Source organism: Microbispora sp. CA-102843 (genome assembly GCF_050936215.1).
Taxonomy (GTDB): Bacteria; Actinomycetota; Actinomycetes; order Streptosporangiales; family Streptosporangiaceae; genus Microbispora.
Genome location: NZ_JBNJNF010000001.1, coordinates 6,618,402 through 7,070,901 on the forward strand (window position 1 = coordinate 6,618,402; position 452,500 = coordinate 7,070,901).

At 71.7% G+C, this 452,500-nt stretch carries 423 protein-coding genes, 3 tRNA genes, 3 pseudogenes and 3 riboswitches (2 of these 432 only partly in view); of the genes and pseudogenes, 180 read left to right on the forward strand and 249 right to left on the reverse strand.

The features are described 5' to 3' along the window. The 13 genes from ACQEVJ_RS30645 to ACQEVJ_RS30705 all read right to left on the reverse strand — a co-directional run. Window positions 1-915: the 5' portion of a DNA polymerase IV gene (locus ACQEVJ_RS30645; protein WP_433107025.1), read on the reverse strand. The gene continues 330 nt to the left of window position 1, outside the view; 915 of the gene's 1,245 nt are visible here — the first part of the coding sequence; the start codon lies at window positions 913-915; the stop codon falls past the left edge of the window. Between the two features lie 42 nt (window positions 916-957). Beyond that, complete coding sequence (locus ACQEVJ_RS30650; protein ID WP_433107027.1) at window positions 958-1,680, reverse strand: methyltransferase domain-containing protein; 723 nt, start codon at window positions 1,678-1,680, stop codon at window positions 958-960. Between the two features lie 77 nt (window positions 1,681-1,757). Beyond that, entirely contained in the window at window positions 1,758-2,168 is a 411-nt protein-coding gene (gene nusB / locus ACQEVJ_RS30655; protein ID WP_433107028.1) for a transcription antitermination factor NusB, read from the reverse strand. A gap of 1 nt (window position 2,169) precedes the next feature. Next, on the reverse strand, window positions 2,170-2,730 hold the full coding sequence (efp, locus tag ACQEVJ_RS30660) for an elongation factor P (protein ID WP_433107030.1): 561 nt from the start codon (window positions 2,728-2,730) through the stop codon (window positions 2,170-2,172). 25 nt (window positions 2,731-2,755) lie between these two features. Further along, window positions 2,756-3,901, reverse strand: a complete 1,146-nt coding sequence (locus tag ACQEVJ_RS30665) for an aminopeptidase P family protein (protein WP_433107032.1) — start codon at window positions 3,899-3,901, stop codon at window positions 2,756-2,758. A gap of 104 nt (window positions 3,902-4,005) precedes the next feature. Then, window positions 4,006-5,040, reverse strand: coding sequence for an LLM class F420-dependent oxidoreductase (locus ACQEVJ_RS30670; protein WP_433107034.1), 1,035 nt, complete (start codon window positions 5,038-5,040; stop codon window positions 4,006-4,008). Window positions 5,041-5,134: 94 nt separating this feature from the next. Further along, on the reverse strand, window positions 5,135-5,935 hold the full coding sequence (locus ACQEVJ_RS30675) for an SAM-dependent methyltransferase (protein WP_433107036.1): 801 nt from the start codon (window positions 5,933-5,935) through the stop codon (window positions 5,135-5,137). 77 nt (window positions 5,936-6,012) lie between these two features. After that, window positions 6,013-6,603: a nucleotidyltransferase family protein gene (locus tag ACQEVJ_RS30680; protein ID WP_433107038.1), complete on the reverse strand. Its 591-nt coding sequence runs from the start codon at window positions 6,601-6,603 to the stop codon at window positions 6,013-6,015. Next, window positions 6,600-7,700, reverse strand: coding sequence for an XdhC family protein (locus tag ACQEVJ_RS30685; RefSeq protein ID WP_433107040.1), 1,101 nt, complete (start codon window positions 7,698-7,700; stop codon window positions 6,600-6,602). The genes ACQEVJ_RS30680 and ACQEVJ_RS30685 overlap by 4 nt, the downstream gene beginning before the upstream one ends. Next, on the reverse strand, window positions 7,693-8,874 hold the full coding sequence (locus ACQEVJ_RS30690; RefSeq protein ID WP_433107042.1) for a vWA domain-containing protein: 1,182 nt from the start codon (window positions 8,872-8,874) through the stop codon (window positions 7,693-7,695). Before ACQEVJ_RS30690 ends, ACQEVJ_RS30685 begins: the two co-directional genes overlap by 8 nt. After that, window positions 8,867-9,769: an AAA family ATPase gene (locus ACQEVJ_RS30695; RefSeq protein ID WP_433107044.1), complete on the reverse strand. Its 903-nt coding sequence runs from the start codon at window positions 9,767-9,769 to the stop codon at window positions 8,867-8,869. Before ACQEVJ_RS30695 ends, ACQEVJ_RS30690 begins: the two co-directional genes overlap by 8 nt. Before the next feature lie 185 nt (window positions 9,770-9,954). Next, window positions 9,955-13,083, reverse strand: a complete 3,129-nt coding sequence (locus ACQEVJ_RS30700; protein WP_433107046.1) for a hypothetical protein — start codon at window positions 13,081-13,083, stop codon at window positions 9,955-9,957. Between the two features lie 253 nt (window positions 13,084-13,336). Continuing rightward, window positions 13,337-13,669: an ArsR/SmtB family transcription factor gene (locus tag ACQEVJ_RS30705; RefSeq protein WP_433107048.1), complete on the reverse strand. Its 333-nt coding sequence runs from the start codon at window positions 13,667-13,669 to the stop codon at window positions 13,337-13,339. 88 nt (window positions 13,670-13,757) lie between these two features. On the opposite strand from ACQEVJ_RS30705, the gene ACQEVJ_RS30710 reads away from it, so the two are divergent. Both ACQEVJ_RS30710 and ACQEVJ_RS30715 read left to right on the forward strand, forming a co-directional pair. After that, entirely contained in the window at window positions 13,758-15,041 is a 1,284-nt protein-coding gene (locus tag ACQEVJ_RS30710; RefSeq protein WP_433107050.1) for an MFS transporter, read from the forward strand. A gap of 47 nt (window positions 15,042-15,088) precedes the next feature. Then, on the forward strand, window positions 15,089-15,742 hold the full coding sequence (locus ACQEVJ_RS30715; RefSeq protein ID WP_433107052.1) for an HD domain-containing protein: 654 nt from the start codon (window positions 15,089-15,091) through the stop codon (window positions 15,740-15,742). 1 nt (window position 15,743) lies between these two features. Here the strand turns inward: ACQEVJ_RS30715 and ACQEVJ_RS30720 are convergent, their stop codons facing one another. Next, the gene (locus ACQEVJ_RS30720; protein WP_433107054.1) at window positions 15,744-16,010 is read right to left on the reverse strand and encodes a DUF4031 domain-containing protein; all 267 of its coding nucleotides are present in this window, start codon (window positions 16,008-16,010) and stop codon (window positions 15,744-15,746) included. 1,015 nt (window positions 16,011-17,025) lie between these two features. Here ACQEVJ_RS30720 and ACQEVJ_RS30725 point away from each other — a divergent pair. Continuing rightward, the gene (locus ACQEVJ_RS30725; protein ID WP_433107056.1) at window positions 17,026-17,619 is read left to right on the forward strand and encodes a hypothetical protein; all 594 of its coding nucleotides are present in this window, start codon (window positions 17,026-17,028) and stop codon (window positions 17,617-17,619) included. A 110-nt stretch (window positions 17,620-17,729) separates the two neighbouring features. Here the strand turns inward: ACQEVJ_RS30725 and ACQEVJ_RS30730 are convergent, their stop codons facing one another. After that, complete coding sequence (locus ACQEVJ_RS30730; protein WP_433107058.1) at window positions 17,730-18,863, reverse strand: epoxide hydrolase family protein; 1,134 nt, start codon at window positions 18,861-18,863, stop codon at window positions 17,730-17,732. A gap of 88 nt (window positions 18,864-18,951) precedes the next feature. Here ACQEVJ_RS30730 and ACQEVJ_RS30735 point away from each other — a divergent pair, with 88 nt between their 5' ends. The 5 genes from ACQEVJ_RS30735 to ACQEVJ_RS30755 all read left to right on the forward strand — a co-directional run bounded on the left by ACQEVJ_RS30735 (window position 18,952) and on the right by ACQEVJ_RS30755 (window position 23,904). Further along, window positions 18,952-19,914: a helix-turn-helix transcriptional regulator gene (locus ACQEVJ_RS30735; RefSeq protein ID WP_433107060.1), complete on the forward strand. Its 963-nt coding sequence runs from the start codon at window positions 18,952-18,954 to the stop codon at window positions 19,912-19,914. A gap of 71 nt (window positions 19,915-19,985) precedes the next feature. After that, window positions 19,986-20,831 (forward strand): ABC transporter permease, encoded by an 846-nt coding sequence (locus tag ACQEVJ_RS30740; protein WP_433107062.1) that lies wholly within the window; start codon window positions 19,986-19,988, stop codon window positions 20,829-20,831. After that, window positions 20,828-21,583: an ABC transporter ATP-binding protein gene (locus ACQEVJ_RS30745; protein ID WP_433107064.1), complete on the forward strand. Its 756-nt coding sequence runs from the start codon at window positions 20,828-20,830 to the stop codon at window positions 21,581-21,583. The genes ACQEVJ_RS30740 and ACQEVJ_RS30745 overlap by 4 nt, the downstream gene beginning before the upstream one ends. After that, window positions 21,580-22,572 carry an ABC transporter substrate-binding protein gene (locus ACQEVJ_RS30750; RefSeq protein WP_433107066.1) on the forward strand — a complete coding sequence of 331 codons (993 nt, stop codon included), beginning with the start codon at window positions 21,580-21,582 and terminating at the stop codon, window positions 22,570-22,572. The genes ACQEVJ_RS30745 and ACQEVJ_RS30750 overlap by 4 nt, the downstream gene beginning before the upstream one ends. Window positions 22,573-22,770: 198 nt before the next feature. Next, complete coding sequence (locus tag ACQEVJ_RS30755) at window positions 22,771-23,904, forward strand: LLM class flavin-dependent oxidoreductase (RefSeq protein ID WP_433113063.1); 1,134 nt, start codon at window positions 22,771-22,773, stop codon at window positions 23,902-23,904. Window positions 23,905-23,929: 25 nt separating this feature from the next. Here the strand turns inward: ACQEVJ_RS30755 and ACQEVJ_RS30760 are convergent, their stop codons facing one another. From ACQEVJ_RS30760 to ribD, 6 genes are all read right to left on the reverse strand, one after another. After that, window positions 23,930-24,379 carry a PH domain-containing protein gene (locus tag ACQEVJ_RS30760; RefSeq protein ID WP_433107068.1) on the reverse strand — a complete coding sequence of 150 codons (450 nt, stop codon included), beginning with the start codon at window positions 24,377-24,379 and terminating at the stop codon, window positions 23,930-23,932. A gap of 147 nt (window positions 24,380-24,526) precedes the next feature. Beyond that, window positions 24,527-24,997 carry a 6,7-dimethyl-8-ribityllumazine synthase gene (gene ribH, locus ACQEVJ_RS30765; protein WP_433107070.1) on the reverse strand — a complete coding sequence of 157 codons (471 nt, stop codon included), beginning with the start codon at window positions 24,995-24,997 and terminating at the stop codon, window positions 24,527-24,529. After that, window positions 24,994-26,253 (reverse strand): bifunctional 3,4-dihydroxy-2-butanone-4-phosphate synthase/GTP cyclohydrolase II, encoded by a 1,260-nt coding sequence (locus tag ACQEVJ_RS30770; protein WP_433107072.1) that lies wholly within the window; start codon window positions 26,251-26,253, stop codon window positions 24,994-24,996. Before ACQEVJ_RS30770 ends, ribH begins: the two co-directional genes overlap by 4 nt. Further along, window positions 26,250-26,885 (reverse strand): nicotinamide mononucleotide transporter family protein, encoded by a 636-nt coding sequence (locus ACQEVJ_RS30775; RefSeq protein WP_433107074.1) that lies wholly within the window; start codon window positions 26,883-26,885, stop codon window positions 26,250-26,252. Before ACQEVJ_RS30775 ends, ACQEVJ_RS30770 begins: the two co-directional genes overlap by 4 nt. Further along, window positions 26,882-27,490: a riboflavin synthase gene (locus tag ACQEVJ_RS30780; RefSeq protein ID WP_433107076.1), complete on the reverse strand. Its 609-nt coding sequence runs from the start codon at window positions 27,488-27,490 to the stop codon at window positions 26,882-26,884. Before ACQEVJ_RS30780 ends, ACQEVJ_RS30775 begins: the two co-directional genes overlap by 4 nt. Further along, complete coding sequence (gene ribD, locus ACQEVJ_RS30785) at window positions 27,491-28,669, reverse strand: bifunctional diaminohydroxyphosphoribosylaminopyrimidine deaminase/5-amino-6-(5-phosphoribosylamino)uracil reductase RibD (RefSeq protein ID WP_433107078.1); 1,179 nt, start codon at window positions 28,667-28,669, stop codon at window positions 27,491-27,493. Window positions 28,670-28,801: 132 nt separating this feature from the next. Continuing rightward, window positions 28,802-28,953: riboswitch (FMN riboswitch) on the reverse strand. Window positions 28,954-29,292: 339 nt separating this feature from the next. On the opposite strand from ribD, the gene ACQEVJ_RS30790 reads away from it, so the two are divergent. The 5 genes from ACQEVJ_RS30790 to ACQEVJ_RS30810 all read left to right on the forward strand — a co-directional run bounded on the left by ACQEVJ_RS30790 (window position 29,293) and on the right by ACQEVJ_RS30810 (window position 35,347). Further along, on the forward strand, window positions 29,293-30,312 hold the full coding sequence (locus ACQEVJ_RS30790; RefSeq protein ID WP_433107080.1) for an ABC transporter permease: 1,020 nt from the start codon (window positions 29,293-29,295) through the stop codon (window positions 30,310-30,312). A 32-nt stretch (window positions 30,313-30,344) separates the two neighbouring features. After that, window positions 30,345-32,138, forward strand: a complete 1,794-nt coding sequence (locus tag ACQEVJ_RS30795) for an ABC transporter substrate-binding protein (protein WP_433107082.1) — start codon at window positions 30,345-30,347, stop codon at window positions 32,136-32,138. Between the two features lie 78 nt (window positions 32,139-32,216). Then, entirely contained in the window at window positions 32,217-33,197 is a 981-nt protein-coding gene (locus ACQEVJ_RS30800) for an ABC transporter permease (protein ID WP_433107084.1), read from the forward strand. 57 nt (window positions 33,198-33,254) lie between these two features. Beyond that, window positions 33,255-34,319, forward strand: coding sequence for an ABC transporter ATP-binding protein (locus ACQEVJ_RS30805; protein ID WP_433107086.1), 1,065 nt, complete (start codon window positions 33,255-33,257; stop codon window positions 34,317-34,319). Continuing rightward, window positions 34,316-35,347 (forward strand): ABC transporter ATP-binding protein, encoded by a 1,032-nt coding sequence (locus tag ACQEVJ_RS30810; protein WP_433107088.1) that lies wholly within the window; start codon window positions 34,316-34,318, stop codon window positions 35,345-35,347. Before ACQEVJ_RS30805 ends, ACQEVJ_RS30810 begins: the two co-directional genes overlap by 4 nt. Before the next feature lie 115 nt (window positions 35,348-35,462). Here ACQEVJ_RS30810 and rpe read toward each other — a convergent pair whose 3' ends face one another. The 21 genes from rpe to pyrR all read right to left on the reverse strand — a co-directional run bounded on the left by rpe (window position 35,463) and on the right by pyrR (window position 58,945). Further along, window positions 35,463-36,134: a ribulose-phosphate 3-epimerase gene (gene rpe, locus ACQEVJ_RS30815; RefSeq protein ID WP_433107090.1), complete on the reverse strand. Its 672-nt coding sequence runs from the start codon at window positions 36,132-36,134 to the stop codon at window positions 35,463-35,465. Window positions 36,135-36,209: 75 nt separating this feature from the next. Then, window positions 36,210-37,706 carry an RsmB/NOP family class I SAM-dependent RNA methyltransferase gene (locus ACQEVJ_RS30820; protein WP_433107092.1) on the reverse strand — a complete coding sequence of 499 codons (1,497 nt, stop codon included), beginning with the start codon at window positions 37,704-37,706 and terminating at the stop codon, window positions 36,210-36,212. A gap of 89 nt (window positions 37,707-37,795) precedes the next feature. Then, window positions 37,796-38,725, reverse strand: a complete 930-nt coding sequence (gene fmt, locus ACQEVJ_RS30825) for a methionyl-tRNA formyltransferase (RefSeq protein ID WP_433107094.1) — start codon at window positions 38,723-38,725, stop codon at window positions 37,796-37,798. Then, window positions 38,725-39,273, reverse strand: coding sequence for a peptide deformylase (def, locus tag ACQEVJ_RS30830; RefSeq protein ID WP_433107096.1), 549 nt, complete (start codon window positions 39,271-39,273; stop codon window positions 38,725-38,727). Before def ends, fmt begins: the two co-directional genes overlap by 1 nt. Before the next feature lie 46 nt (window positions 39,274-39,319). Next, window positions 39,320-40,561 (reverse strand): hypothetical protein, encoded by a 1,242-nt coding sequence (locus ACQEVJ_RS30835; protein ID WP_433107098.1) that lies wholly within the window; start codon window positions 40,559-40,561, stop codon window positions 39,320-39,322. Window positions 40,562-40,584: 23 nt separating this feature from the next. Further along, complete coding sequence (locus ACQEVJ_RS30840; RefSeq protein ID WP_433107100.1) at window positions 40,585-42,252, reverse strand: hypothetical protein; 1,668 nt, start codon at window positions 42,250-42,252, stop codon at window positions 40,585-40,587. A 40-nt stretch (window positions 42,253-42,292) separates the two neighbouring features. After that, complete coding sequence (locus ACQEVJ_RS30845) at window positions 42,293-44,455, reverse strand: primosomal protein N' (protein ID WP_433107102.1); 2,163 nt, start codon at window positions 44,453-44,455, stop codon at window positions 42,293-42,295. 144 nt (window positions 44,456-44,599) lie between these two features. Beyond that, a complete protein-coding gene (gene metK / locus ACQEVJ_RS30850; protein ID WP_433107104.1) occupies window positions 44,600-45,787 on the reverse strand; it encodes a methionine adenosyltransferase in 1,188 nt (395 codons plus the stop codon). A gap of 186 nt (window positions 45,788-45,973) precedes the next feature. Next, window positions 45,974-46,342, reverse strand: a complete 369-nt coding sequence (locus ACQEVJ_RS30855) for a hypothetical protein (protein ID WP_433107106.1) — start codon at window positions 46,340-46,342, stop codon at window positions 45,974-45,976. 68 nt (window positions 46,343-46,410) lie between these two features. Beyond that, window positions 46,411-47,604, reverse strand: coding sequence for a bifunctional phosphopantothenoylcysteine decarboxylase/phosphopantothenate--cysteine ligase CoaBC (gene coaBC, locus ACQEVJ_RS30860; protein ID WP_433107108.1), 1,194 nt, complete (start codon window positions 47,602-47,604; stop codon window positions 46,411-46,413). Window positions 47,605-47,618: 14 nt separating this feature from the next. Beyond that, complete coding sequence (gene rpoZ, locus ACQEVJ_RS30865; protein ID WP_433107110.1) at window positions 47,619-47,882, reverse strand: DNA-directed RNA polymerase subunit omega; 264 nt, start codon at window positions 47,880-47,882, stop codon at window positions 47,619-47,621. Window positions 47,883-47,895: 13 nt separating this feature from the next. Further along, the gene (gene gmk, locus ACQEVJ_RS30870) at window positions 47,896-48,456 is read right to left on the reverse strand and encodes a guanylate kinase (RefSeq protein ID WP_433107112.1); all 561 of its coding nucleotides are present in this window, start codon (window positions 48,454-48,456) and stop codon (window positions 47,896-47,898) included. A gap of 122 nt (window positions 48,457-48,578) precedes the next feature. After that, complete coding sequence (gene mihF, locus ACQEVJ_RS30875; RefSeq protein ID WP_030450375.1) at window positions 48,579-48,902, reverse strand: integration host factor, actinobacterial type; 324 nt, start codon at window positions 48,900-48,902, stop codon at window positions 48,579-48,581. A gap of 219 nt (window positions 48,903-49,121) precedes the next feature. Further along, the gene (gene pyrF / locus ACQEVJ_RS30880; RefSeq protein ID WP_433107114.1) at window positions 49,122-49,820 is read right to left on the reverse strand and encodes an orotidine-5'-phosphate decarboxylase; all 699 of its coding nucleotides are present in this window, start codon (window positions 49,818-49,820) and stop codon (window positions 49,122-49,124) included. Next, window positions 49,817-50,791, reverse strand: a complete 975-nt coding sequence (locus ACQEVJ_RS30885) for a dihydroorotate dehydrogenase (RefSeq protein WP_433107115.1) — start codon at window positions 50,789-50,791, stop codon at window positions 49,817-49,819. Before ACQEVJ_RS30885 ends, pyrF begins: the two co-directional genes overlap by 4 nt. 21 nt (window positions 50,792-50,812) lie before the next feature. Continuing rightward, a complete protein-coding gene (locus ACQEVJ_RS30890; protein ID WP_433107117.1) occupies window positions 50,813-51,670 on the reverse strand; it encodes a dihydroorotate dehydrogenase electron transfer subunit in 858 nt (285 codons plus the stop codon). 74 nt (window positions 51,671-51,744) lie between these two features. Next, window positions 51,745-55,023, reverse strand: a complete 3,279-nt coding sequence (gene carB, locus ACQEVJ_RS30895) for a carbamoyl-phosphate synthase large subunit (protein WP_433107119.1) — start codon at window positions 55,021-55,023, stop codon at window positions 51,745-51,747. Continuing rightward, window positions 55,016-56,131 (reverse strand): glutamine-hydrolyzing carbamoyl-phosphate synthase small subunit, encoded by a 1,116-nt coding sequence (gene carA, locus ACQEVJ_RS30900; protein ID WP_433107121.1) that lies wholly within the window; start codon window positions 56,129-56,131, stop codon window positions 55,016-55,018. Before carA ends, carB begins: the two co-directional genes overlap by 8 nt. Further along, entirely contained in the window at window positions 56,128-57,429 is a 1,302-nt protein-coding gene (locus ACQEVJ_RS30905; RefSeq protein WP_433107123.1) for a dihydroorotase, read from the reverse strand. The genes carA and ACQEVJ_RS30905 overlap by 4 nt, the downstream gene beginning before the upstream one ends. 26 nt (window positions 57,430-57,455) lie before the next feature. After that, window positions 57,456-58,391: an aspartate carbamoyltransferase catalytic subunit gene (locus tag ACQEVJ_RS30910; protein WP_433107125.1), complete on the reverse strand. Its 936-nt coding sequence runs from the start codon at window positions 58,389-58,391 to the stop codon at window positions 57,456-57,458. After that, complete coding sequence (pyrR, locus tag ACQEVJ_RS30915) at window positions 58,388-58,945, reverse strand: bifunctional pyr operon transcriptional regulator/uracil phosphoribosyltransferase PyrR (protein WP_433107127.1); 558 nt, start codon at window positions 58,943-58,945, stop codon at window positions 58,388-58,390. Before pyrR ends, ACQEVJ_RS30910 begins: the two co-directional genes overlap by 4 nt. Before the next feature lie 448 nt (window positions 58,946-59,393). On the opposite strand from pyrR, the gene bldD reads away from it, so the two are divergent. Both bldD and ACQEVJ_RS30925 read left to right on the forward strand, forming a co-directional pair. Then, on the forward strand, window positions 59,394-59,888 hold the full coding sequence (bldD, locus tag ACQEVJ_RS30920; protein ID WP_030508976.1) for a transcriptional regulator BldD: 495 nt from the start codon (window positions 59,394-59,396) through the stop codon (window positions 59,886-59,888). A gap of 209 nt (window positions 59,889-60,097) precedes the next feature. Further along, window positions 60,098-61,342: an arginine deiminase gene (locus ACQEVJ_RS30925; protein ID WP_433107129.1), complete on the forward strand. Its 1,245-nt coding sequence runs from the start codon at window positions 60,098-60,100 to the stop codon at window positions 61,340-61,342. A 193-nt stretch (window positions 61,343-61,535) separates the two neighbouring features. On the opposite strand, the gene ACQEVJ_RS30930 is transcribed toward ACQEVJ_RS30925, so the two are convergent. Then, on the reverse strand, window positions 61,536-61,973 hold the full coding sequence (locus tag ACQEVJ_RS30930; protein WP_076432068.1) for an SAV_6107 family HEPN domain-containing protein: 438 nt from the start codon (window positions 61,971-61,973) through the stop codon (window positions 61,536-61,538). A gap of 405 nt (window positions 61,974-62,378) precedes the next feature. Then, entirely contained in the window at window positions 62,379-63,230 is an 852-nt protein-coding gene (locus tag ACQEVJ_RS30935; protein ID WP_433107131.1) for a L,D-transpeptidase family protein, read from the reverse strand. Between the two features lie 125 nt (window positions 63,231-63,355). Here ACQEVJ_RS30935 and ACQEVJ_RS30940 point away from each other — a divergent pair, with 125 nt between their 5' ends. Both ACQEVJ_RS30940 and ACQEVJ_RS30945 read left to right on the forward strand, forming a co-directional pair. Further along, complete coding sequence (locus ACQEVJ_RS30940; RefSeq protein WP_433107133.1) at window positions 63,356-63,832, forward strand: YbaK/EbsC family protein; 477 nt, start codon at window positions 63,356-63,358, stop codon at window positions 63,830-63,832. Between the two features lie 44 nt (window positions 63,833-63,876). Beyond that, complete coding sequence (locus ACQEVJ_RS30945) at window positions 63,877-64,446, forward strand: GNAT family N-acetyltransferase (RefSeq protein ID WP_433107135.1); 570 nt, start codon at window positions 63,877-63,879, stop codon at window positions 64,444-64,446. Window positions 64,447-64,460: 14 nt separating this feature from the next. On the opposite strand, the gene metF is transcribed toward ACQEVJ_RS30945, so the two are convergent. After that, a complete protein-coding gene (metF, locus tag ACQEVJ_RS30950; RefSeq protein WP_433107137.1) occupies window positions 64,461-65,384 on the reverse strand; it encodes a methylenetetrahydrofolate reductase [NAD(P)H] in 924 nt (307 codons plus the stop codon). A 140-nt stretch (window positions 65,385-65,524) separates the two neighbouring features. On the opposite strand from metF, the gene ACQEVJ_RS30955 reads away from it, so the two are divergent. Continuing rightward, window positions 65,525-66,592, forward strand: a complete 1,068-nt coding sequence (locus ACQEVJ_RS30955) for a polyprenyl synthetase family protein (protein WP_433107139.1) — start codon at window positions 65,525-65,527, stop codon at window positions 66,590-66,592. 106 nt (window positions 66,593-66,698) lie between these two features. Here the strand turns inward: ACQEVJ_RS30955 and thiE are convergent, their stop codons facing one another. The 3 genes from thiE to ACQEVJ_RS30970 are packed head-to-tail and all read right to left on the reverse strand — an operon-like array spanning window position 66,699 to window position 68,977. Continuing rightward, window positions 66,699-67,352 (reverse strand): thiamine phosphate synthase, encoded by a 654-nt coding sequence (gene thiE / locus ACQEVJ_RS30960; protein WP_433107140.1) that lies wholly within the window; start codon window positions 67,350-67,352, stop codon window positions 66,699-66,701. 28 nt (window positions 67,353-67,380) lie between these two features. Continuing rightward, window positions 67,381-67,755: an Rv2175c family DNA-binding protein gene (locus ACQEVJ_RS30965; protein WP_433107142.1), complete on the reverse strand. Its 375-nt coding sequence runs from the start codon at window positions 67,753-67,755 to the stop codon at window positions 67,381-67,383. Window positions 67,756-67,798: 43 nt separating this feature from the next. Continuing rightward, window positions 67,799-68,977, reverse strand: a complete 1,179-nt coding sequence (locus ACQEVJ_RS30970; RefSeq protein ID WP_433107145.1) for an NAD(P)/FAD-dependent oxidoreductase — start codon at window positions 68,975-68,977, stop codon at window positions 67,799-67,801. Window positions 68,978-69,254: 277 nt separating this feature from the next. Continuing rightward, a riboswitch (TPP riboswitch) is annotated at window positions 69,255-69,365 on the forward strand. Between ACQEVJ_RS30970 and thiO the strand changes: the two genes are divergently transcribed. From thiO to pknB, 4 genes are all read left to right on the forward strand, one after another. Further along, entirely contained in the window at window positions 69,354-70,490 is a 1,137-nt protein-coding gene (thiO, locus tag ACQEVJ_RS30975; protein WP_433107147.1) for a glycine oxidase ThiO, read from the forward strand. It overlaps the preceding riboswitch by 12 nt. Next, window positions 70,487-70,687 (forward strand): sulfur carrier protein ThiS, encoded by a 201-nt coding sequence (gene thiS, locus ACQEVJ_RS30980; protein WP_433107149.1) that lies wholly within the window; start codon window positions 70,487-70,489, stop codon window positions 70,685-70,687. The genes thiO and thiS overlap by 4 nt, the downstream gene beginning before the upstream one ends. A gap of 2 nt (window positions 70,688-70,689) precedes the next feature. Further along, a complete protein-coding gene (locus tag ACQEVJ_RS30985) occupies window positions 70,690-71,469 on the forward strand; it encodes a thiazole synthase (RefSeq protein ID WP_433107151.1) in 780 nt (259 codons plus the stop codon). 188 nt (window positions 71,470-71,657) lie between these two features. Further along, on the forward strand, window positions 71,658-73,655 hold the full coding sequence (pknB, locus tag ACQEVJ_RS30990; protein ID WP_433107153.1) for a Stk1 family PASTA domain-containing Ser/Thr kinase: 1,998 nt from the start codon (window positions 71,658-71,660) through the stop codon (window positions 73,653-73,655). A 90-nt stretch (window positions 73,656-73,745) separates the two neighbouring features. Here pknB and alc read toward each other — a convergent pair whose 3' ends face one another. Genes alc through uraD form a run of 9 tightly spaced genes read right to left on the reverse strand, consistent with a single transcriptional unit; the run spans window position 73,746 to window position 81,686 of the window. Next, on the reverse strand, window positions 73,746-74,711 hold the full coding sequence (gene alc / locus ACQEVJ_RS30995; RefSeq protein ID WP_433107155.1) for an allantoicase: 966 nt from the start codon (window positions 74,709-74,711) through the stop codon (window positions 73,746-73,748). Next, window positions 74,708-76,021, reverse strand: a complete 1,314-nt coding sequence (allB, locus tag ACQEVJ_RS31000) for an allantoinase AllB (RefSeq protein ID WP_433107157.1) — start codon at window positions 76,019-76,021, stop codon at window positions 74,708-74,710. The genes alc and allB overlap by 4 nt, the downstream gene beginning before the upstream one ends. Window positions 76,022-76,031: 10 nt before the next feature. Then, the gene (locus ACQEVJ_RS31005) at window positions 76,032-77,186 is read right to left on the reverse strand and encodes a glycerate kinase (RefSeq protein WP_433107159.1); all 1,155 of its coding nucleotides are present in this window, start codon (window positions 77,184-77,186) and stop codon (window positions 76,032-76,034) included. Between the two features lie 43 nt (window positions 77,187-77,229). Then, window positions 77,230-78,594 (reverse strand): 8-oxoguanine deaminase, encoded by a 1,365-nt coding sequence (locus tag ACQEVJ_RS31010; RefSeq protein ID WP_433107161.1) that lies wholly within the window; start codon window positions 78,592-78,594, stop codon window positions 77,230-77,232. 36 nt (window positions 78,595-78,630) lie between these two features. Then, window positions 78,631-79,149 (reverse strand): (2Fe-2S)-binding protein, encoded by a 519-nt coding sequence (locus ACQEVJ_RS31015; RefSeq protein WP_433107163.1) that lies wholly within the window; start codon window positions 79,147-79,149, stop codon window positions 78,631-78,633. Beyond that, window positions 79,146-80,003, reverse strand: coding sequence for an FAD binding domain-containing protein (locus ACQEVJ_RS31020; protein ID WP_433107165.1), 858 nt, complete (start codon window positions 80,001-80,003; stop codon window positions 79,146-79,148). Before ACQEVJ_RS31020 ends, ACQEVJ_RS31015 begins: the two co-directional genes overlap by 4 nt. Before the next feature lie 3 nt (window positions 80,004-80,006). Beyond that, window positions 80,007-80,867: a factor-independent urate hydroxylase gene (gene pucL, locus ACQEVJ_RS31025; RefSeq protein WP_433107167.1), complete on the reverse strand. Its 861-nt coding sequence runs from the start codon at window positions 80,865-80,867 to the stop codon at window positions 80,007-80,009. Between the two features lies 1 nt (window position 80,868). Continuing rightward, complete coding sequence (uraH, locus tag ACQEVJ_RS31030; RefSeq protein WP_433107169.1) at window positions 80,869-81,216, reverse strand: hydroxyisourate hydrolase; 348 nt, start codon at window positions 81,214-81,216, stop codon at window positions 80,869-80,871. After that, on the reverse strand, window positions 81,213-81,686 hold the full coding sequence (gene uraD, locus ACQEVJ_RS31035) for a 2-oxo-4-hydroxy-4-carboxy-5-ureidoimidazoline decarboxylase (RefSeq protein WP_433107171.1): 474 nt from the start codon (window positions 81,684-81,686) through the stop codon (window positions 81,213-81,215). Before uraD ends, uraH begins: the two co-directional genes overlap by 4 nt. A gap of 149 nt (window positions 81,687-81,835) precedes the next feature. On the opposite strand from uraD, the gene ACQEVJ_RS31040 reads away from it, so the two are divergent. Next, on the forward strand, window positions 81,836-82,675 hold the full coding sequence (locus ACQEVJ_RS31040) for a deoxyribonuclease IV (RefSeq protein ID WP_433107173.1): 840 nt from the start codon (window positions 81,836-81,838) through the stop codon (window positions 82,673-82,675). A gap of 409 nt (window positions 82,676-83,084) precedes the next feature. On the opposite strand, the gene ACQEVJ_RS31045 is transcribed toward ACQEVJ_RS31040, so the two are convergent. Further along, window positions 83,085-83,912, reverse strand: coding sequence for an ABC transporter permease (locus ACQEVJ_RS31045; protein WP_433107175.1), 828 nt, complete (start codon window positions 83,910-83,912; stop codon window positions 83,085-83,087). Then, on the reverse strand, window positions 83,909-84,853 hold the full coding sequence (locus ACQEVJ_RS31050) for an ATP-binding cassette domain-containing protein (protein WP_433107177.1): 945 nt from the start codon (window positions 84,851-84,853) through the stop codon (window positions 83,909-83,911). The genes ACQEVJ_RS31045 and ACQEVJ_RS31050 overlap by 4 nt, the downstream gene beginning before the upstream one ends. A gap of 77 nt (window positions 84,854-84,930) precedes the next feature. Between ACQEVJ_RS31050 and ACQEVJ_RS31055 the strand changes: the two genes are divergently transcribed. Continuing rightward, the gene (locus ACQEVJ_RS31055) at window positions 84,931-85,512 is read left to right on the forward strand and encodes a TetR/AcrR family transcriptional regulator (RefSeq protein WP_433107179.1); all 582 of its coding nucleotides are present in this window, start codon (window positions 84,931-84,933) and stop codon (window positions 85,510-85,512) included. A gap of 66 nt (window positions 85,513-85,578) precedes the next feature. Here the strand turns inward: ACQEVJ_RS31055 and ACQEVJ_RS31060 are convergent, their stop codons facing one another. Continuing rightward, a complete protein-coding gene (locus ACQEVJ_RS31060) occupies window positions 85,579-86,307 on the reverse strand; it encodes a LytR/AlgR family response regulator transcription factor (RefSeq protein ID WP_433107181.1) in 729 nt (242 codons plus the stop codon). A 214-nt stretch (window positions 86,308-86,521) separates the two neighbouring features. On the opposite strand from ACQEVJ_RS31060, the gene ACQEVJ_RS31065 reads away from it, so the two are divergent. Beyond that, window positions 86,522-87,889 carry a sensor histidine kinase gene (locus ACQEVJ_RS31065; RefSeq protein WP_433107183.1) on the forward strand — a complete coding sequence of 456 codons (1,368 nt, stop codon included), beginning with the start codon at window positions 86,522-86,524 and terminating at the stop codon, window positions 87,887-87,889. Window positions 87,890-87,957: 68 nt separating this feature from the next. Here ACQEVJ_RS31065 and ACQEVJ_RS31070 read toward each other — a convergent pair whose 3' ends face one another. Then, window positions 87,958-89,100: a sensor histidine kinase gene (locus ACQEVJ_RS31070; RefSeq protein ID WP_433107185.1), complete on the reverse strand. Its 1,143-nt coding sequence runs from the start codon at window positions 89,098-89,100 to the stop codon at window positions 87,958-87,960. Between the two features lie 27 nt (window positions 89,101-89,127). Then, on the reverse strand, window positions 89,128-89,748 hold the full coding sequence (locus ACQEVJ_RS31075) for a molybdopterin-dependent oxidoreductase (RefSeq protein ID WP_433113066.1): 621 nt from the start codon (window positions 89,746-89,748) through the stop codon (window positions 89,128-89,130). A gap of 315 nt (window positions 89,749-90,063) precedes the next feature. Between ACQEVJ_RS31075 and aroF the strand changes: the two genes are divergently transcribed. Beyond that, on the forward strand, window positions 90,064-91,104 hold the full coding sequence (aroF, locus tag ACQEVJ_RS31080; protein WP_433107187.1) for a 3-deoxy-7-phosphoheptulonate synthase: 1,041 nt from the start codon (window positions 90,064-90,066) through the stop codon (window positions 91,102-91,104). 88 nt (window positions 91,105-91,192) lie between these two features. Here the strand turns inward: aroF and thiI are convergent, their stop codons facing one another. From thiI to ACQEVJ_RS31100, 4 genes are all read right to left on the reverse strand, one after another. Beyond that, a complete protein-coding gene (thiI, locus tag ACQEVJ_RS31085) occupies window positions 91,193-92,389 on the reverse strand; it encodes a tRNA uracil 4-sulfurtransferase ThiI (protein ID WP_433107189.1) in 1,197 nt (398 codons plus the stop codon). A 141-nt stretch (window positions 92,390-92,530) separates the two neighbouring features. Continuing rightward, window positions 92,531-93,181 (reverse strand): response regulator, encoded by a 651-nt coding sequence (locus ACQEVJ_RS31090; RefSeq protein WP_433113069.1) that lies wholly within the window; start codon window positions 93,179-93,181, stop codon window positions 92,531-92,533. Window positions 93,182-93,291: 110 nt separating this feature from the next. Beyond that, on the reverse strand, window positions 93,292-94,551 hold the full coding sequence (gene macS / locus ACQEVJ_RS31095) for a MacS family sensor histidine kinase (protein ID WP_433107191.1): 1,260 nt from the start codon (window positions 94,549-94,551) through the stop codon (window positions 93,292-93,294). 182 nt (window positions 94,552-94,733) lie between these two features. Beyond that, window positions 94,734-95,759: a 6-phosphofructokinase gene (locus tag ACQEVJ_RS31100; protein WP_433107193.1), complete on the reverse strand. Its 1,026-nt coding sequence runs from the start codon at window positions 95,757-95,759 to the stop codon at window positions 94,734-94,736. A 263-nt stretch (window positions 95,760-96,022) separates the two neighbouring features. Here ACQEVJ_RS31100 and ACQEVJ_RS31105 point away from each other — a divergent pair, with 263 nt between their 5' ends. Further along, window positions 96,023-96,931, forward strand: a complete 909-nt coding sequence (locus tag ACQEVJ_RS31105; protein WP_433107195.1) for a bifunctional helix-turn-helix transcriptional regulator/GNAT family N-acetyltransferase — start codon at window positions 96,023-96,025, stop codon at window positions 96,929-96,931. Window positions 96,932-97,078: 147 nt separating this feature from the next. Here ACQEVJ_RS31105 and ACQEVJ_RS31110 read toward each other — a convergent pair whose 3' ends face one another. The 4 genes from ACQEVJ_RS31110 to ACQEVJ_RS31125 all read right to left on the reverse strand — a co-directional run bounded on the left by ACQEVJ_RS31110 (window position 97,079) and on the right by ACQEVJ_RS31125 (window position 100,674). Then, the gene (locus ACQEVJ_RS31110; protein WP_433107197.1) at window positions 97,079-97,663 is read right to left on the reverse strand and encodes a TetR/AcrR family transcriptional regulator; all 585 of its coding nucleotides are present in this window, start codon (window positions 97,661-97,663) and stop codon (window positions 97,079-97,081) included. A gap of 7 nt (window positions 97,664-97,670) precedes the next feature. Beyond that, window positions 97,671-98,258: a sugar O-acetyltransferase gene (locus ACQEVJ_RS31115; protein ID WP_433107199.1), complete on the reverse strand. Its 588-nt coding sequence runs from the start codon at window positions 98,256-98,258 to the stop codon at window positions 97,671-97,673. A 126-nt stretch (window positions 98,259-98,384) separates the two neighbouring features. Continuing rightward, window positions 98,385-99,272, reverse strand: coding sequence for an MBL fold metallo-hydrolase (locus tag ACQEVJ_RS31120; protein ID WP_433107201.1), 888 nt, complete (start codon window positions 99,270-99,272; stop codon window positions 98,385-98,387). Between the two features lie 286 nt (window positions 99,273-99,558). Further along, a complete protein-coding gene (locus tag ACQEVJ_RS31125) occupies window positions 99,559-100,674 on the reverse strand; it encodes an alkaline phosphatase PhoX (RefSeq protein ID WP_433107203.1) in 1,116 nt (371 codons plus the stop codon). Between the two features lie 356 nt (window positions 100,675-101,030). On the opposite strand from ACQEVJ_RS31125, the gene ACQEVJ_RS31130 reads away from it, so the two are divergent. The 4 genes from ACQEVJ_RS31130 (at window position 101,031) to mmuM (ending at window position 106,603) form a co-directional block, all read left to right on the forward strand. Continuing rightward, window positions 101,031-102,173 (forward strand): MerR family transcriptional regulator, encoded by a 1,143-nt coding sequence (locus ACQEVJ_RS31130; RefSeq protein WP_433107205.1) that lies wholly within the window; start codon window positions 101,031-101,033, stop codon window positions 102,171-102,173. Between the two features lie 4 nt (window positions 102,174-102,177). Beyond that, window positions 102,178-104,820, forward strand: coding sequence for a VIT domain-containing protein (locus tag ACQEVJ_RS31135; protein WP_433107207.1), 2,643 nt, complete (start codon window positions 102,178-102,180; stop codon window positions 104,818-104,820). A 440-nt stretch (window positions 104,821-105,260) separates the two neighbouring features. Then, a complete protein-coding gene (locus ACQEVJ_RS31140) occupies window positions 105,261-105,737 on the forward strand; it encodes a MerR family transcriptional regulator (protein ID WP_433107209.1) in 477 nt (158 codons plus the stop codon). A gap of 11 nt (window positions 105,738-105,748) precedes the next feature. Then, window positions 105,749-106,603, forward strand: a complete 855-nt coding sequence (mmuM, locus tag ACQEVJ_RS31145; protein ID WP_433107211.1) for a homocysteine S-methyltransferase — start codon at window positions 105,749-105,751, stop codon at window positions 106,601-106,603. 197 nt (window positions 106,604-106,800) lie between these two features. Here the strand turns inward: mmuM and ACQEVJ_RS31150 are convergent, their stop codons facing one another. Together ACQEVJ_RS31150 and ACQEVJ_RS31155 are read right to left on the reverse strand one after the other, a co-directional pair. Continuing rightward, window positions 106,801-108,339, reverse strand: coding sequence for an MDR family MFS transporter (locus ACQEVJ_RS31150; RefSeq protein ID WP_433107213.1), 1,539 nt, complete (start codon window positions 108,337-108,339; stop codon window positions 106,801-106,803). A gap of 341 nt (window positions 108,340-108,680) precedes the next feature. Then, window positions 108,681-109,379 carry a lysophospholipid acyltransferase family protein gene (locus ACQEVJ_RS31155; protein WP_433107215.1) on the reverse strand — a complete coding sequence of 233 codons (699 nt, stop codon included), beginning with the start codon at window positions 109,377-109,379 and terminating at the stop codon, window positions 108,681-108,683. Between the two features lie 118 nt (window positions 109,380-109,497). On the opposite strand from ACQEVJ_RS31155, the gene ACQEVJ_RS31160 reads away from it, so the two are divergent. Next, the gene (locus ACQEVJ_RS31160) at window positions 109,498-110,262 is read left to right on the forward strand and encodes an alpha/beta hydrolase (protein WP_433107217.1); all 765 of its coding nucleotides are present in this window, start codon (window positions 109,498-109,500) and stop codon (window positions 110,260-110,262) included. A gap of 12 nt (window positions 110,263-110,274) precedes the next feature. After that, complete coding sequence (locus tag ACQEVJ_RS31165; RefSeq protein ID WP_433107219.1) at window positions 110,275-110,766, forward strand: hypothetical protein; 492 nt, start codon at window positions 110,275-110,277, stop codon at window positions 110,764-110,766. A 99-nt stretch (window positions 110,767-110,865) separates the two neighbouring features. On the opposite strand, the gene ACQEVJ_RS31170 is transcribed toward ACQEVJ_RS31165, so the two are convergent. The 7 genes from ACQEVJ_RS31170 to ACQEVJ_RS31200 form a co-directional block, all read right to left on the reverse strand. Then, on the reverse strand, window positions 110,866-112,065 hold the full coding sequence (locus ACQEVJ_RS31170; protein WP_433107221.1) for a hypothetical protein: 1,200 nt from the start codon (window positions 112,063-112,065) through the stop codon (window positions 110,866-110,868). Between the two features lie 54 nt (window positions 112,066-112,119). Then, window positions 112,120-112,920: an endonuclease/exonuclease/phosphatase family protein gene (locus ACQEVJ_RS31175; protein WP_433107222.1), complete on the reverse strand. Its 801-nt coding sequence runs from the start codon at window positions 112,918-112,920 to the stop codon at window positions 112,120-112,122. Further along, window positions 112,898-113,842: an ROK family glucokinase gene (locus ACQEVJ_RS31180; protein WP_433107224.1), complete on the reverse strand. Its 945-nt coding sequence runs from the start codon at window positions 113,840-113,842 to the stop codon at window positions 112,898-112,900. Before ACQEVJ_RS31180 ends, ACQEVJ_RS31175 begins: the two co-directional genes overlap by 23 nt. A 126-nt stretch (window positions 113,843-113,968) precedes the next feature. Continuing rightward, on the reverse strand, window positions 113,969-114,409 hold the full coding sequence (locus ACQEVJ_RS31185; protein ID WP_433107226.1) for a hypothetical protein: 441 nt from the start codon (window positions 114,407-114,409) through the stop codon (window positions 113,969-113,971). Next, window positions 114,406-115,566, reverse strand: coding sequence for an ArsA family ATPase (locus tag ACQEVJ_RS31190; protein WP_433107228.1), 1,161 nt, complete (start codon window positions 115,564-115,566; stop codon window positions 114,406-114,408). The genes ACQEVJ_RS31185 and ACQEVJ_RS31190 overlap by 4 nt, the downstream gene beginning before the upstream one ends. Then, window positions 115,563-116,000 (reverse strand): SRPBCC family protein, encoded by a 438-nt coding sequence (locus ACQEVJ_RS31195; RefSeq protein WP_433107230.1) that lies wholly within the window; start codon window positions 115,998-116,000, stop codon window positions 115,563-115,565. The genes ACQEVJ_RS31190 and ACQEVJ_RS31195 overlap by 4 nt, the downstream gene beginning before the upstream one ends. 14 nt (window positions 116,001-116,014) lie before the next feature. Continuing rightward, a complete protein-coding gene (locus tag ACQEVJ_RS31200) occupies window positions 116,015-116,782 on the reverse strand; it encodes a metallophosphoesterase family protein (RefSeq protein WP_433107232.1) in 768 nt (255 codons plus the stop codon). A gap of 238 nt (window positions 116,783-117,020) precedes the next feature. On the opposite strand from ACQEVJ_RS31200, the gene ACQEVJ_RS31205 reads away from it, so the two are divergent. From ACQEVJ_RS31205 to ACQEVJ_RS31215, 3 genes are all read left to right on the forward strand, one after another. After that, window positions 117,021-118,820: an AMP-dependent synthetase/ligase gene (locus tag ACQEVJ_RS31205; RefSeq protein ID WP_433107234.1), complete on the forward strand. Its 1,800-nt coding sequence runs from the start codon at window positions 117,021-117,023 to the stop codon at window positions 118,818-118,820. A 285-nt stretch (window positions 118,821-119,105) separates the two neighbouring features. Next, entirely contained in the window at window positions 119,106-119,960 is an 855-nt protein-coding gene (locus tag ACQEVJ_RS31210; RefSeq protein WP_433107236.1) for an SAM-dependent methyltransferase, read from the forward strand. Between the two features lie 802 nt (window positions 119,961-120,762). Further along, on the forward strand, window positions 120,763-122,001 hold the full coding sequence (locus tag ACQEVJ_RS31215; protein WP_433107238.1) for an Nramp family divalent metal transporter: 1,239 nt from the start codon (window positions 120,763-120,765) through the stop codon (window positions 121,999-122,001). A gap of 12 nt (window positions 122,002-122,013) precedes the next feature. Here ACQEVJ_RS31215 and ACQEVJ_RS31220 read toward each other — a convergent pair whose 3' ends face one another. From ACQEVJ_RS31220 to ACQEVJ_RS31240, 5 genes are all read right to left on the reverse strand, one after another. After that, window positions 122,014-123,123 carry a glycosyltransferase family 4 protein gene (locus ACQEVJ_RS31220; RefSeq protein WP_433107240.1) on the reverse strand — a complete coding sequence of 370 codons (1,110 nt, stop codon included), beginning with the start codon at window positions 123,121-123,123 and terminating at the stop codon, window positions 122,014-122,016. A 96-nt stretch (window positions 123,124-123,219) separates the two neighbouring features. Then, window positions 123,220-124,119, reverse strand: a complete 900-nt coding sequence (locus ACQEVJ_RS31225; RefSeq protein WP_433107242.1) for a hypothetical protein — start codon at window positions 124,117-124,119, stop codon at window positions 123,220-123,222. A gap of 103 nt (window positions 124,120-124,222) precedes the next feature. Continuing rightward, a complete protein-coding gene (locus ACQEVJ_RS31230; protein ID WP_433107244.1) occupies window positions 124,223-124,783 on the reverse strand; it encodes a C40 family peptidase in 561 nt (186 codons plus the stop codon). A gap of 74 nt (window positions 124,784-124,857) precedes the next feature. Next, window positions 124,858-125,012: riboswitch (cyclic di-AMP (ydaO/yuaA leader) on the reverse strand. Window positions 125,013-125,329: 317 nt separating this feature from the next. Next, the gene (locus ACQEVJ_RS31235) at window positions 125,330-126,292 is read right to left on the reverse strand and encodes a C40 family peptidase (protein ID WP_433107246.1); all 963 of its coding nucleotides are present in this window, start codon (window positions 126,290-126,292) and stop codon (window positions 125,330-125,332) included. A 136-nt stretch (window positions 126,293-126,428) separates the two neighbouring features. Next, window positions 126,429-127,745 (reverse strand): NYN domain-containing protein, encoded by a 1,317-nt coding sequence (locus ACQEVJ_RS31240; protein WP_433107248.1) that lies wholly within the window; start codon window positions 127,743-127,745, stop codon window positions 126,429-126,431. Between the two features lie 323 nt (window positions 127,746-128,068). On the opposite strand from ACQEVJ_RS31240, the gene ACQEVJ_RS31245 reads away from it, so the two are divergent. The 3 genes from ACQEVJ_RS31245 to ACQEVJ_RS31255 all read left to right on the forward strand — a co-directional run bounded on the left by ACQEVJ_RS31245 (window position 128,069) and on the right by ACQEVJ_RS31255 (window position 130,793). After that, a complete protein-coding gene (locus ACQEVJ_RS31245; protein ID WP_433107250.1) occupies window positions 128,069-128,638 on the forward strand; it encodes a GNAT family N-acetyltransferase in 570 nt (189 codons plus the stop codon). Between the two features lie 72 nt (window positions 128,639-128,710). Further along, complete coding sequence (locus tag ACQEVJ_RS31250; RefSeq protein ID WP_433107252.1) at window positions 128,711-130,438, forward strand: DEDD exonuclease domain-containing protein; 1,728 nt, start codon at window positions 128,711-128,713, stop codon at window positions 130,436-130,438. A 67-nt stretch (window positions 130,439-130,505) separates the two neighbouring features. Beyond that, entirely contained in the window at window positions 130,506-130,793 is a 288-nt protein-coding gene (locus ACQEVJ_RS31255; protein ID WP_079313341.1) for an Lrp/AsnC family transcriptional regulator, read from the forward strand. A gap of 28 nt (window positions 130,794-130,821) precedes the next feature. On the opposite strand, the gene ACQEVJ_RS31260 is transcribed toward ACQEVJ_RS31255, so the two are convergent. From ACQEVJ_RS31260 to ACQEVJ_RS31270, 3 genes are all read right to left on the reverse strand, one after another. Continuing rightward, on the reverse strand, window positions 130,822-131,625 hold the full coding sequence (locus ACQEVJ_RS31260; protein ID WP_433107254.1) for a sensor histidine kinase: 804 nt from the start codon (window positions 131,623-131,625) through the stop codon (window positions 130,822-130,824). A 98-nt stretch (window positions 131,626-131,723) separates the two neighbouring features. Next, the gene (trpD, locus tag ACQEVJ_RS31265; RefSeq protein ID WP_433107256.1) at window positions 131,724-132,773 is read right to left on the reverse strand and encodes an anthranilate phosphoribosyltransferase; all 1,050 of its coding nucleotides are present in this window, start codon (window positions 132,771-132,773) and stop codon (window positions 131,724-131,726) included. Window positions 132,774-132,993: 220 nt separating this feature from the next. Then, window positions 132,994-133,389: a hypothetical protein gene (locus ACQEVJ_RS31270; RefSeq protein WP_433107257.1), complete on the reverse strand. Its 396-nt coding sequence runs from the start codon at window positions 133,387-133,389 to the stop codon at window positions 132,994-132,996. A 162-nt stretch (window positions 133,390-133,551) separates the two neighbouring features. On the opposite strand from ACQEVJ_RS31270, the gene ctaE reads away from it, so the two are divergent. Genes ctaE through qcrB (ACQEVJ_RS31290) form a run of 4 tightly spaced genes read left to right on the forward strand, consistent with a single transcriptional unit; the run spans window position 133,552 to window position 137,700 of the window. Continuing rightward, window positions 133,552-134,169, forward strand: coding sequence for an aa3-type cytochrome oxidase subunit III (ctaE, locus tag ACQEVJ_RS31275; RefSeq protein ID WP_193203051.1), 618 nt, complete (start codon window positions 133,552-133,554; stop codon window positions 134,167-134,169). A 17-nt stretch (window positions 134,170-134,186) separates the two neighbouring features. Then, window positions 134,187-134,996 (forward strand): cytochrome bc1 complex diheme cytochrome c subunit, encoded by an 810-nt coding sequence (qcrC, locus tag ACQEVJ_RS31280; RefSeq protein WP_433107259.1) that lies wholly within the window; start codon window positions 134,187-134,189, stop codon window positions 134,994-134,996. Continuing rightward, window positions 134,993-136,072 carry a cytochrome bc1 complex Rieske iron-sulfur subunit gene (gene qcrA, locus ACQEVJ_RS31285; protein WP_433107261.1) on the forward strand — a complete coding sequence of 360 codons (1,080 nt, stop codon included), beginning with the start codon at window positions 134,993-134,995 and terminating at the stop codon, window positions 136,070-136,072. The genes qcrC and qcrA (ACQEVJ_RS31285) overlap by 4 nt, the downstream gene beginning before the upstream one ends. Then, entirely contained in the window at window positions 136,069-137,700 is a 1,632-nt protein-coding gene (gene qcrB, locus ACQEVJ_RS31290; RefSeq protein WP_433107263.1) for a cytochrome bc1 complex cytochrome b subunit, read from the forward strand. The genes qcrA (ACQEVJ_RS31285) and qcrB (ACQEVJ_RS31290) overlap by 4 nt, the downstream gene beginning before the upstream one ends. Before the next feature lie 105 nt (window positions 137,701-137,805). Here qcrB (ACQEVJ_RS31290) and ACQEVJ_RS31295 read toward each other — a convergent pair whose 3' ends face one another. Both ACQEVJ_RS31295 and ACQEVJ_RS31300 read right to left on the reverse strand, forming a co-directional pair. Further along, a complete protein-coding gene (locus tag ACQEVJ_RS31295) occupies window positions 137,806-138,459 on the reverse strand; it encodes a response regulator (RefSeq protein WP_433107265.1) in 654 nt (217 codons plus the stop codon). Then, window positions 138,456-139,622 carry a sensor histidine kinase gene (locus ACQEVJ_RS31300; RefSeq protein ID WP_433107267.1) on the reverse strand — a complete coding sequence of 389 codons (1,167 nt, stop codon included), beginning with the start codon at window positions 139,620-139,622 and terminating at the stop codon, window positions 138,456-138,458. The genes ACQEVJ_RS31295 and ACQEVJ_RS31300 overlap by 4 nt, the downstream gene beginning before the upstream one ends. A gap of 211 nt (window positions 139,623-139,833) precedes the next feature. On the opposite strand from ACQEVJ_RS31300, the gene ACQEVJ_RS31305 reads away from it, so the two are divergent. Both ACQEVJ_RS31305 and ACQEVJ_RS31310 read left to right on the forward strand, forming a co-directional pair. Then, entirely contained in the window at window positions 139,834-140,919 is a 1,086-nt protein-coding gene (locus ACQEVJ_RS31305) for an alpha/beta hydrolase (RefSeq protein WP_433107269.1), read from the forward strand. Further along, complete coding sequence (locus ACQEVJ_RS31310; RefSeq protein WP_433107271.1) at window positions 140,909-142,075, forward strand: acyltransferase family protein; 1,167 nt, start codon at window positions 140,909-140,911, stop codon at window positions 142,073-142,075. Before ACQEVJ_RS31305 ends, ACQEVJ_RS31310 begins: the two co-directional genes overlap by 11 nt. Here the strand turns inward: ACQEVJ_RS31310 and ACQEVJ_RS31315 are convergent. From ACQEVJ_RS31315 to ctaC, 4 genes are all read right to left on the reverse strand, one after another. Next, a complete protein-coding gene (locus ACQEVJ_RS31315) occupies window positions 142,032-143,201 on the reverse strand; it encodes an Ig-like domain-containing protein (protein WP_433107273.1) in 1,170 nt (389 codons plus the stop codon). The genes ACQEVJ_RS31310 and ACQEVJ_RS31315 overlap by 44 nt on opposite strands. A 141-nt stretch (window positions 143,202-143,342) precedes the next feature. Next, the gene (locus ACQEVJ_RS31320; protein ID WP_191050462.1) at window positions 143,343-143,738 is read right to left on the reverse strand and encodes a cytochrome c oxidase subunit 4; all 396 of its coding nucleotides are present in this window, start codon (window positions 143,736-143,738) and stop codon (window positions 143,343-143,345) included. Further along, a complete protein-coding gene (ctaD, locus tag ACQEVJ_RS31325; protein ID WP_433107275.1) occupies window positions 143,735-145,399 on the reverse strand; it encodes an aa3-type cytochrome oxidase subunit I in 1,665 nt (554 codons plus the stop codon). The genes ACQEVJ_RS31320 and ctaD overlap by 4 nt, the downstream gene beginning before the upstream one ends. Further along, a complete protein-coding gene (gene ctaC / locus ACQEVJ_RS31330) occupies window positions 145,396-146,226 on the reverse strand; it encodes an aa3-type cytochrome oxidase subunit II (protein ID WP_433107277.1) in 831 nt (276 codons plus the stop codon). The genes ctaD and ctaC overlap by 4 nt, the downstream gene beginning before the upstream one ends. Window positions 146,227-146,413: 187 nt before the next feature. On the opposite strand from ctaC, the gene ACQEVJ_RS31335 reads away from it, so the two are divergent. Both ACQEVJ_RS31335 and ACQEVJ_RS31340 read left to right on the forward strand, forming a co-directional pair. Then, entirely contained in the window at window positions 146,414-147,547 is a 1,134-nt protein-coding gene (locus tag ACQEVJ_RS31335; protein WP_433107279.1) for a cysteine desulfurase family protein, read from the forward strand. A gap of 92 nt (window positions 147,548-147,639) precedes the next feature. Then, complete coding sequence (locus ACQEVJ_RS31340) at window positions 147,640-147,861, forward strand: sulfurtransferase TusA family protein (RefSeq protein ID WP_433113073.1); 222 nt, start codon at window positions 147,640-147,642, stop codon at window positions 147,859-147,861. Window positions 147,862-147,871: 10 nt separating this feature from the next. On the opposite strand, the gene ACQEVJ_RS31345 is transcribed toward ACQEVJ_RS31340, so the two are convergent. Together ACQEVJ_RS31345 and erpA are read right to left on the reverse strand one after the other, a co-directional pair. Then, window positions 147,872-148,858 (reverse strand): carbohydrate kinase family protein, encoded by a 987-nt coding sequence (locus ACQEVJ_RS31345; protein WP_433107281.1) that lies wholly within the window; start codon window positions 148,856-148,858, stop codon window positions 147,872-147,874. Between the two features lie 178 nt (window positions 148,859-149,036). Further along, window positions 149,037-149,390, reverse strand: a complete 354-nt coding sequence (gene erpA / locus ACQEVJ_RS31350) for an iron-sulfur cluster insertion protein ErpA (protein WP_036321717.1) — start codon at window positions 149,388-149,390, stop codon at window positions 149,037-149,039. Window positions 149,391-149,586: 196 nt separating this feature from the next. Between erpA and nadA the strand changes: the two genes are divergently transcribed. Next, entirely contained in the window at window positions 149,587-150,741 is a 1,155-nt protein-coding gene (nadA, locus tag ACQEVJ_RS31355; RefSeq protein WP_433107283.1) for a quinolinate synthase NadA, read from the forward strand. 92 nt (window positions 150,742-150,833) lie between these two features. Here the strand turns inward: nadA and ACQEVJ_RS31360 are convergent, their stop codons facing one another. The 5 genes from ACQEVJ_RS31360 to ACQEVJ_RS31380 are packed head-to-tail and all read right to left on the reverse strand — an operon-like array spanning window position 150,834 to window position 154,099. Beyond that, window positions 150,834-151,580 (reverse strand): maleylpyruvate isomerase family mycothiol-dependent enzyme, encoded by a 747-nt coding sequence (locus ACQEVJ_RS31360; protein WP_433107285.1) that lies wholly within the window; start codon window positions 151,578-151,580, stop codon window positions 150,834-150,836. Window positions 151,581-151,595: 15 nt separating this feature from the next. Further along, complete coding sequence (gene pspAB, locus ACQEVJ_RS31365; protein WP_433107287.1) at window positions 151,596-152,144, reverse strand: PspA-associated protein PspAB; 549 nt, start codon at window positions 152,142-152,144, stop codon at window positions 151,596-151,598. Between the two features lie 13 nt (window positions 152,145-152,157). Next, window positions 152,158-153,048: a zinc metalloprotease HtpX gene (htpX, locus tag ACQEVJ_RS31370; protein WP_433107289.1), complete on the reverse strand. Its 891-nt coding sequence runs from the start codon at window positions 153,046-153,048 to the stop codon at window positions 152,158-152,160. Beyond that, entirely contained in the window at window positions 153,048-153,326 is a 279-nt protein-coding gene (pspAA, locus tag ACQEVJ_RS31375; protein ID WP_433107291.1) for a PspA-associated protein PspAA, read from the reverse strand. Before pspAA ends, htpX begins: the two co-directional genes overlap by 1 nt. Next, window positions 153,323-154,099 carry a PspA/IM30 family protein gene (locus ACQEVJ_RS31380; protein ID WP_433107293.1) on the reverse strand — a complete coding sequence of 259 codons (777 nt, stop codon included), beginning with the start codon at window positions 154,097-154,099 and terminating at the stop codon, window positions 153,323-153,325. Before ACQEVJ_RS31380 ends, pspAA begins: the two co-directional genes overlap by 4 nt. A gap of 171 nt (window positions 154,100-154,270) precedes the next feature. Here ACQEVJ_RS31380 and ACQEVJ_RS31385 point away from each other — a divergent pair, with 171 nt between their 5' ends. Further along, complete coding sequence (locus ACQEVJ_RS31385; protein ID WP_433107295.1) at window positions 154,271-154,906, forward strand: DUF3043 domain-containing protein; 636 nt, start codon at window positions 154,271-154,273, stop codon at window positions 154,904-154,906. A gap of 28 nt (window positions 154,907-154,934) precedes the next feature. On the opposite strand, the gene ACQEVJ_RS31390 is transcribed toward ACQEVJ_RS31385, so the two are convergent. After that, the gene (locus ACQEVJ_RS31390; protein WP_433107297.1) at window positions 154,935-156,026 is read right to left on the reverse strand and encodes an SMI1/KNR4 family protein; all 1,092 of its coding nucleotides are present in this window, start codon (window positions 156,024-156,026) and stop codon (window positions 154,935-154,937) included. A 65-nt stretch (window positions 156,027-156,091) separates the two neighbouring features. Here ACQEVJ_RS31390 and ACQEVJ_RS31395 point away from each other — a divergent pair, with 65 nt between their 5' ends. Next, the gene (locus tag ACQEVJ_RS31395) at window positions 156,092-157,090 is read left to right on the forward strand and encodes an aldo/keto reductase family protein (RefSeq protein ID WP_433107299.1); all 999 of its coding nucleotides are present in this window, start codon (window positions 156,092-156,094) and stop codon (window positions 157,088-157,090) included. A gap of 79 nt (window positions 157,091-157,169) precedes the next feature. On the opposite strand, the gene ACQEVJ_RS31400 is transcribed toward ACQEVJ_RS31395, so the two are convergent. Together ACQEVJ_RS31400 and ACQEVJ_RS31405 are read right to left on the reverse strand one after the other, a co-directional pair. Then, window positions 157,170-157,376: a hypothetical protein gene (locus ACQEVJ_RS31400; protein ID WP_079313380.1), complete on the reverse strand. Its 207-nt coding sequence runs from the start codon at window positions 157,374-157,376 to the stop codon at window positions 157,170-157,172. 202 nt (window positions 157,377-157,578) lie between these two features. Then, the gene (locus ACQEVJ_RS31405) at window positions 157,579-158,469 is read right to left on the reverse strand and encodes an RNA-guided endonuclease InsQ/TnpB family protein (protein ID WP_433107301.1); all 891 of its coding nucleotides are present in this window, start codon (window positions 158,467-158,469) and stop codon (window positions 157,579-157,581) included. A 490-nt stretch (window positions 158,470-158,959) separates the two neighbouring features. Here ACQEVJ_RS31405 and ACQEVJ_RS31410 point away from each other — a divergent pair, with 490 nt between their 5' ends. Together ACQEVJ_RS31410 and ACQEVJ_RS31415 are read left to right on the forward strand one after the other, a co-directional pair. Further along, window positions 158,960-160,021 (forward strand): bifunctional adenosylcobinamide kinase/adenosylcobinamide-phosphate guanylyltransferase, encoded by a 1,062-nt coding sequence (locus ACQEVJ_RS31410; protein ID WP_433107302.1) that lies wholly within the window; start codon window positions 158,960-158,962, stop codon window positions 160,019-160,021. 18 nt (window positions 160,022-160,039) lie between these two features. Beyond that, on the forward strand, window positions 160,040-160,996 hold the full coding sequence (locus tag ACQEVJ_RS31415) for an adenosylcobinamide-GDP ribazoletransferase (RefSeq protein WP_433107304.1): 957 nt from the start codon (window positions 160,040-160,042) through the stop codon (window positions 160,994-160,996). 31 nt (window positions 160,997-161,027) lie between these two features. On the opposite strand, the gene ACQEVJ_RS31420 is transcribed toward ACQEVJ_RS31415, so the two are convergent. From ACQEVJ_RS31420 to ACQEVJ_RS31430, 3 genes are read right to left on the reverse strand one after another with little or no spacing between them, the layout of a single operon-like run. Next, window positions 161,028-161,951 carry a lysostaphin resistance A-like protein gene (locus tag ACQEVJ_RS31420; protein WP_433107306.1) on the reverse strand — a complete coding sequence of 308 codons (924 nt, stop codon included), beginning with the start codon at window positions 161,949-161,951 and terminating at the stop codon, window positions 161,028-161,030. A gap of 5 nt (window positions 161,952-161,956) precedes the next feature. Beyond that, entirely contained in the window at window positions 161,957-162,964 is a 1,008-nt protein-coding gene (locus ACQEVJ_RS31425) for a DUF1648 domain-containing protein (RefSeq protein ID WP_433107308.1), read from the reverse strand. Beyond that, complete coding sequence (locus tag ACQEVJ_RS31430) at window positions 162,961-163,320, reverse strand: GntR family transcriptional regulator (RefSeq protein ID WP_433107310.1); 360 nt, start codon at window positions 163,318-163,320, stop codon at window positions 162,961-162,963. Before ACQEVJ_RS31430 ends, ACQEVJ_RS31425 begins: the two co-directional genes overlap by 4 nt. A 136-nt stretch (window positions 163,321-163,456) precedes the next feature. Between ACQEVJ_RS31430 and ACQEVJ_RS31435 the strand changes: the two genes are divergently transcribed. The 6 genes from ACQEVJ_RS31435 to lipB all read left to right on the forward strand — a co-directional run bounded on the left by ACQEVJ_RS31435 (window position 163,457) and on the right by lipB (window position 170,540). Then, a complete protein-coding gene (locus tag ACQEVJ_RS31435) occupies window positions 163,457-164,965 on the forward strand; it encodes a leucyl aminopeptidase (RefSeq protein WP_433107312.1) in 1,509 nt (502 codons plus the stop codon). Between the two features lie 152 nt (window positions 164,966-165,117). After that, on the forward strand, window positions 165,118-166,497 hold the full coding sequence (lpdA, locus tag ACQEVJ_RS31440; protein ID WP_433107314.1) for a dihydrolipoyl dehydrogenase: 1,380 nt from the start codon (window positions 165,118-165,120) through the stop codon (window positions 166,495-166,497). A gap of 34 nt (window positions 166,498-166,531) precedes the next feature. Then, window positions 166,532-168,028 carry a 2-oxoglutarate dehydrogenase, E2 component, dihydrolipoamide succinyltransferase gene (gene sucB / locus ACQEVJ_RS31445; protein ID WP_433107316.1) on the forward strand — a complete coding sequence of 499 codons (1,497 nt, stop codon included), beginning with the start codon at window positions 166,532-166,534 and terminating at the stop codon, window positions 168,026-168,028. A gap of 166 nt (window positions 168,029-168,194) precedes the next feature. After that, window positions 168,195-169,091 (forward strand): TIGR01777 family oxidoreductase, encoded by an 897-nt coding sequence (locus tag ACQEVJ_RS31450; protein WP_433107318.1) that lies wholly within the window; start codon window positions 168,195-168,197, stop codon window positions 169,089-169,091. 34 nt (window positions 169,092-169,125) lie between these two features. Further along, the gene (locus ACQEVJ_RS31455) at window positions 169,126-169,866 is read left to right on the forward strand and encodes a Type 1 glutamine amidotransferase-like domain-containing protein (protein ID WP_433107320.1); all 741 of its coding nucleotides are present in this window, start codon (window positions 169,126-169,128) and stop codon (window positions 169,864-169,866) included. Window positions 169,867-169,868: 2 nt separating this feature from the next. Then, window positions 169,869-170,540: a lipoyl(octanoyl) transferase LipB gene (lipB, locus tag ACQEVJ_RS31460; protein ID WP_433107322.1), complete on the forward strand. Its 672-nt coding sequence runs from the start codon at window positions 169,869-169,871 to the stop codon at window positions 170,538-170,540. A 3-nt stretch (window positions 170,541-170,543) separates the two neighbouring features. Here lipB and ACQEVJ_RS31465 read toward each other — a convergent pair whose 3' ends face one another. Together ACQEVJ_RS31465 and ACQEVJ_RS31470 are read right to left on the reverse strand one after the other, a co-directional pair. Next, a complete protein-coding gene (locus tag ACQEVJ_RS31465) occupies window positions 170,544-170,831 on the reverse strand; it encodes a DUF6204 family protein (RefSeq protein ID WP_433107324.1) in 288 nt (95 codons plus the stop codon). Further along, window positions 170,828-171,481: a TetR/AcrR family transcriptional regulator gene (locus ACQEVJ_RS31470; protein ID WP_433107326.1), complete on the reverse strand. Its 654-nt coding sequence runs from the start codon at window positions 171,479-171,481 to the stop codon at window positions 170,828-170,830. The genes ACQEVJ_RS31465 and ACQEVJ_RS31470 overlap by 4 nt, the downstream gene beginning before the upstream one ends. Window positions 171,482-171,564: 83 nt before the next feature. Between ACQEVJ_RS31470 and ACQEVJ_RS31475 the strand changes: the two genes are divergently transcribed. The 4 genes from ACQEVJ_RS31475 to ACQEVJ_RS31490 all read left to right on the forward strand — a co-directional run bounded on the left by ACQEVJ_RS31475 (window position 171,565) and on the right by ACQEVJ_RS31490 (window position 175,348). After that, on the forward strand, window positions 171,565-172,755 hold the full coding sequence (locus ACQEVJ_RS31475) for a hypothetical protein (protein ID WP_433107328.1): 1,191 nt from the start codon (window positions 171,565-171,567) through the stop codon (window positions 172,753-172,755). Between the two features lie 135 nt (window positions 172,756-172,890). Beyond that, entirely contained in the window at window positions 172,891-173,832 is a 942-nt protein-coding gene (gene lipA / locus ACQEVJ_RS31480) for a lipoyl synthase (protein WP_433107330.1), read from the forward strand. Window positions 173,833-173,861: 29 nt separating this feature from the next. Beyond that, complete coding sequence (locus ACQEVJ_RS31485; RefSeq protein ID WP_433107332.1) at window positions 173,862-174,533, forward strand: DUF4191 domain-containing protein; 672 nt, start codon at window positions 173,862-173,864, stop codon at window positions 174,531-174,533. Between the two features lie 20 nt (window positions 174,534-174,553). After that, window positions 174,554-175,348 (forward strand): class I SAM-dependent methyltransferase, encoded by a 795-nt coding sequence (locus tag ACQEVJ_RS31490; protein WP_433107334.1) that lies wholly within the window; start codon window positions 174,554-174,556, stop codon window positions 175,346-175,348. Between the two features lie 18 nt (window positions 175,349-175,366). Here ACQEVJ_RS31490 and ACQEVJ_RS31495 read toward each other — a convergent pair whose 3' ends face one another. From ACQEVJ_RS31495 to ACQEVJ_RS31510, 4 genes are all read right to left on the reverse strand, one after another. Next, entirely contained in the window at window positions 175,367-176,653 is a 1,287-nt protein-coding gene (locus ACQEVJ_RS31495; protein ID WP_433107336.1) for an SLC13 family permease, read from the reverse strand. Between the two features lie 214 nt (window positions 176,654-176,867). Next, on the reverse strand, window positions 176,868-177,326 hold the full coding sequence (locus ACQEVJ_RS31500) for a CBS domain-containing protein (protein WP_433107338.1): 459 nt from the start codon (window positions 177,324-177,326) through the stop codon (window positions 176,868-176,870). A 45-nt stretch (window positions 177,327-177,371) separates the two neighbouring features. Then, the gene (locus tag ACQEVJ_RS31505; RefSeq protein WP_433107340.1) at window positions 177,372-177,647 is read right to left on the reverse strand and encodes a hypothetical protein; all 276 of its coding nucleotides are present in this window, start codon (window positions 177,645-177,647) and stop codon (window positions 177,372-177,374) included. 33 nt (window positions 177,648-177,680) lie between these two features. Next, window positions 177,681-178,271 (reverse strand): SPFH domain-containing protein, encoded by a 591-nt coding sequence (locus ACQEVJ_RS31510; protein WP_433107342.1) that lies wholly within the window; start codon window positions 178,269-178,271, stop codon window positions 177,681-177,683. A 173-nt stretch (window positions 178,272-178,444) separates the two neighbouring features. Between ACQEVJ_RS31510 and ACQEVJ_RS31515 the strand changes: the two genes are divergently transcribed. Both ACQEVJ_RS31515 and ACQEVJ_RS31520 read left to right on the forward strand, forming a co-directional pair. After that, window positions 178,445-179,464: a HAMP domain-containing sensor histidine kinase gene (locus tag ACQEVJ_RS31515; RefSeq protein ID WP_433107344.1), complete on the forward strand. Its 1,020-nt coding sequence runs from the start codon at window positions 178,445-178,447 to the stop codon at window positions 179,462-179,464. Between the two features lie 3 nt (window positions 179,465-179,467). Next, window positions 179,468-180,124 (forward strand): response regulator, encoded by a 657-nt coding sequence (locus tag ACQEVJ_RS31520; RefSeq protein ID WP_433107346.1) that lies wholly within the window; start codon window positions 179,468-179,470, stop codon window positions 180,122-180,124. 19 nt (window positions 180,125-180,143) lie between these two features. On the opposite strand, the gene ACQEVJ_RS31525 is transcribed toward ACQEVJ_RS31520, so the two are convergent. Further along, window positions 180,144-180,605: an RDD family protein gene (locus ACQEVJ_RS31525; protein ID WP_433107348.1), complete on the reverse strand. Its 462-nt coding sequence runs from the start codon at window positions 180,603-180,605 to the stop codon at window positions 180,144-180,146. Between the two features lie 130 nt (window positions 180,606-180,735). On the opposite strand from ACQEVJ_RS31525, the gene ACQEVJ_RS31530 reads away from it, so the two are divergent. Continuing rightward, window positions 180,736-181,770 (forward strand): hypothetical protein, encoded by a 1,035-nt coding sequence (locus ACQEVJ_RS31530; RefSeq protein WP_433107350.1) that lies wholly within the window; start codon window positions 180,736-180,738, stop codon window positions 181,768-181,770. A 169-nt stretch (window positions 181,771-181,939) separates the two neighbouring features. Next, window positions 181,940-183,364: a type I glutamate--ammonia ligase gene (glnA, locus tag ACQEVJ_RS31535; protein WP_433107352.1), complete on the forward strand. Its 1,425-nt coding sequence runs from the start codon at window positions 181,940-181,942 to the stop codon at window positions 183,362-183,364. Between the two features lie 43 nt (window positions 183,365-183,407). Here glnA (ACQEVJ_RS31535) and ACQEVJ_RS31540 read toward each other — a convergent pair whose 3' ends face one another. The 4 genes and pseudogenes from ACQEVJ_RS31540 to ACQEVJ_RS31555 form a co-directional block, all read right to left on the reverse strand. Next, window positions 183,408-183,728, reverse strand: coding sequence for a tyrosine-type recombinase/integrase (locus tag ACQEVJ_RS31540; protein ID WP_433113077.1), 321 nt, complete (start codon window positions 183,726-183,728; stop codon window positions 183,408-183,410). Window positions 183,729-184,459: 731 nt separating this feature from the next. Beyond that, a complete protein-coding gene (locus tag ACQEVJ_RS31545) occupies window positions 184,460-185,212 on the reverse strand; it encodes a hypothetical protein (RefSeq protein WP_433107354.1) in 753 nt (250 codons plus the stop codon). Window positions 185,213-186,000: 788 nt separating this feature from the next. Then, window positions 186,001-187,227 carry an RNA polymerase sigma factor gene (locus ACQEVJ_RS31550; protein WP_433107356.1) on the reverse strand — a complete coding sequence of 409 codons (1,227 nt, stop codon included), beginning with the start codon at window positions 187,225-187,227 and terminating at the stop codon, window positions 186,001-186,003. Continuing rightward, window positions 187,227-187,642: pseudogene (locus ACQEVJ_RS31555) on the reverse strand (YciI family protein). Before ACQEVJ_RS31555 ends, ACQEVJ_RS31550 begins: the two are co-directional and overlap by 1 nt. Window positions 187,643-187,975: 333 nt before the next feature. On the opposite strand from ACQEVJ_RS31555, the gene ACQEVJ_RS31560 reads away from it, so the two are divergent. Continuing rightward, a complete protein-coding gene (locus ACQEVJ_RS31560; RefSeq protein ID WP_433107358.1) occupies window positions 187,976-188,338 on the forward strand; it encodes an MmcQ/YjbR family DNA-binding protein in 363 nt (120 codons plus the stop codon). Window positions 188,339-188,577: 239 nt separating this feature from the next. Then, the gene (locus ACQEVJ_RS31565) at window positions 188,578-189,054 is read left to right on the forward strand and encodes a hypothetical protein (RefSeq protein ID WP_433107360.1); all 477 of its coding nucleotides are present in this window, start codon (window positions 188,578-188,580) and stop codon (window positions 189,052-189,054) included. Window positions 189,055-189,243: 189 nt separating this feature from the next. On the opposite strand, the gene ACQEVJ_RS31570 is transcribed toward ACQEVJ_RS31565, so the two are convergent. Both ACQEVJ_RS31570 and ACQEVJ_RS31575 read right to left on the reverse strand, forming a co-directional pair. Beyond that, window positions 189,244-189,711, reverse strand: coding sequence for an SRPBCC family protein (locus tag ACQEVJ_RS31570; protein ID WP_433107362.1), 468 nt, complete (start codon window positions 189,709-189,711; stop codon window positions 189,244-189,246). After that, window positions 189,708-190,172 (reverse strand): hypothetical protein, encoded by a 465-nt coding sequence (locus ACQEVJ_RS31575; RefSeq protein ID WP_433107363.1) that lies wholly within the window; start codon window positions 190,170-190,172, stop codon window positions 189,708-189,710. Before ACQEVJ_RS31575 ends, ACQEVJ_RS31570 begins: the two co-directional genes overlap by 4 nt. 676 nt (window positions 190,173-190,848) lie before the next feature. Between ACQEVJ_RS31575 and ACQEVJ_RS31580 the strand changes: the two genes are divergently transcribed. Continuing rightward, window positions 190,849-191,427: a hypothetical protein gene (locus ACQEVJ_RS31580; protein ID WP_433107365.1), complete on the forward strand. Its 579-nt coding sequence runs from the start codon at window positions 190,849-190,851 to the stop codon at window positions 191,425-191,427. A 167-nt stretch (window positions 191,428-191,594) separates the two neighbouring features. Here the strand turns inward: ACQEVJ_RS31580 and ACQEVJ_RS31585 are convergent, their stop codons facing one another. Next, window positions 191,595-191,726, reverse strand: a complete 132-nt coding sequence (locus tag ACQEVJ_RS31585) for a hypothetical protein (RefSeq protein WP_433107367.1) — start codon at window positions 191,724-191,726, stop codon at window positions 191,595-191,597. Beyond that, window positions 191,707-192,942 (reverse strand): MFS transporter, encoded by a 1,236-nt coding sequence (locus tag ACQEVJ_RS31590; protein WP_433107369.1) that lies wholly within the window; start codon window positions 192,940-192,942, stop codon window positions 191,707-191,709. Before ACQEVJ_RS31590 ends, ACQEVJ_RS31585 begins: the two co-directional genes overlap by 20 nt. Before the next feature lie 83 nt (window positions 192,943-193,025). Between ACQEVJ_RS31590 and ACQEVJ_RS31595 the strand changes: the two genes are divergently transcribed. Beyond that, a complete protein-coding gene (locus tag ACQEVJ_RS31595; RefSeq protein WP_433107371.1) occupies window positions 193,026-193,898 on the forward strand; it encodes a LysR family transcriptional regulator in 873 nt (290 codons plus the stop codon). A gap of 4 nt (window positions 193,899-193,902) precedes the next feature. Then, window positions 193,903-194,517, forward strand: coding sequence for a class I SAM-dependent methyltransferase (locus ACQEVJ_RS31600; protein WP_433107373.1), 615 nt, complete (start codon window positions 193,903-193,905; stop codon window positions 194,515-194,517). A 178-nt stretch (window positions 194,518-194,695) separates the two neighbouring features. On the opposite strand, the gene ACQEVJ_RS31605 is transcribed toward ACQEVJ_RS31600, so the two are convergent. The 6 genes from ACQEVJ_RS31605 to ACQEVJ_RS31630 form a co-directional block, all read right to left on the reverse strand. After that, window positions 194,696-195,217 carry an N-acetyltransferase family protein gene (locus tag ACQEVJ_RS31605; protein WP_433107375.1) on the reverse strand — a complete coding sequence of 174 codons (522 nt, stop codon included), beginning with the start codon at window positions 195,215-195,217 and terminating at the stop codon, window positions 194,696-194,698. A gap of 204 nt (window positions 195,218-195,421) precedes the next feature. Further along, window positions 195,422-195,721 (reverse strand): nuclear transport factor 2 family protein, encoded by a 300-nt coding sequence (locus ACQEVJ_RS31610; protein ID WP_433107377.1) that lies wholly within the window; start codon window positions 195,719-195,721, stop codon window positions 195,422-195,424. Continuing rightward, complete coding sequence (locus tag ACQEVJ_RS31615; RefSeq protein WP_433107379.1) at window positions 195,718-196,956, reverse strand: MFS transporter; 1,239 nt, start codon at window positions 196,954-196,956, stop codon at window positions 195,718-195,720. The genes ACQEVJ_RS31610 and ACQEVJ_RS31615 overlap by 4 nt, the downstream gene beginning before the upstream one ends. Before the next feature lie 51 nt (window positions 196,957-197,007). Then, window positions 197,008-198,348: a hypothetical protein gene (locus tag ACQEVJ_RS31620; RefSeq protein WP_433107381.1), complete on the reverse strand. Its 1,341-nt coding sequence runs from the start codon at window positions 198,346-198,348 to the stop codon at window positions 197,008-197,010. A gap of 135 nt (window positions 198,349-198,483) precedes the next feature. Then, window positions 198,484-201,501: a bifunctional [glutamine synthetase] adenylyltransferase/[glutamine synthetase]-adenylyl-L-tyrosine phosphorylase gene (locus tag ACQEVJ_RS31625; RefSeq protein WP_433107383.1), complete on the reverse strand. Its 3,018-nt coding sequence runs from the start codon at window positions 201,499-201,501 to the stop codon at window positions 198,484-198,486. A 249-nt stretch (window positions 201,502-201,750) separates the two neighbouring features. Continuing rightward, window positions 201,751-202,452, reverse strand: coding sequence for a type 1 glutamine amidotransferase (locus ACQEVJ_RS31630; RefSeq protein WP_433107385.1), 702 nt, complete (start codon window positions 202,450-202,452; stop codon window positions 201,751-201,753). Between the two features lie 69 nt (window positions 202,453-202,521). On the opposite strand from ACQEVJ_RS31630, the gene ACQEVJ_RS31635 reads away from it, so the two are divergent. Further along, window positions 202,522-203,379, forward strand: a complete 858-nt coding sequence (locus ACQEVJ_RS31635; protein ID WP_433107389.1) for an alpha/beta hydrolase — start codon at window positions 202,522-202,524, stop codon at window positions 203,377-203,379. Window positions 203,380-203,405: 26 nt separating this feature from the next. Continuing rightward, window positions 203,406-204,596, forward strand: a complete 1,191-nt coding sequence (locus tag ACQEVJ_RS31640) for a MalY/PatB family protein (RefSeq protein WP_433107391.1) — start codon at window positions 203,406-203,408, stop codon at window positions 204,594-204,596. Between the two features lie 49 nt (window positions 204,597-204,645). Here the strand turns inward: ACQEVJ_RS31640 and ACQEVJ_RS31645 are convergent, their stop codons facing one another. Together ACQEVJ_RS31645 and glnA (ACQEVJ_RS31650) are read right to left on the reverse strand one after the other, a co-directional pair. Beyond that, window positions 204,646-205,404 carry a hypothetical protein gene (locus ACQEVJ_RS31645; protein WP_433107393.1) on the reverse strand — a complete coding sequence of 253 codons (759 nt, stop codon included), beginning with the start codon at window positions 205,402-205,404 and terminating at the stop codon, window positions 204,646-204,648. 160 nt (window positions 205,405-205,564) lie between these two features. Beyond that, window positions 205,565-206,926, reverse strand: coding sequence for a type I glutamate--ammonia ligase (glnA, locus tag ACQEVJ_RS31650; protein WP_433113080.1), 1,362 nt, complete (start codon window positions 206,924-206,926; stop codon window positions 205,565-205,567). 277 nt (window positions 206,927-207,203) lie between these two features. Between glnA (ACQEVJ_RS31650) and ACQEVJ_RS31655 the strand changes: the two genes are divergently transcribed. Further along, on the forward strand, window positions 207,204-209,273 hold the full coding sequence (locus ACQEVJ_RS31655) for an ATP-binding protein (protein ID WP_433107395.1): 2,070 nt from the start codon (window positions 207,204-207,206) through the stop codon (window positions 209,271-209,273). A gap of 9 nt (window positions 209,274-209,282) precedes the next feature. Here the strand turns inward: ACQEVJ_RS31655 and ACQEVJ_RS31660 are convergent, their stop codons facing one another. Further along, the gene (locus tag ACQEVJ_RS31660) at window positions 209,283-210,245 is read right to left on the reverse strand and encodes a DUF5937 family protein (RefSeq protein ID WP_433107397.1); all 963 of its coding nucleotides are present in this window, start codon (window positions 210,243-210,245) and stop codon (window positions 209,283-209,285) included. Window positions 210,246-210,319: 74 nt separating this feature from the next. Here ACQEVJ_RS31660 and ACQEVJ_RS31665 point away from each other — a divergent pair, with 74 nt between their 5' ends. From ACQEVJ_RS31665 to ACQEVJ_RS31685, 5 genes are all read left to right on the forward strand, one after another. Then, window positions 210,320-211,525: an MDR family MFS transporter gene (locus tag ACQEVJ_RS31665; protein ID WP_433107399.1), complete on the forward strand. Its 1,206-nt coding sequence runs from the start codon at window positions 210,320-210,322 to the stop codon at window positions 211,523-211,525. A gap of 172 nt (window positions 211,526-211,697) precedes the next feature. After that, complete coding sequence (locus tag ACQEVJ_RS31670; protein WP_433107401.1) at window positions 211,698-213,719, forward strand: sensor histidine kinase; 2,022 nt, start codon at window positions 211,698-211,700, stop codon at window positions 213,717-213,719. 136 nt (window positions 213,720-213,855) lie between these two features. After that, window positions 213,856-215,358 carry a BTAD domain-containing putative transcriptional regulator gene (locus tag ACQEVJ_RS31675; RefSeq protein WP_433107403.1) on the forward strand — a complete coding sequence of 501 codons (1,503 nt, stop codon included), beginning with the start codon at window positions 213,856-213,858 and terminating at the stop codon, window positions 215,356-215,358. A 50-nt stretch (window positions 215,359-215,408) separates the two neighbouring features. After that, window positions 215,409-217,157 carry an NAD+ synthase gene (locus ACQEVJ_RS31680; protein ID WP_433107405.1) on the forward strand — a complete coding sequence of 583 codons (1,749 nt, stop codon included), beginning with the start codon at window positions 215,409-215,411 and terminating at the stop codon, window positions 217,155-217,157. A gap of 411 nt (window positions 217,158-217,568) precedes the next feature. Then, a complete protein-coding gene (locus ACQEVJ_RS31685; RefSeq protein WP_433107407.1) occupies window positions 217,569-220,085 on the forward strand; it encodes a glycosyl hydrolase family 18 protein in 2,517 nt (838 codons plus the stop codon). A gap of 230 nt (window positions 220,086-220,315) precedes the next feature. Here the strand turns inward: ACQEVJ_RS31685 and ACQEVJ_RS31690 are convergent, their stop codons facing one another. From ACQEVJ_RS31690 to ACQEVJ_RS31700, 3 genes are all read right to left on the reverse strand, one after another. Then, entirely contained in the window at window positions 220,316-220,945 is a 630-nt protein-coding gene (locus ACQEVJ_RS31690) for a TetR/AcrR family transcriptional regulator (protein ID WP_433107409.1), read from the reverse strand. Window positions 220,946-220,952: 7 nt separating this feature from the next. Next, window positions 220,953-222,467: an MFS transporter gene (locus tag ACQEVJ_RS31695; protein ID WP_433113083.1), complete on the reverse strand. Its 1,515-nt coding sequence runs from the start codon at window positions 222,465-222,467 to the stop codon at window positions 220,953-220,955. A 398-nt stretch (window positions 222,468-222,865) separates the two neighbouring features. Then, complete coding sequence (locus ACQEVJ_RS31700) at window positions 222,866-224,200, reverse strand: MFS transporter (protein WP_433107411.1); 1,335 nt, start codon at window positions 224,198-224,200, stop codon at window positions 222,866-222,868. 201 nt (window positions 224,201-224,401) lie between these two features. Between ACQEVJ_RS31700 and panB the strand changes: the two genes are divergently transcribed. After that, window positions 224,402-225,247, forward strand: a complete 846-nt coding sequence (gene panB, locus ACQEVJ_RS31705) for a 3-methyl-2-oxobutanoate hydroxymethyltransferase (protein ID WP_433107413.1) — start codon at window positions 224,402-224,404, stop codon at window positions 225,245-225,247. A gap of 82 nt (window positions 225,248-225,329) precedes the next feature. Here panB and ACQEVJ_RS31710 read toward each other — a convergent pair whose 3' ends face one another. Beyond that, entirely contained in the window at window positions 225,330-226,508 is a 1,179-nt protein-coding gene (locus ACQEVJ_RS31710; RefSeq protein ID WP_433107415.1) for a trans-sulfuration enzyme family protein, read from the reverse strand. 113 nt (window positions 226,509-226,621) lie between these two features. Between ACQEVJ_RS31710 and ACQEVJ_RS31715 the strand changes: the two genes are divergently transcribed. Continuing rightward, window positions 226,622-227,302 (forward strand): alpha/beta hydrolase, encoded by a 681-nt coding sequence (locus ACQEVJ_RS31715; RefSeq protein ID WP_433107417.1) that lies wholly within the window; start codon window positions 226,622-226,624, stop codon window positions 227,300-227,302. A 40-nt stretch (window positions 227,303-227,342) separates the two neighbouring features. On the opposite strand, the gene ACQEVJ_RS31720 is transcribed toward ACQEVJ_RS31715, so the two are convergent. The 5 genes from ACQEVJ_RS31720 to ACQEVJ_RS31740 all read right to left on the reverse strand — a co-directional run bounded on the left by ACQEVJ_RS31720 (window position 227,343) and on the right by ACQEVJ_RS31740 (window position 231,718). After that, window positions 227,343-228,638 carry an esterase-like activity of phytase family protein gene (locus ACQEVJ_RS31720; RefSeq protein WP_433107418.1) on the reverse strand — a complete coding sequence of 432 codons (1,296 nt, stop codon included), beginning with the start codon at window positions 228,636-228,638 and terminating at the stop codon, window positions 227,343-227,345. Between the two features lie 86 nt (window positions 228,639-228,724). After that, on the reverse strand, window positions 228,725-229,396 hold the full coding sequence (npdG, locus tag ACQEVJ_RS31725) for an NADPH-dependent F420 reductase (RefSeq protein WP_433107420.1): 672 nt from the start codon (window positions 229,394-229,396) through the stop codon (window positions 228,725-228,727). Between the two features lie 92 nt (window positions 229,397-229,488). Next, window positions 229,489-230,256 (reverse strand): ABC transporter permease, encoded by a 768-nt coding sequence (locus ACQEVJ_RS31730; RefSeq protein WP_433107422.1) that lies wholly within the window; start codon window positions 230,254-230,256, stop codon window positions 229,489-229,491. Further along, on the reverse strand, window positions 230,253-231,017 hold the full coding sequence (locus ACQEVJ_RS31735) for an ABC transporter permease (protein ID WP_433107424.1): 765 nt from the start codon (window positions 231,015-231,017) through the stop codon (window positions 230,253-230,255). The genes ACQEVJ_RS31730 and ACQEVJ_RS31735 overlap by 4 nt, the downstream gene beginning before the upstream one ends. Then, window positions 231,014-231,718: an ABC transporter ATP-binding protein gene (locus ACQEVJ_RS31740; protein WP_433107426.1), complete on the reverse strand. Its 705-nt coding sequence runs from the start codon at window positions 231,716-231,718 to the stop codon at window positions 231,014-231,016. Before ACQEVJ_RS31740 ends, ACQEVJ_RS31735 begins: the two co-directional genes overlap by 4 nt. Before the next feature lie 132 nt (window positions 231,719-231,850). Between ACQEVJ_RS31740 and ACQEVJ_RS31745 the strand changes: the two genes are divergently transcribed. Continuing rightward, the gene (locus ACQEVJ_RS31745) at window positions 231,851-232,705 is read left to right on the forward strand and encodes a sensor histidine kinase (RefSeq protein ID WP_433107428.1); all 855 of its coding nucleotides are present in this window, start codon (window positions 231,851-231,853) and stop codon (window positions 232,703-232,705) included. Further along, the gene (locus ACQEVJ_RS31750) at window positions 232,702-233,376 is read left to right on the forward strand and encodes a response regulator (RefSeq protein ID WP_433107430.1); all 675 of its coding nucleotides are present in this window, start codon (window positions 232,702-232,704) and stop codon (window positions 233,374-233,376) included. Before ACQEVJ_RS31745 ends, ACQEVJ_RS31750 begins: the two co-directional genes overlap by 4 nt. An 80-nt stretch (window positions 233,377-233,456) precedes the next feature. Here the strand turns inward: ACQEVJ_RS31750 and ACQEVJ_RS31755 are convergent, their stop codons facing one another. Further along, window positions 233,457-234,605 carry a lipase family protein gene (locus ACQEVJ_RS31755; protein WP_433107432.1) on the reverse strand — a complete coding sequence of 383 codons (1,149 nt, stop codon included), beginning with the start codon at window positions 234,603-234,605 and terminating at the stop codon, window positions 233,457-233,459. A 130-nt stretch (window positions 234,606-234,735) separates the two neighbouring features. Here ACQEVJ_RS31755 and ACQEVJ_RS31760 point away from each other — a divergent pair, with 130 nt between their 5' ends. Beyond that, window positions 234,736-235,314 carry a hypothetical protein gene (locus tag ACQEVJ_RS31760; protein ID WP_433107434.1) on the forward strand — a complete coding sequence of 193 codons (579 nt, stop codon included), beginning with the start codon at window positions 234,736-234,738 and terminating at the stop codon, window positions 235,312-235,314. A gap of 23 nt (window positions 235,315-235,337) precedes the next feature. On the opposite strand, the gene ACQEVJ_RS31765 is transcribed toward ACQEVJ_RS31760, so the two are convergent. Beyond that, entirely contained in the window at window positions 235,338-236,297 is a 960-nt protein-coding gene (locus tag ACQEVJ_RS31765; protein WP_433107436.1) for a LysR family transcriptional regulator, read from the reverse strand. Window positions 236,298-236,401: 104 nt separating this feature from the next. On the opposite strand from ACQEVJ_RS31765, the gene ACQEVJ_RS31770 reads away from it, so the two are divergent. Beyond that, a complete protein-coding gene (locus ACQEVJ_RS31770; RefSeq protein ID WP_433107438.1) occupies window positions 236,402-236,698 on the forward strand; it encodes a CBU_0592 family membrane protein in 297 nt (98 codons plus the stop codon). Window positions 236,699-236,762: 64 nt separating this feature from the next. On the opposite strand, the gene ACQEVJ_RS31775 is transcribed toward ACQEVJ_RS31770, so the two are convergent. After that, a complete protein-coding gene (locus ACQEVJ_RS31775) occupies window positions 236,763-236,939 on the reverse strand; it encodes a hypothetical protein (RefSeq protein WP_433107440.1) in 177 nt (58 codons plus the stop codon). A gap of 43 nt (window positions 236,940-236,982) precedes the next feature. Here ACQEVJ_RS31775 and map point away from each other — a divergent pair, with 43 nt between their 5' ends. Then, window positions 236,983-237,831, forward strand: a complete 849-nt coding sequence (map, locus tag ACQEVJ_RS31780) for a type I methionyl aminopeptidase (protein WP_433107442.1) — start codon at window positions 236,983-236,985, stop codon at window positions 237,829-237,831. 109 nt (window positions 237,832-237,940) lie between these two features. Here map and ACQEVJ_RS31785 read toward each other — a convergent pair whose 3' ends face one another. From ACQEVJ_RS31785 to ACQEVJ_RS31795, 3 genes are all read right to left on the reverse strand, one after another. Then, the gene (locus ACQEVJ_RS31785) at window positions 237,941-239,935 is read right to left on the reverse strand and encodes a cytochrome c oxidase assembly protein (protein ID WP_433107444.1); all 1,995 of its coding nucleotides are present in this window, start codon (window positions 239,933-239,935) and stop codon (window positions 237,941-237,943) included. After that, window positions 239,932-240,495, reverse strand: a complete 564-nt coding sequence (locus ACQEVJ_RS31790) for a copper resistance CopC family protein (protein ID WP_433107446.1) — start codon at window positions 240,493-240,495, stop codon at window positions 239,932-239,934. The genes ACQEVJ_RS31785 and ACQEVJ_RS31790 overlap by 4 nt, the downstream gene beginning before the upstream one ends. Window positions 240,496-240,724: 229 nt before the next feature. Then, on the reverse strand, window positions 240,725-242,017 hold the full coding sequence (locus tag ACQEVJ_RS31795; RefSeq protein WP_433107448.1) for a helix-turn-helix domain-containing protein: 1,293 nt from the start codon (window positions 242,015-242,017) through the stop codon (window positions 240,725-240,727). Between the two features lie 1,323 nt (window positions 242,018-243,340). Here ACQEVJ_RS31795 and ACQEVJ_RS31800 point away from each other — a divergent pair. Both ACQEVJ_RS31800 and ACQEVJ_RS31805 read left to right on the forward strand, forming a co-directional pair. Continuing rightward, window positions 243,341-246,265, forward strand: coding sequence for a BTAD domain-containing putative transcriptional regulator (locus tag ACQEVJ_RS31800; RefSeq protein ID WP_433107450.1), 2,925 nt, complete (start codon window positions 243,341-243,343; stop codon window positions 246,263-246,265). Window positions 246,266-246,297: 32 nt separating this feature from the next. Next, the gene (locus ACQEVJ_RS31805; RefSeq protein ID WP_433107452.1) at window positions 246,298-249,180 is read left to right on the forward strand and encodes a BTAD domain-containing putative transcriptional regulator; all 2,883 of its coding nucleotides are present in this window, start codon (window positions 246,298-246,300) and stop codon (window positions 249,178-249,180) included. A 23-nt stretch (window positions 249,181-249,203) separates the two neighbouring features. Here the strand turns inward: ACQEVJ_RS31805 and ACQEVJ_RS31810 are convergent, their stop codons facing one another. Further along, entirely contained in the window at window positions 249,204-250,727 is a 1,524-nt protein-coding gene (locus ACQEVJ_RS31810; protein ID WP_433107454.1) for a PucR family transcriptional regulator, read from the reverse strand. Between the two features lie 119 nt (window positions 250,728-250,846). On the opposite strand from ACQEVJ_RS31810, the gene ACQEVJ_RS31815 reads away from it, so the two are divergent. After that, a complete protein-coding gene (locus tag ACQEVJ_RS31815; RefSeq protein ID WP_433107456.1) occupies window positions 250,847-253,141 on the forward strand; it encodes a molybdopterin cofactor-binding domain-containing protein in 2,295 nt (764 codons plus the stop codon). 32 nt (window positions 253,142-253,173) lie between these two features. Here the strand turns inward: ACQEVJ_RS31815 and ACQEVJ_RS31820 are convergent, their stop codons facing one another. Together ACQEVJ_RS31820 and ACQEVJ_RS31825 are read right to left on the reverse strand one after the other, a co-directional pair. After that, entirely contained in the window at window positions 253,174-253,863 is a 690-nt protein-coding gene (locus ACQEVJ_RS31820) for a hypothetical protein (protein ID WP_433107458.1), read from the reverse strand. A 342-nt stretch (window positions 253,864-254,205) separates the two neighbouring features. Beyond that, entirely contained in the window at window positions 254,206-255,759 is a 1,554-nt protein-coding gene (locus ACQEVJ_RS31825) for a SecDF P1 head subdomain-containing protein (RefSeq protein ID WP_433113086.1), read from the reverse strand. Window positions 255,760-255,936: 177 nt separating this feature from the next. On the opposite strand from ACQEVJ_RS31825, the gene ald reads away from it, so the two are divergent. Continuing rightward, window positions 255,937-257,055, forward strand: coding sequence for an alanine dehydrogenase (gene ald, locus ACQEVJ_RS31830; RefSeq protein WP_433107460.1), 1,119 nt, complete (start codon window positions 255,937-255,939; stop codon window positions 257,053-257,055). Between the two features lie 12 nt (window positions 257,056-257,067). On the opposite strand, the gene ACQEVJ_RS31835 is transcribed toward ald, so the two are convergent. Then, a complete protein-coding gene (locus ACQEVJ_RS31835) occupies window positions 257,068-257,745 on the reverse strand; it encodes a DUF3105 domain-containing protein (RefSeq protein WP_433107462.1) in 678 nt (225 codons plus the stop codon). Window positions 257,746-257,851: 106 nt separating this feature from the next. On the opposite strand from ACQEVJ_RS31835, the gene ACQEVJ_RS31840 reads away from it, so the two are divergent. The 5 genes from ACQEVJ_RS31840 (at window position 257,852) to ACQEVJ_RS31860 (ending at window position 262,607) form a co-directional block, all read left to right on the forward strand. Next, window positions 257,852-258,529 (forward strand): DUF305 domain-containing protein, encoded by a 678-nt coding sequence (locus ACQEVJ_RS31840; RefSeq protein ID WP_433107464.1) that lies wholly within the window; start codon window positions 257,852-257,854, stop codon window positions 258,527-258,529. Window positions 258,530-258,647: 118 nt separating this feature from the next. Continuing rightward, window positions 258,648-259,826 (forward strand): sensor histidine kinase, encoded by a 1,179-nt coding sequence (locus ACQEVJ_RS31845; protein ID WP_433107466.1) that lies wholly within the window; start codon window positions 258,648-258,650, stop codon window positions 259,824-259,826. Next, window positions 259,810-260,952, forward strand: a complete 1,143-nt coding sequence (locus ACQEVJ_RS31850; RefSeq protein ID WP_433107468.1) for a hypothetical protein — start codon at window positions 259,810-259,812, stop codon at window positions 260,950-260,952. Before ACQEVJ_RS31845 ends, ACQEVJ_RS31850 begins: the two co-directional genes overlap by 17 nt. Continuing rightward, the gene (locus tag ACQEVJ_RS31855; RefSeq protein WP_433107470.1) at window positions 260,925-261,581 is read left to right on the forward strand and encodes a response regulator; all 657 of its coding nucleotides are present in this window, start codon (window positions 260,925-260,927) and stop codon (window positions 261,579-261,581) included. The genes ACQEVJ_RS31850 and ACQEVJ_RS31855 overlap by 28 nt, the downstream gene beginning before the upstream one ends. Before the next feature lie 297 nt (window positions 261,582-261,878). Beyond that, the gene (locus ACQEVJ_RS31860; protein WP_433107472.1) at window positions 261,879-262,607 is read left to right on the forward strand and encodes a hypothetical protein; all 729 of its coding nucleotides are present in this window, start codon (window positions 261,879-261,881) and stop codon (window positions 262,605-262,607) included. 1 nt (window position 262,608) lies between these two features. Here the strand turns inward: ACQEVJ_RS31860 and ACQEVJ_RS31865 are convergent, their stop codons facing one another. The 3 genes from ACQEVJ_RS31865 to ACQEVJ_RS31875 form a co-directional block, all read right to left on the reverse strand. After that, window positions 262,609-263,697 (reverse strand): threonine aldolase family protein, encoded by a 1,089-nt coding sequence (locus tag ACQEVJ_RS31865; RefSeq protein ID WP_433107474.1) that lies wholly within the window; start codon window positions 263,695-263,697, stop codon window positions 262,609-262,611. A gap of 64 nt (window positions 263,698-263,761) precedes the next feature. Then, complete coding sequence (locus ACQEVJ_RS31870; protein WP_433107476.1) at window positions 263,762-264,415, reverse strand: SDR family NAD(P)-dependent oxidoreductase; 654 nt, start codon at window positions 264,413-264,415, stop codon at window positions 263,762-263,764. 26 nt (window positions 264,416-264,441) lie between these two features. After that, complete coding sequence (locus ACQEVJ_RS31875; protein WP_433107478.1) at window positions 264,442-266,532, reverse strand: DUF6421 family protein; 2,091 nt, start codon at window positions 266,530-266,532, stop codon at window positions 264,442-264,444. A gap of 173 nt (window positions 266,533-266,705) precedes the next feature. Between ACQEVJ_RS31875 and ACQEVJ_RS31880 the strand changes: the two genes are divergently transcribed. Next, a complete protein-coding gene (locus ACQEVJ_RS31880; protein ID WP_433107480.1) occupies window positions 266,706-267,416 on the forward strand; it encodes a hypothetical protein in 711 nt (236 codons plus the stop codon). On the opposite strand, the gene ACQEVJ_RS31885 is transcribed toward ACQEVJ_RS31880, so the two are convergent. Both ACQEVJ_RS31885 and ACQEVJ_RS31890 read right to left on the reverse strand, forming a co-directional pair. After that, window positions 267,356-268,018, reverse strand: a complete 663-nt coding sequence (locus ACQEVJ_RS31885; protein ID WP_433107482.1) for a response regulator — start codon at window positions 268,016-268,018, stop codon at window positions 267,356-267,358. The two genes, ACQEVJ_RS31880 and ACQEVJ_RS31885, sit on opposite strands and share 61 nt — an antisense overlap. Beyond that, window positions 268,015-269,199, reverse strand: coding sequence for a sensor histidine kinase (locus tag ACQEVJ_RS31890; protein WP_433107484.1), 1,185 nt, complete (start codon window positions 269,197-269,199; stop codon window positions 268,015-268,017). The genes ACQEVJ_RS31885 and ACQEVJ_RS31890 overlap by 4 nt, the downstream gene beginning before the upstream one ends. 194 nt (window positions 269,200-269,393) lie before the next feature. On the opposite strand from ACQEVJ_RS31890, the gene ACQEVJ_RS31895 reads away from it, so the two are divergent. Together ACQEVJ_RS31895 and ACQEVJ_RS31900 are read left to right on the forward strand one after the other, a co-directional pair. Further along, the gene (locus ACQEVJ_RS31895; RefSeq protein WP_433107486.1) at window positions 269,394-271,004 is read left to right on the forward strand and encodes a zinc ribbon domain-containing protein; all 1,611 of its coding nucleotides are present in this window, start codon (window positions 269,394-269,396) and stop codon (window positions 271,002-271,004) included. Between the two features lie 43 nt (window positions 271,005-271,047). Then, window positions 271,048-272,859 (forward strand): protein kinase domain-containing protein, encoded by a 1,812-nt coding sequence (locus ACQEVJ_RS31900; RefSeq protein ID WP_433107488.1) that lies wholly within the window; start codon window positions 271,048-271,050, stop codon window positions 272,857-272,859. Here the strand turns inward: ACQEVJ_RS31900 and ACQEVJ_RS31905 are convergent. The 4 genes from ACQEVJ_RS31905 to ACQEVJ_RS31920 form a co-directional block, all read right to left on the reverse strand. Next, on the reverse strand, window positions 272,849-273,589 hold the full coding sequence (locus ACQEVJ_RS31905; RefSeq protein WP_433107490.1) for an adenosylcobinamide amidohydrolase: 741 nt from the start codon (window positions 273,587-273,589) through the stop codon (window positions 272,849-272,851). The genes ACQEVJ_RS31900 and ACQEVJ_RS31905 overlap by 11 nt on opposite strands. Continuing rightward, window positions 273,586-274,401 (reverse strand): ABC transporter ATP-binding protein, encoded by an 816-nt coding sequence (locus tag ACQEVJ_RS31910; RefSeq protein ID WP_433107492.1) that lies wholly within the window; start codon window positions 274,399-274,401, stop codon window positions 273,586-273,588. Before ACQEVJ_RS31910 ends, ACQEVJ_RS31905 begins: the two co-directional genes overlap by 4 nt. Then, window positions 274,398-275,429 (reverse strand): FecCD family ABC transporter permease, encoded by a 1,032-nt coding sequence (locus tag ACQEVJ_RS31915; protein ID WP_433107494.1) that lies wholly within the window; start codon window positions 275,427-275,429, stop codon window positions 274,398-274,400. The genes ACQEVJ_RS31910 and ACQEVJ_RS31915 overlap by 4 nt, the downstream gene beginning before the upstream one ends. Window positions 275,430-275,494: 65 nt before the next feature. After that, a complete protein-coding gene (locus ACQEVJ_RS31920; protein WP_433107496.1) occupies window positions 275,495-276,445 on the reverse strand; it encodes an ABC transporter substrate-binding protein in 951 nt (316 codons plus the stop codon). A gap of 331 nt (window positions 276,446-276,776) precedes the next feature. On the opposite strand from ACQEVJ_RS31920, the gene ACQEVJ_RS31925 reads away from it, so the two are divergent. Then, window positions 276,777-277,385, forward strand: coding sequence for an NAD(P)-dependent oxidoreductase (locus tag ACQEVJ_RS31925; protein ID WP_433107499.1), 609 nt, complete (start codon window positions 276,777-276,779; stop codon window positions 277,383-277,385). Between the two features lie 205 nt (window positions 277,386-277,590). Next, complete coding sequence (locus tag ACQEVJ_RS31930; protein WP_433107501.1) at window positions 277,591-278,886, forward strand: acyltransferase family protein; 1,296 nt, start codon at window positions 277,591-277,593, stop codon at window positions 278,884-278,886. On the opposite strand, the gene ACQEVJ_RS31935 is transcribed toward ACQEVJ_RS31930, so the two are convergent. Beyond that, a complete protein-coding gene (locus tag ACQEVJ_RS31935; RefSeq protein ID WP_433107503.1) occupies window positions 278,849-279,721 on the reverse strand; it encodes a Gfo/Idh/MocA family protein in 873 nt (290 codons plus the stop codon). The two genes, ACQEVJ_RS31930 and ACQEVJ_RS31935, sit on opposite strands and share 38 nt — an antisense overlap. Window positions 279,722-279,818: 97 nt before the next feature. Between ACQEVJ_RS31935 and ACQEVJ_RS31940 the strand changes: the two genes are divergently transcribed. Continuing rightward, window positions 279,819-280,400 carry a histidine phosphatase family protein gene (locus ACQEVJ_RS31940; protein ID WP_433107505.1) on the forward strand — a complete coding sequence of 194 codons (582 nt, stop codon included), beginning with the start codon at window positions 279,819-279,821 and terminating at the stop codon, window positions 280,398-280,400. Between the two features lie 42 nt (window positions 280,401-280,442). On the opposite strand, the gene ACQEVJ_RS31945 is transcribed toward ACQEVJ_RS31940, so the two are convergent. From ACQEVJ_RS31945 to ACQEVJ_RS31955, 3 genes are all read right to left on the reverse strand, one after another. Continuing rightward, complete coding sequence (locus ACQEVJ_RS31945) at window positions 280,443-280,718, reverse strand: hypothetical protein (protein ID WP_433107507.1); 276 nt, start codon at window positions 280,716-280,718, stop codon at window positions 280,443-280,445. Between the two features lie 116 nt (window positions 280,719-280,834). Then, entirely contained in the window at window positions 280,835-281,068 is a 234-nt protein-coding gene (locus tag ACQEVJ_RS31950) for a DUF397 domain-containing protein (protein WP_079314287.1), read from the reverse strand. Continuing rightward, a complete protein-coding gene (locus ACQEVJ_RS31955; RefSeq protein WP_433113089.1) occupies window positions 281,069-281,890 on the reverse strand; it encodes a helix-turn-helix domain-containing protein in 822 nt (273 codons plus the stop codon). A gap of 200 nt (window positions 281,891-282,090) precedes the next feature. On the opposite strand from ACQEVJ_RS31955, the gene ACQEVJ_RS31960 reads away from it, so the two are divergent. Further along, window positions 282,091-282,600: an ATP-binding protein gene (locus ACQEVJ_RS31960; RefSeq protein ID WP_433107509.1), complete on the forward strand. Its 510-nt coding sequence runs from the start codon at window positions 282,091-282,093 to the stop codon at window positions 282,598-282,600. A gap of 436 nt (window positions 282,601-283,036) precedes the next feature. Continuing rightward, window positions 283,037-285,424, forward strand: coding sequence for a helicase-associated domain-containing protein (locus ACQEVJ_RS31965; protein WP_433107511.1), 2,388 nt, complete (start codon window positions 283,037-283,039; stop codon window positions 285,422-285,424). 7 nt (window positions 285,425-285,431) lie between these two features. On the opposite strand, the gene ACQEVJ_RS31970 is transcribed toward ACQEVJ_RS31965, so the two are convergent. Beyond that, window positions 285,432-286,682 (reverse strand): ArgE/DapE family deacylase, encoded by a 1,251-nt coding sequence (locus tag ACQEVJ_RS31970; RefSeq protein ID WP_433107513.1) that lies wholly within the window; start codon window positions 286,680-286,682, stop codon window positions 285,432-285,434. Window positions 286,683-286,777: 95 nt separating this feature from the next. Between ACQEVJ_RS31970 and ACQEVJ_RS31975 the strand changes: the two genes are divergently transcribed. Continuing rightward, complete coding sequence (locus ACQEVJ_RS31975) at window positions 286,778-287,812, forward strand: endonuclease/exonuclease/phosphatase family protein (protein WP_433107515.1); 1,035 nt, start codon at window positions 286,778-286,780, stop codon at window positions 287,810-287,812. 75 nt (window positions 287,813-287,887) lie between these two features. Here ACQEVJ_RS31975 and ACQEVJ_RS31980 read toward each other — a convergent pair whose 3' ends face one another. Continuing rightward, window positions 287,888-289,378: an ArnT family glycosyltransferase gene (locus ACQEVJ_RS31980; RefSeq protein WP_433107517.1), complete on the reverse strand. Its 1,491-nt coding sequence runs from the start codon at window positions 289,376-289,378 to the stop codon at window positions 287,888-287,890. Window positions 289,379-289,424: 46 nt separating this feature from the next. Then, a complete protein-coding gene (locus ACQEVJ_RS31985; RefSeq protein ID WP_433107519.1) occupies window positions 289,425-290,072 on the reverse strand; it encodes an NADPH-dependent F420 reductase in 648 nt (215 codons plus the stop codon). 93 nt (window positions 290,073-290,165) lie between these two features. Between ACQEVJ_RS31985 and ACQEVJ_RS31990 the strand changes: the two genes are divergently transcribed. Then, a complete protein-coding gene (locus tag ACQEVJ_RS31990; RefSeq protein WP_433107521.1) occupies window positions 290,166-290,546 on the forward strand; it encodes a winged helix-turn-helix transcriptional regulator in 381 nt (126 codons plus the stop codon). 7 nt (window positions 290,547-290,553) lie between these two features. Here ACQEVJ_RS31990 and ACQEVJ_RS31995 read toward each other — a convergent pair whose 3' ends face one another. Then, window positions 290,554-291,102: a DUF1349 domain-containing protein gene (locus tag ACQEVJ_RS31995; RefSeq protein WP_433107523.1), complete on the reverse strand. Its 549-nt coding sequence runs from the start codon at window positions 291,100-291,102 to the stop codon at window positions 290,554-290,556. Between the two features lie 356 nt (window positions 291,103-291,458). Between ACQEVJ_RS31995 and ACQEVJ_RS32000 the strand changes: the two genes are divergently transcribed. The 3 genes from ACQEVJ_RS32000 (at window position 291,459) to ACQEVJ_RS32010 (ending at window position 293,678) form a co-directional block, all read left to right on the forward strand. Continuing rightward, entirely contained in the window at window positions 291,459-292,073 is a 615-nt protein-coding gene (locus ACQEVJ_RS32000) for a hypothetical protein (RefSeq protein ID WP_433107525.1), read from the forward strand. Window positions 292,074-292,135: 62 nt separating this feature from the next. Beyond that, window positions 292,136-292,456: a GroES family chaperonin gene (locus ACQEVJ_RS32005; protein WP_433107527.1), complete on the forward strand. Its 321-nt coding sequence runs from the start codon at window positions 292,136-292,138 to the stop codon at window positions 292,454-292,456. Between the two features lie 49 nt (window positions 292,457-292,505). Then, window positions 292,506-293,678: a M20 metallopeptidase family protein gene (locus ACQEVJ_RS32010; RefSeq protein ID WP_433107529.1), complete on the forward strand. Its 1,173-nt coding sequence runs from the start codon at window positions 292,506-292,508 to the stop codon at window positions 293,676-293,678. A 3-nt stretch (window positions 293,679-293,681) separates the two neighbouring features. On the opposite strand, the gene ACQEVJ_RS32015 is transcribed toward ACQEVJ_RS32010, so the two are convergent. The 5 genes from ACQEVJ_RS32015 to ACQEVJ_RS32035 form a co-directional block, all read right to left on the reverse strand. Beyond that, a complete protein-coding gene (locus ACQEVJ_RS32015; RefSeq protein WP_433107531.1) occupies window positions 293,682-294,104 on the reverse strand; it encodes a TIGR02611 family protein in 423 nt (140 codons plus the stop codon). Between the two features lie 60 nt (window positions 294,105-294,164). Then, the gene (locus ACQEVJ_RS32020) at window positions 294,165-295,343 is read right to left on the reverse strand and encodes an acetate/propionate family kinase (protein WP_433107533.1); all 1,179 of its coding nucleotides are present in this window, start codon (window positions 295,341-295,343) and stop codon (window positions 294,165-294,167) included. 87 nt (window positions 295,344-295,430) lie between these two features. Further along, window positions 295,431-297,488, reverse strand: a complete 2,058-nt coding sequence (pta, locus tag ACQEVJ_RS32025) for a phosphate acetyltransferase (protein ID WP_433107535.1) — start codon at window positions 297,486-297,488, stop codon at window positions 295,431-295,433. 183 nt (window positions 297,489-297,671) lie between these two features. Beyond that, window positions 297,672-298,451: a phosphotransferase gene (locus tag ACQEVJ_RS32030; RefSeq protein ID WP_433107537.1), complete on the reverse strand. Its 780-nt coding sequence runs from the start codon at window positions 298,449-298,451 to the stop codon at window positions 297,672-297,674. Window positions 298,452-298,572: 121 nt separating this feature from the next. Beyond that, window positions 298,573-301,326 carry a cellulose binding domain-containing protein gene (locus ACQEVJ_RS32035; protein WP_433107539.1) on the reverse strand — a complete coding sequence of 918 codons (2,754 nt, stop codon included), beginning with the start codon at window positions 301,324-301,326 and terminating at the stop codon, window positions 298,573-298,575. A 201-nt stretch (window positions 301,327-301,527) separates the two neighbouring features. On the opposite strand from ACQEVJ_RS32035, the gene ACQEVJ_RS32040 reads away from it, so the two are divergent. Beyond that, window positions 301,528-302,355 (forward strand): patatin-like phospholipase family protein, encoded by an 828-nt coding sequence (locus ACQEVJ_RS32040; protein WP_433107541.1) that lies wholly within the window; start codon window positions 301,528-301,530, stop codon window positions 302,353-302,355. 118 nt (window positions 302,356-302,473) lie between these two features. On the opposite strand, the gene ACQEVJ_RS32045 is transcribed toward ACQEVJ_RS32040, so the two are convergent. Next, window positions 302,474-302,671, reverse strand: coding sequence for a DUF2795 domain-containing protein (locus tag ACQEVJ_RS32045; RefSeq protein ID WP_433107543.1), 198 nt, complete (start codon window positions 302,669-302,671; stop codon window positions 302,474-302,476). 187 nt (window positions 302,672-302,858) lie between these two features. Between ACQEVJ_RS32045 and ACQEVJ_RS32050 the strand changes: the two genes are divergently transcribed. Together ACQEVJ_RS32050 and ACQEVJ_RS32055 are read left to right on the forward strand one after the other, a co-directional pair. Beyond that, a complete protein-coding gene (locus tag ACQEVJ_RS32050) occupies window positions 302,859-304,532 on the forward strand; it encodes a sodium:solute symporter family protein (protein WP_433107545.1) in 1,674 nt (557 codons plus the stop codon). 9 nt (window positions 304,533-304,541) lie between these two features. Further along, window positions 304,542-304,781: a hypothetical protein gene (locus tag ACQEVJ_RS32055; protein WP_433107547.1), complete on the forward strand. Its 240-nt coding sequence runs from the start codon at window positions 304,542-304,544 to the stop codon at window positions 304,779-304,781. 70 nt (window positions 304,782-304,851) lie between these two features. Here the strand turns inward: ACQEVJ_RS32055 and ACQEVJ_RS32060 are convergent, their stop codons facing one another. Continuing rightward, a complete protein-coding gene (locus ACQEVJ_RS32060; protein WP_433113092.1) occupies window positions 304,852-305,529 on the reverse strand; it encodes a TetR/AcrR family transcriptional regulator in 678 nt (225 codons plus the stop codon). A 47-nt stretch (window positions 305,530-305,576) separates the two neighbouring features. Between ACQEVJ_RS32060 and ACQEVJ_RS32065 the strand changes: the two genes are divergently transcribed. Next, complete coding sequence (locus ACQEVJ_RS32065) at window positions 305,577-306,458, forward strand: hypothetical protein (protein WP_433107549.1); 882 nt, start codon at window positions 305,577-305,579, stop codon at window positions 306,456-306,458. Next, window positions 306,455-307,801, forward strand: a complete 1,347-nt coding sequence (locus ACQEVJ_RS32070; RefSeq protein WP_433107551.1) for a methyltransferase family protein — start codon at window positions 306,455-306,457, stop codon at window positions 307,799-307,801. Before ACQEVJ_RS32065 ends, ACQEVJ_RS32070 begins: the two co-directional genes overlap by 4 nt. Window positions 307,802-307,824: 23 nt before the next feature. Here ACQEVJ_RS32070 and ACQEVJ_RS32075 read toward each other — a convergent pair whose 3' ends face one another. Beyond that, the gene (locus ACQEVJ_RS32075; protein WP_433107553.1) at window positions 307,825-308,841 is read right to left on the reverse strand and encodes a substrate-binding domain-containing protein; all 1,017 of its coding nucleotides are present in this window, start codon (window positions 308,839-308,841) and stop codon (window positions 307,825-307,827) included. 239 nt (window positions 308,842-309,080) lie between these two features. Between ACQEVJ_RS32075 and ACQEVJ_RS32080 the strand changes: the two genes are divergently transcribed. Beyond that, a tRNA-Ile gene (locus ACQEVJ_RS32080) sits at window positions 309,081-309,157 on the forward strand. A gap of 429 nt (window positions 309,158-309,586) precedes the next feature. Here ACQEVJ_RS32080 and ACQEVJ_RS32085 read toward each other — a convergent pair. Then, a complete protein-coding gene (locus ACQEVJ_RS32085; RefSeq protein WP_433107555.1) occupies window positions 309,587-310,393 on the reverse strand; it encodes a helix-turn-helix transcriptional regulator in 807 nt (268 codons plus the stop codon). Window positions 310,394-310,548: 155 nt separating this feature from the next. Here ACQEVJ_RS32085 and ACQEVJ_RS32090 point away from each other — a divergent pair, with 155 nt between their 5' ends. The 6 genes from ACQEVJ_RS32090 (at window position 310,549) to ACQEVJ_RS32115 (ending at window position 314,017) form a co-directional block, all read left to right on the forward strand. Continuing rightward, on the forward strand, window positions 310,549-311,283 hold the full coding sequence (locus tag ACQEVJ_RS32090) for an SDR family oxidoreductase (protein WP_433107557.1): 735 nt from the start codon (window positions 310,549-310,551) through the stop codon (window positions 311,281-311,283). Between the two features lie 33 nt (window positions 311,284-311,316). Continuing rightward, complete coding sequence (locus ACQEVJ_RS32095) at window positions 311,317-312,075, forward strand: SDR family NAD(P)-dependent oxidoreductase (protein ID WP_433107559.1); 759 nt, start codon at window positions 311,317-311,319, stop codon at window positions 312,073-312,075. Between the two features lie 101 nt (window positions 312,076-312,176). Continuing rightward, on the forward strand, window positions 312,177-313,091 hold the full coding sequence (locus ACQEVJ_RS32100) for an aldo/keto reductase (RefSeq protein WP_433107561.1): 915 nt from the start codon (window positions 312,177-312,179) through the stop codon (window positions 313,089-313,091). Between the two features lie 134 nt (window positions 313,092-313,225). After that, window positions 313,226-313,474 carry a hypothetical protein gene (locus ACQEVJ_RS32105; RefSeq protein ID WP_433107563.1) on the forward strand — a complete coding sequence of 83 codons (249 nt, stop codon included), beginning with the start codon at window positions 313,226-313,228 and terminating at the stop codon, window positions 313,472-313,474. After that, window positions 313,471-313,872 carry a DNA-binding protein gene (locus tag ACQEVJ_RS32110; protein ID WP_433107565.1) on the forward strand — a complete coding sequence of 134 codons (402 nt, stop codon included), beginning with the start codon at window positions 313,471-313,473 and terminating at the stop codon, window positions 313,870-313,872. Before ACQEVJ_RS32105 ends, ACQEVJ_RS32110 begins: the two co-directional genes overlap by 4 nt. A gap of 72 nt (window positions 313,873-313,944) precedes the next feature. Next, a tRNA-Ile gene (locus ACQEVJ_RS32115) sits at window positions 313,945-314,017 on the forward strand. Window positions 314,018-314,263: 246 nt separating this feature from the next. Here ACQEVJ_RS32115 and ACQEVJ_RS32120 read toward each other — a convergent pair. Next, a complete protein-coding gene (locus ACQEVJ_RS32120) occupies window positions 314,264-314,989 on the reverse strand; it encodes a TetR/AcrR family transcriptional regulator (protein ID WP_433107567.1) in 726 nt (241 codons plus the stop codon). A 212-nt stretch (window positions 314,990-315,201) separates the two neighbouring features. Here ACQEVJ_RS32120 and ACQEVJ_RS32125 point away from each other — a divergent pair, with 212 nt between their 5' ends. Continuing rightward, window positions 315,202-316,626 carry an MFS transporter gene (locus tag ACQEVJ_RS32125; protein WP_433107569.1) on the forward strand — a complete coding sequence of 475 codons (1,425 nt, stop codon included), beginning with the start codon at window positions 315,202-315,204 and terminating at the stop codon, window positions 316,624-316,626. Between the two features lie 130 nt (window positions 316,627-316,756). On the opposite strand, the gene ACQEVJ_RS32130 is transcribed toward ACQEVJ_RS32125, so the two are convergent. After that, window positions 316,757-318,112, reverse strand: a complete 1,356-nt coding sequence (locus ACQEVJ_RS32130; RefSeq protein ID WP_433107571.1) for a cation:proton antiporter — start codon at window positions 318,110-318,112, stop codon at window positions 316,757-316,759. A gap of 593 nt (window positions 318,113-318,705) precedes the next feature. On the opposite strand from ACQEVJ_RS32130, the pseudogene ACQEVJ_RS32135 reads away from it, so the two are divergent. Continuing rightward, window positions 318,706-318,834: pseudogene (locus tag ACQEVJ_RS32135) on the forward strand (hypothetical protein); the annotation flags it as partial. A 541-nt stretch (window positions 318,835-319,375) separates the two neighbouring features. Here the strand turns inward: ACQEVJ_RS32135 and ACQEVJ_RS32140 are convergent. The 3 genes from ACQEVJ_RS32140 to ACQEVJ_RS32150 all read right to left on the reverse strand — a co-directional run bounded on the left by ACQEVJ_RS32140 (window position 319,376) and on the right by ACQEVJ_RS32150 (window position 322,565). Continuing rightward, window positions 319,376-320,137 carry a hypothetical protein gene (locus ACQEVJ_RS32140; RefSeq protein ID WP_433107573.1) on the reverse strand — a complete coding sequence of 254 codons (762 nt, stop codon included), beginning with the start codon at window positions 320,135-320,137 and terminating at the stop codon, window positions 319,376-319,378. A gap of 162 nt (window positions 320,138-320,299) precedes the next feature. Next, a complete protein-coding gene (locus tag ACQEVJ_RS32145) occupies window positions 320,300-321,076 on the reverse strand; it encodes a class I SAM-dependent methyltransferase (protein WP_433107575.1) in 777 nt (258 codons plus the stop codon). A 187-nt stretch (window positions 321,077-321,263) separates the two neighbouring features. Continuing rightward, window positions 321,264-322,565 carry a CynX/NimT family MFS transporter gene (locus tag ACQEVJ_RS32150; protein ID WP_433107577.1) on the reverse strand — a complete coding sequence of 434 codons (1,302 nt, stop codon included), beginning with the start codon at window positions 322,563-322,565 and terminating at the stop codon, window positions 321,264-321,266. A 333-nt stretch (window positions 322,566-322,898) separates the two neighbouring features. On the opposite strand from ACQEVJ_RS32150, the gene ACQEVJ_RS32155 reads away from it, so the two are divergent. Together ACQEVJ_RS32155 and ACQEVJ_RS32160 are read left to right on the forward strand one after the other, a co-directional pair. Next, complete coding sequence (locus ACQEVJ_RS32155) at window positions 322,899-324,149, forward strand: hypothetical protein (protein ID WP_433107579.1); 1,251 nt, start codon at window positions 322,899-322,901, stop codon at window positions 324,147-324,149. Window positions 324,150-324,430: 281 nt separating this feature from the next. Continuing rightward, complete coding sequence (locus tag ACQEVJ_RS32160) at window positions 324,431-326,386, forward strand: Xaa-Pro dipeptidyl-peptidase (protein ID WP_433107581.1); 1,956 nt, start codon at window positions 324,431-324,433, stop codon at window positions 326,384-326,386. 73 nt (window positions 326,387-326,459) lie between these two features. Here the strand turns inward: ACQEVJ_RS32160 and ACQEVJ_RS32165 are convergent, their stop codons facing one another. Beyond that, on the reverse strand, window positions 326,460-327,560 hold the full coding sequence (locus ACQEVJ_RS32165; protein ID WP_433107583.1) for a hypothetical protein: 1,101 nt from the start codon (window positions 327,558-327,560) through the stop codon (window positions 326,460-326,462). 166 nt (window positions 327,561-327,726) lie between these two features. On the opposite strand from ACQEVJ_RS32165, the gene ACQEVJ_RS32170 reads away from it, so the two are divergent. After that, the gene (locus ACQEVJ_RS32170; RefSeq protein ID WP_433107585.1) at window positions 327,727-328,440 is read left to right on the forward strand and encodes an FMN-dependent NADH-azoreductase; all 714 of its coding nucleotides are present in this window, start codon (window positions 327,727-327,729) and stop codon (window positions 328,438-328,440) included. 423 nt (window positions 328,441-328,863) lie between these two features. Here the strand turns inward: ACQEVJ_RS32170 and ACQEVJ_RS32175 are convergent, their stop codons facing one another. The 10 genes from ACQEVJ_RS32175 to ACQEVJ_RS32220 all read right to left on the reverse strand — a co-directional run bounded on the left by ACQEVJ_RS32175 (window position 328,864) and on the right by ACQEVJ_RS32220 (window position 339,715). After that, a complete protein-coding gene (locus ACQEVJ_RS32175; protein WP_433107587.1) occupies window positions 328,864-330,081 on the reverse strand; it encodes a flavin-dependent oxidoreductase in 1,218 nt (405 codons plus the stop codon). Between the two features lie 201 nt (window positions 330,082-330,282). Further along, on the reverse strand, window positions 330,283-330,609 hold the full coding sequence (locus ACQEVJ_RS32180; protein WP_433107589.1) for an antibiotic biosynthesis monooxygenase family protein: 327 nt from the start codon (window positions 330,607-330,609) through the stop codon (window positions 330,283-330,285). 316 nt (window positions 330,610-330,925) lie between these two features. After that, on the reverse strand, window positions 330,926-332,551 hold the full coding sequence (locus tag ACQEVJ_RS32185; RefSeq protein WP_433107591.1) for a flavin-containing monooxygenase: 1,626 nt from the start codon (window positions 332,549-332,551) through the stop codon (window positions 330,926-330,928). 41 nt (window positions 332,552-332,592) lie between these two features. Further along, window positions 332,593-333,228: a phenazine biosynthesis FMN-dependent oxidase PhzG gene (gene phzG / locus ACQEVJ_RS32190; protein WP_433107593.1), complete on the reverse strand. Its 636-nt coding sequence runs from the start codon at window positions 333,226-333,228 to the stop codon at window positions 332,593-332,595. Between the two features lie 124 nt (window positions 333,229-333,352). Next, a complete protein-coding gene (locus ACQEVJ_RS32195; RefSeq protein ID WP_433113095.1) occupies window positions 333,353-334,216 on the reverse strand; it encodes a PhzF family phenazine biosynthesis protein in 864 nt (287 codons plus the stop codon). Window positions 334,217-334,218: 2 nt separating this feature from the next. Beyond that, window positions 334,219-336,141: an anthranilate synthase family protein gene (locus ACQEVJ_RS32200; protein WP_433107595.1), complete on the reverse strand. Its 1,923-nt coding sequence runs from the start codon at window positions 336,139-336,141 to the stop codon at window positions 334,219-334,221. Further along, window positions 336,138-336,761: an isochorismatase family protein gene (locus ACQEVJ_RS32205; protein WP_433107597.1), complete on the reverse strand. Its 624-nt coding sequence runs from the start codon at window positions 336,759-336,761 to the stop codon at window positions 336,138-336,140. The genes ACQEVJ_RS32200 and ACQEVJ_RS32205 overlap by 4 nt, the downstream gene beginning before the upstream one ends. 25 nt (window positions 336,762-336,786) lie before the next feature. Next, window positions 336,787-337,959 carry a 3-deoxy-7-phosphoheptulonate synthase gene (locus ACQEVJ_RS32210; RefSeq protein ID WP_433107599.1) on the reverse strand — a complete coding sequence of 391 codons (1,173 nt, stop codon included), beginning with the start codon at window positions 337,957-337,959 and terminating at the stop codon, window positions 336,787-336,789. Between the two features lie 111 nt (window positions 337,960-338,070). After that, window positions 338,071-338,559, reverse strand: a complete 489-nt coding sequence (locus tag ACQEVJ_RS32215; RefSeq protein WP_433107601.1) for a PhzA/PhzB family protein — start codon at window positions 338,557-338,559, stop codon at window positions 338,071-338,073. A gap of 103 nt (window positions 338,560-338,662) precedes the next feature. Further along, window positions 338,663-339,715: a chromosome partitioning protein ParB gene (locus ACQEVJ_RS32220; protein ID WP_433107603.1), complete on the reverse strand. Its 1,053-nt coding sequence runs from the start codon at window positions 339,713-339,715 to the stop codon at window positions 338,663-338,665. Window positions 339,716-340,389: 674 nt separating this feature from the next. Here ACQEVJ_RS32220 and ACQEVJ_RS32225 point away from each other — a divergent pair. Both ACQEVJ_RS32225 and ACQEVJ_RS32230 read left to right on the forward strand, forming a co-directional pair. Continuing rightward, entirely contained in the window at window positions 340,390-341,337 is a 948-nt protein-coding gene (locus ACQEVJ_RS32225) for a sigma-70 family RNA polymerase sigma factor (RefSeq protein ID WP_433107605.1), read from the forward strand. 24 nt (window positions 341,338-341,361) lie between these two features. Next, window positions 341,362-341,757 carry a VOC family protein gene (locus ACQEVJ_RS32230; protein WP_433107607.1) on the forward strand — a complete coding sequence of 132 codons (396 nt, stop codon included), beginning with the start codon at window positions 341,362-341,364 and terminating at the stop codon, window positions 341,755-341,757. 79 nt (window positions 341,758-341,836) lie between these two features. On the opposite strand, the gene ACQEVJ_RS32235 is transcribed toward ACQEVJ_RS32230, so the two are convergent. Next, window positions 341,837-342,367, reverse strand: coding sequence for a sigma factor-like helix-turn-helix DNA-binding protein (locus ACQEVJ_RS32235; protein ID WP_433107609.1), 531 nt, complete (start codon window positions 342,365-342,367; stop codon window positions 341,837-341,839). Window positions 342,368-342,773: 406 nt separating this feature from the next. On the opposite strand from ACQEVJ_RS32235, the gene ACQEVJ_RS32240 reads away from it, so the two are divergent. Continuing rightward, window positions 342,774-343,319 carry a hypothetical protein gene (locus ACQEVJ_RS32240; RefSeq protein ID WP_433107611.1) on the forward strand — a complete coding sequence of 182 codons (546 nt, stop codon included), beginning with the start codon at window positions 342,774-342,776 and terminating at the stop codon, window positions 343,317-343,319. Between the two features lie 93 nt (window positions 343,320-343,412). Here the strand turns inward: ACQEVJ_RS32240 and qcrB (ACQEVJ_RS32245) are convergent, their stop codons facing one another. The 3 genes from qcrB (ACQEVJ_RS32245) to sigJ are packed head-to-tail and all read right to left on the reverse strand — an operon-like array spanning window position 343,413 to window position 347,161. Beyond that, complete coding sequence (gene qcrB / locus ACQEVJ_RS32245) at window positions 343,413-345,053, reverse strand: cytochrome bc1 complex cytochrome b subunit (RefSeq protein ID WP_433107613.1); 1,641 nt, start codon at window positions 345,051-345,053, stop codon at window positions 343,413-343,415. Further along, window positions 345,050-346,171: a cytochrome bc1 complex Rieske iron-sulfur subunit gene (gene qcrA, locus ACQEVJ_RS32250; protein WP_433107615.1), complete on the reverse strand. Its 1,122-nt coding sequence runs from the start codon at window positions 346,169-346,171 to the stop codon at window positions 345,050-345,052. The genes qcrB (ACQEVJ_RS32245) and qcrA (ACQEVJ_RS32250) overlap by 4 nt, the downstream gene beginning before the upstream one ends. Before the next feature lie 27 nt (window positions 346,172-346,198). Continuing rightward, window positions 346,199-347,161 (reverse strand): RNA polymerase sigma factor SigJ, encoded by a 963-nt coding sequence (gene sigJ, locus ACQEVJ_RS32255; RefSeq protein WP_433107617.1) that lies wholly within the window; start codon window positions 347,159-347,161, stop codon window positions 346,199-346,201. Window positions 347,162-347,370: 209 nt separating this feature from the next. Here sigJ and ACQEVJ_RS32260 point away from each other — a divergent pair, with 209 nt between their 5' ends. The 12 genes from ACQEVJ_RS32260 to galK all read left to right on the forward strand — a co-directional run bounded on the left by ACQEVJ_RS32260 (window position 347,371) and on the right by galK (window position 358,290). Then, window positions 347,371-348,132: a DeoR/GlpR family DNA-binding transcription regulator gene (locus ACQEVJ_RS32260; protein ID WP_433107619.1), complete on the forward strand. Its 762-nt coding sequence runs from the start codon at window positions 347,371-347,373 to the stop codon at window positions 348,130-348,132. Next, window positions 348,129-349,073, forward strand: coding sequence for a 1-phosphofructokinase (gene pfkB, locus ACQEVJ_RS32265; RefSeq protein ID WP_433107621.1), 945 nt, complete (start codon window positions 348,129-348,131; stop codon window positions 349,071-349,073). The genes ACQEVJ_RS32260 and pfkB overlap by 4 nt, the downstream gene beginning before the upstream one ends. A 56-nt stretch (window positions 349,074-349,129) precedes the next feature. Beyond that, window positions 349,130-350,320: a mannitol-specific PTS transporter subunit IIC gene (mtlA, locus tag ACQEVJ_RS32270; protein ID WP_433107623.1), complete on the forward strand. Its 1,191-nt coding sequence runs from the start codon at window positions 349,130-349,132 to the stop codon at window positions 350,318-350,320. 5 nt (window positions 350,321-350,325) lie between these two features. Continuing rightward, entirely contained in the window at window positions 350,326-350,634 is a 309-nt protein-coding gene (locus ACQEVJ_RS32275) for a PTS lactose transporter subunit IIB (protein ID WP_433107625.1), read from the forward strand. Then, a complete protein-coding gene (locus ACQEVJ_RS32280; RefSeq protein ID WP_433107627.1) occupies window positions 350,627-351,094 on the forward strand; it encodes a PTS sugar transporter subunit IIA in 468 nt (155 codons plus the stop codon). The genes ACQEVJ_RS32275 and ACQEVJ_RS32280 overlap by 8 nt, the downstream gene beginning before the upstream one ends. Beyond that, window positions 351,091-352,131 carry a zinc-dependent dehydrogenase gene (locus ACQEVJ_RS32285; RefSeq protein WP_433107629.1) on the forward strand — a complete coding sequence of 347 codons (1,041 nt, stop codon included), beginning with the start codon at window positions 351,091-351,093 and terminating at the stop codon, window positions 352,129-352,131. The genes ACQEVJ_RS32280 and ACQEVJ_RS32285 overlap by 4 nt, the downstream gene beginning before the upstream one ends. Window positions 352,132-352,148: 17 nt before the next feature. Next, complete coding sequence (locus ACQEVJ_RS32290) at window positions 352,149-352,451, forward strand: HPr family phosphocarrier protein (RefSeq protein ID WP_433107631.1); 303 nt, start codon at window positions 352,149-352,151, stop codon at window positions 352,449-352,451. Between the two features lie 186 nt (window positions 352,452-352,637). Continuing rightward, complete coding sequence (locus ACQEVJ_RS32295) at window positions 352,638-353,552, forward strand: helix-turn-helix domain-containing protein (protein WP_433107633.1); 915 nt, start codon at window positions 352,638-352,640, stop codon at window positions 353,550-353,552. Beyond that, window positions 353,549-353,971 (forward strand): VOC family protein, encoded by a 423-nt coding sequence (locus ACQEVJ_RS32300; protein WP_433107635.1) that lies wholly within the window; start codon window positions 353,549-353,551, stop codon window positions 353,969-353,971. Before ACQEVJ_RS32295 ends, ACQEVJ_RS32300 begins: the two co-directional genes overlap by 4 nt. A 77-nt stretch (window positions 353,972-354,048) precedes the next feature. After that, a complete protein-coding gene (locus ACQEVJ_RS32305; protein ID WP_433107637.1) occupies window positions 354,049-355,293 on the forward strand; it encodes a hypothetical protein in 1,245 nt (414 codons plus the stop codon). Window positions 355,294-355,389: 96 nt separating this feature from the next. Next, the gene (locus tag ACQEVJ_RS32310; protein ID WP_433107639.1) at window positions 355,390-357,051 is read left to right on the forward strand and encodes a catalase; all 1,662 of its coding nucleotides are present in this window, start codon (window positions 355,390-355,392) and stop codon (window positions 357,049-357,051) included. 117 nt (window positions 357,052-357,168) lie between these two features. Then, window positions 357,169-358,290, forward strand: coding sequence for a galactokinase (gene galK, locus ACQEVJ_RS32315; protein WP_433107641.1), 1,122 nt, complete (start codon window positions 357,169-357,171; stop codon window positions 358,288-358,290). A gap of 4 nt (window positions 358,291-358,294) precedes the next feature. Here galK and ACQEVJ_RS32320 read toward each other — a convergent pair whose 3' ends face one another. The 3 genes from ACQEVJ_RS32320 to ACQEVJ_RS32330 all read right to left on the reverse strand — a co-directional run bounded on the left by ACQEVJ_RS32320 (window position 358,295) and on the right by ACQEVJ_RS32330 (window position 360,714). Continuing rightward, window positions 358,295-359,077 (reverse strand): enoyl-CoA hydratase-related protein, encoded by a 783-nt coding sequence (locus tag ACQEVJ_RS32320; protein ID WP_433107643.1) that lies wholly within the window; start codon window positions 359,075-359,077, stop codon window positions 358,295-358,297. 55 nt (window positions 359,078-359,132) lie between these two features. Next, the gene (locus ACQEVJ_RS32325; protein ID WP_433107645.1) at window positions 359,133-360,287 is read right to left on the reverse strand and encodes a nitric oxide synthase oxygenase; all 1,155 of its coding nucleotides are present in this window, start codon (window positions 360,285-360,287) and stop codon (window positions 359,133-359,135) included. Window positions 360,288-360,641: 354 nt separating this feature from the next. Then, a tRNA-Asn gene (locus ACQEVJ_RS32330) sits at window positions 360,642-360,714 on the reverse strand. A 244-nt stretch (window positions 360,715-360,958) separates the two neighbouring features. On the opposite strand from ACQEVJ_RS32330, the gene ACQEVJ_RS32335 reads away from it, so the two are divergent. Further along, window positions 360,959-361,258 (forward strand): YtxH domain-containing protein, encoded by a 300-nt coding sequence (locus ACQEVJ_RS32335; RefSeq protein WP_433107647.1) that lies wholly within the window; start codon window positions 360,959-360,961, stop codon window positions 361,256-361,258. Between the two features lie 256 nt (window positions 361,259-361,514). On the opposite strand, the gene ACQEVJ_RS32340 is transcribed toward ACQEVJ_RS32335, so the two are convergent. The 3 genes from ACQEVJ_RS32340 to dnaG form a co-directional block, all read right to left on the reverse strand. Further along, complete coding sequence (locus tag ACQEVJ_RS32340; protein ID WP_433107649.1) at window positions 361,515-362,018, reverse strand: hypothetical protein; 504 nt, start codon at window positions 362,016-362,018, stop codon at window positions 361,515-361,517. 204 nt (window positions 362,019-362,222) lie between these two features. Then, window positions 362,223-363,362: an RNA polymerase sigma factor RpoD gene (gene rpoD / locus ACQEVJ_RS32345; RefSeq protein ID WP_433113098.1), complete on the reverse strand. Its 1,140-nt coding sequence runs from the start codon at window positions 363,360-363,362 to the stop codon at window positions 362,223-362,225. Between the two features lie 146 nt (window positions 363,363-363,508). Then, window positions 363,509-365,440, reverse strand: coding sequence for a DNA primase (gene dnaG, locus ACQEVJ_RS32350; protein ID WP_433107651.1), 1,932 nt, complete (start codon window positions 365,438-365,440; stop codon window positions 363,509-363,511). 147 nt (window positions 365,441-365,587) lie between these two features. On the opposite strand from dnaG, the gene ACQEVJ_RS32355 reads away from it, so the two are divergent. Continuing rightward, complete coding sequence (locus ACQEVJ_RS32355) at window positions 365,588-366,436, forward strand: M23 family metallopeptidase (protein ID WP_433107653.1); 849 nt, start codon at window positions 365,588-365,590, stop codon at window positions 366,434-366,436. Window positions 366,437-366,491: 55 nt separating this feature from the next. Here ACQEVJ_RS32355 and ACQEVJ_RS32360 read toward each other — a convergent pair whose 3' ends face one another. Next, a complete protein-coding gene (locus ACQEVJ_RS32360; protein WP_433107655.1) occupies window positions 366,492-367,235 on the reverse strand; it encodes an SDR family oxidoreductase in 744 nt (247 codons plus the stop codon). Between the two features lie 71 nt (window positions 367,236-367,306). Between ACQEVJ_RS32360 and ACQEVJ_RS32365 the strand changes: the two genes are divergently transcribed. Beyond that, the gene (locus ACQEVJ_RS32365; protein ID WP_433107657.1) at window positions 367,307-368,167 is read left to right on the forward strand and encodes a LysR family transcriptional regulator; all 861 of its coding nucleotides are present in this window, start codon (window positions 367,307-367,309) and stop codon (window positions 368,165-368,167) included. 18 nt (window positions 368,168-368,185) lie between these two features. On the opposite strand, the gene ACQEVJ_RS32370 is transcribed toward ACQEVJ_RS32365, so the two are convergent. Further along, entirely contained in the window at window positions 368,186-369,490 is a 1,305-nt protein-coding gene (locus ACQEVJ_RS32370) for a deoxyguanosinetriphosphate triphosphohydrolase (RefSeq protein WP_433107659.1), read from the reverse strand. A gap of 173 nt (window positions 369,491-369,663) precedes the next feature. Between ACQEVJ_RS32370 and ACQEVJ_RS32375 the strand changes: the two genes are divergently transcribed. Further along, window positions 369,664-370,455, forward strand: a complete 792-nt coding sequence (locus ACQEVJ_RS32375) for a hypothetical protein (protein WP_433107661.1) — start codon at window positions 369,664-369,666, stop codon at window positions 370,453-370,455. Here ACQEVJ_RS32375 and ACQEVJ_RS32380 read toward each other — a convergent pair. Next, window positions 370,452-371,381 (reverse strand): LysR family transcriptional regulator, encoded by a 930-nt coding sequence (locus tag ACQEVJ_RS32380; RefSeq protein ID WP_433107663.1) that lies wholly within the window; start codon window positions 371,379-371,381, stop codon window positions 370,452-370,454. The genes ACQEVJ_RS32375 and ACQEVJ_RS32380 overlap by 4 nt on opposite strands. Before the next feature lie 70 nt (window positions 371,382-371,451). On the opposite strand from ACQEVJ_RS32380, the gene ACQEVJ_RS32385 reads away from it, so the two are divergent. Continuing rightward, complete coding sequence (locus tag ACQEVJ_RS32385; RefSeq protein WP_433107665.1) at window positions 371,452-372,489, forward strand: YeiH family protein; 1,038 nt, start codon at window positions 371,452-371,454, stop codon at window positions 372,487-372,489. Between the two features lie 40 nt (window positions 372,490-372,529). Here the strand turns inward: ACQEVJ_RS32385 and ACQEVJ_RS32390 are convergent, their stop codons facing one another. Together ACQEVJ_RS32390 and ppdK are read right to left on the reverse strand one after the other, a co-directional pair. Beyond that, complete coding sequence (locus ACQEVJ_RS32390) at window positions 372,530-374,410, reverse strand: M14 family zinc carboxypeptidase (RefSeq protein WP_433107667.1); 1,881 nt, start codon at window positions 374,408-374,410, stop codon at window positions 372,530-372,532. A gap of 150 nt (window positions 374,411-374,560) precedes the next feature. Continuing rightward, complete coding sequence (ppdK, locus tag ACQEVJ_RS32395) at window positions 374,561-377,197, reverse strand: pyruvate, phosphate dikinase (protein ID WP_433107669.1); 2,637 nt, start codon at window positions 377,195-377,197, stop codon at window positions 374,561-374,563. 404 nt (window positions 377,198-377,601) lie between these two features. Between ppdK and ACQEVJ_RS32400 the strand changes: the two genes are divergently transcribed. Beyond that, window positions 377,602-379,086, forward strand: coding sequence for an alpha/beta hydrolase (locus ACQEVJ_RS32400; RefSeq protein WP_433107671.1), 1,485 nt, complete (start codon window positions 377,602-377,604; stop codon window positions 379,084-379,086). 74 nt (window positions 379,087-379,160) lie between these two features. Here the strand turns inward: ACQEVJ_RS32400 and ACQEVJ_RS32405 are convergent, their stop codons facing one another. From ACQEVJ_RS32405 to ACQEVJ_RS32420, 4 genes are all read right to left on the reverse strand, one after another. After that, window positions 379,161-379,763 (reverse strand): ATP-dependent Clp protease proteolytic subunit, encoded by a 603-nt coding sequence (locus ACQEVJ_RS32405; protein ID WP_433107673.1) that lies wholly within the window; start codon window positions 379,761-379,763, stop codon window positions 379,161-379,163. A 254-nt stretch (window positions 379,764-380,017) separates the two neighbouring features. Beyond that, window positions 380,018-381,421: a glycoside hydrolase family 43 protein gene (locus ACQEVJ_RS32410; protein ID WP_433107675.1), complete on the reverse strand. Its 1,404-nt coding sequence runs from the start codon at window positions 381,419-381,421 to the stop codon at window positions 380,018-380,020. 25 nt (window positions 381,422-381,446) lie between these two features. Continuing rightward, window positions 381,447-383,966 carry a beta-L-arabinofuranosidase domain-containing protein gene (locus ACQEVJ_RS32415; RefSeq protein WP_433107677.1) on the reverse strand — a complete coding sequence of 840 codons (2,520 nt, stop codon included), beginning with the start codon at window positions 383,964-383,966 and terminating at the stop codon, window positions 381,447-381,449. Window positions 383,967-384,045: 79 nt separating this feature from the next. Then, on the reverse strand, window positions 384,046-387,360 hold the full coding sequence (locus tag ACQEVJ_RS32420; RefSeq protein WP_433107679.1) for a galactose-binding domain-containing protein: 3,315 nt from the start codon (window positions 387,358-387,360) through the stop codon (window positions 384,046-384,048). A 244-nt stretch (window positions 387,361-387,604) separates the two neighbouring features. Here ACQEVJ_RS32420 and ACQEVJ_RS32425 point away from each other — a divergent pair, with 244 nt between their 5' ends. Next, complete coding sequence (locus ACQEVJ_RS32425; protein ID WP_433107681.1) at window positions 387,605-388,639, forward strand: LacI family DNA-binding transcriptional regulator; 1,035 nt, start codon at window positions 387,605-387,607, stop codon at window positions 388,637-388,639. A gap of 78 nt (window positions 388,640-388,717) precedes the next feature. Here the strand turns inward: ACQEVJ_RS32425 and ACQEVJ_RS32430 are convergent, their stop codons facing one another. The 4 genes from ACQEVJ_RS32430 to ACQEVJ_RS32445 are packed head-to-tail and all read right to left on the reverse strand — an operon-like array spanning window position 388,718 to window position 393,408. Continuing rightward, window positions 388,718-390,457, reverse strand: coding sequence for a glycoside hydrolase family 127 protein (locus tag ACQEVJ_RS32430; RefSeq protein WP_433107683.1), 1,740 nt, complete (start codon window positions 390,455-390,457; stop codon window positions 388,718-388,720). Further along, a complete protein-coding gene (locus ACQEVJ_RS32435; protein ID WP_433107685.1) occupies window positions 390,450-391,232 on the reverse strand; it encodes a carbohydrate ABC transporter permease in 783 nt (260 codons plus the stop codon). The genes ACQEVJ_RS32430 and ACQEVJ_RS32435 overlap by 8 nt, the downstream gene beginning before the upstream one ends. Continuing rightward, a complete protein-coding gene (locus tag ACQEVJ_RS32440) occupies window positions 391,229-392,128 on the reverse strand; it encodes a carbohydrate ABC transporter permease (RefSeq protein WP_433107687.1) in 900 nt (299 codons plus the stop codon). Before ACQEVJ_RS32440 ends, ACQEVJ_RS32435 begins: the two co-directional genes overlap by 4 nt. 8 nt (window positions 392,129-392,136) lie before the next feature. After that, window positions 392,137-393,408 carry an ABC transporter substrate-binding protein gene (locus ACQEVJ_RS32445; RefSeq protein ID WP_433107689.1) on the reverse strand — a complete coding sequence of 424 codons (1,272 nt, stop codon included), beginning with the start codon at window positions 393,406-393,408 and terminating at the stop codon, window positions 392,137-392,139. A gap of 202 nt (window positions 393,409-393,610) precedes the next feature. Here ACQEVJ_RS32445 and ACQEVJ_RS32450 point away from each other — a divergent pair, with 202 nt between their 5' ends. Next, window positions 393,611-394,621, forward strand: a complete 1,011-nt coding sequence (locus tag ACQEVJ_RS32450) for a LacI family DNA-binding transcriptional regulator (protein WP_433107691.1) — start codon at window positions 393,611-393,613, stop codon at window positions 394,619-394,621. A gap of 162 nt (window positions 394,622-394,783) precedes the next feature. Next, on the forward strand, window positions 394,784-396,946 hold the full coding sequence (locus ACQEVJ_RS32455; RefSeq protein WP_433107693.1) for a DUF6055 domain-containing protein: 2,163 nt from the start codon (window positions 394,784-394,786) through the stop codon (window positions 396,944-396,946). Between the two features lie 104 nt (window positions 396,947-397,050). On the opposite strand, the gene ACQEVJ_RS32460 is transcribed toward ACQEVJ_RS32455, so the two are convergent. Then, window positions 397,051-398,436: a glycine--tRNA ligase gene (locus tag ACQEVJ_RS32460; RefSeq protein ID WP_433107695.1), complete on the reverse strand. Its 1,386-nt coding sequence runs from the start codon at window positions 398,434-398,436 to the stop codon at window positions 397,051-397,053. 164 nt (window positions 398,437-398,600) lie between these two features. Beyond that, entirely contained in the window at window positions 398,601-398,918 is a 318-nt protein-coding gene (locus tag ACQEVJ_RS32465) for an antibiotic biosynthesis monooxygenase family protein (RefSeq protein WP_433107697.1), read from the reverse strand. Between the two features lie 121 nt (window positions 398,919-399,039). Between ACQEVJ_RS32465 and ACQEVJ_RS32470 the strand changes: the two genes are divergently transcribed. The 3 genes from ACQEVJ_RS32470 (at window position 399,040) to ACQEVJ_RS32480 (ending at window position 400,531) form a co-directional block, all read left to right on the forward strand. Beyond that, a complete protein-coding gene (locus tag ACQEVJ_RS32470) occupies window positions 399,040-399,462 on the forward strand; it encodes a DUF6703 family protein (RefSeq protein WP_433107699.1) in 423 nt (140 codons plus the stop codon). A gap of 55 nt (window positions 399,463-399,517) precedes the next feature. After that, entirely contained in the window at window positions 399,518-399,907 is a 390-nt protein-coding gene (locus tag ACQEVJ_RS32475; protein ID WP_433107701.1) for a Fur family transcriptional regulator, read from the forward strand. A gap of 75 nt (window positions 399,908-399,982) precedes the next feature. Next, window positions 399,983-400,531: a CGNR zinc finger domain-containing protein gene (locus ACQEVJ_RS32480; RefSeq protein WP_433107703.1), complete on the forward strand. Its 549-nt coding sequence runs from the start codon at window positions 399,983-399,985 to the stop codon at window positions 400,529-400,531. A gap of 44 nt (window positions 400,532-400,575) precedes the next feature. On the opposite strand, the gene ACQEVJ_RS32485 is transcribed toward ACQEVJ_RS32480, so the two are convergent. Beyond that, window positions 400,576-401,373: an isoprenyl transferase gene (locus tag ACQEVJ_RS32485; RefSeq protein ID WP_433107705.1), complete on the reverse strand. Its 798-nt coding sequence runs from the start codon at window positions 401,371-401,373 to the stop codon at window positions 400,576-400,578. 193 nt (window positions 401,374-401,566) lie between these two features. Beyond that, window positions 401,567-402,334, reverse strand: coding sequence for a DNA repair protein RecO (recO, locus tag ACQEVJ_RS32490; RefSeq protein ID WP_433107707.1), 768 nt, complete (start codon window positions 402,332-402,334; stop codon window positions 401,567-401,569). Window positions 402,335-402,600: 266 nt separating this feature from the next. Here recO and ACQEVJ_RS32495 point away from each other — a divergent pair, with 266 nt between their 5' ends. Genes ACQEVJ_RS32495 through ACQEVJ_RS32505 form a run of 3 tightly spaced genes read left to right on the forward strand, consistent with a single transcriptional unit; the run spans window position 402,601 to window position 405,219 of the window. Next, a complete protein-coding gene (locus ACQEVJ_RS32495) occupies window positions 402,601-404,199 on the forward strand; it encodes a CDP-alcohol phosphatidyltransferase family protein (protein ID WP_433107709.1) in 1,599 nt (532 codons plus the stop codon). Continuing rightward, window positions 404,196-404,906, forward strand: coding sequence for a DUF5941 domain-containing protein (locus ACQEVJ_RS32500; RefSeq protein ID WP_433107711.1), 711 nt, complete (start codon window positions 404,196-404,198; stop codon window positions 404,904-404,906). Before ACQEVJ_RS32495 ends, ACQEVJ_RS32500 begins: the two co-directional genes overlap by 4 nt. Window positions 404,907-404,964: 58 nt before the next feature. Beyond that, complete coding sequence (locus tag ACQEVJ_RS32505) at window positions 404,965-405,219, forward strand: AfsR/SARP family transcriptional regulator (RefSeq protein ID WP_433107713.1); 255 nt, start codon at window positions 404,965-404,967, stop codon at window positions 405,217-405,219. A 15-nt stretch (window positions 405,220-405,234) separates the two neighbouring features. Here the strand turns inward: ACQEVJ_RS32505 and ACQEVJ_RS32510 are convergent, their stop codons facing one another. Next, window positions 405,235-405,729: an ATP-binding protein gene (locus tag ACQEVJ_RS32510; protein ID WP_433107715.1), complete on the reverse strand. Its 495-nt coding sequence runs from the start codon at window positions 405,727-405,729 to the stop codon at window positions 405,235-405,237. 224 nt (window positions 405,730-405,953) lie between these two features. Here ACQEVJ_RS32510 and ACQEVJ_RS32515 point away from each other — a divergent pair, with 224 nt between their 5' ends. Then, window positions 405,954-406,853: a helix-turn-helix domain-containing protein gene (locus tag ACQEVJ_RS32515; protein WP_433107717.1), complete on the forward strand. Its 900-nt coding sequence runs from the start codon at window positions 405,954-405,956 to the stop codon at window positions 406,851-406,853. A 1-nt stretch (window position 406,854) separates the two neighbouring features. Here ACQEVJ_RS32515 and ACQEVJ_RS32520 read toward each other — a convergent pair whose 3' ends face one another. From ACQEVJ_RS32520 to ACQEVJ_RS32530, 3 genes are all read right to left on the reverse strand, one after another. After that, the gene (locus ACQEVJ_RS32520; protein ID WP_433107719.1) at window positions 406,855-407,763 is read right to left on the reverse strand and encodes a LysR substrate-binding domain-containing protein; all 909 of its coding nucleotides are present in this window, start codon (window positions 407,761-407,763) and stop codon (window positions 406,855-406,857) included. Between the two features lie 70 nt (window positions 407,764-407,833). Next, window positions 407,834-408,562 (reverse strand): ABC transporter permease, encoded by a 729-nt coding sequence (locus ACQEVJ_RS32525; RefSeq protein WP_433107721.1) that lies wholly within the window; start codon window positions 408,560-408,562, stop codon window positions 407,834-407,836. Beyond that, window positions 408,559-409,302: an ABC transporter ATP-binding protein gene (locus ACQEVJ_RS32530; RefSeq protein WP_433107723.1), complete on the reverse strand. Its 744-nt coding sequence runs from the start codon at window positions 409,300-409,302 to the stop codon at window positions 408,559-408,561. The genes ACQEVJ_RS32525 and ACQEVJ_RS32530 overlap by 4 nt, the downstream gene beginning before the upstream one ends. A 64-nt stretch (window positions 409,303-409,366) precedes the next feature. On the opposite strand from ACQEVJ_RS32530, the gene ACQEVJ_RS32535 reads away from it, so the two are divergent. Then, window positions 409,367-410,059, forward strand: a complete 693-nt coding sequence (locus ACQEVJ_RS32535) for a TetR/AcrR family transcriptional regulator (protein WP_433107725.1) — start codon at window positions 409,367-409,369, stop codon at window positions 410,057-410,059. On the opposite strand, the gene ACQEVJ_RS32540 is transcribed toward ACQEVJ_RS32535, so the two are convergent. Further along, window positions 410,013-410,699, reverse strand: coding sequence for a TetR/AcrR family transcriptional regulator (locus ACQEVJ_RS32540; protein ID WP_433107727.1), 687 nt, complete (start codon window positions 410,697-410,699; stop codon window positions 410,013-410,015). The two genes, ACQEVJ_RS32535 and ACQEVJ_RS32540, sit on opposite strands and share 47 nt — an antisense overlap. Window positions 410,700-410,808: 109 nt before the next feature. On the opposite strand from ACQEVJ_RS32540, the gene ACQEVJ_RS32545 reads away from it, so the two are divergent. The 5 genes from ACQEVJ_RS32545 (at window position 410,809) to rocD (ending at window position 415,217) form a co-directional block, all read left to right on the forward strand. After that, window positions 410,809-411,825 (forward strand): DMT family transporter, encoded by a 1,017-nt coding sequence (locus tag ACQEVJ_RS32545; RefSeq protein ID WP_433107729.1) that lies wholly within the window; start codon window positions 410,809-410,811, stop codon window positions 411,823-411,825. Window positions 411,826-411,857: 32 nt separating this feature from the next. After that, window positions 411,858-412,541 (forward strand): DsbA family oxidoreductase, encoded by a 684-nt coding sequence (locus tag ACQEVJ_RS32550; protein WP_433107731.1) that lies wholly within the window; start codon window positions 411,858-411,860, stop codon window positions 412,539-412,541. 62 nt (window positions 412,542-412,603) lie between these two features. Further along, window positions 412,604-413,053 carry an Lrp/AsnC family transcriptional regulator gene (locus ACQEVJ_RS32555; RefSeq protein ID WP_030506266.1) on the forward strand — a complete coding sequence of 150 codons (450 nt, stop codon included), beginning with the start codon at window positions 412,604-412,606 and terminating at the stop codon, window positions 413,051-413,053. A 107-nt stretch (window positions 413,054-413,160) separates the two neighbouring features. Then, on the forward strand, window positions 413,161-414,015 hold the full coding sequence (gene ddaH / locus ACQEVJ_RS32560; protein ID WP_433107734.1) for a dimethylargininase: 855 nt from the start codon (window positions 413,161-413,163) through the stop codon (window positions 414,013-414,015). Beyond that, on the forward strand, window positions 414,012-415,217 hold the full coding sequence (rocD, locus tag ACQEVJ_RS32565) for an ornithine--oxo-acid transaminase (RefSeq protein WP_433107736.1): 1,206 nt from the start codon (window positions 414,012-414,014) through the stop codon (window positions 415,215-415,217). The genes ddaH and rocD overlap by 4 nt, the downstream gene beginning before the upstream one ends. Here the strand turns inward: rocD and ACQEVJ_RS32570 are convergent. Further along, a complete protein-coding gene (locus tag ACQEVJ_RS32570) occupies window positions 415,186-416,769 on the reverse strand; it encodes an alkaline phosphatase D family protein (RefSeq protein WP_433107738.1) in 1,584 nt (527 codons plus the stop codon). The two genes, rocD and ACQEVJ_RS32570, sit on opposite strands and share 32 nt — an antisense overlap. A gap of 273 nt (window positions 416,770-417,042) precedes the next feature. Here ACQEVJ_RS32570 and ACQEVJ_RS32575 point away from each other — a divergent pair, with 273 nt between their 5' ends. Beyond that, window positions 417,043-418,350, forward strand: a complete 1,308-nt coding sequence (locus tag ACQEVJ_RS32575) for a Glu/Leu/Phe/Val family dehydrogenase (protein ID WP_433107740.1) — start codon at window positions 417,043-417,045, stop codon at window positions 418,348-418,350. A gap of 69 nt (window positions 418,351-418,419) precedes the next feature. Here the strand turns inward: ACQEVJ_RS32575 and ACQEVJ_RS32580 are convergent, their stop codons facing one another. Genes ACQEVJ_RS32580 through ACQEVJ_RS32590 form a run of 3 tightly spaced genes read right to left on the reverse strand, consistent with a single transcriptional unit; the run spans window position 418,420 to window position 420,632 of the window. Beyond that, window positions 418,420-419,310 (reverse strand): Gfo/Idh/MocA family protein, encoded by an 891-nt coding sequence (locus ACQEVJ_RS32580; protein ID WP_433107742.1) that lies wholly within the window; start codon window positions 419,308-419,310, stop codon window positions 418,420-418,422. Between the two features lie 34 nt (window positions 419,311-419,344). Further along, on the reverse strand, window positions 419,345-420,274 hold the full coding sequence (locus tag ACQEVJ_RS32585; RefSeq protein WP_433107744.1) for an NAD-dependent epimerase/dehydratase family protein: 930 nt from the start codon (window positions 420,272-420,274) through the stop codon (window positions 419,345-419,347). Window positions 420,275-420,284: 10 nt separating this feature from the next. Further along, complete coding sequence (locus ACQEVJ_RS32590) at window positions 420,285-420,632, reverse strand: YrdB family protein (RefSeq protein WP_433107746.1); 348 nt, start codon at window positions 420,630-420,632, stop codon at window positions 420,285-420,287. 112 nt (window positions 420,633-420,744) lie between these two features. Between ACQEVJ_RS32590 and ACQEVJ_RS32595 the strand changes: the two genes are divergently transcribed. From ACQEVJ_RS32595 to ACQEVJ_RS32605, 3 genes are all read left to right on the forward strand, one after another. Continuing rightward, a complete protein-coding gene (locus tag ACQEVJ_RS32595) occupies window positions 420,745-421,443 on the forward strand; it encodes a TetR/AcrR family transcriptional regulator (protein ID WP_433107748.1) in 699 nt (232 codons plus the stop codon). 89 nt (window positions 421,444-421,532) lie between these two features. Continuing rightward, a complete protein-coding gene (locus ACQEVJ_RS32600) occupies window positions 421,533-422,183 on the forward strand; it encodes a type IV toxin-antitoxin system AbiEi family antitoxin domain-containing protein (protein ID WP_433107750.1) in 651 nt (216 codons plus the stop codon). 44 nt (window positions 422,184-422,227) lie between these two features. Next, the gene (locus tag ACQEVJ_RS32605) at window positions 422,228-423,070 is read left to right on the forward strand and encodes a nucleotidyl transferase AbiEii/AbiGii toxin family protein (protein WP_433107752.1); all 843 of its coding nucleotides are present in this window, start codon (window positions 422,228-422,230) and stop codon (window positions 423,068-423,070) included. Between the two features lie 103 nt (window positions 423,071-423,173). Here ACQEVJ_RS32605 and ACQEVJ_RS32610 read toward each other — a convergent pair whose 3' ends face one another. The 5 genes from ACQEVJ_RS32610 to leuA form a co-directional block, all read right to left on the reverse strand. Continuing rightward, entirely contained in the window at window positions 423,174-423,713 is a 540-nt protein-coding gene (locus ACQEVJ_RS32610) for a MarR family winged helix-turn-helix transcriptional regulator (RefSeq protein WP_433107754.1), read from the reverse strand. An 11-nt stretch (window positions 423,714-423,724) separates the two neighbouring features. Then, window positions 423,725-425,356 carry an FUSC family protein gene (locus tag ACQEVJ_RS32615; protein WP_433107756.1) on the reverse strand — a complete coding sequence of 544 codons (1,632 nt, stop codon included), beginning with the start codon at window positions 425,354-425,356 and terminating at the stop codon, window positions 423,725-423,727. 135 nt (window positions 425,357-425,491) lie between these two features. Then, window positions 425,492-425,902, reverse strand: a complete 411-nt coding sequence (locus tag ACQEVJ_RS32620) for a type II toxin-antitoxin system VapC family toxin (protein WP_433107758.1) — start codon at window positions 425,900-425,902, stop codon at window positions 425,492-425,494. Then, the gene (locus ACQEVJ_RS32625; protein WP_433107760.1) at window positions 425,899-426,192 is read right to left on the reverse strand and encodes a type II toxin-antitoxin system Phd/YefM family antitoxin; all 294 of its coding nucleotides are present in this window, start codon (window positions 426,190-426,192) and stop codon (window positions 425,899-425,901) included. The genes ACQEVJ_RS32620 and ACQEVJ_RS32625 overlap by 4 nt, the downstream gene beginning before the upstream one ends. Window positions 426,193-426,502: 310 nt before the next feature. Continuing rightward, the gene (gene leuA, locus ACQEVJ_RS32630) at window positions 426,503-428,227 is read right to left on the reverse strand and encodes a 2-isopropylmalate synthase (protein WP_433107762.1); all 1,725 of its coding nucleotides are present in this window, start codon (window positions 428,225-428,227) and stop codon (window positions 426,503-426,505) included. Between the two features lie 278 nt (window positions 428,228-428,505). Here leuA and ACQEVJ_RS32635 point away from each other — a divergent pair, with 278 nt between their 5' ends. The 3 genes from ACQEVJ_RS32635 (at window position 428,506) to ACQEVJ_RS32645 (ending at window position 431,073) form a co-directional block, all read left to right on the forward strand. Then, window positions 428,506-428,751, forward strand: coding sequence for a DUF2630 family protein (locus ACQEVJ_RS32635; protein ID WP_433107764.1), 246 nt, complete (start codon window positions 428,506-428,508; stop codon window positions 428,749-428,751). A gap of 75 nt (window positions 428,752-428,826) precedes the next feature. Continuing rightward, window positions 428,827-429,879, forward strand: coding sequence for a GNAT family N-acetyltransferase (locus ACQEVJ_RS32640; RefSeq protein ID WP_433107766.1), 1,053 nt, complete (start codon window positions 428,827-428,829; stop codon window positions 429,877-429,879). Window positions 429,880-430,026: 147 nt separating this feature from the next. After that, on the forward strand, window positions 430,027-431,073 hold the full coding sequence (locus ACQEVJ_RS32645; RefSeq protein WP_433107768.1) for an alpha/beta fold hydrolase: 1,047 nt from the start codon (window positions 430,027-430,029) through the stop codon (window positions 431,071-431,073). 79 nt (window positions 431,074-431,152) lie between these two features. Here the strand turns inward: ACQEVJ_RS32645 and ACQEVJ_RS32650 are convergent, their stop codons facing one another. The 3 genes from ACQEVJ_RS32650 to ACQEVJ_RS32660 form a co-directional block, all read right to left on the reverse strand. Further along, complete coding sequence (locus ACQEVJ_RS32650) at window positions 431,153-432,106, reverse strand: hypothetical protein (protein WP_433107770.1); 954 nt, start codon at window positions 432,104-432,106, stop codon at window positions 431,153-431,155. Between the two features lie 14 nt (window positions 432,107-432,120). Next, window positions 432,121-432,696, reverse strand: a complete 576-nt coding sequence (locus ACQEVJ_RS32655) for an SgcJ/EcaC family oxidoreductase (protein WP_433107772.1) — start codon at window positions 432,694-432,696, stop codon at window positions 432,121-432,123. A 74-nt stretch (window positions 432,697-432,770) separates the two neighbouring features. Next, entirely contained in the window at window positions 432,771-433,580 is an 810-nt protein-coding gene (locus ACQEVJ_RS32660) for an RNA polymerase subunit sigma-70 (protein WP_433113101.1), read from the reverse strand. Here ACQEVJ_RS32660 and ACQEVJ_RS32665 point away from each other — a divergent pair. Further along, window positions 433,531-433,785 (forward strand): hypothetical protein, encoded by a 255-nt coding sequence (locus tag ACQEVJ_RS32665; RefSeq protein ID WP_433113104.1) that lies wholly within the window; start codon window positions 433,531-433,533, stop codon window positions 433,783-433,785. The genes ACQEVJ_RS32660 and ACQEVJ_RS32665 overlap by 50 nt on opposite strands. On the opposite strand, the pseudogene ACQEVJ_RS32670 reads toward ACQEVJ_RS32665, so the two are convergent. The 6 genes and pseudogenes from ACQEVJ_RS32670 to urtA all read right to left on the reverse strand — a co-directional run. Continuing rightward, window positions 433,701-433,913, reverse strand: a pseudogene (locus tag ACQEVJ_RS32670) (sigma factor); the annotation flags it as partial. The gene ACQEVJ_RS32665 and the pseudogene ACQEVJ_RS32670 sit on opposite strands and share 85 nt — an antisense overlap. A gap of 174 nt (window positions 433,914-434,087) precedes the next feature. Next, the gene (gene urtE, locus ACQEVJ_RS32675; protein ID WP_079312194.1) at window positions 434,088-434,780 is read right to left on the reverse strand and encodes an urea ABC transporter ATP-binding subunit UrtE; all 693 of its coding nucleotides are present in this window, start codon (window positions 434,778-434,780) and stop codon (window positions 434,088-434,090) included. Then, window positions 434,767-435,543, reverse strand: coding sequence for an urea ABC transporter ATP-binding protein UrtD (urtD, locus tag ACQEVJ_RS32680; RefSeq protein WP_433107775.1), 777 nt, complete (start codon window positions 435,541-435,543; stop codon window positions 434,767-434,769). The genes urtE and urtD overlap by 14 nt, the downstream gene beginning before the upstream one ends. Continuing rightward, entirely contained in the window at window positions 435,540-436,604 is a 1,065-nt protein-coding gene (gene urtC, locus ACQEVJ_RS32685) for an urea ABC transporter permease subunit UrtC (protein ID WP_433107777.1), read from the reverse strand. The genes urtD and urtC overlap by 4 nt, the downstream gene beginning before the upstream one ends. Continuing rightward, window positions 436,601-437,455 (reverse strand): urea ABC transporter permease subunit UrtB, encoded by an 855-nt coding sequence (urtB, locus tag ACQEVJ_RS32690; RefSeq protein WP_433107779.1) that lies wholly within the window; start codon window positions 437,453-437,455, stop codon window positions 436,601-436,603. The genes urtC and urtB overlap by 4 nt, the downstream gene beginning before the upstream one ends. A gap of 9 nt (window positions 437,456-437,464) precedes the next feature. After that, on the reverse strand, window positions 437,465-438,565 hold the full coding sequence (urtA, locus tag ACQEVJ_RS32695) for an urea ABC transporter substrate-binding protein (protein WP_433107781.1): 1,101 nt from the start codon (window positions 438,563-438,565) through the stop codon (window positions 437,465-437,467). 308 nt (window positions 438,566-438,873) lie between these two features. On the opposite strand from urtA, the gene ACQEVJ_RS32700 reads away from it, so the two are divergent. From ACQEVJ_RS32700 to ACQEVJ_RS32730, 7 genes are read left to right on the forward strand one after another with little or no spacing between them, the layout of a single operon-like run. Further along, a complete protein-coding gene (locus ACQEVJ_RS32700) occupies window positions 438,874-439,176 on the forward strand; it encodes an urease subunit gamma (protein ID WP_030506285.1) in 303 nt (100 codons plus the stop codon). Further along, window positions 439,173-439,577: an urease subunit beta gene (locus ACQEVJ_RS32705; RefSeq protein WP_433107784.1), complete on the forward strand. Its 405-nt coding sequence runs from the start codon at window positions 439,173-439,175 to the stop codon at window positions 439,575-439,577. Before ACQEVJ_RS32700 ends, ACQEVJ_RS32705 begins: the two co-directional genes overlap by 4 nt. Then, window positions 439,570-441,288, forward strand: coding sequence for an urease subunit alpha (locus tag ACQEVJ_RS32710; protein ID WP_433107786.1), 1,719 nt, complete (start codon window positions 439,570-439,572; stop codon window positions 441,286-441,288). The genes ACQEVJ_RS32705 and ACQEVJ_RS32710 overlap by 8 nt, the downstream gene beginning before the upstream one ends. 17 nt (window positions 441,289-441,305) lie before the next feature. Continuing rightward, on the forward strand, window positions 441,306-442,112 hold the full coding sequence (locus ACQEVJ_RS32715) for an urease accessory protein UreF (protein ID WP_433107788.1): 807 nt from the start codon (window positions 441,306-441,308) through the stop codon (window positions 442,110-442,112). Window positions 442,113-442,155: 43 nt separating this feature from the next. Continuing rightward, window positions 442,156-442,869, forward strand: coding sequence for an urease accessory protein UreG (gene ureG, locus ACQEVJ_RS32720; protein ID WP_433107790.1), 714 nt, complete (start codon window positions 442,156-442,158; stop codon window positions 442,867-442,869). A gap of 5 nt (window positions 442,870-442,874) precedes the next feature. Beyond that, on the forward strand, window positions 442,875-443,717 hold the full coding sequence (locus ACQEVJ_RS32725; protein ID WP_433107792.1) for an urease accessory protein UreD: 843 nt from the start codon (window positions 442,875-442,877) through the stop codon (window positions 443,715-443,717). 10 nt (window positions 443,718-443,727) lie between these two features. Next, window positions 443,728-444,210, forward strand: coding sequence for a hypothetical protein (locus ACQEVJ_RS32730; protein ID WP_433107794.1), 483 nt, complete (start codon window positions 443,728-443,730; stop codon window positions 444,208-444,210). Between the two features lie 6 nt (window positions 444,211-444,216). Here the strand turns inward: ACQEVJ_RS32730 and era are convergent, their stop codons facing one another. From era to ACQEVJ_RS32765, 7 genes are all read right to left on the reverse strand, one after another. Continuing rightward, complete coding sequence (gene era, locus ACQEVJ_RS32735; protein WP_433107796.1) at window positions 444,217-445,128, reverse strand: GTPase Era; 912 nt, start codon at window positions 445,126-445,128, stop codon at window positions 444,217-444,219. A 1-nt stretch (window position 445,129) separates the two neighbouring features. After that, complete coding sequence (locus tag ACQEVJ_RS32740) at window positions 445,130-445,465, reverse strand: cytidine deaminase (protein ID WP_433107798.1); 336 nt, start codon at window positions 445,463-445,465, stop codon at window positions 445,130-445,132. Continuing rightward, window positions 445,462-446,121 (reverse strand): hypothetical protein, encoded by a 660-nt coding sequence (locus ACQEVJ_RS32745; RefSeq protein ID WP_433107800.1) that lies wholly within the window; start codon window positions 446,119-446,121, stop codon window positions 445,462-445,464. Before ACQEVJ_RS32745 ends, ACQEVJ_RS32740 begins: the two co-directional genes overlap by 4 nt. A gap of 271 nt (window positions 446,122-446,392) precedes the next feature. Beyond that, window positions 446,393-447,688: a hemolysin family protein gene (locus ACQEVJ_RS32750; protein ID WP_433107802.1), complete on the reverse strand. Its 1,296-nt coding sequence runs from the start codon at window positions 447,686-447,688 to the stop codon at window positions 446,393-446,395. Then, a complete protein-coding gene (gene ybeY, locus ACQEVJ_RS32755; RefSeq protein WP_433107804.1) occupies window positions 447,685-448,158 on the reverse strand; it encodes an rRNA maturation RNase YbeY in 474 nt (157 codons plus the stop codon). The genes ACQEVJ_RS32750 and ybeY overlap by 4 nt, the downstream gene beginning before the upstream one ends. Window positions 448,159-448,186: 28 nt before the next feature. After that, window positions 448,187-449,209 carry a PhoH family protein gene (locus ACQEVJ_RS32760; protein WP_433107806.1) on the reverse strand — a complete coding sequence of 341 codons (1,023 nt, stop codon included), beginning with the start codon at window positions 449,207-449,209 and terminating at the stop codon, window positions 448,187-448,189. A 53-nt stretch (window positions 449,210-449,262) separates the two neighbouring features. Further along, the gene (locus ACQEVJ_RS32765; RefSeq protein WP_433107808.1) at window positions 449,263-449,607 is read right to left on the reverse strand and encodes a histidine triad nucleotide-binding protein; all 345 of its coding nucleotides are present in this window, start codon (window positions 449,605-449,607) and stop codon (window positions 449,263-449,265) included. A gap of 244 nt (window positions 449,608-449,851) precedes the next feature. On the opposite strand from ACQEVJ_RS32765, the gene ACQEVJ_RS32770 reads away from it, so the two are divergent. The 3 genes from ACQEVJ_RS32770 (at window position 449,852) to ACQEVJ_RS32780 (ending at window position 452,340) form a co-directional block, all read left to right on the forward strand. Next, on the forward strand, window positions 449,852-450,331 hold the full coding sequence (locus ACQEVJ_RS32770; RefSeq protein ID WP_169945498.1) for a SigE family RNA polymerase sigma factor: 480 nt from the start codon (window positions 449,852-449,854) through the stop codon (window positions 450,329-450,331). Beyond that, on the forward strand, window positions 450,328-450,993 hold the full coding sequence (locus tag ACQEVJ_RS32775) for a hypothetical protein (RefSeq protein WP_433107810.1): 666 nt from the start codon (window positions 450,328-450,330) through the stop codon (window positions 450,991-450,993). The genes ACQEVJ_RS32770 and ACQEVJ_RS32775 overlap by 4 nt, the downstream gene beginning before the upstream one ends. Window positions 450,994-451,146: 153 nt before the next feature. Beyond that, window positions 451,147-452,340: an alpha/beta hydrolase family protein gene (locus tag ACQEVJ_RS32780; RefSeq protein ID WP_433107812.1), complete on the forward strand. Its 1,194-nt coding sequence runs from the start codon at window positions 451,147-451,149 to the stop codon at window positions 452,338-452,340. A 3-nt stretch (window positions 452,341-452,343) separates the two neighbouring features. On the opposite strand, the gene ACQEVJ_RS32785 is transcribed toward ACQEVJ_RS32780, so the two are convergent. Further along, on the reverse strand, window positions 452,344-452,500 hold the 3' end of the coding sequence (locus ACQEVJ_RS32785) for a 16S rRNA (uracil(1498)-N(3))-methyltransferase (RefSeq protein WP_433107814.1). It continues 578 nt past the right edge of the window; only the last 157 of its 735 coding nucleotides appear in the window; its start codon lies off the right edge, out of view — the gene reads right to left on this strand; it ends in the stop codon at window positions 452,344-452,346.

Here is a 452,500-nt window from a genome sequence, read left to right on the forward strand (position 1 = left end):
GACCGTGCGGCCGACGTGCCCGCCGGAGCGCAGGCGCGCGGCGACCCGCTCCGACAGCCGCAGCAGCTCACGCCTGATCGTCTCGGGGTCGTCGACGTCGTGCGGGAACGTCTCCTCGTTGCCGATGCTCTTGTCGGGCGCGTGCGGCACCACCCGGCGCTCGTCGCGCCCCCAGGCCAGGGCCGCCAGGTGCGCGCCGACGGCGCCGAACTCGCGCTGGAGCGTCGTCACCGGCACCTGGGCCAAGTCCCCCACGGTGCGGATCCCGAGCCGTACGAGGGCCTGCTCGGTGCGCTCTCCCACGCCCCACAGGGCGGCGACGGGCAGCGGGTGCAGGAACTCCACGACCCGGTCGGCCGGGACAACGAGCAGGCCGTCCGGCTTGCACTGGCGCGAGGCGAGCTTGGCCACGAACTTCGTGCTCGCCACCCCCACCGAGCAGGTGATGCCGTATCGCTCGGCGACCTGGGCGCGGATCATCCGGGCGATGGCCGCGGGGCTGCCGAGCCTGCGGCGGGCCCCGCCGACGTCGAGGAACGCCTCGTCGGAGGCGATCGGCTCCACTTCCGGGGTGACCGCCTGGAAGAGCTCCATGACGCCGCGGGACACCTCGGCGTACTTGGCGTGGCGGGGCGGGATGACCGTGGCCTGCGGGCAGATGCGCCGGGCCCGTGTCATCGGCATCGCCGAGTGGACCCCGAACCTGCGGGCCTCGTAGGTGGCGCTGAGGACGACGCCGCGCGCGCCGGTGGCGCCGACGATGACCGGTGTGCCCCGCAGCTCCGGGCGGTCGAGCAGCTCGACGCTGGCGTAGAAGGCGTCCATGTCCACGTGCAGGATGGGGCAGCCGCTGTCGTCGACCGGACCGTCCGGCGGTGGCGACGGATCCCGAGGCAGCAGCTGGTTCCGGGACATGAGGTCACCCTACCCGACCATCGCACTATCCGAACATTGTTTCTACTCGCGGTAGGCGATGACGTGGATCTGGGTGGCGACGTCGCGGAGCACGGGATGGGTCGCCGCCGCCCGCTCCAGCGCGACGAGGCCGTCGGGGTCACTCTCGGCGAGCATGCCGGGGACGAGGTCGGCGAAGATCCGCACGCCGTGCACCTCGCCGACGGTGAACCCGGCACCGGCCAGCAGCGCGCTCAGCGTCTCGCGGGAGAAGCGGCGCGGCGTGGCGTCGCGGTCGCCCCAGCGGCCCGCCGGGTCCGACAGCACCCGGCGCGCCTCGTCGAAGTGGCCGGCCAGCGAGCGGTGGACGGCCGCGGCGACCGAGTTGGCGGCAAGCACGCTCACCACGCCGCCCGGCCGCAGGATGCCGCCGACCGCGGCCAGCGCGCCCGCCGGGTCCTCGACGTACTCCAGCACGCTGTGGCACAGCACCAGGTCGGCGCTGCCGGGCTCCAGGAGGTCGCCGAGGTCGGCGGCGTCGCCCTGCAGGCCCTTCACGCCGACGCCCGTCTCGGCGGCGCGGCGCTCCAGCGCGGCCAGCGAGTCGGGGGTCGGGTCGACCACGGTCACGGCGTGTCCGAGCGTGGCCAGCGGCACGGCGAAACCGCCCGTGCCGCCGCCGGCGTCCACGATGTCGAGCGTGTCGCGCCCGGTGGCGGCCGTCCGCTCGGCCAGGAGCGCGCGCAGCGCCTCCCAGACGACGGCGCGGCGTGTGGCGTCACGCACTTGCGGCCTCCCTGTCGGGCCTCTCGGAGCCGCCGGCCTCTCGGAGCTGTGGGGCTGCCGGGCCGAGGGCTGTGGGGTCAGAGCGAAAGCGAGGGCTTGAGCTGCTTGAAGCGGGCCAGCAGTCCGTTGACGAACTGCGGCGACTCGTCGGTCGACAGCTCCGCGACCAGATGCACCCACTCGCTGATGACCACGCCCTCCGGAACCTCCTCCGACCACAGCATCTCGTAGGTCCCACCGCGCAGGACGTTGCGGTCCACGGCCGGCATGCGCTCCAGGGTCCAGCCCTCGGCGTACGTCGAGATCAGCTCGTCGATGCGCTCCAGGTGCCGGACCACGCCCTCGACGAGGAAGGACGTGTACTCGTTGACCGGCGGGTCCGCCCGCTCCACCCGCTCGGCGAGCACGCTGAGCGGGCTCACCTGCCGGGCCTCGGCCTCGAAGAGGATGTCCAGCGCGCGGCGGCGGGCCTTCCCCCGAGCCGACACGTCAGGCCCGACCGAGGTACTCGCCGGTGCGAGTGTCGACCTTGACCTTCTCGCCGGTCGTGATGAAGAGCGGGACCTTGATCTCGGCGCCGGTCTCCAGGGTGGCGGGCTTGGTGCCGCCGGTGGAGCGGTCGCCCTGCAGGCCCGGGTCGGTGTGCGAGATCGTCAGCTCCGCGGCCGCCGGGAGGTCGACGTACAGCGGGTTGCCCTCGTTGAAGGCGACGGTCGCGGTCGTGTTCTCCAGCATGTAGTTGGCGGCGGTGCCCACCACCTCGCGCGGGACGTTGACCATGTCGTAGGTCTCGGTGTCCATGAACACGAAGTCGTCGCCGTCGAGGTAGGAGTACTGCATGTCCCGCTTGTCGACGTTCGCCACGTCGACCTTCACGCCGGCGTTGAAGGTCTTGTCGACGACCTTGCCGGACATGACGTTCTTGAGCTTGGTGCGGACGAACGCGCCGCCCTTACCCGGCTTGACGTGCTGGAACTCGACAACGGTCCACAGCTCCCCACCGTCGAGCTTGAGCACGAGTCCGTTCTTCAGGTCGTTCGTCGTCGCCACGTAGCGTCTCCCGCGTGCGGCTGCCCTACAGGACGAGCAGCTCCTTGGTCGTCAGTGTGAGAAGCTCCGGCCCGTCACCACGCGTCACAAGCGTGTCCTCGATGCGCACACCGCCCCTGCCCGGGAGATAGACCCCCGGCTCGACAGTGATCGGAACTCGATCCTCTAGTCTACCGGTCCTGCCAGGGCCCAGGAACGGCAGCTCGTGGATCTCCAGGCCGACTCCGTGGCCCAGCCCGTGGCCGAACCGCTCGGCGTGGCCCGCCTCCGCGATCACGTCACGCGCCGCGGCGTCCACCTCGTGCGCCGTCGCCCCCGGCCGTACGGCGTGGCGGCCCGCGCGCTGGGCCTGCCGTACGAGGTCGTAGAGGTCGCGCTGCCACGGGGCGGGCGGGCCCACCGCGACCGTGCGGGTCATGTCGGCGTGGTAGCCGTCGTAACGGGCGCCGAAATCCATGGTCACCAGGTCGCCCCGCTCGACCGGCCGGTCGGAGGGCGAGTGGTGCGGGATCGAGCCGTTGGGGCCGCTCGCCACGATGGAGTCGAAGGCCGGCTTGTCCGCGCCGAGCTCGACCATGGCGGCCTCCAGCCACCGGGCGATCTCCCGCTCGGTGACGCCGGGGGCGATGCGCTCCACGACCAGGGAGAACGCCTCGTCCGTGATCGCGCAGGCGCGCCGCAGCGCCGCGATCTCCCCCTCGTCCTTCACGGCCCTGACGGCCTCCACGAGACCGCCGACCGGACCGAGGCCGGCGTGCTCGGCGGACAGCCGCTGGAACAGCCCCACCGGCATGTGGTCCGCCTCCACCGCGACCCGCGCCGCGCCCGGCCCGCGCTTGAGCAGGGCGCCGGCGACGTCGCGGTCCTCGATCACCTCGACGCCCGCGCACACCGCCTGGGCCGTCTCCAGGTAGCGCGAGTCGGTGGCGAGCGCGGCCTCGCCCGTCGCGGTGACGAGCACGGCGGCGTTGGAGCTCGTCAGGCCGGTCAGGTAGCGCACGTTGACCGGCCAGGTGACGAGGGCCGCCGCCGCGTCGTGCTCGCGCAGCGCCCCGGCCAGCCGCGTGCGGCGCGCGGCGTGGATCGCCGCGGCCCCGGTATCAGTGGTCTCGGCGCCAGTGGTCCCGGTATCAGTGGTTTCGGTGGCGTGAGTCCCTGCTGTATCGGTCACGGACGGACTCTACCGCCGGGGCATTTCCTGGCGCCCCTCCCCGCGCGTCCCACCGCCCGGCGTCGTTTGGCAGGTGGCGGGGCGCGGGGTCCGGACGGCGGCGGTCAGGCGGCCAGGTCGCGGATCTTCTCGATCAGCCGGACCCGCTCCTCGTGGGTGTGGGCCATGGGGGCGACGTTGAGCGTGGTGACCCCGGCCTCGCGCAGCGCGGCGAGCCTCTCCCTGATGTGCCCCTCGGGGCCGACCAGGGACATCCGTTCCAGCAGTTCCCTGGGCACCAGCGCCTCGGCCTCCTTCTTCCTGCCCTCCAGGTAGAGGTCCTGGATCTGCTCGGCCTCCTTCTCGTAGCCGTAGCGCCGGGCCAGGTCGTTGTAGAAGTTCCTGCCCTTGGCGCCCATGCCGCCGATGTACAGGGCGGCCATGGAACGGCCCAGCTCCAGCACGTCGCCGACGTCGTCGCCGATCGCCAGCACGGCCTGGGCGATCACGTCCAGCTCGCCGAGCGCGGGGTCCCGGCGCTCCCGTCCGGCGGCCAGCGACGCGCCCCACACGTCGCCGGCCTTCTCGGGCACGAAGAAGATGGGCTCCCAGCCCTCCGCCAGCTCGGCGGCCAGCTGCACGTTCTTCGGGCCGATGGCCGCGATCACGATCGGGATGCGCTCGCGCACCGGGTGGTTGATCAGCTTGAGCGGCTTGCCGAGGCCGGTGCCGCCCTCCAGCGGCAGCGTGTAGTGCTTGCCCGCGTACTCCAGCCGCTCGCGCCGCCACACCTTGCGGCAGATCTCGATGACCTCGCGGGTGCGGCCCAGCGGCGCGGTGTACGGCAGGCCGTGGAAGCCCTCGATGACCTGTGGTCCCGACGTGCCGATGCCGAGCGTGAACCGCCCGTCGGAGACGTAGTCGAGGCCGGCGGCCGTCATGGCCAGCAGGGCCGGCGTGCGGGAGTAGATCGGCAGAATGCCCGAGGCGATCTGCAGCCGCTCGGTCCTCGCCGCGATGTAACCGAGCTGGCTGACGGCGTCGAAGCTGTACGCCTCGGCCACGAACACGATGTCGAGCCCGGCCTTCTCGTAGTCGGCCAGCTCGGCGACGGTCTCCTTGAAGCCCCCGGAGTAGTTGAGGGCCATCCCGATCCGCATCCGCTTGTCCTTCCGCGCGTGAACCCACCAGTAACCGAATGATGTTCCGTATTCGGATCCCAAGGCTAACGAGCCGGACCGGCCGTGACCACTGTCAGGGTCGGCGGCCGACGCCTCCGAGCACGGGCAGGAAGCCGCCGCGCGGCGGCAGCGGGTCGTCACCGGGCCGCCACTCGTTCAGCGGGACCAGCCCCGGCTCGACCGGCTCGAACCCGTCGAAGAACCGGGCGATCTGCGCGCCGGGCCTGGCCTCGAAGGGCGCGTTGGCGTTGCCGTAGACCGCGCCCGCCTGCGCCATCTCCTCCGGCAGGAGGTCGGAGCAGACGTGGGAGACGACGATGTGGCTGCCCGCGGGAAGCAGGTCACGATAGGCGGCCACCAGCCCCGCCGGGTCCTCCTCGTCGGACACGAAGTGCAGGCAGGACACCAGCAGCAGCGCCACGGGCCCGTCGAAGGTGAAGCCCGCCTCCCCCGCCGCGGCGAGGACCTCCTTCGGCCTGCGCATGTCGCCCTGCAGGAAGCTCACCCGGGAATCGCCCTCAAGCAGCGCCCGCCCGTGCGCCGCCACCACCGCGTCGTTGTCCACGTACGTCACGAACGAGTCGGGGGCCTCCTCCAGCGCGATCTCGTGGACGTTGCCCTGCGTCGGCAGCCCGGCGCCGAGGTCGAGGAACCGGCGGATACCGCACTCGGCCGCCAGGTAGCGCACGGCCCGGCCGAGGAAGGCGCGGTTCTCCCGCACCGCCTCCCTGACGTACCCGTGCGAGAGCTCGATGATCCGCTCGGCCGCCGCGCGGTCGGGCGGGAAGTGGTTCTTGCCGCCCAGGTAGTAGTCGTACATGCGGGCGACGTTGGGCCGGGTGACGTCGAACCCGCCGGGTGCCTGCTCCGTCATGACGCGCTCCCCGCTCGGCCGGACTCCTCTTCGCGATCATTGTGGCGGAGCTCACCAAGGCCAGCGAATCGGGCGAATCACTCCTTACGGAGTCGCCCCTTATGGAGTCGACACAGGTCGGCGGGGGTGTCGACGTCCGCGGGGTCGCCCACGTCGTCGCAGGGCACGGCCGTGACCAGTTCGGGGTGCGCGCGCAGGAAGGGCCGCGCGCCCACGTCGCCCTCGGCGAGCGCGGCCACCTCCGCCAGGTGCTCGCGCGCGATGAGCACCGGATTGCGGAGCGCCCCGCCGTACGCCGCGACGGCGACGCGGGCGCCGGCCTCGAACGCCGCGATCAGGCGGCGCACCGCCTCGGGCCGCACCAGCGGTTGGTCGGCCAGCGCGATCACCACCGCGGGGGCGGCCGGCGGGAGCGCGCGCAGCCCGGCCCGCAGCGACGACCCCATGCCGGCCGCCCAGCCGGGATTGCGCACGACGACCGCGCCGGCGACCGGCACGTCGGCGGCCCCGAGGACGATCAGCAGCGGCCGGCACCCGCCCTCGGCGAGCAGCCGCACCCCGCGGTCGGCCAGCCGCTCCCCCTCGAACTCCACCAGCGCCTTCGGCCCGCCGAACCGGCTGCCGCCCCCGGCGGCCAGCAGCAGCCCGGCGACCGGCGCACCGCTCACCGGGAATCACCGTGGATGCGTCCCGACGTCTCGGCGAGCGGCCTGCCGCTGCCGCCCCAGCGCAGCTGGATCAGCTCGGCCGCGATCGACACGGCCGTCTCCTCCGGCGTGCGCGCCCCGAGGTCGAGCCCGATCGGCGACCTCAGCCGGGCCAGTTCGTCCTCGGTCAGCCCCGCCTCGCGCAGCCGCGCCAGCCGGTCCGCGTGCGTGCGCCGCGACCCCATGGCCCCCACGTACGCCGCGGAGGTGCGCAGAGCCACCTCCAGCAGCGGCACGTCGAACTTCGGGTCATGGGTGAGCACGCAGATCGCGGTGCGCTCGTCGACCTCGGCGGCGGCCAGGTAGTCGTGCGGCCAGGCCACCACGACCTCGTCCGCCTCAGGGAACCGCTTGGCCGTGGCGAAGACCGGCCGCGCGTCGCACACCACCACGTGATAGCCGAGGAAGCGGCCGATCCGCGCGACGGCCCCGGCGAAGTCGATCGCCCCGAAGACCAGCATGCGCGGCGGCGGCGCGAACGACTGCACGAACACCCGCAGGTCATCCAGCCGCCGCTCACCCTCCGGGCCGTAGCGCCGCACGCCGGTCAGGCCCTGCGCGAGCATGCCGCGCACATCGTCGTCCACCGCGTCGTCGAGCCGGGCCGAGCCGAGCGAGCCCGCCGCCCGGTCCGGCCAGACCACACGCCGCGCCCCCACACGGCCGGGACCCGCGACGATCGTGGCCACCGCGATCGGACGCCGCGCCGCGACGTCCGCGGCGACCTCCCCCAACTGCGGATAATCCTGCCTGGAGACCGGCTCCACGAACACGTCGATGATCCCGCCGCAGGTCAGGCCGACCGCGAAGGCGTCGTCGTCGCTCACGCCGTACCGCTGCAGCACCGGCGTCCCAGTGGCGACGACCTGCGCGGCGAGCTCGTAGACCGCCCCCTCGACGCAGCCGCCCGACACGCTGCCGGCCGCCTCACCGTCGAACACGGCCATGGCCGCCCCGGGCGGGCGCGGCGCGCTGCGGAAGGTGCCGACGACGGTGGCGAGGCCGAACCGCCGCCCCTGCTCCCACCAGCACAGCACCTGGTCCAGCACGTCACGCATCGGCCCCTACCTTCCGCACGGGTCGCCTATCGCCGGCCAGCAGCGCCGCCAGCTCCTCGTACGCGGCCAGGCTGTGCCCGGCGACGAAGTCCGTGACGTACGGCAGCACCGCGCGGATGCCCGCCGTCAGCGGCCGGTACGCCGGGTCGCCCTTGTGCGGGTTGACCCACACGACGCGGCGGGCGAGCCGGGACAGCCGGGCCATCTGCGCGCCCAGCAGGTCGGCCGACCCCCGCTCCCATCCGTCGGAGGCGATCACGACGATCGCGCCCCGGGGGTCGGGCAGGCGCAGCAGCGCCCGCACCTCCTCCCCCAGCCGGGTGCCGCCGTTCCAGTCCGGGATGGCCGCCGAGCACTCGTCCATGGAGAGGGCGGGGTCGCGGTGGCGGAGCGCGGCGGTGATCCTGGTGAGCCGGGTTCCCACGGTGAACACCTCGGTCGCCCCCGGCTCCGCGCGCACCAGCGCGTGGGCGAAGCGCAGCAGCGTGTCGGCGTAGGCGGCCATCGAGCCGCTGACGTCCACGAGCATGACCACCCGGCGCGGCCGGTCCCTGCGCACGCGGCGGCGCAGCCGGGCCGGTTCCCCGCCGTGCCGCAGGATCTCCCTGACCGTGCGCCGCGCGTCGGTCGCACCGCCGTGTGGCGACGGGCGGTGGCGCCGCGACCTGCGCGGCTGCCGGGCTCCGCGCAGCAGCGCGAGCAGGCGGTGCACCTCCCGCCGCTCGGCCTCGCTCATCCGCGCCACGTCCCGATGCCGCAGCACCTCGATCTCGCTCGCCGTGGCCGGCGGCGCGCCGGGCTCGCCCGTCCCCTCCGGCTCCCCGCCGCCGTACGGCGCGGCCACCGGGCGGGTCACGGAGACGGCCGTCGCGCGCACGCGGCGCGGCGCGGGGAAGGCGGCGGAGAAGTACGCCGCGAAGCAGCGGTCGTAGCGGGGCAGGTCGTCGGGCCCGGCGCACAGAGTGAGACGGCCCGCCCAGTAGACGTTCCGCCCGTCGGCGGCGTCGAGGTGGCCGAGCGCCGCGAGGAAGCTCTGGGTGCGATGGTGGTCGGCCGCGACCCCGGCCGCCCGGAGCGTCCGGGCGAACCCGGTCAGCACCGCGACCGGTTCCGGACCGGCACCGGGCGACGCGGGCAGGCCCGGGCGGTGGCCGTCTCCGTCCCGGTCAGCCACGGCCGCCGTCCGGCGTGAGCAGCCCCCGGGCCCGGACGACCTCCTGGTCCTCGCGGTGCTTGAGCACCGCGCCCAGCGTGGCGGCGGCCAGGGCGGGGTCGAGCTCCATGGCGCCGAGTGTGAGCAGCGCCTCGGTCCAGTCGAGGGTCTCGGCGATGCCCGGCGGCTTGACCAGGCCGGCCTCGCGCATCCGGCCCGCCGTCCGTGCCACGTCCGCCGCGAGCCGCTCCGCGCATCCGGGCAGGCGCCGCCGCAGGATCGCCACCTCCCGGTCGAACCCCGGGTGCTCCAGCCAGTGGTAGAGGCAGCGCCGTTTGAGCGCGTCGTGCACCTCGCGGGTCCGGTTGGAGGTCAGGACGACGACCGGCGGGGTCGGCGCGCTGATCGTCCCGATCTCCGGCACCGAGATCGTGAAGTCCGACAGCACCTCCAGCAGGAACGCCTCGAACTCGTCGTCCGCCCGGTCGATCTCGTCCACGAGCAGCACGCTGGGCTGCGTCTCCAGGGCCCGCAGCAACGGTCTCGCGATGAGGAACCGCCGGTCGTAGATCTCGCCCTCGAGCGCGGCGACGTCGGCCACGCCGGCCGCCTCGGCCGCCTTGAGGTGCAGGAGCTGGCGGGGGAAGTCCCAGTCGTACATGGCCTGCGCCGCGTCGAGCCCCTCGTGGCACTGCAGCCTGATCAGCGGCGCGTCCAGGATCGCCGCAAGCGTCTTGGCGAGCTCGGTCTTGCCGACGCCCGCCTCGCCTTCCAGGAACAGCGGCCGGCCCATCTTCAGGGCGAGGTAGGCCGCGGTCGTCACGCCCCCGTCGGCCAGGTAGTCGTGGTGGTCGAGCAGCTCCGCCAGCCTCGCCGGCGCGTCGATGTCCGAGATCGTGGTCGTCCGCCGCAGCACACGGACAGGCTACGTGGCGGGCGTTCCGCGAGGCTCTGGCCGAATCCACCAAAGCCGGGCGCGTCACACGGCGCCGCGTCGCCACGATCGCACAGATCCCCCCGGCCGGCTACTCGTTCTCCGCACACGGCGGCCTTCTGCGACGCGGCGCCGCCGTCGATCAGGCGGCAGGCCCGGTGACCGCGTCAGGCCGGCGCGGTGAGATTCCTTATCGTGAACTCGACGTGACCACGGTCGGGCGGGAAGTTCCCGCTGACATGGTCGAATTTGACGTCGGAGCTGCGTCCAGGGGCAACCGTGAACGGTTCGAGAGCCTTCGTCGTGACGATCTGGTCGCTCGCCGGAGGCTTGCTCGTGTCGAAGTAGTTCTCGCACAGCATGGACTGGACGGTGACCTCCAGCGAGAGGTCCGCTCCCAGCGTGACGGACATGTCGACCCTGACGTTGAAGCGCTGTGCGTGGTCGCCGATGAAGGCGGTGGACCAGGTGGTGACGAACGCGCCGGCAGGAGGCGGCCCCCAGGTTTCCGGCGCCCATGTCAAAGTCGCCTGCGCGTTTATGGTGGCATGGGCCCAGTCGTCCTCGCCGATCAGCACCCGGCGTACGGTGTCGATCCTGCCGGTGCAGCTCAGGAGACGTCGCCACTCCGGTGGATCTTCGAGAAGGATGTCGATGGGGCCGGGTTGGTCCCCCGCTTCCACCTCCACCAGGACGCGTCCGGTGAGCTGCTGGTTCGTCTCCGGCCAATAGGCGGATGCGAAAGCCTCATAGCGCCCCGCGCTCACCGCGAGCGTATAACCCGATTGACGCTCGGCCCTTTTGGTCATCGTCGTCTCACAGCCGAAGCGGACGATCGCGCCCTCGATCTCGATGTCCCGATAGCGAACCGTTCCCCTGACGAGCGCCGGCCCTCTGGAGCGGTCCCATTGGTGCACCCTCCTCGGCTCCGGCCGCGACGGCGTGAGGAGAAGTCGCTCGGCACGGCCGTATAAGCCGTGCCAGATTCGCTCGTGCGCGGTCGACGTCGGCGGATCCCAGAACAGCCTGATGTCGTCGGGTGACACGGCAAGGCCCTCGCCCGGTGACTCCCACAGACTCTCGTCCGTTTCGTCGGCTCGATCTTTCGCGAAGGTGTTGCACATCTGCGTCGCCACGTCGTCGGGCATGTCTTCGAACAGCAGCTTCAGGCCCGCGATGTTCTCGGGAGTGATGCCCAGCAGCGCGGCGGCGGCGGCCACAGGACCGGCGAGCAGCCCCAGCAGGGCGGTCAAGCCGATGGTCGTCAGATCGATCAGCAGGCGCTCCTCGTATTTGAGTTCCTGCACGGCCTGGTAGACCTCTTTGCGTACCTTTTCGACCAGCAGCTCGTGAAGCGCCTGCCCGGCGTGTTCCCGTTCGTCGCTGAGATAGCGATAGAGGCCATCCACGCTCGGTGACGCGAGCAGTTCCTCCGGGTCCTCCGTCACCGAGCCTTCCAGCTCGATCTGCTGGCCGGGGTTGGCGGCGTTGGCGAGTTGAATCGCCGCCCACACGAAGCTGGAGCAGACGACGGGCCGGGTGCCGGCCGCCCACGCGGCGCCCGGTGGTCTGCCCTCCCAGATCGGGTCGGTCGCGGCCGGGCCGAATCGCCTCGGGTCGAGCGCTATGCCGGCGGAGGTGTACGCGTAGAAGCGGTAGTGACCGTCGATCGTCTCCGCGGCGGCCGCCACCCGGTGCAGCATCTGCCGGATGCGAGGGTCACGAGCCTCCAGCTCCGGCGGCGGCTTCACCACGAGCCCCTCGATCGTCTGACCGGTGTCCCGCACGTACGCGGGCAGGTTCGGAAGGTTGTGTATCGGATAGCTGTCCGACGGATATTCCGGGTCCGCGAACTGCTGCTGTTTCGTCCACGCCTCCCACGCTGACTGCGGGGCATCCGCCGCGGGCCGCGGGAGCGGACCGATGCCCGGGTTGTGGGCGAAGAAGTCCCCTTGCCGGTTGAACGGCCGGCCAGTCGGGTCAAGGGTGTTGAAACCGGTGAAGAACGCGTCTTCCACTGATTGTGTGATCGTGCCGGGCCATCCGTAGGTGAGCGCATCCGGACGGAACCCGTCGACAGGTGCCCGTTCACCGAAGAACTCCCCCGTCATGAACCGCCCCGGATTGCGACGCTGCAGCCGGTCGTGGGCCATCGTGGCGTGCCGGATCAGAGTGTGGTCGGCGACCATGATTCCCATGTGGTCGTATACCTGGGGTGGCCGCAACTGCCCGAGCAAGGCGCCGATGAGCCCCACGCCGTCTCCCGGAGTGAGGATCAGGTCGCCCCGGCGCGCATTGTGGACGGCCGGCGGGACGATCTGCCATTCGACGACGTCGGTCGCGGCGCAGACCAGCCGGGGGTCCGGAGGACAACTCTTCGGGTCACACGGGGTGCCGAGCTTCGCACGCAGGTCAAGGGGCAGATCGAACGCCGTCGCGTATGGCCCGACGCTCAGTTCCCCGCCGAGATAGTCCTTCCAGGCGACCCAGGCGTGAGTGCCGTCGAACACGAGCGACAGGCCGTCCGACGCTCCGGCGAAATCCTCGGACTCACCTATTTCGGTGAGCGCGTTCAAGCCACTGCGAGCCCGCCAGTCTCCGTTTCCGAATTGGCTTCGCTCCTGTGCGGCGACGTGCAGGCCCGGATGATTGTGGTAATTCGTGGTGCAAATCGCGGTGCGATCGCACGCGCGAGGGGCCGGTGCCGTGATGCGGCGGACCACGGACGGGCCCGCGGGGTCGACGAGGGCGATCGTGAAGGATCCTTCGCCGCCGCCGCGGTCGCCATAGGCGATGAGCAGCCCGCCTGACACCGGATCGGCGCAGATCGCCGGTTCAGGCTGCACCGAGAACGGCAGCAGTGCGTCTTCCCATGTCGAACCGTCGTCGGCGCTGGTGAGCAGATGAGCCTGGCCGCCGATGTTCTCCGCCCAGAGGACCGCGAGCCCACCCGAGTATGCGGTGAAGGCGGAGGGTCCGACGAAACCGCCGCCGATCGGCAATGGCCGCACCGCACCGAAGGCGACCCCGTTGAGGGTCGACCTGTGCTCGTACGTTTCGCCCGCCGTTCCGGTGATCAGGTGAAGCCGGTCGCTCCGCGCGGCGAGCGCGGCCGTCTCGCCGCACGCGAATGCCGCCTCATGCCGTTTCTGGGAGCCGTCGCCGAGCACGTCGACCGAGCGAAGAACAGCCCTGCCGTTCACGGCCCGATAGGCCAGCCACAAGGAGTCGTTCCACCACGCCGCCGCGGGCGCCGACGTCACCTGCTCCCCGGTGTTCATCGCGTGTGCCAGCATGCCGCACCCTTCCGAAGTCAACACCTGAGACTTCCGGCCGTGCTCAACAGACCCTCTAAGCGAAGTAATCACAGCGATGTTCGGCAGGCAACGACATCGCGCATCATGGGTTTTCCCCCGTGCCCCGGTGCATGGTGTCAATCCCCCGCAGAATTCCCGCCTTCGGGATGACCGGCTTCGGGATGACCGGCTTCGGGATGACCGGCTTCGGGATGACCGGCTTCGGGATGACCGGCTTCGGCGCCGTACCGGGTCAGCCGGCGGTCCGCTCCGGCGGCGCGCCGAGCACGGCGTCCAGCAGGCCGGGGAAGCGGTCGTCCAGGTCCTCCCTGCGCAGGCTCACGTACCGCTGCCGGCCCTCGGGGACGTTGCGGATGACACCGGCCTCGCGGAGGGTCTTCAGGTGGTGTGACAGCGTCGACTTCGGCACCTCTCCCCCGGTCGGCTGGCAGGCCGCCACCTCCAGCGGCCCCTGCGCGAGCCGCCGCACGAGCGCCAGCCGCGAGGGGTCGCTGAGCGCGAACAGCACGTCGGTCAGCACCAGGCTCGCGGCGTCGGGGTGCGGTAGGTCCCGGGCTCCAGGCATGGTTCGATAATAGTTGAACTATCGGCTACCCCGTCGTACGGTGTGACGGTTCGAAAATTTTGGAACCATGAACGATGGGAGTGCCGGGATGACGAACTCGGGGGGCCGCGCTCCGTCCGTGGACACCCTGCAGGTGGAGACCGCGGCGGCCGGGACGGCGGCACGCGGCCTGATCTCTGGCAGAGCCGGGTTCTGGCTGCTCGCGGGAACCCTGCTGGCCTTCATGGCCGCCGCGAGCACGCCCTCACCGCTGTACGTGGTCTACCAGCAGCGCTGGGGGTTCTCGGCGGCCACGCTGACCGCCGTGTTCGCGGTCTACGCCCTGGCGTTGCTGATCGCGCTGCTCACCGTGGGCGAGCTGTCGGATCACGTCGGCCGGCGGCCCGTACTGATCGCGGCCCTGGTGGTCGAGGCGGGCGCCATGGTCGCGTTCCTGACCGCCGGAGGCGTCGGGCCGCTGCTGCTGGCCAGGACTCTGCAGGGCCTGGCCACCGGCGCGGCGACGGGCGCCATCAGCGCCGGCCTGGTGGACCTGCAGCCGGGGTCCCGCCGCGTCCGTCAACTGGGCGCACTGGTGAACAGCGCCGCACCGACCGGTGGGCTGGCCGCGGGGGCGCTCGGCGCCGGGTTGTTCGTGCGCTATACGACGACGCCGACGACCTCGGTCTTCGTCCTGCTCACTGCCGTCTTCGTGGTGCTGGCGGCCGCGATGGCGCTGCTGCCCGAGCCGGTCGCGTCCCGTCCCGGCCGGGGACGGGACGCGCTCGTCTCGCTGCGTCCGCGTGCCGCCGTGCCGCGGCACGCCCGTGGCGCGTTCGCGGCGGCCGTCCCCTGCCTGCTCGCCACGTGGGCCGTGGGCGGGCTCTACCTGTCGCTCGGCGGCTCGCTGACGGCGGGCGTCCTGTGCATCCCCGACCACCTGGTCGGCGGGCTCGTCGTCGCCGCGCTCACCGCCGCGGGCGCCGTGGCGTCGGTGACCGTACGCGACAAGGCGGCGGGGCGGGTCATGGCGGGCGGATCGCTGGTGCTCGCCGCCGGCACCGGCCTGACCCTGGCGGCGCTCGCCGCCGCCTCCACGCCGCTGTTCTTCGCCGGGACGATCGTCGCGGGCTGCGGGTTCGGCAGCGCCTTCCTCGGCGCGCTCCGCTCACTGGCGGCACTGGCCGGGCCGGCCGAGCGGGCCGGGCTGTTCGCCTCCGTCTACGTCGTCAGCTACCTCGCCTTCAGCGTCCCCGCGCTGGTGGCGGGGCTCGCGGTGTCGTCGCTCGGCCTGCGGGCCACGGCCACCGCGTACGGCTGCGCGGTCGTCGTCCTGGCCCTTCTCGCCGCGGTCCTGGGCCTCGTCCGCGAGCGTTCGGCCCGCACGGCCTGAAGAGATCCCCGGAAGCGCCACCCGCCCGGGCGCTTAGGGTTCGGGACATGACCGACGATCGGAGCCTGCCCCGGCCCGGCTGCCTCACCGGCTCGCCGGCCGGGCGGGCGCTCGCCGCCGAACTGGCCGCCCGCTGGGCGGAGCCGCACCGGCGCTATCACACGACGGCCCACCTGCGGGCGGTCCTGGCCGCGATCGAGCCACTCGCCGCCCAGGCCGGGGACGCCGACGCCGTACGGCTGGCCGCGTGGTTCCACGACGCCGTCTACGACGGGCGGCCGGGGTGGGACGAGGAGCGCAGCGCCCAGCTCGCCCAGGCCCGGCTGCCCGCCTGCGGCCTGCCCGCGGAGCGGGTGCGGGAGGTGGCCCGGCTCGTGCGGCTCACGGCAGGGCACGCCTACGAGCCCGGCGACCCGAACGCGGCCGTCCTGTGCGACGCCGATCTGGCGATCCTCGCGGCGCCGCCCACCGCCTACGAGGCGTACGCGAAGGCCGTGCGCGAGGAGTACCGGCACGTGCCGGACGCGGCGTTCAGGACCGGACGGGCCGCGGTGCTGCGGGAGTTGCTCGGCAAGCCCCGCCTGTTCGGCACTCCCGTGGGCCGTGACCTGTGGGAGCTGCGGGCACGCGAGAACATCGCCACCGAGCTGGCCGGTCTTCGAGCGACGCCCGGTGAGCAGCCGCAGCCCTTTACGATGTAGATCAGGTGCGGCTCTTCGGCCGGCGCAGGCCCGAGTCGCGCAGGCGGCGCACCAGCTCCTGGCTGCCGACGGGCTCGGCGCCGAGGAGCACGGCCCGGTCGTAGACCGTCTCGGGCACGTCGTAGTGGTCCCGGTCGAAGGCCCGCCCGGGCACGCCGAGCAGGCGGGCGAACTCGTGCAGCTCCTCCAGCGAGGAGTCGCTGACCAGGTGGGACCACAGCAGGCCCCGGGGTCCCGGCCAGTTCGGCCGGTCGATCAGCACCGCCATGCGCCCCTCCCCTGTCCGGGGGCGAGCATAGCCCGGGGCGCCGGCCCCCACCTCGTCGCCGCCCGTCCCCGGCGATACGGCAGCCGGCGCCGACGCGGCGGTGAGCGGATTCCGAGCGAATACCTGATGACCGGAGAACGCGCCAACGGTCCCCCGAGGACTGCCTCAGCAGGGATTACCTCCTAGCACTTCCCCGGAAGTCGCTGGCATTTGGGACAGCACTTGTACTTACGGTGGTTCGTGCATCGGTAGGTGCACTTGGGCGGCTTCGGATTCGTGTACGAATTACCGGGAGCCGCCTGCGTGACGGCCGCGCCGCCCGCGCCCGCCGATGCCGACGCCGGAGACGCCGCGGCCGGCCAGAGTGCGACCGCGCCGAGCAGAGCCGAGCCGACGATCATGCTGAATCGCCCACCTCGCATGGCCATTCTCCTCTCCGATCAAGCCGCGGTGCGGCGGATCGGGCGGTTTCCCCCTCATTGTCCGGATCGCTACCGGGAGGCGTCCAGCCCACCACCCGCAATCCGGGGTGATCCGGGGAAAATCCGATGCGAATCCCGATCGGGCGATTGACATGGATCGATGAATGACGCGCCGGGCCGGGTCCGGAATGGTGCCGCCTCTGGGTTCCGCTGGCGCGGGATCTACGTCCCCACGAGGCGCCGGACCGCACCCGGCCGGACTCCCCCCGGCGAATTCACCGCGCCTTCCGTGCTTTCGCCATACGAACCGTGGGGCGGCTCCAAAATGTCCGTCCGGCCACGGCATGGAAAGCGCCCCGACCCGGCAAAAGCCCGCATAGTCGCCACCTGGGCGGCAACCGTCGTCCAGAACGCGCCCTCGCGTTGGAGGTCAGGACGGCCCCAGGACAATCGGGGACCCCGTGAGCGCTTCCGGCGGAGGGCGCCGACCACACACCCGCGACGGCCCGGATTCGGGACGCCAGACGGTGCGCGGGCCGGTGCGCCGCGGAACCACAGGGTCCACACGATCCACAGGGTCACAGGGGGAAACGATGGCTGCACGAACTGTTCGATCCCTTACCGCGCTCGCGGCGGCGGCCGTGCTGACGATGGCGCTGCTCGTCGGCTGCGGCGGCGGCACGACCACCGCCCCGGCGTCCGGGGGCGCCGCCGCGGCCGGCCCGGTGGCGCAGGTCACGCCGACCTCGACCGAGACCGAGTACAACTCCCCGTGCCCGACCGGTGGCAACGCCAGGCGGTTCGCCAAGACCCGGTTCGCGCTGCACGCGGGTCTCGCACTCGGCGCCTTCCACCGCTACATCTACAAGCCGCTGCGCAGCGGGGGTTTCAAGGCCGGAGCGGAGAAGCGCAAGCGCACGATCGCGAAGGCCGCGATCGCCGGCGCCTTCGCCCTGCACCAGCTGAAGGTCGCCAAGGGCTTCGCCGCGGCCAATCCGCGCCTGTGCAGGGCCGTCGAGGGCGTCAACTCCCAGTTCACCGCGCTGACCGACAAGCTGCACAACGGCACCGCCACGGCGGCCGACGTCGACGCCGGCAAGAGCTCGATGGACGGTCTCCAGCGCGACGCCGCGAAGACCGGCTACAAGTTCAAGGAGCAGAACGTCACCATCCCCGGCGTGAGCTGACCTCCGCGAAAGGAGCCGGGCAGGGCCCGGCCCGCGTACCGGGACGGGGTTGACCGATCCGCGAGCGGCCGCGTCGCCCGAGCAAGGACGACGCGGCCGTTCCGCGCCGGTCAGCCCACCTTGGCGAAGAACGCGCGGATGTCGGCGGCGAGGTGATCCGGCTGGTCCATCGCGATGAAGTGGTGGCCGCCCGGGTTGTCCTCCGGCCAGTGGAGGATGGTGTTGTGGCGTTCGGCGAGCCGGCGGATGCCGGGAGGGCCGCTGTACACGCCGGTCGGCACGGCGGTCTGGCCCTCCGGCCAGCCGAAGCCGGTGCTCTCGTAGTACGGCCACGCCGACGTCCCGAACGTCCCGGTGAACCAGTACAGGCTCACGTTGGTCAGGAACAGATCCCGGTCGATCACCTCCTCGAGCGGCCTGCCGGAGGCGTTGAACTCGTGGAACTTCTGGGTCATCCAGGCCAGTGCCGCGAGCGGGGAGTCGTGCCACCCGTACGTGAAGGTCTGCGGCGCCGCGCGCAGCAGCGCGTGATGGTCGACGCCGTTCATCCAGTCCTGTCCCATCAGCCGGTCATAGGCCGCCCGCTCGTCCTCGGTCATCTCCGGGAGATCCTTCTCCGTGGGGAAGCCGAGACCGCTGACGATGTAGACGCCGGCCACGTTGTCCGGCGCCGCCTTGGCCAGCTCCGGGGCGACATAGGCCCCGAAATCCCCGCCCTGCGCGCCGTACCGGTCGTAGCCGAGACGACGCATCAGCTCCGCCCAAAGCCGCGCCACGCGCGCCGCGGTCCAGCCGGTCCCGCGCGGCGGCGCGGAGAAGCCGAAGCCCGGCAGGGAGGGCACCACGACGTGGAACGCCTGAGCGGGGTCGCCGCCGTGCGCACGGGGGTCGGCGAGACGGCCGGCGAGCTCGGTGAACTCCAGGAACGAGTTCGGCCAGCCGTGCGTGAGGACGAGCGGCAGAGCATCGGGCTCGGCCGAGCGTACGTGCAGGAAATGGATGTCCTGGCCGTCGATCTCGGTCATGAACTGCGGAAACTCGTTCAGCCGAGCCTCGTGCCCGCGCCAGTCGTACTCGTGGCGCCAGTGGCGGGCGAGCTCCCGGAGGGAGGCGGCGGGGACGCCGCGGCTCCATCCGTCGCCGGGCAGCCGCCGGGGCCACCGGGCGCGGTCCAGCCGGTCGTTCAGGTCGTCCAGGTCGGCCGAAGCGATCTCAATACGGAATGGGCGGATCTCGGTGCTCATGTCTCTCCCGATGCGGCGCGATGACGGGATCGACGCTATGGGCCATATAGGTCATCCTCTGTCCTAGATGGCCGGGCATGCTTGTGCCATGGGTGACATGTCCGCACGATTACTCGCTCTGCTGTCGCTGCTGCAGACTCCCCGCGAGTGGCCCGGGAGCGAGCTGGCCAAGCGTCTGGAGGTCAGCCCCCGGACCATTCGCCGCGACATCGACCGTCTGCGCGAGCTGGGATACCCGGTCGAGGCGACGATGGGCGCGGTGGGCGGTTACCGGCTCGCCGCGGGCGCGGCCATGCCGCCGCTGCTGCTGGACGACGAGGAGGCGGTGGCCATCGCCGTCGGCCTGCGCACGGCCGCCGCGCACCCGGTGGACGGCATCGACGAGGCGTCCGTGCGCGCCCTGGCCAAACTGGAGCAGGTGCTGCCCTCCCGGCTGCGGCACCGGGTGGGGGCGCTCGCCGCCGCGACCGTTCCGATGCTCGCCGGTGCCGAGCCGCCCGTGGACCCGCGGACCCTGGTGGTGCTCGCCGGGGCGGCCGCCAACCGTGAGCGCCTGCGCTTCGCCTACCGGTCCGGCGACGGCGCCGAGACCAGGCGGCTGACCGAACCGTACCGCCTGGTCACGGCCGGACGCCGGTGGTACCTGCTGGCGTACGACAACGACCGCGACGACTGGCGGGTCTTCCGCGCCGACCGGATCGGCGACCCTCACCCGACGGCCGTACGGTTCCCGGCCCGCGTGCCGCCGGAACAGGACCCGGCCGCGTTCGTCGCCGCCAAGCTGTACTCGTCCGCGCCCGTCTACGAGGTGGTGGCGACCGTGCGTCTTCCGGCCGGCCAGGTGGCGCGTCGCCTCGGCGCCCCCGCGGGGAACGTCGAACCGATCGACGACCACAGCTGCCGCCTGCGCGGACCGGCCGACACCCTGGAGTGGCTCGCGTCGCGTCTGCTCATGCTCGGCTGCGAGTTCGAGGTGCACGAGCCGCCGGAGCTGCGGGCGTACCTGCGTGCGCTGGGCGATCGCGCCACTCGCGCCGCCGACGGTCAATAACCTATTGACTTGGTAGGAAATATGGGCAACTCTGATGGCGAATCCTCCGTCGTCGTCTGCGAGGTGTGTCCATGTCCGTCGTCGAACTCCAGGGCGAGTTAGGGAGCGCGGTCCGGGCGGATCCCCGGCCGCGTCCCCGCTCCGCCTCGGCCCGCGCTCCGCGGAGGGGGTGGCACAGGTGGGTCAGTCCCCTCGTCGTCGTGCTGCTGTGGCAGGTCGCCAGCGCGCTCGGGCTGCTGCCCGCCCGGTTGCTCGCCGCCCCGTCGGAGATCGCCGCGACCGCGCTCGACCTGGTGCGCTCCGGGACGCTGCCCACGGCGATCGCGGTGTCCCTCGAACGGGTGCTCCTCGGCTTCGCCGCCGGAGCGGTCGCCGGCGTCGGTTTCGCGCTGGTCGCCGGGCTGAGCCGAACCGGTGAGAACGCCGTCGACCCGATCATGCAGATGCTCCGGGCGCTGCCGTTCTTCGGGCTGATCCCGCTGTTCATCCTCTGGTTCGGGATCGGGGAGACGCCCAAGGTGCTGCTGGTGGCGCTCGCCGTCTCCTTCCCCCTCTACCTCAACACGTTCGCGGGCATCCGGGGCGTGGACGGCAAGCTCGCCGAGGTCGCCCGGACGCTCAGACTCGGCAGGGCCGCGCTCGTACGGCACGTCGTGCTGCCCGGCGCGCTCCCCCAGACGCTCGTCGGGCTGCGCCAGAGCCTCGGGGTGGCCTGGCTGGCGCTGATCGTGGCCGAGCAGGTCAACGCCGACGCCGGCCTCGGCTACATGATCAACGACGCGCGGGAGTTCCTGCGCACCGACGTGATCGTGGTCGGCCTGCTCGTCTACAGCGCGCTCGGCCTGCTCACCGACGCCCTGGTCCGGCTCCTGGAGAGGAGGGCCCTGGTATGGCGGCGCGAGTTCCTGTCCCGGTGAGTGTCACGGTGAGCGCGCAGGCCCCGGATGCCGTACGGCCGGCGGCCACCGCACTGGCCACCGTACGCGGGCTCACCCGGCGCTTCGGCGACCGCACGGTGCTCGACGGCCTCGACCTGACGATCGAGCGCGGCGAGTTCGTCGCGCTCCTCGGCCGCAGCGGTTCGGGCAAGTCCACGCTGCTGCGCGCGCTCGCCGGCCTGGACGAGGAGGTCGAGGGCGGCCTGGAGGTGGACGGCTCGGTGGCCGTGGCCTTCCAGGAGCCCCGGCTGGTGCCGTGGAAGCGGGTGCGCGACAACCTCACGCTCGGCCTGACCGCACCCGACCCGGTCGGCAGGGCGGAGGCGGCGCTGGCCGAGGTCGGCCTGGCCGACCGGGCGCGGGCGTGGCCGCTGACGCTGTCCGGCGGCGAGGCGCAGCGGGCGAGCCTGGCCCGCGCGCTCGTCCGCGAGCCGGGGCTGTTGCTGCTCGACGAGCCGTTCAGCGCGCTCGACGCGCTGACCCGGATCACCGTGCACCGCCTGGTGCTCGACCTCTGGGCGGCGCACGGCCCGGCCGTGCTGCTGGTGACCCACGACGTGGACGAGGCGCTGCTGCTGGCCGACCGGGTCCTGGTGCTCGACGGCGGGCGCGTCGCGCACGAGTGGACCGTCGCCGCGCCGCGCCCCCGGCACCGCGACCACCCCGACCTGCTCACCCTGCGCGCGGCCCTGTTGTCCGCGCTGGGCGTCACCCCGGAGGGACCCGCATGACCAGGAGACTGCTCGCCGCGCTGCTGATCGCCCTGGCGGCCGGCACGGCCTGCGCCTCGACGGGACAGGGCGCGTCCGGCGGGACGGACGGGCAGGCCGCGGGCCGCCTCACCCTGCGGGTCGGCGACCAGAAGGCCGGATCGCAGGCCCTGCTCAAGGCCGCGGGGCTGCTCGAGGGCACCTCCTACGCGATCACGTGGTCGCAGTTCACCTCCGGGCCTCCGCTGCTGGAGGCGGTCAACGCGGGCGCGGTCGACATCGGCGGCGTGGGCAACACCCCGCCCGTCTTCGCCGCCGCCTCCGGCTCGAAGATCAAAATCGTGGCGGCGTACCGGCAGAGCGCGAAGGGATCGGCGATCCTCGTCCCCGCCGGGTCGGCGATCACCTCGCCGGCCCAGCTCAAGGGCAAGAAGATCGCGGTCGCCAAGGGCAGCTCGGCCCATTACCACCTGCTGGCGGTCCTGAAGAAGGAGGGCCTGTCGTTCAAGGACATCCAGCCGCAGTATCTCCAGCCCGCCGACGCCCTGGCGGCGTTCTCGTCCGGCACCGTCGACGCCTGGGCCATCTGGGACCCCTTCACCTCGCAGGCCGAGATCCAGCACAAGGCCCGGCTGCTGGTCGACGGCGCGGGCATCGTCAACGGCCTGGGCTTCCAGGTCGCCGCTCCCGCCGCGCTCGGCGACGCGGGCAAGCGGGCCGCGATCGGCGACTTCCTCACCCGGCTGGCCAAGGCGCGGATCTGGGCCGCCACCCACCTGGACGAGTGGGCGAAGGTGTGGGCGCGGGAGACGGGCCTGCCGGTCGAGGTGGCGGACGCGGCCGTCGCCAACGCCGTGGCCACCCCGGTCGTGATCGACGACTCGGTCGTCTCCTCCGAACAGGAGATCGCCGACGCGTTCACCGCCGAGGGCCTCGTCCCGGGCTCCGTCACGTTCTCCCAGTTCGTCGACGACCGCTTCAACGACGTCGTCAGGAAGGCGCAGCGTTGACCTCCTCCCCTCCCTACCGGAAGGGGATTCCGACCGTCACCGGTCGGACTCCCTGCTTCGCCGCCGGTCGCCCCGGCCGAGAGCGGCACGCTCGGCACCTCGCCCAGGGAAGCCGGCTCGGGCGTCTTCTTCCCTGCCCTGCTCCCCAGGGGCCCGATTCCTCCCCCGCCTGAAGGCGGGGTTTCCTCGGAGGTCATGATGAGATTCCACTGGTTCCTGCCCACCTCGGGCGACGGCAGGGCGATCACCGGCGGCGGGCACGGCCTGCGCCGCGTGCACGGGCAGTCGCCGGCCGGCGCGTTCCGGCCGCCCACGATCGACTACCTCGCCCAGGTGGCCCGCGCCGCCGAGCAGGCCGGGTTCGAGGCCGTGCTCACTCCCACGGGCACCTACTGCGAGGACGCCTGGCTGGTCACCGCCGCGCTGACCCAGGTGACGACCCGGCTGAAGTTCCTGGTGGCGTTCCGGCCAGGGGCGCTGTCCCCCACGCTCGCGGCGCAGATGGCCGCCACCTACCAGCGGATCTCCGGCGGGCGGCTGCTGCTGAACGTGGTGACCGGCGGGGAGGCCGCCGAGCAGCGGCGGTTCGGCGACCACCTGGGCAAGGAGGAGCGGTATGCCCGGACCGCCGAGTTCCTGTCCATCGTCCGCGGCGCGTGGGACGGCCCGTTCGACTTCACCGGCGACTACTACGACGTCGAGGGGGCGACGGTCGCCGAGCGGCCCGACCCCGTACCCGAGCTGTACTTCGGCGGCTCCTCGGCCGCCGCGGGCCCGGTGGCGGCCCGGCACGTGGACGTCTACCTCACCTGGGGTGAGCCGCCGTCCCAGGTCGCGGCCAAGCTCGACTGGATGCGCGAGCTGGCCGCCGCCGAGGGGCGCACGCTGCGCTTCGGCGTCCGCCTGCACGTGATCACGAGGGACACCTCCAAGGAGGCGTGGGCGGAGGCCAATCGGCTGCTCGACCAGATCTCCTCCGAGGACATCGCGTCGGCGCGGGCCGTCCTGTCCCGCAGCGAGTCGGTCGGGCAGCAACGCATGCTCGCGCTCCACGAGGGGTTCCGCGGGGGCCGGGCCAGGGACCTGGAGATCCACCCCGGTCTGTGGGCGGGGGTCGGCCTGGTGCGCGGCGGCGCGGGCACCGCGCTCGTCGGCAGCCACGCGGAGGTCGCCGACCTCGTCGAGGAGTACGCCGCGCTCGGCGTGGAGGAGTTCGTCCTGTCGGGCTACCCGCACCTGGAGGAGGCCTTCTGGTTCGGCGAGGGCGTGCTGCCCGAGCTGCGCCGGCGCGGCCTGCTCGGCGCGGCCGCGCCCGTACGGCTGAGCGCCTGACGGCCCGCCGGGGCCCCCGCCGCCGTCACAGGCGGTCGGGGGCCTCGCCGCGCTCGCGGATGAGGGCGGTGAGCTGGGCCACCGCTCGGCGCGCGCGTTCCCGCTCGGTGCTCTGGATGCCCATCGCGCCCAGGCTGACCCCGTTGGCGAGGTCCAGCTTGGGCCAGGGGTCGCCCTCCACCATGGTGACGTCCAGCACCTCGGCCCACTCGAAGTGGTGGACCCGCAGCGGGTTCACCACCGTGATCCCCTTCTCGTCCGCCCGCACCCGCAGGCGGCCGAGCAGGTGCAGCACGCACGCCACCACCACGCCGAAGGCGACCATGCCCAGCCGGTCGGGGAGCTTGAACTGCTCCGGCAGGCCGACGGCCAGCAGGATCGAGCCGATCACCATCACCGCCGCCATGCCGTATGCGATGATCGTCGTGACGCGGGGCCGCCAGGTGACGGGCAGCGGCGGCGCGCGCTCAGGCATGACGACCCCCGAGAGTGGGCACGGCGCGGCGGCGTACGGCATGCCCGGCCTGCGGGGCGGCGGGCGAATACTGCGTGATCACCAATCAAGTCTTCCCGGCTCGGCGCTGCGGATGCGAGGGCTGCGGCTACGAGGTTCGGGGCGAGGTCAGCCGGCGAGGCCGCGAAGGAGGAGCGCGGTCTCCAGGGCGGCGATCGTCGCCTCGTACCCCTTGTCCTCCTTGCTGCCCGGCACGCCGGACCGCTCGACCGCTTGATCAAGAGTGTCACAGGTCAGCACCCCGTTGCCCACCGGGGTCGACTCGTCGAGCGAGACCCTGGTCAGGCCCGCGGTCACCGAGTCGCAGACGTAGTCGAAGTGGGCCGTATCCCCCCGGATCACCACGCCGAGCGCGACGACGGCGTCGCACCGCCGGGCCAGGGCCTGCGCGACCACAGGGATCTCCAGCGACCCGGCCACCCGGGCCGTGACCACGGCCGCGCCGCTGTCCCGCGCCGCCCGCTCGGCCCGCGCGAGCAGCTGGTCGGTGATCTTCTCGTGCCACCGGGCGGCGACGATGCCGACGGTCAGCCCGCCCGCGTCCACCGCCCCCGCGTCCGGCCGTCCCTCGCCGCTCATGAAGCCTCCTTGCCGAAGTGTTCGCCGTGGATGTCGCGGGGGACGTCGCCCGAGATCTCGTGGCCGAGCCGGTCGCGCTTGGCGGTCAGATACCTCTCGTTGTACGGGTTCATGGCCACCGGCATGGCCTCGCGGCCCAGGACCTTGATGCCGTACCCGTCCATCCCCCGCACCTTGGCCGGGTTGTTGGTCAGCAGCCGCACCGACTTCACGCCGAGGTCGGCGAGCATCTGCCCGGCGTTGGAGAACTCCCTGGCGTCCACCGGCAGCCCCAGCTCCAGGTTGGCGTCGACGGTGTCGCTGCCGTTGTCCTGCAGGCTGTAGGCCCGCAGCTTGGCCAGCAGGCCGATGCCCCGCCCCTCGTGGCCGCGCAGGTACACGATCACGCCGCGCCCGTTCTCGGCGATCACGCGCATGGCGGTGTCGAGCTGCACGCCGCAGTCGCAGCGCAGCGAGCCGAGCACGTCGCCGGTGAGGCATTCCGAGTGCGCCCGGACGAGCACGTTCTCGCCGTCGCCGATGTCGCCGTACACCAGCGCGAGGTGCTCGCCGCCGTCGAGCGCGCTGGCGTAGCCGTACGCGCGCCAGACGCCGTACCGGTTCGGGATGAGCGTCTCGGCGACCCGGGTGACCATCCGCTCGGACCTGCGGCGGTGCTCGATGAGCTGCTCGATCGACACCAGCGCCAGGTCGTGTTCGTCGGCGAACTCGCGCAGGCGCGGCAGGCGGGCCATAGTGCCGTCGTCGTTGACGATCTCGGCGAGCGCTCCGGCCGGGGACAGCCCGGCGAGCCTGGCGAGGTCCACCGACGCCTCGGTGTGCCCGGGCCGCACCAGCACGCCGCCCTCGCGGTAACGCAGCGGGAAGATGTGCCCCGGCCGGACCAGCTCGTACGGCTCGGTGGCCGAGTCGCACAGCGTCCTGATCGTCTTGGCCCGGTCGGCGGCGGAGATGCCCGTCGTCACCCCGTCCCTGGCGTCCACGCTGATCGTGTACGCGGTGCGCAGGCGCTCGCGGTTGTCCTGCACCATCAGCGGCAGGCCGAGCCGGTCGAGCGTGGTGCCCTCCATGCCCACGCAGATGACGCCGCTCGTGTAGCGGATCATGAAGGCGACCAGTTCGGGCGTCGCCTTGGAAGCCGCGAAGATGAGGTCGCCCTCGTTCTCCCGGTTCTCGTTGTCCACGACCACCACGGGACGGCCATCCCTGATGTCGTTCACGGCCCGCTCGATCGGGTCCAGCCTGATCTCACTCATGCGGTCACCGCCCGCAACTCGCGCGACTGCCGCAGCCAGCCGCGGAACCCGATCAACACCATCACGAAGAACACTCCGTAGACCAGGCCGGAGACCACCAGCCCGGAGTTGAACGCCAGCGGCACCCCGACGAGGTCCACGGCGATCCATATGATCCAGAAGTCGACCAGGGCCCTGCCCTGCGCCCAGGTGGCGACCGCGCTGCCGACGAAGATGTAGGCGTCGGGCCACGGCGCCCAGGAGATCTTCCAGCCCCGCGCGTTGAGGAAGACGAACAGCAGCGCGACCGCGACGGTCCCGGCGACCATGACGCCCACGAGAGCCGCCCGCTCCCGGGGGCGCGCCGAACGGATCGGCAGCTCCGCGCCGCCGCGCGTGCCGCGCGACCACTTCACCCAGCCGTAGACCGCGAGGGCGCCGAACAGCGCCTGCTTGAGCGCGTTGCCGGTGATGTGCGCGCTGACCGACGCCACGAACAGCAGCACCGACCCGAGCAACTGCACGGGCCAGGTCCAGATCGTTCTCCTGATCGCGAGCCAGACCGTGCCCAGTGCGCACACGTTGCCCACCAGGTCGGTCCACAGCACGGGCTTGCCTAACACAGAGAAGGCCGCCGCGTCGGTCCAGCTCATGCCGAGACCCCCTTGGCGGTCGCCGCGGTGAGCTTCTCGACGTACTTGGCGATCACGTCGACCTCGAGGTTGACCGGCTCGCCCGGCTGCTTGCGGCCGAGCGTGGTGAGTTCGAGGGTGGTGGGGATCAGGCTGACGGAGAAGGAGTCGTCCGTCACACCGGCCACGGTGAGGCTGACGCCGTCCACCGCGATCGAGCCCTTCTCCACGACGTACCTGGCGAGGTTCGCGGGCAGCGAGAGCCGTACGACCTCCCAGTGCTCCCCGGGCTCGCGCGACAGCACCTCCCCGGTCCCGTCGACGTGGCCCTGCACGATGTGCCCGCCGAGCCGCTGGTCGGCCCGTACGGCGCGCTCCAGGTTGACCCGTGAGCCGGGACTCAGGACGCCGAGCGAGGACCGGTCGAGGGTCTCCTTCATCACGTCGGCGGTGAAGGAGTCCCCCTCGGCGTCGGCCACCGTGAGGCAGACGCCGTTGACGGCGATCGAGTCGCCGTGCCGGGCGTCGGCGGTGACGACCGCGCCGCGCACGGTGAGGCGCGCGGAGTCACCCCGCGGCTCGAGTGCCACGACCTCGCCGAGCTCCTCGACGATTCCGGTGAACATTCAGCTCTCCTTAGGGGACTGCGGGCCAGGGGAATTCAGAGACAGAGGGAATTTCGGAGGCATAGGGGACTTCAGAGACACAGGGGACTTCAGAGACACCGGGGATTTCGGACGCAGGACCAGCTTGAGGTCCGGTCCGACGGGGGTGACTTCGGCGAACTCCAGCCGGTGGATCTCGGTGATCGTCGAGACGCCCGCGGCGCCGAGCGCGGCCGCCCCCGCGCCCAGCAGCGCCGGGGCGAGGTAGCCGACGACCCGGTCGACCAGGCCCTCCCGGAGGAAGGCGCCGGCGAGCGTGGGCCCGCCTTCGATCAGCACGCTCACGACCTGCCTGTCGCGCAGCTCGGCCAGGAGGGCGTGCAGGTCGACCCCGCCCTCGGCGCGCGGGAGCCGTACGGCGTGGTGGGACAGGTGGGCGGGGACGGACACGTCCTCCGCCACGGCGACCAGCGTCGGGGCCTCGCCGTCCAGGACACGGGCGGCGGCCGGAGTGCGGGCGCCCGGGTCCACGACCACGCGCAGCACGGGCGTCGCCCGCAGGGGGGCGGGAACGCGGGCGGTGAGCCGCGGGTCGTCGGCGAGCACGGTGCCGATGCCGGCGACGACGGCGTCGCTCTCGGCCCGCAGGCGGTGCACGTCGGCCCTGGCCTCGGGCGAGGTGATCCACTGGCTGGTGCCGTCCTCGGCCGCCGAGCGGCCGTCCACAGTGGCGGCGAACTTCCAGGTCACGTACGGCCGACCGGCCCGCACGAAGGTCAGCCAGGCGGCGTTGACCTCCTCGGCCTCGGCGGTCAGGACGCCCTCGTCCACGACGACGCCGTGCCGCCGCAGGACGGCGGCGCCGCCCGCGGCCTTCGGGTTGGGGTCGGAGACGGCGACGACGACCCGGGCCACGCCCGCCTCCAGGAGGGCGGCGGAGCAGGGACCGGTCCTGCCGGTGTGGTTGCAGGGCTCGAGCGTCACGTAGGCCGTGCCGCCCCTGGCCCGTTCGCCGGCCTCGCGCAGCGCCGCGACCTCGGCGTGCGGGCCGCCGGCGTAGGCGTGGAAGCCCTCTCCCGCGACGTCTCCCGACGGGTCGAGGATCACGCAGCCGACGACGGGATTGGGGCTGGTGCCGCCCAGGCCCCGGGCGGCGAGCGCGATCGCGCGCCGCATGTGAAGGATGTCCCCTGAGGTCACCCCGGTCTTCCTCTCGCCGTTGTCTACGGCGGGCCCCGGGGATCGTTCGGGATGCGGCCTCGCATCACCTGCACGGACGGCGCCGCTGCCGGCGCGGCCACACGGCCGTCCGGCGGCACCGCGGCCGTCCGTTCGCGCGCTTCCTCCCATCCGGACTTTCACCGTCGGTCCTGGAATCTCACCAGGTCCACCGGCCGATGGCTTCGGCCGGGTCGCGGACTGTCATCCCTGGGGGCAGGGATGTCACCGCCGGTTCGGAATTACACCGACCCCGGAGCACGCTGCTCTGCTACCCGCCAGTGTAGCCGTGCCCGGCTCGTTGCCCTAGGGCGGGATTGCGGTGATCTACGGCACACGGTTACCAGATGCTGTTGGTCTCAGCCATGTGCGGGTTGTGTCACAAAGTTGTGACACAAAAGCATTTGTGTAATAAGTAGTGTTCCTCGCCGCGTATACCGAGGTCAATGCGGGCGCAGGACACAAGGTGATTTACTTTGCACAACGAAGCAGGCAAGTGGCGAACTACCCGCCTCAAGTGATTGACCCCCGCAAAATTAGTTGCCAGGGTTCCCTATAGTCGGATCTCTTCCGATCGTTATTGGTCCATCCGGGAGCACCGCACCATGACGTTCCCCTCCTCGACCGCGACCGACGCCGCCGCGGAGTCCGCGGACACCGCGGGCACGGCCGGCACCGGTCCAGGCATCGTCGGCCGTTCGCCCGGCCAGCTCATGTGGCGCCGTTTCCGGCGCGACAAGACGGGCGTGATCTCGGCGATCATCGTGCTCGCGTTCTTCCTGATCGCGATCCTGGCTCCCGTGATCTCGATGCTGTACGGCAAGGATCCGTATACAACGTATGGGCAGAACCAGCCAGACCTGCTCAACGACTACGGCTATCCCGTCGCGCCCAACGGCGGCATGAGCGGCGACTTCTGGTTCGGCCTGGAGCCGGGCCTGGGCCGCGACGTGTTCATGCAGCTCGTGTACGGCATCCGCACCTCGCTGAGCATCGCGGTCATCGTGACCGTGATCACCACCGTCATCGGTGTGGCGATGGGCATCACCTCGGGCTACGTCGGCGGCAAGACCGACTACGTGATCGGGCGGGTCATCGACACGCTGCTCGCCTTCCCCTCGCAGCTGTTCCTCATCGTCTTCCTGCCTGTCGTCGAGGCCGCCATCGTGCTGCCGGAGGAGGAGACACCGGTCTGGCTGCGGTACGTGTCGATCTGCGTCGTCCTCACCGTCCTCGGATGGGCCACGATCGCCCGCCTGCTGCGCGCCCAGGTGCTGTCGCTGCGGACGCGCGAGTTCGTGGAGGCGGCCCGGGTCACCGGCGCGTCCCCGGCCCGGATCATCTTCAAGGAGCTGCTGCCCAACCTCTGGACGCCGATCATCATCCAGGCCACCCTCGCACTCCCCCTGTACGTGGGCGCCGAGGCAGGCCTCGGCTTCCTCGGCGTGGGTATGACGGAGCCCACCCCGGACTGGGGCCGGATGTTCCAGGTGGGGGCCAACGTCTACCACTCCGACGTGACCTACCTGCTGTTCCCGGGCGTGTCCATGCTGATCTTCGTCGTCGCCTTCAATCTGCTCGGGGACTCCATCCGCGACGCCTTCGACCCCAAGACAAAGCGCTGACCACGCGCGCTCTCCCCCATAGGAAGGACCATATGAGATCGCATAGCAGGCGGATCGCCTCGATGACGGCCGTGCTCGCGGCAGGCGCACTCGCCCTCGCCGGCTGCGCCAAGGGCGGAGGCGGCGGCGCTCCCCAGGGCGCGGAGGGCACCTCCCAGAAGCCGCTGGAGAACAAGGCCGTCAGCGCGATCGCGGTCGGCACCGCCGACGACTCCAAGGGCCCCGCCGCGGAGATCGCGGGCGCCAAGTCCGGCGGCACGGTCTACATGATCGACCGCGACGACTTCAGCCACCTGGACCCGGGCCGCGTCTACGTCAACTACAACTCCTCGGTGTCCCACCTGTTCACCCGCCAGCTCACGGCGTACCAGCACGACGACTCGGGCAACATCAAGCTGGTCGGCGACCTGGCCACCGACACCGGCACCACCACCGACGGCGGCAAGACCTGGACGTTCACCCTCAAGGACGGCGTGAAGTGGGAGGACGGCTCGCCGATCACCTCCGCTGACATCAAGTACAGCTTCGAGCGCCTGTTCGCCGACTTCATCACCGAGGGCCCGGACTACGCCGAGACCTGGCTGGTCCCGGACCCGAAGAAGTCGTTCCGTGACCAGTACAAGGGCCCGTACGACGGCAAGGAGCTCGACTCGATCGAGACTCCGGACGACAAGACCGTGGTCTTCAAGCTCAACGGCGCGCACCCGGACTTCAACTTCACCATCGCGATGACCGGCTACGGCGCGGTGCCGAAGGCGCACGACACCAAGCAGAAGTACGACAAGCAGCCGTTCTCCTCGGGTCCGTACAAGATCGTGAGCCACATCACGGACAAGTCGATGGACCTGGAGCGCAACCCGAACTGGGACCCGAACACCGACCCGATCCGGCACGCCTACCCGGACAAGTTCCACATGGAGTTCGGGGTCCAGGCCCAGCAGACCACTGAGCGCTTCATGGCCGACACCGGCAACGACAAGAACGCGTTCACCTTCCACAACGCGGTCGCGGCCGAACGGGTCCAGGAGGTGCTGGGCAACGCCGAGCTGATGAAGCGGTCGCTGCAGGGCCTGACGCCGTTCACCACCTTCTACAACATCAACACCAAGCGGATCACCGACATCAACGTCCGGAAGGCGATCATCACCGCCTGGCCGTCGAAGCAGATCCAGCAGATCTCGGGTGGCGAGGTCAACACCGGCAAGATCGCCACGACCGTGATGAGCCCGACCGTCCTCGGCTACGAGGCGTTCGACCTGTACGGCAAGCTGGCCAAGCCCGAGGGTGACCCGGAGGCGGCCAAGGCGCTGCTCGCCAAGTCGGGCACCGCGAACCCGACCGTGGTCTACGCCTACAACCAGACGCCGACCCAGGAGAAGGTGACCGTCGCCATCAAGGAGGCGCTCACCAAGGCCGGCTTCAAGGTGGTGGCCAAGCCGCTCAACCCGACGACGTACTACGACGCCATCGGCCCGGTGGACAACAAGTACGACATCTACTGGGGCGGCTGGGCGGCCGACTGGCCGACCGGCTCGACCGCGATCCAGCCGCAGTTCGACGGCCGCCTGATCGCGGACAACGCGCCGAACTACACGCACCTCAACGTGCCGGAGATCAACGACGCCATCGACAAGGCCAACGCGATCACCGACGCCGCCGAGGCCGGCAAGGCGTGGGCCGCGGTCGACCGGATGATCATGGACCAGGCCGCGATCGTGCCCGAGTACTACCAGACGTACTTCGGCCTGTACGGCTCGGGCCTCGGCGGGGTGAAGATGGACCCGGTCGAGGGCGAGCAGTCGGCGCTGGACATCTGGGTCAAGTAGCAGCAACCCGGGTCCGCCGCCCCCGCCCGGGGCGGCGGGCCCCCGGCCCGCACCGTCCGCAGGAGCAAGTACGAGACCATGGCCAGCTTCCTGATCCGCCGCGTCATCGGCGCCCTGGTGATCCTGCTGATCATCAGCGTGATCACGTTCTACCTCTTCTACGCGATCCCGCGCGATCCCGCCCGGGCGTTCTGCGGCAAGATCTGCCAGCCCGAGACGCTGACGCTGATCCGCCACAACCTGGGCATGGACGAGCCGCTGTTCGTGCAGTTCTGGCACTGGCTCATCGGCATCTTCGCCGGCCGCGACTTCGTCCAGTTCGGCGAGTGCCCCGCGCCGTGCCTCGGCTACTCCTTCGCCACGCAGGAGCCCGTCTTCGGGGCCATCGTCGACCGTTTCCCGGTGACGCTGTCGCTCACTCTGGGCGCGTCGGTGGTCATCCTGGCGTTCGGCATCCTCACCGGCATGATCGCCGCCTGGAAGGTCGGGCAGCCGCTCGACAAGGTCGCCAGCGCCTCGTCGGTCGTCGGGGCCTCGCTCCAGATCTATTTCGTCGGCCCGCTGCTGGCGTTCTACCTCGTGGACACCATGCAGCTGATCCCGAGGCCGTCCTACGTGCCGATCACCGAGAACCCGCTGGACTGGTTCACCCACCTGATGCTGCCGTGGGTGGTGCTGTCGATCATCTTCACCGCCAACTACACGCGCATGACCCGCTCGCAGATGGTCGAGCAGCTCGCCGAGGACTACGTCCGCACGGCGCGCGCCAAGGGCATGTCGAGCCGGGCGGTGTTCTTCCGGTTCGCCTGGCGCGGCGCGATGATCCCCATCGTCACGATCTTCGGCGTCGACCTCGCCACGCTCCTCGGCGGCGCGATCATCACCGAGCAGACGTTCAGCCTCCACGGCATCGGCGAGCTGGCCGTACGCGCGGTGCAGAACACCGACCTGCCGATGCTGCTCGGCGTGACCATCGTGGGCGCGGCGGCGATCGTCCTCCTGAACATCGTGGTGGACGTGCTCTACGCGTTCATCGACCCGCGGGTCCGCCTGGGCTGAGCCGCGCCCTACCAAGTCGAACGCCCAACCAAGTCGAACCGGGAACTGGAGCAGCAAGTGACCACCGTGTCGTGGAGCGGCGAGCCGGGGACCTCGCGCGGCCCCGGGCCGTTCCTGTCCGTCCGCGACCTGAGCGTCGAGTTCAGCACCGAGGACGGCATCGTGCACGCCGTCGACGGCCTGTCCTTCGATCTGGAGAAGGGCACCACGCTCGGCATCGTCGGCGAGTCCGGATCGGGCAAGTCGGTGACCAACCTCGCCATCCTCGGCCTGCACGACCCCGCCCACACGAAGATCGGCGGGGAGATCTGGCTGGAGGATCGAGAGCTGATCTCGGCGGACCGCGGCACGATGGAGAAACTCCGCGGCAACCGCGTCGCCATGATCTTCCAGGACCCGCTGACCGCGCTGTCGCCGTTCCACACGATCGGCCGGCAGATCGGCGAGGTCTACCGCAAGCACAAGGGCGCGAGCAAGAAGGAGGCCCGCGACCGGGCGATCGAGATGCTCCGGCGCGTGGGCATCCCCCAGCCGGAGACGCGGGTGGACCACTACCCGCACGAGTTCTCCGGCGGCATGCGGCAGCGCGCGATGATCGCGATGGCGCTGGTGTGCGACCCCGACCTGCTCATCGCCGACGAGCCGACGACCGCGCTCGACGTGACCGTGCAGGCGCAGATCCTCGACCTGCTCAAGGAGCTTCAGCAGCAGTTCGGCACCGCGATCATTCTGATCACCCATGACCTCGGCGTCGTGGCGGGCACTGCCGACAACGTCCTGGTCATGTACGCCGGGCGGGCGGCCGAGCGCGGCACCGTCCGCGAGGTGCTGCGCGAGCCGCGCCACCCCTACACCTGGGGCCTGCTGTCGTCGATGCCGCGCCTGAACTCGTCCGTGGACGTCCCGCTGAAGCCGGTGCGCGGCACTCCTCCGAGCCTGCTGAACCCGCCCTCCGGCTGCCCGTTCCACCCGCGCTGCGACTACCCGAAGCTCGCCGGGCCGGAGCTGTGCTTCAACCAGCGGCCGTCGGTCTCCCCGGAGACCGGGCACGGCGACGCCTGCTACCTCACCCTCGAGCAGAAGAGGGAACTCCGCACCGCGAAGACCGAGGACCACGCATGAACGAGACGCTGCTGGAGCTCAAGGGCCTGGTCAAGCACTTCCCCGTGCGGGGCGGCACGCTGATCAAGCGTCAGGTCGGGGCCGTCCACGCGGTGGACGGCATCGATCTCACGGTCGGCGCGGGCGAGACCGTCGGCCTGGTGGGCGAGTCGGGCTGCGGCAAGTCCACCACCGGCCGCCTGGCGGCCCGCCTGCTCGAACCCACCTCGGGCGAGATCCTCTACCGGGGGCAGGACATCAGCCACAGCTCGCGCAAGCTGCTCAAGCCGATCCGGCCCGAGATCCAGATGATCTTCCAGGACCCCTACAGCTCGCTCAACCCGCGCCACACCGTGGGCACGATCATCCGCGGGCCGATGGAGGTCAACGACATCAACCCGTCCGGCGGGCGCAAGAAGCGGGCCCAGGAGCTCCTGGAGATCGTGGGCCTCAACCCCGAGCACTACAACCGCTTCCCGCACGAGTTCTCCGGCGGCCAGCGGCAGCGCATCGGCGTCGCCCGGGCCCTGGCGCTCGATCCCAAGCTCATCATCGCCGACGAACCGGTGTCGGCGCTGGACGTCTCCATCCAGGCCCAGGTGGTCAACCTGCTGCAGGAACTGCAGCGCGACCTCGGCATCGCGTTCCTGTTCATCGCGCACGACCTCGCCGTCGTACGGCACTTCTCCCAGCGCGTCGCCGTCATGTACCTCGGCAAGATCGTCGAGGTCGGCGACCGCCAGTCGATCTACGAGCGGCCCCGGCATCCGTACACCCACGCCCTGCTGTCGGCCGTGCCCGAGCCGGACGTGTCGAGCGAGCCGCGTGAGCGCATCCGCCTGGCCGGCGACGTGCCCTCGCCGATCAACCCGCCGTCCGGCTGCCGGTTCCGCACACGCTGCTGGAAGGCCCAGGACAAGTGCGCCACCGAGGTGCCTCCGCTGGTCAGGCTCAGTGGCAACCGCGAGGGTCATCTGACCGCCTGCCACTTCCCCGAGGCGCCCACCACCCAGGGCGAGGACGTGGTCCTCGACCCCGCTCTCGCCTGACGCAGAGTGAGCCCGGCGATCGGGCAATCGGCTCTCCCGGCCGTGCCGTACGACACGGCCGGGCGGCCCGATCGAGGGGGCGGAGCGGTCCTGAACAGGGGGCGGAGCGTTCCGCTCAGGCGGGCGGGGTGGCCCGCTCTGCGAGGCTCCGGAGCTCGGCGACGGCGCGGGCGGGGTCGTCGGCGCCGTAGACGGCGTTGCCCGCCACGAAGACGTCGGCCCCGGCCTCGGCGCAGCGCTCGATCGTCTCCACGGAGACGCCGCCGTCGACCTGGAGCCACACCTCGCCGCCGTGCTTGTCGATCAGCGCCCGCGCCCGCGACACCTTCGGCAGCACGATGTCGAGGAAGCGCTGCCCGCCGAAGCCCGGCTCTACGGTCATGACGAGCAGCATGTCGATCTCGGGCAGCAGGTCCTCGTACCCCTCGACGGCGGTCGCCGGGTTCAGCGCCAGACCGGCCCTCGCCCCGGCCGCGCGGATCGCCCGCAGCGTACGCACCGCGGCCTTGGCCGCCTCGGCGTGGATCGTGACGCTGGCCGCTCCCGCCTCCGCGTAGTCCGGCGCCCACCGATCCGGGTCCTGGATCATGAGGTGGCAGTCGACCGGCGTCGAAGTGGTCTTGAGCAGCGACTCGACGACGGGCAGGCCGAGCGTGAGGTTCGGCACGAATTGGTAGTCCATCACGTCGACGTGGAGCCAGTCGGCGACGTTCTCCACCCGTGCGGCCTCGTCGGCGAGGCGGGCGAAGTCAGCGGACAGGATGCTGGGCGAGATCTGAACGGCCATAGTCCCTGCAGTCTATTCAGCGCGCGCCCCGCCCCCGGCGCGGGCGGGGCGGATCTGATCGCGCGGGCTCCGCGGTCAGGGGCGGCGCAGCAGCGCCAGGAACATCGCGTCGGTGCCGTGCCGGTGCGGCCAGAACTGCGCGTACGGGCCGTCGCCGAGGCCGGGCACCTCGGGCAGGAACGCGCGGGCGTCCAGCACCTCGACCCGGTCGCGCACGTCCTCCACCACCGCCCGGGTCTCGGCCAGGTGCGGCGAGCAGGTCACGTACGCCACGACGCCGCCCGGCCGCACGGCTTCCAGCGCCGAGTCGAGCAGCCGCCGCTGCAGCGCGGTGAGCTCGGAAACGCTCCGGGGGTCACGCCGCCAGCGGGCCTCCGGCCGCCTGCGCAGGGCGCCGAGCCCGGTGCAGGGGGCGTCGAGCATCACCCGGTCGAACGCCCCGGGCCGCCAGGCGGGCCGCGTGCCGTCGGCCGTGATCACCTTCGCCTCGCGAGTGGTGCCCCACACCAGCCGGGCGCGGTGATACTGCACGTCCGCGCCGAGCAGCCGGGCGCCCCGCTGGGTGGCCACCGCGTCGAGCAGCCCGGCCTTCCCGCCGGGGCCCGCGCACATGTCCAGCCAGGTGGAGTCCCGGTCGAGCGGCACGCGGGTCAGCGCGAGCGCGACGAGCTGGCTGGCCTCGTCCTGCACCGCGGCCCGTGCCTCCCCCACCGCGGGGATGGAGCCCGGGTCGCCCTCCGGCAGGTAGACCGCGTACGGCGAGTAGGCGGCCGGCTCGGCCCCGGCCGCGACCAGCTCCTCCACGGCGGCCCGTCCCGGCCGCGCCACCAGCGCCACGCGGGGCCGCTCGTTGTCGGCCTCCAGCAGCGCGGCCGTCTCGTCCACGTCCCCGCCCACGGCGTCGCGCAGGGCGGTGACGATCCAGCGTGGGTGGCTGTAGCTGACCGCCAGGTTGCCGACCGGGTCCTGCGCGCGCGGCGGGGCGACGATCTCCAGCCACTGCTCCAGCGTGCGGCCCGCGACCTTGCGCAGCACGGCGTTGGCATAGCGGGACGGGCCCGGCCCGACGCGCAGCCGCACGAGGTCGATGGTGGCGCTGACCGCCGCGTGGGGCGGGATCCGCGTGCGCAGAAGCTGGTGGACGCCGAGACGCACCGCGTCGAGCAGCGGCGGGTCGACCTCCTCCGGCGGCCGGTCGCTGCACGCGGCGATGACCTCGTCGTAGGTCCCGAGGCCGCGCAGCGTGCCGTACGCCAGCTCGGTGGCGAGGGCCGCGTCGCGTCCGCTGATCCGGCGCTGCCGCAGCAGGGCCGGCATGAGCAGGTTGGCGTACGCGTCGCGCTCGTCGACGGCCCGCATCAGGTCGTAGGCGGCGTTGCGCGCCTCGTCGCGGGGCGGGCGCCCGCGGCCCTGCTTCGGCTGACCGGCCTTCGCCGCCGAAGCGCCCTGTCCGAGGCGGCCCTGGCCCGCCTTTCCGCTGCCGCGTCCCGGACGGACCTGCCCCGGGCCGCCGCCCTGGCCGCTCCCCTGTCCGCGCCGCGCGCCGCCGCCCTGACCTTTGCCCTGCTTCACAGTCTCACCCTCGACGCTGCCACCCTCGACCCTGCCGCCTTCGACCCTGCCACTCGCTGATCCGCCGCCTTCGGCCGGAGCGGCGCCCTTCAGACCAGGGTCTCACCGTCCGCGAACCGGACGCCGCGGCCCCACTCGGCCGCGCTCATCTGCCGCTTGCCCTGCGGCTGCACCTCGCCGAGCTCCACGGGGTGGGTGCCGGTCCCGACGAGGACGACCTTCCGCGTGGCCGCGATCTCCCCAGGGGCGAGCTTGTCCGCGTCGGGCGCGAGCCGTACCGGGCCGATCTTGACCCGCTGGCCGCGGAACTCGGCCCACGCACCGGGAGCCGGAGTGCAGGCCCGCAGGAGCCGGTCCACCCGCATCGCGGGCGCGTTCCAGTCGATCCTGGCGTCCTCGACCCCGATCTTCGGGGCCAGGCTGACGCCGTCCGCGGGCTGCGGACGCGCCTCCAGCGTGCCGTCCTCGACGCCGTCGAGCGTGGCCAGCAGCAGGCCCGCGCCGGCCTCGGCGAGCCGGGCCAGCAGCGCGCCGCTGGTGTCGTCCGGGCGGATCCGCTCGGTGAGCACGCCGAACACCGGCCCCGCGTCGAGCTCCTTCACGATGCGGAAGGTCGATGCGCCGGTGACGTCGTCGCCGTGCAGCACGGCGTGCTGGACGGGCGCGGCGCCGCGCCAGGCGGGCAGCACCGAGAAGTGCAGGTTAATCCACCCCTGTGCGGGGATGTCGAGCGCCGCCTGCGGCAGCAGGGCGCCGTACGCGACCACGGGGCAGCAGTCGGGGCCGATCGCCCTCAGCCGGTCGAGGAACTCCGGGTCGCCGGCCTTCGCCGGTTTGAGCACCTCGATCCCCGACTCCTCCGCGAGCTGGGCCACCGGGCTGGGGTGGACCTTGCGCCCCCGGCCCGACTGCGCGTCCGGCCGGGTCACCACGGCCGCCACCTCGTGGCGGGGCGAGTCCAGCAGGGCGCGCAGCGACGGGAGCGCGGTGTCGGGCGTGCCGGCGAAGACCAGGCGCACTACAGGGCCCTTCCCTGCGTGGCGTGCGGCGAGATCTTCACGACCGGCGCCGACAGGCCGCTCCACTCGGCCTCGCGGATCGCCTTCATGGCGAGCTTGCGCTGCTTGGAGTCCAGCCGGTCGATGAACAGCACGCCGTCCAGGTGGTCGGTCTCGTGCTGGAAGCACCGCGCCATGAGGTCGGTGCCGTCGATCGTCACCGGCTCGCCGTGCATGTTGAAGCCCTTGGCCACCGCCCTGATCGCGCGGGGCGTCGGGAAGGACAGGCCGGGGAAGGACAGACAGCCCTCCTCGCCCTCCTCGTCCATCTCGCCGCCGAGGTCGAGGTCGGGGTTGATGAGGTGCCCGAGCTGCTCGTCCACGTAGTAGGTGAACACGCGCAGGCCGACGCCGATCTGCGGCGCGGCCAGGCCGGCGCCCGGCGCGTCCATCATCGTGTCGGTCAGGTCCTTGACGAGCTTGCGCAGTTCCTTGTCGAAGTCGACCACCGGCTCGGCCGGGGTGCGCAGCACCGGGTCGCCGAACAGGCGGATCGGCTGAATGGCCAAGGGTCGGCTCCGTTCACGTCACGTACACGAGGAGGATCACCCCAGTCTACGGGCGTGAACGCACCTTCATCGCCGTCTTCCTGGCGGTCTTCGCGATCAGCGGGTCGGGATGGTGCCTGCCGAGCATCTCCAGCACCGCGAGGGCGTCGGGGTGGTCGGCCCGGCCCATCTCCGGCACGAGCGTGAGCAGATCCTCCCCGAGGAGGTCGAAATGGGCCACCGAGCCGACCGGGGCGCCGATGTAGAGCAGGGCCGCGAGGGTGTCCACCGCCACCCAGGCCCCGTCGCCCTCGCCGAGGGCCGGCGCCTCCAGGTCACGCACGCCCAGCCAGGCCGCGGCGTAGCGCCACATCATGGGCTCGTCCAGGGCCTCCCGTACGGCCTGCGCGGCCTCCGGGCCCAGCTCCTCGAGCACGGTCCCCGCGGTGCCGCGCTGGGCGGCGTTGCCCGACGCGGCGATCTTGATGAGCTCGCGCGCCGCGTCCTCCGGCACCCGGCGCTCCAGCCACAGCGTGGCGGCGCTGGCGGAGGCCCGTCCGGCCAGCATGGCGTCGATGAGGTCGGCGGCGCCCAGCTCGGCGAGCGCGGCCACCTCGCCGAGCGACGGCGCGTCGTGGCCCTCCCTGAGCAGGTCGCGGCGCACGGCCCACACGCCCGGCTGGGTGAGCCGGACGAGCTCGCCGGTCAGCTCGATCAGCCCGCAGTAATCGAGCAGCGCCATCGCCGCCGCCAGCTCCCCGGGCAGGGTCATCCGCAGCCGCCGCAGGTCCGCGGGCCGCGCGTCGCAGCCCACCTCGTGGGCCTGGAGGATGCCGCCGGCCAGGGCGGCGAGCGGCATGCCCTCACGCACCGAGTAGATCGTCGCGAGGATCTCGGTGAGGTGCTCGTCGATGACGGCCGACCCGGTCAGGCCCTCCTCGGTCCGGTCGAGCACGTCCATGACCACGCCGTCCCAGAACTCCATGGGGTCGGGCACGCCGGGGCCGGGGCGGGCGCCCTGCCGGGTGACCTCCACGAGACGGCCGTTGACCGCGACCACCCACAGCAGGCGCAGCCTGCCGGCCTCCAGGCCCAGCTCGGCGACGACCGCCTCGGCCACGGCGGGGTGCGGCAGCCCCTGCTCGGTGACCTCGCACACACCCCGGGGGGAGTCGGCGCAGCGGACCCCGACCCACTCGGCGATGCGGCGGGCGTCCCGTACGAGCGGGACCTCCCGCACCGCGTGGACGAGCTGCTCGTCGGGGGCGATGTCGACCGGCGGGAAGGTGAGGACGTCGCTGTCGGCCATTCCAGCAACTTACTGCACAGCAGTCACCTGATGCCCCGCGAACGAGCCTTGAAAGCCGCTTTCCGGGCGGCTTTGGCGGCCGCCTGGTCCGGCAGCGTGCTGCCGAGCAGTTCGAGAACCTCGACGACGTCGGGGTGGTCCACCCGCCACATGTCCTCGATCAGATGGGCGGGCGGCCCCGATGCCGCGATGTTCTCGGCGAAGCCCTCCGGGTCGGCCTCGGCGGCGGGCAGCGCGAGCGCGAGCATGTCGACGCTCACCCACAGGACCTCCTCGGGGGTGAGCGCGGGCGCGTCCAGGCCCCGCGAGGACAGCCAGTGGATGGCGTGCGGGCGCAGCTCGGCGTCGTCCAGGTAGGACCGCACGACCGCCGCCGCCTCCACGCCCAGCCGGTCCACGATGGTCACGGCGACCCCGCGCACCTCCGCCGGAGCGCCGGCCACAGCGGCCAGCAGCTCCGACGCCGACTGCTCGGGGGTGCGCCTCGACAGCCACTCGGCGATGTCCCGCTCGGCCGCCTCGTCCGCCGTGCCGTCGCCGATCAGGCCGGCGATCAGCCCGCTCGCGTCGCCCTCGGCCGGGGCGGGCGCGAGCGGCGCGTCCAGGCCCATGCCGGCGTACAGCTCCCGCAGGCCCCACAGGGCGTGGGAGGTCAGGGCCAGGCCGTCCTCGGTCCGCTGGACCGTTCCCGCGTACGCCAGAGCGGTCAGCGCCTCGTCCAGCCTGCCGACCGGCCGCCCGGCGGCCACCTCACGGAGGTAGTCGGCGAGCGCGTCCACAGGGACGGGCGACTGCAGCCGGTAGAGCAGGTCGTGGATCTGGGACATCCCCTCGTCCACCACCGCCTCCCCGGTGAGCCGCACGGACCTCTCGACGAGGAACTCCAGCGCCGCCCGCCACAGGTCGAGCAGCTCCTCCTCACCGCGCGCGTCCAGCTCGCGGAAGTCCTCCGCGACCACGACGGCCGTGCCGTCGAGCCGGGCGAGGCCCAGGTCGAGCGCGAGACGCCACGCCGGCTCGGGACCCTCGACGCCGAGCTCGGCCGTGCACGCCCGCGCGTCCCTGACCCGCAGCGAGCGGCGCGTCGTCACCGTGCGGCCGCCCTCCACCAGCCACGCCACCACCCGGTGGGCGTCGCGCAGCAGCGGCACCTCGCGCACGGCCCGCGCCACCTCCTCGCGCGGCGCGAGCCGTACGGGCGGCAGGGGCGCGCAGCCGGGGCAGTCGCAGTCGTCACCGTCCGCCGCGCCCTCGGCCCGCTCGCCCGGGGCCGTGTCGAGCTCAAGGGAGTCGGGCCCGATGGCGCTGAACAGGCTCTTGGCCATGCCGAACTTGGACGTGTCGGCGAGCGCGCCCGGCATCTCCGGCTCGATGCGGTCGATGGTCTCCCGCATCCGGACGGCCGACTTGCTCCCGATCTCGCCCGTGTCCAGCAGGAACTCGACCAGCGTCCGCGCCGCGGCGACCGTCTCCGGCGCGCTCTCCGGCGGCGCGATGACCTTGCGCGGGTAGATTTCCAGCAGGAGCTCCTCGAAGGTGCCCGGCCGGAAATCGCCCAGTTCGTTCACCTCCAGGTAGTCGCTGGCGTAGTCGCACAGCAGGCGTACCTCGTCGACGTCGACCTCGACGTTCCGCTCGCGCCCCCAGGCGCGCAGGCCGTCGATGGCCCGGTTCACCCATTCGATCGACACAGGGGCACGCTAACGGCTCGCTTTGTGCGAGGCGAATCGGTCAGATGAGGTCGAGCGGATCAATGTTCACACGGACCACGTCCGGCGCCTTGCGCGCGGAGCGCACACCGGAGGCGCCCTTGAGCGCGCGAGCCAGCCCGGACCCGAGGTGGCGCGGCACCCGGACCATGGCCCGTTCCAGCCCGCCGTCCACCGGCACCGGCCCCAGGACCTGCGCCCCCGGAGGCAGCACGGCGCCCGCCAGCGTCTCCCTGATCGCCGCGGCCGGGCCCGTCAGCGTGGCCATCCGCACGGCCGGGGGGAACCCCAGCTCGGCCCGCTCGTCGAGCTCGCGTTCCGCGAAGGTGACGGGGTCCCAGCGCAGCAGGGCCTGCACGGCGGGCACCGCGGCGTCGGCCAGGACGACCAGCTCGCCCGCCGGCCGCAGCAGGGCGGCGGCGTTGGCCCAGCGCCGCAGCGCCTCCTCGGCCGCGCGCAGATCGGGGCGGCCCAGCAGCGCCCATCCGTCGAGCAGCACGGCGGCCGCGTAGCCGCCGTCCGGCACCGGCTCGGCCCCGGGCGTCGCCACGACCAGCGCGGGGGCGCCGCTCACCGTCGCGAGCACGCCGTCGCGCCCGCTGGTGCGCACGGCCACCGAAGGAAAGGCCCGGCCCAGCTCCTCGGCGGTGCGCCGCGCGCCCACGATGACGGCCCGCACGCCGGTCCCTCCGCAGGACGGGCAGCGCCAGTCGCCCGCGATCCGGCCGCACCAGCGGCAGTACGGCACGGCGTGCCCGCCGCGCAGCGCGAGCGGGCCCGAACACACCGGTCCCGTGGCCATGGGTTCCGCGAGCACCGGATCGGCCGCCCCGGACTCCGCGCCCGGGCGCGCCGGCGGCAGGCCCGAGCAGCGGGCGGGGGCGCGGCAGTGGCGGCACGCCAGCGCCGGCAGGTAGCCCCTGCGCGGCACCTGGACGAGCACGGGACCGTGCTCCAGTCCCTCCCGCAGCGCCCGCCAGGCGAGGCTGGGCAGGCGGGCCGCCCTGGCCGCCTGGTCGCGGGCCAGCTCGGCGTCGTCGCCCGACGGGCGCACCCGGGGCGCGCGGGCCCTGACCGCCGCGCGGTCGGGGACGAGCGGGGCCGCCCAGCCCGTCTCGACGAGCGCCGTGGCCTCGGCGGTGCGCGTGTAGCCGCCGACGAGCAGGCCCGCCCCGGCCTGGTGCGCGCGCAGGCCGAGGACCTCCCGCGTGTGCGGGTAGGGCGCGTGACGCTCGGCGTGCAGGTCGTCGCCGTCGTCCCAGACGACCGCCAGCCCCAGGCGGGCCACCGGCGCGTACGCCGCGGGGCGGTTGCCCACCACGATCCCGATCTCGCCGCGCAACGCCTTGAGCCAGCGCCGGTAGCGCTCCGCGGGCCCGAGGTCGGCCGTGATCGCCACGTGCGGCGTCTCCCCCAGGGCCGCGGTCACCAGCGCCACGTCCTTGCCGTCGGGCACCGCCACGACGACGCCACGGCCGCCGTCCAGCGTCGCCCGCGCGGCGGCCGCGATGGCGTGCGGCCACGACGGCCCGCCGGCGTCCGTGCCGGGCAGGGCCGTCCACACCGCGCGCGGCGCCCTGCCGTCGGCCAGCGCCTCCAGGAAGGAGGCGCCCGCCGGATAGGCCCTCCAGGGGTCGCCGACGGCGGCGCCGGTGCCGTCGCCGGGGGCGGCCGCGCGGCGCGCGGGGGTTCTCGCCTCGGCCTCGACCCGGGCGTGCCGCGGCGGAAGGGCCAGGCGCAGGACGTCCGGCATGGTCCCGGCGTACCGGTCGGCCACGGCGCGGGCCAGCCGCGCGATGTCGGGGGTGAGGACGGGTTCCGGGGAGATCACCCGTTCCAGGAAGGACAACCGGCCCTCGTGCTCGCTGTCGGCGAGCCGTTCGAGCAGGTAGCCGTCGGCGAGCTGCCCGGCGAAGCGGACGCGCACCCGGCAGCCGGGCACCGCCTCGGCGTCCATCGTGGTGGGGACGAGGTAGTCGAAGGGCCGGTCGAGGTGCGGCAGCGGCGTGTCCACCACGACCCTGGCGACGGGGAGGCTCTGCGCCGCCTCGCGCGCGCCCTTGGACGCGCCCGCCCGCGCCCGCTCAGCCGTCCCACGCGTCCGCGCGGCGGGCCGCCGCGCGGCGGCCGGGGGCGCCGGAAGGAGCGCCTCCTGCGGATGCGGGGCGCGGGTCGGCTCGGTCACGTCTACGTCCTACCAGAGCCGGCGAGCCGCAATCGCACGTACGCCCGCCGGCTGTGGACGTCCGGGCACACGTGGGCGGCGCCCGCCGTCAGGGGCGGGCGCCGCCGGGCGCGACAGTGATCGCCGGTGCTCGTCAGGCGCGGGTCACAGACCCGCGGCCGTACGCAGGGCGTCGGCCCGGTCCGTGGACTCCCAGGAGAAGCCCTCGCGGCCGAAGTGGCCGTAGGCGGCGGTCTCGGAGTAGATCGGGCGCAGCAGGTCGAGGTCGCGGATGATCGCGGCAGGACGCAGGTCGAAGACCTGGAGCACCGCGTCCTGGATCACGTTGACCGGCGCCTTCTCGGTGCCGAACGTCTCGATGAACAGGCCGACCGGCTGGGCCTTGCCGATGGCGTAGGCGACCTGGACCTCGCAGCGGTCGGCCAGGCCGGCCGCGACGACGTTCTTGGCGACCCAGCGCATGGCGTAGGCGGCCGAGCGGTCGACCTTGGACGGGTCCTTGCCGGAGAAGGCGCCGCCGCCGTGACGGGCCATGCCGCCGTAGGTGTCGATGATGATCTTCCGGCCGGTGAGCCCGGCGTCGCCCATGGGCCCGCCGATCTCGAAGCGGCCGGTCGGGTTGACCAGCAGGCGGTAACCCTCGGTCTCGATCTCCAGGTCGGCCAGCACCGGCTCGACCACGTGCTCGCGGATGTCGGGCGTCAGCATCTCCCGCAGGTCGATCTCCGGAGCGTGCTGCGTGGAGACGACCACGGTGTCGAGGCGGACCGGCCGGTCGCCGTCGTACTCGATCGTGACCTGGGTCTTGCCGTCCGGGCGCAGGTAAGGAACCGTGCCGTTCTTCCGCACCTCGGACAGGCGCCGGGCCATCCGGTGCGCGAGCTGGATCGGCAGCGGCATCAGCTCGGGGGTCTCACGGCAGGCGTAGCCGAACATCAGGCCCTGGTCACCCGCGCCCTGACGGTCGAAGTCGTCGGAGCCCTCGCCCGCGCGGTGCTCGTAGGCGTCGTCCACACCCTGCGCGATGTCCGGCGACTGCGCTCCGATGGACACCGACACGCCGCAGGAGGCGCCGTCGAAGCCCTTGTGGGAGGCGTCGTAGCCGATCTCGAGGATCTTCTCGCGGATCAGGGCGGGGATGTCGACATAGGTCTCCGTCGTCACCTCGCCGGCGACGTGGACCTGGCCAGTAGTGATCAGCGTCTCGACGGCGACCCGGCTCTTGGGGTCGTCCTTGAGCATGGCGTCGAGAATCGCGTCACTGATCTGGTCGGCGATCTTGTCCGGGTGGCCCTCGGTGACCGACTCGGAGGTGAACAGGCGACGGGACAACTCAGGGCTCCTCATGCAGCGGCTGCTGACGTCCATGAGTGACCGGCGGTAGAGCCGAGCCCCACCGCGGCCACTCGATGCTCACGCGAGTCTAGCCCTAGGCGCTGCGGAGCCGCGAAGCCATCCGGGTTCGGGTCGCCGGGCCGGCGGTTCCCGAGAGGACGCGCCGCCTCCGCTGACGGCGTGTCAGAGGTCGGGCAGGGGATCTCTGGGCAGGTCGCCGGGCGAGAACGCCTCCGCGTCCGCCGCCGCCACGACGGCGGCGTACTCGTCGTCGACCTCCAGGGTCATGCCGCCGATCTCGATGTGGGGCCCCGACCCGAACTCGACCGGCCCGAGCCGGGTGCGGCGGGGGTAGCGGGCCCACACCCCGGACGGCTCGTCCCTGCTGAACATCTTGGTGGACAGCAGGGTGATGGACCGGTCCGTCACCACGACGAGGAAACCGATCGTGGCGGGAGGCGGCATGGCCACCGCGGGAAACACGTAGCGGATGTCCTCGCCGGGACCGAGCATCGCCCGGCAGCGCTCCCTGATCGTGGCGGACACCGGCATGGCGATCGCTCCCTCGATGCACGACCTGCGGTGGCGGGGCGGGCGACCGCGCCGGCACCACGCGAAGGTCAGGCGAGACGCTGCGCCACCAAATCCCACACTACGTCGGCGAGATCCTCTTTGGGACCCCTCGGAATCTCCACGGAACCGCCCTCCGCCGTGAGGACGACGGCCGCGTTGTCCGGCGTGCCGAACGCCAGGTTCTCCCCGACCTGGTTCACCACGAGCAGGTCGCAGCCCTTGCGCTCCAGCTTGGCCCGGCCGTTGGCCAGGACGTCGTCGGTCTCCGCCGCGAATCCCACGATCACCCGGGCCTCCCGCCTGGCGCGGCGGACCTCGCCCAGCTCGGCCAGGATGTCCGGATTTTTCACCAGATGGATGGGATCGGGCTCGGCGGACGACTTCTTGATCTTCGTGTCGCTCTGCCGTACGGGCCGGAAGTCCGCGACCGCGGCGGCCATCACGACCGCGTCGGCGTGCTCGGCCGCGGCCAGGACGGCGTCGCGCAGCTGCCGCGCCGACTCCACCCGCACGACCTTCGCGCCCGCGGGATCGGGCAGCGTCACGTTCGCCGCCACGAGCGTCACCTCCGCGCCCCGGGCGACGGCCGTACGGGCCAGGGCGTATCCCTGCAGCCCGGAGGACCGGTTGCCGATGAAACGCACGGGGTCGATCGCCTCACGGGTGCCCCCGGCGGAGACGACGACGTGCCGCCCGGCCAGGTCCTCGCGCCGGCCCGCCAGCACACGGCGGCACACCTCGAAGATCTCGGCGGGATCGGGCAGCCGTCCCGGACCGGTGTCGGCGCCGGTGAGCCTGCCGACGGCGGGCTCGATCACGATCGCGCCGCGCTCGCGCAGCGTCGCCACGTTCGCCCGCGTGGCCGGGTGCTCCCACATCTCGGTGTGCATCGCGGGCGCGAACACCACGGGACAGCGCGCCGTGAGCAGGGTGTTGGTGAGCAGGTCGTTGGCCATGCCGTGCGCGGCCCGGGCCAGCACGTCCGCCGTCGCCGGGGCGACGACCACCAGGTCGGCGGACTGCCCGATGCGCACGTGCGGCACCTCGTGCACCGACTCCCACACCTCGGTGGTCACCGGATTGCCCGACAGCGCCGCCCAGGTCGGCTCGCCGACGAACCGCAGAGCGTCCCGGGTCGGCACGACGCGCACGTCGTGTCCCGACTCGGTGAACAGGCGCAGCAGCTCACAGGACTTGTAGACCGCGATGCCGGCGCTCACGCCCAGCACGACAGACGTCATCGAAGGAAGTGGGCTCAGCCCTCGATGGGCTCAGAGGTAAGCAGACCCTCGGAGACCTCGCGCAGGGCGATGGACAGCGGCTTCTCCTGGGCGTGGGTCTCCACGAGGGGCCCCACGTACTCCAGCAGGCCCTCGCCGAGCTGAGAGTAGTAAGCGTTGATCTGGCGCGCCCGCTTCGCACCCATGATCACAAGGCTGTACTTGCTGTCGACGACGTCGAGAAGCGCGTCGATCGACGGGTTGGTGATGCCTTCCGCGTACGCGGAGCTGCTTGCCACGTCAGTGATTCCCCTAGCTAGGTGAGTTTCCCATCAAGGTTATCAGCCGGTGGCACACATCCTTGACGGACGTGTTGACGATCGTGAGATCGAACTCCTTCTCCGCCGCCAGCTCGATCCGGCCCGCCTCCAGGCGGCGGTCGATCACGTCGGGAGGCTCGGTGCCGCGGCCGCGCAGCCGCCGCTCCAGCTCCTCCCAGCTCGGCGGGGCCAGGAACACCAGCAGGGCATCGGGCATCGTCGTGCGCACCTGCCTGGCGCCCTGCAGGTCGATCTCCAGCAGAGTGGGGACGCCTGCCGCCAGCCTCTCCAGCACGGGCCGCCTCGGCGTGCCGTACCGGTTGCCGGCGAACTCCGCCCACTCCAGAAGCTCGCCGGAGGCGATGAGCTCGTCGAACTCGTCGTTGCCGGCGAAGAAGTACTCCACGCCGTGCTGCTCCCCCGGGCGGGGCTTCCGGGTTGTCACCGAGACCGACAGCCACACCTCAGGGTGGGACCGCCGGAGCTCGGCGACGACCGTGGACTTGCCCACACCCGACGGACCGGACAGGACCGTCAGGCGCGGGCGAGGCATGGAGTCACCGCCGCGTGTCCTGAACCCGCTGGTCGCGACTGCCTCTTGGGCCCGATCTCCAGCGGACCGGGACATGTCGGTCACTCCGTACCCCCGTGAAACTCGCTCGTACGCCGCCGAGATCAGCTCTCGGCGCCGCCGAACTCGCGCTCCAGGGAGGCGCGCTGGTTGGCGCCGAGACCCCGCACGCGGCGGGATTCGGCGATACCAAGGCGCTCCATGAGCTGCTTGGCGCGGACCTTGCCGACGCCAGGGAGCGACTCCAGCAGAGCCGAGACCTTCATCTTGCCGATGACGTCGTCGGTCTGCCCATCCTTCAGCACCTCGGCCAGAGACACCGCGCCGTGCTTGAGCCGGTTCTTGACCTCGGCACGCTCCTTGCGTGCCTTGGCAGCCTTCTCAAGAGCTGCGGCGCGCTGCTCGGGGGTCAGGGGAGGAAGAGCCACGCCGGGTCACCTCGAATTTCTTGTCGATGTACTCGGACGGGAGGGGAAACTAGCTGGTCTTGGCCGTAACGGCAACGTCAAGGGCGGTTTCTCGGACTACAAAATTGATTTTACTACTTTTGGTATTGGAAAAGTCACTCTTCGTAGATCAAAACCGCCTCAGCAGGCCCGGAGCGGGATGACGCAAGGTAACGGCGCCGGAGCCCGCCCGGCGCCCGCTCAGGGGCTCACGCGGCGCAGCGCGGCGGCGATCCCGGCGGCCGCCGCGCCCGGGTCCGGCGCCCCGGTGATGGGCCGTCCGATCACGAGGAGGTCGGCCCCCTGGGCGATCGCGTCCTCCGGGGTGGCCACCCGCGCCTGGTCCTGGGTGTCGGCGCCGACGGGCCGTACGCCGGGGGTGATGAGCGTCACGTCCTGGCCGACCTCCGCGCGCACGGCGGCGACCTCCCTGGGCGAGCAGACGAGGGCCTGGGCGCCCGCCCCGACGGCTACGGCGGCCATACGGCGCACGACGTCCGCAGGGGGTCCCTGGATACCGATCTCGCGGAGATCGGCCTCAGAAAGCGACGTCAGGAGCGTCACGGCCGCGATCTGGGTGTGGGGGGCCGCCTCGACGGCCGCCCTGACCATCGCGGGGCCCCCCGCGGCGTGCACGGTGAGGTACGTCGGCTTGAGCCGGGCGACCGCCCGGGCGGCGGCGCCGACGGTGTTCGGGATGTCGTGCAGCTTGAGGTCCAGGAAGACCTGCACCCCGCTCGCGCCGCGCACCGAGGCGATCACGTCGGGCCCGTACCGCAGGTAGAGCTCCAGCCCCACCTTCACCGTGGAGACGTGCGGGGTGACCAGGCAGGCCCAGCGGGCCGCGGTCTCCAGGTCGGGCGCGTCCAGGGCGACGGCGATGGGAGCGGGCGTGGTCAAAGCGAACTCTCCTCGAGATCTGATCGCGAACGTGGTTGCGCGCCCGCCGGCCGGTGGGCCAGGCCCACGGCGTCGGCGAGCCGGTCGAACCCGCGCTCCTGCAGAAGCTCCTCAAGCTCCCTCAGGACGCGCGGGCAGGCGTAGGGGTCGTGGAACAGCGCCGTGCCCACAGCGACGGCGCAGGCGCCCGCCAGGACGAGCTCAAGGGCGTCCCTGCCGGTCGTCACGCCGCCCATGCCCACGATCGGCACCCCGGGCAGCGCGGCGTGGACCTGCCAGACGCAGCGCACCGCCAGGGGCCGTACGGCGGGGCCGGACAGGCCGCCGGTGCCGGCCGCGAGCGAGGGGCGCATCGTGTCCACGTCGATGCTCATCCCGACCGGGGTGTTGATCATCGCGAGGGCGTCGGCGCCGCCGTCCACGCACGCCCGTGCGACCGCGACGACGTCCGCCACGTCCGGGGACAGCTTGGCGATCACCGGCACCTCGTACGGCGTGGCCGCGCGCACCGAGGCCACGACCTCCGCCGCGGCGGCCCCGTCACGGGCGAACACCCTGCCGCGGTCCTCGACGTTCGGGCACGACAGGTTGATCTCCACGGCGGTGATGCCGGCGGCGCCGGCCAGGCGCCGTGCCAGCGCGGTGTACTCGGTCACGGTGCCGCCGCCGATCGACACGACCGTGCGGGCCCCGCGCTCGGCCAGCCAGGGCAGCTCGCGCTCCAGGAACGCCTCGACGCCGGGGCCCTGCAGGCCCACGGCGTTCAGCAGCCCGGAGGGGGTCTCGGCCATCCGCGGCGTCGGCCGTCCCGCGCGGGGCGCCATGGTGATCGACCGGGTGACGAACGCGCCCAGGCGGTGGACGTCGGAGAACTGGGCCAGCTCGCGGCCGGTCCCGCCGCAGCCGGAGGCGGTCAGCACCGGGTTGGGCAGCTCCACATGGGCCAGGTAGGTCCGCAGGTCGGCGGTCACGGCCGCCTCCCCCGCCCCGGCTCAGGCATGCCGTCCGCCGGGCGCGCCGAGCGCGTCGAACGGGATCGTCCCGACGTCGTCGAACCGCACCCGCTCGCCCCGGAACACCGGCCCCTCGGTGCAGGCGCGGACCATGCGGGTCACGCCGTCGTCGCCGATGACCGGCACCACGCACGTCATGCAGACGCCGATGCCGCAGGCCATGGACTCCTCCACGGCCACCTGCACGGGGACGTCGAACTCGACGGCGACCGCCGTGACGCCGCGCAGCGTCTCCATCGGCCCGCACGCGTAGACCGCGTCGGCCCGCGCGTCGGCGATCACACCGGGCAGCACGTCGGTCACCTTGCCGCGCATGCCCAGCGAGCCGTCCTCGGTCGTCAGCGTGGTCGTCTCGCCCATCCGGCGGGCCCGCAGCGCACCGAAGACCCGGTCGGCCGAGGGCGCCCCCAGCACGAAGTCGATGCGGCAGCCGCGCTGCTGCAGCGCGTCCCCCAGCGCGAACAGCGGCGCCGCTCCGTGCTCGTCGCCGACCAGTACGCAGGTGCAGGGGTCGCGGGGCAGGGGGAACGGACGGCCGAGCGGGCCGACCAGGTCGAGCGTGTCGCGCGCCCGCAGGTCGGCGAGCCAGGCCGTCCCGGCACCGCGCACGCCGAAGACGAGCTCCACCGTGCCACCGTAGTCCGGCTTCACGTCATGGACCGTGAAGGCCCGCCGGGTGAGCATCGAGGAGTTGCGGCCCCCGACGGCGACCGTGACGAAGTGGCCGGGCCTGAACCGGTCGGCGATGCCCGGCGCGACGACCGTGAGCGCATGGTAGGCGTCCACGCGGCGCGTCGTCAGCACCGTGCCCGTGACCTGAACCGGACTGCCGGCCACTCCCTTCCTCCCTGCTCATGGCGCTCGCTCCGCTCGCGCGGCTCCGGGTGCCCAAGCCCTCCGCGTGTCTCGAGCTAGTCTCGCAGCCTCCTGGCGTGTTCCTGGAGAGAACACACGTCGATGTCGCCCCTGACGATGTGCTGGATGCCCTGCACGGCGGCCGCCAGGCCCTGGACGGTCGTGATGCAGGCGATGCCGCGGTTGACGGCGGCGGTGCGGATCTCGTATCCGTCCAGGCGCGGCCCGGACTGGCCGGGGCTGCCGAACGGTGTGTTCACGATGAGGTCCACCTCCCCGTCCAGGATGCGCCGCACGATCGTCGACTCGCCGTCGGGACCGGTGCCGTCGCTGTGCTTGCGCACGATCTTGGCACGTACGCCGTTGCGACGCAGCACCTCGGCGGTGCCCTCCGTGGCCAGGATCTCGAAGCCGAGGTCCGCGAGCGCCTTCACCGGGAAGATCATGGCCCGCTTGTCCTTGTTCGCGACCGAGACGAACGCCCGTCCCTTGGTCGGCAGCGCGCCGTAGGCCGCCGACTGCGACTTGGCGAAGGCCGTGCCGAAGAACTCGTCGATGCCCATGACCTCGCCGGTCGAGCGCATCTCGGGCCCGAGGACGGTGTCCACGCCGCGGAACCGGTTGAACGGCAGCACCGCCTCCTTGACCGCGACCGGCGCGTCCATCGGCAGCGTGCCGCCGTCGTAGTCGGCCGGCAGCATGCCCTCGGCGCGCAGCTCGGCGATCGTCGCGCCGAGCATCAGCCGCGCCGCCGCCTTGGCCAGCGGCACCGCCGTGGCCTTGGACACGAACGGCACCGTACGGCTGGCCCTGGGGTTGGCCTCCAGGACGTACAGCACGTTGGAGGCCATCGCGTACTGGACGTTCAGCAGGCCGCGCACGCCCACGCCGCGGGCGATGGCCTCGGTGGCCGTGCGGATCCGCTTGATGTCGAAGCCGCCCAGCGTGATCGGCGGCAGGGCGCACGCCGAGTCGCCGGAGTGGATGCCGGCCTCCTCGATGTGCTCCATGACGCCGCCGAGGTAGAGCTCCTCGCCGTCGAACAGCGCGTCCACGTCGATCTCGATGGCGTCGTCGAGGAACCGGTCGATCAGCACCGGGTGCTCGGAGACCGCCCTCTCCATGTACGCCCCGAGGGTGTCCTCGTCGTACACGATGGCCATGCCGGCGCCGCCGAGCACGTACGACGGCCGCACGAGCACCGGGTAGCCGATCTCCTCGGCGACCGCCCGCGCCTCCTCCACGGTCGTCGCGGTGCCGTGCCTGGGCGCGGGCAGCCCGGCCTCGGCGAGCACCTGCCCGAACGCGCCCCGGTCCTCGGCGAGGTGGATCGACTCGGGCGAGGTCCCGACCACGGGCACCCCGGCGTCCTTGAGCGCCTGGGCGAGCCCGAGCGGCGTCTGGCCGCCGAGCTGCACGATGACGCCGGCGACCGGCCCGGTCTCCTGCTCGGCGTGCACGACCTCCAGGACGTCCTCCAGCGTGAGCGGCTCGAAGTAGAGCCGGTCGGAGGTGTCGTAGTCGGTCGAGACGGTCTCGGGGTTGCAGTTGACCATCACGGTCTCGTAGCCGGCCTTGGCCAGCTCGAACGACGCGTGCACGCAGGCGTAGTCGAACTCGATGCCCTGGCCGATGCGGTTGGGCCCGCTGCCCAAGATGATCACCTTGGGCCGGTCCCCCACCGGCACCTCGGTCTCCTCGTCGTAGGTCGAGTAGAGGTACGGCGTGCGGGCGGCGAACTCGGCGGCGCAGGTGTCCACGGTGTTGTAGACGGGCCGCACGCCGTGCTCGTGGCGCCCGGCCCGCACCTCGGGCTCCGGCACGCCGAGGATCTCGGCGATCTGCGCGTCGCTGAAGCCGTGCCGCTTGGCCAGCTCAAGGGTGGGCCGGTCGAGCGCGTTGATCGACCGGGCGACCTCGTCGATCGCGAAGAGCTGGTCGACGAACCACGGGTCGACCGACGTGGCCTCGTGGATCTGCTCGGGGGTCGCGCCCGCCCTGATGGCCTGCTGCATGGTGCGCAGCCGCCCGTCGTGCGGCCTGCGGCAGGCCTCCAGGAGCTCGTCCAGGTCGCCGGGCTCGCCCGCCCAGCTGAACGACGACCCCTTCTTCTCCAGCGACCGCAGCGCCTTCTGCAGCGCCTCCGGGAAGGAGCGGCCGATCGCCATCGCCTCGCCGACCGACTTCATGTGGGTGGTCAGCGTCTGGTCGGCCCCGGCGAACTTCTCGAACGCGAACCTCGGCACCTTGACCACGATGTAGTCGAGCGACGGCTCGAACGACGCCGGGGTCTCCTTGGTGATGTCGTTGGGGATCTCGTCGAGGGTGTACCCGATCGCGAGCTTGGCGGCGATCTTGGCGATCGGGAAGCCGGTGGCCTTCGAGGCCAGCGCCGACGACCGCGACACGCGCGGGTTCATCTCGATGACGATCATCCGGCCGGTCTTCGGGTCGACCGCGAACTGGATGTTGCAGCCGCCGGTGTCCACGCCGACCTCGCGGATGACCGCGATCGCGACGTCGCGCATGTTCTGGTACTCGCGGTCGGTCAGCGTCAGCGCGGGCGCCACCGTCACGCTGTCGCCGGTGTGGACGCCCATCGGGTCGATGTTCTCGATGGAGCACACGATGACCACGTTGTCGTTGCGGTCCCGCATGACCTCCAGCTCGTACTCCTTCCAGCCGCGGATCGACTCCTCCAGGAGCACCTCGGTGGTCGGGGACGCGTCGAGGCCGGCGCCGGCGATGCGGCGCAGCTCCTGCTCGTCGTGGGCGAAGCCGGAGCCCACGCCGCCCATGGTGAAGCTCGGGCGGACGACGAGCGGGTAGCCCAGCTCGCCGGCCGCGCGCAGGCACTCGTCCATGGTGTGGCAGATCACGCTGCGCGCCGACTCGGCGTTGAGGCCGCGCTCGGCGGCGACCTTGGCGACGATCTCCTTGAACCGCTCGCGGTTCTCCCCCGCCTGGATGGCGTCGATGTCGGCGCCGATCAGCTCGACGCCGTACTTGTCGAGCACGCCCGCCTCGTGCAGCGCCACGGCGGTGTTGAGCGCCGTCTGGCCGCCCAGCGTGGGCAGCAGCGCGTCGGGCCGCTCCTTGGCGATGATCTTCTCGACGATGTCCGGGGTGATCGGCTCGACGTAGGTGGCGTCGGCGAACTCCGGGTCCGTCATGATCGTGGCGGGGTTGCTGTTGACCAGGACGACCCGGAAACCCTCGCTGCGCAGGACGCGGCAGGCCTGGGTGCCGGAGTAGTCGAACTCACACGCCTGTCCGATGACGATCGGGCCGGAGCCGATCACCATGACGGACCTGATGTCCGTACGCTTAGGCACCCTTGGCCCCCTTCTTGTCCATCAGCTCGCAGAACTCGTCGAACAGGTAGGCGGCGTCGTGCGGGCCCGCGGCCGCCTCGGGGTGGTACTGCACGCTGAACGCGGGGCGGTCCAGCAGGCGCAGCCCCTCGACGCAGTCGTCGTTGAGGTTGACGTGGCTCACCTCGGCCGCGCCGTAGGGCGTCTCGAAGGGCCCGTCGAGCGGCGCCCGTACGGCGAAGCCGTGGTTGTGCGCGGAGATCTCGACCTTGCCGGTCCTGCGGTCCTGCACCGGCTGGTTCACCCCGCGGTGGCCGTACCGCAGCTTGTAGGTGCCGAGGCCGAGCGCCCGGCCGAGGATCTGGTTGCCGAAGCAGATGCCGAAGAACGGCACGCTCTCGTCCAGCACCTCGCGCAGCGACTCGACCGCGTACCCGGCCGCGGCGGGGTCGCCGGGGCCGTTGGAGAAGAAGACCCCGTCGGGGTCGAGGGCGAGGATGTCGGCCGCCTTGGCGGTCGCGGGCAGCACGTGCACCTCGCAGCCCCGCTCGGACATCCGCTGCGGGGTCATGGCCTTGATGCCGAGGTCGACCGCGGCGACGGTGAAGCGCTTGCGCCCGACCGCCGGCACGACGTACGGCTCGGGCGTGCTGACCTGGCGGGCCAGGTCGGCGCCCTCCATGCCGGGCGAGCGCCGCACCCGCTCGACCAGGTCGGCGATCTCGCCGCCCTCGCTGAAGATGCCCGCGCGCATCGCGCCGCGCTCGCGCAGGTGGCGGGTGAGGGCGCGGGTGCCGGGCATCGCGATGCCGACCACGCCCTGGTCGCGCAGGTAGTCGTCGAGCGTCCTGCGGGACCGCCAGTTCGACGGGATCCGGGACGGCTCGCGCACCACGTAGCCCGCGACCCAGACCCTGCGGGACTCCGGGTCCTCGTCGTTGGCACCGGTGTTGCCGATGTGCGGGGCGGTCATCGCCACGATCTGGCGGTGGTAGGAGGGGTCGGTGAGCGTCTCCTGGTAGCCGGTCATGCCAGTGTTGAAGACCATCTCGCCGAACGTCTCGCCCACGGCGCCGTACGGCGTTCCCTCGAAGACGCGTCCGTCCTCAAGCACGAGCAGGGCTGTCATACGAGCTTCCCTTCGAGAACGGTGGAGCGGCCGCGCAGGAACGTGGCGACGACGCGGCCGGGCAGGGTCAACCCCTCGTAGGGGGTGTTGCGGCTCTTCGACACCATCGCGGCCGGGTCCACGGGCTGCCGGACCGACGGGTCGTACAGCGTGACGTTGGCGGGGGCGCCGGGCTCGATCGGGCGGCCGTGCCCGGCCAGGCGCCCGATCCTCGCCGGCCGCGCCGACATGCGGTCGGCGACGCCGGCCCAGTCGAGCAGCCCGGTCTCGACCATGGCCTCCTGAACCGCGGACAGGGCCGTCTCCAGGCCGATCATGCCCATGGCCGCCGCGGCCCACTCGGTCTCCTTGTCCTCGACCGGGTGGGGCGCGTGGTCGGTGGCCACGCAGTCGATCGTGCCGTCGGCCAGCGCCTCGCGCAGCGCCCGCACGTCCTCCTCGGTGCGCAGCGGCGGGTTCACCTTGTAGATCGGGTTGTACGGCCCGAGCGGCGAGCTCTCCGCGCAGGAGTCGGTCAGCAGCAGGTGGTGCGGGGTGACCTCGGCGGTCACGTCCCAGCCCTTCGACTTGGCCCAGCGGATGATCTCCACCGAGCCGGCGGTGGAGACGTGGCAGACGTGCAGCCGGGAGCCGACGTGCGCGGCGAGCAGGCAGTCGCGCGCGATGATCGCCTCCTCGGCGACCGCCGGCCAGCCGGTCAGGCCGAGCCTGGCCGACACCTCGCCCTCGTTGAGCTGGGCGCCCTCGGTCAGCCTGGGCTCCTGGGCGTGCTGGGCGACGACGCCGTCGAACGCCTTGACGTACTCCAGCGCCCGGCGCATCAGCACGGCGTCGGACACGCACTTGCCGTCGTCGGAGAAGACCCGCACGCGGGCCGCGGAGTCGGCCATCGCGCCGAGCTCGGCCAGCTGGCGGCCTTCGAGGCCGGAGGTCACCGCGCCCACGGGCTGCACGTCGCAGTAGCCGTATTCCTGGCCGAGCCGCCAGACCTGCTCCACCACGCCGGCGGTGTCGGCCACCGGGGAGGTGTTGGCCATCGCGTGGACGGCGGTGTATCCGCCACGCGCCGCGGCCTGGGTGCCGGTCTCGACGGTCTCGGCGTCCTCCCGGCCGGGCTCGCGCAGGTGGGTGTGCAGGTCCACCAGGCCGGGCAGGGCGACCAGCCCGTCGGCGTCGACCGTCTGGTCCGCCTTCGCGCCCGCGAGGTCGCCGGTCTCCGCCACGACTCCGTCGCGCAGCAGGATGTCGCTCGGGGCGCCGCCCAGGATCCGGGCGCCCCTGATGAGGATGGTGGTCACAGTCCCCTCATGAAGGTCGTACGTGCTCATTCGGCGCCTCCGATCGCGGGCTCGGAACCGCCGAGCAGCAGGTAGAGAACGGCCATCCGGACCGTCACGCCGTTGGCGACCTGCTCGACGATCGTCGAGCGCGGCGAGTCGGCGACCTCCGCGGAGATCTCCATGCCGCGGTTCATCGGGCCGGGGTGCATGACGATGGCGTCGTCGTGCAGGCGGGCGAAGCGGTCGCGGTCGAGGCCGTAGCGGCGGCTGTACTCCCGCGCCGAGGGGAAGTAGGCCGCGTTCATCCGTTCGAGCTGGACCCGCAGCATCATCACGACGTCCGACTTGGGCAGCACGGCGTCGAGGTCGTACGAGACCTGGCAGGGCCAGGTCTCGACCGACACCGGCAGCAGGGTCGGCGGCGCGACCAGCGTCACCTCCGCGCCGAGCGTGTGCAGCAGCAGCACGTTGGACCGGGCGACCCGGCTGTGCAGCACGTCGCCCACGACGGCGACCTTCAGGCCCTCCAGCCGGCCCAGCCGGCGGCGGATGCTGAAGGCGTCGAGCAGCGCCTGGGTGGGGTGCTCGTGGGTGCCGTCCCCCGCGTTGACCACGCTGCCGCGCACCCAGGTGGCCAGGCGGTGCGGCGCGCCCGAGGCGCTGTGCCGGATCACGACGGCGTCGGCGCCCATGGCCTCCAGGGTGAGCGCGGTGTCCTTCAGCGACTCGCCCTTGGACACACTCGACCCCTTGGCCGAGAAATTGATCACATCGGCCGACAGGCGCTTGGCCGCGGCCTCGAAGGAGATGCGGGTCCGGGTGGAGTCCTCGAAGAAGAGGTTCACCACCGTGCGGCCGCGCAGCGTCGGCAGCTTCTTGATGGACCGCTGCGAGACCCGCGCCAGCTCCTCGGCCGTGTCGAGGATGAGGAGCGCGTCGTCGCGGGTGAGGTCGCCGGCCGAGATCAGGTGACGCTTCATCGGTCGTCCTCCTTGATGAGCACGACCGCGTCGCGCCCGTCCGTCTCCTCCAGGAAGACCTTGACCTTCTCGCTCTTGGAGGTCGGCAGGTTCTTGCCGACGTAGTCGGCGCGGATCGGCAGCTCCCGGTGGCCGCGGTCCACGAGCGTGGCGAGCTGGACGGCCCTGGGCCTGCCCACGTCGTTCAGCGCGTCGAGCGCGGCACGCACGGTGCGGCCGGAGAAGAGGACGTCGTCCACGAGCACGACGGTCCTGCCGTCCACGCCGTCCGGGGGCAGTTCGGTGCGGCCGAGCGGGCGCGCGGGCCGCAGGCGCAGGTCGTCGCGGTACATCGTGACGTCGATAGCGCCGACGGGGACCTTGATCCCCTCGAACTGCGCGATGCGCCCGGCGATGCGGTGCGCGAGGGTGGCTCCGCGGGTGGGGATGCCGAGCAGGACGACGCTCTCCGCGCCTCTGGTGCGTTCGAGGATCTCGTGCGCGATCCGGGTGAGCGCCCGGTGGATGTCGGGCCCCTCCAGGACGGCGCGGGCCTGATTTCGGGCATCAGACATGAAAAAGTCACCACCTTTCCCGCCTCACGGGACGGGTCTTAAAAGGGTGTCAGGTCTGCTTAGAGTATCAGGGCCGTCTGCGAACCCCCCTCCCGCCAGGGGTGATGCCCCGGAGGGAGTGTTCGCCCTCGGCGTGACGAGGACGTGCCGGGGACCTTCGGGAGGGACGGGCGAGGGACGTGCCGGGGAGCGGAAGCCGCATCGCACCGGGTGTCGGTGATTTCGGTGAGAGCACTGTTTGACGCTCTTTTTTCCAATCAGCTTGACCTTTGGGAGTGTCGGCTTTACCGTCACTGTCCGTAACCACAACACGCGACCTTCCTGGGTAAAACCCGACGCAGCGGTCACCGAAGGTGCCGGTCACGGGCACCAGCCCCGGTGTTCGGAACGCTTAGGACAAGGACGCACAATCAAGTGAGAAGAGACATAGAAAGCCGGGGGCCACACGATGCCGTCTGACTACGCCAAGTCGCTGGGCGCGCGCCTGCGCGCCATCCGAACCCAGCAGGGGCTGTCCCTGCACGGTGTCGAAGAGAAGTCCCGTGGGCGGTGGAAGGCCGTCGTCGTGGGTTCCTACGAGCGAGGCGACCGCGCGGTGACCGTGCAGAAGCTCGCCGAGCTCGCGGATTTCTACGGAGTGCCGGTGTCGGAGCTTCTTCCGGGCGGAGCCGCCCCCAGCCCTCTTGCGCCCGCTCCCAAGCTGGTCATCGATCTGGAGCGGCTGTCGCAGCTGCCGAAGGACAAGGCCGGCCCGCTTGCCCGTTACGCCGCCACCATTCAGAGCCAGCGTGGCGACTACAACGGCAAGGTGTTGTCCATCCGGCAGGAGGACCTGCGCTCGCTCGCGGTCATCTACGACAAGTCGCCGGTCGAGCTGACCGAGGAGTTCATCCACTGGGGCGTGCTCGACGCGGAGGCCCGCCGCGCCGTCGAGTCCTTCTGACCTCCCCGCCTGGTCCGTACGCGGCTCCCCGTAGCGACGTCCGCCCTCTCCGGCCCACGTCGTGTCTGATGAATCAAGCCCTGCTGCGCGTGGCCCAGGCGGCGCCTCACTGCGTTGTCGTCGTCGGGCACTCCCTCGTCACGGGCGGCGTCTCCATAACGGGGAGCCGCCGGTACGAGTGATTCCCGCCACACGGGGATAGGCAGGACATGACGTTTTACGTGGGCTCCGAGGTGGGCAGGCTTCGCCGTGTCCTGGTCGACATACCCGAACTCGCGCTCAAGCGGCTCACCCCGGGAAACAAGGACGGCCTGCTGTTCGACGACGTGCTCTGGGTGCACCGCGCGCTGGAGGAGCACCGGGAGTGGTGCGAGGTGCTCGCCGGGCGCGGCATCACGGTGCACCACCTCGGCGACCTCCTGCGTGAGGTGATCGAGATCCCCGACGCGCGCAAGCACATCCTCGACGGCAGCGTCGACGAGCACTGGTTCGGCCCGCTGGCCGCCGACGCGATCCGCAACACGCTCGACGCCCTCGACGGGGACACGCTCGCGCCGCTGCTGACCGGCGGGATCACCAAACGCGAGATCATGGAGCTGGGCTGCGACCCGGGCTCCATCGCCTTCCACACGCTCGGCATGGACGACTTCGTCCTCCCGCCTCTGCCCAACCATCTTTTCGCCCGCGACACCTCCTGCTGGGTGTACGACGGGGTATCGATCAACGCGATGCGCAAGAAGGCGCGCAGGCGGGAGACCGTCAACTACGAGGCGGTCTACCGGTGGCACCCGCTGTTCGCCGCGGGATACGGCAACCCGGACGACGGCGGGTTCAACGTCTGGTACGAGGGCATGCGCATGGCTCCGGCCACCATCGAGGGCGGCGACGTCCTGGTGCTCGGCAACGGCGTCGTGCTCGTCGGCGTGAGCGAGCGCACCCAGCCGCAGGCCGTGGAGATGCTGGCGACCAACCTGTTCCGGGCGGGGTCGGCGGCCCGCATCGTGGCGCTCGATCTGCCCAAGACCCGTGCGTTCATGCACCTCGACACCGTGATGACCAACGTCGACGTGGGCGTGTTCACCAAGTACGCCGGGCTCGGCATGCTCCCGTCGTACACGATCGAGCCGGGCGACACCGACAAGGAGCTGAAGGTCACCGACCATCCGCCGGAGGACATGCACAAGGCCATCGCGCGGGCCCTCGGCCTGGACGACATCAAGGTCCTCACGCCGACACAGGACGTGCACGCGGCCGAGCGCGAGCAGTGGGACGACGGCTGCAACGTGCTGGCGCTGGAACCCGGCGTGGTCGTGGCCTACGAGCGCAACACCACGACCAACAACCACCTGCGCAGGCACGGAATCGAGGTCATCACGATCCGCGGCAGCGAGCTCGGCCGCGGACGCGGCGGGCCGCGGTGCATGAGCTGCCCTCTGGAGCGAGACCCCGCCTGATCACGCGACGCGCGGCGAGGACCGGGCGGTCAGGGTCGGGGCGGGGCGCTCGCCGCGTTCACCGACAGGCGTACCGCGAGGGTGCGGCCCGGTCCTGCGCGCGGCCGGTCATCGGACGGTGCCGGCCGAAGGCGCGAGCCGGACCAACGGTGTCGGCCCAAGGCGCGAGCCGGACCATGGGCGGAGATGGAGGTCAGCCGGCCATGGGCAGGGTGGGGCGGCCGGGCAGGCCGAGGATCGACTCGACCTCGCCGACGAACCTGTCCGCCTCCGCTATGATCTCCTCTGCGTCGTTCTGCGTGACGGCGCGGACCATGCCGGCCTCGGCCGCCGCACGCTTGGTCGCGCTCACCGCGAAGTAGGCCGCCCAGTCCGCGAGCTTGGGCTCGGCCTCCGGCAGCAGCTCCCAGGCGCTGCGCAGCCGCCGCCTGCGGCCGTCCATCGGCCGCGGACGGGCCGCGAGGATCCCGGCGGCCGCACGGAGGGCCGCCAGGTGGGCCGAGACGTAGCGGTCCGCGGGGGTGGGCCCGACGGTGGCGTCGGCGAGGCATGCCCTGGCGTCCGCGAGGTGTGCCAGAACCGCCTGCGAGAGCCGGGGCCCGCTCTTCTGATCGTCGTTCTGCTCAGTCATGCCCGCCTCCTTGAGTCGTGGCACTCCGGCGAAGGTCGCCGGTGACTTCACAGTCGCAGACCGCACCGACAATTTCGCCGGCCGGGAGATCCCGTGAACCGCTCGAGATCACCCGACGCTTTCTCAGGCTCCCGTGGGCGGCCGGACGAGGAGCTTCCCCTCTCCCCGTCCGGCCCACGCCGCGGGCCGTGCCGCATCCGTCTCCGCCGACGACGAAGGCACGAATCCAACGGGGTGGGCGCGAGCCGCGAGTCCCACGCCCACTCCATCGAACATAGATTCGATCATGCCCTCTGTCAAGGCTGTCAACGAATATGTGTTCGAGGACCGCGTTCGATACGCGGGCGGGAGACGGCGGAGGGGCCCCGCGCGACCACCTCGCGCGGGGCCCCTCCGGGGATGGCTCTAGCGCCTGAAAGCACCCCTGACGTGCACCGGGACGCCCTTGCCGAGCATGCCAGGCAGGATCTCGGCCACGTTCATGGGCAGCCGCACGCAGCCGTGCGACGCCGGGTAGAGCGGCACCGACAGCGCGCCGTGGAGCGCGATGCCGCCGTTGAAGAAGATCGGGTTGTAGAGCTGCCCGAGGTAGGACCGGTGCCAGCCCTTGACCCTCCAGGTGGTCTTGTAGTCGCCGGTGGGCGTGCGGGCGCTGCCGGAGAACCGCTGCCGCTTGCCGTTCCAGGTGGCGTACTCGGTGTAGGGGATGCCGCTGCCACTGGAGATGTGGCTGATCAGCACCGGCGTGCCACCTCGGTACAGAACCATCACCTGCTTGGTCAGGTTCACCTCGACGCGGGTCGCCTTGCCCCCGGGCACCAGGACCTTGGGCGCCCGGGGGTTCTCCAGCGCCTTCCAGGTGCGGGCGGCCACCGTGCTGGTCGGCTGGATCCCCTGCACCTTCTGGAACGCCCAGACCGCCATCAGCGTGGTCCCGCCGTAGCTGCCGTCGGCGCTGCCGGGCATGTACCCGAGCTCCTTAAGCCGGGCCTGCAGCGCCTTCACGGCGGAGCCCTTGGCGCCGAGCTTGAGCGTCTTGCCCGGCGCGGAGAACGGCGGGTAGGCGGTGGCGCGGGCGGGCACGGCGCCCCGCGCCGGGAGCGCCGAGTACGCCGGGAGCACGGTTCCCGTGGTCACGGCCCCCGCCGCCGCGGCGGTGCCCGCCTGCGCCGTGCCGGTGACGCCGGCCGTCGCGAACGTCACGGCCCCCACCGCGACGAGCGTGGCCGCGGCCAGTCGCCGTCGACCCCTCATCATGACCAACCCCTCATAAGCCCGATTCTCGGTCAAAGGACCCACCTTACGATCCGATTGTGAGCCGCGTGATCATAAGTGGCCATAATCGGCCGCGTATGTCCTGGCAATCCGTTTAGAGTGACCGGGTGGCAGAAAAGTTGCATCCGAACGTCGTCCGGGTCCAGGAGGCCCTGCGGGCCCACGAGGTGACGGCCGAGGTCGTCCTGCTGGACGAGGCCGCCCCGACGGCCGCCACGGCGGCGGCCCAGCTCGGCTGCGAGGTCGGCGCGATCGCCAACAGCCTGATCTTCGACGCGGACGGCGCGCCTCTGCTGGTGCTGACCAGCGGCGCCCACCGGGTGAACACCGATCTGATCGCGCGGCTCGTGGGCGCGGCGAAGGTGCGGCGGGCCACGCCGGAGTTCGTCCGCGAGCACACCGGGCAGCCCATCGGCGGCGTCGCCCCGGTCGGGCACCCCGCGCCCGTACGGACACTGGTGGACGTCTGGCTGAGCAAGCACGACGTCGTGTGGGCCGCCGCGGGCCACCCCCACACGGTCTTCCCCACGTCCTACGACGAACTGCTGCGCATCACCGAGGGCACTGCCGCCGAGGTGGAGTGACGGCTGCCGGACCGGCCCGGCGTCGTTTTGCTAGTGTGCGTCGAGTGATCCGACTGCGACGGGTGGGCCCCGACCGGTTCAGGGCGGTGCTGGACACCGTTTTGGAGATCTACACGGTCGCCATGCGCCCGCCGTCGGACCAGCTCGCGGGCCGCATGGCGATCATGCGTAACCACGCCACCTATCCCGACTTCGACTGCATGCTCGCCGAGGACACGCGGACCTCCGGCGTCGCCGGCTTCGCGTACGGCTTCCACGGCGGCCAGGGGCAGTGGTGGCACGACGTCGTACGCGGTTCGCTGCAGGACCGGGCCGGGCCGGTGGTGGCGGAGGCCTGGTTCGGCGACGCCCTGGAGATCGCCGAGGTCCACGTGCGCCCCGAGTATCAGGGCCAGGGAATCGGCCGGCGACTGATCCACGCGTTGTGCGAGGGCCGCCCGGAGCGCACGGCCGTGCTGTCGACGCACGACGCCCCCACGGTGGCCCGGCACCTCTACCGGGACATCGGGTTCGCCGACCTGATGACCCGGTTCGTCTTCCCCGGGGGCTACGAGGAGTACGTCATCGCCGGGGTGCCGCTGCCGCTTCCCGAGCCCGGGGCACGCGAAGGCTGACGGGACCGGCCGGCTCAGCCGGCCACGGGCACGCTGTGCAGCGCCCGGAACACCTCGCGGGTCGCGCTCGACCGGTTGAAGGTGATGAAGTGGATGCCGGGCGCGCCCTCGTCGAGAAGCTTCCGGCACAGCTCGACGGCGTGCTCGATGCCGAGGCGGCGGACCGCGACCGGGTCGTCGGCGACGGCCTCGAACCGCTCGGCCACCTCCGGCGGGAACGGCGCGCCGGACAGCTGCTCCGACCGGGCGATCGTGCTCATCTGCGTGACGGGCATGATGCCGGGGATGATCGGGGTGTCGCACCCGTGGGCCGCCACGCGGTCGCGCAGCCGCAGGTAGTCCTCCGCCCTGAAGAACATCTGGGTGATCGCGTAGTCCGCGCCGGCCCGGCACTTCTGCACGAAATACTCGGTGTCCGACTCGATGGACGCCGACCTGGGGTGCTTGTACGGGAAGGCGGCCACCCCCACGCAGAAGTCGCCCGCCTGGCGGATCAGCCGCACCAGCTCCTCGGCGTACAGGACGCCCTCCGGGTGCTTGACCCACTCGTCCAGGGGGTTGCCGCCGCGCGGGTCGCCGCGTACGGCGAGGATGTTGCGCACGCCCGCGTCGGCGAACCTGCCGACGAGGTGGCGCAGCTCGCGGATCGAGTGGTCGACCGCGGTGAAGTGGGCGACGGGGGTCAGCGTCGTCTCGTGCGCCAGCCGCTCGACGATGTCCACCGTGCGGTCGCGGGTCGAGCCGCCGGCGCCGTAGGTCACGGAGACGAACGTCGGCCGCAGCGCCTCCAGCTCGCGGATCGCCCGCCACAGCTGGCGCTCCCCCTCGTCGGTCTTCGGCGGCATGAACTCGAACGAGAACGAGCGCTCGCCCGCGGCCAGTAGTTCGCGGACCGTCGGGACGCGATCAGGAAGCCGCGAGGGCAGACCGAGAGCCATACCGGCAAGGGTACAGCGATGGCGGTTTTCACGACCCCCACGGTCTTGCCATGTGGACATTTGCCCTATCGGCGTGAGTTGGCCCACTTAGAGGGGATCTGCTGCTGGGTGCCCGGATCAACCCCGGTTAGTCTCAGAGCATGACCGCTTCCGCCGCCTCGCTCGATTCCATCCGTACGGAGGTGGACCGCGCACTCCGGGACTTCCTCGACCGGCAGCGACCACACTTCGGTGACCCTCATCTGGCCGCCCTGTTGTCCGCCGCGAAGGACTTCCTAGCGGGCGGCAAAAGGCTGCGCCCCGCCTTTTGTTACTGGGGATGGCGCGCCGCCGGAGGAGGCGACGACCCGGGACTGCACTGCGCCGCCGCCTCGCTGGAACTCCTGCAGGCCAGCGCGCTCATCCACGACGACGTCATGGACGCGAGCGACGTGCGCCGGGGCATGCCGTCGGCGCACCGCCGCTTCGAACGGCTGCACGCCGAAGCGGGCTGGCACGGCTCCGCGCGGCAGTTCGGCGAGGGCTCAGCCGTGCTGCTGGGCAACCTGCTGCTGGTGTGGTCCGGGGAGATGTGGCGCACCAGCGGCCTGGCCCCCGAGGCGATCGCCGCCGCCCAGCCGTTGCACGATTACATGCTCACCGAGCTGATGTGCGGGCAGTACCTCGACCTGCTCGAACAGGCGCAGGGCGAGAGCACGTTCGACAGCGCGCTGCGGGTGGCGCTGTACAAGAGCGGCAAGTACTCGGTCGAGCAGCCGCTGCGGCTCGGGCTCGTCCTCGCCGCCCGGGCCGGGCACGCGTGGATCGACCGGCTCTGCGTGCAGTACGGCCAGCAGGTGGGCATCGCCTTCCAGCTCCGCGACGACATCCTCGGCGTGTTCGGCGACCCCGCGGAGACCGGCAAGCCCGCCGGTGACGACCTTCGCGAGGGCAAGCGGACCGTCCTGATCGCACGCGCGCTCGCCTCGGCCACCCCCGCCCAGACGGCGGTCGTACGGACCCTGCTGGGCGACCCCGAACTGGACGCCGACGGGGTCGGGCGGCTGCGCACGGTGATCGAGGAGACCGGCGCGCTGGCCGCGTGCGAAGGCATGATCAAGCGCTACCTCGACGACGCGCTGCACGCCCTCGACCAGGCGCCGATCGAGGAGGAGGCCCGCACGGCACTGGCCGCCCTGGCCGTGGCCGCCACGTCCCGCCGCACCTGACGCGACGCTCGGCCCGGAGGCAGGCGGCGGCCCTGAGCAGGCAGCACTGAGCAGGCAGCACCGGGCAGGCAGCATGGCGCCGCCGCCTGCCCGGAAGCCGCTCCGCTCAGAGCGGGACGGCGGACAGCCGGGCCTTGAGCGCGGCGGCGGCGGCGCCGGGGTCGTCGGCCTCGGTGACGGCCCGGACGACCACGGCACGGCGTACGCCGTGCGCCATCACCTCGTCGAGGTTGCCCAGGTCGATGCCGCCGATGCCGAACCACGGCCGGTCGGCGCCCAGGCGCGCGGCATGCTCAAGCAGCGCGGGGCCCGGCGCCGGACGGCCGGGCTTGGTGGGCGTGGGCCAGATCGGCCCGCAGCAGAAGTAGTCCACGCCCGGCTCCACGGCGGCGGCCGACGCCTCGGCCGTCGAATGCGTGGACCTGCCGATGAGGACATCGGGACCGAGGATCTCCCGGGCCACCGGGACCGGGAGATCGTCCTGGCCGAGGTGCAGGATGTCGGGCCGGGCGGCGTAGGCCACATCCGCCCGGTCGTTGACCGCCAGCAGCGCGCCGTGCCTGTCGCACGCCGCGCGGAAGACCTCGAGCAGGTCCAGCTCCTCGCGCGCCTCCAGGCCCTTCTCCCTGAGCTGGACGATGTCCACCCCGCCGGAGAGGACCGCGTCGAGGAATTTCTCCAGGTCGCCGCGGTCCCTCCTGCCGTCAGTGCAGAGGTAGAGCCTGGCCTGCGCGAGCCGCTGTCGCCGGGTGTCGTTCACCCGACCACAATGCCATGGGGCCGTACGGTCAGAAGCCCAGGGCCTGGGCTCTGCGCTTGACCTCGGTGTGCCGGCCCTGCACGATCGCGTCGATCGGGGACCCCGGCAGCGAGTCGTCCGGTGTGAACAGCCACCGGATCGACTCCACCTCGTCGTACCCCGCGTCCGCCAGGACCGTGAGTGTGCCGGGCAGTCCCTTGAGCACGTCGCCGTCGGCGATGAACACCGCCGGGATCTGCGGCTCGCCCCCGCCCCTGCGGGCTCCGACGAGCTTCTTGTCCTTGAGGAGTTGCTTCGCGCGGCCGATGCTGAGTCCCAGCTTCTTGGCGGCCTCCGAGACGGGGAGCCACTCCCCTACGAGCTGGTCGGTCTCCCGGTCGATCTGCGCAACAGTAAGCGTCACGGATCCACCATTACCACAGGCGAGCCGCCAGGAAACACCTCGATTACGCCATAATGCAGTCGCGGAGCGGCACGGCCTGATCGGCCACCCGAAGTGAATCGAGCCGCCGACCACCCTCGATGATCTTGCGACCCTGCACCACGTCGCGCGGACGGTCGACGGTGAGCACCGCGGCGAGCCGGTCCTCCGCCGTCAGCCAGCACACCGCCCACTTCGCGTCCCTGCGCGGGTCCCCGCGCACCACCATGCGGTCACCGGCCTCCCGGTGACCGGCGAACTGCACCATGTGACCGAACTGCTCCGACCAGAAGTACGGCACCGGGTCGTAGACCGCCTCCTCGCCCAGCAGGGTGGCGGCGGCCGTGTCGGGGGCCTGGAGCGCGGTGTCCCAGTGCTCGACCCGCAGCCGGGTGCGGAATCTGCGCGACCACCAGTTGGCGCAGTCGCCCACCGCGACCACGTTGGGCAGCGACGTGCGCAGGTGCTCGTCGACCACCACCCCGTCGTCGAGCCGGACCGCCGACCCCTTCAGCCAGTCGACGGCCGGGCGCACCCCGACACCGGTGACGATCACGTCGGCCGGCACCCGGGCGCCGGACATGAGCGTGAGGCCGTCGGCGTCCACGGTGCCGACCAACGCGCCGAGGCGCAGCTCGACGCCCGCCCGCGCGTACCAGTCGGTGGTGTGGCTGCCCACGGCGGGCCCGAGCGCCACGGCGAGCGGGCTCTCCCCCGCCTCGACCACGGTCACCGCGCAACCGGCCCTGGCCGCCGCGGTGGCGACCTCGGCGCCGATCCAGCCGGCCCCGACGACGGCCACGCGGGCGCCGGGGACCAGCCGCTCGCGCAGCGCGAGCGCGTCCTCGATCGTGCGCAGCACGTGCTGGCGGCCCTCGCCGCGCAGCCGGATCGGCGTGGCGCCGGTGGCGATGACCAGGCCGTCGTACTCCAGCTCGCCCTCGGTCGTCTCCAGCACGCCGTCGCGCAGGCCCTTGGCCGCCGCGCCGAGGCACAGCCGTACGTCGAGGGCGTCGAGGTCGGAGTCGACCACGGTGGAGTCGGTCTCTCCGAGCAGCACCGCCTTCGACAGCGGAGGCCGGTCATAGGGGCGATGGTGTTCCTCGCCGATGAGCGTGATGCGTCCGGTGAACCCACGGAACCTCAACGCCTCGATGCTTCGCACGCCGGCCAGGCCGGCACCCACCACCACGACGTGATCCACAGCTTGACCATAGATTGTCAACGGGGGCCCTGGCCAACGGGCCCCCCATAACGAGTTGGGCAATTGACGCGCACTCCCACGGGGCCCAGGTTGTGAAGGCCGCTCTGTGAAGGCCGCCGTGTGAAGCCGTCCAGGGACATGGTGGCCGAGTACAGCATCGTGGCCATGGGATACCTCCGCCAGGTCGATCCACGTCCTGCCGTCATGCGCCGCAGGACGGCCCTGGAGTCGCCGATCCGGCGATCGGGCGTTATGGGCGGCGTACTACCCTTGTGGGCGTAAGACGCGCGGGAGCCCGGCGGACCGGGCTGAGAGGAGAGCGTGAGGCTCTCGACCGCCCCGACCTGATCCGGGTAATGCCGGCGAAGGGAGCGCTGTGTCCCGCACATCGCCATCCAGCCCCCAGTCCGGCTACGACGTCGTGATCGTGGGCGGCGGGGTGGCGGGCCTGGCCGCGGCCTGGCGCACGGCCCGGCGGGGCCTGTCGGTGGCGGTGGTGGACCCCGCGCCCGGAGGCGGCGCCACTCATGCGTCGGCCGGGATGCTCGCGCCGGTCAGCGAGGTGACCTACACGGAGGAGCCGCTGCTGCGGCTCGGCCTCGCGTCGCTGGCGGCCTGGCCGGCGTTCCGGGCGGAGCTGGAGGAGGAGAGCGGCGCCGACCTCGACTACCGGACCGAGGGCACGCTGGAGGTCGCCCGCGGCGCCGACGACATGGCCTTCCTCGACGACCTCGCGGCCTTCGAGCGGACGCTCGGCCTGCGGGTCGAGCGTCTCACCGGGCGCGAGTGCCGCTCCTTCGAGCCGATGCTCTCCCCCTCCGTACGCGGCGGGCTGCTGGCCCGCGACGACGCCTGGGTCAACCCCCGCAGGGTCGTACGCGCTCTCCTCGCGGCGTTCGAGAAGGCGGGCGGCACGCTGGTGACCGAGCGCGTCGCCGGGATCGACGCCCCCGGGCCCGGCACTCCGTGCGTGCGGCTGGAGTCCGGCGGCGCCGTCGCGGCCGGCCAGGTCGTCGTGGCGGCCGGGTCGTGGTCGGCGTCCCTGCTGCCCGGCCTGCCGGTGCGGCCGGTCAAGGGCGAGATCCTCCGGCTGCGCGGGCCCCGGGGGTTCCTCAGCCGGTGCGTCAGGGGGCTGGTGCACGGCTCCCCCGCCTACCTGGTCCCCCGGGGCGACGGGGAGATCACCCTGGGCGCCACGACCCAGGAACTGGGATACGACGCGCGGGTCACCGCCGGAGGCGTGTACGAGCTGCTGCGCGACGCCCGCGAGCTTGTGCCGGGCATCACGGAGCTCGAACTGGCCGAGACGACGGTCGGCTTCCGCCCGGGCACGCCCGACAACCTGCCGCTCATCGGCCCCGCCGGGCCGCCCGGCGTGCTCACGGCGACCGGGCACGGGCGCAACGGGGTGCTGCTGTCCCCGATCACCGCCGACGCCGTCGCCGCGTTCCTCACCGGCGACGAGGTGCCCCCGGTCGCCCGGTTCTGCGATCCAGGGAGATTCAGCGAATGAAAGTCACGATCAACGGAGGCGCGGCCGACCTGCCGGACGGCGCCACGGTCGGCGACGCCGTACGGACCCTCACGTCCATCGCGTCCGGCGTCGCGGTGGCGGTGAACGGCGAGGTGGTGAGCCGGAGCGCCTGGGACTCCACTCCGGTCGCCGACGGCGACGGCGTCGAGGTACTCACCGCCGTGCAGGGAGGATGACGATGGCAGGGTTCGACGTGCTGGACGACGTCTTCGTGCTCGGCGGGGAGAAGTTCACCTCGCGGCTCATCATGGGCACCGGCGGCGCGCCGTCGCTGGAGGTGCTCGACCAGGCGCTGGAGGCGTCCGGCACCGAGCTGACGACCGTCGCGATGCGCAGGCTCGACCCGGCGTCCCGCGGTTCGGTGCTGGACGTGCTGCGCACCCGCGGCATCAAGGTGCTGCCGAACACGGCGGGGTGCTTCACCGCCGGGGAGGCGGTGCTGACCGCCCGCCTGGCCCGCGAGGCGCTGGAGACCAACTGGGTCAAGCTGGAGGTCATCGCGGACGAGCGGACCCTGCTGCCCGACCCGATCGAGACCTTCGACGCCGCCGAGCGGCTGGTCGCCGACGGGTTCGTGGTGCTGCCGTACATCGGCGACGACCCTGCGCTGGCCCGCAGGCTCCAGGACGCCGGGTGCGCCGCCGTGATGCCGCTCGGCGCCCCGATCGGCTCCGGGCTGGGCATCCGCAACCCGCACAGCATCGAGCTGATCGTCGAGGCCGCCACGGTGCCGGTGATCCTCGACGCCGGCATCGGCACGGCCAGCGACGCCGCGCTGGCGATGGAGCTGGGCTGCGACGCCGTGCTGCTGGCGAGCGCCGTGACGCGGGCGCACCAGCCCGGCCTGATGGCCGTGGCCATGCGGCAGGCGGTCACGGCCGGGCGGCTGGCCCGCCTCGCCGGACGCATCCCCCGACGTCGCTACGCCGAGGCGTCCTCCCCCGGCCGCCCGTCCTGAGACGTCATTCCCGCCCGTCCCCCCTGAGACGTCGCCACGGGGCGGGCGGGAAGTCCGATCTCCACGTCTGGTAAGCCCGATTTTCGGAATCGGCACGGCTTTTCGGACGCCGCGGAAGGCGCCCGAATAGGTCTCGGTTTGGGATTCGGGAACACGGCGGGCGGCAAATCACCCGTAAACTCTGGCGAGTGGACACGACGCTAACCGACCCGCTCGTGGGGCAGTTGCTCGACGGGCGCTACCGCGTCGAGTCCCGGATCGCCCGGGGTGGCATGGCCTCCGTATACCTGGCTCTGGACGTCCGGCTCGACCGCACGGTCGCCGTCAAGGTGATGCACCGCTCGCTGGCCGAGGACCCGCAGTTCGTGCGGCGGTTCATCGGCGAGGCCAAGTCGGTGGCCAGCCTCTCGCACCCCAACATCGTGCAGGTCTTCGACCAGGGCACCGACGGGGCGAACGTCTACCTGTCGATGGAGTACGTCCCCGGGCGGACGCTGCGCGACGTCCTGCGCCGGCGCGGCCGTCTCCCGGCGCGCGAGGCCCTGGAGATGGTCATCCCGGTGCTCGCCGCCCTCGGCGCGGCCCACCAGGCCGGGCTCATCCACCGGGACGTCAAGCCCGAGAACGTGCTGCTCGCCGACGACGGCCGGGTGAAGGTCGTGGACTTCGGCCTGGCCCGCGCGATCGAGGCGACCAACCAGACCAAGACCGGCATGATGATCGGCACGATCGGCTACATGTCGCCCGAGCAGGTCACGACCGGCACGGCCGACGCCCGCAGCGACGTGTACGCCGTCGGAATCATGCTGTTCGAGCTGCTCACCGGGCGGCAGCCGTACGCGGGCGAGACGCCGATGTCGATCGCCTACCGGCACGTGCACGAGACCGTCCCCGCGCCGTCCTCGATCGTGCCCGACATGCCGCCGCAGATCGACGCGCTCGTCGCCGCGGCCACCGACAAGGATCCCGCCGGGCGCCCGGCGGACGCGACCGCCATGCTCGTCGCCGCCGTCGAGATCCACCGCACGCTGCCCAAGACCGGGCACACCGGCGCGCACGCCGCTCCCCAGGGGGGCCGGGACACCGGCGCCCACAGCGGTGTGCGGACGGGCGCGCACCGGACCGTCCCTCCGGCCGGCGGGGCCTCGTCGTTCGGCACGGGGCAGCACGCGCTCGCGGAGCCCGAGTCACCGCTCGGCCAGACGATGATCCAGCCGCGCGCGGAACTGCTGACCGGCCCGGCCGAGACGGGGCGGCGCCGGGGACGCAGGGTCAGGCCCGTCTGGTTCCTCGCCGTGCTGGCCCTCGTCATGCTGGCGGGCGTCGCCTTCACCGGCTGGTGGTTCTCCCAGGGCCGCTACACGAAGGTCCCCGACCTGGTGAACAAGCCCGTCACGGTCGCCAGGCAGGTGGCGCAGCAGGCCGGTTTCGAGGTCCGGATCGGCGAGGCGCGGTTCGACGACAAGGTGCCGAAGGACATCGTTCTCGACACCGAGCCGGGGCTGGGCGCCGAGGTGGTCAAGGGCTCGGTGCTCACCCTGATCCCGTCGGCCGGCCCGGAGACGATCCCCGTGCCGAAGGTCGAGGGCCTCAGCCTGACGGACGCCCGGGCGAAGATCGCCGAGGTCGGGCTGACCCCCGGGCGGGTGAGCAAGAGCGCGAGCGACACCATCCCCCGCGACCAGGTCATCCGCACCAACCCGCCGGTGGGCAAGCGCGTCAAGAAGCGCAGCATGGTCAACTTCGTCGTCAGCGCCGGGCTGCTGATGCCGGACGTCACGCAGATGATGCGCGACCAGGCGGAGAAGTTCCTGGGTGAGAAGGGCTTCAACGTCCAGGTCGACGAGACCGCCGACGACACCCCGCCGGGCACCGTGATCGCACAGGACCCTCCCGGAGGCGCCGAGGTGGCGGCCGGGGCGATCGTGCACCTGACCGTGTCACGCGGGCCGGACCAGGGCTTCCACTGGCCGTGGGAGACCGACCCCGCCGACCCCGACCAGAGCCCGGCCGCCGTCGTCAACGTGCCCGACGTACGGTTCAAGTTCGTGAAGGACGCGGTGAACGAGCTGAAGGCGGCCGGCTTCAAGGTCAACGTCCGCAGGCTGGTGGGCACCGAGCGCGTGGTCGGCGAGAACCCGCTCGGCCAGCAACCGCCGGGCACCACCATCACGCTCTGGCACTGACGCCCGCGCCGCCCATCCGGTCGCGGGCGACGGCCGCCGCTGGGTGTCCGTCGCCGGCGAGGCTTGCGGCGGTTCCGCGCGTTCGGCTGCTCAGGGGGTGAGGGTGCCGAGGAGGCGGAGGCGGGCGAGGCCGCCGTCAGGGTAGATGTCGAGCCGGGCGTGGGTGATCCGGCGGTCGTCGTCGAGGCGGAAGCGGTGGCGGGTGTCGGGCTGGAGGCGTGTCCTGGGCAGCAGCGGGAACCACGCGTCCTCGTCCTCAAGCGGCGCCCGGTCCGTGTCCACGCCCTTCAGCGACGCCCAGCCGGGGGCGTTGAACACCAGGTTGGTCGTGTCGATCTCGGCGACGGCCACCCGGCCGGGGCCGGCCAGGGCGACGACGAGCCAGTCGTTGCCGCCGTCGCGGCGGCGGGCGGTCTCCCAGCCCTCGGCCTGGTTGCGGGCCAGGCCCGGCGCGAGGACGTTGTTCGGCGAGGAGTAGAACTCGTCGGAGCACGCCGTCACCAGGCCGCCGTTCTCCAGCGCGGCGAGATCGACGGTGAGGCCCTCCAGGAACGCCCGGTCGGGCACGACCCGCCCGTGGACCCGCAGCCGCGCGACGCCGCCGTCGGGGAAGATGTTCAGCCGCACGTGGGTGAAACGGCGGGGATCGGTCACCGCGAACTCGTGGACCGCGTCGCCCTTCAAGGGGCTCTTCGGCACGATCTCCACCCAGCCGTCCAGCTCGTCCGGCGAGGGGTGGCCCTCGGCCGCGCACGCCTCGACCGACGCGTACGGCGGGTAGTTGCCGCGGAACCACGCGGTGTCCACGACCACGCCCCTGATGATCCCCGGCAGGCCGAGCCGGACGATCGCCCAGTCGTGGCCGGGCTCGCGCCGCCGCCGGGTCTCCCAGCCGTCGTAGACCTGGCCCTTGGCCCCGAAGGTGTGCGGCCGGAACTCGGCCGGTCCCGGCCTGATCAGGGCCTCCCGTTCGGCGAACGACTCGTCGTTGGCGGCCACGACCGACCCGCCGTACGTGCGCAGGGCGAGGTCGGGCAGGCGGGTGAAGCCGGTCATCGGACCCCCCTCGTCAGCAGCCGGCCACGCGGCGTGGCGAAATCGACCGGCGTGCCGCGCAGCCAGGTGGTGCGTACGACGCCCGCCAGCCGCGCGCCGTGGTAGGCGGACACCGGGTTGCGGTGGTGGAGCGCCGCGACGTCCACCGTGAACTCGGCGTCGGGGTCGAAGGCGACCAGGTCCGCGTCGTTGCCCACCCGGATCGCCCCCTTGTGGGGCAGGCCGGTCAGGCGGGACGGGCCCCCGGCCATCCAGCGCACCACGTCGGCCAGGCCGTACCCGCGGGCGCGCGCGGCGGTCCACACGACGGGCAGGCCGACCTGGAGCGAGGAGATCCCTCCCCAGGCGGCGGCGAAGTCGGGCACCTTGAGGTCGGGCGTCGATGGAGAGTGGTCGGAGACGATCCCCATGAGCACGCCGTCGGCGAGGGCCCGCCACAGCGCGTCGCGGTTGGCTGCCTCCCTGATCGGCGGGCAGCACTTGTAGGCGGGCCCGCTGACCTGCTCGGCCGCCAGGGTCAGGTAGTGCGGGCAGGTCTCGGCGGTGACGCGCACCCCCGCCGTCCGGGCGGCGCGCAGCGGTTCGACGCAGGCGGCGGCCGACACGTGCACGATGTGCGCGCGAGCGCCCGTCTCCGCCGCGAGGGCGATCACCTGCTCGACGGCCCGGCGCTCGGCCTCCTGCGGGCGTGACCGCAGGAAGTCGTCGTACGCCGGGCCGCCGGGCTCGGACAGCAGCCCGGGGTCCTCGGCGTGCGCGATCAGCAGGCCGTCGAAGGCCGCCACCTCCGCCAGCGCGTCCCGCAGCCCGTCGCGGTCGAGCGCGGGGAACTCGTCCACCCCCGACGGGGACAGGAAGCACTTGACGCCCGTCACCCCGGCCTCGTGCAGGGGCCGCAGGTCGGCGAGGTTGCCGGGGATCGCGCCGCCCCAGAAGCCGACGTCCACGTGGCACCGGCCCTCGGCGGCCGTCCGTTTGACCTCCAGCGCCGCCACGTCCACGGTCGGAGGCAGCGAGTTGAGCGGCATGTCCACGATCGTGGTCACGCCCCCGGCCGCCGCCGCCCGGGTGGCGGTCGCGAAGCCCTCCCAGTGGGTGCGGCCGGGCTCGTTGACGTGCACGTGGGAGTCGACCAGTCCGGGCAGCAGCGGCAGGTCGCCGAGGTCGGCGGACTCCTCCGCCGCGACCGTCTCCTCATAGGGGCGCAGGGCCGCGATCACGCCGCCGCGCACGGCGACGGCCAGCGGGCGCTCCCCCTCCGGGGTCACGGCCCGCCGGGACCTCACCACCAGGTCGTACGGTTCCCCCACGCGCCACTCCTCATGTCGTGAGATGTCCGGCGCTGATCCGCGCCGCCAGCCGCTCCAGCAGTGGCCCGGCCTCGGCCATGCAGCGGCTCGTGTCGGGCTCGATGTCGGTCAGCGCGTACGCGGCCTCGATCCCGGCCGCCCTCAGTTCGTCGTCGCCGACGGTGCGCCGCCCGCAGACCGCCACGACCGGCACGCCGTGCTTGGCCGCGGCGGCGGCGACGCCCACCGGGGTCTTGCCGCGCAGGGTCTGCTCGTCGATCGCGCCCTCACCGGTGATCACGAGCCGGGCGCCCTCCACGTGCCGGTCGAACTCCACGAGGTCGAGCAGGTAGCCGATGCCGGGCCGGATCTCCGCGTCGAGGAACGTCAGCGCGCCGAAGCCCACCCCGCCGGCGGCGCCCGCACCCGGCCGCCCGGCCACGCCCATCGCGCGGACGACGCCGTCGTGCTCGGCGGCGCCCGCCAGGCCGTGGGTGTGCGCGGCCACGGCCGCCAGCCGGGCCAGCCCGGCCTCCAGCACGGCCACGTCCTGCGGGCTCGCGCCCTTCTGCGGGCCGTACACCGCCGCCGCGCCGTGCGGCCCGAGCAGCGGGTTGTCCACGTCGCTCGCCACGATCACCTCGAACCCGCGCAGCAGGCCGGAGGCGTCGATGGTGTGCAGGTCGCGCAGCGCGGCACCGCCCGCAGGGAGGTCCGCGCCGTGGGCGTCCAGCAGCCGAACGCCGAGGGCCTGGACCATCCCCGCGCCGCCGTCGGTGCAGGCGCTGCCGCCCAGGCCGAGCACGATCCGCGTCGCGCCGTGCCGTGCGGCGTGGGCGATCAGCTCGCCGGCGCCGCGGCTGGTGGCGGTCAGCGGCACCGCATCGCCCGGCAGCCGGCGCAGGCCCGACGCCTCCGCCAGTTCGATCACCGCGACCCGCGCGCCGGGCTCGTTCCGCACCGCGTAGCTCGCGGTGACCGGATCGCCGGCCGGCCCGGTCACCTCCGTCTCGACCCGGGTGAAGCCGCTCGCCACGACCGCGTCCACGGTGCCGTCGCCCCCGTCGGCCACCGGCAGCTCGACGACGGGGACGTTCCCCAATCCCGCGGCCACGTGCGCGGCCACCTCGGGCGAGGTCAGCGACCCCCGGAACTTGTCCGGCGCGATGACGACGTGTCCTGTCATGGTGCGGCTCACCTGTGGCCCTTCGATCGTGTCCGGGAACGCCTCAGACATGATCCATGGCGGTCAGCCGCCGATGGGCGTCGGCCCCCGCCCGCGCGGCCGCCTCACCCGAGACGGTGCGCAACTCCCCGCCGTCCACCACGGTCCTGCCGCCCACGAGCAGCCGGGCGAGCGGCGGGGTGGCGCCGTACGCGAACGCGACGACGGGGTCGTCGATCGCGGCGTGGAAGCCGCCGAGCCGCCACAGCGCCACGTCGGCGAGCTTGCCGGGCTCCAGTGAGCCGATCTCGGCCTCCCGGCCGAGACAGCGGGCGCCGCCGAGCGTGGCCATCTCCAGGGCCTGGCGGGCGGTCAGCGCGCGCGGGCCGTACCGGGCCCGCTGCATGAGCACGGCCATGCGGATCTCCCCGGCCAGCGGGGTCATCTCGCTGGAGGCCGCGCCGTCGACGCCGAGCCCGACCGGCGCGCCCGCGGCCAGCAGGTCGGCGATCCGGGCGATGCCGGCGCCGAGGCGGCCGTTGGAGGACGGGCAGTGGGCCACGCCCGTGCCGGTCTCGGCGAAGCGCCGCACGTCCTTGTCGGTCAGGTGGACGCAGTGGGCCAGCCACACGTCGGGGCCCAGCCACCCGAGCCGGTCGAGGTATTCGACGGGCAGCACGCCGAACTGCTCCCTGCAGTGCTCGTCCTCGTCGGCCGTCTCCGCCACGTGCGTGTGCAGCCGTACGCCATGGGAGCGGGCGAGGTCGGCCGAGCGGGTCATGAGTTCGCCGCTGACCGAGAACGGCGAGCAGGGGGCGACCGCGACGCGCAGCATCGACCCGAACGACGGATCATGATATTTCCGGATCGCGTCGTCGGTGGCCTGGAGGATCTCGTCGACGTCCTCCACGACCTCGTCAGGCGGCAGGCCGCCGGACGAGGCGCCCCGGTCCATCGAGCCCCGGCAGGGGTGGAAGCGCAGCCCGACCCGCCGCGCGGCCTCGATCTCGGCCTCGAAGAGGTCTCCCCTGCCCTTGGGGAAGATGTAGTGGTGGTCGGCCGAGGTCGTGCAGCCCGACAGGGCCAGCCAGGCCAGCCCCGCCGTCGCGGCGCCCGACACCACCTCGGCGTCCATCCGGGCCCACAGCCGGTAGCTCGCCACCAGCCACTCGAACAGCGTCCCGTCCGGCGTCACCCCCTGGGACGCCCACTGGTAGAGGTGGTGGTGGGTGTTGACCAGGCCGGGGGTGGCCAGGCAGCCGGAGCCGTCGACGCGTTCGGCCCCCTCGGGCACGGCCGGCGCCGGGCCGGGGCCGACCGCCCTGATCAGGCCGTCCTCCACGACGACGTGGCCGGACGGGATCTCCTCCCCGGCCACGGGGACGATGTAGGCGTTCTCGATGACCACCGGACGTGGGGTTTCAGGCAACGGGACTCCCGGGGCGGACGGTGGCGGGATCGTTCGTCATGAGCGGAAACCGTGCGCCGCTGCGGAGCGGCGGGCGGCGGCCAGGCGGACCGCGTCGAGGATCTTCTCGTATCCGGTGCAGCGGCACAGGTTGCCGGCCAGGGCCTCCCGGATGTCGGCGTCCGGCGGCACCCCGTCGGCGTCCGCGAGCAGCGCGTGGGCCTGCACGACGAGACCGGGCGTGCAGAAGCCGCACTGCACGGCCCCCGCGTCCACGAACGCACGCTGCACCTCGTTCAACCCGCTGTCCAGCCCGCCGTCGAGTTCACCGCCTGAGGTCGCCAGGCCCTCGACCGTCACCACCTCGCGCCCCTCCGCCTGACCCGCGGCGACCAGGCACGCGCAGACCGGCGCGCCGTCGAGATAGACGGTGCAGGAGCCGCATTCGCCCTGCTCGCAGGCGTTCTTGGCACCCGGCAGGCCGAGCCGCTCGCGCAGGACGTACAGCAGGCTCTCACCCTCCCACACGTCGTCGGCCGTCATCGGGCGGCCGTTCACCGTGAGGTTCACCCTCATGAGTTCCCCCTGAAGTCGTCCCATGCCCAGCCGAGCGCGCGGCGCGCCATCACGGCCAGCGCGTGGGTGCGGTAGGCGGCGCGGCCCCGCACGTCGTCGATCGGCGCGGCGGAGGCGGCCACGAGTTCACCGAAACGGCGCGCCACACCGGGATCGAGCGGGCCACGGCCGTCCCAGTCCAGTGCCCCGGACGCGAAGTCCTCGGCCTCCGGGGCGTGGCGCGGGGTCGGCGCGGCCGAGCCGATGCCGGCGCCCACCCGCCGCCCGGACGGGTGCAGCGCGACCGCGAACGAGCACACCGCGATCACCATGGCGTTCCTGGTGCCGATCTTGGAGAAGTACTGCGGGCCGGTGGCGGCCGCGACGCGCACGGCGCGGATCAGCTCGTCGGGGGCGAGCGCGTTGCGCTTCACACCGGTGTAGAACTCCCCGATCGGGATCAGCCGGGTGCCGCGCACCGACTCGGCCTCCACGACAGCGCCGCAGGCCAGCAGCGGCGGGTGGCTGTCGCCCGCGGGCGAGGCCGCGCCGAGGTTGCCCGCGACCGTCCCCCGGTTGCGGATCTGCGGCGACCCGACCGTGCGGGACGCCTGGGCCAGGCCGGGCAGATCGGTTCCGAGCTCGGCGATCAGCCGGGAATAGGTCACGCCCGCGCCCAAATGGATCTCGCCGCCCTCCCGCGACCACTCCCGCAGCTCGCGGATCGGCGTGAGGTCGAGCAGGGCGGCCGGGCGGCCCTTGTCGAGGTTGATCTCCACCATGACGTCGGTGCCGCCCTGGATCGGCGTGGCCTCGGGCCGCTCGGCCTTGAGCTCCAGGGCCTCCGCCCACGTCGCGGGTCGCAGGAAGTCCATCGGCTACTCCCAGGCCGGGCCGGCGGCGGGCGCGTCCTCGCGCAGCACCGTGCCCTCGATCAGCCCGTACGGCCGGTCGGCGGCGAAGTAGACCTCGCCGTCGTTGTCCAGCCCGAAGGGCGCGAGGTCCACCAGGAAGTGGTGCTTGTTCGGCAGCGACAGCCGCACCTCGCAGACCCCGGGGCACTCGGCGAGCACGCGCGTGCCCATGGCGTACAGCGTCTGCTGCAGGGACAGGCTGTAGGTGTCGGCGAAGGCCGCGAGCAGGGCGCCCCGCGCGTTCTCGTAGGTCTTGTCCCAGTCCTGGGAGGCGTCCGCGTGCCGCCAGGACGCGTCCACGGCGGTGGCCAGGACGCGGTCGCGGGTCTCCGGCAGCGTCGTGTACTCGTCCTTCGCGAAGCCCCAGAACTCGGAGTTGGTCGTGTTGAGCACGACGAGGTCGCGCAGCCCGGAGACCACCCACGACCGCGTCCCGTCGTAGTGGGCCACGCAGGTGCGGACCTCCCGGTCCGAGCGGACGAACGAGTGCCCGAACGCGCCGTTGCGCTCCCAGGCGTGCTCCTCGACGGCGACCCTCGCGTGGTTGATCGCGGGCCGGGAGTCCGCGAAATGACGCGCCAGCAGCAGCGCGAAGTCCTCGATCGCCCCGACACCGTGCTTCTTGGCGAACGCGAAGACCGTGTTCTTCTGCGTGTCGGTGGGCAGGACCGCGGAGTTGTCCCCGCTCAGGTGCACCTCGGTCATGTCGCCCGACAGCGACGTGCTGACCGTGAGGTCCTTGATCCGGTGGGCGTCGCCGTGCCGGGTCACCCGCACGACCCTCGTCTCGGCCTTGCCGTACCTGTTGGGCCCCAGAACGGCCACGTCAGCTCCCCCGGTAGGTCGAGTAGGCGAACGGGCTCAGCAGCAGCGGCACGTGGTGGTGCTCGCCGGGCTCCCGGACGGCGAACACGACGCTCACCTCGGGGAAGAACGCCTCGTCCCCCAGGTAGGCGCCGGTGTCGAACACGAGCCGGTAGGTCCCCGGGCGCGGATCCGCGACCGGGTCCCACTCCCGGCCCAGCGGGGTCCACTCCCGGATGCGGCCGTCGCCGTCGGTCCGGCCCTCCGCCACCGGCACGAACCCGTGCGCGGCGCGCCGCGACAGCCGTACGAACAGGTCCTTGGCCGGCCGCCCGGCGGCGGTGTCGAGCACATGCGTCGAAAGGCTCACCGGCCCTCCCAGAGCTTGGCCAGCCGCAACGCGACGATCTTCGACAGCTCGTCCCCGACGACCTTGCGCTCGGTCTCCTCGTCGTTGCCGAGCCGGTCGCGCAGCAGCGCCAGCAGTTCGCCGGCCTCCCGGCCCGTCGCGCAGACCAGGTAGACGTGACCGAACCGGCTCTCGTAGGCGGCGTTGCCCTCGCGCAGCGCGCCGAGCACGTCGCGCCCGGCGTCCGCGGTCCCGGACTGCTCGGACCGCGACCACGCGGCCTCGCGTCCCGCGCCGCCGGGCCGCTCACCGATCCGCGGGTGCGCCGCCAGCGCCTCCAGCACGTCGTCCCAGGTCAGCGCCGCTAGAGCCGACTCGCTCGCGCGGCGGAGCCCGTCGAGATCCCGGAACGGCCCGCGCGCGGCGACCGCCTCCACCCACTTGGCGGAGGCGCAGCAGGACCGCAGGTCCTCCCGGCTCAGTTCGCGCATGCCCGTCAGTCAACCGCCGGGCCGAAGGCGGGTCCAGCGGCGCGAAGTCCGAACCGGACGCCCTGCTCGGGGGGCCGCTTTGTACGTTGTGACAAAGGGGGCGGCACCAGCCTGCGCCAATATCCTGTGCCAATACTCTGGGGGGCATCATGACTCCTTCCAATCTCATCGGCGGACACGCCTTCGTCGCCGGCGGCCTGGCCAAGGGCGGGCTGAAGTACGCGGCCGACATCGGCGCGGAGATGATCCAGGTCTTCGTCACCAACCCGCGGGGCTGGGCGCTCAGCGAGGGGAACCCCTCCGAGGACGCCAAGCTGCGCGAGTCGGGCGTGCCGGTCTTCCTGCACGCCGCCTATCTCGTGAACTGCGGGTCGCCCACGCCGGAGACCCTGGAGAACTCGATCGCGGTGATCCGCCACACCCTGCGCAGGGGCGCCGAGACCGGCGCGCTCGGCGTGGTCGTCCACACCGGCTCGGCCGTGAGCCAGTCGCGCGAGGCCGCGATGCGCCAGATCCACGAGCGGCTGCTGCCGGTGCTGGACGAGTTGCCCGCCGACGGCCCCGACCTGCTGCTCGAACCGATGGCGGGCCAGGGCCAGATGCTGTGCGCGACCGTCCAGGACCTCGGGCCCTATCTGGAGGCCCTCGACCACCACCCCAAGGTCGGCGTGTGCCTCGACACCTGCCACGCCTTCGCGGCGGGGCACGACCTGGCCGCGCCCGGCGGGGTGAAGGAGATGCTGGACGCGCTGAACGACGTGGCCCCCGGCCGGCTCAAGCTGATCCACGCCAACGACTCGAAGGACCCCTGCGGCTCCAAGCGGGACCGGCACGAGAACATCGGGGCCGGGCACATCGGCGCCCAGGCGTTCGGCGAGCTGATGCGCCACCCCACGGCCGCCGGGGTGCCCGTCTGCATCGAGACCCCGGGCAAGGTGGAAAAGCACCGCGAGGACATCGAACTGCTCAAGAAGCTGCGCAGCGGCTGACCGGCGGCTGAGCGGCGCGTTTCCCGGCCCGCCGGTCACCGTGCCGGCGCCGGACGTTCGCCGGGGGCCGGGGCGCTCGCGGCGATCCGGCGCCCCCGTATGGCCGGATCGCCGCGCACCCCCCCCCGATACGCGCTGGCGGGGCCCTTCCCCCCCGAGTAGGGCCCCGCTTGGTAACCACTCGGTGACAACCTGCTCACTTTGTGATTACCCCGCGTGTCTTGCGACGTGCGAAAGACTACGAGGTGTAATCGGGCGGCGGAATGGCCGTTCGGACGAGCGGTCTCTAGTTAGCGCCATGCGGCCCGCGCCCGCACGACGAGCGGGCCCCGGGAGACGACGAGCGGTAGATCGGGGCGCGCGAAGACGCCCCCGGCCCAGCCCCGCGCCCCCGACGAGTGTGCACAGCTCAGCCGCCGAGGCGGCGGTAGCGGCGGGCGGACAGGGGCAGGAAGACGAGCGTGATCAGCAGCGGCCAGCCGATCGCCAGCACGAGGGCGTGCTCGGCGGCCCAGGATCCGCCCTGCCAGCCGGGGTTGCCGAACAGCATCCGGCACGCGGCGACCGTCGCCGACAGCGGGTTCCACTCCGCGATCACCCCGAGCCAGCCCGGCAGGAACGCCGGAGACACGAAGGTGTTGGCCAGCATCGTGAGAGGCAGCAGCGGCAGCCAGGCCGCGCTCGCCGCCTCCGGGGTGAGCATCAGCCCGAGATAGATCCCCGCCCAGATGAGTGCGAAGCGCAGCAGGAGGAGCAGGCCCACGGCGGCCAGGGCGTCGCCGATCCCCCGGTGCCAGCTCCATCCGGCGACCAGGCCGCACGCGAGCAGGATCAGCAGTTCGAGCACCGAGTTGACGATGTCGGCGAAGGCGCGGCCGAGCACCACCCCGGGCCGCGAGATCGGCATCGAGCGGTAGCGGTCGGTCACCCCGCGGGCGGTCTGCAGGCTGACCACCGTCATCGTGGTCATCACCCCCATCGCCATCGTCTGGGAGAACATGCCCGGCATCAGGAACTCGCGGTAGTCGCCGCCGCCCGCGACGTTCATCGCGCTGCCGAGGACGTAGCCGAACAGCAGGACCATGACGATCGGATACAGCGTCAGGTTGAGAACCGCGGCCGGGTTGCGGACCCAGTGCTTGAGGTTGGTGCGGGCGATGACCGACGCGTCCGACAGCGTCCAGCGCAGCCGCTCGCCCCAGCGGGGCGGCGCGTCCGGGGCGGTGAGGGCGCTCACGCGGCCGCTCCCGCCGTCAGGCTCAGGAACACCTCGTCCAGCGTCGGACGGCGCAGGGAGACGTCCTCGGCCTCGATGCCGCGCCGTTCCAGCTCGCGTACGACCGTGGTGAGCGCCCCGACGCGGTCGCGTACGGGGGCGGTCAGGCGGCGGGCGTCCGGGTCGGCCACGGGCTCGGCCTGCGCGACGCCCGCGAGGACGGCGGCGGCGTCGCCGAGGCGGGCGGGATCGCGCACGACGAGGTCGAGATGGTCGCCGCCGATCAGCGACTTCAGGCGCTCGGGGGTGTCGTCCGCGATCACCCTGCCCCCGTCGATCACCGCGATCTGCCGGGCGAGCTGGTCGGCCTCGAACAGGTACTGCGTCGTCATGAGCACGGTGCTGCCGGCGTCGGCGAGCCCGCGCACGGTGCGCCAGACCTCCGTGCGGCTGCGGGGGTCGAGCCCGGTGGTCGGCTCGTCGAGGAAGAGCACGCGCGGCGCCTGGATGAACGCGGCGGCCAGGTCGAGACGCCGCCGCATGCCACCGGAGTAGTGCTTGACCCGCCGGTCGGCCGCACCGGACAGCCCGAACCGCTCCAGGAGCTCGCCGGCGCGGCGACTCGCCGCCGCCGCGCCGAGATGATGGAGCCGCCCCCACATCTCGAGGTTCTCCCGCCCGGTGAGGATCTCGTCCACGGCGGCCTCCTGCCCGGCCAGGCCGATGCGGCGGCGCACCTCGGCCGGCTGCCGCGCGACGTCGAACCCGGCCACGAGCGCACGGCCGGAGTCCGGCCGCGCCAGCGTGGTCAGCACGCGGACGGCGGTGGTCTTGCCCGCGCCGTTCGGGCCGAGAACCGCGCACACGCTCCCGTCGGCGACCCTCAGTTCGAACCCGTCGAGGGCTCTGGTGTCGCCGTAGCGCTTGCCCAGCCCCTCGGCGACGATGGAATAGGAATTCATGAGCCCATAATGGGACTTCGATGTCTCATTATCAACCTTGGTAGTCTCTTAATGGAGCCGCTGCTAGCCTTCCGGGGGTGACCGACACCAGGGAATCGGGCACGCGCAGCCGCACGCGCCGTGCCATCCTCGCCGCGGCGGCCTCGGTCCTCGCCCGCGATCGCGGCGCGACGCTCGCGGACATCGCCGAAGCCGCCCAGATCGGCCGCAGCACGCTGCACCGCTACTTCTCCGACCGGCAGGACCTCGTGAACGCGGCCGTCGTCGACTCCTTCCACGTGGTGGAGAGGTCGACGGCCGAGGCGGCCATCGACCAGGGCCCGCCGCTCGAGGCGATGCGCAGGCTGATCGCCGCCCTGGTGGACGCCGGGGACCGCCTGGCGTTCCTGTTCGGCGACCCCCGGGTGCTGGAGGAGTTCACGGCCTGCTTCGAGCCGGACCTGTCGGTGCCGACCACCGTCGGCCTCATCGAGCGCGGCCAGGCCGAGGGCGTGTTCGACCAGGGTGTCAGCGCCGAGTGGATCCAGCAGGTGCTGTGGGCCCTCACCTACACCGGCTGGGAGGCGGCCGAGAAGGGGCTGCTCCCCCGGCACGGCGTCGCCGCCGCCGTGACCCGCGCCTTCGAGAGCGGCATGGTCGCGTCCCCCGCCCGCCCCTGAGGCGGGCCGGGGTCACCCCGCCACGACCACGACGGCGCGGGACCCGCGGGTGATCGCGCGGGAGGCTCAGGGACGGAACTGGCGGACGAGCTGCTCGCGCACCTGCCGGGTGTGCCGCCTGCTCACCGGCAGCGTCTCGCCGCCCACCTGCAGGACCACCCGCCCGGCGTCGAAGCGCAGCTCGCTCACGTGCCGGGCGTTGACGAGGGTGCTGCGGTGGGCCCGGACGAACCCCGCGCCCGCCCAGCGGCGTTCCAGCGCCGCGAGGGACATCCGTACGAGGTAGACGGCGCCGGCCGTGTGCAGGCGGACGTAGTCGCCGTGCGCTTCGGCGTAGCACACGTCCTGCCGGGCCACGAACTTCGTGCGGCCCCCGAGCTCGACCGGGATCGTCTCCAGGTCCTCCTCGGCGCCGGGAGGCGCGACGGCGGCCGAGAGCCGGCGTACGGCCTCCGCCAGGCGTTCCGGGCGTACGGGCTTGAGCAGGTAGTCGACGGCCTCCAGCTCGAACGCCTGGACGGCGCAGTCGTGGGCGCTGACGAAGACCAGGCGGGGAGGCGTGGGGAAACCGCCGATGAGCCGGGCCAGGTCGAGGCCGTCGAGGCCCGGCATGCGCACGTCGAGGAAGACGCCGTCGAGGCGCTCCCCGTTGGCGATCATCTGGACCATGTCGTGCAGGGCGGCCCCGCCGTCGGTCGCCGTGCTCACGTACTCCACCCGGGCGTCCTGGCGGAGCAGGAAGGCGAGCTCGGACAGGGCGGGGACCTCGTCGTCCACCGCGAGGACACGCAGCATGGCGTCCACCGTGCCGCGTGTCCCGCCCTCAGCGCAAGGGGTGACCGAGCGGTAGGTGACGTTCCCGATACCCTCCGCCACCATCACGGCGCGCGCCGGGGCAAGCTGCAGGCCAAGACTAGGTAGAGCTATTCGGCTTTCGCCGCTAAAAGGCATTTTGTCCACCAGGGCTGCTTACCGTTGACAGGGAGACCAGGCCGAACGAGGAACTTCGATGAGCATCAGGCCGGGCGTGTTCCTTCCCCTCTCCCATTCCATCCAGGCGCGTGTGACGCTGACCGTGGCGGTAGTGTCCGTGCTCGTCGCCGCGGTGATCACGGTCGGCCTGTGCCTGCTGATCCGGCACCGTACCGAGAGCGAGATCTTCAGGGAGACGCGCCGCGTCGCCACCGAGTGGATCGGCCTGATGGAACGCGGGCAGGTGTCGCCCCCGATGGCGACGGCGCGGGTCCCGCTCGTCCAGCTCGTCGACTCACAGGGCCGGGTGACGGTGGCCGGGCCCATGGCCGGCGACCGGCCACTGAGCACGGTCAGGCCGAGCGAGGAGGACCGTTTCCGGGACGTGACCGAGTGCCCCGAGAGCGAGCGGTGCGTCATGCTCACCGCCGGCCGGGTCCCGTCGTTGCAGGCCTGGGAGCTCTTGAAGGGCGAGCCCCATTTCGTCTACGTCGGCACGGACGAGCCGCCCGTCCTGCGCGGGCACCGGCTCGAGTTCCTCGTCGGCTCCGGCGGGGCGCTGCTGGCGGCCCTGTGGACGTGGACGACCTGGCGGGCGACGGGCCGCGTCCTGCGGCCCATCAACGCGATCGGGCAGCGGCTGTCGGAGATCACCGCCAACGACCTGTCCCTGCGGGTGCCGCAGCCGTCCGGCCCGGATGAGATAGCGCGGCTGGCCCGCGCCGCGAACCAGACGCTCGGCCGGCTGGAGTCGGCGGTCACGCGGCAGCGGGAGTTCGCCGCCATCGTGTCCCACGAGCTCAAGTCCCCGCTCACCGGCCTGCGCACCGGGCTGGAGGAGGCGCTGCTCTACCCGGAGATCGACGCACGGCAGGCGATCGCCAGGTCGCTGCCGGCCGCCGACCGCATGCAGCAGATCATCGACGAGCTGCTCGCCTTCGCCCGGCTCCGCAACACGCCGTGCTCGTCCCAGCCGGTCGACCTCGGGGCGCTCGTACGCGCCGAGGCGGCGGCGCGCACCACGGGCGTGCCGGTGCGCGCCAGGATCGAGCCGGACGTGCGGGTCCTCGGCAACCGCGTGCAGTTGGCCAGCATCGTGACGAACCTGCTGCTGAACGCGCAGCGCCACGCCACCGGCCTGGTGGACGTGAGCGCCGAGCGCATCGGCGCCCAGGCGCTGGTGGTCGTGCTGGACGACGGCGACGGCGTCGCCGACGAGGACAGGGAGCGCATCTTCGAACCCTTCACCCGTCTGGAGGCGGGACGGCGCCTCGATCCCGACGGCAGCGGCCTCGGCCTGGCCCTGTGCCGGGCGATCGCGGTGGCGCACGACGGCAGCCTGTGCGTCGAGGACTCCCCGCGCGGCGCCCGGTTCGTCCTCCGGCTTCCGCTTCTGACCGGCTGAGCGCCGACCGGCCATCGGGGGACCCGGGCCTCCACGCCGTCGAGCACGCACCCCAGGCCCGGCGGGGTTCAGGAGCGGGCGGGGACGGCGCGGGGACGGGCCTTGGGGATGCGCAGCCGGATGCGGGTCCCCTTGCCGGGCGCCGTCTCGACCATGAGCCCGTAGTCCTGGCCGTAGAGGTGGCGCATGCGCAGATCCACGTTGCTCAGCCCGATCCCCTTGCTCTCCTCGGCGAGCGCGGCCCGCAGATGCTCGGGGTCCATGCCGACGCCGTCGTCCTCGACCCAGATGTGCGCCTCCGCCCCCGCGTCCCTGATCACGACCCGGACCTCCCCCGGCATGCCGTGCTTGATGGCGTTCTCCACCAGGGGTTGCAGGCACAGGAACGGCACGTCGACCCGCAGCACCTCGGGGGCGACCTGGACGGTGAAGCGCAGCCGGTCGCCGAACCTCGCCTGCTCCAGCAGCAGGTAGCGGTCCACGCAGCTCAGCTCGTCGGCGAGCGAGGTGAAGTCGGCCGCCCGGCGCAGCGCGTACCGGATGAAGTCGGCGAAGTCGAGCAGCAGCTCGCGGGCGCGCTCGGGATCGGTCCGGACGAACGAGGCGATCGTGGTCAGCGAGTTGTACACGAAGTGGGGCGAGATCTGCGCCCGCAGGGCCCGCGCCTCCGCCTCCAGGGTCCGCCTGCGGGAGGCGTCGAGCTCGGCGAGTTCGAGCTGGCCGGACATCCAGCGGCCCACCTCGGCCGCCGTGCGCACCATGGCGGCGCCGATCTTCGCGTCGTACGCCACGAGCGCGCCGACCGTCCTGCCCTCCACGGTCAGGGGAACGACCACCCCGTGCCGGTCGCCGCTCGGGGCGGGGGCGAGGCGCGGTCTGCCACCCGCCATGGTCGCGCGCACCTGCGCGAGGACCACCTCGTCCGCCGGCATACCCGTGCCGTCCCTGGCCAGGACGCCGTCGCTCGTGGCGACCACCAGGCCGGCGGTGCCGAGCAACGTCCGCAGGTGCCGTACGGCGCGGCCGGCGGAGCCGCGGGTGAGCCCGGCGCGCAGCGAGCCCGCGGCGAGCCCGGCGACGCGCAGGGCGAGGAACGTCGCCTCCCCCGGCAGTTCGCCGGGGGCCGGCCCGCGACAGGCGAGGGCGCGGCCCAGCGCGCCGCCGCAGACCCCGCAGAGCGCGCACAGCGTGACCCAGACGGCTGAAGACACGCCGGACACCGTAGCCGCTCGGCGGCCTCACGGCGGGCCGTCGCCCGGGTCCTCCTGGTATGAGTAGCGCTGCTCCTTCCAGGGATCGGCCACGTTGTGGTAGCCGCGATCCTCCCAGAAGCCGCGCCGGTCCTCGGTCAGGTATTCGACCGCGCGCACCCATTTCACGCTCTTCCAGGCGTACAGGTGCGGCACCACGATCCGTACGGGATAGCCGCGCTCGGGGGACAGCGGATTCTCGTCGAGATGCGTGGCGAACAGCGTGGTCGGGCGGTCGAAGTCGGACATGCGCACGTTGGCGCTGTAGCCGTACTCGGCCCAGACCATGACGTGGCGCACGCCCGGCGCCGGGGGGACGCGGTCGAGCAGCGCCGACGTGGGAACGCCGCTCCACTCGTTGCCCATGAGGGAGAACTTGGTGACGCAGTGGAAGTCCGCCACGGTCGTGGCCCTGGGCAGCGAGGAGAACTCCTCCCACGAGAACTCGTGGACCCGGCCCGAGTCCGTGGCGCCGAACACCTGGAAACGCCACGTCTCAGGGCGGAACGCCGGGACCCTCCCGTAGTGGACGACGGGCCGTCCGCGTGGGACATATTGCCCCGGCGGCAGGCGCGTCTCCTCCTCAGGATTCTCCGGCACGCACGCCATCCTGCCACCCGCCCGGAGGACGACCGGCACCGGACCCCGGGGTGCGGGGGCGGCACGATCAAGGAACCGTGCGCTATATTGCGTCACATGCGCACCGCTTGGTCGTTTTGGTATGGCGACGGACCCGTGAGGACCGATCGCCTCCATGCGCTGCGCTGACAGCCACGGCGAACGAAGGCCCCGGGTCCAACGGACCCGGGGCCTTCGTCGTTTTCCGGACCCGCACCGTTCACAAGCACCCGTTCACAAGCACCGTTCACAAGCACCGTTCACAAGCACCGTTCACAAGCACCGTTCACAGCAACAGGAGTGACCATGGTCATCGTCATGACCCCCGACGCCACGCAGGACGACCTCGAGGCGATCGCCGACCTCGTCGCCGCGGCCGGAGGGGAGGCGTTCGCGAGCCGCGGCGTGAACCGCACGATCGTCGGCCTCATCGGCGACGTCGAGCAGTTCGCCACGCTCAACCTGCGCGCCATGCCGGGCGTCGCCGACGTCGTGCGGGTCTCCACGCCGTACAAGCTCGTGAGCAGAGAGAACCATCCCCGACGCTCCACGGTGACCGTGCGGGGCGTGCCGATCGGCCCGGACACCGTCACCCTGATCGCCGGCCCGTGCGCGGTCGAGACGCCGGAGCAGACGCTGGAGGCCGCGCTGATGGCCAAGGCGGCGGGCGCGACGCTGCTGCGCGGCGGCGCCTACAAGCCGCGCACCTCGCCGTACGCCTTCCAGGGGCTGGGCGAGGAGGGCCTGCGCATCCTGGCCGACGTGCGCGAGCAGACCGGGCTGCCGATCGTCACCGAGGTCGTGGACGCCCACGACGTGGCGCTCGTGGCGTCGTACGCCGACATGCTGCAGGTCGGCACCCGCAACGCGCAGAACTTCGCGCTACTGCAGGCCGTGGGCGCGGCGGGCAAGCCGGTCATGCTGAAGCGGGGCATGACGGCGACCATCGAGGAGTGGCTGATGGCGGCCGAGTACGTCGCCCAGCGCGGCAACCTCGACATCGTGCTGTGCGAACGCGGCATCCGGACCTACGAGCCCGCCACCCGCAACACGCTCGACATCTCGGCGGTCCCGGTCGTCCAGCGGCTGTCGCACCTGCCGGTGATCGTCGACCCGTCGCACTCCGGCGGCCGGCGCGACCTCGTGCTGCCGCTGTCGCGGGCCGCGGTCGCGATCGGGGCCGACGGCCTGATCGTCGACGTGCACCCCCACCCCGAGCAGGCCCTGTGCGACGGCCCGCAGGCCCTGGTCGACGGCGACCTGGACGACCTCGCGGCGGTCATGCGCGACTTCCCCCCGCTGGTGGGCCGTACCGCGGCGACGGCTGCGTCCCCGATCCCGGCCTGAACCCGTCCCCGTCTGATCCCGTCCCGCCGGGGTCCGGGGCCGCGTGACGCGGCCCAGGACCCCGGCCGGGCCGAAGACGGACGCCGGCTCAGACGTCGAGCTTGTACGGCTGGATCGAGTCGGCCAGCTGGGCGGCGAGGTCCTCGGCGTCCAGGCGCCGCTCGATCTGCTTGAGGTCCTCGATCTTCGCGCGGGTCTCGGCCTGCCGGGGGGCGAGCAGCGTGCAGCAGTCCTCGTCGGGCAGCTCGGAGATCTCCAGCGTTCCGATCCGGCGGGCCTCGGCCATGATCTCGGTCTTGTCCAGGCCGATCAGCGGGCGCAGGATCGGCAGGTCCACGGCGTGGTCCTGGGCCGTGATGTTGGTCAGGGTCTGCGAGGAGACCTGGCCGAGGCTGTCGCCGGTGACCAGGGCCTCGGCGTGGATGCGGTGGGCGACCTCCTCGGCCGTCTTGAGCATCAGCCGCCGCTGCGCGATCACCGCGAGCCGGTCCTGGCCGGAGTTCCTGATCGACTGCTGCGCCTTGCCGAACGGCACCACCCACAGCCGCGACTTGCCCTGGAACTTGTCCAGGTTGCGCACCAGCGCGTACGCCTTGTAGATCGACTCGGAGGTGGTGAACGGGATGCCGGAGAAGTGCAGGAAGTCCACCCGCAGGCCGCGCCGCATCATGCGGTAGGCGGCGACCGGGGAGTCGATTCCGCCGGACAGCAGCGCCAGCGCCCGGCCGCTGGAGCCGACCGGCAGGCCGCCCTGGCCCGGCCGGCCCCCGGTGAACAGGAACGCCTCGTCCTTGTCCACCTCGATGTGCACGGTCAGTTCCGGCTTGCTCAGGTCGACCGGCAGCCCGTAGGTGTCGTTGATCGCCCCGCCGACCACGCGGTCCAGCTCGTTGGAACGCAGCGGGAAGCGCTTGTCGCGACGCCGCGACCGTACGGCGAAGCGCGCCTTGCGGGCCACCTCGTCGCTGTCCCTGATCAGCTCGATCGCGGCCTTGGTGATCGTGTCCGGGTCCTTCGCCACCCGCCAGGCCAGGTGGACCAGCACGATCCCGGGCACGTCCGCCACGCGGGCCGCCACGATCTCGGCCTCCTCCACGTCGGTCCCCGAAGGCAGGAACAGGGCGATCACCCCGTGCCGCTGGCGGATGTCGACCCGGTGATCCTTGAGAGCGTGCTTGATGTTCGCTCGCAGGCGCATCTCGAAGATCTCGCGGTTCCGGCCCTTCAGAACCACCTCGCCTAACTTGAGCAGCACCGAGGGCTCTCCGAGGGCGGTAATGGTCATCTGTGGAAACCTCCGGACGGACATGGACGGCCGTCACGCCGGGGAGGGCACGGCCGGGGGAACATACGCCAAGGACAACGCCTCACGGCGATGCGGGCTTCCCCACTGTAATGCCGCCGCCGCGACTACGCCGATCGCCGGCTAGTCGAGTCCGGCCAGGCCATTCTCTATCGCGTAGCGGACCAGCTCGACCCGGTTGTGGAGCTGGAGCTTGCTCAGCGTGTTCTGCACGTGGTTCTGCACGGTGCGATGCGACAGCACGAGGCGTTCGGCGATCTGCCGGTACGTCAGGCCCTTGGCGACCATGCGCAGCACCTCGGTCTCCCGGTCGGTCAGCCGGGGGCCGTCGCGCTCCGCGTCCCGGCCCGGGCCGGTCCCCCGGTGGGCCAGCCTGCGGTACTCCCCCAGCACCAGCCCGGCCAGGCCGGGGGTGAAGACGGCGTCGCCGTCGGCCGTGCGGCGGACCGCGTCCAGGAACTCCTCCCGGCTCGCCGATTTCACGAGATATCCGGAGGCGCCCGCCTTGACCGCCTCCAGCACGTCCGCCTCCTCGGCGCTGGCCGACAGGACGAGCACGCGCGGCGGGGCCGCCGACGCGCCGAGACCCCGGGCCACCTCCACGCCCGGCAGGTCCGGCAGCCGCAGGTCGAGCACCACCACGTCCGGCCGCACCGCCGCCGCGACGCGCAGCGCCTGGCGGCCCTCCCCCGTGGCGGCCACGACGTCGTACCCGGCCTCGGCCAGGTCCCGGGCGACCGCCTCCCGCCACATCGGGTGGTCGTCCACGACCATGACCCGCACCCGCGGGCGTTCCCCGCCGTCGGCCGCCTCCGCGTCATCTGCCCCGGTCACGCCCGCCTCCTATCTGACCCGCCTCTTCATGACCAGCCCTTGCGGCTCGCTCACGACCGCCTCTTGTCTCCTTCATCCGTCCACGCCGGGACCGGGACCGACAGCTCGATCTCCGTTCCCGTCCGCGACGAGGTGATGGCCACCGTGCCGCCGAGGTCGGCCACGCGGCCCCGGATCGAGCGGGCCACGCCCATGCGCCCCTCGTCGACCGCCTGCTCCAGCCGGCCCTCGGGGATGCCCGGCCCGTCGTCGCGTACGGTGACGACGACCGCGCCGCCGTCCTCCTCCGCGAGTATCCACGCGCGGGTGCCCTCGGGGCAGTGCCGTACGACGTTGTCGAGGGCCGCGCCGACGGCCGCCGCCACCTCCCGCGCGCTCTCGGGCGGCAGCGGCAGCGGTGTCGCGGGCGCGGACACGGTCACCCGGGACGTGCCGTACGGCCGCAGCAGGTCACGCAGGTCGACCTCGGGCTCCGCCGGGCCGATCGTCCCCGCGAGGTCCGTTCCACGCGAGGTCCCTTCGCCGGCGAGGGGACGGCGAGGCCGCGCCGGCGACCGGAACCGGCCGCGAAGACCGGGCGGCGAGGCGGGGTCCGGCGCCTCCGCGACGGGCGGGGCCTGCACCAGCGCCCGCAGCGCCGCCTCCTGCTCCCCCGCGAGCCTGCCCAGCTCGGCCGCCTCGCCGCCGATCTCCGCGCCCCTGCGCTGCACCAGGGCCAGCACCTGGAGCACCGAGTCGTGGATGCCCCGGGCCAGCCGTTCCCGCTCGCGGCCCGCGGCCTCGATCCGCGCGGCGCGCCGCATGCGCTCCTCGGCCTCCCGCGCGAGGCGGGCGACGTGCCCGACGACGACGCCGGCCATGAACATGAGCACGGCGCCGTTCACCGGAATCGAGGCGAGATCGACCCCGTTGTCGCTGCGCAGCCACAGGTCGGCCGCCGACATGACCGCGGCGGCGACCGCACCGGCCCGGCGTCCCCGCGCCACGCCGTACGCCAGGACGGGCCCGGCCACCCAGGTCGCCGTGATCGGGATCGCCCCGGCCAGCATGTCGCCGCGGCTCTGCGCGTACGGCGTGGCCAGCAGGCAGCCCGCCGTGACGACGAGATCGGCGGCCAGCAGCGGCCCGCGCCGCGCGGCGGGACGCGGGACGAGCATGACGACCGTCCAGACGGCCATCACGCCGACGACGGCCCAGGCCACGGCGGGACGGGCGTAGCCGCCGGCCCTGAGCACGAGCAGCGCCGCGTACGCGAGCGACGCCACGCGGAAGACCGCGATCGCCCGCCAGAACGGTCCTTCGATGCCCATCGCGCGGCGCCCTCTCCTGATCGAGCAAGAGGGCCCGGCCCTCCGCTCACATACTCGGGCAATCACCGCGCCCCCGCGGTTCCCACGGCGCCGTTCGGGGCCTCGCATGCGTACGGCTCCCGCGGGGCGACGCGGGAGCCGTACCGGATCGTGCGCGGGCCGTGGTGACGGCCCGCGACCGATCAGCCGAAGAAGACCTCGGCCTCCTCGTACCGGGAGGCCGGCACGGTCTTGAGCTCGGCGGTCGCCTCGGCGAGGCCGACGCGGACGATGTCGGTGCCGCGCAGCGCGACCATCTTGCCGTAGTCGCCCTCGTGCACCGCGTCGATCGCGCCGAGGCCGAAGCGGGTCGCCAGCACCCGGTCGTAGGCGGTCGGCGTGCCGCCGCGCTGGATGTGGCCGAGGACCGTGGTGCGGGCCTCCTTGCCGGTGCGCTTCTCGATCTCCTTGGCGAGCATCTCGCCGATGCCGCCGAGACGCACGTGGCCGAACGCGTCCAGCTCGCCGGCCTGCAGCGTCATCTGGCCCTCGAGCGGGTGGGCGCCCTCGGCGACGACGATGATCGGCGCGTAGCGGGTCTTGAACCGCGACTCGACGTAGGCGCAGACCTTCTCGATGTCGAACGGCTTCTCCGGGATGAGGATGACGTTGGCGCCGGCGGCCATGCCCGCGTGCAGCGCGATCCAGCCCGCGTGACGGCCCATGACCTCGCAGATCAGCGCGCGGTGGTGCGACTCCGCGGTGGTGTGCAGCCGGTCGATGGCCTCCATCGCGATGTTGACCGCGGTGTCGAAGCCGAAGGTGTAGTCGGTGGCGTTGAGGTCGTTGTCGATCGTCTTGGGCACGCCGACGACCTTCACGTCGCGGTCGAACAGCTGCTTGGCCACGCCCAGCGTGTCCTCACCGCCGATGGCGATGAGCGCGTCGACGCCCTGCGCGGCGAGGTTCTCCTTGATCCGCTCGACGCCGCCCTCGATCTTGATCGGGTTCGTGCGGGAGGAGCCGAGGATCGTGCCACCGCGCGGCAGGATGCCCCGGACGGCCTGGATGTCGAGCGGCATGGTGTCGCCCTCCAGAGGGCCACGCCAGCCGTCCCGGAACCCGACGAACTCGTGCCCGTACACGCCGACGCCCTTGCGGACGACGCCGCGGATCACCGCGTTCAGCCCGGGGCAGTCGCCGCCTCCGGTCAGGACTCCAATACGCATGACGGGTTTTTCCTCCATCTGGGATTACGCGTGGAATGGCGCGGCCGGCCCGACGCAGACCCCGGCGCTCCACCGCACCGCATTCTGCCTGAGCCTATCTCAATGGTCTAGACCAAAAGGAGAGGCTACGCCACCCGGCCGACCAGACCAACTCAGTCTCGCACGACGAGACCGCCGGCGTCGTGAGAGACGTCTTCCCAACGGCTCGCCGCAGCCCTATGTTTGACTGCGTCAAGCATTTCCTTGAGCTAGGCAAGGGAAAAATGGACATCGTTCCGGAAGTCCGCGCGTTCAACCGCTTCTACACGTCCGTCATCGGCGTGCTCGGGGCGGGAATGCACGACACCCCCTACTCCCTGACCGAAGCGCGGGTGCTGTTCGAACTCGGCACCCGGGAGGCGGCCGACGCCGCCGACATCAGGACCATGCTCGGTCTCGACCCCGGCTACCTGAGCCGGATCCTCGCCAGGTTCGAGGGCGACGGGCTCGTGTCCCGGCAGCGGTCGGCCGAGGACGCCCGCCGCCAGGTCGTACGGCTCACCCCCAAGGGCCGCGACACCTTCGCCGTGCTCGACCGGCGCTCGGCCGTCGAGATCGAGACACTGCTCGCGAAGCTGACAGAGCCCGAACGCCGGCGGCTCGTCTCCGCCATGGGCACCGTGCGGAGCGTGCTGGAGCCCGCCGAGCGGCGCGAGCCGTACGTGATCAGGCCGCCGCGTGCGGGCGACCTCGGCTGGGTGGTGCACCGGCACGGGGTCCTCTACAGCGAGGAGTACGGCTGGGGCGCCGCGTTCGAGGCCCTGGTCGCGCGAATCGTCGCCGAGTACGTCGAGGACCACGACCCCCGCCGGGAGGCGGCATGGATCGCCGAGGTGCGCGGCGAGCCGGTGGGGTGCCTCTTCTGTGTGCGCAAGGACGACACGACGGCCCAGCTCCGCCTGCTGCTGGTCGAGCCGTCCGCGCGCGGCATGGGCATCGGCGGGCGGCTGGTCGAGGAGTGCCTGCGCTTCGCCGCGGCCGCAGGCTACCGGCGGATCATGCTCTGGACCCGCGACGTGCTCGGGAGCGCCCGCAGGATCTACCAGGCCGCGGGGTTCGAACTGGTGGAGCAGTCCCCGGGCGAGGAGTCGGGCATCCCCGTCAACGACCAGGTATGGGCCAGGGACCTGTGACCTTCCGGGTCCGTCCGGGCGGTCCCTACCATGATCTCCATGCTGGGATCGGTGCGGCGGGGCGCGCGTCGGTCGCGGCGGCGGGTGAGAACGCCACCGCCGCCGTACCGCACGACCCCTGCTCCTGACGGCTTCATCCATGCCGGTTCATGGCGAGCCGGGCACGATGCGTTCGATCGCGGTGGTCACGACCGTGGCGTCGTGAGGTTCGGTGTCGAGGGCACGGTGGATGGTCAGGCCTTCGATGAGGGCGTCGAGCAGGCGGGCCGTGGTCGGGTCGAAGTGCCGTTCCAGGGCGCGCCGGCTGCGGGTCATCCAGGCGTTGGTGAGGTCGCGGTAGCCGGGGTCGCGGGCGGCCAGCGTGTACAGCTCGTGGGTGAGGACGAGTTCGCGCTGGTTCCCGAAGACGTCGCGGGTGATGATGTCGGCGACGGCCTGCTTGGCGGCTCGCGGGTCCTCGGCGGCGGCCATCCGCCGCTCGAAGCGGTCGCTCACGGTGTGGGCGAAGCGGGTGAACGCCTCCTGCAGGAGTTCGTCCATGCCGGCGAAGTGGTACGTCATGGAGCCGAGCGGCACGTCCGCCGCCGCGGCCACCCGGCGGTGGGAGGTGCCGGCGACCCCGGCTTCGGCGATGACGTCGAGGCAGGCGTCGATGATCCGGTCGCGGCGTCCCGGGTCTGTGCGGCGGGCAGGCGAGCCGGCGGGCCGGGGATCGTTCGGGGTGCCGGTCATGGCGGGCTCAGATCGCTCGGACGACGCGGGCGGGATTGCCCACCGCGACCGTGTTCGCGGGGATGTCGCGGGTGACCACCGCGCCGGCGCCGATGACGCTGTTGTCCCCGATGTCGACACCCGGGCAGACGATCACTCCGCCGCCGAGCCAGACGTTGTCGCCGATGGTGATCGGTCTGGCCGCCTCCAGCTTGTCGCGGCGGGGCTGGGGTTCGACCGGATGGGTCGGGGTCAGGAGCTGGACGCCTGGGCCGATCTGGCAGTCCTGCCCGATGGTGATCGTCGCGACGTCCAGGGCGGTGAGGTTGTAGTTGATGAACGTGCGGGCGCCGATGTGGATGTTCTCGCCGTAGTCCACGAACAGCGGCGGTTTGACATAGGCGTCCGGGCCGAGGCTGCCCAGCACCTGGGCCAGAGTCTGCCGCGCGAGGTCGTGGTCGCCCGCGATGGTCTGGAGCCGGTAGGCCTCCAGGAGCGCCACCGCCCGCTGCGCGATCTTGGCGCTGTCGGGGTCGTCGGCGATGTAGAGATCACCGGCGAGCATCCGCTCGCGGTTGGTGCGCGGGTCCCCGGCGAAGTAGTCCCCGATAGCCATGCGTACGATCGTACACTCCGCTGTGCGCCATCGCGCCCGGCCCGATCCTCGGGGTGGGTGAGCGGGTAGGTGACGACGACATCGGCCAGGACGGCACGGGTTCTCCTCGCCGCGGAGCCGGGTGGGTCACCAGCGCACCGCGGCGAAGTCGATCGGCCGAGGCGAGAGCCGCCGGCTGCGGCCGGCCAGGTCGCGCATCCGGCGGGCGAACTCGTCGGCAGGCAGTTGCTTGCGGTCGCCGTGGCCGGGCAGCAGCCATTCGAAGCGCACCCGCCGTGCCGTGCGGGCCAGCGATGCGGCCAGTTCGGTGATGGAGTACCAGGTGACCGACTCGGCGACGGCGATGTCGCCGTCGGTCCGGGACCAGTAGAAACTGTCACCGCTGAAGCAGTAGGTCTCGTCGGCGAGATACAGCACGCTGCCCTCGGTGTGTCCGGGCAGCGGATGCGCTGTCACACCGCCGGCGATCTCGATCGGCTCGGTGCCCCGGATAACGCCGTCGGCGTCCGGCGCGGCGACCAGATCTCCTTCGTGGATCCACAGGCGGGCGCCGAACCGGTCGGCGTATTCGCGGCCGTGCGCGGCATGGTCGCGATGGGTGAGCAGCACGTCGGTGATCGGGCCGAGGGCGGCGTATTTCGCGGCCAGGGCGGAACTCCAGCGCGGCGTGTCGATCATCATCAGGTTTCCGGCCGGCCGGCGCAGCAGATAGGAATTCGCGCCGGCGGTGTGCCGCGAGTTGTGCCCGCACAGGTGCACGTGCTCGGAAAGGCGAAGGGGGAAGGGATCGAACGCCGGGTCCGGCCCGCGCTCGCCGCGCCGGATCGATCGGGTGTGACACGCGAACGCCGCGGCGTACAACGCCCTTTCCTCCGCGTCGGTGCGCGGCTGGCGGACGACCGAGGAGCGGCCGTCAACCTCGGCGACCAGGTCCGGTGCGAGCTGCCGGGCGGCGTCGCAGTTGGTGCAGCGGCGATCGACGCGCCAAGCGGCGTCGGCCGAGTGCTCGTTCATGACGTGATCCCTCCGCGCAGGCCGGGCGACAATTGGCGACCAATTGAATATCACGCGTCACACGGGAGAACAAACAAAGAAATGACGTTGACTTCGCCGCGAATCGCTGCTCTCGGATATCTCTTTTGTGTGCGATTTGACAATTCTGGAAATGGTGCTCTCCTCGGCCACCGCGAAAGAACCGCCTGACGGCCGGCCGAACATGCCGGAGGGGTGCGTGGCTGGGCAAGGGCCGTCCGGCGCGGAGGCGTCGTTCGCGACTCGCGGAGCCGCGCGCGGCGCCGGCTCAGGCGCGTACGAGATCGGGGAACGGCCCGCGGACCTCGACGGTCACGGCGGCCGGGGCGGGCCGGGCATCCTGCGGTGGACGGCAGGAGAAGTAGAGCCTGTCGCCGGCCGGCGACAGAGAGGGGCCCGCGACGGCCCAGCCGCCCGTGACGCGCAGGAACGGCACCGCACGGTCCCCCGCGACGAGAGTGATCTCGCCGTCCTCCCCGCCGCCTGACCGGCCGGCCGTGTCGTGCAGCACCGTCAGGCACTCGCGGGCGGCGTCGTACGCCCACACCCGGCCGTCGCCCTCGGTGACGAATCGCACCAGGCCGTCGGAATAGTGACAGTCACCGCCGCCCGCGAACCTCCTGGCCCCTTTCACCTGCTCGCGCAGCGGCACGTGTTCACCCAGGGACACATGGGCCGTGGCCGGGATCGGCACCCGTTCCCAGGTCACGGACTCCTCGCCGAGCGTGCCGACCATCACTTCGAGCACGCCCGTCGTGAGGTCGCCCCAGTCGTCCGGGCGGAACCGGTACAGGCAGCCGTCAGGCTCACCTTCGGTGAGGTAGACGACGCCCCGGTCGGGATCGCAGGCCACGCCGCCGTGGGCGAACAGGCCCATCGCGAGCCGGGGCATGGGGGCGCGCAGGCCGTACGGGTCGCATTCGAAGACCCGGCCGTACGGCGTCCGCTCCCCCGACAGCCAGGTGTGCCACGGTGTCGCGGCGCCGGCCCCGCTGCGGTCGGCGCCGGACAGGATGCGATATCCGCTGCGCAGGCTCCCGTCCGGGGCGAAGCGCAGCGCCGTCACGCCTCCGAGAAGCGGCAGCGCGCAGTTGGACACGTATATCCAGCCGTCCCCGTCGGGGAAGCATCCGCCGCCGTCCGGGGCCGCGTGCCAGGCGACTCCTCCGGCCCGCTCTCCCGACCGCGCCACGATCCGGCCGGTGAAGCCGGGCGGCAGGCCCCGCAGCACGTCCGGCGGGAACGGGCCGTCCGGATCACCCTGCGCGTACGGCTCGCCCCAGGCGTGCGGCTCGCGGCCGTCGCCGGGCCGTGCGAACGCCGTGCGCCACAACGCTCCCGGCAGCGCCGAGAGCGCCGCCGATCGTACGGAAGTACCCTGCACCGCTGACCGCCTCCTTGACCCGCCCCTGGTCATGCCGGTCTGCCCCCGACGGGCCGATCGTTCGTTCCCGCGCGACCGTCGAGCCCCGACCGGGCCGGGTCGCCCCGCGCCCCCCGCCCGCCCGGCGGCGCCCGACCGGTCTTTCCGTCCGGCGTCTTCCTGTCCGGCGTCTTCCTGTCCGGCGTCTTCTTGTCCCCCGGCGGCACGTCGCACACGTCGCGTGGCCCAGTCGACCCGTCTCGTGTGAACGGCGGGAGAAGCGGCACGCCTCGCCGAGACGAACTCTTCGAAAACCATGGCGCCGCATGACGGAGACGACGTTGACAGTGTCATTGTGACAGTGTCATTGTGGAGGCATGAGCGATACCTGGACGATCGGCGAGCTGGCGGAGCGGGCGGCGGGCCTGCTCGGCCAGGAGCCGCGCGACGACGGCCAGGAGCCTCGCGACAACGGTCAGGAGCAGCGCGTCAACGGCCCAGAGCAACGCGTCAACGGCCCAGAGCAACGCGTCAACGGCCCGGAGCAGCGCGCCAACGGCAGGGTCCGCGAGGTGCCGAACGAACGTCTCATCCGCTGGTACACCACGATCGGGCTGCTCGACCCTCCGCTGGGCCGGCGCGGCCGGGTGGCCTTCTACGGCCGCCGTCACCTGCTCCAGCTCGTGGCCGTGAAGCGCCGTCAGGCCGACGGCCTGTCCATCGCCGCCATCCAGGCGGAGCTGGCGGGCGCGACCGACGCCATGCTCCAGCGCGCCGCCGGGCTCACCGAGCCGCCGCCCGGACCTGCGCCCCGGCCGCTCGCCCCGCCTGCCCCGCGCAGCCCAGCGGCCCCGGCCGCGGCGAACGCCGCGAACCACCTCTTGGGCGCACCGGAGACCGCGACACCGCCGGCGCCCGACTGGTGCGGAACGAGGCCGGAGACGGGCACCGCACCCGCCATACCGGACGTCGCGCGGCCGGCTGCGCGCGACCGCTTCTGGGCTCGCCCGGCCTCATCCGCCGCCACGGCGGCCTCCGGCCACTTCGCGACCGATCTTCCCGACGCCGTCACCGCGCCTTCCCCCGTGGCGTCCGGCCCGGCCGGCTCCCCTCCTGATTCCGTCGCATCCCCCGGGGCTCTCCTGCCGGTCGCGGCGCCACCGCTGGAAGGGCCGCCGCCCGCCGGGCAGGGCGACGCCCCGCACGCGGACGCCACGCCTGCCGCCGGCACGCAGGGGGACACAGCACACAGGGAAACAACGCACGGGGGCATCGCGCACGTGAACGCCACGCTCCCGGATGTCATGCACGGTGTGCGCCTGGCACCCGGGGTGACGGTCCTGCTCGATCCGGCCCACCGGGTCCCGGAAGGTCACGAGGTGGCCGCGCTGCGCCGGGCCGCGGCACCGCTCCTCGCGGCCCTCGCCACGCTCGGCCTGGCCGGGCCGTTCGGCGGCGCCCATGACACCCACGACACCTCGGCACTCGATCCACACGCTTCCGCCACGCTGGAGGGATGACGTCATGACCGTTCCCATCACACCTCTGCGGCCGGAGGAGTGCCGGCCAGTGCCGGACGCCGGGCTCGGAGCGCTGGAGACCGAGAAGGGCAACCTTCCGCTGGAGAGCGTGGACGTCGCCGCCCACGTCACCGGGCTGGTGGCGGGCGTCGAGGTCGTCCAGGCCTTCCGCAATCCCTTCGACGTGTCGCTGGAGGCGACGTACGTCTTCCCGTTGCCGCCGCGGGCCGCGGTCACCGCCTTCCGGATGGAGGCGGACGACCGGGTGGTCGACGGTGTGCTCAAGGAGCGCGGGCAGGCACGGGCCGACTACGACCGGGCGCTCGCCGAGGGCAGGCGCGCGGCGATCGCCGAGGAGGACCGGCCCGACGTGTTCACGATCAGGGTCGGCAACATCGTCCCCGGGGAGCGGGTGGTCGTCCGCCTCACGCTGAGCCAGCCGCTTCCCTACGAGGACGGCGCGGCCGAATTCCGCTTCCCGCTGGTCGTGGCGCCCCGCTACATCCCCGGGGCTCCGCTGCCCGGGACTCCGGCCGGCGACGGCGTGTCGCCCGACACCGACGCCGTGCCCGACGCCTCCCGGATCACGCCGCCCGTCCTGCTTCCCGGCTTCCCCTATCCCGTACGGCTGTCGCTCACGACGACGCTCGACGCCGCCGGGCTCGACCTGCGGGAGGTCCGCTCCAGCCTGCACGAGGTCGAGCGGGAGGGCGACACGATCAGGCTGCGGCCCGGCGAGCGGCTCGACCGTGACTTCATCCTGCGCCTGGCGTTCGACGCCTCCTCGTCGCTCGCGCTCGTCCCGGACGACGCCGCGGACGCCCGCTCATCCGGCGAAGGCGCGGCCGACGGCAGCGGCAAGGGCCCTGCGGCGGACGCGGCGGACGCCGAGGGGACCTTCGTGCTGACCCTGCTGCCGCCGCAGGAGGACGCCGCCCGGACCGCGTCCCGCGAGGTCGTCCTGCTGCTCGACCGCTCCGGCAGCATGACGGGCTGGAAGATGGTGGCCGCACGGCGCGCCGCGGCCCGGATCGTCGACACGCTGACCCGGCATGACCGGTTCGCCGTGCTCTCGTTCGATTCGGTGGTGGAGCGGGCCTTCTCCGGCGGCCTGGTGGACGCGAGCGACCGCAACCGATACCGCGCCGTCGAGCACCTGTCCCGGCTCGACGCCCGCGGGGGCACGGAGATACTCGCTCCCCTGGAGGAGGCCCTGCGCCTGCTCGACGGCCGGAACGCGCCCGCCCCCGGGCCGGCCACCGGCACGGACCCCGGCGGCCACGGCCGGCTCCGCGAGGACGACCGGCCCGGCGAATCCGGTCCGTCCGGCGGGCAGGCACGCGATCGGGTGCTCGTCCTGGTGACCGACGGCCAGGTGGGCAACGAGGACGAGATCCTCGAACGCGTCGGCGCCCGGCTGCACAACATCCGGGTGCACACCGTGGGCATCGACAGGGCGGTGAACGCCGGGTTCCTCGGGCGGCTGGCCCTGCTCGGCTCGGGACGCTGCGAGCTGGTCGAGTCGGAGGACCGGCTCGACGCGGCGATGGAGCACATCCACCGCCGCATCGGCTCGCCGCTGGTGACGGACGTCGCGTTGAAGGCGGAAGGCATGGATCTCGTGGCGGACACCGTCACGCACGCCGGTTCGCTCTATCCCGGCGTCCCTCTGGTCGTGAGCGGGCGTTACCGGGGACGGCGGCCCGCCGGAGCGCTCACCGTGCAGGGCCGCACGGCCGACGGCCGCCCCTGGGAGGAGCGGATCGAGGGCCGTCCCGCCCACGGCCCGGCGGCCCGGGCCGTGTGGGCGCGGGCGCATCTGCGCGGTCTGGAAGACCGATACGCCATGGGCGACCACTCCCTCGAACAGCGGATCGTCGACATCTCGCTGCGTTTCGGCGTGCTGTGCCGGTTCACCGCCTTCGTGGCGGTCGACACCCGTGTCGCCGCCGAGGGCGGCCCGGAGCATCGAGTGATCCAGCCGGTCGAACCGCCGAGCGGCTGGGAGATGCCGACCGCGATGCCGATGATGGCGGCGGGCGCGCCGATGATGGCGAGAATGGCCGCCTTCACCACGGCCGGGCCGGAGACGGCTTCCGGTTCGGCGGCGGACCGGCTCATCGGAGCGGCCCCACCGCCCGGCGCACCCCCTGCCGCGTCTCCCGCCCCGCCTTACGCCGCAGCGCCCGCACCGGCTCCCAAGCGGGCCTCCCGCGGGTTCTCCGTCGGTCGCTTCCTCCCGCATCCCGGCGGGGGGACCACACCGGTCACGGATTTCGAGGGCATCCGGCCAATTCTGGCCGAGGAGCTCGCGAAGCTGGGCCAGGCGGAGTCGCTGCCCGAGCGGGAGCGGAGGCACTATCTGGCGGATCTCGCCAGTCGCCTGCGCGTCGTCGCCCAGATGGTGGGCGACCACCCGGACCTCGCCGCGCTCGCGGCCGATCTGGAGAGGGCCGAGTGGGCCGAGGTCTCACTCGACGACCTCTGGCGGCGGACGGCCGACCTGCTGACCGCTCTGACCGGCGGCTCCGGCTCCGCCTCGAAGGGTCCCGCGTCCCCGGGCTCCACGTCCCCGGGCTCCACGGGCTCCACGGGCTCCGCGCCCGGCGCGAAGGAAGGCCGGCGTCCCTTCTGGAAGCGATCGTGAGACGGCACCCGGGAGAGGCCGCCACACGGCAGGGCTGAAACGAGCGCGGCCGGGACACCGGCGAGGAAGCCGGGCCCGGCCGCATCGGTTCGGTTCCGCTGTGGGCGAAGCCCTTACGAGGGTTCGGGTAGGCGAATGACGTCGGACGGCGGGGTGGGTGCGGGACGCCGCGGCTCCCTCACCCCTCCCGTGTCGGGCCGATCGTCGCGTCCACCTGCGGGGACGGGAGACCGGCGGCGCAGCAACCGATTGATGAGCCCTTTCAGCCCCATGTGCCGCCAACGCGTGGGATCGCCGATCGGTTCCTCACCGGGGACAGCACCACAACCAGCGGCCCGGCCGGGAGCAGGCTCAGGTCGGGATGAGGGCCCGATCGGCAGGCACTGCCGGTGACCAGCGGTGCGGGCTTGGGTAACGGCCACGACGCTAGGATTTCGAGCGTGCTCGAAGTCGATTCGCAGGCGGTGTCCGAACCCGCTCACCCGGACCCGCAGGAGGGCCTGAGCATCGCCGAGGCCGCCCGCCGCACCGGAGTCAGCGCGCACACTTTGCGCTACTACGAACGCGCCGGCCTGGTCGTCACGCCCGTCGGCCGCACCGCCGGCGGCCGGCGGCGTTACCGTCAGCTCGACCTCAAATGGATCGTCATCTGCACGAAGCTGCGGGCCACCGGCATGCCCATCAAGGCCATCCGGCGTTATGCCCAGCTCGTCTCCGCCGGAGCCGGCAACGAGCAGGAACGGCTTGCTCTCCTCGAAGCCCACCGCGCCGAGGTGGCCGCCAGGCTCGCCGAAGTGCAGGAGAACCTCAGGCTCATCGACCACAAGATCGACGTCTACCGAGGCCGGCTCGCCGCCGGCGACGCCGACCGGCTGTGGGCGCCCAGCCGCCCGGCGACTGCCCGCGCGAGCACGTAATGTTGCCCGGTATGAACCCAATCGTCCTGGACGGCGGTCTCGCCACGCACCTGGAGGCACTCGGCTGCGATCTGAGCGACGACCTGTGGTCGGCACGGCTGCTCGCCGACGATCCCGGCGTCATCCGTCAGGCGCACCTCGACTACTTCAGGGCCGGGGCCGATGTCGCGACCACGGCGAGCTACCAGGCGAGCGTCCCCGGGTTCGTACGGCACGGCCTCACCCCTCAGGAGGCCCGCGACCTCGTCCGGCTGTCGGTGACGCTTGCCGTACAGGCGAGGGACGAGGCAGGGCACGGGCTCGTCGCCGCGAGCGTGGGGCCGTACGGCGCCTACCTGGCCAACGGCGCGGAGTACACCGGCGACTACGACCTGGATGAGGACGGCCTGGCCGAGTGGCATCGGGAGCGCTTCGAGATCCTCGCCGGCGCCGGGGCCGACCTGCTGGCGTGCGAGACGATCCCCTCGCGGGCCGAGGCGCGGGCGCTCGCGCGGCTCCTGCGCGAGACGCCGGCCGTGCGGGCGTGGGTCGCCTTCTCCTGCCGGGACGGCGAGCACGTCAGCGACGGGACGCCTTTCGAGGAGTGCGCGGCGATCTTCGCGGACCTCCCGCAGGTGGTCGCCGTGGGCGTGAACTGCACCGCGCCGCGGTTCATACCCGACCTGATCAAGCACGGAGCCTCGATCGTCTACCCGAACTCCGGCGAGACCTGGGACGCCGCGAACCGGCGCTGGCTGGGGCTCGCCGATCCCGTCGAGTTCGGCAGGGCGGCGGCCGGGTGGGCCTCACTCGGCGCCCGTTACGTGGGCGGCTGCTGCCGCACCACCCCGGCCCACATCCGCGAGATCCGCGCACACCTCACCTGAGCCCGCTCCAGGAGAGCGGCAAGGCCGGCATCGCCGACCCAGGTGGGCCGTCACCACCAGTCGCGAAAGCCGGGCCGCGCGCAAGAGATCGCAGCGGCCCGGCACCGCACCGGCTCGACTCGGGCGAGCCCGTTCGCCACGCCGGCGGAGAACCACCCGGCTCTCGCCGGGCCGCACGCAGCCGGGTGCGCGAGCGGTCAGCCCATGGCGGCCGGGCCTTCGGTGCTCCGCGCGGCGAGCGGGATCTCCTTGAGGAAGAGAGCCACGACCAGCGCGAGGGCGACGAAGGGCAGGCTGGCGAGGAACACGTCGTCGATCGCACTGGTGAACGCGACCAGCACGTGGTCCTTGACCGGTTGCGGCAACTGCTGGATCGCCTGCACGTTGTTGGCGTCCACGCGCCCCGGCGGCATCCTGCCGCCGAACTCGGCGGCCAGGTAATGGGTGAGCCGGTTGGTGAGGACCGCCCCCATGATCGCCGTGCCGATGGCGGCGCCCATCATCCGGAAGAACGTCGCCGAGCTCGTCGCCACGCCCATGTCGCTGCGCTCCACCGCGTTCTGGATCGCCGTGACGATCGTCTGCATGGTGAACCCGAGCCCGGCGCCGAAGAGGTACGCGTAGACCGCCACCTGCCAGTACGGCGTGTCCACCCTGATCGTGGACAGCAGCCACATGGCCACCAGGAGGACCGCCCCGCCCAGGATCGGGAAGATCTTGTATCGGCCGGTCCGGCTCATGATCTGCCCGGAGGTGATCGACGTGGAGAAGATGCCGAAGACCGCCGGCAGCAGCGCCAGGCCCGACACGGTCGGCGACATGCCCTGGACCGCCTGGAGGTAGACCGGCAGGAAGATCATGCCGCCGAACATCGCAAGGCCGGCGAGGAAGCTGAAGCCGTTGCCCACGCTGAAGATCTTGTTGCGGAACAGCCGCATCGGCAGGATCGGCTCGGCCGCCCGCAGTTCGACGAACACGAACAGGGCCGCGAGCGCCACGAATCCGGTGAGCAGGGCGAGCGAGCCGGGAGCGGTCCAGCCGACCTCGCCGCCCGCCCAGTCGAGGTAGAGCAGGAAGCACGACACGCCGGCGATGATCAGCCCCGCGCCCAGGTAGTCGATGCGGTGGCTGCGGCGGGTGAAGGGGATGCGCAGCGCCATCGAGGTCACGACGAGCGAGATCAGCCCGATCGGCAGGTTGATCCAGAAGATCCACCGCCAGCCGGGGCCGTCGGTGAAGAAGCCGCCGAGCAGCGGCCCGGCGACGCTGGAGGTGCCCCAGACGGCGCCGAAGTAGCCCTGGTATCGGCCGCGCTCGCGCGGCGGGATGACGTCGCCGATGATGCTGAACGCCAGCGCCATCAGGCCACCGCCGCCCAGGCCCTGGATCGCCCGGAACCCGATGAGCTGGCCGATGTTCTGGCTCAGCCCGGCCAGCACCGAGCCGATCAGGAAGATGCCGATGGCGGTCTGGAAGATCACCCGCCTGCCGTACAGGTCGGAGATCTTGCCCCACAGCGGGGTCGCCGCGGTCGAGGTGAGCAGGTAGGCGGTGACCACCCACGACAGCTTGTCGAGGCCGCCGAGTTCGCTGACGATGCGCGGCAGGGCCGTGCCGACGATGCTCTGGTCGAGGGCGGCCAGCAGCATTCCGGCCGCCACTCCGGAAAGCACGACCAGAATCTGGCGGTGCGGCAGATATCCGGTGTCGGCCTGCTGCTCCTCGCGGACGCTCATGCGGGGCATCCGCGAGCGGCGTCGCGGACAGTGCGCCCGCGAGCGGCCTCCCGGGCGGCACGCCCGCGAGTGACGTCCCCGGCTGCGCGCCCTCGAGCGGCGTCCCGGGCTGCGTGCCGGGCCACTGCCCCGCCGGACGCGGCGAGCCTGCTCGCCGGGGTCGGGGACGGGCCGTCCGCTCCGTCGTCCGCTCCGTGCCTCGCGGCGCCGGGCTGGGCCCATGTGCGGTGCCTGCGTGCTGGCATACTCCTACGCCTTCCGATCCGAACGTGTCTGAACGGGTCTGAACGTCCCAACGTGCGCGGCGAACACCGCCACGTTACCCGTCCGGTCCGGAAGTATTAGGAATTCTCGCGAGCTGCCCTGGTCGTTTCCGTCTTGGCCGCCGCGGCGTACTTGTCGACGTACTCCTGGCCCGACAACTCCATCAGCGCGTACATGATCTCGTCGGTGACCGCGCGCAGCACGAGGCGGTCGTTTTCCATGCCGTAATAGCGGGAGAAATCGAGCGGCTTGCCGTATCGGACGCCGGGGCGGATGCCGAACTTGGGCAACGGCCGACCGGGGGGCATCATCTCGAACGTGTTGACCATGGCCCACGGGATCACGGGTGTCCGGGACTCCAGCGCGAGCCGGGCCACACCCGTCTTGCCCTTGTAGAGGCGGCCGTCGGGCGAGCGGGTTCCCTCGGGGTAGATGCCGAGCACGTGGTTCTCCCTGAGGATGCGCAGGCCCGTGCGGAGCGCCGCCTCACTCGCCTTGCCGCCGGAGCGGTCGATCGGGACGGTGCCGACGCCGGAGAAAAAGGCGCGGCTCACCACTCCTTTGAGGCCGCGGCCGGTGAAATACTCGGCCTTGCCCAGAGAGATGACTTTGCGCGGCAGGAATCCGGCCCCGAAGAAGTGGTCGGCGAACGACAGGTGGTTGCCGGCCAGGATGGCCGGGCCCTCCTTCGGCACGTTCTCCACCCCCTCGGCCCAGGGGCGGAACACGAAGCGGAGGATCGGCCAGAGGATGGCCTTCACCACCCAGTAAAACACGCGGGCACCCCCTCGGCTCGGATGTGCAGTCATCTTCGCACGCCCAGCCCTCTCGCACTAACGCTGACCAACGTGCGAGTATCGGGCGGAACACGCCGCCGTTTCACGGAGGTAACCCATGCCAGTGCTGCCCGGTGCGGAGCCGTACCACCACGAGGGCGGCGATATCGGCGTCCTGCTCTGTCACGGGTTCACCGGCTCGCCGCAGTCCCTGCGGCCGTGGGGTGAACACCTGGCCGGGGCGGGGCTGACGGTCTCCCTGCCACGCCTGCCCGGACACGGCACGACATGGCAGGAGATGAGCCGCACCCGCTGGGAGGACTGGTACGCCGAGCTGGACAAGGCGTTCGCCGACCTGCGCGGGCGGTGCGCGGAGGCGTTCGTGATGGGCCTGTCCCTCGGCGGCTGCATGGCGCTGCGCCTGGCCGAGGTCCACGGCGACGCCGTCACGGGCGTCGTGGTGGTCAACCCGTCCGTGGTCAACGACGTGCCGCTGCTGCGGCTGGCCCCGGCGCTCAAGCACGTCGTACGCTCGATCCCGGGGGTGGCGGGCGACATCAAGAAGGAGGGCGTGAGCGAGCTCGGCTATCCGCGCACGCCCGTCCGGGCCGCCGCCACGCTCCCCCGACTGTGGAGGCTCGTGCAGTCCGACATCGCCAAGGTGACCCGGCCAGTGCTGGTGTTCCACAGCAGGGACGACCACGTGGTAAAGCCGGGGAGCGTCGCGTTCCTGCAGGCGAAAATGGGAAACAATCTGGAGGTCAGGGAGCTGGCGGACAGCTACCATGTCGCCACCCTCGACAACGACGCGCCTGAGATCTTCGAGGGGAGTCTGGAGTTCATCCGCTCCCACGCCTCGGTACCCTTGACGAAGGACTTGTGACCCGGGATCGACGTGACGCCGCAAAGTGACGAGGACGAGGTCTGGCGCCAGATCGTCGCCTCGTTCAACGAGACAGCCGAGGACGCCTCGGCCGAACAACCATGGCCTGACCGGGAGAACGTCACCGAGGAGACCGACGCCGGCGACGGCGACGGCGCCCCCGGCGGCAGGGCTCCCGGCGACGAAGCTCCCGAAGACGGAGCCCGCGACGACGACCGGGCCGGCGAGGAGCAGGCTCCCGCCCGGGTCGGCGACGACGACCATTACGTCCCGCCGCCCCCTCCGCCGCTTCCGCAGGGCGACGCCCTCAGCCGGGTCTCCTGGCTGGCGCTGTTCGGCGGCCCCGCCTACCTGCTCCTGGCCGCTCTGCTGGACTGGCCCATGGACGGCTGGATCGTGTTCGCCGCGGTGTCCGCGTTCATCGCGGGGTTCGTGATCCTCGTGGTGCGGATGGGCGACGGCCCGCCTGCCGACTCCGGCTGGGACGACGGCGCGGTCGTCTGACCCCGCCACACGCCCCGGCCGCGCTGTGTCGCCGCGCGCTGTGCCGTCGCCCTGTGTCGCCATGCTGAGCCGCCATGCTGGGCCGCCACGCCGGTGTTCTCACCCGGCTTTGGAGGCCGCCTTCACCGTGGCGCCGTCGGCGGGAGGCGGGCCGAACCGCTCCACGAGATCGGTGTAGCGGCCCTTGCCGTCCAGCGTGTGGCCGACCGCCATGGTGAGATCGCCGACGTGCGCGACCGCCTGGAGCCGCACCGTGCGGTCCTCGGCCGGCGCCGGGCCCCGCAGCGTGGTCCAGCGCGATCCGTCGTAGCGGAGCAGGAAGCCCTTCGCCTCGTGCCTCGGGTCGTACCCCGAGATCCAGAACACGCCGTCGCCGTCCCCGGTGACGCCGTACAGTTCGGCGCGCCGCTCCGGCGGGGCCACCCTCTTCCAGTGCCTGCCGTCCCAGGCGAGGACCAGCGGGGCGATTCCGCCGTCGCCCTGGTAGACGCCGCCGACCGCGACCGCGCTTTTGCGGCCGTCCGCGTACACGTCCCGCAGGAAGCCGCCCTTGATCTCCGGCAGGTCGGCCTGTTTCCATCCGCTGCCGGTCAGGCGCATGGCCAGGGGCCCGGAGCCGGTGTCGCCCACCGCCCAGCCGTCCGAGCGGCTAGCGAGCGCCACACCGTACATCGCGCCCTCGGGGCCCTGGCTGATCTTCCAGGTCGTGCCCTTGGCGGCGCCGCCGCTGCTCAGCAGGAACGCCTTGCCGTCCCGGCTGCCGACCGCGACCACCCGGCCGGACGAGGCGGCGACCCCGCCGAGCCAGTCCCCCGCGCGCAGTTGCGACACGCCGACGCGGTCGAACCCGTCGCGGGAGCCCTTCGCGACGTACGGCAGGCCGTCGTGGCCGTCGCCGACCACCCAGACCTCGGTGGCGGAGGCGGCGGCGACCGACCGCAGGTGCCCGGCGCCGGTGGCGTCGCCCCGGATCGGCACCTCGCTCCATGAGGAGCCGTTCCAGTGGGTGATGATCCCCTGGTTGCGCCAGAGGTCCCAGGCGTTCTGCTGGCCCACGGCCCAGACGTCCTTGGCCGACAGGCCGGCGACGTCGGACAGCGAGCCGTCGGGGTGGAGTCGTCCGGTGGAGGAGCCCGCGTCCTGGGCGACCTCGTCACCCGACGGGCTGCGCTCCGCCTGGGGGCGGACGATCCCTGCATGCGCGTGCGCGACCGATGTGGCGCGCGGGAGGAGTCCGGCCACCAGGCCGGCGGACAGCACACACAACGGCACCGCACGCCGTATGAGGCGGCGGGTCATGAAACGATCGTACGGGGGACCGGGCACTCCCCGTCACACAGGTCGCGAATCCGATTACCTAGAGATGCGGGGACGCGCACCGTATCGGCCGTCTCCGGCCGACGGCGTGAAGGCGATCTCGGCGACGACCGGCCGGTGGTCGCTCGCGGCGGCCAGGTCCTCGGCCGCGACGTCCGCGCCGCCGTACGACACGACGGTCAGGCCCGGGCCCGCGAAGATCGCGTCGATCCGCACGCGGGGTTCGCGGGCCGGGAACGTCGCGCCCGCCCGGCTGTGGTCTCCGTCCACCGCCAACCGTGGCGCGGCGCCCTGCGTGGCGGCGAAACAGTCCTTGTAGCGGCCCCCGAGGAGACGCCAGACCGGGGCCCCGGGGATCTCGTTGAGATCACCGGCGAGCACCGGCGCGGCCCGGAACTCCCGGGCCGCGCGCTCCAGGAGCGGCACGATCTGGGCGGCGTGGCTCAGGCGCGCCTCCGCCAGGAGGTCGAGGTGGGCCGAGCACACGGCGTACCTCTCGCGGTCCTTCTCCACCACGGCGAGCGCGATGGAGCGCCATTCGAGCCCGGCGAACCACCGCAGGCGGTGCCCACGCCCGCGCAGGAGCCGTACGGCCGGGGCGGTGAGTACGGCGGTCCCGCCCACCCGGCCCCCGGCGGCCACGGACAGGCCGGCCGCGCGGGCCAGCGCCCGCCGCTCCCGCCGCCAGCCCGGCAGGCGGGGCGCCTCCTGCAGGCACAGCACGTCGGGCCGCAGGGCCCGGATCACCCGGACCAGCGCCCTCCGGTCGTCTTTCAGTCCCCGGACGTTGTAGGTCGCGACCCGCAGCACGCCGTCAGCGGAGCCTGGCGAGGTCACCGGCTCCCACCAGCCCCGCCGACGGGCCCATCTCGGCCACCCTGATCTCGGCGAGCGGGCGGTGGCCCCGGCCGGTCAGCCGGGCGGCGAACTCCTCGCGCACCCGGTCGACGAACAGGTCCGCCGCGCCGGAGACGCCGCCGCCGACGATGAAGCACCCGGGGTCGAGCACCGCGGCCATGTCGGCCAGCCCCTGGGCGAGCCATACGGCGAGCGACTCGAAGGCGGCCAGCGCCGCCCGGTCGCCCTGGCGCGCCGCCTCGGTCACGTGCTCGCCCTGGATGCCCTCGGCCGAGCCGCCGCCGAGCCGCAGCAGGTGCGCGGCGCCCTCCGGGTCGGCCTGCGCGTTGTTCCTGGCCTCCATCAGCAGCGCGCTGCCGCTGGCGTACCGCTCCCAGCAGCCGCTGTTGCCGCAGCCGCAGGCACGGCCGCCCGGCACCGCCTGCATGTGCCCGAGCTCGGCGCCCATCCCCCACCGTCCGCGGTAGAGCTCGCCGCCGAGCACGATGCCGCCGCCGATGCCCGTGCCCACCGTCACGCACACGACGTGGCCCTCGCCCCGGCCCGCGCCGAAGCGGTACTCGCCCCAGGCCATGGCGTTGGCGTCGTTCTCGACGACGACCGGCAGGCCGACGAGCTCGCCCACCTTCTCGCGCAGCGGCTCCTCGCGCCACGCGAGGTTGGGGGCGAAGCGGATGATCGAGCGGGTCTCGTCGACGAAGCCCGCCGCGCCGATGCCGACGGCCTCGACCGAGTGCCGGGCCGCGAGCTCGGTCACCGCATCGGCGATCGTGAGCGCCATCTTCTCGGGGCTGCCCGCCGGGCTGTGCCGCAGGCCGCGCTCGAGGATGGCGCCGTGTTCGTCGACGACACCATACGCGATCTTGGTCCCGCCCACGTCCACGCCGATGGTCAGCGCCATGCCGTCTTCCTTCCGCCCGATCCGCTCCGCCCGGGGCATTACCGCCCGAGCCACCACGCCGCGCCGATTGAAGCCGATCGAGCCGGGTTGTGGCAATCCCGCCGTCGCCCGCGCTTAACCGGCCCTTCAGCCCAGGTCGATGTGCTCGACCTTCGGCTCGCCGGATCGCCGCTCGTCGGCCGGGCGCGACTGGGGGCGTTGCAGGGCGTCGACCGCCTCCCGGAACGCCGCGAACAGCTCTCCGCCCGCGGCGATCAGGTGGCCGGTGACGTCGCCGCCGGCCTCGCGGCGCGCCGCGATGACCCGGCACACCGGGCAGGCCCGGCAGACGTACTCGTCGTGGTCCTCGGAGACGGCCTCGCTCCACACGTCGCCGCCGCGGGCGCCCGTGCCCGCACCCGCGCTGCCGAAGGCGGATCCGAAGCCGCTCACGCCGCCCTTCACCAGCCCCTTGCCGAACTCCCGGCCCATCCGCCGCTGTACGGCGTCCAGCAGCTTCATCGCCTCCTCCGCGGCCGACCCGAGCGGGTCCTGGCTGCGCGAGGTGGTGTCGTTGGATTCCGTCATTTCGCCCCTCCTGCCTCGAACCGTACCCGGAGCCGGCCGTCCCGGAGCGCGGCCGAGGAGATCTCACGCCGGGCGAGGGCGGCGGGCAGGGCGATGACGCGCCGGTAGGACCCGGCGGTGACGATGATCTCGTCTCCCTTGCGGGCGAGGTCGAGGTCGTCGCGGTCGGCCAGCGGCAGGGACAGCGACAGCTCGTCGCCGGTGAACCTCAGCGGCGGCTCGACGTCCGGGCGCGCGAAGGGATCCCGGTCTCCGTACATCCGCGCGGCGAGGCCCGCGAGGGCGGCGGTCCCGACCGGCTCCGCCGGAAGGTAGGGGACGGTGAGGACGGGCAGCGGCGCGAACGACTCGTGCACCGTGGCGAGCTGCCTGGCCTGGGCCTCCACCCAGCCCAGCCGCCACTCGTCGGCGCCCTCGGCGGGGAAGACCCGGTTGGCGATCACCGCGTCGACGCGGTAGCCGTACAGGCTGAGCGAGGTGAGGGTGCGGCGGGCCTCGGCGACGACCACGGCCTCGGGGGTCAGCACGAGCCGCACGGACGCGTCGTCGCCGGTGAGCATCGCGCGCACCTCCAGCAGGCCGCGGTGCAGCCGCTCCCCCGCCGAGACGACATCGCCCTCGGGCACGCTCACCTTGGCGACGTGCCGGATGACCGGCGACAGCGCCCTGAGCATCCGCCTGCCCGTGGGAAGCAGGCGGTTGACGTGCCAGTCGAGCGCCTCCGGCAGGGCGAGCAGGCGCAGCGTCTCCGCGGTCGGCGCGCAGTCGACGACGATCACGTCCCAGCGGCCGGTGCGGGCCTGCTCGCGCAGTTCGAGCAGCGCGAGGATCTCCTCGGCGCCCGGCAGCACGGTGATCTCCTCGGCGGTGACCTCGTCGAGGCCGAGCTCCGCCAGCACGTTGCCGGCGTAGTCGCGTAACTCGCCCCAGTGCCGCTCCAGCGACTTCTGGGTGTCCACCTGCTGCAGGTGCAGGCCGGGCGCGGCCTCGACCGGCTCGGCCGAGGGCGGCACGCCGAGCGCGTCGGCGAGCGAGTGCGCGGTGTCGGTGGAGACGACCAGCGTCTTGTTGCCCCGCCCGGCGGCGAGCGTGGCTGTCGCGGCGGCCGCCGTGGTCTTGCCGACCCCGCCCTTCCCCGTGAAGAGGAGGGTCCTCATCGGCTCTCGGCGCGCCGCTTGAGCCCCTTCAGCGCGGTGTCCACGATGACCTTCTCGGCCTTGCGCTTGATCATGCCGATCATCGGGACCTTCAGGTCCACGGCGAGGTCGTAGGTGACCTCGGTGCCGCCGCCGTTCTCGGCCAGGCGGTAGCTGCCGGTCAGGCCCGAGAGCATCTTCCCTGCGTCGACCATGCGCCAGCTGACGCCCGCGTCGTCGTCCCAGTCGTACCCGAGGACGTACTCGTCGCTGATCACGCCCGCGTCGAGGACGAAGCGGACCCGGGAGGCCCGGCCGTCGGCGCCCGTCTCCAGGACCTCGGCCTTCTTCACCTGGCCGGCCCACTCCGGATAGGCGGGGAAGTCGGCGATGACGGTCATGATTGTCGACCGGCCGGCGCCGATCGTGATGCTCGACGAAGTGCGATCAGCCATGCGCCCACCGTACTTCACCATTCCAGGGCGAAAGGCGTGCCACGGCCGCGGAAGTGGCCGACGTTGACGCATTCCGTGCGCCCCACACGGGTGCGGCTGACCAGCGGCTGGTGGACGTGGCCGAACAACGCGAAGCGCGGCTGCGTCCTCCTGATCGCCTCCAGCGTGGCCTCGCTCCCCCGTTCGAACCGCCGGGCCACCACGTCGTACAGCAGGTCGGGGATGGCGGGTGGGATGTGGCAGCACAATACGTCCACCTCGCCCACCGCCTCGACCTTGCGCGCGTACTCCTCGTCGTCGATCTCGTACGGCGTGCGGTACTTCGTGCGCAGGCCGCCGCCGACGAACCCGAAGGTCAGCCCGCCGATCTCGACCACCTCACCGTCCAGGATCCGCTGCCCGGGCCGCAGATGGTCCGTCCACAGGCGCGGCAGGTCCACGTTGCCGTACGTGAGGTAGGCCGGCGTCGGCATGGCGGAGAAGATCTGCTCGTACTGCCGGCGGACCGCCGCCTCCATGAGGTCGCGGGGGTCGCCGTCGAGGGAGGCCCACAGACCGGCCGACAGCTGCCGCGCCTCGTCGAAGCGGCCCGCCGCGCGCAGTCCCACGTACTCGCTAGCCTTCTCCGCGCCGAACAGATCGGGGAAGATGCCCTGCGAGTGGTCGGCGTAGTCGATGAAGAGGAGCAGGTCGCCGAGGCAGATCAGGGCGTCGGCCCCGTCGCCTGCGCGGGCGAGCGCGTCGGCCCGGCCGTGGACGTCGCTGACGACGTGGATGCGCATGCGGAACATGGTAACGGCCGCTTTACCTAGCATCCGCTTGGGTAACGGAAAGGTGTCGGGCCCGCCGCGCGGGGGACACTGATAGCGTCGATTTGTCCCTGGATAACGCCTGGGTGACGGACCTACCCATGCGTAACATCGCGCGGTAGCGTCCGGTGAGACACGAAGAGTTATGCCCGCAACGCGGTCCCTGCCCTGCGCTCCGGGGACCGCGCGGCCGTGCGCGAAGGAGTGACCCGTGCGCGAGTTCAGCGTTCCCGTGCTGGTGGATGTGCCCCCCTCCGCGAACTGCACCGACGTGGTGTTCCAGCGCGGCGTGGACGAGCCGGACGCCGTCGTCATCCGCCGCAAGGAGGGCGAGGACCCGGCCGCGCCGTGGACCCCGGTCACCGCCGCGCGGTTCAGGGACCAGGTGGCGGCCGCCACCAAGGGACTGATCGCCGCCGGGATCGAACCCGGCGACCGGGTCGGGCTGATGTCGCGCACCCGCTACGAGTGGACCGTCGCCGACTACGCCATCTGGGCGGCCGGCGCGGTCGGGGTGCCGATCTACGAGACCTCCTCCGCCGACCAGGTGAAGTGGATCCTGACCGACAGCGGCGCCAAGGCCGCGTTCGTCGAGACGGCCGCGCACGAGGAGACCGTCCGCGAGGCCGTGCCCGAGCTGCCGCAGCTGTGGCGCATCGACGACGGCGGGTTCGCCGAGCTGGAGCGCCTCGGCGCGGACGTGACCAACGACGCGCTCGCCGAGCGCAGGGCGAGCCGGGGCGGGCGCGACCTCGCCACGATCATCTACACCTCCGGCACCACCGGCATGCCGAAGGGCTGCCGCCTCACCCACGACAACCTGCTGTTCACCGCGCGCAACGTCTCCCGCGGGCCGCTGGAGACCCTGTTCGACGTGGAGGGCCGGGCGGCGCTGCTCTTCCTCCCCCTGGCCCACAGCTTCGCCCGGCTCATCCAGATCGTCCTGATCGAGACCGGCACGGTGCTGGCGCACAGCCCGAACATGAAGAACGTGGCCCCCGACCTGCGGGAGTTCAAGCCCACGTTCCTGCTGGGCGTGCCGCGCGTGTTCGAGAAGGTCTACAACGCCGCCGAACAGAAGGCCAACGCGGAGGGCAAGGGCAAGATCTTCCACGCCGCCGTACGGGCCGCGATCGAGTGGAGCAAGGCCGAGAGCTCCGGCGGGGCCGGCCTCGGCGCCCGGCTCAAGCACGCGGCCTTCGACAAGCTCGTGTACGGCAAGCTGCGGGCGGCCACGGGCGGCGCTCTGACGGCGGCGGTCTCCGGCGGCTCGGCCCTCGGCGAACGGCTCGGCCACTTCTTCCGGGGTGTGGGCATCGAGGTGTTCGAGGGCTGGGGGCTGACCGAGACCAGCGCGCCCTCGACCGTCAACATCCCGGGCGCCAACAAGATCGGCACGGTCGGCAAGCCGTTCCCCGGCGTGAGCATCCGCATCGCCGACGACGGCGAGATCCTCGTGAAGGGCCGCCACGTCTTCGACGGCTACTGGAACAACGAGCGCGCCACCAAGGAGGCGATCGACCCGGAGGGCTGGTTCCACACCGGGGACGTCGGCCGCCTCGACGAACACGGCTACCTGAGCATCACGGGCCGCAAGAAGGAGATCCTCGTCACCGCCGGCGGCAAGAACGTCGCGCCCGCGCCGCTCGAGGACGCCATCCGGGCGCACCGCCTGATCAGTCAGGTCATGGTCGTCGGCGACGGCAAACCGTTCATCGGGGCGATCGTCACCCTGGACCACGAGGCGATGGAGCAGTGGAAGCAGGCCAACGGCCGCTCCGGCGCCTCCATGGCCGAGCTCTGCTCCGACCCGGACGTCGTCGCCGAGGTGCAGCGGGCCGTGGACGACGCCAACAGGATGGTCTCCAAGGCCGAGCAGATCAAGAAGTTCAGCATCCTCGACATCGAGCTGAGCGAGGAGACCGGCCACGTCACGCCGAAGCAGTCGATCAAGCGGCACGTCGTGGCCCGCGACTTCGCCAAGCAGATCGACGAGCTGTACGGCGACTGAGCGAGTCGGGTGGCGCCGAAACATGTCGAAGGTTTATAAAAAGTTTCGACTGTTTCGGCGCACCGTCGAAGGGAGCGGGGCGCGGCCACGGAGACCGACCGGACAGCCTGAGACTTGCGGTGGTTAGGGCGACCGGATCGCATTGATTGGCGCGGATCTTCTGCGCAGCCGGCCGAAGACGACCCGCTGTGATGTCTGATCGACCTTGCGGGCCGCCGAAAATATCGTGGTCGGCCCGCAATGTTGCGCTTCGCTTGGTTATGCTCCAGACGCATCCCATGATCGATGACTGGAGAAGAGCGGGCGATGGGCGACAGGGTCGGCAGCTGGAACTGGACGCACCGCGATCCCGACTACCTCCCCCCGGAGATCGACACGACCAAGCCCAGCATCGCCCGGGTGTACGACGCGTTCCTGGGCGGCAAGGACAACTTCGCGGTGGACCGCGCGATCGCCATGGAGGGAATGCGGCACTTCCCCGACCGCGGCGAGGGCGCCCGCAACAACCGGGCCATGCTGTTCCGCGGCGTGAAGTACATGGCCGAGCAGGGCATCGACCAGTTCCTCGACATCGGCTCGGGCCTGCCCACGATGGACAACACCCACTCGGTCGCACAGCGGATCAATCCCGCCGCGAAGGTCGTCTACGTGGACAACGACCCCATCGTGCTGGCCCACGCGCGGGCGATCCTGCAGACCGACGAGCGCACCCGCGTGATCACGGCGGACATGCGCGAGCCCGAGGTGATCCTCAACCACCCCGAGGTCGAGGGCTTCCTCGACTTCTCCCGTCCCGTCGGCCTGCTGCTGGTGGCCGTGGTCCACCACCTCGCCGACGCGGAGGACCCGAACGGCCTCGTGGACACCTACAAGGCGCGCCTGGCCCCGGGCAGCTACATGCAGCTCACCCACTTCTGCTCCTGCGCGCCGGAGATGCGCGAACTGGAGGCGGTGCTGCTGCAGATGCTCGGCACCGGCCGGGCCCGGGACATCCCCGAGATCGTGCGGTTCTTCGACGGCCTCGACCTGGTCGAGCCCGGCGTGGTGCACGCGCCGGAGTGGCGTCCCGAGGAACCCGTGTGCTACCCCCTCGACCTCGGCGGCATCTGCGTCGCCGGCGGCATCGGCCGCAAACCCTGACCTCCCGGCCAGGAGGGGCACAGCGGTCTCTCACTCCCGGCGTGCCCAGGTTTCGCCCGGGTAGCCGGTCGAGCGGAAGCTCCGGCCACCGCAAGGCCGGCCGCGCCCGATAACCCCAATTCCTTGAGCACGCTTAAGCCCAATTCCTTGAGCACGCTCCGCACAGGAGCGTGCTCCTCCATGCTCGGAGTCGGACGTCACTGCGCCGGGCGGAAGCTCCGGTCCTCGCGAAGCCCGCTCCGCTGGGCCTTCGCTGCGGTCCTCCCTCCCTCCCGCTCCGCTCCTTCCCCGGTCTGCTCGCGCTCGCCGGTGTGTCGCATATGCGGGTTCTTCGCGCCCAATGAATGTATGGGGTGGCACCTGTCCATCCATTGGATCCTTCGTTAGGTGTCGCTCCCGTGGTCCCGTTGCGCCACGTGTTGGGATTTATGCGTGACCCCGGGACATGCACCAGCGGGGTCGCGCCCTTAGCCCGCGTAAGGCCTGCGGCTCCCTGCGGTTTTCCTACGGAAGGAGTCATATGGTCCGGCACGTACACGGAGACGATCTGGGACCTTTCCGACGGCGCCGAGGGCCAGGCGGGCCCGAGCCCCGTCGAGCCCGTGAGCGAACGCGGAGGCCGGTCTGACACGGGTCTCCGCTCTTTCCACCAGACCACGCTCGATCTCACGGCATCTGCGCCGTTCCGCAGGTGCCGTACCGCGCCGCGGCGTGTCCAGGGCCGCCCGCCGTGCCGCGAGGCCGCCGCCGCCCGCCCAGACCTCTTTCCTGTGAGGCTTTCGTGCTCGACTCCCGTCGTCCTGTGAACGGGACCGCACCCGCCGGCCGCCTGGCGCGGCTGGCGGGCCTGTGCGGTCCCGCCTTCGTCGTCTCCGTGGCGTACATCGATCCCGGCAACTTCGCGACCAACATGGCGGGCGGCGCCCAGTACGGAACGATGCTGCTGTGGGTGATCGCCGTCGCGAACGCGCCGGCCATGTTCGTGCAGGCGCTTTCGGCCAAGCTGGGCATCGCCACCGGCCGCAACCTCCCCGAGCTGTGCCGCGACCACCTGCCGCGCCGGGTGAGCCTGCCGCTGTGGGTGCAGGCCGAGCTGGTCGCCGCCGCCACCGACCTGGCCGAGTTCATCGGCGGGGCGATCGCCCTGAACCTGCTGCTCGGCGTGCCTCTGCTGCCCGCCGCCGCCATCACGGCCGTCGTCTCCTCGCTGCTGCTCATGCTCGCGCCGCGCGGACGCCGCCGGTTCGAGGCGACCGTCGCGGCGATGCTCGCGGTGGTCCTGACCGGCTTCGCCTACCAGGTGCTGCTGTCGGGATCCCTCGCGGGTGTGGCGGGCGGCTTCGTGCCCCGCCTGGCCGGGACCGACAGCCTGCTGCTGGCCACCGGGATCATGGGGGCGACCGTCATGCCCCACGTCGTCTACCTGCACTCGGCCCTCACCCAGCACCAGGGCGCGCACGGCGGGCCCAGGGAGGATGTGCGCAGAGAGGATGCGCGCAGGGAGGCCGTGCGCGCCAGCCGGATGGACATCGCCGTCGCCCTCGGCACCGCCGGGCTGGTGAACATGGCGATGCTGACCGTGGCCGCCGCCACGTTCGGCGGCGGCGATCCCGGCAGCCTGCAGGCCGTCCACGCCGGTCTCGGGCAGGTCCTCGGCCCCGGGGCGGCCGTCGCGTTCGCGCTCGCCCTGCTCGCCTCCGGCCTGGCCTCCTCCAGCGTGGGGACCTACGCCGGGCAGGTGATCACGGCGGGGTTCCTGCGCCGCCGCGTGCCGCTCCTGGCGCGGCGCCTGATCACGATCCTCCCGGCCATGGCGGTCCTGGCCGTCGGGGTGAATCCCACGCGGGCGCTCGTGCTGAGCCAGGTCGCGCTGTCCTTCGGCATCCCGTTCGCGCTGGTCCCGCTCGTGGCGTTCACCAGCAGCAGGAAGCTGATGGGCGACCTCGTCAACCGCCGCCTCACCACCGTCGCCGGCGTCGTCGTCGCCACCGTGATCAGCGCGCTGAACGGATTCCTCCTCGTGGAGGTGTTCACCGGCTGAGGCGGCCTTCCGTCACAGCAGTGCGGCGAACCGGGCCGCGACGAGGTCCCAGCGCCACTCCTCCTCTATCCAGGCCCGGCCCTTCTCGCCCATCGCCCGGGCGCGGGCCGGGTCGGCCAGCAGGTCGCACAGCGCGCCGGCCACCGCCGTGTGCGACGTGCCGTCGACCACCAGGCCCGTCTCGCCGTGCCGTACGGCGTCGGGGGCGCCTCCGGAGGAGCCCGCGACCACCGGCAGCCCGGTGGCCGACGCCTCCAGGTAGACGATGCCGAGGCCCTCGACGTCGAGCCCCCCGAACCTGCTGCGGCAGGGCATGGCGAACACGTCGCCCGCGTCGTAGTAGGCCGGGAGGGACGCCCAGGGGACCGACCCGGTGACGACCACCGAACCGCGCAGGCCTGCCCGGGCGGCTGCCCGCTCCAGCGACCGCCGCAAGGGGCCGCCGCCGACCAGGAGCAGGGCCGCGCCGGGAACCCGCCGCAGGACGAGCGGCCAGGCCCGCAGCAGCACGTCCTGGCCCTTGCGCGGCACCAGCCGGGAGACGCACACGACCACCGGCCGGTCGCCCAGGCCGAGCGACGCGCGGACCCGGTCGCCGCCCGCCCCCGGGTGGAAGGCGGCGGTGTCCACGCCGGGCGCGAGCCGTACGAGCCTGGGGGCGGCGACGACCCGGGCGATCCGGCGGCGGGTGTAGTCGCCGAGATAGGTCACGGCGTCGGCCCCCGCGCCGATGCGGCGCAGCAGGGCGCGCGCGCCGGGCAGGCGGGCCCACGACGCCTCGTGCCCGTGGGTGAGCATGACGATCCGGCCCGCGCCCGCGGCGCGCAGGACGGGAGCGAGCAGCCCCAGCGGCGCCGCCGCGCCGAAGACGACGGTGGCGCCGTCCTCGACCAGCGCCGCCGCCCTCCTCGCCACCGAGCGCGTTGGCAGCATCAGCGAGGAGGGATGACGGACCACCTCGTACGGCTGGCGGGCGTCGAACTCCTCGCATCCCTTCCAGCGCGGGGCGTACACGACCACAGAGCCGGGTGGCCTGCGCGAGGCGAGGCCGTGCACGAACGCCTGGATGCCGCCCGGTCTGGGCGGGAAGTCGTTCGTGACGATCAGCGTCCGCTTCGTCATCCTCACCCCCGCTGCCGGCGTGGTCGCGCGGTCCGCCCGCGCGCCGCCCGGGAACGCATTGTTGCAGCCGCGGTCGCCACCGTCGCCCAGTCGTGATCAGGACCGGGCGAGCCGTTCACGCGCGTACGACCGCCATTCGCGGGTCAGGCCGTCGGCGGTCAGTCCGAGCACCTCCCGCAGGGCGGCGCCGATGTCCTCGCGCAGCGCGGCGCGGTAGAGGGCGACCAGTCTCCGCTCGCCGAACCGGGCGGCGATGTAGCGGCAGGCCAGCCACGCCTCCTCGTACGCCTGGGCGGGCCTGGCGGCGAAGTCGGCGGGCCCCGGCAGGGTGTTGAGCGCCGTCCTCCCGGCGGCCACGTCGGCGGCCAGTTCGGCGGCCACCGTACGGACCGGCAGTCCGCTGTCCAGGTAGCCCACGTAGTCGGCGAAGCCCTCCATGAGCCACATCGGCACGGCGCGGGGACCGGCGGTCGCGACGTGCGTCAGCTCGTGGGTCACGACGACCAGGCGGCCGGTCGCGGACAGGCGGGCGAACGCGGCCGGCTGCACGATCACCCGGCCGCCGGTCGCGACGGCCGCCAGGCCGTCCACCTTCGCCGGCGCGGCCAGCACGGCGGCCTGCTCCTCGGTGCGCGGCACGAGGACCACCGCGCCGCCGTACCCGCCCCAGACCCTCGTCACCGTACGGCCCGCCCGATCGGCCAGCGCGGCGATCTCGGCGACCAGCGGCCGGGGCGACCCGGCGACGACGGCGCTCGCGCCGCGGGCGACGGAGGCGCCGGTCCACATGCCCGGATGCTCCCGCACGGCGGCGCGGGCATCCAGCCGCAGGGAAAGCAGCGGGTCGGGCGGGGCCGCGGCGGCGGGGCCGGCCAGCAGCGCGGCCAGCGCGACGGACGCGGCCGCGATCCTGCGGGGCCGATTTCCAAGGTGGCGCCGATCGGCCTCGGCGCGCACGGCCGGCACGACCCCGGGCACGCCGCTCGTGGCAGTCACGCCGAGCATGGTAACCAGCACATGCCACGGCCCCGTCCACCTCGGCGAGGTGGACGGGGCCGTAAGGACGGCGCCGGTCGAGGGGGCTGGTGACCGGTGCCCGTCAGACGCCTGGGCGGACGGCACCCACGAAGGTGCTCCTCCTGTAGGCGTCCAGCTTGTCGATCCTGACCCGCGTGCCGCTGTGCGGAGCGTGGATCATCTTGCCGTGCCCGACGTACATGCCGACGTGGCCGCCGCCGCTGGTGAAGATCAGGTCACCGGGCTCGAAGTGGCCCCAGGACACCTTCTTCCTGACCGCGCTGCGGATGGACCACGTCGTGCGCGGCAGCCGTACGCCCGCCTTGCGCCAGGCGTACTGGACCAGGCCCGAGCAGTCGAACGCGCCCGGTCCCGTGGCCCCGTAGCGGTAGGGGTCGCCGATCTGCTTCTCTGCGACCTTCACCGCGCGCCGGGCCTTGGCCGCCTGGAGCACGGCCCTGCTGACCTTCCGCTTGGCGGTGTGCTTCTTCGTCCGCTGCTTCTTCGCCGCAGCCTTGCGTGCGGCGGTGCTCGCGCTCGTCGCGGTGGCCGTCTTCGTCGCTGTGGGCGTCTTGACGACCGTGACCGTCACCGTGTCGGCCGTCGCCGGATGCGCACCGGCGACCCCTACGGATGCCGTCAAAGCGGCACCACCAAGGGCAATTCGGGCAAGACGGGACAGACTAGCGGGGGTGGTAGACAGGATCTCTCCTCGGGTCTTCCGCTCACGCCTACCGGGTTAGCTGACGGGTTCGGGCGGGGAAGTCGCCCTACGGCGCGCGATGCGCCGATTCACCCCGGACCTTCACGTGAAGGTCGATGGTTCCCCGGCTCCGTGCCTCCTGACTGCACGGACTCGGCAGGACACCGGCGCCGGGGGGTTCCGCTAAGGGGAGGGTGATGAAGGGCGCCGATGACGGTGGATGACTGCACGCGACCGGCCGGCCGGACCGGGTTCGCGGCGGCGAGGCGTGCTCGCCGCGGCCCAGAAGCTACCGAGGACCCGCCGCGTTCGGCAAAGCCCTCCCGCCGGATAAAGATCGGATAACGAAGGCCGCGGAGAAGAAACCGCAGCTTACCCGCACCGCGAACGGCTAAATGTGACTCTGGTCACAATCTCTGCACCAGCGGCGAAATCTGGTCACAGGAGTCACAAAAGGTACAAACGATCACAGAGACGGCTGGGCCCTCAGGGACGCACAGCTCCTATCGCGTGATACTCGGCGAGTGTGACAATCTTCACAACATCGCCGGTCTGCGGAGCGTGGACGACCTTGCCGTCTCCGGCGTAGATGCCGACGTGCCCGTATCCGGCGTGCCAGAGCAGGTCGCCCGGCTGGAGCTCGTCCAGCGAGACCCTGCGGCTCGCGCCCCAGGCCCACTGCTCGTAACTGGTCCGGGGCAGCGACACGCCCGCGGCCGCCCACGCGGCCTGCACGAGCCCTGAGCAGTCCCAGGCGTCCGGCCCGGCGCCCCCGTAGCGGTACGGCTTGCCGACCTGCTTGTAGGCGAACTGGAGGGCCGACAGCGCGTTGCCGGACGCCGGTCCGGTGTAGACGACGCCGGCGCTGTTGGGGTTGCCGGGGTTGTACGTCCCGAGCGAGCGCAGCAGCTTCATCTGCTCTCTGACGAGCTTGTCGACCTCGTCCTTCTCGTCGGCGAGCTCGCCCCTGACGTCGGTGGCCTCCTTGTACAGCGTCTTGCTCCGGTCGCGGCGGTCCTTGAGGTCCTTGATGGCGCCCTCGTACGCCTTGAGCCGCCCGGCTCGCTCGGCCGACATGTGGTTGAGCGTGGCGAGACCGCTGAGCATGGCATCGGGGTTGGAGCTGTAGAAGACGCCGCCCCACGACCCCATCTCGCCGACCTGGTAGCTGCTGACGGCCATCGAGACCAGCCCGGAGCGGAGCGCCTCGACCCGGACGTTCTGCTTCTTGTAGTCGTCGTTGATGGCGAGGTACTTCTGCTTCGCGTTCTTCCACTTCTCGTTGGCCGCGTTGTAGCGGTCCACGAGCTTGTCGGCCTGCTGGTTGAGCTTGCTCAGCTTCGCCTTGGCCTGCGCGACTGTGGGCTTCGGATCCGCCTGCGCGCCCGCAATCGGCGTCAGCAGGACCACGGCGGCCAACCCGGCGGCCACCGGCACACGCCCTCGCACTGAGGCCCCCTTTAGATCAACGAAACCTGCGGCGCGACTCTATCTAGGCGATCTTGATGCTTCAACCTATTCGCAGGTATTCGCGGCAGTCATCACCCAGGGTGACGGCGTGGGGCCGGAGCGCGCGTACGGCGCTTCAGCCGCGGCCGAGACGACGCAGCAACAGGAGCGAGGGCACCGGCCGGGCGCCCATGCGGCGCACCGACTCGGCCACCTCCCGGTCGGAGGAGACCACCGCGATGGCCCGCCCCGGCGGCTCCGCACGCACCAGCGTGCGGATCAGGTCGTCGGCGATCTCCCCGGGCGCGCTGAACATCACCCGCACTCCGCGCGGAGCGGACACCTGGACGGGCCCGTTCAGCTCGGCGCCGTCGAACACGCACGTCACCTCCGCCCGCGTCTGCACGGCGAGTCCGCCGAGCCCGGTCAGCAGCCGGGCCCGCTGGTCGGCGAGGGTCAGCGACGGGTAACCGGTCTTGGTCACGTTGTAGCCGTCGACGATCAGATGCAGATGGGGGATGGCCAGGAGCTGGTCGAGGAGCTGGGGGTCGTCGTTGGCCAGCGCCCGCGCGGGCACGGCCGCCACGCCCAGCTCGCCCGGGACGACCGCGTTCACGTAGTCGGCGGGCCTGCTGATCGTCGTGGGCAGGCCGAGCTCCTTGCGCAGCCCGGCGGCGGCGTCCTGGAGCGCGTCCAGCAGCACCCGGACCCGGGCGTCCTCGATGCTGCGGCCCTCGCGGGCGGCCCTGCGGCTGGCCTCCAGCTGGCGCTCGGCGTCCGCCAGGCGCTCCCTCAGCCGGCGCAGCTCGGTCTCGGCCGTGCCGTTGGCGCTCGCGGCCCTGGCCCGCGCCTCGGCCGTCTCGGCCTCCAGCTCGGCCGCCCTGGCCTCGGCGGCCCTGACCCGCTCGCGGGCGTCGTGCAGCTTGCGCCGCAGGTCGGAATTCTCCGCGCGGGCCGCCTTGAGCTGCTCGCGCACCCGGTCGATCTCCTCCTTGGCGGAGGCACGCTGCGCCGCGAGCTGCTCGCGCAGTCGCGTCTCCGCCTGCTCCCGCTGGGTGCCCGCCGCGGCGGCCTGCTCCAGGTCGGTCCGCGCCTGCTCGACCAGGTCCGGCCAGCCGGGCGGGCGAGTCAGGTAGGCCGCCGCCGCGACCAGCACCGGCTCGGCCGCGGGGGGCACCGTGCCCTCGGCCAGGCTCGCCACCAGCTCGGGCCAGGCGGCCTCCACCGTCTCGGCCACCCGCTCGCGGAACTCCTTGTCGTTCTCCAGCTGGGCCGCGATCGGCGCGCTGCCCAGACGGGCGCGCTTGCGCGGGTCGAACCTGGCGATGTTGCGCAACGGCGGCGGCACGGCCGCGGCGGGCGTCGAGCCCAGCACCTGTGCCGCGACCTCCACCACGTGTAAACGGACCTGTTCGGGCAACGGACGAGACAGGCCTTCTCCGGCTGAACTCATCTCGTCGCTCCTCGGCCGTGTCCTACAGATCTTCTGCCCACTGCGGTCGCCCCTGCGGCGCCTCGCGGTGCTGTCGCCCCCGAGTGCGAGAACGTCCCCCGATGCCCGCCGTCCGCGAGGCGCGCGCCTCGCGGACCGCCCACCGGTCCGCCCTCACACGGCAAGATCTGCGAGACACTCCCTTGTTCTTGTCTTCCTTCAAGGGTACGGCCGTCGCATCGTGTCCACGTCGCGTTCATGATCTGTGACCATGCCCCGCGGCGGGGCCGGGGGAGGCACAACCCGTTGGCGAGCGCCCGGCCCCTGTCCGTACGCTGGGCGGCGTGTTCACCCCTCCGTACCCGATCACGACCCCCCGGCTGGTCCTGCGCCCCTTCACCGAGGCCGACCTCGACGACCTGCACGCCTTCCACTCCCTGCCGGAGGTGGCCAGATACCTCTACTGGGACGCCCGTACGCGGGAGGAGACGAAGGCCGCGCTCGACCGGAAGATCGCCTGCGCGTCGCTCGGGGATGACGGCGACGTGCTCAGCGTGGCCGTCGCGCTGCCGGACGGAGGGCCCGTGATCGGGGACCTCACGCTGTTCCTCCGCAGCCGCGAACACCGCCAGGGTGAGATCGGCTTCGTCTTCAACCCCGCCTATCAGGGCCGCGGCCTGGCCACCGAAGCGGCCCGCGAGATCCTGCGGATCGGGTTCGAGGGTCTCGGGCTGCACCGCGTGCACGGCAACTGCGACGAGCGCAACACCTCCTCGGCCCGCCTCATGGAGCGGCTCGGCATGCGGCTGGAGGCCCGCCTGGTGGAGAACGAGTTCTTCGCCGGCGCGTGGAGCGTCGAGCTGATCTACGCGATGCTGGCCCGCGAGTGGCGCGCCGGAGCGGCCTCCGCGTAGCCCCGCACCCGGCCCTTTCTTGACCTTCCCATGGGGCGGGGGCGGCAATTGTCGGTCGGGACTTCTATGGTCATGGGCGTGGATGCGGTACAGGGCACGCTGGACGAGCTCGGCACTCCCCTGCGGGAGGTGACGTTCGTCGTCTTCGACCTGGAGACCACCGGCGGGTCGTCCGCGGAGCACGCCATCACGGAGATCGGCGCCGTGAAGGTGCGCGGCGGCGAGGTGATCGGCGAGTTCGCCACGCTGGTCGATCCCGGCGGCCCGATCCCGCCGTTCATCTCCGTGCTGACCGGCATCACCGACGCGATGGTCGTGGCCGCGCCGAAGTTCTCCGAGGTGCTGCCGAGCTTCCTGGAGTTCGTCGCCGGGGCGGCGCTGGTGGCGCACAACGCGCCGTTCGACATGTCGTTCCTGAAGGCGGCGTGCCAGGTCAACGGCTACCCGCCCCCGGTCAATCCGGTGGTGGACACGGCCGACCTCGCGCGCCGTGTGCTGACCCGCGACGAGACCCCCAACTGCAAGCTGGCCACCCTCGCGCGGGTCTTCCGCAGTTCCACCGAGCCCTGCCACCGGGCGCTGGCCGACGCGAAGGCCACGGTCGACGTGCTGCACGGCCTCATCGCGCGGGTCGGGTCGCTCGGCGTGCACACGCTGGAAGACCTGCGCGGCTTCGTGCGCGCCCCCACCCCGGAGCAGCAGCGCAAACGCCACCTCGCCGACGGGGTGCCCGGCGCGCCGGGCGTGTACATATTCGAGGACGCCAAGGGCGAGGCGCTCTACATCGGGAAGAGCTCCAACCTGCGCAACCGCGTGCGCAGCTACTTCACCGCGAGCGAGACCCGCTCGCGCATCCGCGAGATGGTCGGCATCGCCGAGCGGGTCAGAACGATCGTCTGCGCCACCGCGCTGGAGGCGGAGATCCGCGAACTGCGGATGATCGGGGCGACCAAGCCGCGCTACAACAGGCGGTCCCGCTTCCCCGAGCGGGCGGTCTGGCTCAAGCTGACCGACGAGCCGTTCCCCCGGCTCAGCGTCGTGCGCGAGGTGAAGGACGACGGCGCGACCTACCTCGGCCCGTTCGGCAGCAGCCGCACCGCCGACGACGCGCGGACCGCCATGCACGAGGCGCTGCCGCTGCGCCAGTGCACCGAACGGCTGTCGGCCCGCGTGCGGCGCCCCGCCTGCGCGCTCGCCGAGATCGGCCGCTGCGGCGCGCCCTGCGAGGGCCGGGAGAGCGAGGAGGGCTACGCCCGCCACGTCCGGCGCGCCCGCCACGCGATGGAGCTCGACGGCGAGGCCGTCTTCTCGGCGATGGAGGCGCGCATGGGGCGCCTGTCGGCCGAGCAGCGATACGAGGAGGCGGCCGTCGACCGGGACCGGCTCGCGGCCTACGTCAGGACCGCCGCGCGCATGCAGCGCCTGCGCTCGCTGACCGGCATCCCGCAGATGGTCGCGGCCAGCCCCGCCTTCGACGGCGGCTGGGACATCCACGTCATCCGTCACGGCAGGCTCGCCGCGGCCGGCGTGATGCCCCGGGGCGCCCACCCCACGCCGTACGTGGACGCGCTGGTCGCCACGGCGGAGACGGTCATCCCCGGCCCCGGCCCCACCCCGGCCGCAAGCGCCGAGGAGACCGAGTGCGTGCTGCGCTGGCTCGACTCCCCCGGCGTGCGCCTCGTCCAGGTCGACGGCACGTGGAGCCTTCCCGCGTACGGCGCGGGGCGGCTGGTCGAGCGCATCGAGCGCGCCTACCGGCACCAGCGCGGCGACCGCCGCGAGGGACGGCCTCTGCGGTGACGCGCCGGGAGTGGCACTAAGGTCGGGGGCGACAGACCCGAGCCGCGAGACAGCAGGAGAGACGCGAATGGTCACCGCGATCGTCCACATCAAGGCGGACGTCGACAGGATCCCCGAGGTCGCCGAGGCCATCGCCGAGATCGAGGGCGTCAGCGAGGTGTACTCGATCACCGGCGAGTTCGACCTGCTGGCCATGGTCAGGGTCGGCCGGTACGACGAGGTGGCCGAGGTCGTGCCCGGCCGTGTCAACAAGGTGCCCGGCGTGCGCCACACGGAGACGCACATCGCCTTCCGCACCTACTCCCGCCACGACCTGGAGGCGGCCTTCTCCATCGGCCTCGCCGACGCGGACTGATCCCGCCCGGGAGCGGGTGCGCCGCGGATCAGGCCGGACGTAGCAGCCGGACGCGGACCTCGAACCCGCCCGGGAGCGGGTGCGCGGCGACCGAGCCGCCGAACAGCGCCGCGCGCTCCCAGGTGCTGACGAGCCGGTCGCGGGGCAGCCCGTCGTCGTGGACGACGACCTCCAGGACGGCGGGCAGCCACCGCAGCGTGACCGTCGCCGTGCGGGCCATGCCGTACCACAGGGCGTTGCCCAGCGTCTCCTCCACGATGCGGTATGCCGACAGTTCCAGCGTGGGGCCGCTCCCCCGGCCTCCGGCCTCGGCGAACGATACGGCGAGCCCGCTCGCGCGGAAGTCGTCGATCAGCGCGGGCAGGTCCCCCAGGCCCGGCTGGGGACCGCGGTGCTGCCCGTCCGTGCGCAGCAGGCCCATCATCCGGCGCAGGTCGGACAGGACCCGGCGGCCCGACTCCTCGGCCTCGCGGAAGGTCTGCCGCGCCCGTTCCGGGTCCTTGTCCATGATCACCCGGCCTGCCCCCACTCCCAGCGTCATCACGCTCAGGTCGTGGGCCACCAGGTCGTGCAGTTCCGAGGCGATCCGCAGGCGTTCCCAGACGACGTCGTCATCGGCGGCGAGGTGAGTGGGACGCCCGGGCCACGCGCCGTCCCCGCCCTCCACCCGGACCTGCCGCCCGCCCCTGCCGCGGTCCCGTCCCCGGGAGACCGCTGCAGGGCGAGAACCGGCGGAGGGCGCGCCGCGGAGACCGGCGGCGAGCGTGTTCATCCCGCCGCGGGCCAACGCGGCCCAGCGGTGGATGACGCGAAGGGCGAACAGGCGAATCATGGCGGGAACGGTACGGCTCAGGCCGAACCCGGCACGTCCCCATCAAGGCGGACGCCTGGTCCCTCCAGCGGTGGAGGCGATCCGGATCAGGAGCGCGATCAGGCCTTACCGCCGAGCGTGCGGCTGATCTCGACCCAGCGCTCCAGGGTCTGCGCGGCCCTGCCCGAGTCGACCGCCTCGGCCGCGCGGGTGTAGGCCGCACGCAGGTCGCCGGTCAGGTCGTCGCCCGGGCCGTCGTACGCGACCAGGCCGGCCGCCGCGTTCAGCAGCACCGCGTCGCGCACCGGCCCGGTCTTGCCGCGCAGCAGGTCGTGGACCGCCGCCGCGTTGAACTCGACGTCGCCGCCGCGCAGGTCGCCCGGCTGGGAGCGGGGGATGCCGAGGTCGGCCGGGTCGATCGTCGTCTGGGTCGCGGTGCCGTCCCGGACGACGAATACCGCCGACGGGGCCGCGGTGGACAGTTCGTCCAGGCCGTCGTCGCCACGGAAGACGAGCGCCGACACGCCGCGCTCGGCGAAGACCCCGGCCATGACCGGCAGCATGCGCGCGTCGAACACGCCGATGGCCTGGGCGGCGGGACGCGCCGGGTTGGCCAGCGGCCCCAGGAAGTTGAACACCGTCGGCACGCCGATCTCCTTGCGCGGCGGCCCGGTGAAGCGCAGCGCGGGGTGGTAGACGGGCGCGAAGCAGAAGGCGATGCCCGCCTCCACCGCGACCCTGGCGGTGGTCTCCGGCGACAGGTCGAGGGCGACGCCCAGGTGCTCGAGCACGTCGGCCGCGCCGCACAGCGAGGAGGCGGCCCGGTTGCCGTGCTTGACGACCCGGGCCCCGGCCGCCGCCGCGACGATCGCGGCCATCGTCGAGACGTTGACGGTGTGCGCCCGGTCGCCGCCGGTGCCGACGATGTCGACAACCGGCCCTTCGACCGTGAGCGGGGTGGCGCGCTCGAACATGGTGCGGACGAGGCCCGTCACCTCGGCGACGGTCTCGCCCTTGGCCCGCAGGGCGACGGCGAAGGCGGCGATCTGCGCCGGGGTCGCCGACCCCGACATGATCTCCCCCATCACCCAGGCCGTCTCGTCGGCCGTCAGGTTCTCGCCCGCCAGCAGGGCGTTCAGCGTGGAGGGCCAGGTGGTGCGCGTGTCCATGGTGGGCTCCGCGGGATTCGATGTGGGGTCGGGTCGGCGGGTCGGCGATGCGGTGCGACTGGGCGGCGTCGGCGTGCCCGGGTGAAGCGAGGGCCGGTGACGCCCGGGCCGGGTGGGCCTGGTGACGCCCCGGGCCCGGCCTCGGCCGGGCGGGCCGGTTACGCCTGGGCCCGGACCGGGCGCGCCCGACGTCGGTACGCCCGGTGCCGACGCCCCAGGTTCAGTGCGCCTGGGTGAGGCTGAGACGGCGCCGCATGAGGTCGGCCACGGCCTCGGCGAGGATGACGGGGTCGATGGGCTGCGCGACGACGGCGTCGGCGCGGGACCAGTTGGCCAGCCAGCGGTCGTCCCTGCGGGCGATGAGCAGCAGGATCGGCGGGCAGTTGTGCACTTCGTCCTTGGCCTGCCGGCTGACTCCCATGCCGCCGGCCGGCTGCGCCTCGCCGTCGAGGACGGCGACGTCGATGTCGCCGGAGTCGAGGTGCTTGATCACGGCCGGCTGGGTCGCGCACTCGACGATCTCGACGAGGGGCACGTCAGCGGCGGGGCGCCGCCCGATGGCCAGCCGCACCTTCTCGCGGGTGCCTGCGTCGTCGCTGTAGACGAGAACCCTCATTTCACGCTCACTGTCGAATCGCGGGGTATGGTCATCGTGATGCTACCGGCGCGGCTGCAGGGCTCGCAGCCCCGGGGCGATTGCGATGACATGCCCGTTTCGTGGGCGCGTATGGACCCTAGCGGGGGGTCGTGGGGCGACCCGACCTGGGGAGCCGCAATAATGCTGGGCGTGGCGACAGCATCCGCAATTACTACGACGACGAGACCGCACGGGTCCAGCCGGCCGAACCTGGTTCAGGTCGGGACCATCGTGTGGTTGTCCTCTGAGCTCATGTTCTTCGCGGCGCTGTTCGCGATGTACTTCACCATCCGGTCGGTCAGCCTCGGGCAGGGCACGCACTGGCCCGAGGCGCACCTCGAAGTCCCGTTCGCGACCTTCAACACGACCGTTCTGGTCCTGTCGAGTGTCACGTGCCAGCTGGGCGTGTGGGCTGTGGAGAGAGGCGACGTCAAGAAGCTGCGATTCTGGTATGTCGTAAGCTTCCTGATGGGCGCCTTCTTCGTGGGCGGACAGCTTTACGAGTACGGGAACCTGGCGCGCGAGGGCCACGTCCTCTCGCACTCCCCGTACGACTCGGTGTTCTACCTGACCACGGGCTTCCATGGCTTGCACGTGACGGGTGGTCTGATCGCGTTCCTGTTCATCCTGGGACGCACGTACGCCGCGAAGCGCTTGACGTATGAGCAGCAGACCAGCGCGATCGTCGTGTCCTACTACTGGCACTTCGTCGACGTGGTCTGGATCGGCCTTTTCGCGACCATCTACATCATCAAATGATCGGAACGGGGATTTCGGTGAACTCCATCACCGCCCGACGGCGCCATCCCCTCGCGCGAGTCGCCGTCGTGGCGCTCGCGCTGGGCCTGCTCGGCGGCGGCTACGCGCTCGCGGCGCCGAACGGCAGCACCGCGGACGCGGCGATCGCGTCCGGCAAGGCCGACGACGTGGCGCAGGGCAAGAGCCTCTTCGTGGCGCACTGTGCGAGCTGCCACGGCATGAACGCCGAGGGCACCAAGAAGGCTCCGACGCTCATCGGCGTCGGAGCCGCCGCCGTGAACTTCCAGGTGAGCAGCGGCCGCATGCCGGCCGCCGACGCGGGTCCCCAGGCTCCGCGCAAGCCGCGTGCGGAGTGGGCGACCGACGAGGCCGTCGACCAGCTCTCGGCGTACGTGCAGTCGCTGGGCGGCGGCCCGACGGTGCCCAGCGCCGAGCAGGTCGACCCGGCCAAGGGCGACCCGGCCAAGGGTGGCGAGCTCTTCCGCGCCAACTGCATCCAGTGCCACAACTTCGTGGGCGCCGGCGGCGCGCTGACCTACGGCAAGTACGCGCCGTCGCTGAACCCGGCGACGCCGACGCAGATCTACGAGGCGATGGCCACCGGCCCGCAGGCGATGCCGGTGTTCAACGACTCGACGATCACGCCGGAGCAGAAGCGCGACATGATCGCGTACATCACCCACGTGCGGTCGCAGGTCGACCCGGGCGGTTCGGGTCTGGGCCGTATCGGCCCCGTCACCGAGGGCCTTGTAGCGTGGATCGTGGGTCTCAGCCTCCTGATCCTGGCCTCCATCTGGATCACAGCGAAGAAGCGACGGGCGGCATGACAGAGCAGAACGAGTACCCCGAGAGCGGCCGCGTGCGGACGCGCGTCCTCGGCACGCCGTCCGCTGACGCGCCGATCGTCGACAACGACTCGATCCACGCCCCCGAGGGCGTTCCCGGCGTGATCCCGCAGGACCCCGTCAAGGCCCGCAGGGCCGAGCGCCTCGTCGCGCTGCTGTTCCTGATCGCCTTCCTGGCCGGGGCCGGCTTCATCGCCTCGTACGTGATCTTCCAGGTCGGCTCGATCGGCAAGACGGCCACGTCGAACTACGCGCTCGGCGGCACCATGGCCGTGGCCCTGATCGCGCTGGCCGCGGGCCTCACGGTCTGGGTGCGGCAGATCATGCCGAAGTACAACCTCGTCCAGGAGCGCCACGAGATGCGCTCCGACGACGACACGCGTGAGCACGTCAAGGAGACCTTCCTCCAGGGCGCCGACGAGAGCGGCTTCGTCAAGCACAAGCTGCTGCGCCGCACGCTGCTGCTGGCCGCCGCTCCGCTGGGCCTGGCCCCGCTGGTGCTGCTGAAGGACCTCGGCCCGCTCCCCGGGACCGTGCTCAGGCGCACCGCCTGGGGCGAGCCCACCAAGGACGGCAAGCCGCGCCGCCTCGTCGTCGAGGGCACCGGCCAGCCGATCCGCGCGGCCGACTTCAACTCGCCCGGCGGCATCCTCTCCGTGGTCCCCGAGGGCTACGAGGAGGACCTGAACGCGCTGGCCAAGGCGACGCTGATCCTGCTCAAGTTCCGTCCGGAGGAGCTCAAGTCCGGCACGAACCTGAACTGGACGCACGACGGCATCGTCGCCTACTCCAAGATCTGCACCCACGTGGGCTGCCCCGCGGCTCTCTACGAGCAGACGACGCACCACATCCTCTGCCCGTGCCACCAGTCCACCTTCGACGCCGCGGACGGTGCGAAGGTCATCTTCGGCCCCGCCGCCCGACCGCTGCCGCAGCTCCCCATCGGAATCGACGGGGAGGGCTACCTCGTCGCGAAGTCCGACTTCAAGGTCCCCGTCGGTCCCAGCTTCTGGGAGCGTGGCGACGCTGAAGCCGAAGCTAGGGAGAACGCATCATGAACGCTCCCCCGAAGGCCATCGCAGGCGCCTCGACGTTCGTCGACGACCGCATCGGCGCGGGGAACTTCCTCAAGCGCAACCTGAGGAAGATCTTCCCCGACCACTGGTCGTTCCTCCTGGGGGAGATCGCGCTCTACTCGTTCATCATCCTGCTGCTGACCGGTACGTTCCTGACGTTCTGGTTCAAGCCGAGCATGGGCGAGGTCACGTACACGGGCAACTACGCCCCGCTGTACGGCGTGAAGATGTCGGAGGCCTACGCCTCGGCGCTGCACATCAGCTTCGACGTCCGTGGCGGTCTGCTGATCCGGCAGATCCACCACTGGGCGGCGCTGCTGTTCGTGGGCGGCATGATGGTCCACATGCTCCGGATCTTCTTCACCGGGGCGTACCGCAAGCCGCGTGAGCTCAACTGGATCATCGGCATCCTCCTGCTCTCGCTGGCGCTCTTCGAGGGCCTCACCGGTTACTCCCTCCCCGACGACCTGCTCTCCGGTGCGGGTCTGCGAATCACCGAGGGCGTCATCCTGTCGCTCCCGATCGTGGGCACCTACATCTCGTTCTTCCTGTTCGGCGGCGAGTATCCGGGTCACGACGTCATCTCGCGGTTCTACACGATCCACATCCTGCTGATCCCGGGCATCCTGCTCGCGCTCATCTCGGCCCACATGATCCTGATGTGGGTGCAGAAGCACACGCAGATGCCGGGCAAGAACAGGACCGACAAGAACGTGGTGGGCGCGCCGTTCTACCCCGCCTTCATGATCAAGTCGGGCGCGTTCTTCCTGTTCACGTTCGGCGTCATCGCGCTGCTCGGCACGTTCGCCCAGATCAACCCGATCTGGTTGTTCGGGCCGTACACACCGGCGGACATCTCGGCCGGCTCGCAGCCCGACTTCTATATGGGCTTCCTGGAGGGCTCGCTCCGCCTCATGCCGTCGTGGGAGATCAACTTCCTCGACCATACGTTGCCGTTGAGCGTGCTGATCCCGGCGCTCGTGCCGCTGGGCATCGTCATGACGGGCCTGGCGCTGTATCCGTTCCTGGAACAGTGGGTCACGGGCGACCGCCGCGAGCACCACGTCGCCGACCGGCCGCGCAACAACCCGCACCGCACCTCGATCGGCATGGCGGGCATCACGTTCTACGGCATCCTGTGGCTGCTGGGCGCCAACGACGAGATCTCGGCGAACTTCCACATCGACCTGTACACGACGACCTGGTTCGGGCGGATCGCCGTCTTCGTCGGCCCGGCCATCGCGTACTGGATCACCTATCGGATGTGCATCGGCCTCCAGCGCAAGGACGCCGAGGTGCTGTCCCACGGCGTGGAGTCCGGCGTCATCAAGCGGATGCCGAACGGCCAGTACATCGAGGTCCACACGCCGGCGGCGGAGGACATCGCCGAGCACATCCGCGGCAAGAAGGAGATCCCGGTTCTCACAAGCGCCGAGGACGGCGAGGGCATCCCGCCCAAGGGCGCCCGCAGCGCGATCGGCCGGCTCCGCGCCAAGATGAGCCAGGCGTACGGGACCGACCGGGTGCCGCTGACCGACGGCCATCACGAGGAGGCCCACGAGGAGGAGCACGCGGGCGTCGGCGCCGGCGACCGCAAGGAGCTCCACTGACGGGCATCTGACCGACCGGCACGAAGCGGCCCGGCAGGGGGAACCACTCCCCCCGCCGGGCCGCTGTGTTTCCCGCTCACCCTCGGGGAGCTCGGTGTTTCCCGCTCAGGGGGTCGGGGACACGAGGCCCGTCTCGTAGGCGGTGATGACGAGCCGCACGCGGTCGCGGGCGCCGAGCTTGGCGAGCAGCCGCGTCACGTACGTCTTGACGGTGGCGGCGCTGATGAACAGCTCGGCGGCGATCTCCGCGTTGGACAGGCCGCGCCCGACGAGGGTGAGCACCTCGGCCTCCCGCTCGGTGAGCCCTGCTACCCGCCCGGGCCGCGGGCCGGGCACGGGACGGCCCGCGAACTCCTCGATCAGCCGGCGGGTGACGCGCGGGGCGATCAGGGCCTCGCCCGCGGCGACCACCCGGATCGCGGCGAGGATGTCGTCCAGGGCCATGTCCTTGACGAGGAACCCGGACGCCCCGGCGCGCAGCGCGCCGAAGACGTACTCGTCGTCGTCGAAGGTCGTCAGGACGAGGACCTGGGCGCCACAGCCCGCGGTGATCAGCCGGGTCGCCTCGATGCCGTCCATGCCGGGCATGCGGATGTCCATCACCACGACGTCGGGCCCGATGTCCTCCGCCATCCGCACCGCCTCCGCGCCGGTGCCCGCCTCTCCGGCCAGGTCGAGGTCGGGCGCGTCGGCGATGACCATCTGCAGGGCGGCGCGGACCAGAGGCTGGTCGTCGGCGAGCAGCACGCGGACGGTCATCGGACTCCCGCGGGCACGGGCAGCCGGGCCTCGACCCGGAAGCCTCCCTCCGGCCGCGGCCCGGCGGCGAAGGTTCCGTGCAGGACGCCGACCCGCTCGCGCATCCCGATCAGGCCGTAACCTCCCCCGGTGTCACCGCCGCGCCCGTCGTCGAGAACCTCGATGCGCACCTCGTCGTCCCTGTAGTCGATGGACACCCGGCAGGAGGTCGTGCCGGCGTGACGCACCACGTTGGTGACGGCCTCCTGGACGATGCGGTAGGCCGACACGTCGATCTCCGGCGGCAGTGGACGAGGCTCCCCCAACCGGCGTACGTCGACCCGTACGCCCGCCTGCGTCGTCGTGGCGGCCAGCCGGTCGACGTCGGCGAGGCCGAAACCCGGTTCCAGATGCCCCGGTTCCAGAGGTTCCGGTTCCGGAGGTGCCGGTTCCAGGGGTCCGGGCCGCGCGGGACGCCTCTGCTCGGGGCTCCGCAGCGCGCCGAGCATCCGGCGCAGCCCGGACAGCGTCTCCCGGCCGGCCGTCTCGATCTCCCCGAGCGCGTCCCGTGCCCGCTCCGGTTGCGTGTCGATCACCCGCCGGGCGGCGCCGGCCTGAAGCGCGATGACGCCGATGCTGTGGGCGACCATGTCGTGCAGTTCGCGGGCGATCCTGAGCCGCTCGTCGGTGACGGCCTGGGTCGCGGCGCGGGCGCGCAGTTCCTCGGCATGCTCACGGGACTCGCCCACCGAGTTGCCGAGCAGCCAGGCGATGACGGTCGTCAGGGCCACGGCCGCCTCGGACGATGCCGCGATCGGCCACCCGCACAGCAGCCGCACCGCCAGATAGCCGCCCAGCACGGCGAGGCTCATGCCGACGGCGGCGACGCCGGTCGCGCGCGGCCGTCCGATGGCGATGAAGAACACCGCGACCTCGGCCGCGAGGAACTGGGGCAGCGGGATCTCCGCCACGCCCAGGGGGATCGTGCCGACAACGGATGCGGCGAGCAGCAGGACCAGAGCCGGCAGCGGCCTGCGGCGCAGCAGAGCGCCCCCCGTCAGCGCGAGTGCGGTGGCCACCGCCATGTTGACCTGGCCGTCCCAATGGAAGAACTGCGCCGCCGGACGCGCGGCGGGATACCACTCGCCGGGCAGCCGCAGCCGCATCAGAAACGTGAGCGCCATACCTCCGCACCAGGCGAGGACCACCCAGGCCCCGGGCGGCAGCCGCCTCAGCAACGGACTGGGAGATGCGACCTGCATGACCAGAGCGTAGCGATGTGCCCCTTTTACGGGCATCCGACCAGGGGGCTACGTCCACGGTCGACCGGTGCCGCGACGAATGTGCCTTGCGGTCCGATGCGGCGGGGACGCGCCGCACGGCAGCGTGAACCGGGTGATCGACACCGCACAGCCGCCGGAGGCCCCCGACCGGCCACCGGCGCCGCTCCCCCTCCCCCGCGGCGGCACGGGCGCACGCCGCGTCCCGCTCGCACTCCTTCGGCGCAGCCAGGCCCGGAGCCACCCGCGCGAAAGCCGCCTACGCCGCAGGCTGCTCGCCGCGCTCGCCGCCGCCGCGCTCGCCGTTCCGGTGACCGGCGCGGCCCGTCCCGAGGCGGTCTCCGCGCCCGTCCCGCCGCTCCTGCCCCCGCTACGCGCCGCGACCACCGCGAACCTGGCCGAGCGGTACACCGCCACCCGCGGCGCCGTCGAGGCGGCGATGCGGACCGCCGCGGCGGCCGGTAACCGATGGCGTGCCGCGATGCTGCGGGCGATGGCCGACCCCACCCGGCATTTCCTGTCCTTCGACGGCCGCGACGGCGGCCGGGCCGCCGAGGTGTTCGGCGACCTGGCGACCGGCGATCGGATCGCGGTGATCGTCCCCGGCGCGGACACGAGCCTCGACACGTACGGGCTCCTGCGCGGCGGCTCGATGCGGCTGCAGCGGGCGCTCGGCGAGCGGGGCGTCGTCATCGCCTGGCTCGGGTACCGGACCCCGAGCACCGTGAGCCTCCAGGCGCTGACCCCCGGCCGCGCGGACGAGGCCGTCCCCGCCCTGCGCGCCTTCGTACGCGACCTGGCCGGGCTCAGGCCCGCCGCCCGCATCAGCCTGCTGTGCCACTCGTACGGTGGCGTGGTGTGCGGCCGGGCCGCGCCGGGGTTGGACGTCGCGGACATCGTCCTGTACGGCAGCCCCGGCGCGGGCGTGGACGACGCGTCGGCGATGCGCACCCGGGCGGTCGTGTGGGCCACCCGCGGCAGCGGGGACTGGGTCGCCCGCCTGCCGCACGCGACGGTGTACCTTCCCTTCGGCACGATCGGGCTCGGGGGCGATCCTGTGGATCCCCGGTTCGGCGCCCGGATCTTCGCCGCGGGCGACGGCGGTCACAGCGGCTATCTCAAAGACGGATCGCCCGCGCTGGCGAACATCGCCCGGATCGTCTCCGGGCATGCTCCGGCCGAGGTCAGCCGTGATTCATGACCTCGTCAGGCGCGTCGACGCGGCGACACCGGCCCGGCGGGACCGCGCCGTCGACGCGCTGCGTGCCCTCGCCATCGCCGGTGTGGTGCTCGGCCACTGGCTGGTGACCGCACCGGTCGCGGACAGCGGCGTCCTGCGCGTCACCAGCCCGCTGAAGTACATGCCGCAGTTCGCGCCCGTCTCCTGGCTGTTCCAGACCATGGCCGTGTTCTTCTTCGTGGGCGGGCGCGTGGCCGTCGAGAGCCACGGCCGCGCCCGAGACCGGGGGGTCGGCCACGGGCGGTGGGCCGCCACCCGGATGGCCCGCCTGTTCCGCCCGGCCGTGCCCCTGGTGGGGGTGTGGAGCGCGGCGGCGCTCGCGATGCTCGCCTGGGGCGCCGACCCGGGGACCGTGTACGCGCTGGTCAAGCTGGTGTGGGCGCCGATGTGGTTCCTGCCGGTCTTCTCGGCGCTGACGGCGGCGACCCCGCTCGCCGCCCGGCTGCACCCGGTGTGGCCGCTCGCGGCCGTCGCGGTGGCCGACCTCGTCAGGTTCGGCCTGGACGGGCCGTCCTGGGTCGGCTGGATCAACGTGGGGACCGGCTGGCTGGTGCCGTACTGCCTCGGCGCACTCTGGGCGGGCGGACGGCTGGGCGGCCGGGTGACCGGATGGGCGCTGCTGCTCGGCGGGGCCGCCGCCACCGCCGGTCTCGTCCTGTGGGCCGGCTATCCGGCGTCCATGGTCGGGGTGCCGGGCGCGCCGGTCTCCAACCAGTCCCCGCCCACGCTGGCGGCCGTCGCGTTCGGGCTGGCCCAGTGCGGGGCGGCCCTGGTGCTGTCCGGGCCGCTGCGGCGGGTGCTGCGCCGTCCCACCGCCTGGGCGCTGGTCGCGGCGGCCAACCTCTCCGCGATGACCGTCTTCCTGTGGCACCAGACCGCGATGATCGCGGTCACGGCGGCGGCCCTGCGGGTCGCGGGCCGGCCGCTGCCCGGCCTGCACACCGTCCCCGGCGACCCCGGCTGGGTGGCCGCCCGTCTCGCGTGGCTACCGGCGTTCGCGGCGGCCCTGGCCGTGTGCTGGGCGGTCTTCCGCCGTCACGAGAACGCCGGCCCACGCGGTAGTCAAAGGCCGCTCAGAGGGCGTCGGCGGGAGCGGCGCGCAGGCGGCTCCGCTTGAGCCAGGCGGGCCAGGAGTCCTGCCAGTAGCTCCACCCGTTGGTCGCCTCCAGCCTGCGCGGCGTCCCGGTCACGATGATCGGGTCGCCGATCAGGGTGTTGTTCTTGAACCACTTGGCGTTCTCCGGGCTGACGTTCACGCAGCCGTGGCTGACGTTGGAGTTGCCCTGGTCGCCGACGGACCACGGAGCGCCGTGGACGTACTCGCCGGTGTTGGAGATGCGGACGCTGTTGTACACGGTCGTCTCGTAGTAGCCGGCCTGCCCCGGAGAGGCGTCCGGCGAGGTCATGACCGTGACGTCCTCCCTGGACATCGCCACGTGGATGCCGCTCGTGGTGTGGTGGCGGAGCACGTCGCCCATGCCCGCGCTGATCGGCATGTTCTTGATCTGCTTGCCGTCCCGCTCGATCTTCATGTAGTGGGTCTGGGTGTTGGCCTCGCTGATCTGCGAACGGCCGATCTCGAAGTCCCGGACGTAGTCCTGCTTGCCGTACATGCCCTCGCCGCCCCTGATGCCGGCCAGGCGCGCGGTGACGCGGACCTTGGTGTACGTCGGCCAGTACTTCTCCGGGCGGAAGACCACGTTCTTGTCGTCGAGCCAGTGCCAGGCCCCGTCGATGGGCTTGGACGCCTGCACGATGAGGTTGCGCTCGACGGACACGCGGTCGGTGACCGGCTTGTCGAAGGTGATGATGATCGGCATGCCGACGCCGACCGTCAGGCCGGTGTCCTGCTTGTCGGGCAGCAGGGTGGAGATGCCGAAGGTCTTGGCGGCCTGTTTCGTGGCGAAGCGGATGGTCCTGGTCGTCGAGCCGCCGGGGCCCGCGGCCGTCGCCTCGACGCTGTAGGCCGTCCCCGGGGCCATGGGACGCTCGCTGCGCCACTGGGTGCGGTCGGGGCTGAACACGCCCGCGACGGGCCGTCCCGCGGCCTGTACGGCCACGTGGGTGAGCTTGCCACCCGCCGCGCCGATCAGGATCGGAAGCTCGGGCGGCAGGTCGGCGGCACCGTCGAGCGGCCTGATGCTGATCGCCGCCCCGGAGCCTCGATCCTCGTCCCGCCCGCCCGCCGTGGAACACCCGGCAACCATCACGAGAAGGGCCAGCGCCCCCGCACCAGCACGCACGTCCGTCCCCCTAGCGTCGCTTTCCGAGGGTTATTCCCCGGTGACGTACCGCTCGGGCAGTCCGGGGACCGCGTGCCGGCAAAGAACGCCGACGGCCGGTCGGCGAGATCGCCGACCGGCCGCCCAGCGGGGTTCACGCAATCAGTGCGAGAAGTTGCCCCGGTAGTACTGGAACACGAACCCGATCATGCTCATGACCGTGCAGAACAGGCCGATGAAGAACAGCCACCAGCCGATCGCGAAACCGAAGAAGGTCAGCGCGGCCGACAGGCACACGAACAGCGGCCACCAGCTGTGCGGGCTGTAGAAGCCGATCTCGCCCGCGCCGTCGCTGATCTCGGCCTCCTTGTTGTCCTCCGGCTGGTCGCCGATGCGACGCGCGGTGAACAGCAGGTAGTAGCCGATCATGAGGGCCAGGCCGACGGAGATCGCCATGGCGGTGGTTCCGGTCGGCTCCTTGGACCAGAACCAGTAGACCACGTCCGCGGCGGCGAAGAAGACGCCGCAGAGCAGGAACATCCATCCCTGGATCTTCATCGGGACTCCTCCACCAGCTCAGGCTTGGCGGTGATGTGCGGGTACTTGAGGTCGAACGCCGGGCGCTCGGACCGGATCCGCGGCAGCGACACGAAGTTGTGCCGCGGCGGCGGGCAGGAGGTCGCCCACTCGAGCGAGCCGCCGAAGCCCCACGGGTCGTCCACGGTGACCTTGGGCGCCTTACGCCACGTCACCCAGACGTTGTAGAAGAACGGCAGGGTGGACAGGCCCAGCAGGAGCGCGCCGGCCGAGGAGACCATGTTCAGGTCGGTGAAGCCGTCGGCCGCCGAGTAGTCGGCGTACCGGCGGGGGAAGCCGATGACACCCAGCCAGTGCTGCACCAGGAAGGTCAGGTGGAAGCCGAAGAACAGCATCCAGAAGTGGACCTTGCCGATCTTGTCGTTGAGCATCTTGCCGGTGAACTTGGGCCACCAGAAGTAGAAGCCCGCGAACATCGCGAACACCACGGTGCCGAAGATCACGTAGTGGAAGTGCGCGACGACGAAGTAGGTGTCGCTGACGTGGAAGTCCAGCGGCGGCGACGCCAGGATGACGCCGGTCAGACCACCGAACAGGAAGGTCACCAGGAAGCCGACCGCGAACAGCATCGGCGACTCGAACGACAGGTGGCCCCGCCACATCGTGCCGATCCAGTTGAAGAACTTCACACCGGTCGGCACCGCGATGAGGAACGTCATGAACGAGAAGAACGGCAGCAGCACCTGTCCGGTGACGAACATGTGGTGCGCCCAGACGGTGACCGACAGGCCCGCGATGGCGATGGTCGCGCCGACGAGGCCGACGTACCCGAAGATCGGCTTGCGGCTGAAGACCGGCAGGACCTCGGTGATGATGCCGAAGAACGGCAGCGCGATGATGTAGACCTCGGGGTGGCCGAAGAACCAGAACAGGTGCTGCCACAGCATCGGCCCGCCGGTGGGCGAGTCGAAGATGTGGGCCCCCAGCTTGCGGTCGGCCTCCAGGGCGAGCAGCGCGGCGGCCAGCACCGGGAAGGCCAGCAGCACCAGGATGCTGGTCAGCAGGATGTTCCAGGTGAAGATCGGCATCCGGAACATCGTCATGCCGGGGGCGCGCATGGTGAGGATCGTGGTGATGAAGTTCACCGCGCCGAGGATCGTGCCGAGACCGGACATCGCCAGGCCCAGGACCCACAGGTCGCTGCCGAGCCCCGGCGAGGTCACCGCGTTCGACAGCGGCGCGTACGCGGTCCAGCCGAACGAGGCGGACCCGCCCGGGGTGAAGAAGCCCATCACGGCGATCGTGCTGCCGAACAGGTAGAGCCAGTAGCTCACCATGTTCAGCCGGGGGAACGCCACGTCAGGGGCGCCGATCTGCAGCGGCATCAGCTCGTTGGCGAAGCCGGCGAACAGCGGCGTCGCGAACATGAGCAGCATGATCGTGCCGTGCATCGTGAACAGCTGGTTGAACTGCTCGGTCGAGACCATCTGCAGCCCCGGCTGCGCGAGCTCGGCCCGCATCACCAGCGCCATGAGGCCGCCGATGAGGAAGAACACGAACGACGTGATCAGGTAGAGGTGCCCGATCACCTTGTGGTCGGTCGAGGACAGCCACTTGGCGATGACCGTGCCCTTGGTGTACGGCCGTGCGACGATGCCGGCCGGTTCCTGGATGGCGGTCACTGCGCACTCCCCGCCTGGCTCTTGATGTACTGGTCGAATTCGGCCTGCGGCACGAGCTTCACGGAGAACAACATCTTGCTGTGGTCGGTGCCGCAGAGCTCGGCGCATCGGCCGATGAAGACGCCCGTCTTGTTGAGCGTCGTGATCTGGAAGTGGTTCCGCACGTTGCCCGGGAAGACGTCCTGCTTGAACAGGAACGCAGGCACCCAGAACGAGTGGATGACGTCGGGCGAGTGCAGGTCGAACTCCACCTGGGTGTTGACCGGCAGCACGAGCTGCGGACCCTGCGGGTTCTCCGCGCTCTGCTTGCTGAGGTCCACCGGCACGCCCGCGACCACGGCCTTCTGACCCTGGTAATCGGTCGTGAAGCGCCAGCTCCACTGGTAGCCCTCCACGGCCACCTTGACCGGAGCGGCCTTGTCGATCCGCGTGATCTCGGTCTCGTCACGGGCCGTGAAGTAGAAGAAGACCGCCACCATGATGACCGGGACCACCGTGTAGAGGATCTCGATCGGCAGGTTGTAACGCACCTGCGGAGGCAGCTGATCGGGGCTGTTCTTCTTCTTACGGTGGAAGATGCACGCCCACAGGATCAGTCCCCAGACGACCACACCGGTGGCGAGAGCCGCGATCCAGCTCCCGTTCCAGAGCGTCTGGACGATGTCGGCCTGCTTGGTGACACCTTCCGGCATGCCCCCACGGGACCACTGATCGATCGCCTGGTTGCTACACGCCGTCCCGGACGCCACCAGCAGCGCCACGGCGGCGGCTCCGGGCAACCGGCGGCGTGCCCACGGTCGCCGTGTCGTACGGCGGGTCGGACTCACGGATCGCCTACCCCACAGATGAAGCCCAAGAGTTCCTCTCCTGGGCGGTTTTTCCAATTGACTCTTAGGTGAGACCGGCACGAACCTTGCGGCCGGTCTGCCCTTTACTTGGTTGAGTTCACGCTGGGGGACACATTAGCGCGGACCGGCGCCGCCCCTCTGAGCAGCCCCCGTTAATGTCCTAACTGTGGCCTACCTGGACGCGGCTTCGACCGAACCTCTCCATCCCGCGGCCCGTGACGCCTTGCTGGCGGCGATCGACGCCGGCTGGGCCGATCCCGCCCGCCTGTACGGCACGGCGCGCCGCGCCCAGATGTTACTGGAGCGCGCGAGGGCAGAGGTAGCCGAACTGATCGGCGCACGGCCCGACGAGGTGTCGTTCACCTCGTCGGGGACGCAGGCCGTCCACCTGGGGGTGCTCGGCACGCTGGCCGGCCGCCGCCGGGCCGGGACGCGGCTGGTGGCGGGCGCCGTCGAGCACTCCAGCGTCCTGCACGCGGGCGCCCTCCACGAGCGCTCCGGCGGCGAGGTGGAGATCGTGGGCGTGAGCCGTACGGGCCGGGTGGACGCCGATGCGTTCGCCGAGGCCGTCGCGCGGCCCGGCACGGCCCTGGCGTGCCTGCAGACGGCCAACCATGAGGTGGGGACCCTCCAGCCGGTCGAGGAGGCGGCGCGGGCCTGCCGCGAGGCGGGCGTGCCGCTGCTGGTCGACGCCGCCCAGTCGGCGGGCCGCCTGCCGGTCCCCGAGGGCTGGTCGGTCCTCACCGCGAGCGCGCACAAGTGGGGCGGCCCGGCCGGGGTGGGCGTGCTGGCGGTGCGCAAGGGCGTGCGCTGGCGCTCGCCGCTGCCCGAGGACGAGCGGGAGCGGCGGCGCGTGCCGGGGTTCGAGAACGTGCCCGCGATCGTGGCCGCCGCCGCGGCGCTGCGCGCCCGGACCGAGGAGGCGGAGACCGAGGGGCGGCGGCTGTCGGCCCTGGTCGACCGGATCCGCGCCGAGGTGCCCCGCCTGGTGCCCGACGTGGAGGTCATCGGCGACCCGGTCCTGCGGCTGCCGCACGTCGTGACGTTCTCCTGCCTGTACGTCGAGGGCGAGGCGCTGCTGACCGAGCTCGACAAGGCCGGTTTCGCCGTCTCGTCCGGCAGCTCCTGCACGGCGAGTACGCTTCGTCCATCGCACGTCCTGGAGGCAATGGGCGTGCTTACGCATGGGAATGTGCGGGTATCGCTGCCCCGTGGCGTGTCCGAGGACGACATCGATCGTTTCCTCGCGGTGCTCCCGGACATCGTGCGGCGGATCCGGTCGAGCTTGGGGGTGCACTGATGTGGCGCAGACGGACGGGCGGCGCCCGGCGGTCTCCCGAGGCGGCTCGGGCCGAGTCCGCCGAGCCGGTGCAGCCGGCGGAGCCGCCCGCGCTGACGATCGACGCGCTGGGCCGCAAGTGCCCCATCCCGATCATCATGCTGGCCGAGCGGATCAACCAGGTGGCGATGGGCGGCGTGGTCGCCGTGCTGGCCGACGACCCCGCCGCGTTCACCGACGTCCCGGCCTGGTGCCGGTTGAAATCACACGAGCACGTGGGGAGCTACGAGCTGCCCCAGGGCGGCTGGTCCATCCACGTGCGCCGCAACTACTGACAGACCGTTCTCAGGCGTAGTGGCAGCGGGCGTGCCGGCCCACCTCGTCGGCCGCCTCGGCGCCGTACGCCGCGGCGAAGCGCTCGAGGAAGGCTCGCTGGCTCAGCTCGTACTCCTGGCAGCCGATCCGCTCGAGCACGTGCGTGGCGGTGAGGTTGCCGATCTGGCCGCAGCGCTCCAGCGACAGCCCCCAGGCGAGGCCCGCGAGGAACCCGGCGCGGAAGGCGTCGCCGACGCCGGTCGGGTCGGCCTTGCCCAGCTCCGGGGCCGGCGAGATGTGCAGCGACGGCTCGCCCTTCCGGTCGATCCTGGCGCCCTTGGGCCCGAGGGTGGTCACGCGGACGCCGACCCGGTCGAGAATCTCCTCGTCGGACCAGCCGGTCTTCTGCTCGATCAGCCCGAGCTCGTAGTCGTTGCTGAACAGGTACGCCGCGCCCTCCACGAGCTGGCGGATCTCCTCGCCCGGCATGCGGGCGAGCTGCTGCGACGGGTCGGCGGCGAACGGGATGCCACGCTGGCGCGCCTCGTCGGTGTGCCGCAGCATCGCCGCCGGGTCGTTGGGGCTGATCAGGACGAGGTCGAGCCCGCCGAGACGCTCGGTGATCGGGCCCAGCTCGATCTCCCTCGCCTCGGCCATCGCGCCGGTGTAGAACGAGGCGATCTGGTTGTGGTCCTCGTCCGTGGTGCACAGGAAGCGCGCCGTGTGGTGCAGCTCGGAGATGTGGACCGAGTCGCAGTCGACGCCGTGGCGCTCCAGCCAGGAGCGGTAGTCGGCGAAGTCGGTGCCGACGGCGCCGACGAGGATCGGGGTGAGCCCGAGGCAGCCCATGCCGAAGGCGATGTTGGCCGCGCATCCGCCACGGCGGATCTGCAGATCGTCGACGAGGAACGACAACGACACCCGGTCGAGCTGCTCGGCGATGAGCTGGTCGCCGAAGCGGCCGGGGAAGGTCATCAGGTGGTCGGTGGCGATGGAGCCGGTGACGGCGATGCGCACGGGGTCATTCTCCTCGTTGTCAGCATCAGGAAGAAAGGGGCGGGGGCGTTGATCCCGCCGAACCTTCTGAGCGTACCGTCTCGGGACATGACGACGCCCCGCGCGGAGCGATCCGCGCGGGGCGCCCGACGCACGTTCCTTCGCACGCGGCCCGGCCTCGCCGGACGCGCGCTCGCCGTCAGTTGAACGAGTCGCCGCAGGCGCACGACCCCGTGGCGTTGGGGTTGTCGATGGTGAAGCCCTGCTTCTCGATGGTGTCCACGAAGTCGACCGTGGCCCCGACGAGGTACGGCGCGCTCATCCGGTCGGTGACGACGTTCACGCCGCCGAAGGTGGAGACCACGTCGCCGTCCATCGACCGGTCGTCGAAGAAGAGCTGGTAACGCAGGCCGGAACAGCCACCCGGCTGGACGGCCACCCGGAGCTGCAGCCCTTCCTCGCCCTGCTGCTCGAGCAGGCTCTTGACCTTGGCGGCGGCCGCGTCAGTCAGGATCAGGCCCTGCTGCGTGGTCTCGCTGCTCTCAACCGTCATGTGCTGACTCCCGCGTCTGCGCCAACCGCCCTTCGGGGCGGTCGATTGGTTCTGACGTCCTACCTAGACGCTACCAACACCCGTGAAGCCCTACACATTCCACGTGCCTCAGGGGCAACCGCGCGATGAACCAGGCGATGCGATGTGTAATGATTAGTCGTCAGTTAGACGATAAGTCCCCGAGGGGGTTGTGGTCGTGACGATCACCGAGACCGGCCTTCCGCTCTTCATCCTCGGCCGGGACACCGACCCGCACAGCGAGCGCGGCGTCGACTGCCCGGGCGAGCTGCCTCCCGCGTCCGATCCGACCCTCGTGGAGCGCGCCCGCGCGGCCAAGGAGCGGCTTGGCGACCGGTTGTTCGTGCTCGGTCACCACTACCAGCGTGACGAGGTCATCCAGTTCGCCGACGTGACCGGCGACTCGTTCAAGCTGGCCCGCGAGGCCGCCGCCCGGCCCGAGGCGGAGTACATCGTGTTCTGCGGTGTCCACTTCATGGCAGAGTCGGCCGACATCCTGACCGGTGACACGCAGAAGGTGGTGCTCCCCGACCTGGCCGCCGGCTGCTCGATGGCCGACATGGCGACCTTCAACCAGGTCGAGGACTGCTGGGACGCCCTGGAGGACGCCGGCATCGCCGACCGGGTGGTGCCGATCACGTACATGAACTCCAGTGCGGACATCAAGGCGTTCTGCGGACGGCACGGCGGCGCCGTGTGCACCTCCTCGAACGCGAAGCGCGCGCTCGACTGGGCCTTCGAGCAGGGCGAGAAGGTGCTGTTCCTGCCCGACCAGCACCTGGGCCGCAACACGGCCGTGCTGGAGATGGGGCTGTCGCTGGACGACTGCGTGGTCTACAACCCGCACCGCCCCAACGGCGGCCTCACCCGGGAGCAGCTGGAGAACGCGAAGATGATCCTGTGGAAGGGCCACTGCTCGGTCCACGGGCGCTTCTCCGCGGCCTGCGTGGACGAGGTGCGGGCCCGCATCCCCGGGGTGAACGTGCTCGTGCACCCCGAGTGCCGCCACGAGGTCGTGACCAAGGCGGACTTCGTCGGCTCGACCGAGTACATCATCCGCAAGCTGGAGGAGGCCCCGGCCGGGTCCTCCTGGGCCGTCGGAACGGAGCTGAACCTGGTGCGCCGCCTGGCCAACCGGTTCCCCGACAAGACCATCACGTTCCTCGACCGGACCGTGTGCTACTGCTCCACCATGAACCGCATCGACCTGCCGCACCTGGTCTGGGCGCTGGAGTCGCTGGCCGACGGCGAGGTCGTCAACCAGATCACGGTCGACGCGGACACCACCCACTGGGCCAAGGTCGCCCTCGACCGCATGCTCGCCCTGCCGTAGCAGTGGCCCTATGACGTGGGCGCCCCCGGATCTCCCGGGGGCGCCCGCGGCTTCAGATCCCGGCTTCAGGCCCGCGTCTTCAGATCCCGGCTTCAGATCTCGGCGCGCTCGCGCCAGAACCGCAGCAGCTCGTCGTCGCCGTGGACCGCGTCGGGCTCGCGCCGGTTCCACAGCGTCAGCATCAGGTCCCCGGCCGTCGGCGCGCGCACGATGACGTCGGCGGGGCCGTCGGACCTCTCGTAGGCGAACCCCTTGGGAGTGAGCCGCACGAGCCAGGCGAGACCGGTCCCGGTCCGCCATGAGATCGCCTCCCCGTCGCTCCTGAGCTCGGCGACGCGCGGCCGCCACCGGGCGTACGGGAGCACGTCGAAGAACTCCTCCACGCCGTCGGCCGCCACGTCCTCGTCGATCCGGGGGGCGATGCCGAGGGCGATCTCGGCGTCCGCGCGGTGGACGACGGTCTCGTGGAGCTGGCGGCGAGACCAGAACCGGGCGTGCCGATCCCCCGCCCATCCCCACATCTCCGTGTCCGGGTCACGGCTCTTCAGCGCGTCGGCGAGCTGTACGGCTCCCGCCTCCAGCCAGTCGGCGGCCTCGGCGAAGTCCTCGGGGAACCCGTGGTCCATCGCGGCGCGGTCGTATCGGCGGTCGGCGGCGTCCCGCACCATCGCGGCGGCCCACCGGTGCACGGCGCCGGTGTGCTCGGCCAGGTCCCTGAGGTCCCATCCCGGGCAGGTCGGCACGGGCGTGGTCCCGTCCCGTCCGCGTACGGCCTCGGCCATCTGGCCGATCTCCGCGGCCGCGGCCTCGGTGTGCCGCAGGTGGGTCCACTCGGTCATGAGGGCTCCCGAAGGTCAGAGGCCGGGGGCGCCCCAGACGGGAAACCAGCTCGCGAGCTCGGGCTCGATCTTGAGCTCGCGGTCCAGGACGCCGCGCACCTGCAGTTCCAGCGCGTTGTCGCGGCGCGGTTCGCCGGCGGGGACGAAGGGGTAGAACGTGCCGCGCTTGTAGAGATACACGATCGCCAGCTTCCTGTGCGAGGGGTCGGCGAAGGTGACGAGCGAGCACAGCAGCGACGGGCCGAACCCGGCCGACTCCAGGGACGAGTTGGCGGCGTGCAGGTCGGTCACGAGCCCGGCCACGTCGGAATTCCGCACCTGCAGCCAGGTGTAGCCGTAGGAGTCCCGGGAGATCTCGACCCTGCCCATCAGGGCCTCGATGTCCTGTTCGAGCCGGGCGAAGGCGCCGCCCTCGGCGGCGCGGAAGCACACCGAACCGGTTCCCGCCGGGGCGAAGCCGGTGGCGGCCTGCAACGTGACGGCGGCCGACGGCAGGGCGAACAGCGCGTCCAGGTCGGGTCTGGCGGGCTTGGAACGGCCGAGCAGGGCGTCGAACCAGCCCATCAGCGCCTCCTCATCAGCGACCCAGCGCCGCGGAGATCCTGGCGAGCTGGTCCAGCCGGCGCTCCAGCGACGGGTGGGTCGACAGCAGCGAGGCAACGCTCTGGCCCGACAGGGCGGGCGCGAAGTAGAAGGCGTTGAACGGCTGCGCCTCGCGCAGGTCCCTGGTCGGGATCCTGCCGATGTCGCCGCTGATCTTAACCAGCGCGCTGGCCAGGGCGCTGGGCTGCTGCGTGAGCAGCGCGCCCGCGCGGTCGGCGGCCAGTTCTCGGTAGCGCGACAGCGCCCGCGTCAGCAGGAAGCTGACGGCGTAGACCAGGGCGGAGACCGCGAAGATGATCAGGCCGATCGGAGGGCCGTTGTCGTTCCTCCGGCCGCCCAGACCGGTGTAGAGCGCGAAGCGCGTCATCAGTCCGGCCACGACCCCCAGGAACGAGGCGATCGTCATCACCGCCACGTCCCGGTGGGCCACGTGGGACATCTCGTGGGCCAGCACCCCTTCGAGTTCCCGGGCGTCGAGCCTGCGCAGGATGCCGGTGGTCACGCAGACCACCGAGTTCTTCTGGTTGCGCCCGGTGGCGAACGCGTTCGGGATGTCCGAGTCGGCGATCGCCACCCGCGGCTTCGGCATTCCCGCCATCGCGCTCAGCCGGTCGACGATCCCGTGAAGCTCGGGGGCCTCCTGCGGCGAGACCTCCCGCCCGTGCATCGCGAACAGCGCGATCTTGTCGGACAGGAAGTACTGCGCCAGCAGGAGACCCCCGGCGATCACGAGCACGCCGACAGCACGTACGCCCACCGCGACCAGGATGGCCACGAACGCGACGTAGAGCAGCCCGAGCAGGAACATCGTCACGGTCATCCGGACGGTGAGGCCGCGATCAGGGGCAAACCGCGTGGAGGCCATCAGCCAGGGATGAGCCCGGTGTCCCCGAGCATCTCCCGCACTTCCTCGATCGAGGCGTCGGCCGGCGGCAGGATCAGCTCGGACGGCTCCAGCGAGTCGTCCGGCAGGGCCTTGCCGACCTGACGCACCTTGTCGAGGAGTGCGTGCAGCTTCGTGCGGAACTCGGTCTCGTCGTCCGACTCGATCGCGGCTTCCAACTCGCCGTCGAGCTCGTTGAGGACGTCGATGTCGGCGGCGCCGATCTCGACCTGTCCCTCACCCATGATTCTGACGATCACAGTCCCTCCCCCGGCTGGCGCAGCTGCTGCGTGTGCTGCTGGCTGGACGGGGCGGCCTGGCCCTGCTGGCCGGGCTCGATCGCGCTCCTGGGTGCCGGGCCCTGGCCGAGCTCGGCCTTCATCTTGGCGAGCTCCAGCTCGATGTCCGAGCCGGCACCCATGCGGTCGAGCTCCGCCTGGATGTCGTCGCGCTGCCCGGTGAAGTCGTCCAGCGCGCCGCTGGCGAGCAGCTCGTCGATGGCGCCCGCGCGCGCCTGCATCTGCGCCGTCTTGTCCTCGGCCCGCTGGATCGCCAGGCCGACGTCGCCCATCTCCTCCGAGATGCCGGAGAAGGCCTCGTTGATCCGCGTCTGGGCCTCGGCCGCCGTGTAGGTGGCCTTGATGGTCTCCTTCTTCGTACGGAAGGAGTCGACCTTGGCCTGCAGCCGCTGGCTGGCGAGGGTGAGCTTCTCCTCCTCGCCCTGCAGGTTGCTGTACTGGATGCGCAGGTCGGCGATCTGGGCGTTGAGACCGTTGCGGCGGGTCAGCGCCTCGCGGGCCAGATCCTCGCGCCCGGCCGACAGGGCCTGCCTGCTCTGGTTCTCCAGCTTCGTGGCCTGCCCCTCGAGCTGGTTGATCTGCAGCTCCACCCGCTTGCGGCTGGTGGCCACGTCGGCCACGCCCCGGCGGACCTTCTGCAGCAGCTCAAGCTGGCGCTGATAGGAATAGTCCAGCGTCTCCCGCGGATCCTCCATCTTGTCCAGGGCCTTGTTGGCCTTGGACTTGAAGATCATGGAAAGTCTCTTCATCACGCTCATGCGCGTCGGCCGTCCCCTTCTCCAAGGTTGTGCGTGGGTGACCCCAGCCGTCTCAATCCCCTTGTCAGGCGGCGTAGCCGCCTGGGTTCACCCTACGCATAACGCGCGAGGGCGTCACTAAGTTGCACTCCCGGTAGGCTGGGCGACGTGTTCCGACGTCGCACTCAGACCTCCGCGGAGGACTCCCCCGTCCCTGTAGAGGATCCTAAGCCCCACGGCACCCCGGGGAAGGGCCGTCCCACCCCGAAGCGGAGCGAGGCGCAAGGCCGCCGCCGCTCCCCGGTGACCGCTCCGGCCAACCGCAAGGAGGCCTACCGCCTGGCGCGCGAGCGCGACAAGGCTCTGCGTGGCAAGCAACGCGAGGCCCTGCTGCGCGGCGACGAACGGGCGCTTCCGGCACGCGACCGCGGCCCGGTGCGCAAGTTCGCCCGCGACTGGGTGGACTCGCGGCGGCTGCCGGGGCAGTACTTCCTGCCCGTCGTGTTCGTCATCATGCTGCTGTCGATGGTGCCGTTCCCGATCCCGGTCCGCTCGGCCGTTCTCCTGGTCTACACGCTGTCCCTGCCGGTCGTGATGGTGCTCGTGCTGGCGAGCTCGTTCTTCGTGGCCTCGAAGGTGAAGAAGGAGGCGGCGGCGAAGTTCCCGGGCGAGGACCTCAAGGGCGTGGGCTTCTACGCGGCGATGCGCTCGTCCCAGATGCGCCGCCTGCGCTTCCCCAAGCCCGCGGTCCTGCCCGGCGGCATCCCGGTCGCCCTCAAGAACACGGCCGCCGCGAAGAAGTGACCCAGGCGGCCGCCTGACCTCGGCTGCCTCACTTCCACTCCAGGACGCCCTCGTGCACCACGGGGACCGACTCGCCCACCGGGCCGCCCTCGGCGAGGGCGTCCGCCGTGGCCGTGAGCAGCGCGTAGTACGACGACCACTCGTCCTCGTAGTACGGCAGCTCCCAGTCGGCCGAGCCCACGCCGCCCGTGGCGGAGTTCGTCACGAGGTAGTCGCCGAAGTCGGAGTCGTAGGCGAAGGGGATGCCTCCGCCCATCTCGCAGGTCTCGGGCCAGGACGAGACCAGCCCGCGCGCGCCCATGATCGCATAATGCGACGAAAACCGGAACGCCGCCGGCCCGCGGGCGCCGTTGTGGCGCAGCAGCGAGGCCCGCAGCGAGTCGGGGATGCGCATACCCAGCCGCGCCTCGGCCTTCGCCACCAGCCCGCGGCCGGCCGGCTTGTTCAGTGAGGCGTACGTCCTGGGGGCGTGCGCCTTCAGCCACTTCTCTATCCGCCGCCACTGCCGGTTCACCGCGGCCGTCACGCGCCGGGAGATCGGCCGTACGGCCGGGGTCGTGGAGCCCGTCTTCCTGAGCGCGCACGCCGGGTCGCGGGACGGCAGCGGCGGCTGGGCCACCGGCACGTCGGCGACCGGATCCGCGGACGGGACCGCGGGGGCGGGTTCGGCGTAGCCGCCCGCGTACGCCGCCCGCCCGGACGCCGTCTCGGCCCCTGGACGGAACACGGCGTTCTCCAGCAACTGCGACGTGAGCACGAGCAGGCCGAGCGCGACGAGCGCGGCGGTCCAGCGGCGCGCCTTCCTCCCGCGCGGCCGCTCGATCCGGGGGAGCCCGCCGAGGAGACGGACGATCGGCGCGGCGGCCTCCGGCCGGTCGTACCTCTCGAGGTCCTCGCTCGTGGGCCATCCGAGCACCGGCTCGGGACCGCGCCCGGCCGGGTCTTCCGCGTCCCGCGGCGGGGCACGGTGCGGAGCAGGCGGAGCAGGCGGAGCGGAGTGCGGAGCGGTGGCACCGGTACGGCGCCGGCGGGCGGCGACGACCAGCCCGGCGGCGACACCGGCGACCAGCGCGACGGCCAGAGCCAGTCGTACGGGGCGAGAAGCGATCAACCGGCGCACGCCGGGCACCCTACCGCGAAGCACTCCGGAGGAGTGGCGCGATGTCATGACCTAGGGTCGGACCCATGGAATACCGTCATCTTGGCCGCAGTGGCCTCATGGTCAGCGAGATCAGCTACGGCAACTGGATCACCCATGGGTCGCAGGTGGAGGAGGACGCCGCCGTCGAGTGCGTCCGCGCGGCTCTCGACGAGGGTGTCACGACCTTCGACACCGCCGACGTCTACGCCGGGACCAGGGCCGAGGAGGTCCTCGGCCGGGCGCTGAAGGGCGTGCGCCGCGAGTCGCTGGAGATCTTCACCAAGGTCTACTGGCCCACCGGGACGGGCAAGAACGACCGGGGGCTGTCCCGCAAGCACATCACGGAGTCGATCAACGGGTCGCTCCGCCGGCTGCAGACCGACTACGTCGACCTCTACCAGGCCCACCGCTTCGACGTCGAGACGCCGCTGGAGGAGACCCTCAGGGCCTTCGACGACCTCGTACGGCAGGGCAAGGTGCTGTACGTCGGCGTCAGCGAGTGGTCGGCCGACCAGATCGCCCGGGCCTTGAAGATCGCCGACGAGATGGGCTTCGACCGGCTGGTGTCCAACCAGCCGCAGTACTCGATGCTGTGGCGGGTCATCGAGGCCGAGGTCGTGCCGCTGTGCGAGAAGGAGGGCCTGGGCCAGATCGTCTGGTCGCCGATCGCGCAGGGCGTGCTGACCGGCAAGTACCTGCCCGGCCAGCCGCCGCCGGCCGGGTCCCGCGCCACCGACGCCACCGGCTCGGGGTTCATCGGCCGCCTGATGGACGACGACGTGCTGCGCCGGGTGCAGGACCTCAAGCCGATCGCGGCCGACCTCGGGCTCTCGATGGCCCAGCTCGCCGTGGCGTGGGTGCTGCAGAACCCGAACGTGTCGTCGGCCATCGTCGGGGCCACCAAGCCCGATCAGGTGCGCGACAACGTCAAGGCCTCGGGCGTGAAGCTCGACGCCGAGGTGCTCAGGAAGATCGACGACGTGCTGGGTCCGGTCGTCGAGCGCGACCCGGCCAAGACCGTCAGTCCGTCCGCGCGTCCCTGACGCCGTCTCCGGCCCCGCCGGACCGGTGTCGTCGCGGGGGTCGCGACCGCGCCCGTCGCGGTCCCGGCCCCCGCCCGGGTCACTCGGCGCGCAGGGACATCCCCGAGTATTCGACCCGCTCGTCCTCCATGAGCGTCACCTGCTCGACACCGGCCTCGAGCAGTTCGCGCCAGCTCTCCCCCAGCCACGACTCCGCGTCCGACTGGCTGGAGAAGATCTCCCGGGGCAGCGGCCGGTCCGTGACCTCGCCGCCGTTCGCGTCCTCGTAACGCCACCGCCAAATCATCCGCACCCGCTCCTTCGGTTCCTCGCCGCCCCCGCACCGCGAGTTCACGCCGGGGCCGGTACGGCACAAAGACCGTCCAGCCGGACCCTATCCTCTCTCTCCCCGGCGTCCACTCCCCCGTCGGCGCCGGGGACCCGGCGACACGGACGCGGAAAGGCAGCGGCACGTGACTCCTCCGCTCCCTGAAGGGAGCGGCTTCTCGCTAGGCCGCTTCCGCAGCGTCGCGAAGGGCAAGCCCTGCCCTGAGGATGTTGATCGCCGCGTTCACGTCGGCGTGCGCGGCATGCCCGCACGCCGTACAGGCGAACTCGGCTTGGGTGAGGCGGTTCTCCTTCGCGCAGTGCCCGCAACGCGAGCAGGTGCGGGAGGTGTTGCGGGGATCAACTGCGATCAGCTCTCGACCGGCGCTTTCAGCCTTGTGCGTGAGCACACGCAGGAACACCCCCCAACCCGCGTCCAGGATGCTCCGGTTCAGCCCGGACTTGGCCGCGACGTTCCGCCCGGGTTGTTCGATCGTGCCGGACGCGCTGCGGGTCATGTTGGCGATCCGCAGGTCCTCATGCACGATCACGTCATAGTTGCCGACCAGCGTGAGCGCCGCCTTGTGTGCGGTATCAAGACGTTGACGGCGGACCTTGGCATGCAGCACCGCCACCCGCGCGACGACCTTGCGCCGCCGCTTAGACCCGCGCTTGTTACGGGCGAGAGCCTGCTGGGCCGCCGCGAGACGGCCGGCAGACGCGGCCAGGTGGCGCGGGTTAACCAGGCGGTCACCGTCGCTGGTGGTGACCAGCGATGCCACGCCTATGTCCAGGCCCACGGCCGCGCCCGTCACGGGCAGGGATCCGGCGGGGACGTCATCGCACGACAGCACCACATACCAGCGGGAACCCTCCCGCTTGATACCGATCGTCTTCACCCGGCCCTGGACCGGGCGGTGCTGATGCACCCGCACGTGACCGATGCCCTGCAACCGGACGTAGGTCGTGGCCGGGTGCTCGGGCTGAGAGTCCCACCGGCAGCCGTCGCCATCCTTGGGCCACTCCACCGTGTCGAACCAGCCGCGCCCCTTGAATCGCGGGAACCCCGGCACGCGCCCCTCGCGGACCCGCCTGAAGAACGCGGCGAAGGCACGCGGCGAGTGCGGCAGTCTGCTTGGCCGTGGGGCGCAGCAGGAATTTGAACGACCGGCGCACACCCACCTCCCACGTTCAGTAATCAGATCACCACGCTACTGGAAGGCAACGACAAAACCCGGAGGGAGGAAGCGCGGAATCACCGGTCAGCCAAAGCAGACCGTCTCCTCCGCGCGACTTGGATGGACGTGACCTCCTGGTATCTCGAACAGACCAGCCCCGCCGACCTGCGGCGGGGACGGCCGCCCGCGGTCCCCGCACCACGTGGTACCCGAGGTCATACGCCGCACTGGGGGAGGTGCGCACCTGACGAGTCACACGATCATTATCAGCACCGTCCATCTAACCGCGCAGGTGAAAGGCATCCGCGATGAGCCCAGAGAGAAGAACAGTCAGGGACGGCATTCCCCCGTCGCCTGAAGGCGACGGTCCCCTGCCGAGGTTCTGATGGAGATCCGTCTGGAGGGAACCGGCGGCCCGGAGGGCTGGCCCGTCCCCGGCTGTCCCTGCGCGTCCTGCGGCCGGCTCGCCCCCGGCCACCGGCGTCCGGCCTCCGTCGTGCTCGACGGCAGCGTACGGCTCGCGGACGCCCGCCTGCCCGACGGCTACCTGGTCCGCCAGACGGCCGACGGCCGCGAGGTCACCGGCCCCGACGGCGGTCGCCTGCTGTACGCCGCGGGGCCCGCCACCGGCTCCCCCGGCCGGGACGCGGACCCGCCCTTCGACGTGGTGCTGATGGACCTGCCCGACCGGCCGGAGCGGCTGGGCGACCTGCGCCGCCGCGGACGGGTCACGCCCGCGACGCGGATCATCGCGGTGCACCTCGACCACCGCGTCCCCGCGGAGAGCGAACTGGCCCGCCGCCTCGGCCTGTGGGGCGCGACGGCCGTCCCCGACGGGACCGTCGTGGACACGGCGGGCGCGGAGGCGGCGCTCGCGGTGCAGCGACGAAGGGCGCGGCCACGCCGGACGCTGCTGCTGGGCGGGTCGCGGTCGGGCAAGTCCGAGGAGGCCGAACTCCGCCTGGCCGCCGAACCCGAGGTGACCTACGTCGCCACCGGGCCCTCGGGCGGCGACGATCCGGCCTGGCTCGCCCGTGTGCGGACCCACAGGGAACGGCGCCCGGCGCACTGGCGGACCCTGGAGACGACCGACCTCGTGACCGTCCTGTCCGGCGCCTCGGGGACGTTCCTCGTCGACGGGATCGGCACCTGGCTGGCCGCCGTGTTCGACGAGTGCGCCGCCTGGCCGGACGGCACGCCTGCGGACGACCACCGCGCCGCCCTCGACCGGGTCGCGGAGCGGTGCGACGCGCTGGCGGCCGCCTGGCGCGGCACCCGCGTCCAGGTGGTGGCGGTCAGCGACGAGGTGGGCCTCGGGGTGATCCCGGCCACCCCTGCCGGACGGCTGTTCCGCGACGCGCTCGGCCGCCTCAACCAGGCCCTCGCCCGCGAGTCCGAGGACGTCGCCCTGGTGGTCGCCGGCCGGGTCGTCCCGCTGCCCCTGTGACAACTACGATCTGCCCTCGTGCCCGATGAACCCTCCCGCGTGAGCGGCGCCCGCGCGGCCTGGCGGCTCGCGGTCGGGACCTTCACCGTCTTCCCCGTACGGCCCGTGGATGTGGACCGCGCCGTCGCGGGACGCGCCATGTCGCTGGCGCCGTTCGTCGGCGTGCTCCTCGGCCTGGCCGCCGCCGTGGTGCTCGAGGCCGCCGGCGCGGTGTCGGGCTCGCCGCTGCTCGGCGCCGTCCTCGCGGTGGGGGCGCTGGCCTGGCTGACCCGGGCCCTGCATCTGGACGGCCTCGCGGACCTGGCCGACGGGCTCGGCAGCGGCAAGCCGGCCGACGGCGCGCTCGACGTGATGAAGCGCTCGGACATCGGGCCGTTCGGGGTCGTCACCCTCGTGATCGTCCTGCTCGTCCAGGTGGCCGTGCTGTCGCGGGACGACACGGCCGCCTGGGTCGCGCTGGTGGCGGCCGTGGCGACCGGCAGGCTGGCCGTCACGTGGGCCTGCCGCGAGGGGGTGCCCGCCGCCCGGCCCACCGGCCTCGGCGCGCTCGTCGCCGGCACCGTACGGCGGGGCGCCGCGATCACGGTCACCCTCGCCACGGCGGCCGTCGTGGTGGTGCTCGCCCTTGTGGCGGCGGCCGGCCCGTCGCTGCTGGACTACTGCTGGCCGTTCGATTTGAGGAGCACCTTCGGCTACACCAGCTATTCCGGCGTAGCCCCCTACTCCGAGCTGACCTACGGATACAGCGTCGACGCGGGACCGCGGCCCGCCGGGTTGCTGCACCACCTGTCCGATGATCCGTATCTGATCACGGCGGCCGGGCTGCTGCTGGCGATGGCCGCAGGGCTGGGGGCCGCCGCGCTGCTGCGCCGCCGGGCCGTACGGCGGCTGGGCGGCGTCACGGGCGACGTGCTCGGCGCCCTGGTGGAGACGGCCACGACCGTGACACTGCTGGCCGCCGTTGTGCTGGTGTGACGCTCGTGAACGCGCACGTCACCGCGGCACGTCACTGCGGCGCGGCGACGGGACGCAGCCGGTAGGCGACGAGGACGACGGCCGCGAGCAGCACCCAGCCGACGACACCGGTGATCCCGGCGAGCGCCGCGTCCGGCGGGGCCGCCGCGTCGCCGAGGAGCAGCGCCAGGCCCGTCACGGCGTTCAACGAGCCGTGTGCGATGACCGCGGGCCACACGCTGCGCGAGCGCAGCCGCATCCAGCCGAGCAGCGCCCCGAAGATGACGCAGAAGCCGATGAACAGCACCGCCGCCCAGGCGCCGAGCGACGGGTAGTTGTAGCCCTTCAGTGTGAGCGGGGCGTGCCAGAGACCCCAGATCACGCCGGACAGCACCAGCGCGGGCCACACACGGCGCGCGCCCGGCGCGGACGAGACGGCCGGGTCGCCCAGCAGGCGCGGCAGCAGCCAGCCCCGCCAGCCCCATTCCTCCCCGAGCGCGGGGATCGCGTTGAGGAACGGGGCGATCAGCACGGCCTGCACGACCTGCACGGCGTACAGGACCCGCGGGTCCAGCGGCACCCGGTCGAGGGCCGCGCCCGCCTGCTCGCGGAACAGGCTCAGCCCGGCGAAGTCGAGGCTCACCACGCCGGCGGCCGAGCTGACCAGGAGGGCGACGGCCACGAGAAGCGGCACGCCGAGCAGCGCCGCCACCAGGAGCACGGCCGTCCCGCCCCGATCCGGTCCGAGCGTGAGCCCGGTCGCCCGCGCCCATTCCCTCAGCGGCGTGGCGCGCCGCCTGGTGAGCCACACGGCCAGTACGCCGAGGGAGGGCGTCAGCATCATCAGCCCCCCGACCAGCGCGAAGGCCGGCGTGCCGAGCGATACGGCCCCCGTCCAGACGGGCAGCGCGATCAGCCACGAGACCCCGAACGCGACGAGGAGGAAGAGCCAGACGTCGGCGTGGCGGCGGATCACGGTCATCACCTTTCGACGGAGGGGTGCTGCCGGGCGGCGAGGGCGTTGAGCAGGGCGGCGCCCGCCTCGGCGTCGTCCACGCTGATGGCGAGCCGCCCGCCGGAGGTGTACCGCACGACCAGGCACTCACCGCCGCGGATCATGATGGTGGCCATGCCCGGCAGGCCTCGGAAACCCCATCCGCCCACCTGGATCGGGGATCTCCACTCCACCCACGCCCGCTCGATCCGTTCCAGCCGGACGGTGCGCGTGGGCCACCGCAGCGGGCCGAACGCCATGGTCAGCCCTTCGGGCGTGACCCGTGCCGAGACCGACGACACCGCCAGCCCGACCACGGCCACCAGAGCGAGCGGCAGGGCGGTGGACCACCCCGTGGGCGCCACGCCCCACAGGGCGGCGACCGCGAACGACAGCGCCGCCGCGAACGCCACGAGCGCCAGCCCCACCGCCCAGGGCGCCGTGGCGGTGGACACCCAGACCGGCCGCTTCCCCGGATCGAGATCGATCAGCGGCCCCGGCTGCGTCCCCGCCTGCGGAGCGTCGTCCGGGCCGAGCCGGCCGACGAGCCAGCCGAGCGCTCCCAGCACGAACGCGCCGGCGACGCCCACCGCGACCTGCCAGCTCAGCGGTGCCGCATGGGTCCAGTCGTCGCGGTCGAGGTTGGCGGCGATCGTGAGGGCCTGCGTGCCGATCAGGAAGCCGCCGGTCCAGGCGAGCCCGGCGCAGAACCAGACGCGCGTCCACCGGCGGATCTCCCCGCGGACCCGCGCCATGCCGGCGAGGCTGGTCCCCGCGACGACGGCCCACACCACGGGGAGGAGCACGAAGGCGGCGAACGGCATGGAGCCGTCGGGCCGCCCTGACGGCCCCCAGTGGGTGGCAAGGGGGTCGGGCAGGCGGCCGGCGAACGCCAGCGGCGCCGCCACGAGCACGGCGGTGACCAGGACGGCCCAGGCCGCGGCGGCCAGCTGGAATCGGGTGCGGAAACCGGTCACGGAACTGTCGGCTGTCATGCCATTTCCTCGCTGAGGTCCTTGATGAGGGCGACGACGTCGTCCGCGGTGAGGCCATATCTGGCGGCCTCGTCGAGCAGGTCGCGCGCACGCGTCCTGAGCGCCGCGCGGCCGTCCGGCCGCCGCAGCACGGACACGCCGCGCCCGCGGCGGAACTCCAGCAGCCCCTCGTCCCGCAGGTCGCGCAGTGAGCGCAGCACCGTGTTCGCGTTGACGCCCAGCGCGTGGGCCAGGTCGCGGGCCGGCGGCAGCCGATCTCCTGGGGCGACGTCCCCGGCCCCGATCGCGCGCCTTATGGCGGCGGCCACCTGTTCGTGCAGGGGCCGCGGATCGTTGAGATCGAGCGTGAGCAACATGATGCTATGAACATTAGCACCATCTGTCCGAAAGATCGCGATGGTGCTAGTTTCATTGGCATCATCAAGATTACCGATAGGTAGGATGAACCCTCGTTTATGCGTAGCCGAGTAAGCCCAGCTAGCATCGGCTCACGTGACCACAGTGCGCATAAACGCATCTGACGCGGTCTCCATCGAGACCAGTGCTCTCATAATCGCCGTCCACACGACCCCGGAGGGTCCACGCCCGGCTCCCGGAGGCGAAGGCCTCGACCAGGCCCTGGACGGACGACTCGCCGAGATCCTCACCACCATGGGGTTCACCGGCAAGGCCGAGGAGGTCGTCAAGTTCCCGACCCTCGGGGCGCTGCCCGCGCCCGTCGCCGTCGCCGTGGGCCTCGGCGACGCACCCGAGGACGGCTACGACCTGGAAACCCTGCGCCGTGCGGCCGGAGCGGCCGTCCGCTCCCTCCCCGGCACAGCGTCCGCCGCGCTCGCACTGCCCGCGCGTACGGCCGCCGAGGCGGAGGCCGTGGCGCTGGGCGGCCTGCTGGGCGCCTACGACTTCACGCGATACCGCACCGGCGGTGACCGCAAGCCGCCGGTCGGCGAGCTGGCGGTCCTGTCCGGCGCGGCCGGGGCCGAGGAGGCCGTCGCCCGCGCGGCGACGCTCGCCGACGCCGTCACCCTCGTCCGCGACCTGGTGAACACGCCGCCGTCCGACCTGTGGCCCGCGCGCTTCGCCGAGATCGCCCAGGAGACCGGCGGCGAGGCCGGTCTGTCGGTGGAGGTGCTGGACGAGGTCAGGCTCAAGGAGGACGGCTACGGCGGCATCGTCGGCGTCGGCCAGGGCTCGGTCAACCCGCCGCGCCTGGTCCGCGTCGCCTACAGCCACCCCGAGGCCTCCCGGAAGGTCGCCTTCGTCGGCAAGGGCATCACCTTCGACTCCGGCGGCCTGTCGCTCAAGCCCTCCGCCTCCATGGACTGGATGAAGTCGGACATGGGCGGCGCGGGAGCCGTGTTCGGCGCGCTCGTCGCGATCGCGCGGCTGGGCCTGCGCGTCAACGCGGTCGGCTACCTCTGCCTGGCCGAGAACATGCCCTCGGGCAGCGCCCAGCGCCCCTCCGACGTCCTGCACACCTACAGCGGCAAGACGGTCGAGGTGCTCGACACCGACGCCGAGGGCCGCCTGGTGCTGATCGACGGCATCGCCCGCGCCACCGAGGACAAGCCCGACGTGATCATCGACGTCGCCACCCTGACCGGCGCCCAGATCGTCGCGCTCGGGTGGCGTACGGCCGGCGTGATGGCCAACGACGACGCCCTGCGCGAGGAGATCGTCCGCATCGCCGGCGAGCAGGGCGAGGGCGCCTGGGGCATGCCGCTGCCCGCCGAGCTGCGCAAGGGGCTCGACTCCGCGGTCGCCGACATCGCCAACCTCCAGCCCGAGCGGTGGGGCAGCATGCTCGCCGCGGGCATCTTCCTGCGGGAGTTCGTCCCCGAGGGCGTCCGCTGGGCGCACGTGGACATGGCAGGGCCGGCGTTCAACAAGGGCGAGCCGCACGGCTACACGCCCAAGGGCGGCACCGGCGCCCTGACCCGCACGCTCGTCGCCGTCGCCGAGCGCTACGCGGGGAACGGCACGTCCGCGCAGGCTGTTTAACAGAAAGAGCCCGCGCGGGCTGTTCGAACAGGAAGACGGCTCCACCACGGCGTGCCCGTGCGGGCCCGGGCCGGGGCCACGATCTTCCGGGACAAGTGAAAAGATGCTGCCGGGTCCACCCGGCGGTGCGAATACGACCAAGGAGCATTCCAGTGGCTGATGGCAGCGGCCCCTACGACATCGTCGTCCTAGGTGGCGGTAGCGGTGGTTACGCCTGTGCCCTGCGGGCGGCCGAGCTCGGCATGAACGTCGTCCTCATCGAGAAGGACAAGGTCGGGGGCACCTGCCTGCACCGCGGCTGCATCCCCACCAAGGCGCTGCTGCACGCGGCCGAGCTCGCCGACCAGGCCCGCGAGGGCGAGTCGTTCGGCGTCCGCACCCGGCTGGAGGGCATCGACGTCCCCGGCGTCCACGCGTACAAGGACAAGGTGATCGGGGGCCTCTACAAGGGCCTGGCCGGGCTCATCAAGAGCAAGAAGATCACCGTGGTCGAGGGCGAGGGCCGCCTGGCCGGTCCCAACCGCGTGGTGGTCGGCGACCAGGTGTACGAGGGCCGCAACGTCGTGCTGGCGACCGGCTCGGTGCCGAAGTCGCTGCCCGGCCTGGACATCGACGGCGAAAAGGTGATCAGCAGCGACCACGCGCTGGTGCTCGACCGGGTCCCGTCCTCGGTGGTCATCCTGGGCGGCGGCGTCATCGGCGTCGAGTTCGCCAGCGTGTGGCGCTCGTTCGGCGCCGAGGTCACGATCGTCGAGGCGCTGCCGCACCTGCTGCCGCTGGAGGACGAGTCCAGCTCGAAGCTGCTGGAGCGCGCCTTCCGCCGCCGTGGCATCAAGTACGAGCTGGGCGCCCGGTTCGAGAGCGTCAAGACCACCGACACCGGGGTCGTCGTCTCCCTGGAGAACGGCAAGACCCTCGACGCCGAGATCATGCTCGTCGCCGTCGGCCGCGGCCCGGTCTCGGCCGGCCTCGGCTACGAGGAGAACGGCGTCACGATGGAGCGCGGCTACGTGCTCGTCAACGAGTTCTGCCAGACCAGCGTGCCGGGCGTGTACGCCGTGGGCGACCTGATCCCCACGCTGCAGCTCGCCCACGTCGGCTTCGCCGAGGGCATCCTGGTCGCCGAGCACATCGCCGGGCTGAACCCGGTGCCGATCGACTACGACGGCGTGCCGCGCATCACCTACTCCGAGCCCGAGGTCGCGTCGGTGGGCATCGCCACGTCGGTCGCCCGCGAGCGCGGTCACGACGTCGTCGAGCTGAGCTACAACCTCGCGGGCAACGGCAGGAGCAAGATCCTGCAGACCCAGGGCGAGGTCAAGGTCGTCGCCGAGCGCGACGGCCGGGTGCTCGGCGTCCACATGGTCGGCGGCCGGGTGGGCGAGCTGATCGCGGAGGCTCAGCTGATCTTCAACTGGGAGGCCACCGCCACCGACGTCGCCCAGCTCATCCACCCGCACCCGACCCAGTCCGAGGCCCTCGGCGAGGCCATGCTGGCCCTGGCCGGCAAGCCGCTGCACGTCCACAACTGAAGCCCTCCTAGCGAACGCGAGAGAAGAAGACACCATGCCGGTCTCCGTAACCATGCCCCAGCTCGGCGAGAGCGTTACCGAGGGCACCGTCACACGCTGGCTGAAGAAGGAAGGCGACCGCGTCGAGGCCGACGAGCCGCTCCTCGAGGTGTCCACCGACAAGGTCGACACCGAGATCCCTTCGCCGTCCGCCGGCTACCTGACCAAGATCATCGTTGCCGAGGACGAGACGGTCGAGGTCGGCGCCGAGCTCGCCCTGATCGACTCCGAGGCGGGCGCCGCTCCGGCCGCCGCCGAGCCGGCGGCGCCGGCTCCCGCTCCGCAGCCCGAGCCCGAGCCGGAGCCCGCTCCGGCCCCGGCGCAGGCGGCGGCGCCCGAGCCCGCTCCCGCCGCACCGATCTCGTCGATCCCGCAGCCCGCGCCCGCCGTGGTGACGCCGCAGCCGGTGCCCCCGGCGCCCGCGCCCACCCCGGCCCCGCAGGCCCCGGCTCCGCAGCAGCAGGCGCCGGCCGCGCAGCCGAGCGAGCCGACCCCGCTGCCCTCGTCCGGCGAGAGCCCGTACGTCACGCCGCTGGTCCGCAAGCTCGCCGCCGAGCACGGCGTCGACCTCGACGCGCTGACCGGCACCGGCGTCGGCGGCCGGATCCGCAAGCAGGACGTGATCGAGGCCGCCCGCGTCCAGCGCGAGCAGGCCGCCGCCGCTGCCGCCGCTCCTGCGGCCCCGCAGGCGGCGCCCGCCCCGGCCCAGGCGCCCGCCGCCCCGGCCGCCGCCGCGCCCGCGGCGTCGGAGGTGCGGGTGGACACCACGCTGCGCGGCCGTACCGAGAAGATGTCGCGCCTGCGGCAGACCATCGCCAAGCGCATGGTGGAGTCGCTGCAGGTCTCGGCCCAGCTCACCACCGTGGTCGAGGTCGACGTCACCCGCATCGCCCGCCTGCGCGACCGGGCCAAGGACGAGTTCCAGCGGCGCGAGGGCGTGAAGCTGTCGTTCATGCCGTTCTTCGCGATGGCCGCGGTCGAGGCGCTCAAGCAGCACCCGAAGCTGAACGCCACGATCAACAGCGAGACCAACGAGGTCACCTACTTCGACGTCGAGCACCTCGGCTTCGCGACCGACACCGAGCGCGGCCTGCTCGTCCCGGTGATCAAGAACGCGGGCGACCTCAACATCGCCGGGCTCGCCCGTAAGATCGCCGACCTGGCCGAGCGCACCCGCACCAACAAGGTGGGCCCTGACGAGATCACCGGCGGCACGTTCACGCTGACCAACACCGGCAGCCGGGGCGCGCTGTTCGACACGCCGATCCTCAACCAGCCGCAGGTCGGCATGCTGGGCACCGGCGCGGTCGTCAAGCGCCCGGTCGTCGTGAACACTCCGGAGGGCGAGGTCATCGCGGTCCGCTCGATGGTGTACCTCGCGCTCAGCTACGACCACCGCCTGGTCGACGGCGCCGACGCGGCCCGCTTCCTCACGACGCTCAAGCACCGTCTCGAGGAGGGCCGCTTCGAGGCCCAGCTCGGCCTGGCGTAGCCGTACGCCCGGGAGCGGCGCGAGCCGTACCCCCGGACGCCATCGGGGCCGTCCCGCGCTTCGCGGGGCGGCCCTCGCCGTCTCCGGCCCCGTCGTCGAGAACATCCGCCCGGCCGCCTCGCGCAGCCGCGGCGGAACCGCTCCTCGCGGGGGTAGTGACCCGTGTGTGGAGACGACGACAGTGGTGACGGGCTCCTCGGGACTGCTCGGGACGGCTCTGGTGAGCGCGCTGCGCGCCGACGGGCACGAGGTGCGCCGGCTCGTACGGCGCCCGCCCGCCGGGCCCGACGAGCGCTTCTGGGACCCGGCGGGCGGCGTGCTCGACCCCGGGGCGCTGGAGGGCGCGGACGCCGTCGTCCACCTGGCCGGCGCCGGGATCGGCGACCGCCGGTGGTCCGAGGCGTACAAGCGGGAGCTGGTGGACAGCCGCGTCACCGGCACGCGTGCCCTCGCCGAGGCGATGGCCCGCGCCGAGGGCGGACCGCGGGTGCTGCTGTCCTCCTCCGCGATCGGCTTCTACGGCGACACCGGCGACCGTGAGGTGGACGAGTCCGCGCCGCCGGGCACGGGCTTCCTGGCCGATCTGGTGCGCGCCTGGGAGGCCGCCACCGCACCCGCGGGAGAGGCGGGCGTGCGGGTGACGCCACTGCGCAGCGGCGTCGTGCTCAGCGGCCGGGGCGGCGCGCTCGCCCGGATGCTGCCGATCTTCAAGATGGGCGCGGGCGCCGTGCTCGGCAGCGGCAGGCAGTACGTCTCGTGGATCTCGCTGCCCGACTGGGTGGACGCGGTCCGCTTCCTGCTCGCGCACGAGCTGGCCGGGCCGGTGAACCTCACGGCTCCCGAGCCGGTGACCAACGCCGGCTACACCGCCGCTCTCGCGAAGGCGCTGCGGCGCCCGACGATGCCGCTGCCGACCCCGCGTCTCGCGCTGCGCCTGGCGCTCGGGGAGTTCGCGGACGAGGCCCTGCTCGCCGGCCAGCGGGTGCTCCCCCGGCGGCTGCTCGACGCAGGTCATCGGTTCGCCCATCCCACCATCGGCGAGGCGCTGGCCGCCGTACTCTAAAGAGTCATTCGATCCGGGAACGGAAGTGGTGGGCATGAGCCGCATCGGGCAATCGCACATCGTCGCCATCGGAGGCGGGTCATTCCGGCAGACGGAGCGGTACGGGTTCATCGAGCCGACCGCGCTGCTGCGCTACGTCCTCGACCTGACCGGGCAGGACCGGCCCAAGCTCGGCCTGCTCGCCACGGCCACCGGCGACGACGCCGACTGGCTGCTCAAGATGTACGGCGCGTTCACCCGCTGGGACGTCGAGGTGAGCCACCTGACGGTCTTCCCGATGCCGAACGTCGAGGACCCCCGCGAGTGGATCCTGGAGCAGGACGCGATCTACGTGAGCGGCGGCAGCGTCGCCAACCTCGCCGCGCTGTGGCGGCTGCACGGCCTGGACGAGGCGTTCGCCGAGGCGTGGCGGGCCGGGATCGTGCTGTCCGGGCAGAGCGCCGGCGCGCTGTGCTGGCACGTCGGCGGCAACACCGACTCGTTCGGGCCGAGGCTGCGGCCCTGGGCCGAGGGCCTGGGCCTGCTCCCCTACTCCTGCGGCGTCCACTACAACTCCGACCCCCAGCGGCGGGCGCTGCTGCACGAGTCGGTCGCGTCGGGCGAGCTGCCCGAGGGGTACGCCGCCGACGAGGGCGTGGCGCTCCACTACGTGGGCACGGAGTTCATCCAGGCCGTGACCACCGACCCCGAGGGATACGCCTACCGGATCGAGCGGGACGGGCCCGCCGTGAAGGAGCTGCGTATCGAGCCCCGGCTGCTGACCTCTACGCTGTGAACGTGAAGGGCGATGGGAACGTGAAGGGCGTGGCCATCGTCCGCCTGGGCGTCGACGTACCGTACGAGCAGGCGTGGACCCTGCAGCGGCGGCTGCACGCCCGGCGGGCGGCCGACGAGATCTCCGACGTGTGCCTCATCCTGGAGCACGCCCCCGTCTACACGGCGGGCAAGCGGACGCTGCCGCACGAGCGGCCGGTCGACGGCACGCCGGTCATCGACGTGGACCGAGGCGGGAAGATCACCTGGCATGGCCCGGGGCAGCTCGTCTGCTACCCCATCATCCGCATCGGCGACGTGGTCGCCTACATCCGGTTGCTGGAAGAGGTCCTGATCCAGGTCTGCGCCGACTTCGGGCTGACGGCGCGGCGGGTCGAGGGCCGCGGCGGGGTGTGGGTGCCCGGCGACCCCGCGCACGGGCTGCCCGACCGCAGGCTCGGCACGATCGGCATCCGGGTCTCCGGCGGGGTCACCATGCACGGCTTCGCGCTCAACTGCGTCAACGACCTGAGCTGGTACACCCGCATCACCGGTGACGACGCCGGGGTCACGTCGCTGGCGGCCGAGACCGGCCGGCGGATCACGGTCGACGAGGTCATCCCGTTCGCCGGCAAGCGCCTCGCCGAGGCCCTCGGCGAGGAGCCGTACGACCTGTACGAGGAGGATCTCGCCTGAGGGCTACGCGCCGCGGCCCTTCCGGCGGATCTTGATCTGGCGCATGTCGGTCACCGCGAGCTGCAGGATCTCGTACGGGTGCCCGTGCGCGTCCAGCGCGGCCATCGCCCCCAGCGCGGCCTCTTCCTCGCCGTCGTCCGGCCCCGCGGGCACCTGGCAGCGGAAGGTGAAGGCGGACACGCTCGCGTCGTGGGTGAACGTGCCGCCCTCGGTGTAGGCCGCGCCGCCCGCCGCCGTCACGGCGGCCCGGCCGGCGTCGTCGAGGCCCTTGAACTTCCCTCTGATCGTCACTCTGAACACGGTCGTCCCTCTCGTACGGCATAGGTGCGGGCGCGCTCGCCCAGGAGGCTCTCGGCGACGTCGAGCAACTCCAGCACGGCGGCCGCGATGGCGTCCGGGCTCTCCCCCGCCGCCGTCCGCCGCCCGATCTCGGCGTACACCAGCGAGTGGAGACAGCCGATGTGCCAGGCGACCACGCGCGGCAGCGGATCGCCGGCGTCCGCGCCGGTCTCCTCGGCCAGCGCGACCGCCAGCGCGTCGGTCATCTCGCGGCCGAGGTCCTCAAGCCGGGCGGTCAGCGTGGGGGCGGCCCGCATCATCTCCAGCACGCGCCCGAATCCCGCACTCAGCCCGACCGTGCGTTCGCGCCCGTGTATCTCCCGGCGCAGGCGCTCCAGCACCGCGACAGCCGCCGACTGGCCCGCCGGCCGCTCCCGCACGATGTCGGCCAGCCGCCGCGGCGACGCCTCCTCGGGCGGAAGGACCAGGTCCTCCTTGGCCTGGAAGTAGTTGTAGACGGTGTTCACCGACACCTCCGCGGCCTCCGCCACCTCGGCCATCGTGACGTTGTCGAAGCCGCGCTCGACGAACAGCCCGACCGCCGCCTCGGCGATGCGCTGCCGGGTCCGCCGCTTCTTGCGCTCCCGCAGTCCCTCGGCCATTTCTGCACTCTACTTCAAATTTGCAATCGGCTGCACTATTTCAAGGTCTCGCCGAGCGAGATGTGCTCGGACATACTCGCGGCATGCGCCTCTCCTCACCCCCCGGCGAGGTCCACACCGATCCGCTTCCCCGTGACGCCAGGAGGCGGTTCCTCCGGCTGCGGGGCCTGCGGCTGGACAGGCCGCCCCGCTGGACGGCCGCCAGGCTGGTCTCCCTCGCGCTGTCGGCCGTCGTCCACGCGGCGACCGCCGCCATCCTGGCCTGCGGCGTCCTCATCGTCGTCGACTGGCACGGCAACGTGCTCGGCTGGCTGTTCGGCGGCGCGCTCGTCGCCATCGCGATCTTGACCAGGCCCCGGACGGTCCGGCCGCCGGACGGCGTCGAGGAGGTCACCAGGGAGCAGGCGCCGACCCTGTTCGAGGTGGCCGACCGAATCGCCGGGGCGGTCGGCGCGGCGCCCCCCGCCGCGATCTACCTGCACGACCGCCTCTTCCGGTGCGCCCACCTGCGGACCGGGGTGTGGGCCCGGGTGCGGCGGCGGCCCGTGCTGCTCGTCGGGCTTCCGCTGCTGCTCACCCTGACGCCGCGCGAGCGGGCGGGCATGCTCGGCGCGGAACTCGCGCGCGACGTCAGCGGCGACCCCGGCCGCGGCCTGCTCGTCCCGGCCGCGCTCGCCACCACGGGAGAGTGGCGGCACGCCCTGATGGGCATGCGGGTGGACCGGTACCGCGACTTCGGCGACCCCCTGCTGGACGGACACAGCGCCGTTCCAGGGGGCAGGATGGCGTCGCAGGCGATCGGCAAGGTCACCGGCTGGGTGCTGGTGTGGCCGCTGCTGCTCGCCGAGCTCGCGCTGCGGCGGCTCGTCTCCGCCCAGTCGCAGCACGCCGTCTACTACGCCGACCAGGTCGCGGCCCGCGCCGTCTCGTCGCGGGCCGTGGTCGAGTACGTCGACGCGCTCACCACTGCGGAAAGCCGCCTCACCCCCGTCATGGCCGCGGCCAGGCGCGGGGAGACGGCTGAGGAGATCCGCCGCGCCGTCCTCTCCAGGGACCCCGATCCCGGCCTGGTGGCCGCGCGCCGTGAGGCCTCCCTCGCCGGGCAGGCCGCCTGGCAGGCGGAGCCGCCGACGGCGCTCAGGGCCGTCCTCCTCGAATCGGCCGGCGTCGACGACGGCGCGGTGGGCCTCGGCTCCGGCGAGTCGGACCGGATCGACGCCGAGCTGTCCCGCCACCTCGGGCGGGCGGTCCGGGAGCTGTCCCGGATCACCTGAAGGCAGGTAATAAGCTGGGCTCGTGAACGAGCGTTCCGACTGGCACGCAGGCCCGCGTACGGCGCAGGGCCCCGTGCTCCCGCTCGGACCCCGGGCCCGCGGACCGCTGCCGCGGAGTGCTGTGAAGGAAGTCGCATGACCGTCGCTCCTGAAGGCCGAAAGCTCCTCCGCCTGGAGGTGCGCAACAGCCAGACCCCCATCGAGAAGAAGCCGCCGTGGATCAAGACGCGGCTGCGCAACGGCCCCAACTTCAACGAGATCAAGTCGTTGGTGAAGGGCGCGGGGCTGCACACCGTGTGCCAGGAGGCGGGCTGTCCCAACATCTCCGAATGCTGGGAGGACCGCGAGGCCACCTTCCTCATCGGCGGCGACCAGTGCACCCGGCGCTGCGACTTCTGCCAGATCGACACCGGCAAGCCGGCCGAGTACGACAGGGACGAGCCGCGCCGCGTCGCCGAGTCGGTGCGGCAGATGGGCCTGCGCTACGCCACGGTGACCGGCGTCGCCCGTGACGACCTGCCCGACGGCGGCTCCTGGCTGTACGCGGAGACCGCCCGGCAGATCCACGAGATGGTGCCCGGGTGCGGCGTCGAACTGCTGGTTCCGGACTTCAACGGCGACCGCGGCCAGCTCGAGGAGGTCTTCTCCAGCAGGCCCGAGGTCTTCGCGCACAACATCGAGACCGTGCCCCGGATCTTCAAGCGGATCCGGCCCGCGTTCCGCTACGAGCGCTCGCTGGCGGTGATCAGCATGGCCCGCGAGGCGGGGCTGGTCACTAAGTCGAACCTCATCCTCGGCATGGGCGAGGAGCGCGAGGAGATCACCCAGGCGCTGCGCGACCTCCACGAGGCCGGTTGCGACCTGGTGACCATCACGCAGTACCTGCGCCCCACCCAGCGCCACCACCCCGTGGACCGCTGGGTCAAGCCCGAGGAGTTCGTGGAGCTCCAGCAGGAGGCCGAGGAGATCGGTTTCGCCGGCGTCATGTCCGGCCCGCTGGTGCGCTCGTCCTACCGGGCCGGCCGTCTGTACCAGCAGGCGATCGCCGCCCGCGTGGGCGAGTCTCGTTTTCATTAAGTCAGCTCAAGGTTTGTATCCTTCAGACCATGGCGAAAGACGCAGCGGCTCCGGGACGCCTCAAGCAACTCCGGATGGTCGCACAGATCATTCAGCAGGCGAACCCCAAGGGTATGCCGATCGTCTACGCGTCGGCTCTGGGCACGCTCGTCCTGTTCGTCGTCATCGGCGTGATCTTCGGCTGGACGTGGATCGTGTTCGGCGTCTTCGCCGCCGTACTGGTGGGGATGATCGTCTTCAGCCGCTTGGCGCAGAGGGCGCAGTACTCGATGCTCCACGGCCAGCCGGGGGCGACGTACGCGATCCTGCAGAGCCTGCGCGGCACCTGGTACGTCGAGGAGAAGCCGGTCGCGGTCAACCGCGACCAGGACCTCGTCTTCCGGGTCGTCGGATATCCGGGGGTCATCCTGGTCTCCGAGGGTCCGTCGAACCGGGTGCAGCGCATGCTCGTCGCGGAGAAGAAGCGCGTGCAGCGCGTCGCGGTCGACGTGCCCGTGTACGACGTCCAGTGCGGTGACGGGGAGGGCCAGGTCCCGCTGGCCAAGCTCCAGCGGCACATGATGAAGCTGCCCCGCAACCTGAAGAAGGGCGCGGTGTCCGAGGTCAACAACCGGATGCGCGCCCTCACCCCGGCCATCCCGATGCCGAAGGGCCCCATCCCCAAGGGCGCCCGGATGCCGCGCGGCCCCAAGATGCGCTGACCCGATCGGAAGACGACAGGGTGGGTGTCGGAAGGCGGCCGGTCTCCCGATCGGAGACCTCACGGGCCAACCGGGGATGGTGGGACGGCGCGGCCGACGAGTACCAGGCCGAGCACGGCGGCTTCCTGCGCGACGACGGCTTCGTGTGGTGCCCCGAGGGCCTGGACGAGGCCGGGGCCCGGCTGCTCGGCGACGTGGCGGGGCGCCGGATATTGGAGATCGGGTGCGGCGCCGGCCAGTGCGGCCGGTGGCTGCTGGGGCAGGGCGCGGCGGTCGCCGGCGTCGACCTGTCCTACCGGCAGTTGCAGCACTCTCGGCGCATCGACATGACCGGCGGGGTGAGGCTGCCCGTCGTCCAGGCCGACGCCGAGGCGCTGCCGTTCGCGGACGAGTCGTTCGACCTCGCGTGCTCGGCCTACGGGGCGCTGCCGTTCGTCGCCGACGCCGGGGCGGTGCTGGCCGAGGTGCGCCGGGTGCTGCGGCCGGGCGGCCGGTTCGTGTTCTCCGTCAGCCACCCCGTGCGGTGGGCCTTCCCCGACGATCCCGGCCCGCGCGGCCTGACCGCCGACCGGCCCTACTTCGACCGGTCGCCGTACGTCGAGTTCGGCGATGACGGCGAGCCGTCGTACGTGGAGCACCACCGGACGATGGGCGACTGGGTGGGCCTGATCGCCGCCTCCGGCCTCGCCCTGACCGGCCTGACCGAGCCGGAGTGGCCGCCGGGCCACGACCGCACCTGGGGAGGCTGGAGCCCGCTGCGGGGCCGCCTGCTCCCCGGTACGGCGATCTTCCAGTGCGTCAGGGCCATGTCGTAGGCCCCGGCGGGGGCGGCGTCAGGCGAAGTAACGCACCCAGACGTACACCCAGGCCATCGCGATGCTCAGCGCGGTGACGAGGACGCCGTACTTCGTGAACTGCCAGAAGCCGATGCGGTGGCCGGTCCGGGCGGCGATGCCGACGGCCACGACGTTGGCGCTCGCCGCCACCGCGGTGCCGTTGCCGCTGAAGTCGGCCCCCAGGGCGAAGGACCACCACAGCGCCTGCCCGGTTCGCGCGTCCGGGGCCTGGGCGACCATCTCCTCGACGACGGGCACCATCGTGGCGACGTAGGGGATGTTGTCGAAGAACGCGCCGAGCACGCCGGAACCGAACAGCAGCGCCGTGGCCGCGAGGAAGTGGTCGTCGCCGAGCGCGCCGACGGCCCAGCCGCCGATCGTCGCGATGACACCCGTGTTCACCAGCCCGGCGACCATGACGAACAGGCCCATGAAGAAGACCAGGGTGCTCCACTCGACCTCGCGCAGGACGTCCGTCACGTCGGCGCGGGACACCAGCAGCATCACCCCGGCACCCACCAGTGCGACGATCGACGGTTCCACATGCACGACGGCATGCAGGCAGAACCCGGCGACGACCCCGCCGAGCACGATCATGCACCGCACGAGCAGACGCGGGTCGGTGATCGCCCGCCGTTCCTGCAGCGCCATCACCGCGGCCACCCGCTCCGGCTGGTAGCGGAACGACTTGCGGAAGATCACCCGGGTGAGCAGCACGAACACCACGAAGATGACGACCACGATCGGTGCCAGATGGGCCAGGAAGTCGTTGAACGTCAGCCCGGCGCGGCTGCCGATGATGATGTTGGGCGGGTCGCCGATGAGCGTCGCCGCGCCGCCGATGTTGGACGCGAGGACCTCGGCGATCAGGTACGGCTGAGCCGGGATGCTAAGCCGGTCGCAGACGACCACGGTGACCGGCGCGACGAGCATGATCGTGGTGACGTTGTCGAGGAACGGCGAGGCGATCGCGGTGATGACCATCAGCATGACCATCAGCCGGTACGGCCGGCCCTTGGACTTCTTCGCCGCCCAGATGGCGAGGTAGTCGAAGACCCCCGTGTGCTTGACGACGCCGACGATGATCATCATGCCGAGCAGCAGGAAGACGACGTTCCAGTCGATGCCGGCGGTCTCGGAGAAGAACACCTCGTCGCCGGGGATCAGCCCCAGGACGGCCATCGCGCCCGCGGCGACGAGGACCACCTTGACCTTGTGCACCTTCTCCGACGCGATGAAGACGAAGGCCACCAGGAAGATCGTGAAGGAGACGACCGCGCTCACGTGTGGCGCCCCGGGGGTCCGGCGGTGAGCGCGTGGCGGCCGGAGTTCCGGGGCGGCGTCCCGGTGGGAGGGCGCCGCGAGGACGACGGCGTGGCGAAGCGGTGAATGACAAAACCTCCGGATCATGGACATGTCGCACGACGCGACGTGACAGACGCGACAGGGTCTGCGACCGAAAAGGGCGGGGGCGGCCCCCGCGGCTCACTCGTGGCGGTCAGTCAGCCGGCGGGAGAATCGCCAGACTGGTGAGCAGCCTCTCCAGCGTGATCGCCCCGGCCAGGGTGCCGTCGCGACCGACGACCGCGACGATGGGGCTGCGGAGCCGGGTCATGAGGGCGGCCACTTCGAGCAGGGTCGCGTCGAGAGGCGCCGTCACCGGCCTGGGCGGCTGGGACGGCAGGCAGTCCCCCACCGTTATGCCGGCCAGTTCCTGCCAGAAGCGGTCGGCGTGGGCCTCGTCGACCGCGCGGGCGAGTGCCGAATCCTCCTGATAGGCCCCGGGAACCACGAGACGCAGAACCTGGGTGCCGGGAAGCACCCATCCCGGCCGCCTCCTGTCGTCCACCACGATCAACCCGGGCATCCGGTTCAGCACCATGATCCGCACAGCCCTGGCGACGGGGTCGTGGACGGTCACCGTCGGCAGGTTCACAACGACATCGCGCGCTCGCATCAGGCCATCACATCGATCGGGGAGACGTACGGTTCTCGGCATGGTTCACCTGGCCGCTTCTGCGAACTCGGCGAAGCGGCGTTCGAGATGGGCGAGCCGATCGAGGACGGGCCTGCTGTGCAGGATGTCGGCGAGCTGGTCGGCCTCGCGCTGGTCCAGGTTGATCGCCTGCAGCAGCGTGTCGGGCTCCGCCGGGTTGTAGACGAGAAGCCGGCGACGGCCGGACTTCTCCACGAGCACGCCGAAGCGCTGGCCGTCGCGGGTGACGCACTGGTGCACCACGGTGGCGATGCCGGGCAGGGTGGCGCGGGTCACGTCCATCTCAGGTACCTCCGATCGGTGACAGGGCCGGGATCAGGGTCCGTTCCGCGCCGCTTCCGCGCGGGTCGCGTAGCCCTCGGCCCAGCGGACGAGGTCTGCCTTGAGCCGCACCTCTACGCGGTGGAAGTCGATGACGGTCACCTCGACTCCCCACTCACGGGTGCGGCGGCTGATCCTCGCCGACAGGTCGCGCAGGGCCTCCCCGGTCGGCTGAGCCAGCTCCGCCAGGTCGCGTTCCGCGACGTGGGCGCGAATCTCCGCCTCCGCGGCCGCGAGGGTGGCCGACTCCGACAGGCCGAGGTCCAGGGCATAGGAGGCCGGATCCCGCACGGACGCCAGCCCGGTGCCGTTCACGGTCACCGCGACGCCGTCCGCGGTGACGGCGTCGAGCCACAGCAGATCGAGAAAGGCCGGGCCCAGCGGGACGCGTACGGCGCGGTCGGCACCCGGCAGCACGGCGGCGAGACCGGGCTCCTTGACCGCGGCGAGGCGGCCGAATCGGAACACCACCAGTCGTTCTCCCTCCCTGACGACACGGAGCACGGCGGCGGCCGACACGACCAGCAGCGCGCCGGCCATGACGACCCACGCGGCGAGCGGCGGACCAAGGCCTGTCAGCGCCATCGCGTCTCCCCCTCCCGTCCGTCGTTGCCTCTGTTTCAGTCTTCGAGAGGGCGTGGGCCACCACCATCGGGTCCGGCACCCATATCGGGAGAGGTATGACATGTAGGAACGCGCACACGATGGGGGGCACCCCGCATGGACACCCGCGTACGAGGACGAGCAGGCTGTGAGCCGTGAACGAGCGCACCGACCCGCAAACCGGCCGGCCGCCGAGGACGCCGCGGTCGCGGCACCCGGCCCGGGCCCTGTTCTGGCGGCTGTTCGCGATCAACGGGCTGGTCTTCACCGTCGGGACGTTCGTGCTCGCGCTCTCCCCGGCCACGGTGTCCTCACCGGTCCTGCTCACCGAGATACCGGTCCTGACCGTGGGACTGGCCCTGATCATCACAGCCAACGCGCTGCTGATCCGCAAGAGCCTGGCCCCGCTCGGCGCGCTCACCACCCTCATGCGGCGGGTCGACCTGCTGAGAGCGGGCGACCGGCTCACCGACAGCGGCAACGGCGATCTCGCGCAAGTGATCGGTACGTTCAACGAGATGCTCGAACGGCTCGAAGCCGAGCGCAGCGCCAGCAGCGCGTACGCGCTGGCCGCGCAGGAGGGGGAACGGCGGCGGATCGCGCGCGAGCTGCACGACGAGATCGGCCAGAGCCTCACCGTGGCGCTGCTGGCGCTCAAGCGCGTCGTCGACCGGGCGCCCGAGGAGCTCCGGGAGGAGCTGTGCTCCGCCCAGGAGACGGTCCGTGGCAGCCTGGACGAGGTGCGGCAGGTCGCCAGACGACTGCGGCCCGGGGTCCTGGAGGACCTCGGGCTGCACAGCGCGCTGAGCGCGCTCAGCAGCGATTTCTCGCAGGCGAGCGGGATCCCGATCACCCGTGAGGTCGACACCGGCCTGCCCGCCCTCAGCGGAGAGGTCGAACTCGTCCTCTACCGGATCGCACAGGAGGGGCTGACGAACGTGGCCAGGCACTCGCACGCCCGCCATGTGGAGCTGTCGCTCACGCAGGATAAGGGACAGCTCACGCTGCGCATCGCCGACGACGGGCGCGGAGGCGTCCACAAGGAGGGAGCCGGGATCCGCGGGATGCGCGAGCGCGCCCTTCTCATCGGCGCCCGGCTGACCGTCGACTCACCGCCCGGCGGCGGCACGGACGTGCGTCTGGTCGTACCCCCACACGCGGTAAAGGAGAGCTGAGCCGTGGAGAGCCGTAGAACCCGCATCCTGCTCGCGGACGACCACGCGCTGGTCCGCCGCGGGCTGCGGCTGATCCTCGACGCGGAACCCGATCTCGTGGTGGTCGCGGAGGCCGCCGACGGCGCCGAGGCGGTCGAGGCCGCCCGCTCCGAGGAGATCGACCTCGCCATCCTGGACATCGCGATGCCCCGCATGACCGGAATCCAGGCGGCGCGCGAGATCTCACGACGCGCGCCCGGCATCCGCATACTGATCCTGTCGATGTACGACAACGAGCAGTACTTCTTCGAGGCGCTCAAGGCCGGCGCCTCGGGCTACGTGCTCAAGTCGGTCGCCGACCAGGACCTCCTGGAGGCCTGCCGGGCGGCGATGCGCGGGGAGCCCTTCCTCTACCCCGGCGCGGTCACCGCCCTCATCCGCGACTACCTCCGGCGTGACCGGCAGGGCGAGCGCATGCCGGACAGCATCCTGACGCCCCGGGAGGAGGAGATCGTCAAACTCATCGCCGAGGGCAACTCGGCCAAGGAGATCGCGGAGACGCTCTTCATCAGCGTGAAGACCGTGGACAGGCACCGCGCGAACATCCTGCAGAAGCTGGGCATGCGCGACCGGCTCGAACTGACTCGTTACGCCATCCGCGCCGGCCTCGTCGAGCCGTGACCGGCCACCCCCGCGGGGGTCAGAGGTTGACCACGACCGTGCCGCCCGCGCGGTCGTGCAGGCCGCGCCGGTCGCGGTCCCAGACGAGCGCGGGCACCGCGAGGCACAGCAGCAGCGTGCGCACCAGCACGCCGAGGAAGGGCGGCCGCCCGCCGTGGAGCCCGGCCACGCGGATGCCGAACAGGCGCATCCCCAGCGTCATGCCGATCGTGCCGACCAGCAGGACGTACTCCGCGGCGAAGATCCCGAGGCCGACCGCGCCGACGTCGTTGCCCTGGACGTGCAGCAGGCCGCCGGCGATGGCCCAGGTGCACAGCAGCCAGTCGACGACGACCGCGCCGATCCTGCGCCCCCACCCCGCGACCGCCCCGGGGCCCTGCTCGGGCAGGCCGAGGCGCTGCCCCGGATAGCCCAGGTCCACCCCGGCGGCCCGCGGGCCCCCGATCCAGGTCTGCGTCCAACGCGGCTGCCGGTCACTCATGGTTTCCCAGCGTATCGGGGAGGGCCACCGGTCTGGCGTCCGGCCGCGAAGGCGTACATCATGGGCAGGTTCATCGCATGAAATCCCGGTATCGTGAATCGTTTCCGACCTGAGCGCTTTGGAGGGAACCGTGCGGCCGGCGGACCCCGATGACATCGACGCGCGCTTCGAGGCGCTGGTCGCGCAGTTCGACCAAGACGAGATCCGGCGGATGACCGCGGCGGCCGAGTCGATCTCGTCGCCGCCGGGACGCCGGCGCCGCCCGGCCGTGCTGGTGGTGATCGCGGGCCTGGTCGTGCTCGTGGGGCTCGTCGTCGTGCTGCGGCCCGACGTCCTGGAGAGGCTCGGCATCGTGCGCCCGGCCTCCGGCGGCGAGGACCTGATGATCTCCGGCCCGGTGGTCGCCCGGCCCGGGCCAGTGCTGACGCCGATCCCCGACGGCGAGGAGGGCCTGTTCGACCACGGCCCCGTCCCGGCGCCCTCCGCCGGTCCGTTCGCCGGCACTCCCGCCGTCGATTACGCCGGCGGGGAGCAGGGGCTGACCATGCCCGCGGCGCGCGCGCTCGGCGGGCTCACGGAGAAGGAGGTCGATCAGGCCCTGCAGCGCGTACGGCGACTGCTGTCGGCCGCGCATCTCGATCCGGCCACGATGCGGGGCGAACGGCCGGAGGAGTTCATCCGCCTGCTGAATCCCCGGCAGCGCGAGGCGTTCCTGCGCCACCTGGACGACACCGGTCCATCCGGCACCCGGTCGTGGCTGTTCAGCCTCGCCCCGGGCGCGGCCGAGCCGGTCGGGGACGTCGTGAAGGTCTCCGGCGAGACGACGATCTCCGAAAGGGCCGGCGGAGGCGTCACGATCGAGACGGACTACCTGTTCGTCCATCCGGTCAGCCGCCCCGGCGCGCCCCTGATCGTGACGAGGGTCGTCGAGCACCACAGGAGCGAGTTCTCGGCGTACCGGGAGGACGGGAAGCTCGTCGTCCTGCTGGCCGCGGACAGGTCGGCCCTCTTCGGCGCGAATTGCGACCCGGACGACGGATTCGTTCATCCGCGATTCCCCGGCGACCCGCAGGGAGCGCGGCCCTCCGGCGATCCCGTCGACCCCTACAACCGCGCGTCCGGCGTTTCCGGCGGGCCGCGTTGCCCGGCCGCGTTGGGCACCTGACCTGCGAGAAGGTCGTACGATGGAGCCCGGGGAACGGCGGGCCGACGTTATCGCCGCGACCGCCCGGGTAGCGCTTTCCCTTAACACGCGCGAAACAATCGAGACATGGGGCGGAAACGGCATCGGCCTATTTTCGGGTTGCTGGCCCATGCCCCTGGGAGGTTCGAGAGTGTTCAACTCCGCCGATGACGTCCTCAAGTTCATCCGGGACGAGGGTGTGCAGTTCGTTGACGTCAGGTTCACGGACCTGCCGGGGACGACGCACCACTTCACCTTCCCGTCCGAGAACTTCGGCCCCAACGTCTTCACCGACGGCCTCATGTTCGACGGCTCGTCGATCCGCGGGTTCCAGGCCATCCACGAGTCGGACATGCTCCTGCTGCCCGACCCGTCCACGGCCGTGCTCGACCCGTTCCGTCAGCACAAGACGCTGAACATCAACTTCTTCGTGCACGACCCGCTGACCGGCGAGGCCTACAGCCGCGACCCGCGCAACGTCGCCCGCAAGGCCGAGGAGTACCTCAAGGGCACCGGCATCGCGGACACCGTGTACTTCGGCCCCGAGGCCGAGTTCTACATCTTCGACGACGTCCGCTTCGAGACTCGCGCCAACGCCGGCTACTACTACATCGACTCCATCGAGGGCGCCTGGAACACCGGCAAGGCCTCCGAGGGCGGCAACCTGGGCTACAAGCCCCGCTACAAGGGCGGCTACTTCCCGGTCCCGCCGATGGACCACTTCACCGACCTGCGCTCGGAGATGGTCCGCAAGCTCATCGAGGCCGGCATCGAGACCGAGATGCAGCACCACGAGGTGGGCACCGCCGGCCAGGCCGAGATCGACTTCAGGTTCGGCACGCTGCTCAAGACGGCCGACAAGCTGATGCTGTACAAGTACATCATCAAGAGCACGGCCATCCAGGCGGGCCGTACGGTCACGTTCATGCCCAAGCCGATCTTCGGTGACAACGGCTCCGGCATGCACTGCCACCAGTCCCTCTGGAAGGACGGCGAGCCGCTGTTCTACGACGAGGTCGGCTACGCCGGTCTGTCGGACATGGCGCGCTACTACATCGGCGGCCTGCTCAAGCACGCCCCGTCGCTGCTGGCCTTCACCAACCCGACGGTGAACTCCTACCACCGCCTGGTGCCCGGCTACGAGGCGCCGGTCAACCTGGTTTACTCGCAGCGCAACCGCTCGGCCTGCGTCCGCATCCCGATCACCGGGTCGAACCCCAAGGCCAAGCGCATCGAGTTCCGCGTGCCGGACCCGTCCTGCAACCCGTACTTCGCCTTCGCCGCCATGCTCATGGCCGGCATCGACGGCATCCGCAACAAGATCGAGCCGCCGGAGCCGGTCGACAAGGACCTGTACGAGCTGCCGCCGGAGGAGGCCCGCAACATCCCGCAGGTGCCGGGCTCGCTGGAGAAGGTGCTCGACGCGCTCGAGGCCGACCACGACTACCTGCTGGAGGGCGGCGTGTTCACGCCGGACCTCATCGAGACCTGGATCTCCTACAAGCGCGAGAACGAGGTCGACCCGATCCGTCTCCGCCCGCACCCGCACGAGTTCGAGCTCTACTACGACGTGTGATCCTCTGAGCTGATGACCTGGGCGGGAGGCCGTACGCCCCCGTTCAGGGCACATCCAGGGCACTCACGTCCGCAGGAAGGCCATCTACCGGCGCCGCACCGAAGGCACGGTCGATGGCCTTTCGCATGCGCTCCTCCCCCGAGGGCATCAGGTGCGTGTACGTCCGGAGCGTGAACCCGGGGTCACGGTGACCAAGGAACTCTGCGAGGCTGCGCACGTCGACGCCGTCCGCAAGGAGCACGCTCGCGAAGTGATGCCGTAGCGCGTGGAAACCGTCCTCCCGGCTTTCCGCCCACTGACGCGACGGCTCGCGCCGTGCAGAGCTCGGCGGGCGGGAACTGCGGTCTCTACGGCCCTCGGTGATTCAGTTGTGGACACGCGGACTACAGAAGTCGCTCGCGCCGAACTACGTCCGGACTGTCTTCGCCAACCTCTCAGCGGTCCTGACGGCGGCGGTGGACGACGGGCGTCCTGATCGCTCGCCCTCGCCATCGACCCAGGCAAGCCCAGCAGCCCGGCTGCCGCTTCGCGGTGGGACGATGGCAGACGAGAGATCAGGACAGGGTACGAGCATGCGGGGCCGCACGAGAGGCAACGGCAGACGAAAGACCAGGTGCATCCGAGGATGGCCCGCCTGATACTAGCGAAGCGTCTTCAGATGCGCGCTAATTTCCTCTCATGCTCCGACTTCTTCCCTCGGCTCTTTTACAGATCGCCGTATCACTCGTGGGCTTCTCGTTCATCTGGTTCATCGTGGCCAACCTCCCGCACCGTTCTGCAGATGAGCGCAGGTCCGGGATACGCATCTCGGTAATGATGTTCATAGTTGCGTGCCTGCTCTTCATAGTCCGCGCGATCACCGCGAGCGGCGAGGGCCCCTTTCGCTGATGGGGAAGCCCTGCGTGACCAACTGCGTGACAACGCCGACGGACGACCCCGGACACTGGTAGATGGCCGTGGACGACATCAGCAGATAGAGAGCGTTTAGGACCAGCTCGAACGGGTTTGGCGTTGCCTGATAAGGAAGCGAGGGCAACCCAGAGCGAGGGACATGAGCGCGAAGCGATGAGACGCCTCAATGGAAATGGGGCGTGGTCAATCGAGGCTTTGCCGCAGAAGGTGGAGGTCGTCGCCCCAAGCGTCCAGTACGGGGCCGTGGCCGGCCGTGCGTGCGAGCGGTTCCACATTGAGGAAGATCTGGCGAGCAGTCTGCGGGGCGGCGTGCGACAGGACGGCTTCCAACAGTGGCAGCAGCCGCTCGTGACGCCACACAGCCGGGCCGAGGGGATGGTTCCGCAGCTCCCAGGCGAGGTACTTGTTATAAGGGCGGACCCGGCGCTGGAGGGCGAAGATGAAGGTCAGCAGGGGAGGAATGCTTTCTGCAGCGTCCAGGCGGGCTTCAATGACGCGTTCGTCGCGGTGGTTCTTCAGCCAGCGGTAGGCGGCGTTGACGAAGGTGTCCAGACCATTGGCGGCCAACTCTTCGGCTTCTTGGACGGACAGCGTTGCCTTGCGCGAGACGAGTTCACTGATGAGACCGTCGGGGCGATCCTTCAGGACGCGAGCGTGCGTGAAGGAGTACCTGTTCCACTCCCAGCCCGACCCCTGCATCGCGTGCGTGCGGAATTCCTCCAGGGACATGACCGCGACGTCCAGTCGGGAGTCACGGCGCTCCTCGCCTGCGGCCTTGCTATCGGCGGCGATCAAGTAGATGTCATAGTCAGAACGGTGAGTCGCCATGCCCTGCCGTGCCTGTGATCCGCTGAGGACGGCGCCAATGATGGTGGAGTCAGCACTGATGCGGGCGAGGAGGGCAGCGAACTCCCCTTGCGCCGACGTGTCGGTCACTCAGACACCCCACCACGCCCCCGAACGCAGCCGCAACTGGTTCCTGTTGGGAGAGAAGAAGGAGCCGCCCTGCATAGTTTTCTGCCGACACCCGGAGCGCTGTACAGCAGCCAGACACAGCAACCCTGCCTGACAAAGCCAACCGTCACCAACCCTCAACTACCAAATGAACAGGGCGACGAGCCCTCTACGTCGTGACTGGCTCCCGTTTGCAAGCAGGCGGTCATGCGGATGCGCCAGCAGGCGCGGGCGGGTACCGGGAGGCTCCAGGGCACAGTCAGGGCACATGAACGCGAGAAGCAACGTGAAACGATGAAAACCGGCGAGCACTGAAAGGGCAGCTCAACGCGCGTGCGGAGCAGTCGCCGCAGGTCAGCCAGCAGGACGGATCAGATCTACGACGTGTGATCGGCGACCGCGCGGTGACGTGCATGTTCATCGCGCGGTTTCCGGCTGGTTCTGCCTCGGTTCCGTCCGAGCGGTGAGCACCGCGTCGAGCCTGAACGACCTTGACGTCAGCACCCGAGGAAATCAGGAGCGACGTGAGGTAGTGCCGCAAGTCGTGGAATCGGAAGCCCGTGGGAAGGTCCTGCACCTTGCCGCGGGCTTTCCGCATTGCGCGCTCAAGCTTCCAGGGACCTGCTCCCGCCGTTCGCGTTCGGGGATCCGGCCGACGCGATCGACGCGGGCGCCGACATGGCGGAGCCACCGCTGCGCCTGGCCGTCGGGCCGACGCGATCGACGGGATCCGGGCCGCGCTCGAATCCCGGCCGGCCGCGCTGGAGAAGTCAGCCCAGCGCGGCCGCCTTGCGCAGCAGCACCGAGCGTTCGCGCTGGTTGGCGCACAGCCGGGCCGCCAGCTCCAGCTCGGCGCGCGCCTCCGGTCGCCGGCCGAGCCGGGCCAGCAGCTCACCGCGTACGGTCGGAACCAAATGCGAACCGGGGAGCCGGTCCAAGGCGATCAGCTCGTCCACGATGGCAAGTGCCTGCGCCGGACCCGAGGCCATGGCCACGGCGACGGCCCGGTTGAGCTCGACCACCGGCGAGGGCGCGACCCGGCCGAGCGCCTCGTAGAGCACCACGATCCGGTCCCAGTCGGTCGCCTCGACCGAGGGCGCCGACGCGTGGGCGGCCGCGATCGCGGCCTGCAGGCCGTAGGGGCCGAGGCCGCGAGTCGATGCCTTGACCAGCGCGGCCAGCCCACGACGAATCGCCGAGAAGTCCCACCGCCGCCGGTCCTGGTCCTCGAGCAGGACCGGCGAACCGTCCGGGCCGGTCCGGGCCGGGAAACGCGCGGCCGTCAGCTCGCACAACGCCAGCAGGCCGTGCACCTCCGGCTCGTCCGGCTGCAGCGCGGCCAGCGTGCGGGCCAGCCGGATCGCCTCGTACGCGAGGTCGGGGCGCAGCAGCCGGTCGCCCGACGTGGCCGTCGACCCCTCGGTGAAGATCACGTAGAGGACGCTGAGCACGCCGCCCAGCCGCTCCCGGCGCTCGGCGGCCGGCGGCAGCTCGAACGGCACCCCGGCCGCCGCGATCGTCTTCTTGCCCCGGGTGATGCGGGCCTGCACGGTCGGCACGGGTACGAGGAACGCGCGGGCGATCTCCTCGCTGGACAGGCCGCCGACCACGCGCAGGGTCAGCGCCACCCGGGCCTCGGGGGAGAGCACCGGGTGGCAGCTGACGAACATCAGCGCCAGCACGTCGTCATCGATCTTGTCGGGATCGATTTCTTCGTCAACCGCCGAGTCGACCGCCAAGTCGGCCGCCAGCAGGGCGTATCGGTCCTGGAGGGCGGTCCGGCGGCGGATCGCGTCGATCGCCCGCCGCCGGGCCGTGGCCATCAGCCAGCCGGCCGGATTCGCCGGAGAGGCGAGCGGCCACGACACCAGCGCCTCGGCCACCGCCTCCTGGGCCGCGTCCTCGGCCAGTTCGAAATCGCCGGTGAACCGGGTCAGCGCGGCGACGATCCGCGCCGACTCGATCCGCCAGACGGCCTCGACATCGGCCGTACCCATCAGATCTGGCCGTTGCTCTCGCGCCCGGCCCAGTCCTTGGTGATCACTCGTCGACCTGCGGGACCTCGTCGCTCCCGGGCACCCGCCGGACCTCGATCTTGGACCCGGGGGCCGCCGGGACCCGCTTGGCCCACTCGACCGCCTCCTGTTTCGAGGCGACGTCGAGCAGGAAGAAGCCCCCGAACAGTTCCTTGGTCTCGCCGTACGGCCCGTCCGTGACCACCGGGGCCTCGCCGCTGAAGTCGACCACGACGCCCTGGCCCGGATCGTCCAGCCCTTCCGCCGCGAGGAGAACGCCGGCCTTGACCATCTCCTCGATGAACTGGCGGGTCGTGGCCATCATCTCGTCGATGTTGGCCATCATGGCCGCGTTCGACTCGTCGGTGCCCCGCATGATCAGCAGGTACTTCGGCATCGCGTTCTCCTCGTCCGGCGGGGCCGCCTCTCGGCCCTCGCACCCACACGTCGAACGAGCGGCCCGCGGATCGACACGGCCCCGGAGAAATCTCTCGCCGCGACGCAGCCGATCCCTCCGACCCGCGTTTCGCCCGTCAGAGTGGCCCCTGAGCGATGGCTGACGTGGACGCCCTGCTGATCAGAAAGCTTATCGTCGCATCTTCGGAAGGCGACGACGCTCACACAGATCGGGGGAAAAGCATTCGGGACGCGCGGCGGAGGCGCTGTGGGAACGGGGGCGCGGATCGGCGGATGGGACGGTCGCCGCGGGGCACGTGAATATAGTTCCTTTGTGACCACTACGGACGACATCCGGCGCTGGGCCACGGCACTGCCCGAGGTCGAAGAGGTCAATCACTTCCGGTTCCACGTTCCCGTCTTCAAGGTCCGGGGCCGGACCTTCCTCGGCATGGGCAGCGACGAGACGACGGCGGTGTTCTGCGTCGCCGAGCAGCAGGCGGCCGACGCCGCGCAAGCCGATCCGTCCGCCTACGAGGCCGTACGCCGCCCGGATGCGAGGAAGAGCTTCCTCGGGCTGCAGGTCGAGCTCGGCAGAGTTCCGGCGGAACGCGTCAGGAGTCTCGTGGAGGAGGCATGGCGTCAGCAGGCGCCGAAGCGACTGGTGGCCGAGTACAACCGGCATGAGCAGGCATGAGATCGCGAGAAGACGCGTGAGACGGCGGGACAGGGTTCCGGCCGCCGAGACCTGACACGTCAATGTCCACGGTTGAGGACCTCAGGCGGGGCCCGACATCGCGTGCTGGAACGCCCGGAACGCGACTACCGGCTGCACCTCGACGTCGAGGTACGGCCCTCCCCCATCGCGACGGGCTGTCCGCCCGGGCCACTCCTCAGCGATCTTGAGTGCGAAGACGCTCCAGGCATGATGGAGTCGTGCGGCGTGTGGTGATCCTAGGGCGCGGCGGCGCCGGGAAATCGGTCCTGGCCGAACGCCTCGGCGAGGCGACCGGTCTACCCGTGGTCGAGCTGGATGCGCTGTTCTGGCAGTCTGGGCTGGTCGCGATGGACGCGACCCGGTGGTCGGAATGTCAACGGCGGCTTGTCCGGCGTGACGCCTGGATTCTCGATGGTGACCTCGGTCTCTACGACAGCGGCCTGCGAATCCGCCTTCGGGCTGCCGACACCGTCATCGTGCTTGATTTCGCCTTCCTGCGATGCGCGTGGCGGACGATACGCCGGGGCCGCGAACGCGGCGACTACTGGCGCTGGGTCTGGGCCTATCGACGGCGCAGCCTCCCGGCGGTGATGCAAGCGATCAACGCGGCCGCTCCGCACGCCGAGGTCTACATGCTGCGCAGTCCCCGCATGGTCCGGCGCTTTATCGCACAGCTCCGGCGAACGGCCGCCTAGTACTCCAGCCGCGCTTCCGCTGCAGCAAGCGTGTGTCGGCGTACGGGTTCAAGTGCAGGGGTGAGTACGAGTAGACGTGCAGAGATGATCAGCGCGTCGGTCGCAGTGATGAATCTTTTGATCGTGACGCCTGGGGGTGCTGATCATTTCGACACAGCTCCGAGGTCCTCGTTCCGACGATGCGCCCGTTTACGACTGGGCGGCCGCGGTCGGCGGCCGGGACCCGAGATGGCGGGCGATGTCCACCTCCCACGACCGCAGGAAGTCCCGATAGCTCTCGGCGAACTCGTGCAGAGGCCCCTCGCCCTCTGGCGTGAGCGCGGTCAGTTCGTACGTGACCCGTACCGTGCTGCCGCCCTGCCTATCCGCGTCCACCTCGACGGTGACGGTCCCGGCCCGGGAGCCGGGCGTTACCCTGGCGTACGAGACGCTCCGTCCAGGCTCGCGCGCGACCACTACCCAGATGGTCGGCTCGTTGTGCGCGCCGGTCTCGAAGACCGTGCCGGGGGCGGAGTCATCGCTGGTCCTCACCGGGAAACGGGGCCGCCACCCGGCCACCCATAGCTCCTCGCCGCGCGGCGTGAACAGCGTGAACGCCGCCTCGGGCGGCAGCGCGACCGTCAGCCGTCCGGTGAGTGTGTACTGAGCGCCGCTCATCGCTCGGTCAGCCGGTGCGCGTCGGCGGATGTCAGCGCCAAGCCGTACACGGCCTTGAGTTGCTCGATCTTGGCCAGGGTTTCGGGCGTGAAAGGCACCTTGCCGTCGAAGGAGTGCAGCGCGATGCCCTCCACCAGGTCACCGAGTGAGATGTCCAGGTACTCCGCCAGTCCCTTGAGTACCTTGAGCACGTTCTTCTCGAGCCGCAGGCCCGTCTGAGTGCGTTCAACTGTTACCATGGTAACAATGTACAGCCGCGGCAGCGCCCACGCATCGCCTGCTGATCCGCAGAGCGCGATGATCACTCCGGGACCGCTGTCACTGATGGCGTGAATGCCGACCGCCGTTATCGCCGGCAACGGCAATCCCAGAATCGTGATTTTTGCCAGCCGGTTCGGCAGTGGCAGGAGCGCCCAAACGATCGCCGCGAGGGACATTCCCCACACCAGAAACATCGCCATGTCGCGTCCTCTACTCCGGATTCTTCCGAGGCCGCCGCCGGCCTGTCCTCACATGCTGCACATGCTCAGCGAAGCGCACCAGACGCGGAAACAGCAGAAGGCGTGCGTGCTGACGTTGGCGGGCCAGTTCGGCCTGCGCATTCTTCGCGGCTCCACTCGCACTTCTTTGAGTCGAGAAAGTACCGAAAACCTTCGGTCGCGGCCTTGACGACGACAGAGTCCTCAAGAGGCGACGTACACACGCTGCAGCCTTTCGAAGGTGATGCACGGTGTCAGCGTTGACGCCCTGCACGCCAAGGTCTATACGCTACGCGGTCCCCGCTTGGTGTGGCGTTTCATCGTGCAACTCCGACAGGCACTCGCATAGTTGGGCCGGCACTTTTGCCGGATGCCGCGATTAGGGATCCGAGTGGATGATGCGTTTATGGCTGACCAAAATCAGGGGTGCATAGCTTTCCGGACACTCGGGGTTGACGATGCCGTAATGTACGTGTCAACTTGTTGTCGGATATCTAAATCTCTTTTCAACCCTGTTCGGTCATCGCTCGGCTAAACCTCGCCTATCCAGCTCGGATACTCCGAGTATCAAACCGTCGACCTTGCGCTGAATTAAATCATGCCCGGATTTAACCGCCACCGCATAACCCACATCGAACACGTCGAACGGGAGTCGACCATGCCCCACTTCCTCAGGCACCGCCCACTGTTGTCGACGAGCGTCACTGTGCTTGCCATCGCAGCACTGGTCGCCGGCCTCCTGATGCTCGGTTCCAGTGCCGCGCCAGCGGCCGTCGCAGTGCATGCCCGCTACAGCCCGATCGGCACCACCGCGAACGGACCGTCCGGCCCGGCGACGGCGAAGTTCACCGCTGGACCGTATTCTGGTCCGAGTACCGCTGTCGTCCTGACGCCCACTTCCGTTTCCACTGAGAACGATTTTCAATGGGCGCAGCTCTCACTGCCGTCGGACAATACCTCGGTCAGCGAGGTCCAGGTCTGCTACTCCATCATCAGCACGGTCGTCGGCCGCACCTACATCAGCCAGACCCGGGTCACCGACATGACCACACCGAACTCGGCGCTGGTTCGGCTCGACGACGGCACGGACCGGACTGCGGTCGGACCGACGTGCTACACGGTGCCGGCGGCCTTCACGCCTACCGGCTCGATGTCGCTCGCGCTGAAGGTGGTCTTCGGCAGCACCAGTGACCGCATCCTCCTCGGCATGGTCGCCGTTAGCGGCCAGTCCGAGTAGCCTCGGCCCGAGGCGTACGCCCGGCCCTCGATGCGGCAACCGCCGCAACCGCGGTGCAGGACCGAACGGCCATAGTCACCGCCATCCAGCATTCCGATGCCGGTCATCGCCGTGTTTCAATGCGATGACCGGCATGGCGATTCCTACCGGTTCTGCTCGTGCTCCGATCACCGGCCCCGGCTGGTCTTGAAGCCGGTGAGATCGAGCGTCCGGAGCAGTTCGTCGATGACGCCGGGCCGCCAGGGTCGCGTCCCGGCGCCGGAGAGCCGCTGCCGGGGATCACCGGGCTGTTCTGTCAAGGGCGGGAGTCCTGCGCAGCAGGAGGGCGAGGGCGCCCGTGGCGGCGAGCAGGAGCACGGCGAGGGCGACCACGCCCGGCCATCCGGCGTCCGTCCAGGCGCGGCCCGCGAGGCTGCCGAAGACGGAGGAGCCGAGGTAGTAGGTGAACAGGTAGAGCGACGCGGCCTGACCCGTGGACACCCCGCCCGCGTACGCCCGGGCCGGGACCCATCCGCTGGCCACTCCGTGGACGGCGAAGAACCCCGCGGTGAGGAGCGCGAGTCCGAGAACCACGACCGGCAGCGAGGACGGCAGCGTGACCAGCGCGCCGACGACGGCCAGCAGACAGCCCAGAGGCGTCACGGTCCGGCGCCCGTAGCCGTCCGCCAGCCGGCCGAACACCGCGGAGCTGACGGAGCCGATGGGATAGACGAGGAACATCAGGCCGGCGACTCCCAGACCGAGATGGAACGGCGCGCCCGCGAGCCGGAAGCCCAGGGTGTTGAACACCGCGACCAGAGCCCCCATCGAGCAGCCGCCGATGCCGTACAGCGCGAGCAGTCCCCGGTCCGACACCGCGCGAAGGCTCCCGCGGAGCAGGGCACGTACGCCCGCCGGGGCCGGGGTGAAACGCCGGGAGGCCGGAAGCAGCACGCGTACGGTCAGGGCGCACAGGAGGCCGAGTACGGCGGCCGCGGCCAGGGCCCAGCGCCAGCCGGCGGCCTGGGCGACGGCGCCGGTGAGGAGGCGACCGGCCATCCCGCCCAGCGCCGTGCCGCCGACGTACAGACCGGCGGCGCGGGCGTGCGTGGACGGGTGCAGCTCCTCGCGCAGGTAGGCGGTGGCCACCGCGGGAAGCCCGGCCAGCGCGATTCCCTGGAGCGACCGCAGGACCATGAGCGCCGTCCAGCCGGGCGCCAGCGCGCACGCCGCCGCGACGACGGCGGACGCCGTCAGCGACAGATGGATCAGCCGGGTGCGTCCGACGACGTCGGACAGGGGTCCGGCCACCAGCAGTGCGACGCCGAGCCCGAGCGTGGTGAGCGAGACACTCAGCGTGCTCTCCGCGGTGGACACCCCGAACTGCGCGGCGAGCTCGGGCAGGATCGCCTGAGTGCTGTACAGCAGTGCGAAGGTCGCCACCCCGGCGGCGAACAGTGCGACGACGACACGCCGGTACCCGGTGGTCCCCGGCAGATGTCCTTCCACGGCAGCGGTCTCAAGAACAGCGGTCACTCGAATGACTGTGCGCTTCCTGCCGCTATGCGTCCAATGCGATGAACCGCCCGTTTCGATACGCGATGCGTATGATGGCGCACATGCTGCTCCGGGACCTGTCCTGGCTGGTCACCCTCGCCGACCACCAGCACGTGACCGACACCGCCGCCATCCTCCGCACCAGCCAGCCGACGCTCTCGCGCGCCCTCGCCCGCGTGGAGGCCGAGCTCGGCGCCCGGGTGTTCGAGCGCGCGCCGGACGGCGTCCACCTGACGCCCAACGGGAGAATCGTGGTGGCGGCCGCGCGGGACCTCACGGCACGCTACGAGCAACTGCTGGCCGACCTCCGGAGCCTGCTCGACCCGGACACCGGCGTGGTGCGTCTGGCCTTCCTCGACTCCATCGCCACCTCTCTCGTCCCGCGGCTGTTGCGCTCCTTCCACGAGCACGCTCCCCGGATGCGGATCCTGCTGCGCCAGGAACCCGCGCACGAGATCGTCCAGGACCTGCGCACCGGGGCCGCCGACCTCGCGATCACCTCCCCGCGCCCACCCGGAGACTTCGGCTGGCATCCCCTGCAGGAGGAGCGACTGGTGCTCGTCGTGCCGCCGACCCACCGGCTGCGTGACCGGGAGGAGGTGGAACTCCAGGAGTTGGCGGACGAGGAACTCGTCACCACTCCGGTCGGCTTCGGCTACCGCGCCCTGGTCGACGCGCTGCTGCGCGACGCCGGGGTGTCCCCGGCGGTCTCCTTCGAGAGCCAGGACCTCGCCACCATCGAGGGCCTGGTCGCGGCCGGGCTTGGCGTGGCCATCGTCCCGGAGCCCTTCACCGGCCAGTCCGGCACCATCGGGGTCAGGATCGCGGCGGAGGCCGCCCGCCGCACCATCGGCCTCACCTGGCGTACGGACCACGTCCCGGCCGCCCCCGCCACCCGCTTCCGGGACTTCGTCGTGACGCCCGCCCTACGATGATCCGATGCGCCAGGCCGACTCGGAGCCGTACTGGAACACGAACGTAGCCCGGCACCCGGGCATCCTCCGCGCCGTCCCCGAAGGGTGCGGTGACGCGCTGGACGTCGGTTGCGGGGACGGCCTGCTCGCGCGGAAGCTGACCGGCCGGGCCAAGCGCGTCACCGGCGTCGACAGATCTCCGGAGATGATCACGCGCGCCCGCGAGCTGTCCGCCGGTCAGCCGGAACTCACCTTCGTCGAGGGCGACTTCCTCACCGCCGCCCTGCCCGTCGAGGGGTACGACTTCATCTGCTCGGTGTCCACGATTCACCACATGGACTTCGAGGCGGCCCTCACCCGGATGCGCGAATCGCTGCGCCCCGGAGGCACGCTGGTGGTGGTCGGCCTGGCCCGCGAGGCGTCCCCCGCGGAGTGGGCGGCGACGATCGCGGCCGCCCCCGTCGTACGGATCACGAAGGTGCTGCGCCACGCGCGGGAGCCCGAGGGGATGCCGGTGGCCGAACCCCGGATGAGCTACGGGCAGGTGCGGGCCGCCGCGCGCCGCCTGCTGCCCGGCGTGCGCTACCGCCGGCACGTGCTCCGCCGGTACTCCCTGACCTGGACGAAGCCCGGCCGCTGAAGGCTGACCGAACGGTCTGGGGATTGTCCGGCTGGTCGGCGCAGCCGAGCGACTCTTCAAGCGGCCCGCCGTACGCCGTTACCTGGAGTACGTGTCAGGAACCCTGCTGATCGGGGTAGCCGTCCGCCTCGCTCTGACGACCAAGCCCTAGCGTACGTTCACCACGCCAATCGATGGGTCAACGGTGCAGAGCCCGGCGGTAGCGGACCTCGGTCAGCGGGAAGCCGTCCGACTCGTCCCGCTGTACGGCGCCGTCGGGGCCCCAGCCGCCGCGCTCGTAGAACCGCCGCGCGCGGGTGTTCCCGTCGACGACCCAGAGGGTGGCCTGCTCGTATCCAGCGGTGGCGAGGCTGTCCAGCGCGGCGGCCATGAGACGCCCACCGACCCCGGCACCCCATACCTCGGGCATCAGGTAGATCGCCGAGATCTCCGCCACCGAGGCGGGGTCGACGTCGTCGTCCCGCCCGGGGCCGAGCGCGGCGAACCCGACGACGGAGCCGTCCGCCTCCGCCACGAGGACCTCCGTACGCGGTCGGGAGGACTCCCCCAGCAGCCGCTTCCAGACAGGCAGGCGCATGGCCGGAGTGAGGCCGTCGAGATGAGCCTGGGGCATGAGCCCCGGGTAGGCGGCCTGCCACGACCGGACGTGGACGGCGGCGATCGCCTCCGCGTCCGTCGGTTCGGCGCGTCTGATGACCATGCACGCTCCGCTCCGCTTTCGGCTGCGTGCGACTCTTTATACATCTCACTGCCACGCGCGAGCCAGGCACTGGCCGGGCCCGACCTTCTTCGGCCCGGCCTACTCGATCAAGTTCGCCGGCTGGGGGTATCCGTCCTACTCCCGCTTCGTGGTCGCCACCCTTGAGCTCATCTGCGCGATCCTGCTCGCGCTGCCGGACAGACGCTACAAGTTCCTGGGGTCCGCGACGTCCCGGCCGCGGCCGGCGTTCCCCACGACGGCCACCAGGTCGCCCTCCCCGAGGACGGCGTCGATCCGGAACCACAGGTCCGACTGCGCGCCGCGGACCCGCTCGACCGCCTCCCGCACACCCTGCGGCCCGGCCACCTCCGGATGCGCGTGATCCACCCAGTCCGGGCTCAGGATCTCCTCGGCCGCCGAGGCGTCGCCGGTGTTCCACATCTCGAAATAGCGCGTCGCGAGCCGCCGGGAAGACCGCGACCGGTCGTCGTCCACGATGTTCATCTCACGTCCAAGGTGCGTACGGGTGACAGGGACAGCAGGAGCGGCCACAGCAGGGTCGCGCCGCCCAGGATGATCAGAGCGGGGCGCAGGCCGATCCAGGTGCCCAGGGCGCCGGCCAGGAGCGGCCCGAGCGGCAGCAGGCCCGCCTGCATGAAGCGGGTGAAGCCGTTCATCCGGCCGAGCATCCCGGGTGGGCACAGCAGCTGACGCGCGGTCTGGGCCGCGGTCATCTGGACCATCCCGGTGGCCGTCAGGAAGGTGAAGACCAGCCCGACCGTCCACTGGCCGGCCAGGCCGGGCGGCACGAGGGGGGTGACCAGCTCGAAGGGGGCCGACAGCAGGGCGCCCAGGACGATCACGCGGCCCATGCCGAGCCGCGCCGTCACCCGCCGGGCCACCATGCTGCCGGCGACCCCGCCGATGAGGCTCAGGCCGTAGACGAGCCCGGCCGCCCGGGCGCTCCAGCCCAGCTCCCGCACGACGTACAGCAGCCACATCGAGCTGATCCCGCGCAGCAGCACGGCGCTGACCGCCCCGGAGAGGGCGAGCACGCGCAGCACCGGCTGGGCGAGCACGAACCGCAGCCCCTCGGCGATCTCGCCGAGGAAGCGCCCGCGGTGCGGGGCGCGCTCGGGCTTCGGCTCCCGCAGGCGCATCGACGCCAGGGCCGCGGCGCTCACGGCGTACGAGAGGGCGTCCGCGGCGACCGCGCGGGCGGCGCCGACCAGGCCCACCAGGAAGCCTCCGACGCTAGGCCCGGCCATCTCGGCCAGGCCGCGCGCGGTGTTCATCTTGGCGTTGGCGTCGGTGAGCCGGTCTCCGCCGAGCAGCACCGGCGTCAGGCTGCCGGCCGCGGTGCCGAAGACCACGCCGAGCGCGCCGACGACCAGAGTGACCGCGTAGAGCTGGGCCATCGTGACCCGGCCCGCAACGGCGGCGATCGGCACCGACGCCATGGCCAGCGCGCATCCGGCGTCGCAGGCGATCATGAGCAGCCGCCTGCGGTGCCGGTCGGCCAGCACACCGGCCGGCAGCGAGACGAGCAGCGCCGGCAGCGTGCTCATGGCCCCCAGCACCGCCACCTCGAACGTGGTGGCGTGCAGCCCGGCGACCGCGACCATCGGCAGGGCGATCCAGCTGATCTGCGAGCCGAACAGGCTCACCGTGTGGCCGCTCCACAGCAGCATGAAGTCCCGATGCCACCACAGTGACCCGGCCCGCCCTCGCCCACGCACCCGGCTGACCGTACGCACGAAGATCCGGCCCCCGCAACCGGATACCGCGTCTCAGGATGGGGTGGAGCCGGAGGTCCGGGTGCGCAGGCCGCTCACGCGGCGCAGGATGTCCCACCAGAACGGCGCGCCGAACAACAGGGCGATCAGCGTGATGAGGAACCCCGGCCAGTGGCCCGGCGACGTGAGGCGCTGCCACCAGTCCCCGCCGTGCCAGGCCCACGCCGGGCCGTCGGCCGCGTCCATCGTGACGCTCACCGGGGCGTTCGTGAAGATCTTCACGAACGCCGGGGTGCTCAGCACGTCGGTGACGCACGCGTAGGGGTCCTGGCCCGGCTCGCACTGCTCGCGCAGCGGTTCCAGCGCCTGCGGGCCCGACTGGCCGAACGCGGACACCGCGCTGCGGTAGGCGTTGTCGCGCAGCAGCGTCTTGCCGTACTCCAGGGAGTCCATGCTGAACGCCAGCGTCACGACGAGGCCGAGCACCACGAGGACCCAGCGGACGTAGCGGCGGTAGAGCAGGCTGAGCCGCTCCATCTCGCCGTCGAACCAGTCCTCGACCCCGTGCCGGAACGCCTCGAGGTCGTGGCTCGCCCTGTCCCACACGGCCTTGAGGGGCCGGGAGAAGGGACTCTTGAGCGCGTCGAGGTCCCGCATGAGGGCCTCCACGCCGCCGTGCTCGGTGGCGATCTCCATGACGGCGACGGCGAAGCGCGCGGGCGGGATGTCGGCGATGCTCGTCCTTCCGCGCTTGGCGTGGTCGATCTCCTGCAGCCGTTCGTGGAGCAGCTCGGCCATCGACTTGCCCTGGCCGGGCGGCAGTACGCCGGCTCCCGCACCGTCCGCCGCCGGTTCCACCGTGAGGACGGCGGTCTCCTCGGGGTCGGCCTGCCCGGCGGGGTGCGCGGGGTCCGCGGTCTCCCCGGCCGCCGCCTGCTCGGCCGTCGTCTGCACAGCCGTCGTCTGCACGGCCGTCATCTGCTCGGCGGCCACGGAGCCGGCGGCGGCGGCGAGCGGCGGGCTCGCCACCGGCGGCGGCTGGCGGCTGAACGCGGGCCGCGGGTCCCGGCCGAACGGCAGCCGCGCGAACACCCCCAGCACGCTGGCCGGCAGGCGCGAGCGGCCCTCCTCCTGCGACGCCGCCTGCGTCAGCGGCGTCCGCGCCCTGCGCCCGAACCTCTTGAGCGCGTCCAGGATCCGGTCGAGCCGGGAGGTCCCGTCCGCCGTCTCCGCTCCGTCGAGGGTGTCGCGCAGGTAGGCCCACAGGAATTTGCTGCGGATTCCGAGCAGCCTGACGATGCCCTCGTTGATTCCGCTGACGACAAGCGACAGCAGCAGGAAGGCCAGGATCAGCCCGATGGCCAGATCGGCGTAATACGAGATCAAAGAGATCACCCGCACCCGTTGATACACGTTACGGGCTGCGATGGCAACGCTCCGATCCGCATACATATGCGTCATACGGAACAAGCGTCGCGCGGAGGCGGCAATCCCCTCGGCCCCGGCCTGGCCCCTTTGACCCGATCGGACTCAGTCCTCGTAGAAGACGCGCTCCACCACGGTCCTGGCCCGCCGGGCGGCGCGCCGGTAGTCCTCGACGAAGTCCTCGGTGCCCTCGGGCGGGTAGCCGAGCGCCCGCGCGAGCAGCACGCGCTCCTTCACCGGGGTGGGAATGCTGTCGGCCGCCCGGCCGCGCACCAGCATGAGGGCGTCGCGGATGCGCGAGGCGAACAGCCACGCCTGCGCGAGCACCTCCTCGTCGGCCGGGTCGAGCAGGCCCTCCCCCGCCGCGGCGCGCAGCGCGTCCAGGGTGCGCGTCGTACGCAGCGCCGGTACGGCTCCCGCGTGCCGCAGCTGGATGAGCTGGGCCACCCACTCCACGTCGCTCAGCCCGCCCCTGCCGAGCTTGGTGTGCAGGGCCGGGTCGGCCCCGCGCGGCAGCCGCTCGGCCTCCATGCGCGCCTTGAGCTTGCGAATCTCGCGTACGGCGTCGGCGGAGATGCCCTCGGCCGGGTAGCGCAGCGCGTCGACGAGCGCGACGAACTCGCGGCCGAGTTCGGCGTCGCCCGCGCAGAACCGGGCCCGCAGCAGCGCCTGCGCCTCCCAGTGCGAGGCCCAGCGGTCGTAGTAGGCCCGGTAGGAGGCGATCGTGCGCACGAGCGGCCCCTGCCGTCCCTCGGGCCGCAGGCCCGCGTCGATCTGCAACGGCGGGTCGGGGGCGGGCAGCGTGAGCAGCCTGCGCGTCTCCTCGGCCACCGCGTGGGCGGCGTCGGTCGCGTCCCGCTCGGCCACGCCCGGCAGCGGCGCGTGCACGAACATGACGTCGGCGTCGCTGGCGTAGGAGCTCTCCAGGCCGCCCAGGCGGCCCATGGCGATCACGGCCATCCGCGTCGGGAACGGGGCGCGCCGCTCCAGCGTGACCTTGTTGATCGCCGTGTCCAGCGCCGCCTGGATCGTCACGTCGTTCAGCGACGAGAGGGCCTGGCCGACCTCCTCGATGTCGATCAGCCCGGACAGGTCGGCGCAGGCCGTGCGGAGCAGTTCCCTGCGGCGCAGCGCCCGGACGGCGGCGACGGCGGTCTCGGCGTCCTCCGCGTGGCGGCCCACCGCGGCGGCGGCCTCGGCGGCGAGCGTCGCGGCCGGCCGCACGGCCAGCTCGGCGGGCGAGCCCAGCATCGCGACGGCCTCGGGGGCGTGCAGCAGCAGCCCGGTGACGTACTTGCTGGTGCCGAGCAGGTGGGCGAGGCGCTCGGCCACGGCGGTCTCGTCGCGCAGCAGGCGCAGATACCACGGCGTGGTGCCGAGCTTGTCGCTCACCTGGCGGAAACCGAGCAGGCCCGCGTCGGGATCGGGGGCGTCGGCGAACCAGCCGAGCATGACCGGCAGCAGCGTCCGCTGGATGGCCGCCCGGCGGGAGACGCCGCTGGTGAGCGCGGCGATGTGACGCAGCGCGCCCTGGGGGTCGGCGTAGCCGAGCGCCTCCAGCCGCGCGGTGGCCGCGGCCGTGGACAGACGGGCCTCGGTCTCCGGCAGCCGGGCGACGGCCTGCAGCAGCGGGCGGTAGAACAGCTTCTCGTGGAGCCGCCGCACCTCCAGCGCGTGCCGCTTCCAGATGGTGGTGAACGCCCCCACCGGGTCGGTCGTCATGCCCAGTCCCCGGCCGAGCCGCCGCAGGTCGGCGGTGTCCGACGGCACCACATGGGTGCGGCGCAGCCGGTGGAGCTGGAGCATGTGCTCGACCTGGCGCAGGAAGGTGTAGGCCTCGGCGAGCGCCTTGGCGTCGTCGCGCCCTACGTAGCCGCCCCTGGAGAGGGCGGCGAGGGCCGACAGCGTGGCCCGGCGGCGCAGCAGCGGGTCGGAGCGGCCGTGCACGAGCTGGAGGAGCTGGACGGCGAACTCGATGTCCCGCAGCCCGCCCGGCCCGAGCTTGATCTGCCGGTCGGCCTCACCCGCGGGCACGTGCGCCTCCACCCGGCGGCGCATGGCCTGCACGTCCTCCACGAACTTGGGCCGGGCGGCGGCCTGCCAGACCAGCTCGTTGACCGCGGCGACGTACTCCTGGCCGAGCTCCAGGTCGCCGGCGACCGGGCGCGCCTTGAGCAGCGCCTGGAATTCCCAGGTCTTGGCCCACCGGCGGTAGTAGGCCAGGTGGCTTTCCATGCTGCGCACGAGCGGGCCCATCTTGCCCTCCGGGCGCAGGTTGGCGTCCACCTCCCACAGCGACCCCTCGGGGGTGCTCGCCGAGCAGGCCCGCATCATGCCCTGCGCGAGGCGCGTGGCGATCTGCAGCGCCTTGGTCTCGTCCACGCCCTCTTTCGGCTCGGCCACGAAGACGACGTCGACGTCGGAGATGTAGTTCAGCTCGCGGGCCCCGCACTTGCCCATGCCGATGACGGCCAGCCGTACGTCGCCCGCGTCGGCCACCTCGGCCCTGGCGACGGCGAGGGCTGCCTCCAGCGCGGCCGAGGCGAGGTCGGCCAGCGCGGCGGCGGCCTCGGCGAGCGTGCACTCGCCGGTCACGTCCCGCGTGGCCAGGTGCAGCAGGCGGCCCCGGTAGGCGACGCGCAGCGCCTCCATCGCCGGCCCGGCCGCGCCCGGCTCGGCGGTCAGCGCCGTGACCCCCGCGGTGACGCCCCCGGCCACGGGCTCGGCCGCTTCCGGGTCGGCGCCGACCGCGAGCAGCATCTCCTCACGCAGTTCGCCGAGCGTGGGCCACCGCGTCCACTGGATCGACGGCAGGCACTCCGGGTGCCGTACGACGTGCTCGCCGAGCGCCGCGCTGAGCCCGAACACGCCGAGCAGCCTGCGGCGCAGGTCCGGGTCCGCGCGGAACGCTCCGAGCACGCTCGGGTCCCGCTCGACCAGGCGGCTCAGCGTGGTGAGCGCCAGATCCGGGTCGGCGGCCCTGACGAGGTCGTCGAGCAGCGCGAAGTCGCCGACCGCCTCGGGGCCCAGCTCGTCGAGCAGCCGTTCGGCCCGCGCGCCGTCGGCGAATCCGAGCGCCGCGAGGCGCCCTGCCGTCGTCTGTATCCGAGGCGCGGCGTTCACCGTTCCTTCCTCCACCCCGACGTCGATCACGTCGGCCCCCCGAGACGAACCTTCCCAGTAACCGTACACATGGGTCGGAAGCCTCCTCGCAGAGATCGGCCCGCTGCCGGGGAGCCGACCTTGGATGTCAGCGCCCGGCACGTGCCGGGCCCAGCGCACACGCTAACCCTCCGCGTTGTGCGCGTCCTTAGCGGTTTCTCTGCGTAATCGGCCCATCACGGGTTTTCCCCGCGCGCCCCTCCGTCCATGTCAGCGCCGGGCCAGCAGGGTCGCGAACGCCTCGGCCAGCGGCCTCCAGGTGCGCTTCAGCTCGTCCCCGGCCGCCTCGACCTGCGCGTTCAGCTCACCGGCCCGCTCGGGCGGCAGTTCCCCGCCGCCGGTCCAGGAGGCGAAGATCGCGGGAGTGGCCTCGGGGTGGAACTGCACGGCCCAGGCCCGGTCGCCGAGCCGGTACGCCTGGTTGGCGTACCGCGCGCCGGTGGCCAGCCGTACGGCGCCCTCGGGCAGGGCGGTCATGGCGTCGTAGTGGTACTGGACCGCCCGGACCGGGCCGGCCGGCAGCGCGGACAGCAGCGGGTCGGCGGCGGCCTCGGGCAGCGGCTCGATCTCCCCCAGGCCGATCTCCAGGCCCGCGTCGCCGCGCTCGACGGTCCCGCCGCAGCCCATGGTCATGAGCTGGGCGCCGAGGCAGATGCCGAGCGTCGGCACGCCCTCATCCACGGCGCGGGCGAGCAGGTCCCTGGTGGCCGGCAGCCAGCCGTACCCCTCGTCGTCCCAGGCCGCCGCGGAGCCGCCGAGGACCAGCAGCCCGCCGGCGGCGCGTTCGGGCACCGACTCCCCCTTGTACGGCCGGACGACCTCGACCTCGACTCCGGCGGCCTCCAGCCAGCCGGCGAAGAAGCCCAGGCCGGCGTCGGCCTCGTGCTCGATGACGATCAGACGCTCACCCATATGGGAGAGCTTAAAGACACATATCGGGACAGGCGATACTTGAGAGGGTCGTACCGTACAGTCCGAACCATGAACATCGATGAGGTCGCCGTCCCCGGCGGACGGCTGCGGATCGCCCGGTTCGGCGACGGTCCCCGCCTGATCATCGCGGCGCACGGCATCACCGCCTCTCTCATGGCCTGGCGGACGGTGGCCGAGGCGCTTCCGCCCGGCTGGTCGCTGGTCGCCGTGGACCTGCGCGGGCGCGGCCACAGCGCCGATCTGCCCGGCCCGTACGGTCTGGACCGGCACGCCGAGGACCTGGAACGGGTCGCCGAGCACGTGGGCGCGGACGGCACGAGCGTGCTCACCGGGCACTCGATGGGCGCCTACGTCGCGGCCCTGCACGGCGCGCACCGGCGCTACGACCGGGTGGTGCTCGTGGACGGCGGCCTGCCGCTGCCGCTGCCGCCCGGCGCCGACCCCGACGAGGTGCTGGAGGAGACGCTCGGCCCGGCCATCACCCGGCTCTCCCGGACCTTCCCGAACGTGGACGCCTACCTCGACTTCTTCCGCGCGCACCCCGCGCTCGCCCGCGACTGGTCCCCGCTCGTCGAGGAGTACGTCCGCTATGACGCCACCGGGCGGGACGGCGCCGTCCGCTCGCGCGCCCGTGAGGACGCCGTACGGCAGGACGGCCGCTGGCTGCTCACCGAGCACGAGGCGATCGGGACGGCGCTGAAGGCCATCGAACCGGCGCCGCTCCTGATCCGCGCGCCGAGGGGGCTGTTGAACCAGGACGTCGGGATGCTCCCGGACGACCTCACCGCGCGATGGGCCGCCGTCCTGCCCGGCCTGCGCGACGAGGTCGTGCCGGACTGCAACCACTACACGATCCTGTTCGACCCCCGCTGCGCCGCGGTCGTGGCCGCCCGCCTCACCGGCTGACCCGTCTCCCGCACGTGAGGAGCGCCATGACCCGCGATCCCTTCGCCCACATCGACGTCCACCGCCTGCGCTCCGGACCCGGCCTCAAGTGGGGCTCGCTGGCGTCCGGCGTCCTCGGCGCCTGGGTCGCCGACATGGACTTCGGGGTGCCGCCGGCCGTGCGGGAGTCCGTGATCCGCCTGGCCGAGCGGGAGGACTTCGGCTACCCGTTCTGGCCGGGCGAGGACCCGGTGGCCGAGGCGTTCGAGGAGCGGATGGCAGCGCGGCACGGCTGGACGCCCCGGCCGGGCCGCACCCGGGTGCTCGCCGACGTGATCCAGATCCTCCAGGTGATGATCGAGCTCGCCACCCGGCCGGGCGACGGGGTGGCGATCCACGTGCCGTCCTATCCGCCGTTCCTGGCGAGCATCGCCCGGGCGGGACGCCGGATCGTCCCGCTGCCCGTGACGCGCACCGGACACGGCTGGGGCTTCGCGGCCGAGGGGCTGACCGACCGGCTGCGCGCGGAGGGCTGCCGCATGCTGGTCCTCGTCAACCCGCACAACCCGACCGGCCGGGTCTTCACCCGCGCGGAACTGGCCGCGCTCGCCGAGGCGGCGCGGGAGCTAGACCTGGCGGTCGTCGCGGACGAGATCCACGCCGACCTCGCCTACGCGCCGCACCGCCACGTCCCGTTCGCCTCGCTCGGACCCGGAACGGCGGCGCGGACGATCACCGCGACCTCCGCGACGAAGGCGTTCAACATCGCGGGGCTGCGCTGCGCCGTCGCGCACGTCGGACACGACGGCGTGTGGGAGGCGCTGTCGCGCGTGCCGCAGGAGTACTTCGGCGACCCCGGCATAGTGGGCCGCGCGGCCACCGTGGCGGCGTGGCGGGAGTCGGCGGACTGGCACGCCGGCCTGATGCGGACGCTGGAGCGCAACCGGCTGACGATCGAGCGGTGGGCGGCGGACCTGCCGTGGGATCTCGGCCACCACTCGCCGCAGGCCACCTACCTGAGCTGGTTCGACTTCACCGGCACCCCGCTCAAGGGCGGCGCGCCGGCCGAGCGCCTGGAGCGCGAGGCGCGGGTCAGGCTGTCCGAGGGCGCCGACTTCTCGCAGGGCACGCCGGTGGACACGAGCGGGTACGCCCGGCTCAACTTCGCCACGAGCCCGGACGTCCTGGACGAGATCCTCGGCCGCCTGACACCGGCCCTGTCCGGCGGCTCGTCCTGAGCGGAGCTCCACCGGCCGGGTGGTCGCGGACCGCCCGGCCGGGGGCGCGTCACTGGCGCGGCAGGATCCAGGTCGCCTTGGCGGCGGCGACGAGCGTGCCGTCCACCTCGTAGACCGCGCTCGTGCCGAACAGCTTGCGGCCGTCGCGGCCTTCGGCCCGGGCCACGACCGAGTATCTGCCCATCGGGTAGACCCGGCGGAACACCTGCCCGGTCAGCCGCCCGAGCAGCGGGGGCTGGATAGGCCGCCGATCCGGGAAGCTGCGGTAGTGCGCCCATCCGGTGGCGCAGTCCAGCGCCGCCCAGACGATCGAGTCGGGGACCACGCCCTGCTCGTCGGTCACGTTGAACGGCACCCGCCAGCCGGCGGCCACGAGCTCGGCGCCGTCCGCGGGGTCCTCCACCGGGCCGGGGAAGATCCGCAGCCCGTCGCCCGGCTCGCGCAGCCCGCAGGCGAAGCAGCCCGCGATGGCGTGGCCGTTCCTGCCGGGGAAGCCCGCCTCCGCGCGGGCCGCGTCGGTGAACCGCACGAACGGCGGCGGCGTCAGCGTCTCGGCGACGGGGATCGCCTCGACGAGGTGGCCGTCGCCCTGGCTGAGCACGACGGCGTTGCCGACGTGTTCGGCCGACAGAGCGGTCTCCAGCGGGACCGGTCTACGAAGGGTGACCTCCACAGGCGAGTCGTGACCGCCCCCCGTCAGCGTGCCGGCGAGGGTGCCCGCGATCCATCCGCCGTTGGCGGTGCCCTCGGGTCCCCGGAAACGCTTCGGTACGGTCAGAACGGTCTGCAGTCCCGCAGCCGCCGTCATATGGCCCACGCCCTCCCTGGATTACGTCTTGATACGGCTCACCCGTAAAAGTCGCAACAAGTGAACCGATTTTACTGTTCCGGCGTAGGGACCAGCTAAACGGACGGGGGTGTCAGGAAGATTTGCAGACTGTAACGCGGCGGTGACGGAGTGATCGCCGTCAGAGCACGGGCAGGTAGCGGCCGAGTTCGTACTCGGTCACCTGGCGGCGGTAATCCTGCCACTCCGCGCGCTTGTTGCGCAGGAAGTAGTCGAAGACGTGCTCGCCCAGCGTCTCGGCGACCAGCTCGCTGTGCTCCATCGCCACTATCGCCTCGTCCAGCGACTGGGGCAGCGGCTGGATGCCGAGCGCCCGCCGCTCCGCGCTGGTCAGCGCCCACACGTCGTCCTCGGCGCCCGGCGGCATCTCGTACCCCTCCTCGATGCCCTTCAGCCCGGCGGCCAGGATGACGGCGAAGGCGAGGTAGGGGTTGCAGGAGGAGTCGACCGACCGGAACTCGATGCGGGTCGAGCCGCCCTTGTGCGGCTTGTACATGGGCACGCGCACGAGCGCGGAGCGGTTGTTGTGCCCCCAGCAGATGTACGCGGGGGCCTCGCCGCCGGCCCCGGCGATCGCCTCGGCGCCGCCCCACAGCCGCTTGTAGGAGTTGACCCACTGGTTGCACACGGCGGTGATCTCCGCAGCGTGCCGGAGCAGGCCGCCGATGAACGACCGGCCGATCTTGGACAGCTGGTAGTCGGCGCCGGGCTCGTAGAAGGCGTTGCGGTCGCCCTCGAACAGCGACATGTGGGTGTGCATGCCGGACCCGGGGTAGTCGGTGAACGGCTTGGGCATGAACGAGGCCCACACGCCCTGCTCCAGCGCCACCTCCTTCATGACCAGCCGGAACGTCGTGATGTTGTCGGCCGTGGTCAGCGCGTCGGCGTAGCGCAGGTCGATCTCCTGCTGGCCCGGCGCGCCCTCGTGGTGGCTGTACTCCACCGAGATGCCCATCGACTCCAGCATCATGATCGCGTTGCGGCGGAAGTCGTGACCCGCGCTGTGCGGCGTGTGGTCGAAGTAGCCGCCGTCGTCGATGGGCTGGGGCTTGTCGCCCTTCTCCGGCCGGTTGCGCAGCAGGAAGAACTCCACCTCGGGGTGGGTGTAGAACGTGAAGCCCATGTCGGCCGCCTTGGCCAGCGTCCGCTTGAGCACGAAGCGCGGGTCGGCGTGCGACGGCGAGCCGTCCGGCATCAGGATGTCGCAGAACATGCGCGCCGCACCCGGAGACTCGCTGCGCCACGGCAGGATCTGGAACGTCGACGGGTCGGGCTTGGCCAGCATGTCCGACTCGTAGACCCGCGAGAAGCCCTCGATCGCCGAACCGTCGAAGCCGATGCCCTCGGCGAACGCGCCCTCCAGCTCGGCCGGCGCGATCGCCACCGACTTCAGGAAGCCGAGCACGTCGGTGAACCACAGCCGGATGAACCGGATGTCTCGCTCTTCGAGCGTGCGGAGGACGAATTCCTGCTGGCGGTCCAAGGCGTACCTCACGGAGTTACAGGTCTGGTCGCCTACCAGTCTGCCTCCTGAGTGTTTCACAGGGGTTACGAGGGCGTGTGAGCCGGCTGTCCTGCGGATCACCGCGAACCTGGGACGGCGGCGGCGCCGGACGGGCGGGCGGAGACGTGACGAAGATCACACCGAACAAAACTCGTGGCGGGGTCGTCGTTGCTGTTGATCCGGCGTTGATCGGGTGTCGACCCGCGCGCCTTACCTTCCCGGCATGCCGGTGTACAACCCGAAGGAGCCCCCCTCCGTGGCACGACCGCTGCTCGACTCCGCGGAACCCCGGCTACGGCGGCTGCGGGCGCTCGACTGGCCGGGCCGGGTGCGGGTGCTCGGGCCCGCCGTCGCGGTGGCGATCGCGGGCGTGGCGATCTGCCTGGAGCTTGCCGACATCTGGGTGACCGCCCAGCTGCCGGACGCCTCCTACACGCCGCTGCCGTTCGCGCCCGAGGACGTGGCGGGCACCACGTTCCCGATCTTCGGCGCGCTGCTGGTGATCTCGCGGCCCAGGCTGCTGCTCGGCTGGCTGCTGTGCCTGGGCGGCCTGGGCTCGGCCGCCAACATCCTCGCCGCCAACACGGCGACCCTGCTCGTCCACAACGGCGGCCATCCGCTGGTCCACCCGCTCTGGGTGTTCGCCGACGGCGTGTGGAACCTCACGACGTACGCGCTCGGGGTGCTGCTGCCGCTGCTCTATCCCACCGGGCGCATCCTGTCCAAGCGGTGGTGCGTGCCCGGGGGCGTGACCGCCGCGGCCCTCGCCCTCGACTGGCTGTGCTCGCTGATCGCCCCGTCGAGCGTGCGTACCGGCTACAACGCGCTGGAGGTGGCGGCCTTCGCGCCGTATTACCAGGGCACCCGGCAGGTGATGCACACGGTCGTCGCGGTGGGCATGGCGCTGGCGTTCTCCTCGCTCGTCGTCCGCTTCAACCGGGCCGACGGGATCGGGCGCCGCCAGATCCTGTGGCCGCTGGTGGCCATGGCCGGGTTGGTGATCCCCTGGGTGATCGGCTATCCGGTCTGGTGGACCGCCTCGCTCACGCTCCCCCTGGTGCCGGCCGCGATCGCGGTCGCCGTGCTGCGCTACCGGCTGTACGGCATCGACACGCTGATCAGCAGGGCCCTCGTCGGCGCGGGCCTGGTCGGCGTCGTGGCCGCCGTCTACGTGCTCGTCGGGGCGGGCTCCAGCCTGATCCTGTCCGGCGTCGACCGGTTCGCCGGCCTGGCCGCGGCCCTGTTCGCCGGGGCGTTCTTCCATCCCATCCGCAACGGCCTGCAGCGTCTCGTCGATCGCGCGCTGTACGGCAGGGGCGGCGACCCGCTCGCGCTCGCCGCCGGACTGCGGCGGCGGCTGCAGCACGCCGATCCCGCGCACGCCCTGCTGGCCGCCCTTGAGGTGCTGCGCGAGGGCCTGTCGGTCACGGGCATCGCGGTGGAGATCGACGGGACCGTCACGACGAGCGGACGGCCCGATCCCGTGGCGCGGGAGATGCCCCTGGTATGGCACGGCGAGCCGGTCGGCCGCCTGCTCATCGGCCCGCCCGGCGGACGCCGCTTCCCCGCCGCCCACGACGAGCGCGTGATCGCGGTGCTGGCGCCGTACGTCGCCGACGCCGCCCACACGGTGTCGCTCACCACCGCGGTGCAGCGCTCCCGCGAGCGCATCCTGACGGCCAGGGAGGAGGAACGGCGGCGGTTGCGCCGCGACCTGCACGACGGGCTCGGGCAGACGCTGGCCTCGATGGCGATGGCGATCAACATGGCGCGCCACACTCTGGAACGATCCCCGGAGACGGCCGACGCACTGCTGCGGGACCTGCGCGAGGGCATGAACAGCGTCACCGTCGACGTCCGCCAGCTCGTGTACGGCCTGCGTCCCCCCGCCCTCGACGACCTCGGGCTGGCGGGAGCCGTACGGGCCCTGGCGGAGGAGGCGCGCCCCGGCCTGGACGCCGACGGGGAGTCGGTGGCGGAGGTCGAGGTGACCGGGGACATGACCGGGCTGCCCGCCGCGGTGGAGGTGGCGGCCTACCGGATCGTGCAGGAGGCGCTGACCAACGTGCGCAAGCACGCGCGGGCCCGGCGGGTGCGGGTGGTCCTGCACAGGAACGGCGAGTTGCGGGTCGTCGTGGCCGACGACGGCGTGGGACTGCCGCCGGGCCGCAGGTCGGGCGTGGGCATGAGCTCGATGGCCGAGCGGGCGGCCGAACTGGGCGGCACCTGCGCCGTCACCTCCGAACCCGGCCGCGGGACGACGGTCACCGCCCGGCTGCCCGCCGTGCCGGGCCCGTCCCTCGCCGACGCGTACGGCCCAGGCTGATCAGTGTGATCAGTAGACGGCGGCGAGCGACTCGCCGACGGGGGTCCGCCGGTAGAGCACCTCGCGGCCGAGCCGCCGCCGCGCCACCAGGCCCGCGTCGGACAGCACGGCGAGGTGCTGGCTGACCGCGCCCGGCGTGAGGCCGAGGCGCCGGGCGAGCCCGGTGGTCGAGCCGGGCTCGGCCAGCGCGGTGAGCACCTGCGCGCGGGTGCGGCCGATCAGCGCGGCCAGCGCCTCGGGCGTGCAGGGCGCGCCGTCCGACCACAGCGTCCCGACGCCGCGCGCCGGGTAGCACAGCATCGGCCGGTAGGGCTCGTACATGACCGAGACGTCCGGCCAGGCGAAGGCGCTCGGCACGAGGACGAGGCCGTCCCCGCCGAGGTCGCCGTCGTAGGCGCAGCTCTTGACCGTGACGAGCCGGTCGCCGTGCCAGGCGACGCCCGGGTGCAGGTCGGCGAACAGCTCGCGCACTCCCCCGGCCGCGAGCATGCGGGCCCGCCACATGACGTCGGCCTCGAGCAGCGCGCGGATCCTGGGCCAGAACTCCTCGAACGCGACCGTCCAGTACTCCCACAGCCGGTCGGCCACCCGCCGCACGCCCTCCGCCGGGTCGTCGGCGAACCGCCGCAGCGCCGCGGGATCGGGCGTCTGCACCCAGGCCGTCTCCTCGTACGCCGTGCCGGGCGGAGTGGCGCGCACCCGTTCCAGCTCGGCGGCGAAGTCCGGCAGCGGGGTGTCGGGCGGCGGGGTGAGGAAGTCGGGTATGTAGCCGCTCACCGGGACCAGCGCGAACAGGTCGGTGAGATCCACCTCGCGCAGGCGCGGCCGTACCGCCCGCAGCCACGGCAGGTGCAGCGAGTGGCGGCCGGGGGCGCGCAGCACCCGGAGGCTGGCCACCAGCTCCCACATCGGGGAGAACGCGAAGCGCAGCCGCGCGACGTCGTCCGGCGTGAAACGCCACTCCACCGGCACGGCCGCTCCCCCTATGTTTCAGCCAGGGCTAAAAGATTGGCACGGCACATCCCCATTGTCCAAGGGTGGACGCCGTGACCACTGTGATCAGCAGGACCGGCTTCATCCAGTCGAAGGTCGGCGGCCTGCCCCGTCCGTTCTGGGTGTTGTTCGGCGGATCGTTCGTCAACCGGCTCGGCACGATGGTGGAGCCGTTCATCGGCATCTACCTCACGCAGGCGCGCGGCGTCTCCCTCGCGACCGCCGGCCTGGTCATGACGATGTTCGGCGTGGGGTCGCTGCTGTCGCAGCCGGTCGCCGGGTGGCTGGCCGACCGCCTCGGGCGCCGGGTCACGCTCACGGGCGGCATGGTCGCCACGGCCGTCACGATGATCGCGCTCGGCTACACGACCAGCGTTCCTGGGCTCGTCGTGGGCATGCTCGTGCTGGGCATCGTGGTGGACGCCTACCGCCCGGCGTCGCAGGCGATCGTCGCCGACCTGGTGCCGCCGGAGGACCGGCCCCGGGCCTTCGGGCTGCTCTTCTGGGCCATCAACCTCGGCTTCTCGGTCGCGATGGTGGCCGGCGGCTGGCTCGCCCGCTCGGGCTTCACCGTGCTCTTCTGGGTGGACGCCGTCACCTGCCTGCTCTTCGGCCTCCTCGTGTGGCGGGCCATCCCGGAGACCCGCCCGGCCCGCGAGGACGCGGAGCCCGGCCGGTTCGCCGACGTGCTGCGCGACCGGCTCATGCTGGCCTTCGTGCTGGGCAACCTGGCGTACGCGCTGGTCTACCTGCAGGCGTACAGCACGCTGCCGCTCGCCATGACCGGGCAGGGGCTGCCCACGAGCGCGTACGGCATGGCGATGGCGGTCAACGGCCTGCTGATCGTCGTCGTCCAGCCGCTCACGAACGCCTGGCTGGCCAGGTTCGACCCGTCCAGGGTGCTCGCGGCCGGGTTCGCGCTCGTCGGGCTCGGGTTCGCGCTGACCTCGCTGGTGTCGTCCGCGGCCGGGCACGCGGCGACCGTGGCCGTCTGGACGCTCGGCGAGGTGCTCACGGCCGGGATCCCGGGGGCGATCGTCGCGACGCTCGCGCCGCCCCACCTGCGCGGGCGCTACTCGGGCCTGTACGGCCTGGCCTGGTCGGCGGGGGCCCTGCTCGCGCCCCTGGTGGGCACCCGGCTGCTGGCCACCGCCCCCGGGCTGATCTGGCCCCTGCTCGGCGGCCTCGGCCTGCTCGCGGCGGCGGGCCAGCTCCTCATCGGCCGCGCCATCCGCCGCCGCTCCGCCCAAACGGCGTAGCCCCACAGGGGTTGGCGCGTCACTGCGCCGGGCGGAAGCTCCGGTCCTCGCGAAGCCCGCTCCGCTGGGCCTTCGCCGCGGTCCTCCCGCCCTCCCACTCCGCTCCTTACCTCTCATGGGGTGACCGTTTCCTGTTCAGAGGGGAACGGGACGGGACATAATCCATCCCAGGATGGACGAGAACCCCCCAGCCTTTCCCGCGCGGACGGTGGCCTGGGTGATGGCGGCCGTGGCACTGGTCCTGACCCTCGTGGGGGTGCTGGTCCAGATCCGGATCCCCGCGGAATGGCAGCCAGACCCCCCGTTGGCGCCGGACTTCGGCGTCGCGCTCACGTTCCCGCTCACGGGAGCGTTCCTGGCGTCCCAGCGGCCCCGGCTCAGCACGGCCTGGCTGATCTGCGTGGGCGGTCTGCTGGGGTCGGCCAACGTGGCCTTCACGGCGCTGATGTTCCACTGGGCCTCGCAGGGCGACATGGGGGCGGCCAGCACGGCCCGGGCGATCCAGCTGACCTGCTGGGCGGTGTCGGGCCTGCTGCTGGCGGTCATAGTTCCGCTCTACTCGCCCACCGGGACACTCCCCTCCCGCGGCTGGCGCGTGGTCGTCGCCGCCGGCGCCGTCGCCACCCTCGCCGAGGTCGTCCTGGGCCTGCTGCGGCCCGACCCCGATCCCGCGGGCTACCCCTGGCCTACGGTGATCCACAACCCGCTGCAGGTCAGAGGCCTCGTCCCGTACTACGGCACGGCGTGGGACGTCCTGCAGTACGTGATCCAGGTCTGCGTGGTGGCGGCGCTGGCCTCGCTCGTGCTCCGGCTGCGGCACGCCGATCCCGTGACGCGGCGGCAGATCGCCTGGCCGCTGTCCGTCTTCGCCGTGTACGTGGCGCTGTACCTGCTCGGCCCGGCGATGTGGCTGCCCGCGACGCTGTGGACAGCGGTCATCCCGTTCGCGATCCTCTTCGCGGCGCTGCGCTACCGGCTGTACGGCATCGACACGGTGATCAGCCGGACGTTCGTCACCGCCGGGCTTCTGGGCATGATCAGCGCCGTCTACTTCGGGGTCGGGGCCGTCTCCAGCCTGGCCGTCTCCGGATATCACCAGGTGGCCGGGCTCGCGGCGGCGCTGTTCGCCGGCGGGTTCTTCCAGCCGCTGCGCCGCGCCCTGCAACGCGTGGTCGACCGCGCGCTGTACGGCCGGGTGGGCGATCCGGCGCTGCTCGCCGAGCGGCTGACGCAGGAGGTGCGGCGGGCCGACCCCGCCGACGCGCTGGCGTCGGTGGTGACGGTCGTGCGCGAGGGCCTGGCCGTGGCGGGGGTCGCCGTCGAGATCACCGACGGCAGGCCGCGCTACGTCGAGAGCGGCCATGTCGGGCCGTCGCCGCGCGAGGTGCCGCTGGTCTGGCACGGCGAGCCGGTGGGCCGGCTGCTCGTGGGCCCGCCGGGGGCACGGCGGTTCGCCGCCGCCCACGACGAGCGGGTGCTCGCCACGCTGCTCCCCTACGTGGCCGACGTGGCCCACGCCGTGCGGATGGCCGCCGACCTCCAGCGCTCGCGCGAGCGCATCCTCGCCGCCCGCGAGGAGGAGCGGCGGCGGCTGCGCCGCGACCTGCACGACGGGCTCGGCCAGACGCTCGGGGCGATGGCGATGACGATCAACATGGCCAGGATCAGCCTGGCCAAGTCCCCGGCCGCGGCCGACGACCTGCTGCGGGACCTGCGGGTCGGCATCGACGCGGTGGCCGGCGACATCCGCGAGCTCGTGTACGGCCTGCGGCCCCCGGCCCTCGACGACCTGGGACTGGCGGAAGCCGTACGGGCGCTGACGGAGGAGACGCTGCCCGCGGGGACGGACGGCGTCGAGGACGTCACCGTGCGGGTGGACGGTGAGCTCGCCGGGCTGCCCGCCGCCGTGGAGGTCGCGGTGTACCGCATCGTGCAGGAGGCGCTGAACAACGTGCGCCGCCACGCGCGGGCCGCCCGCGTCAAGGTCCTCGTCACGCGCGGCCCGGCCGGGGACGGCGGCGAGCTGCGGGTGACGGTCGCCGACGACGGCGTCGGCCCGCCCGCCCTCCTGCGCGCGGGGGTCGGCATGTCCTCGATGCGCGAGCGCGCGGCCGAGCTGGGCGGAAGCTGTGTGGTCACCGCGCCCGAGACCGGCGGCACGGTCGTCGAGGCCCGGTTCCCGCTCACCGCCTGACCCCCGCCCGCTCCCTCAACCAGGCCGGACTCCGGCTCCGAGGTGGGCGGGCACAACCCGGACTCCCCGCCTCGTGACCCAACCGAGAGGCGCTCGGCACGATCGGGAGGGTCACTGCCTCTACGCTTACCGTGCGATGGTGACTTTTCGTGCTCTTGGGCCGTTCGAAGCGATTTCCGATGGCGAGACGCTCGACCTGGGCGGCCAGCGGCAACAGGCCGTGCTCGCCCGGTTGCTCGTGGCCGGAGGGCGCGCCGTACCGGTGAGCGTGCTGATCGACGAGCTGTGGCCCGGCGAGCCGCCCACCCAGGCGTTGTCCACGATTCAGGGGTACGTCTCCCGACTGCGGCGGGCGCTCGAACCGAACCGCGCGCCGCGCGAGGAGGCCGGCGTCCTGGTGTCGGCTCCGCCCGGCTACGCGCTGCGGGCGGGCGTCGAGGACGTGGACTCCTGGCGCTTCGAGCACCTGGTCAAGAGCGACCACGAGGGCCCGGCCGCGACGCTGGAGCGGATGGAGACGGCCCTCGCCCTGTGGCGCGGGCCCGCGCTCGCCGGGTTCCAGGAGCTGGCCTGGGCGCAGACGGAGGCCACGCGGCTGGACGAGCTTCGCCTGCTGGCCGTGGAGCGCCGCGCTGACGCCGCGCTGCGGCTGGGCCGTACCGGCCCGATGATCCCCGACCTGGAGGCGCACGCGTCGGCGCACCCGCTGCGGGAGGAGGCCTGGCGGCTGCTCGCGCTGGCGCTCTACCGTGCCGGGCGTCAGGGTGACGCGCTCGGCGCGCTGCGGCGGGCCCGGGAGGCGCTGCGCGACGAACTCGGGCTCGACCTCGGCCCCACCCTGCAGCGGCTGGAGCAGGACATCCTCGTCCAGGCGGAGCATCTGGACGCCCCCGGTCCGGCCGCCGCCGGGCTATCGAGCGGACACGGCGCTGAGCTGTCCGCGCCCTCGGCGACCGCGCCATCCATGCCGGAAGGGGCGGCCGCGGCGGCCCTGCGCCTGGTGATCGCCGACGACCAGGCGCTGGTGCGCACCGGCCTCAAGGTGATCCTCGACAGCGAGCCGGGACTCGACCTCGTCGGGGAGGCGGAGAACGGCGAGCAGGCGATCGCGCTCGTCCAGTCGGCGCGGCCCGACGTGGTGCTCATGGACATCCAGATGCCACGACTGGACGGTCTGGCGGCGGCCCGGCGGATCCTCGCGGCGGAGGCGCCGCCGAAGGTGATCATGATGACCACCTTCGGCACCGACGAGAACCTCTATGCCGCGCTGCGGGCCGGCGTGAGCGGCTTCGTGCTGAAGACCTCCGCCCCCGAGCAGCTCATCGCAGCGATCCGGGCCGCCGTCGCGGGCGACGCGCTGCTCGACCCGGCGGTCACCACGCACCTCATCGCGGCCTTCGCCGGGCGGCGCGACCCGGCGGCGCCGGAGGGTCTGTCCGACTCCGACATCGACCTGATCAAGCTCGTCGCCCGGGGCTTCACCAACCGGCAGATCGCGATGACACTCGCCGTGCCGGAACAGGAGGTCGCCGACGAGGTCACGGCGCTGCTGCGCGGCCTCGGTCTGGTCGACCGCGCCCAGCTCGTGGTCCTGGCGTACGAAAGAGGGCTGGTCAGCCCCGGGTCGCTCGACGCCTGACCCTTATCGTCGTTTTGACGACAACAAATCGGACACCTTAGGGTGGGACCGTGGCTCAACTGCGTATCGCTCTCGCCCAGACCAATCCGGTCGTCGGTGACATCGCCGGCAACGCCGACATGCTCGTCGAGTGGACCCGAAGGGCCGCCGAGCGCGGCGCGCACCTCGTGGTGTTCCCCGAGATGTTCCTGACCGGCTACCCCGCCGAGGACCTGGTGCTCCGGTCGTCGTTCGTGGAGGCGTCGATCACGGCGCTGTCGAAGGCGGCCACGCGGCTCGCCGACGAGGGTCTCGGGGATCTTCCCGTCGTGGTGGGCTACCTCGACCGGGCCGACCTCGCCCCGCGCGTGGGACAGCCCAAGGGCGCCCCGCTCGACGCGGCCGCCCTGCTCCACGAGGGCCGCGTGGTGACGAAGTCGGCCAAGCACCACCTGCCGAACTACGGGGTGTTCGACGAGTATCGCTACTTCGTGCGCGGCGACCGCCTGCCGATCTTCCGCCTGCACGGTGTGGACGTCGCCGTGGCCGTGTGCGAGGACCTGTGGCAGGACGGCGGTCCCGTCTCGGTGGTCGCCGAGGCCGGCGCCGGCCTGCTCGTCGTCCCCAACGGCTCGCCGTACGAGACGAACAAGGACGACGTGCGGCTGGAGCTGTGCGCGCGCCGGGCCCGCGAGGCGGGCTGCGCGCTCGCGTACGTGAACATGGTCGGCGGCCAGGACGAGCTGGTCTTCGACGGCGACTCGCTCATCGTGGACGCCTCCGGGGAGCTGGTCGCCCGCGCGCCGCAGTTCGAGGAGGACCTGTTCGTCACCGATCTGGAGCTCCCGGAGGGCACGGGCGAGCTCGGCGAGTCCCGCCACGACGCGCACGACGGCACGGTCATCACGGTCGAGCGGGTGCTGCTGTCGGCCGCGCCGGTCGAGCCGTACGAGCCGGAGGCGCCGGTCGTCGCCGAGCGGCTGGACGACCTGGCGGAGATCTACAACGCGCTCGTGCTCGGCGTGCGCGACTACGTGCGCAAGAACGGCTTTCGGTCGGTCATCCTCGGCCTGTCCGGCGGCATCGACTCCGCCCTGGTCGCCACGATCGCCGCCGACGCCGTCGGGCCCGAGCGGGTCCACGTGGTGCTGATGCCCTCGCGCTACTCCTCGGACCACTCCATCACGGACGCGGAGGAGCTGGTGCGCCGTCAGGGGGTCAACTCCGAGGTCGTACCGATCGCCGACATCGTCTCGGCGTTCGAGAAGGAGATCGAGCTGCACGGCCTGGCGGCCGAGAACCTGCAGGCCCGCGTGCGCGGCATGCTGCTGATGAGCCTGTCGAACGAGCACGGCCACCTGGTGCTGACCACCGGCAACAAGAGCGAGCTGGCCACCGGCTACTCCACCCTGTACGGCGACTCGGCGGGCGGGTTCGCCCCGATCAAGGACGTGCTCAAGAGCGTGGTCTGGAAGCTCGCCGAGTGGCGCAACGCCCAGCCCGGGCAGCCCCCGATCCCGGAGAACTCGATCACCAAGGAGCCGAGCGCGGAGCTGCGGCCCGACCAGCGTGACACCGACTCGCTCCCGCAGTACGACGTGCTCGACCGGCTGCTGCGCGACTACGTCGAGCGGGACATGGGCCGCGACGAGCTGGTCGCGGCCGGTCACGACCCCGAGTTGGTCACACAGATCATCCGCCTGGTCGACCTGGCCGAGTACAAGCGCCGCCAGTACCCGCCGGGCCCGAAGATCACGCCCAAGAACTTCGGCCGCGATCGCCGCCTGCCCATCACCACCCGCTGGCGCGAGCGCCTCTAGGACCGTCTTCACGGCCCGTCTTCAGGGACCGTCTTCCACGGGCCGCCTTCCTTCACGGCCCGTCTTCAGGCCCGCCTTCCTGGGCCGTCTTCAGGACCGCCTTCAGGTGCCGCCTTCGTGGGCCGTCTTCAGGGGCCGCCTTCACGGGGTCGCCGCCCGCATGCCGCGTGTCCGCGGTGGCAGCCACGCGCCGAGCAGCGCGGCGGCGGCCCGCACGGCCGTCACCAGGCCGTCGCCCCGAGGCCCTCTCGCGTGCCGCCGTCCGCCCCCTCACACCGGCATCGGTGGAATTTGGGCCTTGCCCGCGTGGCGCGGCGGAACTACGCTCCGGCTAATTCTTAGGAAACTTTCCTAACGATTGATGGAGGCCGGATGCGCCGAACAGCCGTTTTCCTTGTGACATTCCTGTTGATGTCCGCTCTAGCCATACCGGCGCGGGCCGCCACCGGCATCACTGCCGTCTTCACACTCAGCGGCACCCAGGGCAAGTTCGTCGTCACCAACTCCGGGTCCACGGCCGTCACCGGCTGGTCGATCCAGTTCGACCTGCCGGCCGGTGTCACGGCGAGCAATCCGCAGAACGCGACCATCAACCAGAACGGGACGAAGGTCAGGCTCACCCCCGCCTACTACATCAACACGATCCGGGCGGGCGGGAACACCGAGCCCTACAGCCCCTCCTTCACGCTCAGCGCGGCGGCCCAGCCGGCCAACTGCACGATCAACGGCGCCAACTGCGACGGGACCGGCGACCCGCCTCCCCCGCCCGCGCCGCTGACCGCGACGTTCACCGGCAGCGGGACGCAGGGGAAGTTCGTGGTGAACAACAACTCCGACACGGCGTTGAACGGCTGGTCGATCGTGTTCGAGCTGCCGGCCGGGGTGACCGCGAGCAACGCCCAGAACGGCTCGCTGAGCCAGAGCGGGCGGCAGGTCACCCTCTCCCCCGCCTTCTACAACACCAACATCGCGGCGCACGGGTCGACAGAGCCGTACAGCCCCTCCTTCACGCTGAGCGCGGCGGCCGAGCCGGCCGGCTGCCGGGTCAACGACGTCAGGTGCGACGGCTCGGCGGACACCCCGCCGGGTGCGCCGTCGAACCTGCGCGCCACCGCGAAGACCACCAAGACGGTGATGCTGGCCTGGGACGCCGCGACCCCCGGCAGCCTGCCCATCACCACGTATGAGGTGTACAACGGGTCGGCACTCGCGGCCACGGTGACCGGGACCAGCGCGACGATCACCGGGCTGACGCCGAAGACCTCATACACGTTCACGGTCAAGGCGAAGGACCGCAAGGGCAACCCGTCCCCGGCGAGCGGCGCCCTCACGGTCACGACCAACGACCCGGCCGAGGACACCCAGCCGCCCACGGTCCCGACCGGCCTGCGCAGCACCGCCAAGGACGCCACCAGCGTCACGCTGACCTGGACGGCCTCCACCGACAACAAGGGCGTGGCGGCCTACGACGTGTACACCGGGAACGACCTGGCGACCACGGTGACCGGCACCACGGCCAAGGTCACGGGACTGTCGCCGTCCACCGAGTACACGTTCACGGTGCGGGCGCGCGACCTGTACGACAACGTGTCGGCCGCGAGCGATCCGGTGAAGGTGAGCACGTCCGACATCGTCGGGAACGGCTACGCCCGGGTGGGCTACTTCGTCCAGTGGGGCATCTACGGCAGGCAGTATTTCGTGCGCAACCTCGAAACGACGGGCGCGGCGGCGAAGCTGACCCACCTCAACTACGCCTTCGCCAACATCGACCCGGTCAACCTGACCTGCCTCAACGGCGTGACCAGGGGGACCACGTCCAACCCGCAGGACCCGAGCCAGGGCGACGGCGCGGGTGACGCGGACGCCGACTACGGGCGGCCGATGAGCGCCGCGCAGTCGGTCGACGGCGTCGGCGACACCGGCTGGGAGAACCTGCGCGGCAACTACAACCAGCTGCGCAAGCTCAAGGTGAAGCACCCGGACCTCAAGGTGCTCATCTCGATCGGCGGCTGGACGTACTCGAAGTACTTCTCCGACGTCGCGGCCACCGACGCGTCCCGCAAGAAGTTCGTCAGCTCCTGCATCGACATGTACATCAAGGGCAACCTGCCCGTGTACAACAGCGCGGGCGGCCCGGGCACCGCCGCCGGGATCTTCGACGGCATCGACCTCGACTGGGAGTGGCCCGGCTCCGAAGGCCACGCCGGCAACCACGTCAGCCCGAACGACAAGGCGAACAACACCGCGCTGATCGCCGAGTTCCGCCGGCAGCTCGACGCGCTGGGAGCCACGACAGGCAAGTACTACCTGCTCAGCGCGTTCACCCCGGCCGACCCGGCCAAGATCGCAGCCGGGTGGGACCTGCCGCAGGTGGCGAAGTACCTCGACGTGTTCAACATCCAGGGCTACGACTTCCACGGCTCGGGCAGCGACAACTCGTGGGAGCCGAACCGGACCGGGCACCAGGGGAACCTCTACACCGACGTGGACGACCCCTACTCGTTCCACTTCAGCGTGGAGAACGCGGTCAACGCCTACCTTCAGGCCGGGGTGAACCCGCGCAAGCTCACGATCGGCCTGGCGTTCTACGGGCGCGGCTGGCAGGGCGTGACGGACGGCGGGAAGGGCGGCGAGTGGCAGCAGGCCACCGGCGCGGCGCCCGGCCAGTTCCAGGAGGAGGCCGGCACCCGGGGCTACTCCAACCTGGTGGCGAGCGTCCCGGGCTGCACGGTCAGCCATGACGAGCAGGCGGTGGCGACCTCCTGCTACACCGGCAACGGCGGCCAGTGGTGGAGCTTCGACGACGCTTGGTCGATCGGGCGCAAGGCCGCCTGGCTGCGGAGCAAGGGCCTGCTCGGGGCGATGATCTGGGAGATGTCCGGCGACACCGGCACACTGATGGGCGCGCTCGACGCGGGCCTCAAATAAAAGACCGTGACCGGTGCCGGACAGGCGTCCGGCACCGGTCACGGGGTCGTCGGAGACGGCGTCCCGGTAGACGGCGTCACCGGTAGACGGCCGCCCGCCCTCGCGACCATTCCCGCCAGTGGTACCCGGATCCCCCGGGAATGCTCCGCGCGGTGCGCCGCACCGCGCGGAGCCCGCGGCGAGCCTGTAGGGAGCCCGCGGGAGTCACAACTCGGGGGTGGGGAGCCGGGTCACGGCTCGGGGGTGGAAGGGCGGGGGCGGAAGCCCTTGAGCGCCTCGTCGACGATCCGCTCGGGAAGGCCGGCCTGGGAGTCGCCGGGGTGGGACCACTTCGTGAGCCAGATCACCGCCCCGCTGAGGAGCGCCAGCGCCATGTCGATATCGAGGTCCGCGCGCAGTTCCCCGGTCTCCATGCCACGCCGCAGGACGGCCGCCACGACCGCCCTGCGCGGCTCCACGGTCAGCTCGCGGAACCGCTCCGCCAGCCGGGGATGCCGCTCGGAGTCGCTCATGGCGATGTTCATGATGCAGCGGGTGCGGTGGTGCTGGGCCTCCTCCTGGATCACCCGGAGGTAGGTCACCAGGTCGTCCCGCACGGTTCCGCCCTGCGGCAGTGGGATCGGCGGCTTGAGCGTCGCCAGGGCGTCCACCACCAGGTCCTCCTTGTTGGACCACCGGCGATAGATCGTGGTCTTCCCGACACCGGCGCGGCTGGCGATCGACTCGATGGACAGCTCCGACACCCCGATGCCCTCACCGAGCAGTTCGAGAGTGGCCTCGATGATCGACCGTTCCGCCTTCTCGCTGCGCGGGCGGCCCGCCGGGCGGGCCACTCCCTCAGCCGTCTGCTGCGTCTTCATGACGAGTTCACACTACCGCCGCTTCCTTTTCGGTCTCAGCCTTGATGACATCGGCGTCGACCGAAGCCTTGCCCGGCATCCAGCGGGCCACCACGAGAGTGCCGACCAGGGCGACGAAGGCCGACCCGAGGGCCGCCCAGTGGACGCCGGTGACGAACGCGGCGTTCGCGGCGTCGAGCAGGCTCACGCCCCGCGCGCCCAGGTGGCCGGCGACACCGGACGCGCCCGAGATGGACTCGGTCACGACGTGGCGGAGCTGCTCCGGCAGAGCGGTGACCTTGTCCTCCATGTCGCTGCGGTAGCTGGCGGACAGGACCGCGCCCAGGATCGCGATGCCGAGCGTGCCGCCGACCTGCCGGACGACGTTGCTCATCGAGGAGCCCACCCCGGCCTTCTCACGCGGCAGCGCGTTCATGATGGCCGTGGTCGCCGGGGGCATGATGTTGGCCATCGCGGCGCCCTGGACGAAACCGAGGACCAGCAGCAGCCAGATCGGGGTGTCCACCTGCACGAAGGCATAGGACGCGAGGGCCAGGGTGATGACGAGCATGGCGACCGTGCCGACGACCCGAGCGCCGTACTTCTGCACCATGCGCGCGCTCTGCGGCGCGAAGATCAGCTGAGCGGCCGCGAACGGCAGCACGAGCGCCCCGGACTGCAGCGGCGAGTAGCCCCGGACGATCTGCCAGTAGAAGGCCAGGAAGAACATCACGCCCATGGCCGCGAAGAACACGAGGCCGACCGTGGCGATGGCGGTGGAGAAGCCGGCGTTGCGGAAGTTGCGCACGTCGAACGCGGGGTGGTCGATCCGGCTCTCGTACCAGACGAACGCGGCGAGGATCGCGACACCCAGCAGCGACGGCACGATGACCGAGACGTCGGCGACGGTGCCGAGGTCGCTGATCCGGACGATGCCGTAGACGAGGCTGATCAGGCCGAGGATGGACAGCAGCACGCCGACCGGGTCGAGACCGGCCTTGTTCGGGTCCTTCGAGTCCGGCACGATCCCGGCGATCAGCGCGAGGCCGAGAAGCACGATGGGCACGTTGACGAGGAAGACCGAGCCCCACCAGAAGTGCTCGAGCAGCACGCCTCCCGTGATCGGGCCGATCGCCACGGCGATGCCGACGCCGCCGGCCCAGATGCCGATCGCCTTGCCCCGCTCGTGGATCGGGAAGACGTTCGAGATGATCGCCAGCGTGGCGGGCATGATGGCGGCGCCGCCGAGGCCCATCAGGGCCCTCGCCGCGATGAGCTGCATCGGGTCCTGCGCGTACGCGCTGGCCAGGGACGCCAGGCCGAACAGGACCATGCCGGCCATGAGCATGCGCTTACGCCCGTAGCGGTCGCCCAGCACCCCGAAGGTGAACAGCAGGCCGGCGAACACCAGCGTGTAGGAGTTCATCGCCCATTCGAGCTGGCTCTGGGTCGCGCCCAGGCCGTGGACGGGATCGGCGATCGTCTTGATCGCCACGTTGAGGATGGTGTTGTCGAGGACGACGGCCAGCAGGCTGAACACCATCACGCCGAGGACCTGCCATCGGCGTGGGTGACCTGTATGAGCTTCCACGGATTCCCCCATGATTTCGATACGCTCAAGTTTCGCAACGCAAGCGTAGCGCTGGTAATTCCGATACGCAACGGGACCGTTTCATAATCCAGGGCGGTCCCGCCGTATTCGCTGGTCAACTGGGCAAAAAGACGCTCGGCCGGGGTGCCGGCCCACGCACCGCTCGTCCCCGGCGCACCTCCCGGAGTGCCGGGACGCCAGGGCGTCTCGCACGGCCACCCGGAGCAGGCGGCGGCGGACGCCCTTCGCGCGACGGTCCCGAGGGACGGCCGCGCACCCCCTGTACATCAACGCGGGGGTCGGTTCTATTCCCGGTTCGGGGCGGAATTCATCCCCCGGGCGGCCCGGTCCTATTCCCCGGCGGGGGCCGGCAGGGGCGTCGCGGCGTCCGGACCGGCCGCGATGCCCGATCCGGCCACCGCGCCGAACCCGCTCGCGCCCTCCGATCCGGTCACCGCGCCGGACTCGCTCGCGCTACCGGCTCCGGCCGGAGCGAAGGCGGCGGCCGGAGCGAAGGCGGCGGCCGGAGCCCCGCGCCGGACCAGCGCGGCGAGCAGGGCCAGCGCGACGCCGACCACTCCGGACACGGCGAAGGCCCAGGCGGGGCCGTGGGCGTCCAGGAGCCCGCCTGCGAGGGGCCCGGCCAGGGCTCCTCCGATCGTCAGGGAGGTGCCGTGCAGGCCCATCGCCTCACCCCGCGCCACCGCCGGGACCTGCCGGTTGACGGCGTCCACGGTGGACGACAGCGCCGGGGCGCACAGCAGCCCGGCCGGCACCAGCGCCAGGCACAGCCAGCCCCAGCCCCCTCCGACCAGGCCGACGGGCGCGGTCAGCGCGCACAGGCCGATCGCGAGCACCGCGGGCGACAGCCCCCGGGAGAGCCCGCCGTACACGAACCCGCCGACGAGCGAGTACGCGCACCACAGCGCGAGGACCAGCCCGGTCCAGGCGGTCGCGCCGTCGGCCTTGAGCATCGCCACGACGCTCAACTCGGTCGCGGTGAGCACGAAGGTCAGCCCGGACACCAGGCAGAGCAGGGCGAGCAGGCCGGGCCGCAGCCACTGCCGCCGGGGAACGGCCCCCTCGTGCCCCGCGTCCTCCTCGGCCGACCGCGTGGGCGGATTGAGCAGATACAGCGCCACTCCGGAGCCCACCAGCCCGACGGCCACGCCGTACATCGTCGCGGTGCTGCCGAAGGCCGTCACGCTCGCGACGGCGAGGGCGGGACCGACCATGTAGGACAGCTCCACGCCCATTGAGTCGAGGGCGAAGCCGGTCTGGTGGTTCTCCACCGGCACCATCGCGGCCACGCACTGCCTGATCGCCCCGAACACCGGCTGGCTGAACAGCCCGCCGATCAGCGCACCCGGCAGGAGCACGGCATAGGGCAGCGCCGGCGCGGTGCACCACAGGCACAGTTGCACGACGGTCGTCACCGCCATCACCGGCCGCAGCCCGCGCCGGTCGACGAACCGGCCGACGAGCGGCGAGCCGACGGCGGCGCCCGCCATGGAGGCGGTGCCGACCAGGCCCGCCTGGAAGAAGCCCAGATGCTGGCTGTTCACCACGTGCAGGGTCAGCGTCATGCCGGTGCCGGTGAGGGGAATTCTCGCGATCATGCCGACCAGCAGCAACGTCCGCACGCCCGGCAGGGCGAGCACCCGCCGGTAACGATCAAAAGCCATTCTGGTTCCTTACCTCCGCACGGCATTGTGCCGGGTGCCTCCGACATCTCCGCCGCCGGGTCGCCCCATTCGTCCCACTTGTCCCGCTCGTAGCGCGCCCGGATTACACCGCCCGTCCGGGGTGTTCCACGCCATGGCGACCATGCAATGATCTGACTGTCCGGGGACGCCACAGGGGCGCCACGAGGCCTGGAGGTAGCCATGTCCTCTGTTTCCGTTGTGTCCAAGCCCGCCCTCTACGGCGGGGCCGCAGGGCGCAGAGTCACCGTCCGCGACATCGCGGCAGCCAAGGAGCGCCACGAGAAGTGGCCGATGGTGACGGCGTACGACGCCATGACCGCGAGGGTGTTCGACGAGGCGGGCATCCCGGTGATGCTCGTGGGCGACTCGGCCGCCATGGTCGTCTACGGCTACGACTCGACGCTGCCCGTCACGGTCGACGACCTCATCCCGCTCACCGCCGCGGTCGTACGCGGCTCGTCGCGGGCGATGGTCGTGGCCGACCTGCCGTTCGGCTCCTACCAGGCCTCACCCCAGCAGGCCCTGGAGACCGCGGCCCGTTTCGTGAAGGAGGCAGGCGCGCACGCCATCAAGCTGGAGGGCGGCCACCGGGTCCTCCCCCAGGTGGAGATGCTCGTGTCGGCCGGGATTCCGGTCATGGCCCACCTCGGCCTGACCCCTCAGTCGGTCAACGCCTTCGGCGGCTACCGGGTGCAGGGCCGCGGCCAGGCGGGTGACGAGATCATGGCCGACGCCAAGGCGCTGGAGCACGCGGGCGCCTTCGCCGTCGTGCTCGAATGCGTTCCCGCCGACCTCGCCCAGCGGGTCACCACGTCGCTGAGCGTCCCCACGATCGGGATCGGGGCGGGGCCGCACACCGACGCGCAGGTCCTCGTCTGGCAGGACCTCATGGGCCTGACCCCGCAGCCCGCGAAGTTCGTGAAGAAGTACTTCGATCTGGCCGGGGAGATGGACCGGGCCATCCGCACGTACGCCGACGAGGTCGTCTCCGGCGTCTTCCCCAGGCCCGAGCACAGCTACCGCTGACGCCCGGCGGGCGGCCGCGGCGACGCGCTGCGGCCGCCCTGACCGGCGTCTCCCGGCGGCGGGGTCGTCCCCGGGAGGCGCCTCAGATCGCGTCGAGCGCCTGGGCGAAGTCGGCCCACAGGTCCTCGGCGTGCTCGATGCCCACCGCCACCCGGACCGTCCCCTCGCCGATGCCCGCCGCGGCCAGTCCCTCGGCGCTCACCGTGCGGTGCGACGTGGTGGCCGGGTGGAGGATCAGGGTCTCCACGCCGCCGAGCGAGGGCGCGAGCAGCGCGAGCCGCACGTTGCGCATGAACGCCTCCCCGGCGGAACGCCCTCCGGCGAGGTCGAAGGAGAACACGCCGCCGAAGTCGGGCAGGAGCTTCGTGGCGAGTTCGTGCGACGGGTGGGAGGGAAGACCCGGCCAGTGGACCGCGGCCACGGCCGGATGCCCGGCGAGCCGCGTCGCGAGCACGCGGGCGTTGGCGCAGTGGCGCTCCATCCGCAGCGGCAGCGTCTGCATCCCCCGCAGGGTCAGCCACGCGGCGAACGGGTCGGCTGTGGCGCCGAGCTCCACCGCGTACGACCACACCGTGCGGTACACCTCCTCCGAGGCGAACACGGCGATCCCGCCGACGACGTCGGTGTGCCCGGACAGGTACTTGGTGACGGAGTGCACCACGATGTCCGCGCCGTGCTCGATGGGGCGGCACAGGATCGGCGAGGCGAAGGTGTTGTCCACCACGGTGAGGATCCCGGCCTCCCGCGCCGCCGCGCACATCCCCGGCAGGTCGGCCACCTGCGTCATCGGGTTGGCGATGGTCTCCAGATACAGCAGCCTCGTCGTGGGCCGCACCGCGGCGCGTACGGCGGCGGGGTCGTCCTGCGGCACGCGAGTGACCTCGACGCCGAAGCGCTCCGCCAGGTCGGCCAGTGTCTGCGCGGTGGCGCCGTACAGCGCCGACTGGGCGATCACGTGGTCGCCCGACTTCAGCAGGCCGAGCAGCACGGCGTTGATCGCGCCCATGCCGGAGCCGGTGGCCACGGCCGCCACGCCGCCCTCCAGACCGGCGACCGCCTCCTCCAGCGCGCGCACGGTGGGGTTGGAGAGCCGGCCGTAGACGTACGCCCCGTCGGGCCGCCCCATGCCGTCGGCGAAGACGGCCGGGTCGTCGAAGACGAACCCCGAGGTCTGGTAGATCGGCATGGAGATCGGCACACTGGCCTCCGGCACGGGGCGGGGCAGGTGGACGACGCGCGTTTCCGGATGCAGGGAGCTCATGCCGTCCACAATTACCCAGAAAGGCCGTTCTTGTCAGATCGGCCCACCGCCGACCGGTTACGCGGCGAGCGGAGAAGGCTCCCGGCGCCGCCGCCCGAGGTGAGGATGAGAGGGTGGATCTCAGCTTCCTCCTGGTACACAGTCCCTCCGTCGGCCCCTCGACCTGGACCCCCGTCGCCGAAGTCCTGCGGGCGCGCGGGCACACCGCCGTGGTGCCGCGGCTGACCTACGTGACGGCGGGCCCTCCGCCGTACTGGCCACGGGTGGTGAGCGAGGTGGCGGCGAGCGCGCCGCGCGGGCCGCTGGCCGTCGTGGCGCACAGCAACGCCGGGCTGTTCGTGCCGCTGATCGCGCAGGCCCTCGCCGGGCAGGTCGCCGCGTGCCTGTTCGTCGACGCCGCCCTGCCGCCGCGCAGGGGCGTGTGCCAGGCGGCGGAGCCGGAGCACCTCGGCTTCCTGCGCTCCCTCGCCGACGACGCGGGCGTCCTGCCCCGCTGGACCGACTGGTGGCCCGAGGAGGACGTCGCCGCCCTCCTCCCCGACCCGGTGGCCCGCCAGGTGGTCGTGGCCGAGCAGGCGCGGCTGCCCCTCGCGTACTACCTGGAGGAGATCCCCGTGCCCGACCGCTGGGACCACATCAGGAGCGGCTACCTGTGGTTCGCGGACGGGTACGCCGCCCTCGCCGACGAGGCCGGGGAGCGCGGCTGGCCGGTCGCCCGCATCCCCGGCGAGCACCTGCACCAGCTCGTCGCGCCGGAGGCGGTGGCCGACTGGCTGCTCGCCACCGCCACGTAGCCGCGCCTCATGGGTGTGCGCCCTCAGCGGGCGCACTCACTCAGTAAGCGGTGAGTGGGCGAGCGAGCCTGACGACGACGAGGCGGCTCGGCACGCCGCTGTCCATCAGCCTGCCGTCGGGGCCGAAGTCGCCGAGGCCGAAGTCGTTGTCGTTGGCCAGCGCGATCGTGCGCTGGTCGAGCACGGCCAGCCCCTCGACCTTGCCGGGCAGCGACGGCACCAGCGCGTTCGGCTCCAGCACGAGCGACTTGGCGGGCAGCCTGAGGCCGGACGCGCCGGTCAGCTCCTCCAGGGACGGGCTGGTCTTCGGGTCGTCGTACGGCCCGCCGAGCAGGTTCGTCGCCTTCGTCAGGTCGATGGAGTACACGCGTGCGACGTTGTCGGTGCGCTCGTCCACGAGCAGGCGGTTCCGGCCGGCGTACGCGAGGCCGGAGATCTTCATCTCGCTCTGGTCGCCGTTCACCTTCGGGTCGAAGGTCGTGACGTCCTCGAACTGGTACGGATACTCCCCGGTCGCCTTCCGGCTGCGCAGGTCGAAGGTGAGGATGCGCCCGACCCGCGACTTCTTGGCGGCCTTCTTGTCGGGGTTGGCCAGCGGGCTCTGCACGGCCAGGTACAGCGTGCGCTGGTCGGACGAGATCGCGAGGCCCTCGAAGCCGCGGTTCTGCTGGCGGCTCGCCAGGATCGCGGGCAGCGTCTCCTTCACCGGGTAGTCCGCCCCGGTCAGCCCGAGCCCCGCGGGGACGTGCCGCTCCAGCACCCGGCCGTTCCGCGACACCCGCAGCAGCGACGGGCTGTACTCGTCGACCAGCCAGAAGTCGCCGTCGCGGGTGCGCACGATGTCTTCGACGTCCAGCCCGCTCGGGTTGTACAGCAGCACCGTGCGGCCGTCCCAGGTGTAGGGCGTCTCGTCGTGCCCCGCCTGGTTCGACAGGCCGGTCACGGGCTTGCCGGAGGCGCCGACGATCGGGAGGTACTGCTTGATCTTGGCGGCGCCGTGCGCCAGGGCGACCCGGACGATCGCCGGAGTGAATTCCGGCACCGGGAAGGTCCGGCGCTTCTCCCCGTCCACGGTCGGCTGGCCGTTCGGGCCGCGGTCGGTGACGAGCCAGAACTCCCCGGCCCGGTCGGCCGGGAACAGGCCGCTGCCGACGCCGCCGAGCCGCACGCCGTGGTCGTCGGCGATGGACGGCTGCACCTGCTTCAGCGCGGGGGCGGGGAGCGTGACGTCGGCGACGACGACGGGGCCCTTGGCCGGGCCGGCGGCGGCCGTGCCGGTGGTGGTGAGGGTGAGCGCGGCGGCGATGGCCAGACCGGCGGAGACGTGACGGAGCACTGGAGACCTTTCAGACAGCGACAACAGCGCCCGAAGGTAGTGAACGACCACGTCTCCGACGTGAAGATCAGATGAAGCGCGGATGGCTACACGTCGGTGACCCGGATGCCGGCGTGGGCCTTGTAGCGGCGGTTGATCGAGATCAGGTTCGCCGTGAGCGCCTCGACCTGGTGGGCATTGCGCAGCCGGCCCGCGTAGACGCCGCGCGCGCCGGGGATGCGACCGGCGAGCGCGCGCACGACGTCGGTGGCCTCGCGGTCGTCGCCGAGCACGAGCACGTCGAGGTCGATCTCCGCCACCGAGGGGTCGAGTAGCAGCACCGCCGACACGTGGTGGAAGGCCGCGACCACCCGGCTGCCGGTCAGCACCGCCGCCGCCTGCTGCGCCGCGCTGCCCTCCTCCACCGGCAGCGCGTACGCCCCCTGCTTGTCGAAGCCGAGCGGGTTGACGCAGTCCACCACGATCTTCCCGGCGAGCGGTTCGCGCAGGGACTCCAGCAGTGCCTTGTGCCCCTCCCAGGGCACCGCGACGATCACGACGTCCGCCTCGGCCGCCACCTCGGCGTTCGCGGCCCCTCGTACGCCGATCTCGCGCGCCGCCTCCTGGGCGCGCTCCGCGCTGCGCGAGCCGATCAGCACGGTGTGCCCGGCCAGCGAGAACCGGCGGGCCAGTCCCTTGCCCTGGTCCCCGGTCCCGCCCAGGATGCCGACGGTCAGCGCGGAGACGTCGGGCAGATCTACGGTGGTGTGCTCAACCATGGGTCAGATCATGCCAGCAGGCCGCCTCCGCGACCTCTCCGGGGCATCCCCGCCGCGATGTGTGAGGACCGTGCTTCACAGAGGACCGTGCTTCACATGTCCCAGAGGCGGTATCCGAGCACGACAAGGGCGATCAAGACGACAGTCCAGGCCATGAGGAGCAGCGCACCGTGCACCGGTGTCACGGCGCTCGCGTCGTCGGCCGGCGGGAACCACATGGCGAATCCGGCACTGTCCGGGAGGTATCTCGCAGCAGGAGTGTGGTCACGCAGGAGCGGTCCGACGATGAAGAAATACCCCAGCAGGACGACGACCGCCGCGAGCGTCCGACGCAGGAGGGCGCCGACGGCCGCGCTGATCAGCGTCGTGAGCGCGAGATACGCGGTCGCACCGCCCAGCGCCCCCGCCACACGGCCCGAGGTCGCGGGCGCAGCCGTGTCGCCGAGCACACCGGCCGCGAGCACGACCCCGGACGCGGCCGTGATCGCCGCTGCGGGAAGCACGACGATCGCCAACGCGAGGTGCTTGGCGGTGAACTGGAGGGCGCGGCGAGGCATCGCGGTCAGCGTGGTGCGGATCTGCCCGCCGGTGTACTCGGAGCAGACGGCCAGGACGCCGAGGATGACGAAGCCCGCCTGCGCGTAGCCGATCGAAGCCAGTCCGATGTCAGGAGCGCTCCTGGTTCCGGTCGAACCCCCGAGACCGGCGATCGTGAACGCGATCGCGAGGACCAGATTCACCACCAGAGTGCCTCCGAGCGTGAGCCAGGTCGCCGGAAGGGACACGAGCTTCGACAGCTCCGCCGCGAGCGCCTGGGCTGCTTCCCGGTCACGGGTGCGAGCCGTCGGGGGAACAGTCACGCGTCCCTCCGCGTGAACGAGATCGCGGCGATCACGAGCAGCGCCGTCACCCAGACGGTCATCACCAGGCCTCCGGCGAGCGGGCTGATCTCGGCGGTGTTGCCGGCGAGCTTCCGGATGAACATGCGGACCCCCGCCATGTCGGGCAGGTAGTTCGCCAGCGGCGTGATCTTCGTCAGCAGGTAGGTGACGGAGACGACCGAGGTGTTCGCGATGAGCACCGCGAGCGGAACGACCCCGTGACGGGTGAGCACGGTGATTCCGAAGGCGAGGAGCGCGGTGTACACCCAGTAGCAGACCACACCGATCAGCCGCGGAACGTCGTCCGCTCCCAATGCCGGCGCGTGCTCGCCGAGCACCACCCGGATGACGCCCATGGTGGTCCCTGCCGCGACGATCGCGAGCAACCCGCTGGTGACTGCGATCGCGAATATTTTCGCGAGCAGGAATCGGAGGCGGGAGGGGACGGCGGTCAGGCTGGTGCTGATCTGACGCCCGCCTCCGGATTCCGCGCTCTCGGTGAAGTACTCGCCGCTGATGGCGACGACGCCGAGGATGATCGCTCCGACCACGCCGAAAGCCAGCTCCTGATAGCCGGTGTCGACCCCGGCCGTCGTCGCGGCGCCGCGATCGATCGCACCGAGGGTCGACGAAGCGGTGATTCCGGCGATCACGCTCGGCACGAGCACCCCGGCCGCGGTCGCGATCCAGGCGGTTGGCAATGAGGCGAGCTTCGAGGCCTCTGCCGCGAGCGCCCTCATGGCGCACCACCCGTGGTGAGGGCGAAGAACGCGTCCTCAAGGGTGCGGTATGAGCCGGTGACCTCGTCGAGGGTGCCATTCGCCACGACCTTGCCCTCGTTCATGACCACGACGTCATCCACTGTTTCCGTGAGCTCCCCCATCAGGTGGCTGGACAGCAGCACGGTCCGGCCGGACGCGGCGCGTTCGCGAAGGAAGGTCCTGATCCACCGGATGCCGTCCGGGTCCAACCCGTTCACCGGCTCGTCCAGGATCAGAATCTCCGGGTCGCCGAGCAGCGCCGTCGCCAGCCCGAGTCGGCGCCCCATGCCCAGGGAGTAACTGCCGACCCGCTTCGATGCGGCGCTCGTCAGACCCACGATTTCGAGCACCTCGCCGACGCGCGCACGCGGCAATCCCGCGGCGCGAGCCACCCACCGCAGGTGCGCCCGGCCCGTCCGCGCGCGATGCGCGCCGGAGCCGTCCAGTACGGCCCCGACCATGGAGAGTGGGTCACGAAGCTTCACGAACGGGACGGAACCGATGAGCGCCGTGCCGGAGGTCGCCCGATCCAGGCCCAGCAGAATGCGCAACGTGGAGCTTTTGCCCGCCCCGTTCGGGCCGAGGAACCCGGTCACCCTTCCAGGGCGGGCCTGGAAGCTGATGCCGGTCAGGATTTCTCTGGAGCCGCGCCGCTTGACGAGGTTGTCGATCGTAATCATGTTCACATGTGAACGCGGAGCATCACCTCCGGTCATCGGACCGAAGACCGGACTCGGTTTCGCGGCTCAGACCCAGATCTCTCGGACCCTGGTCCGATGTGCCGTCCAGTGGCGAGTCCTTAGATTTGGAGCATGGGGGTCGACCAAGCACTTCCGAGACGGGGGCGGCGAGTCTGGCCACTGGCCATCGCCATTCACGTCGTGCTGTTGCTCGCTCTTCTCGCGGTCGGCCGCGGAGGTCTCGCTGCGGCCGTCCTCCCCGTCGTCATCGCCGCGCTGGCGTTGGCGGTCACCGTATGGGCGCTGTTCAGCGCGCGCCGGCAGCGGATCGCGTATGAAGCGCGGCTCACAGCGTGGGCCGCCGAGCGCGCGGCACAGGCCGAACGCCTCCGGATCGCGCGCGAGCTGCACGACATCGTCTCCCACGGCCTCGGCCTGATCACTGTTCGGGCAAGCGCGGCACGCTATCCCGGCGCAGGGGATGAGACCTCCGCGGCGCTGTCGGATATAGAGCGCATCGGACGGCAGACCACGACGGAGCTACGCCGGATGCTCAACGTGCTGCGCGACTCGACTGACATGGCCGCGCCGCTGCGGCCCGCAGAGTCTCTCCATGACCTGCCGGCCATCATCGAGGATGCCGAGAGGGCAGGCCCGACCGTCACATTCAAGCTCGGCGAGATCGATGACATCAGCTCCGGGGCGCAACTCGCGGTCTGCTCCGTCGTGCGTGAAGCCCTCACGAACACCGCTCGGCACGCCGGGCCGACCAGCGCGAACGTGTACGTCCGTCGCGATGGCGAGTGGATCGTCACGAGTGTCTGGGACGAAGGCCCCGTGGACGGATGGACCCCTCACCCGGGAGCCGGGCACGGAATCGAGGGGCTCAGGGAACGCGTCACCGCGATCGGCGGAACCTTGCATGCCGAGCACGCCGAGAACGGGTTTCGCGTCACCGCCCGTATTCCCGAGGCTCGTATGTCATGAACGACCGCGAAACCCCGATCCGCGTCGTCATCGCCGACGATCAGCCCTTGCTGCGCCACAGCCTCGCCGCCGTCATCAACGCCAATCCCGACATGACGGTGGCCGGCGAGGCGGGCACGGGCGATGAGGTCGTCAGGCTCAGCGCCGAGCTGCGTCCTGACGTCGTGCTCATGGACATTCGGATGCCGGGTACCGATGGGATCGCGGCCACCCGTCACATCATGGCCCACGCAGGCATCGGGTCCGTGAAGGTCATCGTTCTCACGATGTTCGAACTGGACGAGTATGTCCGCGCCGCCCTCCAGGCCGGCGCCAGCGGCTTCCTCCTCAAGGATTCCCACCCCGAGAAGCTGCTTGACGCGATCCGCCGGACTCACCAAGGCGAATCGCTGTTCGCCCCGAAAGTCCTCACCCGACTTATCGAGGCCTACATCGCCCAGCCCTCAGGCGCGAAGCCGGCGAGCCTGGACGGTCTCACCGAGCGGGAGACCGAGGTCCTCACCTTGGTCGGTCGCGGGCTCTCCAACGATGAAATCGCGGCGAGACTCACGATCTCGATCAAGACCGTCAAGACACACATCGGCAACCTGCTGAGCAAACTCCAGGCACGAGATCGCGCGCACCTCGTCATCGCGGCCTACGAGGGCAACCTCGTCCGCTCGACTCGCTGAAGCGCGCGGGCGATCAGTTTCATGGCCACCGCCCGGCGGTTCCGCGTCCGCAGAGACCGCCGGCGGTGTTCTCCAGAGGCTCAGCAGTTGGGGATGGCGGGGAGGCCGGCGACGCGGGTGGCCAGCCAGGCCACCGCCAGCGGGGCGCCCTCGACCGCGCCGAGCACGTGGCTGCCGGCCGGCAGGCTGGTCCACAGGACGTTCACGCCCCGCGCGCAGTACTCCTTCCGCAGGGTCTTGCCCACCTCGTACGGGATGATCTCGTCGCCCTTGGCATGGTAGAGGAACAGCGGCACCCGCGGCGCGGACGCGCCGAGGCGGTTCTCGGCGAGACGAGCCCGCCAGTCCGGCAGGTTCAGCACGTCGGCGGTGGTGAACTCCGCCAGCCGCCGCCCGCCGAGTTTGGTCCGCAGGTCGCTCACGCAGTCGTCGCGGGCGTCGCCGAACAGCGCCGCGCCCTCGGGGGTCAGGTAGCTGTCCAGGTGCAGCTCGGGATAGGCGGCGTCGAGCCCGATGCCGGCCGCCGCGGCGAGCCCGAAGTCGCCGGTGCCGTCCAGGTGCTCGGCCACGGCCCGCAGGTCGGCCGGCACCCCGCCCGCCGCGACGCCCTTGAGCCGCAACTCGGGCGCGTACGACGGCTGGAGCTGGGCGGCCCAGGCCGCCGAGGACCCGCCCTGCGAGTAGCCCATGACCACGACGGGAGCGCTGCCGGACAGGTTCGCGTCCGGCACCCGCGTCGCCGCCCTGATCGAGTCGAGCACGGCGTGCCCCTGCGACAGGCCCGCCATGTACGTGTGGTCGCCCGGCGTGCCGAGACCCTCGTAGTCGGTCACCGCGACGGCCCAGCCCTTGAGCAGCATCAGGCTCATGATGGCGAGTTCGGCCTCGGTGCCGTTGGCCATGGCGGCCGACGGGGCGCACTGGTCGCCCATGCCGTGCGTGCCGACGGCGTAGCCGGCGATGGGCCGCTTGCCGAGGAGATACGGGGAGTCGGGGACGAGCAGGGTGCCCGAGACGACGTTCGGCGCTCCGGTGGCGGAGGTGGACCGGTAGCGGAGGTGCCAGGCCTTCACCGGAACCTCCAGCAGCTTGCCGGGCGCGAGGTAGACCGTCGTACGGCCGGCCTCGACGACGTCCCCGGCGGAGGTGGCGCGTGCGGTGCCGCCCAGCGCGGGCAGCAGGAGAAGGGCCCCGATCATGGACAGGGTGGCACGAACGCGAAGCTTCATAAAGCCGCCTTCCGGCTGTCGGATCACGTTCCACAATCGGCGCCGCGAGCTGATCGTTACCCGACGGTAACGGTGTGTCAAGGACCCAATTGGGGGACTTCACGCGCTCGTGTCAGGCACCATGACGTTCATGGACGCCGCATCGGTGAACCTGCTGCGCGAGGTGCTCGCCTCCAGCGGATGGCTCGAACGGACCCGGGAGCTCGGCCTGGCCCTGCGGGCCACCCGGTCGCCCGGGGGGCTCCTCGTCGTCGGCACCCCCGAGGACGAACCGTGGCACGTCACCGCCCATCTCTCCGACGAGGCCCGGTTGTCGGGGCTCGCCCAGCTCTCCCCCACGCTCGTCCGCTGGGCGCCGCCGCCGGGCGCGCCCGCCCACCTGCGGGTCGGGATGGAGCGCCTGCGGAGCGCCGGCAGGGGCGAGACGCTCTTCGTGGTCGCCGAGCAACGGGCGCCCGTGCCCCTGCTGGAGCGCGTGGACGACGCCCGCCGCACCGGTGCCACGATCCTCGCCATCGACGGCGGCGACCCCGAGCTGGAGTCCCTGGCCCACGACGCGATCGCCGTGCCGTCCGAGGGGGCCGTCCTGAGCTTCGACGCGGCGCAGCACCTGGTGAGCAGCGCGGCCGGGGAGGTGCGGCGGCTCGGCCTGCGGGAACGCCTCGCCCGCCTGGCCGACCGGATCACCGGCCCCCATGTGAGCGACTGAGGTGTCCGGCGGCCGGGGGTGCGTCAGGACGTGGGCGAGCCGAGCGGGGCGCGGCTGAGTTCGCGCACCCGCCGGTCCACCGTCTCGGCCGCCTCGCGCAGCACCTCGATCACCACGGCCTGCATCGGGTCGGGCTCTCCCGACGTCGTACGGCTCACCCTGGTCAGCGCCTCGATCCTGCGGCTGCCCACGCCGCGGATGCCGGTGACGACGACCTCGCCAGGCGGCACGTCGAGCAGCGCCAGCGACGGCACGATCGCCACCCCGTGCCCCGCCGACACCAGCCCGAGCACGGGCGGGAACTCCGCGATCAGGTGCACGCGACGCGGGGTGAACCCGTGGAGCTGGGCGAGCCGTTCGAGCGCCTGCCCGCACGCCTGGTCCGGCACCCCGGCCACCCACGGCAGATCCACGAGGTCGGCGACGGTGGCGGGCACCTCGTCCCACGACGGCGGGGCGACGATCCGATACTCGTCGTCGTACAGGCGGTGCCGGGACATCGACGACAGCGACGCGGCCGGCTGGCTCATGTCCCGTTCCGTCACGACCAGGTCCACGCCGCCGAGGCGCAACTCCTGAACCGCGCCCGGCCCGAACAGCTCGTGGATCACGGGCGTGATCCGCGGGTGCCGTTCGGCAAGCTCGCGCAGGGCGGGGACGAGCAGATGCCGGATCACGGTGGGGAACGCGGCGATCGTGACCGGCCCGGACAGCCGCTCGGCGAAGCGGTTGAGCTCGTGCCTCGCCTCGGCGAGCTGCTCCTCGATGCGCTCGGCGTACGCCGCCAGCACCCGGCCGGCGGGGGTCAGCGTGACCCTGCGCTGCGATCGGTCGAACAGCGCGAGGCCGACCTCCCGTTCGAGCTGGGCGAGTTGCTGGGAGACGGCCGAGGGCGTGAGGTGCAGCGCCTGCGCGGCCTTCATGACGCCGCCTCTGCGGGACACCTCGTGGAGGATCCGCAGCCGCCGCGGGTCGATATCCATGCAGTAGATCTTAGGTTCGGATTAAGAATCCTTCACTTGCTCTTCACTCTCCATGGGCACGATCATCGGTCCATGACCATTTCCGTGGACGGCGAGCCGTCCTGATGTCCACCTTCATCACGATCATCGGCACCGCGGGAGCCGTCGTCCTCCTGCTCGCGTACGCGATGGTGTCGTCCGGCAGGATGTCCGGAGACGGGCTGCCCTACCAGCTGCTCAACTTCGGCGGGGCGGCCACCTTGATGATCAACAGTGCGTACCACTCGGCCTGGCCCTCGGCGATCCTCAACCTCGTGTGGAGCGGCATCGGCGTGTGGACCCTCGGCAGGCTCGTCGCCCGCCGCGCGACGGCCCGGCGGCACGCGGCCGAGCCCGCCCCGGCCCCGGCCCCGGGAAGGTGAGACAGGCAGAACCGGGCCAGGGGACAGACGCCGGAGGACCGGGCGCGGGGAGAGGGTCAGGAGATCAGTCGTCCCATTCCTTGTCCTGCTCGGTCCAGTTCTTGTTGCGCTCGGCCGCCGTCTGCAGGGCGTGGGCGGCGGCGTCGCGGGAGTCGTAGGGACCGAGCCGGTCCTTGTTCGGGCAGCCCTTCTCGGGCTCGACGCTCATGTGCTTCAGGCAGAACCACCATTGATCGCTCACGTCCTTAATCGTGCCCCCTTGACGCGCAACTAGACTTGGCCGCATGACCACGCTGCTCCGCCCCGGGCGAATCTCGCCCACCCGCAAGGTTCCCGCCCACATCCCCCGGCCCGAGTACGTGGGGAAGGCCGGGCCCAAGAAGGGCGACAGCGACATCCAGACCCCCGAGACCATCGAGAAGATGCGGATCGCGGGCCGGATCGCCGCGCAGGCGCTCGAGGAGGTCGGCAAGCACGTCGCCCCCGGCGTGACGACCGACGAACTCGACCGCATCGGGCACGAGTTCCTCTGCGACCACGGCGCCTACCCCTCGACGCTCGGCTACCGCGGCTACCCGAAGTCGCTGTGCACCTCGATCAACGAAGTGATCTGCCACGGCATCCCGGACGACACCCTGCTGCGCGACGGTGACATCGTCAACGTGGACATCACCGCCTACATCGGCGGCGTGCACGGCGACACCGACGCGACCTTCCTGGCCGGGGAGGTCGACGAGGAGTCCCGCCTGCTGGTCGAGCGGACCCACGAGGCGACGATGCGGGCGATCAAGGCGGTCACGCCGGGCCGCCAGCTCAACATCGTCGGCCGGGTGATCGAGGCGTACGCCAAGCGCTTCGGCTACGGCGTCGTCCGCGACTTCACCGGGCACGGCATCGGGGCCTCGTTCCACTCCGGGCTCATCGTCCCCCACTACGACGACCCCTCGCTGTCGGTGACGCTGGTTCCGGGGATGACGTTCACGATCGAGCCCATGCTCACGCTCGGCACGATCGACTACGAGATCTGGCCCGACAAGTGGACCGCGGTGACCAAGGATCGCAAGCGGACCGCGCAGTTCGAGCACACGATCGTGGTGACCGAGACGGGTTCCGAGATCCTCACCCTGCCGTAGGGGCTTCGGAGGCGGTGCCGCGGCGCCTCGCCGGTGTTCCGGCAAGGCGCCGCGTGGTTTCGGCGGGAGACGACGATCGCGGGCGGCGGAGCCCGCCGGCGCGGACGGCCTATTCGGCGGCCCTGTCCCGCCTGTTCAACTTCGCCAGGTAGTCGTTGTAGGCGTCCAGCTCCGCGTTCCCGGTGCCGCCGGATTTGGCCGCTGCGGCGTCGGCGCGGCGGTCGGCCCGGCGCGCGACGCGCTCGTCGTCGCGCCACCACTGGAAGCCGAGCGCGAGCAGCACGATCAGCGTGGGGATCTCACCGAAGGCCCAGGCGATTCCGCCGCCGGCCTGCTGGTCGACCAGCGAGGAAGCCCCCCAGGTGCGCCCGAGCTGGTCGTAGTAGCCGGACGCGAGCACGGTGCCCATGCTCATCAGGGCGATCCCGAAGAACGCGTGGAACGGCATGGTCACCATGAGCAGCAGCAGCCGCCCGACGTGGGGCAGCTTGTGCGGTGCGGGGTCCACCCCGATGATCACCCAGAAGAACAGCGAACCGCTCAGCAGGAAGTGCACGGTCATCGCGATGTGACCGAGGTGCTCCTCCATCGCCGCGGCGAACAGCGGGGTGAAGTACAGGGCGAACGTCGACACCACGAAGATCGCGGTCGCGATGGCGGGGTGGCTGACGAACTTCAGGACCCTGCTGTGCAGGATCACCGTGAGCCACTCGCGTGGTCCCCGGTCGCCCCGGCGGGCGGCGGGCTTGAGCGCGCGCAGCGCCAGCGTCACCGGCGCGCCGAGCACCAGGAAGATCGGGACCAGCATCGACAGGATCATGTGCTCGGTCATGTGCACGCTGAACAGCACGGGCGAGTAACGCGCCACTCCGCTCTGCGTGCTGAGGACGAGGATGACGACGCCGAGATACCAGCTGACCGTGCGGCCCCAGGGCCACCGGTCGCCCCGGCGGATCAGCCGCACGACGCCCGCGCCGTACAGACCGGCCATGACGACGGCGAGCACGGCGAAGAACAGGTCGAACCACCACAGCGTCACCAGGTTCGCGAGCGTCAGCGGCGGCGGGATCAGGTAGCCGAGCAGCTCGAAGGCCCGGTCGACCGGCGTGTCGACGGGCGGCGGGGCGGTCCGGGACAGCGCCACGGCCAGGCCGACCGTCGCCCCCATCAGCAGGACCTCGCCGAGGGCGAGGCGGAGGAAGGCGTGCGGCTCCCCCGCCGACAGCTTCGGCAGCGTACGGCCGCGGTGACGCCAGCCGATGAACCCGAGCACGGCGAACGCGACGATCTTTGCCAGCAGGAGCAGGCCGTAGTTCGAGGTGAACAGCTCGCCGATCGAGGTGAGGCGCGAGGCGGCTGCGGCGAGCCCGGAGACGCCGACCCCGGCGAAGCACCACAGCGCCATGCGGGAGAAGCGCGTCGCGGCGACGTCCAGGAGTGGCTGCCCGCGCAGCGCGTGGACGCAGACCACCCCGAGGCCGCCCACCCACAGCGCCAGGAAGAGCAGGTGCATGGCGACCGACGTGGTGGCCAGCCCGTGGTTGGGCGAGGAGGAGGAGTGCCCGGTGAGCGCGGGCGGCAGCAGCGTCGCGAGCGCGAAGACCAGCAGCCCTCCGGCGGCGCCCGTCGTGATCGCGCCCCGGGCGAACAGCGCGATGGCGACGGCGAACAGCACGACCAGGGTCAGCGCGATGCCCTGCGGCACCTGGCTGGCGTAGCTGGTGAGCTCGTTGCCGGCGAGGATCTCCCCCACCGGCGCGCCGAGGGTCTCCGACAGGCTGAAGACCAGCGCCACCGCCGCGGCGACCGCCCAGGCCAGCGCGGACCACGACGCGCCCTTCACGTAACTTTGCGCCTGTTTGCCGAGCAGGCCCTTGTCGTTCGGCAGGAACGCCGCGGCCGCGGCCAGCAGTCCGACGGTCAGGACGCCGGAGACGTCCATCACGAGCTTCGACAGCGGCAGCATCCAGCGGGTCAGGGTGCCCTCGTCGGGCAGGCCGGGGATGATCCGCGGCGTCGCGGCGCCGCCGGCGACCATCGCGATGACGAGTGCGCCGACGGCCGCGCAGAGCGCCGCGGCCGTCAGGCGCACCGCCCTGTTCACGGCTTCTTCCGCAGGCTCAGGAACATCCCGATTCCGACACCGGCGATCCCGAAGATCACCGCCCAGATCCACCCGGGAACGCCCCTCTGCCCGCCGTCGTCGGCCTGCGCCGCCGGTGCCGTCGCGGGCGCGGCGGCCGCCGGTGCGGACGCGGAGGACGGATCGCCTGGAGCGGCCGCAGAGGTCGCCGTTCCCAGGGACTGGTCACCGATCACCGTGAACGGGATCTCCCCCTCGAGCGGGTGCCCGTCAGGAGAGACCACCCGCCAGGCGATCGTGTAGCGGCCCGGGGGAACCGGCTCGGTCACCGCCTCGGTGACCTTGGGCCCGTCGACGACCGGGGCGCCTTTCTCGTAGCGCTTGCCGTCCTCGCCGCGGACGACCACGACCGGGAACTGAACGGAGTCCGCGAACTCGAGCGTGACTTTTTGCAAGGCCTTGACCTGGGCGTTCTTCTGCGGGTCGCTACTCTTGAGCGAGGTGTGCGCCTGGGCCGGCGCGGCACACAGCAGGAGAGCCGCCAGGAGCGCGGCGAGGGCGGCGAGGAAGGGTCTCTTCATGGCACCTCCCAGGCTACCGAGGCGGGAGGCCGGTCCATACCCCACACCCGACGGACTGGGGATAACCCGAGGACACGCCTGATCACGCCACGGCCGGCTTCCACTCGGCCCATGGGTGCGGCGGCACCCATGGGCCGGAATCCGCCCGCGGTTCCCGGACCCGTCCTCGCGGTCCACGGACGCGAGGCCGGCCGAGCGATACCCGTGAACCCGGCGCCTGTGGGCGCGGTCAGAGCCCGGCGCAGGCGAGCGCGCGCTGGTACGCCGCGACGCTCTGCTCGTCATCGCCGATCCGCCGCCGCATCTCCGCCACGTTCGTCCAGTCCTCGGCGGCCTTCAGGGTCCGCGGCGCATCCTCCAGCCAGCCGGTGACCAGGTCGAGCGCCGCGGCCGCGTCCCCGTCCTGGTGGAGCAGGAAGTACGCCTGGCTCAGCAGGACGTTGGCGGCGGGCAGCAGGCCGCTCTTGGTGTGCTGAACCTGCGCCGTCGCGTCCTTGAGGTGGTCGAGGGCGTCGTCCGGGCGGTCGAGGACGATCTCCGCCCAGGCGAGGACGCAGGCGGTCCGCGCCCGGTCGAAGGCGCTGGTGGCGGAGGCCTCGTGCTCCCGCTGGGCCCGCAGGAGCAGCTCCCGTGCCCGCTCCGCCTCCTCGGGACGCACCCGGAGCATCATGGAGGCGTAGGCCTGGCGCAGCCGCGCGAGGTTGCGGGGTTCGCCGTTCTCGGACTGATAGGCGAGCGCTCGTTCGAGGAGCGTCATGCCCTCCTCGCCCCGGCCGGTCTTCTCCAGCACCTGCGCCGCGTTCCAGCACGACGCCACCGTCGCCCTCGCGGTACCGAGAGTCTCGGCCGCGGCCAGCAGTTCGTTCGCGAAGTGGCCCGCGCGCAGCAGGTCGCCGCGCACCATGTACGCCGTCAGAAGGGTGGCGCCGAGCTCGACCAGCTCGTCGTTCCAGCCGCTGCGCGCGAAGGTGGCGAGCGTCTGCTCGCCCACATGCACGGCGGCGGAGAAGTCGCCCCGCTCACGGTGGCACCGGCACAGCGCGAGCGCCACGGCGATCTTGCGCTCCTGCGGCATCGCCTCCACCTCGAAGCCGTTGATCTCGTTGAGAACCGAGATCGCCTCGCCAAGCTCGCCGCACGCCTCCAGGGCCAGGGCGTACCCGTAGCGGGCCTCCACCCGGAGCGAGGTGAGACCCAGCAGGTTGTTGTCCGCGAGCAGTTCGGCGTACCTGCGGCGGGCCTCGGCGACCTCGCCGTTCTCGAGCGCCATCCGCGCGAAGCTGAGGCCGACCTCCAGGTCCTCCATCTGCTCGGCCGTCACACCGTTGACGAGGTAGGTGAGCGAGCAGTCGAGCTTCTGGGCGAGCAGTTCGAGAACGGCCGGCGTCGGCGTCCTCTTGCCGCTCTCGATGAGTGATACGTAACTGTCGGAAAGTTCAGGATGCGCCAACTGCGCTTGCGAGAGCCCGCGCTGCCGCCGTATCGCCTTGATGCGCTGTCCGACCAGATCTTGCGCGGCCATTGGCAACTCCTGAAATATTGTAGGCCCGGCAGTCCGAGTTGATGGGAGATCCACCGTGCGCCGCCCAGCCTCGTATCTACTTACCGCCCTGATTTTGGCCCTTGTGACCGTTGGTGGCAATGCTACGGCCAACAGTGCAGCCCCGTCTCCTCTGCAGCGATACGCCTTCGACAACAACTGCTGCTGAGCCGCGTAGCCGCTGCTAAGAGCGGGACGGGCCGTCCCCCGGCGGACGATCCCGCCGCCGGGGAGCGGCCGTCCGCCCGATCCGGGCGGACGGACGAGGACTGATCGGCGGGGAACGGAGCCGGCGTTCTTGACAGGCGCCGCTCACAGTCCGGGTCACAATTTCCGACAAGAAGCCGCCCCGGGAGTCGGAATCCCGCAACCGGAATTGACGCCTTTCTCATTTGCAAGCATATCGAACGGCCGCGATCTCAAATAGCCGATGCGGGCCGGCGTCAATTCGAGAGGCTTCCCGGGATTCCGCTGACGCACAGCCGGGGGCCGATATGCGAATGCCACGGGAAAGCCACGCGAGCGGGCACGGGCGCCCGTGGCGACATGACCCGGTCGCGCAGAGCGGGATGCCGTAACGCGGGTCCGGTTTGTCCGCCGCCATCGGCCTTCACGAGAACAGCGGAGGCGACCGCCCGCCCAATCTTCGACGGCGGCAGGCCAGCCGGTCCGCGCCCCGGCGCGAAAGCGGCGGGCGCACCACACCGTCATACAACGGGTGCCCGGGCCCGTTTGCGCGGAGGCTTTACGCCCGGGCTCGCGTTCGTACGGCCTGCGGCGCCCGCCCCGAGGCCGGTGAGGACGACGAACGACCGGCCGATTCGGGATCAGGGCAGGTCAGCGGGGTCAGAGCGGGCGGTGGCACGCCGCCCGGCGGCACATTCCCCGGCGGGGCGGCGTTCGCCCGGTATCGCTCCCGGCCGCGGCACCGGGTCTCCCCCGCAACCGCGACCGTAACCCCCTCGGGACATCCGGGCAGGTCAAAGGATGCGGCAATTGAGATTACCGGTGAGTAGAAATTTCCGGGCCAACTGGAACCGGCGCATTATCGGAAGCGTCTAGACGATATCTAGACGGGAGATGGCATATTTGATGCTCTGCCGGAACGGGCCCGACGGCGTGCCCGACGGCCGGCGAACACGGGGACGACATCGCGAAGCCGCAGTTTTGGGGGAACCGCCGAGGTGCAGTGGCGACGAGCGCAGTGGCGACTCATCGTGTGTACCGGGCGCGGGAGCGCCTTTTCACCCGATCGCGATGACCCACAGAATGCATCTACGCCGTTACCAGGTGGAGTTCAGACGTATGGATAGCGCGAACGAGCGTAAAACGTCCGACCACTCACCCTGCCGCCTGCGGATGCTCGGGCCCCTGGCCGCATGGCGCGACGGGCGGAGCGTCGACCTCGGACCCCCTCTGCAGCGCGCGGCCCTGTGCGTGCTCGCCGCGCAGATGGGACAGGTCGTGACCAAGGAGGCGCTGATCAGCCGGCTCTGGGGGGAACGCCCGCCCAACACCGCCGAGCAGAGCGTTTACACCTATGTCGCCGGGCTGCGGCGGGTCCTGGAGCCGAAGGGAGGCCGGCGGGGTTCCTACTCGGTCCTGCTGTCCCGGTCGGGCGGCTACGTCCTGGCCCGCGGGCCGGTCGAGGTGGACGTCGACGACTTCGAGCGCCATCTGGCCGAGGCCCGCCGACTGGACGGCGACGGCGACCCGCGCGGCTGCCTCCGCGCGCTCGACGCCGCCATCGGATGCTGGTCCGGCCCAGCCCTGTGCGGCGTCCCCGGTCCGTTCGCGGAGGCGGAGCGCGCCCGTCTGGAGGAGTTGCGCCTGGCGGCGCGGGAGGACCGCGCCGACGCGCTGCTCCGCCTGGGACTTCATCAGGAGGCGGCGACGGCCCTGACCGAACTGGTCGGCGAGGCTCCCCTGCGGGAGCGCACCTGTGACCTGCTCATGCTCGCGCTCTACCGCTGCGGCAGGCAGGCCGACGCCCTGAACGCGTACATAGACGTCAAGCGGCTCCTGGCCGAACGGCTCGGGGTGGACCCCGGCGAGACCCTGCGGGAGCGGTACGAGCTGATCCTGCGGGCTGATCCCTCGCTCAGCCGGGTGAACGACGGTGCGGCCACCACCGATGCCGGGTCCTCGCGGCCCCCGCGCCAGTTGCCGCGAGCGGTGAGCGGTTTCGTCGGCCGGGCCGAGGAGGTGGTCCGCCTGCGATCGCTGCTCGTCCCCTGGGACGGCGCGGCCCCGCAGGCGGTGGTCGCCATCACCGGCGCCCCGGGAGCGGGAAAGTCCGCCCTGGCCGTCCACGCGGCCCACGCCGCCGTCCACGCGTTCCCGGACGGCCAGCTCTATGTGAATCTCCTGGGGGCGACTCCGGGTGTGGAGCGTCTGAAGCCGATCGACGTGCTCGGCAGGCTCCTGCGCGCCCTGGGACTGCCCGGCGAGGCCGTGCCGTCCGATGCGGACGAGGCCGCCGCGATGCTGCGCGACCGGCTGGAGGGCCGCAGGACCCTCATCCTGCTCGACGACGCGGCGGGGCCCGAGCAGGTCCGCGCCCTCCTGGGCCTGCCGACCGGCACCAGCGTGCTGATCACGAGCCGGGAGTCGTTCGCGGTGACCGACGACTGCGTCCAGCTCGTCCTCGGCAGCATGCTGCGGTCGGAGGCCGTCACCGTACTCGCGAAGCTCGTGGGGGCCGAGCGGATCTCGGCCGACCCGGCGGCGGCGGGCCGCCTGGCCGACCTGTGCGGCGGGCTGCCGCTGGCCCTGCGCCTGGCCGCCGCACGGCTCGTGGACCGGCCGCAGTGGACGGCCACGGAGCTGGTCGACCGGCTGGAGGACCGGCGGCGGACGCTGCACGAGCTGGAGGCGGGCCAGACAGCCGTGCGTTCCAGCCTCGAACTCAGCTATGAGAGCCTCGCCCGCGGCAAGGCCGTCCTCGACCGGCTGGCGGCCCGGGTCCTGTGTCATCTCGGCCTTCTCCACGTGGCGGATGTGACGGCGCACGTCGTGGCCGCCCTCGTGGACGAGCCCGCCGACGCCGCGGAGCGCGCGCTCGACCGTCTCGTACGCGCGCATCTGCTGGAGGCCGCGGGCACCGGCCGGTTCCGCATGCACGACCTCGTACGGCTGTACACGATCGAGCTGGCGGACACCCGCCTCGCGCCCGAGGCCCGTGGAGACGCCCTCATGCGAGCGCTCGGGTTCTACGGCCCGACGGCGCGGCAGGCCAGCACCATGCTGGACCCTAACCGCGTGCAGCTCCCCTGGCCCGACGTGCCGCAGCGCCCTGTCGCGCTCGGCTCTCCCGCCGAGGCGAGGAACTGGCTGGAGGAGGAGCTGGCGAACGTCGTCGCCGCAGCGTCGCAGGCGCTGGTGAGCGAGGACGACGACATCGCGCGTATGGGGGCCTACGTCGGGTTCTCCCTGTACTGGCAGCTCTCGAGAGGCGCGCACCGCCGCGAGCACCTCCACCTCAGCAGGCAGGCGCTGGCCGTGGGCGAGCGGACCGGCGACCCGGAGATCATGTCCCTGGCGCACGGTCAGCTCTCCTCCGCCCTGCTCCACTACGGCCGGGCCTCGGAGGCCATGCCGCACCAGCGGGCCGAGTTGGAGCTCAGACGCGTGCTGGAGGACCGGTTCGGCGAGATGCGCGCGCTGGGCAACATGGCTTTCATCCACCTGAGGCTCGATCAGTACGCGGAGGCGCGCGAGTGCACCGAGGCGCAGCGGGTGATCGCCAGGGAGATCGGCTCCGCCGTCGGTGAGCGTCACTCGCTACTGGTCGGGGGAGAGGCCTGCCACGGGCTGGGCGAGGTGGCCGAGGCGCTGAGCCTGCTGAGTGAGGGGCTCGCGCTCGCCCACGCCGCGGAAGATCGCTACCACGAGGCCGTGGGTCTGGAAATACTCTCCCGGCTGTACCTGGATTGCGGTGACCCGCTCAACGCGAAGTCCAGTCTGGAGCGCGGCTTGCGATGCGCGCTCGAGATCGGCCACCGGGTCCATGAGTGCCGGTCCCTCACCCTGCTCGCCAGAGCACACCGCCTCCTCGGCGAGCCGGAGCAGGCCCTGGCCTGCGCCCGGAGGGCGCAGGCGATCGCACAGTCCTCCAGGGACGAGGAACTCCGCCGCGAGGCGGAGGCCGAACTGGGGGCCGTCCGTACGGCCTTCCCCGGCTCGGAATCCGCCCAGTCCCGGGCGGCGCACCTCACCTTGAGCCGCTGAACGTCACACGACGGAAGGAGGGACTCCCGACGATGGCGAGCGACCCATCCGGTGTACGGCAGGCCGGTCTCCGGCTCCGGGTCCTCGGGCCGGTGACCGCCTGGGTGGAGGATCGGCAGGTGGACTCGGGGCCGCCGCTGCAGCGGGCCGCCCTGTGCGTGCTCGCCGCCAGGGCGGGCCGGGTCGTCCCGAAGGAACGGCTGATCGGCGACCTGTGGGGCGGCGCCGCCCCGAAGACGGCCGAGCAGAGCGTCTACACCTACATCGCCGGGCTGCGGCGGGTGCTCGAACCGGACCGGGGCCGGCGCGGGCCGTTCACGCTGCTGACCCAGTCGGCGAGGGGCTACAGCCTGGCACGGGACGCGTGCCGCACCGACGCCGAGGACTTCGAGCAGCGCCTCGCGCAGGCACGCCGCCGTCAGGCCGACGACGACCTGCCCGCCCGGCTGCGCGAGCTGGAGACGGCACTGGGGCTGTGGGCGGGCGCCGCCCTCGGCGGCCTGCCGGGCCCGTTCTGCGAGACCGAACGGACCCGGCTCGAAGGTCTGCGTCTTACGGCGCGGGAGGACCACGCCGACGCGCTGCTGCGGCTGGGCCGGCCGCAGGAGGCCCTGGAGACGCTGACCGGGCTGATCGTGGAGGACCCGCTGCGGGAGCGCGCCAGGGAACTGCTGATGCTCGCCCTCTACCGCTGCGGACGGCAGGCCGAGGCGCTCGAGGTCTTCCGCGACGCCCGGCTGCTGCTCACCGAGCGCCTCGGCGTCGATCCCGGCGAGTCCCTGCGGCGGACGCACGAGCTCATCCTGCGCGCGGATCCCTCTCTCGGCGCGGCGCCGTTCCCCACGGCGGTCGTCTCCGCCGGGGAGGACCGCCGGCCGCGTCAGCTTCCGCGCGACCCGCAGATCTTCGTGGGGCGGGTGGAGGTGCTGGTGCGCCTGCGCGCGCTGCTCGCCCCCTGGGACGGAAGCGCCCCGCAGGCGGTGGTGGCGGTCACCGGCACGGCGGGAGCGGGGAAGTCGACCCTCGCCGTACGCGCCGCCCACACGGTGAGCGATCACTATCCGGACGGCCAGATGTACGTGAACCTGCTCGGTGCGACGCCGGGAGTCGGGCGGCTGAACCCCCTCGACCTGTTCGGCAGGCTGCTGCGGGGCCTCGGGGTGCATCCGGAGGCGGTCCCGTCCGATCCGGACGAGGCCGCGACCATGCTCAGGGACCGCCTGACGGGCCGGCGTGTGCTGATCCTGCTGGACGACGCCGCCAGCCCGGAACAGATCCGTCCTCTGCTGGGGCTGCCCGCCGGGAACGCCCTGCTCGTCACGAGCCGCGAGTCGTTCGCCGTCGTGGACGACTGCGCCGCGGTCCCGCTCGGCACGATGCCGCACGCCGAGGCGGTGACCATGCTCGCCAAGCTGGCCGGCGCCGAGCGCGTCGCCGCCGACCCCGCCGCCGCCACCGAACTGGTGGCCCTGTGCGGCGGGCTTCCCCTCGCCCTGCGCCTGGCGGCGGCCCGCCTGGTGGAGAACCGGAACGCCCGTCTCGGCGATCTCAACACCCGGCTCCGCGGCGAGGGGCGGGTGCTGCACGAGCTGGAATCGGGGGACGTCGCCGTCCGCGCGAGCCTCCAGCTCAGCTTCGACCATCTGGCGGGCAGCCCGCACGAACTCGACCGGGCGGCGGCCGCGGCCCTGTGCCGTCTGGGCGTCCTGCGCACGCCGGACGCCACGCCCGAGGTCGTGGCGGCCCTGCTCGACGTGCCGCGGGACGCGGCGGACAGAGCGGTCGCCCGCCTCGTCCGCGCCCATCTGGCCGAACCCGGCGACCATGGCCGGTTCCGCCTGCACGACCTGGTGCGGCTGTTCGCCATGGAACTGGCGCGGCGGCACCTGAACGAGCGGGACCGCGACGAGGCCCTCGACCGCGTCCTCGGCCTGTACGGCCGGAGCGTACGGCTCGTCATGAGGCTGCTCGATCCGCACCGGGTGCATCCTCCGCACGACTTCGCCGACTGCGAGCCGTTCACGCTGACGGAGGCCGGGGACGCGTCCGCGTGGCTGCAGCGAGAACGTGCGAACGTCAACGCCCTGGCGGCCCAGGCGATGGCCTCGCCGGTCCCCTCCCTGGCGCGCTCCGGCGCCCACCTCGGCTTCTCGTGTCAATGGCCCTACACCTTCATCGGACACCACAACGACATCGTGACCCTCAGCCGTCAGGCGCTCGACGTGGGCGAGCGTCTCAAGGACCAGGAGATCTCGGCCCTCGCGCACGGATACGTCGCCACGGGGCTGGGCTCGGCGGGACGCTACGAGGAGGCACTCGTCCACCAGCGCGCCGAGGTGGACCTTCGCCGCACGGCCGGGGACTCGTTCGTGCGTATGAGGGCCCTGGGCAACCTCTCCGTGATGCTCAACTCGATGCATCAATACGAAGAAGCCCTGGCGTCGGCGCGGGAGCAGCTCCGGATCGCGAGGAAGATCGGGACGGCGGTGGGCGAACGGCATGCCCTCACGGGCATCGGCACGGCGCAGCTCGGTCTCGGCCGCGTCGCGGAGGCCAGGGTGACGTGGCGCGAGCTCGGGCGGCTCGCGAGGCAGGCAGGGGACGACCTGCACACGGGAGAGGCGCTGCTCGGCATGGCGGAGGTGCACGAGAAGCAGAACGACCCCTGGTCCGCGGCGATCGTCTACCGGAAGGCCCTCGCCCTGAGCCGGGAGAGGCACCATCGCGGCATGGAGCTGAGGTGCCTGGGCCACCTGGGGCGCGCCGAACGGCTCAAAGGCGCCTTCGAGCAGGCGCGCGCGCACCTGTCGGAGACCCTGGCCGTCGCGGAGAAGTACGGCGCGGGATTCTGGGTGGGCTTCGCGCGCGAGGAGCTGGCCCTGCTCGACGGCGTGCGCGCCGCCGGAGACGGCTGACCGGCGCGGAGGGCTGACCGGCGCTAGCCGGCGCGGAGGGCGAGGAAGAGGTCGACGCGGTCGGCCATCGACGACAGGTCCTTGCCGGTCAGTTCCTCGACCCGCCTGATCCGGTAGCGCACCGTGTTGACGTGCACGTGCAGCCGTTCGGCGCAGGCGTTCCACGATCCCGTGCAGTCGAGGAACGCGCCGAGCGTGCGCACCAGCTCGGCGCCGTGCCGCCGGTCGTAGTCGAACAGCGGCCCGAGCAGCCGTCCGGCGAACGAGGATCGCACGTCGCCGGGCACTGTCGCCAGCAGCAGCGCGTGCGTGTAGATCTCGTCGCTGGTGACCACTCCCCCGCCGCGCGCCTCGGCCATCCGCCGGGCGTGGCCCGCCTCCTCCACCCCGCCCCGGATGGCCTGCGGGCCGGTCAGCGCGCCGCTCAGCCCGGCCGACACCGTGATCGCGGGCAGCCCGCCGGCGAGCACCGCCGTACGGGCGCGCAGCCGCGCCGCGAGCGCGTCGCGGTCGCCCCATTGGGTGCCGCCGCGCAGGGGGACCAGCGCGACCGACGCGTCGGCGCCCGCGGCGGCCACCACCTCGCGGTCCAGCAGCTCCTCCACCACCTGACCGCCCAGCAGGGCGGGGTCGGGGCCCTCCGTCGCCCCGCGCCTGCTCGCCGTGGCGGCGACCACCGCGTACGGCTCGGCCGGGTCGATGCCGCAGGTCCGCAGCCGGGCCGACAGCTCCGCGAGGTCGCCGCCCGCGCAGGCCAGGGCGATGAGCTGATCGGCCAGCCGCCGTTCCACCCGGCGGCCCTCCTCCGCCCGCGTCCGCTCCATCGCGACGCACGCCGCCAGCTCGTAGCCGATCTCCACGTCGACCTCGCCCCGGCAGACGAGGGCCCAGCCGGCGGCCCGGTGCGAGCGGCCCACGGCGAACAGCGTGAACGGCCCGCCGCGGTCCACGACGACCGGCAGGCGGACGGCGGCGAGATAGTCGCGGGCCAGCCGTACGGCCTGCTCCTCGGGCAGGGCGCCCGCGACGACCGCGCCGCAGGCGGACACGACCGCGGCCGTGACGCCGAGCTCGGCCTCGACCAGGGCGAACAGCTCGCCGAGCCCGGCCCCTTCGGCCACCGCCGCGACGATCCTGCGGTGCCGCCCGAGCGCGCCGCGCAGGTCGCCCGCCTGGGCGGCGGCGACGCGCCTGCCGACGAGTTCGGTGACGGCTCCGAACGACACCTCGACGGGCACTTCGAGCAGCGGCAGCCCGCGCGCCCGGCACGCCTCCACCAGGTCGTCCGGGACCGTGCCGAGCCGCGCGTCGCCCGCGCCGAGCGCGGCCACGCCCGCCTCGGCCAGCGCGTCCACGAACCGGGCGGAGTCGGCGGGCGACTGGCGCCACATCAGGCCGGTCAGCACCAGTTCGCCGCCCGACAGGTACCGCCGGGGATCGGGCAGATCGGTGATGAGCACGCCCTCGATCTCACGGTCCAGCCACTCATCGCCCGTGAGCAGGGTGAGCCGCAGTTCCGGGACGGCGAGCAGATCATGCAATAGCACGACAGACAGCGTATTTGGAGATATCTACAAGCATCGACTACGCCCGCCCCCGGGTTTCATGGCCGCGCCGATAGGCCCCGCCCCCGCCCGGTTGCTGTACTACGACGGTGGAGCGGCGGATGGCGACTGAGACGGCGACTGAGACGGCGGCTGAGACGGCGACTGAGACGGCGGCTGAGACGGCGACCGGAACGGGGCGGCGTTCGGGCCTCGGCGAGAGCGTGCCGCGCCCCGACGGCACGCTGAAGGTGACCGGGGAGTTCGCGTACTCCTCCGACCTGTGGCTTGAGGGCATGCTCTGGGGCGCCACACTGCGCAGCCCGCACCCGTCCGCGTGGATCCGCTCGATCGACGTCGGCCCCGCGCTCGCGATGCCCGGCGTGTTCGCCGTGCTGACCCACGAGGACGTGCCCGGCGAGAAGTTCTACGGGCTGGAGCTCCGCGACCAGCCGGTGCTCGCCGTCGACCAGGTCCGCTACCAGGGCGAACCCGTGGCGATCGTGGCCGCCGACCATCCGGAGACCGCGCGCCGTGCGGCCGCCGCGATCGTCGTGCGGTACGAGGAGCGCGAGGCGGTGACCGACCCCCGCCGGGCCGCCTTCGACCCCTCCTGCCCCGCCGTCCACCCCGGAGGCAACCTCGTACGGCACCAGCCGGTGAGGGTGGGCGGGACCTTCGCGGCCGAGGTGGTCGTCACCGGCGAGTACGAGGTCGGCATGCAGGACCAGGCGTTCCTCGGGCCCGAGTCGGGCCTGGCCGTGCCCGCGGAGGACGGCGGGGTGGACCTGTTCGTCGCGACCCAGTGGCTGCACGTCGACCAGGGCCAGGTGGCGCCGTGCCTGGGCCTGCCGAAGGAGAAGGTGCGGCTGGCGCTCGCCGGGGTCGGCGGCGCGTTCGGCGCCAGGGAGGACCTGTCCATGCAGGTCCACGCCTCGATGCTGGCGCTGCGGACGGGCCGCCCGGTGAAGATGGTGTACGGCCGCGAGGAGTCGTTCTTCGGCCACGTCCACCGGCATCCGGCGCGGATGCGCTACGAGCACGGCGCCACGGCCGACGGGCGGCTCGTCTACGTCAAGGCGGAGATCCTGCTCGACGGCGGGGCCTACTGCTCGTCCACCCCCGCCGTGGTGGGCAACGCCGCCTCGCTCGGAGTCGGTCCTTACGAGGTAGGCAACGTCTGGATCGACGCGTACGGCGTCTACACGAACAACCCGCCCTGCGGCGCGATGCGCGGGTTCGGGGCGGTCCAGGCGTGCTACGCGTACGAGTCGCAGATGGACCGGCTCGCGGCGGCCTGCGGGCTGTCGCCGGTCGAGATCCGCATGCGCAACGCGGTGTCGCAGGGGTCGCGCCTGGCCACCGGGCAGGTGATCGACAGCCCCGCGCCGCTCGCGGACATGCTCGCGGAGCTGGCCACGATGCCACTGCCGGCCGGGCCCTCCGCCGGGGGCGGGCCCGACCTGCGTCTCCTGCCGGGCGGCGTCGCGCAGACCACGCACGGCGAGGGCGTGCGGCGCGGCGTGGGCTACGGCGTCGGCATCAAGAACATCTGCTTCTCCGAGGGCTTCGACGACTACTCGACGGCCCGGGTGCGGGTCGAGCTGGCCGGAGACGAGCCGCACGTGCTCGTGCACACCGCCGCCGCCGAGGTGGGTCAGGGGCTCGTCACCGTCCAGGCCCAGATCGCGCGTACGGAGCTCGGGATCGCCAGGGTCACGGTCGCCCCGGCGGACACCGCGGTCGGCTCGGCCGGGTCCTCCTCCGCCTCCCGCCAGTCGTACGTCACCGGCGGGGCGGTCAAGACGGCCTGCGAGGCGGTGCGGGCCCGCCTCGACGCGCTGCGGGCGGCGCATCCGGAGCTGTCGCTGGAGGAGGGGCTCAAGCGGTTCGGGCCGGTCGAGGAGACGCGGGAGTACCGCCACCGGCCCACGTTCCCCATGGACCCCGTCACCGGACAGGGGAACTCCCACACGCAACTCGCGTTGTGCGTGCACCGGGCCGTGGTCGACGTGGACGTCGAACTCGGCCTGGTCAAGGTCGTCGAGCTGGCCGCCGTGCAGGACGTCGGGAAGATCCTCAATCCCCTGGCGCTGGACGGGCAGATCCACGGCGGCTCCGCGCAGGGCCTGGGCCTGGCGCTGATGGAGGAGATCCAGGTCAGGGACGGCCGGGTGCTCAACCCCTCGTTCACCGACTACCTGATCCCCACCATCCTCGACATGCCGCCGATGCGGCTGTCGGTCCTGGAGAACGCCGACCCCCACGCGCCGTACGGCCTGCGGGGCGCGGGCGAGCCGCCCACGCTGTCGTCGACCCCCGCGGTGGCCGCGGCGGTCAGGGCCGCGACCGGGCTGGATCTCCCCCGCGTCCCGATCCGGCCCGAGGACATCGCGCTCACGCCCGCGCCCGCCTGAGCGCCGCCGTCGTACGCGGCGCGGCTCACGGGTCAGTCGGCGATGTAGCCGATGGAGGTCACCTCGTAGCCGCGGCTCTTCGAACCCCGCACGTGCATGAACATGGCGCCGCCATCGTAGGAGTAGGCGCAGTTGTAGCCCTTGGGCTCGGAGCTGCAGCCCTGGAAGTAGTACTTCACGCCCTTCGGGTCGTACTTCGTCCGGAACAGCGTCTTGACCGCCGTGGTCGTGGCGACCTCCAGGCCCCGGTTGCGGTCGCCCCTGCGCCAGGCGTCGAACAGGTATCCGGCGGCGGCGGACGGCTTCACGAGATGGCGGGACTCGTACACCTTCGTGACCTTGGCGCCCGACACGATCATCAGGATGCCGCCGAGCCCGCCCGGCACGCGCACGCTGGTGTGGACGAACCGGCAGGCGTTGCCCGAGCAGCCGGCGAACTCGTCCGGGGCCCGGAAGGGGTAGGAGAAGAGCGTGGAGACCGCGCCTGCCGTGGCGGCCCCGGAGGCCGCGTGGCGGTCCGCGCGCAGCCAGGCGCCGAACAGCTTCTTGGCGACGGCCGCCGGTGCGGGCGTGCCGTGAGCGGACGTCCGGGCGGGGGCCTGCGCGGCGTGCGCGAGGGCCGGGGCGGCCTGGAACAGGGAAGCGGGGACCAGGGAGGCGGGGACCAGGAACGCGGCGGTCGCGGCCGTGGCGGCCGCGCCTCGCAACCATCGTGCTGACACGTGCCGTACGTTACAGGGATCTACTTGCACCCGGATTGACCTCGGCTTGCACCCACCGCCGCCGCCCGATGCGCTCACTTACCCTCGGCCCTCGCCGGTCCGCCCGAGGCCGGGGACCGCTGGGCGGCCAGGCCGCGGCGGGCGACGGTCAGGCACCGGTCAGCAGCGTCACCCCGGACAGCACGCCGCTGACCAGGGGAACCCACTCCACGGCGGAGGTGGCGGTCACGGCGAGACGCACCGGCCGGGTGGTGCAGGGCCGGGATGGCCGGGGCCGGGGCGCGCCCCGGCCCCGGCCTGCCGATCAGGGCCGGGGGCGCCGGCCCGGGCCGTGATGCGCGCTCACCCGAACCCCTCAAGGGTGGGCTGCGTGCCTCCCGGCTGTCCCACGCCTCCCGGCTGTGTCCCGCCCTGCTGCGTCCCGCCCTGCTGCGTCCCGCCACCCGGTTGCGTTCCGCCCTGCTGGGTCCCATCCGGCTGTGTGCCGCCACCCTGCTGGGTGCCGTCGGGAACCGTCCCGCCCGGCTGCGTGCCATCGGTCTGGGTGCCGCCCGGCTGCGTCCCGTCGGTCTGGGTGCCACCGGGCTGGCCGGCGTCGGGAGCGGAGGGCGAGGCGGCCGGGTTCGGCTGGCCCGCGGGGGCCGACCCGGTCAGCAGCGCCATGATCGCGTCGGCCTGGGCCTTGTCGAAGCCCGCGATGCCGAGGCTGTCCTGGGTGATCTCCTGGGCCACCCGCGGGGCGGCCACCACCTTCTCCCCCACCACGATCGCGAGCTGCTGCTTGACCGTCTCGCGGGTGAGCGCGGCGATCTGCTCCTGGCTGGAGGGGGACAGCACGAGCCTGATCGAGTAGGTGCCGTCGTTGTCCGACACCTCCTCGATCTTCTGCACGGTCGTGACCGTGACCCCCGGGTCGAGTTGGTAGCAGGAGGTGCCCTTGTCGTCCGGGATCGCGTCCGTTCCGGTGCAGGGGGCCGGCCCCACCCCGGTGACCGGAGCGAAGTGCACGGGCGTCAGCAGGGTGCGTACGGGCGTCTGCTTCAGCGGCGGGGCGTCCGGATTGCGGGTCATCACCACGGCGACGGCGCCGAGGACGCCGGACATGACGACCACCAGCACGAGGGCCACGATGAGGGCGATCGTCGTCCCCCTGGCCGCTCGCGGCTCCGTGGGGCCGGCGGGGGCGGGCGGCCCGTCACCGGGCCCTGCGGCCCCGCCCGCGGGCGCGCCATCGGGCATGACCGGCATCCCGGGCGGAGCGGGCTCTAGCGGCTCAGCGGGCGGGACGGGAGCACCGGCGGCGCCCCCGGGTCCAGCCGGCACCCCAAGGGGGTCACCCGGCCCACCTGGCACCCCGAGCGGGTCGCCCGGCCCACCGGGTCCACCTGGCACGCCGAGGGGGTCGACGAGCCCGGCGAGCCCATCGCGCTCACCCGGCACACCGGTCGGCCCCGCGAGGGGATCGCCGAGCGGGTCCACAAGCCCGCCCGGCGGCGGCTCGTTGCGCACACCCAGCGAGTCGTCGAACCCGCCGAGCCCACCATGCTCGCTTCGCACCCCACCCGGCCCACCGAGTGGATCAGCGAGGGGGTCGCCAAGCCCCCCGCCCTCACCGGGCACGCCGACAGGCCCGCCCAACGGGTCATCACCGTCTCCGCCGGGGTACGTGTCACCCGGCCCGCCTGCGGCGGGCAGGACGGCCGTCTCTCCCGTGGCACCGGACGCGCCGGACGTGTCGCCGAACCAGCCGCCCCACCCACCGGACGCATCGGCGGGCACGCCGCCGCGGTCCTCGGGGGCGACCGGCTTCGGCATGGGCGCCGTCTCGGCTCCCGATGTCAGGCCGCCGGACCGCGGGCCGGGCTCCTCGTCTCCCGGCACGGGCGCGTTGTGCATTCCCACCTCGATCCCTTACACCGCTCGCAGAGCCTACCGAGGTCTGCCAACTGCGGGTAACCGGCCGGCCATGGAACGCTCAACACGCTCTTTAATTGACAATTTGTCATGAATATCCGCCAAATGGTTGCCCGTTGCCCGATGTCCACACAGACGTTGGGAGCAGACAGTGAAGACATGAAGGTGGGAGTTCCCCGAGAGATCAAGACACACGAGTACCGGGTCGCGCTCACACCCGCGGGGGTCAACGAGTTCGTACGCAAGGGTCATCGGGTCCTCGTCGAGAAGGACGCGGGGCTGGGGTCCGCGATCCCGGACGAGGACTTCGCCGCGGCGGGCGCCGTCATCCTCGGCACGGCGGACGAGGTGTGGGGCGAGAGCGACCTGATCCTGAAGGTCAAGGAACCGGTGCCGGACGAGTATCACCGCATGCGCAAGGGCCAGGTGCTGTTCACCTATCTCCATCTGGCCGCCTCGGAGTCCTGCACCCGGGCCATGCTGGAGTCGGGCGTGACCGGCATCGCGTACGAGACCGTGCAGAAACCCGACCGCACGCTGCCGCTGCTCGCGCCCATGTCCGAGGTGGCCGGACGGCTGGCGCCGCAGGTGGGCGCCTACCATCTCATGCGCCAGGGCGGCGGGCGCGGGGTGCTGATGAGCGGCGTCCCCGGCACCTACCCGGCCAAGGTCGCGGTGATCGGCGCGGGAGTGTCGGGCATGAACGCCGCCGCGGTCGCCGTGGGCATGCGGGCCCAGGTGCTGCTGCTCGACCGCGACGTCGACCGGTTGCGCCACGCCGACCTCGTCTTCCGGGGAGGCTGCCAGACCGTGGCGTCCAACGCGTACGAGATCGAGCGGGCGGTGGTGGACGCGGACATGGTGATCGGCGCGGTGCTCGTGCCGGGCGCCAAGGCGCCGACCCTGGTGAGCAACGACCTCGTCTCGCGGATGAAGCCGGGGTCGGTGCTGGTGGACATCTCCATCGACCAGGGCGGCTGTTTCGAGGACTCACGGCCGACCACGCACGCCGACCCGGTCTACCGCGTGCACGGCTCGGTGTTCTACTGCGTGGCCAACATGCCCGGGGCGGTGCCGCACACCTCGACGTACGCGCTGACCAACGTCACGCTGCCGTACGCGCTGGCGATCGCCGACCTGGGCTGGCGCGAGGCGCTGACCGCCGACCCCGCGCTCGCCCTCGGTCTGAGCACCCACGAGGGCCGCCTCACGAGCCGCCCGGTGGCCGAGGCCCACGGGCTGGAGGCCGTGCCCGTGGACCGCGTGCTGGTTCCCTGAGCCGGGCGCCGGTCAGGAGGACGGCGACGCGCTCGGCATCGGCTCCTGCGTGGTGTCCTGCTGGGCTGGCGGGAGCGGCTGCTCGTCGGTGGTGCCGATGCCGCCCGAGCAGGAGGCGCCGTACTCGGGGGTGGTGGTCGGGTTCTGCTTGTACTTCTTCACGAACTCGGGCAGGCGGGGGTCGGCCGAGGAGTCCAGCGCGATCTGGTGGTTCCAGGAGCTGGCGACGATCTTGGACGGCAGGCCCGGGTAGGGGCTCAGCAGCATGTAGTCGGCGGAGGCGATGCTCTTGAGCTTGTCCACCTCGGCCTTGGGCAGGTCGGGCTGGTAAGTGATCCACACCGCGCCGTGCTCCAGCGAGTGGACGCCGTGCTCGTTGTGGATGGGCTTGTCGTAGATGCCGCAGTTCTGCCAGTAGAAGTTGTGCTGGCCGCCGACGGGCGGGGTCTCCTTGTAGGACACCTTGTCCCAGGAGTGGTCGGAGCCCTTGTAGTTGTAGGTCTTGACGGCGCCGAGCGACTTGGCCGAGCGGTCGTTGACCACGTAGACGGCGACGAGGGCGACCAGGACGACGATCACGAGGCCGCCTATCCCCCACATGAGAAGCGCGGCGCGCCGCTCCTTGCGCTTCTGCTCGGCGCGCATGCGGGCGAGGTGCTCACGCCTCGCCTGCGACTTCTCCTTGGTCATCGCTCCTCCATCCGCTGATCACTAACACCCCCGCTGAGTATGGAGAATAGTGGCTAAAGGTATTGCTTCGGGCAGAGCGACGGGTGTGGCGAGTAGCCTGTGGGCGGTGAGCACTGACATCGACGCCCCGGTGGAGACCGCTCCCCCGGCCCGGCGCCGCCTCCCCGTCCTCGGGCTGGTCGTCGTCCTCCTCGCGGCGGCGACGCTCGTGCTGTTCTTCACCAGGCAGGGAACACCCGGAGACGCCTCCCCCGAGGCCGGGTTCGCCAGGGACATGGGGGTCCATCACGCGCAGGCGGTGGAGATGTCCTTCATCCTCAGGGACAAGACCTCAGACGAGCCGCTGCGCAGCCTGGCGTACGACATCATCACGACGCAGAGCACCCAGCGTGGAATTTTCATGGGCTGGCTGCAGCAGTGGGGCCTCGACCAGAGCTCCGGCCGTCCGGCGATGGCCTGGATGGCCGGGCACGGGCACGGCGGGGCGGCCACGACCGCCGCGACGCCCGGCACGATGCCGGGCACGATGCCGGGCATGGCGACGGAGGAGGAGATGAACCGGCTCCGCCAGGTCACCGGCAGGGACGCCGAGATCCTCTTCCTCCAGCTCATGATCCGCCATCACCAGGGCGGCGTGGACATGGCCGAGGGCCTGCTCAAGCTGTCGGACCGCGACGAGGTGCGCGCTCTGGCCCAGCACATCGTGGACGGCCAGAACGCCGAGATCCGCACGATGACGGACCTGCTGGCCAGGCGGGGAGCTCAGCCGCTCCCCGCGCCGTAGCCCCTTCCGCCGTAGATATCTTCACCCAATGGTCGGAAGTGAGCAGGAGGAGCACCTATCCGTGGGCGATCGCCCGGACCCGGATCCGGCGCCGAGGTCCCTGGGCGAGGCTGGGCCCGTGAACGTGGCCGACCCTCGAAACCCGGCGGGGCCGGACGACGAGGCGGGGCCGGGGGTGGCCGAGCGAGAGCTCAACCGGGCGGCTGAGCGTTACGCGGTGTGGTTGCGTTCGGCGGTGATCGCGCCCTGCGCCGTTTTCGGGATCTTCGCGACGCCGGACGAGCACAGACCGGCGACGATCTCGACTGCGGCCCTCGCGATCGGGTGGTGCGCGCTCCGCCTGGCCTGGACGCGGAACCGTACGCTCTCGCGGTCGTGGCCGCCGGTCGTGGTCGACGCGACGGTCCTCGTGGCGGTGGGCCTGGGCCAGGCGGCGACCGGCACCGGGGACCCCGGCGGCTGGGTGGTGGCGCTGGTCTCGATCACCGCCGTGACGTATCCGTACGAGTGGCCCACCAGGCCGCTGGTCGGGTGCGGGCTGGGCGTCCTGGGGCTCGGCGCCTTCGCCGCGGGCTCCTTCGTCCACTTGGGCGAGTGGTCGATCGCGCTGGCCGGGGCTCGCGTGCTGCCGGAGCTGGCGCTGTCCCGCCTGTCCTACGTGCTCGTCCGCGCCCAGGCGCGGACGGCGGACCGGCTCACGGCGCGGGTGGCGGCCCGGCGCCGGGACGCCGCCGTCGCCGCGGCCAGGCGTTCGGGCGAGCGGGAGTACCTGGCGACCCTGCACGACACGGCGAGCACCACCCTGCTGATGGTCGCGGTGGGAGCCCGCGACGGAACACGGTGGGTGCCCGAGCGCGCCCGCCAGGATCTGGAGCAACTCGCCAAGGTGCCCGGCTCGGACGACGGCCGCGTCGACCTGGGGCCGCTGCTGGGCACCGCGACCCGCCGCCCCGCCGTCCGCGTCGAGGTGGAGATCGGCGCCCTGCCTCCGCTGCCCGCGACGCCGGCGCTCGCGATCTTCCACGGCGTACGTGAGGCGCTGACGAACGTGGAGCGGCACGCGGGGGTGCCGGAGGCGACGCTGCGCGCTGGGCTCGACGAGGGCGGACGGATCATGGTCGAGCTGCGGGACCGTGGCCGCGGCTTCGACCCGGAGCGGGTCGCCGCGCATCGGCGCGGCCTCTCCGGTTCGATCGTGGAGCGGATGACCAGGGCGGGCGGCCGGGTGCTGGTCGACTCGCGGCCGGGCGGGGGCACCACGCTGCGATGGATGTGGCCGGATGACGGAGACGGCTGAGCGCCACCGCGACGGGTCGGCCGTCCGGGTCGAGGACCGGCTCCTGCGGGGTGCCCACGCGGCGGTTCTGGCGGTCACGGCGGCCGTGCAGTTCGGCCTCTGCCTGCCCACGCTCATCGAGCACAGCCGACGCTACGACCCGCTGTGGCTGGAGATCGCCGGATTCGTCCTGCTGGGCGGTGTCGCGGCCGGCGCCGCCGTGTGCCTGGCACGCCACGGCCGCATCCCGCCGCCGGCACGGCGCATCGGCGCGGGGCTGGTGCTGCTCGCGGCGAGCGCGGCGGCGGTCGCCGCGCCGCCGGGCAACTATCTGGATCGGGCCCACTGGTACTTCGGCCTGGTCGGCTGGTACGGCGTGCTGCTGCTCTTCGACCGGCGGCCCGCGCGCCTGGCCCTCTTCCTCGGCGCGAACCTCGTCGTCGCCCTCGCCAAGGCCGTCCTGTCGGGCCCGCCTGATCCGCTGGCGTGGGCGGCGATGGCGGTGTCCGTGGTGTCCGTCTACGGGTTCCAGCTCGCGCTGAGCCTGGTGATCCAGGAGGTGCGGCGCGTCGCCGCCCGGGCGAGGGAGACGGCGGAGGAAGAGGAGCGGCTCCGCACGGCGGAGGCGGTGGCCGAGCACCTCCACCGCGACCACCGGCAGCGCTACGTCGCGCTGCTCGGCACGGCCGTCCCGCTGCTCGCCGGGCTCGGGTACGGCTCGCTCGACCCGTCCGATCCGGACGTCCGGCGCCGCTGCGCGCGCGAGGCGGCCAGGATGCGGCGCCTGTTCGCGGAGAGCGACGACGTGTCCGACCGGTTGGCACACGAGTTGCGGGCGGTCATCGAGGTCGCCGAGCGGAGCGGGATCACCGTCCAGTTCGCGGCGCGTGGCGAGCCGCGGGATCTTCCCAAGGACGTGCGGCGCGAGCTGATCGATCCAATGGCGGCCGTGCTCGCCGCGGCCGTGTCCAACGCCCGCGTCACGGTGGTCCGCACGCCCAGCCGGGTCCGGGTCAGCGCCCTCGGCGACGGGACGGGGGCGCCGCGCCTGGAGTTCGGATCGCGACATGTCGAGGTGAATGGTGTGGTGGCGGAGAATCGACTGTGGGTGGAGGCGGTGTGGCGACAGGAGACGCCATCACGGTGACGCTGATCGACGACCATCCAGTGGTCCTGGCCGGGGTGAAGAACTGGTACTCGACGGCGGATCCGCCGATCGCGGTTGTGGCCTCCGGCGCCACCGTGAAGACCGCGTGGACTCCGCCGGGGGACGCGGCCGCGGTCGTCGTGCTCGATCTGCAACTGGGCGGCCGCCCGCCCGCGTACGGCGACCTGCGACGGCTGGTCGACGTGGGCCGGCAGGTCGTCGTCTACACGATGCGCGACGACGAGAAGACCGCGCTGACCTGCATGGACATCGGGGCCTTCACCTTCCTCACCAAGGCCGAGGGAGAGGAGCACCTGGTCGCCGCCACGGTCGCGGCCGCGCACGGCCTGCCATACACGCCGCCGGCGCTGGCCGGCGCGTTCGGCGCGGACACAGCGCCCGATCGGCCGAAGCTCTCCCTGCGGGAGGAGGAGGTGCTGATCGAGTGGTTCCAGTGCGAGTCGAAGGAGCTCGTCGCGCGGAAGCTCGGCATCACGCCGCGGACGGTCAACTCCTATCTGGACCGGGTCCGGATCAAGTACGCGAGCGTGGGGCGGGAGGCCCGGACCAAGGCGAACCTGGTCGCGCGGGCGATCCAGGACGGGCTGATCGACGTGAACGATCTGTGATCATCTGATCGCACCGTGCATTGCGGGTCGAACAACCGTCACTCTGACATGGTCCGGCTCCCTAGGGTGGTGATCACGTCACCGAGGCGCTCCCTTTCCGAGGCGTTCGATGGGCGGCCGTTCACCTGCGCCTGTGCGCCCGGTCGATGCCGCCGACGTCGCCGAGTGCCACGGTCCGGGCGCATCGGATGGTGACGGAATGGACAGGCAAGCACAAGAAGATTCGGAGTTCATGTCGTGAGGCGAGTTCGAAGGCGTTCGCTCGGACGGTCGACCGTGCGCGGGGCAGGATTGAGCGTGATCCTCGCTGCGGCGCTGGCGCTGCCGGCGACAGCCTACGCGGGCACGGTCGACAAGACGGACGACAAGCTGGCCGCCGGAGAGGTTCTCAAGCCGAACGAGTCGGTGAAGTCCAAGGACGGCCAGTACAAGCTGATCCAACAGGCGCAGGGCAACCTCGTCCTCTACGGCCCCGGCAACAAGGCCGTCTGGGGGACGCCCACGTCAGGCACCACCGCGTACGCGACCATGCAGCGCGAAGGCAACCTCGTCATCTACAACGCGTCCAACCAGCCGCTGTGGGGCACCAACACCGCCGGCCACCCCGGCGCCTACCTCAAGGTGCAGAACGACGGCAACCTCGTCATCTACTCCGCGAGCAACGAGTTCCTCTGGTCGCGGCACGCCTACGTCGGATCGCTTCCGTCCGGGCACACGCTCAAGACCGGGCAGTGGGTCCAGTCACGGAACGGCGAATACAGGCTGCTCATGCAGAAGGAAGGCAACCTCGTCCTCTACACCCGGGCCAACAAGGCCCTGTGGACGACCCCCACGGCGGACAAGCCGGGCGCCTACGCCGCCATGCAGAAGGAGGGCAACCTGGTGATCTACAGTTCGTCGAACACCGGCGTGTGGACCACCAAGACCGCGGGCAACCCAGGCGCCTACCTGGCAGTGCAGAACCAGGGCAACGTCGTGATCTACTCCAAGGACGACAAGCCCCTCTGGTCGGCGACAGCCGGCTAGCCTACGCCCGCAACTCCTCGGCCAGCGCCGCGGCGAACGCGTCCACGTCGGCCTCGGTGGTGTCGAAGGCGCACATCCACCGCACCTCGACCATGCCACCGCCGACCTGCTCGTTCCAGTTGTAGAACCGGAACCGCTTGCGCAGCCGGTCGGCCACGTCGGCCGGCAGGACCGCGAAGACCGCGTTGGCCTCGACCGGGCGCGGCACGCTCACCCCGGGCAGGTCGCGTACGGCTTCGGCGAGCCGCCGGGCCATCGCGTTGGCCTGGCGGGCGCTGCGCAGCCACAGGTCGCCCCCGAGCAGGGCCTCGAACTGCACCGACACGAACCGCATCTTCGAGGCCAGCTGCATGCTCGTCTTACGCAGGTACGGCAGGCCTCGCGACGCCTCGGGGTTCAGCACGACGACGGCCTCGCCCAGCAGCAGCCCGATCTTGGTGCCGCCGAACGACAGCACGTCGACCCCCGCGTCCGTGGTCAGGGCGCGCAGCGGCACGTCCAGGGCGGCGGCGGCGTTGGTGATCCGCGACCCGTCGAGGTGGACGAACATCCCCAGCTCGTGGGCGTGGTCGCAGATCGCCTTGATCTCGGCCGGGGTGTAGAGCGTGCCCAGCTCGGTCGCGTTGGAGATCGACACGACCCGGGGCTGCGCCCGGTGCACGTCGCCGAACCCCCACGCCTGCCGGTCGATCAGATCGGGCGTGAGCTTGCCGTCCGGGGTCGGCACGGTCAGCAGCTTCAGGCCGCCGGTGACCTCGGGCGCGCCGCCCTCGTCGGTGTTGATGTGCGCGCTCTCGGGGCAGACCACGGCCTCCCAGCGCGCGCACATCGAGCGCAGCGACACGACGTTGGCCGCCGTGCCGTTGAACACGGGGAACACCTCGGCCTGCTCGCCGAAGTGCCTGCGGAAGACGCCCCGGACCGCCTCGGTGTAGACGTCGTCGCCGTAGGAGATCTGGTGTCCCCCGTTGGCGAGGGCGATCGCCTCCAGGATCTCGGGGTGCACCCCCGCGTAGTTGTCGCTGGCGAACGTCCGGCTCGCCGGGTCGTGCCGGCGTACGGCATCGGTTGTCACGAGATGTCTCCCCATCGCGGTTTCAGGCCCCGCGGCCGGCCCGGTCAGGCCGGCCGCGGGGCCGGATCAGCAGCGTAGATCAGGGCGTGAGGTCGATCCTGCGGCCGTTGACCGCCGCGGACTCCTCGTCCCACAGGCCCGCGACCGCCGCCGCCAGGTCCTTCACGTCGGTGAAGGTCCGATATGGCTTGTCCGGGTTCGCGGCCCTCATCTCATCGTGCACCAACGCGTTGACCACCAGGACCACCGCGGCGGCGGAGGTGTCCTTCAGCGCGTCGGCCAGCGACAGCGTCCACGCCTCGGCGGCGGCCTTCGCGGCCGCGTACGCCGCGCCGCCCTGGGTCGGCTTCTGGGCCGCCCGGGCCGACACGATCACGAAACGGCCGTTCCCGCTCGCCCGCAGCAGCGGCTCGAACTCCAGCGAGACGTTCTGCAGGGTCCTGATCAGCAGGTCGTGCAGCAGGTCCCAGTCGTCGAGCGAGGTGTCGGCGAAGGTCTTCGACCCGCGCCAGCCGCCGACCAGGTGGACGACGCCGTCCACCCGGCCGTGCTCGGCCCGCACCCGCTCGGCCAGGCCGCGTACGGCGTCCCGGTCGAGCAGGTCGACGGCCAGGCACCCCTCGGCGCCCGACTTGTCCACACCGATGACGGTGTCCCCGAGCTCGGTGAACTTCCCGACGACGGCGCGGCCGGCCGGGCCGCCCGCCCCCGTGACCACGATCACCCTGCTCATCCCCACACGTTCCTCTCCGGCCCCGCTCACGCGCGGATGCCCCGGGTCGACTCCACCACGTCGGTGAGCTTACGGCGCAGCGCCTCGTAGAACATGCTCAGCGGGAACTCGTCGGACAGCACGGCGTCGACCATGGCCTTCTGCTCCGTGGGCAGCGCCTGGACGCCCTGCTTCCACACCGAGGCCGGGTCGGGCTCGACGTACGTCGCCACCAGCTCGTGCGCGGCGAGCCAGTGCGCGCGCTTGGACCGGTCGATGCCGTCCCGGTAGAGCTTCTCCACCTCGCCGCGCAGGTCGGCGATGCCGTCGGCGACCCGCGACCAGTCGATCGTGAGCCGGTTGTCGGTCCACCGCACGATGCCCTGCCGGTGCAGGTAGGCGAACAGCAGTTGGCCGCCGAGCCCGTCGTAGTTGCGCACCCGATCGCCGGTGATCGGGAAGCGGAACAGCCGGTCGAACAGGACGGCGTACTGCACGTACCGCGCGTGCGGCACGCCCGCCGCCTCCAGTTTCACGGCCTCGCCGTACGCCGTGAGGTCGCAGCGCAGCTCCTCCAGGCTGTAGAGCCAGTACGGCATGCGCTGCTTGATCATGAACGGGTCGAACGGCAGGTCGCCGTGGCTGTGTGTACGGTCGTGGACAAGGTCCCACAGCACGAAGGTGTCCTGGGCGAGGTCCTGCGACGCCAGCAGCCGGGCGGCGTCCGGCGGCAGCTCCAGCTTCAGCGTGGCCGCGGCGGCCTCGCTGACCCGGCGGAACCGGGCCGCCTCGCGGTCGCAGAAGATGCCGCCCCAGGTGAAGCGCGGCGGCGCCTGCCGCACGGCGACGGTCTCGGGGAACAGCACGGCCGAGTTGGTGTCGTAGCCGGAGGTGAAGTCCTCGAACGCGATCGGCACGAACATCGGGTTGTCGTAGCCGCCCCGCTCCAGCTCGGCCAGCCACTCGGGCCACACGACCCGGATCCAGACCGCCTCGACGTTGCGGTTGAGGTTGCCGTTCTGGGTGTACATCGGGAAGACGACCAGGTGCTCCAGGCCGTCGATCCGCTGGGCGTCGGGGTGGAAGGCGTTCAGCGAGTCGAGGAAGTCCGGCACGCCGAGGCCGGCCGACACCCACGCGCGGAAGTCCTTCATCACCGCGTCGAGATACTCGGCGTCGTGCGGGAAGTGCGGCGCGAGCCGTCCGATGCCGTCGACGATCTCGCTGATGCACGCCACGGCCTCGTCGTGGTCGCCGGCGACCGAGCCGTCCTTGGCCTGGAGCGGGCGCAGCCGCTCCACGGCGGCCTTCAGCCGGGCGAACTCCTCCGCCACCTCGGGGCGGGACGCGCGGGTGGCGCCGGACGCCTCGGGCACGCGGGCGGCCCAGGTCACCAGGTTGCCCCACAGCTTCTCGTGGTCGTAGTCGCGGATCGAGTCGTCGCCGAACAGGTCGGAGTCGGCCAGGACGACCACCCGGCCCCGGCCGTGCCGTACGGCGGCCACGAGCGGGGAGTTCGCGGGGTCGGCGGACCCGGAGGTCGTGAACAGGACATCCGCCCCGGCGGGCACGCCGAGCGTCCCGGCGCGGTAGAAGCAGGCCCGGCGGACCTCGGCCAGCAGGTCCTGGGCCACGCCACCCGGCTCGGTCACGGCCTGCGCGGAGGGGACGCCGAGGATCCAGGTGGCCACGGTGTTGTGGCAGTTACCGGGGTCCTGCACGGTCGCATGCTCGGCCGTCACCCCGAACCGGGCGAGCAGCTCGCCCAGGTTGCTGCCGTACTTCTCCTGCTCGTGCTCGGCCAGCACGATCAGCCCGCCGCCGCCAGCGACGTACGCCTCGACGGCGTCGATCTCCTCGGCGGAGAAGACGGGGCTGCCGACCCCGGTGGTGCGCTCCCAGCGCTCCGCCGAGGGGTGCGCGACCACGAAGACGTCACACCCGTCCAGCACGGCCGGGGTGACCGGGCCCTCGGTGTGCGCGCGCACGGTGTGGCCGAGCCGCCGCAGCGACCCGGCGGCCTCCGCGTAGCTGTTGTCGTCGGGGTGGGCGGGATTCATGATCTCGGCGACCTCCCGCCGGATCGTCCACGCCTCGCTGTGCGCCTCGTCGAACAAGACCGCCGGGAAAGCCTTCATGAAAAATCTCCCGTAGTGTGAGCCGTCTTCCGGAAAATATACACATACCTAGCCTCGTAGCGATAAGTCGCCCTAGCGGATGAGGAGACATCACCCGGGCGGCGGACGAGTCCCCGCGGGTCGCTCACCTACCGTCACCGGCCGTAGGCAGACAGACCCGAAGGGAAAGATCGATGTTCAAACTGTCCGACTCGGTGGCCTTCCGGCGCACCGTCACCGGAGTCCTGTTGTTCGTCGCTCCGCTGCTGCAGTTCGTCGCGCTCCTCGTCGACCCCGGCACCTGGGGCGACGACCGCGAGATTCTCAGCTACGGCGACAACCCGGCCCTGGCCCAGCTGGAGTCGGCGCTCTACCACTGGAGCTGGCTGCTCGTCCCGATCGCGGCCTTCGGCCTGCTGCACCTGGTCCGCAAGAGGTCCGTCGTTCTCGGGCACATCGCCGGCGGCATGACCATCGTCGGCTACATCAGCCAGTCGGCGCTGCTCATGATGGACCCCGTGGAGTGGTGGTTCGGGCAGCATTACCCGGTCGAGCAGGGCCAGAAGATGTTCGACGAGGTGTTCAACCTGCCCGGCACCATCTTCGGCTTCGTGATGCCGTGGCTCTACCTCGGCATGGTCGGCCTGCCGCTGCTGCTGCTGGCCGTCTGGCGCACCGGCTTCGTCCACTGGTGGGTGCCGGCCGTCGTCGCCGTGGGTTACCTGGGCTCGCTCGCGGTGCCGTACAGCCCGGTGATGATCCCTTTCTGGGCCGCCCCCGTCATCGCCCTGGGCTACCTCGGGCTCAAGGTGCTGCGGATGACGAACGCCGAATGGGCGTCGTACTACCCGAGCGCCGACCCCGGCGTCACCACGCCCGACTCGTACGCGAACACGACCGCCTGAGCGCGGTCGCGCAGGTTCAGCTTCATGAGCACGCGGGCGACGTGGGTCTTGACCGTGGCCTCTCCGACGAAGAGCTCCTTGGCGATCTCGGCGTTGGTGAGGCCTCGGGCGAGCATCCGCAGCACCTCCAGCTCGCGCGGGGTGAGTTCGGCGAGCTGCGGCGGCCGGACCGGCTCGTGCCGGCCCGCGAAGGAGGCGATCACCCGCGTGGTTACGGCGGGGTCGAGCAGGCCGTCACCCGCGGCGACGACCCTGATGGCCTCCACGAGCTGCTCGGGTGGCGACACCTTCAGCAGGAAGCCGCTGGTCCCCGCGCGCAGCGCGGCGTACAGGTTCTCGTCGGTGTCGAACGTCGTCAGCATGATGACCTTGGGCGGCCGTAGCGCGTCGAGCAGATGCCGGGCCGCGGTGAGCCCGTCCATGCGCGGCATCGAGATGTCCATGAGCACCACGTCGGGCTGCACCCGGCGAGCCAGGGCGACCGCCTCGGCACCGTCGGCGGCCTCGCCCACGATCTCCATCTCGGGCTCGCTCTCGACCACCATGCGCAGGCCGGCCCGGATCATCGCCTGGTCGTCCGCGAGGACGATGCGGATGGTCAATTCGTGGCCTCGCTCATCGGCACTCCCTGGGAGATCGGCAGCGTCGCGCGGACCCGGTAGCCGCCGTGCGGCAGCGGCCCGGCGTCGAGGGAACCGCCGAACAGCTCGGCCCGCTCACGCATGCCGATGAGCCCGTTGCCGGTGGACAGCGCCGGTCCGGCGCCCCCGCCATTATCGATGATCTCGAGCTCCAGCCGGTCAGGGTGGTAGGCGATCCGGATGCGCACGTCGGCGTCCCCGGCGTACTTGACCGCGTTGGTGAGCGCCTCCTGCACGATCCGGTAGGCCGACAGGTCGAGACCGGGCGCCAGATGCACGGGCTCGCCCTCCGTCTCCAGCGTCACGCGAAGACCCGAGGACCCGACCGTGGAGATGAGGTTGGGCACCATGTCGAGCCCCGGCTGCGGCAGCGCCTCGTCCTGCGGCATCCGCAGCGCGCCCAGCATGATCCGCAGCTCCTCCACCGCGTCCCGGCCCGCCTGCTCGATGCCGGAGAGGATCACGGTCTCCGGGGAGCGCTCACCCTCCTGGGACGCGCCCATCCTGCGGCGCAGCGCGCCGGCCTGCATGACCATCATGCTCACGCTGTGGGCCACCACGTCGTGCAGTTCCCTGGCGATCCGGTTGCGCTCGGCGGCGACGGCCTCGGCGGCCCGGCGCTCCCTCTCCATCTCCAGCCGCGCCGCCCGCTCGGCCATCCGGTGCACCCGCAGCAGGTAGCCGCGCAGGGCCAGGCCCGTGACGTACGCGGAGCCGAACATCACGGTGAGGAAGATGACCTCCTCGAACGGCAGGAAGCGGTGGTCGACGGCCCCGGAGTCGAAGACGAGGATGCCCGCCAGCGCCCAGCTCCCGCCCGGTTTGAACGGCAGATGCGCGCCGATCGTGTGGAAGACGATGAGCAGCGCGGCGAGCTGCCACACCGGGCAGTGTTCGTTGCCCTGCCGATGCCAGGCGTACTGCGCCAGGATCATCAGGATGAAGACCGCCACCGGAGCCTTGCGGCGATACCAGACCAGGACTCCGGTGACCACCGCCTGCCCGACCCACCACCACTGCGGGTTCTGGGACGCGCCGTACTCCTCGGCGACGGTGAACGCCTCAAGGGTGCCCAGCGCCATGATGGCCAGGCCGATCAGAAGGTCGACGCGGGGGACCGAGCGGAGGGGGGACAAGCGCATGCGCGCAGAGTAATCCCTGCCCGGCACAGCGCGCATCAGGCAACAGACGTCCCGCAATCGGCCTGCAAGTCAACGTCAAGTGACCCGACGATCATCGCCCTGTATCAAGTGGGTGTCGGTCACGAAACTCACCTTGTCGAGCACTGTCCGCGCTGAGACGCTTAAAGCGTTCCGAACAGGCCTAGGAGAAGCAGATGCCCCGCCTGCACTCCCTTATCGCGGGGCTGGGCGCGCTCTCGGCGCTCGCGGTGCCCATGCTCCACCCGCACCCCAGCGGTTCCACCGACCGGGTCACCCCCGGCGCCGTACGCGTGGAGTCCTCCTCACACGTCCGCATCACGCTGCTCGACGACCGCGGCGTGATCAAGCAGATGGCCCGGGACTACGACGTCGACCTGGCGAAGGGCAGCGGCTTCACGGTCACGCCCGACGGCGTGGTCGTCACCGCGACCCAGGTCGTGCAGGCCGCCGACGACCCCCGGGTGTACGCCGCCAACCGGGTGTTCGCCGAATACTTCAAGGTGAAGATCCCTGCCGACTTCAAGCGGCACTCGCTGGACGACGCCGACCTCGACCGGCGGCTCCAGGCGTGCTACCCGCCGCAGCAGACCGACTCGACGTGCATCGCCGATGTCACGACGAACGTCACCGTCTACCCCTACCTCGATCCACCGCCGCCGGGGGGCCTGCCCGCGCAGATCCTGACCACTGGGACGTCCCCCGCGTCCCCGGCCGTGCTGAAGGTCACCAAGGGCGGCGAGAAGCAGTCGCTGCCCACGGCCCCGCTGGGCACGGCAATCGGCGGCGCGGTCGAATCGCTCGACATCATGTCGCTCCCGAGCAGGCCCTCGGCGAAGACGCCGCCCAAGCTCGACACCGCGCACCTCGACCCGCCGGGCGGCCGGACCGTCAAGGAGCGCGACAAGGTCCTCAAGCTGCTGGACGACGGCGCGCCCGGCGCGGCCCTCATCGACGACGGCAAGAGCGAGGTGGTCGGGTTCGTCTCGGGAGGCGGCGACGAGCCGGTGACCATCACCTCCGCCGACGAGATCCGCAGCACGCTGGTCGCCGCCGGGGTCACCCCCCGCCGCGGCCCTGTCGACGTGGTGTACGAGAACGCGCTCGCCTCCTACCACAACAAGCTCTACAGCGGCGCGATACCGGCGCTGCAGCAGGTGCTCAACCTGCGCCCCGACCACGCGGTGGCGGCCGATCATCTGCGGGTCGCCCAGTCCAAGGCGGGCACGGCGGAGGACGCGGGCTCCAAGCCGGTGGCGCGCCCGACGACGGGGGCGCAGCCGAAGTCGTCGGTGCCGCCGTACGTGTGGGCGGCCGGCGGCGTCGTGGTCCTCGCCCTGCTGGCCGTGGGTGTCGTGCTGCTGCGCCGCAGGAGCGCCGCCGCACGACCTGACGGCGACGCCTACCGGAACGACGGCCAGACGGACCCGGGGATCGGTGGGCACGGTATCGCCGGGCAGGGGGAGTTCGCGGGCGAGGCCGGGTCCTACCCGCCCGCGGAGAACTCCTGGCCGCCGTACGCCGTGACGAGGGTGTTCGGGGCCGAGGCCGCCCGGTCCCCCGAGGTCATGGGGCCGCCTCCGGCGACTCCTGCGCCTGCTGATCCGTCCCCGCCCGGCGGGCATTCGTACCCCGCGGACCCGTCACCGCCGCACGGGCATTCGTACCCCGCGGACCCGTCACCGCCGCGCGGGCAGGCACAGGTGAAGTTCTGCACACAGTGCGGCATGCGGCTGGGCCAGGGACATCGCTTCTGCGGCTTCTGCGGGAACCCGGTCGATTCGTGAGCAGGCTGCTCGTGAGCAAGGGAACGTTCAAGGGGGATGCCGGATGACCGAGGGGCCCGTGATGCCGCAGCTCGTCGGGCGGCGACTCGGCGACTACACGGTCGAGGCGGTCGTCGGGCGGGGCGGCATGGCGACGGTCTACCGGGCGCGCGACCAGCGGCTCGGGCGGGCCGTGGCGCTGAAGGTGCTCGCGCCGCAACTCGCGCACGACGACCGGTTCCGCGACCGGTTCGTGCGCGAGTCCCGGATGGTGGCGAGCATCGACCACCCCAACATCATCCCGGTGTACGAGGCAGGCGAGCGCGACGACCTGCTGTTCATCGCCATGCGCTACGTCGAGGGCAGCGACCTGCGCAAGCTCGTGCAGTCGGAGGGCGCGCTGCCGGTCGGGCGGGCCAACCCGCTGTTCGCGCAGATCGCCTCCGCACTGGACGCCGCGCACGCCCACGGCCTGGTGCACCGCGACGTGAAACCGGCCAACATCCTGGTCACGCGGTCCGACCACGTCTACCTGACCGACTTCGGGCTGACCAAGAGCTCCGCGGCCGAGGCCGGATTGACCAGCCACGGTCACTTCATGGGCACCCCGCGCTACGTCGCTCCTGAGCAGATCCGGGGCCTGCCGGTCGACGGCCGCAGCGACCTGTACGCGTTCGCCTGCGTGGTGTACGAGGCGCTCGCCGGGCAGCCGCCGTTCCAGCGGGACACCGAGCTCGCGCTGCTCTACGCCCACGTCTCCCACGACCCGCCGCCGCTCACGCCGTACCGGCCGGACCTGCCGCACGCGGTGAACGCCGTGGTCACGCGGGCGCTGGCCAAGTCACCGGCCGAGCGGTTCGAGACCTGCCAGGCGTTCGTGTCCGCGCTGCGCGACGCGATCAGCGGCGGCGCGGGCGACCCGGCGGGACCGGCCTCCCCCTCGTACCCCCCGGTCTCCCCGTCGTATCCCCCGGTCTCCCCGGGATCCGCCGGGTCCCATCCGCAGGGGTCCTACCCGCCGGGCACGCCCTCCTCGTTCCCTCCCGGCACCAGGCCGCCCGTCTCCCATCCCTCGGGCTCGGTGCCGCCGCGCTCGGTGCCCGCGACGTCCCACCCGCCCGTGAGCCACCCGTCGAACGCCGGGACCGCAGGCCAGGGACAGGGGCCGGTGCAGGGGCACGGGTCGTACCCTCCCGGGTCGCCGCACTCGCATGCCACGGTCGCGCCGGCGGCCTCGCCGGGCCGCCGGCGGGGGCTGCCGCTCGGGCCGCTGATCGGCGGCCTGGCGGTCCTGGTGTCCATCGCCGTCGCCGCCACGCTGCTGCTCACCAGGGGCGGGGACACCGCCGCGACGTGGAACACCTACCAGGGCAGCACCGCGGCGCCGTTCACCATGTCCTACCCCTCGGCCTGGGGCGAGGCCAAAACCAACGCCGACCAATGGATGATCGCCTCCCCCGCCGTGAACGAGTTCGACGCGCTGTTCGCGGTGCCGGGCAACACCGACTGGTCGAAGGTGAACCCCATCATCGCGAGCCAGCCGGACCGGGCCACGGGCGTGTTCGCCCAGGTCAGCAACACCCTGAGCACATCCGACTCGCCGATGGAGCTCCAGGAGAGCCTGGGCCCCGCGCTCCCCGGCGTGACCACCTACTACGGTGTGCCGACACCGACGACGGTCGGGGCCAGGCCGGCGTTCCGGATCGAGGGCGTGCTCAGCGACCCCCAGCAGGTCGGACGGCTGGACTTCATCGCCTACGTCGTCCGTCAGGGCGACACCGGCACGACCGTCCTGATCACGTTCTTCTGCCCGAACGGCCGGTGCGACCGATCGAACATCGACCACGCGGTGAACACGATCACGTTCACGTCCTAGCCCGCCAGGCCCCCCAGTCCCGCGCGCCGTCGAGGACGGCCCGGTGGACCGCACGGGCGATCCGCGCGCCCCAGACGGAGCGCGGGCCGCCGAACGCCTCCGCCGGGCCCTCCTCGCGTACGGCGACGCAGACGGCGTCCGACGCGGTCCCGGTGCAGGGGAAGCCCGCCTCCAGCAGCGCCTGCGTCTTCGCCTCGGTCACCGTCATGACGGCGTTGACCAGCGCCGGGTCGGAGAACGCGACCGGCACGGCCACCAGGATGTTGATCGTCCCCGGCCTCGGCGGCACGCACGTCCCGGCCTCACCCGCAGCGACGGCCTCCCGCGCGGGTTCCCGCTCGGGCTCCCGCGCAGCCTCCGGGGCGGCCGGCATGCCGGGGTCGGGCACGCTCTCGGGCGCGGCCGCCCAGGTCGGCACGCCCAGTCCGACCGTGGCGACGGCCTCCGCTCCCCCGTCGGCCGCCGCGGCGTACCGCTCCACCAGCGCCGCCGTCATCATGCCGACCCCGGGACCTTCGGGACCGAGCGCGTGCATGTGCTCGACCGGGTCCATGCGCGAGTAACCGGCGGCCACCTGCGCGTTCAGCACCCACTCGCGGCGGCCGATGCCGCCGCCCAGCATCGCCGAGGAGATCATCCGCCAGCCGGGCCCGAACCGCCACAGCAGCGTGCCCAGCCGCAGGCCGTCCTCCACCCGGTGCGTCAGGGACGGTCGCGGGAGGCCCGTCATGCCTCCTCCACCATCGAGGAGATCGACGGGCGGACCAGGTGGACGAGCGGCCGCCCGTCGGGGCCGGGCTCCACCCGCACACGGGCGCCGAAGTGCTCGGTCAGCAGCGGCTCCGCCAGCACCCGCGCGGGCGGCCCGGCCGCGACCGCGCGCCCCGCGGCGAGCAGCACGAGCGCGTCGGCGTACTGCGCGGCCAGGCTGAGGTCGTGCAGCGTCGTCACGACGGTGAGGTCGTCGGCCAGGCGCAGCCGGTCGACGAGTTCGAGCACCTGCTGCTGATGGCCCAGGTCGAGCGCCGTGGTCGGCTCGTCCAGCAGCAGCACCGGCGCCTGCTGCACCAGCGCCCTGGCGAGCACGACCCGCTGCCGCTCGCCGCCGGACAGGTGCCCGAGCGGCCGGGACGCGAAGCCGTCCAGGTCGAGCCGTTCCAGCACCGACCGCGTCACCTCGCGGTCCCGCGCGCTCTCGCTGCCGAGATAGGGGATGTACGGCGTTCGGCCCAGCAAGGCGTAGTCGTAGACCGTCATGTCGGGCGGCAGCGCCGGGCTCTGCGGGGCGTAGGCGATCAGCCGGGCCCGCCTGCGGGGGCGCAGGTCGTCCACGGCCGTCCCCTCGACGAGCACCTCTCCGTCCCTCGGCACCAGCCCGGCGACGGCCCGCAGGAGCGTGGACTTGCCCGCGCCGTTCGGCCCGATGACCGCCAGCCACTGACCGGGCGCGGCCGACAGCGTGACGTCCGTGAGCACCCGCCGCCCGCCGAGTGTCACGCCCACGCCGCGCGCCTCGATGGCCGGGACGTCCCGCACGCTCACGTCTCCACCCGCCGGGTCACGCGCAGGACGGTGACGAAGAACGGCGCCCCGACGAACGCCGTGACCACCCCGATCGGCAGTTCGGCCGGCGCGAGCACCGTACGCGCGATCGTGTCGGCCAGCACGAGGAACGCCGCGCCGCCGAGGAACGACAGCGGCAGCACGATCCGGTAGGACCAGCCGGCGAGCCGCCGGACCACGTGCGGCACCACGATCCCGACGAACGCGATCAGCCCGCTGACCGCCACCGCCGACGCGGTGGCGAGCGAGGCGGCCAGCAGCACCACGAAGCGCACGCGCGCCGCGCGCAGGCCGAGGCTGACCGCCTCCTCGTCGCCCACCGACAGCACGTCGAGCAGCCGCCCGTGCAGCAGCATGACGACGGTCGACACCACGGCGTACGGCGCGATCATGAGGAGCTGGTCCCAGCCGCCGCCGACGTCGCCGAGGATCCACGAGTAGATCCGCTGCAGTTCCTCCACCTTGAGCTGCTGCACGAAGGTCTGGATGGCGGTGAGGAACGAGGTGACCGCGACCCCGGCGAGCACGAGCGTCGCGGTGCCGCCGCCCCGGCCCGCCGTGTGGCCCAGCGCGTACGCGAGGAACACCCCGCCGACGGCCCCGGCGAAGGCGGCGACAGGCACCGCGGTCACTCCGGCGTCGCCGCCCAGGAAGACCACGACGAGCGTCACCGTGAGGCCGGCCCCGGCCGCCGCCCCGAGCAGGTAGGGATCGGCCAGCGGGTTGCGGAACACGCCCTGGTAGCCCGCCCCGGCCGTGGCGAGCAGCCCGCCCACGACGGCGGCGAGCAGCACCCGCGGCACCCGGAGCTGGAACAGCAGCCCCTCCTCGACCGGAGCGAGCCCCGAGTGCACGGACACGAGCGGCAGCCGGTCGAGCAGCGCCAGCGCGATGGCGCGGGGCGAGATGCCCGCCGCGCCCGCCATCAGGCCGAGGGCGAGACTGGCCACCAGCACGGCGGACGCGACGAGCAGCGCCCGGCCGCGTGGCCGGGCCGGCGTCGTCACTCCACCACCGGCCTCACCACGCCACCGCTCATCGCGTCACCACCGGCGTCCGCGTCACCACCGGCTCAGCTCGCCGCCTTCTGCACGGCGTCGCTGACGGCCTGGGCGAGGTCGGCGACGCGCGGCCCCCAGCGGGAGGCGATGTCGTCGTCCAGTTCCACCACGCGGTCCTTCTTCACGGCGGACAGGCCGGACCAGCCCGGTCGCTTGGCCAGCGCGGCGGCGTTCTGGCCACAGCACTTGGTGTCGCCGAGGAAGATCAGGTCGGGGTCGGCCTTGGCGACGTACTCCGCCGACAGCTTGGGGTAGCCGCCCGCGGCGTCGGGGGCCTCGTCGGCGATGTTCTTCAGCCCGAACAGGTTGTAGACCTGCCCGATGAACGTGCTCGACGTCGCCGCGTAGGGCGTGGTGTCCAGCTCGTGGTAGTACGTCAGGTCCTTGCCCTTGGGCGCCGCCGCCGCGAGGGCGTCGATCTTCTGCTTGACGCCGCTCGCCAGCTCGTCGGCCTTGGCCGCGTTGCCGGTGACCGCGCCGAGGTCCCTGATCTGGTCGTAGGTGTCGTCCAGCTTGGTCGCGGCGGGTTCGAGCAGCACCGGCACGCCGACCTTGCCGAGCCCGGCGACCACGCCCTCCAGGTCGTTGGCGAGCACCACGAGGTCGGGCTTGGCGGCGACGATCGCCTCGACGTTGGGCTTGAACCCCGACAGCGACGTCTTGGGCGCCTCGGGCGGGTAGTTCGACTGGTCGTCCACCGCCGACACCTGCGCGCCCGCGCCGATCGCGAACAGGATCTCGGTGGCCGTCGGGGACAGCGACACGATGTGCTCGGGCTTCTTGGCGATGGTCACCGCGCCGTTGCCCGCCTGGACCGTGACGGGGAAGGCGCCCTGCCCCGTGCTGTCCGAGGAGGCGGGAGTGGGGGTGGCGGACGTGGCGGCGCCGTCGGTCTGGCCGCAGCCGGCCAGAGCGAGCACGCCCAGCACCACACCCGCGACGGCCGTGCGTACGGGCCTCACGAGGTCCTCCATCAGGGGGAATGCCGGGAATCGAGGGACCCGCTGGAAGCGACGGATCACCCTTTTCCACGAGGGTCGATGGCGTCGGCGCACAGCGCAGGCGACCTGGCTCGTCCCCGGGGGCGGGGAAACCACAGTTGCGGGACAGCGCCGGATTCTCACCGGACTTCGCTGCGCGGCGCGCGTCGGACGCAACGGTACCAATCCCTCACGCGGCGTCCACCCCCGCCCCGGCCCCCCGCCGGCCCCCACCGGCACCGCCCGGCTCACGCCGTACGCCCGCGCCGGGCCCTTTCCGGCGCCCGTGCCGGGGGATCAACGGGAGAGTCCGATGCGGATCACGATCTTCGGTGCGACCGGGCGGATGGGGCACCTGCTGGTCCGGCAGGCGCTCGACGCGGGCCACGACGTCACCGCCTACGCCCGTGACGCGGAGAGGATGCGGACGGCGCATCCCCGGCTTTCGGTCGTCACCGGGGAGCTCGACGACGACCGCGCGATCCTCGAAGCGGTGCGGGGCGCCGACGCGGTCATCGAGGGCGTCGGCTCGGTCAGCGACGGCACCCGCAGGATCATCGGGGCGATGGAGCACGCGGGCGTCAGCCGGTTCGTCGTGGTGTCGACGTGCAGCGTGCCCGATCCGCGGGACCTTCCCGACGCGGAGTTCGCGAGCCTGGTGACGTTCGTGAAGACCGTCGCGCCGGGTCCGTACGCGGAGGTCCGCCGCGCCGCGGACCTGGTGCGCGCGTCCGGCCTCGGCTGGACCCTGGTGCGCGTCGCCAAGCTCGGCGACGAGCCGGGCACGGGACACGTCAAGGTCGGCCACTACGGGCGCGGTGTCGTGGGGCCGTCGATCACGCGCGCCGACATGGCCGCCTTCCTCCTCGGCCAGGTCTCCGACGAGACCTACCTGCGCCAGGCTCCCGCGATCAGCAACTGATCCACGCCGCCTGCCTGGGCGTACGCGGGGATGGTAGGGCAGGCCCTACCCCCGAGGTAGGGGGCCGCCCATGATCGAAAGTAGGGACCGCGTCGCTGCGCCGGTCGGGGCCGCGACGGGACGCTTGAACCAGCGCTCCACGACCCCGACCCCCGCCGCCCGCGGTTCACCATCCCCGGCGGCCGACACAGCGAAGGCGGCCCCCGTGTCCCTGACCATGCTTCCTCCCGCTCCCGAGAGGGCGCCGGCCTCGCCCGCGCCGCGGGACCGCTTCATCGACGTCCTGCGCGTCTTCGGGATGGTCCTCGTGGTCGTCCAGCACTGGACCATGCCGGTCCTGTCGTACGCCCAGGGACGGCTGACCACGGGCAACGCCCTGACGGCGATTCCGTACGTCACCTGGATCTCGCAGGTCATGCCGCTGGTCTTCTTCGCCGGGGGCGCGGCCAACGCGATCAGCTTCCGGTCCGCCGTGCGACGCGCGGGGGATTCGGCAGCGCGGTCCGGTGTGGCGCGGGAGTGGACGGCGCGGCGGGTGCGCCGCCTGGCCTGGCCGGTGGTGCCGCTCGTGGTCGTGTGGCTGCCGCTCCCCCACCTCCTGGTGGCCCTCGGAGTGCCCGCGCAGCCGGTGGAGGTGGCCGCGCGGACGGTCGGCCAGCTGCTCTGGTTCCTGGCGGTCTACCTGCTTGCCGTGGTGGCCACGCCGCACCTGCTGCGGGTGCGGGCCGGAGTGGCCCTGCCGGTGCTGGCGGGCGGCGCGGTGCTGATGGACGTGGTCCGGTTCTCCGGCCTGGAGGCCGCCGGTTACCTCAACGTCGCGTTCGTCTGGCTGACGGTCCATCAGGTCGGGTTCCGGTACGCCGAGGGCGGCCTGGAGTGGCTGACCGGACGGCGCGCCGCCGGGCTCGCGGTGGCCGGGTTCGCGATGGTGGCGGCCCTGGTGGCGACCGGGCCCTACCCCGCCAGCATGATCGGGATGCCCGGCATGATCTCGAACATGGCCCCGCCGAGCGCCTGCCTGCTCGCGCTGTTCGCCGGGCAGCTCGGCCTGGCGATGCTGCTGCGCCCCGGCGTGAACGCGCTGGCCGCCCGGCCCGGGGTCGAGGCGGTGCTCACCGCGCTCGCGCCGCGCATGATGACCGTCTACCTGTGGCACATGACCGCGCTCGTCGCCGTCGCCGGCGTGGCGACCATCGGGTTCGGGCTGGCGACCCCGCACGCGGGCTCCGCGGCCTGGTGGAGCGCCGTCCCGCTGTGGCTGGCCGCCCTGGCGCTGGTCCTGGTCGCGCTCACCGCGCTGCTCGGCCGGTTCGAGGAGCCCGTGGGCGCCGCCGCCCACCGGCACGTGCTGACGGCCGTCCCGCTCGTCGGCGGCGCGCTGCTCACCCTCACGATCACCGGCTTCGCGCCCGGCCCGGCGCCGCTGATCGCGTCCGCCGCCCTGGTCGCGGGCCTGGCCCTGGTCAGCCGGCCCGCAGCTGCCGTTCCGCGTCGTCGATGACCTCCTGCAGGTGCAGACCGTGGCGGGCGTCGAGCGGATGCCCGCCGCCGTCGCGTACCGTCCGCGCGAACTGCCTGACCACCTCGGGGAAGACGTCGCCGAGCTCGGTGCCGAGCAGCGAGGCATTGCCGAGCCGTCCGTACACGTCGATCCGGCTGGGCGGGGTCTCGCCCTCGGCTGCCATGCACAGCGACGCCTCGCTGACCGCGCCGCCCTCGTGCTCGAGCAGCAGGCCGACCCAGCCGAGCGGGTCGCCGTGCGCCCTGACCGCGACCACCCGGCCGAGCGCGGCGTCGAGCAGGTCGATCATGTGCGGGCCCACGTCGAGCACCGCCCCGCGCTCCAGCCGCCAGGGGGTGGCGAACGGCCCGCCGTGCAGGGCGCCGGAGATGTTGGCGGCGTGACCGCCGAAGGGCTCGATCAGCCGGGCCCGGTCCAGGAACTCGACGGTCGCCGCCGAGTAGCGGAACGTGAAGAGCATCTGGGAGGCGACCCCCGCCTCCTCGATCGCCCCGGCCAGGCGCCGGGCGCCGTCGAGGTCGGCCGCGAGCGGCTTCTCCAGCAGCAGCGCCCTGCCCGCCCGGGCCGCGAGCACGCCCAGCTCGGCCTGTACGGCGGGCGGCACGCAGAAGGCGACCGCCTCCGACGCCGCGAACAGGTCCTCCAGCCGCTCGAAGGAGGGCGCGCCGTGGGCGTCCGCCAGCGCTCGCGCCGCCTCGGGCCTGCGCGCCCACACCCCGGACAGCGTCGTGTGCGGCCCTGCCGCGAGGGCGGGCGCGTGCACCATCTCCGCCCACGGTCCAGCACCGACGAGTCCCACCCGCACCGGCTCCATGGCGCCCCCTCTCGGCGGGGACCCTACTGCAGGCCGTAGACGGGCGGAAGGGGGCCGTGGCGCGTGAAATCGGCCGTACGGGCAAGATGGAGCCTCTATGAACGTCATCCTGCTGAGGCACGGCGAGACCGAATGGAGCAGGGCCGGGCGGCACACGGGCCGCACCGACCTGCCGCTGACACCGCATGGCGAGGAGGAGGCGCGCGCCCTGTCCCGCCTGGTGGCGGGCCGGTCGTTCGCACTGGTCCTCGTCAGCCCCGCGCAGCGGGCCCGCCGTACGGCCGAGCTGGCCGGCGCCGGGCCGTACGAGGTGGACCCGAACCTGTGGGAGTGGGACTACGGCGGCTACGAGGGAATCTCCACTCCCGACATCCGCAGGTCACGTCCCGGCTGGTTCGTCTGGCGGGACGGGGTCGTCCCGGGAGACGAGGCGCACCCGGGTGAGACCGTCGAGCACGTCGGGGAGCGGGCGGACAAGGTGCTCGCCCGGATCCGCTCGGCGGACGGCGACGTCCTGGTCGTCGCGCACGCGCACATCCTGCGCGTGCTGGCGGCGCGCTGGCTGTCGCTGCCCGCCGACCACGGCAGATACCTGCGCCTCGACACCGGGACGTACTCCGTCCTCGGCTACGAGCACGGCGACGAGCCCGTCCTGCTCCGCTGGAACGCGCCGGCTTGAATCACGCCTGTCCGATCACGCGTGCCCGATACGCGTGTCTGTTCACCCCTGGGCGACCGGCTGGGGTTGCGGACCTCGGCCGGTCAGCCATTCCAGGACCTTGCGGTGGCCGCGCCGGGCGTCCTCGAAGTGCCCCCACCGCCAGTACCTGGGCTGCTCCCGCACCCCGGTGACCCACGTCCGGTACGCCACCGTCCTGGGCCGCCCGTCCGCCGGGTCGACCGGTGCGGCGACGCCGTAGGTGCGGATCACCACGCGGCCTCCGGGTGCGAACAGCACGTCGTCGGCCACCGGGTAAAGAGTCATCTGGTCCAGCACGGGGTCCCCTTTGTGAGCTTTCCTGGGACTCACTGTGCCGGATCCGTGTTACGCCTCCCGCGTCGCGCTGTTACGGCCGTGAGAAGCGGGTGAACACCGGGTTGCCCCACAACCCGTCAGACCAGGAGGCCGTCGAACTCGCCGTCCTTGACCCCGAGCACCAGAGCCCGTATCTCGTCGCGTGTGTAGATGAGCGCCGGCCCGTCGGGATAGCGGGAGTTACGAACGGCCACGCCGCCGTCGGGAAGCTCGGCCAGCTCCACACAGTTGCCGGTCGAGTTGCTGTGGGCGCTTTTCCGCCAGGTGACCCCCGCGATGTCGGTGGCGGGCATCCCGTTATATGTCTGCATTCATGTCTCTCTGAGAAGTTCGCCGAGGATCTCGGCAGTGCCGCCGGGCGTGGTGCTCTCCACGCACAGCTGCTCCATGGCCGTGAGGTAGGGATCGATGTCCTCACGTTTGTCCAGGTAGAGCGCACCCCAGAGCTGCTCGACGTAGACCACGTCCGAAAGGTCGGACTCCGGGAAGCGGAGGATGGTGAACGCGCCTCCCTCGGCCGCGTGCATCCCGTAGCGAAGGGGCATCACCTGAAGGGTGATGTTGGGCAGCGTGGACACCTCCAGCAGGTGCTGGAGCTGTTCCCGCATCGTCGCACTCCCTCCGATGGGCCGCCTGAGCGCGGCCTCGTCGATGACGGCCCACAACCGGGGGCCGTCCTTGCGCGTGAGCCTCTCCTGCCGCTGCATGCGCAGATGGACGCGCTGTTCGAGCTCGTCCTCCGAGGCGTCCGGATGGCCGAGCATGATCACCGAGCGGGCGTACGCCGCCGTCTGCAGCAGGCCGGGCACGAACTGCACCTCATAGGTGCGGATCACGCTGGCGGCCTCCTCCAGGCCGATGTAGGTGACGAACCAGTTCGGCAGCACCTCGCCGAACTTGTGCCACCACCCGGGCGTGTTCGCCTCGCGGACCATCTCCAGCAGGCCACGCCGCTCGGCGTCGTCGTGGACGCCGTACAGCGTGAGGAGGTCTTCGACGTCACGTGTCTTGAACCCGACCCGGCCGAGCTCCATCCGGCTGATCTTCGACTCCGAGGCACGGATGTGGAATCCGGCGACCTCGCGGGTCAGGCCCCGCTGCTCGCGTAGCCGGCGAAGACTCGCGCCGAGCATGATGCGTCGAACGGTGGAACCGGATCCGGGCGGATCTATGGACACGTGCTATTCCTCCGCTTTGTGGACTGGTTCACAGTCTGTCAAAGATCGCCCCCTTCGTCCCAGTGGTGTTCGGGGGTAACCGTAGCGCTTGCACAACGCGCTTGCACGTGCATTCGCTCTTGCACATGCACGGGAGTGTCCCCCATCATGATCCCGTGCAGCCCACGAACCTGACTCGTGGCCAGAACCAGTGGTCGGCGCTCGACTGGTGGCCGCCTATCGGCTGGTGGCCGGAGCCCGCACGCGATCTCCTCGTACCCGGGTCGGCCACCGCCAGCGCCACCTTCGTCTTGCCGCCCCGCGCGGAGTCGGTCCACTCGGCGCGCAGCTTCGCCGCCGGGGCCCTCTCGGGCTGGCAGTTGGCGGACCTGCTCGACGGGATGGAACTGGTCGTCTCGGAATTGGTCACCAACGCCCTGCGGCACGGCATGACGCTCGCCGACAGCCGCGCGCGGGAGGCGATGCGGCTGTCGCTGATCCGGCGGGGCGCGCACGTGGCCTGCGCGATCACCGATCCCGGATCGTCCGCGCCGGTGCTGCGGGACCCGACGCCCTTCGAGCCGGGCGGCCTCGGGCTGCACATCGTGGAGTCGCTGAGCGTGTGCTGGGGATGGTGCCCGCTCGCCCCGCAGGGCAAGGCGGTGTGGGCCGTACTGGCGGCCTGAGCCAGCGCGGCCTGAACAGGGGCCGGCGGCCGGACGGCGGGGCCACGCGCTTCGCCGGAGGTTTCGGCCGCCCCACGCGGGGGGCTGCCGCTCTCCGATCAGGAGCACCGGAAAACCTAACCCGATCGCCAGATCTACCTGTCGCCGGTCATGGTCCGCCGGCCGAAGAGCGCTCCCGTGCAGCCCGGAATGCATGGGAGCGCCCTCCGGCCGGCGGCCCGGATTCCCCGGAACCACCCCTGAGGCCGGGCGCGGCACGCGATGATGGGCTGAGAGCGGGCCGTGACGGCCCGGCGGCGTGCTCGTTCCCCATCGATCGGCGGAGAAATATCGTGATCTCGGGATCCGTGACATTGCGCTCTTTGTTCGCCCACGGACCCCGCCGAGACTGTGATCTGCACTACGGTGGCTTCCTGGGACTCCCGAGAGATCAACGATGGACGATCACCTAATCGGCTGGCTGACCAGTCTTGACGAAGACAGGCTGGCCCGCGTGCTGGCCAACCGGCCGGACGCGATAGCCGCGCCGTGGCCCCGGCGCCTGGACGCCCTCGCGCAGCGCCTGACCGAGACCTTCGCCGTCATGGAGGTCATGCGCGGCCTCCCCCTCCCCCCGCTCGAACTCCTCCAGGCGTGCCTGGTCATCGGCGGCCGTCCGACAGAGGACGAGCTGGCCCGCTTCCTCGGGGTGAGCACCTCCGCGGTGATCCCCTGGCTCGACCACCTGTACGACCACGCCGTCGCCTGGCCCGGCCGCGACGGCAGGATCACGGCGGCCGAGGCCGTCGCCCGCTGGTGGACCGCGCCCTGCGGCCTGGGCGAGCCGCTCGGCGCCTACCTCGACTCCTGGAAGCTCAGCACCGACGCGCTGCGCCGCATGTGCCGCGTGCTCGACCTGCCCCCGCACGGCGGCAGGCGCCAGGTGATCGCCCGGATCACCGCGCTGCTGGGCGACTGCGAGCGCCTGGGCACGCTTCTCGACGACGCCCCCGACGGCACGCTCGGCATGCTCGACGACTTCGCGTGGGACGGCCCGGTCCGCAGCGTGAACGGCAACAGGTTCATCACCCCGGGCACGCCGGAGAAGTGGGCCCTCGACCGCGGCCTGCTCTTCCGCACCCAGTGGGACCTGGCGGAGATGCCGCGCGAGGTCGCGCTGGCGCTGCGCGGCCCCGACTATCGCGGGCCGTTCACGCCGTACCCGCCCGACCTGGCCACGTCGGAGGCCGACGCCGACGCCGTCGAGCACGCGATGTGCCTGGCCGCGCCGCACGTGCTCGACCGGGCCACGGCGCTGCTGGAGAACGTCGACAAGACGCCGCTGCCGCTGCTCAAGAGCGGCGGGGTCGGCGTGCGGGAGATCAAGCGCCTGGCCAGGGAGACCGGCTGCGCCGAGGACGAGACCCGGCTGCTGCTGGAGGTCTGCGCGGTCGCCCGGCTGATCGCGATCGACGAGGAGGCGGGCGGGCTGACGCCGGCCGGCCGATACGACGCGTGGCGGCTGGAGGAGGCGCCCATGCGGCTGCGCGTCCTGCTGGCCGCGTGGTGGCGGATGGAGCGCGCGTCGCTGCGCCGGATGGAGGGCCGCCACCCCGCCGCGCTCGGCGACGACCCGGCCGGCGAGACGATCGCCAGGATCCGGTGGGCCCTGTTCGCGGCGCTCGCCGAGATCCCCGCGGGCAGGGGCTTCGCGACGCTGCCGGAGCTGGTGCAGCGGGTGCACTGGCGCGCCCCGCTGCTCGACCGGGAACTGCTGGACGGCTGCGCGGCGGCCGTGCTTGAGGAGGCCCGCATGCTCGGGCTCGTGGCCTGCGACGCGCTCACCGGCCTCGGCCGGGCGCTCGCCCCGCTCGCGGGCGTGGCCGGGAACGAGAGCCACGAGTGCGTGCCCGAGGTCGAGCACGACCCCGCGCTGGCGAAGGCCGCCACGCACGCCATGGCGAGCGCGCAGCGCACGGCCCTGTTCGGCGCCGACCTCACCGCCGTGGTGACCGGCCCGCCGTCGGTCGAGCTCGCCGCGCTGCTCGACCGCGCCGCGGACCGGGAGTCGCAGGGCGCGGCGTCGGTGTGGCGGTTCAGCCCCGCGAGCGTACGGCGGGCCCTGGACGGCGGCGACACGGCCGACACGCTCATCGCCGACCTGTCGGAGGCGGGGACGCTCCCCCAGCCGCTGACCTACCTGATCAGGGACGTGGCGCGGCGGCACGGCGAGGTCACCGTGTCGTCGGTCGGCTGCATCGTGCAGGGCTCCGACCCCGCGCTGCTCGCCGAGATCGCCGCGCACCGGAAACTGGCCAAGCTGGGCCTGCGGCTGCTGGCGCCGACCGTGCTCGCCGGCGCGGCGCCCGCCGCGGCCACGCTGGCCGCCCTCAGGGAGGCGGGCTACGCCCCCGTGCCGGTGGACGACACCGGAGAGATCACGATCCGGCGCGAGCCGCAGGGCGGGCGGCTGATCCTCCTGCCCGGCGGGCGGGTCGCCGAGCTCGAACCCCCCGGCCCCCTGCTGGAGCCCCCGCCGGACCCGCGCGAGCACGCCAGGCGGCTGCTGGTCAGCGGCGGCCCGGTGGCGGCCACGGCGCAGCCCCGCCAGACGTGGGCCGTCATCGGGCGCATGGCGACCCGGCTCCCGGCGGCGCAGCAGTCGCTGCTGGGCTTCGTGGTGGACCGCGACGTCCGCGCGCTGATCACGCTGGCCGACGGGGTCACCGCGACGGTCAGCCACGGCGAGCTGCGCAGCGGCGTGCTCGACGCGTGGTGCGAGGAGGCCGGCGACTACCTGGAGTTCCCGCTCAACGAGATCGCCTCGGTCACCGCCGACTGCTGACGCGCCTTCAACGGACGCCGCAGCGGCGCAGGACGAGCAGGGCCAGGGCGCGGGTGACGTCGCGGACCTCCCGCAGGTCGACCTGCTCGCGCGGGGCGTGCGCGAAGCGGACGTCGCCCGGCCCGTAGTGCAGGGTCGGCACGCCCGCCCCCGCGTACAGGCGCAGGTCGCTCCCGTACGGCGCGGCGGTCCGGTCCGGCCGCGCCCCGGTCACGTCGGCCACCGCCCGGGCCGCCTCCTCCCCCAGCGGGTGCCCCTCGGGCAGCCGGCCGCTGGCGAACTGCCCGCCCGGCCAGGTGACGCTCACCGGATTGTCCCGCAGCCAGGGGTCGTCCAGATCGGCGAGCGCCGTCTCCAGGGCGGCGCGGGCGTCGGCCGGGTCCTCGTCGAGCCGGACGCCCAGCCGTCCCTCGGCCACGAGCAGGTCGGGCACCGTGCTCGCCCAGTCGCCCGCGCGCACGGTGCCGATCTCGATCGGGTACGGCAGCGGGTTGCCCGCGAAGAGGGAGTCGGGATCGGCGTTGCGCTCGCGTTCGAGCCGCCGGACGGCCTGGAGCACCGGCACGAACGCCTCGACGGCGTTGACCCCCTCGTAGCGGGTGGCGCCGTGCGCGGCCCGGCCGGCGACCTCCAGGCGGAAGGTCAGCGCACCGGCGTTGGCGGTGATCAGCTTCCCGCTGGTCGGCTCGGTGATCACGGCCGCCTCCCCGGTGTGGCCCCTGGCCAGGGTGGCGAACGCGCCGAGCCCGCCGTCCTCCTCGCTGACCACGCAGTGGACGGCCAGGGGACGCGCGAGCCGTACGCCGGCCACGCGCAGCGCGCGCACGACGGCGAGGTTGGCGGCGAGACCTGCCTTCATGTCGCAGGCGCCCCGGCCGTGCAGGGTGGTCGCGGTGAGGCGGGCGCCGAACGGGTCCTGCCCCTCCCACTTGCCCGGATCGCCGATCGGCACGACGTCGGCGTGCCCCTGCAGGATGAGCGCGGGCGTGCCCTCGCCCTCGGTGACGCCGACGACGCCGTATCCCTCGGCGCGCTCGGCCTCCATGCCGGGGAACCCCTCGCGGGAGCGGAGATCGTCGAGGTCGAGCTTCCACATGTCGACGTCGAGGTCCCATTCGGTGAGCATGCGGGCGCACCTGTCCTGCAGGTCCGACTCGGCGTCGGTGCCGGTGACGCTCGGCACCCGGACCAGGTCGGCCAGGAGGCGCACGGTCTCCGCCTCGTCGAGGGCGTTCAGGACTCTCGCTTCGACATCCATGCCGGAGACTGTAAGGCCTCCCCCCGACCGGCGTGGAGCCCCGGATGCACGTGCAGACGCGTCGTACAGTGGATCTTTCGCGAAGGAGTCCGAGGATGGCGAGACTGACGGCCGGCTGGGTGGGCCGCCCCGGGATCTGGCGTGGGCTGCTCGCGTGGCCGGCGGTCGCGCCGTTCGGGCTGTGGGCCCTGCTGCGGCTGTTTCCCGGCGACGTCCACTTCCGGTGGGTGCAACTGGTGGCCTTCACGCCGTACGTCGCCCTCGCCTCGGTCGTCGCGCCGCTGGTCGCGCTGCTCGTGCGGCGCCCGGCGGCGCTGGTCGCGGGCCTTGCGGTCACCACGACGCTGGCGGCCTGTGTGCTGCCCCGCGCGCTGTCCGACCCGTTTCCGCACGGCTCGGCCGGTGCGCGCGCGCGGGCGGCCGGCGCCGCCGGCCCGGCCCTCCGGGTCCTGTCGGCCAACCTGCTCCACGGCTCCGTACCGCCCGCCGTGCTCGTGGACCTCGTGCGGCGGCTGCGCGCCGACGTCCTGACGCTGCAGGAACTGACCCCGGAGGCCTCGGCGGGACTGCGTGCGGCGGGCCTGACCGCGCTCCTGCCGTACGCGGACGACCGGGCCCAGGAGCGCTCGAGCGGCTCCGGGCTCTTCACGCGGTTCCCCCTCCGGCCGGAGGAGCTCACGGCCTTCGACGGCCGCCGGCAGGCGGCGGGCATCGTCGAGGTCCCCGGCGCCGGGCCCGTCGCCGTCGTGTCCGTGCACCCGTGCGCCCCGCGGTATTCGTTCCGGTTCAAGTGCTGGTCCAAGACGCTCGCCTCGCTGCCCGGTCCAGGCGGGTCCGTACGGATCCTCTCCGGGGACTTCAACGCGACGCTCGACCACGCCAGGGTCCGGCGCCTGCTCGACGCGGGCTACCGGGACGCGGCCGACGCGACCGGCAACGGCCTGGCCGGCACCTGGCCCTACCGGAGGTCGTCGGACTTCGGCGGCCTGCCGGTGCCGCCCGTCACCCTCGACCACATCCTGGTGGACCCGCGCGTCGCCGTCCGGGCGTTCGGCGTCCACCGGCTGCCGGCGACGGACCACCGGGCGATCTTCGCCGAACTGGTCCTGCCTGCCGCGTCCCGCGCCTAGAGCCTGTATCAAAGCCTCTCGCAACCGGGAGACGCCAGGGCGGGGTTGTTCTAGAACGAAAGGCCGGGCGATTCGTTAGCTGATGGTTCGGAGCCCGGGCCACATCGCGGTCCACGACGACTTCAGGCCGGTGCAGACCGAGACGGCCTTGCCCTGCTCCCCGTTCGGTACGCCCAGTCCGTTGTCGATCCGGGCCACGTCGTGGCAGCCGACGAAGAACCTGCTCCAGTCGGTGGGCCGCCAGTCGCCGACGTGGACGACGACGGTGCGTTGAGCCGGTGGCGGGCCCCATGACCAGTACGAGTTGTGACCGGAGTAGATGGGGGGCAGTCCCGATCCGAGCAGGTCGAGTGCGCTCGCCTCGCTGTAGTCGTTGGTCAGGATCACCGCTCGGGCGCGCTCGTCGGCGGGCAGGGCTGCCACCGCGCCCTTGACCGTGGAGACGAACGCCGGCCAGCCGATCTGGTTCGCGGTGTCCGGCACCGTGGCCGGAAGGGTGCTGGCGGCATAGGTGGCGACGGGCAGGACCGGCAGGGTCAGGTACGCGAGGAGCAGACCCGAGACCAAGGCGGCGACGGTGAAGATTGCCCCCTTGATGCTGGCGTGGCCGCGTACGAGCCAGCGGTCGACGACGATCGAACCGGCGGCCATGAACGCGGCCGCGGTGCCGATCGCATAGTAGGCCTTGCCTCCAGTCGCGACGACGAGGACGAGCGCGACGGGGCCCGCGATGCCGATCGCCCGCCACGGAACCGCGTTCCTCGAACGCAGGAGCCAGACCGCTCCGGCGAGGCTCACGGCGAACAGGATCGGACCGGTGAAGAGCCAGAGCAGCGGCACGATCTGGGCGCGGTTGTCCGCCGCGTACCCGGCGATGCGCGAGGCCATGGTGAGCTGGGGCCAGCCGTTCGTCGCCTGCCAGACGAGGTTCGGCGCCCAGAGCAGGAGAGCGATCCCGATGGCCGCCCACGGCCACGGTGAACGGACGACGTCCCAGCGCCGGGCGGCGAGAAGGCCCAGCGCCAGCCCCGCGGCCAGGAACAGCAGGGTGTCCTTGTTCTGCAGCCCTATCCCGGCGGTCAGGCCCACCGCCAGCCACAGGCGCCGGTCGGCACCGGCGAGAAGCCGGACCGCCAGCCACAGGATGAGCGCCCAGGCGAGCAGGTCGAGACCTGTGGTGGTGTCCATGTGGCCAGCGGCGAGATAGCCGGAGACGGCGGCCGTGATGGCCGCCAGGAACTGCGCCCGCCGAGACCCGCCGAGGTCGCGTGAGATGAGCGCGACGAGGACGACGACGAGCGCCGCCTCCACGGCCGGCAGCACCCGGACCGCGGTCGGCGAGACGCCCAGCAGGCCCACCGAGGCGGCGGAGAGCAACGGGGTCAGCGGCGGCTGGTCGACGTAGCCGAAGGCGGGATGCCGGCCCGCCACGACGAAGTACATCTCGTCGCCCAGGAAGCCGTAGGCGCCCGAGAACGCCAGCAGCAGAGCGACTACCAGACCAGCCATCAGGACCACCGGCCAGGGGACGACGAAGGACCGGGTGCGCTGGGTGATGTCCGGCATTGTCACAGTGTGATCGCGCTACCGCCACGGCGCTAGCCCGGACGAGTCAGGAGATCTCCGCCATCGCGGGTGCCGGGAAGGCGAACCGCGGCTCCGCTCCGGACCTCCACACGCCGATCGCGAACGCGGCCGTCGCCTCGATGTAGACCGCGCGGGAGAGCCCTCCGCAGGGCATCGGCGTGCATCCCATCGACGTGATCAGCGCGGCGGTCCGGTCGAGGCTGCCCGGATCGTCGCCGCAGAACGGCACGGCCAGCGGGGCGCCTTCGAACGCCGGCCGCGGCAGCGTCCAGATGCTGTCGTGGCACAGGTTGAACGCCTTGACCACATGGGCGTCCGGCGCGGCGTCCGCCGTCAGCCGGGCGACCGAGGTCGTGCCGCCCGTCGTCAGCGTCAGCCCGTCGTCGCCCAGCTCGATGGGATTCGAGCAGTCGATAACGGTCCGCCCGGCGAGGACGGCCGCGAGCCCGTTCACCAGCTGCGGCGCCACACCGGCGGGAACCGCCGCGAGGACGAGTTCGCCGTGGGCCGCCGCGTCCGCGAGCGTTCCGTCCTTCGCGGCGCCGATGCGCGCCGCCGTCCGGGCCGCCGCGGCCCGGTCGCGTCCGCCGACGAGCACGTCGTGCCCCGCGCGGACCCAGGCGCCCCCCAGTGCCGTGGCCATCCCGCCCGTGCCGAGGATGCCGATGCGCATGGTCGTCTCCGTCCCTAAGTGAGCCAAGGCCCACGACGTTAGGGCGGCCGACGCACACCGGACGGTGTCCTTCGGACCGGGCAGGATGAGGCCATGGACGAGTTCCACGACGAGCACGCGTACACCTCCGACTGCCGGGCCCGCCTCGCGTTCGAGGTGCTCGCGAACCGCTGGGACAGCGTCGTGGTCTACACGCTCGGCGAGGCCGGTCCGATGCGGCCACGGCAGCTGCGCATCCGGATCGGCGGAATCTCTCCCAAGGTCCTCAACGAGGCGCTGCGGCGCCTGGAGTACAACGGCCTGGTCGAACGCCGGGCGTACGCCGAGGCGCCGCCCCGCGTCGACTACGCGCTGACGGAGGCGGGCACGGCACTGCTCGCCCCCATGCGCGCGATGGGCACGTGGGCCGTGCGTTACGGGGACGCCGTGCTGGACGCCCAGGACCGGTTCACCGTGCGGGGACGGGCGCAGTAGCGCCGCACTACGTAAGCGACACGCGAGTGAAGCGGGTCTCGAAGCCCTTGCCCGCCGGGGCGGCGCACATGACCCCGGCGAGGGCCTGCGCCTGCGGCGGGAAGTAGGCCAGGCGCAGCATGTGCTCCGGCTCCGCGCCGTTCACGCCGTATCGGACGGTCACGGCGTCGCCGGCCCGTTCGAAGTCGAACGTCGCGGAGACGAGGCCGCCGGGCGCGGGCGTGACGGACCAGTCGGAGAAGCCTCGGGTGACGACGACGCTGAGCTGGTGGCCGCCGTCGACGAACTCGACGCCCGCCTTGATCCAGTTCTCCTCGTCGATCCACAGCACGGCCCCGGCCTGGTCGTACTGCTCGGCGTAGTCGGCGTCGAACGTCACGGTCAGCCGGGCGTCCCCCGTCACCTGGCGGCCGAACATGTGCGCGGTGTCGTACGAGTAGCCGTAGTGCGTCTTCTGCCACAGGTCGGTTCCGGCGCCGGCGACGGCCCGCAGGCCCTCCCCGGTCTGCGACCACTCTGCGGGCTCGTTGATCCACGCGAAGCCATCGAAAGCCATACCGACCCCTTGCCGTCGCATTGACCGATCTAGCTATGAGAGCGGTTTCAGGGTCCGAACGTCAAGGACGATCTACCTGCAATTTAGATCGATTTGTCCCCTTTACTCCCTCTTTCCCTATACTCGTGCCTCGCATCACCTTTTGCCCTTGTAAATCCCATACATCGCACAACCGTCGTATCCCCTCCCCCAGGGAACGCGCGGCCCGCTTCCGGAGGCTTCCGCCCCTCCTTTCCGAGGGCCGCTCCGCCATGCCCGGGCGCGCGTGCGGAGCCCGCCGGCCGGCCGGGACTCCTCGACGACGCGAGGCCCTGTTCCCCCGAGGGCCGCCCCGCGAGCGAGACGAAAGGAACCTCATGCACAAGCGAGCCCGTCAGGCGATCACCATGGCGATGGCCGGAACCACCCTCGTCGCCGGCGCGGCCACGGCCGCGGACGCCTCGGTGATCCCTCAGGCTCCTTCCTCCGCACCGCTCTCCCGGGCGGTGCCCGCCGCCCAGACGGACACCACCCGCCCGATCCCGGCCGACGCGGCCTCCCTCGACCTGGCCTCCCTGGGCACCGCCTTCAACGCGGCCCTCCGCACGGCGTACGCGGAGATGAAGAAGGCCGCCTCCCTGCCCTCCGGTGTCTCCACCGCCACGTCCTTCTGGGACGGCGAGACCGCGTCCGGCAAGCCGATGCGCTACCGGACCGTCGCCAGCCCCTACTGGCCCCTCGGCACCAAGGTGCGGATCACCTACAAGGGGAAGAGCGCCATCGGCGTCGTCGAGGACTTCGGCCCGGCCGAGTGGGCCGTGGCCCAGCACGACATCCCGGCGATCGTCGACCTGTCCGAGAAGATGATGGCCGACCTGACGGGCGTCGCCTCCAACACCGTCCACGTACGGTTCCAGGTGCTGAAGTGGGGCAAGGGCGGCGTCTACCGCCGCTCCGGAACCGGCTACGACCTGGCGATGGGCCACCGGTGAGCCCCCGCCGCCGGTGAACCTCCGATGACGGTGTCCGGGTCCGATCCGCGTACACTGCGAGCGTGGCTGACCCGAAGTTCGAGATCCAGATGCTCCACGACCGCGTGATGGTCAAGGTTGAGCGGGAGCTTGAGGAACGGCGCAGCAGCGCGGGCATCGTCATCCCGGCCACGGTCAAGCTGGCCAACCGGCTCGTCTGGGGCGAGGTGTCCGGCGCCGGCGCCAACGCCAGGTCGGTCAAGACCGGCGACAAGGTCCTGTTCAACCCCGAGGACCAGTACGAGGTGGAGGTCCAGGGCCAGCTCTACCTGGTGCTGCGCGAGCGCGACCTGCACGCCGTGGCGACGCAGCAGACCGACCACGGCACCGGCCTCTACCTCTGACCGCCCGGCTTCCGGCCCCCGCCGAGCCCCTTCACGCCTCAGGTGGACCATGACTTTCCAGGATGAGCTCGTCGAGCTTCGCCGCGCGCTGCACCGGGAGCCGGAGATCGGCCTCGACCTGCCCCGCACGCAGGAGAAGGTGCTCGCGGCGCTCGACGGCCTGCCCCTGGAGATCACCACCGGCGAGCGCCTGTCGTCGGTGACCGCCGTCCTGCGCGGCGGCCGCCCGGGCCCCGCCGTGCTGCTGCGCGCCGACATGGACGCGCTGCCGGTGCACGAGAAGACCGACGTGCCCTACCGGTCGCGCTTCGACGGCCGCATGCACGCCTGCGGCCACGACCTGCACATGGCCATGCTGGCGGGCGCCGCCCGCCAGCTCAGCGAGCGGCGTGCCGACCTCGCCGGAGACGTGGTGCTGATGTTCCAGCCCGGCGAGGAGGGCCAGGAGGGCGCCCGGCTGATGATCGAGGAAGGCGTGCTCGACGCGGCGGGATCCAGGGCCGTCGCGGCGTACGGCATGCACGTCTTCGCCACGACGATCCCGCGCGGGCTGTTCCTGACCAAGGGCGGGCCCGTGCTGGCCGCGTGCGACACGCTGACCGTGACCGTGCGCGGCAGAGGCGGCCACGGGTCCTCCCCGCACCGCGCCCTCGACCCGATCCCCGCGGCCTGCGAGATCGTGACGGCCCTGCAGACCCACGTCACCCGCAGCTACGACGTGTTCGACCCCGTCGTGGTGACCGTCGGCAGCTTCCACGCCGGAACCACCGACAACGTGATCCCGGACGAGGCCGTCTTCGAGGCCACCGTGCGCACGTTCTCGGCCGGCTCACGCGACCGCATCAGGGAGGGCCTGGTCCGGCTCGCCCGCGGCATCGGCGAGGCGCACGGCCTCACCGTCGACTGCGCGTTCGGCATCGGCTATCCCGTCACGGTGAACGACGACGCCGAGGCGGAGTTCGCCGCCCTGACCGTGCGGGAGGCCCTCGGCGAGGACCGCTACTTCCCGCTGCCCACCCCGGCGACCGGCTCGGAGGACTTCTCGTACGTGCTGGAGCAGGTGCCGGGCGCGTTCCTCGTGGTCGGCGCCTGCCCGCCCGGCCGGGACCTCGCCACGGCCCCGGCCAACCACTCGGCCGAGGCGGAGTTCGACGACGCCATCCTGTCCGACGGCGCGACGCTGCTCAGCGAACTGGCGGTCCGCAGGCTGGCCCGCGCCTGACGGTCAGCTCAGCAGTTCACGGGCCTTCTGGATCAGGTCGACGCCGAGGGTCAGCCGGACCGACACCCAGACGATGGCCCCGGCGCAGAGCAGGGTGAGCGCGCTCGCGACGATGCGGACGAACCAGTTCTGCCGCTTGAGCCAGTCGGTCGCCGCCCTGACCCTGTCCTTGGCGAACTCCAGCAGCCGGGACGCCCAGGGGAACTCCGTGGCCAGGACGGCGAGCCCGGCGAAGACCACCAGCCAGCCCGGCCCCGGGAAGGGCACCATGATCAGGCCGGTGACCACGAGGGCGGCGCCGATCACCCCGATGACGATCCGCAGCGTCAGCCGGCCCGCCGGAGTCGCACGGACCCGGTCGAGCCAGCCCGGTGAATCGGCAGTCCCTTCTTGTCCACCCGTACGACTGTCCTCAGCCGTCGCCACACGGCTCACCCCCATTCGCTGACCACGATAGCCAGCGGACGTCCACGGCGATCGGCGGGTTCACGCGTCCCCGAGGCAGGCGGCGGTCTGCTCGGCGATCTCCAGTTCCTCGTCGGTGGGCACCACCAGCACCGTCACCTCGGCGCCCTCCGGGGAGATCACCCTGGCCTCCGCCGACTCGGCGGCGTTGCGATCGGGATCGATCCCGATGCCGAGCCGGGTGAGCCCGGTCGTCGCGAGCGCGCGGACGCGGAGGCTGTTCTCCCCCACCCCGCCGGTGAAGACGAGGGCGTCCACGTGGCCGAGCGCCGCGTAGTAGGCGCCGATGTAGGCCCGCACGCGGTAGCCGTAGACGTCGAGCGCGAGCCGGGCGTCCTCGTCGCCGGAGTCGGCCAGCCGCCAGACCTCCCGCATGTCGTTGGCGCCGCACATGCCGAGCAGGCCGCTCTCCTTGTTGAGCGCCGCGTCGACGCCGGCGAGGTCCATGCCGGCGACCCGGCCGAGGTAGGCGCCCAGAGCCGGGTCGACGTCCCCGGAGCGGGTGCCCATCACCAGCCCGGCGAGCGGGGTGATGCCCATCGAGGTGTCCACGCTGCGCCCGCCCCGCACCGCCGTCGCGCTCGCGCCGTTGCCGAGGTGCAGCACGATCGAGTTCACCTCGTCGTACGGCCGGCCGAGCAGCACGGCCGCCCGGCGGGAGACGTACGCCGTGGAGGTGCCGTGGAAGCCGTAGCGGCGCACGCCGAGCTTGCGGGTCCACTCGCGGGGGACGGCATAGGTGTGCGCGTGGGGCGGGATCGTGCCATGGAAGGCGGTGTCGAAGACGGCGACGTGCGGCAGGCCGGGGAAGGCCCGCCGGGCGACCCGGATGCCCTCCAGGTTGGCCGGGTTGTGCAGCGGCGCCAGCGGCGCGATCTCCTCGATGGCCCGCTCGACCTCGTCGTCGATCAGCACGGGCGTGACGAACCGGCTGCCGCCGTGGACGACCCGGTGGCCCACGGCGGTCACGCCGTCGAGCGGCGGCCCGTGCTCGGCGAAGGCCGCGAGCACCGCCTTCAGCCCCTCCTCGTGGTCGGCCACCCGGCGCTCGGTCCGTACGCCGTCGTGCGCGAGCACGCTCTCGTCCTCGCCGATGCGCTCGATCAGCCCGCCCGCCACCGCCCGGCGCGTCCCCATGTCGATGAGGCGGTACTTGATGGACGACGACCCCGTGTTCAGGACGAGGACCTGCCCGCTCACTGTCTCTCCCTTCGCGCCCGCGCGTTCGCGCTCACTGTGTGCCCTGCCCCGCCTGCGCGCTCACCGTGTTTCCCGTGCGCCTGCCGCTCACTGTGTCTCCCCGTGCGCCTGCGCCTGGATGGCCGTGATCGCGACGGTGTTGACGATGTCGCCCACGGTCGCGCCGCGGGACAGGTCGTTGACCGGCTTGCGCAGGCCCTGCAGGACCGGCCCGATCGCGACCGCGCCGGCGCTGCGCTGCACGGCCTTGTAGAGGTTGTTGCCCGTGTTGAGGTCGGGCACCACGAACACCGTCGCCCGCCCGGCCACCGGGCTGCCGGGCATCTTGGTCCGCGCCACGCTCGGCTCGGCCGCGGCGTCGTACTGGATCGGGCCCTCGACGGGGAGATCCGGCCGCAGCTCGCGGACCCGCGCGGTGGCCTCGCGCACCTTGTCCACCTCGGGCCCGGCGCCGGACTCCCCGGTCGAGTACGACAACATGGCCACGCGCGGCTCCACCCCGAACCTGGCGGCCGTGGCGGCCGACGAGATCGCGATGTCCGCGAGCTGGGCGGCCGTGGGGTCGGGGACGACGGCGCAGTCGCCGTACACGAGGACGCGGTCGGCCAGGCACATGAAGAAGACGCTGGACACGACGCCGACACCCAGCGAGGTCTTGATGACCTCGAACGAGGGCCTGATCGTGTGGGCTGTGGTGTGGGCGGCGCCGGAGACCATGCCGTCGGCCAGCCCGAGATGGACCATCATCGTGCCGAAGTAGGAGACGTCGGTGACGATGTCGCGGGCCTGCCCGATGGTCACGCCCTTGTGCGCGCGCAGCCGGGCGTACTCCTCGGCGAACAGCTCGCGCAGCTCCGGGTCGAACGGGCTGACCACGCGGGCGCCGTCGACGGCCAGGCCCATCGTGGCCGCCGCCAGCCGGATCTCCCGCTCGTCGCCCAGCAGGGTCAGCTCGGCGACGCCCCGGCGCAGCAGGCTGTCGGCGGCGCGCAGGATCCGCGGCTCGGCGCCCTCCGGCAGCACGATGTGCCTGCGATTGGCGCGGGCGCGGTCAAGCAGGTCGTACTCGAACATGAGCGGGGTGATCGCGGCGGCCTTGGTGACCCGCAGGCTGCGCAGCAGCGCCCCGGCGTCGACGTGCTCGGCGAAGACCCCGAGCGCGGTGTCGATCTTGCCCTTGGCGTCCGGGCTGAACCGGCCCTCGGCCTTCGACAGCTTGGTCGCGGTCTCGAACGTGCCGCCGCCGGTCGTGATGATCGGCAGCCGGATGTCCATGCCCTTCAGCAGGCGGACGACCGCGTCGGGCAGCTCCAGCCCGCCGTTGAGGATGATCGCCGACAGGGCGGGGAACGTGGGAGCCTTGTGCGCGGCCAGCAGCCCCGGCACCAGCGCGGCGGCCCGGTCGGCGGGGACGACGACCGCCAGTCCCTCGGTGAGGCGTTCCAGGATGTTCGGCAGCGACATCGCGCCGATCATCAGCCCGCCCGTCTCCCGGCCGAGCTGGTCGGCGTCGCCCATGAACAGCTCGCCGTCGCAGGAGGCCATCAGGTCGCTGACCGTCGGCGCGGACAGCCGCCGCACCTCCGGCAGGACGTACGCGGGGACGCGGGCGGCGACCTCCTCCACCAGGCCGGGGGCGACCCGCGTGACGACCGTGGCCAGCTCGGTGGCGTGCCGCTCGGCCAGCTCCTTGCGCGACATCTCGACCGCCGCGGCGACCTCGTCGGGGCCGCGGTCGAGCCCGGTCACCACGTTCATCACCGGTGTGCCGAGGTTGGCGGCGAGCTCGGCGTTGAACACGAACTCGGTGGGCGCGCCCACGTCGGTGTAGTCGGTGCCGATCACCACGACCGCGTCGCACCGCCCGGCGAGCGCACGGTAACGGGCCAGGATCTCCCCGGCCGCGCGCACCTCGTCGGCGTGCACCTCCTCGTAGGTGACGCCCGTGCACATCGCGTAGGGCAGGCCGATCCCGAAGCGGCTGCGTGCGGTGTGGACCAGGCTGTCCTCGCGGCCGGACCGGACGACCGGCCGGAACACGCCGACCGTGCCCACCTGGCGGGTCAGCAGTTCGATCATGCCGAGGGCGATCGTGCCCTTGTTGCTCCTCGCGTCGCCGGCCGCGACGTAAACTCCGATCGCCATCGCGCAGTCACCCCTGTCCCGGCGCGGCCCGACGGCCCGCCCAGGCAAGGCTATGCGAAGGGCCCTGCGGAGATACCAGTCGAACGTCACATCCGTAGGGCCTTTCCTCACTGGTCGTGTGGTCTCACAGGCGCGGAAGTCCGCCCGCCGTCCGCGGTGAGAGCGAACGTCCCCCGGCCTGCCTCAGGCCGGAAGGCGGGCGAGGACGCCTTCCAGACCGCCGCGCACCGCATTCGGGTCGCCGGTGTCGAGACCGTACGTGACCTCGTACCACGGGCCCAGCCGGTGCCACAGCAGTGCCCGTTCGGTGAGCTCCATGGCGGCGCCGTACTCCGCCGCCACGGCCCGGGCGAACGCCGGCGGGGCGCCGTGGAGCGCCCATGCCAGATCGAGCGCCGGGTCACCGACGTGCGCGTCGCCGAAGTCGATGACGCCACTCACCGTGCCGTCCCGCGCCAGCACATGCTCGGGCCCGAGGTCGCCGTGGACCAGAGCGCAGGTGGGCAACGCGCCCACGCCGTCCAGCACCGCCGAGGCGGCGTCTCGCCGGTCGCCCGGCAGGAGCGGTACGACGCGTGTACCGAAGTCCTTCACCGTCGCCGCCCGCTCCCGCAGCGCTTCCCGCGGCGGCGGCGCATCGTGCCGTACGGCTTCCGCGGGATCGACCGCGTGCAGGGCCCGCAGGAACGCGCCCAGCGTCCGGCCGCCCACGGCGTCGAAAGTGTCGAGCGGCTCGCCGACGACCACCTCGTGCCGTACGACCAGCGGCTCCTGCCGCAGGACGTGAGGAATCGGGACGGGCAACGGCAGCCGCGGCGCGAGCCATGGCATCAGGCGGGTCTCCATGAGCAGTCGCGCGGCCACCTCCGGCCTTCTTGGCCGGCGGTCCACCCACCGCTCCCGGACCAACCGCGCCTGGCTGTCCCACCCCGTGCCGCCCCACTCATCCGACAGTCCCGTCACCACTCCAATAGATCACCCTTGCGCCGTCGCGCCCCACCCCTTTTCCGGCGTGGCCCATGGAAAGCGGCCGTACGGATGTGCCACCTTGGCGGCTCATCCGTACGGCCGTTGTCGTGCTATCTCACGAGGCGGTGCAGGTCACCGCCGAGGGGACGGCGTTGGTGCCGTTCCAGCTCGCCTGGAAACCGAACGTGGTGGACGCCCCGGAGCCGACCGAGCCGTTGTAGCTCACGTTGGTGACCGTGACGTTCGCCCCGGACTGGCTGACCGTGCCGCTCCAGAGCTGGCTGATCGTCTGGCCGTTCGCGAAGGCCCACTTGACGCTCCAGCCGCTGATCGAGGCGCTGCCGGTGTTCTTCACCGTGACCTCGCCCTGGAAGCCGCCCGGCCACTCGTTGACCACCTTGTACGTCGCCGAGCACCCCTTGCCGCCCGACGGGCTCGCCGAGGGCGACGGGCTCGGAGACCGGCTGGGCGAGGGCGACGGACTGGCGGACGGCGAGGGGCTGGCGGACGGCGAGGGGCTCGGAGACGGCGAATTCGACGGAGAGGCCGAGGGCGACGCGGACGGGGACGCCGACGGCGAGGGGGACGGCGAGCTTCCGCCGTTGCGGTCGCCGTAGATGATGCCCCGGCCGTTGGTGCCGAGGTAGACCCGGCCGTAGATCCGCGGGTCACCGGTCAGGGCCTCGCCCATGTTGCCGTACTGGTGCTGGTCGTCGTTGATGCGCACCCAGCTCGCGCCGGTGTCGTCAGACCGGAACAGGCCCTGCACGCCGTCCACGGTGCCGGCGAGGTAGAGGGCCTGGTACGTCTTGCCGGGCGCCGCCTTGCCGAAGCCGATGTTGATCGAGCTGCTGACGTTCGACAGCTTGGTGAACGAGGCGCCCGAGTTGGTGGAGTGCCACAGGCCGCCCTCGCCGGCCAGCCAGACGTCGCCCTCCTTGCCCGGCAGCGCCTTGAAGTGCACGCCGGTCGTGGGCAGCCCGGTCGCCGCGGTGGCGCTGAAGCTCCCGCCGCCGTTGGTGCTCACGTAGAACTTGCCGCCGGAGTAGGCGTAGAACTTCTGCGCGTTCACCCGGTCGGACTCGACGATCGCGTTGGCCGGGACACCGCTGGAGGCGGTCCAGCTGTTGCCGTAGCCGACGGAGTAGACGACCTGCTGACCGGCGTCGCCCGGCGCCCAGACGAAGCGGCTGCCGTCGGCCGCCGCGGCGACGGTGCCGCCGCTGTTGATCCCGCCCGGCTCGGTGCCCTGGAACCAGTTGGCCCCGCCGTCGGTGGAGAACGCCACGTGGCTGTCGTTCGGGCGGTCCGAGTCGGTGAAGTTGCCGGCCCGCACCATCACGCTCGGGTTGGTCTCGGCGTAGTCGAGCGAGGTCGTGGAGGTGAAGACGGGCTGGGTGAACATCATGGACGGCACGGCGTCGAGGTTGGTGTGCCGGAAGCCGCCGATGTCGCCCAGCGCGCTGACCAGCGGGGCGCCGCTCGGCGGGCTGATCAGGTCGAGGACGGCGGTCTCCTCCAGGCCCTTCACCATCGGCTTGAGCGTGAACTGGCCGCCCGAGTCCCACTTCGTGAGGTCGGTGGTGCCGTAGATCGTCGCCCCGGTGCCGTACATCATGCGGTCGGAGTTGAACGGGTCGATCTCCACCGACTCGTTCATCCAGCCGAGCTTGGGCGTGACCTCGGGCGGCTGGGGGTTCGTGCCGAAGGTCAGCCACGGAGCGGCGGAGATGTCCATCTTGTAGCGGAAGCTACGGTTCGGGTAGGACGTCCAGTCCCAGATGCGGGTCCAGGTCGCGCCGCTGTCGGTGCTCCTGAAGAAGATCGCGTCGGGCCACCAGGAGACCTGGGTGGCGACCATGATCGTGCCGGGGTGCTGGCGGTCGATGGTCAGGCCGCTGTAGCCGAAGTAGTCGTCGGAGCTGCTGGACGGGATCGGGCTGATCTGGGTCCAGGTGCCGGTGGCGGTGGCGTAGCGCCACACGTCGCCCTTGCCTCCGTCGTACGGGCCGCCGGTGTCGCTGGTGGCGATGTAGAGGTAGCCGTTGGTCGTGTCGAGCACGCCCTTGTGGGCGATGTAGCCGGTCGGCTGCCCGGCGACCCGCTCCCAGGAGGTGCCGCCGTTCGTGGTGCGGTAGACGGTGTTGTCCTTGTCGGCCACGCCCACGTAGATGGTCTGGGTGGCGTTGCCCGAGGTGCCGGTCCGCTTGTCGAAGGTCACCCAGACGACGCCCTGGATGTCACCCTGGTAGTCGTCGGTGCCCGCGCGGTAGTTGCCGGCGTTGGGGAAGTTCGTCACCTTCGACCAGGTCGCGCCGGAGTCGGTGCTCCGCCACAGTCCGTTGCCGCTGGGTGCGCCGAAGTACAGGATGCTGTTCTTGTTCGGGTCGACCGCGAGGCGCTCGCCCATGCCGCGGCCTGGCATGTTGCCGCCCAGCTTGAACGGCAGCGGGCTCACCTGCCAGGTGTCGCCCTTGTTCGACGATCGCAGGATCGCGCCGTTGTTGGGGTCCCAGCTGTTGGTGTACATGCCGACGGCGGCGTACACCTTGTTGGCGTCCACCGGGTCGGGGGCGATGCTGGCGACGCCGTTGTAGCCCCAGTTGGACTGCCCGACCCAGTCGAGCAGCGGGGTCCAGGTCTGGGACGACTGGTTCCAGCGGTAGGCGCCGCCGATGTCGGTGCGCGCGTAGATCAGGTCCTTCTGCGCGGGGCTGAAGACGATCCCGGGGACGAAGCCGCCGCCGAGGATCTGCACGTTCTTGAACGTGTACGGGTCGGCGGCGACGGCCGACACGGGGGACATTCTGATCACGGCCGTGACGAGCGCCACGGCGGCGACCACGAGCATGGTTGCGAATCTTCGCATGGACGGTTTTCCCTCCGAGCACGGACAACCGGCCATGCACGACCAGGTGGGGACCCTGACCGTCCTTCTCCAACGTGCATGGAAATCTGAAGGGAAGGTTCACACACCGGCGGAAGCGCCGTCAATAGTTTGGCGTCCAGACAAATCTCAACCGGTTTCATCCGGCTGGAGCACGCGGCTTCTTGGAACATAATTCTGGACATGACTACTGCTCTCGTGCTCGGCGGCGGAGGAGTCGCCGGCATCGCCTGGGAGGCGGGGATCGTCACCGGCCTGCGCCGCCACGGCCTGGACCTGGGGACGGCGGATCGGATCATCGGCACCTCGGCCGGTTCGGTCGTCGGCACGCTCGTGGCCACCGGCGCCGACCTGGAGGAGGCGATGGCCCACCAGGCCGAGGTGGACACCGGCCCGCCCCCGGCCATCGACCACATGAACGAGGTCATGGAGGCGTTCGCCATCATGTTCGACCCGAACATCGACCGGCGGGAGGCCCGGCGCAGGGTCGGCCAGATGGCCCTGGCGGCCAGGGTCGACCACTACGCCGAGCGGCTCACGGCGGTCGGCGAACGGCTGCCGGTCAAGGAGTGGCCCGAGCGCGAGCTGCTGATCACCAGCGTGGACGCGGCGACCGGCGAGTTCGTCGTGTGGGACCGGTCCTCCGGTGCGCCGCTGGTGCTCGCCGTCGCGTCGAGCTGCGCCGTACCGATGGTCTTCCCACCCGTGGAGATCAACGGCCGCAGGTACGTGGACGGCGGGGTCCGGTCGGCGACCAACGCCGACCTCGCGGCGGGCGCCCGTGCGCTCGTGGTGCTCGAACCGCTCGGCAACCTGACCCCCCGGGCCGTCCTCGACGGCGAGATGGCGAAGGCGGGCGCGGCCGCGTCGTACGTCGTCCACCCCGACGCGGCGTCGGTCGCGGTGTTCGGCGAGAACGTCCTCGACCCGGCCCTGTGGGGACCGGCCTTCGAGGCGGGGCTCGACCAGGCCGCCGCCCTCGCCGAGCCGATCGCCGCCGTCTGGTCCTGACCCTCGCGTCTCCCCGCCGTACTCGCCGGAGCGGCGGGGAGCGCCGGCAGGGCGGCGTAAGCGGGCGGCCGGCGCGGGAACGCTCCCGCGCCGGCCGCCCGATGCCGGGACCGGTTCCTCACCTGACCTCGGCGACCGCCTTGCTGACCGCGTTGGGGCCGTCGTACTGCCGGTCCGGGATGCGTTCCAGCGCCTTGATGACGTTGTCGTCCGCGCCCTGGTCGCGGGCCGTGCGGATCAGGTCCGACTTGCCGGCCGGATAGTCCACGCCCTTCAGGTGCTTCTGCAGCTGGATCGGGTTCGGTGCGTCGGCCATGACATGCCTCCCTTCGTCGGTGTTTCTCCTGCTCTCCCTCGCTTACCCGGTTCCTCCCCCGTCACTCGGGACTCCGCCGCATGCGTCTCCGACGGGCTTTACAGAGCCTCACCTGCGCTTTTGTCACGATTGGGTATACGGGGCCCGTGTTTGTGAAACGACGAGACGTACGGGTAGCTGGCGTTGCGTGCCTGATGCCCAATTGCTGGCCGCACAGGATCTGCGGCTCGACGTCAACGTTCTGGACTACGTGATCCTCGCCCTGTACTTCCTCGTGGTGCTGGGAATCGGCTTCGCCGCCAAACGGGCCGTACGGACGAGTCTGGACTTCTTCCTCTCGGGCCGCGCACTCCCCGCCTGGATCACCGGCCTGGCCTTCATGTCCGCCAACCTCGGCGCCACCGAGGTCCTCGGCATGGCCGCCAACGGCGCACAGTACGGCGCGATGACCCTGCACTACTACTGGATCGGCGCGGTCCCCGCCATGGTGTTCCTCGGCGTCGTGATGATGCCCTTCTACTACCGGTCGAAGGTGCACAGCGTCCCGGAGTTCATGCGCCGCCGCTTCAACGGGGCGACCCAGTTGCTCAACGCCGGGACCTTCGCCGTCGCGCAGATCCTCATCGCCGGGATCAACCTGTACGCGCTGGCGCTCATCATGGACGCCATGCTCGGCTGGCCGCTGTGGCTGTCCATCATCGTGTCGGCCGCGATCGTGCTGGCGTACATCACCCTCGGCGGCCTGTCGTCGGCGATCTACAACGAGGTCATGCAGTTCTTCGTGATCGTCGCCGGGCTCGTGCCGGTGGTGATCATCGGCCTGACCAGGGTCGGCGGCTTCTCCGGCCTCGGCGAGAAGGTCAAGCAGAGCGTGCTCGGCGAGGGCGGGCTGCACACCTGGGCGCACACCGCCGGCACCGACAACCCGCTCAACGCCAACTGGATCGGCCTGGTCTTCGGCCTCGGCTTCGTGCTGTCCTTCGGCTACTGGACCACCAACTTCGCCGAGGTGCAGCGCGCGCTGTCGGCCCGCAACACCAACGCCGCCCGGCTCACCCCGATCGTCGCGGCCTATCCGAAGCTCGTGATCCCCATCGTCACCGTGATCCCCGGGCTCGTCGCGGTCGTGCTGTTCGGCAACCTCGGCAAGGACGGCGGGCCGACGTACAACGAGGCGATCCCGCTGCTCATGAACGAGTTCCTGCCCAACGGCGTGCTCGGCGTCGCGGTGACCGGACTGCTCGCGTCGTTCATGGCCGGCATGGCCGCCAACATCAGCGGCTTCAACACGGTCTTCACCCAGGACATCTGGAAGGCGCACATCAACGGCGACCACCCCGACGAGTGGTACGTACGGCTCGGCCGCATCGCGACCGTGGTCGGCGTCGCCGCCGGAATCGGCACCGCGTTCATCGCGGCCGGCTTCGGCAACATCATGAACTACCTGCAGTCGCTGTTCTCGTTCTTCAACGCCCCGCTGTTCGCGACGTTCGTCATCGGCCTGTTCTGGCGGCGGATGACCGCCTGGGCGGGCTTCTGGGGCCTGCTGAGCGGCACGGTCTGCGCCTTCGCCTCGTACATCCTCTACAAGGCGGGCGTGTTCGACTTCGGCACCGAGTTGAACGCGAGCTTCTGGGGCGCCGGCATCGCCTTCGTGGTCGACGCGATCGTCTCCGTCGTGGTCACGCTCGCCACCACCCCCAAGCCGGAAAGCGAGCTTCGCGGGCTCGTCTACGGCCTGAGCGACGCGTCCGTCTCCGACGACGCGCTGGCGGGAGACACCGCCTGGTATCGCTCCCCCGTCATCCTCGGCGCCGGGGCTGTGGTCCTCGCCGCGGCGTTCTACCTGCCCTTCCTGTAGGAGGTTCGCATGGCCGCCCCGCAACGGCTCTTCGACATCCGCCGCGTGATCGGTGGTCTGTTCCTGGTGTACGGACTGATCCTCACGGTCACCGGCCTGTTCGACAGCGCCCACGAGATCCAGAAGGCGGAGGGCATCCGCATCAACCTGTGGACGGGCGTCGCGATGCTCGTCGTCGGCGGCGCGTTCCTGCTCTGGGAGCGCCTGCGCCCGTCCGACGCCCCCGCCCCCTCCGACGAGGAGGACTGAACCGACCCTCCCCCGGCCGCGGTCGCATCCCCCGTGCGACCGCGGCTCTTTCATTCCGGCGGCTGTGGCTTCATTCCGGCGACTCTGTGGCGGCCGGGCGGCGGCGCCGGGGCATCCGCAGGGTGAGCAGCCGGGCGCGCGGCGCCACCCGCGCCGCGAGGCCGAACAACGCCTCGGTCCGCGTACGGTCCGCGTCGAGGTGCGTGAACAGGTTGACGCCCAGGTAGAAGGTGATCGCGGCGTACGCCACGTCACGTGGGGGCAGGAGCCGGGCCAGCGGCGAGCCGCCGATCACCCGCTCGAGCGTCTGCTCCACGAAGTCGATCCACGGATCGGCCCGCTTGACGATCTCCGCCCGCAGCTCGGGGCGGGCGATGCTGGCGCCGACCAGCTCGGAGAAGAGCGTGATGTGCCCGCCCTCGATGTCGGCCCTGTAGACCCGGGTGGCGGCCTCCACCAGCTCCTCCAGCGTCGCGGCCCCCGCGACGGTCTCCCGGTGGGCCCGCATGCGCTCCTCGGACGAGCGGTCGAGGGCGGCCAGCAGCAGCGGGTCGACGCCGCCGAAATGGTAGAAGACCAGCGCCGAGTTGACGCCCGCCGCCTTCGCGATCGTCCGGGCGCTCGTGCCCGCGTACCCCTGGGTCTTCAACGTCTCCGCGGCCGCCTCGATGAGCCGGTCGCGCGTCTCCGCGCCCGAGTCCCGCCGTGTCGTCAACCCGCCTCCCTTGACAGCGCCCTCGATCCTCATCATACGGTTTAATCACTCGATTAAATCTACCGCTCAAGGAGCGCCGTATGGAGTCGGAAAACCCGGGGCGGCCCCGGCTCGTGCTGGTCGTGACCCTGACCGCGCTGTTCGCCGCCTACCTGCTCTACGAGGTGCTCCACGCGGGCCATCTGGAGCAGACCTCGCTGTTCTACGTGGGCATCCCGGCGGCCATCGCGATCATCGTGGCGATCACTGCGCGGCCGAAGAGCGCCACCGGGATGGCCATGGCCACGATCACGATCGGGCTCGCGCTGGCCGGGCCGCTGCTCGGCGAGGGCGTCGTCTGCCTGCTGATGTCGGCTCCGCTCTTCTACTTCGTCGGCCTGCTCGTGGGCGGCTCGATCGACTACGCGCGCCGGAAGGGCGGGCACGCCGTAGCCGTCGTCGCCCCGCTGCTCCTGGTCGCGCTGCTCGAAGGGGCCACGCCGTTCACCTCGCTGCCGCGCGACGAGCAGGTCACGGCGGTCGCCACGGCGGCGCGGGACGTGGACATCGAGGCCGCTCTGGCCGGCCAGCCCGCCTTCGGCCCGGTCACCTCGCCGTTGCTGCGGCTCGGCTTCCCCCGTCCGCTCGGCTCCGAGGGACGGGGACTCGCCGTCGGGGACACCAGGACGATCACCTTCACGCCCCGGCGATCCCTCGGGATCGGGGCCCCGCTCGAGCCGCGCGCCATGACGCTGCGCGTCGCCGAGCGCGCCCCCGGCCGGGCGGTCTTCCGGGTGGAGCACGACACGACCCTCGCCCGGTGGATGGACCTGCGCGAGGCCGAGTTCCGCTGGCGGGGACGGCGCATCGAAGTGACCTTCCGCTACCGGCGCACCTTCGACCCGGGCTGGTACTTCGGGCCGCTCCAGCGGTACGCCGCGACGCAGGCGGCCGGCTACCTCGCCGCCGCCTTCACCTCGTGATCGCGGACACGGTGTCCATCGGCCCTGTGACGGCGGATTCGGCGATCGGGCTCCTGCGCGGCGCGGCCCTGTTCGGCCCGCTCGCCGCCGTCCTGGTCGCCGCGGCCGTACGCCGGCCGTCCGAGCGGGCGATCGCGGCCATGATCCTCGCGACGGCCTGGAACCTGCTCGTCCTCGCCCTGGTCAACGCGATCGCCGTGCGGGCGGGCTGGTGGTTCTTCTCCGCCCGGGGCGCGGTGGTGGAGGGCGTCCCGGTGGACCTGCTGCTCGGCTGGGCGCTGCTGTGGGGGGCGCTGCCCGCGCACGTGGCCCGCCGCCTCCCGCTCCCGCTGACCGTGCTCGCGCTCACCTGGCTGGACCTCGCGTTCATGCCCCTGGCCCGCCCGCTCGTACGGCTCGGCGGCGACTGGCTGTACGGCGAGGCGCTCGCGGTGGCGCTCGGCCTGGTGCCCGGCCTCCTGCTCGCCCGCTGGACCATCCGCGGCGTCTTCGCGGCCGGGCGGGCGACGCTGCAGGCGGTGCTCGCGGGCGGGCTCATGCTCGGACTGCCGGTCGTGCTCAGCGGGGTGTGGCGGCAGCCCGGCTGGCTCGCGGGTCTCGGCGTCCAGGTGCTGGCCGCGCCACTGACGCTCGGCCTGGCGGCCGTCCGGGAGTTCGCGGCGGCGGGCGGCACGCCGCTGCCGTACGACGCGCCGCGCCGCCTCGTCACCAGCGGGCCGTACGCCTACGTGCGCAATCCGATGCAGGTGTCGATGACGGCGAGCTACCTGCTTCTGGGCATACTGGACGTCCGCTTCCTCGCGGCGGCGGGCGTGGCCGTGGCGTACGGCGCCGGGCTCGCGGCCTGGCACGAGGGTGAGCAGCTCGCCGGCCGCTTCGGCGGCGCGTGGGTCGCCTACCGGTCCGCCGTACGGGCCTGGCTGCCCCGCCTGCGGCCCTCCCCCGCCCTGGCGGAGGCGGTCGTCCACGTGTCGGCGACCTGCGGGCAGTGCGCGCCCGTCGGCAGGTGGATCCTGCGCCACGCCCCGGTCGCCCTCCGGGTGCGCCCGGCAGAGGAACACCCCAGGGGCCTGCGCCGGATGACGTACGAACGCGCGGACGGACTGCGGGCCGAGGGGGTGGCGGCCCTCGCCCACGCCGCCTCGCACCTCCACCTCGGCTGGGCTCTCGCCGGATGGGCCCTGCTGCTGCCCGGTCTGGGCTGGTTCGCACAGCTGTGCGCCGACGCCTTCGGGGCCGGGCCTCGAAGCGTGCCGTCCTGGCCCGCCGAACGGGGGACGGGCCAGGACGGCCGGGCGTTCACGGAGTCCGCCGACGCGACCGGCCCGCGCCGTGTCCCGTGACCGGCGGCGGCCCGGATGCGGTGTCAGTGCGGACCTGCGTTCTGCCCGCGGGCGGTCCCGGGGGCGGGGGCCTCCTGAGCCGTGGCCTTCGTGACCACGGCGGGCGGGACCAGCACCGCCGGGATCGAAACCGTCGTCCCGTTGGACACGATGGCCGTGCCGTACACGGTCCTGCCGCCCGCGACCTCGACCGCCAGCCTGGCGGCGGCCGACGCCTCGGCCGCGACGTCGGTGCGCACGGTGGCGGTCTGCGTGCCGGCCCTGACACGCCCCAGCGCCGCGGGCCGCCCGCCATGCCCGATCAGCGGCACCCCGGCCATTCCCGCCCTCGCCATCTCGGCCGCGACGGCCTCCGCCACCGCTTCGCTCGCGCAGCACACGCCCGCCACCTTCGCGGCCCCGCCGAGCGCGGCGACGGCCGCCGCCACCTCGCGTACGGCGTCGTCGGGCCGCGTCAGGTCCCGTTCCCAGCCGATCGTCACCCGTCCGTCGAGCACGGCGTGCAGGCCCCGCTTCACCGTCGCGGCGTACGGATCCGTGGCGGGGCCGTTGAGGAGCAGCACCGGCCCCGCGCCCTTCGTGGCGCGGAGCAGGGCCAGCGCCTGCTCCCGCCCGACGCGCGCCGGGTCGGTCGCCACATAGGCGTCCACCGGCCCGTTCGCCAGCCGGTCGTACGCGACGACCTTCGCCCCGGACAGCTTGGCCCTGGCCACCCAGGGGGCGGCTGCCTCTGGATCCACCGCGCCGAGGACCAGTACCTGCACGCCGTCGGCCAGCATCCGGCCGATCTGCCGCTCCTGCCTGGCCCGGTCGCCCGCGCCGTTCGCGTACTGGACATGGCAGCGCGGGCAGAGGGACGCCAGGGCCCGCGTGAACAGGGGCCGGTCGGGTCCCTCGCCTGGGAGCAGCAGGCCGACGGTGAAGCCGTCCCGCACGTCGCCGACCGCTCCGAGTTCCGCCCCTGGCTGCCGCCCGCTCTGCCCGCAAGCGGGAAGGGACATCAGGAGAAGCACGCAGACGCCCGCCAGTCGTCTCCCCACGAGGCACCCCCGATTCGTTGCGGAGCCACGTTTCGCAGAGCCGTCTTGTGGAGCGATGTCGCCTCAAGAGTCACATACCCCGACATATGCCCCATAACGCCCCCTGGGCAGCCGTACCCCAGTTGCGGACGATCAGCACAGGATGATCGGGCAGGGATTACGCCCAGGGCCGAAGGCCGCCGCTCGCCTCCGCGCACAGATCCCCTCACCCGCTAAGTTGTGAGAGACTCCACCATTGCGGGGCGGTAGCTCAGCCGGTCAGAGCATCGGACTCATAATCCGTGGGTCGTGGGTTCAAGTCCCACCCGCCCTACCACGTTTGATCAGGGAAACCCTGCCTGAGCTGCGGCTTCTCGATGAATCATGCTCGCCTGCCATGCAGCCGTAGGTCACCGAGAGCCGCCGTTTGTCGCCAGTCACGGGATATACGCGGGATGGGTTCGTCGCGTTTCCGCAGGCACCGCGATAACCACGGGCGAGCCTGGCGGGCAGCAGGGAGTACGTGCCCACTGCCGCCCGCACTCTCGGCAGCTCCGGCGGCGAAGTACTCGCCGCCCTCGTCGCGGCGACCCACGCCGAGGCCCCGATCAGGATTCTGGCCGAGATGCACTTTCGCCTACCCGACCTTCCAGCCCGCCCTCCGCGCCCTCATCTGAGCGAAGAACCCCGCACCGCTTCAGGTTGCCGGCCCTTTGCCGGGAGAGCCACCGCGTACGGCGAGGCCCGGCGCTGCCCTTGTCTCTGCTCAGATCTCGCGAAGCGCTACTTCCGAAGGGGAGCCCGGTTCGACGGTGTAGAGGCCCAGCGTCTGGCGCGGGGCGCCGGCCGGGGTGAAGGCTTCGAACCCAAGGGTGAGTTCGCCGGCGAGCGAGTGTCGGTAGCGTTTGGCGCCGTACGTGGGCCGGTACACGTCCTGGTCGGCCCACATGCGGCGGAAGTCGGGGTGGGCGGTGAGGTCCTCGACGATGCGGATGAGCCGAGGGTCCTGCGGGTGACGGCCGGCGTACAGGCGCAGCATGCCGACGTTCTCGCGGGCGGTCTCGCCCCAGTCGACGTAGAGCTCGCGGGCTGCGGGATCGAGGAACATGAAGCGGGCCATGTTCCACTCGCCGGCCGGGGCCTGGTCGAAGCCGGGATAGAAGGTGCGGGCCAGCCGGTTCATGGCCAGCACGTCGAGGCGGTGGTCGAGGATCAGCGCGGGGATACCGGAGATGTTGTCCAAAGCGTGGAGCAGGCCGGGGCGTACCGACTCGGGCACCTCGCGGGGCTGCGGCCGGGACGGCTTGGCGAGAGCGAAGAGGTGGTCGCGTTCGGCTGGGTCCAGCTTCAGCGCTCGGGCCACGGCGTCCAGGACGGCGGCTGAGGCGTGCGGATTGCGACCTCGCTCCAGCCGTACGTAGTAGTCGACGCTCACGCCGGCGAGCTGAGCCACCTCCTCGCGGCGCAGACCGGGGACACGGCGCACCCCGGGCGGGCGGGGCAGGCCCGCCGCCTCCGGGCTGACGCGGGCGCGACGGGAGCGCAGGAAGTCCCGAAGATCACTGTCGGTCATGCCTCGCGAGACTAGCCGACCCGGCTGCCCAGAGGGGGTAAGCCGTACCCCCCGTACGCCGTGCCCAGGGTTCGATTCCCGCCTGCCGCCCGCTTCTCGGCGGTGGTGATCTGTGTACGTCACCACCGACACCTGAAGCCCGAAGGAAACGAGCCATGAGCACATCCAAGATCATTCTTATCACCGGTGCCTCCAGCGGCATCGGCGAGGCCACCGCCCGCCGGCTGGCCCCGGCCGGACATCACGTCGTCCTCGGCGCCCGCCGCGTGGACCGCCTCGCCGCCCTCGTGGCCGAGCTGAAGGAGGCCGGGCACGACGCGGAGTACGCGGAGCTCGACGTCACCGACCTCGACAGCGTGCGCGGCGTCGTCGACGACATCCTCGCCCGGCACGGACGGCTCGACGTCCTGGTCAACAACGCGGGCGTCATGCCGCTGTCCATGGTCGAGGAGCTCCGGGTCGACGACTGGAACCGGATGATCGACGTGAACCTGCGGGGCGTGCTGTACGGCATCGCCGCCGCCCTCCCGTCAATGCGCGAGCGCCGCTCCGGGCAGATCGTTAACGTCGCCTCGACCGCCGCCAACCGCGTCGACCCCACCGGGGTCGTCTACTCCGCGACGAAGTACGCCGTGCGCGCGGTGTCCGAGGGCCTGCGCCAGGAGACGCCCGACATCCGCGTCACGGTCGTCTGCCCCGGGCTCACCCGGACCGAGCTCACCCACTCCGGAGGCACGGACCAGGTGCAGGACGCGATCCGCGAGGCGCTGGGTGTGGTCGGTCTCAATGCCTCGGCCATCGCGGACGCCATCGGCTACGCGGTCGACCAGCCCGAGGGCGTCGACGTCAACGAGCTCATCGTCCGCTCGACCGCGTCGCTCCAGGGCTGACCACCACTCAGACACCAGAAGGGAAGAAGGATCATGACGCAGCAGTTCGCGGGGAAGTCGGCGCTGATCACCGGCGGAGGCAGCGGAATCGGCCGGGCCAGGGCCCTGGCTCTCACGGCCGAAGGCGCCATCGTGACCGTCGCCGGCCGGACCGAGGAGACCCTGAAGGAGACCGTGCGCCGCATCGAAGAGGCGGGCGGCACCGCAGGGTTCGTCCTGGCCGACGTCTCGCGGGAAGACGCCGTGGAGCGGGCCGTCGCGGCCGCGATCGAGGGCACCGGCCGTCTCGACATCGCGCTGAACAACGCCGGCTACGACGGCGAGTTCCAGCACACCTGGGAGTACGACGCCGACATGCTCGACAGGATGCTCGCCACCAACACGCGCGGTGCGTTCCTGTCGATGAAGCACGAGCTCAAGCACATGATTGCGCAGGGCTCCGGCGTCATCGTGAACATGGCCTCCGGCGCCGGGCTGGTCGGGGTCGCCGGCTTCTCCGGCTACACCGCGACCAAGGCGGCCGTGATCTCCATGACCAAGAGCACGGCGCTGGAGGCCGCGCCGCACGGCATCCGCGTCAACGCGGTGGCGCCCGGTCTGGTCGAGACCCCGATGATCGCGGTCATGGATCCGGACACCGAGCCCATGAAGTCGATCGTCGCCTCGCACCCGATGGGCCGGATCGCCAGAGCCGAGGAGATCGCCGACGCCGTGGTCTGGCTCAGCTCCCAGCGGTCGAGCTTCGTCACCGGCGCGGTGATCCCGGTCGACGGCGGCTACACCGTGCCATAGCGCAGCCCTTCGTCCACCGGCGGGCGGTAGCCGCCCCGACAGGCGCCGTTAACCGCCCGCGACCGGAGCCCAGCCGAGCGAAACGACGACAGGAGAGCGACATGACCGCCAAGGAGGCCGCCGAGACGCGGGAAGTCTCGACTCGATGGGCCGAGACCGTCACGATCGGAGGGGACCTCACCGTCCGCCGTATCGGCTACGGCGCGATGCGGCTGACTGGGCCGAGGGTCTGGGGAGACTACCCCAACCGCTCTCGCGCCATGGGCGTGCTGCGCGCCGCTGTCGAGCGGGGCGTGAACCTCATCGACACCGCTGACGTCTACGGACCGCACAGCAACGAGGAGCTGATCCGCGAGGCGCTCCACCCCTACCCGGACGACCTGGTGATCGCCACCAAAGGCGGCTTCGTGCGGGGCGGCCCCGACTACAGCGACCTGGGCGCGGTGGGCAACCGGAACTACCTGCGGCAGGCCGCCCACATGAGCCTGCGACGGCTGGGCCTGGGCCACATCGACCTGTACTACCTCCACACGCCGGCCATGACCGACGTGCCCTTCGAGGACATCGTCGGCACGCTCGCGGACATGCGGCGAAGCGGCCTCATCCGCCATATCGGCCTGTCCAACGTCAGCGCCGGCCAGCTCCGCATCGCCATGGGCATCACCGACATCGCGGCCGTCACCGTGCAGCACAACGTGGCGGTCCGGGAGAACGCGGCCGTGCGGCGACTGGCGGAAGAGGCCGGCCTCGTGTTCTCCCCCTGGCGCCCGGGCGACGTCTCCAGAGAAGGCGCCGGCGAACTCTTCCACGCGGTGATCGACTCGATCGCCGCCGCGCACGACGCCACACCTCGGCAGATCGCCCTGGCCTGGCAACTGCACCTCGGCCCGCGGACGCTGCCCATCCCCGGCACGACCAGCGTCCGGCACCTCAAGGAGAACCTCGCGGCCGGACACATCCATCTCGATGCCGAAGAGGTGGCCGCCATCACCGCGCTCGTCCGCGAAGAACAGTGAGCAAGACGGCCTGCTGACGCCGGAATGTGGACAAGGACGAACGTCGTTCTGCGAGCCGGGCTCCACAGGCCAGTCGGCGCGTTCATGGGTGTGTTCCACCCCGCAGCACGCGCATACCGCGGTATGATCGATGTATGGCCGACACGACACGCATCACGGTGACATTGCCGAACGATCAGGTCGCCGAGCTCAGGAAGCTCACCGACAACGTCTCAGGTTATGTCGCCGAGGCGGTAGCACGCCAGTTGCGGCACCAACTCCTGGGTGCCGAGTTGCTGCGTCACCAGGAGGAGCACGGGGAGTTCACCGACGATGAGCTGGCCGAGGCCCGCGCCAGTATCTTCGGCACGGCGGATTCCGGCGGTTCGGCGAGCGCGGCGTGATCGAGCACGTCGAAACCGTCGTCCTCGATTCCCAAGGGCTCTCCGCCTGGATCGAGCAGGACCGCAAGATCCTCGCCATGTTCCAGGTGTTTCATACCATGGGTGCCGATTTCGTCATCGGCGCCAACACCGTTGTGGAAGTCAGCCACACACGAGTGGACATGCCCCGGCTGCAATGGGTGCTCTCCCGCGTGAAGGTCGAGCCGGTGACCGAGAGCGCGGCGAGGAGGTCCGCTGAACTGCTCAAGGCCACAGGCCTGCACGGCCACAAGTACGCGATCGACGCAACGATCGCCGAGATGGCATTGCGCCAGCCACGGCCGGTGGCCATGCTGACCTCCGATGTGGACGACATGGTCCGCTTGTGTGGCAACCGCATCCGACTCATCGGCATCTGAACGCGTAACAACCGAGACCCGCCAGGGATTGTCGTACTCGCTCGAACATGCCGATATTCCGACAACCTGATCAGGCGTCGTGAGTTGCTGATCGAGCGGACTCATAATCCGTGGGTCGTGGGTTCAAGTCCCACCCGCCCTACCACGTACGACCAGCCATATGCGGCCTGAGCTGCGCGGCCGTACGCCGAAGGACCCCGAGAAGCCTCCCGGAGTCCTGATCAGGCTGTTGATCATGGGCGTCGACGCGGTGCTGATGAGGGTGGAGCGCTATGGGACCAGCGCGAAGCGCAGGAAACTCACTTCCCTCGCCGTCGCGCCGGACCCCGAAGAGGTCTTCGTGTTGTTCCGCATATCCGGCGGATGGCGTCGACTGATGACCCAGTCCCGCCTATTTCGCCGAGCTGTTCACCCGCTCCCCGGACGCCACCCGGCATGGGGCCGACGTGGCCTGTGCGAGCAGCCCGTCGACGAAGGCCCGGAGTCCGTGGGGGTAGGTGTCCTGCGCGGCCAGCGCCGGCCATTGATCTCCGAGGGCGACCAGGCGTGGCATCCGGGACTCGTCGAGGCCGCTGAAGAGGGGGTCGCGATCGGCGGGCCGCCCGTCGTCCGCCGGTCGGTGAGCGGAGTGGGCGCGGACGAGGATCTCGCCGACCGTGTAGTACCAGATGCTCCGGAAGACGTGCACGGCCTGTTCGGGTGTGCATCCGTAGTCGATGGCTCCGGCCACGATGTTTTCGACCATCCACAGTGAGTCGCCGAGCCGGCCGATGAGCCCGTCTGTCGTGAGGACCTCCGCGGCCCACGGCCAGGCGGCGAGAGCATCGTGGATCACGATGGCGGTCGCGATGACGCGGTCCCGAGGCTCGCCGGGCAGGTCGAGGTACGGGATCTGGTTCGCGTATTCGGTGATCAGCAGGAGCAGCAGCTCCTCTTTGTCCCGTACGTGGTGATACAGGGTCATCGTCCCGATACCGAGCTCGGTGGCCAGCCGGCGAATGGTCAGCTGCTCCCAGCCGTCCCGATCGATGAGCCGGCGAGCCGCAGCCAGGATCTGCGCTCGGGAGGTCACCGGTGGACGGCCGGTGCGGCCGTGCGGTGCATTGCGTTGGGACACCGTCCCATCATGCTGTCCCCCCACTCCCCTCCGCCAACCCGGGCGGCTTCGGCTGTCGACACCCAGCCGGTCCCGATGTACTTTCAGTACGTGTACGAAAAGCATGTCACGAGAACAGCCCAGAGGACTGAGTTACGGTGACGAACACGGAATCGGTAAGCGGACAATCGGTCGTCCAAACGGCTGCGCGGCCGGCGCTCACCCTTGCCGCGGTGGCTGTCGTGCAGTTCATGGTGTCGGTGGACCTGTCGGTCGTTAACCTCGGGCTCCCGCGGATCGCCGCCGGCCTCGGCTTCAGCGCGGTCGGCCTGACCTGGGTGATCCACGCCTACGCCCTCACCTTCGGCGGGCTGCTCCTCCTGGGCGGCAAGATCGCCGACCGCTACGGCCTCAAGCGGGTCCTGCTGATCGGGCTCACCGTCTTCGGTATCGCCTCCTTCGCCGGCGGCTTCGCACAGGAACCGGGCCAACTGGTGGCCGGCCGCGCCCTGCAGGGCATCGGGGCCGCCGCCCTGTCTCCGGCCGCACTGGCGCTGCTGACCGTCACCTTCCCCTCCGGCAAGGCCCGCGTCCGGGCCTACGGCATCTGGAGCGCGGTGAACGCCGCCGGCGGCGCCCTCGGCGTCCTGATCGGCGGTGTGCTCACCGAGTACGCGGGCTGGCGCTGGGTGATGTTCATCAGCGTCCCGATGGCCGCCATCGCCCTGGCCCTGGCCTGGCGGGGTGTCACCGCCGCTCCGCCCACGGCTCCCGGCGGTCGCCCCGACGTGCTGGGCGCCATCCTGGCCACGGCGGGGATGACCCTGCTCGTGTTCGGCGTCGTCCGCACCGACCAGTACGCATGGACCTCGCCGGTCACCCTGGGGACCCTGGCGGCGGCCGTCGCGCTGCTGGCCGCGTTCGTCTGGGTTGAGCGGAGCACCAGCCGCGACCCGCTGGTCCGGCTCGGCCTGCTGGCCAACCGCTCGGTCGCCGGCGCCAACTCCTACAACCTCCTCCTCGGCGCCGCCATGGCGTCATGCTTCTACTTCGCGTCCCTCTACCTCCAGCAGGTGCTCGGGAACAGCCCCACCGTGGCCGGGGTCCAGTTGCTGCCCTTCGCGATCGGTGTGATCGTCGGCGCCGCGGTCGCCGTCAAACTCGGCTACCGTCTCCCGCTCCGCACCATGCTGATCATCGGCGGGCTCGTGGCCGCGACCGGGTTCGCCTGGTTCGGCCTGATGAGTGCCGACGGCTCTTTCCTCGCCGACGTCCTGGGCCCGTCGCTCGTCACCAGCATCGGTTTCGGGCTCTGCCTCGGACCGGTCGTCTCCGCCGCCACCGTGGGTGTCGCGCCGCGTGAGACGGGCACCGCCTCCGGCCTGCTCTCCAGTTCACGCCAGATCGGCGCCTCGCTCGGACTGGCCGCTCTCGGCACCGCCGCCCATGCGCACACCGGCCAGACCACCACGATCGAGGGCCTCACCGAGGGATACGGGCTCGGCATGACGCTCGGCGCCGTGCTCCTGGTCGGTGCCGTCCTCATCGCCTTCACCGTCCTGCCTCGCACAGCGGCATCGGCGGAGCACGGCGGCCATGACCTGGTCGCCGAACCGGAACAACCGGGTCGTCATGTCGGCACAGGCCCCTCCAGTTGACGGAAACTCATGCGACCCCACAAGGCGCGGCATCAGCGGCTCGGAGCGGTACGTGAAGCGGTCGTGTGGGACGCGTTACCGGTGGAGCCGCGTACGGCGGCTCCACGGGCGTCTGCGGCGCGGTACGCCGTCACAGAACCGGGTCGGTTCCCCTCACCGGTTGCATGGTCCAGGCGCGGTGGTCGGATTCGCGGATCTCTTCCTCTGCCGTCTGCTCCACCCGGGCCATCGCGATCCGCAGGATCGGCGGGGCCATCAGTGAGGTCACGATCGCCACCAGCAGCACTATGGTGTACGCCTCCACGCTGAGGATGCCCAGTCGCAGTCCGACCATGGCGACCACGACCTCGATCACGCCGCGCGCGTTGAGACCGGCGCCGAGCGCGAGCGCCTCCCACTTGTTGAACCGGCTGAGCCGCGCTCCGGCGTACACCCCGAGAAACTTGCCGATGATCGCGATAGCCAGCACGGCAAGGCCGGCGAGCAGCACCTCGGGCCTGACGAGCGAGGTCAGGTCCATCCGGAGACCCGCGGTGGCGAAGAAGATCGGCGCGAGCCCCGACAGCACGACGGTGCGCAGCGGGGCCAGCTTGGACGGATCGACCTTGCCCGCAGTGCCGATCAGGATGCCGACGACGAACGCGCCGAAGACCGCTTCCAGGCCGAGCGCATGAGTTCCCGCCGAGGCCAGCAGGATGAGTACGGCGGCGGCGGCCACGGTCGGCCCGGAGTCGCCGGACGTGTCGGTGAGCCTCAGCACGCCCCGCACCAGCGGGCGGCCGAGGGTGAGCGCGAACACGATGATGGCGATCAAATACCCCACCGAGGTCAGCACGGTACCGGTGGACACCGCGTGCACCGCCATGGCGCTCACGATCGACAACATCAGCCAGCCGAAGGCGTCGTCGATCATGCCCGCCGTCAGCGTGAGCTGGCCGATGTTGCGGTGCAGCAGCTTCATGTCCATGAGCGTCTTGGCAATGACCGGGATCGCGCTGACACACATCGCCACGCCGAGGAACAGCGAGAACACGGTGGCGTCGACGCCCTGGGGGATCAACGACCCGGGCAGCAGGAAACCGGCGCCGATGCCGAGGCCGAGTGGGATGGCCAGGCCGCCGAGGCTGATCCCGGCGGCGGTGCCGCCGCGCCGGCGGACGAGGCCCATGTCCATGTGCATGCCGGTGAGACCGACCAGCAGCAGCACACCGATCTGTCCGACGGCGTCAAGGAGGTGGAACTGCTCGGGGTTGGCGGGAAACAGCCAGCGCTGCAGGTCCGGGGCGGCCCACGCCAGGAAGGACGGACCGAGGATCACCCCGACGAACAGTTCGCCGACGAGGGCGGGCATGCCGAGGCGGGTGGCGAGCCGGCCCAGCGCCAGCGCCAGCATGAGCAGCAGACCGACCTGCAGCAGGAATATCAAAAGGGTCGGCGCGGCGATGGGTGCCATCGGGGCCATGGGGGCGGACAGCGAGGGAAGCATGATCCTCCTTGGGGGGGTGAGCCGCGCTCCTCGGTGCCGCCCTTGATCCGGTCGGCCGACCCGCAGAACATCGGCGTGTTCTCGCGCGATTTCCGGTCATGCCCAAAGCGGCGTCGGGGCCGACAGGAAAACGGCAGAATGACTCACCGGGAACAGGCGGCAATCATTCAGCCGACTTCTCCAGGTGTCCGTCTCCAGGTCTTGCCGATTTCTTTCGGTTGCCTTTCTCCTCGGGCGGCGACGCCACAGGCTTGGCATCAGACGATACGATCGGAATCGAGCCGTGAGTAGTGCCCTGTTGAATATCGAGGGCAGTGAGCGTACGGAGCCGACTCCCCCGGCCGGCCCGAAGGCGCGGATTCCCGATTGCCCGCCGGCGCGCACGGTCGAGGTCGTCGGCCACTGGTGGACTCTGGAGATCCTGCACGAGGTCTTCGCCGGCCACACCCAATTCGAGGCCATCTACAGGAATCTGGGGACGCCCGCCGACGTACTGCTGGATCGGATCGCCCACCTGATCGAGAAGGGCCTTCTCGAAACCGAGGTCGGCCGCGGATCCCGAGGACCGGGCGTATCGGCTCACCGATCTCGGCCGTTCGCTGCGCCCGCTCATTCTGGTCATGGCGGCATGGGGAAACCATCGGCCGGAACCCCGGATCGAGGAGATCGCCGTCAACCGCTGCAGCCTCATTCTCGGCGGCGACGAGACATCCCGGCTTTAATCCAGAGTCATGCTCATCTCCGAGAAGCCGCGAGAGGGCAGCAGCAGATCTTGGTCAGCGGCCTCCAGGTCTTCGGAATCGCGAGCGCACGCTTGCCGATGACGGAGATGCGGTCGTGCGCGACGGGCACCGGGCGCACGGCGGTGAGGCGTCGCGAACGATCGGTGGAGAAGCTCGCGACGGAACCCGGGCGGGAAGGCGGCCGCGGAGTGGTCACGGCGGCGCGGCTCCTTGATAAACAGGATGTCCACGAGCTCTGCGGTGGCGTAGGCCCGCAACGGGGTGTCCCTGTCGCGGAGATCTCCATCCGCCCCGGGACCGCGTGCCCGGCCGGTCTCATCGCCACGCCCAGTCGCCGGCTCCGGGGGCGGGTACGTACGTGACGGACGCGAGCGGGGCGTTCACCGGCCCCCGTTTCCTCGACGGCGGTCACGGCAACCTCGAGAACCCGCGCGATTTCGGTCAGCGATTCATCGTAATGACCTGGAATGGACAGGATACGGAGCTTCGGTCGAGGATGTGCGATCGCAACCAACGCGCCTCAATGATGTGGCAGGAATCCAGCGACACGTGTAAAGGGATTGCCGGTACAGGGAAACGGACCGACAACGCCTTCGATTACAGTTGTTTTCTGTTGCGGAAAGCGGTTGTTTGCGCATTGCTGGGTGACGGGGCCTTTTGTTACCTCTAGCGTGAGAATCAGGGTCTGGCTCCAAGGTTCGATGGATCGATTCGCGCTTCGTGCGTCCGGGTGTTCCCCGGCGACGGTCACGGAGTCGACGGAGTGATACTCATGCTCAAGGAAGCACTGGCTGCTGGCGCGATCACGGCGTCGGCCCTCATCGTCCCGGTGACGATGCAGACGCAGCCGGTCAATGCGGCCGGCAGCACCGCGCAGGTCATGCAGAATCCGACACAACCCTGCCCCGGAGGTAGGTGCCGTGGCCGTGAGCGCCACCGGACGTACGGCCACTACGGTCGCGAACGCGGCCGGGAACGCACCCGGGAACGCGAGCGCGGACGGTTCGAGGAACGCGGACGCGAGCGCGGGCGCATGGAAGAGCGCGGACGGGAACGCGGACGGGAACGCGAGCGCGGGCGGTTCGAGGAACGGGGACGCGAGCGCGGGCGCATGGAAGAGCGCGGCCGGGAACGCGGACGGTTCGAGGAACGCGGACGCGAGCGCGGCCGATTCGAGGAACGTGGAGAGCGCGGACGGTTCGAGGAACGCGGACCGCGGTAGCGGCATCAGCAGCAGGGAGAGTGAGGCAGCAACAGCAGCAAGGACCGGATAACCGCACATCGAACCTGCTGGACCCTCCTGCCCCACGAGGCGGCCGCCTCGCGGGGCTCTCCCTTTGCCGCCGGTGGCGGCACGGCCCGCTCGTCCGCATTCCGGCCGTCGCCGCGAAAGCGGATTCTCAAGCCCCCGCGAACGCGGTTCAGGCCGGCAACGGCGTCGGCCTTATCGAGGCGCGGTTCGGCTGCCGGTCGGGATCCGGTAGACGGACACGTGCGAACGCGACTCGGCGGTGAACTCGGTCCCGGTCCAGTCCGCGTGCCTGGCCTCCAGCTCGAACCCGGCCAGCTCGGCCATGAGGTCGAGCTCGGCCGGCCAGATGTATCGGTGGGGGCTGCGGAACAGCCGGGCCTGTCCGCTCTCGTCGAACCTGAAATGGTGCGACACGATGTGTTGCCGCAGGACGTCGTAGGTGTCCAGGCCGATGTAGCCAGGCTCGCAATGCCACACCACGGCCTGCTGACCCGGCGGGAGCTCGCGCAGCTCGGGCACCCCGAGCTCGATCACGAAGCGGCCGCCGGGTGTCAGGTGGCGAGCGGCGTTGCGGAAGCACGCGACCTGCTCGGCCTGGGTAAGCAGGTTGGAGATCGTGTTGTAGACGAGGTAGACGAGCGTGTACTCCCCCGGGGCCACGGCGGTCGCCATGTCGCCGACGACGACCGGGATCTTCGTTGCGTCCACTTTCTTACGCAGCTGGTCGATCATCGGACGTGACAGCTCGATGCCGGTGACGGGCACACCACGCTCGGCGAGCGGGACGGCCACACGGCCGGTTCCGATGGCGAACTCGAGCGCCCGCCCCTCACCCGCGAGATCGGCGAGGCGATCGACGGTCGGCACGAGGACCTCGGGCGCGAACATTCCGGTGCCCGGCGTGTCGTAACGCTGGGCGGTGTCGGCGTTCCAGATCTCCTCCTGCCGCATGTTCCTCACGATCGCCATCGGCGTACGGATCTGTCCAACGATTTTCCGACAGGAAGCCCAACCATCCGGTTGTACGTCCCGGCCTGTTCGGACCGCCGGTGCCCGTCCCCGGCGACGCCCCCTGCTGGACCGGTTGCTCGGCCTCACCGGCCGCGACCCCGCCTGACGGCCTCTGTGAGACGCGGCTGCGCGGAGCGTCAGGGGATCAGATCTGCCGGTCGCGGCCCGCGAAGTATCCGGCCGCGATCTGCGGCACCATGAGGCAGACCACGAAGGCCAGCGGCCCCTGCCAGCCGCCGGTGTGCTGGTAGAGCGCTCCGACCAGGATGGGACCGGGGACCGACAGCAGGTAGCCGGCGCTCTGCGTGAAGGCGGACAACCGGATCACCGTCGCACCGTCACGGCCACGCATCCCGATCATCGTGAGAGCCAGCGGGAAGGAGCAGTTGGCCACGCCGAGCAGCACCGCCCAGAGCCAGGGCGCGGCGGCGGGAGCCGCCCACAGTCCGGCGTACCCGGCCAGCCCGAACGCTCCGAGCAGGACGGCGATGCCGCTCTGGTTCCGCAGCCGTCCGGCGACGGTGGCCAGCACGAAGGACAGCGGCACCCCGAGCACCGAGGTGACGGCGAACAGCAAGCCGGCCGCCTCGGCGGACAGCCCCGCGTCACGGAAGACCTGAGGCAGCCAGCCCATGATGACGTACGCCGAGGTGGCCTGCAGGCCGAAGTAGATCGCGAGCGCCCAGGCCATGGGACTGCGGGCGACCCGTACCTGCGCCCCGGCCCCCGCGGCGTCCCCCACGGCGTCCCCCACGGTGTCCCCGCCCGCCGAACGCTCGGCCTGCCGCTCGACGGGCCGCCGGTCCCGGCGGACGAGGGCGAGCCAGGGCGGCACGGCGACGGCGGCGACGACGGCCCAGGCCCCGAGACCGGCACGCCAGTCACCGCCGAGCGCGCCGGCGAGCGGGACGGTGACGGCGGCGGCGGTCGAGGCGCCGAGATTGAGGGCCATGGAGTACAGGCCGGTCATCGTGCCGACCCTGTCCGGGAAGCGTTGCTTGACCACGACCGGCAGCAGCACGTTGGCGACCGCGATCCCGGCCAGCGCGAGGCCGCTCAGCGTCAGGAAGACAGGGGTGCTCGCGACGAACGGGCGCAGGGCGAGCCCGACCGCGACCGCCGCCATTCCGGCGAAGACGACGCCGTCCGGTCCGTGACGGCGGGCCAGGCGGGGGGCGACCGAGCCGACCAGCGCGAAGCACACCGCCGGCACGGACGTGAGCAGTCCGGCGACGGTGGCGCTCATCCCGAGGGCGGCGCGGGCCTCTTCGAGCACGGGCCCGAGGCTGGTGACCGCGGGCCGGAGATTGAGCGCCGCCAGCACCAGGGCGGCGACCGCCAGGCGGTGCGTCCATGCGGCGGACCGGGTGCGGCCCTGCCGCCGCTTCGCGGGACTCCGCCGCGCTACGTCGTCCTCCGGCGCCGCCACCGGCTCATTTCGGACCACCGCGTCATCCGGAACTACCGCGTCATCCGGAACTACCGCGTCATCCGGAACCACCTGGTCGTCTCCAACCACCCTGTCATCCACGCCCTGTCATCCCGGAAGCCACCTCGTCACCTCAAACGACCAGGTCATCCTAAAATCAGCGGCCTATTCCGAAATTCACCGGGTCGCTCTGGAGGCAGCGGCCGGCCTGCCGGCACCGCCACATCATCCCGATTGGGGGGTTGACATCCCATTTTGTGGCGGAAAAAACTCGGAGCACTCCGCTCCACTGCACGACACTCCCCCCGACAGCGGCCGGTGAGCACTCACCATGCCGCGAAGGAGACAGGCATGAGGCGATTGTTCGCCGTTTTCGCGCTGGTCGCAGGCTTCCTCCTGCCGGTGCCCGCGCGTGCCGACGCCGCCGTCGCGAACGTGGCCCCGTCGGCCACCGCCTCCGCCTCCTACACCTCTCCCTGGGAGAGCGTGGCCGCCGTCAACGACGGCATCGACCCGGCTCGCTCCGGCGACACGCGGAACCGCCGCTGGGGCACCTGGCCCGAGGCCGGCGAGCAGTGGGCCCTGCTGACCTGGCCGGCCGCCCAGACGATCTCCTCGGTGCAGGTCTACTTCTTCGACGACGGAGGCGGCGTCCGGCTGCCGGCCTCGTGGAAGCTCCAGAGCTGGGACGGCGGCGCGTACGTGGACATCGCCGCCTCCTACCCCACCGCGATCGACACCTACAACACCGTCACGTTCCCCGCCGTCACCACAACCCGGCTGCGCGTCGTCCTGCGCAGCGGCGATGCGTCGGTCGGGCTGCTGGAAATCAGGGCGCTCGCCGACGCCGCCGGGCGGCAGAGCGGCTGGAGCCCGCCCGCCGACCTGGTCGCGCCGCTCGACGAGGTCTGGCGGCACGTCGAGTCCACCTACACCGACCTGTACGGCTACCGCAACTACGGCTGGGACCAGATCATGGCCAACGGCGGCAGCGTCAACTACTGCGTCCGCTGGGACTCCGGCGCCCCGGTCTCCGCGGAGCTGCGCGACAAGATCCACGCCGCGCTGGCCAGGTCGTTCAAGAAGTGGATGGACGTGATGGCGGGCCACAACGGCTGGCCGTACGCGGACGTGCCCGTGAAGGTGGTCGGCTGGGCCGTGCGCGACCGCGCCACCCTGCAGTGGAACGACGACTCGGTGGACGTGTACGTCGGCGACATGCGCGAGAACGCGCCGCAGTGCGCCGAGCCGTGCGGACGCCTGTTCGACCAGTCGGGCGCCTACCCCGGCTGCCCGGGCGGCGCCTCCCACCACTACGACATGTCGCTGTGGCTCACCGAGGGCATGAGCGGCGGCATGGGAGGCGCCTGGGGACAGCGCGTCGGCAGCGAGTATCTGGTGGACAACCTCGGCAGCGACGACATCCACATCCTCCTCCACGAGATCGGGCACAGCTTCGGCCTGGACGACTTCTACGACTGGACGCCGTCCGGCCAGTGCTGCTTCCTCATGAAGGCGGGCTCCGCCACGTCGATCACCGAGTTCGACGCGTGGATGCTGCGCGACGTCTGGCGGCATCTGAAGAGCCGCTACGGCTACTGACGCCCTTCCGGGGGCCTGTGCGCGCGACGCGCGGATCACCTCCTCGGCGATCTCTTCCAGGTCGATCCCGTCCGGGTCGTGCTGGACGACGTGGGCGCCCGTCTTCTCGTCGTGCCCGCCGGCGACGTCGCGTTGAGGCCGATTTCGACATCTGTCGAAAATGGTCGTGATCAAGACAGAACGGCCGTCCGAAGACATTCCGCACTTCCACCCCTAGCATCGCCCCCTATGGGCCGATTCCCCCGGCCCGGATCCCCCCGATCGTTCTTGGAAGGTTGCCGATGTCCTCATCGCGCCGGGTGACGCCTGGTCACATCCCGCCAGCCGCGTCACGCCGTACGGGAGCCGCACGCCGGAGCGCGGCGGCGCTGGGCCTCGCCGTCACCACGACCGTCACGGGTCTCGCCGTGAACTCGGCCCCCGCGGGCGCGGCCGTCCCCGTCGGACCGGTGTTCCAGGACGGCATGGCCCAGCCGGTCTTCTCGTCCAACCGGAACGACTGGATCCGCGAGGAGGTGTGGATCGAGACCCCGGTCGACAGCGACGGCGACGGACGCAACGACCGGGTGCACGCCGAGGTCACCCGCCTGCGGGAGACCGAGACGGCCGGCCTGAAGTCGCCCGTGGTGTACGAGGTCAGCCCCTACTACGCCGGCGGCAACCCCATCACCAACCACGACGTCGACCACGAGCTCCATGAGGCGCTCCGCCCGGGCAAGGGCTGGCTCAACCGCGGCGGCAAGGTGCTCGACCCGGCGGCCGACGAGCGCCTGGCCGCGGCGACCGCCGACGATGCCGGGGCCGACGGCGCGGACGCGTCCGTCGTGGCGAGCGGCCCGCAGCCGGCCATCAGCACCAGCCAGGAGTCCAGCTGGCTGCCCCGCGGCTTCGCGGTGGTCCACGCCGAGTCGCTGGGCAGCGGCAAGTCCGACGGCTGCCCGACCACCGGCGGGCGCAACGAGACCATCGGCGCCAGATCCGTCGTCGACTGGCTGAACGGCCGCGCGAAGGCGTACGACGCCTCCGGGCGGGAGGTCACGGCGACGTGGACGACCGGCAAGGTCGGCATGATCGGCACCTCGTACAACGGCACCCTGCCCAACGCGGTCGCGAGCACCGGCGTCGATGGCCTGGAGGCCATCGTGCCGATCTCGGCGATCTCCAGCTGGTACGACTACTACCGGGCGAACGGCGCCGTCGTGGCCCCCGGCGGCTACCAGGGCGAGGACACCGACGTGCTCGCGGAGTACGTCTACACGCGCGCGGACAAGCAGGTCTGCCGGAGCGTCATCGAGGAGCTCGCGAAGGCGCAGGACCGCGTCACCGGCGACTACAACGCCTTCTGGGACGAGCGCAACTACATGAACGACGTCGGCAAGGTCCACGCCGCGGTGCTGGTCGCACACGGCCTCAACGACTGGAACGTCAAGACCAAGAACGCCGCGCAGTGGTACGAGGCGCTCAGGGCGCGCGGGGTGCCACACAAGATCTACCTGCACCAGGGCGGACACGGCGGCTCCCCCAGCGTCGACGTGCTCAACCGCTGGTTCACCCGCTACCTGTGGGGTTACCAGAACGGCGTGGAGAACGACCCCCGTGCCCTGGTCCAGCGTGAGGACAAGACCCTGGTGCAGTACGCCGAGTGGCCCGACCCGGCCGCCGCGGACACCGAGCTCAACCTGGCCCCCGGCGCCGGCAGCGCGGCCGGTGTCCTCACCGCCGACAGGACCCGGGTGGGCAAGCCGGTGACCGAGACGATCGTCGACGACGCCACCAAGCGGGCGCAGACCCTCGCCGACGCCGCCGCCTCGCCCAACCGCCTGGCGTACAAGTCGGAGGCGCTGACCGCGGCGGCCAGGCTCAGCGGCACCCCGCGGGTGTCGCTGCGGATGTCCTTCGACCAGCCGGCCGCGAACGTCACGGCGCTGCTCGTCGACTACGACCAGAACGGCAAGGCGAAGATCATCACCCGGGGCTGGACGGACCCGCAGAACCGCAAGTCGATCTCACGGACCGAGCCGGTCAAGCCGGGCACGCCCTACCGCCTCGACTTCGACCTGCAGCCGCACGACTACGTGTTCGCGGCGGGACACCGGATCGGGATCGTGCTGCTGTCGAGCGACTACGAGTACACCATCCGGCCCGCCCCCGGGGCACGGCTGAACCTCGACACGACGAAGAGCACGGTGACGCTGCCGATCGTGGGCGGCGCCGGCGCGCTCGCCCCCGCCAACTGACCGTCCCCTCGCGACACGCCGTCCCCGCCGGCCTGATCGGCCGGCGGGGACGGCGGGGACGGCGTGTGTGTGGCTACAGCAGGGCCTCGCGATGCCGCCAGGCGAGGTCCAGCACGGCCGCGCCCGCCGCCTGCATCGGCTCGTCGCGGGCGTACCGCCGCACGGTCTCCGCGTCGAACGGGACGCGGCCGACGACCTGGCCCTCGCTGTTGGAGGCGGCGACCTCGCCGAAGACGGCGTCGAACGTCTCCGCCTCCAGCACGGTCACCGTGAGGAAGTCGGTCGCGAAGGTCAGCGGATCGACTCCCACGCCCAGCACGAGGGAGCGCACCCGCCCCTCCTCGCGGGCGTCCGTCAGCAGACGGTAGAGCGGCCAGCTCTCGTAGTCGAAGCCGTCGCCGTACTCCTCCCCCCGCCCGAGGAACTCCTCCGCGTACTCGCGGACCACGCACTTCCACAGGTCGAGGTCGGCCTTCTCCGCGCCCGCGGACTCATGCGCGGGCTGGAACACCCCGACCGGCATGACCTGGAAGAGCCCGCCGCCGTGTGCCACCTTGGCCGGGTCGCGCCAGTGCAGGACGAACGACGCCTCCCCCGTACGGCGGTCGTGGCGCAGCGTCAGCGTCGAGATCGCGCAGAGCGCGGGCCGGCGGCGAAGGTCGGTGGGGTCGCCCACGAGCGCGCGGAACGGCGGCGGCTGCCCGCCGCCATACCCGGCGAACTCGCCCACGGCGAACTCGTGGGCGGCCGCCTCTCCCACGCTCACGCCGTCGAAATAGCGTGCGCGGGTGAAGGTCAGCTCCGGCCAGGCGACCTCAAGCAGCCGGTAGCAGGTGCGGTCCTCGAAGAGCCGGGGGCGGGCGAAAGTCCCCAGCGCGTCCGGGTAGGCGCCGGCGCCCTCCGGCAGCAGGGCCGCCGCCTCCGGTTCCCGGCCCGTGACTGCGGGGGCGGGAGCGTCCTCCACCCAGCCGAGCCGCACCTCGCACAGGTCGAGCGGCGTGGCCGGGATCCAGCCGTCCCTGGTGAGGAGACGGGTCGATCCGGCCCTGCCCAGCCCGGGATAGAGCCGCTCCGCCGCCACGGCCAGCTCGTGCCGGTGCCCGTCCAGACGTCGCCGCGCCTCGGCCCATTCCGGTCCCGACGGACGCCCCCGCAGCTCAGAATGCGATGTCACGAGCTCAGCACCCTACTCACGGGCGCGGCGCCATGGCCCCTGCCGGGCGAAGCGCCCTCGCTCCGGTGGCCCGTCACCTCTGACGACTACTGAACGTCATAGATAGGTGACGGAACGTATTCAGAGAGGAGCTCGCGATGCACTCGCAGGCACAGGGGGTGCGCCGATGACGTCCCTGCTTCACCTGGACTCCAGCGCCAGCGGCCGCGACGATTCGGTCAGCAGGCAGTTGACGGCGCTCTACGCGGACATCTGGCGCTGTCTCCACGGGAGCGCCGGGTACCGGTACCGCGACCTCGCCGCCGAACCGGTCCCGCTGGTCTCCCCGGCCTTCGTCTCCCTCGGCATACGGGTGGAGAGACACGGCGCGGTTCCGCTGCGGAAGGTGGCGGAGATGGCCGACAGTCCCGCCGAGGAGCGCGAGTGGGCGTTGACCCTGCCGCTGATCGCGGAGATGCGCGCCGCCGGAACGGTGCTGGTCGGCGTCCCGATGTACAACTTCTCCGTGCCCGCGTCCCTCAAGGCGTGGATCGACCGGGTGACCTTCCCGGGAGCGTTCCTCGACGCCGGCACGGGAGACCGCCTGCTCCGGGAGACGAACGTGGTGGTGGTCGCCGCTCGCGGCGGCTGCTACGCGCCGGGCACGCCACGGGAGGATTTCGACTTCCAGACGCCCTACCTGAGGGCGTACTTCACCGATCTAGGCGTGGCCCCGGAGAACCTGCACTTCGTCCACGCCGAGTTGACCCGGGCCTCGGACGTGCCGGCCCTGGCCCGATTCAAGCCCTTGGCGGCGGACTCGCTGACCGCGGCGCGGACGGCCGTGTCCGAACTGGCCCACCGCCCGGCGGGCAGCGGGGCGGCGGCCCGTATGCGGTGAGGCCCCGGCCCGGGGGTAACCGCCCCGGTCCCGCCCCGGTCCCGCGGCGGCCTCGGGCGAGAGGCGGTGTCCGCCCGTCGGCGGGCACCGCCCGCACGCCGCGACGTGTCACCTTTCCGCGGCGCGATTCGTCTTATGGACGAGAAGCAGAGGCACGACCGGATAGGAGGCCGGTCCCGCCGTCGACGTCCGCCGTCCCACCGTCACACCGGGGCCGGAGGGAATCGCATGGCGTCCTGTAAATCCGTTGTCAGGATGCCGCTGTTTCGCGTGCCTGCTTATCTGAATTCGATCGGATAATTACCGGCCATGCAAATCGCCGCCGCCCTCGCCGCGCCGTTTCCGGGGCGCCTGATCGAGTCATGCCCGCCGGAACGGAACGCCCCGAGGACGAATGCGGCCACACCGGGGCGGTCCATCCGTTCAGGAGAGGGGCTGCCGCTGCTCCACGGTCATCCGATAACGGTGAGTGATCGTCGCGAGTTCGGCGGCCTTGTCGTGGCCGGACCGACCGGCGATGGCGCGCTCGGCGCCGTCCATGTTCCGGTTGGCGAGGATGATGGCGGTCGTGGCGGGGCGCCTGGCGGCTTCGTACCGCTCCAGGGCGGCTGCCACGTCCTCGCCTCGCACGAGTTCGGCGGCGAGCGTGGTGGCGTCGATGACGGCCTGCGAGGCGCCGTTCGCGCCGATGGGGTACATCAGGTGCGCGGCGTCGCCGAGCAGTGTCACCGCGCCCTCGCCCCAGTGCTGGAGAGGGTCGCGATCGACCATCGGATAGCGCAGGATGCGGGGGCTGCGAGCGAGCATGGCGGGGAGGTTCAGCCAGTCGAAGTCCCACTCGGCGAGGTGCGGCAGCACCTCTTCGATCAGTCCCGGGCGGTTCCATCCCGCGCCGTCGGACAGGCTCTTCGAGGGAGCGGCGACCATGCAGACCCAGTTCACCAACGCCTTGCCGCGCTCCGCGTGGCGCCTGGAGATCGGATAGGCGATCAGCCGGGTGGCCTGCTCGTCGTTGACCAGGATCATCGTGCGCCCGTCGAGGAACCCGTCCACCTCGGACAGGCCCCGCCACATGTCGACTCCCGCCGGAGACAGCGGAGCGCGGCCGGGGTGGAGCTGAGATCTGACCGAGGAGTGCATCCCGTCGGCGCCGACCAGCGCGGCGGCATCGAACTCGACCGTCCCGCCGGCCTCGTCGTACGCGAGGACGCGGACGCCGGAGGACGTGTGCCGGAAGCCGTCGACGCGGAGCCCGGTCCGCACCGCGTCGGGTCCGAGCCGGTCCTGGACGGCCGCGAGCAGGAGCATCTGCAGCTCACCGCGGTGGATGGAGTATTGGGGGTGCTCGTGACCCGCGGCGACGCCCCGGGGCTCGGTCCACAGAATGGCGCCCTTGTGGTCGAGGTAACGGTGCTCGCCGGTGCGGATGCCGGTGGCCGCCAGCGCCTCGCCGAGCCCGAGTTCGGTCAGCGCGCCGATCGCGGCCGGCTGGATGTTGATTCCCACTCCGAGCGGCTGAAGCTCGGCCGCGGCCTCCAGCACGACCGCGTCGATTCCCTTGGCGTGCAGGGCGAGCGCGGTGGCCAGCCCTCCTATCCCCGCGCCGGCGATCACGATGTCGGCGGTGTTGGCAGTCGTCATGGCGTCGCGCTCCCTGGGCCGGGCATGGCTACTCTTCGTCACCTTCACATGGGTGCCGCAGCGGCTGTGGTGAGGGCCGGGCCCCGGATACGAGCCCGCACGGGGGGGCGGGCGACGCTCCGTCCCGCCGATGCCGAGAGGCAGGACGGAGCGTGCCGTACCGGGGCCCGGGCCGCTTCTGGGTTCGCGCGGAGTGGCTGGTCAGGCGTGGTAGACGGAGACGACCTTGTAGGGCTGCGGCGCCGCCTTGGCGATCTCCGCCGCCCTCTTCGCGAAGACCTGCGCCTCGGGGTCGCCCGCGGTCGCCTTGATGTCGTCCGGGCTGCGCCACTGGGCGAGGTTCACGACCCGGGTGCCGTCCGCGCTGGCGAGAATGTTCACCGAGATGAAGCCGGGCCGGTGCCGCATGACCTTCTCGGCGCCCTCGTTCAGAATGCCGATTAGTTCCTGCTGCTGCGAGGGGTCGACGTCGAAGACGTTGATGAATGTTGCGACCTGATCGCCGACTCGAATCACTGTCTCACTCATGACTTCATCGTATCCGACAAAGAACCAATAGAGTCAAGCCTGTTTGTTAATTAATCGGAGTTTCGAACACGAGGATCTCTCGCCGAATATCTCGTGCGCAGAGCAGGAAATAGCGCTTATCGCAACTGGACACGCGCGTCCGGACGGCCCCTGGCCGCCCGGACGCTCCCGCTCGCCGCCCCGCGCGAGAGCGAGCCTGGCGTGATCCCGGTGAGTGGGTCCGGCGCGCGATGCCGCGCCGGCGTGCGCGCCGGACCCACCCGGAACCCGCCGGGTCCCGTCACGGACCCCGGCGGGTGTGCCCCTGCCGCCGGCCTCAGGCCGGCGTCAGCGAGGGGCTGGCGTGCAGGTCGAATCCCTCGTAGCCCGCCTCAGCCACTTCGCCGAGCTTGAGCCGGTACGACGCGAGCCCCGCGAAGTAGAACATGACCCTGTTCTTCTTGCCGGGGATGTTGGCGCCGAAGATCCACGACTTGACCTTGGGGAAGAGCGTGTAGTCCGCGAGCCGCCTGCAGGTCTCGGTCCACTCGTCCTCGGCGCTCCGGGTGGCCTCGATCACGGTCGTGCCGTTCTCCTCCGCCGTGCGGATCAGGTCGCCGATCCACTCGACCTGTGCCTCGATGCCGGGCGGGAGGTTGCTGAAGGCGCTGTTCGGGCCGAGGACCATGAACAGGTTGGGGAAGCCGTGGGTGGCGACGCCGAGGTAACTGGTGGGACCGTCCTCCCAGTGCTCCCCGATCGTCACGCCGCCCCGTCCGCGGATGTCCATCCGCTTGTAGCTGCCGTCCACGGCGTCGAAGCCCGTCGCGAAGACCAGGACGTCGAGCTCGTGCTCCACTCCGTCCTCGGTGATCACTCCCGAGGGGGTGATCTCCTTGATCGGGTTCTCCTTGATGCTGACCAGCGTGACGTTGTCGCGGTTGAAGATCTCGTAGTAGTCGGGGTTGCAGATGGGGCGCTTGGCGTAGAAGTCGGTCGGCATCAGCGTGCGCGCCGTCTCCGGGTCCTTCACGATCTCCCGGATCTTCGACCGGATGAACTCCGCGGCGGCCTCGTTGGCCGCCGGATCCGTCGCGATGTCGGAGAACGTGCCGAACATGAAGCGGAAGCCGTTCCCCTTGTCCCAGTACTCCTGGAACACGCGCCGGCGCTCCTCCTCGGAGACGCTCATGGCGGGGACGTCGCTCTCCTCGAAACCGCAGGCGACGCGGGAGCTGCGCACCTGCTCCCAGATGCGGTCGTAGCCGGCCCGCACCTCCGCGACGTACTCCTCGGTGACCGGGCCGTGGCCGGACGGTACGCAGTACTGCGCCGAGCGCTGGAACACCGTCAGATGCTCGGCCACCTTGGCGGCGGCGCAGGCGAACTGGGTGCCGGTGGATCCCGTGCCGACGACGCCGACGCGCTTGCCTTCGATCGTCAGGTCGTCGGGCCATGCGCCGGTGTGGACGATCCTGCCCTTGAAGCTGTCGCGGCCCTCGATCTCGGGGAGGTTCGCCGTCGACAGCGGCCCGAGCGCGGTGACGACGTACCGTGCGGTGAAGCTCTCACCGGTGTCGGTGCCGACGGTCCAGACGCCCCGCGACTCGTCGAACACCGCGCTTTCGATGCCGGTGTTCAGCTGGATGTCCTTGCCCAGGTCATGCTTCGCGACGACCGCCTCGAGGTAGGCGAGGAGCTCCCGCTGGGGGGTGTACGTGGTGGTCCAGTTCCACTCCTGGAGCATCTGCTTGTCGAAGGAGTAGCGGTAGACGAAGCCCTCGACGTCCGACATGGCGCCGGGGTAGCGGTTCCAGTACCACGTGCCGCCCACGCCACCGGCCCGGTCGAAGGCCCGGACCCGTAAGCCGAGCTCGTTGCGGAGCTTGTGCAGCATGTAGATTCCGGCGAAGCCGGCGCCGACGACGATCGCGTCGAAGTCGGTGTTTGTCGTGTCGGTCAAGGTTGCGCTCCTTCGCGTTTCCTGTCCCTGCGGGGAGGGGGTCACGGCTGCAGCCGTGAGATGTGCCAACCGGAGGGAGTCCGGTCGTAACGCAGCCGCCGGTGCAGCCGGTCGGCGTCCGCCGACCAGAACTCGACGGCGGCAGGCTCCAGGCGGTATCCGGCGAACCGCGCCGGGCGCGGCAAGGGGGTTCCGTACGACGACAGCCGCTCCGCCTCCGCCTTGAGCCGGGCGACGTCCTCCAGGGGTTCGCTCTGCCGGGAGACCGCCGACATCGCGTGCAGCGGCACCGGCCGGGCGTTCCACAGCCGTTCCGCCTCGGGCTCGGGGAGCATGACCACCGGACCCGAGAAGATCAGTTGGCGCGCGGTCTCGCGCCAGTACAGCAGGCCCGAGGCCCAGCCCGTCTCGGCGATCTCCCGGCCCTTCCGGCTCGTGCTGTGGCTGGTGAAGACCAGGCCCCGGTCTCCGACGTCGATGACGGCGACCATGCGGGTGGAGGTTCGGCCGGCCCGGTCGGCGGTCGCGAGGGCGAGGGCCAGCGGTTCGCGCACCCCGGCCTCCACCGCTCCGGCGATCCAGTGCCGCGCCAGATCCATCGGCTCGGCCGGCGGCGTGTCGTACTCGGGGAACGCCGGGTCGATGGCGCCGGTCAGACTCTCGAACCTGCTGCTCACTGTCGCCTCCGGAGCTGTGAGGGGTGGCGGGCGATCCGCGAGGCGCGGATCGCCGCTGGTCATGGACGGGGCCGCATGGGCGGGAGGGGGTGCGGCCCCGGCCGGACGGGCCGGTCCGCGGCGTTCAGGCGTAGATCACGCCGCGGGCGACGGTCACGGCCGAGCCGCCGACCCGCACGGATGTCACGTGCTCCGCGGCGCCGTCGGCGCGGGCCCGCATCAGCGAGGGCCGGCCCATCTCGACGCCCTGGTGGATGTCGATCCACTGACCGAATCCGATGCGCCCGTGACGGGCGAGGTGGACCGCCAGCGGGCCGGCCGCCGACCCGGTGGCCGCGTCCTCGGCCACGCCGTACGCGGGTGAGAACATCCGGCTGCGCCAGGTCGAGCCGGAACCGGCGAAGCAGTTGGTCGCCATGTCGGGGAAGGCGGCCAGCGCGCGCTGGTCCGGGTCGACCCGGGACAGCGCCGCCATGCTCTCCAGCCCGACGAAGACGTGCCGGGGTCCGTTGCGGTAGATCACGACCGGCAGCGTGGAGGAGGTCAGGCCGAGCGCGGCGAGCAGTTCCTCTGCACGGTCGAACTCCGCCCAGGTCGGGACCGGCTGCCCCATCTCGGCGGCGACGACCCTCCCGTTCACGCGCCGCAGCTCGAAGGCGATGACGCCCATCGCCGTCTCCAGGCTGAGCCGGTCGCCCCTGCGTCCCTCGCCCAGCGCGATGGCGGTGCCCAGGAGCGGATGCCCGGCGAACGGAAGCTCGTTCACCGGTGTGAAGATGCGGATGCGGGCGTCGCCCCCCTGCCGGGCCGGGAGAACGAAGGTGACCTCCGAGAGGTTCATCTCCCTGGCGATGCGCTGCATCCGGTCGTCGGAGAGGTCCTCGGCTTCGAAGAAGACGGCGACCGGATTGCCCTGCAGCGGCGTGTCGGTGAACGCGTCGACGACGACGTACGGACGCGCCCCCTCCAGTACGGACTGGCCAGCCATCGTCACGACAGCAGTCCTTTCATCAGCGAGCCCAGGATGCGCGGGCCGTTCTCGGTCAGCACCGACTCGGCGTGGAACTGGATCGAGGAGAAGCGCGGGCCGCGCAGCGCGTGCACCTCGCCGGTCGCCGGATCGCGGCAGACCTCCACCGCGCCGAGGCCGTCGATCTCGGCCCGGTCCGCCTCCGCCCGGGCGGCGAAGGTGTTGTAGAACCCGACGCGCTCCCGCACGCCGAACAGGCTGACCTCCTTCTGCACCCCCTGGTTGGGCACGTCGCGGCGCTGCAGCGCGAACCCGAGCCGCGCGGACAGAACCTGGTGGCTCAGGCAGACGGCCAGGAAGGGACGCCGCGCGGACAGGAGGGCGTCCGCGGCGGCCCGCAGGTAAGCGATCTTGGGGTGCGTGCCGTCGCGGGGGTCACCGGGGCCGGGCCCCAGCACGACGAGGTCGTACCCGTCCAGGGAGGGGGCGTCGTCGTGGCGCCGCACGGTCACCGACATGCCCAGGCTGCGCAACTGGTGGTCCAGCATCGAGGTGAAGGTGTCCTCGGCGTCGACGATGAGCGTCCGCACCCCGTCCAGCCGTGGACGGGCTGTGACCTCGGCGGACCCGCCCAGCCAGAAGCCGGCGATGTTCGCGTTGCGCCGCTCCAGCGCCTCGCGGACCTCCGGGCGGGTCCTGAGCCGGCCGCTGTCGCCGGTGTCGAGCGCCGCGAGCAGGCCGGCGGCCTTCGCCCGGGTCTCGGCGACCTCCGACATCGGGTCGGAGTGGCGCACGAGGGTGGCGCCGACGCCGATACGCGCCCTGCCGGCGCTGTCGATGTCGGCGGTCCGGATGAGGATGGAGGAGTCGAGGGTCTGCCGGCCGGCCTCGTCACGCCCGATGAGGGCGACGACCCCGCTGTAGTACCCCCGGCCGTGCGGCTCGTGCCGGTCGATGACCCGGCAGGCGTTCTCCACCGGGCTGCCGGTGACGGTCGGGGCGAACATCGTCTCGCGGAGGATGTCGCGCACGTCCCAGCCGGTGTCGCCCTCGATGAAGTACTCGGTGTGCGCGAGCCGTGCCATCTCCTTGAGCCTGGGGCCCGTCACGCGGACGCCGGGCTCGCAGATCCTGGCCATCATCTTGAGTTCCTCGTCCAGGACCATGTAGAGCTCGTCGGACTCCTTGCGGTCGGCGAGGAAGTCCATCACCCCGTGCAGGGACGGACCGGACGGCGGGTAGCGGTACGTGCCGCTGATCGGGTTCATGGTCGCGACGCCGTTCCGCAGCGTCACGTGCCGCTCCGGGGTGGCGCCCACGAACGTCCGCTCGCCGGTGTGGACCACGAAGGTCCAGTACGCGCCGGACTCGACCTCCAGCAGGCGCCGGAAGAAGGCCAGGGCGGAGCGCGGCGTGTAGTTCCCGATGTCGGCGACGAAGGACCTCTTGACGACGAAGTTCGCCCCCTCCCCCTCGCCTATCGCCTCCTTGACGACCCTGCGGACGATCTCGGCGTAGTCGTCGTCGCTCACGTCGAAGTGCCCGCCGGAGACGGCGAAGGGCAGGTCGGGGATCCGGTCCAGCGCCGCGGCGACCGGCAACCTGCCCTGCCGCGTCACCGTCATCGCGATGAGCGGGGCGCCGTCGTCGGCGCAGGCGAAGCCCCGCTCGCGGACCTGCCGGTAGGGGACGACCACGAGTGCGTGGTGGCGGCCGCCGGCCGCAGGCTCCCACTGCCCGGATGCACCGTGGTCAGGTGTACGGTGCCCGGAGCCGGGCAGCGGGATGTCCGCCAGCTCTCCCAGGTGCGCGACCTCGCCGATCAGCACGTCCAGAAGGCCCGGCCCGTTCGCCTCGGGCCGGTGCAGCAGCGCGAAGGCCGGCGCCCGGAGTTCCAGCACGGCGTCGAGCAGGTCGCCCCCACCGGTGTCCGGTCCGCTCACGAGAACACCTCCTTGGCCGTCAGGACGACCGCGCAGCGTTCGGCCGCGTACTCGACGGCCATCCGGTGGTAGTCGGCGGTGAAGTCGGCGACGGCGTCGGCGACCAGGAAGGTCTCCAGATCGTTGGTGAAGGCGTCGACGGCCGTCATCAACACCCCGACGTGGGCGTACACGCCGCAGACGACGAGCTGGTCGCGGCCGCTGCGCCGCATGCGCTCCAGCAGGTCGGAGCGGAAGAAAGCGCTGTAGCGCAGCTTGGTGAACGTCCAGTCCCCAGGTGCGGGGGCGAGTTCGTCGACGACGAGCCGGTCCTCGGGGGCACGGCGCATGCCCGGCCCCCAGAAGTCCTTGAGGAGCCCGCGTTGCTCCTCGCTCATGTCACCGGGCTGGGCCGTGTAGCCGACGGGGACGCCGAGCGCGACGCTCCGGTCACGCAGCAGCGCGATGTTCTGGACGAGTTCGTGCCTGGTCGCGTCGGGGAACGGCCTGACGAAGTAGCGCTGCATGTCGTGGATCAGGAGCACGGCACGAGCGGGGTCGGGCGTCCATCCGGCGGCGCTGGCAGGCAGGTCGCCCGCGGCCGGAAGAAGGTAGGGCTTGATTGCGGGTATGCCGGACATGGGAGTCCTTTCTGGATCCGTCGCGTCAGCCGCCCCAGGCCGAGATGACCGAGACCGCCTGCCAGAGGGTCAGCCGGGGGTCGCAGAAGCTGGTGTAGCGGTCGCCCACCTGGGCGAAGCCGCTCTCGTCGGCGACGCATTCGGTGACGTCGTCGGGTGTGATCTCCAGATGGAGGCCGCCGGGGACTCCGTCCGCGCTCTCGACCGCGGTCACGAACTCGCGGACCTCCCGTTGAAGGGTCGACACGACGCGGGTCTTGTGCCCCGACGGGGTGACCAGCGTGTTGCCGTGCATGGGGTCGCAGAGCCAGATGACCGGATGCCCCGCGGACCTGACGGCCTCGACGAGCGGCGGCAGGGCGTAGGCGACCTGGTCGGCGCCCATCCGGGAGATCAGAGTGAGCCTGCCGGGCTCGCGTTCTGGGTCGAGCCGCTCGCACAGGGCCAGCAGTTCGTCCTTGGTCATCTTCGGGCCCACCTTGCAGGCGACCGGGTTGGCGACCTCGGACAGCAGGACGACGTGCGCGCCGTCCACCTGCCGCGTCCGCTCGCCGATCCAGGGCCAGTGTGTGGAGCCGAGCATCAGCCTCCCCGACGCGTCCCTGCGGAGCATGGGGACCTCGTAGTCGAGGAGCAGCGCCTCGTGGCTGGTCCACACGGGCGGATCTATCGGGGACCGGACGGACGATCCGCGCCAGCCGAGGTGCTCCATGATGTCGCTGGCCGCCATGTATCCGGTGAGTATCCGCAGCGGATCGGGCTGCCTGCTCTCGGAGGTCGCCTCCGGGCCGTTGACCATGTGCCCCCGGAACGCCGGGAGGGTGAGGTCGCCGATCTTCTCCATGGGGCTGGAGCGCGGCTTGGAGAACTGGCCGCCGATACGACCGGCCCTCAGCACGGGCTTGTGTGTGATCATCTTGAGCGCGCCGGCCAGCACGTCCAGCGCCGCGGACTTGCGGCTCACGTGCTCGGGCGTGCACTCCTCGGGGTTCTCCGCGCAGTCCCCGGCCTGTACGACCAGGGAGTTCCCCGCGGCGACCTCCGCCAGGAGGGCACGCAGAGCGCGCACGTCCGCGGGCCGGACGAGCGAGGGCCGAGAGGCGAGCACTTCCTTGACGCGCTGAACCTGCGAGACATCGCTCCACTCCGGCTGCTGCAGCGCAGCGCTCAGCCGGATGGCGGGCATCACGTCATCCACGGTTCTCCATGGGGGTCGAGGCGCTCTGGGCGCCGTCGTCGTCGCCCGGGCGGGGACGGCTGGGGGTTGCCTGGCAGCTGCCGCGCGATCCGCGGCAGCTGCGGCCGGGACCTAGGTGGGGATTCCCTCACGCCTGATCTCGGGCACGGGGATGCTCAGCGCGCGCAGTTGCTCGAACGGGTTCATGAACTCGCGCTGGAGCTTGATCTTCCCGTTCTCCAGTTGGAAGGAGTGCAGGAAGTGGTTCCTGTAGTGGCCTTCGGGGTAGCCGGGGAAGCGGATGGCGCCTTCGCCGTCGCACTCCACCCAGAAGAAGTTGGGGTCGTCCGTCTCGAAGATCTGGACATGGGTCCAGACCCAGTCGGGGAAACACTTCAGCGACCAGACGGCGTGCTCGCCGAGGCGGTCACGGCCGCGGATCGCGATCGGCTGCCCGGTGTCGTTGGTCCACAGGCCGCCGACGCCGTCCTCGGTGAACAGCAGGTGCCGCCGCAGCCGATCCTCGCCCCTGGTGTTCATGTACTTCTCGACCGTCGCTCGGTTGATCTTCCGGAGTTCGATTTCCGCGGCGCTCCCCGGAAAGTGAGTCGTCTCTGACACGATGAACCTCCATCGAATACCGATTAATGGCGATATTTCACCCTGCTCTACCGCCAGGGGCGCCTCCGTCCATTTCTGGGCACACCGGGAAAGCCGTTTCCGGTCACGCAGGGAAACCGCCCGGCACCATGCTCGCCAGCCGTTTCCAGTCCTCTGATCTCTGGAGTACGACGGCGCGGATGAGCGGCACGCAATGGGATGGAACCGCCTCGGCGATCTCCTTCCACTGGGCCGGGCCCATCTCCGTGGCCAGGAGCATGCGCAGCAGCAGCCGCCCGGACTCGGTCGCCCGCAGAGACGGGTCACGCGCGAGCTTGCGCAGCACGGACGCCGTTTCCAGGCCGGCCTCCCCCGCCGCACGTCCCGGCGCCCTCGTCTCGCCTCTGGTCCGGCTCCTTCCACGCGGGCGCCGGGCCTCCCCCTCGCGCCGTACGGCCCGGGGCGCCGCGGCCCCGTCCCCGGCCGGCGTCGTGATGCTCCGCGGGCCGGCGCCGTCCACCTCCCTGTCGCGCAGCCGATCCGGGATCGGATCCTGTCCGCGGTCGAGCCGCTCGCGTACGTCCCGTACGGTGCCGACCGAGAGCCCGGTCTTCCTGGACAGCTCGCGGAGGGAGATCTCCGAGTTGGCCGCCAGCAAGGCGGCCGCGCTGCGACGCCCCTCGACGCTGCTGAGCGGCCTGGATCTCCCGTCCCGCCCGACGCGGCTGTACTGGTGTTGCCCCTGCCCGCCGATCCGCCGGCGCACCCCGGCCACGGTCTTGGCGCTCAGCCCCGTGCTCTCGGCCACCGCCCTGTCCGACCAGTGCGGATGGGAGGCGATGATGCGCCGGGCCGCCTCCTTCCGCTCGTCGAGCGTCAGCGGCAACCCGTGGCCGACGTTGAGCCGGACCGACAGGACGAACGCGTCGGCCTCGCTTCCGTCGAAGAACCGGACCGCGATCTCGTTCCTGCCCTTCAGCACGGCGGCGCGCAACCGGTGCATACCGTCGATGACACGCATCGTCGGCCGGTGCACGAGAAGCGGATCGAGGGCGCGATCCGTCTCCGCGAGCAACCGGACATGCGCCGGGTCCTCACGCCGCTTGCGCGGCGAAAGCGAGGACGTCAGGTCGCGAACGGCCACGATCTCCCACGGGAGACCGCGAAGATCCGCCACGTCGGGAAGGCGAGTTCCGAGTTCGCGATCGGCGTCGGCTGCGGTGTGAAGTGTCACTGCGGGACCTTTCCTATGAAGGAACGAGGGCAGGGGCGCTTTCTTCACAGGAGCTCAACTGCGGCTCAGCTTATGTTCCGGGTAATTGTGACGCCAGAGCGGAGAGGGTCCATTCATGGCAAGTTACCCATAAATTCGATATCGGTCCGCCTACTCAAGGAGGGGACCATGACACGCCGTTCACGCACCGCGATCACGGCATATCGCGGAAATGCGCCGGACGGCATGAATCGCCTACTTCACAGAGCAGTCACCCGACTCATGGGACGACCGTGCGGGTGAATCCGTACGAGCCTGAGCCCAAGGGGCCCGGACGATGCCGCAGGCCCCTGGCGCACACCTTTCAGCACCTCACCGGACACCGATTTCGGACGCCATCGTCGATTTTTCGGAACGGCGAGAAACTATGGGCGGTCGATACGAGGATAGTATGCACCTCGGGCGGCAACCGGCCGGTGCGCTTCACGACCGGAGAGGTCACCCTTCACGCGCCTCTCCGTCACGTTGGCTCGAACGAACCGGCGACAATAATCAGTACGGGCACTCACGTCTCCTTGTCAAACGTGCGTTCTTCCTCTCCCACCCATACGACGAACCGCAACGGTGAAAGGTGACCGATGAACGACCAGGCCCAATTGGCCGAGCACTTCGACCGATCCCGCGGGCATCTGCGGAGGGTCGCGTTCCGCATGCTGGGCAGCGCGGACGAGGCGGACGACGCGGTGCAGGAGACCTGGCTGCGCGCCTGCCGCGCCGACTCCGACTCCGTCGACAACCTGACCGCCTGGCTGACGACGATCACCGGACGGGTCTGTCTCGACATGCTGCGCTCACGCAGCCGTCGGCGTGAGGACTTCGCCGACCTGACCGAACTCGACATGCTGGCCCCCCACGAGGAGACGGCCGACCCCGCGGACGAGGCGGTGCGCGCCGACTCCGTCGGTCTCGCCCTGCTTGTGATTCTCGACACACTCGGCCCCGCCGAGCGCGCCGCCTTCGTGCTGCACGATCTGTTCGCCGTGCCGTTCGACGAGATCGCCGTGATCGTGGAGCGCTCGCCGTCCGCCGCGAAGAAGCTGGCGAGCCGCGCCCGGCGCCGGGTGCACGGCACGGCCGAGGTCCCCTCATCCGACCTGGCCAGGCAGCGTGAGGTGGTGGACGCCTTCCTCGCCGCCTCCCGGGCCGGCGACCTCGACGCCCTGCTGGCGGTGCTGGCTCCCGACGTCGTACGCCGGGCGGACGCCGTGGCTCTGCGCGGGCAGGCGAAGGTTCCGGCGGAGCTTCGGGGCGCGCGCGCCGTCGCCGAGGAGACGCGCGGCAACATCCGCAGGGCGCGCTTCGCCCGGCCCGCTCTCGTCAACGGCGCCGTGGGGGCGGTGGTCGCCCCGCGCGGACGCCTGCTGCTCGTCATCGAGATCGCCGTCGCCGGTGACCGCATCACCTCCATCGACGTCATCGGCGATCCCGCCCGTCTGGAAGAGATCAGGCTCGGTCTCTCCGACCTACCGTCGCCGCCGGCGGAGGCGTCGTCCGGAGCCCGTCGTCTTTCCGCTCAGGGTGTGTGAGACCGAAGACCGCCGGGAGGCATCGTGATCGTGAATCCACGGCTCGCCGTGCTCTACGTCGGCGACCAGAGCAGGACTCTGGAGTTCCTCACCGGGACGCTCGGCTTCGAGCTCGCGGCCGACGTCCCCCAGGGCGAGGGGCGGCGGTGGGTGGAGGTACGCCCGCCAGGTGCGCAGACCTGCGTGGCGCTCGCCGCCGTCGAGCCCGAGATCCTGGAGGCGCTCCACGCCCGTGCCGGACGGATGACCCACGGCTGGTTCGACTGCGACGACCTCGATGCCACCTGTGCGGACCTGCGCGCGCGGGGAGTGGAGATCATCGTTGCGCCGCAGGCCACCCCCTGGCGGGAGGGGGGCCGGTGGGCGCAGATACGCGGCCACGACGGCAACCTGTACGGGCTGACGGAGCGGGGCCGCTGATCCGCGGGCGTCACCGGGCGCGGGTGGTCAACTGTGTCTTTTCCCCAGTTGCACACCCCGCCCGCCCCGGTGGTGCGGCTCAGTGGCCGCCGCCCGCCCATCCGTAAGGGCGCACCTCGCAGCGCACCCGCGCCTTGGCCCTGGCGTCGATCCCGCGTACCTCCTCCTCGGTGTGCCCGGTCACCGCGGCGATGTCGGCGTACGCGAGCCCGAACCCGTGGTGCAGCAGGAACACCGTCCGCTCGTCCTGGTCCAGCATGCCGAGGACGGTCGACAGGGCCGCGGAGACCGACTCGGCCAGCTTCAGATCGGGCTCGCCCCGCAACGGCTCCGGCAGCCAGGGACCGATGTGCTCCTCGCCGTTGGCCTGGGCGACGCGCAGGCGCGTGAGCGCCAGCACGGTGACCAGCCGGATGAGCCCGTTCGGGAAACCCGCCGAGTAGTCGCCCTGCCCGGCCAGCCAGCGCTCCCGGGTCTCCTCGACCACGCGCGCGGCCTCCCCGCCGTCGCCGAGCATGCTGCGGGCCACCGCGTGGAGCAGCGCGGCGTGTTCCTCGAACGCCTGGAACGCGCAATGCGCTTCGGCCGGCCGATCCGGATTACGCTCCATGCGCCCTCCTCGTAATTGTGGTCCGGTCTCCGGACGCGGCCCCATTGGCCCGGAAGCCCTATTCCGGCGCTCGTCCGGACACCCCGCACGGGCCGTGCCCGACCCCCTGTGCCGCACCATTCGACGCTCTTCGTCGCCCGCAATTTACACCCGCGGAACCGTTACGCCCAGATTCCTTTCCCCTCCCGTTCGACGGCGACGCCGCGTGACCACGCCTCACGTCTTTCCCATTAAGACGAACGCGGCCCTCGGAATGTGACATACGACCGCGAGGGGAATTCCCGGTGCAATCTCGATGTCACGTTCCGGGCCCCGGCGTACGTCTTTCTTTTGGCGGCCCGAATCGGCGGAGCCTCCTTCGCTCCACGCCGCCGCTTTCTCAGTCGCACAGCGAGGTGAACATCTGATGGTTTTCGTCCCGGACGCCTCCTACACCGATCCCAGCGCGTGGCGTATCGCCATGGACGCCAGCGAGGGAACGCTGTCGATGACGACGTCGAAGGGGCCGCGGATCCTGCACGAACTGCCCTGTTTCCACGGCTCCTTCTATGTGAGCCCCGTCGGGCTCCTGGCGGGGTTCACGCTGCAGTTGCCGCTGCCGGTCTACCCGTCGTGGCTGCGGGAGGACGAGGCGCCCGCGCTCTTCTGGGAGTCCGTCGACCTGGAGGCCGAGGACGCCCCGAACCAGGTCCTGGGGAACTCCCGGCTGCGGCTGGGCAGGCGGGAGGCCTCCGCGGCCGTGTCCGGCCTGTGCACGGAGGTCCCGGCCGGCCACTCAGGCCGCCCCTATCTGAAGATCGTGCTGGAGACCGTGTTCCCCTCGGTGAGCCTGCGCTGGCCGGTCGAGGCATGGCAGCGGCTGCGGCCGGTGACGCTCAAGCTGTTCACCGAGATCCGTCCCGCCGACCCGCAGGAATCGCAGTGGCCGGTGCCACAGCAATGGGATTGGTGACCCGGCAGTTGGATCGGTGATCCGGGCCGGCCGGCCCGGATCACGACGGTGCGGGCCCGGAGGGAGAGCCTCCGGGCCCGCCCGGGAGAGCGGTCAGCGCGTCAGTGCGCGGTTCTGCCCGTCGGGAAGTGCGGCCTGCCCGTCCTCGTCGTGCGGACGGCCGTTGACGAGCGGAACCTTTTCCCCGCCGTACGCCCTGGACATCCGCAGGCGCAGCCTGCCGAGCGGCCCGCGCAGCCCCTTGGGCGGCACGGTCTCGTCGTACGGCAGCACCGGCACCGGTTCCCTGCCGCGCAGATGCGCCTCGATGTCCTCCGCCGGCCGCGAGTGGACTTCGACATACCCGCCGTTCGGCAACCGCTTGATCACACCCGACTCCACGCCGTGCGAGAGAACAGCGACGTCGGAGCGCTGCAGGCCCAGGCAGACGCGGTAGGTGATCGCGTAGGCCAGGGCGGGTGCGACGAACACGAGGATCCGCCCGGCCCAGGTGGTCGCGTAGAGGCTGATACGGAAGTTCGCGGAGATGATGTCGTTGCCGCCGAACAGCCAGAGCACGCCGTAGAAGGCGATGGCCGCCATGCCGATCGAGGTGCGATGCGGGTTGTTGCGCGGCCGGTCCGCGAGGTGGTGCTCGCGGTGGTCACCGGTGAGCCAGCGTTCGAGGAACGGGTAGAGCGCCATGCCCACGACGATGACGCCCAGGGGCACCAGCGCCGGGATGACCACGCTGAGCGGGATCGTGCCCGCCTGTGCGGTGCCGAAGAGGTTGACCTCCCAGGAGGGCATGATGCGCAGCGCCCCTTCGAGGAAGGCCAGGTAGAAATCGGGCTGCGAGCCGGCCGAGACGTCGGCGGGCGAGTACGGCCCGTACAGCCAGACAGGGTTGATCTGCGCGAACGTGCCGAGACCGGCGATCACGGCGAACGTGAACAGGAAGAACGCTCCTGATTTCGCCATGAAGGCCGGGTAGAAAGGCGCGCCGACCACGTTGCGGTTGGTCCGGCCCTTGCCCGGGAACTGGGTGTGCTTCTGCACCCACATCAGGATCAGGTGCCCGGTGACCAGCGCAAGGATCAGGCCGGGCAGGAGCAGGATGTGGATCGAGTAGAAGCGGGAGATGACGTCCTCGCCCGGATACTCGCCTCCGAACAGGAAGAAGTTGAGGTAGGTGCCGACCACGGGCAGCCCGATGACCACGCCCTGGGTGACCCGGAGGCCGGCGCCGGACAGCAGGTCGTCGGGCAGGGAGTAGCCGGTCAGGCCCTCGAACAGCGCGATGGAGAGGATCACCACGCCGATGAGCCAGTTGAGCTCGCGCGGCTTGCGGTAGGCGCCGGTGAAGAAGACCCGCAGCGCGTGCGCCATCATGCCGCCGATGAAGACCAGGGCGGCCCAGTGGTGTATCTGCCGGATGAGCAGGCCGCCCCGGACCTCGAAGCTGATCTTCAGCGAGGACGCGTACGCCTCGGACATCGTCACGCCCTTGAGGGGGGCGTACGTGCCGTTGTAAACGATCTCACCCATGCTCGGCTTGAACCAGAACGTCAGGAAGGTGCCCGTCAGCAGCAGGATGATGAACGAGTACAGCGCGATCTCGCCGAGGAGAAAGGACCAGTGGTCGGGGAAGATCTTGCGGATGTTGCGCCTGACGAAGTTCCCCGCGCCGACGCGGTCGTCGAGGAATGCGGACGGCCCGGCGATGCGTTCGGGCACGGTTCTCAGTTCACTCAAGAGTGGCCTCCGTTCTCCCTGACCCGCGCCTCCGCGTCGCCGCGCTCCCAGTAGCTGGGACCGACGGGGGTGGGGAAGTCCCCCAGCGCGATGAGGTAGCCCTGCTCGTCGACGCCGATCGGCAACTGCGGCAGCGGCCGGGCGGCGGGGCCGAAGACGACCCTGGCCCCGTCCGCGGCGTCGAAGGTGGACTGGTGGCACGGGCACAGGATGTGGTGGGTGGTCTGCTCGTACAGCGCCGCGGGGCAGCCCACATGCGTGCAGATCTTGGAGTAGGCGACGATCCCGTCGTGCGTCCAGTTCGGATTCGTGCCGGACTTGAGCTCCTCCGGACGGAACTTGACGAGGATCACCGTCGCCTTGGCCAGGACGTTCAGGTCGTGTTCGTATCCCTGGGGAACGACCGACAGGATCCCTCCGGGCGAGTTGAAGTCGGCGGCCCGGATCGGCTGGCCGGTGCCCTCGACGACGAGCCGCAGCGGCTTGCCGTCCTTGGTCTTCTCGCCCCAGACCGTGTGCCCGAGTCGCCGGTGGAGCCGCGCGGCGGGCACGCCGGTGGAGTCGAGGTCGCGCAGCAGCACCAGCGGGGCAAGGCCCAGCGGCGCCGCCGCGAGCAGCAGCGTGCGGCGCAGCAGCCGGCGCTTGACGATGCCGCTCTCCCCTGCTCCGCGCACGAACGTGTCCGCGACCTCGGCCCGCACCTCCTCGGGTGAGGCCATGGGGTGGCGCTGCTGGACCAGCTCGTATTTCGGCATGATCTGGCGCACCCAGATCACGATCCCCGCGGCCAGCGTCACCAGCGCCAGTGTCAGCGTGCCGCCGAGGGCGACGTGCGAGACGCCCGTCGCGCTCAGGCCGCCGACCTGGAACCGGACGTAGGCCACGAGGAAGGCCACGAGGGCGGCGAACGCGAGCGTGAAGCACAGCGCCGCGATCCTCTCCGCCCTGCGCGCCTTCCGTTCGTCCTGCGGAACGACGCCGGGGACGGCGGGGACGTCGTGGTCCTCGCCGGCGGCGTCCGGCAGCGCGGACGCGGCGGCGTCGGATAAGGGGGTGCCGACGACGCGTGCGGGTGCCCGCCGCTCCGGCTGCCCGGTCTCGTGCTCGTTGTCTGTCATGACGAAAGTCGCTTCTCTCGCGGCCTGTCAGCCTGCGGCACGGACAGGTCCGTGCCCGCGGGGTCGCCGGCCCGCGTCGACGCCCCCGAGCTTGTCCTGGTTCGCGATGATCCAGATCCGCGTGACACGGTCGGCGGCGAGATCGACGTCGACCACGATGACGGCGATCGGCTCGCCCCCGGCGGTGAGGAGCGCCGCGGGCCCGCCGTTGACGTCCACGATGAATCCGCTCCCGATGTCGTCGGTCTCCGCGGCCGCGGCGCCCGCCGGGCGCAGCACCCTGCGCAGGCCGCGGACGAGCAGGCGGCCGACCTTCTCCGCGCCCTCGACCGGGTTCCTGGCCACGCCACGGCGCCCGTTCCCGTCGATGCACAAGGTGACCTCCGGGGCGAGCAGGTCGAGCAGCGCCCGCAGATCGCCGCCCAGGCAGGCGGCCAGGAAGCGCTCGGTCACCCGCCTGCGGACGTCGCGGTCCTGCCGGAACCGGGGCCGCCGCTCCCTCACATGCGAGCGGGCACGGCGGGCGAGCTGCCGGACCGCGGTCTCGGACCGGCCGACCACCACCGCGATGTCGGCGAAGGAGAACGCGAACGCCTCCCGCAGCACGAACACCACGCGCTCCAGCGGGGAGAGGGTCTCCATCACCACGAGCATGGCCATGGAGACGGAGTCCGCGGTCTCGGCATCCTCTTCGAGCGCGGGCCCGGTCGGCAGCGGCTCGGGCAGCCACTGCCCCACGTACGCCTCCCTGCGGGCCTTCGCCCACCGCAGGCGGTCGAGGGCGAGCCGGGTCGTGACCTGGACGAGGAAGGACCGGGGGTCGGCGATCCTGGAGTGGTCGACGCGGTCCCACCGCAGCCACGCCTCCTGGACGATGTCCTCGGCGTCGGTCACGCTGCCCAGCACCCGATAGGCCACCCCGAACAGCAACTCCCGGCTGCTCTCGAAACTGGCTACTGGTGTCGGCTGCCCATCGGTCACCGCGGGCATCTGTCCTCCTTGTCTCCGTCTCCCCTATAGAGACGTGCCGGGGATTCGAGACGTGACACGGGAGCCGGGGCGCCAGGCCGCCGGGAATGCGGACACCCAGGAACTACGTGCAGCTTGCCCGTTTCGTGATGTGCACCACTCTTGACCATCCAACACAGCCGGGTATAAACACATACGAAACAACATCGAAACGGCGGTGAACCAACACGATGTACGCCGAGGAGCGGCAGCAGGAGATCCTCCGGGCGGCCCGCGACGCCGGCCGGGTCGACGTGGTGACGCTGGCCGAGCGGTTCGGCGTCACGACGGAGACGATCCGCCGCGACCTGACCGCCCTGGAGCGCGCGGGCGTCCTGCGACGCGTGCACGGCGGCGCGATCCCGGTCGAGCGCCTGGGATTCGAGCCCGCCCTGGCCGCCAGGGACGAGGTGTTGACGGCCGAGAAGGAGCGCATCGCCAAGGCGGCCCTGGCGGAACTCCCGCAGGACGGCGCCGTGGTCATCGACGCGGGCTCCACGACCAGCCGGCTCGTGCAGGCGCTGCCGCCGGACCGCGAGCTCACCGTCGTCGTGAACTCGCCTCCACTGGCCACGACGCTGGCGACCCGCCCCAACCTGACCGTGCTCATGCTGGGCGGCCGGGTGCGCGGCCGGACGCTGGCGACCGTGGAGGACTGGGCCGTCCAGCAGTTGTCGCAGCTCAACGTGGACGTGGCCTTCATGGCCACCAACGGCTGCTCGGTGGCCAAGGGCCTGACGACCCCCGACCCGGCCGAGGCGGCGATCAAGCGGGCGATGATCGCCTGCGCCGACCGCGCCGTCCTGCTGGCCGACCACACGAAGTTCTCCGGCACCTACCTGGCGCGCTTCGCGACGCTCGGCGAGATCGACGTCGTCATCACCGACACCGGGCTCGACCCCGACCACGCCGCCGCGCTGGCCGCCGCAGGACCCGAGGTCGTCCGCGCATGATCCTCACGCTGACCCTCAATCCCAGCCTCGACCGCACGATCGAGGTCGGCGCGCTCACCCGCGGGGCCGTCATCCGGGCGGCCGCCACCCACCTCGACCCCGGCGGCAAGGGCGTCAACGTGTCGCGGGCCCTGCTGGCCAACGACGTCCGGTCGTGCGCGGTCATCCCGTACGGCGGCAGCGAGGGGCGCAGGCTCCTCGACCTGCTGTCGGCGGAGGGCATCGACATGATCCCCGTGCCGGTCGAGGGTCCCACCAGGTCCAACGTCGCGATCGCCGAGCCGGACGGCACCGTCACCAAGGTGAACGAGCCGGGCACCGCGCTGACCCCCGCCGAGCTGGACACGCTGGCGGGCGCCGTGCTCGACGCCGCCCGGTCGGCCGACTGGGTGGTCGCCTCGGGCAGCCTCCCGCCCAGCGTTCCTGTGGACGTCTACGCCGGGCTGTGCCGCCGGTTCGCCGGCGCCGGCATCAACCTCGCGGTCGACACGAGCGGCCCCGCGCTGGTGTCCGCCGTGAACGCCGGCCCCGCGCTGGTCAAGCCGAACCGCGACGAGCTCGCCGAGGCCACCGGCACGTCGATCGCCCGTGTCGGCGACGTGCTCGACGCGGTCGGCAAGCTGCGCGCCATGGGCGCGCGGTCGGTCCTGACCAGCCTCGGGGCGGACGGCGCGCTGCTGGTCGAGGACGACGAACAGGTCTGGTACGGCGAATGCGCGGTCGAGGAGCCGCGCAGCAGCGTGGGCGCGGGCGACGCCCTGCTGGCGGGCTTCCTCGCCGCGGGGGCCCGCGGCGGCACGGCCCTCGCCGAGGGCCTGGCCTGGGCCGGCGCGGCCGTGGGGCTGCCCGGCAGCCGGATGCCCGGCCCGGCCGACATCGATCGCACACACGTCCGGATCGGTCCCCCCGACCCGGCTCGGCCGCTCATGCCCGGGGGATGAGCGCCACCCCCCACCAACCGGCCCGCCAGGCCGGTAGCCCCGGAAGGAGCACGTCAATGGCCACGCCTTATACCCCCACCGTCCACGGCACCGGTGTGCGGGCCACGATCCAGCGTTTCGGCGGCCATCTCGCCGGTATGATCATGCCCAACATCGGCGCGTTCATCGCCTGGGGCCTGATCACGGCCCTGTTCATCCCGACCGGGTGGGTGCCGAACAAGACACTCGCCGAGTTGGTCGGCCCGATCATCAGCACCCTGCTTCCCGTGCTCATCGGCTACACCGGCGGCCGGATGGTCCACGCCCAGCGCGGCGCGGTCGTCGGCGCCGTCGCCACGATGGGCGTGGTCGTCGGGGCGGACGTCCCGATGTTCCTCGGCGCGATGATCATCGGTCCGCTGGCCGCGCTGATCCTCAAGTACGTCGACCAGTTCACCTCCGAGCGGACCAGAGCCGGCTTCGAGATGCTGGTCGACAACTTCACCGCGGGCATCGTCGGCGCGGTCATGGCGATCGCCGGCGCCCTCGCCATCGGCCCGGTGGTGGAGAAGGTCACCGAGGTCGCCGGCAGCGGCGTGGAGTGGCTCGTCAGCCACTCGCTGCTGCCGATCGCGTCGGTCATCATCGAGCCGGCCAAGGTGCTGTTCCTCAACAACGCGATCAACCACGGCGTGCTCGGGCCGCTGGGCGTCGCCGAGTCGGTCAAGCACGGCAAGTCGATCCTGTTCATGCTGGAGTCCAACCCCGGCCCCGGCCTCGGCCTGCTGATCGCCTACCTGCTGTTCGGCCCGAGGTCCCTGCGTCCCAGCACCCCCGCCGCCATGATCATCCACTTCCTCGGCGGCATCCACGAGATCTACTTCCCGTACGTGCTGATGAAGCCGCGCCTGATCCTCGCGGTCATCGCCGGCGGCGCCTCGGGCGTGCTCACCTTCCTCGTCACCGGGGCGGGCCTGGTCGCGACGCCGTCGCCGGGCAGCATCTTCGCCTACATGGCGGTGACCCCGAAGGGCGGCTGGTTCGGCGTGATCGCCGGAATCCTGATCGCGACGGCCGTCTCCTTCGCCGTCGCCGCCGCTCTGCTGGGCTTCGGCCGCGCCAACGGCGACCAGGCGGACGATCCGGCGCAGGACGCCGGCACGAACGACACCGCCGGCGTCGGCGACACCAACGACACCAACGACGAGAACCGCGACACAACCGGCGAGACGGCGGCCGAGAGCGTGCCCGCCACCAAGGAGGCGTAGAAACCGTGTCCAGCATCGAGGGCAAGGACGTCCGCAAGCTCATCGTGGCCTGCGACGCGGGCATGGGCAGCAGCGTCATGCTGGCGAGCACGCTGCGCAAGCAGCTCAAGGGCACCGCGGTCAGCGTTGAGCACACCCCGGTCAACTCGATCCCCGGGGACGCCGACGTGATCGTGTGCCACACCGGGCTGGCCGAGCGGGCCAGGGCGAGCGCCCCCGGCGTCGTGCTCGTGCCGTTCCAGGTCTTCATCGGCGACCCGGCCGTGGCGCGGGTCGTCGCCGCCATCAAGAACGGAGGCACGATCGATGGCTGACCGGGCCGGCACGGCCCCGCTCCCCCTCGATCCCCGCGCCGTACGGACGGCCGCGACCGCCGCGGACGTCGAGGACGCCATCCGGCAGTGCGGAGCGGTCCTCCAGGAGGTCGGCGCGGTGGACGGGAGCTACACCGAGGCCATGCTCGAACGCGAGCGGTCGATCTCCACGTACGTCGGCGAGGGCGTCGCCATCCCCCACGGCACGCTGACCTCGAAGGAGGCGGTCAGCCACGACGCCATCTGCGTGCTGCGCTTCCCCGAGGGCGTCGACTGGCACGGCGAGCGGGTGACGGTGTGCGTCGGCATCGCGGCCCGCGGGGACGGCCACCTGCGGCTGCTGTCGGAACTCGCCCAGATCCTGCTCGACCCGGACCGCGCCGCGGCCCTGCGCGCGGCCACCGAGGTCGACGAGGTCATCCACCTGCTGCAACCGGACGGAGAGGAAGACTCCGAGTGAAAGTCGCCCGTTTCCACGCTCCCGGGGACATCCGGCTGGAGGAGGTGCCAGAGCCCGTCGCCCGCCCCGGCGAGGTCAAGATCCGCGTACGCAACTGCTCGACGTGCGGCACGGACGTGAAGATCTACCGGTTCGGGCACCACCACATCAGGCCGCCCCGGGTGATGGGCCACGAGATCGCCGGGGAGGTCGTGGAGCTCGGCGAGGGCGTCAGCGGCTGGAGCCCGGGCGACCGGGTGCAGGTGATCGCCGCGATCCCGTGCGGCGAGTGCGAGGAGTGCCGCCGGGGTCACCTCACGGTCTGCCCCAACCAGGAGTCGATGGGCTACCACTACGACGGGGGCTTCGCGCAGTACATGGTCGTGCCGGCCAAGGTGCTCACCGTGGACGGGCTCAACCGCATCCCCGACGGGGTGGGGTTCGCCGAGGCGTCCCTCGCCGAGCCGCTCGCCTGCGTGCTCAACGGGCAGGAGCTGGCCCGCGTCGGCGAGGGCGACGACGTGGTCGTCGTCGGCTCGGGCCCGATCGGCTGCCTGCACGTGCGGCTGGCCCGCTCGCGCGGCGCGGCCCGGGTGTTCCTCGCCGACCTGAACGCCGAGCGCCTCACGATGGCCGCCGACCTCGTACGGCCGGACGCGGCGATCTGCTCGGGCGAGACCGACGTCGTGGACGAGGTGCTCAAGCTGACCGGAGGCCGGGGCGCCGACGTGGTGATCACGGCGGCGGCCTCCGGCGCGGCCCAGCAGCAGGCGTTGCAGATGGCCGCGCGGCAGGGCCGGATCAGCTTCTTCGGCGGACTGCCGAAGGACGACCCGATCATCGCCTGCGACTCCAACCTGGTGCACTACCGGGAGCTGACCATCGTCGGCGCCAACGGGTCGAGCCCCGCGCACAACGCCCGCGCCCTGCGGCTCATCGCCGACGGAGCGGTGCCGGTCGCCGACCTGATCACCCATCGCCTCGGCCTGGACGAGGTCATGGACGCCATCGACGTCGTCGCCCGCGGCGCCGCCATCAAGGTCACCATCGAGCCCTGAAATCTGAGAGGAACGCGATGCCGGAAAGGACAGTGGCGGTCGCCTCGCGCTCCGGCCTGCACGCCCGCCCCGCCAAGATCTTCGTCGAGGCGGCGGCGCGGCAGGCGGCGCCCGTGCGCATCCGTGTGGGCGGCGGGAAGGCCGTCCCCGCAAACAGCATGCTGGGCGTGCTGACCCTCGGGGTCGGGCACGGCACCGAGGTCACCCTGGAGGCCGACGGCCCGGGGGCGGAGGAGGCACTCGCCGCCCTCGCGGACCTGCTGTCCCGCGACCTCGACGCCGAAGGGGCCGAGGGGGCCGCGGACGCCGGAGCCGCCTGACCCGCCTTATTCGACCGATTCACTTGATTCGCCTGATTCACGGCTGAGCACACCCGAGCCACCCGGCCGGCGCACCTGCACGCTCAGTCCGGCCTCGCCGCACCCCGGCGGCCGTCGTCGCTCGCGACGATGGCCGCCGCGCTCTCCTTCGTGGAGACTGGATACGCGGGGAAGGAGGAGCAGCCGATGGCGGCGACACGAGGGACGGCGGACGCGGACGAGCGTGACGAGGCCCGCTTCCTGCATCGGCGGCCCGCTCCCGCGCTGCGTCCGCTGGTCGCGTGGTACAGCGGCTATCGCGAGGCCGGAGTCCCGCCGGCCACGCACCGCGGCCTGCCGTCGCCCTACCTGACGGTGATCGTCACGCTCGACGACCCGCTCGTCGTCTCGGCGCACCCCGATCCGCGCACCCCGCCCGGGTCGTACGACACGCTGGTCGGCGGGCTGCACACCACTCCCGCGCTGATCAGGCACGACGGGCGGCAGTCGGGCGTGCAGCTCGCGCTGACGCCGCTCGGCGCGCGGGCCCTGCTCGGGCTGCCCGCCGGGGAGCTGTCCGGGCTCGACCTGGACGGCGCCGAGGTGCTCGGCCGGCTGGCGGGCGAGCTGCGCGAGCGCCTGCTGGAGGCGCACGGCTGGGACGAGCGCTTCGCGGTCGTCGACGCGGTCCTGTCCCGGCACGCCCGTCCCACGCGGGCGCACCCGGCCGAGGTGGCGCGGGCCTGGCGGCGGATGCTGGCCGCGGGCGGGCAGGTCACCGTGTCCGGTCTCGCCCGCGACGCGGGCTGGAGCGCCAGGCACCTCAACGGCCGGTTCCGCGAGGAGATCGGCCTGTCCCCCAAGGAGGCGGCGCGGGTCGTGCGGTTCGACCGGGTCCGCCGCCTGCTCCAGGGCGCCGTCGCGTCCGGACGGCGGCTCACGCTGGCCGACGCGGCGGCCGAGTGCGGGTTCTACGACCAGGCGCACCTCGCCCGCGAGTTCGGCGCCTTCGCCGGGTGCTCGCCCAGCCGGTGGCTGGCCGAGGAGGGCCGCCACGGAAGCGAGCTGTTCCGAAACGTCCAAGCCGGGGCGGGGGACGGCTCGCCAGACTCGATGGCATGAACGACACCACACCAGCACCTCAGGTATGGCCCACGCTGCGGGCCAGGGACGCACGCACCCTGATCGCCTTCCTCGTCGAGGCGTTCGGCTTCGAGGAGACCGCCGTGTACGGCGAGGGCGACCGCGTCGACCACGCCCAGCTCTCCTGGCCGCACGGCGGCGGGATCATGATGGGCAGCGTCCGGGACACGCCGGACGACAAATGGAACCTCACGCCCGGCTCGTTCGGCGCGTACGCGGTGACCGACGATCCGGACGCGTTGTTCGCCCGGGCGACCGCCGCGGGGGCGCGGGTCGTCCAGGAGCCGTACGACACCGACTACGGCTCCCGCGAGTTCGCCGTCCGCGACCCGGAGGACAACCTCTGGTCGTTCGGCACCTACCGAGGCGAGCCCCGCAAGGCCTCCACTACGGGGTGAGGTAGGGGATTCCCCACCATGGTTTCGGCGGTGCGCGGGATGGGCCGTGATCACCGCCGAAACCTACCGTTACAGCCATGGCAAACCCCCTCCCCAAGCGGCTGCTCGCCGCCGCGGCCTGCGCCGCCCTGGTGCTCTCCGTGCTCTCCGTTCCCGCCACCGCCACCGCCTCCGCCGCGATCACCCGGCCCGCCGCCACCGCCGAGGCCCCGCGGGGCGCGATCGTGTCGGCGACCCGTCTCGACCGGCTGTCGCCCGCCCAGGTCTCCGCCACCCTGCGCGCCGCCGGCTTCCCCGCGCCGGAGCACCCGCTCGGCGTCGACGTCTACCGGGTCGTCTACCGGACCACCCGCACCGACGGGAAGCCCACGACCGCCAGCGGCGTGGTGACCCTGCCCCGCTCCCGGGACGGGCGCCTGTCGTTCGCGGTCTACGAGCACGGGACGCTCCCCACAAAGCGCTATGCGCCCTCCGTCTCCGCGGACGGCGACGGCCGGCTGGTGCCGGTCATGTTCGCCGCCGCCGGCTTCGCGGGAGTGGCGCCCGACTACATCGGTCTCGGCCTCGGGCCGGGCCGGCACCCGTACATGGACGCCGCGTCGGAGGTGACGGCCTCGGCCGACCTGCTGCGCGCCGCCCGCGATCTCGCCGCCCGGCACGGCCGGACCCTCGACGGCCGGGTGATGGTCACCGGCTTCTCCCAGGGCGGGCAGGCCGCGATGGCGCTGGGCCGCGCACTCCAGCAGGGCGCCGTGTCCGGCCTCCGGCTCGCCGCGCTCGCCCCGATCAGCGGGCCGTACGCCGTGGAGCGGGCCGAACTGCCCGCCATCCTGTCCGGAGACATCGAGCCGCACATCGCGACGTTCTACCTCGCGTACTGGATGACCTCGATGAACCGCCTCCACCACCTGTACGACACGCCCGGCCAGGCGTTCCGCGCGCCGTACGACACGACGGTGGAGGGGCTCTTCGACGGGCGGCACACCGAGGAGCAGATCGCCGCCGCGCTCCCGGCGAGCCCGGCCGAGCTGCTGACCGACGAGTTCACGGCCCAGGTCAGGCAGCCCTCGGGCGCGTTCCTCGAAGCGCTGCGCGCCAACGACACGACCTGCACCGGCTGGCGGCCCCGGGTTCCCGTCAGGCTGTACGCCTCCCGGGGCGACCGCGACGTGGCGATCGCCAACGCCCGGCTGTGCCGCGACGACCTGCTGGCGAGCGGGGCCGAGGTACGCCTGGTGGACGTCGGGGCGGTGGACCACATGCACGGCGCCCTGCGATCACTCCCCCGCGTGCTCCGGGCGTTCCAGGATCTCCTCTCCTGAGGGCGCCGAGACGAATACCTCGGCAAAAAGCGGAAAGGGAGGTATTGAAGAGGACAAATAGCTCAAATGAGATCAAATAGCGAGAGGAGCCCTCCCATGACGGACGTGTCGAGCAAGGGGCCGGAGCCCGGGGACGAGCGTCCGGTGCTGACCAACCGTCAAGGGCACCCGGTCTACGACAACCAGAACCAGCGGACGGTCGGCGCGCGCGGCCCGGCCACTCTCGAGAACTACCAGTTCCTGGAGAAGATGAGTCACTTCGACCGGGAGCGCATCCCGGAACGGGTGGTGCACGCGCGCGGCACGACGTCGTACGGCTTCTTCGAGGCGTACGGCATGTGGGGCGACGAGCCGATCGCCCGGTTCACGAGGGCGAAGCTGTTCCAGGAAGCCGGCAAGCGCACCGACGTGGCGGTGCGGTTCTCGACGGTGATCGGTGGGCGCGACTCGTCCGAGTGCGCCCGCGACCCACGCGGGTTCGCCGTGAAGTTCTACACCGAGGACGGCAACTGGGACCTCGTCGGAAACGACCTCGCGGTGTTCTTCATCCGCGACGCCATCAAGTTCCCCGACGTGATCCACGCGCTCAAGCCGGACCCGGTCACCTTCCGGCAGGAGCCGAACCGGATCTTCGACTTCATGTCGCAGAGCCCCGAGACGATGCACATGATCGTAAACCTGTTCAGCCCGCGCGGCATCCCGGCGGACTACCGGCACATGCAGGGCTTCGGGGTGAACACCTACAAGTGGGTCAACGCGCAGGGCGAGACCGTGCTGGTGAAGTACCACTGGATGCCCAAGCAGGGGGTCAGGAGCATGACGGCCGAGGACGCCGCACGCATCCAGGCCCACGAGCTGGGCCACGCCACGAAGGACCTGCACGACGCCATCGAGCGCGGCGACCACCCGGAGTGGGAGCTGCTCGTCCAGATGATGAGCGACGACGAGCACCCCGAGCTGGACTTCGACCCGCTGGACGACACCAAGGTCTGGCCGGAGGAGATCTTCCCGGCCAAGCCGGTCGGCCGGATGGTCCTGAACCGGACCCTGGACAACGTCTTCGCCGAGAACGAGCAGATCTCCTTCGGCACCGGCGTCCTCGTCGACGGGCTGGACTTCTCCGACGACAAGATGCTGGTGGGCCGCACGTTCTCCTACAGCGACACCCAGCGCTACCGCGTCGGGCCGAACTACCTGCAACTGCCGGTCAACCAGGCCAAGAACGCCGACGTGCGGACCAACCAGCGCGACGGCCTCATGACCTACCAGCAGGACCAGGGGGGCGAGAATCCGCACGTCAACTACGAGCCCTCGATCACCGGCGGGCTGCGCGAGGGGCAGTTCGCGACGCACGACGAGCAGGGCCCGGAGATCGTCGGCAGGCTCACCCGCAAGCGCATTCCGCGGACCAACGACTACAAGCAGGCGGGCCAGCGCTACATGCTCATGGAGCAGTGGGAGCGCGACGACCTGGTGGAGAACTTCGTCACCATGCTGTCGCAGTGCGACCGGCCGATCCAGGAGCGCATGGTCTGGCACTTCCTGCTGGTCGAGGACGACCTCGGGCTGCGCGTCGGCGAGGGGCTCGGCATCACGCCGGACGACGTCAAGCACCTGGAGCCGCTGGCGAGCCAGGACCTGACCGACGAGGACAGGGAGCGCCTGTCCAACCTCGGCAAGAACGGCCCGCGCGACGTCTCGGGCCTGAAGATGACGCACTGCGTCCCCGACGAGCGGGCCACGGTGTCCGCGATGTGAGATCCGCCTGACGGATCAGGGCCCGGCCCGGGACTTCGGAGCCGGGCCCTGGCACGTCCGCACCCCCCGGGGCCGCTACCCTACCGGGGAGGCTGCGATGTTGAGGAGTGTGCGACTATGAGCGTTGTTGATGCTTTCCGGCAGGCGTACGGCGGCGAGCCCGCCGGGGTCTGGCACGCGCCCGGCAGGGTCAACCTGATCGGTGAGCACACCGACTACAACGACGGCTTCGTGCTGCCGTTCGCGGTGCCGTGGGGCGTCACCGCCGCCGTCAGCCCCCGCGAGGACCTCACGGTCCGGATCTCCTCCCTCCAGGCCCCCGGCGAGGAGCAGGTCCTGGAGGACGTCGAACGGGCCGAGGGCTGGGCCCGCTACCCCGCCGGAGTCGTCTCGACCCTGCGCGGCGCCGGGCTGCCGGTGCGCGGCGCGGACATCGTGATCGACGGCGACGTGCCCAAGGGCGCCGGGCTGTCCTCCAGCGCGGCGCTGGAGGTGTCCGTCGGGCTCGCCCTGAGCGACCTGTACGGCCTGGGCCTGGAGCCGATGGAGCTGGCCAGGCTGTGCCAGAAGGCCGAGAACGAGTTCGTCGGCATGCCGTGCGGGATCATGGACCAGGCGGCCTCGGCGCTGAGCAAGGAGGGGCACGCGCTGTTCCTCGACTGCCGCTCGCTGGCCAGCCGCTCCGTTCCGTTCGACCTGTCGGCGTACGGCCTGCAGATCCTCATCATCAACACCGGCGTGCACCACGAACTGGCCGACGGGCAGTACGCCAAGCGGCGCCAGGACTGCGAGAACGCGGCCAAGCACCTCGGCGTCGCGTCGCTGCGGGACGTCACCGACCTCGCCGCGGCCCTGTCGAGGCTCAGCGGCGACGAGCGGGCCCGCACCCAGCACGTCGTCACCGAGAACCACCGGGTGGAGGCCGTCATCGGGCTGCTGCGGGCGGGAGCCGTACAGGAGATCGGCGCTCTGCTGAACGCCTCGCACCTGTCTCTCCGGGATCAGTACCAGGTCTCCTGCCCGGAACTGGACGTGGCGGTCGAGGCCGCGGTGCGGGGCGGCGCCCGCGGGGCGCGGATGACCGGCGGCGGCTTCGGCGGCTCGGCCATCGCGCTCGTCGCCGACGACCGGGTGGACCGGGTCCGCTCCACCGTGGAGCGGGCCTACGCCGAGCGCGGCTGGGCCGCGCCGACGTTCCTGCCGGCCACCCCTGCGGCCGGCGCCCACCGCGTCCGCTGAGGTATCACCCAAGAGGTGGGAAGTCCGGCGGCCGGCGTTCGAGGAAGCTCGCCACTCCCTCGGCGAAGTCCGGCCGCCGGAACGACTCCATCATCAGCCGTATGGCCTCCTCCCTGGCCTCGTCGAGCCCCGCCTGCCAGCCGCCCCAGATCTGCCGCTTGATCACGGCCATCGAGGTGGGCGAGCACTGGGTGGCCAGCTCCTTCGCGTACGCGACGGCCTCGGCGAGCAGCCGCTCCCCCGGCACGGCGCGTACGGCGAGGCCCATGGCGCACGCCTCCGCGCCGGTGAAGACCCGGCCGGACAGCAGCAGGTCCATCGCCCGCGCCTGCCCCGCCAGCCGCGGCAGGATCCAGCCCAGGCCCCACTCGGCGATGAGCCCGCGCCGGGAGAACGCGGTCGTCCACTTGGCGTCGTCGGCGGTGACGACCACGTCGCACACGAGCGCGTGGACCACCCCCAGACCGGCGCACGCGCCGTTGACCGCGGCGACGACCGGCGTCCGCAGGGTGGTGGGGAAGGTGGTCGGCCGCTCGTCCCGCTCGTTTGTGTTGTCGCGGGCGTAGTCGCCGGATCGGATGGCCGTCAGGTCCGCGAAGTCGGCCCCGGCGCAGAAGCCCTTCCCCGCGCCGGTCACCACGATCGCCCGTACGGACGGGTCGCGGTCGGCCTCCTCCAGCAGGTCGAAGTAGCGCCGTCCCATCTCGGCGGTCCAGGCGTTCAGCCGTTCCGGCCGGTTCAACGTCAGGATCCGCACGCCGCCGTCGTCCTCGGACAGCACCACCATCGCACCCTCCTCAACCCAACCACGGGCCCTAACCCGAACTATGTTCTACACGGTTCTACACCAGGGGAGGGCGGTGGACGTAGGCCGGCGTGAGCCGTACGTCGTCGTAGTAGCGGTGGAAGACCGGTGTAGCGGCGCCGGACAGGGGCGGCACGATCCAGGACCAGTCGGCGGGGCAGACGCGCCCGCTGTGCTCCTCCCGCTCCAGGTGGGTCAGGAACCGCCGTGCCTCGGTGTGGTGGTCGGTGATCGTGACGGCGTCCTCCGCGAAGGAGTGCAGCACGGCGACGTTGAGCTCCACCAGCGCCTGGTCGCGCCAGAGCGTCCGCTCGTGGGAGGTGTCGAGCCCGAGCCGCTCCGCGATGACCGGGAGCTGGTCGTAGCGATCCCGGTCGGCGAGGTTGCGCGCGCCGATCTCGGTGCCCATGTACCAGCCGTTGAACGGCGCGCACGGGTAGGTGACGCCGCCGATCTCCAGCGACATGTTCGAGATCGCCGGAACGGCGTGCCACCTGAGCCCGAGGCCGGCGAACCACGGGAAGGCCGGGTGCCGGAGGGGCACCTCCAGGACCACCTCGCCCGGCACCTCCCGCAGGACCAGGGCGCCCTTGGCCTCCACGATCAGCGGCAGGACGTCGAACCTCGTGCCCTCCCTCCTCCAGCCCATGCGCAGGGCCCGCTCGGTGATCGAGGCGTTCGCCGGGTCGCCGAGGACCGAGCCGTCCTCGCGTACGTACCCGGCGTACCGGATGAGCTGGTCGTTGTGGATCCGCGGCGCCGGCTCCCCCGGCCGGTCGGGGGCGAACACGGTGATGGTGGGGCGGATCCTGCCCCTACCGGTGGCCGCCCTGAGGTGCTCGACGCACTCCTCGGCCACGCCGTCGGCGGTGTCCACGTGCCGCCGGTCACGGACCTGCATGGACCGCCAGTAGAGGCGCCCGATGCACCTGCTGCTGTTGCGCCACGCCACCCGCGCGCCGAAGGTCAGCTCGCCCGTGGTGTGCGTGTACGTCCCCGTCTGGTCGATCTCCGCGAGGACCTCCCGGAGCCGGATCTCCACCGGGCCCGCCACCGGGTTCTCCGCGTGGTGGAGCCGGATGAAGTTCTCCGCCTCCCGCCTGTCGATCTCCTCCCCGCGCTCCCGTACGGGCGCAGGGGTCTTCTTCGATTTTCGCCAAGTCAGCACGACCGCCACACACTTCGCGCTCACGGGCGCCCCGCACCGGTTCCGGGCCGGCGGCGACACCCTTCCCGCAGTGGCCCTCACCCCACTGCGCCGTCCGTGGTCCGCGGCAGCCGCGACCGGTACGGCCACGGCGATCACATCTTTCCCCGACGTCCCCGGATTTGTCCGCCAAATCCGCACACCGGCGTATCCGAAGCCTCCCCCACCCGCGCCACTCGACCAGTGCACCCGCAGTTGGACCACGGAATCCCCTACGTGACCGAACGTGGCAGGGAATTGGTCCGTCTTGATAGATGCGACCGCTGCTGCGGCGACCCGCACCGCAGCCCGCAAAAACCCCGGGGCGGTGGTCTGTGACCACCGCCCCGGGGTGAAATGCTCCCGCGATAGGACTCGAACCTATAACCTGCCGGTTAACAGCCGGCTGCTCTGCCGATTGAGCTACACGGGATCGTGCTCTGCTCCGCTCGTTCCGGCCTTTCGGCTTTCCTTGCGGCGCGGAACTAGATTAGCGCACTCCGGGGGGTGTCTGTCACATCCATTCCGTCCGTGAGTCGTCGGGTCTTGATCGGCGTACGGCAAAGAGCGCCCGGACGGCCCCGGGAGCCCGCCCGGGCGGGGCCGGAACGGCTGCTGTTGGATAGAGACAAGCCCTCGGGGTAGGGGGGCGGGGAACACGAGCGCGGAGGTGGAAGATGCGATACAAGGCGATGTTCGCCACCGGGCTGGCCGTCGGCTACATCCTCGGCACGCGGGCCGGGCGTGAGCGCTACGAGCAGATCAAGCGTTTCGCGCAGCGGTTCGCGGACAGCCCCACGGTGCAGGAGGCGGCGGGGCTGGTCGGCGCCCAGGCGTCGAAGGTGGCGGGCAAGGCCAAGGACCTCGCGGGCGACAAGGTGCCGTTCCTGAGGAAGACGGAGACCTGGGAGGCCGACAGGACCGACCGGGTCGGCACGGCCACCGGCTGGCCGGCCGGCGCCGACCAGATCCCCTGAACCATTCCCGAGGCCGGGTCCGTCCCACGCACAGCCCGATTCCACACAGGTCCCGGTCCGACTCCGCCTCCCCGCGGAGGGCCGGCCCGGACGGTGCGTGACGCACCATCGGCGGGCCCCCGCATGCGCCGGGGGCTCGCCGCTTTTCCGGAGCGCTAGGAAGACCGTCCGCGACGCCGCCGCGCGAGCGCGCCGGAGAATCGAGAGGCGGCCTGGGCCCGGATCGCCGCAGGCGCTTCGGGCCGCGCCGGATCGATCAGACGCCGAGGCTGCGGCGTACCTCTTCGAGGGCCTGCTCGGCGTGGGCGCGCAGACCCGGGTCGTCGGCGTCGAGCCCCGGGTCGAAGATGAACTCCCAGCGCGGGGTGTCGTAGCCGGGAATGCGGCGGGCGACCAGGCGCACTCCCCCGCGGCCGTTGATGGTCACATGGCGGCTCGCGACGATCGTCGAGGTCACCCGCTCGCGGATCGTCTCCGGCAGGCTGCCCGGCTCGGGCAGGAGGGCCCGGTGGACGGCTCCGTCCGTCATCGTGACCGTCACGCCCTCCTCGTCCCATACGGCCTTGTCCATGAGGTGCCATGGCAGGCGCGGCCCGTCCGGCAGGTGCAGCGCCAGGGTGGTGGCGACGATGTGGCCGCCCTCAGGCGTACACGCGTGGCTGATCGGGCGCTCGCCGCTCTCCAGGGCGAGAGCCGTACGGACCTCACGGGGCAGCCGGGAGCCGAACAGGCGGGACAGTGAGGGCTTCTGAGGAGTCAAGGGAGCACCGCCAGCGTACGACGACCGTTAACACCCCCGAGGCTATCCGGCGGCCCGATCGCCCCCGTCGTACGGCCCCGGGCGCGGGGCACGCGTTCCGCAAAGAGGCCGGGCGGCCGCGGAACGCGACGAGCGCCTCCCCAGAGGGCGGGAGGCGCTCGTCCGCGGTCGAGGCGTCAGTCCGGCAGTCCCGGGCGGCCGCCGTCAGTCCAGGTAGTCCCGGAGCGTCTGGGCCCGGGTGGGGTGGCGCAGCTTGGCCAGCGTCTTGGACTCGATCTGGCGGATGCGCTCACGCGTCACGCCGAACTCCCGGCCGACCTCCTCCAGCGTGCGGGGGTGGCCGTCGGAAAGACCGAACCGCAGCTGGATGATCCGCTGCTCGCGCTCCGACAGCGTGGCCAGGATGTCGTCGAGCTGGTCCTGCAGCATGATGAAGGCCGCGGCCTCCATCGGCACCACCGCGTCGGCGTCCTCGATGAAGTCGCCGAGGTCGGAGTCCTCCTCGCCGATGGGCGCCTGGAGCGAGACCGGCTCCTGCGCGATGCGCTGGATCTCCACCACGCGGTCGATGGGCAGGTCCATCTCGGCGGCGATCTCCTCGGGGGCGGGCTCCCGGCCGAGATCCTGGTGGAGCTGCCGCTGCACGCGGACCAATTTGTTGATCGTTTCGACCATGTGCACGGGAATCCTGATCGTTCTCGCCTGGTCGGCGATCGCCCGGGTGATCGCCTGACGAATCCACCAGGTCGCATAGGTCGAGAACTTGTATCCCTTGGTGTAGTCGAATTTCTCGACCGCGCGGATGAGACCGAGATTGCCTTCCTGAATGAGATCCAGGAACAGCATTCCGCGGCCCACATAGCGCTTGGCGATGGAGACCACGAGCCTGAGGTTGGCCTCGATGAGCCGCTGCTTGGCGCGGACGCCCTCCCAGACCAGGTCTTCCAGCTCGGGCCTGGCGAACCTGGCGGCGGGGCTCTCGCAGAGCTTGTCCTCCGCGAACAGACCGGCCTCGATGGCCTTGGCCAGCTCCACCTCCTCCTCGGCGGTGAGCAGCGGAACCCTGCCGATCTCCCGGAGGTAGATCCTGACCAGGTCGCTGGTCGGAGCACGTTTGCCGACATCCTCCTCGTCCGGCTTGCCGGGCTCCTCGTCGCCTTGCGGCTCGAGGACCTCAACCCCGTTCTCGGCGAGCATCCGCACGACGCGCTCCAGCGCGTCGGCGGGCAACTCGGATCGGTCGAGCGCGGCGGCCACGTCGTCAACCGTGACGCTCCCGCGTTCCCTTCCCTTAGCGACGAGGTCCGCCACCTGGTCTACCGATGGCGGCCTGCTTGGCAGCACCGATGCACCCACGCAACACAGTGTGCAGGAAAGGCACCACTAAATGGCAGGCCTATTTTTGTCACCCAAGGTAAGGCGGAAGTCAATACCGAATCGAGATCAAAACATATGTTTGGCGGCTGTGAGATCTGGAAAGGGACGTTTATTCAGGCCCCGCTGGCGCGTTCTCGCAACACACGTCGCTGCTGTTCCAGCGCAACGAGTTCGCCGAACAGCCGGTTGTATTCCTGCTGCTCCTCGACCGGGTTGAGCCGCTGCAGCCGCGACTTCACCTGCGTGACGGCCCGGCCGACCGCGACCTCCTGAATCTTGGCCAGGACGGCCGCGCCGTAGCGCTCCTCGACGTTGACGTCGGCGCGCACGGCCTCGACCGCGAACCGGGTGACGAGCGACCTCAGGTCGATGCCGGTCCCGCCGGACGTCCCGGCGTCGGCCTGCTCAAGCAGTCGGTCGACCCACTCCCGCCCGCCGGGCCCTCCGGCGGCGGTCCCCCCCGCCGCCACGATGACCTCGTACAGCACGACGTGCTCGGGCAGGGTGAACGTCGCCGCGCCGAGCGCGTCGAACTCCGGCCCGAGCAGCGCGGGCCGCTGAACGGCGAGCTTGAGCGCCTCCGCCTCCAAACGGACGGCGGGGTCCAGGGGCTCCTGCCGCACCGGGGCGGACCGCGCGGGCGCGGCTCCATGCGCCCCCTGCTGCCGGCCCTGCTGCCGCCCCGGGGCGCGCCCGCCCTCCTGCGTCCGCCCCACGACCTGCTGTACGCGCTGGATGACGAAGCCCTCGTCCATGAAGCCGAGCCAGCGGTCGAGGTCCACCACGTAGGTCTTGCGCAGCCCCGGGTCCTTGATCGAGGCCACGACGGGCGCGGCGGCGTCGAGCGCGGCCAGGCGTCCCTCGTTCGTGTCGAGGTCGTAGCGGGACAGGGTGCTGCGGATCGCGAAGGCGAACAGCGGCTCGCGGCCGGCGATCAGGTCGCGCACGGCGGCGTCGCCCTGCTTGACCCGCAGGTCGCAGGGGTCGAGGCCGTCGGGCTGCACGGCGACGAAGGTCTGCGTGACGAACTTCTGCTCGTCCTGGAAGGCGCGCAGGGCGGCCTTCTGCCCCGCCGAGTCACCGTCGAAGGTGAAGATCACCTCACCCCGGAACTCCGCCTGGTCGAGCAGCAGCCGGCGCAGGACCTTGATGTGGTCCTCCCCGAAGGAGGTGCCGCAGGTGGCCACCGCGGTCGGCACGCCGGCCAGATGGCAGGCCATGACGTCGGTGTAGCCCTCCACGATGACGGCCTGGGACCGCTTGGCGATCTCCCGCTTGGCGAGGTCCACGCCGTACAGCACCGAGCTCTTGTGGTAGATCGGGCTCTCCGGGGTGTTCAGGTATTTGGGGCCGTCGTCGGAGTCGAGCAGCTTGCGCGCGCCGAAGCCGATGACGTCTCCGGTGATGTCGCGGATCGGCCAGATCAGCCGGCCGCGGAACCGGTCGACGGGACCGCGCCTGCCCTCGCGGGCCAGTCCGCCCTTGATCAGCTCCTGGGAGGTGAACCCGCGGGCCATCAGGTGCCGCGCCAGCGCCTCCCACTCGTTCGGCGCGTGGCCGACGCCGAAGTGCTCGGCGTCTGCCCGCTCGAAGCCGCGCTCGGACAGGAAGCGCCGCCCCGGGGCCGCGTCCGGGCTGGACAGCCGCTCGGCGTAGAACTCGGCGGCGGCGCGGTGCGCCTCGATCAGCCGCAACCGCTCGCCCTGCTCGCGACCGGGCACGTAGCCGCCCTGCTCGTAGCGGAGCTGGATGCCGGCCCGCTGGGCGAGTCGCTCGACGGCCTCGGTGAACGTCAGGTTCTCGATCTTGCGGACGAATGTGATGACGTCGCCGCCCTCGGCGCAGCCGAAGCAGTAGTAGTAGCCCCGGGCCGGGGTGACGTTGAACGAGGGCGACTTCTCGTCGTGGAACGGGCACAGCCCCTTCAGGTTGCCCCCGCCGGCGTTGCGGAGCTGGATGTGCTCGCCGACGACGTCGGCGATCGGCGAGCGCTCCCGCACGAGCGCGATGTCCTCGTCACTGATCCGACCGCTTCGCCCTGCCACGCTGGCGAGTCTAGAGCCTGCCCCCGACAGCCCGGACGCCCCACCGCGAGTGGTCGAGGACATGTCACGACTTTCCCGAACCGGTCGTGATGTACGCCTTGGTCCGTTACAAAGGAAAGGTTCGGTAACGTCGACCAGGTGGAGATCATGCGATCGGGGAGACTGGCCGCCCTCGCCGGCGCCGCGTTCGTCGCGGCGTCCTGCGGCGCGCCCGCCGGGGTCGCGGGAGTGAGCACGCTGCCGCCCACGCCGCCGCCGGGAGGCGGCGTCACGGCCGCCAGCGACGACTCCCAGCCCAGCCACGTCGTGCCTCCGCCGGGGGACGAGCCGGTGCGGGTCCCGCCGCCGAAGATGTCCCCCTACACGTACGCCTTCCCCATCAAGGGCTGCAAGGTGTCGTACTCCCGCAAGCTGCTCGTGCTTCCCAAGACCACCATCTGGGCGGCCAAGGGATGCGCGTTCGTGTCGCCGGTCGACGGGGTGGTCCAGGAGGTCAACGTCAAGAACCTCTGGACGCCCTCGACCGACCGCGGCGCCGACCGGGAGGGCCGGTTCGTCACGGTCAAGGGCGAGGACGGCGTGCTGTACCTCGGCGGCCACCTCGACTCCGTGGAGCAGGACATCACGCCGGGCGCCAAGGTCAAGGCCGGGCAGCTGCTCGGCCGGGTGGGCAACACGGGCAACGCGCGCGACACCGCGAGCAACCTCTACTTCGCCATCTCGTGGCCGGCCGCGCCCCAGTACTGGTGGGTGCGGCGAGGCGTCGTGCCGCCGTGGCCCTACCTGGACGCCTGGGACGACGGCAACCGCACCGTCTCGCCGCGCAAGGCCATGCTCACGCTGCGCAAGGAGCAGGGCGCGACCCCGCCCTGCACGCAACTGTGCGCTTCCAACTCGTCCACGCAGCCCACGCCCACCCCGGACGAGACCAAGCCGCCCACGAAGAAAAAGAAGAAGAACGGCAACGACGACGACGTCGTGGTCATCCCGCTTTAGAAGAGCACGGTCGCCAGGGCACGCGTCACTAGGGCACGGGTCACCAAGGCACGGGTCACCAAGGCACGGGCCCGTCCTCGTCGAAGAACCCGCCCGACGGTCCGTCGGGGCCGAGCGTCGCGAGCTTCACCGCGACCGCCGCGCCCTGCGCCGCCGTACGCGGCAGGGACCTGCCGAGATCCCTGGCGAAGTCGGTGTCGCACGGCCCGGGGGCGATGGCGTTGACCAGGATGCCGAGCGGGCGCAACTGCTTGGCGTACTGCACGGTGAGCATGTTGAGCGCGGCCTTCGACGGCGGATAGGCCGCGAAGCTCGGCCTGTCGGTGAAGTAGTGGCCGGGGTCGGTCATGTGCGCCATCGACGCCGTGCCGCTGGACACGTTGACGATCCGGCCCGCCGCCGACCGCCGCAGCAGCGGCAGCATCGCGTCGGTCACCCGGATGACGCCGAAGAGATTGGTCTCGAACACCTCGCGCACGACGCCGAGGTCGGCCGAGCCGGGCGTCTGCCGCGTCCCGCCCGAGATGCCGGCGTTGTTGACGAGCACGTCGAGGCGGCCGAACCGCTCCCCCACCCGCGCCGCCGCCGACCGCACGCTCTCCTCGCCGGTGACGTCGATCGTCAGCGGGTGGACCTCCAGGCCCTCCGCCCGCAGCTTCGCGGTCGCCTCGTCCCGGCGTCCCGGGTCGCGCGCCCCGAGCAGCACGGTCATGCCGAGTTCGCCGAGCTGCCTGGCGATCTCAAGGCCGATCCCCTTGTTCGCGCCCGTGACCAGGGCGACGGTGTCGGTGCTTTTCATGGGGGCAAGCCCATCACCTCGTCCCCCGCGGCGCCCAACACCGTCTCGGTCACGGGCGATACCCTCGCGGTATGACCGCCGGTGACGACACCGTGGAGACGCGGGAGCTGGCCTATTTCGTGGCGGTGGCCGAGGAGCTGCACTTCGGGCGTGCGGCCCGGCGGCTCGGCATCGCGCAGCCGCCGCTGTCGCGGGCGATCCAGCGGCTCGAACGCCGCCTCGGTGTGCGGCTGCTGGATCGCGACCACCGCACGGTGGCGCTGACGGAAGCGGGTGAGACGCTGCTGCGGGAGGGCCACGCCGCGCTCGCCGCGGTGTCGGCGGCCGTGCGCAGGACCCGGCGGGCCGGCCTGAGCGAGCCCTCGCTCGTGCTCGCCGCCAAACCGGGCGGGGACGCGGACCTGCTGCCGGAGATCCTCGCGGCGTACGCGGCCACGCCGGGCGCGCTGCCCGTCGACATCGTCTTCAGCGCGCGGGAGCGGGGGGCGATGGTGCGGGACGGCCGGGCCGACGCCGCCCTGCTGCACGCCCCGCGCGAGGACCTGACCGGCCTGGCGGTCGAGGAACTGCTGGTGGAAAGCCAGGTCGCGGTGCTGCCGCGGGGGCACAGGCTCGCCGGGCGCGCGGAGCTGTCGATGGCGGACCTCGACGGCGAGCCGCTGCCGCGATGGCCGGGGGCCGTCCCCGAGGGCTTCTACCGGATCGCCGAAAGCGGCCAGCTCATGCACCTCGTCGCGCTCGGCCGGGCCGTGGCGGTCGTCCCCGAGTCGATACGGGCGAACCTGCGTCACGACCTCGTCGGCGTGCCCGTGGCCGACGCGCCGCCGACGACGCTGGTCCTGGCCTGGCCGCAGGACGCGCGGTCGCGGGCGCTGGCCGCCTTCGTGCGAACGGCGGCGGAGGTGGCACGGCGGGTCAGCCGGCCCTGCTGACGCGGAGGCGGGGCGGGGTCAACCGGCCCTGAGGCGGTGCGTCGCCGCCGACAGGCGGCGGTGCCAGCCCATGGCGGAGGCGTCGGTCAGTGAGGCGATCTGGTCGACCACCGCGCGCAGCCGCCCCGCGTCGTCGGCGGCCTGCTCGAACTGCTGGCGCAGGGCCGGCTCCAGCGTCGCGGGGGCGCCGCGCAGGATGAGGTCGCCCAGCTCGGCGATGATCTCGCGCTGCCGGGCCTGGACGGCGTGGTGGGCCTCCCGGGACATCACGTAGCGGGCCGTCACTCCCTTGAGCAGCGCGCACTCCAGACGGGTGGCCCTCGGCACCACCAGGTCCGCGTCGTACCGGTCGTGTCGGCCCCCGCCTCCCGGCGTGGGGCGGCAGCCGTACGCCTCGCGGGTGGCGTCCTGGGCGGAGCGGCACAGCCGGCCGATGAGCGCGCTGGTGAGCCGCTTGAGCGCGGCCAGGTCGGCCAGCCCGGCGTCGAAGGCGGCCGGCCACAGCGGCTCGGCGAGCAGCCGGGCGAAGGTCTCCGACAGCTCCTCCAGGCCGGCGTCGGGCGCGTACCACTCCCTCGTCAGGCGGCACACCTCCAGCCGCTCCTCGGGGTCCCGCAGGGCCGCCATCGTGACGTGGCCGCACGTCAGCGCGTCCTCCAGGTCGTGCACCGAGTAGGCCACGTCGTCGGCCCAGTCCATGACCTGCGCCTCGAAGCCGAGCACGTAGTCGGGCGCCCCCTCCCGCACCCAGCGGAAGACCGCCAGGTCGTCGGGGTAGACGCAGTACGGCTGGCCCTCGGCGGCGAGCGGGACGCCGGGGACCCGGCAGGAGGACCCGGCCCAGGGATACTTGCAGACCGAGTCGAGCGCGGCGCGGGTGAGGTTGAGCCCGGCGCTGCGGCCGTCCTCGGTGATGACCTTGGCCTCCAGCCGGGTCAGCAGGCGCAGGTTCTGCGCGTTGCCCTGGAACCCGCCGCACGGCGTGGCCAGCTCGTCGAGGGCGGCCTCCCCGTTGTGGCCGAACGGGGGATGGCCGAGGTCGTGGGCGAGGCAGGCGGTCTCCACCAGGTCGGGATCGCAGCCGAGGACCTTGCCCATCTCCCGGCCGATCTGCGCGCACTCCAGGGAGTGGGTCAGCCGTGTACGGGGGCTGTGCAGGCCGGTGCAGTCGGCGGGGGCCACCACCTGCGTCTTGGCGGCGAGCCTGCGCAGCGAGGCGCTGTGGAGCACGCGTGCCCGGTCCCGCTCGAACGCGCTCCGCTCGGGGTTACCCGGCGGCTCCGGCACCCACCGTGCCTGGTCGTGCTCGTCGTAGCGGGCCATGCGTCCTCCTTCCCTGTGGCAAGCCCCGTGGCGGCGGGGAATGGAGCGTACCCGCGAAGGTCCGGTTTCACGACAGATCCGGTAGTCCGATGGAAGATTGCCCTCTTGCCCGGTACGCGGTCGCGAGTGATACTCGGTTTTTCCCGCCCTGGCGCTTCCGAGGAGGAGCCCTGGTGGTGGACAACGAGCTCGCGGAGGTCCTCCGATCCGGGCCCTTCGAGCGTGCCCTGCGGGCCGCCATCCGCGCCCGGGGGCTGAGCCTCGACCGCCTGCACTCACGGCTGCGCGAGCGGGGCGTCCACGTCAGCCTGTCCAGCCTCAGCTACTGGCAGCGTGGCCGCTCCCGGCCCGAGCGGGCCGCCTCGCTGGCGGCGGTCCGGGAGCTCGAAGCCATCCTGTCCCTGCCGGAGTACGCGCTGATCGGCCTGCTCGGGCCGCCCCGCCCGCGAGGCCGTCGGCCGGAGACGCTCACCGTGCTCAGCCACCACGAGCAGGTGGTGGTGGGCGCCGGCCGGCGGCACCGGGTGAGCGCCCGGGTCGTGCTGCGGGCCACCGCGCCGGGCGTGGACCGGTACGTGGTCGCCCATCCGCCGGGCACCCGGCTGCTGCGCACCGAGGGCTGCCGGCCCGGCCGCGGCGACGACGACGGGACCGGCCCCCTGACCGAGCTGATCTTCCCGCATCCGCTCGCCCCCGGCGAGACCCACGTCGTGGAGTACGTCACGGCCGTCGCCGCCGCCGATCGGTACGACCGGCGCCTGCGGGACCCGGTCGAGCAGCATCTGGTGCAGGTGCGGTTCACGGGCGGGCGGCTGCCGGTGCGGTGCTTCCACACCTGGTCCCCGGACGCGTCGGCGCCGCCGGGGGACGCCGGTGAGCTGCGCGTCGACGCGTTCGGGACCGCCCACCTGGTGGACACCGGCGCCCGGCCCGGCGTGCGCGGCATCCGCTGGGAGTGGGCCTAGGAGCCCGAGGTGCCGTGGGCGGGGGTCCGGGCGAGGCGGACGAGCTCGGCGGCGGCGCCGGTCAGCCGGGTCCTGGCCCGCCACACCGCGAACAGCGGCCGCCGCAGGTCGAGATCGGCGACGGGCACCTCGATCAGGCGCCCGTCGCGCAGTTCGGCGGCCACGGCGAGATGGCTGAGGACCGCCGGGGCGACCCCGGTCTCCACCGCCACCTTCACCGCGGCGTTGGAGGACAGCTCCAGGATCGGCGGGGCGACGTCCGGCCCGGTCAGGAGGCGGTCGAGGGCGTAGCGGGTGCCCGAGCCGGGCTCGCGCACCACCAGCGGTGTCGCGGCCAGGTCGGCCCGGCGCAGAGGTTCCTCGTGCAGGGGCTCCCCGCGCCGGGCCCACGCGTGGCCCGGGGCCACCACGACGACGAGCCGGTCTTCCGCGACCGGCCAGGAGGTCAGCTCCCGCGGCACGACGGGCGACTCGATGAAGCCCGCGTCGATCTCGCCGTCCGTCGCCATCCGGCAGACCTCGCCGGAGTTGACCACGCGCAGCCCCACCTCGACGTCGGGCAGCACGCGGCGCAGCGCCACCAGCCAGCCGGGCATCAGGTATTCCGCGACGGTCATGCTCGCGGCCACCCGCACGCGGGCGTCGCCCCGCCCGCGAAGGGCCCGCACCCCCGTGAGCAGGTCGGTCGCCGCCGCCAGCGCGGCGCGGGCCCAGTCCACGACGACCTGGCCCTGCGGGGTGAGGCGCGAGCCCGTGGTCGAGCGGTGCAGCAGCGGCACCCCCAGCTCCCGCTCCAGCGTGTCGAGCCTGCGGCTGGCGGACGCCTGCGTGATGCCGTGCAGCTTCGCCGCCTTCCCGAGGCTGCCCTGCTCCGCCACCAGGAGCAGCAGTTCGAGGCTGGCCAGGTCCGGCCACCGTACGGTCATACGGCAACCGTATGACCCGTTGCAAAATCGGTGGCTACCGGGGCATATGGGACTTCGCGACGATCTCCGCATGCCTCCGTCTCTCACGCGGACCACCGCTGCCCGTTCCCCGCTTCCGGGACTGCTCGTGACGACCGCCGGGGTGGCCCTGGCCACCGCCGTCAACGCGCTCGTCCCCGCCGTCAGCCCGCTGATGGCGGCGCTCGTCCTCGGCGCCGTCATGACCAACGTGGGCGTGTCCTCACCCGCCCTGCGTCCCGGACTCGAGTTCGCCGCCAGGGGGCCGTTGCGGCTCGGGATCGTCCTCCTCGGCGCGCAGCTCGCCCTTCCCGACGTCCTCGCTCTGGGACTCCCGGTGCTGCTGCTGGTCGTGGTGACGGTCACCGTGACCTTCTTCGGCACGCAGTGGCTCGGCCGCAGGCTCGGGCTGGGGCGCGAGCTGTCCCTGCTCGTCGCGACCGGTTTCTCCATCTGCGGGGCGGCGGCCGTCGCGGCCATGGACGGGGTGACGGACAGCGACGAGGAGGACGTCATGACCGCGGTCGCCCTGGTGACGCTGTACGGCTCGCTCGCGATCGCCGTCCTGCCGCAGGCCCGGGGCCTCCTGCACCTGTCTCCGGAGGCCTTCGGCGTCTGGGCCGGCGCGAGCGTGCACGAGGTGGCCCAGGTCGTGGCCACTGCGCAAGCCGCAGGCGGGGCGCAGGCCGTGGGCGGGGCGCAGGCCGTGGGCGGGGCGGCGCTCACCACCGCGGTGGTCGTCAAGCTGACCCGGGTGGTCCTGCTCGCCCCTCTCATCGCCGGAGTCACCCTCTGGCGCCGCCGTACGGCCGCCGCCGGCGAGGGCAGGAGGCCGCCCGTCGTGCCCCTCTTCGTGGCCGGCTTCCTCGCCATGGCGGCCCTGCGCAGCCTCGGCGTCCTGCCGCCCGCGGCGCTGGCGGCGCTGAAGACCGCGGAGACCCTGCTGTTCACCGCCGCGCTGTTCGGCATGGGAGCGGCGGTCCGCCTGCGCGCGCTCCTGCGCACCGGCCGCAGGGCCGTCGCGCTCGGCGCCCTCTCGACGGCCCTTGTCACGCTGGTCGCCCTCGCCGGCGTGACCGTGCTGGCGTGACCGTGCTGGCGTGACCGTGCCGGCGTGCATCCCCGACGGATCAGGTCCTCGTGATCGTCACGTCGTCGACGCCCGCCTCCACGAGGCTGGCGGTCGCCAGGTCGGCCGCCTCGAACTGGATCCGCACGGTCTGGCCGGCCAGCCCGGTCAGCGACGCGGTGGCGACGCTCCACGCGCCGTCCCTGTCGGCGGCCGCGCCGAGCTGTTCGAAGACCGTGCTCGTCGTGCCGCCGATCACCTTCACCCGGAAGTAGTCGGCCGCGGAGGAGTTAGACCCGTGGGCGAGATACCAGGAGAACGACAACGTGAGCGTCCCCGACGCCGGCAGCGTGATCGGCGGCGACGTGATCGTGGTCACTCCCCCGTCGACGTCGCCGTCCCCTGCGCTCGTCCCGGCGGCGGCGCCGGTGACCAGGTCGTAGCTCCCGCTGACCGTGGTGCCGAGCTGCTTGGCCCCGCTGGACGACGTCGCGGCGGGGTCGGCGCGCTCCCACGCGCCCGAGGTGGCCGTGTCGGTGCCCGCCGCGTTCGCCGTCCAGCCGGTCGCGGTCTCGAAGGTGTCGGAGTAGACGGTCGCGGGCGGCGTGCCGGTGCCGCAGTACGCGGACTCCTTGCCGATGACCCGGTAGACGCAGTCGGCGTTCTGCACGAGGAGCAGCGCGGCCGCCCGGTTGCGGGAGGTCTCCCGGTCGATCACCTCGTCCGGCGGATAGAAGCCGGGGTTGCTCCCCTTGGGGTACATCTCGAACGTGTACGTGAAGATCTTGTACGTGCCCCACATCCAGTCGTCGATCGAGCCGTCGGTGATGTAGAGGTCGCTCGCCTGCTCGGCGGTGTACCCGTTGGTGGCCGCCATGCTCCGGCCGAGGGCGGCGTGCGCGTCCCGGTCGTCCTGCGTCATGCCCGGGCCGGTGTCGGCCGTCGTGTACCCGTAGGGCCACAGGACGAGCTCGCTGTAGGTGTGCCAGTCGATGGCCGCCTTGATCTGCTGGACGCCGCCGACCACGCGGCTGCGCACGAAGTCGGCCGCCGCCTTGATCTCGGGAGCCGACTCGGCGGCCGAGCCGCGGTAGGTCTCGCTTGACGGAGTGCCGGAGGAGCCGCCGCAGCAGCCCCACTTGTAGGCCCAGTTGCGGTTGAGGTCGGTGCCGACGCTGGAGGTGCCGGAGTTGGGCTGGCGGTTCTTGCGCCACGACCGGTAGGAGCCGGTGGCGATGTCGTACTCGCCGCCGTCGGGGTTGAGGTCGGGCAGGATCCAGATCTCCCGCGTGTTCACCAGGTCGGTGATCTGGGCGTCGCCGCCGTAGTTGTCGGTGAACAGGCGCAGCAGATAGATCGCCATCTCGACCGTGAGGTGCTCGCGCGCGTGCTGGTGCGCGGTGAACAGCACCTCCGGCTCGCTCTCGTCGACGGCCACGTTGTCGCTGATCTTGATGCCCATCAGGTCGCGGCCCTCGTACGAGCGGCCGTAGCTGAACCTGCGGGCGATCGTGGGGTGGGCGGCGACGACCTGGTCGACCAGCGTGCTGAGCTCGGCGTAGTTGTGGTAGCCGGAGTCCCCCGAGGGGAAGTCGAAGGTCTGCGGGCCTCGGGCCTCGGCGGGGGGCGCCAGCTCGGTGACCGTGAACCCGAGCCCGCGGATGGCGTCGGCCTCCTGGAGCGTCGCGGTGACGACCATGCTCCGGCCGTGCACCTCGTCGACGGCGGCCCCCGTGCGGGCCACCGCGCTGCGCTGCGCGACGGTGGCCGGGCCGTCCACCTGGTACTGCCTCGACGGCGACGGCTCCTGGCCCGCCTGCCCCGCCGGGACCCCCATCGAGGGCGTCAGCGAGACGGCGGGGGTGGCGCCGAGCAGTGTCGCGAGGGAACAGAGCAGCGCCGCGGCGATTCCCAGCGCCGGCAGGCGGCGACGTCTTCTCACTCCACGCCCTCCCTTGCGGTAGGTACGTAGAGTGATCAGTCAATCGGGCGGCTTCAACGGTCACCGGGCCGTGTCGCGCGGCCCGGTGAACCACCCCCACTCCGACCTGGTCATTCCACAACCAGTCCGGATGTTCTGTGGAATTTCAACTCATCTGGTGTCGGACTCCGCGCAGGTCAGCGCGGCACGGCCCGCCTCCAGCCGGGCCACCGGAATGCGGAACGGCGAGCAGGAGACATAGTCGAGGCCGATCTCGTGGCAGAAGTGCACCGAGTCGGGGTCCCCGCCGTGCTCGCCGCAGATGCCGAGCTTGAGGTCCGGCCGGGTCCGCCTGCCCTCCTCGACCGCGATCCGCATCAGCCGGCCGACGCCCTCCCTGTCGATGGACTCGAACGGCGAGACCCCGAAGACGCCGAGGTCGAGGTACTTGCCGAAGAAGGCGCTCTCCACGTCGTCCCGGGAGAAGCCCCACGTCATCTGGGTCAGATCGTTGGTGCCGAACGAGAAGAACTCGGCGGCCTCGGCGATCTGCCCGGCCGTCAGCGCCGCCCTCGGCATCTCGATCATCGTGCCGATCGCCGCCTCCACGCCCGCCTCGGCGAGGATCCGCTCCGCCTCCTCCCTGACGATCTCCAGCTCCTGCACCGCGCCGACGAGCGGGATCATGATCTCCGCCCGGGCGCCCTCGGCCCGCCGGGCCGCCGTGGCGATGGCCCGCACCTGCATGGCGAACAGGCCGGGGATCGTCAGGCCGAGCCGTACGCCGCGCAGGCCGAGCATCGGGTTCTGCTCGTGCAGCCGCTTGACCGCCTCGAGGAGCCTGCGGTCGCGGTCGTCCGCCTCCTCCCCCGCCAGGGCCACCTTCACGGCCAGGTCGGTGAGGTCGGGCAGGAACTCGTGCAGCGGCGGATCGATCAGCCGGATCGTCACCGGCAGCCCGCGCATGGCCGTGAAGATGCCGGTGAAGTCGCCGGTCTGCAGCGGTTCGAGCGCGTCGAGCGCGGCCTGCCGCTCCTCGGGCATCGTGGCCAGGATCAGGTCCTCGACGAGCCGCCGCCGCTCCCCCAGGAACATGTGCTCCGTACGGCACAGCCCGATGCCCTGGGCGCCGTAGCGGCGGGCGCGGGCGGCGTCCTCGGGGGTGTCGGCGTTGGCCCGTACGGCGAGCCGGCGTGCGGAGTCGGCGTGGGTCATGATCCGGTCGACGGCCCGCACCAGCTCGTCCTCGGCGGGCTCGCCCTCGAAATACTCGGCGACCGGCGAGGCGGTGACGGGGACCTCGCCGAGGTACACGGCGCCGGTGCCGCCGTCGATCGAGATCACGTCGCCCTCGTCGACGACGACCCCGCCGGGCGCGGTGAAGCGGCGGGCGTGCGGGTCGACCTCCAGCTCCTCGGCCCCGCACACGCAGGTCTTGCCCATGCCGCGCGCCACCACGGCCGCGTGGGAGGTCTTGCCGCCCCTGGAGGTGAGCACGCCGTTGGCCGCGATCATCCCGGCGAGGTCGTCGGGGTTGGTCTCCCGCCGCACGAGGATGACCGCCTCGCCCTGCCCGGCCAGCTCGACGGCCCGCTCGGAGCTGAAGACGGCCCTGCCCGCGGCGGCGCCGGGCGAGGCGTTCATGCCGGTGGTCAGCCTGCGGTTGCCGGCCGTCGCGGCGAAGCGAGGGAACATGAGCTGGGCGAGCTGGTCGCCGGTGACCCGGGTGACCGCCTCGTCCATGTCGATCAGGCCCTCGTCAACGAGCTGGGTGGCGATGCAGAAGGCGGCGGCGGCCGTGCGCTTGCCGACCCGGGTCTGCAGCATCCACAGCTTGCCGCGCTCGATCGTGAACTCGATGTCGCACAGGTCGCGGTAGTGCCGCTCCAGCGTCGCCATGATGTCGAGGAGCTCCCGGTAGGCCTCCGGGTTGATGGTCTCCAGCTCCTGCAGGGGGACGGTGTTGCGGATCCCGGCGACGACGTCCTCGCCCTGGGCGTTGCGCAGGTAGTCGCCGTAGACGCCCTGGCGCCCCGAGCCGGGGTCGCGGGTGAAGGCGACCCCGGTGCCGGAGTCCGGGCCCATGTTGCCGAACACCATGGCGACGACGTTGACGGCGGTGCCGAGGTCGGCGGGGATGCGCTCCTGGCGGCGGTAGAGGATCGCGCGCGGGGCGTTCCAGGAGTCGAAGACCGCCCTGACGGCGAGGTCCATCTGCTCCCGGGGGTCGGCGGGGAAGTCGCGGCCCGTCCGCTCCCTGACGATGCCCTTGAAGGTCTCGACCAGCCGCTGGAGGTCGGCGGCGTCGAGGTCGGTGTCGTCCCGCTCGCCCTTGAGCTCGTCCATCGCGTCCTCGAACAGCTCGCCGTCGATGCCCAGGACGGTCTTGCCGAACATCTGGATGAGCCGGCGGTAGGAGTCCCAGGCGAAGCGGTCGTTGCCCGACTGCTTGGCCAGCCCGAGGACCGAGTCGTCGTTGAGGCCGATGTTGAGGACCGTCTCCATCATGCCGGGCATCGAGAACTTGGCTCCCGACCTCACGCTGACCAGCAGCGGGTCGTCCGCCTGACCGAGGCGCTTGCCCATCCGCGTCTCGAGGGCGGCGAGGTGCTCGCCGATCTCCCCCTCCAGCCCGTCGGGCATGCCGCCGTGCCCCAGGTAGTGGCGGCACGCCTCCGCGGTGATCGTGAAGCCGGGAGGAACAGGGAGGCCGATGTTGGTCATTTCCGCCAGATTGGCGCCCTTGCCACCGAGTAGGTCTTTGAGGTCCTTGTTGCCCTCGGTGAAGTCGTAAACGTACTTGGGCATGCGACGCTCCTTCTCCGACTTCAATAAAACCGCGAACGCGGCCCGCAACCGGACTGTACCTAGGAAAAGCAGTACCAAACCTCACCCTTCGCCACATATGACGTCTAAGCAGGTAGGAGGCATCGGAGAGGTCTAATCCAATCAAAGAACGGCCATTTTTCCGGCCTTCGTGCAGTGGTATAAACCAATTCGCCACCAAGGACGGCGTGAAGGTCGCGCGTTACGGGAGGGCAAATGGTTTAGACCATTGTCCGGTAAGGCGGAGTTCCGGTGAGTCGGCGATGCGGTCGCGACGGCGTGCGATATAAACGAGACACCCTCCGAATACAGTCGAACACGGAGGGTTGTCAGTGTCGCGAGCGATGTCGCGAGGGGTATCGGCGCGAGTGGCGGCGGCGCGGGGGATGACGGTGCGAAGGGTCTGGCCGGTGATGGCGGCGGTGGTCGCCGGGCTCGGCGCGATGACGGCGGCCACCGGCTGCGGGGGCGCGCGGGTCACCCCGGAGGAGTACGCCTCGGGCACGCCCTCCCTGTCCTGGAAGCCGTGCGAGGAGACGGCCTCCTCCTCCGGCTTCGAGTGCGCCACGCTCCAGGTGCCCCTCGACTACGCCAAGCCGGAGGGCAAGACGATCGGCATCGCCCTGGTCCGGCTGCGGGCCACCGACCAGAGCCGGCGGCTCGGCTCCCTGGTCTTCAACTTCGGCGGTCCCGGCGGCTCCGGCGTCACGACGCTCATCGGCGCGGCCCACGCGTTCTCCGCCCTGAACAGCCGCTACGACCTCGTCAGCTTCGACCCGCGCGGCGTGGAACGCAGCAGCGGCATCCGCTGTCTCAGCGGCCCGCAGATGGACGAGTACATGAGCAGGGAGCCCAGCGAGAACGCCGCGGCCGAGACCAAGCTCGTCAAGGGCTTCGCCCAGGCGTGCGAGCGCAACGCGGGCTGGATCCTGCCCTACGTCGGCACCGTCAACGCGGCACGCGACATGGAGACCCTGCGCGTGGCCCTCGGCGACCCGCGCCTCAACTACCTCGGCTTCTCCTACGGCACCCACCTCGGGGCGGTCTACGCCACGCAGTACCCGAAGAAGGTGGGGCGCATGGTGCTCGACTCGGCCGTCGATCCCTCGGTCAGCATGCTCGACATGGCCAAGACGCAGGCCCTCGGCTTCCAGAAGGCGTACGAGGACTACCTGGCCGACTGCACCAAGACGCGGACGAGCTGCCCGCTCGGCGCCGACACCACCGCCACGAACGCCACCGTGCTGAAGCTCCTCGACACGCTGGCCCGCACGCCGGGGAAGGTCGGCTCACGCACGGTCACCGAGGACATCGCCAGGGCGGGCATCACCCAGGCGCTCTACAGCAAGTTCACCTGGCCGCTGCTCACCGAGGCGCTGGACGAGGGCAGGAAGGGCAAGCTCGACGGCCTGCTCGCGCTGGCCGACCAGTACGCCGGGCGGCAGCCGAACGGCACCTACTCGACCCTGCAGTTCTCGCTGCCGGCGGTGCTGTGCGTCGACAGCACCGACCGGCCCTCGGTCGCCGAGGGCGAGGAGCTGTCCCGGCGGCTGGAGAAGCGGAGCCCGATCTTCGCCTCGACCGCGATCAGCGCGGGATCGTGCAGCGTCTGGCCGGTGCGCGGGGACGACGCCGCCAGGCACGTCGACGCGACCGGGTCCAATCCCATCGTGGTGGTCGGCGTGACGAACGACCCGGCCACGCCGTACCAGTGGGCGCCGCGGCTGGCCGACCAGCTGCGCACCGCCGTGCTGCTGACGCTGAACGGCGAGGGCCACGGCGCGTACGGCCAGAACCAGTGCATCGACGACAAGGTCAACGCGTACCTGCTGGAGGGGACGGTCCCGGCCAAGGGGACGCGCTGCGGCTGAGCGCGCTCCCCCGCTCGTTCACGGCACCATCCACCGTGCCAGTGTGCCGCTCACCGTGCCGCTCGCTGTGCCGATCACTGCGCCGTCCGCACGGCGCCCAGCCCGGCCACCACGTGGTCGACCATGCCGTACTCCCTGGCCTCCTCGGCGGTGAACCACCTGTCCCGGTCGGAGTCCGCCTCGATGCGTTCGAGCGGCTGACCGGTGTGGAAGGCGATGCGCTCGGCCAGGGTCTTCTTCGTGTGCCGCATCTGCTCGGCCTGGATCGCGATGTCGGCCGCCGTGCCGCCGATGCCGCCGAGCGGCTGGTGCATCATGATGCGCGCGTGCGGCAGGGCGTAACGCTTGCCCGCCGCGCCGGCGCACAGCAGGAACTGCCCCATCGATGCGGCCAGGCCCATGCCCACGGTCACGACGTCGTTCGGCACGTATTGCATGATGTCGTAAATCGCCAGACCGGCCGACACGGAACCGCCGGGGGAATTGATGTAAAGGCTGATGTCCCGCTTGGAGTCCTCCGCGGTCAGCAGCAGCAGTAGCGAGCAGATGCGGTTGGCGATGTCGTCGTCGACCTCCTGGCCGAGCACGACGATGCGCTGTTCCAGCAGCCTGCGGCTCAGGTCGCCGGAGGCGAGGCGGTCGACGGCGGGGTCGCCTGAGCGGGCGTGGTGGTCCATCTGGTCTCCCTGTTCCGGTAATCGGGTTATGCGGTGACATTAGTCCCGGAGCCCGGGAAAGGGTTCGCCTATTTCGCCCTGAGCACATTTCTCGCAGGGCGTATTACTCCCTCAGCGAATCCGGTTGAAAAGGCGCCACGCCTGTCCGGAAATTTCCGGACAGGCGTGACGGGCGGGCCGGGAGCCGGTCACGGCGCCCGTGCTTGGATCTACAGGGCTTGGATCTACAGCGCCTGGATCTACAGGGCTTGGATCTACAGCGCCTGGACCTCCAGCAGCCCTGTCGAGTAGCCGCTGCGTGAGGTGAAGTTCAGCCGGATCCGCGTGGTGGTGACCGACGAGAACGTCACGGTGTTGAAGGTGTTCGCGGCCACGCCGCAGGCGCTCGCCCCGGGCACGTTCTGCCAGGCCGAGCCGGTCCAGTACTGCACCGAGCAGGACGCCGGCAGGTCGATGCCCTGGTTGTCATCGAACCAGTAGGCCCGCACCTGGTTCAGCGTGACCGCGCTCGGCCAGTCGTACTGCACCCACTGCGCGCCCTGCTGCGGCCAGTTGCCGTAGACCGCGTGGGCCCGGTCGGCCGAACTGGTGGGGGTGTAGCCGTCGTTGATCGCCGCCAGGCTCTCCCAGGAGGACACGTACGACGTCGAGGCGGTCGCGCTCAGCGCCTTGTTGGCCGAGCTGGTGCCGCCCCTGGTCTGGATCACCTTCTGGATCGTGCCGTCGGCGTTGAAGTAGAGCTTGTCCACCGCGACGGACCTGCGGAAGTTGCCGCCGCCCGGCGCGTCGGCCGTGTGGTAGACCATGTACCACTGCCCGTTGAACTCCACCACCGCCGCGTGGCTCGTGGTGGAGCTCACCTGGTCGAGGATCACGCCCCGCTGCGTCCACGGCCCGAGCGGGTTGCTCGCGGTCGCGTAGCGCTGGCAGGCGTAGCTGGACGAGGTGACGCAGCCGTTGGTGTCGTTGGCCGCGTAGACCATGTAGTAGACGCCGTTGCGCTTGAACATCCACGGCGCCTCCCAGTAGTTGGTGAGGCCCTGCGGCGTGACGACCGAACCGTCCAGCTCGATCATGTTGGACTTGAGCTTGGCCGCCCGCACTCCCCAGTAGCCGCCCCAGTAGATGTACGCCTGCCCGTCGTCGTCGGTGAACACGGTGGGGTCGATGTTCAGCGGCGACGAGTTCGGGGTGCTGTCGCTGATCAGCGGGCCGCCCTTGGCGTCGTGGAACGGGCCGAGCGGGCTGTCGCCGACCGCCACGCCGATGTCCATCCACCCCGGCCCGTTGCCGTTGACCGGGACGTACCAGTAGTACTTGCCGTTCCTGGGCTCGACCTCCCCCGCCCAGGCGTCCGCGCCCGCCCAGGAGAAGTTGGCGATCGACAGCTTCGCCCCGTTGTCGGTCCAGGTGTTCGCGTCCGTCGACGAGAGCACGTGCCAGTCGCGCATGTAGAAGTTCGTGGCGCCGGACGCCGCCTCGTCGTGCCCGGAGTAGATGTACATCGTGTTGCCCACCACGAGGGCGGCGGGGTCGGCCGTGTAGATGGAGGTGATGACCGGATTGGCGGCCAGCGCGTTGCCGGCCAGGACCAGCACCAGCGCGGCCGCGATCGCGGCCACAGAGGACAGCCGTCGGCGCCATAAGCGTCGTGACATGGATGAATTGCCTTTCCGCGAGGGGTTACAAGCCTGTCGAGTGGAGATCGGCGATCTCCGCGGCGCTCAGCGCGCGGCTGTAGATCCGCAGCGAGTCGACCGCGCCCCGCAGGTAGGGGTCGCCGGAGTACTGCGAGCGGCCGATCCAGTTCCGCGTGGTGGAGCCGAGGTCGGCGGGGCGCAGCGTCATGCCGGTGGCGCGGGCCACCTGGGCCCCGTCGACGTACAGGGTTCCGGTGCCGCCGGCGGCGGTCACGGCGACGTGGGTCCACTTCCCGACCGGCAGGGCGGCGGGGGTGTCAATGCGCTGCTCCCCGCCCGACCCGGTGGTGGTGACGGCGAAGCGGGCCGTCCCCGACGAGCTGCGCGGGGTCAGGAACATGTAGGCGCTGGTGCCGGTGCCGAAGTCGAAGACCCGCGCCCACGTGTCGGCCGCGTCCAGCCGGAGCCAGAGGGCGACGGAGAATGCCGTCGCGCCCGCCAGGATGCCGGAGGGCAGCGCCACGTGCTGCCCGCTCCCGCCGAGGCCGACGGCGTTGCCCGTGCGTCCCGCCGTCCAGGTCGCGCCGCCCGCCAGCGTCGCCGTACGGCCGTTGCCGGTGGCGTCGGCGGCGGTCGTCCCCGCGGTCTCGTCGAAGCGGTAGTGGGCCACGAACGGCTGCGGCGCGGCGGCGACCCTCCAGTAGACGGTGTAGCGCTCCCCGTGCGTCTGGTGGAACGGCCGCAGGGTCACCTGCCCGGTGCTCGCCGTCGCCGTGTAGCGCAGCGGCGTCGAGGTCGCCGTGATCGTGGCGGGGTCGAGCGTGGGCAGGGCGCCGAGGTTCGTGGTGCCGTACGCGCCCGCGAGGACGATGGGCCCGACCCTGACCGCCTGCACGGTCGCGTCGTCCGGCGTGGCCTCCCGTGTCAGGAGGGTGGGCAGGCTGACGTCGACCACGTCCCCGCTGCTCCAGGTGCGGGTGAGCGCGGCGTACGTGCCGGGGGTGAGGGTCAGCGCCTGCGCCGCGCCGTTGACCCGGATCTGGGCCCCGGAGGTCCAGGACGGGATGCGGATCCGGAACGTGGCGGCCCCGGAGCCGGTGACCGTGAGCCGGGTCGAGGGGGCGTCCGGGAACGTCGTCTCCTGCCTGATCGTCAGCCCGCGCTCGGCCCAGGTCAGCTCGGAGGGGATGAAGAGATTGACGTAGAGGGTGTCGCCGGAGTGGAAGTAGACGCTGTCGCCATACTTGGTGTTGCTCTCCATCCCGGTGCCGTGGCAGCAGACGAAGCTGTCGTAGTCGTTGCTGTAGGTCTTGAGCCCGCCGGCCCGCATCGGCACGTAGTAGCACTGGAACCCGTGCGCCGAGTTCGGGTCCTGCGAGGCCAGGACGTGGTTGTAGAGCGCCCTTTCGTAGAAGTCCATCAGGTCGGCCCGCGTCGGGTCGGTGAGGAACAGCTGCCGGGTGAGCTTGAGCATGTTGTAGGAGTTGCAGCACTCGCAGGTGGTGTCGGACAGCTCGCTCGCGATGCGGTCGGGCGCCTTGAAGTACTCGCCGTTGGAGTTGCCGCCGATGGCGTACGTGTGGTGGCGGGCGACGATGTCCCAGAACGCGGTGGCGATGTCGCGGTAGCGGGTCGTGCCGGTCGCGTGGTATTCCCGGATCGCCCCGATCACCTTGGGGATCTGGGTGTTGGCGTGGTAGCCGTTCAGGGCGTCGGTCCCGGCCGCGAGCGGGTCGAAGATCTCGGCGTGGTCGAAGTACTGCGCGGTGGCGAGGTGGGCGGGGTCGCCGGTGAGCTGGTAGAGGTTGGTCAGCACCTCGTTCATGCCGCCGAACTCGGTGTCGAGCATGTTCTGCCGCTGGGTGTAGCTGAGCCGGTCGCAGCGCAGCTTGACCCAGGAGGCCACGCCGAGCAGGACGGTCAGCGCCTGGGCGTTGCCGGTGAGCAGGTGCGCGTCGAGCAGCCCCGCCATGATCTTGTGGAGCGTGTAGTAGGGGGCCCAGACCTGCTGGCGCGCCTCGACGCGGTCGATGAAGCTCTCGGGGAAGGCCGACAGGTATCCGGTGTTGAACCCGGCGGCGGTCGCGCGGGCCTGGCATTTGGCCAGTTCGGCCACCAGGTAGTCGCTCTTGGTCTTGAACGCCGCCGTGCCGGTGGAGGCGTACGCCTGGGACAGGGCGGACAGCAGGTGCCCGGCGGAGTGACCGCGAAGTTCGGTGCTCGGCGACTCCCAGCCGCCGCAGGGCGTGGCAGTGGAGGCGAGGCCGACATTGCGCCGGAAGGTGTGCAGCAGGCGGTCGGGGTCGAGGAACGACAGGTAGCTGTGCGTGCGCCCGGCGTTGGCCGCGAACGGCCCGCTCAGCAGGCGCACGGCCGTGAGCGGGAACGCGTAGGCGGCGACGCCGATGTCGGCACGGGGTACCAGGAACGCGCGCGCCAGGAACGCGGGCGCCGCGGCGGCGGGGCGGGCGGCCCCGAGGGGCCCGAGCGCGCCGGAGGCGAGCCCGGCCGCGCCCGCGGCCAGCAGGGTTCTGCGTGACAGGCTTCTGGAAGGTTCTGGCATGGCTGTCTCGTCTTCCTTGGGCTCGTTTTCCGTTGGGGGAGGGTGCGGGGGAGGCTGGTCGCCTCCCCCGCCTGACGCGTTACGAGCCGTACGCCTTGACTTCGAGCAGCCCGACGGAGTAACCGGAGGCGCTCTGCAGCAGCACCCGCAGGCGGGTGGTGCTCACGGGGGTGAAGGTCACGGTGTTGTACTGGTTCGCGGTGACGGGGTAGCCGCTCGCCCCGGCGACGTCCACGTAGGCGCTGCCGTTCCAGTACTGGAGCTTCCACGACGCGGGCAGGTCGATGCCCTGGTCGTCGTCGAAGAAGTAGACCTGCGCCCGGCCGACCGTCACCGCCGACGGCCAGGTGAGGGCCGCCCACTGCTCACCCTGGTTGGGCCAGGTGCCCCAGCGCGGGTTGACCGTGTCGTTGGACGACGGCGGGTCGATCCCGTCGTTGATCGCGGCGACCGACTCCCACGACGAGGTGTACGACGCGGAGGGCGTGGCCGACAGGGCGAGGTTCGTGACCGGCGGCGGGTTGGTGCCGCCACGGTTGTAGATCTTGATTTCGGTGAGCCCGCTCTTGGCGCCGGACGGGTTGGTCATCAGCACGCGCACCCGCTGCGCCGTCACCGGGCTGAACTTGACCAGGTTGTAGTTGCCCTGCGGGGTGGCGGGCGTCTTCGCCTGGCCGCTCACGGTGGTCCAGGTGCTCCCGTCGAGGTACTGGATCTGGTAGGCCGACGGCGGCCGGTAGGCCGTGCTCGCCGGGCGGCTGTCCTTGAAGTAGAGCCTGACCTCGTCGAACGTCTTGGCGCTGCCGAAGTTCACCTCGTACCAGTCCTGGGCGTTGGGCGAGCCGCCCGCGCCCCAGAACGGCTCGTTGATCGGGAATCCGTCCACCACGGAGGCCGTGGTGGTGCCCGAGCCGGTGTAGGAGGCCGACACGGTGGCGCCCTGGGCCAGGTTGGTGAGGTTCGCGGTGATGTCGGCCCCGGCCTTGGCCAGTTCGTCGACCACCCGCGCGTCGGTGTGGACGACCTGCTGCGGCGCCTTCATCCCGGCGACCGCCTGGTTGTAGGAGACGGTCCCGGTGGCGCCCCCGGTGAAGGTGACCGACCCTGTCGCGGGGTCCCACACGAACGGCGCCAGCCGGTCCACGGTGACCGCCCGCGTGCCGTTCACGTAGATCGAGTAGCCCTGCGGCACCCCGGCGTACCGGGTGACGCCGTCGGACGGGTCGTCCCACACGATCGACAGGTCGGCGTCGCGGTAGCGGATGTTGTTGACGGCGAAGTGGGACCAGCCGATATCGATCGGCGACAGCTCCACCTTGGCGTCGTCGCGCGGGCGCAGCCCGGCCACGTCCTCGATCAGCGTCCAGTTGGAGCTGCCGAGGATGTTGTGGTGGATCCACGACCGGTAGGTGATCGACGAGCCGTTCCAGTTCGCCCAGAACTCGTTGGCGTCGGGCCAGCGGGTGTCGCCGCCGACGTACTGCGCCCAGGCGTTCCAGTAGAGCAGCTTCTTGTAGTCGTCCTTCGTGATGTAGGAGGTCGGGTAGTTGCGGATGGCCGAGGACAACAGCCGGAACTGCACGGTCGAGTTGATCGTGGAGAAGTTGTTGCTGCCGGGGTTGCCGGCCGCCGCCGCTGCCGCCTTGTCCTTCTGGTTCGCCGTGTAGAAGGGGAAGACCGGATACTCGGCCGGGTCGGCGAACAGCCGCAGCGCCTCCCGGTAGGTGGCGGTGTTCGGCATCAGGCCCACGGCGTACGGGTAGAAGTTGTTGATCTCCTTCCACGGGTCGAGCGTGTTGGTCGCCACGTGGCGGTGCTCCAGCACCCGGTTCGTCGGGTCCCACAGCACGTTGACGACGGCGTTCTGCACGCGGGTGGCGAGCGCGCGCATCTCGGCCGCCTTCGTGGCGTTGCCGATCACGTCGTACGCCTTGGCGGCGGCCAGGGCCCCGCTGTAGACGTACGCCGACTCGGTGCGGTCGAGGTTGCCGCTGCGCCAGTGGAAGGACACGGCGTCGGCGTCGTTGCCGGTGAGGGCGCCCCAGTCGTACTCGATCAGCCCGTTGCCGTCGTGGTCGTAGTAGGAGAGCTGGCCCTTCGCGTCGCCCTCGGCGTACTTGGCGAGGTTGGCCGCGACGGCGGGCGGCCCGCCGTGGATCTGGTAGCTACGCCAGGCCGCCTCACCGATGTACTGGGTGTAGCTGTTGGACCAGTTGGCGGGGTCGCCCGGGTTGTCGAGGAACCGGCCGCCCTTGGACACCTGCCCGACCGACAGCCAGTCGCCGTACGCGTAGAGCGGGGTGCGCAGATACTTCAGGTCGTCGATGTGCATCGGCTGGGTGAGCACGATGGCGTTGTTGTAGCCGAGCGCGCCCTCGACGGAGGTCGGGAACTGGTAGGTCTGGCCGGGCAGGTTCGCGTCGAGGTTGTTGAACCTCATCAGCCACCAGCGGTAGTAGTAGTTCTTCGTGATCGCCGGCTCGGGCGAGTCGAAGTAGGGGATGTTGTCCGCCCACCACCGGTTGTAGGCCCGCACGTGCGTGGCGAACGCGGTGGCGGCGTCGTAGCCCTTGTAGGAGTTGTAGTCGCTCAGCGACTCGGGGATCTCGTCGGTGACGAAGCCCATGACGAGCTTCACGGTGACGGTGGCGCCGGCCGCGACCGTGACCGAGCGGTTCAGTCCCCCGCTTGTGACGGTGAACCCGTCGCCCGACAGCCGGGGGCGGATCGTCGTGAGGTTGTTGAAGGCGTTCACGGTGCCGGTCAGCTCGTTCCCGCTGCCCGAGGTGGCGTACGGCGAGGTGGCGCGCACCTGCAGGGTGGTGGAGGCGCTCCCGCTGTTGGTGATCGCCAGGTTCGCCACCGCGACGTTGTTCTGGGTGATGAACTTCGTCTGCTCGATCCGGACGTTGCCGCTGGTGTGGACGCTCTTCCAGTAACTGGGGGCCTGCTTGCGCTGGGCGGTCTGCTCGCTGAACGTGCCCGGCGTGACGGCGACGGTGAAGGCGCTCTGGTCGTTGATGCTCTCGATGTAGGCGACCTTGCCGGCGAAGCCGAGCGTGCCGGGGGTGTGGGTCTTCATGAACAGGGCCCGGCCGCGCGTCATGAGGATGCCGCCGTCGGCGTCGGAGGGGTCGCTCCCGCCGGTGCGGCTGAGCAGCCGGTCGATCCAGAAGTCGGTGCCGGAGCTCTCGGAGTCGTAGACGGCCCGCAGCATGTTCCCCGTGCTGTAGCCGACGGGCGGCGTGGGGATCGCGGGACCGGTGAACGTGGGATAGCCGATGGTCTGGGCGGCGGAGGCGTCCTGCCTCGGAACCATGAGGGCGCCGATGACGAGGCAGAGCACCACCGCCACGGTCAGGGATCTGAACCGGGAGTGGACGAACGCCGACATCACGTCACCTCCTTCACTTCGTGGGGGGATGGAGGGGGACAGTGGGAGAACGGCTCACCCGCGGGGGCGGATGTCGCGCTTGAGCCCACAATCGACGCCGAAAAGGTTTTCGGCAACGTTAACTTTCGGTAACGGGATCAGCGCGCCTGCGGCATTGATGGCGGCGCGCTCACCCGCATATGGTCAGGGCGTGCGGGCGCCTTCTCCCCGCGCCTTTTCTGAAATGTCTTTCGAAAGGATTTCGGTGGGCCGACGTCGTTCCGGCATGGTGACGCTCACCGACGTCGCCGCCCGGGCCGGGGTCTCGGTGGCGACGGCCTCCAAGGCCCTGAACAACCGGGCCGAGGTCGCCGAGGAGACCCGCGCCCGGGTGCGGCGGGCCGCGACCGAGCTGTCCTTCCGCCCCAACGCGCTCGCCCAGGGGCTGATCTCCGGCCGCACCCGCACCATCGGGCTGCTCACCGACGAGCTCGGCGGGCGCTTCTCCATGCCCGTGCTGCTCGGGGTGGAGAACGCGCTGGGCAACGAGGAGATGTCGGTCGTGCTGTGCGACGCGCGCGGCGACGCCATCCGGCGCCAGCACTACATCCGCACGCTGCTTGCCCGGCAGGTCGACGGGTTCGTCATCCTGGGCGAGAGCAACGACGTGCGGCCGTCCCTCACCCGGGACATCCCCGTGCCCGTGGTCTACGTGTACGGCGAGTCCAGCGACCCCGCCGACCTGTCGATCCTCGCCGACGACACGGGAGGCGCCCGGCTGGCCGCGGGTCACCTGATCGCGCTGCGCCGCCGCCACATCGCCCACATCACCGGCCCGGAGTCCTACCGGGCCGCCCGCGACCGGGCCGCCGCCCTGCGCGCGGCGCTGGAGGAGGCGGGCCTCGACCTGGCCGGCGGCGAGCCGTTCTTCGGCGAGTGGTCGCGCCGGTGGGGCCGTCACGCCACCCGGATGCTGATCACCGCGGCCCCCGAGGTGGACGCGATCTTCTGCGGCAACGACCAGATCGCCGACGGCGCCTGCGAGGCCCTGGCCGCCCTGGGACGGCGCATCCCCGACGACGTCGCGGTGGTGGGCTACGACAACTGGGAGGCGCTGGCGGCCGACTGCCGCCCGCCGCTGACGACCATCGACCTCAACCTGGAGCAGCTCGGCGCGGCGGCGGTCGAGCACCTGTCGGCCGCCCTCGACGGGCACCGCACGTCCGGCGTCATGCGGCAGCCGGGGCGGCTGGTGGTGCGGGAGTCGACCGGCCCGCTCCCCCGCCACCCCGGCAACTGAAATCCACGGAGAATTACCAGTCCAGGATTATCCTGATTAGCCGGAAAAGGTTTTCGGAGTGAATCTTTCAGTGGGCCTCTAGTGGGCCTCGGGCAGCCAGACGCGCATGGTCGCGGGCCCCCGGTTGCCCCAGCGGTGGTAGGGCACGAGCCACAGCACCATCGGCTCACCCTGCTCGGTCCGGGCCTCCCCGTACGGCCAGTCGTCCTCCTCGGCGACGACGTGGCGGGCGGCGACCTCCAGGGACGGCCCGCGCTCCACCGGCGGCGTGGCGGTGCTGACCTCGATCTCCGACAGCAGCGGCGCGTCTCCGGGCGACTCCGCGCAGTAGACCAGGGGCCCGCGCTCGACCGCCACGCATCCGCGCACGGCGTCCAACCGGGGATCGGCGCGGACCCAGCGCGGTGCCATCGGGATGTCGAGACGGACCTCCTCCCCCTGCCGCCAGGAACGTTCCCACTCGTGCACCCCGCCGCCCGCCCAGCTCGGGACGCGCACCGTGATCCGGCGCGGGTCCGCCGGAGCCTCGTCGACGGTCAGCGTCACCGCTCCCGACCAGGGATAACCGGTGGAGACCCGCACCCGCAGCCCGTCGTGCCCGATCACCGACGGCGTGATGTGCTGGATCTGGATTCCCCGCTCGTCGGCGGTCGCGAGGTAAGCGGGCAGGGAGGCGAAGGTGCGGGCGATGTTGTTGGGGCAACATGACACCTCGCGCCAGGGGGCGCGCAGCCCGCCCTCCGCACGCGGGCTGACCCCCTCGACCTTCTCCCCCGGCACCCGCACCTGGAGGGGGTTGGCGTAGAAGAACGACTTCCCGTCGAGCGCCGGCCCCGCGGCGACCACGTTGTAGAGCGTGCGCTCGACCAGGTCCGCGTAGCGGGGATCGCCGGTCGCCAGCAGCAGGCGGTGGGCCAGCATGACCGACGCCACCCCGGCGCAGGTCTCGTTGTAGGCGCGGTCGGGCGGCAGCTCGTAGTCGTCGCCGAACGACTCCCCCGCGTGCCGCGAGCCCATGCCGCCGGTCAGGTACGTGCGCCGGGCGACCGTACGCTCCCACTGCCGCTCGACGGTCTCCAGCAGTTCCTTGTCGCCCGTCTCCACGGCCAGGTCCACGACCCCGCAGGCCAGGTAGAGCGCGCGTACGGCATGCCCGCGGAACACCTCGGCCCGCCGTACGGGCAGGTCGTCCTGGTAGTAGGCACGGCCGAACTCGATGTCGGCGAGCGCCGGCAGCCCGCGCCGCTCGACGAACCGGCGGGCCATCTCCAGGTAGCGCTCCGCGCCGGTCTCGCGGTAGAGCTCGACCAGCGCCATCTCGATCTCCGGGTGCCCGCAGACCCCGGCGCCCTCCATGAAGGTCGCGCAGACGTGGTCGGCGGCGCGGCGGACCAGGTCCCACAGCTCGTCCTCGCCGTGCGTGCGCTTGCGGGCGATCCCGGCCTGGATCAGGTGGCCGTAGCAGTACAGCTCGTGGCCCCACTCCAGGTCGGTGTACCGCGCGCCTGGCCACTTGGTGTTGAGATAGCCGTCGGGCTCCTGCGCCGCGGCGACGACGCGGGTCAGCTCCTCGATCCGGGGATCGCCCGCCCAGGCCATCGCCTCCATCAGCTTGTAGACCTCGGAGTCGCTGAACTCGCGTCCGCGCCGCGGCTCGCCCGCGAAGTTGCCGATCCACCCCACCCGCTCCATCCACGTGTAGCAGTGGTCGATGATCGTCTGGGTCGGCTGCGACCCCCAGAACCCGGGGAGCAGGCGGACGTCCGGCAGGCCGAGAGGGGTGAGGACGCCGGAGGAGGGGACGACGGGACTAACCACGCAAGGCTCCTGACATGAATCCGCGGACGTAGTGACGCTGCAGAACGAGGAAGAGCAGCAGGCAGGGCACCGCCATCACCATGACGCCGGCCTGCAGCATGCCGTAGTCGATCGCGCCGAAGGTCTTCTGCGTCATGCTGACGACGGCGACCGGCAGCGGGAAGCTCGATCCGTCGTTGAGCAGGATCAGCGGCGCGAAGAAGTCGTTCCACGAGGCGAGGAACGCGAACAGGCCGACGGTGATCAGGCCGGGCCGTACGGCGGGCAGCAGGATGCCGATCAGCGCGCGCAGCGAGCCGCACCCGTCGACCATGGCCGCCTCCTCCAGCTCCTTCGGGACGGCCTCGAAGGAGTTGCGCATCATGTAGGTGGCGAAGGGAAGCTGGAACATCACGAAGACCAGGGCCAGCCCGACCAGGGAGTTCTGCAGCCCGACGTACCCGAGCAGGACGTACAGCGGGATGAGGATGGTGGCGTACGGCACCATGAGGATCGCGAGCGTGGCCAGGAAGAGCAGGTTCTTGCCGGGGAAGCGGAACCGGGCGAACGCGTAGCCGCCGAGCGCCGAGACGACGACGGTGCCGACGACCGTGAGCACGGACACCAGCAGGCTGTTGCCGAAGTAGCGCGGCAGGCCCTCGCCGAACCGCGCCATCTGCGCGTAGTTGCCGAGCGTGTAGCCGCCGTCCTGTCCCCGCAGCGAGGACCAGCCGCTCCACAGCAGCGGGAACAGGAACAGCACGGCCAGCGCCGACCGGGACGAGTAGTACCTCATCTCAGGACCTTCAGCTGGAGGGTGTTGAGCGCGACAAGGACGGCCAGCAGCACGACGGAGATCGCGGCGGCGCCGCCGAGGTCGAACTTGAAGAACGCGTTGCGGTAGATCACCATCACCATCGAGACCGTGCTGTTGTCGGGCCCGCCGTTGGTGAAGATGAAGAACTGGTCGAAGGCGAGCAGCGAGCCGGTGATGCTGAGGATCAGCATCAGCGCGAGGGTGGGGCGCAGCAGCGGCAGCGTGACCTTGGTGAACACCTGCCACCGGGACGCGCCGTCGGACCTGGCCGCCTCGTAGACCTCGAGCGGGATCGACTGCAGGCCGGTCAGCAGGATCAGCATGTTGAACCCGGCGAAGCGCCAAAGCACCAGCACGATCGTGGAGGTCAGTGCCATGTTCGGCGTGCCGGTCCACTTCACGCCGAGGAACCCGAACGGGCCGACGTCGTTGTTGAGCATGCCGTAGAACAGCAGCGCCGCCGCGGCGAACCCGACCGCGCCGGGAAGGAAGAACGCGGTGCGGAAGAAGCCGACGCCGGGCCGGCGCTCCTGCACCAGCAGCGCGAGGCCGAGGGCCAGCGCCGACAGCAGCACCGTGATGATCGCGGTGTACTTCAGCGTGAAGACCACGGCGTCGGGGAACAGCGCATCGTCGGCGATCTTCGCGTAGTTCGCCGGGGCGTTGAACGTCGGTGCATGGCCTGCAGATGACGCGAGCAGCGGCCACTTGTGCAGCGACATCACGACGACCAGCACGAGCGGGGCGAGGAACAGGGTGAGGACGATCACGGCGGTGGGCGCCGCGTAGGCCATCCCGGCCAGCGCGCGCAGGGTGCCCGGACGGGCCGGGGCACGTCGGCCCCGGCCCGCACGGGCCGCCGTCACATGGGTCATTCCTGTCATCACTGCTGGAGCGACTGGTTGATGGACTCGTTGAGCGAGGCGACCTTCGAGGCGTCCCCGAAGACGGCCTCACGCGCCAGCCTGAGCCACGGTCCCTGCGGGTCGTTGAACGTCTGGCCGAACTTCAGCGCGTACGGCGTCCTGCCCTTGGCGACGAGCGAGTTGATCAGCACCACCCGCGGGTCGGTGGACGAGTACTTGTTGTCCGCCAGGTCGGTGCGGGCCACGACGTCCTTGTTCTTCGCCATGACCTCGACCTGCGCCTCGTCGGCGACCGACCAGGACAGGAAGTCCCACGCCTCGTCCGGGTGCTGGGACGTGGCCGAAATGCCGACCGAGTCGCCGCCGACGAAGGTGGACTCGCCGCCGTCGGGACCCGCGATGGGCGCGACGCCGATCTTCATGTCCGCCGGCATCGACCCGAGCGTGGTGGACGGCATCGGCATCACGCCGATCTCGCCCTTGGGGAAGAAGCCGGTCCAGGTCGGCCCCTGCTCCTCCTTCGTGGTCGGTCCGGTGACGCCCTTCTCGTACAGGCTCCGGTAGGTCGCGAAGACGTCGGTCATCGGCGACTTGTCCACCAGCGACTGGGTGCCGTCCTCGTTCATCACGTCGCCGCCCGCGGCCCAGACGGACGGCCAGAACGTGAAGACGTAGCAACCTCCGCAGTTGCCGCCGAAGAAGGTGCCGTGGACCTTGCCGTCCTTGCCCAGCTTCTCCTGCACGGTGGTGGCCTGCTCGGCGAACTCCTTGAGCGTGGCAGGGCCCTTCTCCGGGTCGAGCCCCGCCTTCTTGTACAGGTCCTTGTTCCAGAACCAGACCGACAGGTCGAGGGTGTGCGGCAGCGTGTACTGCCGGTTCTCGTACGTGCCGAGCCGCATGTGCGAGGGCGCCAGCGCGTCCTTGAACGGGAGCTTGGCGATCCTGTCGGTGACGTCCAGGAACAGGCCCTGGGAGGTGTAGTTCGGCACGAAGATCACGTCGGCGGCGAAGATGTCGGGGAGCTGCTTTGCCCCCGCCGCCGCCGCGATCCTCGGCTGGTAGTTGTCGGTCGGGATGACGGTCAGCTTGACCTGGTTCTTGTGGGTCTTGTTGTAGGCGTCGACCAGGCGCTGGCTCTGCGCCTGGGTGGCGGCGCGGGTCCACATCGTGACGGTGACCGGGCCGCTCGACCCGGACGATGCCGATCCCGCTGGCTCGCCGCCGCCGCAGGCCGCGAGTGCCGCGGCCAGGAGCGCTGCGGCCGTGATCGCCGGCAGTCGTCTGAACATCGGTGCTCCTTACGGGGGGTGTGCCGTGCTGGCAGGTGCTCCTCGCGTGAAGATCACGGAAAACGACCTAAAAGGTTTTCGGAAACGTAGCCGCAACATACGCCGCCGTCAATGGCATGCATAGTCCTTGCGCCGTCACGAACTGGCGACTATCTTCGGCAAGGCCGTAGTCGCCCTCACTGTGAAAAGGTTTTACGTATCGATGGCTCCTCCGCAACGACCCGCCACGATCACCGACGTGGCCGCCCTCGCGGGGGTCTCGATCGCGACCGCGTCCAAGGCGCTCAACGGCCGGGGACAGGTTCGCGCGGAGACCCGCAGGCGCGTCTTCCAGGCAGCGGAAGAGCTGTCGTTCCAGCCGAACGCGCTGGCCCGCAGCCTGCTGACCGGGCAGACCCGCACCATGGGACTGCTCACCAGTGACAGCGTCGGCCGTTTCGGCATCCCCGTGCTGCTCGGCGCCGAGGACGCGTTCGGCGCGGGCGAGATGGCGGTGCTGCTGTGCGACGCCCGCGGCGACGCCATCCGCGAGCAGCACCACATCCGCACGCTGCTGGCCCGCCGAGTGGACGGCCTCATCGTCGTGGGCGAGAGCACCGACCCCCGGCCCTCGATAAGCCGCGACCTGCCCGTGCCCGTCGTGTACGCCTACGCGCCGTCCGACGACCCGGACGACGTGTCATTCGTGCCCGACGACGTGGACGGCGCGGCGCAGGCCGTACGGCACCTGGTGACCCTCGGCCGGCGCAGGATCGCGCACATCACCGGCCCGCAGCACTACCAGGCCGCCCAGGACCGGGCGGCCGGGGTGACGCTCGCGCTGGAGGAGGCGGGCCTGCCGCTGTCCGGCGGCGGCCAGGTCCTGTACGGCGTGTGGTCGCAGCGCTGGGGACGGCAGGCCGCCGAGGTGATCCTGCGCGCCGACCCCGAGGTGGACGCCGTCGTCTGCGGCAGCGACCAGATAGCGGCCGGCCTGGTGGAGGCCGCGCGGGAGCGCGGGCGCCGGGTGCCTGAGGACCTCGCGGTGGTCGGCTACGACAACTGGGAGGTCCTGTCCACGGAGACCAGGCCCCCGCTGACCACGGTCGACATGAACCTGGAGGTGCTCGGCCGTACGGCGGCCCAGCACCTGTTCGCGGCGATGGACGGACGGGCGACGCCCGGTGTGCACCGGATGCCGTGCCGTCTGATCATCCGCGAGTCGACCGTATAGACGTCACGAGAAGGGAGGTCGCCGAACCCCGCAAGCACGGCGAGCACCGGGTCAGGCGGTCAGCTCATCGTTCACGCGCGACGGAGTCCATTCACGACAGGGTCCACGCATGGTCGTGGGCCGGCCCTCGCGCGCCCCCGATTCCCCCTCGGAAGGGCGAACATGATCCATCTGATCCGGAGAAAGACCGTCCTGGCACTCGCGGCGCTGTGGCTGGCGCTCCTGCCCGCGTTCGCCGCGCCCGCGCCCTCGTACGCGGCCACGAAGACCGTGTACATCCCCAGCCGGTGGGCCACCACCGGCGAGGTGCCGTGGAGCAGTTCCAGGACCAAGGAGTCCGCGAACTTCATCCTGCTGTGGGGCGACCGCTCCGGCACCGATCCCCGCAGCGCCCCCTCGCAGTACCGGTTCGACCCGGACAACATGTTGAGCCAGCTGGAGAGTCTCTACTCCTTCTACGTGAACACGATGAAGTTCACGCCGGAGACCGGCTACCTGGCGAAATACAAGATCATCGTGATCGTCACGCAGACGTGGTCGAACGCGAACCTCAACGACTGGGCGACCGGCGGCTCCGTTGACGGCGTCGTCGGCGTCATCAACATCGCCCCCGCCGCCGCGCAGCCGGGCTCCTGGGGGCTGGCCCACGAGCTCGGGCACGTCTTCCAGAACTACACGTTCCTCGGCCGGTCCGGGTACGGCTTCACCGACCCCTCCGCCGGCACGTTCTGGGAGACCAGCGCCGAGTTCATGGCGATGCAGGTCTACCCCACCACCGCCGCGGGCGACCTCACCCGGTTCCTGCGCACCGAGAACCTCTACTGGAGCAGCAGCCGCCACCACTACGGCAACTGGATGCTCATGCAGTACGTCAAGGACCGCGACGGGCTCGCCATGTTCAACCGCCTGTGGAACGAGGCCAAGAACACCGAGCACCCGCTGGAGACCTACCGGCGGATCAGCGGCATCAGCCAGGCCGAGCTCAACACCCGGGTCGGCGAGTACGCCCAGCGGCAGGTGACCTGGGACTACTCCAACCGGGCGAACGTCATGCCGTTCATCAACAGCCTTTATCCGTTCATCACGGCGTACAACGGGGTGCCCGTGGAGGCCGTCAACGCGTCGGCCGGCCACTACCGGATCCCCGACGCCCTCGCCCCGTCGGACTACGGCTACAACAAGATCAAGCTCGTCCCCGGCACGGACGGCGGCCTGATCCGGCTGCACTTCAAGGGACATGTCAACACGGCGGCCCAGTCGGGCTGGACGTACGCCTTCGTGGCCGTGAAGAACGGCGTGCCGAGGTACGGCCCGCTGAGCAGCGCGGCGGACGGCGTGATCACCTTCCAGACCCAGCCGGGCGAGAAGGAGGTCTACCTCGTCGTGACGGGGACCCCCGGCACCGTGCACCACTGGGCCTACCTCGACGGGTATCCGAAGAACTACCGGCACCCGTACGAGTTCCGCGTCGAGGGCGCCGCGCCGTCGGGCTTCGAGCCGGGGTACACCCGCCCGGCCGCTCCCGCCGGGGGCCACTGGCACTCCAACGGTGGCGGCTGGGTGGACAACCGGGCGAACGTCGCCGCCACCGCCTACGTCGGCCCCCGCGCGGCCGTGTACGGCAACAGCACCGTCAGCGGCAACGCCCGCATCGAGGGCCTGGCCTGGGTCAACAGCGGCGCGACCGTGGGCGGCAACGCCGTGGTGAAGGACAACGCGCTGATCCAGGGCGGGGCGAACCTCAGCGGGAGCATCGTGGTCGGCGGGGACGCCGAACTCTCGACGGCCTGCGGCTCGGGCACCTACCTGATGTTCAATCCCGATCGCGGCTGCGACGGCAGGGGCGGGGAGACCGACGTCAATCCGGCCTACGGCACCTTCACCGACGCCGAACTCGCCATCACGCCGACGACGTCCAGCCCGAGCCCCTCCCCCAGCCCGAGTCCCAGTCAGAGTCCCAGCACGAGCCCGAGCCCGAGCCGGACACCCAGCCCGAGCCCGAGCGCGAGCCCGACGGGCTCCCCGGGTGCGGCCTGCTCCGCGACGTACAAGGTCACGAACGCGTGGCAGGGCGGCTTCCAGGGCGAGGTCGCGGTCACGGCGGGCGGCACGGCGATCGGCGGCTGGACGGTCACCTGGACCTTCACCGGCGGCCAGGCCGTCACGCAGTCGTGGAACGCGGCCTTGACCGGCAGCGGGTCGTCGGTCACCGCGGCGAACACCGACTGGAACGGCGCGCTCGCGGCCGGCGCGAGCACGACGTTCGGGTTCCTCGCGTCCGGGGCGAGCACTCCGGTTCCCGCCCTCACCTGCATCGCTCGATAACACCCCGCGATAACACCCGCGATCACACCGGGCCGATAACAGCACCGCCTGACAGCAAAAGGCGCCTGTCCGGAAATTTCCGGACAGGCGCCTCGTCGCGGTGATCAGTCGTTGAGGTGCTGGCGCAGGTACGACTCGACCTGGTCGAGCGCGACCCGCTGCTGGGCCATGGAGTCCCGCTCGCGGATCGTCACGGCCTGGTCCTCTAGGGTGTCGAAGTCGACCGTGATCGCGAACGGCGTGCCGATCTCGTCCTGGCGGCGGTAGCGGCGGCCGATGGCGCCCGCGTCGTCGAAGTCCACGTTCCACCGGCGGCGCAGCCGGGCCGCGAGGTCGCGGGCCTTCGGCGACAGGTCGGCGTTGCGCGACAGCGGCAGCACCGCGACCTTGACCGGGGCCAGGCGGTGGTCGAGACGCATCACGGTCCGCTCCTCCATCACGCCCTTGGCGTTGGGCGCCTCGTCGACCGTGTAGGCGTCGAGGAGGAAGGTCAGCGTCGCGCGGTCCACACCGGCCGCCGGCTCGATGACGTACGGCACGAAGCGCTCGCCCGACTCCTGCTCGAAGAACGACAGGTCGGTGCCGGACGCCTTGCCGTGCGCGGTGAGGTCGAAGTCGGTGCGGTTGGCGATGCCCTCCAGCTCACCCCACTCGCCGCCGGCGAAGTTGAAGCGATACTCGATGTCCACGGTCCGCTTCGAGTAGTGGGACAGCTTCTCCTTCGGGTGCTCGTAGAGCCGGAGGTTGTCCTTGTTGATACCGAGGTCGACGTACCAGCGCAGGCGCTCGTCGATCCAGTACTGGTGCCACTCCTCGTCCGTGCCGGGCTTGACGAAGAACTCCATCTCCATCTGCTCGAACTCACGGGTGCGGAAGATGAAGTTGCCCGGGGTGATCTCGTTGCGGAACGACTTGCCGACCTGGCCGATACCGAACGGGATCTTCCTGCGGGCCGACTGCTGGACGTTCAGGTAGTTGATGAAGATGCCCTGGGCGGTCTCCGGCCGCAGGTACGCCAGGCCCGTCTCGTCCTCCACCGGGCCGAGGAAGGTCTTCAGCAGGCCGCTGAACTGCTTGGGCTGGGTGAAGGCGCCCTTGTTGCCGCAGTTCGGGCAGGTGATGTCGGCCAGGCCGCCCGCCGGCTCGCTGCCGTGCTTGGCCTCGTACGCCTCGACGAGGTGGTCGGCGCGGTAGCGCTTGTGGCACGACTGGCACTCGGTGAGCGGGTCGCTGAAGGTCTCGACGTGGCCGCTGGCCTGCCAGACCTCGCGGGCGAGGATGACGCAGGAGTCGAGGCCGACGACGTCGTCGCGGCCCTGCACCATGGCCTTCCACCACTCGCGCTTCACGTTGTTCTTGAGCTCGACACCGAGGGGGCCGTAGTCCCAGGACGCCCGCAGGCCTCCGTAGATCTCGCTCGACGGGAAGACGAGCCCGCGGCGTTTGGCGAGGCTGACGATCGTTTCCAAGACGTCGGTGCGACGTGCCATCAGTGGAACTCCATCCGGCTGGGTGTCGGCGTTGAGATCGGGGTCAGCGGTGCGCTGATCGCTGAAGCGGGCTGGCTGGCCCGGCCGCCGTGTCGCGGCTGCGGGACGTCCGGCCACCTGCCCGGATCCGTGCTCAAGCTTAGGGGAATCCGGCGCCCCCGCGCTCAAGCCTTGCCCACGGTCCCCGCGCTCGCCCCCTCACCCGGCGGCGTGTAGACGCCCTCGAAGGCGCTGGGCTCGTTGATCATAAGGGTCATCAGCGGATACATCACCATCCGGGCCGCCGACAGGGCGCGCCGGTAGTAGCCCGCGCCCTCCCACTCGCTGACCACCGCCCACAGGGCCGGCTCGTCCACCGCCCTGCCGATCTGCCCGCGCAGATACCCCGGCTGCGTGGCCAGCAGGTCGAGGATGGCGCGCGCCTGGGCGGCGAACTCGTCGGCGCGGGCGCCCGGCACCGAGTAACGGATCACGGCGAGCATGCCGCCCAGCATGCCACCCCTCGCGTACGCCCCGGCGGGGAGGGGGCGGCGCGGGCGGAAGGAGCACCGCGGGCGACGCGACGGGGCGAAGATTGGGCGGATGCGCACTAGGCTCGAACGCGTGGGAAGCGAAACCGAACCGCCGCGCCGTGAGGTGCCGGCCCATCCTCTGGCGAGGAAGCCTCCCGCCCGGGGGAACGCGGCGTCCCCGCGGGTGCGGCGGCCGCTGCCGCCGGGCGAGCAGTTCTTCACGCCCGGCTCCACCGGGCTGCGCGCGGCGGTCGAGCGCAAGAGCGCCGCGCCGCTGGTCTTCCTGTTCCAGCAGCCGCGCTGGGTGATCCCGCTGGTCATGGTGGCCCTGCTGATCGCCGGGCTGGTGGTGCCCGACTGGCGTGGCGGGGTGGCCGTGCTTCCGGTGCTCGCGTTCATCGCCTGGCTGGCCTATCTGTCGTGGCCCTCGCTGCGTCCGGTGGGCCGGTTGCTGCGTGTGGCGGTCGCGACGTTCCTGGTCCTCCTCGCCGCCACCCGTTTCGGACTGATCTGACGCGAACCGGCCTAACCTGATAGGTCGTAGGGCGAAGCCGTACACAGGAGTCCTGATGACGAAGAGCCGCGACGCCGTTCACGAGATCCTCCGCCAGAGCCGGGGGTTCCGCAGTGCGCAGGACGTGTTCGCCGAGATGCGCGCGGTCGGCTCGAAGATCGGCCTGACGACCGTGTACCGGGCGCTCCAGTCGCTCTCCGACGCCGGCCGGGTCGACGTGCTGCGCACCGACGAGGGCGAGTCGGTCTACCGGGCCTGCCAGACCGACACGCACCACCACCACCTCGTGTGCCGGGAGTGCGGGCGTACGGTCGAGGTGGCCGGGCCGGACGTGGAGCGCTGGGCCGAGGTCGTCGGGGCCGAGCACGGCTTCATCGACGTCACCCACACCGTGGAGGTCTTCGGCACCTGTTCCTCGTGTGCGGAGGCGGCCGGAAAGGGCTGACCCCGCCCCGCGCGGGCCTTACGAGAGATACGCTGCCTGCGCCGCGACAAGTTCGCCGCGACAAAAGGAGATGGCGTGCCGTTCAGCCATGACATGGTGTACTCGCTGGCGACGGTGGTGGACCTCATCAACACCGGCGCCGGCGAGCGCGACGGGCTGGCCGAGGTCGGCGAGTTGGAGGAGTTCGTCCGCAGGCGGGAGGTCAGCGGCGTCGGGGCGGTGACCCGGCGGGACCTCGCCGAGGTCCGGGCCCTGCGCGAGGAGTTCCACGCCGTGTTCACCGCGCCGGACCAGCCCACGGCGGTCGGCCTGCTCAACACGCTGCTGGAGCGCACCCGCATCACGCCGAGCCTCACCGAGCACGAAGGCCATCCCCTCCACATCCACTACTTCGCGCCGGACGCGTCGGTCGCCGAGCACCTGGCCGCCGACTGCGGCGTCGCCCTCGCCCACGTGCTCGTGGAGAACGAGCGGGATCGCCTGCGCACGTGCGCGGCTCCCGACTGCTCCCACGTCTTCGTGGACGAGTCGAGGAACCGCTCCCGGGTCTACTGCGACAGCCGCACCTGCGGAAACCGCATGCACGTCGCCGCGTACCGGGCCCGCCGCCGCGACGCCTCCTGACGCCGGGCCGCTATCGCCCCGTGCGCCTCAGCTCCGCGCGTGCCTCAGCTCCGCGCGGCGCCGGAGTGCTGGGGCACCTCGTTCGGAAGGGCCCCGCCATACCTGCGGTCGCGCTTGGCGTAGACCTCGCACGCCTGCCACAGGTCCCGGCGGTCGAAGTCGGGCCACAGCTGGTTGAGGAAGACCATCTCGGCGTACGCGGACTGCCAGAGCAGGAAGTTGGAGGTGCGCTGCTCGCCGGACGAACGCAGGAACAGGTCCACGTCCGGGATCTCCGGCTCGTCCAGATAGCGGGCGAAGATCTTCTCCGAGACCTTGTCGGCCTTGACCCGGCCCGCGGCGATGTCGCGGGCGAGCCGCACGGCGGCGTCCACGATCTCCGCGCGGCCGCCGTAGTTCACGCAGAACTGGAGGGTCAGCGTGCTGTTGCCGACCGTCATCCGCTCGGCGTCCTCAAGCTCCTTGATCACGCTCTTCCACAGCCGCCCGGGACGCCCGGCCCAGCGGACCCGCACGCCCAACGCGTTGAGCTGGTCGCGGCGCCGGCGGATGACGTCACGGTTGAACCCCATGAGGAAGCGCACCTCGTCGGGCGAGCGCTTCCAGTTCTCCGTGGAGAAGGCGTACGCCGACAGGTAGGGGATGCCGATCTCGATGGCGCCCTCGATGACGTCGAACAGCGACGCCTCGCCCATCTTGTGCCCCTCGGTCCTGGGCAGCCCGCGCGCCTTGGCCCAGCGACCGTTGCCGTCCATGACGATCGCCACATGTCGCGGCAGCAGATCGCGCGGGATGGCGGGCGGGATGGCACCGGACGGGTGCGGAGAGGGAGGACGGACCATGTACCCGAGGGTATTGCGTCCGGACCGGTCCTCAGGCGCGGGAGACGTGCGGATCCCGTGCGGATTCCGTGCGCTTCCCGCGGCGCACGGACGCCACCGGGGGACGGCTCCCGGACCCGTCGACACCCGGGGGACGACCCCGGACCCGTCGACACCGGGGGACCACCCCCGGACCCCCGCCGGGCGGGGCCGGTCAGATGATCCCCGCTTCGCTGCGGGCCGCCTGGCCCGGCCACTCCCGTTCCACGTGACGCAGCGAGCGGATGCCGTGCTCCAGGTGCCACTGCAGGTAGGCGGCGACCAGGCCGCTGCACTCCGTGCGGTGCCGGGGCTCGGAGGCGTCGGCGGCCGCCCAGTCGCCGCGCAGCAGGGCGATCATCAGCGCGATCGTCTCCGCGGCGGGCACCGCGGCGCCAGCCGGGCGGCAGGCGCTGCACACCACGCCGCCGGCGACGATCGCGAAGGCGCGCACGGCCTCCGCGCCGCACCGCGCGCACTCCGACAGCGCGGGGGCGTAGCCCGCCACGGCCAGCGAGCGCAGGAAGAACGCGTCGAGCACCAACCGGGACTCGTGGCCGCCCTCGGCGAGCGTGCGCAGTCCGCCGACCAGCAGCAGGAACTGGCGCAGCGCCGGCTCCTTCTCCCCCACCGTCAGCCGGTCGGCCGTCTCCAGCATCGCGGTCCCCGCCGTGTACCTGGCGTAGTCGGCCACGATCGCCTCGCCGTACGGATGGAGGGTCTCGACCTGGGTGATCACGTCGAGCGACCTGCCGCTGTGGAGTTGCAGGTCGACGTGGGAGAACGGCTCCAGCCGAGCGCCAAAGCGCGACATCGTCCTGCGCACGCCCTTGGCCACACCGCGGACCTTGCCGGTGCGCCGGGTGAGGATCGTGATGATGCGGTCCGCCTCACCCAGCTTCTGGGTGCGCAGCACGACGCCCTCGTCCCGGTAGAGGCTCACCCCGCCATCGTATGGGTGCGCGCGGACGTCCGCCCCGCCTGCCGGGCATTCACCCCATTGAGGGGCACGAATGGTGAAAATTCGGTAATGATCCGGCGACGGTGCCGGGCGACGAACCATTCCCAAGCTGTACATACAGGGGCCGTACGGTAAACCTGGGGTGCATCGGTTCAACCGAAAGGTCACTAAGCTTTGGCTTCCGGCGGACTTCCCCGCGCCGGTCAAGCCTGAGGGCCTGATCTCCCCCCGTTGCGTGAAAGGTTGCCATGACCCGCGTGGTCCTGCTGGGCGCCCCGCCCGGCCCGATCAGTCCCCCGCCGCCCGGCGGTCAGCCCGCCCTGCCCGCGGCCATCGCGCTGAAATCGCTGCCCGGGGCCCCCTCCGCGTACGACAGGCTGCTCGCGCAGGCCGTCGCTCTGGACCCCGAGCCGACGACGATCGCCAGGCCGGGGGACGCCGCCGCCTACCACAGGCCGTACGGCCGGGTGGTGGAGAGCCGTGACGTCGCCGGCGACCTGCGCGCGCTGGCCGACGCGGTCGAGGGCGCGGAGGACAACCTGCTGATCCTGCCGGCCGAATCGCTGGTGCACGACGAGCTGATCTACCAGATCACCAAGGCCAAGCGGGGGGCCGTCGCGCTGATCGTCCGCCAGGAGCGGCAGGAGACGGACGAGGACGCGCCGCCGGAGGAGGAGGTGCCGATCGAGGAGGCGGAGCCCGAGATCGGCGAGAAGGTCATCGAGGGGCTGCCCCAGCGCACCCGCGCCGGACGCGGCCGGATCATCTCCGTCGGCACCGCCTACCATGCGGTGACCAGGCCGAACGCGGTGCTGCTCGGACCGCTCCACCTCCACCAGCGGCACCTGCAGACCCTCGCCGAGGTCGCCCGCGAGCTTGCGGACATGGCCCACCTGTTCGGCCCCGAGGACGACGTGACCGAGCTGCTCGTGCTCGGCCTGGTCCGGCGCGGCGTTTCGGTGGGCCTGCGGGGCCGCCGCGACCTGTTCTTCCGTCGCGTCCGCAGCCAGGTCGAGGCCGACGAGGCGCTGACGGAGATGGCGGGCTACGACGAGGACCGGGCCCGGCTGGACAACGCCGTGAAGGGCGCCGACGGCTTCTTCACCACGTTCTTCGTCAGCACCTACTCGCGCTTCATCGCCCGCTGGGCGGCCCGCCGGGGGCTCACGCCCAACCAGGTGACCCTGATCTCGATCGCCCTCGGCCTGCTGTCGGCCGGCGCGTTCTCCACCGGCACCCGCTGGGGGGCGGTGGCCGGCGCGATCCTCATCTACTTCGCGTTCGTCTTCGACTGCGTGGACGGCCAAGTCGCCCGCTACGCGCGCAAGTTCGGCGTGCTCGGCGCCTGGCTGGACGCCACGTTCGACCGGTTCAAGGAGTACGCCGTCTTCATCGGCCTCGCGGTCGGCGCGACGGTGTCCGGGCAGTTCGGCGACGGCGAGGGCGTCTGGACGCTGGCGCTGGTCGCGCTGGCCCTCCAGTCGGTCAAGCACCTGCTGGACTTCTCGTTCGGTGCGGCCAACCGGCGCAAGGCGCCCGTGCCGCTGCCCACGCTGGACCTGACGGTCGCCGACGACCGTCCGCTGCGGGAGGCGCTGGAGCAGCGCAGGGTGAGCCGGAACACCGGCGTGCGCGGGCTGCTGAAGCTCTGGACCAAGGCCGGAAAGTTCCGCCCGGTCCACTGGGCCCGCAAGATGATCGTGTTCCCCATCGGCGAGCGTTTCGCCGCGATCGCGATCACCGCCGCGTTCTTCAACCCCCGGGTGACGTTCCTCACGCTGATCGTCTGGGGCGGCGTCGCGGCCACCTACACCCTCACCGGACGTATCCTGAGGTCGCTCGCATGATCACTCAGCCGCAGGCCACCACGCCGCTCCCGGACCCGGACGAGGAGCGCCGCCGCATCCAGACCGCGCGCCTGCTCGCCTACCGCGACGACGGCCCGCTCGCCACCGCGCTGAAGGGCTCCCTGGGCCGGCTGCTGCCGCCCGTGCCCGCGGCCCTGCTGGCGGTGCTCGCGATCGTGGCGCTGGCCGTCGCCGGGACCCTCAACGACGGCCCGATCCTGCTCGTGCCCGTCGCCGTGCTGCTCGTGCTGGTCGTGCCCACCGCCGGCCGCGACCACCTGGGCCGCTTCGACTGGCTCACTCCCCCGCTGCTGCGCGCGGCCGAGTTCGTGACCATCATCCTGCTCGGGCTGGCCGAGGACACGCCCAAGTGGCTGCTGTTCGTGCTGATCTACGTGATCGGCTACCACACGTACGACACCGTCTACCGCACCCGGCAGGGCATCTGGCCGCCCGCCTGGCTCTACCAGGCCGGGCTGGGCTGGGAGGTCCGCCTGCTGGTCCTGGGCGTGGGCGCCGCCGCCGGATGGCTGACCCCCGTGGCGGCCGTCCTCACGGCGTACCTGCTCGTGCTGTTCGCGATCGAGAGCATCACGAGCTGGGTCCGGCTGGACAAGGCCTCCGCGCAGGCTCAGGCCGACCAGGACCTGGAGCAGTCGCCCGAGGACGCCGCCGAGCAGGTCACCGGCGAGGCCGAGCAGGGCTGACCGAGCAGGGCTGTACCGGGCGGGCGGGCCCCGGGCGTGACGGCGAGCTGAGCGGCCCATGATCCCCATCCGCGTGCTCGGCGCGCTCGAAGCCGAGGTCGACGGCGCGCCCGCCCAGCTCGGCACCCCGCGCCAGCGCGGGGTGCCGGCGCTGCTCGTGGCGGCCAGGGGCGAGGTCGTCTCGGCCGGCCGGCTGATCGACGACCTGTGGCGCGGGCCCAGGTCGGGACGGGGAACGTCCTGCGGGCCAGGGCGACCAGGCAGCGGGCCGTGGAGATCGCCGAGCAGGCGGGCTGATCGGGAGGCGGACTGATCGGGAGGCGGGCTATCAGGAGGCGGGCGAGGCGTCGAACAGCGCCCAGACCACCTTGCCCCCGCCCCGCGTGAGGATCCATCCCCACGCCGCGGTCAGCGCCTCGACCAGATGCAGCCCCCGGCCCGACTCCGACAGGTCGCTCCACGGCGAGACCGCGGGCACCAGGGCGCTGGCGTCGCTCACGCCGCAGCCGATATGAAACCGGTGCTTCACCAGCCTCAACCGGATCGGCGGGGCCTCCGCGGGGTCGCCGGGAGCATGCCGCAGCGCGTTCGTCACCAACTCCGACACCACGATCTGCGCATCCGGCACGAGGCCGGGGACACCCCAGCCGCACAACGTCCTGGCGGTGAAATCACGGGCCGCGGCGGCGGACGTGGTGCGCCCGTGAAAGGTGCACGTCGCCGAGGGAGGCAGGGTCAAGCCGGCGGCGTCGTCCCGCTCGAACATCGAGGTCAACCACGGAGGCGCTGTCGCGGCTCCCGGGCCCGCCAGGTCTGCTGTCATCGCCGATCCCTCAGGTCTCACTCATTACATGATGTGAATTTCCCTGCCGTCGTGTATCTTGCCCTGTGCCTTGCGGATGCAAGCACGCGTGCACGTGCAAATGTCGCGCGTCCCCGACTTTCCGTGGAAGTTCCCAGAAAAGACGGCCTCACCCCGGTCCGGTAGGATGATCAACCCGATTGGTTGACTAGGAATTCTTCCGTAGCGTCGCCGATGGAGACCTCGTGAACGCACAGGCGGCCGGCACCGCCCCCACTTCGGCCGGGATCGCCCGCGGCGGCCCGACGGCCCTGCGGCTTCTGCTCGGGGCCCAGCTCAGGCGGCTGCGCCGGGAGAGCGGCATCACCCCGGAGAAGGCGGCCCGTGCCATCCGCGGGTCGCACGCCAAGATCAGCAGGCTTGAGCTCGGCCGGGTCGGCTTCAAGGAGCGGGACGTCGCCGACCTGCTCACGCTCTACGGCATCACCGACGCCGACGACCGGGCCGTGCTGCTCGACCTGGCGCGGCAGGCGAACATCCCCGGCTGGTGGCACAAGTACAGCGACGTGCTGCCGGGCTGGTTCGAGTTCTACGTGGGGCTGGAGGAGGCGGCGTCCGTCATCCGCTGCTACGAGCTGCAGTTCGTGCCCACGCTGCTGCAGACGCCCGAGTACGCGCGGGCCCTCGTCCTGCGGAGCAACGCGGGGCGGTCCGCCGACGACGTCGACCGGCGCGTGGACCTGCGGATGCGCCGGCAGGAGCGGCTGACCGGGCCCGAGGCGGCGACCCTGTGGGCCGTCATGGACGAGGGGGCGCTGCGCCGCCCCATCGGCGGCCGGAAGGTGATGCGGGCCCAGCTGGAACACCTCATCGAGGTGACGAAGCAGCCGAACATCACGCTGCAGATCGTGCCGTTCGACCACGGCGGGCACGCCGCGTGCGGGGGGCCTTTCACGATCCTGCGCTTCGAAGCGCCCGAGCTGCCCGACGTCGTCTACCTGGAGCAGCTCACCAGCGCCCTCTACCTGGACAAGCCCGAGGACACCGAGGCGTACACGCAGGTGATGAACGAGGTGTGCGTGGACGCCCGGCCGGCCACGCAGACCGGCGCGTTCCTGGAGGAGCTGCTCGCCGACCTCGGGTGAGCTACCTCCTGGAGAAGAACGCCTGGCAGGTCTCGGAGAAGGCGACCGCCCGGGCGGTGGGCCGCACACCGCGCACCGAGGCGAGCACGACGTCGAGCGCGGGCACGTCGTCGCTGATCGGGACGCACGCGACCCGGCCGCCGTCGTAGGTGTGGTCGTTCTCGGCCCGCTGGTTGAGTATCGAGTAGCCGTGCCCGCCCGCCACCAGTGAGCGTGCCGTCTCGTAGCTCGACGTACGGAACCGCACGCGCGGCTCCGTGGGATAGATGGCCCGGAAGTAGTCGCGGCTGCGGGGCAGGTCCAGCAGGATCATCGGCTCTGCCGCCAGGTCCGCCAGCGACACCGCCTCCGCCCGGGCCAGCGGATGCTCCGGCGGCAGCAGCGCGTAGGGCCTGGCCCGGGTGAGCGTCCGGATGTCGAGGTCGAGGGCGAGATCGATGGCGTAGACGAGGGCGACCTCGCACCGCCCGTCAAGCAGGGCCGACTCCATGGCGGAGATCTCGCCCTCCGCGACGCTGACCCGCACCCCGGGATACCTCTCGGCGAACTCGCGCAGCAACCGGGACAGGTAGAACGGCGCGAGCGTGGTCAGGCAGCCGACGGCGAGCTCACCGGTCAGCGACCCCGCGAGGCCGCGCGCCGACTGGGCGAGCGCCGCGGCGTGGGACAGGAACTCCCGGGCCTCGACGAGGAAGCGCTCGCCCGCGCGGGTCAGCGACAGGCCGCGGGCGTGGTGGCGGATCAGGAGCTGGACTCCCAGCTCCCGCTCCACCTGGGCGATGGCGGCCGAGATCGCCGACTGCGCCACCATGAGCTCTCTGCTGGCCGCGGTCATACTGCCGAGCTCGGCCGCGGTTACGAAGTAACGCAGCTGGACGAGGGTGAAGTTGACGTCCGCCACGCCACCCATTGTGACCGTCCGCGTGCCCGGCGGCGCCCGCAAACCGGTATCAACTTCGAATGCCTTTTCCTAGCCCTGATCAGGCGTTTTCCCTTTGGAAACGACTGGTGCCCAGGGTAACGCCGAGGATGGCGAAGGCCAGGGACACGACGACCCCCCACAACAGGGCGGACGACGCGTAGGAACCGGCGAAAAGCGCGCGCAACCCCTCGACCGCGTACCGGAACGGCGTGAGCCGCGACACCACGTCGAGCCAGGCGGGGGCGAGCGACATCGGCAGCAGCGCGCCCGACAGCAGCATCAGCGGGACCACCAGGGTGGACATCACGGGCGCGAACAGCTCCTGCCGCAGCGTGAGCGCCGCCGCGTACGACAACGACGCCATGCCGACGGACAGCACGGTGATCAGCAGCAGGGCCGCCAGCACCCCCGCGAGCGGTGCCCGCAGCCCCAGCGCGTAGCCCGCCACGATGATCGCCACCGCCTGGATCAGCAGCAGCACGCTGTCCTTGAGCACCCGGCCGAGCAGCAGCGTCACCCGGCTCACCGGCGTGACCCGCAGCCGTTCGAGCACGCCGAACCGCTGGTCGAAGACGATGTTGAAGCCGGCCATCCCCGTGCTCGTCAGCCCGAGCTGCACCAGCAGGCCGGGCACGAGGACGGCCCACGACCCCACGCCGCTGCGGTCGAACAGCGGGCCGAACAACACGAGGTAGAGGAACGGCTGCAGGGCGCCGAAGGCCAGGCTGAACTTGTTGCCGAACGAGGCGCGCAGGTAGTGGCCGGTCAGGGCGGCGAGGGCGGTCACGCGGCGGCCCCCTCACGCAGCTCGCGGCCGGTGACGGCGAGGAAGACGTCGTCGAGCGTCCGCGCGCCGTGCTCGGACTTCAGCTGTTCCGGGGCGCCCTCGGCGACGATCCGGCCGTGGTCGATGATCAGGACGCGGTCGCAGAGCGCGTCGGCCTCCTCCAGGTAGTGGGTCGTGAGGAAGACGGTCAGGCCGTCCCGCTCGCGCAGCCGCCGCACGTGGTCCCACAGGTTGGCGCGGCTCTGCGGGTCGAGCCCGGTCGTGGGCTCGTCGAGGAAGAGCAGCTCGGGCCCGTGGAGCAGGCCCATCGCGATGTCCAACCGGCGCTTCTGGCCGCCCGACATCGTGACCGTCGTACGCTCCTCGACCCCGGGCAGGTCCAGCTCGGCGAGCAGGGTGGCCACCCGTTCGCGGGCCTGCGCCCTGTTCAGGCCGTACAGGCGGGCCTGGAGCACGAGCTCCTCCCCCACCGGCGAGAACGGGGCGAACGCGCCGCCCTGGGCGACGTAGCCGATGCGGCGGCGTACGCCCGCGGGGTCGGCGAACAGGTCGGCGCCCGCGACGGTCGCGGTGCCGGACGTGGGGCGCAGCAGCGTGGTGAGCATGCGCAGCGTGGTGGTCTTGCCCGCGCCGTTCGGTCCGAGGAAGCCGACGATCTCCCCCGGGGAGACGTCGAGATCGATCCCCCGTACGGCCTCGATCGGGCCGAAGGTCTTGGTGAGCCCTCTGGCATGAATCATGCGGTGTAGAGTAACACCAAATTTGGAGTCACTTAAAGTTTGTGTCCGCCCTTAGAATCGGAGTGTGGAAGAGGGCCTGCGGGAGCGTAAGAAGCGGGAGACCCGGCAGCGGATCGCCGACATCGCGATGGGGCTGTTCCTGCAACGGGGGTTCGACAACGTCACGGTGGCCGAGGTGGCCCGGACCGCCGACGTGTCGGTCAACACGGTGTTCAACTACTTCCGCACCAAGGAGGACCTGTTCCTCGACCGCAGCGAGGAGAGCGAGGACCTGCTGGCCCGGGCCGTGCGCGAGCGGCGCGCGGGCGAGACGGCGGTCGAGGCGGTGCGGCGCGACTTCTTCGAGGCCCTCGGCACCGGAGACTGGCGTTACGGGATGAGCGAGGGCCTGGACCTGTTCACCCAGCGGGTGCGGGAGAGCGAGGCACTCCAGTCACGGGTGCGCATGCTGGAGGTCCACCGGGAGGAGCGGCTCGCCCGGACGCTCGCGGAGGACGCCGACGCCGACCCCGACGACCTGACCCCCCGGCTGGTCGCGGCGCAGATCTGCGCCGTCGTGCGCACGCTGACCCGCCACTTCGCGATGCGGCAGATGGCCGGCGAGGATCCGCCGCTGATCAGGGCGGACATCAGGGTGCACGCCGAGCGCGCCTTCGACCTGCTGGAGCGAGGGATCGGCGACTACTGCCTGCGGCCCGAGCCCGGATCGCTCAGCCTCCCGCAAGCCGGCGAGCGCTCCACACCAGCGCCTCGGTGACGCGGGCCTGCGACAGGCCCAGGGTGTGCCGCTGGAACTGGTAGACCTCGGGCGCGAGCGGCGCCAGCACGGCGTCCGCCGCTCCCTCAGGATCCGGCACCCCCGCCTCGGTCAGCAGCATCCGCACGTGCGCGCGCCAGAAGCGGTAGGCGCCGGTGGCGAACCGCGCACTCCCGGTCTCGGCCCCCAGCACGAGGTGCAGGTGACGCTCCAGCAGGTCGATCATGGCGGTGTGGAACGCGGCGAGCCGGTCGGCCGGTGAGGCCCCCGGGCCGAGCGGCGGCGGGCCGTTCAGGATGTGTCCCTGCACCTGCCGCTCGTGCTCGTCCAGCAGGGCCGTCGCGATCGACGCGGGGTCCGGATAGCGCCGGTAGAGCGTGGCCCGCCCCACTCCCGCCGCCTTGGCGATCTCGTCCATCGTGACGTACCGCGCGTCCCTCGTCGCGAAGAGCCGCTCGGCCGCCTTGAGCACGCGCATGCGGTTGCGCGCGGCGTCCGCCCGTTCCCGCACCGGCGCCGCCGGGCCCGAGTCGAGGTCGAGCACGGGCAGTTCGCGGCCGGCGCCGGCCGGCGCGGCCCCCTCCAGGGGAACGCGGCCGTTCCTCCGGTTCCCGCCGGGATCCGTCGACCCGTTGGTCATGAGGACATCGTAGCCCCCTGCCGAACTATGTGGACAGGGCGTCCGGTTTCGCCTTACGCTCATGTGGACACCATGTCCACTTGCCGGCTCTTCCAGAAGAGGGATCGCGATGCATGCCCTGCTCCTCGCCTCGGCACTGCTGGCCGGCTGCTTACTGGCAGTTCAGGCCTCGGTGAACCTCCAGCTCAACAAGGCCGTCGGGACGCCGTACGGCGCCTCGACCCTGCAACTGAGCGTGGCGACGGCCCTGCTGGCGCTCCTCGCGGTCGCCGTCGGGGCGATCGGCGCCGTCCACCTCGTGCCCGGTGTCCCGTTCTGGCACCTGCTCGGGGGCCTGGCCAGCCCGCTCTACATCACCAGCGGGATCCTGCTCTTCCCCCGGCTCGGCGCGCTGGCCGCGGCGGGCCTGTTCGTGACCGGCCAGATGTTCGCGTCGCTGGGGCTGGACCTGTTCGGTCTGCTCGGCATCGCGCGCAAGCCGCTCAGCGTCGGCATCGCCCTCGGCGCGCTCGCGGTCCTCGCCGGCATCACGGTCATCATCCGGGGACAGCGCCCGGCGCGGACGCCGCCCGCGGCGGGACCGGCGCCCGGCGGCGCTCGCGGCGTTCCCGCCCGCGGCGGGACGGCCACCGTCACCGCCCCGGTGCCCGTACGCCGGACCCGCAACTTCGGCCAGACCGGCTGGATCCTGCTGGGCATCGTGGCCGGCGCCGTCCTGCCGGTGCAGGGCGCGGTCAACGCCGCGCTCCGCAAGGACATCCACCAGCCGGTGACCACCGCGATGATCAGCTTCATCGTGGCCACGATCACCATCGCCGTGGTGCTGGCCGTCCTGCTCGCCACGCGCCGCACACCGCGCCCGCGGTTCGCCCCGCTGCGGACCATGCCCTGGTGGGGCTGGCTCGGCGGCGCCTGCGCCGCGGCGTACGTCACCGCGACCTTCACGCTCATCCCCACGATCGGCGCCGCCACCACCGTGGCGCTGACCGTGACCGGCCAGCAGGCCGCCTCGGCCGTGATCGACGACTACGGCCTCCTGCGGCTGCCCCGGCGTCCGCTCAACGCGCCGCGCCTGACCGGTCTCGCCCTGCTCATCGCCGGCTCGGTGCTCGTCCAGCTCACCTGAGCGTTACGAGACACGACACAAGGAGAACGTCGATGACGACAACGACCCCGGAACCCGGAACCATCACCATCTTCTCCGACATCTGGTGCTCCTTCGCGCACATAGCCGTGTACCGGCTCCACAAGACCCGGGAACGGCTGGGCCTGACCGACCGGGTCCGGTTCGACCACCGCGCCTTCCCCCTGGAACTGCTCAACGACGCGCCCAGCCCCCGGCCGGGGACCGACAGCGAGGTGGGCCGGATGGCCGCGCTGGAACCCGACGCGGGGTGGCAGCTGTGGCAGGCGAAGGACTGGCTGTACCCGTCCACGACGCTGCCCGCGCTGGAGGCCGTCCAGGCGGCCAAGGAGCAGGGGTTCACGGCGTCCGAGCAGCTCGACCTGGCGCTGCGGAGGGCTTTCTGGGCCGAGTCGCGGTGCATCAGCCACCGCAAGGTCATCCTGGACGCCGCCGCGTCCACCGGCGCGGTGGACGTGGACGCCCTGGCGGCCGCACTCGACGACGGCCGGGCGCGCCGGATGCTGTCCGAGCAGGCCGCCGTCGCGGCGACCGGCCGGGTGAACTGCAGCCCGCATCTGTTCCTGCCGGACGGCACCGACCACGCCAACCCCGGAATCGAGGTCGGCTGGGCCGGCTCGTACGGCATCGGCTGGCCCGTCGTCTCCTCCGACGACCCGAGCGTGTTCGAGGACATCCTCAAGCGCGCCGCCGGCTGACCGGGTCGGCTCGGGGACCGTGCGGCGCGGCACTTTCGCGGCGGCACATGTATACAGACCACGTGAGGTTGGACGAGCTTGATCGCGCCATTATCCGGGCCCTCGTCGAGGACGCCCGAGCGACGTACGCCGAGATAGGCGCTCAAGTGGGGCTGTCGGCTCCGGCCGTGAAGAGGCGGGTCGACCGGCTCATCGCCAGCGGCGCGATCACCGGCTTCAGCGCCCGGGTGGAGCCGTCGGCCCTCGGCTGGACCACCGAGGCGTACGTCGAGCTGTACTGCCGGGGCAAGACCTCACCAGCGGAGATCGGCATGGCCGTGTCCCGGCACCCGGAGGTCGTCTCGGCCTGCACGGTCACCGGCGAGGCCGACGCGCTGCTGCACATCCGCGCGACCGACGTGCGGCACGTCGAGCGGGTGATCGAACGCCTGGCGGCCGAGCCGTTCGTGGTCCGCACCAAGAGCTCGATCGTGCTGTCGCGGCTGATTAACGGATCGCTGCAAAACGGGTGAAGGACGCAACCGATCCACAGGTGATCGCAACGCGGGCGCATTGGATTGTCGCGTTCCGATTCCTACGCTGAAGTCCCGTTCACCCGGTTTCCCACTTGGAGTCGACGATGACACTCGCGCCAGCCACCGAGACCACGGAAAGTGGTCGTTCGGGTACGGCCCGGCATTTCCTGATGTGCCGGCCCGAGTTCTTCACGGTCTCGTATTCCATCAACCCGTGGATGCACCCCGAGAAGGGCGCGGACACGGCCAGGGCGTTGCGGCAGTGGGAGAGCCTCCGGCAGGCGTACGAAGGGCTCGGCCACCGCGTCGACGTGATCGACCCCATCGAGGGTCTGCCGGACATGGTGTTCGCCGCGAACGGCGCGCTCATCGTGGACGGACGGGTCTACGGGGCCAGGTTCGCCCACCCGGAACGCGCCGCCGAGGGCCCCGCCTACCTGCGGTGGTTCACCGAGCGGGGATACGAGACACTGGAGGCGTCCTTCACCAACGAGGGCGAGGGCGACTACCTGACGCTCGACGAGATGATCCTGGCCGGGACGGGCTTCCGCACCGACGTGGCGGCGCACATGGAGGCCCAGGAGTTCCTCGGCCGGCCGGTCGTCACGCTGCGACTCGTCGACCCGAGGTACTACCACCTCGACACCGCACTGTTTGCGCTGGACGGCCACAACGTGGCGTACTATCCGGAGGCGTTCAGCGAGGGCAGCAGGAAGGTGCTGCGGCGGCTGTTCCCCGACGCCGTGATCGCCACGTCCGCGGACGCGGAGGTGCTGGGCCTCAACGCGGTGAGCGACGGCCGCAACGTCGTCGTCAACGCCGAGGCGACCGGGCTGACCCTGGAACTCAAACGCCGTGGCTTCGAGGTCGTCCCGGTGGACCTCGGCGAGCTGCGCAAGGCCGGCGGCGGTCCCAAGTGCTGCACCCTCGAGATCCGGCCGAACAGGGAGATTCGATGAACAGCGAGGAACTGATCAGGCTCAGCGAGAGCCACAGCGCGCACAACTACCACCCGCTGCCCGTCGTGATCAGCTCCGCCGAGGGCGCCTGGGTCACCGACGTGGAGGGCAAGCGGTATCTCGACTGCCTGGCCGGCTACTCCTCACTGAACTTCGGCCACGGCAATCCCGCGATCCTCGCGGCGGCCCGCGAGCAGCTCGACCGGCTGACGCTGACCAGCCGGGCGTTCTACCACGACCGGTTCGCCGCGTTCGTGACCGGCCTTTCCGAGCTGTGCGGCAAGGACATGGTCCTGCCGATGAACACCGGCGCGGAGGCCGTCGAGACGGCCATCAAGGTCGCCCGCAAGTGGGGTTACGAGGTCAAGGGCGTCGCCCCCGACCAGGCCAACATCGTCGTGATGGAGGACAACTTCCACGGCCGCACCACGACCATCGTGGGCTTCTCCACCGACCCCGAATCCCGGGAGGGCTTCGGCCCCTTCTCCCCCGGCTTCCGGATCGTCAAGTACGGCTCCGCCGAGGCGGTCAGGGAGGCGATCGACGAGAACACGGTGGCCGTGCTGCTGGAGCCGATCCAGGGCGAGGCCGGCGTGCTGGTCCCGCCGGACGGCTACCTGGCCGCGGTCCGGGAGATCTGCACCGACAACAACGTGCTGTTCGTGGCCGACGAGATCCAGTCGGGCCTCGGCCGCACCGGGGACACGTTCGCCTGCGACCACGAGCGCGTCGTCCCCGACCTGTACGTCCTGGGCAAGGCCCTCGGCGGCGGCGTGGTCCCGGTCTCCGCGGTCGTCGCGAACGCCGACGTCATGGGCGTGATCGGGCCCGGCCAGCACGGCTCCACCTTCGGTGGCAACCCGCTGGCGTGCGCCGTCGGCGACGCGGTGACCGGCCTGTTGCGGACCGGCGAGTATCAGGCCAAGGCCCGCGAGCTCGGCGCGTTCCTGCACGCGCGCCTGGCGGACCTCGGCTCCGGCGTGGTGGCGGTGCGCGGGCGCGGGCTGTGGGCGGGCATCGACATCGATCCCTCGCTCGGCACCGGACGGCAGATCAGCGAGGCGCTCATGCGCCGCGGCGTGCTCGTCAAGGACACGCACGGCTCGACGATCCGCCTCGCGCCGCCCCTCGTCGTCTCCCGGGACGACCTGGCCTGGGCGGTGGACCAGCTCAGCGCGGTGCTGCGGGAGGCTCGGGCCTGATCCGCACGGTGTCGTGGTCGCCGGCGTCGGTGAACCACGTCACCGTGGCCTCCCCGGGCGCCAGGTCGATGGCGGTCATCATGTTGGGGAACCAAGGTCCCTTGCTGATCCGCCACCGCAGCGGCGCCCGGGGAATGCCGCCGGCCCTGGCCAGCACCCCGCCGAGCACGCCCGCCAGCCCGAACGACGCCACGATGTTGGCGAAGCGCAGCGTGCGGCTCAGCGGGTTGCGGATCGGCGAGCAGACGATCTGGTGGACGCGCCCGCCGCCCCGGCGCCGTACGGACGCCATGTAGGAGTAGTGGACGTCGCCCGACAGCAGCAGGACGGACGCGGGCGGCCTGCCCCGGTCGCCCGAGGCGACCTCCAGCACCACCCGCGCGAGTTCCTCGAACGACCGGCGGAAGGCCCCCCAGTGCTCCAGGTCGAGAAACTGCCGTACCCGCTCGCCCCACCTCGCCGCTCTGCGGCCCCAAATGCCGTCGCAGACCGCCTCGTTCCAGCTCTCGACGTGGTGGATCCCCGCGGGCAGCAGGATCGGCAGCGAGGACCCGACGATCAGGTGGGCGAAGTCGCCTGTGGCGTGCTTGTCGAACCAGTCCCACTCCCCGGGGTCGAGCATCCGCCGGCGTCCCGGCTCCAGCACCCGGGCGCTGCGGCTGTCCAGCACGATCAGCCGGGTGTCGCCCAGGTCCCTGTGGTAGCTCCAGCGCATCGAGTCGGCCTCCCGGTCGGCCCGCCGGGCGAAGGCGTCGAGCGCCTCGTCGCCGCCGCCCGCCCGCAGCGCGGCGAGCACGGGATCGGCCGCCCTCTCGTCCGGAGGCAGGTTGCCCAGGTGCTGGTAGATGTAGTACGACCCGAGCGCCGAGACGATGCGCCGCTCCCACCAGGGCACCTCGGCCATCTGCTCGCGCCAGACGTTCGAGGTGTTCCAGTCGTCCCTGACGTCGTGGTCATCGAAGATCATCATGGTGGGGACCGTGGCCATCAGCCAGCGGACCGGAGGGTCGGACCACGCCTGGCGGTACAGCTCGGCGTACTCCTCGAAGTCGACGACCTCCTCGGGTCCTTCGTCCCTGCGCCCGGCGATGAACTCCTTCATGTCCGGGGTGAGCTCGTCGGCGTACACCTGGTCGCCGAGCAGCAGGATCAGGTCGGGCCGCTCGTCCGGCGACTCCATCAGGCGCAGGCCGTACGCCCGCAGGACGTCCGGGCCGTGCGTGCGCACGTACGGCTCCTCGTGCGGGACGCTGGTGCGGCAGGAACCGAAGACCAGCCGATCGAGGCTGGTCAGCGGGCGGATCACGCTCGGCGGCAGGCCCTCTTCCGGCCACACCCGCCGGTCGTCGAGCTCCACCTCGTAGGCCACCGGGCCCTCGATGCCGACGTCCAGCAGGGCGTAGTGGTGGCCGTGCACGGTGAAGGTGCGCTCCTCCGAGCAGGCGTCACCGGCCCGCACGCGGACCGTGCAGGGCTCGGAGGTCTCCACCCAGACGGTCGCGGCGTCCGCGTCCACGTGTCGCAGCAGCGGGCCCAGCACAAGTTCCGGCACATCCCATGTCTACTTGCAAACCCTGCCTACTGCAAAAGGATGGCAAAGCGCCATTTGCGCCCGTCCGCCCACCGCCGCTCACGGTGCGCGCGCCACCTATGCGCCAGAACGGCGAAATCCCGCCCGGCGATCTCCTTATTGGCCCATACCGCGACCATGCGGCGCACGGTTTGATCCAGGTGTCGCTCCTCACGGTCCGCCTTCCGCGGTCGTCAACGTCGACGGCACGCGGGGTCCGGGGGACGGCCACCCTTCCGACAGGAGAACAACAGAATGACCATCACGGACTTCCCGACAACGGCGTCGGGGGTTCGGTCGCCGATCCCCGACCTCCATGCCCCCTCACCGGGTGAGCGCGCCCTCGCCGCCGCCCGCTTCCAGCTCGCCGAGGCGTCCCGCTTCCTCGGCCTCGACGACGGCATGCACCACATGCTCGCCACGCCCCGCCGCTCGCTGACGGTCTCCGTGCCCGTACGGCGCGAGGACGGCCGCCTTGAGGTGGTGCAGGGCCACCGCGTGCAGCACAACCTGTCGCGCGGCCCGGCCAAGGGCGGCATCCGCTTCCACCCCGCGACCGACCTCGCCGAGGTCACCGCCCTCGCCATGTGGATGACGTGGAAGTGCGCCCTCGTCGGCATCCCGTACGGCGGCGCCAAGGGCGGCGTCGCGGTGGACCCGGCCGCGCTGACCCCCCGCGAGCTCGAACGCGTCACCCGGCGCTACGTCAACGAGATCCTGCCGCTCATCGGCCCGGAGAAGGACATCCCCGCGCCCGACGTGGGCACCGACGAGCAGACCATGGCCTGGATCATGGACACCTACAGCGCGAACGCGGGCTACTCGGTCCCGGGCGTGGTGACCGGCAAGCCCACGGCGCTCGGCGGCTCGCTGGGCCGCGCGGGCGCGACCTCGCGCGGGGTGCAGATCGCCGCGCTGCAGGCGCTGACGCGCTCCCCCGAGGGCGCGACCGTGGCGGTGCAGGGCTTCGGCAAGGTGGGCGCTCTCGCCGCGCAGTATCTCGCCGACGCCGGCTGCCGTGTCGTGGCCGTCTCCGACGCGGGCGGCGCTGTCGTCCGGTCCTCCGGCCTCGACGTCGCCGCGCTGCGCGCCCACGCCGCCGAGACCGGGTCGGTCCACGGCTACCGCGACGCCGACCCGCTCTCCCGCGACGAGCTGCTGGAGCTCGACGTGGACGTGCTAGTGCCGGCCGCGCTCGAAGGCGTGATCACGGCGGACAACGCGCCGCGCGTACGGGCCCGCCTGGTCGTGGAGGGCGCCAACGGGCCGACCACGCCCGAGGCCGACCTGATCCTGGCCGGCAACGGAGCCACGGTGGTGCCCGACATCCTGGCCAACGCCGGCGGGGTGATCGTGTCCTACCTGGAGTGGGTGCAGAACACCCAGGCGTACTCCTGGAGCGCCGGAGAGGTCGAGGTGAAGCTCCGCGACCTCATGGAGAACGCCTACCGGGCGGTCGCGGAACTGGCCGCCGAGCGCGGCCTCACGCTCCGCCAGGCCGCCCACGCGATCGGGGTGGGACGGGTGGCCGAGGCCCACCGGATGCGGGGCCTCTACCCCTGACGTCCCTGACGTCCCTCTGAGACGGCGACGAAGGCCGCCTCCCGGGAATATGCGGCTTCCGGGAGGCGGTCAGGCCGTCGCGGCCGTCACGATCTGTTCGCACAGCTCGTGGGTCAGCAGGGCGTCGTCGGCCGTGAGGATCCGCCCCTCCCGGACCGCGGCGAGGAACTCCCGGCAGATCTGCTCGATGCCGCGCTGCCGCGTCGCCGGGACCCAGTCGCCGCGCCTCGTGAGGGTCTCGCCTCCGCCGAGGTCCACCACGTCGCCGAGGTTGACGACCCGCCGCTTCCCGCCGCCGCCCATGACCTCGCAGGTCTCCTCGGCCGCGCCGCTGGTGCGGCTCATCACGCCGACGGCGGTGAACCCGTCGCCGCCGAGCGTCAGCACCACGTGTTCGAGCAGGCCGTCCCGCACCCTGGTCCTGATCGCGGTGTCGGTGACCGGCCCGGGGGCGAGGAAGCGCAGTGTGTCGGCCACGTGGACGAAGTCGTCGAAGACCATGGTCCGCGGATCGCCGGGCAGGTCCTGCCGGTTCTTCTGCATCACGATCACGTCGCGCGGCAGATCGCGCAGGGCCGCGTACGCGGGGGCGTGCCTGCGGTTGAATCCGACCATCAGCGACCTGCCCCGCTCGCGTGCCAGCCGTACGAGCCCGGCGGAGGCGGCGGCGTCGTAGGCGAGCGGCTTGTCCACATAGACGTGCACGCCCGCCTCAAGCAGCGTGGTCACGATGGGGACGTGCGCGGCGGTGGCCGCGTGCACGAAGGCCGCGTCGATCCCGGCCTCGGCGAGGCCGTCCACGGAGATGAAGCGCGCGCCGATCCGGTAGGCGTCGCCGAGCCGGTCGAGAGCCGCCCGGTCGCGGGTGCACAGCAGCGGCTCGATGCCCGGCGTCGCCGCCAGCACCGGCAGGTACGCCTTCTCCGCGATGTCTCCCAGGCCGATGATCCCGACTTTCATGCCGAGGAGACTATCGCCGTCCTTCCGGCGGTTCTCACCGCCCCCGCCACCACGCCACGGTCTCCTTCACCCCGTCCTCGACCGGCGTCGGCGCGAACCCGAGGACCGCCTGGGAGTCGGAGGAGTCGAGCACGTACGGCCGGTCGAACTGATAGCGGGTCTCCCCCAGCTCCCGCATGAACGGCGATACGAGGCCCCCCGCCTTCAGCATCCACGCCGGCAGCCGCCGCAGGCGCGGCGCCGGGACGCCCCCGGCCTCGCACACCATCTCGGCGTACTGCCGCATCGTCACGGGCGGCGCGGTCGGGACGTGCCAGGGCCGGCCCCACGCGCGCTCCTCCTCCGCGGCCGCCGCCAGCGCCCGCACCACATCGGGCAGGTACGTCCAGCTGTGCGGGATGTCGGGGTCGCTCAGCACGATGGCGGGCTTGCCCGCGAGCAGCGGCTTCAGGAGCCGCGGCCCCAGGTATGACTGGTCGGACGACCGCGGCCCGTAGTAGTCCGAGCCGCGTACCTCGGTGACCCGCACCCGGCCGGCTTCGTGGGCGGCCCGCATCTCCTCCCACATCCGCGCCCTGACCATGCCCTTCGTGCCCGTCGCGGCGAGCGGCAGATCCTCGGTCATCGGCCCGTCCACCGGGCCGTAGCCGTACAGGTTGCCCAGCGTGACCAGGACGGCTCCGGACGACTCGGCGGCGGCCAGCAGCGCGCCCGCGATCGGCGGCCAGTCCAGGGGCCACCGGTGATAGCGCGGATTGGCGCAGTTGTAGAGCGCGTCGGCCCCCTCGGTGAGCCGCCGCATGACGGCGGCGTCGCCCGCGTCCGCGGCGACCGGCGAGATTCCCGGACGCTTCGGGCCGGAGCCCGAGCGGGTGACGAGGGTCACCTCGTTCCCGCGCTCCGCCAGCGTCTCGGCGAGCCCGCCGCCGACCTGTCCCGCTCCGACGATCACATGCCTGCCCATCACTCCTCCTTCAGACCTGATCCGTCAGCAGCCGCAGCACGCCGTCCACGACGTACACGACCGCGAACACGACACCCGCGGTGACGAGCCCGGAGGCCGCCAGCGCGGCCGCCCCCGCCCCGAACCACACAACCTCGAAGGCGGCACGGGCGATCCCGTGCAACTGGTGGGGCGCCTTGCCGCCCGCCATGAACAACCCCCAGAGCGTGGCGAACACGGCCGGCCCACCCAGCCCCAGCAGGATCCTGACCAGAACGTTCGCCTCCAGGGTGAACCCCCAGTAGCCCAACGAGATCAGCACGCCCAGTTCCAGGAAGAACATCGTCGCGGCGACCAGTCCCTTGGTCACGGTGAGCATCGGCACTCCTTGTGTTCCCCGCTCTGTTACGAGAGCAATGCTCTCCCATAGGAGCGATATTCGTCAAGAGCATTGCTCTCTAATCGCTCGGGTGCTCTGTTAACCTGGCCGCATGAACGCGAGCAGGACCGCGCGGGAGCGGGTGAGAGCGGAGCTGATCAGGGAGATCACGGACATCGCCCGGCGACATCTGACGACCGAGGGGGCCGCGGGCCTGTCCCTGAGAGCGGTGGCCCGGGAGATGGGGATGGTCTCCTCGGCGATCTACCGATACTTCCCCAGCCGCGACGACCTGCTGACCGCGCTGATCATCGACGGGTACAACGCGATCGGGGAGGCCGTCGAGCGCGCCGACGCCGCCCGCGCCCGCGACGACTTCACCGGGCGCTGGCTCGCCGTCTGCCGTGCCGTACGCGAGTGGGCCCTGGCCCATCCGCACGAGTACGCCCTGCTGTACGGCTCACCCGTGCCGGGCTACCGGGCCCCGGACGACACCATCGCGCCCGCCTTGCGGGACACGGCCGTGTTCGGGCGGATCGTCGCCGACGCCCACCGCGCGGGCAGACTCGTCCCTCCCCCGATCTGCCCGCCGCCGCCCGCGATCCTGGCGGAGGACGCCGAGGCCGTACGGTCGCTCATACCGGACGCGCCGGACGACGTGATCACGCGGGCGATCGCCGCCTGGACGGGCCTGTTCGGGATGGTCAGCTTCGAGCTCTTCGGCCAGTTCAACAACACGATCACCCACCGTGCCGAGCTGTTCGAGCACAACATGACCTGCCTGGCCCACTTCGTCGGCTTGTCCGAGTAGGCGGCACGACCCGGCCCGCCCGAGCGACGCCTTCCTCGGCACGAACGTCTCACATATGAGACAGTCGTGCCATGGGCCTTGCTGGTGCAATGAGCAGCCTCGCGTCCCTCACGGAGGCACAGTACGGCTTGGTGACGACCCGCCAAGCGGAACTGAGCGGTGCACACCGTCGCGATCTGAGCCGTCTGGTACAGGCCGGAGTCCTCGAACACATGGCTCACGGCGTCTACCGCGTGGCCGGCGCGCCCCGCCCCTGCCTGACGGAGCTGCGCGCCGCCTGGCTCCAGCTCGCCCCCGAACTCGAGACGGACCAGCGCGAAGTCACCCACGGCGTCGTCTCGCACAGCAGTGCAGCCCTCATGTACGAGGTAGGACTTCTCGACCCTCTGCGGTGGGAATTCATCATCCCGCCACCACGCCGTTTCCGAACCCGGCGACAGGATGTGACCATTCACCGCGCGCGACTCACCGCCGGTGATGTCAAATGGGTCGACGGACTCCTCGTGACCACCCCGCTCCGGACGGTGATCGACCTGGCATCCCTCCGTTTCGACGGCGGTCATCTGGGCCTCGTTGTGGCGGACATGCTGGAACGGGATCTCGCCCACCCGGGCGATCTCTCCGTGGCTCTGGCCCCCTATGCTGCGGCCTACGGGCTGCCCGGTACGACCGGTCGGGAGTTTCTTGAGCACCTGACCGATCGACAAGGACAGCGGACTTCACATGCAGCTCATCGGTGATGAGGTTTCCCTACACCTCCTCACGCGCTTTCGGTGCCGCCATCATGGACCACCTCAAGAAGGGCTTGGGCGATTCGCCGTACTCGATGAGCCAACGACGCCGCCAGTTCGCCTACGACCGGCTACTCGCCCGCCTCTTCACAAGCGATGAGAACGGTTGGATGCTCAAGGGCGGCGTCGCCCTGCTCACCCGTCTCTCGGTAGCCCGCCACTCCGCCGACGTCGACGTTGTGGCCAAGGCCGATTCGGTCGAGGCCGGGTTCGCTGCGTTGTGCACCGCCGCCGAAACGGAACTGAGCGACTTCTTCACCTTTCGCTTCGACCGGCCGCGGTCCCTCGTTCAGGGCGTCGAAGGCATCCGGGTGAGCGTGGAAGCCGGGCTGGGTTCTCGTCGCTTCGAAAGATTCGGGGTCGACCTCGTCACCGGCGCCATCATCACGGGCGAGCCAGAGGTGTCCCCGCCCACTCTCACGCTCGACATCCCGGGTCTGGTCCGGCCGCCGTACCGTCTCTATCCGCTGGCCGACACTGTCGCCGACAAGGTCATGGCGATACTGGAAGACCACAACGGCAGGCCGAGCACCCGGTTTCGCGACCTTGTCGACCTGGTTCTCATCGCGAGATCGCGATCGCTACAGGCGCAGGCGCTCAGCACCGCCCTCACCTCAGAGGCACAGCGCCGCGAATTCCTTCACCGGGCCGAACTCGAAGCGCCGGACGAGGCGATGTGGACAGCCGGCTATGCCACCGTGGTCGCCGACCTTGCCTGGATCGAGGAACGGTCACTCCGCGAAGCGCTGCCCGTGGCCAAGGCCCTGGTCGATCCCGTTCTATCGGGGCGGATCCGCTCGGGAACCTGGGACCCGCTGACGCTGACGTGGAACTGATTTCGCAACTCTTCGGAGTGGCGTACGGCCCTGCGTCCGGAGGGTCGGCCGGGAGATGTCCTGACCGCATCGCTCGGGGGTTCTGCCCGGGGCCGGCTTGCGGTCAGAGCTGGTGGGTGCCGAGGCGTCCTTCCAGCAGGAGGAGCAGCTCGCCGAGCAGGTCTCCCAGCTCCCGTCGCCGGTCGGCGCCCATCGCCGCCAGGAGATCGCTCTCGTAACGCAGCTGCCGCGGCAGGAGCCGGTCGGTGAGCGCGCGGCCCTCGTCGGTGAGCCCGAGGTGGGAGACCCGCCGGTCGCGGTCGTCGGGGCGGCGGCTCACCAGCCCGCGTTCCTCCAGGACCCGCAGCCGCTTGGTGACGGCCGCCCCCGAGGCGAAGGTCTCCCTGGCGATCTGGCCCGGGGTGAGCTCCCGGCCCAGCCGGCGCAGGGCGGCGAGGACGTCGAACTCCGGCCGGGTGAGCCCGTACTCCCTGAGGGGCGCGTCGCCGGCCTGCTGGAGCAGCAACACGCACCGGGTGAGGCGGCCGATCACGGCGATCGGCGCGGTGTCCAGCTCTGGGTGGACACGCCGCCACTGCCGTATCACCTGCGCGACGACGTCCTCTGCGACGCCCTCTGGCGCCTCCTCGGCGATGTCCTCCACGCCCCGATTCCTCAGCCCTGGGTTCGTTCGCAGCCGACTCTATCCCGAGCCGGTGCGGCCAGCCTCGCCAGCAGGCGGTGCCCCTCGTGCTCGGCTCGGGCGACCTGCTCCTCCGGCAGCGCGCGCTGCCACCACTCGCCCGCCGCCACGTCGGCGGCCCGGCGCAGCTCCACCAGGGCGTCGACGAGCATGCCGCGGACCCGCGTGGTCTCCCCGGGCTCATCGGTGCCGACCGCCAGCAGACGCCGGGCAGCCGCCTGGGCATCGGCCACGCGCCGCAGCGCCGCGTCGATCCGCCCGGCGCTGCGGCGGTTGGTCACCAGCAGGCAGCCGAGCAGGCCCGCCGCGACGCCCACGGCCGTGTCCAGCCAGCGGTCGCTGATCAGCCGCCACGCGGGCTGATAACCGGGCAGTTCGGTGAGCAGGAGGGCCATCGGCGTCACGCACACCGTGCCCAGCCAGTAGTTGCGGGTCATCAGCGCCTCGGTGCAGAACTGGAGGGCCAGCGTGAGCAGGATGAGGGCGAGCGCGCCCGTACGGCCGACCGGCAGCAGCGCCGTGAAGACGAGCAGGCCGACCACGCTGCCGAGGGCGCGCTGCAGGGCTCGTTGCCACGACAACGTGGCGTTGGCCTGGAAGACGGACGCGGCCGTGACCACCGCCCAGTACGGGTGGCCGACTCCCGCCGCCAGTGAGACCAGCCCGGCGAGGGTGGACCCGACGGCGACGCGTACGCCGATCGGGAACAGCGGGGAGGCGGGGTGGAGCATGCGCAGGAGGCCAGGCCCGCCTGGCACCGCCCGTTCCAGCGCGATACCCGCGAGCCCGGCGGCCCCCGTCTCACCGAGACCCACCTCGGGCACCTGCCGGTTGCGGCGCACGTCGGCGGCCCAGCCCGCGAAGCGACCCGCCTCGTCGCGGGACACGGCCGGGAGGGACGCCTCCACCCGGGCCAGGAGGCGTTCGAGCGCGTGCCTGCCCGGCCCCTCGGGCGACGGGAGCAGCGTGTGCCAGGCCGCGTTCACCGCCGCCGCCGCGTCGTGCCGGGCGCGGGCGACCGCCGGCCCCTCCGCGTGCGCGAGCCGCACGGCGGCCTCCAGGGCGCGGGCCACCGCCGTGCGCTGAGGTCCTTCGGGCCGTACGAGCGCGGGGGCCATGCAGACCAGCCAGGCGAGCGCCGCGGCGGCCGCGACGAGCGCGAGGTGGAGGGGGATCTCCCCGAGCCGCTGCGGCAGGAACGCGCAGGTCGCGCTCATGAACGTGAAGATCAGGTTGCCCGGCGGGCCGATCCGGGCGGCGTCGCACGCCACCTTGTGCGCGGCGGCCAGCAGCGCAGCCACCAGGACCAGGACGGGGGCCGACCGGGTGAGCCCGGCCGCGGTGAGCGCGACGCCCACGCTGACGACCATGCCCGTCGTCACGCCGAGCAGGGTCCGGGCCCGGACCCGGTACGGCAGGCCGTGCGCGTAGAGGGCGCACATGGCTCCGGCGGAGGTGTAGACGGCCAGGTCCAGGCGGTCCAGCAGGAGGAGGACCGTGTCCGGCACGGCGAGGGTGACGACCGCGCTGAGCGCGTTCTTGTGCCAGACGTCCCCCAGCCCGCCGATCCGGAACACTCCCCGCAACGGCAGCCGCTCTCGCATCGCCGGCCTCATGATCCCCCGTTCTTTCACAAGTGTTTTACCTGTGAAAGATATCAGGCCGCCAAACGCCCCGGCCCCGCCACCGCAGGCTCTGCGGCGAGCACGGTCGAGGATGCGATCGGAGGGAATCCCGCCCTATCCGAGCCTGGTCCTGCTCAAGCCGGGTGCGGCGACGGGAAGGCCCGCCTCTTCGGCCGCCGCGAGCAGTCGCGTGTCGTAGGCCACAAACCAGTCGAGAGCCCGCTCCAGCACCTGCGCGGCGGACAGGTGAAGAGCGTCGAGGGTCCGCAGCCGGGACGGCCCGATCTCTGCGGCCGCGTCGAGGAGCGGGGTGTCCACGGGCAGCGTCCTCAGCCGGGCCAGTAACGCCTTCGCCCTGGAGACGGCCTGAGGTCCGGCCACCCGCACCGCCCGGATCACCTCGGTCCGGGCCAGCTCACAGGCGACCACCGCCCCGGCCTGTGCCGCCAGCCACTTTTCGAGCGCCGCCGTCTCCTCCTCGCGGACGACCAGCTTGACCAGGGCGGAAGAGTCCAGGTAGATCACCCTTCCTCCGCCCTGAGTTCCGCCAGCACCTCGCTGGGCAGAAGCGTGCCGGGTTCCGGGGGCAGGGCATGCCAGGCGGCCCAGTCGATCTCCACCTCGGGCAGCTTCATGCGGCCCTCCGCGACGAGCCGGTCCGTGACGACACGATCGTGCGGCAGTGCGGTGAGCTGCGCCACCGGCCGCCCCCTCTCCGTGATCTCAACCGTGCTTCCCGCCTGGACCAGTTCCAGATAGTGCGCGAGCCGATCGCGCAGTTCCCGTACTCCCACGCTGACGACCTCATCCGCCATAACCGCAGGCTATCCGAAGCGGTCCCACCACTCAGTCAACGGTACGCTACTTTCCGTAAGCGTACCGCTGTCCCAGCCGGTGTACCTGTCGGCGGAGCACGTGCTGGAGACCGTTCGCCAGCCGGAGGGATGTCCGCGACAACAGGGATGAGACATGCGAAAGGCGGCAGTCGGGGATCTCCCGGTTGCCGCCTTTCGCGTGTTCACGAGAGCCTTGTGGGCTGCTCAGGGCATGCGCTTGCGATTTTGTGCAAGGTCACGGGCAGTGAGAGCGCAGGTCCTGCCTCATCACTGCGAAGTTCAGGGGATGTCAGGCGCGGGTGGCGCGGTTGACGGCGGAGATGATGGCCTTGAGCGAGGCGCTCGTCGTGTTCGCGTCGATGCCGACGCCCCACAGGACCTGCGTGCCGTTCGGCCCGCCGACCTCGCACTCCACGTACGACGCCGCCTTGGCGTCGGCGCCCGCGCTCATCGCGTGCTCGGTGTAGTCGAGGACCCGCACCGGCACCCCGATGTTCTCCAGCGCGTCGCAGAAGGCCGAGATGGGGCCGTTGCCGACGCCGTCGATCTCCCGGATCTGGCCGTCGACCCGCACGTCGGCGCTGATCGCGTCCTTGTCGTCCACGGTGGAGGTGTGCCGGTGGGCCAGCAGGCCCAGGCGGCCCCAGGCCCGGGACGGGTTGGGCAGGTACTCGTCGGAGAACGAGTCCCACATCTCGGCCGCGGTGACCTCGCCGCCCTCGGCGTCCGTACGGGCCTGGATGACGCGGGAGAACTCGATCTGCAGACGGCGCGGCAGGTCGAGCTGGTGGTCGGCCTTCATGATGTAGGCGACGCCGCCCTTGCCCGACTGGCTGTTGACGCGGATCACGGCCTCGTACGTGCGGCCGATGTCCTTGGGGTCGATCGGCAGGTACGGCACGGCCCAGGTGAACTCGTCGACCGGCACGCCGGCGGCGGCAGCGTCGCGCTCCAGGTGCTCGAGGCCCTTCTTGATGGCGTCCTGGTGGGAGCCGGAGAAGGCCGTGTAGACCAGCTCGCCGCCCCACGGGTGGCGGGGGTGCACGGGCAGCTGGTTGCAGTGCTCGACCACGCGCCGGATCTCGTCCATGTCCGAGAAGTCGATCTCCGGGTCGATGCCCTGGGAGAACAGGTTCATGCCCAGCGTGACCAGGCAGACGTTGCCGGTCCGCTCGCCGTTGCCGAACAGGCAGCCCTCGATGCGGTCGGCGCCGGCCATGTAGCCCAGCTCGGCGGCGGCGACGGCGGTGCCGCGGTCGTTGTGCGGGTGCAGGGACAGCACGATCGAGTCCCGGTACGCCAGGTTGCGGTGCATCCACTCGATCTGGTCGGCGTACACGTTGGGGGTGGCCATCTCGACCGTCGCCGGCAGGTTGACGATCACCTTGCGGTCGGGGGTCGGCTGCCACACGTCGTTGACGGCGTTGCAGACCTCGACGGCGTACTCCAGCTCGGTGCCGGTGAAGGACTCGGGCGAGTACTGGAAGTAGATCTCCGTGCCCTCCATCTCGGCCGCCAGCTTCTTGCACAGCTTGGCGCCCTCGACGGCGATCGCGGTGATGCCGTCCCTGTCCTGGCCGAAGACGACCCGGCGCTGGAGGGTGGAGGTGGAGTTGTACAGGTGGACGATCGCCTGGCGGGCGCCGCGCAGCGCCTCGAAGGTCCGCTCGATCAGCTCGGGCCGGGCCTGCGTCAGCACCTGGATGACCACGTCGGAGGGGATGCGCTCCTCTTCGATGATCTGGCGGACGAAGTCGTAGTCGGTCTGCGACGCCGCCGGGAAGCCGACCTCGATCTCCTTGTAGCCCATCCGGACCAGCAGGTCGAACATCTTCAGCTTGCGGTCGGAGTCCATCGGGTCGATCAGCGCCTGGTTGCCGTCGCGCAGGTCCACAGCGCACCAGCGGGGCGCCTCGGTGATGACCTTGCCGGGCCAGGTGCGGTCGGCCAGCCGTACGGGCTCGAACGGCGTATAGCGGTGGAACGGCATGGGGCTGGGCTGCTGCTCATTCATGGTTGCTCCTCGTCGGGCGCACGGCGAGCCCCGGGCACGACGTTGCCGTCGATTCTTTGGGAAAGGGGCGCCGTTGGATGAAACCAGGGCGGCCGACGCGCATGCCTCTCGCACCGCGGCGAGGGAGCCGGCCTCTTACAGGCCCTCGCCGCGGCGGATAAGAAGGAGTCCGCGCAGCATGCCAAGCAGACTAGCAGACGCTCTCAACCGGGTGAGACGCCCGATCACATTTCGAGACGGAGCACCAGGTTAGGGTGACTCGTGACGAAGGAGGTCACATGAAGGACGACGAGATCCTGAAGCGGATCAGCGACCTGGTCGACGAGGAGCACTCCCTGCGCGAGCGGCTGGTCGCGGGCGAGCTGACCTCGCAGGAGGAGCACGGCAGGATCGCCTCGCTGGAAGAGCAGCTCGACCGCTGCTGGGACCTGCTGCGCCAGCGCCGCGCCCGGCGCGACGTGGGCGAGGACCCCGACTTCGCCTCCCCCCGCCCGGTCAACGAGGTCGAGGACTACATGCAATAGGGCCCTCACCTACCGCCGTTCCACGATGTGAAAATCAGTCGCGCCCCTGACAAGGTGTGCGGAATTCTTGTCGGCATGCAAATGAAGCGCGTCGCCCCCATCGGAAACGACGCCGAGCAGGGAGAAGACGACCCGGACGGCCCGGCAGGCCATTCCCCTCTGGCCGGTCTGTACGAAATCGCGCGGGCATGCGACCATCCGGGGCCTGCGATGTCGTGGCGGCACTTCGCGGCGAGCGTCCGGAGCGGGCCCGGCGGCGAGCGGGCCGAGGCGTGGGCGGCGTGCGACGGCGGCCAGACCTCCGGCGACCACATCGCCGGCAGCCAAGTCGTCGGCGGCTACATCCTCCACTTCCCCCAGGACGACAACACCCACCTCGCCCTGCTCCGGCTGATGACGCATCCGGGCCGCCGGCGCGAGGGAATCGGCGTCGCGCTGCTCGACCACGCCGTCGGCCGCGCGCGTGCCGAGGGCAGGCGCGTGCTGATCGCCGAGGCCCCCACGGACGGTCCGGGCACACCATTCGCCAAAGACCGCGGATTCTCCCCGGCCTCCACCGAGACCCGCCTGGTGCTCGACCTGCGTACGGCCGGCTGGTCCGGCCTCGAACTCCTCCGGGCCCGGGCCGTACGGCACGCCACGGGCTACTCGCTCGAACGGTGGGCCGGGCCGACCCCCGACGACCTGCTCGGCGACATGGCCCGTCTGGCGGAGGGCATGAACGACGAGCCGCTGGGCGACCTCGCGATGGAGGACCAGCGGTGGACCGCCGACCGCGTGCGCGCCCGCGAGGAGATGCTCGCGCAGGCGGGCCAGCGGACGTACACGATGATCGCCCGGCACACGACCAGCGGAGAGCCGGCGGGGTTCACCCAGGTCGTGGTGGACGCCGAACGGCCGGAGGGATGGGCCCGTCAGGGCGCGACCACCGTCCTCGCGCCGCACCGCGGCCGTCGGCTCGGCCTGGTGCTCAAGCTCGCCAACATCACCTGGTTCCGCGCCTGTGAGCCGTCCGTCGAGCGTGTGATCACGTGGAACTCCGTCGCGAACCCGCACATGCTGTCGATCAACGAGGCGATGGGCTTCGAGGTCTTCGACACCTGGCACCAGTGGCAGCTCGACATCTGACTACGGGTACGGCCGCGCTTTTCAAGCGTCATTGATCTGGTGACCGAATTCGCTGTACGAATAGCGGAGTCAAGGTGATCCAAGACGCGACCGCCGCTCTCGTCCCTCCTGAGGGAATCATCGAAGAGCCGGCGCAAGTGGAGTGTGATGAACCGCTCGAACCGCAACAGGGGGATCATCGTCAAGGCGCTGGCCGGGCTCGTTTCAGGAGCGATCGCCGGGGCCGCCATGAGCGCCGTCTACCAGATCTACGGAGCCCGGCGTGATCGCCGCCGGTTTCCTCCCCCCGGACGGATGGTCGACGTCGGCGGCCGCCGGATCCACCTGTGGACCGCGGGCACAGGCTCGCCGACCGTCGTGATCGTGCCCGGACTGGGCGAGCCGGGTTTGAACTGGGCCGCGCTGTTACCCGAACTGGCGGTGGAGTCGTCGGTCGTGCTGTACGACCGTGCCGGACTCGGGTGGAGCGATCCGTCTCCGTGGGCGGCGACGGCGTCGGGAGCCGCCCGCGACCTGCGGCGCGCGCTGGACAAGGCGGGGATCGCTCCGCCGTACGTTCTCGTGGGGCATTCAGCCGGGGGGAACATCGTCCGGCTGTTCGCAGCCGAAAGGCCCGACGCCGTGGCGGCGGTCGTCCTCGTCGATTCCAGCCATCCCGAGCAGATCCGCCTGCTGCATCGGACGAGAGTCGCCATCGCTCGAGAGATGCTGCGCTCGCGCCTGACGCCGCTGGGGCTTCGGCGCCTGGCCTTCGCCGCCGGATGGAGCGACCGCGCCCGCCGCGAAGCCGAGGCCCGGCGCCTGCCGTCAAAGCTTCTCTCCACCAGGATCGCCTTCGACCTCAGCGACCGGCAACGCCGCGCGGAGCTGCGTGAGGCGGCGGCCGCGATCACCGTCAACCCCGTGCAGGTCCGCCGCCGAGCGCCGAGCCTGGGGGCGATTCCGCTCACGGTCGTCTCTTCCAGCCCCGACGAACCGCCGGGCACCGACATGAAGGCGGTCACCGAACAGCGCCGCTTCTACTCCGTCTGGTCTCCGCTCCAGGCCGACCTGGTACGGCTGTCCTCGAACGCCGAACACGTCGTCGCGGAGCACGCGGGGCATCACATCCACCGGGACCGGCCGGAGCTGGTCGTCAAGGTGATACTCGACCACGTTCGGCGAAGCCGGATCGAGTCCGGGCGCGATGGTTGACCGGCACATGGTTGACCGGCACCGCGATGGTTGGCCGGCACGGTGCGCGAGCCGGCCGCGAGAACCGTTGCGGTGCCGGTCAGGCGCTCACGGCTCCGGTTCTCCGGCGGCGGAGACGACGACCGTGACGGCGCCACCAGGCGCGTAGCCAAAGCAGTTGAGTCGTCGCCAGGAGCGTCAGGACCACCACGGCGTCCACCGCCTCCGACGGGCCGCTTGGGGAGATCAAGGTCTGCGCCGCCCGGACCACCAGGGTCACCGTCACAGGAAGAGTGATGGTCGCGAAGACGCCGAGGCAGGCGAGCGTCCCGCCCACCAGCACCATTCCGTAGACGACCAGCCAGCGGCGCTCGCGGCGACTCACTTGGGCGATCGGGCCGGGGCGCCCCCGCCCCAGCAGTCGCGTCAGCCCGTGCCGGAGATAGGCGACGACGTCGCCGTACATGTTGCGGCAGCCCGTCAGATCCTGCAGCACGAAGTACAGGTCGGTGCGCATGAACACGCACGCCTGGGTGGCCAGCATGGCCATGCCGGTGAGCAGCGCGATCGAGTACGCCGGATGCGGACCCGTCAGGACACTGAGAATCACGCACACCGCGCACAGGGCGATGTCCACCGCCATTCCGGAGAGGTACACGGTGAGCCGCACCCGGCGCGGTGCCAGCCAGATGCCCGAGACATCGGTCTGCACCGCCAGGAACTGAAGCCTCGTGCCGAAGGCGACCCGTCCGGGAACCCCTGCCGCGCGAGCGGTCACCAGATGCGCCAGCTCGTGGACGAAGAGCATCAACCAGCCGATCGCGATCTGCGTGAACAGCACGGCCGCCCCGCTCGGGCTCCACAGGATCGCGCGCCAGTTCGGCAGCAACGCGGGCTGCCTGACCAGCAGGATCACCCCGGCCGCGATCAGCGCCGCGACACAGATGTGCAGGACGGGATTCAGCGTCCACCGGACGCTGTCCGGACGTAACCAGGGAAAAGTCGGACGCGGCGGATCCGGCGCCGGGACGGGCCTGCCGTCGATGGCCGCCACCAGCCCCGAGTCCGTCAGACCTCGCGCACCGCCTCGGCGCCGCGGTGCTGCAGCGGTTCGTCGTGCTCGTAGGAGACGACGTCGCCGGCGATGCCGGCCATGAGGCCGTCCAGGTCCTTGGCGGCGGTGCCGGCGAACCACCGGCGGTGCAGTTCACGCACCTCCTCCTCGGCCGCTCCGGAGCCGGCGTCCGGCTCGGCGTACGGGAACGAGTGGTGCTCGTGGGCGACCACCCATCGGCCGTCCTGCCTGCGCAGGCCGAGCGTCAACCGCAGGCGCGTCCGCGGGTTCGCCGCGAGCTCTTCCGGGCTGCCGCAGCGCAACAGGGCATGGGCGAACGCGACGTCCTCCCCCGCGGTCACGTCCAGCGACTCGATCTCGAAGCAGGCGCCCTGCGCCTGCCAGGCGAAGAAGGGCGGCCACGTCTCGCGGTAGTCGTCCAGGCCGCGCACGCCCTCGTACGGCGGCGGCACGTCGAACATCACGATGTCGTCGGCGTGGTCGGCGACCACCCCGTCGATGTCGCCGCGGTGGACCGCCTCGGCCCAGCGCTCGATCAGGTCGCGGATCCGCTCGTGGTCGTCGGTCATCGGTCGCTCGGTCCTTCCGGGTTGGCGTGCTGATGTCTCCTGTCAGCACCTACAACCCGCGCCGACCGCCGAACTCATCGCTCTGCCGTCGCCTCGGCGGGTATCAGTTCCGCCGGCAGGCCGAAGGCCGGCAGGTGGGCGTCCAGGAACGAGACCACCTCGGCGATCAGCGGTCCGCGCAGCGCGAGCAGGTCCAGGCCGGCGGCGGCGTAGACGCCGCGGGCGTCGTCCCAGAGGTACGTGCCGAACGCGACCTGCCCGTTCACCCGCGCCGGCAGGAAGCGCCAGCGCCGGTTCCGCGCGGTCTCCAGCAGGAAGCCGCGGATGCCGTCGTGCCCGTGATACCAGGCCGTCAGCGGCGGCATCGAGTACTTCGCGTCGTGGGTCAGCATCGCCACGATGGCGTCCACATCCGCGGCCTCCCACGCGGCGGCGTAGCGCCGGGCCGTCTCCCGCCACGCCGGTTCGCCGAGCAGGCCGAGGGTCCGCTGCTGGGTGGTCGGCGGGGCCAGGCGGCCGAGCGTGCCGCGGGCCCGCTGCAGCGCGCTGTTGACCGCGGCGACGGTCGTCTCCAGCAGGCCGGCGACCTCGCCGGCGCCGTAGCCGAGGACGTCGCGCAGCAGCAGCACGGCCCGCTGCCGCGCAGGCAGGTGCTGCAACGCGGCGACGAAGGCCAGCTCCACGCTCTCCCGCGCCACGACGCGGGCCTCCGGACCCAGCTCCGCCGTCCAGCTCATCAGCCGGTCGGGGAACGGCTCGACCCACGCCGCCTCGGCCGCCGGCACGCCTCCCGGGCTCAGGTCGGCGGGCAGCTCGCGCCGCCCGCGCCGCTCGATGAGCGTCAGCGACCTGTTCGTCGCGATCGCGAACAGCCAGGGCCGCACGGAGCCGCGGTTCCCAGATTCAGGGTTCTCAGATCCAGGGTTCTCGAATCCGGGGTTCTCGAATCCAGGGTTCTCGAATCCAGGGTTCTCGAATCCAGGGTTCTCGAATCCGGGGTCCTTGAACCGCGGCAGGGCACGCCACGCCCGGTCCAACGTGTCCTGGACGACGTCCTCCGCGTCGTGCACCGATCCCAGCATCCGGTAGCAGTGCGCGCGCAACTCGTCCCGCAACGGCCCGACCAGGCGCCCGAAGGCGTCGCCGTCACCCGAGCGGGCCGCGGCCAGCAGTTCGGCGCCGGACCGCCCCGTCCGGTCGATCCGTTCCTCACCCATCCCCCCATCCTGCCCCGGCTCGGGGCGGTGGCGCCGGGGACGGGAGGAAGCGGTCGGCCGTGCGCAGTGCCGGGTGCGGACGGCCCCCACCGCCCGGGCGGCGCGGAGCCTCCGACGCGGCCGAAGGCGTTCACACGTGCGATCGCTTCCTCCCCTCCAGCGTAAACGCCGTGGTCAGACGGACAGCAAGCGGTGAACCTCCTCGTCCTGGAGCTCCCGTGCGGGGCCGGACCTGACCACCCGCCCGGCGTCGAGGATCACGAACCCGTCGGCCAGCCGCAGCGCGAGGTCCAGGTACTGCTCCACCAGCAGGATCGCGAGACCGGTCGCGTGCAGGCGTTCGACGGCCTCCTCGATCTCCAGGATGATCGACGGCTGGATGCCCTCGGTCGGCTCGTCCAGGATCAGCAGCTTCGGCCGGGTGACCAGGGCCCGGGCCATCGCGAGCTGCTGTTGCTGGCCGCCGGACAGGAAGCCCGCCGGCCGTTTGAGCAGCGGCTTGAGCCGGGGGAAGACCTCCAGGGCCTCCTCCAGCGCCGCCCGGTCCCGGTGCGCGGACGCCTCGAGCGTGACCAGGAGGTTGTCCATGACACTGAGCTGGGGGAACGTGTCGTGTCCCTGCGGCACGTAGCCCATGCCGAGCCGTACGCGCTGGTCCGGGCGCAGCCGGGTGACGTCCCTGCCCTCGAACGTCACCCTCCCGCCGGTCGCCGGGAGCACGCCCATGACGGTGTCGAGCAGGGTCGTCTTGCCGACCCCGTTGCGGCCCATCACGCAGACGAGGCGGCCGGCGGGCACCTCCAGTGAGACGCCGAAGAGCACCCGGGCCCGGCCGTACCCCGACTCCAGTCCCTCAACGGACAGCATCCTCGGCCCCTTCCCGCGCCCGTCCCAGGTAGATCTCCTGTACGCGCGGGTCGGCGCGCACCTGCTCCACCGAGCCCTCCGTCAGCACCCTGCCCTCGTGCAGCACGGTGACCTGGGAGGCGTAGCGGCGCAGGAAGTCCATGTCGTGCTCGACCACGACCACGGTGTGGTCGCGGGCGACCTCGGTGAGCAGTTCGCCGGTGCGCTCGCGCTCGCTGGAGGACATGCCGGCGACCGGCTCGTCGAGCAGCAGCAGCCGGGGCCGCTGGACGATCAGCATGCCGATCTCCAGCCACTGCCGCTGCCCGTGGGACAGCGCCCCGGCTTTGCCGCCCGCAAGCCCGGCCAGGCCGGTCGTCTCCAGCGCCGCCGCGACCTCCTCCGACACCCCGCGCCTGCGGCGCAGCAGCGACCACAGTGGGCGGCGGAAAGACGCGGCCAGATCCAGGTTCTCCAGCACGGTGAGCTCCTCGAAGACCACCGAGGTCTGGAAGGTGCGGCCCACGCCGAGCCGGACGATCTCGTGCTCCCTGCGGCCCACGAGGTCGTGTCCCTCGAACCGCACCGAGCCTCCGGTGGGCCTGGTCAGGCCCGTGATCACGTCGATGAGGGTGGTCTTGCCCGCGCCGTTCGGCCCGATCAGGAAGCGCAGCTCGCCCCTGCCGATGGTCAGGTCCACGCCGTCGAGCGCCCGGAAGCCGCCGAAGGCGACCTCCAGACTCCGAATCTCCAGTAACGCGGTCTCCAACAGCGCCTCGGTCACGCCTCCACCTCCCTTCTCCGTACGAGGTTGGCGGCCAGGCCCGCGATGCCCTTGGGCGCCAGCGTCATGACGAGCACGAACAGGGCGCCCTGCAGGTAGAGCCAGGCGTCCGGAAGCTCCTCGCTGAAGTAGGTCCGCGCGTATCCCATGACGACCGCGCCCAGCACCGCGCCGGCCGGCGCGAACCGGCCGCCGACCGCCACCGCGACGACGAGTTCGAGCGAGGGGACGACGCCGAGCAGGGCCGGCGAGATGATGCCGACCACCGGCACGAACAGCGCCCCCGCGATGCCGGCCATGCCCGCGGAGACGGCGAAGGTCAGCGTCTTCACGGTGGCCGGGTCGTAGCCGAGGAAGCGGACTCGGTCCTCGCCGTCCCTGACCGCCAGCAGCAGCCGCCCGAACCGGCTGCGGACGAGGTGCCTTGCGCCCAGGTAGAGCGTCCCGAGCACGGCCGCGACCAGCAGGTAGAGGCCGCGCTGGGTCTCGTCGGCCGCCACGTCGCGCCCGAAGAAGTCGAAGAAGTTGGTCAGGCCGTTCGTGCCGCCGGTCAGCCCCTGCTGCCCGACCAGCAGGATCACCAGCGCCGCCGCCAGCGCCTGGGTGAGGATCGCGAAGTACGCCCCGCGCACGCGCTGGCGGAACACCAGCGTGCCGAGCAGCAGCGCGACCGCGACCGGCAGCACGACGACCATGGCCAGCGCGAAGACCGGGTTGCCGAACGGCTTCCACAGCGCCGGCAGCTTCTCCACCCCGCTCCAGACCATGAAGTCGGGCAGGTCCCCGGCGGCGTCGTTGAGCTTGAGATACATGCCCATCGCGTAGCCGCCGAGGCCGAAGAACACCCCCTGCCCGAGCGTGAGCATCCCGCCCTGTCCCCAGGCGAGGCCGATGCCCAGCGCCACGATCGCGTAGCAGAGATACTTGGCCAGCAGGCCGAGGCGGAACGGCTCCAGCAGCAGCGGCGCCGCCACCAGGGCGAGCACCGCCACGGCCGAGAACATCGCCGCGAAGGCCGCCCGGCCCCGCCACCGGCGTACGGACTTCTCCGGGGCCGTCATGTCAGCGTCCGCGACCGGACGAAGAACAGCCCCTGCGGCCGGACCTGCAGGAAGCCGATGATCGCCACGAAGACCACCACCTTGGCGAGGCTGGCGTCGCTCCAGAACTCGGCGTAGGAGTTGAGCAGGCCGAGGCCGGCCGCGGCCAGCACGGCGCCGCGAAGCTGTCCCAGGCCGCCCGCGACGACCACGAGGAACGCGTCCACGATGTAGTAGGTCCCGAGTGCCGGGCCGACCGGCCCGATCAGCGTGAGCGCCACCCCCGCGACCCCGGCGAGGCCGGAGCCGATGAAGAACGTCCGCTGGTCGACGCGTCCGGTGTCGATGCCGCTGGTGGCCGCGAGCCTCCTGTTCTGCATCACCGCCCGCATGCGCCGCCCCTGCCCGGTCCTGTTCATGTACGCCCAGATCGCGAGCACCGACAGCACGGCGAGCGCCATGATGAACAGCCGGTTGTACGGCAGGATCCCGACGCCGCCGCGCAGCCAGGCGGGCGAGGCGACCTGGACGTTGGGCGCTCCGAACAGGTCACGGGCCAGTTGCTGGAGCATCAGGCTGACGCCCCAGGTGAGCAGCAGCGTGTCGAGCGGGCGGCCGTAGAAGCGCCGGATCAGCGTGCGCTCCAGGACCAGGCCCATGAGCCCGGCGACCGCGAACGCGGCCGGGAGGGCGACCAGGAAGCCCACGCCCTGGAGCAGGTAGGCCGTGTAGGCCCCCGCCATGATGAACTCGCCGTGGGCCATGTTGATCACGCCCATCTGCCCGAACGTGAACGTCAGGCCGAGGGCGATCAGCAGCAGGACCGCTCCGATCGACAGCCCGATCGGCAGCTGGTTGAGCACTCCCTCCATGTCGGCCCGTCAGACCAGGCCGCCGGCCCAGGAGTACGTCTTGAGGTAGGGATCCGGCTTGATCGGCTCGCCGGAGTTCCAGACCTCCTTGATCTGTCCGTCCGGCTGGACGACCCCGATGCGCGCGGTCTTGTAGACGTGCTGGTTGTCGCCGTCGATGGTGACCCTGCCCTCGGGCCGGTCGAGGGACACACCGCCGGCGGCCTTCTTGACGGCCTCCACGTCGGTGGTGCCTGCCTTCTTGACGGCCTCGGCCCACAGGTGGACGGCGTTGTATCCGGCCTCCATCGGGTCGGAGGTCACCTTGTCGGCGCCGTACTTCGCCTTGAACGCGGCGACGAACCTCTCGTTCGCCGGGGTGTCGGTCGTCTGGTAGTAGTTCCAGGCCACGAGGTGCCCGGCGACGTTGTCGACCCCGATGCCCCTGACCTCCTCCTCGGCCACCGACACCGACATGACCGGCATCTCGTCGGCGCTGATCCCGGTGCTCTTGAGCTGCTTGAAGAACGCGACGTTGCTGTCGCCGTTCAGGGTGTTGAAGACCGCGTCCGGCTTCGCCTCGACGATCTTGTTGACGAGCGTGCTGTATTCGGTGTGCCCGAGCGGGGTGTACTCCTCGCCGAGGATCTCCATCCCGTTCGCCGCGGCGTACGCCTTGATGATTTTGTTCGCGGTCCTCGGGAAGACGTAGTCGCTGCCCACGAGGAACAGCTTCTTCTTGCCCTTCTCCTTCAGATAGTCGAGCCCGGGGACGATCTGCTGGTTCGTCGTCGCACCCGTGTAGAAGATGTACGGCGAGCTTTCCAGCCCCTCGTACTGGACCGGATACCACAGCAGCGCCTTGCGCTTTTCGAAGACGGGGAGCATCGCCTTGCGGCTTGCCGACGTCCAGCCGCCGAAGACGGTGGCGACCTTGTCCTGCGCGATGAGCTTGGTGGCCTTCTCCGCGAAGGTCGGCCAGTCGGACGCGCCGTCCTCCACGACGGGCTCCAGCTTCTTGCCCAGCACGCCGCCCGCCGCGTTGATCTCGTCGATCGCCAGCAGCTCCGCGTCCCTGACCGTGACCTCGCTGATGGCCATCGTGCCGCTGAGCGAGTGAAGAATGCCCACCTTGATGGGGTCAGAGCCGCCAGACGAGGCTGCTGTGTCATTTGTGGGCGATTGTCCGGCACAGGCCGCGAGCGTCACCGCCGCGAGCGTGAACATCGCTCCGGTGCGCCATAATGAGTTACGCAAATGCCTCTCCCTTGCCGCTGCGGTCCCCGCGCCGATCCGTCTGCCGTCAAGGTGAGCGCGCGGTATTTCCCGCCGAAATCCCGCCCGTTAACAACTCATTAGCGAGGGCTCACCGCCGTCCGGATACGCGTACGAAATCAGCGGGTAACGCGGGGGAAACGGCGGGTACTTATCGTCCCGCCATGCGGCTCACTCCACACGAACAGGAACGGCTCCTCATCCACGTCGCCGCGGGCGTGGCCCGCGAGCGCAAGGAGCGCGGCCTTCGCCTCAACCATCCGGAGGCGACCGCCCTCATCGCGTCCTTCCTCCTGGAAGGCGCCCGCGACGGCCGCAGCGTCGCCGACCTGATGGACGCCGGCCGCAAGGTCCTGCGGCGCGAGGACGTCATGGAGGGCGTGCCCGAGATGCTGGAGTCCGTCCAGATCGAGGCCACCTTCCCCGACGGCACCAAGCTCGTCACCGTCCACAACCCGATCGCATGAACGAGCGAAGCGAGCGAACCGGCCAGCACGGCGAGCGAAGCGAGCGAACCGGCCAGCACGGCGCGTCGGGCTTCAAGGGCGCGCCGGGCGAGATCCTGTGCGGCGACGGCGACGTGCCGCTGAACCCCGGCAGGGAGCGGATCACCCTGAGAGTCGTCAACACGGCCGACCGGCCGGTGCAGGTCGGGTCGCACTACCACTTCGCCGCCGCCAACCCCGGCCTGGAGTTCGACAGGGAGGCGGCCTGGGGCACCCGCCTCGACATCCCCGCGGGCACCGCGGTCAGGTTCGAGCCCGGGGTGGAGCGCGACGTCACGCTGGTCCCGATCGCCGGCTACCGCGTCGTACCGGGCCTTCGTCCCGAGTGGGCCGGGCCTCTCGACGGGAGGACCGATGTCTAGCGTCGAACGCTCCCGCTACACCGCGCTGTACGGCCCGACCACCGGCGACCGGGTGCGCCTGGCCGACACCGACCTGTACGTCGAGGTGACCGAGGACCTGTCGATGGGGCCCGCCGGGGCGGGCGACGAGGCCGTGTTCGGCGGCGGCAAGGTCATCCGCGAGTCGATGGGGCAGGCGCGCACCACGAGGGCGGAGGGCGCGGCCGACCTCGTCATCACCGGCGCGGTGATCCTCGACCACTGGGGCGTGGTCAAGGCCGACATCGGCGTGCGCGACGGCCGCATCGCCGCCATCGGCAAGGCCGGCAACCCCGACACCATGGACGGCGTCCACCCGGACCTCGTCATCGGGCCGTCCACCGAGATCGTCGGGGCCAACGGCAAGATCGTCACGGCGGGCGCCGTCGACTCCCACGTCCATCTGATCTGCCCGCAGATCCTCGACGAGGCGCTCGCCTCGGGCGTCACCACGGTCGTCGGCGGCGGCACGGGCCCCGCCGAGGGCACGAAGGCCACCACCGTGACCGGGACCTGGTATCTCGGCCGGATGCTGGAGTCGCTGGACGCCTATCCGGTCAACGTGGCCCTGCTCGGCAAGGGCAACACGGTCAGCGAGGAGGGGTTGCTCGAACAGCTCAGGGCCGGGGCGTCGGGCTTCAAGCTGCACGAGGACTGGGGCACCACTCCCGCCGCCATCGACGCGTGCCTGCGGGTCTGCGACGCCACCGGCGTGCAGGTCGCCGTCCACACCGACACGCTGAACGAGGCGGGGTTCGTGGAGTCGACCCTGCGGGCCGTCGCGGGCCGGACGATCCACGCCTACCACACCGAGGGCGCCGGAGGCGGCCACGCTCCGGACATCATCACGGTGGCCTCCCACGCCAACGTACTGCCGTCGTCGACGAACCCGACCCGGCCGCACACCGTCAACACCCACCACGAGCACCTGGACATGCTCATGGTGTGCCACCACCTCAACCCCTCCATCCCGGAGGACCTGGCGTTCGCCGAGTCGCGGATCCGGCCGACGACGATGGCGGCCGAGGACGTCCTGCACGACATGGGCGCGATCTCGATGATCGGCTCGGACTCCCAGGCCATGGGCCGGGTGGGCGAGACGATCATCCGTACGTGGCAGACGGCGCACGTGATGAAGCGGCGCCGCGGCGCGCTGCCGGGCGACGGCCCGGCCGACAACCTCCGCGCCCGCCGCTACGTCGCCAAATACACGATCAACCCGGCGATCGCGCATGGCCTGGACGCGGAGATCGGCTCGGTGGAGGCCGGCAAGCTGGCCGACCTCGTCCTGTGGAGCCCGGCCTTCTTCGGGGTCAAGCCGGACCTCGTCGTCAAGGGCGGCGTCATCGCCTACGCGCAGATGGGCGACGCGAACGCGTCGATCCCGACGCCGCAGCCCGTGCTCCCCCGCCCGATGTTCGGCGCGGCCCCGGCCACGGCAGCCGCGACCTCGCTGCACTTCGTCGCACCGCTCGCGCTGGAGGACGGCCTGGCCGACCGCCTGGCCGTCGGCAGGCGACTGGTCCCCGTGGCCGACGTACGGGCCCGGCGCAAGGACGCGATGCCGCTCAACGACGCCCTGCCGGACATCCGGGTGGACCCCGACACCTTCGCCGTGCACGTGGACGGCGAGCTGATCGAGCCCGCCCCGGCCGAGTCGCTGCCGATGGCGCAGCGCTACTTCCTCTTCTGACATGAACACGTTCTGACATGAACACCGGCATGGGAGGGGACGCGGGCATGGAAGGGGACGCGGCGCTGCTGCTGCTGGCCGACTCGCGACTGCCGGCGGGCGGGCACGCCCACTCGGGCGGCGTGGAGGAGGCCGTACGGCGGGGCACGGTCACCGGCACCGGCGACCTGGGGCGGTTCCTGCGCGGCAGGCTCGCCACCGCCGGCCTCGTCACCGCCGCCCTCGCCGCCGCCGCGTGCGAGCTGGCCGCCTCCGAAACCGCCTCCGCGACCGCCGCGGACGGCATCTGGCTGTGGCGGCGGCTGGACGCCGAGGCCGACGCCAGGACCGCCTCGCCCGCCCAGCGGGAGGCCGCCCGCACGCAGGGGCGGCTCCTGCTGCGCACGGCCCGCCGGATGTGGCCCTCGCCCGCCCTGGACACGCTCGCGCGGGCCGTGCCGGAGGGCCCGCACCATCCCATCGCCCTCGGCGCGGCGGCGGCCTCGGCGGGCTGCGCGCCCCGCCAGGCCGCGCTGGCCGCCGCCTACACCTCGGTCACCGGCCCGGCCACGGCGGCCGTACGGCTCCTCGGCCTCGACCCGGTCGCCGTCCACCGCCTGCTCGCCGGCCTCGCCCCCGCGCTCGACGGCACGGCCCACGCCGCCTGCGCGTCCCTCGACGACGCGCTCCCGGCGGACGAGGACGGACGGCACTCTGGGCGGCGCTCTGAGCGGCACGCGGCGTGGCAGGCGCGATGGCACGCGCTGCCGGGGCACGGCGCGCCCGCGCTCGACCTCCTGGCGGAGGGACACCTGGCCAACCCGATGAAGCTTTTCGTCTCCTGACGTCGCCGCACCGGCCATCGCACGAGAAAGAGCAGGTATCCACATGGGCGCTCACCACGACGACCTCCACGACGCGGCCGAGCCACACGGGCGGGCGCTCCGCCTCGGCATCGGCGGGCCGGTCGGCAGCGGCAAGACCGCCCTGGTGGCGGCGCTGTGCCGCAGTCTCGGGCCGTCCCTGCGGCTCGGGGTCGTGACCAACGACATCTACACCACCGAGGACGCCGACTTCCTGCGCCGCGCGGGGGTCGTCGACCCCGAGCGGATCCTCGCCGTGCAGACCGGCTGCTGCCCGCACACCGCCATCAGGGACGACATCGCGGCCAACCTGGACGCCGTCGAGACGCTGGAGGAGCGGTTCGGGCCGCTCGACCTCGTGATCGTCGAGAGCGGCGGCGACAACCTCACCGCCACGTTCAGCCGGGGCCTGGCCGACCGGCAGATCTTCGTGCTCGACGTGTCGGGCGGCGACAAGGTGCCGCGCAAGGGCGGGCCGGGGGTGACCTCGGCCGACCTGCTCGTGGTCAACAAGACCGACCTCGCGCCGATGGTCGGCGCCGACCTGACCGTGATGTCCCGCGACGCGGCGGCCGTACGGGACGGCAAGCCGGTGCTGTTCACGTCGATCAGGGAGGACAAAGGCGCTCACACCGTGGCGGAGTGGGTGACGCACATGGTCGACGCCTGGCAGCGCGAGCACGGCGAGCCGCACCACCACGCCGTTCAGAGCGCCGTCCGGCAGGCCCCGGAGTCCTGACCGGCATGACGACCGTCACCGCGCGTGCGCTGATCAGGACGGAGGCCGCGAGCGGAGGCCGGACCCGGCTGGAGACGCTGCGGTCCGACCCGCCGCTGACACTGCGGCAGACGGGTCCGCGGCGGGTCCACCTGGTCTCGACCGGCGCCGGCCCGCTGCGCGGGGACCACCTCGAACTCGGCGTGGACGTCGCCCCCGGCACCTCGCTGGAGGTCCGCTCGGTGTCCGCCACGCTGGTGCTGCCCGGTCTCGCGGACACCCCCTCGGCCATGGTCGTGCGGGCGCGGGTCGGCGCGGGCGCCACCCTGCACTTCTCCCCCGAGCCGACCGTCCTCGCCGCCGGATGCGCCCACCGCCTCGTCGTACGGCTCTCGCTCGCCGAGGACGCCACGGTCTTCTGGCGTGAGGAGATCGTCTTCGGACGGCACGGCGAACGGCCGGGACGCGGCCACGCGCGGTTCGACGCGACCGTGGCCGGACGGCCCCTGCTCCGCCAGGACCTCCTGGTGGGCGAGGACGCGGTGGACGGCAGCCCGGCCGTCTACGGAGACGCCCGGTGCGTCGGCTCGACCCTCCTCGCGGGACCCGCCTGGGCCCCGCCCGCCGTGCCGGACGTCAAGCGCGAGCGGCGGGCCGTGCTGGGGGACGGCTGGGCGGCGCTGCCGCTGGCCGGGCCCGGCGTGCAGGTCTGCGCGCTCGGCGCGGACGCGGTCCAGCTCAGGGAGCGGCTGCGGCGGGGTGAGGAGGCCGCGGCCGTCTCGCCACCGGCCGCCGAACGGGCCGCCTCGGCGCCCGACACCCGTCAAGCGACGACTTCAAGGGCTGAAACCGGCCGCCGCGCGCCGTAGCCTGGTGATCGTGTCGGAACCCACGCAGCATCCCGGCAGACCGAGGCGAGGCACCAGCGTGGCGGGCGTCCTGCGGGCCGCCGGCGTGTTCGTCGCGGGGTTCGCGCTGGCCGTGACCGCGCTGCTCCCGTGGGCGGGCCTCACCGCCGAGTTCGGCATCCTCGACGCGTCCCTCACCCACGCGGTGCGCGGCGTGGACGCGGGCCCCGGCTGGTTCGTGCTGGGCGCCGGGATCACGGCGATGCTGCTCGGCGTGCTCGGCGCGACGCGAAGCTGGCTGTTCACCGGGCTGGCGATCCTGCCCGGCGCGGTGGCCGCCTTCGCGCTGGCCATGTTCCTCGCCGACCCGAGCGACCTGGTGGGCCGGCTCGACTTCCAGGTCTCCGGGCTGCTGCGGGTGCACCCGACGATCCAGTACGGCTGGTTCGCCGGCCTGCTGGCCTCGGTCGCGCTGGCCGTCCTGGCCGCCGCCGCGCTGCTGCGCCGCCGGTGACGGCCGTCAGTCGTAGAAGCCGAGACGCCGCAGCTGCTTGGGGTCGCGCTGCCACTCCTTGGCGACCTTCACCCGCAGGTCGAGGTAGACCCGGGAGCCGAGCAACGCCTCGATCTGCTGCCGGGCGCGGGTGCCCACGTCCTTGAGCCTCGTGCCGCCCGGGCCGATCACGATCGCCTTCTGCGAGGGGCGCTCGACGAACATGTGGGCGTACACGTCGAGGAGGTCGTCGCGGCCCTCCCGGGGGTGCATCTCCTCCACGACCACCGCGATCGAGTGGGGCAGCTCGTCGCGCACGCCCTCCAGCGCGGCCTCCCGGATCAGCTCGGCGACCAGCACCTGCTCCGGCTCGTCGGTCAGCTCCCCGCCGGCGTACAGCGGGGGCGACTCCGGCAGCCGCTTGATGAGCACGTCGGCGAGGACGTCGAGCTGCTCGCCGCCCTGCGCGGACACCGGGACGATCTCCGCGAACTCGGCCAGCGCCGACACCGCGAGAAGCTGGTGCGCGACCTGCTCGCGGGTGGCCAGGTCGCACTTGGTGACGACCGCCACCACCGGGGTCTTCTTGACGGCGGCGAGCTTGTCGACGATGAACCGGTCGCCCTTGCCGATCGGCTCGTTGGCCGGGACGCAGAACCCGATGACGTCGACCTCGGTGAGCGTGGACAGCACCAGGCTGTCCAGCCGCTCCCCCAGGAGCGTGCGGGGACGGTGGAATCCGGGGGTGTCCACGATCACCAGCTGGGCGTCCGGCCGGTGGACGATGCCGCGGATAGCCCGCCGCGTGGTCTGCGGCTTGGACGAGGTGATCGCCACCTTGGTGCCGACCAGGGAGTTCATCAGAGTCGACTTGCCGACGTTGGGCCTGCCGACGAAGCAGGCGAAGCCCGCACGGAAACCGCTCGATTCGGCGTCCACGTCAGATGTACCGGCCCTTCAGGGAACCGTCGGGGGCGGCCAGGAACAGCGTGCCGTTGCCCATGTCCTCGACGACGGCCAGGTCATGCTCCGCCGGGTCGTCGGACTCGGTGACGATCGCCGCCGCCTCCAGGGACTTCGCCCCGCTGGACACGGCCGTGGCCACGGCCGCCTGGAGGGCCGAGAGCCGGAGCGAGGGCAGCGCCACCGTGGTCGCGGCGTACGTCCGGCCGGTCTCGTCGCGCACCGCGGCGCCCTCGGGGGTGCCGCCGCGCGCACGCGCCGACCTGGCCAGCGTGATGATCTTGTTGTCCTCGGGGTCCAGCGTCTGTGTCACGCGTCAAGCGTACCGACCTCGCGGACGAGCAGCCGTGTCAGTTCGGCGGTGCGGGCCGGGTCGGGCGGGGTGAGGCCCGCGTGCACGAGCGCGATCAGCGTGTTGCCTGAGCGGGCGACGACCACGTGCATCCGGTAGGGGTAGCCGCCGACCCGCCCGGACAGGGCCCGTCCCGCCGCGTCGGCCCCGCCGATGCCGGGCAGCGGCGTCCGAGCGGCCGCCAGGCGGTCGTACGGCGTGCCGCCGTCGGCCGTCGCGCAGTGGGAGAGGGCGTCGCGGAGCGCGGCGAGATGCCCCGCCGCCTCGCCGCCGTCGTAGACGGCGACGCCGACCCCGGCGAGCTCGCCCGCGTGCGCGCCCTGGTAGGTGGCGGCGGCCGTGCCGCTGAGCCCCTCACGCGGGGGCCTGCCCGCGGCCGCGTCGAACAGCAGGCGGCACGCGCGGGCGCGGGGACGGAACGGCGGACGCCAGGGCGCCCGCGCGTGGCTGAAGAACTCCTCGGGAAGCCCGTCCATCCTGCCGAGCATCGTCCGCGGACGGCTCGCGTCCGCCGCCTTGCCGGGGGCCCGGACGGCGGCGTACGTGACCCCGCCCGTGCCGCAGGCACCGGTGGCCAGGACCAGGCAGCCCGCGACGGCCGCGTGGACGATGCGCATACCCGCCTCCCCGCTTTGCCGGAGGTTTTCCTTCCCCGGACCGCGAGCGGGTAATCACATTGCGTAATCAATACGAGGCTCCCACCCGAGCCGGGTGAGAGCCCCGCACCGATTACGGATCCCCCATGGGAGGCTCCGGTGCGCCGCGAACCCCCTCCCGGCGCGCCGGACTCCCCAACGAGGCGCCCCGAACCCCTTCTGAGCGCCTGGGACAACAGTGGCCGGGCGCGCTTGCAGATCGGTTGAAAGACGCTTGCAGGACGCCGGGGGGTCACTCGTGGTCGGCGCCGGCGGCCACGACCTCGTCGCCCGTCGCGGGCTCCTCGCGGCGCACGACGACCGTGCTGATCCGGTTGCGGCGTCCCGCCAGGTTCTCCGCCGTCAGGCGCAGGCCGCCGACCACCGCCTCAGAGCCCGCGATCGGCACCCGGCCCAGGGAGTGCGCCAGCAGACCGCCGACCGTGTCGACGTCCTCGACCTCGATCTCGGCGTCGAACAGCTCGCCGAGCTCGTCGACCGGGAGCCGCGCGGTCACCCGCACCGCCCCGTCGTCCAGCCATTCGACCCGCGGGGCCTCCTGGTCGTACTCGTCGGCGATCTCGCCGACGATCTCCTCGATGACGTCCTCGATGGTGACCAGGCCCGCGGTGCCGCCGTACTCGTCGATGACGATGGCGAGGTGGATCTGGCGCGCCTGCATCTCGCGCAGCAGCTCGTCGATCGGCTTGCTCTCCGGCACGTACGTCGCGGGGCGCATAAGCTCGTCCATCCGCACGCCGCCGTCGCCGGTGTCCTGGATGCGGCGGACGATGTCCTTGAGGTAGGCGATGCCCACCACGTCGTCCTCGTTCTCCCCCACCACCGGGATGCGGGAGAACCCGCTGCGCAGGGCCAGCGAGAGCGCCTGGCTCAGCGTCTTGCCGCGCTCGATGAAGACCATGTCGGTGCGCGGCACCATGACCTCGCGCACCAGCGTGTCGCCGAGCTCGAAGACCGAGTGGATCATCTCCCGCTCGTCGGGCTCGATGACCCTGCGCTGCTCGGCCAGGTCGACGAGGTCGCGCAGCTCGGCCTCCGAGGTGAACGGGCCCTCGCGGAAGCCCTTGCCCGGGGTGAGCGCGTTGCCCAGCAGGATCAGCAGCTCGGGCAGCGGGCCGAAGATCCGGGTCAGGCCGTACACGATGGGCGCGCTCGCCAGCGCCACCGGCTCGGCGTGCTGGCGGCCGAGCGTACGCGGCATGACCCCGACGATGACGTAGCTCACCAGGATCATCACCACGGCCGCCAGGGCGTACGCCTGCCCGCGGTCGCCGAGCCAGTCGATGAACAGCAGCGTCGTGATCACCGTGGCGACGAGCTCACAGCTCAGGCGCAGCAGGAGCACCAGGTTGAGGTAGCGCGGCGGGTCGGCGACGATCGCCTGCAGCCGCACCGCGCCGCGCCGGCCCTCCTTGACGAACTCCTCCGCGCGCACCCTGGAGATGCGGGTCAGCGCCGTCTCCGCGCTCGCCAGCAGGCCGCCGGCCACGATCAGGAAGATGGCGGAGATCAGCCAGCCGTTGCTCACGGCTTACGCCGCACCTCCCGCCAGGCACCGAGCAGTTCGTCCTGCAGCCCGAACATCTCGGCGTGCTCCTCGGGTTCGGCGTGGTCGTAGCCGAGCAGGTGCAGAATGCCGTGCGTGCACAGCAGCTCCAGCTCGTCCTGCGCGCTGTGCCCGGCCTCGGCGGCCTGCTTGGCCGCCACCGGGGGGCACAGCACCACGTCGCCGAGCAGCGCCGGGTCGGGGGACGCGTCCTCGTCCCGGCCGCCGACGTTGGGCCGCAGCTCGTCCATGGGGAAGGCCAGCACGTCGGTCGGGCCCGGCTCCCCCATCCACTGCTCGTGCAGCTCGGCCATCGCCGCCTCGTCGATCACCAGGATCGACAGCTCGGCCAGCGGGTTGATCCCCATCCGGCCGAGGACGTGCCCGGCCAGCTCGACCAGCGCCGACTCGTCGACCTCGACGCCGGACTCGTTGGCCACCTCGATGCTCACGGGGTCTCCTCACCCGTCATGGTCGTACTCACCGCCGGTTGTTCCGCGGTCGCTTGTTGATCGAGCGCGGCTCCGACGCCATCGCGGCGTCGTAACGGCCGTAGGCGTCGACGATGTCGCTCACCAGCTTGTGCCGCACGACGTCGGCGCTGGTCAGCCTGCTGAAATGGATGTCCTCGATGCCCTCGAGGATGTGCTGGACGACCTTCAGGCCGCTGTCCTGGCCGCCGGGCAGGTCGATCTGGGTCACGTCGCCGGTGACCACGATCTTCGAGTTGAACCCGAGCCGGGTCAGGAACATCTTCATCTGCTCGGGCGAGGTGTTCTGCGCCTCGTCCAGGATGATGAAGGCGTCGTTGAGCGTCCGGCCGCGCATGTAGGCGAGCGGCGCGACCTCGATCGTCCCTGCCGACATCAGGCGGGGGATCGATTCGGGGTCGAGCATGTCGTGCAGCGCGTCGTACAGCGGTCGCAGGTACGGGTCGATCTTCTCGTAGAGCGTGCCCGGCAGGAAGCCGAGCCGCTCCCCCGCCTCGACGGCGGGGCGGGTGAGAATGATCCGGTTGACCCGCTTGTTCTGCAGGGCCTTCACGGCCTTCGCCATCGCCAGGTACGTCTTGCCGGTGCCGGCGGGGCCGATGCCGAAGACGATGGTGTGCCTGTCGATCGCGTCGACGTACCGCTTCTGGTTGACCGTCTTCGGGCGGATGGTGCGGCCCCGCGCGGACAGGATGTCCAGGGACAGGACCTCGGCCGGACGGTCGGTGGCCTGTCGCAGCATGTGGATGCTGCGCTCTACGGCGTCGGGGGACAACTCGGCACCCGAGCCGACCAGCTCCACCAGCTCCTCGAAGAGGCGCACGACGACGCCGCTCTCCTCGGGACTGCCGGTGATCGTGATCTCGTTGCCCCGCACGTGTATGTCGGCGCTGAAGGCGCCCTCGATGACCCGCAGCAGCTCGTCACCCGACCCGAGGAGGCTGACCATCGGCTGCCCCTCGGGGATGACTACCTTGGCCTGGGTCTTGTGGATGTGCTGTGACTCGGACATGGGCGGCCCTTGCGGCCCTGATCGCCTCCCTAGTTCCCTCTCATGCTAGCCGCTCAGCCGGGGGGCCAGGTGAGGCCTCGGCCACCGAGAACGTGCGCGTGGACGTGGAAGACCGTCTGCCCGGCCCCCGGCCCTGTGTTGAACACGACCCGGTAACCGGTCTCGGCCACGCCCTCCTGTACGGCCACCGCGTGGCAGGCCTTGAGCAGGTCGTCGGCCAGGCCGTCGTCGGCCGCCGCCAGCGCGGCGGCGTTCTCGTGGTGTGCCTTGGGCACGACGAGGACGTGGGTGGGGGCCTGCGGGTTGATGTCGCGGAAGGCCAGCGCCCGCCCGGACTCCAGGACGATGTCCGCCGGGACCTCCTTGGCCACGACCTTGCAGAAGAGGCAGTCGCTCACGCGCGAAAGCCTAGCCGTTGACGGTAGTTGATGACTGCAATGATCCCCCCGGCTAGTGTGAGTGTGCGAGACTGCACCAGAAAACCCCCCTAGTGTCGGGCGAGGACACCGCTGGGCCATGCCCCCTCATGATTCGGAAGAACGTAAACCCCCCGGGGATGACGAGCGTCCTATCGATGTGACCACCGAGACCCTCGTGGCCGACAGGTCGTTGGGGACGGTGCCCGTCGGGTGGGATGCCGACATGGCCGTGACGGCGCTCTACAGCGCTCACTATCGGTCACTTGTGCGTCTCGCCGTGCTGCTGGTGCGTGACGTGGCCAGCGCGGAAGAGGTCGTTCAGGACGCGTTCGTCGCCATCCACGGCGCCTGGCGCAGGCTGAGGGACACCGACAAGGCACTGGCCTACCTTCGCCAATCGGTCGTGAACCGATCGCGTTCCGTGCTGCGGCACCGAGCGGTCGTCGAGAAGTACGCGCCCAAGGGGCTGCCGGACGCGCCGAGCGCGGAGAACGGCGCGATCGGTGAGCTGGAGCGCTCGGCCGTCATCGAGGCCCTCCGCGGCTTACCCACCCGCCAGCGCGAGGCGCTGGTGCTGCGATACTACGGCGACCTGTCGGAGGCCGAGATCGCACATGCGATGGGGATCAGCAAGGGCGCGGTGAAGAGTCACACGGCCCGCGGCATGGCCGCACTACGGATGGCACTGGAGCAGTTCTCATGACCTTCCCGCCCGACGACGAGTACGGCGAGTTGCTCCGCCGTGCCCTGCGCGCGGAGGCGGACTCGGTCGTGCCGTCTCCCGATGGACTCGAAATCATCCGCGGGCGCATCGACCAGCGCGGTCTGCGCGGCCTGCGGAACATGCTGTGGTGGCGCATCGGAGCGGCCGCCGCCGGGGCCGTGCTCGTGGCGGGCGCGGTCGTGATGATCGTCCCCGACCTGCGCGACCAGGTGGCGCAGTCCACGGGCATCTCCAACGCCGGCGACGAGCGCGAGGACAGGACGGACACCTCGTCGGTGAGCCGGCCGCCCAACCTGGCGCCCTCGCGGCCGGTCGTGATCGTGCCCCTCACCCCGAGCCCGTCCCGCGGACGGCCCGCCCCGTCCCCGACGCACAGGGTGGGCGCGACCACCAGGCCGTCTTCGTCGCCGTCCGACCCCTGCGTCACGCCCACCCCCCAGCCCGGGGTGATCGAGCCCGACAGCGCCCTCCCGCCGACGTGCTCGCCGACGTCGGTGACGCAACCGCCCGCGGTGACGCCCTCGGCCTCGCACCGTCCCTCGACGGCTCCGCCCGCGACGTCCACGCCCACGGCCACTTCGAGCCCGACGCCCGCGGAGACGGCCACGCCCAGCCCGGCGACCGAGACGCCCGCTCCCTGACCCGGCCGGCCCGTCATCCTGGGGTATGACGGGCGCTCGGCCGATCACCGGCGGTCGCACCGCGAGATCGTCACACGGCCGGAGGGCGTCGCGCCTCGTCGTTGGAATCCTGATCACGCAACTGACAGCGATCAGGATCGAAAGAGGCGAGACATGCCTGAAGTGTGGCGGAAGCGAGCGGGCGCGCTCGGCGCGGCCCTGGCCCTCACCATGGTGGCCGCGGTTCCGGCGTCCGCGGCACCCGCGGTTGTGACGGCGCCGGCGGTTTCGGCGTTCTCCGGGATCCGGCTCTCCCTGCCCGCCCCGTCGGGACCGCTGCCGGTCGGCACGGTCTCCGTACGCCTGGTGGACCGGTCGCGTCCCGACCCCTGGGTGACGGGACGGCCCTACCGGGAGCTGATGGTGAGCGTGTGGTACCCCTCCACCCGCGCGCAGGGGCGTCCGGTGTCCCCTCATCTGTCGCCATTGGCCGCCGCCGACTTCGACGCCACTTTGGCGCCCGCCTTCCTCGGCGTACGGCCCGGCCAGGTGGACTGGGCGGCCACCCGCACGCACGCCCGCCTGGACGCGCCCATGCGGCCGAAGGCCGGCGGCTACCCGGTGGTGCTCTACTCCCCCGGCTACATGGTGCCGCGCCCGCTGGGCACGCTCCCCGCGGAGGACCTGGCCTCGCGCGGCTACGTGGTCGTCACGGTGGACCACACCTACGAGGCGGCCGCCGTGGAGTTCCCCGGCGGGCGGCTGGAGCGTGCCAGGGTGCGGGCGGACGACATGGACGACGCGATGAAGGCCCTCGACGTCAGGGTGGCGGACCTGCGGTTCGTCCTCGACGTGATCACGGCGCGGCACACCGGGCTGCCCTCCTGGCTGTACAAGGCGCTGTACACCACCCGTGTGGCGGCCATGGGCTTTTCGATGGGCGGCGCGGCGACGGCGCGGCTGATGTACGCCGACCATCGGGTCAAGGCGGGCGTGAACCTCGACGGATCGCTCCTTGGCGAGGTGGCCGAGCGCGGCCTCGACGGCCCGTTCCTCCAGCTGGCCGCCGACGAGCAGGACGACCCTTCCTGGGTGACGTTCAGGAAGCAGCGCCGGGGCTGGAAGCGCGACCTGCGGCTCGCCGGCGCGAAGCACTACTCCTTCACCGACCTGCAGGCGCTGGTTCCGCGGATCTCGGACCGCCTGGGCACGCCGTCCGAGATCGTCGGAACCGTCGACCCGGTCCGCTCGATCGCGGCCCAGCGCGCCTACGTGGCCGCGTTCCTCGACCTGCAGCTGAAGGGCCGCAAGACCCGCCTGTTCGACGGGCCGAGTCCCGCCTTCCCCGAGGTGAGCTTCCTCGGCTGACCCTCACCAGCGGCCGCAGCGGGACAGCAGGACGGCCGCCGCGGCCACGCCCGCCGTCGACGTGCGCAGCACCGTCGGCCCCAGCAGGGCCGGTACGGCTCCCGCGGCCCGCAACGCGGCGATCTCCTCGTCGGCGACGCCGCCCTCCGGGCCGACGATC

Coding starts and splice junctions, on each gene's coding strand:
- ACQEVJ_RS30670 (WP_433107034.1), bottom strand. CDS start 5,040: ATGCGGATCGGGATGGCCCTCAACTACTCCGGGGGCTTCAAGGAGACC.
- ACQEVJ_RS30675 (WP_433107036.1), bottom strand. CDS start 5,935: ATGACGGAGCAGGCACCCGGCGGGTTCGACGTCACCCGGCCCAACGTC.
- ACQEVJ_RS30685 (WP_433107040.1), bottom strand. CDS start 7,700: ATGCGTGACGTGCTGGACCAGGTGCTGTGCTGGTGGGAGCAGGGGCGG.
- ACQEVJ_RS30700 (WP_433107046.1), bottom strand. CDS start 13,083: ATGCTGGCACACGCGATGAACACCGGGGAGCAGGTGACGTCGGCGCCC.
- ACQEVJ_RS30705 (WP_433107048.1), bottom strand. CDS start 13,669: ATGCCTGGAGCCCGGGACCTACCGCACCCCGACGCCGCGAGCCTGGTG.
- ACQEVJ_RS30710 (WP_433107050.1), top strand. CDS start 13,758: ATGACGAACTCGGGGGGCCGCGCTCCGTCCGTGGACACCCTGCAGGTG.
- ACQEVJ_RS30715 (WP_433107052.1), top strand. CDS start 15,089: ATGACCGACGATCGGAGCCTGCCCCGGCCCGGCTGCCTCACCGGCTCG.
- ACQEVJ_RS30720 (WP_433107054.1), bottom strand. CDS start 16,010: ATGGCGGTGCTGATCGACCGGCCGAACTGGCCGGGACCCCGGGGCCTG.
- ACQEVJ_RS30725 (WP_433107056.1), top strand. CDS start 17,026: ATGGCTGCACGAACTGTTCGATCCCTTACCGCGCTCGCGGCGGCGGCC.
- ACQEVJ_RS30730 (WP_433107058.1), bottom strand. CDS start 18,863: ATGAGCACCGAGATCCGCCCATTCCGTATTGAGATCGCTTCGGCCGAC.
- ACQEVJ_RS30735 (WP_433107060.1), top strand. CDS start 18,952: ATGGGTGACATGTCCGCACGATTACTCGCTCTGCTGTCGCTGCTGCAG.
- ACQEVJ_RS30740 (WP_433107062.1), top strand. CDS start 19,986: ATGTCCGTCGTCGAACTCCAGGGCGAGTTAGGGAGCGCGGTCCGGGCG.
- ACQEVJ_RS30750 (WP_433107066.1), top strand. CDS start 21,580: ATGACCAGGAGACTGCTCGCCGCGCTGCTGATCGCCCTGGCGGCCGGC.
- ACQEVJ_RS30755 (WP_433113063.1), top strand. CDS start 22,771: ATGAGATTCCACTGGTTCCTGCCCACCTCGGGCGACGGCAGGGCGATC.
- ACQEVJ_RS30760 (WP_433107068.1), bottom strand. CDS start 24,379: ATGCCTGAGCGCGCGCCGCCGCTGCCCGTCACCTGGCGGCCCCGCGTC.
- ribH (WP_433107070.1), bottom strand. CDS start 24,997: ATGAGCGGCGAGGGACGGCCGGACGCGGGGGCGGTGGACGCGGGCGGG.
- ACQEVJ_RS30770 (WP_433107072.1), bottom strand. CDS start 26,253: ATGAGTGAGATCAGGCTGGACCCGATCGAGCGGGCCGTGAACGACATC.
- ACQEVJ_RS30775 (WP_433107074.1), bottom strand. CDS start 26,885: ATGAGCTGGACCGACGCGGCGGCCTTCTCTGTGTTAGGCAAGCCCGTG.
- ACQEVJ_RS30780 (WP_433107076.1), bottom strand. CDS start 27,490: ATGTTCACCGGAATCGTCGAGGAGCTCGGCGAGGTCGTGGCACTCGAG.
- ACQEVJ_RS30790 (WP_433107080.1), top strand. CDS start 29,293: ATGACGTTCCCCTCCTCGACCGCGACCGACGCCGCCGCGGAGTCCGCG.
- ACQEVJ_RS30795 (WP_433107082.1), top strand. CDS start 30,345: ATGAGATCGCATAGCAGGCGGATCGCCTCGATGACGGCCGTGCTCGCG.
- ACQEVJ_RS30800 (WP_433107084.1), top strand. CDS start 32,217: ATGGCCAGCTTCCTGATCCGCCGCGTCATCGGCGCCCTGGTGATCCTG.
- ACQEVJ_RS30810 (WP_433107088.1), top strand. CDS start 34,316: ATGAACGAGACGCTGCTGGAGCTCAAGGGCCTGGTCAAGCACTTCCCC.
- rpe (WP_433107090.1), bottom strand. CDS start 36,134: ATGGCCGTTCAGATCTCGCCCAGCATCCTGTCCGCTGACTTCGCCCGC.
- ACQEVJ_RS30835 (WP_433107098.1), bottom strand. CDS start 40,561: ATGGCCGACAGCGACGTCCTCACCTTCCCGCCGGTCGACATCGCCCCC.
- ACQEVJ_RS30855 (WP_433107106.1), bottom strand. CDS start 46,342: ATGCCGGTGTCCGCCACGATCAGGGAGCGCTGCCGGGCGATGCTCGGT.
- coaBC (WP_433107108.1), bottom strand. CDS start 47,604: ATGACGTCTGTCGTGCTGGGCGTGAGCGCCGGCATCGCGGTCTACAAG.
- gmk (WP_433107112.1), bottom strand. CDS start 48,456: ATGCCTCGCCCGCGCCTGACGGTCCTGTCCGGTCCGTCGGGTGTGGGC.
- carA (WP_433107121.1), bottom strand. CDS start 56,131: ATGACAGCCCTGCTCGTGCTTGAGGACGGACGCGTCTTCGAGGGAACG.
- ACQEVJ_RS30910 (WP_433107125.1), bottom strand. CDS start 58,391: ATGAAGCGTCACCTGATCTCGGCCGGCGACCTCACCCGCGACGACGCG.
- pyrR (WP_433107127.1), bottom strand. CDS start 58,945: ATGTCTGATGCCCGAAATCAGGCCCGCGCCGTCCTGGAGGGGCCCGAC.
- bldD (WP_030508976.1), top strand. CDS start 59,394: ATGCCGTCTGACTACGCCAAGTCGCTGGGCGCGCGCCTGCGCGCCATC.
- ACQEVJ_RS30925 (WP_433107129.1), top strand. CDS start 60,098: ATGACGTTTTACGTGGGCTCCGAGGTGGGCAGGCTTCGCCGTGTCCTG.
- ACQEVJ_RS30930 (WP_076432068.1), bottom strand. CDS start 61,973: ATGACTGAGCAGAACGACGATCAGAAGAGCGGGCCCCGGCTCTCGCAG.
- ACQEVJ_RS30935 (WP_433107131.1), bottom strand. CDS start 63,230: ATGATGAGGGGTCGACGGCGACTGGCCGCGGCCACGCTCGTCGCGGTG.
- metF (WP_433107137.1), bottom strand. CDS start 65,384: ATGGCTCTCGGTCTGCCCTCGCGGCTTCCTGATCGCGTCCCGACGGTC.
- ACQEVJ_RS30955 (WP_433107139.1), top strand. CDS start 65,525: ATGACCGCTTCCGCCGCCTCGCTCGATTCCATCCGTACGGAGGTGGAC.
- thiS (WP_433107149.1), top strand. CDS start 70,487: ATGAAAGTCACGATCAACGGAGGCGCGGCCGACCTGCCGGACGGCGCC.
- ACQEVJ_RS30985 (WP_433107151.1), top strand. CDS start 70,690: ATGGCAGGGTTCGACGTGCTGGACGACGTCTTCGTGCTCGGCGGGGAG.
- alc (WP_433107155.1), bottom strand. CDS start 74,711: ATGACCGGCTTCACCCGCCTGCCCGACCTCGCCCTGCGCACGTACGGC.
- ACQEVJ_RS31005 (WP_433107159.1), bottom strand. CDS start 77,186: ATGACAGGACACGTCGTCATCGCGCCGGACAAGTTCCGGGGGTCGCTG.
- ACQEVJ_RS31015 (WP_433107163.1), bottom strand. CDS start 79,149: ATGAGGGTGAACCTCACGGTGAACGGCCGCCCGATGACGGCCGACGAC.
- ACQEVJ_RS31020 (WP_433107165.1), bottom strand. CDS start 80,003: ATGGACTTCCTGCGACCCGCGACGTGGGCGGAGGCCCTGGAGCTCAAG.
- uraD (WP_433107171.1), bottom strand. CDS start 81,686: ATGCGCGAACTGAGCCGGGAGGACCTGCGGTCCTGCTGCGCCTCCGCC.
- ACQEVJ_RS31040 (WP_433107173.1), top strand. CDS start 81,836: ATGACTCCTTCCAATCTCATCGGCGGACACGCCTTCGTCGCCGGCGGC.
- ACQEVJ_RS31050 (WP_433107177.1), bottom strand. CDS start 84,853: ATGAATTCCTATTCCATCGTCGCCGAGGGGCTGGGCAAGCGCTACGGC.
- ACQEVJ_RS31060 (WP_433107181.1), bottom strand. CDS start 86,307: ATGCTGCGTGTCCTCGCGGTGGACGACGAGGTCCCCGCCCTGTCCGAG.
- ACQEVJ_RS31065 (WP_433107183.1), top strand. CDS start 86,522: ATGAGCATCAGGCCGGGCGTGTTCCTTCCCCTCTCCCATTCCATCCAG.
- ACQEVJ_RS31075 (WP_433113066.1), bottom strand. CDS start 89,748: ATGGCGTGCGTGCCGGAGAATCCTGAGGAGGAGACGCGCCTGCCGCCG.
- aroF (WP_433107187.1), top strand. CDS start 90,064: ATGGTCATCGTCATGACCCCCGACGCCACGCAGGACGACCTCGAGGCG.
- thiI (WP_433107189.1), bottom strand. CDS start 92,389: ATGACCATTACCGCCCTCGGAGAGCCCTCGGTGCTGCTCAAGTTAGGC.
- ACQEVJ_RS31090 (WP_433113069.1), bottom strand. CDS start 93,181: ATGGTCGTGGACGACCACCCGATGTGGCGGGAGGCGGTCGCCCGGGAC.
- macS (WP_433107191.1), bottom strand. CDS start 94,551: ATGGGCATCGAAGGACCGTTCTGGCGGGCGATCGCGGTCTTCCGCGTG.
- ACQEVJ_RS31100 (WP_433107193.1), bottom strand. CDS start 95,759: ATGCGTATTGGAGTCCTGACCGGAGGCGGCGACTGCCCCGGGCTGAAC.
- ACQEVJ_RS31105 (WP_433107195.1), top strand. CDS start 96,023: ATGGACATCGTTCCGGAAGTCCGCGCGTTCAACCGCTTCTACACGTCC.
- ACQEVJ_RS31110 (WP_433107197.1), bottom strand. CDS start 97,663: ATGACCGGCACCCCGAACGATCCCCGGCCCGCCGGCTCGCCTGCCCGC.
- ACQEVJ_RS31115 (WP_433107199.1), bottom strand. CDS start 98,258: ATGGCTATCGGGGACTACTTCGCCGGGGACCCGCGCACCAACCGCGAG.
- ACQEVJ_RS31120 (WP_433107201.1), bottom strand. CDS start 99,272: ATGAACGAGCACTCGGCCGACGCCGCTTGGCGCGTCGATCGCCGCTGC.
- ACQEVJ_RS31130 (WP_433107205.1), top strand. CDS start 101,031: ATGAGCGATACCTGGACGATCGGCGAGCTGGCGGAGCGGGCGGCGGGC.
- ACQEVJ_RS31135 (WP_433107207.1), top strand. CDS start 102,178: ATGACCGTTCCCATCACACCTCTGCGGCCGGAGGAGTGCCGGCCAGTG.
- mmuM (WP_433107211.1), top strand. CDS start 105,749: ATGAACCCAATCGTCCTGGACGGCGGTCTCGCCACGCACCTGGAGGCA.
- ACQEVJ_RS31150 (WP_433107213.1), bottom strand. CDS start 108,339: ATGAGCGTCCGCGAGGAGCAGCAGGCCGACACCGGATATCTGCCGCAC.
- ACQEVJ_RS31160 (WP_433107217.1), top strand. CDS start 109,498: ATGCCAGTGCTGCCCGGTGCGGAGCCGTACCACCACGAGGGCGGCGAT.
- ACQEVJ_RS31170 (WP_433107221.1), bottom strand. CDS start 112,065: ATGACCCGCCGCCTCATACGGCGTGCGGTGCCGTTGTGTGTGCTGTCC.
- ACQEVJ_RS31180 (WP_433107224.1), bottom strand. CDS start 113,842: ATGGCGCTGACCATCGGCGTGGACGTGGGCGGGACCAAGATCGCGTAT.
- ACQEVJ_RS31185 (WP_433107226.1), bottom strand. CDS start 114,409: ATGACGGAATCCAACGACACCACCTCGCGCAGCCAGGACCCGCTCGGG.
- ACQEVJ_RS31190 (WP_433107228.1), bottom strand. CDS start 115,566: ATGAGGACCCTCCTCTTCACGGGGAAGGGCGGGGTCGGCAAGACCACG.
- ACQEVJ_RS31195 (WP_433107230.1), bottom strand. CDS start 116,000: ATGGCTGATCGCACTTCGTCGAGCATCACGATCGGCGCCGGCCGGTCG.
- ACQEVJ_RS31200 (WP_433107232.1), bottom strand. CDS start 116,782: ATGCGCATCCACGTCGTCAGCGACGTCCACGGCCGGGCCGACGCGCTC.
- ACQEVJ_RS31210 (WP_433107236.1), top strand. CDS start 119,106: ATGACTGGAGAAGAGCGGGCGATGGGCGACAGGGTCGGCAGCTGGAAC.
- ACQEVJ_RS31220 (WP_433107240.1), bottom strand. CDS start 123,123: ATGACGAAGCGGACGCTGATCGTCACGAACGACTTCCCGCCCAGACCG.
- ACQEVJ_RS31240 (WP_433107248.1), bottom strand. CDS start 127,745: ATGAGTTCAGCCGGAGAAGGCCTGTCTCGTCCGTTGCCCGAACAGGTC.
- ACQEVJ_RS31250 (WP_433107252.1), top strand. CDS start 128,711: ATGGGCGTGGATGCGGTACAGGGCACGCTGGACGAGCTCGGCACTCCC.
- ACQEVJ_RS31255 (WP_079313341.1), top strand. CDS start 130,506: ATGGTCACCGCGATCGTCCACATCAAGGCGGACGTCGACAGGATCCCC.
- ACQEVJ_RS31260 (WP_433107254.1), bottom strand. CDS start 131,625: ATGATTCGCCTGTTCGCCCTTCGCGTCATCCACCGCTGGGCCGCGTTG.
- trpD (WP_433107256.1), bottom strand. CDS start 132,773: ATGGACACGCGCACCACCTGGCCCTCCACGCTGAACGCCCTGCTGGCG.
- ACQEVJ_RS31270 (WP_433107257.1), bottom strand. CDS start 133,389: ATGAGGGTTCTCGTCTACAGCGACGACGCAGGCACCCGCGAGAAGGTG.
- ctaE (WP_193203051.1), top strand. CDS start 133,552: ATGCTGGGCGTGGCGACAGCATCCGCAATTACTACGACGACGAGACCG.
- qcrA (WP_433107261.1), top strand. CDS start 134,993: ATGACAGAGCAGAACGAGTACCCCGAGAGCGGCCGCGTGCGGACGCGC.
- qcrB (WP_433107263.1), top strand. CDS start 136,069: ATGAACGCTCCCCCGAAGGCCATCGCAGGCGCCTCGACGTTCGTCGAC.
- ACQEVJ_RS31295 (WP_433107265.1), bottom strand. CDS start 138,459: ATGACCGTCCGCGTGCTGCTCGCCGACGACCAGCCTCTGGTCCGCGCC.
- ACQEVJ_RS31300 (WP_433107267.1), bottom strand. CDS start 139,622: ATGGCGCTCACGTTTCTGATGCGGCTGCGGCTGCCCGGCGAGTGGTAT.
- ACQEVJ_RS31320 (WP_191050462.1), bottom strand. CDS start 143,738: ATGAAGATCCAGGGATGGATGTTCCTGCTCTGCGGCGTCTTCTTCGCC.
- erpA (WP_036321717.1), bottom strand. CDS start 149,390: ATGACGGTTGAGAGCAGCGAGACCACGCAGCAGGGCCTGATCCTGACT.
- ACQEVJ_RS31360 (WP_433107285.1), bottom strand. CDS start 151,580: ATGACCGAGTGGACCCACCTGCGGCACACCGAGGCCGCGGCCGCGGAG.
- pspAB (WP_433107287.1), bottom strand. CDS start 152,144: ATGGGCTGGTTCGACGCCCTGCTCGGCCGTTCCAAGCCCGCCAGACCC.
- htpX (WP_433107289.1), bottom strand. CDS start 153,048: ATGGCCTCCACGCGGTTTGCCCCTGATCGCGGCCTCACCGTCCGGATG.
- ACQEVJ_RS31380 (WP_433107293.1), bottom strand. CDS start 154,099: ATGATCTTCAAGTCCAAGGCCAACAAGGCCCTGGACAAGATGGAGGAT.
- ACQEVJ_RS31395 (WP_433107299.1), top strand. CDS start 156,092: ATGGAATACCGTCATCTTGGCCGCAGTGGCCTCATGGTCAGCGAGATC.
- ACQEVJ_RS31400 (WP_079313380.1), bottom strand. CDS start 157,376: ATGATTTGGCGGTGGCGTTACGAGGACGCGAACGGCGGCGAGGTCACG.
- ACQEVJ_RS31410 (WP_433107302.1), top strand. CDS start 158,960: ATGGAGATCCGTCTGGAGGGAACCGGCGGCCCGGAGGGCTGGCCCGTC.
- ACQEVJ_RS31425 (WP_433107308.1), bottom strand. CDS start 162,964: ATGACAGCCGACAGTTCCGTGACCGGTTTCCGCACCCGATTCCAGCTG.
- ACQEVJ_RS31430 (WP_433107310.1), bottom strand. CDS start 163,320: ATGTTGCTCACGCTCGATCTCAACGATCCGCGGCCCCTGCACGAACAG.
- sucB (WP_433107316.1), top strand. CDS start 166,532: ATGCCGGTCTCCGTAACCATGCCCCAGCTCGGCGAGAGCGTTACCGAG.
- ACQEVJ_RS31455 (WP_433107320.1), top strand. CDS start 169,126: ATGAGCCGCATCGGGCAATCGCACATCGTCGCCATCGGAGGCGGGTCA.
- ACQEVJ_RS31470 (WP_433107326.1), bottom strand. CDS start 171,481: ATGGCCGAGGGACTGCGGGAGCGCAAGAAGCGGCGGACCCGGCAGCGC.
- ACQEVJ_RS31475 (WP_433107328.1), top strand. CDS start 171,565: ATGCGCCTCTCCTCACCCCCCGGCGAGGTCCACACCGATCCGCTTCCC.
- lipA (WP_433107330.1), top strand. CDS start 172,891: ATGACCGTCGCTCCTGAAGGCCGAAAGCTCCTCCGCCTGGAGGTGCGC.
- ACQEVJ_RS31485 (WP_433107332.1), top strand. CDS start 173,862: ATGGCGAAAGACGCAGCGGCTCCGGGACGCCTCAAGCAACTCCGGATG.
- ACQEVJ_RS31500 (WP_433107338.1), bottom strand. CDS start 177,326: ATGCGAGCGCGCGATGTCGTTGTGAACCTGCCGACGGTGACCGTCCAC.
- ACQEVJ_RS31505 (WP_433107340.1), bottom strand. CDS start 177,647: ATGGACGTGACCCGCGCCACCCTGCCCGGCATCGCCACCGTGGTGCAC.
- ACQEVJ_RS31510 (WP_433107342.1), bottom strand. CDS start 178,271: ATGGCGCTGACAGGCCTTGGTCCGCCGCTCGCCGCGTGGGTCGTCATG.
- ACQEVJ_RS31525 (WP_433107348.1), bottom strand. CDS start 180,605: ATGAGTGACCGGCAGCCGCGTTGGACGCAGACCTGGATCGGGGGCCCG.
- ACQEVJ_RS31550 (WP_433107356.1), bottom strand. CDS start 187,227: ATGGGTACGGCCGATGTCGAGGCCGTCTGGCGGATCGAGTCGGCGCGG.
- ACQEVJ_RS31570 (WP_433107362.1), bottom strand. CDS start 189,711: ATGAGCGGCGCTCAGTACACACTCACCGGACGGCTGACGGTCGCGCTG.
- ACQEVJ_RS31575 (WP_433107363.1), bottom strand. CDS start 190,172: ATGGCGATGTTTCTGGTGTGGGGAATGTCCCTCGCGGCGATCGTTTGG.
- ACQEVJ_RS31580 (WP_433107365.1), top strand. CDS start 190,849: ATGCCCCACTTCCTCAGGCACCGCCCACTGTTGTCGACGAGCGTCACT.
- ACQEVJ_RS31595 (WP_433107371.1), top strand. CDS start 193,026: ATGCTGCTCCGGGACCTGTCCTGGCTGGTCACCCTCGCCGACCACCAG.
- ACQEVJ_RS31600 (WP_433107373.1), top strand. CDS start 193,903: ATGCGCCAGGCCGACTCGGAGCCGTACTGGAACACGAACGTAGCCCGG.
- ACQEVJ_RS31605 (WP_433107375.1), bottom strand. CDS start 195,217: ATGGTCATCAGACGCGCCGAACCGACGGACGCGGAGGCGATCGCCGCC.
- ACQEVJ_RS31610 (WP_433107377.1), bottom strand. CDS start 195,721: ATGAACATCGTGGACGACGACCGGTCGCGGTCTTCCCGGCGGCTCGCG.
- ACQEVJ_RS31630 (WP_433107385.1), bottom strand. CDS start 202,452: ATGGGTGAGCGTCTGATCGTCATCGAGCACGAGGCCGACGCCGGCCTG.
- ACQEVJ_RS31635 (WP_433107389.1), top strand. CDS start 202,522: ATGAACATCGATGAGGTCGCCGTCCCCGGCGGACGGCTGCGGATCGCC.
- ACQEVJ_RS31640 (WP_433107391.1), top strand. CDS start 203,406: ATGACCCGCGATCCCTTCGCCCACATCGACGTCCACCGCCTGCGCTCC.
- ACQEVJ_RS31645 (WP_433107393.1), bottom strand. CDS start 205,404: ATGACGGCGGCTGCGGGACTGCAGACCGTTCTGACCGTACCGAAGCGT.
- ACQEVJ_RS31670 (WP_433107401.1), top strand. CDS start 211,698: ATGGACGAGAACCCCCCAGCCTTTCCCGCGCGGACGGTGGCCTGGGTG.
- ACQEVJ_RS31675 (WP_433107403.1), top strand. CDS start 213,856: ATGGTGACTTTTCGTGCTCTTGGGCCGTTCGAAGCGATTTCCGATGGC.
- ACQEVJ_RS31685 (WP_433107407.1), top strand. CDS start 217,569: ATGTCCGCTCTAGCCATACCGGCGCGGGCCGCCACCGGCATCACTGCC.
- ACQEVJ_RS31690 (WP_433107409.1), bottom strand. CDS start 220,945: ATGAAGACGCAGCAGACGGCTGAGGGAGTGGCCCGCCCGGCGGGCCGC.
- ACQEVJ_RS31695 (WP_433113083.1), bottom strand. CDS start 222,467: ATGGTGTTCAGCCTGCTGGCCGTCGTCCTCGACAACACCATCCTCAAC.
- ACQEVJ_RS31700 (WP_433107411.1), bottom strand. CDS start 224,200: ATGGCTTTTGATCGTTACCGGCGGGTGCTCGCCCTGCCGGGCGTGCGG.
- panB (WP_433107413.1), top strand. CDS start 224,402: ATGTCCTCTGTTTCCGTTGTGTCCAAGCCCGCCCTCTACGGCGGGGCC.
- ACQEVJ_RS31710 (WP_433107415.1), bottom strand. CDS start 226,508: ATGAGCTCCCTGCATCCGGAAACGCGCGTCGTCCACCTGCCCCGCCCC.
- npdG (WP_433107420.1), bottom strand. CDS start 229,396: ATGGTTGAGCACACCACCGTAGATCTGCCCGACGTCTCCGCGCTGACC.
- ACQEVJ_RS31735 (WP_433107424.1), bottom strand. CDS start 231,017: ATGAGGGCGCTCGCGGCAGAGGCCTCGAAGCTCGCCTCATTGCCAACC.
- ACQEVJ_RS31740 (WP_433107426.1), bottom strand. CDS start 231,718: ATGATTACGATCGACAACCTCGTCAAGCGGCGCGGCTCCAGAGAAATC.
- ACQEVJ_RS31745 (WP_433107428.1), top strand. CDS start 231,851: ATGGGGGTCGACCAAGCACTTCCGAGACGGGGGCGGCGAGTCTGGCCA.
- ACQEVJ_RS31750 (WP_433107430.1), top strand. CDS start 232,702: ATGAACGACCGCGAAACCCCGATCCGCGTCGTCATCGCCGACGATCAG.
- ACQEVJ_RS31755 (WP_433107432.1), bottom strand. CDS start 234,605: ATGAAGCTTCGCGTTCGTGCCACCCTGTCCATGATCGGGGCCCTTCTC.
- ACQEVJ_RS31760 (WP_433107434.1), top strand. CDS start 234,736: ATGGACGCCGCATCGGTGAACCTGCTGCGCGAGGTGCTCGCCTCCAGC.
- ACQEVJ_RS31765 (WP_433107436.1), bottom strand. CDS start 236,297: ATGGATATCGACCCGCGGCGGCTGCGGATCCTCCACGAGGTGTCCCGC.
- ACQEVJ_RS31770 (WP_433107438.1), top strand. CDS start 236,402: ATGTCCACCTTCATCACGATCATCGGCACCGCGGGAGCCGTCGTCCTC.
- map (WP_433107442.1), top strand. CDS start 236,983: ATGACCACGCTGCTCCGCCCCGGGCGAATCTCGCCCACCCGCAAGGTT.
- ACQEVJ_RS31790 (WP_433107446.1), bottom strand. CDS start 240,495: ATGAAGAGACCCTTCCTCGCCGCCCTCGCCGCGCTCCTGGCGGCTCTC.
- ACQEVJ_RS31795 (WP_433107448.1), bottom strand. CDS start 242,017: ATGGCCGCGCAAGATCTGGTCGGACAGCGCATCAAGGCGATACGGCGG.
- ACQEVJ_RS31800 (WP_433107450.1), top strand. CDS start 243,341: ATGGATAGCGCGAACGAGCGTAAAACGTCCGACCACTCACCCTGCCGC.
- ACQEVJ_RS31805 (WP_433107452.1), top strand. CDS start 246,298: ATGGCGAGCGACCCATCCGGTGTACGGCAGGCCGGTCTCCGGCTCCGG.
- ACQEVJ_RS31815 (WP_433107456.1), top strand. CDS start 250,847: ATGGCGACTGAGACGGCGACTGAGACGGCGGCTGAGACGGCGACTGAG.
- ACQEVJ_RS31825 (WP_433113086.1), bottom strand. CDS start 255,759: ATGCACAACGCGCCCGTGCCGGGAGACGAGGAGCCCGGCCCGCGGTCC.
- ald (WP_433107460.1), top strand. CDS start 255,937: ATGAAGGTGGGAGTTCCCCGAGAGATCAAGACACACGAGTACCGGGTC.
- ACQEVJ_RS31835 (WP_433107462.1), bottom strand. CDS start 257,745: ATGACCAAGGAGAAGTCGCAGGCGAGGCGTGAGCACCTCGCCCGCATG.
- ACQEVJ_RS31850 (WP_433107468.1), top strand. CDS start 259,810: ATGACGGAGACGGCTGAGCGCCACCGCGACGGGTCGGCCGTCCGGGTC.
- ACQEVJ_RS31865 (WP_433107474.1), bottom strand. CDS start 263,697: ATGGGGAGACATCTCGTGACAACCGATGCCGTACGCCGGCACGACCCG.
- ACQEVJ_RS31870 (WP_433107476.1), bottom strand. CDS start 264,415: ATGAGCAGGGTGATCGTGGTCACGGGGGCGGGCGGCCCGGCCGGCCGC.
- ACQEVJ_RS31875 (WP_433107478.1), bottom strand. CDS start 266,532: ATGAAGGCTTTCCCGGCGGTCTTGTTCGACGAGGCGCACAGCGAGGCG.
- ACQEVJ_RS31880 (WP_433107480.1), top strand. CDS start 266,706: ATGTTCAAACTGTCCGACTCGGTGGCCTTCCGGCGCACCGTCACCGGA.
- ACQEVJ_RS31890 (WP_433107484.1), bottom strand. CDS start 269,199: ATGCGCTTGTCCCCCCTCCGCTCGGTCCCCCGCGTCGACCTTCTGATC.
- ACQEVJ_RS31895 (WP_433107486.1), top strand. CDS start 269,394: ATGCCCCGCCTGCACTCCCTTATCGCGGGGCTGGGCGCGCTCTCGGCG.
- ACQEVJ_RS31900 (WP_433107488.1), top strand. CDS start 271,048: ATGACCGAGGGGCCCGTGATGCCGCAGCTCGTCGGGCGGCGACTCGGC.
- ACQEVJ_RS31905 (WP_433107490.1), bottom strand. CDS start 273,589: ATGACGGGCCTCCCGCGACCGTCCCTGACGCACCGGGTGGAGGACGGC.
- ACQEVJ_RS31925 (WP_433107499.1), top strand. CDS start 276,777: ATGCGGATCACGATCTTCGGTGCGACCGGGCGGATGGGGCACCTGCTG.
- ACQEVJ_RS31935 (WP_433107503.1), bottom strand. CDS start 279,721: ATGGAGCCGGTGCGGGTGGGACTCGTCGGTGCTGGACCGTGGGCGGAG.
- ACQEVJ_RS31940 (WP_433107505.1), top strand. CDS start 279,819: ATGAACGTCATCCTGCTGAGGCACGGCGAGACCGAATGGAGCAGGGCC.
- ACQEVJ_RS31950 (WP_079314287.1), bottom strand. CDS start 281,068: ATGCAGACATATAACGGGATGCCCGCCACCGACATCGCGGGGGTCACC.
- ACQEVJ_RS31955 (WP_433113089.1), bottom strand. CDS start 281,890: ATGCTCGGCGCGAGTCTTCGCCGGCTACGCGAGCAGCGGGGCCTGACC.
- ACQEVJ_RS31965 (WP_433107511.1), top strand. CDS start 283,037: ATGGACGATCACCTAATCGGCTGGCTGACCAGTCTTGACGAAGACAGG.
- ACQEVJ_RS31970 (WP_433107513.1), bottom strand. CDS start 286,682: ATGGATGTCGAAGCGAGAGTCCTGAACGCCCTCGACGAGGCGGAGACC.
- ACQEVJ_RS31975 (WP_433107515.1), top strand. CDS start 286,778: ATGGCGAGACTGACGGCCGGCTGGGTGGGCCGCCCCGGGATCTGGCGT.
- ACQEVJ_RS31980 (WP_433107517.1), bottom strand. CDS start 289,378: ATGCCGGACATCACCCAGCGCACCCGGTCCTTCGTCGTCCCCTGGCCG.
- ACQEVJ_RS31985 (WP_433107519.1), bottom strand. CDS start 290,072: ATGCGCATCGGCATCCTCGGCACGGGCGGGATGGCCACGGCACTGGGG.
- ACQEVJ_RS31990 (WP_433107521.1), top strand. CDS start 290,166: ATGGACGAGTTCCACGACGAGCACGCGTACACCTCCGACTGCCGGGCC.
- ACQEVJ_RS31995 (WP_433107523.1), bottom strand. CDS start 291,102: ATGGCTTTCGATGGCTTCGCGTGGATCAACGAGCCCGCAGAGTGGTCG.
- ACQEVJ_RS32000 (WP_433107525.1), top strand. CDS start 291,459: ATGCACAAGCGAGCCCGTCAGGCGATCACCATGGCGATGGCCGGAACC.
- ACQEVJ_RS32010 (WP_433107529.1), top strand. CDS start 292,506: ATGACTTTCCAGGATGAGCTCGTCGAGCTTCGCCGCGCGCTGCACCGG.
- pta (WP_433107535.1), bottom strand. CDS start 297,488: ATGGCGATCGGAGTTTACGTCGCGGCCGGCGACGCGAGGAGCAACAAG.
- ACQEVJ_RS32035 (WP_433107539.1), bottom strand. CDS start 301,326: ATGCGAAGATTCGCAACCATGCTCGTGGTCGCCGCCGTGGCGCTCGTC.
- ACQEVJ_RS32040 (WP_433107541.1), top strand. CDS start 301,528: ATGACTACTGCTCTCGTGCTCGGCGGCGGAGGAGTCGCCGGCATCGCC.
- ACQEVJ_RS32045 (WP_433107543.1), bottom strand. CDS start 302,671: ATGGCCGACGCACCGAACCCGATCCAGCTGCAGAAGCACCTGAAGGGC.
- ACQEVJ_RS32055 (WP_433107547.1), top strand. CDS start 304,542: ATGGCCGCCCCGCAACGGCTCTTCGACATCCGCCGCGTGATCGGTGGT.
- ACQEVJ_RS32060 (WP_433113092.1), bottom strand. CDS start 305,529: ATGAGGATCGAGGGCGCTGTCAAGGGAGGCGGGTTGACGACACGGCGG.
- ACQEVJ_RS32065 (WP_433107549.1), top strand. CDS start 305,577: ATGGAGTCGGAAAACCCGGGGCGGCCCCGGCTCGTGCTGGTCGTGACC.
- ACQEVJ_RS32085 (WP_433107555.1), bottom strand. CDS start 310,393: ATGACCGACAGTGATCTTCGGGACTTCCTGCGCTCCCGTCGCGCCCGC.
- ACQEVJ_RS32090 (WP_433107557.1), top strand. CDS start 310,549: ATGAGCACATCCAAGATCATTCTTATCACCGGTGCCTCCAGCGGCATC.
- ACQEVJ_RS32095 (WP_433107559.1), top strand. CDS start 311,317: ATGACGCAGCAGTTCGCGGGGAAGTCGGCGCTGATCACCGGCGGAGGC.
- ACQEVJ_RS32100 (WP_433107561.1), top strand. CDS start 312,177: ATGACCGCCAAGGAGGCCGCCGAGACGCGGGAAGTCTCGACTCGATGG.
- ACQEVJ_RS32105 (WP_433107563.1), top strand. CDS start 313,226: ATGGCCGACACGACACGCATCACGGTGACATTGCCGAACGATCAGGTC.
- ACQEVJ_RS32130 (WP_433107571.1), bottom strand. CDS start 318,112: ATGCTTCCCTCGCTGTCCGCCCCCATGGCCCCGATGGCACCCATCGCC.
- ACQEVJ_RS32140 (WP_433107573.1), bottom strand. CDS start 320,137: ATGTGCGGTTATCCGGTCCTTGCTGCTGTTGCTGCCTCACTCTCCCTG.
- ACQEVJ_RS32145 (WP_433107575.1), bottom strand. CDS start 321,076: ATGGCGATCGTGAGGAACATGCGGCAGGAGGAGATCTGGAACGCCGAC.
- ACQEVJ_RS32155 (WP_433107579.1), top strand. CDS start 322,899: ATGAGGCGATTGTTCGCCGTTTTCGCGCTGGTCGCAGGCTTCCTCCTG.
- ACQEVJ_RS32160 (WP_433107581.1), top strand. CDS start 324,431: ATGTCCTCATCGCGCCGGGTGACGCCTGGTCACATCCCGCCAGCCGCG.
- ACQEVJ_RS32170 (WP_433107585.1), top strand. CDS start 327,727: ATGACGTCCCTGCTTCACCTGGACTCCAGCGCCAGCGGCCGCGACGAT.
- ACQEVJ_RS32175 (WP_433107587.1), bottom strand. CDS start 330,081: ATGACGACTGCCAACACCGCCGACATCGTGATCGCCGGCGCGGGGATA.
- ACQEVJ_RS32180 (WP_433107589.1), bottom strand. CDS start 330,609: ATGAGTGAGACAGTGATTCGAGTCGGCGATCAGGTCGCAACATTCATC.
- ACQEVJ_RS32195 (WP_433113095.1), bottom strand. CDS start 334,216: ATGGCTGGCCAGTCCGTACTGGAGGGGGCGCGTCCGTACGTCGTCGTC.
- ACQEVJ_RS32205 (WP_433107597.1), bottom strand. CDS start 336,761: ATGTCCGGCATACCCGCAATCAAGCCCTACCTTCTTCCGGCCGCGGGC.
- ACQEVJ_RS32225 (WP_433107605.1), top strand. CDS start 340,390: ATGAACGACCAGGCCCAATTGGCCGAGCACTTCGACCGATCCCGCGGG.
- ACQEVJ_RS32235 (WP_433107609.1), bottom strand. CDS start 342,367: ATGGAGCGTAATCCGGATCGGCCGGCCGAAGCGCATTGCGCGTTCCAG.
- ACQEVJ_RS32240 (WP_433107611.1), top strand. CDS start 342,774: ATGGTTTTCGTCCCGGACGCCTCCTACACCGATCCCAGCGCGTGGCGT.
- qcrA (WP_433107615.1), bottom strand. CDS start 346,171: ATGACAGACAACGAGCACGAGACCGGGCAGCCGGAGCGGCGGGCACCC.
- sigJ (WP_433107617.1), bottom strand. CDS start 347,161: ATGCCCGCGGTGACCGATGGGCAGCCGACACCAGTAGCCAGTTTCGAG.
- ACQEVJ_RS32260 (WP_433107619.1), top strand. CDS start 347,371: ATGTACGCCGAGGAGCGGCAGCAGGAGATCCTCCGGGCGGCCCGCGAC.
- pfkB (WP_433107621.1), top strand. CDS start 348,129: ATGATCCTCACGCTGACCCTCAATCCCAGCCTCGACCGCACGATCGAG.
- mtlA (WP_433107623.1), top strand. CDS start 349,130: ATGGCCACGCCTTATACCCCCACCGTCCACGGCACCGGTGTGCGGGCC.
- ACQEVJ_RS32280 (WP_433107627.1), top strand. CDS start 350,627: ATGGCTGACCGGGCCGGCACGGCCCCGCTCCCCCTCGATCCCCGCGCC.
- ACQEVJ_RS32290 (WP_433107631.1), top strand. CDS start 352,149: ATGCCGGAAAGGACAGTGGCGGTCGCCTCGCGCTCCGGCCTGCACGCC.
- ACQEVJ_RS32295 (WP_433107633.1), top strand. CDS start 352,638: ATGGCGGCGACACGAGGGACGGCGGACGCGGACGAGCGTGACGAGGCC.
- ACQEVJ_RS32300 (WP_433107635.1), top strand. CDS start 353,549: ATGAACGACACCACACCAGCACCTCAGGTATGGCCCACGCTGCGGGCC.
- ACQEVJ_RS32305 (WP_433107637.1), top strand. CDS start 354,049: ATGGCAAACCCCCTCCCCAAGCGGCTGCTCGCCGCCGCGGCCTGCGCC.
- ACQEVJ_RS32310 (WP_433107639.1), top strand. CDS start 355,390: ATGACGGACGTGTCGAGCAAGGGGCCGGAGCCCGGGGACGAGCGTCCG.
- galK (WP_433107641.1), top strand. CDS start 357,169: ATGAGCGTTGTTGATGCTTTCCGGCAGGCGTACGGCGGCGAGCCCGCC.
- ACQEVJ_RS32320 (WP_433107643.1), bottom strand. CDS start 359,077: ATGGTGGTGCTGTCCGAGGACGACGGCGGCGTGCGGATCCTGACGTTG.
- ACQEVJ_RS32335 (WP_433107647.1), top strand. CDS start 360,959: ATGCGATACAAGGCGATGTTCGCCACCGGGCTGGCCGTCGGCTACATC.
- ACQEVJ_RS32355 (WP_433107653.1), top strand. CDS start 365,588: ATGCGATCGGGGAGACTGGCCGCCCTCGCCGGCGCCGCGTTCGTCGCG.
- ACQEVJ_RS32360 (WP_433107655.1), bottom strand. CDS start 367,235: ATGAAAAGCACCGACACCGTCGCCCTGGTCACGGGCGCGAACAAGGGG.
- ACQEVJ_RS32365 (WP_433107657.1), top strand. CDS start 367,307: ATGACCGCCGGTGACGACACCGTGGAGACGCGGGAGCTGGCCTATTTC.
- ACQEVJ_RS32370 (WP_433107659.1), bottom strand. CDS start 369,490: ATGGCCCGCTACGACGAGCACGACCAGGCACGGTGGGTGCCGGAGCCG.
- ACQEVJ_RS32380 (WP_433107663.1), bottom strand. CDS start 371,381: ATGACCGTACGGTGGCCGGACCTGGCCAGCCTCGAACTGCTGCTCCTG.
- ACQEVJ_RS32385 (WP_433107665.1), top strand. CDS start 371,452: ATGCCTCCGTCTCTCACGCGGACCACCGCTGCCCGTTCCCCGCTTCCG.
- ppdK (WP_433107669.1), bottom strand. CDS start 377,197: ATGCCCAAGTACGTTTACGACTTCACCGAGGGCAACAAGGACCTCAAA.
- ACQEVJ_RS32400 (WP_433107671.1), top strand. CDS start 377,602: ATGACGGTGCGAAGGGTCTGGCCGGTGATGGCGGCGGTGGTCGCCGGG.
- ACQEVJ_RS32405 (WP_433107673.1), bottom strand. CDS start 379,763: ATGGACCACCACGCCCGCTCAGGCGACCCCGCCGTCGACCGCCTCGCC.
- ACQEVJ_RS32410 (WP_433107675.1), bottom strand. CDS start 381,421: ATGTCACGACGCTTATGGCGCCGACGGCTGTCCTCTGTGGCCGCGATC.
- ACQEVJ_RS32415 (WP_433107677.1), bottom strand. CDS start 383,966: ATGCCAGAACCTTCCAGAAGCCTGTCACGCAGAACCCTGCTGGCCGCG.
- ACQEVJ_RS32420 (WP_433107679.1), bottom strand. CDS start 387,360: ATGTCGGCGTTCGTCCACTCCCGGTTCAGATCCCTGACCGTGGCGGTG.
- ACQEVJ_RS32435 (WP_433107685.1), bottom strand. CDS start 391,232: ATGAGGTACTACTCGTCCCGGTCGGCGCTGGCCGTGCTGTTCCTGTTC.
- ACQEVJ_RS32440 (WP_433107687.1), bottom strand. CDS start 392,128: ATGACCCATGTGACGGCGGCCCGTGCGGGCCGGGGCCGACGTGCCCCG.
- ACQEVJ_RS32445 (WP_433107689.1), bottom strand. CDS start 393,408: ATGTTCAGACGACTGCCGGCGATCACGGCCGCAGCGCTCCTGGCCGCG.
- ACQEVJ_RS32450 (WP_433107691.1), top strand. CDS start 393,611: ATGGCTCCTCCGCAACGACCCGCCACGATCACCGACGTGGCCGCCCTC.
- ACQEVJ_RS32455 (WP_433107693.1), top strand. CDS start 394,784: ATGATCCATCTGATCCGGAGAAAGACCGTCCTGGCACTCGCGGCGCTG.
- ACQEVJ_RS32460 (WP_433107695.1), bottom strand. CDS start 398,436: ATGGCACGTCGCACCGACGTCTTGGAAACGATCGTCAGCCTCGCCAAA.
- ACQEVJ_RS32465 (WP_433107697.1), bottom strand. CDS start 398,918: ATGCTCGCCGTGATCCGTTACTCGGTGCCGGGCGCCCGCGCCGACGAG.
- ACQEVJ_RS32475 (WP_433107701.1), top strand. CDS start 399,518: ATGACGAAGAGCCGCGACGCCGTTCACGAGATCCTCCGCCAGAGCCGG.
- ACQEVJ_RS32485 (WP_433107705.1), bottom strand. CDS start 401,373: ATGGTCCGTCCTCCCTCTCCGCACCCGTCCGGTGCCATCCCGCCCGCC.
- ACQEVJ_RS32495 (WP_433107709.1), top strand. CDS start 402,601: ATGACCCGCGTGGTCCTGCTGGGCGCCCCGCCCGGCCCGATCAGTCCC.
- ACQEVJ_RS32500 (WP_433107711.1), top strand. CDS start 404,196: ATGATCACTCAGCCGCAGGCCACCACGCCGCTCCCGGACCCGGACGAG.
- ACQEVJ_RS32505 (WP_433107713.1), top strand. CDS start 404,965: ATGATCCCCATCCGCGTGCTCGGCGCGCTCGAAGCCGAGGTCGACGGC.
- ACQEVJ_RS32510 (WP_433107715.1), bottom strand. CDS start 405,729: ATGACAGCAGACCTGGCGGGCCCGGGAGCCGCGACAGCGCCTCCGTGG.
- ACQEVJ_RS32520 (WP_433107719.1), bottom strand. CDS start 407,763: ATGGGTGGCGTGGCGGACGTCAACTTCACCCTCGTCCAGCTGCGTTAC.
- ACQEVJ_RS32530 (WP_433107723.1), bottom strand. CDS start 409,302: ATGATTCATGCCAGAGGGCTCACCAAGACCTTCGGCCCGATCGAGGCC.
- ACQEVJ_RS32540 (WP_433107727.1), bottom strand. CDS start 410,699: ATGACCAACGGGTCGACGGATCCCGGCGGGAACCGGAGGAACGGCCGC.
- ACQEVJ_RS32545 (WP_433107729.1), top strand. CDS start 410,809: ATGCATGCCCTGCTCCTCGCCTCGGCACTGCTGGCCGGCTGCTTACTG.
- ACQEVJ_RS32550 (WP_433107731.1), top strand. CDS start 411,858: ATGACGACAACGACCCCGGAACCCGGAACCATCACCATCTTCTCCGAC.
- ddaH (WP_433107734.1), top strand. CDS start 413,161: ATGACACTCGCGCCAGCCACCGAGACCACGGAAAGTGGTCGTTCGGGT.
- rocD (WP_433107736.1), top strand. CDS start 414,012: ATGAACAGCGAGGAACTGATCAGGCTCAGCGAGAGCCACAGCGCGCAC.
- ACQEVJ_RS32575 (WP_433107740.1), top strand. CDS start 417,043: ATGACCATCACGGACTTCCCGACAACGGCGTCGGGGGTTCGGTCGCCG.
- ACQEVJ_RS32580 (WP_433107742.1), bottom strand. CDS start 419,310: ATGAAAGTCGGGATCATCGGCCTGGGAGACATCGCGGAGAAGGCGTAC.
- ACQEVJ_RS32585 (WP_433107744.1), bottom strand. CDS start 420,274: ATGGGCAGGCATGTGATCGTCGGAGCGGGACAGGTCGGCGGCGGGCTC.
- ACQEVJ_RS32590 (WP_433107746.1), bottom strand. CDS start 420,632: ATGCTCACCGTGACCAAGGGACTGGTCGCCGCGACGATGTTCTTCCTG.
- ACQEVJ_RS32595 (WP_433107748.1), top strand. CDS start 420,745: ATGAACGCGAGCAGGACCGCGCGGGAGCGGGTGAGAGCGGAGCTGATC.
- ACQEVJ_RS32600 (WP_433107750.1), top strand. CDS start 421,533: ATGAGCAGCCTCGCGTCCCTCACGGAGGCACAGTACGGCTTGGTGACG.
- ACQEVJ_RS32605 (WP_433107752.1), top strand. CDS start 422,228: ATGGACCACCTCAAGAAGGGCTTGGGCGATTCGCCGTACTCGATGAGC.
- ACQEVJ_RS32615 (WP_433107756.1), bottom strand. CDS start 425,356: ATGCGAGAGCGGCTGCCGTTGCGGGGAGTGTTCCGGATCGGCGGGCTG.
- ACQEVJ_RS32625 (WP_433107760.1), bottom strand. CDS start 426,192: ATGGCGGATGAGGTCGTCAGCGTGGGAGTACGGGAACTGCGCGATCGG.
- leuA (WP_433107762.1), bottom strand. CDS start 428,227: ATGAATGAGCAGCAGCCCAGCCCCATGCCGTTCCACCGCTATACGCCG.
- ACQEVJ_RS32635 (WP_433107764.1), top strand. CDS start 428,506: ATGAAGGACGACGAGATCCTGAAGCGGATCAGCGACCTGGTCGACGAG.
- ACQEVJ_RS32640 (WP_433107766.1), top strand. CDS start 428,827: ATGCAAATGAAGCGCGTCGCCCCCATCGGAAACGACGCCGAGCAGGGA.
- ACQEVJ_RS32645 (WP_433107768.1), top strand. CDS start 430,027: ATGAACCGCTCGAACCGCAACAGGGGGATCATCGTCAAGGCGCTGGCC.
- ACQEVJ_RS32655 (WP_433107772.1), bottom strand. CDS start 432,696: ATGACCGACGACCACGAGCGGATCCGCGACCTGATCGAGCGCTGGGCC.
- ACQEVJ_RS32665 (WP_433113104.1), top strand. CDS start 433,531: ATGAGCGTCAGCGACCTGTTCGTCGCGATCGCGAACAGCCAGGGCCGC.
- urtE (WP_079312194.1), bottom strand. CDS start 434,780: ATGCTGTCCGTTGAGGGACTGGAGTCGGGGTACGGCCGGGCCCGGGTG.
- urtC (WP_433107777.1), bottom strand. CDS start 436,604: ATGACGGCCCCGGAGAAGTCCGTACGCCGGTGGCGGGGCCGGGCGGCC.
- urtB (WP_433107779.1), bottom strand. CDS start 437,455: ATGGAGGGAGTGCTCAACCAGCTGCCGATCGGGCTGTCGATCGGAGCG.
- ACQEVJ_RS32700 (WP_030506285.1), top strand. CDS start 438,874: ATGCGGCTCACTCCACACGAACAGGAACGGCTCCTCATCCACGTCGCC.
- ACQEVJ_RS32705 (WP_433107784.1), top strand. CDS start 439,173: ATGAACGAGCGAAGCGAGCGAACCGGCCAGCACGGCGAGCGAAGCGAG.
- ACQEVJ_RS32710 (WP_433107786.1), top strand. CDS start 439,570: ATGTCTAGCGTCGAACGCTCCCGCTACACCGCGCTGTACGGCCCGACC.
- ACQEVJ_RS32715 (WP_433107788.1), top strand. CDS start 441,306: ATGAACACCGGCATGGGAGGGGACGCGGGCATGGAAGGGGACGCGGCG.
- ureG (WP_433107790.1), top strand. CDS start 442,156: ATGGGCGCTCACCACGACGACCTCCACGACGCGGCCGAGCCACACGGG.
- ACQEVJ_RS32725 (WP_433107792.1), top strand. CDS start 442,875: ATGACGACCGTCACCGCGCGTGCGCTGATCAGGACGGAGGCCGCGAGC.
- ACQEVJ_RS32745 (WP_433107800.1), bottom strand. CDS start 446,121: ATGCGCATCGTCCACGCGGCCGTCGCGGGCTGCCTGGTCCTGGCCACC.
- ACQEVJ_RS32760 (WP_433107806.1), bottom strand. CDS start 449,209: ATGTCCGAGTCACAGCACATCCACAAGACCCAGGCCAAGGTAGTCATC.
- ACQEVJ_RS32770 (WP_169945498.1), top strand. CDS start 449,852: ATGGCCGTGACGGCGCTCTACAGCGCTCACTATCGGTCACTTGTGCGT.
- ACQEVJ_RS32775 (WP_433107810.1), top strand. CDS start 450,328: ATGACCTTCCCGCCCGACGACGAGTACGGCGAGTTGCTCCGCCGTGCC.
- ACQEVJ_RS32780 (WP_433107812.1), top strand. CDS start 451,147: ATGCCTGAAGTGTGGCGGAAGCGAGCGGGCGCGCTCGGCGCGGCCCTG.